Here is a 456,028-nt window from a genome sequence, read left to right on the forward strand (position 1 = left end):
CGGCAAACCGGTCCCCCGCGCCGCAGGTGTCGGCAGGGTCCAGCGTCGGGGCGGGAACGGCCTGCGGCAGGCCGCCGTCGGCCTGGATCAAAGCCCCTTCCGCGCCCAGCGTGACGACGACGGCGCGGCTGTTCCAGCGTGCCCGCAGGTCCGCCGCGGCCAGCGCGGCCTCCCGGGTCCCGCTGTCCCGCAGTCCGGCGATCCGCAGGGCTTCGGGCAGGTTGGGCGTAGCCGCGGCCACGCTCTCGACCGGGGCCGGGCCTGCCGGGTGCGGATCCCACACCACGGGGATCCGGTGCACCAGCGTGGCCAGGGCGTCGCGCAGCCCGGGTGCGGCCGCCAGGCCGCGGCCGTAGTCCGCCACGATGATGGCGTCGGCCGCCTCGAGCGCGTCGAGCATGTCCGGTGTCGGTACCGGCACCGGTGCCGGTGCGCACCCTTCGTCGACCCTGACCACCGACTGCCCGCCGGCACGGATCCGGGTTTTCACCGGCGTGGGGGCGCCGGATGGTCCGGCGACCACGCGGATGCCGTCCAGGGCGTCGCGCAGCCGGGAGGAAGCGCCGTCGTCGGACAGTGCCGTGACCAGGAGGACGTCCCGGCCGTCGCGGGCGAGCATCCGTGCCACCAGCCCGGCTCCCCCGGCGCGGTAGGTCGTTTCGGCCGCATCAACGACCGGCACCGGTCCGTCCGGGCTCAGCCGGGTTGCCGCTCCTTCCACGTCCGCATCGAGCAATACGTCACCCACCACCACGATCCTCATGCCCGGCCTCCCTGCCCGCGCCCAGCCGCGGCGCCTCCCTCGAGGCGCGCCACCTCGGCGTCGAACGCCCGGCAGAGGGCATGCAGCGCCATGAGGTGGCCCTCCTGCACATTGGCCGGCAGCGCCTCCACTGCCACGTAGTCGTCGCACAGCAGGGTCAGCGGGTTCGGTGCCTGGCCGGTCAGCGCCCAGCAGGTCACGCCGATGCTGCGGGCAGCTTCGGCCGCGCGCAGCAAGTTCCCGCTCTTGCCGCTGGTGGTCAGCAGGAGCAGCACATCGCCGGCCCGCCCGTGGCCCAGCACCTGCCGGGCAAACAGCTGGTCGAAGCCGTAGTCATTGGAGATGGCCGTGACCGCGGAGGTTTCCGCATGCAGCGAGATGGCGGAGAAGGCCCGGCGTTCGCCGTCGAAACGGCCCACCAGTTCGGCGGTGAGGTGTTGGGCTTCCGCGGCGGAGCCGCCGTTGCCGGCCGCCAGCAGGCGCGCGCCGCCCATCAGCCGCCGGGCCAGCTCCGTCCCCCAGCCGGCCAGCTGGCCGGCCTGGGCGCGCAGCGACTCCACCGCCGGTGCCACCGCCTGCAGGTGCGCCAGGACCGCGTCCACCGCTTCGGTCCCGGCCGGCTCCTGGCCGGTCGCCGGCACCGGGACCAGGGCGGGCCCCGGTGCCGGCGGCCGCAGGTAAGCCGCCGTGTCGGCCGGGCCGGCGGGGGCGGCGGAGGCGGCCGGGGCCGCGGCGGTGGCCAGTGCCGTGGTCCGTGCTGCTGTCTTGGCCATGGCGGCTGGGCGCTTCACAGTGCCTCCCCTTCCAGCTGCCGGACGCCGGCGGCGACGGCGCCCGCGCTCCGGCTGACCGCCAGGTGATAGGCCTTTTCGGTGTCGGCGGCCACCCGGTCCCAGGAGTAGCGGTTCCGCACGCGCTGCTGGCCGGCGCGGCCGAGGTCGCGGCGCAGCTGGGGATTCGCCAGCAGCTCGGCCACGGCTTCGGCCACCGCCTCCGGGTCGCGCGGCGGTACGTGCAGGCCGGTCTTGCGGTCCACCACGGTATCGATCAGCCCGCCGACCGAGGCCGCGACCACCGGAACGCCGCACGCCATCGCTTCCAGCGGGACGATTCCGAACGGTTCGTACCATGGCGCGCAGACGACGACGTCGGCGCTGCGCAGCACCGCCGGGATTTCTTCCCGGGGCAACTGGCCGCGCAGCACCAGCTGGTCTTCCACGCCGAGCTCACGGGCGAGGCCGCGCAGCCGCTGGGCCTCGGGGTCGGCCGTCAGTCCGGTGGCACCGGAGGCGCCGCCGACCACGATCAGTTCGACGTCGTCCAGTCCCTGGTCCTTGAGCAACCGCAGGGCCTGGACGGCCAGGTCGATGCCCTTGCGCGGAACCAGACGGCCCAGCGTGACGATGCGGTGGGTGCGGCCGCGCGGTTCGACCTCCCCGTCGGCCTTGAAAAGTCCCAGGTCCACGCCGCAGGGGGCAATGGAAATGTTGCCGCGCGGGATGTCCATGGCGACCAATTCGAACACTTCGTCCGAGCACGTCGCGATGATCCGGTCCACGCTGCGGCCGACGGATGGTTCCAGCCACTCCCGTTCGGCCGGGCTGGTGTCCTGCGCGCCCTGATGCCGCCGCTTCACGGTGCCGAGCGCGTGGAAGGTCTGCAGCACCGGCACCGGGCGGCTTCCCGGGCGGCGGGCGGCGTCGAGGGCCGCCACACCCGACATCCAGAAGTGCGCGTGCACCAGATCCGGCGGGCCGTCCGCCCAGTCCGCGCTGATCCCGTCGGCCAGCTGGCCCATGAAGGGCAGCAGCTCATCCTTGGAGACCGGTTCGGGCGGTCCGGCGTTGAGGTGGACCACTTCCACTCCCGGCCGCATCGTCACGCGGGCGGGAAGCATCGGATCGTCGCGGCGGGTGTAGACGCTCACGCTGTGGCCCCGCCGGGCCAGGGCGGCGGAGAGGGCCGCCACATGCACGTTCTGGCCGCCGGCATCCACACCGCCCAGCGCCGCCAGCGGGCTGGCATGTTCGGAAACCATCGATATCCTCACGGCTCTCTCCTCTCGTTGGCGGCAATGACGCGGCCGGCGCGCGTGGTGGTCTCTGCCAGCAGACTGTCCCAGTTGTCCAGGAAGGCCTGCAGCCCGTAGTTCCGCAGGGCGGCCTCGCGCGCGACGGCGCCCCGCGCGGCGGCCTCGTCCGGGTCCTTCAGCAGCCGGGCCGCTTCGCGGCGCAGCTGGTCCACATCGGCTGAGATGGCGCCGGCTTCCGGCGGCACGGCCCGGGCGGCCTCCGTGCTGTCCAGCACCACCACCGGCATGCCCAGATGCATGGCTTCCAGCAGCGCCAGGCCGAGCGAGGTCCAGCGCAGCGGGTGCAGGTAGAGGCGGCAGCGGGCCAGTTCCGCGTGCAGCAGCGGGCCGGGCAGGTCGCCGCGCACGTGCAGCTTGTCCGGGCCCAGCCCGGTGGCCGCGCCCAGCTGGTCGGTGCCCATGCCGAACACTTCCAGTGGTCCTGCCTCGGCGAAGGCCGGCAGCAGATCCGTTCCGGTCACGCGCCAGCGGCGGACCGGCTCGTTGACCACCACGCCCTGGCGTTCCAGCTCCCCGGTGTAGAGCCGGCCGGGATCCACGATGCCGTGCTCGATCACCGTGGTCCGCGCGGTTCCGCAGTCCCAGAACAGGCGGTTGAAGTGGGTGACATGCACGACGGTCATGTCCTGCTGGTCGGCCAGCGGGTGCAGCGAGTTGGGCACGTCCCCCTTGGGGGTGTTGTGCTCCAGGAACACCGCGGGGATGTCCCGGCCCGGCCGGCGGCCCAACAGCCGCTCGCATTGCTCGATTTCCTCGGGCCGCTGCAGCACCACGACGTCGGGGTCCTCGTCACGCAGCCGGTCCGGGTGCACGTCCCGGACCGACGACGGCCAGTCGCGGCCGGCGCGGCCCAGGCCCCACGGTCCGCCCTCGGCGGTGGCGGGCAGCAGGTATTCGTGGCGGCCGCGCACAAAAGCGTCGGTCCAGCCGCCGTGGACATGCCAGAGCAGAATCTTCATGCGTTCCTCGTCTTTCTCCGCGCGGACAAGTACGTCACGTCGCGGGTCAGCCGCTGTACAGCCTCGAGCACTTCCTCGGGCGCCACCTGGGACAGGCAGGGATGCCCGGGAACCGGGCAATTGCGTGCCCGGCTGAGCCGGCAGGACGCCTGCTGGTCCCCGAGCAACTCCAGCGGAACCTTGTACGGTGCCCAACGGACCGCCGGAACCACCGGCGCGAACAGGGACACCACCGGGGTGCCCACGGCCGCGGCCAGGTGGGCCGGCCCGGTATTTCCGGTCACGACGGCGGACGCGCCGGCCAGGACCCCGGCCAGGCTCCGCAGGTCGGTCTTCCCGCCCAGGTCCAGTGCGCCGGGGACGGCGACCGTGGCCGTCAGGTCCTGCTCCTGCGGACCGCCGGTGACCACCACGCGGTAGCCGGCGCCGATCAGCAGTTCGACGGCGGCGGCGTGGTGCAGGGGCGGCCAGGCCCGCGCCGGAACCGAGGCGCCGGGGTGCACGGCGATGTAAGGCCCGATGCCGGTCAGGTCAGTGGTATCCGGGATGCCTTGCACCTGCAGCCGGCCGTCGTCGTCGGCCGGAAGCCGGTACCCGGCGGCCGCGGCGATCTGCAGTGCCCGTTCGGCCTCCGGCTGGTCCTCCGGGAAGTCCTCGCCGGGCCGGAGCCGCTGATCCAGCAGCGACCCGGCGTAATCGACGGAAGCGCCGGTGATGCGCCCGACGCCGGCCAGCCGCAGCAGCAGCGCCAAGGGCAGCGGCGACTGGTGAAAGGACGTGAGGATGACGGCCTCGGAAATCTCCGAGGCCCGCACCCAGTCCGCCAGCGCGGCCACGTGTTCCCGGGTCGCCGGCGGCGCGGGGTCGACGATCCACGGGCTGGCCCAGCTGAAGACGCCCGCGACGCCGGGCAGCAGTTCCGCGGCAGCTTTGCCCTGCGGGCCGCACAGCATCATGACGTCGCGGGTATCGCCGCCGCGGCCTGCGGCGATCGCCCGCACCGCCGGGCCGGCCAGCAGTACGTCTCCGACGCTGTCCAGCCGCGCCACCAGTACGCGGCTCACGGGCGGCCCTCCAGCAGCAGCGACACGGCGGCGGTGAGGTCTTCGGCGACCAGCGGCGCCGCCGCGACCTCTTCGCGCCGGGTCACGGGGGTCGGTACCAGGACGCCGGTCGCGCCGGCAGCGGCAGCGGCCTCGACGTCGGCCCCGATGTCGCCGACGTAGGCGACCTCCGCGGGATCGAGCCCGAGCCGGCGGCAGGCCGCCAGGATCATGCCGGGCTGCGGTTTCCGGCAGGGGCACCCGTCGTCCGGGTTGTGCGGGCAGATCTCCCACACGTCGAACGGTCCCAGCAGCTCTTCCACCCGCAGGTTGACGGCGTCGACCTGTTCGCGGCTCAGCAGGCCGCGGCCGATGCCTGATTGGTTGGTGAGCACCCCGCACGGCAATCCGGCGGTCCGGACCGCATCGACCGCCGCGCGGGCGCCGGCCACCGGCCGGACCTTCGCGGGATCCGGGTTGTAGGGCACGTCCGTGACCAGCGTGCCGTCCCGGTCGAACAGGATGGCCCGCGGCGAGTATGCGGCAGTGGTGCTCATACCAGCACTGTTCCCAGCACGGCTCCGACCTAAACACTTCTCCTGCTACTACTTTTGTGTCGCACACTTCCCGCCGCGGCAACGGCTGCCGCCGGAAGCGTGCCGTGCGGGCATCTGGGAGGATGGGCACAGCCGGAAGGAAGGACGGGTGCAGTGGCAGAACCTGAAGGACTCGAACGGGACGGACGCCCGGAACTGCTGGTACTCCGGGCGCTCAAGCTGGGCGATCTTCTGGTCGCGGTTCCGGCGTTGCGGGCACTGCGCACGGCGTACCCCGAACACCGGATCATCTACGCCGCGCAGGCCTGGCTGCGGCCCATCCTCGGACTAACCGGCGCGGTGGACGACCTGCTGACCACGCATGGACTAGATGTCCCGCTGGCACTGGCGCCAGGCCGGGTGGAGATCGCCGTGAACCTGCACGGCAACGGGCCGGAGAGCCGCGGCCGGCTGGAAGCCGTGCGGCCTGCCCGGCGCATCGGCCACCGGGCCCCCGGCTGGGACGGCCCCGAATGGCCGGAAGGCGTGCACGAACGCGAGCGCTGGGCACGGCTGCTGCAGTGGCACGGGATCGACGCGGATTCGCTCGACTACCGGCTGGACAAACCCGCCGTCCCGAGCCCCTGCCCGGGAGCGGCGGTCCTCCATGTCGGGGCCGCCTACGGCAGCCGCCTGTGGCCGGCCGAGCGCTTTGCCGCCGTCGCCCGGGTTCTGGCAGCCCAAGGACACCGCATCCTGTTCACCGGCAGCACGGCGGAACGGCCGCGGGCACTGGCCGTGGCCGAATTGGCCGGGCTGGACCAGGACACCGTCGTCGCCGGGACGCTGCCGCTGGCGGAGTTTGCCGCGGCGATCGCCGAGGCCGCGCTCGTCATTTCCGCCGATACCGGCGCCGCCCACCTGGCGTCGGCCTATGCCCGGCCGTCGGTGGTCATATTCGGGCCGGCACCGGTCAGCGTCTGGGGTCCGCCGCCCGGCCCCCATACGGTCCTGACCGATGAGCGCCTGCGGCTGGGCGACACGTTTTCCGCGGACCCGGACCCCGCCCTGCTGGCTGTCGGCCCGGAGGACGTCCTGGCCGCCGTGGCGCAACTGCCGGTCGCTACGCCGTCCGCATTCGCTGCCGGGCGGGGGCCTGCCGTTCCCCCAACACCCGGTGCTGGAGTTTGACCAGGATCCTGGCCAGCGCGCGGGACACCTGCATCTGGGTCATGCCGATGCGTTCGCCGACGCGGCGCTGGGATTCCTCCTGGAAGTACCGGTAGAAGAGCAGTTGCCGTTCCTGCGGTTCCAGCTCGCGGATGGCGCCCCGAAGCATTAACAGTTCCTCGGTCCGTTCGGTCCCGCCGTCGGCGACAGCCAGCGTCTCGGCCAACCCCTGCCCCTCGGGGGTCCCGTCCAGTGATTCCGGACGCAGGCTGCCGTGGCAGTTGAGGGCTTCGGCGACCAGTTCCGGGCTTTCGACGAGCGCGTCGGCCAGCTCCTGAAGCCCAGGTTCGCGGCCCAGCCGCTGGGCGAGTTCGGACGTCATTTTGATCGCCGCCGTCCGCAGGTCCTGGAGGTGGCGCGGCGGGCGGATCATCCACGAACTGTCGCGAAGGTAGCGCTTCAGTTCGCCGTGGACCGTGGGGGCGGCGTAGGCGCGGAAGTCCGCGCCGTGCTCGGGGTCAAAACCGCGGACCGCCTTGAGCAGCCCCAGCCGCGCCACCTGGTTCAGGTCATCGAGCTCCCTGCCCGGGCCCGAATAGTTGCGGGCGATCCCCTCGGCAATGCCCAGGTGCCCCAGCACCAGCTCCTCTTCCAAGGCGGCGCGGAGGGACCCCCTGGCGCGTCTCGCCTTGCGGAACAGAACCTGAATGTCTTTCTCGTTGTGTTGCATCAGAAGCCCACCATCTTCTCGGGAAGTGCGCGACCCAAACCGCTTCTCCCCCAAGAGAACATAAGCATGCTGATTATGCAACAGTCCGCCGCCGGAAAAATGCGCAAAAGTCTTTTCTTCTCCCGGGAGAAGAAGGTATAAGCAGCAGAAGTTCCGACCGCAGCCCGGGCCACCGGGAGGGCGGAGGAGAGCGGCAGCAGCCAAAATTATCCAGAGCGGCCGAGCCGTGCGGGAACGGCCGTCCCTGACGTGCCCGCGTCGGGTATCAGCCGCTCTCGATGGCAGCGCAGGCCCGGAGCGAAACGGGGACGGAAATCACGACCAGGGCGTGTCCGGCTTTTCCTGCGCCTGGCCGTCGACGACCAGGTCCACCTTCTCGTTGTAGAAGCAGAAGAGATCGCGGATCTTGGGATTTTCCGGGATCGGATCCGGGTAGCTCCACACCACATCGTGAACGACCGCCTGGCCGACGCGGACCGACCAGTAACGGGCCTGCCCCTTGTACGGGCAGCTGGTCACTGCGTCGCTGGCTTCCAAGAGATCCGTGCGCACGTCGTCGGCGGGCAGGTAGTAGCGGACGGGAAGATGTGTTTCGAAGAGCATCAGCGGTCGGATGCTGTCGGCGATCTTCTCGCCCTTTAGGTAGACCTGGACCCGGCGCGAGCTGCGCAGCGTGTCCACCCGCTTGTAGGGATCGCGGGCATGTACCTGCGCGCGTTCGTCTTCCTCGTACCACTCCAGCTGCCGCCAGGAGAAGGTCACGTGGCCGGCCAGTTCGCGCATCGAACCGTGCACTTCCGGATGCTCCCACGCCCCGGCCTCCGCGCGCTTCTTGCCGATGGCCACATCCCAGAGTTGCTGGCCCGCCGGCCCGGGGCGCGCATTGGTCAGCGCCTCTTCCGCGACGTCCTCCCGCGGCAGATAGTAGGTCGGCAGACCGTCGCGGCCGTACTGGACCAGCAGCCTGGCCCGGGTGCTGTCCGCTACCAGGCTTCCACCCAGCCGCACCCGGATCCGCCGTGCAGTTGGTTCCGTGAAGGGTGCATCGAATTCCATGGGGCACACGCTACTCCTCCGCGGCTCCCGTCGGCAGTGCTGAGAGAATGAAGGCTGACCAGCAATGCAGGAGGCATGAGTGAGTTCCGACAATCGTCCCGCCAAGTTCTACATCGACAAGCAGACGCCGGCAGCCTATCGCGCGCTCAACGGCCTGGCGCTCAAGGTCGGCGAAGCGGCCGAAGCGGCAGGCTTGGACCGGAAACTGGTGGAACTGCTGAACCTGCGCATCTCGCAGATCAACGGCTGTGCGTACTGCCTGAATATGCACACCCGGCTGGCCCTGGGCGAAGGCGAGACGGCGCAGCGGCTTTCCGTGCTTCCGTCCTGGCGGGACACAGAGGTTTTCACCGACAAGGAACGGGCCGCGCTGGCCTTGGCCGAGGCGCTGACCGAACTGCCGGAGCACCACAGCCAGGAGCGCGCCTATTCCGCAGCCCGCGAGGAACTCACCGACGACGAGTTCTCCGCGGTCAGCTGGATCACCGTGGCGATGAACGCCTTCAACCGGGTCTCCATCGTCAGCAAGCATCCGGTCCGGCCGCAGTAGGTGCGGGACTTCCGAAGGAATAGCACGACGGCGATGCACGCCGGCAGTAGGCGCGTGCCACCCTTTCCAAGGAAGTTTACGACGGCGGCGCGCGCCGCCGTCGTACCGCCGTCAGCGCGCTCTGGTGCGGCCGCACTTGGTAGTCCGCGACCGCACCCAGCGTACGGAGAGATCCGGGCGTTCAGCCCGTAGCTGCTATTCGATCGGCTTGCCGACCAGGTCGAGATCCTTGTCCGAGGAGGCCACTGCTGCCCGCTCGGCGTCGAGGTCCTGGTTGCGGCACAGAAGCCAGTAAATCAGGCAGCCTGCCGGGATGCCGACGAAGAAGGCGATGTCCACGCCGCCGAGTGCCGCGGCGACGGTTCCTTGATAGAAGCCAAGGTTCATGAACGGGACCATGATCAACAGGGCGGCAAGGTAGGCGGCGATGCCCCTCCAGTTCCACAGCCCGTACACCCCGTTCTTCTTGAACATTTCCGCTACGGAGTAGTGCCCGCGCCGCACGATGAAGAAGTCGGTCAGGTTCACCGAAGTCCAAGGTCCCATGAGGTAGCCGACGACGGTGAGCACCAGGGCAAATCTGGTGTTCAGGAAGTCTTCGGGAATAAGCACTGCGGCGACCGTTCCCGTGATGCCGATCACCAGGATGGTGACGAGCCGCAGCTTTTTCGTCGGCTGCATGCTCCGGATGCTGTCGAGGGCCGTGATGAGCGTCAGGGAGCCGCCGTAGGCGCACATGGCCATGAGTCCCAGCAGCCCGAGTCCGCCGCTGATCAGCATCAGTTCGCCCAATCCGGGGAAAACATAGCTTCCGGTAATCGCGAGCCCGCTGACAATCCCCTCGGTTGGAAGGAGCGCAGCGCACACCGCGCCCACACTCATGAAGGCGAACAGGCCGAAGAAAAGCCCGCCGGAAGTAACGGCGATAATCGCCCGCTTGCTGGTGTTTGCCGGCATATAGCGGGAGTAATCCGAAACGAAGAACGCCCAGGTGAGCTGGTATCCGGTCGCGGCCGACACCACCACTAGGAAGGGTGCGACGCTGAAGGTCTGCGACAAGTCGAAGAGTTCCGCGGGAATCCGTCCGCTGACAGCGAGGCCAACGACGTAGACGAGAATGACGGCTACCAAAAACCAGGTAATGATCCGCTGGGCCGCGTGGAGCCAGTGGTAGCCGAAAATCGCCAGCAGCACGGCCGCCAGGCAGACGGCAACCGCCCATGGTTGTGGCCCTCCGCCGGTCAGTTCGGCGGCAGTCGCACCCAGCAGGTTGCCGCCCAAGACGATGTAGCCCCAGTAAACGGCTATCGCCATCACCCAAATGAACAGCGCACCGTACCGTCCGAACTGCGGGCGGGACTGGATCATCTGCGGCAGCCCGAGGTGCGGACCCTGCGTAGCGTGGGCGGATACCGGAATGGTCCCCAGGAAAGTCCCGATGGCCAGGGCTACGAGCGTCCATCCCAGGTTCAGGCCGAGCGAGATGCCGATGGCCCCGGTCGCCAGCGACAGCAACTGAGCGCTGCCGGCGAACCAGATGGTCGCCTGATCCGACAACCGTCCGCGGCGTTCACTGTGCGGAACGTAGTCGATCGATCTGCTTTCGACGCGGGCGAGCACACCTGTCGGTGGCCTGGTAGTGGTGTCACTCATTTCGACAACTCCTATGTTGTGGCTGAGGGATCAGCACTCGCAGCTGGCGGAGGATAGCGCTGGAAAGAGTGCTCCGGCCTGTACCGGCATCTGGCTGCCATGGGCCCTATTCCATGGAACTCGATAAGCCACCGCCGCCCAACTGTACTTTCATACGAATTTCAATCGTGGACTGTGGCAAAATCTAAAAGCATGGCTGACAGTGAGACCGTGATGAGGATCAAAGACCTGGTAACGGCTTCGAGTCTCGCCATCACCGTCCTCGCGGGCGAAACCGGGCTCGAGCGGGAAGTGCTTTGGGCGCACAGCTGCGAGATGCAGTCGCCGGAGCAATGGCTCGGCCCGCACGAGTTGCTGATGACGGTCGGCCTTTGCGTGCCTGCCGAACCGGAAGAGCAGGTCGGCTTCATCAGCCGGCTCGACGAGGCCGGGCTGGCCGGGCTGATGATCGGCGACCATGAGATTTCCCCACCCGTTTCCACGGCGATGCTCGCCGAGGCCGACCGCCGGAACTTTCCCGTCCTGCTTGCCGCCGCACAGACCCCCTATGCCGTGGTGGCGCGCCACGTAGCTGCGGCAACATCCTCCTCCCGCATCCTGCAGGTGCTCAAGCTCAGCAAGCTGTACCAGATCACGGCCAACACTGATGAAGATGCAACCGGGTTGATGAGGAACCTGTCGTCGCTCCTGAACGTCGGGCTGCGGATTGAAGACGGCCTCACCGGCCTGACGGTTCTCGCCTCCGGCACCGAGGACTCCCCCGGCCCGAATTCCCAGTGGCGCAGGTATCGCTTGCGGGGAAGCCAGGCCGCCGAGCTCTTGATCCTGGAGCATCCCGGAGAGCCGCTGGATAGTTTCATCCTGGTGCACCTGATGAAGGTGCTTGAAGTGAGCGTCGACAGGGTCCTCAATGCCGCGGGTTATCGCGTCGAAGCCTCTGCCCGCGCCCTGAACCGGCTACTGAACGGTGTCCTCACTCCCGAGGCAGACGAGCTTTTGGGGGGACATCAGGCATCGGGTGGCTTCCAGATAGCCGCCTTCCCGTCGGACGATGGAGAGGCTGTCGCGCGCCGCGTTGCTGTGCAGCAACTGCCTGTCCTTGTAGGTGCCGGGCGTGCGAACCACCTCGCGCTCATTCCGCTGGACATCGTGGCGGACGTGCGACGGAGCATGCAACCCACTGGCATCCGCTTCGGGGTGTCCTCGGTCTTCACGGACTATCAGGACATCAGGAGCGCAGCGGAAGAAGCGGCACGCGTCCTGGCGTCGGCGCCTTACGGAGACCGGCTGTGGACGGAGTTCGAAGGCACGACGATTTCCGTCCTCAGCAGGTCGCGCCGCGAAGCCGACGAGATCATTTCCGGCGTGCTCGGTCCGCTGGCCGGCTCCAGCGCCGCGTCGACAAAACTGCGCGAAACACTTTTCGCCTACCTCCGGAACGATCGGCACTGGCAGAACACGGCTGATGAGCTCGACGTGCACCGTCAGACGCTTTCCTACCGCCTCAACAGGATTGAGCAGGAAACCGGGCTGAGCATGGCCCGCTCCGCCGACCTCTCAGCATTTTGGATTGCTTACCAGGCCTGGGAGGCGACGAGGGGCCGCTAGGACACACCGCGGCGAATTGGACTACTGGCTAAACCAATCCTCGTATTCATACTGCAGGACGGCGAACTCAGTGCACCGTTGAGATTAGGCTCGCGTCAGCGACGACCTTTCCCAACGAGCGATATGGATTCAACATGGCGCAGCAGGTGCACTCACGTTTTGTCAACGGCGACGTCTCGTTCTGGATGAGGAGCGTTGGTACACCGCAGAAACGCGCTCCGCTTCAGGGTCATATTGCCGTCGACGTAGCCGTCGTCGGCGGCGGGCTGACAGGGCTCTGGACCGCGTACTACCTCAAGAAGGCCAGGCCTGACCTCAATATCGCCATCCTCGAGCGGGAATTCGCTGGTTTCGGTGCCTCCGGGCGCAACGGTGGCTGGATGAGCGCCGAGCCTGCCGGCCAGTTCCGGCGCTACGCACGGTCCGGTGGCGTCGATGCGGCCCGCAATCTTCAGCGGGAGATGTTTGGAGCCGTACAGGAGTCTGTCGGCGTGGCCCGAGCCGAAGGCTTCGCGGAGGACCTTGTCCACGACGGACTCGTGCACGTGGCAACCAATGCCGCACAGTTGTCCCGGGCGCGCACCCACGTCGGCGAAATGAAGGCCCAGGGATGGGGCGACGACGACGTCTTCGAGCTCACCCCATCAGAACTCAGCGAACGGGTCCGCGTTGAGGGCGCGTTGGGCGGATATTGGACTCCCCATTGCGCGAGAGTCCACCCGGCCAAGTACACGCTCGGACTGGCGAGGGTAGTGGAGGAACTGGGGGTCGCCATTTACGAGTCGACCACTGCCGTGAGCGTCGCTGCGCACCGCGTCGTCACGGACCGCGGAGTCGTGCAGGCCAAGTACATTGTCGAGGCGCTCGAGGGCTACACACTTTCGCTCAAGGGCAAGGCCCGCAGGTTACTTCCCATGAACAGCAGCATGCTCATTACTGAACCGCTGACGGCGGCCCAGCTCGAAGAGACCAACTGGGCCGGCGGGGAACTGGTCGGCGATGTCGCCCACAGCTTTACGTACATGCACCGCACCCAGGACGGGCGCATCGCGATCGGTGGCAGAGGGGTGCCCTACAATTTCCGTTCAAGCTTCGACCGGGACGGAAGAACTGCCGACTCTGCCGTCCACCAGCTCAAGCAAAGGCTGGTGGAGCTTTTCCCCTCCCTGATTAACGCCCGGATCGAACAGTCATGGTCCGGTGTCCTCGGGGCACCCCGGGATTGGTGCGCCTCGGTGAATATCGACCGCGGCAAGGGGATCATTACCGCCGGAGGGTATGTGGGGCATGGCCTGTCGGGCACAAACCTGGCCGCCAGAACCGTCCGCGACCTCATCCTCGGCGAGGATACCGAGCTCACCCGCCTTCCATGGGTCGGGCGGCAGGCACGCGCCTGGGAGATCGAGCCGATCCGCTGGATGGGGGCGACCGCTCTCTATGCCGCATACAGGTACGCGGACCGTCGCGAGTACGCGACGAACGCGGCACAAACGCACTGGTCTGCCCGCCTCGCAAACGTGGTCAGCGGCCGCTAGGCAGGCCGCCCGCCCCCGCCTCCTGGCATTCCCGCATGGCGTCAGGCCCCTTCCGGCACCTGGGCGATGGCGTCGACTTCGACCAGCACGCCGGGCCGGGCAAATCCGACCTGCAGGACGGTGACCGCCGTCGGTACCGGACCCCAGACTTCGGCGGCGGCGGCGAAACCCTCGTTGGCGTCCTGGCCGGCGGCGAGGTGGATATTCAGTTTGGCGACGTGCTCCGGGCCGGCACCGGCCTCAGCCAGGACGGCCAACAGGTTGCGCATAGCCTGCACCGTCTGGCCCGCGAGGTCGCCGGCGACCAGTTGCCCGTCCGCGTCCACTCCGTTCTGGCCGCCGACAATCAACAGCTTTCCCGGCCCCTCGATGAGTACGCCCTGGGAAAAGGCCGGGCTGCGGTACATGCCGGCAGGATTGATGTGCTTAAGGCTCATGGCTTTCCTCCGTGATGAACGCTTCCTCGACGCTGATCACGCTATGCCGTCAGCGGGTCTGCGCACCAGAGCTGCGGCCGCCACACGAGCGGTGCGGGGCGGACTACCGCCGTCGTGCAGGGTTTGGTCCAGGCAGTGGCATCGTCGCGATTGCTGGCCGTGGTGAAGCCCACATGAACGCCCGATGCACTCTGTGAAAAAATAGGGCATGCGTCCCATGCAACATTCCAGCAAACTCCAGAACGTCCGGTACGAACTTCGCGGCCCGATTTTGCACGCGGCCAAGAAGATGGAGGCGGAGGGCCACCGCATCCTGCGGATGAATCTCGGCGACCCGGCACCGTTCGGGCTGGAGGCGCCGGAGTCGATCGTGGTGGACATGATCCACCACCTGCGCGGCGCCCAGGGCTACAGCGACTCAAAGGGCATCTTCTCCGCCCGCACGGCCATTTCGCAGTACTACCAGACCAAGGGCCTGATGCAGATCGGCGTGGAGGACATCTTCATCGGCAACGGGGTGTCCGAGCTGATCTCCATGACGCTGCAGGCGTTTTTGGAAAACGGCGACGAGGTGCTGATCCCTGCTCCCGACTACCCCCTGTGGACCGCGTCCGTCACGCTCTCCGGCGGCAAGGCCGTGCACTACCTCTGCGATGAGGACAACCACTGGTGGCCGGACATGAAGGACGTCGAAGCCAAAATCACCGACCGGACGCGGGCGATCGTGCTGATCAACCCGAACAACCCCACCGGCGCCGTCTACCCGCGGCACGTGCTGGAACAGTTCGCGGCCCTGGCGCGCAAGCACGATCTGGTCCTGTTCTCGGACGAAATCTACGAGAAGATCACCTACGACGGCGCCGTCCACGTCCACACCGCCTCGGTCGCGCCGGACTTGCCGGTACTGACGTTCAGCGGGCTGTCCAAGGCGTACCGGATGCCCGGCTATCGGGCCGGCTGGGTGGCCATCAGCGGGCCGCGCGCCGAGACCGCGGCCTACCGTGAATCACTGGAGCTGCTGGCCTCGCTCCGACTGTGCTCGAACGTCCCGGCGCAGCACGCCATTCAGACGTCGCTGGGCGGCTACCAGTCCATCGGCGACCTGGTGAAGCCCGGGGGTCGGCTGCACGAACAGCGCGACCTGGCCTGCCGGCTGCTCAACCAGATCCCGGGCGTCAGCTGCGTTCCCGCGGCCGGGGCGATGTACCTGTTCCCCAAGCTGGATCCTGCCGTGTATCCGTTCGAGGACGACGAGAAGTTTGTCCTGGACCTGCTCGAGGAGGAGAAAATCCTGGTTTCGCACGGCAGCGCCTTCCACTGGCCCACGCCGGACCACTTCCGGTTCGTGATCCTGCCGTCGGTGGAGGACATCGAGGAGGCGGTACGCAGGATTTCTTCCTTCCTGGCCATCCACCGGAAGAAGACGGCCGACGCCGCTGCTGCCGCCGTCTAAAGCCTGCTTGGCCCGAGGGGCAAGAGCGGGAACGCCGCGCTGAGCAAGCCGCGTGACCGATGGATCGGGTAGCACACGCCTCCGTGGGCAGAGCGTGCCCCGGGCCGGCGGCACAGCCTGCTAGGCTGCTGAGGATTCCAGCCGCCGGTCGGGCGGCTGTGGTGCCGGGCATCGGGGGAACATGCGGACCAGGCCGACGGCCGCCCTGATGGCGGTGTGCGCGTTGCTGCTCGCGGGCTGCACGGAACCGGAGGCGGAAGCAGGAGCGGCATCCCCGGCCACGGCGAGTGCCACTCCGGCAGCCTCCGGCGGCGGGTCCGCCACCGGTCCTGCCGCCGGCACATCCCATGGCCCCATCCGGCTGGCCTCTCCCTCGCCCGGTCGCCCGACCATAGCACCCGCGGAGACCGTCGGAGCAGCGGATCCCGAGGGCACGAGTGCCTACATCGACGACTTCCTCGCGACGAAATGGTCTTCCGGCGCGGAGCCCTCGGCCCTGGGTGAGGCGTCCGTCGGCGACTGTGTGTTCTTCGATTGGGAGTATTCCTCCGGCCCCACGACCACCGCGTTGTTTCAGGTGCCCTGCCAGGAGCCGCATGAAGGCGAGATATTCGGCACCATCACCCACGCCGGCGAGCCGTATCCGGGTCTGTCAGCGCTGCAACGCGATGCCGAACCCCTCTGCGGCGAGGTGATTTCCCAGTTTCTCGAAGCCCGGTTGATTCCGGACGGCACCCACCGGCTCTTGTTCCCCACGCAAGCGGATTGGGATTCGGGCGAACGCACCTCCGTTTGCCTGTACCACCCCGGCCCCCTGTTGGAGCGCGGGTATTTCGAGGATTAGCCGGCAGCGCCGGCTGGCAGGTGCGTGAATTCATTGTGAACATGCGGCCGGATCCCTTGTGGCCGCCCTCGCCCGCCCGGATGGTGGAGGAGAGATGCGCGGCCGTTAACCCGATCCGAGGAGCACCACCATGCCTGAGACCCCGCTCGAAAACTGGGACCTCGTTCCCGGCACCTTGGTGGAGGTGTACAGGGACGGAACGCTGCTGCGCACCGGAAGAGTCGATGCGGTAACACTTGATGCGGACATCGTCTGGCTGGCCAACAGTGGCTCCCACCCACGCCGTCTGTTCGAAAAGTCCGAGGGGTACCGGCTCCAACTGGTTGCGGACCGGGCCTGACCGCAGTCCCGCGCCGGACCCTACCGCCGGGTGCCCTCCCGGCGCTAGCGTGTCCGGCATGGAGATGAAACTCGAACTGGTGGCCGTGCCGGTCACCGACGTCGACCGGGCCAAGGATTTTTACGTGGAGCAGGTCGGCTTTCACGCCGACCACGACCACCGGGTAAGCCACGGCCTGCGGTTCGTGCAGCTCACGCCGCCCGGCTCCGCCTGTTCCATCGTGATCGGCGAGGGCATCACGGAGATGGCGCCCGGCTCGCAGCAGGGGCTCCAGATGGTCGTTGCCGATGCCGAAGCGGCCCGGGAAGAACTGCTCGGCCGCGGCGTCGCGGCGAGCGACGTGGACGCGCAGCCGTGGGGTAAGTTCGTCTACTTCAGCGACCCGGACGGCAACACCTGGGCGCTGCAGCAGCTGCCGCCCAGGGACTGAACCTACCGCTCGCGCACTCATGCCCTCAGGCTTCTGCCGCTTCCCCGGTGGCGCCGCGGTGCCGCGGGAAACGCCCGCCATCTGCCGTGGCCGAAGCCTGGCTCCGCCTGCCGCCACCGACGGAGGGCCCAAATAAACTTTTCTTGCACCGGCGGAATAAACCGGCCCTCCGGGGGTGTTCCTTAAACTGAGAATGCCAACGGACAGCTGAGGGACCGCCAAGTTTGCAGCAGGGATCAGCGGAGAAGCTCTTTCCCGCGCCCTGCCGCCTCGCAGCCCCTACCGTCAGCGCTCACCGGCACCCGGCAGGAGCCGGCGCTTCACGCCTGACGAGCAGTCCCCGAACGATGCCGCGGCAGGGTCCGCCCCACAGCTGATCCGCCTGGCACAGCACGCCCTTACCGCCACAACACAGGAGGTCACGTATGACACTATCCGCACCCGGTCAGTCCCCGCTGGTCAATTCCACCCCCACCAGGATCCGCAATCTCGGACATCTGCGCCGCGGCGATTCGGTCGAGGCCCGCATGGACAATGCCGTCCAGTACCGGGGCCGCGTCGACCGTACCGCACCCGGCGTCGGCCTGGTGTGGATCCGTGATGAGGCGGACGGCTCGCGCCGCGCCATCAGCACGCAGGACTGCACGGTCTGGCGGCTGCCGCAGAAGGGCTGACATCAGCACGGGGCGGCCCAGCCCCTCCCACGGAGCGGACGGCTTCGGCGACCACCACGGCGCCGGCGTCGTCCGTTGCTTCGTTAACCGCGGCCCTCCCGGGTTCGGCGCTTGTCCGGCGGGCCCGCCCGGAGTTGAATGGGACCAGCATTGGGGCCGGCGCGGGTCCCGGCCACCGCCTTCGGAGCATGCCATGGCCGTCTCGTTCAACCACACCATCGTCTACGCCGCAGACAAGAAGGCGTCGGCGGAATTCTTTGCGGAGATCTTCGGCCTCGATCCGCCGCAGCCGATGTTCGGACACTTCATGACGGTCCTGCTGGAGGGCGGCGTGGCACTCGACTACGCGGACACCGGCGGGAACGTGCAGCCCCAGCATTACGCCTTCCTGGTCACCGAGGACGACTTCGACGGGATCCTCACCCGCATCCGGTCGGCCGGAATCGACTACTGGGCAGACCCGGGCCGCAGCCGGCCCCAACAAATCAACCTCAACGACGGCGGCCGCGGCGTCTACTTCACTGACCCGAACGGCCACTTTCTGGAGGCCATCACGCGCCCCTACGGCTCCGGCGCTGCCTGAGGCGAGGCGCCGTCGTACGCTGGACCGACGTTCGAACAGGAGCGAAGCATGCAACAGGAAGCCACCGGGAACGTCCGCCTGAGCGCGACGGTGAGCGGCCGGGTCCAGGGAGTGGGCTTCCGGTACTGGGCACGGGAACGCGCCGAACGCCTGGGGCTGGTGGGCTCGGCCGTGAACCAGGAGGACGGCACCGTGGGCGTGGTGGCGGAGGGGCCGCACGATGCAGTACGGCAGTTCGCGGCCGCGTTCGAGTCCGGCACGGCGCCGGGGCGGGTGGATGCGGTCGAAGCGACGTACGGCCCGCCCACCGGCGGGTTCAAAAGCTTCGACGTGGGCTGAGAACGGGCGCCTCTGGGCGGCGCGGATGGTGTGACGTTTAAATCGAGCCGGCCCCGCGGCGTGTTCACGCGGGACCGGCTCTTTGGGGGATCGCCGGCCCGGCAAAAACGTGGGGGTCCGTAACCGGCTAACGCTGAAATTATGCCACTCGTCGCGCCCAAATTTCAGGACTGTGATTTATGTTACGAAATGACGTAACACTTCTCCGTCGCCGGGTTTGGTTACGGGCGGAGTGCGTTTCCGATTACCGGAGGATCAAGAAAAGCGTGCCCGGGCCGCGTGCCGTAACGGTTGCGGCGTTATCGCGAACGTGCCGGGTCCCGTCGCGGAAAACGCCCCTATCCTGAGTGCATCTGTCACCCCCATGAAAGGCGGTGTGCCATGCGCAAGCTCCCCACATGGCTGTCCGTAATCCTGCTGGTTCTCGGCCTGGGATTGGTGGCACCCGGCCCCGCCACCGCGGCGCCCTACTGCGGCATCACCTGGGGCTCGACGGCGGAGTCCGCGCCGGGGACCACGAACGCCCCCATCACCAACGTGCGCACCGGCCGGCACGCCTGCTTCGACCGCATGGTCGTGGACCTGCGCGGCGACGTGGCCGGCTACTCGGTGAGGTACGGGACGGTGCGGGCCCAGGGATCCGGCCATGCGATCCCCCTGCGCGGCGGCGCCGACCTGGCCGTGGTCGTGAAGGCTCCTGCGTATGACTCCAACGGTCGCGGTACCTACCGGCCGGCCAACCCGAAGGAGCTGGTGAACGTCACCGGCTACACCACCTTCCGCCAGCTCTCCTGGGGCGGCAGTTTCGAGGGGTACACCACCATCGGCCTCGGCGTGCGCGCCCGCTTGCCGTTCCGGGTCTTCACCCTGGACGGCCCGGGCACCATGTCCCGCCTGGTGATTGACGTGGCCCACCGCTGGTAGGCCTGCAACTCTGCAGGCAGGCCGGGCGCCTGGCGGCCTCTGCCCCGGCCGGCCGCTGACGACGGCGATGCCCGCCTTCGGTGCCTTCACGCACCCGGGCGGGCACCGCCGTCGTCGTCTAACGCCTAGCCGGCGGCGGCTTCCAGAAACGCCTCGGCCAGCGGGCCGGCAGTTTCGGAGCCCAGCTCGCCGTCCTCCACGAACACCGCGATGGCAAGGTCCCCGTGGCCGGCGATCACCCAGGAGTGGGTCTGCGGCGGGTCCTGCGAGCCGTACTCTGCGGTGCCGGTCTTGCCGATGGCGGGCTTCCCGGGCAGGTCGGTCAGGTTGGCCAGATAGCCGTCCACCACGGCCGACCGCATCATGCTGCGCAACTGTTTGGCTTCCCCGGCGGTCAGTTCGGGCGCGTCCGGGAGCTCGGCCTTGGGGTCGTGCCCGTCCACCAGCGTCGGCACCACCGAACCGCCTTCCACCACGGCCGCCATCAACGTGGCCAGCGCCAGCGGCGACGCCTGCACCCGTGACTGGCCGATCAGCGAGGCCGCGTGCGCGGTCCCCTTGGTGTCCTCGCGCGGCACCTCGCCCATGAAGGCCTCGATGCCGGGGTCCGCGGTCATGCCGATGCCCAGGGCGCCGGCGGCATCAGCCAGCTGGTCCTGGGAGAGTTCCCGGTGCTCGGCGATGAACGCGGTGTTGCAGGAGTGGGCGATGGCCTCGGTCAAGGTGATCCGGCCGGTGAACTCGGCGGGATAGCTGTCCGCGTTCTCAAAGCTTCGGCCGTCCACGACCAGTTCCGGGTCGCAGGTGACGGCGGAATCGGGGGTCGCGCCGTTGCGCAGCATGCCCAGCGCGGTGGCGATCTTGAAGGCGGAACCGGGGGCGTACCGGCCCAGGAACGCGGTGTTGTAGCCTTCGCTGTCCGGACCGTTCGCGGCCGCCAGGACGGCACCGGTGGACGGGCGCAGCGCGACGATCGAACTCGGCGAGTCGATGTCGGCCAGGATGTCCTCGGCCGCCGACTGCAACTGCGGCACGAGCGTGGTTTTCACGTTTTCGCCGTCCACCGGGTCTTGGCGGAACAGCTGGCGGGACGGCGCTTCGCCGCCCTCTTCGGCGGGCTGCCCGACAACGGAGACGGTGGCTCCCGGCGTGCCGGAGAGCTCGGTGTTAAAGGCTGCCTGCAAGCCGGACGAGCCAACGGTCTCGCCCGCCACCACCGTGCCCTTGGACTTCTCGATGTCCTCGGCCGTGGCCTCCCGGACCGATCCCAACACCGGAGCGGCGAACGTGCGGTTTGGCGCCAACGGAATCTGGTCACCCACCGCCAGGAAGCCCTCGATGCCCTTCAGCTTCTTCTGGTCCAGCTCGTTAAAGGCGTCCTCGCGCAGCGTGATGGCGTCCACGAAAGCTTTGGGCCCGTAGGCTTCAACCTTTTCCAGGTAAGCGGCTGCGTCGATGTCCACCAGCTTGGCCAGCGCCCGCGCCGAGTCCTCGGCGGCCGATGCGTCGAGGCCTGTCTTGTCGATGCCGACAACCCTGACCGGGCGGTTCTTGACGATCGCCTCTCCCTCGGCGTCGAGGATCCGGCCGCGCCGCGGTTCCTCGGTGGAGAGCACCAGCCGTTCGCCCTCGGCAAGCGAGGGCTCCAGGATTTCGGGCTTCCACCGGACGTGCCAGGCGTCCTCGGCGTAGTGCAGGTCGGCCCTGGTGGTGTAGCTCCAGCCCTGCTCCGCATCGGCCACCGGCCAGTCATAGGAAAGGGTGGCCCGGAAGAGGTTGGATTCGACCTCTTCGACGCCTTCCACGGTGACTTCGGGCTTTAAGGGGTCCATCCCCTCGGTCAGCGCGGCCAGTTGTTCCTGCACCTGGGCGCCGGTGGCATCGGCGAAGGGCACGTCCGACACGTCGTTGGCGGCCAGCGCTTCCGCCAGTGCCCTGGCGGTCGGTTCCGGCGATTCCCGCTCCGGAGCGCAGGCAGCCACCGCTACCGTCAGCAGCAGGGCCGTGATGAGTGCAAGTGCGCGCCGAAGCAATTCTTCTCCCGGATCCGATGGTGTCCTGTTAGAACCTATAAGCGGCCAGCAGCGATGTCGAGCCGGACGGCACCGGCGGGATGGTGCTTGAATGGGTTCGTCGGGACGCCGGCCTCGGCCCGGCAAACAGGACAGTAAGGACACCATGACCGAATCCGCTCCCCCAGCTTCCCGCCGTGCCGCGGTGGTCTGGAACCCGTCCAAGAAGTTCAACTTCGACCTGGTGGCGCTGGTCGAGGGCCTGTGCGCCGAGACCGGCTGGCAGCCACCGCTCTGGCTTGAGACCACGCTCGAGGATCCGGGCGCCGGCCAGGCGCACCAGGCGCTGGAAGCGGGCGTCGATCTGGTCATCGCCGCCGGCGGTGACGGAACGGTGCGGCGGGTGGCCGGCCGGCTGGCGGCGACCGACATGCCGCTGGGCGTGATCCCGCTGGGCACCGGCAACCTGCTGGCACGCAACCTGGACCTGCCGGTTGACGACCCGGAGACCGCGGCAGGCATCGCGTTGGCCGGCCGCGACCGCCGGATCGACGTGGTCCGGGCCACCGTGGACAGGTCGGGCGGCGACTCCGTGTTCCTGGTCATGGCCGGTCTCGGCTTCGACGCTGCCGTGATCGGCGGCACCGACGACGGACTCAAGGACCGCATCGGGTGGCTGGCCTACGTGGAAGCCGGCCTGCGCAACCTTCCGGGCAAGCCGGTCCGCGCCACGGTCACCATAGACGGCGGCAAGCCCATCACGCTGCGCATGCGCAGCGTGATGGGCGGCAACTGCGGCAAGATCCAAGGCGGCTTCGAAATGTTTCCCGGCGCGCGGCTCGACGACGGCCTGCTGGACGTCATGACCATCTCCCCCCGCGGCCGGCTGGGCTGGCTCGGCGTGCTGGCCGGGCTCGCCAAACGAGGCCGCAGCGTGGACCCCTCGGTTGACTACTACCAGGGCAAGCACGTGGAGATCCACGCCGGCCGGCCCCAGGAGATGCAACTGGACGGCGACCATATCGGCATGGGTTCCCGCCTAGTGATGCGCGTCGACCCGGGCGCACTCGTGGTGCGGGTGGCACCGGAATAGAACACCAACGACGCCGCTGCGCGCCGCCGGGAGTGCGGCTGCTCACATTGCCGACACAGTTCGGAACATATCTTGAGGTACCCGTTGTTGTACGTGCTAGCTTCAGCGTTTGCCGGCCACCCGCCGGTTGGCTCGTCGTCCCACATCACAAGGGGTTTTCCACCATGATTCGTCGTCGTTTGTCCGTCCTCGGTGCCGCCGCAGCCGCCGCCCTGGTGCTGGCCGGCTGCAGCACGTCCTCGCCGTCGGGGTCGGAGCCGGCGACCTCCGCCGCCGCGACCACGCTGCAGGAGATCCAGGACGCCGGCGTGATCACCGTGGGGACCGAGGGTACCTACCGCCCGTTCTCCTTCCACGAAAACGGCACCGGCGACCTGACCGGTTACGACGTCGAGATCGTCACCGCGGTGGCGGATAAGCTCGGCGTCGACGTGCGGTTTGAAGAGACCCAGTGGGACGCCATCTTCGCGGGGCTGGACGCGGGGCGTTTCGACGTGATCGCCAACCAGGTTTCGATCAATGAAGACCGCCTGGCCAAGTACGACTTCTCGGACCCGTACACGGTCAGCACCGGCGTCGTCGTCGTGAAGTCGGACAACAACGACATTTCCTCCCTGGCAGATCTGGAGGGCAAAACCTCCGCCCAGTCGCTGACCAGCAACTTCTACAAACTGGCCAAGGGCGCCGGCGCGGACGTCGAGGCCGTGGAGGGCTGGGCGCAGGCGGTTTCGCTGCTGGAGCAGGGCCGCGTGGACGCCACCGTCAACGACAAACTGACCTACCTGGACTACCAGGCCACCAACGACAACAAAGACATCAAGGTAGCCGCCGAAACGGACGAGGAGACGCAGAGCGCCTTCGCCTTCCAGAAGGGCAGCGACGACCTGGTGGAGGCCTTCAACACGGCGCTGGAGGAGCTGCGCGCCGACGGCACGCTGGAGGAGATCTCGGAGAAGTACTTCGGCGCGGACGTCAGCAAGTAATCCGGCCGGCTTTCAGGGAGACGCTAACGTAACCGTATGGACATCGACTGGGAGCTCGTCGGCAGTTCGCTGTGGCCTATAGTCCAGGGCGGATTGACCGGCACCATCCCCCTCACACTGGCCAGTTTCGCCATCGGCCTGCTGCTGGCGCTCGTCGTGGCCCTGATGCGGCTGGGCCGAAACCGGGTCCTGGCCGGCATCGCCCGCGCCTATGTTTCGGTGATCCGCGGCACGCCCCTGCTGGTCCAGCTGTTCGTGATCTTCTACGGCCTGCCGTCGATCGGCGTGGTGCTCGACCCCTGGCCGAGCGCGGTCATCGCGTTCTCCCTGAACGTGGGTGGATATGCGGCCGAGATCATCCGGGCCGCGATCCTCTCCGTCCCCAAGGGCCAGTGGGAAGCCGGCCACACCATCGGCATGGCCGGCACCACCACCCTGCGCCGCATCATCCTGCCCCAGGCCGCGCGCGTGTCGGTGCCGCCGCTGTCCAATACCTTCATCTCGCTGGTCAAGGACACCTCCCTCGCCTCCCTGATCCTGGTCACCGAGGCGTTCCGGGCCGCCCAGGAAATCGCGGCGTTCAGCCAGGAGTTCATGCTGCTCTACATTGAGGCCGCGGCGGTCTACTGGGTGTTCTGCCTGGTGCTCTCCGCCGGGCAGTCCCGACTGGAGAAGAGGCTGGACCGCTATGTCGCCCACTGACGTCCCTTCCGCCGCCGCTTCGCAGCGCGGCTCCGCAGCCGGACCGGTGCTGACCGTGGAGGGCCTGCGAAAGTCCTTCGGCAGCAACCAGGTGCTCAAGTCCATCGATCTGTCCGTCCAGACGGGTGGCGTCCTGGCCCTGATCGGACCCTCCGGGTCGGGCAAAACCACCGTGCTGCGTTGCCTGAACGGCCTGGAAACCCCCGACGGCGGACGGGTCGCCTTTTCGGGCGGGCCGGCCGTGGACTTCGGTTCGCCGGTGAACCGGAAACAGATCGCCGCCCTGCGCGACCGCAGCGCCATGGTGTTCCAGCACTACAACCTGTTTCCGCACATGACTGTGCTGCAGAACATCATCGAGGGCCCGGTCCAGGTGCAGAAGCGGCCCAAGGCCGAAGCGGTGCGCGAGGCCAGGTCGCTGCTGGACCGCGTCGGGCTCTCCGGCAAGGAAGACCAGTATCCGCATCAGCTCTCCGGCGGACAGCAGCAGCGGGTCGGCATTGTCCGGGCCCTGGCGCTCAAACCCTCGCTGCTGCTGTTCGACGAGCCCACGTCCGCACTGGATCCCGAACTGGTCGGCGACGTGCTGCACGTGATCAAGGAACTGGCTGACGAGGGCTGGACCATGGCCCTGGTCAGCCACGAGCTGGCCTTCGCCCGTGAAGTGGCCAGCGAAGTGGTGTTCATGGACGGCGGCGTGGTGGTGGAACGCGGACACCCCGAACAGGTGCTGCGCCAACCGCGGGAGGAGCGCACCCAGCAGTTCGTCCACCGGCTGCTAAACCCATTCTAGGGCCGGGTCCGCCTCCGGGTGCCCCCGCCCTCCCCGCTGCAGGCTCCCTGCACCCGCGGCGGTCCCGCCGGCACCGGCGTGCGCCGCCCCCGCCATGGCAGGAGTGGCGCACGCCACGCCGGTGGAAAATTCATCTGATGTCATCTGGGATGGCAGAATGTAAAGTTCCATGCACCGTTCCGCATGGCAGGCTCGTTCCGGCCGGAAGCTTCCATCCCGCGTTTCTCCTGCGCGGAAACCTCCGGCCACGAAAGGCAGAACCATGGCCACTTCCCTGGCTACCAAGTCGTTGACCGCACAGACGGCTTCCGAAGCGCACGATCTCCTGAATGCTGCGGTCGAAGAGCTGCAAAAGCTCGCCGCCATCGACGGCGATTGCGGCATCCTGGTCACGCGCACCGGCCCCGGGCAGTTTACGGTGGAGCTGAGCGACGACGTGCCCTACGGCATCACCCAGGAATCGCATCTGTACTAAGCGGTTGGCGGGCCGGTCAGGTTATGTGACGCCGGCCGGTTGCCCGGAATGAAGCGCGGGCCCGCCCCGGTGGGATAATTTCGCCCATGGCTCCTGCAATTGCGTACCAAGGTGAACCCGGCTCGAACTCCCACATGGCTTGCCTGGAAGTGCGCCCCGGTTGGGACGCGGTGCCGTGTGCCAGCTTCGAGGATGCGTTCGCTGCCGTCACCGGCGGCGAGGCCGAACTGGCCATGATCCCCATCGACAACTCGATCGCCGGCCGGGTGGCGGACATCCACGCGCTGCTGCCGAAGACCACCCTGCAGATTGTGGAGGAATTCTTCCTGCCCATCCGGTTCAGCCTGCTGGGCGTACGCGGGGCCACCGTGGAGCAGGCCCGGGAGGTGCACAGCCACATCCACGCCTTGGGCCAGTGCCGCAAGCTGATCCGCAGGCTCGGGCTCACTCCGGTCATCGCCGGCGACACCGCGGGTTCGGCCCGGGAGGTGGCCGAATGGAACGACCCGACCAAGGTCTCCCTGGCACCGCCGATGGCCGCCGAACTCTACGGTCTGGAGGTTTTCGCGGAAAAGGTCGAAGACGATCCGACGAACACCACACGGTTCGTGGTGCTGGCCGACCGCCGGCCGGTCCCGTCCCGCGAGGAACTTCCCGGTCCGGCGGTGACCAGCTTCGTGTTCCGCGTGCGGAACGTGCCGTCGGCGCTCTACAAGGCGCTGGGCGGTTTCGCCACCAACGGCATCAACATGACCAGGCTGGAGAGCTACATGGTCGGCGGCGAGTTTGCCGCCACCATGTTCATGGTGGACGTCGAAGGCCACCCGGACGATCCTGCCATGGTCCACGCCTTCGAGGAACTGGACTTCTTCACCACCGAGATCCGCCTCCTGGGCGTTTACCCGGCGCATCCGTTCCGGCGGCAGACCGTGCGCGCCGGCGCCGCCGCACAGTAGCCGTGGCGGCGGCCGCCCGTGGGCCGCAGCCGTAGCGCCGCAACCGTCGGGGCAGCCGTCGCGCGGCTGCCGCCGGTAAAACGCTGCATTTGACGAACTGTTACCGGCGTTTGACCCAGGCCCTTCCCCGCTCTTAGCGTGGAGGCGAATCAAGAGCGCCAACTTCACAGCCCTGGCTGGTTGGCCGGCAACCCTCTACCGTAGCGGGGTGCTCCAGGTGATGATTCGGCCCGCCGGGTATGTCGGCAGGCAAGTACGCGTATCCACCCGCAGCAGCTCGGCCGCAGCGGATGCGCCCAAGCCCCAAGGACGCCATGTCGCTACACCATGACCTGACCCCCAACACGTTGCGCTCAGCCTTCGGCCGCTTCCCCTCGGGCATCGCGGCGCTGTGCGCGATCATCGACGGCGAGCCGCAGGGCATCGTCGCCTCCTCGTTCACCGTGGGCGTCTCCCTCGAGCCGCCGCTGGTGATGTTCGCCGTGCAAAACACCTCACGGACCTGGCCGCTGGTCCGCCGGGCCGACCGGATCGGCGTCTCGGTCCTCGGCACCGGGCACGACGGCGTCTGCCGCCAGATCGCGTCCAAGAACGGGGACCGCTTTGCCGGCCTGAGCCTGCACGGCACGGACGACGGCGCGCTTTTCCTCAACGACGCGGCGCTCTGGCTGGACTGCTCGGTGCACCAGGAAGTCCCGGCCGGGGACCACCACGTCGTGCTGCTGCAGGTGCACGGCCTGTCCACGCACGACGGCACGCACGAGCCGCTCGTCTTCCACGATTCCGCATTCCGCCGGTTGGAACAGCCGGCCTTCGTCTAGGACGCTTGGTCCCGGCCCAGCCGGCAGCGGGCTGGGCGAGCCGCGGGCAGCTACGGCAGCGGCCTGCCGCGGGCCGCCACCCACAGGGAGTACCACTCCTCGCGGGTCATCGATGCTCCAACCGCCTCCGCCTCGGCACAGGCCCGGATCCGGTCCGGGCTGCTGGTGCCGACGACCGGCCGGATGCCTGCCGGATGCCGCAGCAGCCAGCCCAGCACCACGGCTTCGGGCGGGCAGCCCTTGTCCCGGGCAAGTTCCGTGACCAGGGCTGCCGTTGCATGGTCGGCCGGGGCTGTGGCATCCGCGGGCGCGGAAGCATCCGGTATCGCGGCCTCCGCTGCCGCGCGCCCGCTGTACCGGCCCTGGGCCAGCGCGCCCCAGGCCTGCAGCTCCACCCCGTGGGCGGCGCAGTATTCCAGGGTGCCGTGCGGGAAGCCGATCCCCGTTCCCTCCGGGTGGTTCACCAGCACCCCCGACTCCAGCCAGTCGCGTCGGTACAGGCTCATTTCCAGCTGGTTCACCGCCAGCGGTTCATCCAGCGCCGCCTGCAGCCAGCGCATCTGTTCGCCGGACATGTTCGAGACACCGAGGCGGCGGACCTTCCCGGCCATCCGAAGCTCGTTGAAGGCCGCGGCGATCTCCTCGGCCTGCGCCAGCGGATCCGGCCGGTGGATCAGCAGCGTATCCAGGTGATCGGTGTGCAGCCGGCGCAGGCTTTCGTCGGTGCGGGCCAGGATGGCTTCCCGCGAGGAGTCGTAGTGCCCGACCAGGCCGGGGACCGGCAGCCGGATGCCGCATTTGCCCTGCAGCCGGATCGAGTCGCGCAGCTCGGGACTTCCCGCGAGCACCCGCCCGAACGCGGCCTCGGCCTTGCCGTGGGCGTAGATGTCGGCGTGGTCGAACGTCGTGATCCCGGCCTCCAGCGCCGCCGCCACTGCCGCGTGCGCGGCCGCCACGTCGGCCGCTTCCAGGGGCCCGCTCCCCCAGCCACCGCCCAGCCCCATGCAGCCGAAAATGAGGCGCGATCCGGCGTCGTCCATTGACAGTTCCCCCTTCGCTGGGCAGGTTTCCAGCGTACGACGGCGGCGCCCGGGGAGGCATGGGCGCGGGCCTGAGGTGATGCAGCCACCGAAGAACACTCCGCGCAGCGGGGCGCCGGTTCAACTCAGGCGGCATCAGCCGGTGTGACGGCGGAGGAACGCCACGCTGCGCTCCAGCACCTGCCACGCCGCTTCCAACTCCAGGTTGAACTGGAACTGGTGCCCCAGGCCGGCCTCGGTTTGGGGGAAGAACTCCTCCACGGCCGCGCCCTTGATCCGCAGCGCTTCGACCAGCCCGAGCGAGTGCGGCAGCAGCGGGTCGGTGTTGCCCGCGGAAACGAAAGCCGGCGGGTAGTCGGCGCCCACATGCCGGGCCACGGAGGCCAGCGCGACGTACGGACGCTCCAGATAGTCCTTGGCCCCGGTGTAGGACCACAGCACCGTGCGCAGGTAGTTCTGGTTCCCGGCCTGGTCCGCCCCGGCGAGCGAGAGGTCGTACGCCCCGCAGTGCAGCAGCACCGCGCGCAGCCGTTCCGGCTTCATGGGCGAGGCAATGCCCAGCCTTTTGGCATAGTCCGGGTCGGCGATGACCAGCGCCAGTTGCGCAGCAATTTGCGCGCCCGCCGAGTCCCCGGCCAGCACGATCCGCTCGGTATCGATGTGCAGCCGGTCGGCATTGTGTTCCAGGTAGCGCAGCGCGGCGGCCGTCTGGCGCACCGGCGCGGGGTAGCGGCGCACGTGGGCCAGCGAATAGTCCACGCCCACGGCGGTGAAGCCGTAGGAGGCGAGGATTCGAAGGTAATTGGCGACGTCGTTCTTGGTGCCGGAGATCCAGGCCCCGCCGTGGATCCAGACAATTGTCGGAAGGCGCAGCGAATCCTCGGCCGCCTTGTCCGGGAAGAACACGTCCAGGCGGGTATGGCCGTGGTTGCTGAGGTATTCCTGATCCAATACTTCGCTGATGCCGTCCGGCACGTGCCGGGCCATGGCGCGGGCCGTGCGCCGGCCGTCCCGTTCGGACAGCACCCGCAGCAGCACCGCCAGCGGCCGGGGGCTGAGGCGCAGCCACAGGACCAGGCCGCCGGCGAGGGCCGCCGGGACGGTGACGAGCACGGCAACGGCTGTCAGTGCGCGGCGGATGCGGACCTGCATGGCTTCCTCCCGATCGGCCTGTGGTGAACCAATCGTGAGCCCGCCCCGCCCGCGGGGCAAGCCCCTCCGATGCCGGCCCGTCAACCGCCGGAAAGCCCCGCCCGCGAAGGGCCGTGAGGCCCGCAAACGGCTGGACGGCCCGCCGACGAAAAGTCTTGCGGCTCGCCCGCCAACGGCCGGGAAACCACGTCAGCCGAGGGCAACCACCAGGCTCAGCGCGGCCAAGACCAGGGCGACCGGCGTCATGGTCCACCGCTCGGGCTTGCTGCGCGAGATGGCGTTTAGGAGGACGCCGACGAACAGGTACGCGGTCAGGACCCAGCTGAGAACCAGCGACGCCGTCTCCGGCAACGCGTCGAGAAGCTGCGCCCGGTCCATGATGACGAAGACGAAAAACGCATACAGGAGCACCGAGACCGCGCTCCCGATGCGCAGCTTCGTCGGCAGGATGCGGTGGCTTCCTCCCCAGGCGAACCGTCCCAGCGGCAGGCCCGCGGCCAGCAGTATCTGTAAGACCGCCAACAGCGCGAAGACAAGGCACGCGGCGATGGCCGCAACGGTGATCATGGCGAGCAGTGTAGCGGTGCAGCCTTCAGCCGCGGTCAGGCGTTCAGCGGCTGGCGGTCAGCCGGCCACGCGTGCCAAGCGGTCAGCGGCTCGTGACCTTGCCCGTGAGCGAGGCGATCGGGCGCAGGAAGATCGGACGGGCCAGGAACCAAGCCGCCACGGTCACCGCGACGGAGGCGGCGAAGATCCAGAAGCCGGTCCACCCGCCGTCGTCCGTGGCCGCATACATGTGGTTGAGGTTGCGCAGCGCGCCGGTGGCCAGCACCAGCGTCACGTGCACGATGATGAACAGCACGAAGTACACCATCACCGGGAAGTGTATGGCCCGGGCCGCCTCAATCGGGAAGTATTTGTTGACCGCGGCCCGCTTGGGCCAGGCAGCCGAGGTGCGCAGGCCGGAGACGATGGCCAGCGGGGCGGCGATGAAGACGGTCGCGAAGTAGGTCAGCAGCTGCAGCGCGTTGTAGTTCACCCACCCGTTCTCCAGCGGCCAGTCCAGCGAGGCGTACTGCAGCACCGCGGACAGCGCGTTCGGGAAAATGTCCCAGCTGGTGGGCACAATCCGCATCCAGTGCCCGGTCGCGAAGATCAGCACCATGAACACGATGCCGTTCAGCACCCACAACGCATCCAGGGTCAGGTGGAACCACAGGTTCAGGGTGATCTTGGTGGGCGCGTTCCTGGTCTTCACCAGGCCCTTGTTGTTGCGCGTCCAGTACGCCGGCGAGCGCGTGCCGGCACGCACCTGCAATCCGGTGCGGATGATCAACACGATCAGGAAGAAGTTGAGGAAGTGCTGCCAGCCCAGCCAGGCGGGCAGCCCGACCGGCGCGGACTCGGGAAGTTCGGAGCGGCCCGGGTACGCGGCCAGGAAGTCCTGGAGGCCCGGCATCGTGCGAAGCCATTTGGCCAGCAACACCAACAGCAGAAGCACGACGACGGCGCCGGCCACCGCCGCGGTAATCTTCAGCCACGTCTTCCGGGTACTCCCGGACGGTTTCGTCGAAGTGGACATCGCCAGCTTTCCTCGTTCCCTGCGTCCCGACAATCCGGGCTTCGTGATTCAAGGTACCCCGGCCGGGCGGCATCATGCCACACGCGCGGCCGCGGCGGCCAGAGCCCGCCGCGGCACGGGGCGAGCGGGGCGCTATTGGCCTCCCTGCGGCATCCATTTCAGGCAGTAGCGCAGGTTGGCGGTCACGGTCCGCACGGCGGCTTCTTCGTCTCCGGCAGCGATGGCGTCCGCCAGGTCCTCGTGTCCGGCGCGCAGGCATCCATCGAAGCCGTCCCGCAACCGCTGGGCCATCTTGGTCCCGTGGAACACGTCGCCGAAGCTGCCGTACAGCTCGTGCAGCAACTGGTTGCCGGAGGCCTCGGCCACGGCCAGGTGGAAGTCCCAGTCCGCGGCGATCCACCCTTCCAGGTCCTGCTCCGCCCACGCTTGCCGGCGCCGGGCCAGCATCTCCCGCAGCGCCTCCACGGCGCCGCCGGTAGCCGGCGGTTCAGACCGCGCCGACTGCGCCGACTGCGCGGCCAGGCGCGCCGCCTGGGTGTCCAGCGCGAAGCGTACCTGCAGCACGTCCTCGTCGTGGTACTCGCGGTAGGCGCGGCGGGCGGTGCCGCTGATCTCGCTGGTGGCCCGCACGTACGTGCCGTCGCCGCGGCGCACCTCGAGCATCCCGGCGTGGGCCAGGGCCTTGACCGCCTCGCGCAGGGTGCCGCGGGAGACGCCCAGGCGTGCCATCAGTTCCGGCTCCGGAGGGATCCTGGCCCCCAGCTGCCAACGCCCCGCGGCGATGGACTCCCGTAGCCTCGACGTGACTTCCTCCGCCAGCGGCGGCCGCTGCAGCGGGCCTGACCTCATGCCCGCGCCTCCCGCGCCAGGCCGCTGACCGCGTGGGCCAGCAGCAGTTGCAGCGCCGCGCCGGCCACCAGCAGCACCAGCGGCACGGTCCAGTCGGCGAGTGCGTCGTGCAGCAGGCCGAGCCCGAACGGGCCCAGCGCGGCGAAGAGGTAGCCCACCGATTGGGCCAGCGTGGACAGCGCGGTGGTCTCGGCCGCGTCCGAACCGCTGCGGCTGATCACCAGCATCAGCAGCGGGAAGACTCCGAAACCCAGGCCGATCAAAACCGCGGGGAGCACGGCGAGCTCGGCAGGCAGCACCAGCAGTGCGAGATAGCCTGCCAGCGAGGCCGCGCAGGTGATCATGAAGGCCGGCCGCAGCAGGCCCGGGCGCGCCGCCATGGACAACAGCAGGACGACGGCGGGGATGGACACCAGCTGGACCAGCGCGAGCAGCTGCCCGGCCGCCGCGGAATCCACCCCGCGCGAGATCAGGATGTACGGCAGCCAGCCCATCACGGAATAGACGAGCAGCGCCTGGATGGTGAACAGGCCGGTGAGCAGCGCGCCCTTGCGGGTGAGCAGCAGCGGCCACGGCGACGAGTGGCCCCGGGTCCGGGGGCCCGGCCCGCGCCTGCCGGCCACGGCCATGGGAAGGAACACCGCCAGCCCGACGACGGCCAGCAGCGCCCAGGCGGCCAGGGCGAGCGACGGCGAGTCCAACTGCGCGGCCAGCGGGACGCTGACGGCCGCGGCCAAGGTGGCGCCGACGGACATGGAGATGGTGTAGGCCCCGGTCATCGTCGAGGGCCGGTGCGCGAAGTATTTGCGGATGAACGCCGGCAGCGCCACGTTGCAGACCGCCAGGCCCGACATGGACACCACCGTGCCGGCCAGCAGCATCCCGACGGATTCGACTCCGCGCAAGCCCAGGCCGGCAATCAGCAGTGTCAGCGCGAGTGCGATGGCGCGTTCCAGTCCCATGCGGCTGCTCAGCCAGGCCGTCGCGGCTCCGGCCACGGCGAAACACAGCACGGGAACGGTGGGCAGCAGTGCGGCGACCAGCGGCCCGTACCCCAGCAGCTGCTGCAGGTCGTGGAAGAGCGCGGCCGCGCTGGCAATACCCGCCCGGAGGTTCAGCCCGATGAGTATCACGGCGGCGACGGCCGCGGCGATGAACCAGCGGCGATGCGCGGCGGCGGGGGCCGGGGCAATCTCCTGCACGTCCAGCTCCGGTACCAGGGCCTCGGCGAACTCCACCGGAGCCTCGTCGCCGCCCGGCGCTTGGCCGCGGCCCGGCGCTTGGCCGCTGCCCGGCGCTCGGTCGCCGCCCGGCGCTTGGTCGCTGCTGCTGCCGCCGCTGGGCCGTCGCTCCAAAATCATTCTCTAAACGTTAGACGTTTGATGTCTGCGCACCAAAATGGTTGGATCGCGGGCCGGTCGGTCGGACCCTGCAGCCGGCGCGAGCACCGCCGTCGCAACTTTGGGGGACGGCGTGCCGCTCCCCCCGCCGCAGCCCGCAGAGGGAGCTTCGCCGTCGTAAGTTTCGGGAACGCGTTGGGGCGACGCGATCAACGGCACCGGGACCTCGGGCGGCGCAAGGCTGCCCGGGGTGCCGGCGTCGGCGGCGCAGACCCCGCCGCTTAGTTGGCGAAGACGTCCTGCAGCGTGCCCTGCGGGGTCCACAGCGCAATGGAGTCGCCGCCGTTGTTCAGCACTGACGCGGTGCCGTTGTTGTAGTAGGCGTCGGCGCTGTTGGTGCCCGGACCGGTGTAGACCCGCAGCTCCGCGCCGGGGGCAAGCACATAGCCCGCGCCGACCGTCAGGATATTGTTTGCCGCGTCGCGGATGATGTAGCCGCTGGCGTCGATGCTGTGGTTCGCCGTGTTGCGCAGTACCACGTGCTCGCCGGTTTCCGGCTGGACGTCGCTGCCGGCCGGGTCGTTCACCGCACCTTCGATTTCCAGGCCGGTGCCCGCGGGGAAGGGCTTCCGCCCGTCCAGGTAGCGCATCGTCTGGATCGGGAAGTCACCGGTGACGGCGTCGACGCCGAGGTCGATGGAGCGCTGGACCGCCTCGGGCGAGTTGGCGGTGTAGACGCCGACGACCAGCCCGGCGGCCTTCGCGTCGGCAACCTTCTGCGCCGTCAGCGTGCGGTAGTTGGTGCCGATCGAGTCGGCAAAGGTCGCCCAGGATTCCAACGTGGCCGGGCCCGGGACGGTGCTTGAGAGCTGCTGCAGCGCGATCTCGGGGGCCAGTTCTGCGAAGGTGCGGTTGGAGGCCTCGTCGAAGCCGAGGACCTGGACCTTGTCGGCGGCAACAAGCTTCTTCCACGCGGCATCGGTGCGGAGCTCGTCGGCGACGAGCTGCTCGATGCCCGGGGAGTTCTTCGGCGACTTGATCTCGATGTACACGCCGGTGTTCACCGTGGCAATCTTCGCGGCGTCGTCCAGGTGCGGGATCCGTTCCCCGTGGTACTGGTCGCCGAAGTAGGAACCGGCGTCGAGCTGCTGCAGTTCGTCCCAGGTGAAGGACGTGATGGGGTCGCCGGCACGCTCGGGGAAGACCTCCTCCACGTTGGTGGTCCGGGCCGGAGTGTCGTCGTGGAACAGGAACGGCACGCCGTCGGCGCTGAGCTGGACATCGATCTCGAAGAAGTCGGCGCCGGAGGCGCGCCCGTCCTTGAAGGCCGCGGCCGTGTTTTCGGGGGCGGTGCCGGCGGCGCCGCGGTGGCCGATCAGCAGCGGGGCTTCATCCTGCCCGCCCTGGTTGTTCTGCGCGCCGGCCGCCGGCGCGGCCACGAGGGTAGCGCCGACGGCGACGGCCGCGGCGGATGTGGTCAATGTTCTGAGCAGGCGAGATGCCATGGGATATGACGCCCTTCGTAGTGGTTATCCGGGTTTCCCCGCCACCGAGCTTCACAGCGCCAGTGGACCTGCGGGCCAACTGGCTGTGAACTCGCGGTGAAAGGAGACACCGCCCCAAGGGCCGGGCCGCGGCGACGGCGCGGCCGGACCACCAGGGGATGCCGCCGCGGCGGCGCTAGACTCGGAGGGGCATGAACCCTTCCGCCAATACCCCAAGCTCCGTGCGCGTCGATGCGTGGCTGTGGGCCATCCGCGCCTACAAGACCCGCTCCGCGGCCACCGCCGCCTGCCGTGCCGGACATGTCCGGCTCAACGGCAACCCGGTCAAGGCCTCCCAACCGGTGGTCCCGGGCGACACCCTGCGGGTGCGGCAGCCCGGGTTCGAACGGATCCTGGAAGTGCGCCGGCTGATCGCCAAGCGGGTGGGGGCCGAGGCGGCCTCGCACTGCTTCACGGACCACACGCCGCCGCGCCCGGCGATGCCGTCGCTCGGAATTCCGCAGCGCGACCGGGGTACCGGCAGGCCGACCAAGAAGGACCGGCGGGAGATGGACAGGCTGCGCGGCCCGCGCTAGGAACGGGAGCCCGGCGGCGCTTCGGCGGCCGCTGGGAACGGGAACCCGGAAGCTATTCGGTGGCCGCCCAGGGCGTCCGGTCGGGCCGGTGCCGCACCGCCCCGCCTGCGCCACCGGTCGACCCAGACCGGGCCGGGCTTCTTAGTTCCATGCCGTGAGCGTAACTCACTTCACATAACCGGCCGGACGGTACAAGATGGGAAGCGGAGACGGCCGCGCCGCCGTCCCGCTGCTATGTCATTATCTGAAGGAGATCAGGGCTGTGACCACCACTTCCCACGCCGCTTCATCCACCCAGCCGGGCTACCGGGTCCAAAACCCGTCCACCGGCGAGGTGGTCGAGGAATTCCCCACCGCCACCGACGCCGAGGTCAAGGACGCCCTCGCCAGGTCCCAGGCCGCCTACACAGCGTGGAAGGCCACGCCGATCACGGACCGCGCCAAGGTGGTGTCCCGCATTGCGGAACTGTTCACCGAGCGGGCCGACGAGCTCGCCGCGATCATCACCGAGGAAATGGGCAAGCCCCTGTCCGAATCCAAGGGCGAGGCCGAGTTCTGCACCGACATCTTCAGCTACTTCGCCACCGAAGGCCCCGACCTGGTGGCTGACCAGGAAATCAAGGCCATCGGCGGCGGCCGCGCCATGATCCAGAAGCTGCCGGTCGGCCCGCTGCTGGGCATCATGCCGTGGAACTACCCCTACTACCAGGTGGCCCGCTTCGCCGCGCCGAACCTGATGCTGGGCAACACCATCATCCTCAAGCACGCCGAGACCTGCCCCCGCTCCGCCCTGGCCATCCAGAAAATCATGGACGACGCCGGCGTGCCCGAGGGCGTCTACATCAACCTCTTCGCCAGCCACGAGCAAATCGCGGACATCATCGCCGACCCGCGCGTGCAGGGTGTCTCGCTGACCGGCTCCGAGCGGGCCGGCGCCATCATCGGCGAGCTCGCTGGCAAGAACCTGAAGAAGGCCGTCCTGGAACTGGGCGGCTCCGACCCCTACGTGCTGCTGGACACCGACGACGTCAAGGCGGCCGCCGAACAGGCGTGGGCCACCCGCATCGAGAACACGGGGCAGGCCTGCAACTCCAACAAGCGCATGATCGTCATGGAGGACATCTACGACGACTTCGTGGCCGAGCTGACCAACCTGGCGAAGGACCTCAAGCCCGGTGACCCGGCAGAAGAGGCCGAGGGCACCTTCGCTCCGCTCTCCTCCCGCGCGGCGGCCGAAGGCTTGGCCGAGCAGCTCAAGGACGCCGTCAACAAGGGCGCTACCCTGCACGCCGGCGGCACCCTCCACGATGGCCCCGGCGCCTACCTGGCCCCGGCCGTTCTGACCGGCGTCACTCCGGAGATGCGCGCCTACCGCGAAGAGCTCTTCGGCCCGGTGGCCGTGGTCTACAAGGTCAGCAGCGACGAAGAGGCCCTGGAACTGGCCAACGACACCGACTACGGCCTGGGCGGCGTCGTCTTCTCCACGGACGAGGAGCGCGCCCGCAAGATCGCCCAGCAGCTGGAGGTGGGCATGGCCAACGTCAACGGAGTCGGAGAAGGCGCCGACATCCCGTTCGGCGGCGTGAAGCGCTCCGGCTTCGGACGCGAGCTCGGGCCGCTGGGCATGGACGAGTTCGTCAACAAGCGCCTGTTCTACATCGCCGACTAACCCGGTCCGGCATCGACTGATCAGCAGGCGCCCTTCCCGCTCGCGGGAAGGGCGCCTGCTGATCTTTGCTTTCTGGATACAGCCAGGTTTTGGAACGGCGGCGCACCAGCGCCTGCAAGGTGCCGCCTCCGTCCGCCCGCGACAGTCCCTTGCCCCCTCACATCATTCGAATTCGGTCCGGATGATGGCCGGGGCGCCTCCTACCGGTGACAACCTGGCGCAGCGGCGGTAAGTTCACAAGACTGGTGCTGAAGCTTGACGGCCGGCTGCACCGACTGTATTCACCCCGCCGGACGCAAGGCATGTCATGGACTTTCAGCCCGAGCCCCAGATCTATACGGCTCCCAAGCCTAATTCCGCTCGCGAACCGGCTCGCCCGTCCCCGGTACCGAACAGTATCGCGGCCGGATACCTGGCACTCATGGCCCGCATGAAGTCCGCCGGCCTGCTGACCCGCCGCAGGGGCTACTACATCACCCTCTTCGCAGTGCTCACGTTGCTGCTGGCCGCGGCCTGGACGGGATTCTCGTTGCTCGGGAGCAGCTGGTTCCAGCTTCTGATCGCGGCCGGCATGGGAATACTGTTCACGCAGTTCGCCTTTATTGCCCATGAAGCGGCCCATTGGCAGGTCTTCAAGACCAAGCGGGTCAACGAATGGGCTGCCCGGCTGGTGGGCACCTGCCTGGTGGGCATTAGCTACGCCATGTGGATGCGCAAACACACCAAGCACCATGGATTTCCCAACACCGTGGACAAGGACCCGGACATCAGGACGGGATCCATCGCCTTCCATCCGGATGCTGCGGCCGGCCGCCGCGGCGCAATGGTGCGTGTCACGCGGCTGCAGGGCTACCTGTTGTTCCCGCTGCTGCCGTTCCTGGGCTTCAGCCTCTATGTGGATTCCTTCAAGTACCTGATCCGCCAGGGCAAAGTGGAGCACCGCTGGCTGGAGCTGGGCATCCTCGTGGCCCGCGCCGCGGTGCTGCTCACGGTTGTCTTCTGGCTGCTCCCCTTGGGGCAGGCCTTCGCGTTCATCGGCGTGCAGATGGCGGTGTTCGGCTTCTACATGGGCGCGTCGTTTGCGCCGAACCACAAGGGCATGCCGATCTATTCCAAATCCAGCCGGCCGGACTTCGTCACCCGCCAGGTGACGGCCTCCCGCAACATCCGCGGCGGCTGGATCATGGACCTGCTGATGGGCGGCCTGAACCGTCAGGTCGAACACCACCTATTCCCCGACATGCCCCGTCCCTGCTTGAGCAAGGCTGCGCCGATGGTTCGCGAATACTGCCGCGAGCACTCCATCCCGTACACGGAGACCAGCCTGCTGGCATCCTATGCGGCCATCGTCCGCTATCTGGGCGCGGTAGGCATAGCCGCCTCCGACCCCTTCCACTGTCCGGTGGCGGACATCTACCGCCGGGTTTAAGGCCTGCCGGATCCACCTCCCGCCGGGTGTACCGGTTGGGAGGACGTCCACCACCGGTCGGCGAACTGCAGGCTGGCGAAGCCGCCAAATCACCAGCCCGCCGACCCGGATTCCTTCCGGCCGGGGCGTCCTCCCCGTCCGCGCGGGCATGGACACCGGCTGGGCCAGCACAGAGAATGGGCGCATGGACCTGCCCGTGATGCCACCCGTTCCGCCCATGCTGGCCAAAAGCGTGGCCAAGATCCCCGACGGCGGAATGACGTACGAGCCGAAATGGGACGGCTTTCGGTCGATCATCTTCCGCGACGGCGACGAAGTGGAGATCGGCAGCCGAAACGAGAAGCCCATGACGCGCTACTTCCCCGAACTGGTGGACGCGTTCCGGGAGCAGCTGCCCGAGCGCTGCGTGGTGGACGGGGAGATCATCCTGGTGGGTGAGGGCGGCGGCCGGCTCGACTTCGAGATGCTGCAGCAGCGCATCCATCCGGCGGCCAGCCGGGTCAAGCTCCTCGCGACGGAGACACCGGCCCGGTTCGTGGCTTTCGACCTGCTGGCCCTCGGCGACGACGATCTGACCTCCCGTCCCTTCGAGGAAAGGCGGGCCGCGCTGGAGAAGGCGCTCTCCGCCGTCGTCAATCCCATCCACCTGACCCGGGCCACCACCGACCCGGCGGTGGCCGAGCGGTGGTTCGGGGAGTTCGAGGGCGCCGGGCTGGACGGCGTGGTGGCCAAGCCGCTGGACGGAAAGTACCAGCCGGACAAGCGGAGCATGTTCAAGATCAAGCACGAGCGCACCGCAGACTGCGTGGTCGCGGGCTACCGCGTCCACAAGAGCGGGCCGGGTCTGGTGGGCTCGCTGCTGCTGGGCCTGTACAACGACGGCGGAACCCTGGTGCACGTGGGCGTGGCCGGGGCGTTCAGCATGAAACGCCGCGAGGAGCTGTTCGAGGAGCTGCAGCCGCTGATTGCCGATTCGGACGGCCACCCCTGGAACCGGGAGCAGCACGAAGCCGGCAAGCGCACACCCCTGACGACCGAAGGCAGCCGCTGGAGCGGCGGCAAGGACCTGTCCTTCGTGCCCCTCCGGCCGGAGAGGGTGCTGGAGGTCAAGTACGACCACATGGAGGGCGAGCGCTTCCGGCACACCGCGCAGTTTGTCCGCTGGCGGCCGGACCGCGATCCGGAGTCGTGCACCTACGAGCAACTGGACGAGCCGGTCTCCTATGACCTGAACGACGTGCTGCTGTAGCGCGCCGGGCCTGACTCAGCGGCAGCGACGAGCCGACGGCGGCCAGGTGCCCCAGCGACGAGCCGACGGCGGCCTGGTATCTCAGCGCCAGCCGGCGGCCGGCGCCACGTGCTGCACGATGTTGCCCAGCATCTTGACGTTGTACTCCACGCCCAAGTAGTTCGGCACCGTCAGCAGCACCGTATCCGCCGCCTGCACCGCCTGGTCCCGGGCCAACTCGGCACCGATCTTGTCCGGCTCGCCGATGTAGCTCCTGCCGAACCGCGAGCGCGTACCGTCGAGCATGCCGACCTGGTCGTGCTGGTCGGCCTGGCCGCGCAGCCCGAAGTAGCGCTGGTCTTCGTCGTCGACAATCGGCATCACGCTGCGGCTGACCGACACCCGCGGAGCATGCGCGTGGCCGGCCTTCTGCCACGCCTCGCGGAACAGGTGGATCTGCTCGGCCTGCAGTTGGTCGAAGGGCACGCCGGTGTCCTCGATCAGCAGGGTGGAGCTCATCAGGTTCATGCCCTGCTCCGCGGTCCACACGGCGGTGGCGCGGGAGCCCGCACCCCACCAGATCCGCTCCGGCAGCCCCGGGGACGTGGGCTCCACGGGAAGCATGCCGGCATGCCTGCCCTGGAGGTGGTTCGGGTCGGCGGGAACCATGCCCGCACCGGTGATGGCCCTGCGGAACACCGCGGTGTGGCGCCGGGCCATGTCCGCATCGGTCTCGCCCTCGGCCGGCCGGTACCCGAAGGCCGCCGCGCCGTTCAGCGCCGGCTCGGGTGACCCGCGGCTGATCCCCAGCTGCAGCCGGCCGCCGCTGATCAGGTCCGTGGCCGCCGCCTCCTCGGCCATGTAGAGCGGGTTTTCATAGCGCATGTCGATGACGCCGGTGCCGATCTCGATCCGGCTGGTCCTCGCGGCGATGGCCGCCAGCAGCGGAAACGGCGAGGACTGCTGCCGCGCGAAGTGGTGCACGCGGAAATACGCGCCGTCCACGCCAACGTCCTCGGCCGCAACGGCAAGATCGATGCTCTGCAGCAGCCCTTCACTCGCGGTGGGAACCGGCGAGCCGACGGCGGGGCTCCAGTGGCCGAAGGACAGGAAACCGATGCGCTTCATATCCGCCACAACCCCGCCGCCGGTACTTCAATTCCCTAGCTCCCGTGCGGAACCACCACGGCCCGGCCGCTGAGCTCGCCGGCCTGCAGCTTGCGGTAGGCCTCCAGCGCATCGTCCATGCTGTAGCGCTCAATCTCCGGAACAATCTGCCCGGCCTTGTACATGTCCACCACTTCGTGCAGGTCCTCGATGGTGCCCCAGTAAGTGTTCGTGGTGACGGACTCGTACGGGTTGGTGAAGAAGCTCCACTCCAGCGTGCCGCCGGCGATCCCCACCACCGTCAGCCTGGACAGCCGGGCCATGGAGGCAGCGGCGGTCTTGACGGTCGGGCCCACGCCCACGAAGTCGAACGCGGCATCGACGCCCCGGCCGCCGGTGATTTCACGGATCCGCTCGGCCTGCCCCTCGCCGCCGGGAACGGTCACGGCGCCGGCCCCTTCGGCCTTGCGCATCGCCTCTTCCTTCATGTCGGTGGCGATGACGGTGGCGCCGGTCAACGCCTTGAGGATCTGCACGGCGATCTGGCCCAGGCCGCCCAGCCCGATGACCAACGCGAACTTGCCGCCGCCGGCCAGATGCGGCAACGACTGCTTGATGGCGTGGTACGGAGTCAGCGCCGCGTCGGCCAGCGGCGCCGCGGCCACCGGATCGGCGTCGCCGAGCGGCACCAGGTTCCGCGCCGGGACGGAGACGTACTCGGCCATCCCGCCGTCGCGCCCCAACCCCACGCCGAGGTAGGGCATCTTGGCCGCGTTTTCACAGTACGTGTCCTGGCCGCGCGAACAGGCCTTGCAGTGCCCGCAGCCGATCGGCCCGTAGACCAGATAGGCATCGCCGACGTTGAAGCCTTCCACGCCCTCCCCGAGCTCTTCAACCCACCCGGAGTTTTCGTGGCCGAGCGTAAACGGCGGCGGTACGGCTCCCGGGCCCCCGGCCTCAAAGTCGTTGTAAATGGCGACATCGGAGTGGCAGGCTCCGGCGCCGGCGACCTTCACCAGCACCTCCCCGGCCCGCGGCTTCGGCCGCTCGACGTCCTTGATGGTGGGAAAAGTCTTGAAGTCCTCGAACACTACAGCGCGCATGATTCACTCCTGACGGTTGACTCTGCGATTGCTACACACGCCACCCTACGCACTGCAGAAAATGGTCAGCAAGCTGTCTATCGAGTTGTCACCTTTCACCAGCCTGTGTAGCGTAGGCAACGAGGCCACCTCAAGGGGCGCAACAGCGGCCCTGGCCCGATTCCAAAGGAGGCAACTGATGCAAACCGTGGAAGAAACCATTGATGTAGCCGTTCCGGTCCGCACAGCGTATGACCAGTGGACGCAGTTCGAATCCTTTCCGAACTTCATGTCCGGCGTTGAGTCCGTGACCCAGCTGACCGACACCACCAACCACTGGAAGACCAAGGTCGGCGGCGTGGAGCGCGAGTTCGACACCGAGATCGTGGAGCAGCAGCCGGACGAGCGCATCGCCTGGCGCAGCGTCGACGGCAAGTCCCATGCCGGCGTCGTCACCTTCAGCCGGCTGGGTGCCGACAGCACCAAGGTGTCGGTGCGTTTCGAGTGGGATCCCGAAACCTTCACCGAGAAGGTCGGCGCCACGTTGAACCTGGACGACAAGCAAGTGAAGTCGGACATGCGCAAGTTCAAGGAGTTCATCGAAACCCGCGGCACCGAGACCGGTGCCTGGCGCGGAGAAGTAAACGACAGCGGCGCCACCGGCGCGCAGCTCTAGCTCCCAAAAGCACAATAACGACGGCGGTGGGCCGGCTCTTGGAGCCGGCCCACCGCCGTGCTCAGCGCCCACCTGCCCCGCCTGTTTCCCCGCTCCGTGTAGGGTGCCCGTGAACACATATGCCACGGAACCAAGGAACGGAACACATGAAGAGGACGATCGGCGCACTCGTGCTGGTGCTGGCCGGGCTGCTGGGGTCGGCCCCGGCCGCCCACGCTGAGACCCCCACCGAGGTGGTCGTGGAGGACAACGCCGGTGTCCTTGACCAAAACACGCTGCTGCCCGCCGTGGAGGCTATCGACTTCTATGAGCCCACCAGTGTTGCCATCTACACCTACAACGGCTCTGCCTCTGCCAACCTGAATGAAGAGGTGCTGCGTTTTGCCCGCGCGGAGCGCCCGGAGTGGCTCAGCCCCGACGGCCAGAAGTGGGCGGACGGACTCTTCATCTTCGCGCTGGATCCGGTCGGCCGGTGGGTCGGAACCTACATGGGCGAGGACCGCAAGATCCCGCTTGAACAGCGCGAGGACATCCAGGAATCCACCAAGGAGCTGTTCCGGGATGCCCAGTGGACGGACGGAACAATCGCCGGCATCGAGCGCGGCGCGGAGCTAATCAACCGCCCGTGGTACCGCTCCGGGGTCTTCATCGGCAGCCTCTGGGCGGCGGGCATCGCCCTCGCCGGGTCCTTCGGGGTCCGCTACGGAGTGCGTCGGCAGAATCTACTCAGAGGACGCCGCGAGATCGAACGCGGGGACCGCAGCTACTCCAACGTATCCATGGATCTCGACGCCACGGAGGTCAACGCGAACACCATTCCCACGGGGTCGGAATACGGCTCGCGGGTGCTGGAAAAATACCGCGGCTTCATGACCGGCTACACGGAAGCCAGCAAGCTCAACGACAGGGTGCACGCCCTGAGCGAGAAGGAGCTGAAATCGGGCAAGAACGTCAAGATTGCCGCCGAGTACGCGCGTATCGCGTCGGAGCTGGACGCGCTGGATGACGTCATAGCCGATACGAACACGTTCCTGAACCTTGCCTCGGGATGGGAGCGCGCCTGGGACCGGCAAGTGGCGCCCTTGCGCGAGGACGTGGACGGCATCGATTCGCTGCTGCAGGAGGGGCCCGAGACCGCACGCTCTTCCGCGACGGCTGCCGCGCTGCGCTCCTTCCGCGACCGGACACTCGGTGACCTGGAGGACTGGGCCGCCGGGCTCGCCGACGGACGGACCACGCCGGACGCCGCGCTGCGCTTGGTACAACAGAGCCGGAGCGAATTCACCGACCTGCTCAAAGCACACGCGGACACGGTGATTGACGCGTATGCCAAGACGTCCTCGGAGAAGGACAAGATGCGCGAGGAGATGGACGAAGAACTCAGCAGCGGTGAGCGGGAGTCCTCCCCCACGATCCTGGACACCGTGTACCCGCCGCACATGTTCTATTCGGCATACTCCTTCAGCGCCGGCTACGGCTATGCACAGAGCAGCGTCGATTCTTCCCGCAGCACCGGCAGCACCACCGGTTATGGCAGCAGCGGCGGGAGCTTCAGCGGCTCGGGCAGTTCGTCGCGATTCTAGGACCGGGGGAACAACGAGGGTGCGGTCGCCGCCCCCCCGTTTCCGGAGGGGCCGAGCCGCGCTCGCGGCCTCCGCGGACGCATTCTTTTGCTCTTGACGCGTCCGCGTACCGGCGTAAAGTTAAGGCATCACTTACGTAAGGAGTTGCTTACATGGCAGGGGTTGCGGACGAACTCAGCCTCGTCTTCGCGGCGCTGGCCGACCCTACCCGCCGGGCCATCCTGTCCCGGCTGCGGCAGGGTTCGGCCACGGTCGGGGAACTGGCAGAGCCGTTCCGGATCAGCAGGCCCGCGATCTCGCAGCACCTGCGGGTGCTGCAAAATGCCGGGCTGATCGAGCGCACAGCCACCGCACAGTGGCGCACCTGCACTCTGCGCACCGAGCCCCTGGACGACGTTTCGGCCTGGATCGACCACCACAGAGGTCTCTGGAACGAGCGCTTTGACCTATTGGACGAGCGGCTCCGCCAACTCAAGGAAGAAGCCGGAAATGACTGAGCAAACCACCACCCGGGACAAGCAGTTCACCATCACCCGCGTCTTCGACGCCCCGCGCGAAACCATCTGGCGGGCGTGGACCGATCCGGACGAGGCCGCACGCTGGTGGCATCCGCGCGAAGTGGACAGCCCGCGCGAGTTTGTCAGGATCGACGCCCGCGTCGGCGGCACCTACGAGTACAAGATGATCGCGCCGGACGCCAGCGAGTACCCCACCGCCGGCGAGTACCTGGAGGTTGTCGAACCGGAGCGGCTGGTCTTCACGTGGGCCTCCCCCGGCGACCGCCGCGAAGACTCCCCGGTGATCACGGTGGAGCTGGCCGAGCTGGAGGGCGGCCGCACCGAGATGACCTTCCACCTGCGCGGCATCGACGGCTTCGCCGGCGACAACAACGTCCACGATGGCTGGAGCGAAGCCTTCGACATCCTCACGGAGCAGCTCGGCTAGCCGGCAGAGCTACTTCCCCATCACGACGGCGGGGCGCGGCTTGCGGGCCGCTCTCCGCCGTCGCCGCTTGTCCGGATCCCGCCAGACCGGCCGCACCGCTGACGCAGTCGGCCCTCTTGACACTTCCCGGCAGGACAGCATGATTGGAGACCATCAGCATCCGCGTCCAGCGAAGGAGCCCGCCATGGCCCGTCCCGTGCACTTTGAGATCCAGGCAGAAGACCTGGAACGAGCCAAAAACTTTTACGCAACCGTGTTCGGCTGGACGTTCGAGGACTATTCCCAGGTCACCGGCACTCCCTACTACGGAGTCGTGACCGGCCCGGAGGACCAGCCCGGCATCAACGGGGGCCTCATGCAGCGCCCCGCCCCCACCCCGGACACCGGCCAGGGCACCAACGCCTGGGTGGTCACCATGGAGGTGGATGACTACGACGCGACCGAACGGAAAATCCTGGAAGCGGGCGGCCAAACGGCCCTGCCGAAGTACGCGCTGCCGGGAATGGCGTGGCAGGGCTACTACCTGGACACGGAAAATAACACCATCGGCATCCATCAGCCCGACGAACAAGCCGGGATGTCGTAACCAACCTTAAAGCGGCGGACCAGCGTCCACCTCCGGCGTCGACCGGCTCTAGGACAGCACGTCCTTGGTGGTAAAGCGGCCGTAGGCGAGCGAGCAGGAAACGGCGATGTAGGCGCCCTGCAGTAGGGCGTTGGCGCCGAAGGCGTCCCAGGAGATGGGCTGGCGCAGCAGATCGGCGAAGCTGAGCCAGTGGTGCGTGAACAGCCACGGGTGCAGCCACTCCAGCTGCGGCAGGGCGCCGACAATCTGCGTGACGACGGCCAGCACGGCCGTTGCCGCCATGGCGCCGACGGGGACCTCGGTGAGGGTGGAGATGAAGAGCCCGATGGCCGCCAACCCGGCCAGCGACACGGCAACGTAGGCCGCCACCAGCAGCAGCCGAAGCAGTGACTCGCCGACGCCGATCGTGTCGCCGGACAGCAGGGTCACCGGTCCGACGCCGAAGAGCAGGCCGCCGATCAGTGCGCCGGTGACCGCGATGGCGAGCGCCGCCGCTATGCAGAAGGCCACCGCCGCACCGTACTTGACGGCCAGCAACCGCAGCCGGCCGGCGGGGGCGCTGAGCAGGTAGCGCAGGGTGCCGTGGCCCGCCTCGCCGGCGATCGTGTCCCCGGAAACGACGCTGACGGTCAGCGGCAGGAACAAGGGGATGGACACCACCAGCCCGGTCAGCGCCACGAACAACCCGTTGTCCGTGATCCGGTTGAGGAACGGTGGACCGCCGCCGGGCCCTCCCTCGTCCGCAGCGAACCGGACCACCACCGCGATGAGCGTCGGGACGGCGGCCAAGGCCAGCAGCATGGCCCACGTCCGGCCGCGTCGGAACAGCACGCTGAGCTCGGAACCGAAGAAGGCCCACCCGGCGGACTTGCCGCCCTCCCGCCCCTGGGCCGGAGGTGCCGCCGAAGCGCCGGGGTTTTCCTCGTCGGCGGCCTCGACTTCCACGATTTCGGGTCCCAGCCGGCGGTCGCCACCCGGGCTCGGCTGCTGCTCACTGGACAACGTCGAATCCCTCCCCCGTCAGCTCCACGTACCGGTCCTCGAGGCTGCTTGCCTCCACGGCGAACCCCCGGATCCGCACGCCGTCCGCCACGAGGGCGGCGGCGATGTGCTCGGGCAGCAGACCGCTTTGGTTCATCGGGGCGTTCACGTGTCCGTCGAGCGCGGCGTCCGGGACCTCGGGTTCCAGGCCCAGCCCGCGCAGCACGCCGCGCGCGGCGTCGATGTCGGGGGTCTGGATGCTCACATGCGTGAGGCCTGCCCGGCGCACCTCGTCCAAAGCCCCCTGTGCCACCAGCCGGCCGGCGCGCATGACGGCCGCGTGCGTGCAGATCTGCTCCACCTCGGAGAGCAGGTGGCTGGAGACGAATACCGTGGCGCCCTCCCCCGCCAGCGAACGGACCAGGCTGCGGACTTCGCGGGTGCCCTGCGGGTCGAGCCCGTTGGTGGGCTCGTCCAGCACCAGGAGCTGGCGCGGCATCATCAGGGCGTTGGCGATGCCCAGCCGCTGCTTCATGCCCAGCGAGTAGGCGCGCACCTTCTTGTCCGCGGCGTGGGTCAGACCGACGCGCTCCAACGCCCTGCCGATCCTCGCCCGACGGGTCTCTGACGGGGCATGGCGGTCCGCAGTGTCCAGCCGGTGCAGGTTCGCGGCACCGGACAGGAAAGGGTAGAACGCCGGGCCTTCGATCAGGGCTCCGACCCGCGGAAGCACGTCCCGCAACGACCCGGGCATGTCCTGCCCGAAGATCCGGACGCTCCCGCTGGTGGCAGCGGCCAGCCCGAGCATCACCCGGATGGTGGTGGTTTTCCCCGAGCCGTTGGGACCCAGGAAGCCGAAGACGGAGCCGTGCGGGACGGCCAGGTCAAGGGAGTCGACGGCGGTCTGTCGGCCGAAGCGTTTGGTCAGTCCGGAGGTCTCGATGACCAGCGCGGCAGGGTTGCCGCTGCCGTTCACCGGGCCTCCGCGGCTGCCTGCAACGACTCGAACGGGACCGACCCGGCCAGAACGCGGCCGTCGTCGGTCAGGTACACGGTGAGCAGGGCGGTGGAAATCAGCCGGCCGCCGTCCACCGCTTCGGTCGCTTGGGCGAGCAAGGGCGAGCCTTCCCAGCCCTCCGGCAGGGCCCCGGCGGGTACTTCCGCCACCGTTTCCCAGCCGGAGCCATGCAGGGTGACGTCATCCCTCGGCGCGGCGGCACCGTCGTCGTGCTGCCCATGGCGTCCGGACGGTGGCTGCTCTCCGTGCCGCGGCACGGCCTTTTCGGTGACGCTGGCACCGGGCGGCGGGGTGAACTCGAACAGGCCCTGGTCCGGGGCCTCGAGGCTCAGCTTGCTGAAGCCCAGCTGGAACGCCGGGTCCTGCTGTCCCCGGGCAGCGACCCGGAGGCTGAGCGGCAGGCCGGTCTCGGCGTCGACGGCGACGGTCACCGATCCCACCAGCGTGGCCGTGCTGTTCGGCTCCACCAGCAACTGATAGGCGCTGCGCCCGGCGACCTCGGTATCGGCGCCGACGGACACCTTCGTTTCCGGACCGATCTTGGCCAGCAGGTGATCGGCGAGCTGTTCGGGAGTGTAGGCGCCACCCGGGCGGGACGCGCCGTCATCGTGATTCTTGCCCGCGTCCGCGCAGTCGGGCAGCGTCAGGTGGACCGCCTCGTTCTCCTTGGAGCTGTAGACCCAGGCCTCGGTGCCGTTGCGGATCACGTCGCGCTCCGCAAAGCGGTCGAAGAGCTGCAGCCGGGCCTGGTCCGGCCCGTCCAGGTAGACGCGCGCGGTGCGGGAACCGGTCAGCAGTTCCAGCGCCTCGGCCACCTGTCCGCCCTCGTCCGCGGGCAGGTCCTCGGGAAGTTCCGGCAGCCCCAGCGCGGAGTCCTGTGCCAGCGTGCCGGAGAGCTCTCGGACGTCGCTGTCCGCCACGAATTCCAGCAGCTGCTGCGGGGTCTTGTCCGGCAAGTCGGTTGCGGCGTTGGCCTGCAGGGAACCGGTGAGTACCCCGCCGGCAATGACTGCGGGCACGACGGCGGCGGGCAGCCAGCGCTTCCACGTCCGGTCCATGGCACATCACCTTTTCTGCTGCTGCAGGACTCGCTTCCCAGCCTACGCTTCCCGCCTCGCCGGGTCACCAGTCACAGCGAAGCCGATCCGGATGCCGGTCTGCGCCGGCCCCCGCGCTCCAGAGCGGCCGGCGCAGGGTGCTGGCGTTCCGCGCCAAGCTCCTGAGCGGCCGATAGTCGACACAGGCCCGTCGCGGAAGGCTGTTCTGGCACAGTTCGGCCGCCCTGGAGGATCGCGGCCGTCGCCGATGTCCAGTAACTGCTCCTGTTGCTTGGCAGCGCGCTCCGATCGGCCGGGACGCACGCTGGAGACCGGCCCGCACACACGCCGGGGATCATGCTTGTCAGGCCCCTGTTGCCGTGTTGTAGTTGACTCACGCAATGACATGGACGCAGCGCAGCGGCCCGGCGAACCCGGTCTGGCTGCGGCAATCCAGGAGCCGGTCCGCACCCAGGCCGGTAGCCGGAGGGGTGAGTGGCGATGGTTGTGCAACGGTTGTTGCCGACGGAGGAAGCACAGGACCTGATCGAGTTGGTCCGCGACATCGCGGACCGCGAGCTGCTGCCGCAGGCGGCCGCGGCCGAGGCCGCCGAACGATTCCCGCGCGGGGTCTTCCGGATGCTGGGGGAAGCCGGGCTGCTCAGCCTGCCCTACCCGGAGGAGTTCGGCGGAGGCGGCCAGCCCGCCGAGGTCTACCTGCAGGTCCTGGAGGAACTCGGCGCCGCGTGGGGCAGCGTTGCAGTGGGCGTCAGCGTCCATGCCCTCTCCTGCTTCCCGCTGGTGCATTTCGGCAGCGACACGCAGCGCAAGACCTGGCTGCCGGACATGCTCTCGGGCGACACCCTGGGTGCCTACTGCCTTTCCGAATCGCATGCCGGCTCCAACCCGGCGGCGATGCGCACCCGCGCCGTCCGGAAGGGCGAGGGCTACGTGATCCGCGGCGCGAAGGCCTGGACCACGCACGCCGGTGAGGCCGATTTCTATACGGTCATGGCCAGGACGTCCGACGATCCGCGGCACGGGATCTCCTGCTTCCTGGTGCCGGCCGACGCCGAAGGACTGAGTGCGGCCCCGCCGGAGCACAAGATGGGGCTGACGGCCTCCACCACGGCGACGATGAACTTCGACGACGTCTATGTCCCGGCCAACCGCCTGATCGGCGAGGAAGGCCAGGGCCTGGCGATCGCCTTCGCGGCGCTGGACTCGGGCCGGCTGGGCATTGCGGCGGTGGCCGCCGGGCTGGGCCAGGCTGCGCTGGACTTGGCCGCCTCCTACGCCAACGAGCGCGAGGCCTTCGGCAAACGGCTGATCGAGCACGAGGGGCTGGCCTTCCTGATCGCCGACATGGCGGTGGAGGTGGAAACCGCGCGCGCCATGTACCTAGCGGCGGCCCGGCTGAAAGACGCCGGCCTTCCCTATGGCCGGGAGGCCTCGATCGCCAAGCTGGTGGCCACCGACAACGCGATGAGCGTGACGACCAATGCCGTGCAGGTGCTGGGCGGGGCCGGCTACACCCGGGACTTCCCGGCCGAGCGGTACATGCGCGAGGCCAAGGTCATGCAGATCTTCGAGGGGACCAACCAGATTCAGCGGCTGCTCATCTCCCGCCACTTCATCCGCTGAGGGACGGTACCGCCCCGCGGGCGCGGCCCGCTTGAGTGCCGCACGCCGGCCCGGCCTGCTTGAGTGCCGCATGCCCGGCGGTCGGCGGGCGTTCGACGTCCAGGCCCGGGCGGCACGCCCGCCCGTTACCTCCGGTGTTTGGTCCGTGCGGTGGCCGGGGCGGTCCACGGGTCCTCCGGCCACGGGTGCTTCGGGTAGCGGCCGCGCATCTCGGCGCGGACCTGCGCGTAGGGACCGGACCAGAAAGACGACAGGTCGTCGGTGACGGCCAGCGGCCTGCCCGCGGGCGAGAGCAGGTGGAACAGCACGGGGACGCGACCGCCCACCAGCCGGGGCGTATCCGACCAGCCGAAGCACTCCTGCAGTTTGACCGCCACCACCGGCCGCTCTTGGCCGTCACGTTCCGGGTAGTCGATCCGCACCCGCGAACCGCTGGGAACCTCCAGCCGCTCCGGCACGAGCTCTTCGAACCTGGCCGCTTCCGGCCAGGGCAACAGCCTCCGCAGAGGCTCGGCCAGGTCCACTGCGGCGGCCGGCTTCCCGCCGGCGAGCGCCTCCAGTTCCGGTGCCAGCCAATCGGACAGCCGTCCCAGCAGCGCCTCGTCGGCGACGTCCGGCCAGGGCGTTCCCAGTTCGCGGTGCAGCAGGGCCAGCCGGCGGCGCATCCCCCTCGCTGCCTCCGACCAGCCAAGGATGCCCAGCCCGCGCTCTTCCAGGGCTCGGGCCACCGCCTGCCGGCCCTCGTCCCGCGACGGCCGGACCGGTGCCGAGGAGAGCACGATGGCGCCAAGCCTGCGTTCCCGGCGGGCCGCGAGTTTGCCCGACTCGAAGCGAGCCTCCACCCGGTCGGTCGTCAGGTGCCGCGCAGCCGCTGCCGCCGTGTCCTCCGCCAACGGGGCGGCTGCGCGGATCACCGCCCCGGTGCCTGCCGCGTCGCGGCCCTGCGCCCGGGACACCTCGGCCACAGCCAGCCACTCCTGCCCGGCCAGCGGACTGCCCGACGGCAGCCCCGCACGGGTCCCCGATGCCAGCAGGTAGGTCTGCCCGGGACCGGGGACGCGGCGGGCGACCCGGTCGGGGAAGGCCAGTGCCACCACGAAGCCGGCATGCTCCGCCGCGCCCACCTCTCCGGTGGGAGGCACGACGGCGGTGGCCTCCTGCCGTGCGATGCCCTCCAGCCGCTGCGCCTCCTCCCGCCAGCGCCGCGCGGCGGGGTCGCCGCGGCCTGCCGAACGCAGCCGGGACAGCAGCATCGTGAGGTCGGCCCCGGGTGCCCGTTCCTCGCCGGAGACCATGGCGACCACTTCGGCGGCCACCTGCCGGCCCACCACCGCTGCGCCATCCAGCAGTGCCCGGCCCAGCCGGGGATCGGCCGGGACCCGGGAGAGGACACGCCCCACATCGGTGGCCCGGCCGCCGTCGTCAATAGCGCCCAGCTCATGCAGCGCGCGGACGGCGTCCGCCATGGCCGGCGCCGGCGGCGCGTCCGGAAGCTGCAGCCCCTCGCCACCCGGGGCGCCCCAGCAGGCCAGCACCAGGGCGGCACCGGTGAGGTCGGCGACGGCGATCTCCGGGGTGGGGTGGGCGGGCGCGGCGCCGAAGGTCTTCGGTTCGTAGCAGCGCACCACGGTGCCCGGCCCCTGGCGGGCTGCGCGGCCGGCGCGCTGGTCGGCGGAAGCGCGCGAGGCCGACACCGTCACCAATCCGGACATGCCGCGGGCGGCGTCCCGGCGGGGTTCACGCGACAGCCCGGAGTCGACGACCAACCGCACGCCCGGCACGGTGAGCGAGGACTCGGCCAGCGAAGTGGAGACGATGATGCGCGGCGGCCCGCCGGGTTCCCGGCCGGAAACGGCGCGGTCCTGCGTGGCCGGATCCGCCTGCCCGTGCAGCTCCAGTACATCCGTGCCGGTGCCGGCGCCGCCCGTGCCGCCGCGGACCCTGTCCCGGATCGCCGCGGCCACCTGCTGCACTTCCCAGGCTCCCGGCACGAACACCAGGGCGTCCACCGAGGGGTCGTCCGCGAGCGCCTCGGCGTGCGCGGCCGCTGCCGTAAACGCGACGTGGTTCAGGAAACCGCGGGCCACTCCCCGCCCGTCCAGCCGCGGCACCGAGGCCGGAGCCCACCTCACCGCCAGGGGATGCAGCGCAGAAGGACAGTCGACCACCGGGGCCGGGCCGGCGCCGTCGTCCGCGCCGATCAAGGCGGCGAAGCGCGGCGCGTCCAGGGTGGCCGACATCGCCACCCACATGAGGTCACCGCGCAGCTGGCGGACCTCGCCGAGCATGCCGACCAGCAGGTCGGTCTCCAAGCCGCGCTCATGCACTTCGTCCAGGATCACCGCGTCGGTCCCGTCCAGGCCGGGATCGGTGAGCAGCCGGCGCAGCAGGATCCCCGGGGTGACGAATTCAATGAGCGTTTGCGGGCCCGCCCGGCGTTCCCCGCGCACCGTATAGCCGACCCGTTCGCCCAGCCGGCTGCCATCCAGCGCGGCCAGGCGCCTGGCGGCGGAACGGGCGGCGACGCGGCGGGGCTGGGTGACCACGATGCGCGGCCGGCGGCCCGCCGCGGCAGCGGCCACCAGGTTGGCGACCAGCGGCGGAACCAGGGTCGTCTTGCCCGTGCCCGGCGGGGCCTGCACGACGGCGGTGCCCGTCCGGGTGCCGGCGGTTGCGGGTTCCACGGCAACCGGGCCCGTCAGGGCGGCGGCCAGATCGTCCAGGGAATCGGCGAAGACCAGGCCTTCGCCCAGCGCGGCCAGGTCGAAAAGGACGTGGCGGCGCGCGGGTTCCTGCGGGGTTGACTGGCTCACCCTTCCATTGTGCCGGTGCCTCTGGAGCCCTCCGGCATCGCGGCCGCTCCCCGTCGGCGGGCGGCGGTCCCGCCGACGTTGTTCGCGCTTCCAGACCCCGGCACATCTCCCTTGGCAGCGCCGGCGAACTGTGCCACGTTGGAGGTGGAATGGCGAACAATCCTTTCTGAAGGGACGTGGTTCAGGTGCCGAAGACGACGAAGAGCGGCAAGCCGAAGCAGACCGAATTGCCCAGCACGCTCCAGCGGTCCGGCAAGAAGGCCCAGGAGACCTTCGCGGAAGCCCATGATTCCGCCGCCGAAACGTACGGCGACGAGGAGCGCGCCCACCGCGTGGCCTACAGCGCGCTCAAGCACACGCACGAGAAGGTGGGCGACCACTGGGAGCCGAAGGAAAAGAAGGGCCCCTCCGACCCGCAGGCCGAGGGCGGCGCCGGCACCTCGCGCGAGACCAAGGGCGGGGTGGACGCAAACGCCTCCAAGCAGCACCTCTACGATCTGGCCAAGAAGCTTGACGTCCCCGGTCGGTCGAAGATGGACAAGTCCGAGCTCGTCGATGCGCTGCGCAAGGCCAACGACCGGGAGACCAGGAACTCCCGCTAGCCGCTGAGCGCCCCGCTTCTGCCGCCGGCATGCCGGTCGAGGTGGTCGCCGCCGCCGGACTCCGGGGCATGGGTGCGGGCGCCTTGTCCCGGGCCGGGCCTGCTTGCACCACCGGCTTGGCCGGAAACAACAGGGCCCCAGCCGCTCCTATTAGGCTGGGCACATGGACCTGGAGAGCGCGGCACGAGAGCTGTACGCGCTGCTGCCCGGGGAATTCACCGCAGCCCGCAACGCCAGGGCCAAGGAGGCAGCCCAGGACGGCCACAAGGACCTCGCCGGGCAGATCAAAGCACTGGCCAAACCGTCCGCCGCGGCCTGGTTGATCAATCTCCTGAGCCGGCAGCGGAGCGCCGACATCGCGGGAATCGTGGACTTGGGCCACGCCATGAGCGAGGCCCAGGAACAGCTCGATCCGCAACAACTGCGCCGATTGGGTGACCAGCGCCGGGAACTGTTAGCCGCCGTAGCGGCGGAGGGCCGGAAGCTGGCCGATGAGCTCGGGCAAAAGGTGAGTGCCGCGGCCGTCGCCGAGGCGGAGCAGACGCTGCATGCGGCGATGGCAGATGCCGGTGCGGCGGCGGCCGTAACCAGCGGCCTGCTGACCGAGTCGCTGTCGTCGAACGGGATCGATCCGGTGGACCTGGAGGGCCGGGTGGCCCTGCCGGGGGCTGGCGCTCCCCCGGATGCGGGTGCCGAGCCGGCGCCACCCCGCCAGCCGAAGCGGTCCTCGCGGGATGAACTCGCCGAGCGCCGGGCCGCCAAGGCCGAACGGGCCGCCAAGCAGGAAGCCGAAGAGGCCGAGCGGCGGCGCCGGCAGGCCCAGGCGGCGCTGGACAAGGCGGAGCAGCGCAAGGAAGACGCCGAGGCATCGGAACAGAAGGTGCTGGACAAGCTGGACCAACTGCAGAACCGGCGGGACGAACTCGTGGGCGAGCTCGCCGAACTGAAGCGGCGCATCGAGGAGCTGGAACGCGAGGTCGCCTCGACCGACCGCAAGATGGAGGCTGCCGAGGAAGACCTGGTGTCTGCCGCCAGGACCGCCGACCGGATGCGCAAGGCCGCCGCCGCGGCCCGCCGCGAGCTCGACGACCAGGACTAGCCGCGCGCGGTCATCGTGGGGGCGCCATTGGCGTGAACATGTAGCCTAGGTCCCAGATCCGGCGGGCTGAATGCCCGGACCGGCCAGAGCCGACAGGGGGCCCAACATGTGGCGCATCGATGTGGCCAGGACCGCACTGCTGATGATCGACATGCAGAACGATTTCGTGCTGGAAGGCGCGCCGATGGAGGTGCCCATGGCACGCCACCGGCTGCCGGAAATGGTGACCGCCGCCGCGGCCTGCCGGCAGGCAGGGATTCCGGTCATCTACACCCGCCACGTTCTGCTGGATACATTCGACGTTTCGCCGTTGGAGACCACCTACAACCAGCGGCTGCGGGCGGCCGGCATGCGCCGCGGAACCAGCGGAGCTGAGATCGTCGAGGAACTCAAGCCCGAAGCCGCCGACTACGTGCTGGACAAGCACCGCTACGACGCGTTCCACAACACGCAACTGAAGAGCGTCCTGGCGAGCATCCGCGGTTTGAACACGGTGGACACGGTGATCATCGCCGGCACGCTGACCGAGGTGTGCTGCGAATCGACCGCGCGCAGTGCCTACATGAATGACTACAAGGTGGCGTTCCTCTCGGACGCCACCGGCGGCCGGTCGGAGGCTGCCCAGGCCGCCACCCTGGACGCCATCGGCACCTTCTTCGGCCGGGTGATGAGCACCGCCGACATGGAAGCGGAAATCGGAACGACGGCGTAGCTGGCCGTCACCGTGGCAGCCGTTGGCGCCGGACTGTATCGCTCGGGCGACTGGGCGTGATCTGGCGCCGCCGGGCTCCGGGCCACCCGGCACCCGGGGGCATTCGGCTCTTCCCCGTCGGCTGCGGCTCTATCTGCCATGGACGTTGCCGCCGAGCCTGCGATAGACCGGGAGGGTGTCCAGTCGACGGCGGCCGAGCGGGATCGGTCCAGGTGCCCCTTGGGACTTTTCCTCCGTTGTGAAACGTTGAATAAGTGACACGTCAACATAGCCGGCAAGACCGTAAGGAGCATGGCAATGAAGATCAATGCGCTGGTAGTCGAAGAAAAGGGTGCCCCGTTCGTCCCCGAGCAGCTGGAGCTGGACGAGCCCGGTCCGGGCGAAGTACTGGTCAAGGTGGCCGCCGTCGGCCTCTGCCATACGGACCTGATCACCCAGGCCGGCGACATGCCGCTGCCGCTGCCCGGCGTGCTGGGCCATGAAGGCTCCGGCGTCGTGGAGGCTGTCGGGGACGGAGTGACGAATGTTGCCGTGGGCGACCACGTCATCATGGGCTGGGCGTACTGCGGCGAATGCAGGAACTGCCTGCGCGGCGAGCACCGGTACTGCCTGCGCCTGGGCGAAGCGCTGGTGAGCGGTGCCCGGTTCAAGGGTCCCGACGCCGGCGAGTCCGCCTATACCCGGGCCGACGGAGGCAAGGTCTCCGGCCACTTCTTCGGCCAGTCGTCCTTCGCCGACTACTCGCTCGCCCTGGCGTCGTCGCTGGTGAAGGTGGACAAGGACATCCCGCTGGAACTGCTCGGGCCGCTGGCCTGCGGCATCACGACGGGTGCCGGCGCGGTGTTCAACACGGCCAGGCCCGAACCCGGCCAGTCGCTGGTGGTGTACGGAGCCGGCGCCGTGGGCCTGGCCGCCATCATGGCCGCGAAGAACACGCCCGCGGCCACGATCATCGCCATCGAACTGCACGATTCGCGGCTGGAACTGGCGCGCGAACTCGGTGCCACCCACACCATCAATTCCGGCAACACCAACGCCCTCGAGGAGATCCAGCGCATCTGCGGCGGCCCGGCCGACTACGTGCTGGAGTGCACCGGCAACATCAACGTGGTTGAAGAAGCCGCGGACGCCGTGGGCATGCTGGGCACGCTGATCCTGATCGGCGGCGCGCCGGCGCAGGCGCGGTTCTCGGTGGACCACCTGCGCACGCTCTGGGGCAAGCGGATTATCGGCACCCTCGGCGGTTCCAGCACCTCCGCCCAGCTGATCCCCGGACTCATCGCCCTGTACAAGGCCGGACGGTTCCCCTTCGACAGGCTGGTGAAGTACTACGGGTTCGACCAGATCGACACGGCCGTCGCCGATTCCACCGCCGGCGGGACCATCAAGGCCGTCTTGAAGGCCGCCGACTGAAACCCTTACCTGCCCGGCCGCGTCGCCGCGGCCTGCACAACCATGCAATCAACCTGAAAGGACGGGATATGTCCCTGCTTAATGCCTCCCTGTGGGAGGGCAAAATCCATGTCAACGGCTGGCGCGACGGCGGTGCCGGCACCGCCGCTTCGGTGGAGCCGGCCACCGGCGAGACCCTGGGCCATTACGGGCTGGCCTCGGTCGAGGACGTGCAGGAAGCGGCAGCAGTGGCTGCCGCGGCGCAGAAGGACTGGGCCGCCCGCAAGCCGGAAGAACGCGCCGCGGTGCTGCGCCGCGCCGGCGCGCTCTGGGAGGAACACGCCGAGGAAATCCAGTCCTGGATCGTGCGCGAATCCGGCGGCATAGGCCCCAAGGCCGGGCTCGAAACCCACATCGCCGCCAACGAATGCTACGAAGCCGCCGCGCTGCCCTCGCTGCCGGCCGGCGACGTGCTCACCTCCAACGAGGACCGCTGGTCCTTCGCCCGCCGCCGCCCCGTCGGCGTGGTCTCGGTCATCGCGCCGTTCAACTTCCCGCTGATCCTCTCCATCCGCTCCGTCGCCCCCGCCCTCGCCCTGGGCAACGCGGTGCTCCTCAAACCCGACCCCCGCACCGCCGTCTGCGGCGGCGTGAGCCTGATGCGCGTCTTTGAAGAAGCCGGCCTGCCCGCCGGGCTGCTCTCCCTGCTGCCCGGCGGCGCCGACATCGGCGCGGCCGTGGTCGAAGCCCCCGAAGTCCGGGTCATCTCCTTCACCGGCTCCACCGCCGCCGGCCGGAAGATCGGCGAATCCGCCGCCCGGAACCTCAAACGCGCGCACCTGGAACTCGGCGGCAACAACGCCATGATCGTGCTGCCCGGCGCGGACCTGGCCAAGGCCGCCTCCGCCGCCGCGTTCGGCTCCTTCATGCACCAGGGCCAGATCTGCATGACCACCGGCCGGCACATCGTCCACGAGGACATCTACGAGGACTACGTCGCCGCCCTCGCCGAGAAAGCCAGGAACCTGCCGGTCGGCGACCCCAAGACCGGCACCGTCGCGCTCGGCCCGATCATCGACGAGCACCAGCTCAAGCGCATCGACTCGATCGTGCAGGCCGCGGTCGCCGGCGGCGCCCGGCTGGCCGCCGGCGGCACCAACGACGGCCCGTTCTACTCCCCCACCGTGCTGGCCGACCTCGACCCGGCCAACACCGCGTGGAAGGACGAAATCTTCGGCCCGGTCGCCCCGGTGATGAAGTTCTCCACCATCGACGAGGCCGTGGAACTGGCCAACGCCAACGAGTACGGGCTCTCGCTCTCCATCCTCGGCGACGTGGGCCTGGCCATGCAGATCGCCGACCGCGTCGATTCGGGCAAGGTCCACATCAACGAACAAACCGTCTCCGACGAAGCGAACTCCCCCTTCGGCGGCACCAAAAACTCCGGCAACGGCTCCCGCATCGGCGGCCACCAGGCCAACATGGAATCCTTCACCGAAACCCAATGGCTCACCGTCCGCCCGGACATCGCGCAGTACCCGTTCTGATCCCGTCCTGAGTACCGCGACGGCGGGCGGCCGGCACCCGGCCGGCCGCCCGCCGTCGCGTGTTAACTCCCGGTTCGGGCTGCAACGTTTCGCCGGCCGGCGGGAAACGCGTTACGAATACCCGGCGCAGGACCGCCCCGCTCCCGGTTCACTGAAGGCGTAGCGGCAGCCGGATTAAACCGGGCCATTCTGCGGTTCCATGGAGAGCAAGCAAAGCTCCCGGAGGTGGGCCGTGAACACAATCCCGGAACCGCATGCCGACCCGCAGGCGGCACACGCCGCCCAGGACCCGCTGGACTCGTATTCGGCGTCCGTGGTGCGCATAGCGGAGACCGTCACGCCGCACGTGGCGGGCATTCAGATGGACGTGCGACGCCGGGACAGGACCTTCCCCTCCGGCGGCTCGGCCGTGGTGTTCACCGAGGACGGCTACCTGCTCACCAACGCGCACGTGGTGGCGAACTCCGACGGCGGCCATGCGGCCTTCGCGGACGGGTCACGCACGGACGTTGACGTGGTCGGCGCGGATCCGCTCTCCGACCTCGCAGTCCTGCGCGGCCGGCTCACGGTGCCGCGCCCGGTCGAGCTGGGCGATGCGTCCAAGCTGCGCGTAGGCCAACTGGTCGTCGCCGTCGGCAGCCCGCTGGGCCTCTCCGGCTCGGTGACGGCCGGGGTGGTCAGCGCGCTGGGCCGCTCCATCCCCGTCGCCGCGGGCCGGAACCGGAGGGTGATTGAGGACGTCATACAGACGGACGCCGCCCTGAACCCGGGCAGTTCCGGCGGCGCCCTGGCCGACGCCTCCGGACGGGTGGTCGGGATCAACACGGCCGTCGCCGGGATCGGACTCGGCCTGGCCGTGCCGATCAACGCCACGACCCGCCGGATCATCTCCGCGCTGCTGGCCGACGGGCGCGTGAGGCGCGCCTACCTCGGCCTGGTGAGTACGCCGCTGCCGCTGTCCCCGCGGGACATCATGCGGACCGGCGAGCGGAACGCGCTGCGGGTGGTCGAGGTGCTGCCCGGCTCCCCCGCCGAGCAGGCCGGACTGCGACCGGGCGACCTGGTGATCCGGGCCGCCGGCCAGCCGGTGGCCAGTGCCCAAAGCCTGCAGCGGCTGCTCTTCGCGGATGCCATCGGCATCGAGTTCCCGCTGGCCGTGCTGCGCGGCGGGTCCGTGGTGGAGCTGACCGCCTGGCCGGTGGAAATGTCAGCCGGTTAGGTGAGGGGCCGCCGCCCTTGCCCCGCCGTGCCCGGCACCCGCGCCCGGATGAGGAATCGCGAGTGGCCGGGACACCGCCGTCGTCGTTGTGTCTGAGCGGCCCGAGTCCTACCGTTGGAGAAAGCGCGCCTAACCAGCCGGCCCCCACTTCGGCCGGCGGACCAGGAGGGCAACCATGGCGATCACGGACGGCCTCGCCGGCTCACTGGAGCCAGAGCTGGGCTGGCAACGGGACCTGTACAAGGACCTGCACCGGAACCCCGAGCTCAGCATGGAAGAACACAACACCGCCGACCTGATCGCCAGGGAGCTGACCGGCTTCGGCTACGAGGTCCAGCGGATCGGCGGGACGGGCGTCGTCGGGGTCCTGGCCAACGGTTCCGGCAGCACGGTGCTGGCACGGGCGGACATCGATGCGCTGCCGGTCGCCGAGGCCACCGGCCTGGACTACGCAGCCGAGACCACCGCGAAGCTTCCCGGGGGCGGGACCACCGGAGTCATGCACGCCTGCGGCCATGACATGCACATCGTGTCCCTGCTGGGCGCGGCAAAGCTGATGGCCGGGCACAGGGACGGCTGGGCGGGCACCTACGTGGCGCTCTTCCAGCCGGGAGAGGAGACGGCCGCCGGGGCCCGGGCAATGGTCGACGACGGCCTGGCCGCCAGGATACCCACACCCGACGTCGCCTTCGCCCAGCATGTGATGCCCACCGAGGCCGGAAAGATCGGCACCACGGCCGGCCCTATCCTCTCGGCCGGCGACTCCCTGAAAATTACGGTCTACGGGCGCGGCGCCCACGGCTCCATGCCCCACAACGCCGTGGACCCGGTGGTGCTGGCCGCATCGATCGTGCTGCGGCTGCAGACCATCGTGTCCCGCGAGACCAAGCCGGGCGAATTCGCGGTGGTGACCGTCGGCGCCTCCAACGCGGGTACCAAGTCCAACATCATCCCGGACCGTGCCGAGCTGCTGCTGAACCTGCGCACGTACGATCTGGTGCTGCGGGAACGGATCATGGCATCGATCGAAAGGATCGTCCACGGCGAGTGCGCGGCCGCCGGATCGCCCCGCGACCCGGAGTTCGAGTACTACGACCAGTTCCCGCTGACCAGCAACGACGCCGAAACGACCGAGCGCATCACGGCCGCCTTCACGCGGCACTTTGGGGGCGATCAGGTTTACCATGCCGAACCCGTCACGGCCTCCGAGGACTTCAGCCGGATTCCGGATGCCCTCGGGGTGCCCTACACCTATTGGACGGTCGGCTCCGTGCCGGCCGACGTCTACCGGAAAGCCGTGGAGAACGGCACTGTCTCCGAAGACATTCCGGCCAACCACTCACCGTTCTTCGCTCCCGCCATCGACCCGACGCTCTCGGTCGCCACCCAGGCTCAGGTCGTTGCAGCTCTGGAGTACCTGGCACAGTAAGGGGTCGTTTGCCATGACCGAATCCACCACGGCCACCGTCCGCACGGACTGGAAACCCACCGACAAGTGGCTGCTGGGCATCGTCCTGGCCGTCATCAATTTCTGGCTCTTCGCTCAGACCCTGCTCAACGTCATCCCGGGGATCCAGGACCAGCTTGGGGTCGAACAGACGCTGGCCAACCTGGCCGTCTCCATCACGTCGCTGTTTTCCGGCATCTTCATCGTCGTCGCCGGCGGACTCGCCGACCGGATCGGCCGGGCCAAGATCATGTACGCCGGGATCTACCTCAGCATTCTCGGTTCCCTGCTGATCGCGCTGACACCGGAAAACCTCGGCGGCCTCACCGACTTTATGCTGCTGGGCGGCCGCGCGATCCAAGGCCTGTCCGCCGCGTGCATCATGCCCTCGACCATGGCGCTGATCAAGAGCTACTACGAGGGCAAGGACCGGCAGCGGGCGCTCTCGTATTGGTCCATCGGCTCCTGGGGCGGCTCGGGCTTCTGCGCCCTGTTCGGCGGCCTGATGGCCACCTCCTTCCTGGGCTGGCGGTCCATCTTCTGGATCTCGATCGTGCTGTCCGTGCTGGCGCTTTTCCTGCTTCGCGGCACGCCCGAGTCGCGGGCCGCCGCCGATCCCGAGGCCGCCGGGCACCGCTTCGATTGGGGCGGGCTGGCCTGCTTCATCGTCATGCTGGTGGCCATCAACGTGTACATCTCCCAGGGACCGGCCATCGGCTGGTTCAGCTGGCCGGGGGTCGCACTGGTGGCCGCTTTCGTGGTGTTCGGCCTGCTGTTCCTGCAGATCGAAAGCCACCGCCACTTCGCGTTCGTGGACCTGAAGCTCTTCAGAAACGGCACCTTCACCGGCGCGACGCTGTCCAACTTCCTGCTCAACGGCGCCGCGGGCACGCTGATCGTTTCGCTGGGACTGGTGCAGGTGGCCGCCGGGATGAGCTCGCTGCAATCGGGCCTGCTGACGCTCGGCTACCTGATCGCCATCCTCGCCACCATCCGGGTGGGCGAGAAGCTGCTGCAGCGCTTCGGCCCGAAGAAGCCGATGCTGTGGGGCAGCATGATCACCGGCGTCGGCATCCTGCTGTGCTCCGCCACGTTCCTGCAGATCGAGGAGTACATAGTGCTCACCGTCATCGGGTTCACCCTGTTCGGCGTCGGCCTGGGGTTCTACGCCACCCCGTCCACCGACGCCGCCCTGTCCAACGTCCCGGACGCCCAGGTGGGTGCCGCGTCCGGCATCTACAAGATGGCGTCCTCGCTGGGCAATGCCATCGGGGTGGCCATCTCCGCGGCACTGTATGTGGCCGCGCAGGCGGTGAACCCGGAACTCATCCAGTCCTGGGGCCTGTTTATCGGCCGCCAGGACAACGTGGCACTGCGCTTCGGCGGGGCGGTCGGGCTGCTGTTCAACGTTTTCATGGTGGTGGTCGCCATCGCCTCGATTATCGTCACGGTCCCCGCCACCAGGAGCAAGGAGGAGGAAGAGGCCCGGCCGGACGTGGTCCCGCCGCCGGCCTTCGGCAACTAGGCATCGTTGACCCCACCGGCGTCGCGGAGTATAAATGGCCGTTCAAGGCGCCGGTCCCAATCCTTCCAGCGGAGGCACTGCCATGTCGGTCCATGCATCCAGCGGTTCAAACATCCCGGGCTACGAGTACGGCACGGTGGCCCATTCACCGGTCACGCTGGCCGAACTCGAGGAGCTCAAGGCCAGCGCCATGTTTGGCGACGACGACGCCGCCCTGCTGCACCGGGCCGGCGAGATCCTTGACGGCCAGGTGGAGGACGTGCTCGACGTCTGGTACGGATTCGTCGGCGGCCAACCCCACCTGGTCGCGCACTTCTCCCGGCCCGACGGCCCGCCCATCGAGGACTACCTGAACGCGGTCCGCCTGCGGTTTGGCCAGTGGATCAGGGATACCTGTACCAAGCCCTACGACCAGGAGTGGCTGGACTACCAAAACGAGATCGCCCTGCGGCACACCCCCGAACACAAGAACGAAACCGACCACGTGGGGTCCACCCAGGTCGTCCCGCTGCGCCACCTCATCGCGCTGATCGGGCCGGTGGTCACCACGATGCGGCCGTTCCTGGCCGGCGGCGGTGATCCCGTCGAAAACGTGGACGCCATGCAGCAGGCCTGGCTGAAGGCAGTGGTCCTGCAGATCGCGCTCTGGTCCCGGCCCTATGCCCTGCCGGGCGAGTGGTGACGGCGCCCGGTCGAAGGATCAGCGCCGACGTTCCTCACGTCCGGCCTCGGTCGCCGGCAGCCAGCGGCGTGCCGCGGCAACGAGCAACAGGACCAGCAGGATGATCAGGATGACGTCGGCGGCGATGTAGAGGTAGTGCAAGGCGGACCCGCCGTCATCGGTGCCGGCGAGCACCATGTCGGTCCGGCGGTTGAGCAGCGGCCGGATCGCCATCACTTTGGCCAGCAGCACGACGACGGCGCCGCCGACCAGCGCCCAGAACCTGCGGTCCACGCGCTGGCCCACCAGGGACAGCACCAGCAGCGCGGCCAGGACCAGCTCCACGATGTTCATCGCGGTAAAGACCAGTCGGCCGATCCCCAGTCCCAGCGGGATGGTAATGCCGGGCGCCTGGAACTTCAGCGGCGCTTCGATCAGCGAAATGCCGACAATGAGGCCCAACCAGAGGGCCGGCAGCACCAGCCGCGCCGCCAAACGTACGCGAACCATGATGAACCTCCCGGTCAATTCCCATCCTACGTTTCCGCGTGAGCGGCACGGGTGACCCCGCACCTTCCTCAAGGTTTGCTCAAGGATGCGCGCCCGCGAGGGATTGCTATCGACAGGGCGCCGCGGTGTCCATACACTCCAAACTCTAGTGACTTACTAGAGTTTCGAGGAAGGGCACGCACGATGCGCAATCTACTCCTCCTGGCCATCGTCGGTCTCCTCGCCCAGACGGTCGACGGCTCGCTCGGCATGGGCTACGGCGTGACCTCCTCCAGCCTGATGATCGCCGTGGGCATCGCTCCCGCTGCGGCCAGCGCAGCAGTCCACCTCGCCGAGGTCGGCACGGCGCTGATCTCCGGTTTCGCCCACCACAGGTTCGGCAACGTCGACTGGCGCATCGTCGGAATCATGGCGGTCCCCGGGGGCATCGGCGCCTTCATCGGAGCCAACTTTCTGGTCAGCCTGCCGGCCGACGTCGCCAAGCCGTGGGTTGCCCTGCTGCTCTTCCTGCTCGGTGCCTACGTCCTGTTCCGGTTCCTGATCCTGTCCGGCCGCCGCCCGCAGTTCAAGGGTCAGGTCAAGGCCGCCTTCCTGATGCCGCTTGGCCTCGTCGCCGGCACGATGGACGCCATCGGCGGCGGCGGCTGGGGGCCCATCGGCACCACCTCGCTGCTGTCCACCGGCAAGATGGAACCCCGCAAGGTCATCGGCTCGATCTCCGCCACCGAGTTCATCGTTGCGCTCAGTGCGTCCTTGGGCTTCCTGCTCGCGCTCGGACGGGAGGGCATCAACTTCGCCTGGGTTCTGGCCCTGCTGGCCGGCGGCGTCATCGCGGCCCCCGTCTCGGCGTGGCTGGTACGGCACCTGGCCGCGGCGGTCCTCGGCGTGGCAGCCGGAAGCCTCATCATCCTGACCAACGCCAAGACCATGATGGAGACCTGGGGCGGGGCGGAAAGGAACTCCGGACCGGTCTGGCTCACGCTGGCCGTCCTGGCGGTCGCGGCCGGCCTGGTGATCACCCAGGCCGTCCGCAAGGAGGTGCGCCGCCGCCACGAGGAGGACCCCGCGCGGGAGCTCGCCGGTGCCTGAGACAATGGGCGGGTGCACATCTCCGCCAAATCCGACTACGCCCTGCGCGCCCTGATCGTCATCGCCCGGTCATCCGAGGCGCAGACGGGGACGCTGGCGGCCGAGGCCGTAGCGGCCGCCCAGGACATCCCGCACAACTACTTGCTGTCGATCCTCGCCGACCTGCGGCGCAGCGGCATCGTGCGCAGCCGCCGCGGCCAGGGCGGCGGCTGGCACCTGGCCCGCACGGCGGCCGAGATCAGCGTCGCCGACATCATCCGCGCGGTCGACGGGCCGCTGGTGAGCGTGCACGGGCTGCGGCCCGAAGCGGTTCACTACGAGGACCCGGCAGCGGTTCTCCAGCCGGTCTGGATTGCCGCGCGCAGCAGCCTGCGCGAAGTTCTGGAGTCGGTTAGCCTGGACCAGCTTGCCTCCGGTCAGCTGCCCGCTGAAGTCACCGAGCGCAGTGCGCGCGACGACGCGTGGGAGCCCAGGTAGCCATGCCTCGGCGCCTTCCCTTCCCGCGCCGGGGCGACGATCAAGGCGACGATCAACGGGCCCGGCTTGAGCCGGGCCCGGCGAAGGCGGCCGCCCTCTAGCCCGCCCGCCCTGTTCCCGCGGTGCCGGCTGACGCAGTCTTCGACCGGACCGTGCCGTCCATTCGGGAGCGCGGGTTCCTGCGCCGGCCGCCGGCCGCGGGCGGGTCTTCGATGTTCCTGGGCCCGTTGATCATCACGGCCCCGACCAGCATCACCACAATGCAGGCCCCCAGCATCGAAAAGGACGCGGTCCAGGAGCCGGTGGCCTCGTGCACCACGCCGAACAGCAGCGGGGCGAGGCCCGCGCCGGCGTAGCCGATGCCCTGACTGAAGCCGGACAGCACCGCCGAGCCGTGCGTGGTGCGCGAGCGCAGGTTCACCATCAGCAGCGCGGTGGCGAAGGTGCCCTGGCCCAGCCCGGAGAGGGTCATCCACCACCAGGTGCCGCTCTCCGGCGAGAGCAGCAGGCCCAGATGCCCGCCGACCCAGCAGGCGGTAAACACCAGGATGGCGGCGATGGGGTGCCTCAGCCGGGGCACGATCAGTGGCACCAGCAGGCTGGCGGGCAGCCCGAGGATGGCGAAGTACGCCAGGGCCGAACCGGCCGTCGCGGCGTCGATGCCGTGTTCGGTCAAGTACGGCGGCAGCCACGCGAAGTACACATACGTCTGCGCGGAGTTACCGGCCAGGAAGATGGCCAGGCCCCAGGCGACCGGCGAACGCCACGGGTTCAGCTTTACCGGCCCCGCCGCGGCTTCGCGGGCGCGAACGGCAGGCCCGTCGCCGCGGGCCGGTCCGGGCGGACCCTCGCCCGCACCGGGTTCGGGCGAGACGGCCGCCGCAGCCCGCCCGCCGGCGTCGTCCGCGCGGCGCTTGCGGCGGTCCCGTGCCGCCTGCACCGCCCACGGGATGAGCACCACGGCGCTGACCGAGGCCCAGAGCGCGATCGATGTCCGCCAGCCCGCGGCGTCCGCCACCGGGACGGCCAGCTGAGGGCTCATCGCGGTGCTGACCGCCAGCAGGGTCACATAGCCCGCGGTCACCACGCCCACCCGGTCCGGGAAGTATTTCCGGACCAGCGGCGGCAGCACGACGTTGCCGATTCCGTACCCCGCCATCACCACCGCACTCAGGGCAAGGAACGGCCACACGCCGTCGACGGCGGCGCGGCCCAACTGGCCGGCGACCGCCAGCAGCACGGCGGCCACCAGCACCTTTTCCAGCCCGAGCCAGCGGATCCACGCCGGGGTGCCCAGGCCGGCGGCGGCGAACACCAGCGGCGGCAGCATCGCCAACACGCCGATGGTGGTGGCGTCGAAGCCAAGTTCGGGGCCAAGCCGGCCCAGCAGCGGACCGACGGCGGAGACCGCGGCGCGCAGGCTCAGCGCCATCAGCAGGATGCCCAGCAGCGCGCCGATCCGCCCGGTCCACGGCCTGCGGAGGAAGTAGTTCACCCGCCTACCCTAGCCGCGGCCCGCCCGCCTACCCGGCCGGATACGGTTCGCGGCGCAGCAACCGGGCCAGATGGACGGCATTGCGCGCCGCCGTCGCCGTCGTCGCCACTGTCACGTCCGGGGTTTCCGGCAGGTCCTGGAAGTCGGTACCGTGCATCGCCTCCCCCACCCAATACGTGGACCCCTGCGCCGGCAGGCTGAACCCGATATCGCCCAGGCCCTGGTACAGCTCCGCGGTCACGTGATGGGCGCCGTCCTCATTGCCGACGACGGCCACCAGCGCGACTTTGTTGAACATGCTGGGCCGGCCCTGCTCGTCGGTTTCGGACAGCTCCGCGTCCAGGCGTTCGAGCACGAGTTGCGCCTGGCTCGCGGCGTGGCCCAGCCAAATCGGCGTCGCCAGCACCAGGATGTCGGCGGCCAGGACTTTGGCGCGGATGGATGGCCAGGCGTCGCCGTTGCCCATGTCGGTCTGCACACCGGGTTTGACGTCGTGGTCCACAACCCGCAAGAGGTCACACGTGACGCCGTGTGCCGATAATTGCGTGATCACCTGCCGGGCCAGCAGTTCGCTGCTCGACGGCTTAGGCGACGGTGTCAGGGTGCAGACCAGTGCCAGTGCGTTAAGTTTTGTATCCTCCATAGCGCCATTCTGCGGCTTCGGGCAGTTAATGGACAGTCCGCCGGCCACGCCACCGGCCGTCGACGATCTTCCAAAACCCGATCCAGGCCGCCGCCGTTCGCTCCCCTTGTAACCAACTCCGGGCGGTGACAGACGCCGCCGTAAGATGGTGCTGGCGCCCTTCCCGTGCGGCGCCGCGGACTGCCGAACGCCCGCCCCGGGCGGCTGCGGCCTGCGAAGAACTAGGAAGTGGTGCCAAGGATGCTTGACCCGTCAACGATCGAGTCCATCGCCGACGAGCTGGTGGAGGCCGGCCGGACACGGACGCCGGTGAAACGGCTGACCGCCCGCTACCCGGAGATGACCATTGAAGACTCCTACAAGGTGCAGAACCTGTGGCGCGAGCGCAGCGAGGCCGCCGGCCGTACGCTGGCGGGCCGGAAGATCGGCCTGACGTCCAAGGCGATGCAGTACGCCACCGGCATCAGCGAACCGGACTACGGCATCATCTTCGACGACATGATCCTGGAGAACGGCTGCACGGTGAAGTGGGACCAGTACACCCACCCGCGCATCGAAGTCGAACTGGCCTTCGTGCTAAACCGCGATGTCAAGGGCCCCAACGCCACCATTTTCGACGTTTTGAACGCCACCGAGTACGTGGTTCCCGCGCTCGAGATCCTGGACTCGCGGATCGAGATGGAGGGCCGCACCATCGTGGACACCATCTCCGACAACGCCGCCATGGGCGCCATGGTGATCGGGGGCAACCCGGTCCGCCCGCAGGACGTCGACCTGCGCTGGATCTCCGCCATCCTGTACAAGAACCAGACCGTGGAGGAGACCGGCGTCGCCGCGGGCGTGCTCAACCACCCGGCCGCCGGCGTCTACTGGCTGGCCAACAAGATTGCCCCGCACGGCGACCATCTGAAGGCCGGTGAAACCATCCTCGCCGGCTCGTTCACCCGCCCCATGTGGGTCCACAAGGGGGACACCGTCTTCGCCGACTACGGGCAGTTGGGAACCATCACGTGCCGTTTCGAGTAGAACCCGACCCGTCCTTCAAGGACGCCCTCTCCGCCGCCGACCGGCCGCTGGCCGGCATCTGGGTCTGCTCCGGCTCGCCCCTGTTGGCGGAGCTCTGCGCCGGGGCCGGCTTCGACTGGATCTTCATCGACGCCGAGCACTCCCCCAACGGGCTGGAGTCCGTGCTGGCCCAGTTGCAGGCGGTGCGCGGCTACCCCGGCATTCCCGTGGTCCGCCCGCCGGTCAACGACACCGTGCTGATCAAGCAGTACCTGGACCTGGGCGCGCAGTCACTGATCATTCCGATGGTGCACACGGCCGAACAGGCCCGCGCGGCCGTGGCGGCCACCCGCTACCCGCCGGCCGGCGTGCGCGGGGTCGGTTCCGCGCTGGCCCGTTCGGCCCGCTGGAACCGGATCCCCGATTACCTCACCCGCGCGGAGGAAACGCTGACGCTGATCGTGCAGATCGAGTCCGCGGAGGCGGTGGAAAACGCCGCCGAGATCGCCGCGGTCGACGGCGTGGACGGCGTGTTCATCGGACCGTCCGACCTCGCCGCCTCGATGGGCGTGATTGGCCAGCAGGAGCACCCGGACGTCGTCGCCGGAGTGGAGAAGGCCCTGAAGGCGGCCAAGGCGGCCGGCAAGTTCGTCGGGGTCAACGCCTTCGCCGAAGCCTCCGCCCGCCGCTACATGGAGTGGGGTGCCGACTTTGTCGGCGTCGGGGCCGACGTGGCGCTGCTGGCCCGCGGATCCGAAGCCCTGGCGGCCAAGTACATCCCCTCGGACGGGGCCGGCGAGGCCGGAAGCCCCGCCAGTTACTGATCCTCCGTAGAACGACGGCGGTGCTTGGGTGGGTTCGCAGCCCACCCGAAGCGCCGCCGTCCTACGCGGCGAGGTGGAGCAACTGCTGGTTGGGGAAGCGTCCTTCGGCTAAAAATGCTAAGACTTGACCATGGCTGATTCTTTCAAGGTTGGCGATAGAGTGCGCTGGAATTCAGAGGCCGGCGAAATCCACGGCAGGGTCACCAAGGTCCACACCACGGACTTCGAATTCCTGGGCCGCACGAGGCGCTGCTCCGAGGATGAGCCTCAGTACGAAGTCCAGAGCGACAAGACGGACAATTTGGCTGTCCACAAGGGCTCGGCGCTGCGCAAAGCGGGCTAACCGGCGACGCCGCCGAAGGCTCTAGGGCCTGGACTCCACCGACGTTTGAGACTCCACAGAAGTTCGAGGAAACAAGACGTGGCAACTGTCTCCAGCAATCTTTCCGGCCTGCAACCGACCGTTCGGGCGCTGGCGCGGATTTCCCACACGCCCGGGGGTGTCGGGCTGATCGACCACCTGCTGCGGGCGCCGACAGCGGACGAGGTGGAACTGCGGGTCAGCCTCTGCGGGCTGTGCGGCTCGGACGTTATTGTCTACCGTGCGGACACGGCAGCAGCGCCGGTTCCGCTGGGCATGGTGCTCGGACACGAGTCGGTCGGCACGGTGGTCCGCACGGGGCTGCTGGTTCCCGAATGGCTCGCGCCGGACACCCGGGTAGTACCCATTTCCACCGTGGGCTGCGGCCACTGCGAGGCGTGCCGGGCGGACCAGCCGCATCTTTGCGCCGAGCGCTCCGGCCTGGGGCTAACCCAGCACGGCCAAGCCACTTCACGGGCGCTCGTTCCGTGGCGCAACCTGGTGCCCGTGCCGGAGTCGGTTCCGGACACCACCGCGGTTCTAGCAGAGCCCGCGTCCATCGCCTGGCGCGCGGTCTCCACTGTCGCCCGCATCCAGCCCGGCGAGCGCGTGGCAGTCTCGACCACCCGCAGCATCGGCCTGCTCGCCGGACTGATGGCACAGCGCGCCGGCGCCGAGGTGACGATGATCGGCCGCGAAGGCCCCGGCCACGCGGCTCGGGTTGAGTTGGCCCAAGGCCTTGGCTTGGGCAGCACCACCGAGCAGCAACCCAACACCTACGATGTGTGGATCGAAGCGACCGGTGCTGGTACCAATCTGGCACGTGCCGTTCAGGAACTGCGGCCCTTGGGCCGCCTGGTCATGGTGGCGATGTATGCCACCGGGACCGCCCCGGCGCCCGTGGTCCGGACTAGCAAGAACCTTGCCGTCCTGCACAGCTTCATCTCCACCCGGCCGGATTTCGAGCAGGCACTGGCCTTCCTCGCCACCCTTCCGGATTTGGGCGAGCGCCTCATCACGACCTACCCTATGGGCCGGGCCGTGGAAGCACTGCGGCTCACGGCGGAAGGCCACCTTGACGCAGCTGGACGGCCACTGGTCAAAGCCGTGCTCGATCCAGCCAGGTGAACAAAAGCCTCGACATGTGACCGAATGGTCACCTATTATGGGTGCATGGATGCCGTGTTCAAGGCCTTGGCGGATCCCACCCGGCGCGGCCTGCTGGACGAACTGTTCCGCGAGGACGGGCAGACGCTCACCGCACTCGAAGCGCGCTTCGGCATCACGCGCTTCGGCGTCATGAAGCACCTGAAGCAACTGGAAGAGGCCGGCCTGGTGGTCACCCGCCGCCGCGGCCGCGAAAAACTGCACTTCCTGAATCCGGTGCCCATTCGGCTCATCCACGACCGCTGGGTGAGCAAGTATGCACAACCATGGGCCGCTGCCCTCAGCGACCTCAAATCCCGATTGGAAAGTCCCATGGAAAAAATCTTCGAGATCTACATCCGCACCACCCCGGAACAGCTCTGGGAAGCCATCACGGACAGCGAGATCAGAAGCACGTACCAGTTCGGCAACCGGATTGAGACCGACTGGACGCCGGGTTCCCGGTACGCGGTGACCAACCCACGGGCCGATGCGCCGCTGAGCGAAGGCGAGAACCTGGAAGTCGATCCGCCGCGCCGGCTGGTCCAGACGATGCGCGCGCTGTGGGGCGAGGACGTCGCGGCCGAAGGCACGTCCCGGGTGACGTGGGAGATCGAACAGGTGGAGGATTCCTGCCGCCTCACCGTGACGCACGATCAGCTGCGCGAGGGGGCCAACGAGCAGGTGTACGGCGGCTGGCCGATGGTCCTGTCCGGCCTCAAGACGTGGCTGGAGACCGGCGAGAAACTCACGACGCCCGGCTCGCTGATGTACACCTGAGCACGGCTCCGGCGAAACCCGGGCGCTGCCGCGCGGGGCGAGGCCAGGCGCGGCACACCTCGGAAACGGCACAGCAGGCGCCCTTGTGCGAGGGCGCCTGCCGGCTTCGGTGGACGGCGGGTCCTGGACCTGCGGACTCAGGAGAGCTTGGAGGCCACCAGGGAGGTCAGATCCACCAGGCGGTTGGAGTAGCCCCATTCGTTGTCGTACCAGCCCACGACCTTGACCTGGTTGCCCATAACCTTGGTGAGGCCGGAGTCGAAGATGGCCGAGGCCGGGTCGGTGACGATGTCCGAGGAGACGATGGGGTCCTCGGTGTAGGTCAGGATGCCGGCCAGACGGGGATCCGCGGCGGCCGTCTTGAATGCCTCGTTGACTTCCTCGACCGTCACCTCGCGGCCGACCGTGACGGTGAGGTCCGTGGCCGAACCGGTGGGCACCGGCACGCGGATGGCGAAGCCGTCCAGCCGGCCCTTGAGCTCGGGCAGCACCTGCCCGATCGCCTTGGCGGCCCCGGTCGAGGTGGGAACCATGTTGATCGCGGCGGCCCGGGCCCGGCGCAGGTCGCGGTGCGGCCCGTCCTGCAGGTTCTGGTCCGCGGTGTAGGCGTGGATGGTGGTCATCAGGCCCTGCTCGATCCCGAAGTTCTCGTGCAGCACCTTCGCCAGCGGTGCCAGGCAGTTGGTGGTGCAGGAGGCGTTGGAGATGAGGTGGTGTGCGCCGTCGTCGTACTCGCCGTCGTTGACGCCCATCACCACGCTGAGCACATCGCCCTTCGCGGGAGCGGAAATGAGGACCTTCCGGGCGCCGGCGACCAGATGCTTCTCCGCGTCCGCGGAGCTGGTGAAGCGACCGGTGGACTCGATCACGATGTCGACGCCGAGCTCGCGCCAGGGGAGGTTTCCGGGGTCGCGTTCCGCGAGCACCTTGATGGTCCGGCCGTCGACTACCAGGTCGCCGTCGGCGACCGTGACGTCGGCGCCCAGCCGGCCGACCACGGAGTCGTACTTGAGCAGGTGCGCCAGGGTTTCCGGCGAGCCGAGGTCGTTGATCGCCACGATCTTTAGGTCTGCACCGATCTTGCCCTGCGCCATGGCCGCCCGGAAGTAGTTGCGGCCGATGCGCCCGAAACCGTTGATGCCAATCCGTACTGCCATGGGAACTCCTTTTTATTTAGCCTCTAAATTTATGTTCTATTATTATTATCCTGATACTGCCGGACAAGGTCAAGGGGATCGATGTGAGCACCACCGCCACCACTCCGCAGGTCCTGCGGCTGACCAACCTGAAAGCCGTCCTGTCGGTGATGCGCGAGAACGGCGCGGTGACCGGAAGCGACCTGATCGAGGCCACCGGGCTGACACGTGCCACGGTCATCGCGGTCTGCGACGACCTGGTGGCCCGGGGCTGGGCCCGCGAGGTGGCTGGCGAACGCGTGGTCGGCACAGCGAAGGGCAGGCCGGCGCGGCGGTTCCAGTTCAACCCCGGGGCGGGCTGTGTGCTGGGACTGGACGTCGGCATGGCCACCGCCACCGTGCTGGTGGCGGACCTGAACGGCCTGATGCTGGCCCGTATCTCCGAGCGGTTCGAGAAGCCGCCGGCGCCGGCGGAGTCGCGCCGCTCCACCATCAAGCGGGCAGTGGCCGCCGCCCTGGCCGAGGCCGGGCTGCCGCCGGAATCGGTGCTGGCCACGGCCATCGGGGTGTCCACCGTCGTCGATCGCCACGGCAACGTGGCACCCGGACACGAACTCTCCGAGCACTTCGACATTGGCCTGCAGACCGAGGTCTTTGCCCGCTACGGCTGGCCGGTGCTGCTGGAGAACGATGCGAACCTGGCGGCTCTGGCGGAGCGCTGGAGCGGCGCCGGCAAAGGCGTCGACGACTTGGCCGTCATGCTGGCCGGCGAACGGCTGGGTACCGGCCTGATCGAATCGGGCCGGCTGCTGCACGGCTGCAACGGTGGCGCCGGCGAAGTGGGCACCCTGGAACTGGTGGACGGGGTGGGCAGCCAGGACGGCATCGCGCGGCTGGCCCGCTACTGGGGCAACGAGGCCCTGGCGTCCGGCAGGCCTACCTTGATCCGCGAGCTGGTGGGACCGGGCACTACCCGCGTGTCGGCCCGCTTCGTCTTCGAGGCCGCTGCTCGGGGAGACGGGGTGGCGCAGGAAATCCTGGAGCGGATCGGCCGGCGGATGGCCCGCGTGGTCGCGATACTGGGCACCTTCCTCAACCCGGAGCTCGTGGTGATCGGCGGCGCGGTGGCCGCCTCGGCGTCGGCTCTGCTGCCCACCATCACCCGGGAACTCCCCCGGCTGACCGCGACCCCGCCGCGGGTGGCGGTCTCCGGGTTCGGCGACGCGATAGTGGCCACGGGCGCCGTGCGGCTGGCGCTGGACTACGTGGAGGAGCACGCCATGGAACTCGTCCCGGCCGGGATGCCGGCACGGTAGGCGCGATCCCGTCGGAAACTCACCCGACGCCCGGCGGAAACGGCGACCTCCCGCGTGCCGCTGCCTCAGGTGAGGACGTTAATCGGCTCCCCGCGAAGGTAAGCCAGGATGTCCTCGAGCATCTGCGTGTACCCCAGCCTGTGGGCTTCCTCGGTGACGAAGCCGACGTGCGGGCTGAGGATCAGGTTGGGGACGCCGCGCAACGGACTGTCCTGCGGCAGCGGCTCCACGTCGTAGACGTCGAGGGCGGCGCCGGCGATCCGCCGTCCGGCGAGCGCAGCCGCCAAGGCGTCCTCATCCACCAGCGGTCCGCGCGAGGTGTTGACCAGCCGGCCGCCGGAACCGAGGAGGTCCAGCTCGGCGGCGCCGACGACCCCGCGGGTGGACTCCGCCAGCCTCAGGTGGACGCTGACGATGTCCGAGCGCCGGAACAGGTCCTGCTTGGACACCCACTCCGCCCCGTGGCCGGCGGCGCGCTCCCGGGTCAGGTGCGGACTCCACGCCAGCACGTCCATCCCGAACGCCTGCGCGTAGCGGGCCATCAGCTGCCCCAGCCTGCCCAGGCCCAGCAGCCCGAGGGTGGACCCGGCCAGATCGATCCCCATCCGGGCCTGCCAGATCCCGGCCCGCACGTCCCTGTCGTTCTGCGGGATTTCCCGGGCCACAGCCATCACCAGCGCCCAGGCCAGCTCGGCCGGAGCCTGCGTCGCATGCTGCGTTCCGCACACGGTCACCCCGCGGGCGCGCGCGGCGTCCAGGTCGATCGAGGCGTTGTGCATGCCGGTAGTAGTCACCAGCTCCAGGCCGGGCAGCAGGTCCATCAGCTCGGCGGTGATGGGCGTCCGCTCGCGCATGGTGACCACCACCTGCGCCCCTTCCAAGCGTTCGGCGAGTGCGCCGACGTCGTCACAATGGTCCGTGAAACGCTCGACGGCGATGCCCGCCGGCAGCTGCTCCCACGGGGCACTGCCCAGTGCCACGTCCTGGTAGTCATCGAGGATAGCGATCTTCACGATGCCAGCGTATCCGCCCGGGACCCGGGGAAACCGCGGCGCCCCCGGAGTGGCGGGCGGGGCTGCCGCCGGAAACCATGGCGTGCCGCTACCTGGACAGGGTGGCAGCACCGGGGCCGGTCAGCTCCTCCTTGCCTACGGGCCGCCCGGACACCGCCAGCAGCAGGGCGATGGCGGTTCCGCGCACTTCGTCTCCGGTCCCCAGGCTGACACCGGCGTCTGACGCCACGAGCCGCAGCCCCCGCGCCCGTTCCTTGCCGCCGCCGAACTTTATGCTGGTGGCCAGCTGGTGGCGCAGCGCGGTGACGACAGGAGCGGCCGGATAGCCGTGGCGGATACCCAGCGGGCGCCGGATGTCCTCCCCGTGCACGAAGGCCTCTACGAGCCGGGTAGGCAGCGGCGCCGGGGCACCGCTGGTGCGCCCGCTCACCTCGCGGAACCGCTGCAGCGTATTTTCAGGTTCCGTTGCGCGCTCCGCTGCGACCCCGCGGGCGTTCAGACGGTCGAAATCGAAACCCGCGGCCAGGAAGTCGCGAAAGAACGTCAGCCGGGTCGTCTTCGCATCATTGACCAGGTGGGCCAGCACGTCGTGCACGTCCCAGCCGCGGCACAGTGACGGCGTGCGCCACTGCTCCCGCGACAGCGCTTCCAGGTGCCGAATCAGCATCGCACGCTCGGCGTGGACCACGGGCCAGATTTGGGTCATCGGACTCCTTGCTCACCGTGGGCGTCTGGCTGCCCTCTTCGCTCCTTGATGCAGAAGCGCGTTCAACCCCGTCCGCCGAGTCGATCGTAGCCGCCCGCGGGCCCGCTGTCTGTTTGAATGGGGGCATGCAGCCAAAGAGCGCGAACGACCTGTGGGCCGTTATCCATGCCGAACGCGCGGCCCTCGCTGACGACCTGAGCGGGTTGAAGGACGACCAATGGGCCAAGCAGTCATTGTGCGGTCGCTGGGTCATCGAAGAGGTCCTCGCGCACCTGACGGCGGGCGCGAGTATTGCCCGGCTTCGCTGGCTTGGCAGCGTACTGGGTGCACGCCTCGATTTTGATCTCCACAACCAGCGCCAGTTGAACGAACACCGAGGTGCTACTCCGGCCGAAACACTCAACCGGTTCCGGGCAGTGATCGGGAACACGAAGGCACCGTCGAAGCACACCGTCGCATGGCTCGGAGAGATTATTGTCCACGGCCAGGACATCCGCCGCCCGCTCGGGCTGCAGCGAACCCCGGCTGTCGACGTCGTGACCCCGGTCGCGGAGTTCTTTTCCGGTCGGGACTTTACCGTGCCCAGCAGAAGCACCGCCAAGGGCTTGCGCTTCCAGGCGGTCGACGGCCCCTTCCGGTTCGGCTCCGGCCCCCTGGTCAGCGGGACCACGCTGGCACTGACCATGGCGATGGCCGGACGCCCAACGTACTGCGATGACCTGGCGGGAGAGGGAGTCGCCACGCTGAGGTCCCGCTGCGCGCCTGCCCAAGACGGGCGTTAACGCAGCAGGCAGGGCACGGATCGGATCCGGGCCCTGCCTGTGTGTGTCGCGTGGGTTAGTTGGCCGGCAGCACGAAGGCCGAGTCAACCGTGATGGTGACCTTGTCACCCACCAGCACGCCGCCGGCTTCCAGGGCGGCGTTCCAGGTGATGCCGAATTCCTTGCGGGAGATCTGCGTGGTCGCAGAGAAGCCGGCACGGGTGGCGCCGAAGGGGTCAACCGCCATGCCGCCGAATTCGACGTCGAAGACCACGGGCTTGGTGGTGTCCTTGATGGTCAGCTCGCCGGCCAGCTGGAACTCTTCCGGAGTGCCTTCGACGCTGGTGGCCTTGAAGGTCATCTCCGGGTACTGCTCCACGTTGAAGAAGTCTTCGCCCTTGACGTGGGCATCGCGGTTGTCATCGTTGGAGTCGAACGAGGCGGTCTTCACGACGGCCTCGACGGAGGAAGCGGCCAGGCTGTCGCCGACCACGAGGGTTGCATCCGCGTCGGTGAACTGGCCGCGCACCTTGCTGATGCCGGCGTGGCGGACGACGAAGCCGACCTCGGTGTGGGACTGGTCGAGGTTCCAAGTTCCTGGGGTGAGCTGAACGGCCATTAAGTGCCTCCTGGTTGATGTTAGGATGTGAAGCCCGGGTGAATTCCATGCTTATGCATTTACCGTAACACCTGATAGTTGAAGAGTCAACCAATGGCCGGTGAACGGCAGGCAACGATGCTTCGCCCCGCGCGGGACGCCGCCCTGCCAACAGCCATGGTGGTTGTCCTGCGCCCTGCTTCGGGTAGATGATCGGAGCAGGGCACGAAGCCATCCCTTCGGAGACATCCAACCCGCCATCGAGCGAAGGACACGGCATGGCAGCACCGCCAGCCACTAAGGCCACGCTGACCGGGTGGACGCCGGCCATGCTGGCGGGCATCGCGTCGGCGGCCGCGCTCTTTGCCACAGCGGAACTGGCGGCAGCTTTTTTCGGCCCGGCCGCCTCCCCCTTCGGCTCTGTGGGCGCCGCCGTCGTGGAACTCTCCCCGTTCTGGCTGACCGAATTCGCCATTTCCACTTTCGGGACGGCGGACAAACTGGTGCTGTTCATCGCCATGGCGATCGTTGCGGTGCTGATCGCCGCCGCGGCCGGCCTGCTCGCGGCCCGGCGCTGGACCGCCGGCGCGCTGGCGGTGGTGTTGCTCGCGGCGGGCATGGCGGCCTGCGTGCTCACCCGCGCCGGGGCCGTGCCGGCCGATGCCATTCCGACGGCGCTGGGAACCGCGGCGGGCCTGCTCTGCCTGCGCCGGCTGATCAGTCTCCTGCCCCGGCCCACGGCCTTGTCCGTGGGCGACGCGGCCGTCATGCCGGAGGTTCCGGACCGCCGCCGCTTCCTGGCGAACACCGCGGCGGTGGCGGGTGTCGCCGTCGTCATGGGGATCGCGGCCGGCGCCGCTTCGGCGGCGCGGAACACCGCACGGCAGGTGCGCCAGGCACTGGGGCTGCCGGCCCCCGCGCGGCCGGCCGGGCCATTGCCGGAGGACGTGCAGTCGCCGGTGGACGGAGTGGTTCCCTTCGTGACCCCCAACGAGGAGTTCTATCGCATCGACACTGCGCTGATCGTCCCGTCGGTAGATCCGGGGCAATGGCAGCTGCGCGTCCACGGACTGGTTGAGGAAGAGTTCAGCATCAACTTCCAGGAGTTGCTGGAGGCCAAACTCGTGGAGAGCTACACCACGCTGACGTGCGTTTCGAATCAGGTGGGCGGGGACCTGGCCGGCAACGCCCGCTGGCTGGGGTATCCGCTGCGCGACTTGCTGGCGCGTGCACGCCCGTTGCCGGAGGCGGACATGGTCCTGTCCACCAGCGTCGACGGCTTCACCGCTTCGACCCCCTTGGAAGTGCTGACCGACGGGAGGGACGCGCTGCTCGCGATCGGTATGAACGGGGAGCCCCTGCCGCTGCAGCACGGTTTCCCCGTGCGGATGGTGGTGCCGGGGCTTTACGGCTACGTGTCCGCGACCAAGTGGGTGGTCGACCTGGAGCTCACGCGGTTTGCGGACAAGGTCGCCTACTGGACCACGCGCGGCTGGTCGGACCGCGGTCCGATCAAGACGGCCTCGAGAATCGAGGTGCCTCGGCCCGGAGCCCGACTGGCGGCCGGCCCCTTGGCCTTTGGGGGAACGGCCTGGGCCCAGCACCGGGGTCTGTCAAAAGTACAGGTGCAGTTGGACGACGGCGACTGGGTGGATGCCCAACTGGCGGCGGAGGCTAGCGTGGACACCTGGCGCCAGTGGTACTTGGTGCAGGACGACGTGCCGGCCGGCCCGCACCGGCTCCGGGTGCGCGCCTGGGAGGCGGACGGAACTCTGCAGACGGAGGCCGCGGCGCCGCCTGCTCCGGATGGCGCCACCGGCTGGCACAGCGTTGAATTCACCGTTGATTAACCGCCGGGTCATCTTCGTCACAGGGCTCGCGCCTGAAGCCCGGGATTCCGCCACCGGTCTGCAGGAGGCGCCCAGCTTCGGTTGCTATGCTCAATACCCCGCCTCCCGTTGCCGCAGGCGGCTGCCCGTTCCCAAGGCGGCACCGCCGTCGTTCCCGGCGCACCGATTTCCTACCGTTCACCTTCCCTTCCCTCCAGGAGACCCGCACCCCGATGACCAGCCCGGCAGTATCCGATCAGCACAAGGACCTCATGGACCGCAGGTACGACTCAGGCGTCGCCGACATTAATCGTCTCTGCGACGAACTGCGGGACCTGAAGCCGGGTACCGAGGTCTCTTACGTGGATCCAATCCACGACGCCGATGAATGCCGGATCGTGTCGCTCTACTCGAACATCGGGCACGCCTCTGACACGGGTTTCATCTGGCCGGGGGACCAGGAGGCAACGACGCGGATGCTCGGGCTGCAGTGGCAGCTCGGCCTGCGGCCCCAATATGTGATGCCGTGGAACGTGCATCCGTGGTTCACCCCGGGCGAGGCCAACGGCAAGCTCACCCCCGACCAGATCAACGCCGGCCTCAAGCCGCTGCTGAAGATGCTGACGCTGGTGCCGCGGGCCTCCGTGCTCGTGGCACACGGAACCGAAGCCCAGCGGCTGGCCGGCCTGCTGCTGAAGACCGAGAACCCGCTGCTTTGGCGGCGCGGCTTCAAGACGTACAAGGTTCGGGCGCTCAGCGGCCGGGCGTTCGCGGGTTCGCCGACTCGCCAGCAGGAATGGCTGGACGCGATGCACGAAGCCTATGCCGACGCCATGGCGCGCACCGGGCTGGGCCGGCCCGCCAAGTAGCACTGCGACCCGGCTGGGCGGCACCGCGGGTCCGTGCATCCAGCCCTCCCGTCTGGCGAAACAACCCCCCTCCCGCCATGGCGGCTGCGCCTCCCCACGGCTAGCCTGAGCCTGGACGGGAGGAAGAGCCATGCCGTTGTGGATGACCGCGTTTTCCGTAGGGGCGATGGGCGGTGCCGCGCTGGTGCTCGGATGTGCCGTCGCTTGGAAATGGGCCATTCCGGTCAAGGTTGTCTCGACTGTCATGGCCTTCGGCGCCGGCGTCCTTATTTCGGCGCTTGCCTTCGAACTGGTCGACGAAGCGGTAACGACCGGCGGGATCGGCGCGACCATCGGGGGTTTCCTCGTCGGCGCCTGCCTCTTCGTGGCGACGAACGCCGTGCTGGCCGGAAAAGGGGCCAAGCACCGCAAACGGTCCGGCAATCAGCAGCCCGCCGAGGGAGATACCCCGGGCAGCGGCCTGGCGATCGCGGCCGGGGCCCTGCTGGACGGTATTCCTGAATCCCTCGTGCTGGGCCTCGGCCTCGTCGCCGGGGGAACAGTCAGCCCCGCAATGCTGGGAGCTGTGTTTATTTCCAACATCCCCGAAGGGCTCTCCAGCAGCGCCGGCATGAAGAAGGCCGGGCGGGGCGCGGGCTATGTTTTCGGCGTGTGGGGCACCATTGCCGTGCTCTCCGGAGCCAGCGCCCTGGTCGGTTACCTTGCGCTGCAAGACGCACCGGAGGAGCTCGTGGCGTTCATCAACGCGCTGGCGGCGGGCGCCATCCTGGCCATGGTCGCCGACACCATGATCCCTGAGGCCTTCGAAGAGCATCACATCCTCACCGGCCTCACGGCAGCGCTCGGGTTCGTGACGGCCCTGAGCCTCGATGCGCTTTAACCCGGCCACTGCGGGGATCCCCCGGCCACGCTACAACCCGGCCCAATGACGGTGATCATCAGCAGGCCGGTCATTGCGGGGAACCGGATGCGGAATCGACAAATTCGCTCGTTCCCGGTCAATGACGGATCTATACTGTGGAAGCGCCCCACGACAGGGCCCCGGGCAACGGGGCCCGCCCGGCCGGGGCGACAGGAGAAAATCGGTGCGCTGGTCGCTCGAACATACGGTCCCGGCTGTTGTCCCGAGGCCGGCTCCCCAGCCGCCGCTCCGCCGCGCGCTTAGCCGCTGGCTGTTGATGGACAAAGTTCCGCCGGTGGGCCGCGAAAGCGCAGCGCGCGGGACGCCCCATCCCTGGTGGAAAGTTGTGTGCCTGACAGGCGTTGACTACTTCTCCACGCTTTCCTATCTGCCCGGAATTGCCCTGATCGCTGCGGGACCGCTGTCGCCGCTGGCAACGCTGCTCATTGTGGGGCTCACCTTGCTGGGCATGCTCCCGCTCTACCGGCGCGTGGCGGCGGAGAGCCCGCACGGCGAAGGCTCGGTGGCCATGCTCAACCGGCTCCTGCCGTTTTGGAAGGGGAAGGTTGTCATCCTCGTCCTGCTCGGTTTCGTTGCCACATCATGGATTATCACCATCACACTCTCGGCCGCCGATGCAACAGTGCATTTGCTCGAGAATCCTTACGTTCCCGGCTTCTTGCAGGGCCACCCGGTCCCGGTCACCGTCGTGCTGCTGTTGGTCCTCGGGGGCATTTTCCTGATCGGATTCGGCGAAGCTGTAGCCATTGCCGTGCCCTTGGTGACCGCGTTTTTGATCCTGAATACGGCCGTCATCATGGCCGGCCTGTCGCTCATCGCGCAGGACCCCGGCCGCATCAGCGACTGGGCGCAGGCCATGGCCGCTGCCAGCCCCGGCCCGGGCAACCTGGCCTTGTCCCTGCTGCTGGCATTTCCTCTGCTGATCCTGGGCCTGTCCGGATTCGAGACGGGCGTGAGCATGATGCCGCTCGTGGCGTCCGAGGGGCACACTCCCGCACAACGCCTCGCCTGGCGGGTCCGCAATACCCGGAAGATGCTGACGTGTGCTGCGGCTGTCATGAGCGGTTTCCTGATGGGCAGCAGCTTCGTGACGGCCGTCCTCATCCCGCCCGAGGCCTACGTCGCGGGAGGCCCCGCGGATGGCCGGGCCCTCTCCTATCTCGCGCACGCACTGTTCGGCGAGGGGTTCGGCACGATCTATGACGCGGCAACGGTCCTGATCCTGTGGTTCGCGGGAGCCTCGGCGATGGCCGGTCTGATCAACATCGTCCCGCGCTACCTGCCGCGCTTCGGGATGGCCCCCGAATGGACCAGCGCGATCCGGCCCGTCGTCCTGGTCTACACCGGGGTCAGTATCCTGCTCACCGTGGGTTTCGGGGCGGATGTCAATGCCCAGGCCGGAGCCTACGCCACAGGCATCCTGGCCATGATGGTGTCAGCGGCCGTCGCTGTCGCCTTCACGACTGCACGCCGCCACAAACGTCGCACCGCTGCCGGGTATAGCGCCCTCAGCCTGGTGCTGCTCTACGCACTGCTGGCCAACGTCCTGGAAAAACCCGACGGCATCGGCATCTGTGGGCTGTTCATCCTCGGCATGGTCGGCGTCTCGCTCGTCTCCCGCGTCGCCCGCACCATAGAACTCCGCGCCGAGCGTATCGAATTCGACCACGCTGCCCGGCGGTTCATCAGCGATTCCTTGGACAACGACGGCTCGCTGAACATCATCGCCAAGCGCCGCCCCGGCAATCACGACGATTACAGTGCCAAGGAAGACGCGCAGCGGCACATGAATCCGGTCCCGGGGACAGCCGACGTCCTGTTCCTCGAAGTCGACATCGTGGACCCCTCAGCCTTCGCCAAGGTGCTTCGCGTCCGTGGCATCGACGTCGGCGGCTACCGGGTGCTTCGTGCGGAAAGCCCCGCGGCCCCTAATGCTATTGCCGCCATCCTCCTGGCCGTGCGGGACGCAACGGGTGTGCGTCCCCATGCCTATTTCGAATGGTCTGAAGGCAATCCGCTCGGCCACCTGTTCCGCTATCTGCTCCTGGGAGAGGGAGACACGGCTCCCGTAGTGCGCGAAATCATCAGGCAGAATGAGCCTGACCCTGCCCGCCGGCCCGGGATTCATGTAGGCGGATAGCGGCGGCGGAAGCAACCTCTCATCGACGCGACGCAGCACGCCGCCGTCGTTGGGCGCACGGCGGCCGGAGGGCGGTCACGCCCGGGCACGAGCATTGCGGTCGCTTTGGGTGGCGGCTAGATTACTTGCATGTCTCAGGAACCAGGGATGGGGGTGCCTGGAGCTCAGGGAACCGGGGGAATGTCCGGCGAACCGGAACGTCCAGCGCCGCCGCGTCCGCAGATGTCCGACCTCACGCCGCCTCCGATCATCGGGACCTTGGTGCCGCCGCCTGCTGTCAAGAGGGTCCGCGTCTTGTGGATCCTCAGTTTTGTTTCGGGACTGATTGCGGGGATCTTTGCGTACTTTGCCCAGGACGAGATCCTCAAGCACCTGCGCGGGCTCATCAACGGCTTGGAGCAGGGCGCGGACGAGGAGACCGTGGAAGCCCTCGCGGTGGTGGTTTTCTGGGGAACCCTGGGCCTGCTGGCGCTCGTCATTCTGATCGAGGCCTTGCTGCTGTGGGCCCTCATGCGCCGGCACGGCAAGGTGCGCTTCGTGCTGCTCGCCATGCTGTTCGTCCACGGGGCGGTGACCCTGTTGGCCGACGAATTCCTGGCCGCACCCGGCGATCAGGAATTAGGCATCAGGATCATGCTCGTTCTGCAGCTGGTGCTAGCCGGCGCGGCGGTAATCGCCAGCGTCCTGCGCGCGGCCAACCAATGGTTCCGTTCCGAGCACCAGGGGCGACGAGGCAGGCCTCCCGCCTGAAGCAGGCTGCATACCTGCCAACAGCTCCTCGCAGCTGCGAATGACGGTCTGGCAAACCTCGGCGACGGCCCGGCCACGCAGCGGATCGCCGGCTACGGCGTGCCAGCGTCTCAGGCACGCCACGGCGTGCTCCCGCAGAGCCTCGCCCGGTGCGTCACGAGGCAGTCCCAGGCGTTCGGGTGCCGAAACGCCTTCGCCGCCGATCAGCCGTTCAGCTTCGGCGGCCAACTCCGACTCCAGCGGCAGCCCGGTGGTGCGGGCGGCCGCCAGCAGACGCAATTCACGGAAGGCGTGGGCGCTGGCGAGCAGCCGTTCCAAGCCGGCCGCGACTCCGGCGGCGCCCGGGCGGGGATGGTCGTTCAGCAGCTTTTCGACGCCGACCAGGGCCGTCCGGGCCTTCAGCTGTCCGGCCCGGGCTTGGAACTGCCCGGTCATCACGGCCAGCAATTCGTCCAGCCCGCTGCGGCGGGCCAGTTCGTGGGCCAGCGCGGTCGGCTCCGAGATGCCTCCACGGAGCAGCGCGGATGCCAGCCGGAGCCCGAAGAGCCCGAACCTGTCCAGCAACATGGCCCGCGCTTTCGGCGTGGCGGACAGCGGACCTCCAGGGCGGACGAAGCGGTCGGCGGACAGCAGCAGCAGCTCCCGTTCCCGCCTGTCCAAGGCAGCGAGCTCGGCGAGGACGGCGTATTCCGCCTGCCGCAGGCTGCGCGCCGACTGGGCCAGCAGGCCGGCGATCGGCACTACCCCGAGGGCCAGTGAACGCAGCGCCTCGTCACGGCGGTACCGCGCCGCGATGTCCCGGGCGGAGAGCATGGCGTCGATCCGGCCGGACCCAACCTCGTCCGCACGGGACAGTACCGCCAGCGCGTTGACGGTACCGCTCTGGCCGGCCGCGGTATCACGGAAAGACTCCAAAAAGCCCAGGTCGGACGCGTGCAGGTGCCGCAGCAGGTAGATGATCGCGTCGGCCTCCGAGGGTGCGTCGGCCGGCGTCAGGAAATCGGTGGAGCGGGCCGATACGTCCCGGGAGAGCGAGGCAATGCCAGGCGTGTCGATCAACGTCAGGTCCCGCAAGGTTCGGGACGGCCAGTCCACCACGAGCCTGTCGACGTCCTCTGCCTGGATTTCGCCGAGCTCCAACACCAACCGGCCGTCGGCGCGCTTGGTCGGTAGGTCCCGAGGCGCTCCAGAACGCGGGTGCAGGGTGATCCGTGGAGTGTCGCCAAAGCGGTACCAGGTGACCACCCGGGTGCACTCTCCCGTGTCGGTCGGGGCAATCTCTTCGCCGATAATGGCGTTGAGCAGTGTCGACTTGCCCGCTTTGACCATGCCCGCGATGGCGATCCGCAGCGGCTCGTCGAGCCGGCGCGCATACTCCTCCAACACCTGACGCACGGCCGGTTCGTCGCGGTAGGCTTCAATCGCTTCCCGGACCAGCCCGCGCGCCGCTTCGACATCAGCTCCGGCTGCCGCGGCATTCATGCCTGTCCAGCCAATTGCGGTGCAGCGTCCAGCGCCAATGCCTGCTTGCGCAGCGACTCCACGAGTGCGAGGGACGCCTTGAGCTCCTTGATCCGCAGGTCGCGTTCCTGGTGGAACCGGCTTGCCGCCTTCTGTGCCGCCAGTACCGAATCCGCCAGCGAGCGGTGGTGCTCTTCGGCCAGTTCGGTGAAGTGGTCGCGGGTGGCCCGCTGGACGATCCTGAGCCGGTCCTTGAGCTGCTTGCCCACTTGGAACACGACCTCATCGACTTGTTTCCGGACCAAGGCCTTGGCCTCCGATTGGCGGCGCTTCAACCGGGCTTCCTTGTCTTCGCGGTAGGCCTTGCCGCCCAGCAGCAGGCCGGCGCCGACCGAGATCGGGTTGATCAGGGCCATACCCGCGATCCCGGTGAGGAGGCCGAACATCAGCACACCGCCGTACGAACCCCGCATGCCGATCAGTATTTTCTGGACCGGTCCGAGGCGTCCTGCATCCAGGTCCGGGATTTGCTCGACCGGGTCGAGCACGTTCTCCGTGGAATCGACCTGCAGCAACGGCAGGGTCACGTCGTCCTGGTTGAAGTGCTCGGCGACCTTTTCCGCCAGCCATAGCGACCGTTCGTTCGTCCACACGAAGGTGTCGGACACGGCCGATGCCACCCGCTGTTCCAGCCAGTGCACAAACTGCTCCCACTGCGGACCGGGATCCCCGGCATCGATGGACTGCTCGGCGTCCCGCAAAATGCTGCGCAGCCGGTCTCGCAAGTCGTATTCCATATCGGCGATAAGATCGCTCATGCCGTCATTGAGCGTGACCTGCCAGCGGGAAGAACGACGGCGGAGCTCGTCGGCGCGTTCCTTGGCCGTTTCCAGCTCGGCCAGCATCTCCGGGGTGCCGTCCGGATTCTCCAGCGCGCTCAGTTCGGACTTCAGCGACAGCCGTAGATGGTCCATGGCGGAAATCAGGTCCTGCGCCACGGACCGCCGCTGGAGCCGCTCGGTCTGGCCCAGGATCTTTTGCCGGAGGTAGGCCACCAGCTCCGGAAATCCCGATTCGGCGTTCAGTTCGCTGTCACGCATTTCGGCCGCCCGGAGGCGAAGCTCCGAGGAGATCGGAATCAGCGGCATGTCTGCCCCGATCCGCTTCAGATGGCCCCTGTCCAGTTCGGCCACGCGGCGCCAATGCGGGTACAAGTCCGTCTTGGACAGGACGCCGGCCACATTGGGGCAAATCCGTTGCGCCTGCCGCAGGAACCGGATCTCAGGTTCGGTGAACTCCTGGGATGCGTCCGAGACCAACAGCACGGCGTCCGCCGTCGGCAATGCAGTCAGTGTGGTGAGGGTATGGGCCGAGTCCAATCCTCCGACCCCCGGCGAGTCCACCAGGGCGAGTCCGCCGTGCAGGACCTTCCGGGGCAGGGAGACTTCCGCGGCTGCCAGCCGGCGCTCGTTGCCCGGATTCCCCCGTTCCGAGACGTGCTCGGCGAGCTCGTCCAAAGCTACCGGTCGACGCTCCAGTTCAACGTCCCCGTCGCTGGAGTCGGTGCGTTCCTTCGGCACCAGGATCACGGCTGAGGCAGGCTCCCCGTGCTTTACCACCGTCGGCACCGAGGTGGCGACGTCGTCGTCGATGGGACAAACCGGCGCATTCACCAGGGCGTTGATGAGCTGGCTTTTGCCCTGCTTGAATTCACCGACGACGATCACCCGGGTGGTCGGATCCTGCAATCGCCTGCGGGTCTGTTCCAGGCGCCGCTGCAAGTCTGCGCGCTCACCCTTCTTGGCCAATTCCTGGCCCTGATCCACCAGCTTGACGAGCTCGACCACCGTATCCCCTTTTGACTTCCGGCCCCGCGGCCGGACCGTGACACTGTCCAGCAGGAGGTCCCCCGGCCTCCTGCTGGACAGCTGATCTGTCGTGATTCAGTTATCAGGTCGGTTAGAAATCGACCTCTTCGGCAACAACACTGTCTTCGATTTCCACTTCGTTGTCCGCGACGATGACGGAATCGTTGACGGAGTTGTCGGTGAACTCGGCGTCGATGTCCGCGTCCACCTGCACGTCCGTGTTCGTGGAGCTGTCGTTGAACGAATCCTCGACCTCGACCTCGTTGTACGAGTCCTCGATCTCGACCTCCTTGTTGAAGGAATCCTCGACGTTGATGTCGGTGTTGGTGGAGTTGTCCTCGTTGAAGGAATCCTCTACCTCGATTTCGGTGGTGTTGCCGTTGTAGGAGTCCTCGATTTCCACGTTAGTGGAGTTGTCGGTCGAGTTATCCGTCGAGTTGTCGGAGTTGTCGTTGAACGAGTCTTCCACCTCGACGTCCACATCAACATCCGTGTTGTAGGAGTCCTCATTGTAGGAGTCCTCGTTGTAGGAGTCCTCGTTGAAGGAATCCTCAACGTTGAAGGAGTCCTCGACGGAGATGTCGGTATCCCCGACGGTCACGTCGCCCTCGATGTCACCGGTGGTCACGGTGGTTGAGTTATCGGTCGAGTGATCCTCAGAGTAATCCTTGGAATTGTCCGTCGAATTATCCACGGTGGCGTCGCCGCCGGCCGCAACAGAGTCGTCGCCCGAGGCGATCACGGCGTCGTTGTCGAACCACTGGTTGACGTCGCCGTCGGCCCAGATGTTCTGGTTGACGGACTGGTCCGTGATGGTGTCCCGATCGTCGATCGTAGAGGTGTAAGAGTAGTTGTTCACGATGTGCGTCAGTTGCTGCACGGCGTGGGCGTGGTCATCATGATCGTTGCCCCTGCCGCCGCCGTGACCGTGGTCATCGTCGTCATGGCCGCCGCCCCCGTGACCGCCGTCGTGACCGTGGCCGTCTCCGCCGTGGCCCCCGCCACCGTGGCCGCCGCCCCAGCCACCGCCATTGTTGCCGGAGTTGTCGCTGGACCAGTCGCCGGTGTCGCCGCCGGAGTGGTTGCCGCCGGTGTTGTACTCGCGGTCGAAGGACGAGCTGGCATCCACGGGAGCGTAGTCGAGGATGACCGGCATGATGGCGTCCACATCATCGGAGCACACGTCGCCCAAGCCGGCCTCGGCGAGGGCGGCATCCGGGTCTGCTTGGAATTCGGCGGCTGCCCGCGGATCACGGAGCAGATTCATGATGAATTCGAGAAGAGAGCTTGCGAGCGTAGGCATTATGTGAATCCCCATTCTTATTCCTACTGGATCTGGCCAAAAACTATGGATGGTGGCCCGCCGAGCTGAGTTGCTTGGCTTGGTTCAAAGCTACGGCCGGGCTGCTGTCGCCCGCATCGGGGCTTCCTCCCCCGCCGCCCGCCCCCTCCAGGGGGATCGCGGTGCCCGGGGACTAGGTAGGGAGGGGTCCCAAGCCCGGAAGGCCGCGGAACTACTGCGCGGAACCGTCTTCGCCGAGCGCAAGCCGCAACTGGGTCAGCAGCTCGGCGCGGTTCGAAGCCCCCAGCCTCCGGCGGATCCGCGCTATGTGGTGCTCGGCGGTACGCGGCGAAATAAAAATCGCGGCCCCGATCTCCCGGTACGTCTTGCCCTCCAGTACCAACCGGGCGACTTCGCGCTCCCGCTCGCTCAAGACGGTGCTTTCTTGTCCCTGTGCTGCTCCGGCGGGGACCGCTGCCTGCCCGCCGTGCTCGGCGCCGGTGACCTCGGCCGGCGCGTCCATGGTCCCGCGCGTGCCGGGATGAAGGTCCCTGGCGCAAGCCAGGAGGCGGCTCATGTCCTTGCGCTCGTCGGCGTGCGCTGCCGCGTGCCCGGCGAGGCGCGCCCCGTCCCAGGTGAGGCCGACGGATGCGAGCGCGCGGGCTGACTCCTCCACCAGCTTCGGATCGATCCTGCCGGCCAGCACTGTCACCCACGCCCGGCCGGCCGCCGCGAGCACGCCCGCCAGTCGGTACGTCCCCGAGGCCCGCACCAGCGCCGAGGCATGCGGGGCGAGCTCGCTGGGGCTGTCCGCCAACAGCGCTGCCTGGACCGCATACCAATGCAGCGAGGTAGACCACAGCGCCGGTTCGCCCAATCTCCCCAGCAGCGCCCACGCCTCCGTCAAATGCGGCTGCAGCCTCGCGGAATCACGCAGGCGGGCAGCGGCTACCGCCAGTTCGCCCAGCGGCAAAAGGCTGTAGAGATCGACGGCGACGTGCAGCAGCCGGCCCCTCGCCCGGTCCCAGGCGCGCACCAAGGCAGCGGTGTCATCGGTTCGCCGCGCCAGCCCGACCTGCAGGGCGTCCAGCAACAATTCGTCGCGCGGGGTGGGACGGATTCCGCTGGCGGTCGCCTCTGCGATGGCAGCCCCGGCGCTGTCCGGGTGGTCCTGCAGCATGGAGACCCAGGCCCGCAGGAGCAGCAGCCTCAACCGGGCCGCCGGGCCTCCCTGGCGTCCGCTCAGTGCGTCGTCGAGGACGGCTGCCGCTACGGGGAGCTCACCGCTGTGCAGGGCCACCAAGGCCGCGAGGGCGGCCGGGCTGTCCGGCAGCGGAATGGCGGCGCCGGAGGCCGTGAGCATGTCGGAAGCCCGCACCAGGGCCGGCAGCGCCTGCTCGGGGTGCTCGCCGACGGACGCGGCGATGCCTTGTCCCATCAACGAGACGGCCACGTTTGTCAGGGTTGGCGAGTTGTCGGCATGGTTGCCGGCAAGCAGGCTTCGAGCCTCGTCGGGGTCACCCGTACCGATCATGACGACGGCGGCCAGAGCCCTGGACGCCTCCGTGGCGGGTGATCCGAGCCACCGATAGACCTGGGCGCTGCGCGACAGCATGCCCCGCTGCGCCCACAGCGACGCCGCCACGTCCGCTCCGCGGAGCCTGTCCGGTGCCTCCGGCTGGGCCAGGAGCCGGTCAAGGATGCGGCCGGCTGTTTCGAGGTCTCCGGAGGCCAGGGCCGCCTGGGCCCGGCGCGCCGCCGTTGCCGCTTCGTCGGCGCCGGCTGCCGCCGCTTCGTCGTACAGTGTCGCGGCCACCCGGGGCTCGGAAGCCAAGACGCCGTCGCCGGCGTCTTCGAGGACGCGGACCACGCGTGGATCCTGGAGTCCGCCCCGAACCAGTCCACGGGCCACGTCAACGGGCGCCGGTGCGGTGTTGTTGGCTAAACAGTCGGCCAGGGCCCGCTGGGTGGCCCGGACGTGGTGCTGCGGGGTGACGTGAAGCAGGACGTTGCGCATGAGGGGAGCAAGGTTTCCCTCGGGCAGCACCAACCCTGCGGCCGTTGCCTGCGACATCAGGGGCCCGATGCCGCCAGGCAGCTCCCGCAGTCCGGAAGGCAGCGGCCCGGCTGGATCGAAACCGACGGCCAGGGCCAGCAGCAGCTCCCGAAGGTTGGGTTCCAGCCGTTCGAGCTCGTGTCCCACATGGTTGACCAACCCGCCGAACTTCACTGGATCTGATGGTATGGGGCGGGCGTCGTCGATTGCTTCCAACACATGCTGAACCAGCCAGGGCAGGCCGCTTGTCAGCCGGAAGACCTGGTCAATGACGGGAGTAGGAAGCCGGTCCGGGCGGGCAGCCGCTGCATGGCGGGCGATGTCCTGACGCGTCCAAGTCCCCAACAAGACCGGTCGCCGGTGCGCCTCCAACACCGCCGTCAGCCGCTGCAGCGCCGGCAACTTCGGCCACGACCGGTACGCGACCACAAGATTCACGTTCTGCTCGTCGGCCAACCGATGGACGCGCTCAAGTTCGGCGTCGTCCAGCTGGTGGGCGTCGTCGATCAGTACAGTGGTGCCTTCGTCCACAGGGTCTTGCCCCAGTGCTTGCCTGCCCGAGCTAACGGGGACTCCTGCTTCCTCATAAGCCGCCGCCAAGTTTTCCAGCAGCAGGCTCTTGCCCGATCCTCCCGGACCGGACACGGTAGCCAGTAAACGCGACGTGGGTTCCGTCGCGGCTTCGGTCAGCAGTTGCGCGGCATCCCGGTTCACCAAACGGCGTGCCGCCGGCTGCGCCGGTGTCGCACCTGTCATGCCGGCCCCGGAGCAGGCACATCGGTGGGGTCACCCGACGGTGCCGGCGGCTGCGTCGGGTCCACCCAGGCTGGCGCGGTCGGCGGAGGATCGACCACCACAGTCTCTGACGGTGTTGATGAGGGCTCCGGCGCGGGCTCCGGGGCAGGTTCCGGCGCGGGGTCGGGGGCCGGAGGCGGCACCGGATCCGGTTCCGGTTCCGTTGTCGGCACAGTCGGAACACTCGGTTCCGGCTCGGGGGCGGGAGGTTGGGGAGTCGTGCCTGGCTGTGGAGTCGCGGGCGGCACCGGGGTTCCCGTGGGTCCCGGGGCAGGCGTGTTGGTGCCGTTGTCCGGATCGGATCCCGGCCCCGGCCCGGAATCCGCGGGCGGCGCAGACGCGCCGCCCGGGCGCGTCGACGGTTGCCCGTTCGGCGTCGTCGTGGCCTGGTCCTGCACGTAGGTCGCCGAGTCCTGCGCGAAGCCCGCGGTGCCGCCATAGCCCGGGGTGCCTTCCGGGCCAGATGTCGCTGCGCCGGAGGACGTCCCGGCCGGGTTTTCCCAGAAAACCACCGGACTCATGCCAGGCTGCGACGGTTCAGCCGCCATGACGGAATTGGCCGGTCCGGCCCCTTCGCTTCCCTCCGGAGCTCCCCCCGGTACGTAGCCGTTCCGTTCCGCGGTGCTGCCTTGGGCAACTCCCGGTTGGGAGCCGAACAGGCCGAATTCGTGGGGGCTTTGGGCGGCGGTTGCCGTCAAGGCCGTGAGGGCCGCGACCGACACCGTTACGGCAGCGGCGCGCATGGCCAGCACGGGTTTCCGTGCGGTGCCGGCGCCTTCCACCGAGGACGCTGCGTGGGCGTGGAAGTGTGGTTGCGGAAAGGCGCGGCCTTCGGCGGCTACCGGCACCGGCTCCGGCTGCGGCTCCGCAGCTTGTTCGGGTGGCAGCACGAGCCTGTTTCGGGCCGCGAAGTACGCGGCCCCCAGGCTGATGGCGGCCTTCGGGTCCGCATCCACGGCGAGGGGACGGTTGAGTTCGGCGGACAACACTTGGGCAACCAAGGGGATCCGGGACGAGCCGCCGGTCAAGAGGACCGCGGTGAGGTCCTCGGCAGCCACGTGCGCTGTGTCGAGGGCCCGGCGCAGGGAGTGGAGCGTGTCCCGCACCAGCTCCTCGATCATGCCCTCAAACTCGGACCGCACCAGGCGGACGCCTGTCTGCAGTTCCGGCAGCAACACCGGGATCGTTGCCTCGGAATCGGCCGAAAGTGCTTCTTTGGCTTCCACGCATTCCCGCCGGATACGGTCCAGCGCCACGCGTGCTTGCGTCGAGGTGGGGTCCACCGCGCTCAGTCCGCCGTCCAGGCTGGCGACGACGTGAGCGAAGACGATGTCGTCGACATCAGCTCCACCCACCCGCTCCAGGCCTTCCGGTCTGCCCAGCAGCGTGAACGAGGCTGCGTCGCCCTTGTACAGGACTGCCGCGTCGAAGGTACCGCCGCCAAAGTCATAGACCGCGACGAGGCTCCCCGTGCCCACGCGGTTCTGGGAGGCGTAATGGAGCGCGGCTGCTTCCGGCTCGCTCAACAGCATGACGTCGGCGAGCCCGACGCCGGCCATGGCGTCGCGGATCAGTCCGGTCTTGTAGTCGCCCCAGCTTGCCGGATGCGACACCACTACTGCTTCCGGAGCTTCGCCTTCACGTTCCTGTGCGCGGTCTACGACCCACCGCACCACGGCGGCGAAAATGTCCTCAGGCGCGACGAACAGATCTCCGACCATCATCGGAACCGAGTCGCCGATCCGCCGCTTGAATTCTCGAACCACCCGGTCAGGGGACGTTGTGCCCCGCCGTTCGGCTGCCTCGCCGACCAGGACTGCGCCGTCTTCGCCTACATAGATCACCGACGGCACGGCCGCCGCACGTGAACCCAAGTGGACAGCCTGCGGCTGCTGAGGCTTTCGGTCTCCGCTCCCGTATCGCGCTGTCGCTGCTGCCGTGAAACTTGTGCCGACATCGACACTCAGTACATAAGCCATGAATCCCCTCAGGTACGTCCAGCAAGGAACGTCCCCCACCGCTTCTTTATACTGTCTCCAGAGTCATGCTCTGCTTCCCCCTAGGCGGGCGGTGTCCATCCGCCCGTGTCCCCATGAAGCCGCCGCGAATGACGCCCTCAGCCGCCGCCAGCCTCAGTTCCCCATACTTCGATACGGCGTTCTTCAGAAAGCCGTTCCGTTACATTCAGCCTAGGAGGGGTGACGGGCTTAGACAAGGGAATGGATCCCCCGTCTCGAAGGCATGAGCTCCACGTAAACTTGGTTAATGGTTTAGTCCTTAGACAACCTTTTTCCTTGATGTCACAGCCCTTCAGTGATACATATGCAAAGCCGCGTATCTTGCTTCGCCTAGCCGCTGAATGGGTAGGATCATCAAGTGATCACGGCCGGCGCATACAATGATTTCCCGTCCATCCGGCCCCGGAGCACCATGAAAAATAAATGCGGCGAATCCGGTTCCTTACGGACTTATGGCGTGTTTTTGCGCGGCATCAACGTTGGAGGCGTCCGGATTGCCATGAAGGACTTGCAGCGGGTCCTCACCGAAGCCGGCTTCAGGCAGGTGGAGACCGTCCTCGCCTCGGGCAACGTCGTGCTGTGCGCGGAGACCGACGACCCCGGTGTGGTCAAGAGAAGAGTCGAAGTGAGCTTGCGGACGGCTTTCGGCTACGACGCCTGGGTCATCGTCAAGACTCCCAGCGAGCTGGCGGCCATCGTCGAGGGCTACCCATTCACCCCGCCCGACGACGGCGTTCCCCGGCACGCTTACGCGGTGCTCACCACGGGTCAGGATGTTGTCGAACAACTGCTCGAGGACTGCCCGGAACTTTCGCCCGAAGAACGCGCGTCTCCGGGGGGCGACGTCTTGTACTGGGAGGTGCCCAAAGGCAACACCCTGGAGTCCAAACTGTCCAAGCAAATGGCCAAAACCATGTACAAGCCGGTGACGACCACCAGGAACCTCAACACGTTGCACAAGGTGCTGGCCAGGTTCCGCACAGAGGGCTGAGGCGGCCCCTGCTACCGAGGGAGGAGTGGAACCGCACGAACTCATCCTCCCGGGGGATAGCCGCGGCGCCGGTGCGATTCTAGACTCGTCATTGTTGCGGCCTTTGCGGTGGCCGGCGGCCGGGCACGGCCAAGGAAGGGGGATCCTATGCTGTTCGACTCGGTCACGTTGATAGCGGCTGCCGTCTGTGCCGGGCCATTTGCCCTCTTCCTGGCAGTCGGAGCGCTGGTCAGCATCTGGCGGAGCAAGCAGCAGCGGCCGGCGAAAGCAGGCTGGTCCCTCCTGGTACTGGCGTTGCCCATCCTTGGCCCCCTGACGTGGTTCCGGACCGCATCCCGCCGGGCAGCCGCTCAGGCGCCCCAGCCGGACACCGGGCCGGCGAAGCAGGCGACGGAGACCTCTGTACCCTAAAGGCCCGCACCCGAAAACGGCCAGCGGTTCCGCGGAACGGATGGAACATGTCCCGCCGGGTATCGGTCCATGCAGTATCCGTGTTGGACGCGCTTCCGCGAAGGTCCTTACGCTTCTGGCATGACCACCCGTACGGCCGTGCCCGCCGATGCCCCCACACCCGCCGACGGCCGGCAGGTCCTTCAGGTTGGACCGGTGAACCCCGTTGTCGCCGCCGCTTTGGCGGATGAGTTCGACGCACTGTTGCTCCCGGACGGCCCGGAACGCGGCGAATTCCTGCTGCGGCACGCCCCCGGCATCCGCGTGGCGGTGTGTTCCGGCCGCCATGGCATCGGCTCCGACCTGATGCGCCGGCTGCCGAACCTCGAAGCCATCGTAAACTTCGGCGCTGGCTACGACGCCACCGACGTCGACCAGGCAAACGAACGCGGCATCCGCATCAGCAACACCCCGGATGTGCTCACCGATTGCGTGGCCGACACCGCGCTGGCCCTCTATCTGGATGTGCTGCGCCGAACCAGCGCCGCCGACCGGTTCGTCCGCCGCGGCGAATGGGCCTCGACCGCGTCCTACCCGCTGACCACGCGGGCCTCCGGCAGGAAGGTCGGCATCCTCGGCCTGGGCCGGATCGGCCGGGCGATCGCCAAGCGGCTGGAAGCGTTCGACTGCGAGATCCACTACCACAGCCGGCGCGCCGTCGAGGACTCCGGCTACGCGTTCCACTCCTCCCCCGCCGAACTCGCGGAGGCCGTCGAGGTGCTCGTCATCGCCGCTGCCGGAGGCCCGGCAACGGTCAACCTGGTCGACGCCGGGGTGCTGGCCAAGCTCGGCCCGGGAGGCTACCTGATCAACATCGCCCGCGGTGCCATGGTGGACGAACACGCCTTGGTCTCCGCCTTGGCCGGAGGACGCCTGGCGGGCGCAGGGCTGGACGTCTTCGCCGCCGAACCGCAAGTTCCGGCCGAATTGATGGAGCTGGAGAACGTGGTCCTGTTACCGCACATCGGCAGCGGCACCCGTGAAACCCGCGCCGACATGGCCGCCTTGACATTGGAGAACCTGCGCAGCTACCTGCGCGAAGGCTCGCTGGTAACCCCGATCGACTGATTTCGTGCCCGGCCCGCCGTCGGGCAAGCCGAGGGTTCCACGTGGCAAAACCGGGTTGGCTCTGGCAAGGGTCGCTTGGTCGATACTTGTATAATAAGTAATGGACTTGTATCATCAGTGCAGTAGTCATCCCCGCGTAAGGACCGTCATGCCCTACAGCCCCGATGCCATCCGGCACGTCAAGCTCTCCACTGCCACGCTGCCGCTGGCCACGCCCATCTCCGACGCCAAAGTCTTTACCGGGCGCCAAAAGCCCATGACGGAAGTCGTCTTCCTCTTTGCGGAAATCACCACCGCGCAGGGACACGAGGGCCTGGGCTTCAGCTATTCGAAACGGGCCGGCGGCCCGGCGCAATACGCCCATGCCAAGGAAGTCGCCGAGGCAATGCTCGGCGAGGACCCCAACGACATCGCCAAGCTCTACAACAAGCTGCTCTGGGCCGGCGCGTCGGTGGGCCGGTCTGGCGTCGCCACCCAGGCCCTGGCCGCGCTCGACATAGCTCTCTACGACCTCAAGGCCAAGCGGGCAGGGCTCCCGCTGGCCAAGTTCCTCGGCGCGCACCGGGACTCGGTCCGGACCTACAACACCTCCGGCGGCTTCCTCAACGCCTCCATCGACGAGGTGAAGGACCGCGCCAACCGTTCGCTTGCCGACGGCATCGGCGGCATCAAGATCAAGGTCGGCCTGCCGGACTCGGGCGAGGACCTGCGCCGTGTCGCCGCGGTCCGCGACCACATCGGCGACGGCGTGCCGCTGATGGTGGACGCGAACCAGCAGTGGGACCGGGCCACCGCACTCCGGATGGGCCGCCGCCTGGAGCAGTTCGACCTGGTCTGGATCGAGGAACCGCTGGATGCCTACGACGCCGAAGGCCACGCCGCGCTGGCCGCCGCCCTGGACACCCCGATTGCCACCGGCGAAATGCTGGCCTCGGTGGCCGAGCACGAACGCCTGATCGCCGCCCGTGCGTGCGACATCATCCAGCCCGACGCTCCCCGGGTCGGCGGCATCACGCAGTTCCTGCGCCTGGCCACGCTGGCGGACCAGGCCGGGCTGGACCTGGCGCCGCACTTCGCGATGGAGATCCACCTCCACCTGGCCGCCGCCTACCCGCGCGAGCCGTGGGTAGAGCATTTCGACTGGCTGGACCCGCTGTTCAACGAGCGACTCGAGACCCGCGACGGCCGCATGCTCGTGCCTGACCGTCCGGGACTTGGTTTCACGTTCAGCGACCAGGCCCGCGCTTGGACGACGGACAGCGTCGAGTTCGGCCTCGCCTGACCGCGCCGCCCCATGCCCCATCACGACGGCGGTGCCCCGCACCGCCGTCGTTGCCCCACCTGCCCCAGAGGAAACCGGAGCGATGAAACCGAACCTGACGGCCACCTTGGTTGACGACCTGCGCAGGCGCATTGTCGACGGCGATATCGCTCCGGGCGACAAGCTGCCCAGCGAGAACACGCTGATCGCAGAGCACGGCGTGAGCCGCACCGTGGTGCGCGAGGCCATCACCCGGCTGCAGGCGGAGGGACTGGTGCACACCCGGCGCGGCAGCGGGAGTTTCGCGCTGACACCGCCGGCGGAAGCGGAGGGCCCCCGGGGCCTCCGGCCCGTGCGGACCCTGGAGGACCGGAGGGCGCTGGTGGAGTTCCGCACCGGCGTCGAAAGTGAAGCCGCGGGCCTGGCCGCCGTGCGACGGACCGACCGGCAGCTAACCGCCCTGCGTACCGCACTCGAGGATTTCTCCCGCTCCGATGCCAACCCTGCGGCGGCCCTGGCCCACGACTTCGAGTTCCACCGCACCGTGGCCGAAGCCAGCGGCAACCCGTTCCTGCTGGATGTGATCGCGGCCCTCGGCCCGGCCATGATCGCCATGCCGCGCTACCGGCTGGAGGCCGGCGGATCCGAAGCCGAAACCTCCCGCCTCTCGGCCGTGGCGTCCGAACATGCGGCGGTGCTGGCCGCGGTGGAAGCCGGCGATGCCCTGGCCGCGGCTGCCGCCATGCGCACTCATCTGGTCAATTCGCGGCATCGGCTGGACCGCGAGTCCGGCCACTGATCCGCGTCACCGCCCCGCACCTACCCTCTGGCATCACCCTCGTTCGCCGCTGAAAGGCCGCCATGGCAGCATCCCCCGATGGTCCCGTTGAAGAGTTCGACGTCGTGTTGATTGGTGCCGGCATCATGGGCACCACGATCGGCACCCTGCTGAATGAACTGGAACCTTCGTGGAGCATCGCCCTGCTCGAAGGATTGGATGAGGCCGGACTGGAGAGTTCCCACGCGTGGAACAATGCCGGCACGGGGCATGCCGGTCTGTGCGAATTCAACTACACGCCGCGCCGTCCGGACGGCAGCGTGGATGAAGGCGGCGCCATCGCCATCAACCAGCAGTTCCAGGCGTCGCTGCAGTACTGGGCCCACCTGGTGGAAACCGGACGGCTCAACGAACCGGCCGGCTTCATCCGACCGGTGCCGCACTTCGGCTTCGCCCGCGGCACGGATGGAGTGGACTACCTGCGCGCCCGGCACCGGGCCCTGTCCCCGCACCCGTCGTTCGGCGACACCGTCTACAGCGAGGACCCGGAGCAGTTGGCGCGGTGGCTTCCCCTGATGTTCGCCGGACGCCCGGCAGGCGCCCCCGTCGCGGTCACCCGGAATTCCGGCGGCACCGATGTGGACTACGGAGCCATCGCCGGCCAGCTGGTCTCGGCGCTCACCGCCCGCGGTGCTATGGTGGCCTTCCGACACCGGGTATCCCGCCTGCGCCTGGCCGGGAACCGCTGGATAATCGACGCCGCAACCCCCTCCGGTCACCGCCGTTTTCGGGCGAAGCAGGTGTTCGTCGGCGCGGGCGGCGGGACTTTGCCGTTGCTTCAAGACGCCCGCATCCCGGAGGTTCGGCGCTACGCAGCCTTTCCAATCAGCGGCCAGTTCCTGCGCACCTCAAATGCGCACTTGGTGTCCCGGCACCGTGCCAAGGTGTACGGCCACGCAGCACCCGGCACTCCGCCGGTGTCTGTGCCTCATCTCGACCTGAGGATCGTCGACGGCCGGGAGTACCTGCTGTTCGGCCCGTTCGCTGCATTCTCGCCGCGCTTCCTCAAGACCGGGTCGTTCGGCGACCTGCCGCGTTCCATCACACGGGGAAACCTGGGGACCCTGCTGTCGGCTGCCGGGAACAATGCGGCGCTGGTCCGGTATCTGGTCCGGCAAATCCTGCAGTCCGCTGACGCCCGGCTGGACGCGCTGCGGGCCTTCGTACCGCAGGCGGACGGCGCCGATTGGGAGTTGTCGACGGCCGGGCAGCGCGTGCAGACGGTTAAGCGCGTGGAGGGCCGCGGTTCGATTGCCGGCTTCGGCACGGAGGTGGTTGTCAGCGCCGGCGGCACCCTGGCGGGGTTGTTGGGCGCCTCACCCGGAGCGTCGGCATCGGTTTCCATTGCGCTCAACGTCTTGCGTTCCAGCTTCGCTGAACGCTTTGATGGCTGGCAGCCACGGCTGCGGGAGTTCCTGCCCGCCCTGGGCGGTCAGGGTTCCCCGACCGCCCTGGGCGGTCAGGGTTCCCCGCGGCTGTCATCGGCCGCGGGCGGACGCGCCCGTGCCGTACTGGGGCTGAATGCCGCGGATGGTGGCTGATTCCGGAACCTGAAGTGCCGCCGTGACAGGCCGAGGGTGCGGGGTCACAGTTGGCTCCCTGCCGGAGCTTCGGCCCGCGGCGGCACCGCAGTGCAACGGAAGCGGCAGCAGATCGGGTCTGCTGCCGCTTCCGTTGCTGCGCGGTCGGATCTGCCGTGGTTGGCGGTCTCTACTCCGCTGCCTTGACGGCCAGCACGGGCCGGTCCGCCTGCAACAGGATGCGCTGGGCGTGCGAACCCATGATGAACTTGCCCACCTGCGTGCGCTGGCGTAGGCCGATGACAATGAGCGAGACCTCGCGTTCGCTGGCGAGCTCAAGGATCTCGTCGGCCAGGTCGTCGCGGTGGGTGGGGCGCAGCACTTCCGCGGCCACGCCTGCCTCATCGGCCGCCGACTTCAGGCGGAGGAGGTCGTTCTCCGACGCCACGGTTTTATCCACCAGCGCCCCTTCACGGGTGGAGTTGACGATCAGCAGGTCTTCACCGCGGAGCTTGGCTTCCGCGATGGCGGCGGACACGGCCGCCTCTCCCACGGGGGTGGGTACATAGCCGACGAGGATGCTCATGCGTTCTCCTTGGTTTCGGTGCGGGTTTCGGTACGGGAGTTTTTCCGGCGATCCATCGCCGACTTGACCATCGGCCAGACGGCGACCACCAAGAAGACCACCAGCAACGTCGCGGAGATCGGTCGGGTCATGAATCCCGCGACGTCTCCTTGGAGCACCAGCAGCGAGCGGCGCAGGCTTGATTCAAGCAGTGAACCCAGCACGAAGGCCAGCACCAGGGGTCCCGGCTCGAATCCGGACTTCTTCATCAGGTAGCCGACCGCGCCGAAGAGGACCACCAGCAGCACGTCGAACATCGAGTTGCGGATGGTGTACGCACCCAACAAGGTGATCAGCGCGGTGATGGGAGCCAGGATGGCGGCGCGCACCCGCAGGATGCGGACGAACAGGCCGACCAGCGGGATCGACATGATCAGCAGCAGGATGTTGCCGATGTACATGGAGTTGACCACGCCCCAGAACAGCTCAGGATCCTCGGTCATCAGCTGCGGTCCCGGGGTCACGCCCTGGATGAGCAGGGCGCCGAAGATGATGGCCATCGTGGCGTTGGCGGGAATGCCCAGCGTCAGCAGCGGGATGAAGGAACTGGTGGCCGCCGCGTTGTTGGCTGTTTCCGGACCGGCAACGCCTTCGATGGCGCCCCTGCCGAAACGCTCCGGGTTCTTCGCGCGCTTCTTCTCCACGGCGTAGGCTGCCAGCGAGGATATGGTGGCGCCGCCGCCGGGCAGAATGCCGAGGAAGAAGCCGAGCACGGAGCCGCGTCCGATGGCACCGGAGGACTGCTTAAGGTCCTTCCTGGACGGCCACACGTTGGCCACGGCCGCCGGCGCTTGCGCCGCGCGGTGGCGTTCTTCCAGGTTGTAGAGAATCTCGCCGACGCCGAACAGGCCCATGGCCACCGGGACAAAGTCGATGCCGTCGGCCAGGCTCAGGTTGCCGAAGGTAAACCGTTCGGCACCGGTGAAGATGTCCCGGCCCACGGTCGCGAGCAGCAGGCCGAACGCGGCCGCGATCAGGGCCTTGACCTTGGCGCCGTTGCTGATGGTGGCCACCAGCAGGATTCCGACCAGGGCGAGCGCCGTGTACTCCGGCGGGCCGAAGTCGAGGGCGAAGCCGGCCACCAGCGGCGCCAGGAAGGTCAGCCCGACGATGGCGACGGTGCCGCCGATGAACGAACCGATGGCCGCGATGCCCAGGGCGGTTCCGGCCTTGCCCTGCCTGGCGAGCTGGTAGCCGTCGAAGACGGTGACCACGGAACTGGCCTCGCCCGGCAGCCGCAGCAGCACCGAGGTGATGGTGCCGCCGTACTGCGCGCCGTAGAAGATACCGGCCAGCATGATGATCGCGGTGACGGGCTCGATCCCATAGGTCAGCGGCAGCAGGATGGCGATGGTGGCTGCCGGGCCCAGGCCGGGCAGGACACCGATGAGCATGCCGATGACGACGCCCAGCAGGCAGTACAGCAAGTTGGAGGGGTCAAGGACAACGCCGAAGCCGTTGATGACCGGTTGCAGGAAATCCATGCGAGAACCTTTGGATCAGTGGGCAAGGGTGGGGCACGAGAATCCCAACGTGGCGGCGGGACCGTCACTGCGGGAGCGCCACCTGCCGGAGCAGGCGGCCGCTAGAACAGGTGGGGAATCGAGGTTCCCAGGGCCAGGATGAAGATGCCGTAGAAGGCGGCAACAATCAGCAACGAGTAGAGGATGGCGCCGCGCCAGGATTCACCGCCGAGGAACTTCATCCAGACCAGGCACAGGAGCAGCGCGGGAACCTCAAAGCCGATCATCGGCATCAGCCACACCATGACCAGCAGCGTCGCGAAGCCGCCGGCGGCCAACCAGGACAGCTTGGAGAACTTCTCGCCGTCCTTGCCCCCGCGCCGCCCAACAACAAGCTGGGCGAGCGCGAGGACAGCGATGATCAAGCTGACCAGGAACGGCCACATTCCGGGCCGGGGCCGGGCGGGTGTACCCAGCCCCAGCCCGAGCGAGAGGACGATCCCGGCCACGCCCAGCACAAGCACCACGATGGAGGCTGCGAGGTTCGCTACTGGTCCGGCCGGGGGCGGAGCCTCGGCCTCCCATTGGGCAGCCAGTTGCTCCGGCGTCAGATCGTCTTCGACGATGCCGACTGCCTCGGGGCCCTCGGCGGGCGTGTCGCGGTGGGGCGTCATGGTTAACTCGATTCGCTGTGACGGCCGAACGGGGCCGTGCGGGGTGGTGCTACTCGCCGGCCAGGGAGATGTCGTACTTCTCGGTGAGTTCCTTGTACTTCGCGGCCAAGTCCGTCCACTGCTGGACGACTTCCTCACCGGAGATCTCCTTGGGGGTCAGCATGTTCTTCTCGTTGAAAGCCTTGTAGCTGTCGGCCGACTGGGCCGCCTCGACGGATGCCACGAGCTTGGCCTTCACATCCTCCGGCAGGCCCTTCGGAGCGGCCAGGGCACGGTACTGGGAGACCGGAACTTCGTACCCTTCTTCGATGGCGGTGGGAACGTCCGGGAGGTAGGTGTTGCGCTCGTCGGAGAAGACGACGATCGGCTTGACGGTGCCGGCGTCGATCTGCGGCTTGGCCTCACCCAACTGGATGGTGGCCAGCTGGACCTGGTTGCCCATGACCGCGGTCAGCGCCGGCGAACCCGAGTCGAAGGGGACCTCGGTGCCCTTGATGTCGGCCTGGGCGAACAGGATGGCCTGGGCCAACTGCGAGCCGGTGCCCACGCCGGTGGTGCCGAAGGTCAGCTTCTTGGAGCTGCCCTTGACGTCGTCCAGCGTTTCGATGCCGGAGTCGGCGCTGGCCACCAGGACGTAGTCGTCCTGGGACAGGCCCTTGATGACGTCAAGGTCCTCCAGCGTGACGGCTTCGCCCTCGGAGACGGCGAGCGGCGTAATGGTGATCAGCGAGGCGTTCAGCAGGACCAGGTTCTGGCCATCGGGCTTCATGGCCGCGACTTCCTGGGTGGCCAGGGCGCCGTTGGCGCCCGGCTTGTTCACCACGGGGACGGCTACGCCGAGCCCGTCCGCCATGCCTTCGGCTGTGGTGCGTGCGATCAGGTCGGTGGAGCCGCCGGCCGCCTGTCCGACCGTCAGGGTGATGGGGCCGGCGGGGAAGGCTTCCCCCTCGGACGCGGTGCTGCCGACGTTGCCGCCGCAAGCGGTCAGCGCCAGGGCGGCGGAGGCTGCGGTCAGACCGATAATGGTCCGGCGGATGGGAAATGCTTTCACGGGGGCTCCTTGCTCGATGAACAGCGGTGTTCGAACGGGTGGGCCGTGACCCGGTTCATATGAAGCAGGTCACTTGTGGCTCGGACACTGAGCTTAGGAAGAGACTATGATGCATGTCCAAGCCCTTTACTGCATTGAATGATACTTGGAAGGCATCATGTTCACTTTGGACCAAGCACGCAGTTTCATTGCGGTGGCGGAGGAACTACACTTCGGCCGCGCTGCCGAGCGGCTGAACATGACCCAGCCGCCGCTCAGCCGGCAGATCCAAAAACTGGAGCGCAGCATCGGCGTCGAACTCTTGGTTCGCGACAACCGCAAGGTGGCGCTGACCGCTGCGGGGCATGCCTTCCTCGCCGAGGCCCGCAAGCTGGCGGTCTCGGCGGACCGGGCGCCCCGGACGGCGCGCCGCATTGCCGCGGGCCGGGCGGGAGAAATCCGGATCGGCTTCACGGCGACCTCGGCCTTCAGCCTGCTGGGTCCGCTGCTGGCCGAGATCTCGCAGGAGCTGCCCGACGTGGACGTCGATCTGCAGGAGATGGTGACCAGCGAGCAGGTGCAGGCCATCGAGGACGGCGATCTCGACCTGGGCCTGGCACGGCCCCCCTTCGACACCGACCTGTTCGAGTCCCATCTGTTGTTCTCCGAGAACCTGATGCTCGCTGTCCCGAGCGGGCACCCGCTGGACCGGCTGTCGCCGCCGCTTGCCATCGCCGACTTGAAGGACGTGCCGTTGATCATGCACTCGCCCATCAAGGCGCGCTATTTCTACGATCTCGTGGTCCGCCAGATCCCCATCGAACACCGCAACGTTGTCCATACCGTCGACCAGATCCTGACCATGGTGGGACTGGTCGCCGCCGGCCGCGGCGTCGCCTTCGTTCCGGAGTCGGCCCAATTGCTGGGAATCGACGGCGTCGCCTACCTGCACCTGCCCGGGCTGGCCCCGGACTCGGTGGAGCTCCACGCGATCTGGAACCGGCACTCCCATAACCCTGCGCTGCGACGGATGCTGGATAGCGTCTGGGCGAAAGCCGCGTAGCTGGCCACCTCCCGGATCAATACTCTTCAGGCATCAATCCATACAAAATAGGGCTTGGACAGGCATCGCAATGCCTTCCTAGGGTGGAGCCAACGCATTCAACCCGCCGCCAGCGGCACCATCGCAAAGGAAGATGCACGTGGCCCAGTACACGCCCCATGAACTCGCAGACAAGCTCAAGGACGGGCTGCTGTCCTTCCCGGTGACGGCATTTGATGCGGAGTTGAACATCGACGAAGCCGCCTACCGCAACCACCTGGACTGGCAGTCCAGCTTCGACGTTGCCGGCCTGTTTGCGGCCGGCGGCACCGGCGAAGGCTTCAGCCTGACTCCGGCCGAGTCCGCCCGCGTGGTCCGGATGGCCGTCGAGGAAGCCGGCAGCCGGGTTCCCGTGCTTGCCTCCGCCGGCGGCTCCACGGCCCAGGCCATCCAGAACGCCAAGGACGCCGAAGCAGCGGGTGCCGAAGGCCTGCTGCTGCTGCCGCCGTACCTGACCGAATGCGACCAGGCCGGCCTGCTGGCACACGTTTCGGCGGTGTGCTCCACCACCAACATCGGCGTCATCGTCTACAACCGGGCCAACGCCATCTACGCCGCGGACACCGTGGCCGCACTGGCCGACCGGCACGCAAACTTCATCGGCTTCAAGGACGCCCTGGGCGACATCGAGCACCTCACCAAGGTCTACGCCAAGAACGGCGACCGACTGTTCTACCTCGGCGGCCTGCCGACGGCGGAGACCTTTGCGCTGCCGCTGCTGCAGCTGGGCATGAGCACGTATTCCTCCGCCATGTACAACTTCGTGCCGGAGTTCGCCCTGGACTTCTACCGCGACGTCCGCAACCAGGACCGTGATGCCGTGACCGAGAAGCTCAACCGCTTCGTGCTCCCCTACCTGGATATCCGCGACCGGGTTAAGGGATACGGTGTTTCCATCGTCAAGGGCGGCCTGAAGGCCGTCGGCCGCGACGCAGGCTTCGTCCGCCCGCCGCTGCAGGACCTGACCGAGAAGGACATCGCCGACCTGTCAGCCCTCGTCGAGGCCGCCGGCATCCGCCCGGCAGACACCGTCCGGCAGAACGCCTAGCGTTCGCCGCCTGCCCCGGCTTCGCTTCGCTCAGCACGGGGACCCCGGGCGGCTCTCTTGGCCCGAAGCGGCCGCCCGAGACGGGCGGCCGCTTTCGGGCCCTCAGCCACAGCCGACCATCCGCAGAAGCAGTAAAGAAGGAGCATCCGATGCCCAGCACGCAGACAACCCTGACAGGCCACTCGATCATCGCCGGCGAAGCCGTAACAGGCACCGGCGGCACGGTAAACGGTTTCGATCCTGCCACCAACGAGGGCCTCGAACCGGCCTACAGCCTCATCGACGCAGCCCAGCTGCTGACGGCCACCGCCGCCGCCGAGGAAGCCTTCGACTCCTTCAGCACACTGGATCCGGAAACGCACGCTGCTTTCCTGGAGAAGATTGCCGACAACATCGAAGCGGCCGGGGAAGAGCTGGTAGAACGCGCGATGGCCGAAACCGGCCTCCCCGCCGCGCGGCTGAACGGTGAACGCGGCCGCACCACCGGCCAGCTCCGCCTGTTCGCCGCGGTAGTGCGCCAGGGCGACCACCGCGGCGTCCGCATCGATCCGGCCCAACCGGACCGCCAGCCGATGCCCCGGGCCGACATCCGCCAGCGCAAGGTTCCGCTGGGCCCGGTCGCCGTCTTCGGTGCCAGCAACTTCCCGCTGGCCTTCTCCACCGCCGGCGGAGACACCGCCTCCGCCCTGGCCGCGGGCTGCCCCGTGGTGTTCAAGGCCCACAACGCCCACCCCGGCACCAGCGAGATAGTCGGCCGCGCCATCGCCGACGCCGTGGCCGACTGCGGCCTGCACCCCGGCGTGTTCTCGCTGGTCTACGGCCCCGGCGCCAAGATCGGGCAGGCCCTGGTCGCCGATCCGGTCATCAAGGCCGTCGGCTTCACCGGGTCTCGCTCCGGCGGCACGGCCCTGGTGGCCACTGCCGCGGCACGGCCGGAACCTATCCCGGTCTACGCCGAAATGAGCTCCATCAACCCCGTATTCTTCTTCGACGGCGCGCTCAAGGGAGACCTCGATGCCCTTGCCGCCGCCTACGTCGGCTCGGTCACCGGTTCCAGCGGGCAGCTCTGCACCGCTCCCGGGCTTGCCTTCGTGCCCGCCGGTGACGCCGGGGACGCGTTCGCGGCCGCCGTGAGCCGCGCCCTGGCCCCGGCCGCCGGACAGACCATGCTGACCCGCGGAATCGCCGATTCCTGGGTTGCCGGCGTCGACTCCCTCGGCCGGCAGGACGGCGTGGAACTCGTGGCCCGAGGCCAGGAAGGCGCCACGCAGAACGCTCCCGCGCCGGCGGTCTTCGGCACCGACGTCCCCACCTTCTTGGCCAATGACGTGCTGCACGAGGAAATTTTCGGCGCGGCCTCGCTGATGGTCCGCTACACCTCCAGCCAGGACCTGGTGACCTCCGCCAGGCGGCTCGAGGGGCAGCTGACCGCCACGCTGCACATGACCGACGAGGACCACGCCACCGTGGCCCCGCTGCTGCCCGTCCTGGAACGCAAGGCCGGCCGCATCCTGGCCAACGGCTGGCCGACCGGCGTCGAGGTCGGGCATGCGATGGTCCACGGCGGCCCCTTCCCGGCCACCTCCGATACCCGCACGACGTCGGTGGGCACCCTGGCGATCGAGCGGTTCCTCCGCCCGGTGGCCTACCAGAACATTCCGGATGCCCTGCTGCCGGCACCGGTGCAGCAGGACAACCCGTGGCGGCTCACCCGCCGGATCGACGGCACCCTGGAACTCGCCGGAGGACAGGCATGAGCAACCAACCCACCATTGCCGCCGTCGAGGTGGTCCCGGTCGCCGGACACGACTCGATGCTGCTGAACCTCTCCGGCGCACACGGACCGTTCTTCACCCGCAACGTGGTCATCGTGACCGACTCCGACGGCCGCACCGGCCTGGGCGAGGTCCCCGGCGGGGAGAAAATCCGCGCCACCATCGAAGACGCCGGCGCCATGGTCACCGCCCGCCCGGTGGCACGCTTCCGCAGCCTGCTGCGTGAGATTGCCGCCGCGTTCGCCGACCGCGACGCAGGCGGCCGCGGGCTGCAGACCTTCGACCTGCGCACCACGGTGCATGCCGTGACCGCGATCGAGTCGGCGCTGCTGGACCTGCACGGCCAGTTCCTGGGCGTTCCCGTGGCCGAACTCCTGGGCGACGGCCAGCAGCGTGACGCGGTGCCGATGCTCGGCTACCTCTTCTACGTGGGCAACCCGGACGCCACGGACCTGCCGTACCTGCGCGAGCCCAACGGGGCGGACGACTGGGAGCGGGTGCGCCGTGAAGAGGCCATGACCCCGGAGGCCGTGGTCCGCCTGGCCGAAGCCGCGCAGGCCCGCTACGGCTTCCAGGACTTCAAGCTCAAGGGCGGGGTGCAGGCCGGCGATCTGGAAGTCGACGCGGTCACCGCGCTCAAGGACCGCTTCCCGGACGCCCGCATCACCCTGGATCCGAACGGCGGCTGGCTGCTGCAGGACGCCATCCGGCTGGGCGGGCGGATGCGGGGCGTGGTGGCGTATGCCGAGGACCCCTGCGGCGCCGAAGGCAAGTTCTCGGGCCGCGAGGTCATGGCCGAGTTCCGCCGAGCCACCGGCCTGCAGACCGCCACCAACATGATCGCCACCGACTGGCGCGAGATGGCGCATGCGGTCCGTACCAACGCCGTCGACATTCCGCTCGCCGATCCGCACTTCTGGACCATGGCCGGTTCCGTCCGCGTGGCGCAGCTGTGCAACGAGTTCGGGCTGACCTGGGGCTCGCACTCGAACAACCACTTCGACATCTCGCTGGCCATGTTCACGCAGGTCGGCGCGGCGGCGCCTGGCGAGATCACCGCCCTGGACACGCACTGGATCTGGCAGGACGGCCAGGGCCTGACCAAGGAACCGCTGTTGATCCGCGACGGCGAGGTCAAGGTGCCGCAGGCCCCCGGACTCGGGGTCGAACTGGACCGCGAGCGCCTGGCCGAGGCCAACGCCCTGTACCTGGAACACGGCCTCGGCGCACGCGACGATGCCGTCTCCATGCAGTACCTGGTGCCCGGCTGGGAGTTCGATCCCAAGCGCCCCTGCCTGGTCCGCTAGTACCCGCCGCCCGCTCCGCACCCTGCGGGGCGGGCGGTCTTTCTGTCCCGCCGTTTGGCCTCTGCCCGGCCGGCCGTCTTGAGCCGGCCGGGCAGAGCCGTGACTTCTGGAGGTCCCGTGGAAGGTGTGCTGCTCGGCTTCGGCGTGGTGCTGGTGATCGTTGCCGTCGGCTTTGCCGCCGCAGCCATCGTCCCGCAGAGGGCGCCGGAGATGCAGCGCGGACTGACCCCGGTGATTTACTACATCACCAACCCGGCGCTGATGCTGGTGCTGCTGTCCGAGGCGGATCTCGCGTCGGTCGTCGGCGTCTTCACGCCGATCGCGCTGATTACCGCCGCCCTCGCGGGATTGGTCTATGCGCTGTTCAGCCGCTTCGTCCTGCGCCGCCCGGCAGCGCAGACGGCCGGCGGCGCCATGGCCTCCACCTATGTCAATGCGGGGAACATCGGGGTGCCGATCGCCCTCTACGCCGTGGGCAGCGCCGACCCGGTCGTTTCGGTGCTGCTGGCCCAGCTGCTGGTCATCGCGCCCGTGTACCTGACCGTCTTCGCCTGGTGCCAGCGGAAGGCTGCGGCGGGAAAACCCTCACCGGACGACGGCGGTGCTCCCGCGGCCGTCCCGCTGTGGCGCACCGTGGTGAAGTCCATCCTTAATCCGGTCACCGTCGCCACCGCCGTCGGCGCGCTCATCTCCGTGACCGGGCTGCGCCTGCCGGATGTGCTCTGGACGCCGGTGGAAATGCTCGGCAACGCGTCCATTCCGCTGCTGCTGATGCTGTTCGGCATGAGCCTGCACGGGCAAAAGCCGCTGACTCAACGCGCCCTGCGGGCCGACGTCGCGCTGGGATCCGTGGTCAAGCTGGCCCTGATGCCGGCCATCGCGTGGGCGGTGGCGCACTTCGTGTTCAATGTCGGCGGCATCCCGCTGCTGGGCGTGGTGGTCATGGCGGCCTTGCCGACGGCGCAGAACGTCTTCCTGTTCACCAGCCAGTTCCGCATGCAGTCCACGCTGGTGCGGGACATCATCTTCCTGAGCTCCTTGCTCTCCCTGCCCGCGGTCCTGCTGGTCGCCCTGCTGCTGGGCTAGGACCCGGGCCGCAGCCGGGTCCTAGCAGCCGTACCGGCAGGGGCTGATCCCGAATTCGCCGGCGGGACCTGTGGCAGAATCGACGCTGTTGACGTGGGTCCCTGTGTTGCCTGTGCGGCGGGGCCGTGCCGGGAGCAAGGCCTGGCGGTGATTGGATGGCAGACATGACGTTCGCGTTGATACTGGACCTCTTCGGCACCTTCTTTTTCGCCATGTCCGGCTGCATCCTGGCGGCCCGGCGGAAGTTCGACATTATCGGCTCGCTGTTCCTGGGTTCGCTGGCAGGCCTGGGCGGCGGAGTCATCCGCGATTTGATCCTGGGCACCGTCCCCAGCGCTTTCAATAATCCGCTGTATTTCGTCCCGCCGATCCTGGCCGCCCTGGTGGTCTTCTTCCTGTTTCGCAGCGTGGAACGGTTCCAGCGTCCGCTGCTGATCTTCGACGCCGGCGGGCTGGCACTGTTCTGCATCACCGGGACGGTCAAGGCCCTGAGCCTCGGCATGAACCCTGTCGCCTCGGCGCTGCTGGGCCTGACGACTGCCGTGGGCGGCGGAATACTGCGCGACGTCGTGGCCAACCGGGTGCCCCAATTGTTCAGCCCGGACGATCTGTATGCCGTGCCGGCCATGTTGGGTTCGGCCTTGGTGGTGGTGCTGTGGTTTGCCGGGGTCTACGGAACGCTGGCCGCGGTGGGCGTGGCCGCCGTGGTGTTCGGGCTCCGCGTGGTCTCCCTGCACTTCGGCTGGCACATTCCGCACGCGGCCCCGGTATCGCGCCTGCCGCAGGACGACGGCTGATCAGCGAACACCCGCGGCTGGGCGGAAGCCGCGGCGGGACGGAAGCTGCGGCAGGACGGAAGCCGCGGCGGGACGGAAGCTGCGACTGGGGCCACCGCTCCGCTTTTGGGCTTCTTCTGTGAGCGCCGCCGGCGGCCCCGCCCCGTTTCTGGGGGCATCTTGTGTGAGCGCCGCTGGCCGCCCTACGCCCGGTTCTGCCGGTGGATCTCCTCGATGATGCGGATGGCCGCCACGGCATCCGCGGGCTCGACGGGAACCGGGGCGCCCTCGTGGATGGCCGCAGCCAGCTGCCGGTAGTACTCCGGGTAAGCGCCGGCGACGGGGCGAACCCTGCGGGTATGGCTCGGCCTGCCGAGGGTTCCCCAGCGCTCTTCGGACTCCTCGCCGTATCCGGCTGCCCCGGGAACCGCGCCCGCCGCCAGCGCGGCCTCCTGGCTGTCCAGCCCCCAGGAGGTGAAGGCGGCGGCCGAGCCGAGCACATGGAACCGCGGCGCGGGCAGCGCGGAGATGAGGTTCATCGACAACCGCGAGCGCACCCCCGATTCGTGCAGCAGGGAGACGAAGGCGTCCTCGTCGGCGGCGGAGGCTGCGGGGTCGGTATGGCGGGTGGTGTGGCGGGCGGTCTCGCCGTAGACCGTGGCGGCCGGCCCGAAGAGCGTGAGCGCCTGGTCGATCAGGTGGACACCGAGGTCGAAGAGGATGCCGCCGCCCCCGGTGACACCGGCCGTCGCTTTCCAGGCCCGCAGGCCCTCCGGCTTCCAGCGCTCAAAGCGGGACTCGAAGGTGTGCACCCGGCCGAGTTCGCCGTCGCCGATCAGCTGCTTCAGGGTCAGGAAATCCGAATCCCAGCGGCGGTTGTGGAAGACGGAGAGCACCACGCCGGCCCGCCCGGCCTTGGCCAGCAGGACTTCGCCCTGGGCGGATGCGGGGACGAAGGGCTTGTCCACCACCACGTGCAGGCCGCGGTCAATCGCGGCGTCGGCGAGCGCGTAGTGGCTGGCCGGCGGCGTGGCCACCACCACGAGGTCAAGCGGCTCCGGCGCCGCGAAGAGTTCTTCCGCCGTTGCCACGATCCGGGCGCGCGGGTGCCGCGCCGCCGCCTGTGCGGCCCGCTCGGGATTGGCCGTGACGATCGCGTCCAGCGAGTACCCGCCCGCGGCCTCCAGCAACGGCGCGTGGAAGACCCGCCCGGAGAGTCCGTAGCCGATCACGGCGGTGCGCAGCGGGTGGTGCCCGGCCATCGTTGCTCCTACTGTGCTCTGGTGCCCTGTGCTCTGGTGCTGGCCGAAGTGCCCGGCTGCCTCGAGCCTAGCGGCGGACCTGCGGCTGTTCACGCAACTGCTGCGTGAGGATGTGCGCCTCTTCCAGAAGCAGCTTGCCGAGGAACTCCTGCCGGTCGGGCCGGAACCGTTGTTCGATGCCGGTCAGCGACAGCGCCCAGGCCGGCTGGCCGTGCCGGTCGAAAACGGCCGCACCCATCCCCCAACTGCCCTCCAGGATCAGCCCCGGGTTGACGGTATAGCCCCGCTCCCGGGTCTCGGCCAGATTCGCGCGGATCTTGTCCGGCGCATGCGCCGGGCCGAAGCGCTCGACCCGGGCACCGCCGTCGTCGAGCAGCCGGTCGATCTCCGCATCCTCGAGAAAGGCCATGATGGCCAGCCCGGCGGAAGCGATGCCCAGCGGGAAACGGACGCCTTCGTGCAGCACAAAGGAGCGCACCGGGAAGCTGCCTTCCACCCGGACCAGGCAGACGGTTTCGTCGCCCCGCCGGATGGACAGGAAGGCGCTCTCGCCGGTCTCGTCCGCCAACCGCTGCAGGCGCGGCCGAGCCAGCTCCTCGATGGCAAAGCGGCCGGCGGCCACCGACCCGAGCACATAAAGCTCCGGGCCCAGATGCCAGGTGCCGGTCTCCGCATGATGGTCCAGCAGGCCTTCTGCGGCGAGGGAGTTCAGCAGCCGGTAGACCGTGGGCCGGGTCAGGCCCGAGGCCCGGACGATGTCGGCCAGGGCCGCGCCGGTCTCCGGGGCGCGGCCGACGATCCGCAGCAGCCGGGCCACCCGGCCGACCACTTGGGCACCCTGTACCTGCTTGTCTGGCAATTCTCCTCCTGGCGGGCTGGCGGGCTGCTGCCTAGCGGGCTGGCGGCGGGCCGCCGCGTCGGCGCCGTCACCCGGTCGATCCACAATGTGGACAGTCTACCTGCCGCTGTCCACACTGTGAATGCGACGCTCGGGCACCCGTTGACGGTTCCGCCGCCGCGCCACTAGTCTGCCGGATAACAGCTGTCCACAAGATGGACAAGTTCCGCGCCGCGTCAGGATGAGTGGGTGCGGACGGCACTCAACGAGGAGGAAGCAATGTCCAAACTGACGGCAGGACCCGCCGCCGCGCTGGCCGGCGTGCTGCATGACGGGATGACGATCGCGGTGGGAGGATTCGGGCTCTCCGGCATCCCCGCGGACCTGATTGACGCGGTGCGCGATTCCGGCGTCAAGGACCTGACGGTGGTCTCCAACAACATGGGCATCGATGGCAAGGGCCTGGGCGTGCTGATCGAGGCCGGGCAGGTCCGCAAGGTGCTGGCCTCCTACGTGGGCGAGAACAAGCTGTTCGCCCAGCAGTTCCTGGCCGGCACCCTGGAGGTCGAGTTCAACCCGCAGGGCACGCTGGCCGAGCGCCTCCGTGCCGGCGGCGCGGGCATCGCGGCCTTCTACACCAAGACCGGGGTGGGCACCGTGATCGCCGAAGGCAAGCCGCACGAGGAGTTCGACGGCGAGCTTTACGTGCAGGAGCGCGGGATCGTAGCCGACCTGGCCCTCGTCCACGCCCACACGGCCGACACCGACGGCAACCTGATCTACCGCTACACCGCCCGCAACTTCAACCCGGTGGTGGCCACCGCCGGCCGCGTCACCATCGCCGAGGCCGAGGTGATCGTGGAGCCGGGCGCGCTGGACCCGAACCACATCGTCACCCCGGGCGTGTACGTCCAGCGCCTCGTGCAGGCCTCGGACCGCGCCAAGGACATCGAGCAGCGTACCGTCCGCCCCCGCCCCGCCGTCGTCGGCGCCTGAGATTTCTGACCAGAAGGAGCACATCATGGCTTGGACACGAGACGAGATGGCGGCCATCGCAGCCGCCGAACTGAACGACGGAGACTACGTCAACCTGGGCATCGGCATCCCCACGCTGGTGGCCAACAACCTGCCGCACGGCGTGCGGGTGGTGCTGCAGAGCGAAAACGGCCTGCTGGGGATGGGCCCGTTCCCGTACGAGGGCGACGAGGACGCCGACCTGATCAACGCCGGCAAGCAGACCGTGACGGTGCTGCCCGGCGGCTCCATCTTCGACTCGGCCACCAGTTTCGGCATGATCCGAGGCGGCCACGTGAAGACCGCCGTCCTGGGCGCCATGCAGGTCTCCGCCGCGGGCGACCTGGCCAACTGGACCATCCCCGGGAAGATGGTCAAGGGCATGGGCGGCGCCATGGACCTGGTCGCCGGCACCCCGCGTGTGGTGGTCCTCACCGAGCATGTGGCCAAGGACGGCACGCCCAAGATCGTCAACGAATGCTCGCTGCCGCTGACCGGGGTGAAGGTGGTCAACCGGATCATCACGGATCTCGCCGTCTTCGACATTAACGACGACGGCGGTGCCCTCCCGCTGCGGCTGGTCCGCCTGGCGCCGGGGGTCACCGTGGCCGAGGTGCGGGAGAAGACCGAGCCGGACTTCGCCGTCGCCCCCGAACTGGACGAAGCCGCCGCCGAACCGGCCGGCGCGCGGGAAACAGCCCTGGAAGGAACACACTGATGAGCCTGAAGCAACATTTCGGCCGGGACGTCCTGCTGACCGGCTGGGGGCACTCCCCCTTCGGGAAGCTGGCCGACGAGACGCTGGAATCGCTGATTGTCGGGGTGGCCCGGGAGGCCATCGCCAACGCCGGGTTGGAGCCGGGGCAGATCGACGAGATCTACCTGGGCCAGTTCAACTCCGGCATGGTGCCGCTGGGCTTTGCGTCCTCGCTGGCGCTGCAGGTCTCCGACGACCTGGCGAACGTGCCGGCCACCCGCGTGGAGAACGCCTGCGCGTCCGGTTCGGCGGCCGTGCAGCAGGGTGCCAAGTCGCTGCTGGCCGGCACGGCGCACAATGTGCTGGTGATCGGGGCCGAGAAGATGACCCATGCCGGCGCCGACGTGGTGGGCGCTGCCCTGCTGGGTGCCGACTACGAGGCCGCCGGCAAGCCGAGTTCCACCGGATTTGCCGGCCTCTTTGCCGAGACCGCCAAGCACTACCAGAAGCGCTACGGCGAGGTGGGCGACGTCCTCGGCTCGATTGCCGCGAAGAACCACCGCAACGGTGTGGCCAACCCCTACGCACAGCTGCGCAAGGATCTGGGTGAGGAGTTCTGCCAGACCGTCTCGGACAAGAACCCCGTGGTCGCAGAGCCGCTGCGCCGCACGGATTGCTCTCCGGTCTCGGACGGTGCCGCCGCCGTGGTCCTCAGCACCGAGTCGCCGCGTTCCGGTGCCGCGGCAGCCGCAGTCCGGCTGGCAGGGTTCGGCCACGCAAACGACTTCATGCCGGCCGAAAAGCGCGATCCCACCGCCTTCGCCGGCAGCCGCGCCGCCTGGCAGCGCGCCCTGGACATGGCCGGGGTGGGGCTGGAGGACCTGGACCTGGCGGAGGTGCACGACTGCTTCACCATCGCCGAGCTGATCATGTACGAGGTCATGGGGCTGACCCCGGTCGGCGAGGGCCGCCGCGCCATCGAGGAAGGCTGGGTGTACCGGGACGGCAAGCTGCCGGTGAACCTGTCCGGCGGGCTGAAGGCCAAGGGCCACCCGGTCGGCGCCACCGGCGTCTCGCAGCACGTGGTGGCCGCCATGCAGCTGTCCGGCACGGCCGGCGACATGCAGTTGGCCGGCGCCCGGCGTGCGGCCGTGCACAACATGGGCGGTCTGGCGATCGCCAACTACGTCAGCGTGCTCGAAGCGGTGTAGTTCCCGCTGTACTCGCGGCAACGGGCGCCCGGCAATCCGGCCGGGCGCCCGTTCGCGCCTCGGCGGTGCGGCCTCCCTCGCCTGGCCGCCTTCCTGCGTCCCTGGCCCTGCCGCATCCTTCACCAGCCCGGGTCTCCGGCCGGTTCGCTTCCCGGACGCCGTGTCTCCTGGCGCCGGAGGCGGCGTCAAGCTGGCAGCTTGGCCTAGGTCGCCGCCTCGTGGTTGATTCCGGCCTCCAGCAACTCCAGCAGCCCCCGGCGGAACAACTCCTTGCCACCATGGGCCGGGTGACGAACCTTCGGCACGTTGAGGCCGGCCGCCGCGACGCTGCGGTGGCCTATGTTCCCCACGGCTACGACCGTGTCGATGCCGAAAATGCGGGCCAACTCCTGCCAGAGCGGCAAGCCCGCCTGGATTTCGGAGCTTGAGGGCGTCCGGTTGGAGTGCGGCCGTCCGGGCTGGTGCGGGTGGAACGGGTACGCGCTCCAGAGCAACGGCAGGAAGTCCAGATCGGCCAACACGTTCCACATCACCGTTGCCGTCGGCTCCGCCGGAACGGTCAAGACCTCCGGCGGAACGACGTAACCGTTGCCCGGGCCGAACATGCCGAACGGGTCACTCCCCGAAATCAGTGCCTTGTTAGTGAAGGGGACTCCGGTCACGGTCATGCCGCGGTACCCGGGGGCCTCCCCGACCAGCAGGACCTTGGGGCGGCATTCCAGCATCTGATCCAAGTACCTGGTGATGTTGTGCCGGCGCGCTGCGTTCGCCGGCACCGATGCCGAGAAGAAGTTGCGGCTCGCTGGACCCGTCTCGAACTCCCCCAGCCGCACCACAAAGTCCCTGATTTCCTGCTGCGCCGTCACCATCCCAACCTATGCGATCAGCGCTGCGACGGTGGAACCTGAACCCGCGACCCTCTGCCACCGAAATGCTGACGACTCAAATCCCAGGCGGGAGTTGCTAACGACCCGAACCCCTGCCCCCAATGCCCAACCATCGAGTGGCGGGAAGCTGCAGCGAAACGGCCCTGTTCGCTGCATCTTCTCACCACTCGAGTGCGCAGGAGAATAGATGTCCCAGTCCAGGGAGATGTCGAGCACGCAGGGGAATTCAAGTCACTGAACTGCTGGTTGGACCAGGTGTCGGGAAACCAATCCAAGACACCGTTTCACCGGCCCCGCAGAGAACGGCGCCGGTGCCCGGGGCGAGGAAGAAACCCCGCCCGGGCACCGGCGTCGCGCTGTGAAGTTGTCAGGGCTGCAGCGGGCGCGAAGACCCGCCGCCCAACGCTTTAGGCGCGCGCAGAGTCCTTGGGCAGGCGGGCCGCTAGCTTCCACGCGGCCGGCATGGCCGCTGCCGCGATCAGCGACTTCACGATGCCGCCGATGATGAACGGGTACAGGCCCCACTCGAGCGTCTGCTGCAGATCGGCGCCCAGGGAGATGGCCAGCCAGATCATGCCGAAGACGAAGGTGATCACGGTGCCCGCCAAGAAGGAGACGGTGGCGCCCAGGAACTTCTTGTCCCAGTTGCGCTTGGCCAGCCAGCCGGTCAGCCCCGCGGCGGCGATGAAGCCCACCAGGTAGCCGCCGGTCGGGCCAACGGCGGCGGCCAGGCCGGAGGATGCGTCGGAGAACACCGGCATGCCGGCCACGCCGGCGACCCAGTACAGTGCCATCGACAGCATGCCGCGGACCGGACCCAGCGTGCTGCCGACCAGCAGTACGGCCAGGGTCTGGCCCGTGATCGGGACCGGCCACAGCGGTACGGCCAGCTGCGCCATCACGGCGGTCAGGCCCGCCCCGCCGACAACCAGCGCGGTGTTGGCCAAGGCGGTGCTGGGGACCAGGGCGTCGGCCAGGACACCCTGACGCGCAACGGCGACTGAACTCATATTTGCTCCTTCTCGGGGACATTTCCTTGCGGAAACTGTGGTCCGGTTTCGGCACCACTGTACCGGCAGCCCCCCGCGGCGAAGCCGATTATGGCAATGATTACGCAGTTCCCTGCCGGCTGCAGGAGGACTACCCTGAAAGGCAGGAGCGCTATGGAGCCAATCGAAACACTGCTGGCGACTGCACGCGATGCCTACGCGCGCGGGGAATGGCGCCCAGCCTACGACGGATTTGAGCAGGCCCGCAGCCTCTCGCCGCTCGACGTGGAGGATCTGGCCCGGCTGGGCGATGCCGCCTGGTGGGTGGGGGATGTCCGCGAATCGGTAGTGGACTCCGAGGAAGTCTTCCACCGCTACGAGAACGACGGCGAAAAACTCGCCGCCGCCATGAAGGCCCTGGATCTGGGACTGCTGTGGACGCTGCGCGGGGACCTGATGATCGCGTCCGGATGGATCAACCGCGCCAGGCGCATGCTGCTGGATGCCCCGCAGAGCCCGGTCCACGGTTACCTGCTGTATCTGGACGCCGTCAACGCGCTGCTGTTTGCCGAAGACCCGGAGCCGGCCTTGGCCGCCGCCGATGAGCTGCAACAGATGGGGCGCAGGTTCAACGCACCCGTGCTGCATTCCTTCAGCCTCACCCTGGCAGGTTTGGCCGATCTGCGGGCGGGGCGGACCGCTTCGGGATTCGCGGCCTTGGACGAGGCGATGCTCCCGGTCCTCGCCGGGCAGGTGCCCCCGACCTGGGCGGGAGACATCTATTGCACGGTACTCCACGCCTGTTACCAACTGGCCGACCTGCCGCGGATGCGGGCATGGACCGAAGCCACCGAGCGCTGGTGCGAGCAACTGGCGGGCGGCATGGTCTTTTCCGGCGTGTGCCACATCCACCGGCTCCAGATCCGCAGCATAGAAGGCAATTGGGACGGCGTGGAACGCGAGATCGCCCAAAGCAGCCTGGAACTGGCGGACCGAAACGTGTGGGCCGCCGGTGAAGGGTACTACCAACTCGGCGAGCTGCGCCGGCTGCGCGGCGACCTGCAGGGTGCCAGCGACTCCTACGCCAAGGCGCGCGACTTGGGTGTTGAGCCACAGCCCGGCGAGGCCAAATTGCTGGCCGCGCGCGGACATGTCGATGCGGCGTGGGCCGGCCTGGCAGCAGCACTGGAGTCCAATGATCGGCTGACCCGGGCGCAAATGCTGCTCCCCGCGGTAGAACTCGCCGTGCAGCTGAAGTTGACGGTGGAAGCCGAGGAATACTGCCGGGAACTGGAGCAATCGGCCGGTGACTTCGGCAGCCCCGGTTTCCTGGCCTGGGCACGGCATGCCCGCGGCGTCCTGCTGTTTTCCGGCGGCCAGGCCGCGCAGGCCCTCTCCGTGCTGAGGTCCGCGCTGCAGGGGTATCGTTCCCTGCACCACCGGCACGACACCGCGCGGGTGTACGAACTGCTCGCGGCCGTGCACCGCGAGCTGGGCCAACCGGAGACCGCGGCGTCGGAAGCGGCGACGGCTCTGGCCATCTACCGGGAGCTCGGGGCGGAGCCGGATGTGCGCCGCCTGGACGGCCAAAAGTCCCCGGGCGGCCTGACGGAGCGGGAAGCGGAGGTACTTGCCTGCATCGCCCGCGGTGCCACGAACAAGGAAACGGCAGCCGCACTGTTCATCAGCCAGAAAACGGTCGGCAGGCATCTGGCCAATATTTTCCTCAAGATCGGCGTCTCGTCCCGCACCGCCGCCGCCGCGTGGGCCCACGAGCACGGCATCACCGCTCCCCTAACCCGGCGCTGACGCCTGCATCTTTTGCCCCATCCGCGCCGCCCGAACCCACAGAACTTGCCCGATGTTTCGGGTGCCGCCGGCTCCCTACCGTGGGATTCAGCAGGCAACAGGTGCCTGCTTCCAGACCACGGGAGAAGCCATGACCACCATCCAGGAAACTGCCGGGCAGTTCGACACCGAGGCCGCCGAAGCCTTCGTGCAGCGCTGCCTGACCATCCTGAACGACGGCGCGCTGGCCATGCTGGCCAGCATCGGTCACCAGACCGGATTGTTCGACACCCTGGCGGCGTTGCCGCCGGCCACCAGCCAGCAGATCGCGGACGCCGCGGAGCTGGACGAGCGCTACGTGCGCGAATGGCTCAACGGCCTGGCCGCGTCGCAAGTGGTGGCCTACGACCCGGTTGCCCGCACTTACCGGCTGCCGGCCGAACACGCCGCCTCGCTGACGAGGGCCGCCGGCCCGGACAACCTGGCGCGGCTGCTTCAGTACATCCCGCTGCTCGGCGGCGTGGAGGAAGGGGTCGTCGCCGCATTCCGCCAAGGGGGCGGGCTGTCCTATGCCGACTATCCGCGCTTCCACCAGCTGATGTCGGAGGAAAGCTCGGCGGTTTTCGACGCCGGGCTGATCGAGGAGATCCTGCCGCTGGCCGACGGGCTCGTGGGGCGCCTGCGCCGTGGCATCGACGTGGCCGACGTCGGCTGCGGCAGCGGGCACGCCATCAACCTGATGGCGCAGGCGTTTCCCGCCAGCCGGTTCACCGGCTACGACTTCTCGCCGGAGGGAATCGCCCGGGCACGGCAGGAAGCGGCGCGCATGGGCCTGCAGAATGCCTCGTTCGAGGTCCGGGACGTCGCCGAGCTGAATGAACCGGGACGGTTCGACCTGGTCACCGCCTTCGACGCCATCCACGACCAGGCCCAGCCGGCGCGCGTGCTCGCCGAGGTCCACGCGGCCCTGCGGCCCGGCGGGACCTTCCTGATGGTGGACATGAAGGCCTCCAGCAATGTGGAGGACAACGTGTCGCTGCCCTGGGCGGGCTTCCTCTACACCATTTCGGTGATGCACTGCATGAGCGTTTCGCTGGGCCAGGGTGGTGCGGGACTCGGCACAGCCTGGGGCCAACAACTCGCCCTGTCCATGCTGGCGGATGCGGGCTTTTCCGGGACGGTCGTCAAGGACGTCGAGCAGGACCCGTTCAACGCCTACTACATCGCGGCCAAGACCTAACCCCGACGACGGCGGCTCAGGCCGCCAGCCCTGCGGCCTGGGCCGTCAGCTCCAGCGCGCGCAGCCGCTGCGCGACGGTCGGCGCCTGGAACGCCACGATCAGCTCGTCGGCGCCGGCGTGCTTCGCGAAGCCTTCCAGGTACTCCGCCACCGCCTCGGACGTCCCGACGGCCGAGTACTTGACCATCTGCTCCACGTGCTGGCCCTGCGGCGAGTCCAGGATGAGATCCGCTTCCTCGTCGCTAAAGGTCCGGTCGCGGCCGAACAGCAGCGAGACCCGGCTGCGCCGGACAACCTGGAACTGCTCCTGCGCTTCCTCGTTGCTGTCCGCGGCGATGGCGTTCACACCGGCGATCACGTACGGTTCGGCGAGCTGCTCCGACGGCTGGAACTCGCGGCGGTAGACGGACACGGCGTCCTGCAGCGCATTGGGCGCGAAGTGCGAGGCAAACGAGTACGGCAGCCCCAGCGCCGCGGCCAGCTTCGCGCCGAACAGCGAGGAGCCCAGGATATACAGCGGCACGTTGGTGCCCTTGCCCGGTGTCGCATCCACGCCCTTGATGCGCGACTGTCCGGTCAGGTAACCCTGCAACTCCAGCACGTCTTGCGGGAAGGATTCGGCGCTCATCGGATCACGACGCAGCGCCCGCAAGGTGTTCTGGTCGCTGCCCGGGGCGCGGCCCAGGCCAAGATCGATCCGGCCCGGATGGAGCGCCTCCAGGGTGCCGAACTGCTCGGCGATGGTCAGCGGGGCATGGTTCGGAAGCATGATGCCGCCGGCGCCCAGGCGGATGCTCTTGGTGTGCGCCGCCACGTGGGCAATCAGCACGCTGGTGGCCGAGGACGCGATCGACGCCATGTTGTGGTGTTCGGCGTACCACACCCGCCGGTAGCCCAGTTCCTCCGCCCGCTGCGCCAAGGACACGCTGCCGGCCAGGCTTTCGCCCACGGTTTCGTTCTTGCCGATGGTTGCCAGGTCAAGGATGGACAGAGGTACGTTCACGTCGGCGGGGCCTTTCGTCGCGGGACGCCCGCGGTGGTTGCCGCGGGCACACATCCTGAACAACGACGGCGGTGCCCGTCTTATTTCTTCCCTCCCGGCCCGTGGGGGCTGGCTGCCGGGCCGTGGGGGTTGGCTGCCGGGCCGTGGGGGTTGGCTGCCGCGGGCCGTCGCCGTCGTCACCACGCGGGCGTAGAGTCTGCAGGCATGGAGCATCATCACGACCGCCGGGAAGAGCCCGACCAGTTCTGGGAGTCCTTTTACAGCCAACGGGACCAGGTGTGGAGCGGCCGGCCGAACGCCATGCTGGTCCGCGAGGTCTCCGGCCTGCGGCCCGGCACCGCCCTGGAACTGGGTTGCGGCGAGGGCGCAGACGCCATCTGGCTCGCCGGCAAGGGGTGGACGGTCACCGGCCTCGACATGTCCGGGCTCGCGCTGCAACGGGCGGCCAAACACGCCGACCAAGCCGGCGTTGCGGACCGCATCCGGTGGCTCCGACAGGACCTGGCCCGCTGGGAACCCCAGGAGAGCTACGATCTGGTCTGCGCCCAATTCCTGCACTCGCCGGTCGAGCTGCCGCGGAACGCCATTCTCACCACGGCGGCCCGCGCGGTAGCACCCGGCGGCACGCTGCTGGTTGTCGGCCACGAATCGTTTCCGCCCTGGTCGGGACATCCGGAACCCGAGGAACCGCTGCCCACCGCCGGGGAGCTGGCCGAGGCACTGGGACTAGGTTCCCCGGGCTGGGCCCTCGACACGCTCGACTCCGTCCCCCGCGAGGTCACGGGCCCGGACGGGCAGACCGCCACGATCACGGACAGCGTCCTGCGCGCCCGGCGGCTGGCCTTTTAGCCGGCATCGGGCCTCGCCTGCAGCGGACGTCTGACCCGGCATCGGGCTTCGTCCGCAGTGGGCTTCTTAGCCGGCAGCGTGCTCGATGCTGCAGTCCGTGCCCGGGAAGACGACACTCTCATGGCCGTCGTCGAACCTCACGAAGTAGGGCGGGGCACCGCCGTCGCCCCTGACCTCGATGACTTCGCCGTGCCGGTCAGCCGATTCCACCGTCCTGCCCCTGATGACGATGCGGTCTCCGGGTGCTGCGATCATGACCGCTCACCTCCTTTCCCATAGCCTAGGGGAACGGGCTGCGGCCGACCAGAGTCAGCGCACCCAGCGGTGCGGGGCGGGCCGGCGGGTGCTGGGCAGGGCGTTGTTCTCCCGCCACTCGTGCAGCCATTCGGGCAAAACCAGGTCCGCCGGGGGCCGCTTGCCGACGGCCGCGAAGATCTCCTCATTGGAGACCGGTCCCTGCTTGGAAACCAGCCGGGTGGCGATGTAGGCCCGGGCATGGATTTCGCCGTCGGCCACCATGCGCTGCTCGAAGAAGATGGCGCGGTCGTCAAACCCGATGATGCGGGTTTCGATGCTGTATTGCTGGCCGAGTGTGAGCGATTTACGGAAGGCAATGGTCTCCGCGCCGACCACCGGCGACCAGCCCTTGCGGCGAAAGGTGTCCCACACGCCGGCGCGCACCATCAGCTCGAAGCGGCCTAGGTCCATCAGCGAGAAATACATCCCGTTGTTGACGTGCATGGCGATGTCGATGTCGGTGGGCAGCACGCGCAGGGACAGCGTGGATGAATCCCAGATGTCCAGGGCAGGACGGCGGCGGGCCGTCAGCAGCAGCAGGAGGGTGCGGAAGATCAGGTGCATGCCGCCATGTTACCCGGAGGTAACTTGCCGGGCGGGCGGGACCGGCGTCGCCACGCCGGTCCCGCCACCCTCCAGCCAGTCCCGGCTACGCGTGGTGTCCGTGTTTTTTGCCGTCCCCGAGGTCCTCCGGCAGCCCCCCCGCGGGATGCGCGGGGCCGCCGGAGCCGTTGATGCGCCCGGCCTGGCCCGGCTGCACGACCGGCGTCTCGGACGTCACCGGCACCGCGAACGGCACGTTGCTGGGGACGCTGACGGCTCCGCGCACCGGGCCCATGCGCCGCTGCCGCAGCGGATCCCGGCGCAAGTCCACGTACAGCGAGAGGCAGAGTCCCACCATGATCAGCACGAAGGGCGTTGACGCCAGGATGGTGAACGTCTGCAGCGCGTCGAGCCCGCCGACGAACAGAAGCACGGCCGCGACGGTACCGGTGAGAACGCCCCAGAGGATGACCAGCGGCTTCCACGGCTCCTTTCGGCCGCGGGAGGAAAGCGTTCCCAGCACGACGGCGCCGGCGTCGGCGCCGCTGACGAAAAACACCGCCGTCAGCACCATCACCACGATGGCCGCGCCGAAAAAGAACGGATAGTTCTGCAGGGTTGCGAAGAAACCGGCCGCCTCGTCTCCGGTCCCGGCAATATCTTCACCGCCCAGCTGCAGGTGGATGCCCGCACCGCCGAACACCGAGAACCAGACCACGCTCACGGCGGTGGGGACCAGCAGCACGCCCAGGACGAACTCCTTGATGGTCCGTCCGCGGGAGATCTTGGCGATGAACGTGCCCACGAAGGGGGTCCAGGAGATCCACCACGCCCAGTAGAAGATGGTCCAGTTGGCCAGCCACTCGGTGCCGCCGAAGACGGCCGAGTGGAAGCTCATGGGGACGATGTTGGCCAGGTAGTCGCCGATCGCGGCGGGGACCAGATCCAGGATGAAGACGGTGGGACCCACCACGAAGACGAACACCAGCAGCACCGCGGCCAGCACCATGTTCGTGTTGCTCAGCCACTTGATGCCGCGGGCAACGCCGCTGGCCGCCGAAATCACCACGCCCACGGTCAGCACGCAGATGATCAGGATCGGAGCCACGACGCCGGGGTTCTCCTCGAACCGGCCGGTCCGCAGCAGCGCCAATCCGGCGGCAATCTGCAGCGCCCCCAGGCCCAGCGAGGTCGCTGAGCCGAATTTCGTACAGATGATCGCCAGGATGTCGATCGGCTTGCCCCAGCCCTTTTCCTCGATCCGCTCCTTGCCGAAGATCGCCTGGAAGGGCGAACTCATCAGGTTGCCGCGGCCCATCCGGTACGTCGAATAGGCCAGGGCCAGGCCAACCACCGAGTAGATGGCCCACGGGTGCAGACCCCAGTGGAAGAGCGTGTAGGCCATCGCGCTGTTCGCGGCCTCGGGGGATCCCGGAGCGGCGCCCACGAAGGGCGGCGGCGAGGCCAGATGGGTGACCGGTTCGTAGACGCCGAAGAACATCAGGCCGATGCCCATGCCGGCGCTGAACATCATGGCAATCCACGACAACGTGGAGAACTCGGTGGTCTCACCCTCCTGCGCGAGCGGAATGTTGCCATACCGGCCAAAGGCCAGCACCAGCGAAAAGACCACGAAGCCGGTAGCACCGAGGATGAACAACCAGCCGAAGGAGTTGGTCACCCAGCCGAGAATTGATCCGGTTACTTCGGTCACCTGCTGGGTAAAGAAAACGCCCAGCAGGCAGATGGCAACAATAATGCTGCCTGAAACGAAGAAAACCGTCTTGTCGACGGTATTCCAGCCCCGCTGCCCGTCATCACCCGCATCCCGGGAGACCGTCGGCAAGGGGCCGGTAAATTCGCTGCTCATCACTGATCCTCACTGTTGTCACCGGCTGTGCGCGTGCGGCGCTCCGGGCTTCCTGCGGCTCTTCGATGTCAAACGTCCCGTCAGTATGATGGCAGGCATGAGTGGAGATGGCGACTTTCAAAGCGATGATCAGACCCGGATGGATCACTATGGCGACACCGGGTACACCGCCTTCGGCAGCCACGGCGAGGTGTCCAAGAACGACCCGAGGGTGGTCGCGCATGCCGAAGTGGATGCCGCCAACGCCGCGGTGGCCGTGGCCATGGCGAGCGGGGGTGTGTCCCCGGAGGTCAGCGCCATGCTGGTCAGCGTCCAGAACGACTTGTTCGACCTGATGGCCGACCTGCTGGTGCCGTATCGCGGCAATCAGGCGGCGGACGCCCGCATCATCCCCGAGCATGTGGAGCGGCTGGAACGCGCCATCGACCACTTCAGGCAGGAAGCCAAGGACCTCAGCGGCATGCTGCTGCCGGGCGGAACCCTCTCCGCTGCGCTGCTGTATCAAGCCCGCACGGCGGTGCGCCGCGCCGAACGCGTGGTCTGGGCGGCACTGGATGAGTACGGCGACGTGGTGAATTCCGAGACCGGCCGCTACCTCAACCGGCTCTCCGGGCTGCTCTTCGTGATGGCCCGGGTGGCCAACGCCGAGCACGGGGACGTGATGTGGGTTCCCGAGTCCTCCGTCCGCGGCGTCCTCGAGGACCAGTCCGGCACCATCGAGTAGCGCTACGCACGGTGTAACCGCCGTCACGATTTCCGGTTCGCCGGGTATCCTCGACGGTGATGAGCATCACCTCCGACGCGCCCGCGACCAGGGCCACGACCGAACCGTCCGCGCGCACCCTGGCGCGCGGCCTGTCGGTGTTGAGCGTCTTCGATGACGGGCAACCGCAGATGCGGGCGGCCGAGATTGCCGCCCGGGCCGGCCTGAACCGTGCCGCTACGGCGCGGGTGCTCCGGACGCTGGTCAGCCTGGGCTATCTGCGCTGCCGGGACGACCTGTTCTCGCTGGCCCATCAGGCTCTGGAGTTAGGCCACGGCTACGTCGCGGGCTCTCCGCTCGTCCGGGCCTCCCGCGGGGCCGTCCAGTGGCTGACCGGGGAATTCAACGAACCGTGCACTGCGGGGGTGCTGGCCGGCGGCGACGTCATCTGCATCGCGGCCACCCGCGTGCCGGGGATGATCCGCGCCGGGCTGACGGTCGGCGCCAGGATTCCGGCGCACGCCTCGTCGATGGGCAAGGTGCTGGTGGCCGGGCTGTCCGAGGACGACCTGCAGTCCGCCGTCGACGGAGGCCTTAGCAGGCTGACCGAGCAGACCATCGACAGCACTTGGCGTTTCCGCCAGGAGATCGAGCAGGTCCGGCGGCAGGGCTACGCGGTCAACGACAGCGAACTGCAGCAGGGCCACCGCACTCTGTCCGTGCCCGTGAGGGACGGCGGCGGCACGGTGCTCGCCGCCGTCGGCGTCAACATGCTGGCCACCCCGGACACCCTGGAGGCGGCCATCGCCGGCCACCTCCCCCTGCTGCGCCGCGCCGCGGAGCAGATCACCGAAAGCGCCACGCGCTAAGAGCCCGACGGCGGTGCCTGCGCGCGGGGCCTGTCGGCGCGCCCGCGCGGTGAGATCCGCCCGAAGCGGGCGCCGCCGTCGTCGTCCTGCGGTTCAGGAGATCAGGACACCGGATCCGCGGCCGCCGCGAACTGCGACATGTACAGCCGGTAGTACGGGCCTTCGGCCGCGAGCAGCGCCGTGTGGTTGCCCTGCTCCACGATCCTGCCGTCCTCCATCACCAGGATCACGTCGGCGTCCCGGATGGTGGAGAGCCGGTGCGCAATGACAAAGCTGGTGCGGTCCGTGCGCAGCGCGGCCATGGCGTGCTGGACGAGCAATTCCGTGCGGGTGTCCACCGAGCTGGTGGCCTCATCCAGGATCAGCAGCGACGGGTTGGCCAGAAACGCGCGCGCGATGGTGATCAGCTGCTTCTCACCGGCGGAGACGTTGTTGCCCTCTTCGTCGATCACCGTGTCGTAGCCGTCCGGAAGCGCCCGCACGAAGCGGTCCACGTAGGTGGCCTTGGCGGCCGCCATCACTTCTTCCTCGGTAGCGTCCAGGTTGCCGTAGCGGATGTTCTCGTAGATGGAGCCGCCGAACAACCAGGCGTCCTGCAGCACCATGCCCACCTTGGACCGCAGCTCGGCCCGGCTGAGGGCGGTGATGTCCACCCCGTCGAGGGTGATGCGGCCGGCATCCAGTTCGTAGAAGCGCATCACCAGGTTCACCAGGGTGGTCTTGCCAGCGCCCGTCGGCCCCACGATCGCCACCGTCTCGCCCGGCCGCGCGGCGAAGGAGAGATCCTCGATCAGCGGCTTGTCGGGGCTGTAGCTGAAGCTGACGTTGTGGAACCGGACCTGCCCTTCGGTTTGGGCGGGCAGCGATTCGGTGGCGGTATCGGGGGCCTGCTCGTCGGCGTCGAGCAGTTCGAAGACGCGCTCGGCCGAGGCGACGCCGGACTGCAGCATGTTGGCCATGCCCGCCATCTGGCCCAGCGGCTGGTTGAATTCACGCGAGTACTGGATGAACGCGGTGGCATCGCCCAGGGTCATGGAGCCGGAGGCCACGCGCAGGCCGCCCACCACGGCGATCCCGACGTAGCTCAGGTAGGAGATGAACTGCATGACCGGCATGATCATGCCGGAGACGAACTGCGCGCCGAACGAGGCCTTGTAGAGTTCCTCGTTCTTTTCGTCGAACTGTTCCACCGACTGCTGCTCGCGGCCGAAGGCGCGGACCAGATCGTGGCCGCTGAACGATTCCTCGATGTGCCCGTTGAGCGCTCCGGTGTTCTTCCATTGCGCGGTGAACAGCTTCTGGCTGCGCGTGCCGATGAGGCCGGCAGCGACGGCGGAAAGCGGCAGGGCAATCAGGGCGATCAGGGCCAGCTGCCAGGAGACGATGAACATCATGATGGTGATGCCGAGCAGGCTCAGCGCGGACATGATCAGCTGCGCGAACGCCTGCTGCAGCGCCTGCTGGATGTTGTCGACGTCGTTGGTCACCCGGGAGAGCATGTCGCCGCGCTGGCGGGTGTCGAAGTAGTTCAGCGGCAGCCGGTTCAGCTTGGCTTCCACGTCGCGGCGCAGCCCGAAGACCACCCGCATGACGATTTGGTTCAGCAGCCAACCCTGCAGCCACATGAACAGCGACGCGACCACGTACATCCCCAGCACCAGCAGGATCAGGTTGCCCAGCAGCTGGAAGTCGATGCCGACGCCGGGAACCAGTTCCATGCCGCTGAGCATGTCGGCAAACTGGTCCTGTCCCTGGGCGCGGAGCCCGGCGATGACTTCTTCCTGGCTGGCGCCGGCGGGCAGGTTCGCGCCGATGGCGCCGCTGAAGATGACGTCCATCGCGTTGCCCAGCACCTTGGGCGCAATCACGTTAAGCACGACTGCCACCAGCACCATGGCCAGCACCAGGATGATCCCGGCCTTCTCCGGCTTCAGCAGCCCGAACAGGCGCTTGGCGGACGGCCAGAAGTGCTGGGCCTTGCGGACCGGCGTCCCGGTCATGAAATCCTGGTCCGCCTCGCCCGGCTGGAACTGTTCTTCCAGCACCTCGGCCTCGGCTTCGGCGGCGGCTCCCGGCGTTGGGGCCGTCACGGGGTCCGGCCCGGTGGCGACTTCGGCCGGGGCTTCCTTGTCCGGCGTCATGCCGCTTCCTCCACCGCAGTCTGGGATTGAACAATTTCCTGGTAGGTTTCCGAGCTCTCCAGCAGCTGCCCGTGGGTGCCGCGGGCCACGATCTGTCCGTGCTCCATCACCAGGATCTGGTCCGCGTCGATGATGGTGGCGACACGCTGGGCGACGATGATGACCGTCGCGTCGCCGGTGGTCCCCTTCAGGGCAGCCCGCAGCCTGGCGTCGGTTGCCACGTCCAGCGCGGAGAACGAGTCGTCGAACAGGTAGACCTTGGGCTTGGCCACCAGGGCGCGGGCGATGCACAGCCGCTGGCGCTGGCCGCCCGAAACGTTGGTGCCGCCCTGCGAGAGCGCCGACTGCAGCCCCTTGTCCTTGGCGCGGACGAAGTCCTCGCCCTGGGCCACGCGCAGCGCCTCCCAAAGTTCTCCATCCGTGGCGTGCGGATCGCCGAACCGCAGGTTGTGTGCCACCGTGCCGGAGAACAGGTACGGCCGCTGCGGCACCAGCGCCACGCGGTCCGTGATGTCGGTGCGCTCCATCCGGGTGACCGGAACGCCGTCGATGAGCACCTCGCCGCTGTCGGCGTCGAACAGCCGCGGGAGCATGCTGATCAGCGTGGTCTTGCCCGCGCCGGTGCTGCCGATGATCGCGGTCGTCTGCCCCGGCCGGGCCGTGAAACTGACGTTGCGCAGCACCGGTTCCTCGGCGCCGGGATAGGAGTAGGTGACGTCGCGGAACTCGACGACGCCGGCCGGTTCCCGGGCCTTCTGCGGCTCGGCCGGTTCGTGCACGGAGGGCTCGACGTCGAGCACCTCGCCGATGCGTTCGGCACAGACTGATGCCCGCGGGATCATCATCGCCATGAACGTGCCCATCATCACCGCCATGAGGATCTGCAGCAGATACTGCAGGAAGGCCGTTAGGGCACCGACCTGCATCTCGCCCGCGTCCACGCGGAGGCCGCCGAACCACAGCACGGCCGCCGTGGCCAGGTGAAGGATCATGCCGATCGAGGGGAACATCAGCACGAACAGGTTGCCGACCGAGACCGAGACATCGGTCAGTTCGCGGTTGGCCTTCTCGAAGCGCTTGGCCTCGTAGGGCTCGCGGACGAACGCCCGGACCACGCGGATGCCTGTGATCTGCTCGCGGAGCACGCCGTTGATGTTGTCGATCTTCGTTTGCATCATGCGGAAGAGCGGCATCAGCTTCCAGACCAGCAGGCCGACGACGACGAACAGCAGCGGCACCGATGCCCACACCAACCACGACAGTTGGAGGTCCTCGCGCAGCGCCATGATGATGCCGCCGACGCACATGATGGGTGCCATCACCATGAAGTTCAGGCCCATCAGCACGAGCATCTGCACCTGCTGCACGTCGTTGGTGCCGCGGGTGATGAGGCTGGGCGCGCCGAATCGTCCTACCTCCCGGGCGGAGAACCCGGTGACCTTGTGGAAAATGCCGCGGCGGAGATCGCGGCCCATGGCCATCGCTGCCTTCGAGCCGAAATAAACCCCGGCGATCGCGGCGGCCACCTGGATGAAACTGACCACCAGCATGAGGCCGCCGGTGTTCCAGATGTAGTCGGTGTCGCCCCGGGCCACGCCCTCATCAATAATCTGGGCGTTCAAGCTGGGCAGGTACAGCGCGGCGATGGTCGCAATCAACTGCAGCACCACCACGGCGAACACGTAGGGAAGGTAGGGGCGGCCGTAATGGCGGATGAGGCGGAGCAGCATCGGGATGTGACGCAACTTTCGGCGAAAGGGTGGATTGAGGCCAGATAGAGGCTACACCTTGGCCCGAGCCACTGTAACCCACGGCAGATGAACTCCTCCCCCGGCCTTCAGCGGCCCGCCGGTTCCCCCGCTGTTCTTCCTCCCGGGCGACACCGAGTACCGGTGCCTCGGACAAGTCAGCCGGCTGCCGATGGGTTTGCCCCGGGCGCTCACCGGCCGTCCAGCCTCCACCAAAAATCCCCGCCTCAAACCGTCGACATAACTATCTCCATAGGTATAGAGTCGGAGTATCTTGGAAATGTGCAATGCGTCACACTCCGGCCCGCCATCGAGGAGGACAAGAACCCATGAGCGCCAAGAATCTTCAGGAAGTTTTGGACCAGTCCGGCAACACCGTCGAGATGCTGCGCAACTCGCAGATCGGCGCCTACATTTACCCCGTCGTCGCCCCGGAATTCACCAACTGGCGCAGCGAGCAGCGCGCCTGGCGCGAGTCCGCGGTCCTGTTCGACCAGTCGCACCACATGGACAACCTGTTCATCAGGGGCAAGGACGCCCTGAAGCTGATTTCGGACACCGCCATCAACTCGGTGGCCAACTTTCCCGTGAACAAGGCCAAGCAGTACGTGCCCACCACGCCGGCCGGGCACGTCATCGGCGACGGCATCCTGTTCCACGAAACCGAGGACCAGTACGTCTACGTGGGCCGCTCCCCCGCCGCCAACTGGCTGATCTATCACGGTGAGACCGGCGGCTACGACGTGGACATCGAAGTGGACCGGCGCTCCCCGTCGCGGCCCATGGGACAGCCAGTGAAGCGCAAGTACTGGCGCTTCCAGATCCAGGGCCCGAACGCCTGGAAGATCATCGAAAAGGTCAACGGCGGCCAGGTTGAACAGCTGAAGTTCTTCAACATGGACCAGATGCAGGTCGCCGGCCGGCAGGTCCAGACCCTGCGCCACGGCATGGCCGGCGCACCGGGGTTGGAGATTTGGGGACCGTACGAGACGTACGACCAGGTCCGCGACACCATCCTGGAGGCCGGCCAGGAGTTCGGCCTGCTGGCCGTGGGTTCCCGCGCCTACCCGTCCAACACCCTGGAATCGGGCTGGATCCCCTCCCCGCTGCCCGCCATCTACACCGGCGAGGAGCTGCGCCCCTACCGCGAATGGCTCGGCGCCGACAGTTACGAGGCGGTCAACGCGGTCGCCGGCAGCTTCGTTTCGGACAAGGTCGAGGACTACTACCTCAACCCGTGGGAGCTTGGGTACGGCCACATGGTGAAGTTCGACCACGACTTCATCGGCCGCGAGGCGTTGGAGAAGATCGACCCGGCCGCCCAGCGCAAGAAGGTCACGCTCGAGTGGAATGCCGAGGACATGGCGAAGATCTTCGCCTCGCTCTTCGACACCGAGGGCACGCCGTACAAGTACTTTGACCTGCCGCTGGCCAACTACGGTTCGTCCAATTACGACGCGGTGCTCGATGCCGCCGGCGAGACGATCGGCCTGTCCATGTTCACCGGCTACTCCGCCAACGAGAACCGGGGGCTGTCCCTGGCCACGGTGGACGCCGACGTGCCGGAGGGCACCGAGGTCACGGTGCTCTGGGGCGAGCCCGACGGCGGTACCCGCAAGACCACTGTGGAGCCGCACCGGCAGCTGAACGTGCGGGCCATCGTCAGCCCGGTGCCGTACTCACAGGCAGTCCGCCAGGACTACCCGGGCGGCTGGCGCTCCGGCCGGAAGGCCTGAGCCAGGCTGCGTTAGGGCGCGACGGCGAACGGCGGGGAAAGTGCCAAGGGCACCTTCCCCGCCGTTTTGCCGTTTTCCGTGCGCCGCTTAGGCGGGGCCGCCGTCAGCTGCTGTTTTCCTGGCTGCCGGTCTCTTCCACGTACCGCTCGCCCGATTCGGTCTCGCCGACGCGGAAATTCTGCTCCATGTGCTTGATCGCCGCGGCGTCTTCGGGGCCGGGCGCGCTGACTGGGTCGTCAATAGCTGTCCGGTCGGCATCGCCGTAGACGTTGGCCAGGCCCTTCTTGGCATCCGCAGGCAACTCACCCGGCGGGAGCAATTCCTCGTCCCGGGAGGTTGCGCCGCCCTGGTTCTCTTCGCGCTCCGTACGGTCGTAGCGGTCCGGGTTGTTGATTTCCTCGCTCATGAATCTCCTTCCCTCAAGCGCTGGTGCGCCCTGCCTTCACCTAATCACAGAGCGGCGGCGCGCAACAGGGCCGGGAACTGCGCACCACGCCCTCAGGAGCTCGATCAGCCGGCCTGGGCGGGCCACGGGGTGGCCCATCCGGCCTAACTCCGGCGAGCGCCGCTCAGGAGCGGCGCTGTCCAAGTATTAAAACCTGCTTAAGCATCGTCCCTTGTCAGTGCGCCATGGCGCACCAAAAGATGGACAATTCCGTCTGAACGTGGACAGCGCACTCCTAGGAAGCCCGCTACCGTCGCCGCGGCGCGGAGTGACCGTCCCCGATGAGCTTCCGTTCGCGCGCCGCTACCGTCCGGCGCGGAAGTCTTTGACCCAGTCGGCCGTGGCCTTCATCCCGCCGAACGTGTAGAAGTGAAGCTTCACCGTGCCGTGCACCGAGTGGTCGTAACGGCCGGCGAATTCCTCCAGGAACTTGTCCGGCCCGGCGGTCCCCAGCAGGTTGGTCAGGGAAAAGCCGTACTTGTGCACGATCCCGGCGGACGAGGCCACTCCGAACCGCTTGGCATAGTTCAGCAGCCTCTTGACCCCGGCCGGCCCCGGGATGCCGATGCGCACCGGCGCGTGGATCCCGCGGCGGCGGGCCTCGGCCAGCCAGTCGAAGACGGGATCGGTGTCGAAGCCGAACTGTGTGATGATGACCGTTTCGAGGTCTTGCCGCTGCAGTTCGGCATGCTTGTCTTCCAGCGCCTTCCACAACACCTCGCCGGAAATGTCCGGGTGCCCCTCCGGGTAGCCGCTGATGCCCACGCGGCGGATTCCGTACCGGGTCAGGAGCCCGCTGCGGATGACCTCGAGCGAGTCCGGATAAGGCCCCATCGGCTCGGCCGGGTCCCCGCCGACCACGAAGACGTCCTCCGGTGCCGCATCGGCGGACAGCGCCTGCAGGAAGTCTTCCAACTCGGCCCGCGACGCCAACCGGCGGGCAGAGACATGGGGTACCGGCAAGAAGCCGTGCCGCTTGACGGCGGCGGCCGCCGCAACCCGTGTGGGCAGGTCCTCGTTCCCTAGGAAGGTGACGTTGATCCGCGTTCCCGCCGGAATCGTGCCGGCGGCATCATCCAGCGCAGGAACATCCTTGCCGGTCATCTCGAGCGAGAAGTCGTCGAGCAATGTCCGGGCCGCCTGCGACGGCGCGTGTTTGGGGTCGGCCATAGTCGGAATTCCTTCCACGTGTGGTGCCGGTCACCCTTGACCGACCTGCAGCGAGTCTAGCCGGAAAGCCACTACCGATATAGGGGGTGGTAAGTGATTTGCATTTCTCAATCACTGGGTGGATACTATGTGAGCCTTTCCTTCTAATCCCAGGAACAACCATGTCCACGCCCCGCGCGCTGCGGCCCTTCGCCCATCGCAACTACCGGATCCTCATTTCGGCCCTGGCCATCTCGGTCTTCGGCACCGGCATGTGGGCCGTTGCCATGGTGTATCAGGTCATCGCCCTGGGCGGCGGGCCCATTCAACTCTCGCTCGTCGCCACCTGCGCCAGCGTCGGTTTGTTGGCGTTCGTGCTGCTCGGCGGCATCGCTGCGGACCGGCTTCCGCGCCGCCGCCTGATCATCAGCGTGGAAGCGGCCAACCTGGTGGCCATCGGCGCGGTGGCCCTGCTGGCCATGACCGGGCTGCTGCAGCTGTGGCACCTGGCCGCTGCCGCTTTCCTGCTGGGCGTCGGTGCCGCGTTCTTCTTTCCCGCCTACTCCGCCATCCTGCCGAGGATCCTGCCGGCCGAGGACCTGCTGGCGGCCAACGGCATGGAAGGCACCATGCGGCCGCTGCTGCAGCAGGCCGCCGGACCGGCAGCAGCGGGCATGATCGTCGCCTCCTTCTCCCCCGGCGCGGCCATCGGGTGGATTACGCTGTGCCACCTGTCCGCGCTGATCATCCTGAACTTTTTGGGCCAGGAGCTGGTTCCGGATGCAGGGACCACGGCGTCGGTCGCCGCTGCAGACGAGCCCGCGGGCAAGCGCGGCTCCGTGCTGGCGGATCTGCGCGAGGGCGTGGCCTACACGCTGAAGACTCCCTGGCTGCTCTGGACGCTGCTGTGGGCCGTCGTGAGCGTGCTTATCTTCATTGGCCCCATCGAGGTACTGCTGCCGTTTGCGGTTGCAGACCAGCTGGGCGGGGACTCGCGCACGTTCGGTTTCCTGCTGGGCATCTTCGGCATCGGCGGTGCCACCGGGGCCATGGTCACCGCCTCGCTGCGGCTGCCTCGGCGCTACCTGACGGTGATGCTGCTGTTCTGGGGTGCCGGCGCCCTGCCCATCGCCGTCATCGGCTTCACCGGCAGCTTCTGGATGATGGCCGCGGCCCTGTTCGTGGTCGGCGCGACGGGCAGCGCGGGCCAGGTCATCTGGGGCACGCTACTGCAGCGCCGGGTGCCGCCGCACCTGCTCGGCCGGATCTCCAGCCTGGACTTCTTCGTCTCGCTGGCGTTGATGCCGGTGTCCATGGCGCTCGCCGGGCCGTTGGGCGAAGTCGTGCCCATTTGGCTGATCTTCCTGCTGATCGGGCTCGCCCTGCCGCTCCTGGCTGTGCTGGCGCTCGTTTTCGGCGGAATGCTGAAGGACGAGCTCGAGCACCCGCTGGACCGGACCCTCGAACCGGCCGGGCCGGCGCGCACCTAGCGCGGCCGACCCTAGGGTCGGGCGGGCGCGGAGCCAGGCGGGTGCGGAGCCTGGCGGGCACACGGGGCCGGGGCGGGCACATCCTCGAAAACGACAGCCTCGGGACCACGATCTGGCGATCGACATCAGTTTTTGCGTGGCCATCCGACTATCGATGGATATAGTGATTGGCAACACAACACTGAAAAGGAAGTTGAATCAGTGAGTCTCCGCTACGCCTTACTGGCGCTGCTCAGCGTCGAACCCATGACCGGTTACGACCTCTACAAGGAATTCGAGTCGTCCGTCGGGAATGTGTGGCACGCCCCCGACTCCCAGATCTATCCGGAGCTGCGGCGGATGGAGCAGGAAGGGCTTCTCGACGGGGAGGAGGTCATCTGGGGCCAGCGCGGGAAGAAGCGCCGCTACCACATCACCGCCGCCGGGCTGCAGGCCTTCCGGGAGTGGATGAACACCACGCTCGACTACACCCGCGTGCGGGATCCCGCCCACCTGAAGGCGGCCTACCTGGAGTGGGCCGAACCGGACGCTGCGCGCGAACAGATGCGCGCGCACATTGAGCACCACACCGCGCTCCGGCAGCAGTGGGAGCAGCGGATCCGCGAGATCGACGACGACAGCAGCGAGATGCTCAATCGCCGGCTGGCCGGCACCCCGGCGAGCGAACGGACGCGGGTGAAGGCCTTCAAGCGCTTTACCTATGAAGGGCTGGTGGCCCGCGCGGAACAGGAAATTACCTGGGCCCGCCGCGGCCTCGCGCTCATCGACCGGCTTTCCGACCAGCCGGGCAGCCAGCAGCCGCAGGCGCCGCAACCCGCCGGCGCCCGCAAATAGCCCCGCGCCCGCAAGTAGCCCGGGCCCGGAGGCAGCCCCGTCTAGTTCGAGTATTCCTTCCGCAGGTCGGCCTTGCGGATCTTTCCGCTGGCCGTCCGCGGCAGGTCCGCCACGAACACCACGGACTTGGGGATCTTGTAGCGGGCCAACCGCCCGTCCAGGTGCTGCTGGATGTCCTCGGCGGACACCGAGAAGCCCTCGCGGACCGTGACCACCGCGCGCGGCACCTCGCCCCACTTCTCGTCCGGGACGCCGATAACTGCGGCACTGCTGACCGCCTCCAGCTCCAGGATGACCTGCTCCACCTCGGCCGGGTAGATGTTCTCGCCGCCGGAAATGATCATGTCCTTAAGCCGGTCGGAGATAAAGAGGAAACCTTCGTCGTCCACGTAGCCCATGTCGCCGGACTTGAACCATACGCCGTCGGCATAGCTCTCGGCCGTGGCATCGGGCCGGTTCCAGTACTCGCGGATGACGTTCGGACCCGAAATCTGGATTTCGCCGACCTCCCGCGGGGGCAGGGCCTCGCCCATCGGATCGGCGATCCGGATGTCCGTGAAGAAGTGCGGGAGCCCGGCGGATCCGGCCTTCGGACGGGACTTCTCCGCCGCCAGCGTGGTGGCTCCAGGCGCCGTTTCGGTCATCCCGTAGCCGTTGGTGAAGGACAGTCCGCGGGCCTCGTAGGCCTCCAGCACCCGCATGGGCACGGCCGATCCGCCGCAGGTCAGCTTGTTCAGGGAGCTGATGTCCGTCTTGTCCCAGTCCGGGTGCTCGCACAGCAGCTGGTAGGTGGTCGGCACGCCGCTGATGCTGGTGGCCCTGTACTTCTCGATCAGCATCAGGGTCCGCCCCGGATCGAACTTGGGCTCCAGTACCACGGTGGCGCCCTTGAGCAGGGCCGGCAGCACACCCATGCCCAGGGATGCCACGTGGAACATCGGGGCGATCATTAGGGCGACGTCGGTGCTGGCCATATCGAAGTCCACGAGCACATTTATGCTGTTCCAGGTCATGTTGCCGTGCGTGAGCAGCGCGCCCTTGGGCCGGCCCGTGGTGCCGGACGTGTAGAGGATCATGGCCGGGTCATCCAGCGACACTGCTTCGTCGCGGCGTCCTGTGCTGCCGGAGGCAATGATTCCCTCCAAAAGTTCGACGGCGGTGCCCGGCTCAGCTGCCTCGGCACCGGTTCCCGCCGGGGTATCTTCCACCACGATCCGCTGGTGTAGCCCCAGCAGGGCACTGCCCCGGGCTGCCAGCGACTCCAGGCTGCGGGCGTGGACCAGGATGCGGCTGCCGGAGTCCTGCAGGGCGAACTGGACCTCGGGCGGGGCCAGCCGGGTGTTCAGCGGGACGAAGATGGCGCCCAGGGTCCCGCACGCAAAAAAGGTTTCCAAAAACGCCGGGTGGTTCTCCCCCAGGTAGGCCACCCGGTCTCCGCGGCCGATCCCGCGGTCCGCCAGGGCGTTGGCCAGCCGGTCCACCCGCCCGGCGAACTCCCCGTAGCTTAGTTCACCCGCGCTGCTGATAATGGCGGTTTTCGCGGCGGACTTCATGCGTCGCTTGTGGATCCAGGCCCCGAGACCTTGATTCTGCATCGTGACATACCTTCCGACGTACCCGGCGAGCGGGTTTCGACAGCCCCGCGAGCGGGCCCGACCCCAGCCCGGGCGGGCGGGGCGCTCACGGCTCCGCGGTGAACCAGATCACAGTGGACATCTCCAACCTAGGGCGTTTTAGTTGAGAAAGTCAATAGTTGACGTTGCAGTCGTACCGCGGGCCTCCACCGCTCCACCGCCTGGCCACATGCGTCATCAGGAACGGGAAAACACCCCTCCGCAAGCGCGGAGGGGTGTTTCTGGCCATCACCCGCCCGGGCGGCGCCATCAGGCACAGCCGGAGCGTCAGGAACACGTGGCCGGCCAACGCACCCTGCCAGCCTTATTGCTGCGGCAGGAGCGCCTCCATGTCCGGGATCTCCTCGATCAGGCCGTTCTTCAGGGAGATGTCGGCGATCTCCTGGATGGACTCGGCGTTGACCTCCTGCGGGAATTTCGGCAGGGTCAGCTCCTCGATGACCGCGGGGTCAAGCTGCGTGTACTCGGGCAGGATCTCGCGCACCCGGTCCGGATTCTCGTCGGCGAACGCCAAGGACTTCTTCATGGCCCGGACAAAGGCCTGGGTGACATCCGGCTTCTCCCCGGCAATGTCGTCCGAGGTGAAGTAGGTCGCCACGGTGAGGTTCTCCACCGGATAGGCATAGTTGGAGAACACCGGCACCGCGCCGTCGCCTTCGACGATGGTCACGAACGGCTCAACGGCGGCGATCGCGTCGACATTGCCGTTGGCCAGCGCCGCGGGCATGTCCGGGAAGGGCATCTCGACGAAATTCAGGTCGGATGAGTCCGCGCCGGCCTGCTCCACCGCCTCACGGATCGTTGAGTCGCTGATGTTGTTCAGGGTATTCACGCCGATGCGCTTGCCGGTCAGGTCCGCAATCTCCTTGATCCCGCTGTCCGGCTTGACCATGACGGCCGCGAAATCCTCATCCTGGTTGCCGGTGGTTGAAGCGCCGTTGGCCACCATCTGCATGTTCAGCCCCTTGGAGCGGGCAATCACCAGCGACGTGACATTGCTGAAGCCGAAATCCATCTGACCGCTGGTGATGGCCGGGATGATGGCCGCGCCGCCCTGTGCCGGGACGAGCTCGAGATCCAGCCCCTCTTCTTCGAAGAATCCCTCCTGGTCGCCCAGGTAGATGGGAGCCACGTCAACGATCGGGATGACCCCAACCTTGATGGGAGTCATTCCGCCGGCGGCTTCGGTGCCGCCGGTTTGCGCCGCATCACCGCCACCGGACGGGCTGCCCCCACCGCAGCCCGTTACCGCCAGCACGGCCGCCAGCGCAACCGCCGTTCCAATTCTTTTCACGGGTCCCTCTCCCACTCACCGCCCCATGCAGCAAGAGTGTGCCTTAGGTCACAGTATCTACGGACATAGTGGAGGCCGTCAACGATGCGGGGCGGCTCCCGCATCCCGGGAACCGCCCCGCCGCCAGAGGCCAAGAGGGAAGGCTACTGGACGGCCATGGCCGGCACGTCGGGGGCCTTGTCCACGTACTCGTACTTGACCATCAGCTCGCCCATGTCGCTGAGAACATCCACCGGAAGCTCGGCGTCGAACGTTTCCATTTTCAGGCCCTTCGCCACTTCTTCGGGCATGCCCATGAAGTCCGGCAGGACGGCGCGGACGCCGGCCGGATCCGCTTCCGCGGCCGTCAGGGTTTCCGAAACGGCTGCCTTGAAGTCGGCCACGATCTCCGCGTTCTGGTCGGCGTAGCTGCCGCTGGTGAAGGTCACCATGGTGGGCAGGCCCGGCAAGGCCTTCTGGTTCGGATGGCCCAGCAGCTTGTAGTCCTTATTGGCCAACGCCTTCGACTGGAAGGGTTCAGGCACCCAGATGGCATCAACGTTGCCGCGCTCCAGCTGGGCTTCCATGTCCGGGAACGGCATTTCGCTGAACTTCAGCTTGGAGGGGTCACCCCCGTCGATCGCCGCCGATTCCATGATGGTGAGGTCGCCCTGGGTCTTGAGCGTGTTGACGGCGGTGGTCTTGCCCTCCAGGTCCGCGAAGTCCTCGATCCCGGAATCAGCCTTGACGATCACGGCGTTGATGTCCTCACCCTCCGCCTTGGAGTTGCTGTAGCCCGTGACGATATTCATATCCAGGCCCTTGTCCACCGCCGTCATCACCGACAGCGGATTGCCGACGGCGAAGTTCAGGGTGCCGGTGGAAACGGCGGGCAGCATGGCAGCGCCGCCCTGCCCGGTCTGCAACTCCAACTCCAGACCGTGCTTCTCGAAGATGCCCTCATCGATGCCGTACTGCATGGCTCCCGACGGGGCGATCGGCAGCACGCCCACAGTGAGCTTGGTGAGCCCGGAGCCGGCCGGGCCGGACTGTTCCGCCGGCGCTTCGTTCGACCCGGAGGGGGAACCGGAGCCGCAGCCGGTCAATGCCATCGCGGCAATCGCGCCACCGGCCAGTAACTTCGCCAAGTGCTTCTTCATGAAATGCTCCTCGCGGTCCTTGGCGCCGCCGCCCCCGCCGTCGGGAGACTGACTGTGATCGGCACCACACCTAAATACAATGTAGATACAATAGTTGAAAAAATCAACAGTTAGGGCAGATTTCTGCACCGACCTTGCTTCCGAACCGGGAGCGGCCGGCGTCAGGCGTAGAAGCGGGCCAAGAACTCCGCGATGACCGCGGGGCGCTCCTCGCCTTCGATCTCGATGGTGTTGTTGGTCTTGATCTGGACGCCGCCCTTCACCTCGGTGACCTCGGAAATCACCGAATGCAGGCGGACCTTGGAGCCGACCTTCACCGGGCTGGTGAACCGCACGCGGTCCAGGCCGTAGTTGACCTTGGTCGTGACGCCTTCGACGTCGAACAGTTCGCTCCACAGCGGAATGACCAGCGACAGGGTCAGGAAGCCGTGGGCGATCGGCGCGCCGAACGGCCCTTCCTTGGCCTTTTCCGGGTCGGTGTGGATCCACTGGTGGTCATCGGTGGCATCGGCAAAGGTGTTGACCTGGTCCTGCGTGATTTCACGGTAGTCGGTGTAGCCCAGGTCCTTGCCGACCAGGTTGGGCAGTTCTTCGAGGCTGACGACGGTGTTGCTCATGGAGTGCTCCTTGGGAATACGGACGGTTCTAGCGGAATGCGCCGGTGCCGGTGATTGCCCGGCCGACTATCAGGGCGTTGATCTCGTGGGTGCCTTCATAGGAATAGACGGCCTCGGCGTCGGCATGGAACCGCGCGACGTCGGTGTCCAGGGTGATGCCGTTGCCGCCCACCACTTCCCGGGCCAGGGCAACGGTCTCGCGCATGCGGGCGCTGCAGAACATCTTGGCCAAAGCCGAGTTCTCGTCCTTGTAGATGCCGTCCTCCTGCTGCTGGGTCAGCCGTACCGCCATGCCGAGCGAGGCCGTGAGGTTGCCGAGCATGGTGGCCAGTTTCTCCTGGACCAACTGGAATCCGGCCAGCGGCTTGCCGAACTGCCGGCGCTCCTTGACATAGCGCAGCGCGGCCTCGTAGGCGCCGGCCTGGATGCCGGCGGCGATCCAGGCGACATCGGAGCGCATGTTGCGCAGCAGCGAGGCCACATCAGCGAACGAATTGACGTTCTCCAGGCGGGCGGTGTCCGGTACGCGGACTCCGGCCAGGGTGATGTCGGCGTTCTGCATCATGCGCAGCGAGGTCTTGCGCAGGATCTTGGCGATGCCGACCCCGGGGGCATCGGTCGGGACGAGGAAGCACTTGACCTGTCCGTCCGCCTGGTCGCGGGCGAAGACGGCGAGCACGTCCGCAGCGGCCGCCCCGCCGATCCAGCGCTTGGCGCCGTCGATCACCCATTCGCCTCCCTCGCGGCGGGCGCTGGTCTCGAGCCCACCGGCGATGTCCGATCCGTGTTCCGGTTCGGTCAGCGCAAAGACGCCCTTCAACTCGAAGCTGCGGATCTTCGGGTCCAGCTCTGCAGCCTGCCCGGCGCTGCCACCCAGAGTCACGGCCGTGCGGAACAGTCCTGACTGGGCGTTGTAGAAGGTGGCGACGGAGGCGTCGGTCCGGGCGAGCTCGAAGTTGCGGAAGCCCTCGTAGAGTCCGGAGGGCTTCGCGCCGCCGTCGGTCAGTTCGGCCGGCGCCATCAGGTTCAGGTCATACAGAGGCTGGGCAATCTGATACGGAAACTCACCCTGTTCCCAGTAGTCCGCCAGCAGCGGCTGAACCTGCTCCTCGAGCACGCCGCGCAGCCGGCCGAGCACGGTCCGTTCGGCGTCGGTCAGCAGCGCGGCGTAGCCGTACTGGTCGGAAGGATAGAAGGGTCCGGCCGCGGTGCCGGCCTTCTCTTGGGCCACCGTGCTCATGCCTGCCCGCCGCCCAGCCCGAGCAGGCGCACCGCGTTGTCCTTGAGGATTTTCGGCCGGACCTCGTCCTTCATCGCCAGGTCCGCGAAGGCGCCCAGCCACTTCTGCGGGGTGATCAGCGGGTAATCGGTGCCGAACAGCACCTTGTCCTGCAGGACGGAGTTGGAAAGTTTCACCAGGGATTCCGGGAAGTACCTTGGCGACCAGCCGGACAGGTCGATGAACACGTTCGACTTGTGCGTGGCAATCGAGTTGGCCTCGTCCTGCCAGGGCACCGAGGGGTGCGCCATGATGATCTGGAATTCCGGGAAGTCGGCGGCGATCTCGTCCAGCAGCAGCGGGTTCGAGTAGCCGATTTTGATCCCGGAGCCGCCGGGGGTGCCGGCCCCCATGCCGTTCTGGCCGGTATGGAACACCGCCGGCAGGCCCAGCGACTGCAAGGCTTCCCACAGGGGGTAGAACCGCTCGTGGGACGGATTGAAGCCCTGCAGGCTGGGGTGGAACTTGAAGCCCCGCACCCCGTAGTCCTCGGCCAGGGACTTGGCCCGGTCAATGGCCTCCGGACCCGTCAGCGGGTCGACGGAGCCGAACGGGATCAGCACGTCGTTGTTGCGGGCGGCGCCCTCGGCGATGTCCTCGATGCTGTTCGGCTCGTGCTTCAGGCGGGTCCGGGCATCCACGGTGAACACCACCGCCGCCATCTTCAGTTCCCGGTACGTTTCGGCAATCGCATCCAGCGACGGCGTCCGCTCCTCCGCCTTGAAGTACGCGCTCGACGCGTCCATCAGCTCCTGCGGCAGCGAGAGGTGTCCGTGGCCGTCGATCTCGACGTGCACATGCATGTCGATCGCCGCCAGCGACGCGACGTCGAGCGCCGGTTCGTAACGCCTGGGAGGCATGGCTACTTCGCCGCCGTCTCGGGCTGCAGTTCCGCCGGCAGCTCGGGGAACGTCTCGCCCACGCTCTGCAGCCGGCCGCCGAACAGGTCCTGGAAGCGCTCGCTCAGCGCTTCGTAGTTCCAGCCGCCGTCAAGGAACTCGGTGGCGACGGGCTCCGGATGGGACCACAGCTGCAGCCTGTCGCCGCCCACGCCGATCGCCTGGCCGGTCACGTTGGCTGCCGCATCGGAGGCGAGGTAGGCAACCAGCCCGGCAACGTCGTCGGCCGTTCCAAAGCCCAGGTCCTTGCGGAAGAAGTCGGGCATGGCCTCGCCGCGTTCGTCCGCTTCCACGGCCTTCTGGAAGAACGGCACCGTCTTCGTCATCGCGGTGGCTGCCACCGGGATGACGGCGTTGGCGGTGACGCCGGCCTTCTTCATCTCCAGCGCCCAGGTCCGGACCATGCCGACGATGCCGGCCTTCGCCGCGGCGTAATTGGTCTGGCCGAAGTTGCCGCGCTGGCCGGTAGGCGAACCGATCGTGATGATCCGGCCCGCAACACCGTTCTCCTTGAAGTAGGCGTAGGCCTCGCGCACGCAGGTAAAGGTGCCGCGCAGGTGCACGTTGACCACCAGGTCGAAGTCCTCGTCCGTCATCTTCAGCAGCGACTTGTCCCGCAGCACTCCGGCATTGGTCACCAGGATGTCCAGGCGGCCGAAGGTCTCGACGGCGGCGCCCACCAGCTGCCTGGCGGTTTCGGTGGACCCCACCGGGGCGACGACGGCCTTGGCTTGGCCGCCGGCGGCGGTGATGCTGGCGACGGCTTCCTCCGCGACCTGCGCGTCCACGTCATTGACCACAACGGAGGCGCCCTGGCGGGCAAGCTCCTGCGCGTAGGCCAGGCCGAGGCCCCGGCCGCTTCCGGTGACGATCGCTGTTTTTCCGGCCAAAGACATCTGCTGCTCCTAAGTCCCACGGTGGAGGTGCGTTGCGGTTTATGCTGGTCTAAAACCAATGACAACCCATATGATTGAAAAAGTCAATCATTTTGGGCCAGCACCGACTTCTAGCGAGGGAACATGTCCGCAGCAACAACGGCCGTCCGCCCGTCGGCGACCGTCGGCCTTGAACGGCTGTACGGTACCGATCTGGCCAACGAAATCGAGTTCCTCACGGCGCGGGCGCGTTCGCTGGGGTCGGGCCTGGCCAACAACATGCTGGCCGAGCTTGACCTGAAGGTGCGGTCTTACTCGGTGCTGTCACTGGCGTGCAGCGGGCAGAACCCGTCGCAGCGCGAACTGGCCGATTTCCTGAGTTTGGACCCCAGCCAGATCGTGGCGCTGGTGGACCAGTTGGAGCGGCGCGGCGCTGTCACCCGCGAAGCCGACCCGCGCGACCGCCGCTCCAAGGTCATCGTTGCGACGGCATCGGGCCGGAAGCTGTACAAGCAGGCCGAAGCGATCATCCGCAAGGCGTCGGACGAGTCCCTGGCCCAGCTGAACGAACAGGAACGGGAAACGCTGCGCGACCTGCTGCGCCGCATCGCCTTCTGAGCGTCCGCGAGACGCGCCGCCTTCTGACCGGCCGCGCCGGGCGCCGCCTTCTGACCGGCCGCGAGACGCATCGCCTTTTGACCGGCCGCGACGGGCGACGGGCGCCGCGCACCGCCTCCCCCAAACCCCTCCCTCAACCCCACCCCCTCGACTACTCAGATAACGCCCTTTCAAGTGCTGAGAAGGGCGTTATCTGAGCAGTCGATCTCAGAGGGCGGGCGGAACCGGGGCGCTGGTTAAGGAACGGAGCCGGCCGCACCCTTGCTGAGGATGCGGCCGGCCCACGCTGCCTCCTGCTAGCCGGCGCTGCCGGCTTGGGTGGCGGCGGCGGGGCGGTGGCCCTGCTTGGCGAGCTGGATCTGTTCGTAGACGTGGTGGCGCAGTTCGGTGAACCGCGGCAGTGCGCGGGTGTTCAGCTGGTCGCGTTCGTCGGGCAGATCGATCTCGAGGTCTTCCTGGATCACGGTCGGCGAGGAGGACAGGATGATCACGCGCTGACCCAGGTAGACCGATTCGTCGATGTCGTGGGTGACGAACAGGACGGTGACGCCCAGCTTCTTCCAGACTGTGCGGATCAGGTCCTCCAGGTCGGCCCGGGTCTGGGCGTCGACCGCGGCGAACGGCTCATCCATCAGCAGCACCTCGGGCTGGTAGGCCACCGCCCGGGCGATGGCCACGCGCTGCTGCATGCCGCCGGAGAGCTGCCACGGGTAGGACTGCGGCACGTGGTCCAGGCCCACGGCCTCCAGGGCGTCGTCCACGAGCTTGTCGCGCTCGGCCTTGCCCATGCCGGCGTTCTTCAGCGGCAGTTCCACGTTCTCGCGCACCCGCATCCAGGGGAACAGCGAGCGGCCGTATTCCTGGAACACCACGGCCATCTTCTTGGGCGGGCCGGTCACCCGGGCGCCGTCCAGCAGCACCTCGCCCTCGGTGGGGGCCAGCAGGCCGGAGATGCACTTGAGCAAGGTGGTCTTGCCGGACCCGGACGGACCGACCAGGCAGGCCAGCTCCCCTGCCCGCAGGTCGAAGGTAAGGTTGCGCACCGCCTCGATGTCGCCGCCGTCGGTGTGGTAGACCTTCTTGACGCCGCGCACCGAGAGCATGGCCTGGCCTTCGGGCAGGGTTTTGCCGGTCGGAACCGGGGTGGTTTCAGGCTGCATTTTCTACCTCTCGCAGGCCGTGGTACCAGCGCAGGATCTTGCGCTCGGTCCATTGGAAGATGAATGACATGGCAACACCGATCAGGCCCAGCACAACGATGCCGGACCACATTTCGGGGATCGCGAAGGAACGCTGGAACTGCACGATGGTAAAGCCAAGCCCCGAGGATGAGGCGAACATTTCGGAGATGACCATCAGGATCAGGCCGATGGACAGGCACTGGCGGACGCCGGCCATGATCTGCGGGCCCGCAGAGGGCAGCACGAGGTGACGCACGCGGGCCATGCCGCCGATGCCGTAGGTGTGCGCCGAGTCCGAAAGCACCGAGTCGATGGCGCGGACGCCTTCGATGGTGTTCAGCAACACCGGCCAGATGCAGCCGGAGATGATGACCACAATCTTCATCGTGTCGGTGATGCCCATCAGCAGCATCAATACCGGAATCAGCACCGGCGGCGGGATGGCGCGGAAGAACTCCAGCACCGGCTCGGTGAAGTCGCGCAGCCACTTGATCGAGCCGATCAGCAGGCCGGCGACGATGCCCAGGATGATCGCCGCGGCCACCCCGACGATCAGCCGCCCGATCGAGGGCAGCACGTCGGACAGGAGCCGTTCGCCGAACCAGGTCTCGGCGAACGCGTCGACGAGCAGTGCCGGCGTGGGCACGAAAAAGTTTGTCGCGCCCAGCGTCGAGGCCCACCAGATCAGCACGAGGATGACCGGCAGCGCCAGAGCGTAGGCAATGCTTTTCAGGACTTTCACGCGATCACCTCGGAACGGATCGATTCATGCCACGACAGGGTCTTGCGCTCAATGAAGCGCATCACCAGGTTGACCAGCACGCCGATCAGTCCCGTGGCCAGCACCAACGCATACATGCCCGCGATCGCGCCGCCGGACTGCGCCAGCGCGATTTCCCGGCCCAGGCCCGGCGAACCGATCACCAGTTCGGCTGTGATGGCCAGGATGAGCGCCACCGCTGCGGCCAGGCGCACCCCGGTCATCAGGTAGGGCAGGGCGGTGGGGAACACCACGTGGCGGACCCGGGCGAACCGGCCCAGGCCGTAGGACTTCGCCGTTTGCATCGCCACGTTGTCCACGTCGGCCACCCCGTACAGCACCTGGATGAAGACCTGCCAGAACGATGCGTAGACGATCAGCATCAGCGAGGACTCGATCTTCACGCCGAACAGCAGCACGGCCAGCGGAATCAGCGCCACCGACGGGATGGGCCGCAGGAACTCCACCGTGGAGTTGGTGAACTTCCGCAGGAAGTTTGACGAACCGATGATGAAGCCAAGCACCACGGCCAGCAGCACCGCCATCAGCAGGCCAAGGAACCACGCGAGCATGGTTTCGCCCACCGCAAGCCAGAACGCCGCCAAGCCGAAATCGTTGAACAGCACGGCGAGCACCTCGGAGGCAGGAGGCAGGAAGCGGGCCTCAACAATCCCCACCCGCGGCACCAGTTCCCACACCAGCAGGAACGCAAGGATCCCGGCAAGCCCCAGCAGCTGCTTGGTGGGACGCTTCTTGGAAGGGCGCCGGCGGGACCGGCTGGCCGCCGGACCCTTGCTGTCCGTTGTCACCGCGGGGGCGCTCATGGGAGCATCCCGACGAGGTGCGGCGCCCTATACAGCGCACATTTCATTTCCACTCCTTCTGCCCCGAGGAGAACGGGGATACAGACCGCGCTGTTCGCTAGCCGAACATGCGTTCACTAGCTCAAGTGTGGTCGACGCCACTTGGTGACGTCAAACACTCTAGGCCATCGTTACGCAGGCAACACTGTGCGACGGTCTTTTACCCCGTTGAATTGAAAAGATCAACGGTTTGTGCTTAGGAGTTCAGCGCTTTCGCCCGAGCAGGAAGTAGGCCACCGGGCCGATGAAATTGAGGAAGGAAGCGGCAAACCACACCGGCTTCGGCCCGTTGACCAGGGCGGCCGGGCGCTTCTTCAGGTCTTTGAGAGCGGCCGTCTGCAAGACAAGCTGCAGCCCGGCCATGATGGCTACACGCAGCCGCTGCCCCCCGCTCAAATCGCTGAAGGACTTCTTCATGGCTTTCTTCATGGCGGCCTCCCGGTCGGTTGTGGCAGCAGGTGCCTCAAGTGTAGGCGTGCACCAGCCGGCGGCGCAGGGGGCTAGCGGTTCCTTTCGTACCGCCACGGCAGCGACCCGGTGGAGAGCCGGTGCCTGGCCCCGGCGGCCGCCGCCGGCCCGGGACCGGGGTAGGCGTCGTCGCTCGCCCAGACGATGACCTGACCGCTGGCCGGGTCGTCAATCACGTGGCTCTCATAGTTGAAGGGCTCCGTGCTCCGGGCGGCTTCCAGCGCGTCCGCCACGGTATTGAAGCGGCCCAGTTCATGCAGGGTTACCCAGGTCGGCGGGACCAGCCGCATCAGCCCGGACTCATGCCGGCGGAGCGCTTCGCCGGGCCGCATCCAGGCGAAGCCGGCCAGCTCGCCGTCGTTGAGCTCGACCTCCCCGGGCGGTGCCGCTGCCGTGAAAAACCATGTTTGGAAGCGGCGGACCAGGCTGTGGCGGGGCACCCAGTTGGACAGGTGTTCCAGTTCCTGGCCGGTGATCCGCAGGCCGGTCTCCTCGAAGGTCTCGCGCGCCCCTGCGATTTTTGCCGCCGCCAGCTGCCGGCCGTGGTCACCTTCGACGGCGCCGCCGGCCTCTGTGCGGGCTTCGGCGTCGGCTTCGGCTTCGGCTTCGGCTTCGGCTTCGGCTTCGGCTTCGGCTTCGGCTTCGGCTTCGGCTTCGGCTTCGGCTTCGGCTTCGGCTTCGGCTTCGGCGGCACGGTAGTCCCCCGGGTCCACCTTGCCGCCGGGGAACACCCAGGCACCCGCGAAGGATCCACCGCCGGGGCGTTCCAGCATCAGGACTTCCAGTCCCTCCGGGCCGTCGCGCAGCAGGATGACTGTTGCCGCCAGCTCGGCCTGGTCCGTTTGTTTGTCCACCGCTTTATCCACGCCCTTAGCTTAGGACGGCGGCGGAAGGCGTTGATTCGAGCCGAGGAGATGGCCGGCGGGTGCGCCGGCGGCGTGTCGTGCCTACTTCCGGGACAGCAGCCGCTCAACCCGCGGCTTGACCTCGGTGGCCAGCAGCGTGATGGAATTGATCAGGTGCTCGTGCGGCAGCCCGCCGATGTCGGTCTGCAGGAAGTGGCGCACATGTCCGAGGTATCCGTGCAGGTGGGCAATCCGCTCGGCCACCTCATCCGGATCGCCGACGTAATAGGCGCCCGGGGCCTCGGCCTGGGCCAGGAAAGCGCGCTTGTCCGGTGCGGGCCAACCACGCAGCCTGCCCATTTCCACATTGAGGTTGTGCCAGCCGGGGTAGAACCGGTCGAGGGCCTCCTGCTTGCTCGGCGCCACCAGCCCGAGGGCGGCAACGGAAACCTTGATCTGCGGACCGCTGTGGCCGGCCTGGGCCGCGGTGCGCCGGTAGAGCTCGGCCAGCGGAGCGAACCGGTGCGGGGCTCCGCCGATAATCCCGTAGGAGACGGGCAGTCCCAGCTGCCCGGCCCGGGCGGAAGAACCGGCGTTGCCCCCGGTGGCCAGCCAGATGGGCAGCGGCCCGGCGGCAGGGCGCGGCACGACGGCCAGGTCCGTGATGGGCGGCCGTCGGGATCCGCTCCACGTCACTTCGGGGGCGCGGCTGTTGTTGATGGCCATCAGCAGATCCAGCTTCTGCGCATATAACTCGTCGTAGTCGCCCAGGTCGTAGCCGAATAGCGGAAACGTTTCCACCGAGGAACCGCGGCCCGCGGTGATCTCGACGCGGCCGCCGCCGGAAATCGCGTCCGCCGTGGAGAACTGCTGGAACACGCGAACGGGGTCGTCCGTGGAGATGATGCTGGCGGCGCTCCCTAGCCGGATCTGCTTCGTGGCGGCCGCGGCCGCGGCGACGATCGCGCCCGGTGAGGACGCGGGCATGCTGGTGGTGTGGTGCTCGCCGATCCCGAAGTAATCCAGGCCAACCTTGTCGGCGTGGAGGATCGCCTCAAAGAGATTGCGGATGGCCTCCGACGTCTCCCGCTGGCTGCCGTCCGGATTGAGTTGCGTGTCGCCGAAGCTGTAGGCACCGATTTCCATGTCTTGTCCTGTTCTGCCGGTCGATGCCGTCATGGACGCGCCGGTTCGTTGGTCTCCGCCAAGAGGCCTCGGAGCTCGTCGGCGGCATGGGCGGCGTTGAAGATGCGGGTCCCCGGTTGGAAGGCGCGGCCGGCCGACAGCGGGCCGGCATCGACCGGGTCGTAGCCGAGGTGATCGATGAAGGCGGCGACCAGGTCTTTGGCGTCGTCGTGATCGCCGGCAAGAGCCAAGGCGCGGCGGGCGGCGGAGCCGGAGCTGCGGCTGTCCTCCTCGAGTTCCCGGTACCCGATGTGGTTCAGGGTTTTGACCAGGTGCGCGCCCGCCAGGAAATCCTGGACGACCTCGCTGCTGCCGCGCGGGTCGCTCTCGAAGTCGCCGATCACGCCGTCGGTCGGGGCCCAGTAGTTCATCGCATCGATCACGGTCTTGCCGGCCAACCGGCCCGGATCCAGCGTGCGGTATCTGTGCAGTGGAATCGCGGCGAGAACCAGGTCCGCCGCTCCCGCTTCGGCGGCGTCGACCGGCTCCGCCCCCGGCGTGATGATTTCCGTCAGCAACGCGATCTCTGCGGCCGGCTTGGACGTTGCGATCTTCACCCGGTAGCCGGCCTTGAGCGCCTGCCGGGCGACGGCGGTGCCCACCCGGCCGGCCCCCAAAATGCCAACGGTGCCAAGCTTCATTTCCACTCCAGTCTGCAAATATGCTGTCCGACAGACTATATTCATTGCAGATTATCTGTGCAACTTCACATGATTCGTTATCATGAGAGGCATGACAGGAGAACGAGCCGCCACAGCGGACAGGACGCACAGCCCGGTTCCCGGCGACTTCGGCTGGAACCTCGGCATGGTCCTGCGCGGGTATCAGTCAAAATTCGAGGAGGCCGTCACCGGCATGCCGGAAGGCATCCGCGGCTACCAGATCCTCTCCGCCGTCGTTCATCGGGACCCGCCGAACCAGCAAGCCCTCGGGGCCCACTTGGCGATCGACCGCACCGTACTGACCTACATCCTCGATAAACTCGTGGCCGCCCGGCTGGTGGAACGCGTCCCCGCCGCCAACGACCGGCGCGCACGGAAAATCGTCCCCACCGCACAGGGACGGGCCGCACTCTCGGAGCTTGAGGTCCGCGTCGCACGTGCCGAGCAGGACCTGCTCTCCGGCCTGTCGCCGGAGGACGTGCGCACGCTTTCCGCGTTGGTCGAGGTGTTGGCCATGCGAATCCACCGCGCGCAGCCGAACTCCAGCCCGTGCGAGGCGATGGACCACCTGCCCTAGACTCGTCAGCATGTGGATCGGCTGGATTGAGTTCGACCTGCTCCTGGGCGACGTGCACTCGCTCAAGGAAAAGCGTTCCGTGCTGCGGCCGATCATCGCCGAGGTGCGGAAGCGGTTCGATGTCTCGGTGGCGGAAGTCGGCCAACAGAACCTCTACCGGCGGGCCGAGCTGGGCATCGGGCTGGTAGGCGGCGACCGGGCCCATGTGGTCCAGGTGCTGGACACGGCCGAGAACTACATTGCCTACCGCCCCGGCGTGGACCTGCTCAGCACACGGCGGAAAATACACTCGAGCGACGACTGAGCCCGGCCCCGCGCCGCTGCAAACCGGTCCTGCAGGCCGCCGGTGCGCATCGGCCGGCGTGGATATTGGTAGCGTTGGTCACGCCCATGATCCGCGCCACATCCGGAGGCTCTGTTGACTACTCCCGCCACCGACGAGCAGTTTTCCACCGTCGAGGAGCTTGTCCGCCACCGCTATGCCTCCGACAAAGCGTCGCAGCACCTTGGCATCGAGGTGCTTGAGGCCGAAGAAGGCCGCGTGGTGATGTCCATGGGCGTCCAGGACTACATGCTGAACGGCCATCACATCCTGCACGGCGGCTACCTGTTTACGCTCGGCGATACGTGCTTCGCGTTCGTTTGCGAGTCACTGGGCCGGCCGTCGGTCTCCCGTCAGGCGGAAATAACGTACATTGCGCCCGGCGCGGCCGAAGCCCGCCTGGTGGCCACCGGCGTCGAACGTACCCGCTATGGCCGCAACAACATCGTGGATATCTCCATTCACGACCATGACGGCCAGCACTTGGCCGAGATGCGCGTCTACGGCGTGCTGGTCCCGAAGAAGTAGTTTCCCCCTGCACCAAAGGAGCATTCCCGATGTCCGCAGTGCCCGCGATCGATCTCAACAACGGCGTCAGCATCCCGCAGCTGGGCTTCGGCGTCTTCAAGGTGCCGCCGGCTGAAACGCAACGGGCCGTTGAAGCTGCACTGGAGGCCGGTTACCGCCACATCGACACCGCCGCCGCCTACCGCAACGAGTCCGGCGTGGGGGCGGCGATCAGATCCAGCGGAATTCCGCGCGAGGAACTGTTCATCACCACGAAACTCCGCAACGGCGAGCAGGCGACGGCCCGCAAGGCGTTCGATGCCAGCCTGCGGGAGCTGGGCCTGGACTTCGTGGACCTGTACCTGATCCACTGGCCGGTGCCATCGCAAAACCTCTACCTGCGGGCGTGGCACGAACTCGAGGAGGTCTACGCCGAGGGCCTCAGCCGCGCGATCGGCGTCTCCAACTTCCTCATCGAGCATTTGGAAACCGTGCTGGCCGCCGGCGGTACGGTTCCGGCGGTGAACCAGATCGAAATCCACCCCACCTTCCAGCAGCGCGAGGTCGCGGAGTTCAGCCGTGGGCACGGCATTGCCGTCGAGGCCTACAGCCCGCTGGGCCAAGGTGCGGATTTGGAGAGCCGGACGGTCACCGCCATCGCGGCAAAGTATCTGGCGACCCCGGCCCAGGTGGTGCTCGCCTGGCATCTTGCCAACGGCGCCGTCGTGATCCCGAAGTCCGTCAATCCCGGGCGGATGGCGGAAAACCTGGCCGCGGCACGGCTCACGCTCGATGCGGAGGACCTGGCCGCGATCACGGCGCTTGACGCCGGCGGTCGCATCGGCGCGGACCCGGCCACGGCAGCCTTCACGCAGCTCTAGAAACGACGGTTGCCGGTGTCCGCGTTGGACACCGGCAACCGTAGGGAACCTGCTGAGCGCAGGCTGAGCGCTAGAGCCGGCGGTACTCGGCCACCATCGGGCAGTCGAACGGGTCACGCGCCGACAGGCCGACCTTGTTCAGGTACTGGACCACGATGCCGTAGGACTTGGGCAGCGACGTTTCGGTGTACGGGATGCTGTGGTTGGCGCAGTATTCGCGCACGATGTGGGCGGCCTTGGCCAGGTTGGGCCGCGGCATGCTCGGGAACAGGTGGTGCTCCACCTGATAGTTGAGTCCGCCCATGAGCGCGTTGAGGGCGCCGCTTCCCGCGGGAGTGCGGCCAACGATGTTGCGGCTGGTCAGGACCTGGCGGCTGAGGAAGTCCACCTTCGAGTCCTTGGGGATCAACGGCATGCCCTTGTGGTTCGGCGCGAAGGACGCACCCATGTAGACGCCGAAGACGGCCAGCTGGACCCCGATGAAGGCGAACGCCATGCCGGTGGGCAGGAAGATGAAGATCGCGGCAATGTACAGCGACAGCCGGGCGAAGAGGATGGCCAGTTCGCGCTTGCGGCCCTTGACGGGGCCGCGGGCAAACAGCGACCTGATGGAGGTGGCGTGCAGGTTGATGCCCTCGAGCATCAGCAGCGGGAAGAACAGGTAGCCCTGCCGGCGGGTGAACCAGGCCATTAGGCCGCGGCGTTCGGCGGCCTGCTCCGGCAGGAAGGAGACGGTGTCCTGCTCGATGTCCGGGTCTTTCCCGATGGTGTTCGGGTTGCCGTGGTGCCGGGTGTGCTTGTTCATCCACCACTGGTAGCTGATGCCCACCACCGCGTTGGCCAGGAACCTTCCGGCGCGGTCGTTGGCCGGGCCGGTTTCGAAGACCTGCCGATGCGCGGCCTCGTGGGCCAGGAACGCCAGCTGCGTGAACAGGATGCCCAGTGCGCCGGCAATCAACAGCTGGAACCAGCTGTCGCCGAGCAAAACGAATCCGGTGGCCGCTCCGGCCAGCCCCAGCGCCAGCGCGACAAAGAGGCTGATGTAGAACCCCCTGCGCTTTCGCAGCAGACCTGCATCCCGCACGGTACTCAACAGCTGGGAGTAGCCGCTGGCGGCGGAAGAACCGCGCTTGCTACGGGTAGAAGTTGTCGGTGGAGATACAGATATGCTCATGCAGCCTTCAGTGGATCGGGTCCGACTTCCCAGCCGCTTTAGTAGGGCGAGTGCCCCGTAGATGAAGATCACTTTACGGTAGCAACCTGAACGCGTCCTGAACAGTGGGGGCCGTGGTAGTGCCATTCGGCTTCCCGTTCAAAGTCCTGTACAGTGATTCTTGTAGTTGTTGTGTTGCGCATTTGATTTTGAGCAACAAGCCCTTCACCGAAGGGTTTGTGCTTCTCTGAACGGCGGACGAAAAACACCGCTGCAAGCGACCCGTGAAGTCCGCGGGCCGTGTAAATACTCGGAGGAGTACAAATAATGGCAACTGGAACCGTCAAGTGGTTTAACTCTGAAAAGGGCTTCGGCTTCATCGCTCCGGACGACGGCTCGGCCGACGTTTTCGCTCACTACTCGGCTATCGAGAACAGTGGCGGCTACCGCGAACTGCGTGAAGACCAGAAGGTCGAATTCGAAACCGTGCAGGGCCCCAAGGGCCTGCAGGCTGCCAACATCCGCGGCCTCTAAGACGGCAGCGGCAACGCCGCTCTAGTCTTTTCCAATGGAGCCGGTTCCCGTACGGGAGCCGGCTCCATTGTTGTGTCCGGCTGTTTTGCCCCGCTGTTTTGCCCGGCAATTCATTCCCACTGGCAGTAAGCGAGCCTCCGGGGGCAAACTTGAGGCATGCCCTTGACACCAGTGCCCGCCAGTACCGCAACCTTCGTGGCCGACATGGTCCTGCAGATTTTGATGTTCACCGGCATCGCCGTGCTCTGCGTCGGGACGGCGGCGGCCGTGGCCGTGTGGCTGGTGGTCCGCAGGATCCGGCGCTCCCGCAGGTTGAGGAACGGGCTCCGCAGGGGGTCTCTCACCGTCCGCAGTTTCACCCGGGACGACGCCGGACGCCGCCTGGCCCGCCAGCGGCTCGGGTTGCAGCGCTCGGCGGAAGCGACGGAACGGGCACTCGCCGCGGCACGGTCGGAGGGTCGCCCCGTCGGGGAGCTGCCGCTGGTGGCGGCCAGGCTTGAAACTGCTTCCCGGTCCCTGGACGAACAGCTGAAGCTGGCGGAAGGCGAACCGGTGCTTCAGGTGAAGCGCTCCCTCGCCGCCAGCCTGAGCGGGCGGGTCGAACAACTCAACCGGCTGTCGGGCCAATTGCGGCAACAACTGGTGGAAGCCGGGTATTCTGCCGACGCCGAACAGCTGGACCTGGCCGGGCAGCATTTGTCCCGGGAGATCGAGGCGCTGCATGCCTGGTCCTCGGCCTACCGCCGTGTCCGCGACGGGCGCAGCACTGCTGTCCCGCCACGCCTTCGCTCCGGCTTCCCGCCGCGCCGCCAGCCGGCCCCGGCCCAGCGTCGGCCCGATCCCATGAGGAGCTAACGTGTCCATCAAGCACCGCCTCGGACGCATCATCCGCGCCAACCGCGCGGCGAAAGAGGCTCCGGTCGATCCCCTGGCGGCCATCGAGGCCAGCCAGCAGCAACAGTCCCAAGCAGTAGACCAGGCACGCCGCAGCGTAGCGGACATCGCGGCCGACTGCCGCCGGATCGGGCTGCTGCTGGATGAAGCCAAGGCAGAGCAGGCGTACTGCGACCGCCAAGCCGAAGAGTGCGTGGCCCGCGGCGACGACGACGGGGCCCGCGAGTTCCTGCACCGGAGCATCACGGCGTCGAAGCGCGTGGAAACCCTCTCCAGGCAATATGAGCGCATGGCCGATCAGTGGCGCCGGCTGGACGGCGAGTTGGCCCGGTTGTCCTCGCGGATAGACGAAAGCCGGATGCGCTACCAGACCCTCCAGGCGCGCCACAACGTCGCCCAGGCCACCCTCGGCATGCAGCAGGCCGCCTCGGCGGCAGCCGGCAGCGCAACCGGAATGCAGTCCGCCGCCCGGGATGCTGAGCGGGAGACCCGGCGCATCGAGGCCGAGGCATCCGCGCGCAACGAAATCGCGTGGTCGGATCCGGACTCGCCGCAGGTGCAGGATGCCTTCGAATGGCTGGAGGCCAGCACGGAAGTCGACGACCAACTGGGCGCGCTGAAGTCGCGGCGCGACAAGGCGCCGGAAGCCTGATGGCCGCAGTCACCAGACCCGTCGTCGCCGTGCTGTACAAAGACCAGCTGCCACCGGGCATGGAGGATGTGGAGGCCGCCGCCGAGGTGCGCTATGCCACCGCGGATCAGCTCGCCGAGGCCTTGGACGGCGCACAGGTGCTGTTCCTGTGGGACTTCTTCTCCTCGGCCCTGGAGGACGCGTGGCATGCCGCCGGGTCGCTGGAGTGGATCCACGTGGCGGCCGCCGGCGTGGACAAGCTCCTGTTCCAAGACCTGCGGAATTCAGGCGTGGTGGTTACCAACGCCCGAGGCATCTTCGACCGGCCGATCGCCGAGTTCGTGCTCGCCGGGATGCTCGCCTTCGCCAAGGACCTGCCGGGCCTGCTGTCCCTGCAGCGGGAGCGCGCCTGGCAGCACCGCGAGACCGAACGCTTAGAGTCGGGCAGCGCGCTGATCGTCGGCACCGGTGCCATCGGACGCGAGATCGCCCGCGTGCTCAAGGTCCTCAACCTGCGGGTTGCCGGGGCCGGGCGGACCGCCCGCAGTGACGACGCGGACTTCGGCGAGGTGTACGCGTCGGCGGAACTCGCCGCCGTGGTCGGAGACTTCGACTGGGTGGTGATGGTGGCACCGCTGACCGAAGAGACCCGGCACCTCGTGGACGCAGCCGTGCTGGAGGCGATGAAGCCCACGGCCCGGCTGGTCAACGTCGGCCGCGGGGAGTGCGTGGACACCGACGCACTGGTGGCGGCGCTGCGGTCCGGCGCCATCGCCGGAGCTGCCCTGGACGTGTTCGAAACCGAGCCGCTGCCGACCGACCACGCGCTCTGGACGATGGACAACGTGATCATCTCGCCGCACCTCAGCGGTGACGCCCGGGGCTGGCTGCCCCAGCTGGCGGGGCAGTTCGCGGACAATTTCGCCCGCTACATCCAGCAGCAACCGTTGGAGAACATGATCGACAAGAAGCTTGGTTTCGCGGCGCCGGCAGGATCGTGAACGAGCAGCCGGCCAGGGTCCACCGCGGCAGCCTCGTAATCCGTGCGGCGCCGCCGAAAATCTACCGCGCCATGACAGATCGCCTCAGCCTGGAAGCGTGGCTGCCTCCGGAGGGCATGGCCGGACGGATGGACCGCTTCGATCCGCGGACCGGCGGAGGGTTCCGCATGGTCCTGACGTATCTGGACGCCGTGGGCGCACCCGGCAAGACGTCGGACGCGACGGACGTGGCCGACGTCGAATTCGTAGCACTGGTCCCCGACCAGTCAATCGTGCAGCGGATCCGGTTCATCTCCGACGATCCGGACTTTGCCGGTATTATGACCATGACCTGGGAGTTACGCGAGCAGCCGGCAGGAACGCTGGTCAGCGTTGCAGCCACCGATGTACCGCCGGGCATCTCGCAAGCCGATCACGAGGCCGGGATAGCCTCGTCCCTGGCGAACCTCGCCGCGCATGTCGAGCAGGGAACCCGCTAAGGCACGTCTGTGCTGCGGCCGCTCGCAGCGCGCGCCTTCGGAAGGTTCGCCCTCTTAGCGGATTTGCTCCCCCGTGACGGCGTCGATGAATACGTCGGTGCTGGAGCCGTCTTCGCGGTCGATCTCGATCTCCCACACCGGGAGGCCGTCCTCATTCCCCAGCGTTACTTCGTCCACGTTCCCCGGTTCGGCTTCCGCGGCGGTGACAAGTGCCTCGGACATGGAGACCCTGGTTTGCTCCAACTCTCGGGAGTTCTCCGGTTCGGCACCCCCGGATTCCCGTTGCTCAAGCACCTCGCTGCCGTCCGGCGAGACCTGTACCTCGATCTCGGCATCGACGTCGAAGACGTCCACTTCCCAGGCCTGAAGCCGGTCGCTGAAGTCGAGTTCGATCGCGGAACTGCCGTGGACGGCATTGACCGCGGTTTCGACAGCGGCCCTCGCATTGCGTTCACCGGGCATGGCAGATCCGGTGCCGCCGGGGCTCGGGTTGCCGGCCCCGGCCGGGGTTTCTGCCGGCTGGGCCTGGCCCGGTTCGGGCTGGGATATGTCGTCTCCGGTGGCGTCACAGGCCGAGAGCGTAAGGGCCAGCCCGGCAGCAATCGAAAGGGCGGTGAAGGTCTTCCTCAGCTGTTCCATAGACCGATTCTCCGCCCCGGCAAACGGCTTGGCCATGCCCCGGGCCCTCCGCCGTCCCGGTAAGCACGACAACATGCGCTGCTGTCCTAGACTGGCATCGAATGCCCCCGAGTGATCAGGAGTAGGACTTTGGCCGACAATCCGACGTACCAGAACGTCGCGTTCGAATCCGCAGGCACCGAGGCCCACGGTTATCTGGCCGTACCAGAGTCAGGGTCCGGCCCCGGCGTCATCGTCATCCAGGAGTGGTGGGGCCTGGTGGATCACATCCGCGATGTTGCCGACCGCCTCGCCGCCGAAGGTTTCGTCGCGCTGGCACCGGACCTCTACGGCGGACGCATCGCCCACGACGGCAAGGAGGCCGCCGCGATGATGTCCAAGCTGCCGGAACAGGAAGGCGCCCGGCTGCTGGCCGGCGCCGTGGACTACCTGCTGGCCCACGAGTCGGTCACCAGTTCCACCGTGGGTGCCATCGGTTTCTGCATGGGCGGCGGCTTTGTGCTGGCGCTGGCCGCGCAGCAGGGCGAGCGCATCAGCGCGGCCGTTCCGTTCTACGGCGTGGGCCAGGGCGTGCCCACGTCGTACGAAGGGGTCCGCGCCGCCATCCAGGGCCACTACGGCGAACAGGACTCGTCCTACCCGGTGGAGAAGGCCAAGGCGCAGGAGGAGCAGATCCGCCGCGAGTCCGGCGCGGAAGTGACCTACTACTTCTACGACGCCCCGCACGCCTTCCACAATGACGAGAACCCGCAGGGCAACTACCGTCCCGAGGAGGCCAAGCTGGCCTGGAGCCGGTCCGTGCAGTTCCTCAAGGACAGGGTCAAGTAGCTTCCACCGGTTATGGGACGACGTCGGTGCTCAGCCGGGCACCGACGTCGCCCTTCTTTCGATGCATCACTCCGCGTCGGAGGGTTCCCGCTCCGGCGTGAGATAGAGCTTCCGCAGGGTTTCGTGCACGGTCCACGTGGTGCGCATTCCTGCCGACAGCAGCATCAGCGAGCCCGGGGCCAGCGGGACCGCCGTCCCGGCGGCGTCATGGGCGTCCTCGTGGTGGAACTCCACGGTGGCGCTGCCGGAGACGACCAAAAACAGTTCGTCGGCTTCCGTATCGTTCATGCTGCCGGTGGACATTTCCCAGACGCCAACGCCGAGGTCGCCCAGCCGGCCCAAGCCGTGCAGCCCGGTAGTGGGCGCACCCTCGGCCACTTGGGCAGCCGGTACGGGCAGGTGTCCCAGTCTCAGGTCGGTGATATTCAGCGGCAGTCCGGGGGTCAGTATCTTCATCAGGGTGCTCCGTTCGCATGTTGGCCGGGAGGTCCGTCAACCGTGGCTTCAACAAACTGCCCCGGTCTGGCCTCCCATCGCTGTGATCGCATTCACCCATTCTGACCGTCTGCGGCCACTTTTCCGCGGCGGCGGCTTCCGACCGCGAGGTCGTGCCCGCCCGGCGCAGTCCTTCGGTCCCCTTCCCCGACCGGGGCGGAGCGCGGAAGCCATGTTGTTCTTTCACGGGGGCCGCTACTCTGTTGACCATGAAGCCCGAGGCGGCGTTGGTCGGCTGGCTGCTCGACTCCGATCCGGCACTGCGCTGGCAGGTCGAACGGGACCTCGCACATGCGCCGCCTCAGCAGTGGGCGGCGACGAAAGCGCGGGTGGCCACCGAGGGTTTCGGCGCGCGGCTGCTCGCGCACCAGGACCCCGATGGCCAGTGGGCCGGCGGGGCCTACTTCCCCAGCGACTTCGACTTCCAGGGACCCGAAGCAGCCGAGGGTGCCGGACAGCCGTGGACCGCCACCACCTGGTCGCTCAATTCCCTCCGTGACTGGGGCCTCGACGCAACAGTGCTCGCGGGCACGGCCGGCCGGCTCGCCGCCAACAGCCGCTGGGAGTACGAGAACCTGCCGTACTGGGACGGCGAAGTGGACTGCTGCATCAACGCCTTCACCCTGGCCAACGGCGCGTGGCTGGGTGCGGACGTGGCCCGGATCGCCGCCTGGTTCATCGAGCACCAACTGCCCGACGGCGGCTGGAACTGCGAATGGATCGAAGGTTCCACCCGCTCGTCCTTCCATTCCACGCTTAACACCTTGAAAGGGCTGCTGTACTACGAGTCCGTCACCGGGGGCTCCGACGATCTCCGCGCCGCCCGCCACGCCGGCGAAGAGTACCTGCTGGAACGCCGGCTGCTGTACACCCGGTCCACCGGTGAACTCGTCGGGCCGTGGGCTGCGCGTTTTGCCTACCCGTTCCGCTGGCTCTACAGCGCACTGAACGCCGTGGACTACTTCAGGTCGGCAGCGCTCCACGACGGCACGTCACCCGATCCCCGGCTGGTCGACGCCATGAAGCTCATCGCGTCCGCGCGCCGGCCCGACGGCACGTGGCTGCAGGAACGCCGCCACCCCGGCCGCGCCTGGTTCGACATCGACGTGCCCCCGGGCGAGCCGTCCAAGTGGCTCACGTTCTACGGCACGCGGGTGCTGGCTTGGTGGGACGAGGCAGGCGTCCTCCCGCCCGCTCCGGGCTACCGGTCCGAGACGGTGTGACGCCGGTCGCGGCCTCTTCAACAGGACGAGCGAAGCGGTGACCTGACACCGGGAGCTCGATGTCAAGCAATTGCGAGGCGGTGATGCCATCGGATTCCCACCAATTTGCCGGGTGCAATCTCCGTGGCTATCCTTGCCTTATCCACGGGCCTCCCGGTCTAGTCTCTGACCGGTTGTAGATAACGGGTGGACACTTCTTTTTGTTAAGGACTAGGGAGTTCTACATGCATTTAACGCCCCGTGAGCACGAAAAACTCATGATTGTGGTCGCCGCCGACCTTGCCAGAAGGCGCCAGCAGCGCGGCCTGAAACTCAACCATCCCGAAGCGGTGGCCCTGATCACCTATGAACTGATTGAGGGCGCCCGCGACGGCCGGACGGTCGCGGACCTGATGAGCTACGGGACCACGATCCTCTCCCGCGGCGACGTCATGGACGGCGTGGCGGAGATGATCGCCGATGTGCAGGTCGAGGCCACGTTCCCCGACGGCACCAAGCTGGTCACCGTCCATAACCCGATTCGCTGAGCCTGAGGAGAACACCCATGAAACCGGGAGAATACATCCTGCGCGGCGAGCCCATCATCTGCAACGAGGGCGCCGAGACCCGCATCATGAACGTGACTAACCGGGGCGACCGGCCGGTCCAGGTCGGGTCGCACTACCACTTCGCCGAGGTTAATCCGGCGCTCGATATGGACCGGGTCGCGGCGCGCGGCTTTCGGCTGGACATTCCGGCGGGCACGGCCGTGCGATTCGAGCCCGGCGACGCGCGCAGCGTGCACCTGGTGGAGATTGCCGGGAGCCGCGAGGTCTACGGCTTCCGGAACCACATGAACGGGTCGCTCGGCGCCAGCGTCCCCCCGGCCTACACCGACGCCATCGGCGGCACCGCCGGCATCAACGCCGAGGCCGAGCCCGAACTGGCGGCCGAATACGACATCGACCTGCCAAACGTCGGCGTCGAGACGGCCGGCTTCCACACCACGTACGGCATGGACCCGGTCGACGAATCCCGCGGCCCGAAGGCCGGCGGCGCCGCCAAGAAGGCGGGCGGGCGCGGCGAGGCCACGGAGAAGACCGAGCAAACTGCCGCGGAGAAGACCGACGGCGGCGGGGAGGAACAGCGATGAGCTTCGAGATGAACCGCAGGCACTATGCGGAGATGTACGGGCCGACCACCGGCGATGCGATTCGGCTCGCGGACACCGACCTGCTGCTGGAGATCGAACACGACTACACCCGCTACGGCGAGGAAGTGGTCTTCGGCGGCGGGAAGGTCATCCGGGACGGCATGGGCCAGAACGGACAGCGCACCCGCGACCAGGATATTCCGGACACGGTCATCACCAACGTCGTCGTGCTGGACTACAGCGGCATCTACAAGGCCGACGTGGCACTGCGGGACGGGCACATCTTCAAGATCGGCAAGGCCGGCAACCCGGACATCTCCGACGGCGTCGACATCACCATTGGTGCCGCGACGGACGTGATCGCCGGGGAGCACAAGATCCTCACCGCCGGCGGCATCGATACGCACGTGCACTTCATCAGCCCCGACCAGGTGCCGGTGGCCCTGGCGAACGGCGTCACCACCCTGATCGGCGGCGGCGCCGGGCCGTCGGATGCCTCCAAGGCGACCACCGTGACGCCGGGGCCATGGCACATCGGCCGGATGCTGCAGGCGGTGGACGACCTGCCGATCAACATCGGACTGCTTGCCAAGGGCCACGCCAGCGCGCGCGGTCCGCTGGCCGAACAAATCCGGGCCGGGGCCATCGGCTTCAAGGTGCACGAGGACTGGGGCGCCACAACCTCCTCGATCGACATGTCGCTGCGGATCGCCGACGAGTTCGACGTGCAGGTCGCCATCCACGCGGACACCCTCAACGAATGCGGTTTCGTGGAGGACACCATCCGCGCCATCGACGGCCGCGTGATCCACACCTTCCACACCGAAGGCGCCGGCGGAGGGCACGCCCCGGACATCATCCGCGTCGCCGGGCTGCCCAACGTCCTGCCGGCTTCGACCAACCCGACCCTGCCCTACACCACCAACACGCTCGACGAGCATCTGGACATGCTCATGGTCGCCCACCACCTGAACCCGGACATTCCCGAAGACGTGGCCTTCGCCGACTCCCGGATCCGCAAGGAGACCATCGCCGCCGAAGACGTGCTGCACGACCTCGGCGTCTTCTCGATCACCAGCTCGGACGCCCAGGCCATGGGCCGTGTCGGCGAGATGGTGCTGCGGACCTGGCAGGTGGCGGATGCCATGAAGCGCCAGCGGGGCAAGTTCGAGCAAGACCCGGAAATCGGCGACAACTTCCGACTCAAGCGCTACGTCGCCAAGTACACCATCAACCCCGCGCTCGCCCACGGCATCGCCGACTCCGTCGGCAGCGTCGAGGTGGGTAAGTTCGCCGACCTGGTGCTTTGGGATCCGGCCTTCTTCGGCGTCAAACCGGAGATGGTGATCAAGGGCGGACAAATCGTGCAGTCCATCATGGGCGACGCGAACGGTTCCATTCCTACCCCGCAGCCGCGGACCCTGCGGCACAACTTCGGGGCGTTGGGCAGCGCCGTGCACTCGTCCTCGATCACGTTCATGCCGAAGATCGCCATCGACGAGGGCATCCCGGACCGGCTGAACCTGCGCCGGACCGTCCGCGCGGCCCACGGCATCCGCACCCTGACCAAGGCCGACCTGAAGTACAACGGGGAGACCCCGGACATCCAGGTCGACCCGCAAACCTACACCGTCACGGTCAACGGTGAAGTAGCGACCTGCGAGCCCTCGACCGTGCTCCCCATGGCCCAGCGCTACTTCCTGTTCTAGACCGAGCTATACCCGAAAGGACGTAGTCAATGATTATTGAGCGCGTCATCGCCAACCGGCACGATCTTCCGCACGCGGAGCTTGCCGGCCTGCACGAGGAGAAGGTGGCACTTCCCAGCAGCGAACTGGTCAAACGCGTCCAGCGCGTGACCACCGATCACGGCCGCGAAATCGGCATCCGCCTGGCCACGCCGGGAGACCTGCGCGACGGCGACATCCTGTTCCGCGACGAGTCGAACGTCATCGTGGTCAGCGTCTTGCCCACGGACGTGCTGGTGATCGCCCCGCGCACCATCCGGGAGATGGGCGTGGTGGCCCACAGCCTGGGCAACCGGCACCTGCAGGCGCAGTTTTTCGACGCCGCAAGCGACTACCGGGCGGAGGTCATGGTGGTGCAGTACGACCACACCGTCGAAGACTATCTGCAGCACATGCAGGTGCCCTACTCCCGGCAGGAGCGGGTCATGCCCGTGCCGTTTCGACATGCCGAACACACGCACTGAGGCACCCGGGCGCCACCCGTCGTCGTACCTGCTGCCCCTGCTGCAGCTGGCCGACTCCGCCCTGCCCACGGGCGCCTTCAGCCACTCGTTCGGGCTCGAGACGTTCCTGACACGCGGGCTGGTCCGTGACGAGAAGACCTTCGCGGTCTGGCTCGGCCAGTTCATCCACACCCAGCTGACGTACAGCGACGGCCTTGCCATCCGGCTGGCCCTGGAAGCCCGCTCGACGGCGGAGCTGCGGGAGCTGGACGCGATGCTGGCGGCGCAGGCCCTGCCGCGGCAGGTGCGCGAGGCGGGCGTGAAAATGGGCGCGCGGATGCTCCAGATCGCCTCGGTCATCCTCGACAGCGACGAGATCGAGCAGTACCGCGAGGACGTCGCCAGCGGCGAGTGCAGCGGGCATCCGGCGCTGGCGTTCGCCATCGCCGGGCGCAGCCTGCACGTTCCGCTGCCGGAGCTGCTGGGCACCTACCTGTTTTCGACGGCGACGTCGCTGACGCAGAACGCCATCCGCGGCATCCCGATCGGCCAGGACGCCGGGCAGCGGGTGCTGCGCCAGGCCCATCCGGAGATCGCCGCGGCCACGGCGAGGATCGCCGGACTGGGACGCGGCGATTTCGGCGCCGCCGCCCCGGGACTGGAAATCGCCCAAATGCGCCACGAGCGGCAGCGCGCCCGCATGTTCATGTCCTGACGTGCCGCCGCCACCACAAGACCCGGCCGCCCGCGGCCGGCCCACGGAACAAGGAGTAAGACAATGGAACCCATCAAGATCGGTATCGGCGGCCCCGTCGGCGCCGGCAAGACCCAGCTGGTCGAGCGCCTGACCCGGCACCTGTCCGGCGAAATCTCCATGGCCGCCATCACCAACGACATCTACACCATTGAGGACGCGAAGATCCTGGCCGCCAACGGCGTGCTGCCGCTGGACCGGATCATCGGCATCGAAACCGGCGGCTGCCCGCACACCGCCATCCGCGAGGACACCTCAATGAACTCCGCCGCCGTGGACGAATTGATCAACCGGCACCCGGACCTGCAGGTCGTGTTCATCGAAAGCGGGGGCGACAACCTTTCGGCGACGTTCAGTCCGGAACTGGTGGACTTTTCCATCTACATCATCGACGTGGCGCAGGGCGAGAAGATCCCGCGCAAGGCCGGCCAGGGCATGATCAAGTCGGACCTGTTCATCATCAACAAGACCGACCTGGCGCCGTTCGTGGGCGCCGACCTGTCGGTGATGGAGTCCGACTCGAAGGAATTCCGCGGAGACAGGCCGTTCTGCTTCACCAACCTGAAGACGGACGAGGGCCTGGACAAGGTCATCGCCTGGCTCCGCCGCGACGTGCTGATGCAGGACCTGGCACAATGAGCGCGGCCCAGCCGGCGGGCGTGCAGCTTCCCACCGGTGAGCTGCGCCTGACGGTGGGCCAGCGCGGCGGCCGCGGCGTCGCCACCTCGCAATACCACCAGGGCGCGCTGCGCGTCATCCGCCCGCACTACCTGGACGCGTCCGCCCAGGTCGCTTACACGATCGTGAACCCGGGCGGCGGCTACCTGGGAGGGGACGTCTACGAGGTGGACGTCCAAGTCGAGGACCAGGCCCGCCTGCTGCTGACCACCCAGTCCGCCACCAAGATCTACCGGACGCCGGGCGATCCGGCCGTGCAACACACCCGGTTCCGGCTCGGCCCCGGTGCAAGCCTGGAGTACCTGCCCGACCAGCTCATCGCGTACCTGGACGCCACCTACCGACAGGAGACCGTCGTCGAACTCGCCGCGGACTCCTCCCTGGTGATGTGTGACGTGGTCACTCCCGGCTGGTCCCCGGACGGCAGGCCCTTCCGGTATGAGGAGGTGCGCATCCGCAACGACATCTACCGCGACGGCCGCCTGCTCGCCCTGGACAACCTGTTGATCCGCCCCGCCGATCCGGACGCGCCGCTGTCCAGCATGCTCTTCCTCGAGGACTATTCACACCTGGGCTCGATGCTCGTGGTCGATCCCCGGGTGGACGACGTCCTGGTGCGGGAGTTGCAGGACCTGCTGGCCCCGATGGACCCCGGCGGGCAGCTCGGCCTGTCGCTGCTCAACGGCCCCGGCTTCGCCCTGCGCGCCCTGTCCCGCAGCACCGACACGCTGAACGGAATGCTGCACGCCGCCGTCGATCTGCTCCGCCACCGCTGGTTCGGCCAGCAACCACTGAATCTTCGCAAGTACTGACCGAGCCTTGTTGGAGGCATGATCTTCTTCCCGTCACCGGCCCCTACCCCGCGCGAACGCGACGTACGCGACGGCCACACCTCATGCGACTCGGACCCGCTGCTGCGGTCAAGGCTCCGGCGTCGCCATCTCTTCTGGGTCCTGGCGCTGGCCGCGCTTCTCGTCGCCGGAATGGTGCTGTCCGTGGCGACCGGGCCCGTCATGCTGAATACCGCGACCGTAGCCCAAGTGATCTGGTCGCATATGCCCGGCCAACTGTCCGCGTATCAGCCTGATCCAACAGCCTCTGCAATTGTTTGGGACGTGAGGCTGCCCCGCGTGCTGCTCGGATGCGCTGTTGGCGCCGGATTGGCGGTATGCGGAGCAGCCCTGCAGGCAATGGTGCGCAACGTGCTGGCCGACCCCTACTTGCTCGGCATAAATTCGGGGGCTTCCAGTGGCGCGGCAGCCATGATTTTGTTCGGCGTCGGTCTGGGTGTGGGCGAACACGCACTGCCCGCGAGCGCCTTCATCGGTGCGCTGACCGCGTCGATGATGGTCTTCCTGGTCGCACGCTCGGCCGGACGGGTAACCTCAATCCGGTTGCTGCTGGCCGGCGTTGCGATCGGGTACGCGCTGACCGCCGTGACCAGCTTCCTGATCTTCGCCTCGGGCTCCGCAGAGGGCGCCCGCTCCGTGATGTTCTGGCTGCTTGGGTCCCTGGCCCTGGCCAGGTGGGGAAGCCCGCTGGCGATCGTCGTCGTGGTGGTCCTGATAACCACTTGCCTGCTGGCTCTCAGCGGACGGCGTTTGGACGCTCTGGCCATCGGTGACGAAACCGCGCACATTGTCGGCGTTGCACCCGGCAGGTTCCGCACCCAACTACTGGTCATCATCTCCCTGTGCATCGGCGTGGTCGTCGCGGCCTCCGGATCGATCGGTTTCGTTGGACTGGTAGTTCCGCATGTGGCCCGCAGGCTGGTCGGCGCCGCCCACTCACGGGTCGTCCCGGTCTCTGCCCTGCTCGGCGGGATTTTCCTGATCTGGGCCGACCTGCTCGCTCGGACCCTGCTGCAGCCGCAGGAATTGCCGATCGGGATCATCACGGCTTTCATCGGGGCTCCCTTCCTGCTTTACCTCATCCGCAGGATGCGCCCGGCGGGCTGAGTGTTTACCCCACCCCCGCGTTATCGCTCACATCCACTAGCCTGAGGAGAATTCATGAAAGCTGCCGCCCACCTGCTGTCCGCCGCAGCCGCGGCGGCATTGGCCTTCGGCTTGGCCGGCTGCGCCGGGACTTTCGGGAGCGCCGGGAACGCCGAAAACGCCGGGGCCCCCGAGGCCGATGGGTACCCGCTGACCGTCACCAATTGCGGCGCAGCAGTCACCCTGAAGGCGCCGCCGGAACGGGTTGTCCTGCTGGACAGTTCACCGGTTTCCTACCTGGCAGCACTGGGTGTCATGGAAACGGTCGTGGCCCGCGCGGGCGTCTACCCGTCCGAATACTTCGACCCAGCCACCGAAACCGAACTCGCCCGCATTCCGCTCTTGACCGACCGCTTGGACACAACGGGGCATCTGCAGATTTCGCAGGAAGTCGTCCTGGCGCAGAAACCGGACCTCGTCCTCGGCTCGGCTGAGAACCTCAACCGTGAAACACTTGCCGCCGCCGGCATCCCGATGCTGCAGGAACCGTCCTTTTGCCCCGACGCCCCGCAATCGCCGGAGTTCCGCACTGTTGAAGATCGGCTCCGCACCTACGGCAAGGTGTTCGACGTCGAAAACCGGGCGGAGAAAGCAGCCGGCGAGCTCAAGGCCAAGGTGGAGCAAATCACCGCCAAGACGGCCGGCACCGGCGACCGCACTGCAGCCGTCCTCTACCCGACAGTCGGCGGCGGAAGCACCTACGCCTACGGCACCAAGTCCATGGCCCAGCCGCAGTTGGAAGCCGCCGGGCTGAAAAACGTTTTCGACGACGTCGACCAGCGGGTCTTCGAGGTCACGCGCGAGGAACTCATTGGCCGTAACCCCGATGTCCTGATCCTGCTCCACTCCGCCGGGGACCCACGCGAGGTCGCCGACGCCGTGACGTCTTTAAAGGGAGCCTCCTCCATGACCGCCGTCGCCAACGATGACATCCTCGTGCAACTGTTCAACTTCACCGAGCCGCCGTCCCCGCTGTCGGTCACCGGACTCGAGCGGATCGCCGAGCGGTTCGGCCAGTGATTTCCGGCTCCGGCATCTCCTTTTCCTACGGCTCCCGCAACGTCCTGGACCGCGTTGACCTCCACGCCCGGCACGGCGAAGTCCTCGGCCTGGTGGGACCGAACGGCAGCGGCAAGAGCACCCTGCTGCGGATCCTGTACGGATCACTGGCCCCGCACGCCGGCACCGTCATGCTGGACCACACGGAACTGCTCCGCCTCAACGCACAGGAGCGCGCGAGGACGGTCTCCGTGGTCGTGCAGGAGACGCCGGGCGACCTGCCGCTGCTGGTTTCCGACATGGTGCTGCTGGGCCGCACCCCGCACCAGCCGCGGCTGGGTCGGCGTAAGGCGCGGGACGAACAGGCCGCCGCTCGCGCGCTGGAACGGGTCGGCATGCTTGGCCAGGCGGACCAGAGCTTCGAGCTGCTCTCCGGCGGGGAACGGCAGCGGGTACTGATCGCCCGGGCGCTGGCGCAGGAAGCCACGCACCTGCTGCTCGACGAACCGACCAATCATCTGGACATCCGCTATCAACACGAGATCCTCAAGCTGGTGCGCGATCTGGCGGGGACCAACAACCATGCCATCGTCGTGGTCCTGCACGACCTCAACCTCGCCGCTGCCTACTGCGACCGCGTCCTGCTACTCAACGAAAGCCGGGTGGTCGCAGCCGGCACACCGTCCGAGGTCCTGGTCCCGGAATACCTTGAGCCGGTGTACAAGATCGGGGTCCGCCGTTTCCCAGTCGACGACGGCTTCCAACTGGTGTTCAGCCCATTCCCTGTAGCTCGGCCATCAAACTGAGTGCGTCCCTTGTCCACGGCCAGTGGCCAAGAACAACCGTCGAAGGCATGGCGGCGGCCTCAGCCAACGTAGACGATTCCGTTGCGTCTCTGCCGGCTAGGTGGGGCGCAAGGGCCTCTTGATGCCAAACCTGTCGTTACCGAGGTCACGAATGACACCGACGAGCCGCGTCTTGAGCTCCTCGATCTCGCCGTCGTCCTCGCCCAAAAGCTCCTGTCCCAGTTTCACCACGTGTTGGAAGGTCGCCTCGCCTCGCTCCGAGATGTTAACCCGTTGCTCGCGGCGGTCGTTTTTGCTGCGGGCTCGGGATATGTAGCCAGTCGCTTCCAGCCGTGCCAGGGTCTTGCCCACGGTCTGGGGCTGCACCCGCACGCGCTTTGCCAGCTGCGCCTGCGCCATCGGCCCCTCGACGGCCAGGATTTCCAGCACCGTTGCTCCGGCGTGGGTCAGGCCGAGGGAAGCCAACTGCTCGTTCCACTCGTATTCGACAAGCCTCGCGGCTGTGGACAGGAGCCGGGGCATGGGCCATTTCGAAAGATCGGGCATGCAGGATTATAAGCAAACTGACCTTTGAATGGTCAATGGTTTAGCCTCGGTGCTGGGCCTTTGCTGTAGGCTTCGACTCAGGAGACGGGCCTGTCTGTCTCCACCACGCAGAAAGCGCCCTCCCGCCACAGGAAGAAGCGCTGCATTTTCCCTTGAAAGGGACACCGATGGATCCCGTGAACGAACCCAACACGCTGCCCCTGTCCATTGCGGAGCTGGACTCCACGATCTATACCGGGCGGCCACCAGAAGCAGGCGCACTCCCTGAAGGACAGGTCCAGTCGGTTTCCGATCTGACCCCCGGGCAGAAGAAAGCACTGGAAGCAGTTACGGTCCGCGCGGGACAAGTCGAGGCGGCGGAATGGGCGCTCGACCAGGCGAAGGTCGTCTTCCAGGAGCAGACAACCGCCGCACTGGCCTCCGGTGTGCCTGCAGAGCTGGTTGCCGCGGCCGCCGGAACATGTGCCTCCGCCCTCCCGGCACCGACCGGCGGGGCTGGCGCGAACTCCCAGGACTTAGTGGCCATCGGGTGACCCCGCGGTGCCGCACGGTCGGCCTCAAAGGCGGCACTGCTGAGCCACGACGTCGACGGCCCTGCAACCTCAAACGGGGCGGTCAGCCCCTACCCCCGGAAGATCGAAGCGCCGGCGTCGAGATGACACTGCCGGCTCTGGTCAGCCGGATCGGTTTCGCGGGCTGAGGGATACCAAAATCGCGGCGGCCACCTCGCCAACCGGGCGTCCCGGAGTCGCCCCGCGGAGTGCTGGAACGATCCGTTTTGCGGGTTGCCGCACCCTCTTCCCGGCGAAGGGTATCGAGGGTAGGCCATCCTGAGAATACTGGTCCCATGAGCCTCTTTCGGACCAAATCAATCGAGCAGTCCATCGCGGATATGACGGAGCCGGGGCGCGAGCTGAAACGCACGCTCAGCACCTTCGACCTGATGGTCCTCGGTGTGGCAGTCGCCGTCGGGGCCGGCATCTTTTCCGTCGGTGCGAAGGCCGCCGGCAGCTACGCCGGCCCGGCCGTGACGGTGTCCTTCGTGTTGGCGGCCATCACCTGCGCGCTGGCCATCATGTGCTACGCCGAGTTCGCGTCGGCCATTCCCGTGGCCGGCAGCGCCTACACCTATACCTACGCAACCCTGGGCGAACTGCTGGCCTGGATCATCGGCTGGGACCTGATTCTGGAGCTGTTCACGGCAGGGGCCGTCATCGCGAAATATTGGGGGATCTATCTCAGCAACGTCTTCCTGCTCTTTGACGTCAATGTCCCGACCACGGTGAATGTCCTCGGCCTGGAGCTTACCTGGGGCCCGCTGCTGATCGTTGCCGTCTTCACGACCCTGCTGGTCCTTGGCACCGAGCTGTCGGCCCGGGTGAACAACGTGTTCACCATCATCAAGGTTGCCATTGTCCTGTTCGTGATCGTCGTCGGCTTCACGTACGTACGGGCAGAAAACTACACACCGTTCGTGCCGGATCCGGTCGCCACCGCGAGCGCCGGGGGGAACGTCTGGACGCAGTCGCTCTTCTCCTTCCTCAGCGGTGCCGAGCCCCAGCAGTACGGCGTGGTGGGCATCCTGGCGGGTGCGGCACTGGTTTTCTTCGCCTTCATTGGATTCGACGTCGTGGCTACGAGCGCGGAAGAGGTGCGCAACCCGCAAAAGACGCTGCCGCGGGGTATTTTCGGCGGCCTGGCGATCGTGACCGTGCTGTACATCCTGGTCACCCTGGCCCTGACGGGCATGGTCTCCTACCGGGAGCTGGCGGAAGCCGATGAGGCCTCGCTGGCCACGGCGTTCATAGGAGTCGGGGCGGACTGGGCCGCGCAGGTCATTTCGGTCGGCATCCTGATCGGGCTTACCACCGTCATCATGGTCCTGTTGATGGGCCTCGCCCGGGTTGCCTTCGCGATGAGCCGTGACGGCCTGCTGCCGCGATGGCTCAGCCACACAACGGAGCACCAAAAAACCCCGGCGCGCGTGCAAATCCTGGCCGGGGCCCTGGTTGCCTTAGTGGCGGGGTTCACCAACGTGGACGTTCTGGAAGAAATGATCAACATCGGCACCCTCTCAGCCTTCGTGCTGGTGAGCATCGGCATCGTCGTGCTCAGGAGGAAGCGGCCGGATCTGCCCCGCGCCTACCGTGTCCCGGGCTCGCCCGTGGTGCCGATCCTCTCCGCGGTGCTGTGCTTCTGGCTGATGCTGAACCTGACCACGCTCACGTGGGTGCGCTTCGCTGTCTGGCTGCTTATCGGCTTCGCCATCTACTTCCTCTACGGCCGCCAGCATTCGCGGCTGAACCATCCGGAACTGATAGCACTCGAACACGAGCGCGAGGAGCACCGCCGGCTGGAGCACGAGCAGCGTGTCCGCGACCGAAAGGACCATCGGCCCAACCCGGAGCCCTAGCTCCGGGCCGCCGGAGCATGGGCTGGCCGCTCCCGCCGTCCTGGCCCCGGGTCCCTGCGTCCAGGGTGCTCTACCCCGGACACGCCGTGGCTATGATGCGAGGAGTCCAGGGTCCCGGAGAATGGAGCAACACATGCAACTCGGCGCTTTTTCGCTCAGCCTCGCAGTGAAGGACATTGCGGCTTCTGCCGCGTTCTACGAGAAACTCGGGTTCAGCAAGCACGGCGGTGACATCACGCAGAACTGGCTGATTCTGAAGAACGGTGAGGCCGTCATCGGACTCTTCCAGGGGATGTTCGACAAGAACGCCCTGACCTTCAACCCTGGCTGGAATCAGAACGCCGAAGCCCTTGGTTCCTTCACCGACGTGCGCGACCTCCAGCGGCAATTGAAAGCGGAGGGCGTGGAATTCCTGTCGGAAGCAGACGAGGCAACCACCGGTCCTGCCAGCTTCGTTGTGCAGGACCCGGACGGCAACCCGGTCATCGTCGACCAGCACGTCTGATGGCCGTGACGAGCAGGCGACGTCGGCGCCCGCCCGGGCACCGACGTCGTCCGTCGCTTTGCTAGCTGCTGGCTTCGCCGGTGCGGGAACCGAGCTGCTCGTCCAGGCGCAGCAGGCCGGGCCCGTCGTCGTTGACCAGCTTGACCCGACCGATGATCTCACCGACCGTGGCTTCTTCCTCCAACTGCTCGTCGACGAACCAGTTCAGCAGCGGGATGGAGTCGATGTCGCCCTCCTGCTGCGCGAGCCGGTACAGGTCGCGGATCGACTCGGAGACCTTCTTCTCGTGTGCCAGCGAGGCTTCGAACGCCTGCAGCACGGTCTCGGCGAAAATTGTCGGAGCCGTGATCGCCTGGATCTTCGGGTGGGCGCCGCGGTCCATCATGTGCTCGATGAACTTGTTCGCGTGGACCACTTCTTCCTCGGCCTGGGCGCGGAACCAGCCGGCGATCCCGGGCAGGTCGATGGCATCCATTTCGATGGCGAGCTGGCGGTAGACCACGGAGGCCTGGAGTTCCAGCGTGACCTGGTCGTTAAACGCTTCTGCGAGTTTTCCTGTGAGTCCCATGGCTCCAGATTAGGCGCCGCTTTGTATCCCCGCCAGCAAGGTAAGGCAAGCCAAGATTAGGAAAGCCTGTGCTATCCGTTCCCCGGGTTGTCGGTGGCGTTCAGCGGCACGCCGGGCTTCGCCAGCCCTTCAACCACGACGGCGCCGGGCAGCTTGAGCAGCTCCTCCGGCTTGAGCAGCAGTTTGCTGGACCGGTTGCCGCCGCCCATCACCACGCGTTCCCGGCCGATCACGGCGGCGTCGATGTAGACGGGGTGGCCGGAGGTTCCGACGGCGGTCACTCCCCCGATCTCCATGCCGGTCACGGCTTTGGTGGTCTCCGCGTCGGCGAAGGACGCGCGCTTCACGCCCAGCAGTTCCCGGACCTTCTTGTTCACGTCCAGCCGGGCTGTCCCCAGCACCACGCACACCGCGTATCTGGCCGGTTCCACCTTCTTGGACGCCACCAGAATGGTGTTGGCCGACTGCTCCAGGGCGAAGCCGTAGTGTGCGCAAAACGCCGCCGTCTCCGCCAGGTCCGGGTCGCACGCGAGGACTTCGCAGGTGAGGCCGTGCCCGGCGAGCGCAGCCTCGACGGCGGGCAGGAGTTTGGCTGTGCTCACTGCGCCCCGGTTGCCTCAACGGTCTTGGTCACGGCGGCCAGGATGGCTTCGCCGAGCTCGGCCGGTTTGGTGAACTGCGGCCAGTGCCCCGTGGGCAGGTGCACGTACTCCACGTCCCGGATTCTGGCCAGTTCGACCACCTGGGGTGCGCCGGCGTCGATCCAGCCCTGCAGCTGTTCGGGCGTGAACTCGCAGGTGATCACCGTGACCGGCACGTTGAAGCGCCGTTCGTCGGACAGGTGCTGCGGATCGGAGGCGACTCCCCTCGGCTGCGGAACGGCCCGGGCTCGGAACGCGGCGCGGAGCCCCTCGTCGAGGTCCGTCAGGTCTTCTTCCTCGAAGAGGGTCCAGTCCGGCAACGGCACGTCGTCGCCTTCGACGGGCAGCTCGTCATCGATCACGCCGCCTTCGCCGAGCGGGCCGCTGTCCACGTAGACGGCGCGGGCGATCCTGTCCGGGTGCTGGTCTACCACGCCGTGGATGATGGCCCCGCCGCCGGAGTGGCCCACGAGGACCACCGGCCCGCCCACGCCGTCCACGGCCTTGACGGTCGCGTCGATGTGGTCGCGCAGGCCGATCCCCGCCCGCGGCGCATCCGGTGCTTCCAGCCCTGGCAGCGTCAACGGGTGGACCCGGTGCCCGGCGGCGGCCAACGGCGGGGTTACCTCCGCCCACGAGGATGCGTCCAACCAGAATCCGGGTACCAGGATGATGTCCATGTCAGGTGACTCTAGTGCCCGACCGTGACCCGGAACACCCTTCGGACACAATTCAGGACAACGACGGTCCCTGAGGCGGCTCCGGAGGAGAACAACGGCGGGCCCCTGGCAGAAGAGCCATAGGCTGGCTTCGGAACGCTTATTGCCCGGCACGGAGGACCGCATGGGAATCATGAACGATCTGCTGGGGCCGGCCGCCGTCGAGCAACTGCGCACTTCCCTGGCCGGAACCGGCGACCAATCTGCGTGGCCGGCGCTGAGGGAAGCGGGAGATCGGCTCGAGCCGCTCCCCCTGCGGGCGCGCGCCGACTTGCTGGCGGAAGCGCTCCTCGTCGACCTGGCTGCCGGCTACGAGCCGGCCGCCGCCCTGATCCGCGCGGCGCTGGACGACGGCGCCTTCACCGGCTGGATGCTCTGGCCGGTGGGTGAGGCGGCCGTGACCCGCGCCTTGGAAGACGGGAGCCAGCGGGCCTTCGACGACGCGATGGCGCTGCTCGCGGAACTGACTCCGCGGATGACGAGCGAGTTCGCCATCCGTCGGCTGTTGATCCGAGACCTGGACAGGGCGCTGGGAATCATCCGGGACTGGACGGCCCACCCGGATGAACAGGTGCGGCGGCTGGCCAGCGAAGGGACGCGGCCGTACCTGCCGTGGGCCGTCCGGGTACCCGGCATCGTCGCCCGGCCGGCGGCCACCTTGCCGATCCTCGACGAACTGTTCCAGGACGAGAGCGAAGCCGTCCGCCGCTCGGTGGCCAACCACCTGAACGATGTCTCGCGGCACGCCCCGGACGACGTGGTGGCGACCGCGGCCCGGTGGAATGCTGCGCCGGGTGCCCACACCGCCCGGGTGGTACGGCACGGGCTGCGCACCCTGGTGAAGAAGGCACACCCCGGCGCCCTCGCGGCACTGGGTTTCACCTCCAACGCCCTCTCGGTGGCCGTCCCGCAACTCGACCAGGACACTGTCCACCTGCCCGGGGAGCTCGGCTTCGCCGTCGAAATCCGCAATGAAGCGGACGCCCCCGCCCGCGTGGCGGTGGACTACGTGGTCCACTACGTCAAGGCCAACGGTTCGCTGGCTCCCAAGGTCTTCAAGCTGGCGGTCGCCGACCTCGCCGCGGGCGAGGCCCGGCAATTCCGCAAAGCGCATGCCTTCCGGCAGATGACCACGCGCGTGCATTACCCCGGCCGGCACCTCGTCCAGGTGCAGGCCAACGGAACGCTGTCGCCCGAGGCGGGCTTCGACGTCGTGCTCTGACACAGGCACCGCCCGCAAAAGATTGGAATTCGCTCTCGGCATGGTGCGCCCCCATCTACCGGTTTGGGCCGGCGGCATCCGGTAATCTTGCTGCAACCTTTGTCCGGGGTGCCGGCCCTGACGGCACACCCGGAGGCTCCGACCCGTCCCACGAGGAAAAGCGCATGAAGTTTGACTTGCCCCTGCCGCATAGCACGTGCAGCGCGGCGCGCATCCGTCCAGGCGGACTCATCCGACAGACAGGACTCCTATGAACCCGTTGGCCGAGCAGGAACGCAAGCTCCAGGTTTCGCACCACGACGCTGAAGACATCGGCGCGCTGGCCGCGGACATCGTCGCCGGCCTCGTCGACGAGCTGCCCCGTCCCGTCATCGGGCTGGCCACCGGGTCATCGCCGCTGCCGCTGTATCAGTCCTTGGCGCGGCGCCGCCTGGATCTGTCCGGCGTCCGCTGGTTCGCGCTGGACGAATACGTGGGACTTCCGGCCGGGCACCCGGAGAGCTACGCGCAGGTGATTGACCGGGAAGTGATCCGGCCGCTGGGGCTCGACCGGGCGTCGGTCCTGCTGCCGGACGCCGACCGGGCCGACGTGGACCGGGCCGCTGCGGACTATGAAGCGGCCATCGCGTCGGCGGGCGGTATCGACCTGCAGATCCTGGGCATCGGCCACAACGGCCACCTGGCCTTTAACGAACCGGGCTCGGCCCTGGATTCCCGGACCCGGGTCGAGGAGCTGACGATGACGACGCGCCGCGCCAATGCCCGGTTCTTCCCGTCGCTCGACGACGTCCCCACCCGCTGCATCACGCAGGGCCTGGGCACCATCCTGGATGCCAGGCGGCTGCTGTTGTTGGTGCAGGGCCGGGACAAGGCCGACATCCTTCACCGCGCGCTGACCGGGCCCATCGACCCCGACTGCCCGGCCTCGGTGCTCCAACTGCACCCGGACGTCACCGTCCTCACCGATGTCGCGGCGGGCTCCCTGTTTCCCACCGGATAGGCCTGGATTCCGCCATGACACGCCACGGCGCCGGCAGCACCAACGGCTCCCCCGTCCCGTTCCGCGAGGCGGAACGTGCTCCCTTACCGGGCGGCCGGATAATCCTCAGGGGCAGAATCCACGCCGCCGAGGGTGAACTGCGGGACGGAGCCGTTGCGGTGTCCGGCGCGGAGATCAGCTACGTCGGTCCGGCGGACGCCCTGCCGCCCGGCGAGGCGGACACCGTCGTCGACGTCCCCGCAGACCAGCGGGTGATCCCCGGGTTGGTCGACCTGCACTGCCACGGTGCCTTCGGCGTCGATTTCCCCACCGCCGACGACGCGGACGCGCGCCGCGCGGCGGCCGGCATCCATGCTGCGGGCACCACCACGCTGCTGGCGAGCCTGGTGACCGCGCCGCCCCGGGATCTGCTCGGCGGACTCGACGTCCTCGCGCGGATCGCCGCCGACGGCGAGATAGCCGGCATCCACGCGGAGGGGCCGTTCCTGTCACCCGCACGGTGCGGCGCCCAGGACCCGCGGTGGCTGCTGGAACCGGACCTCGGCCTGGCACGGGAGCTGCTCGCGGGCGGCCGCGGCTTCCTGCGGACCATGACGTATGCGCCGGAACTGCCCGGCGCCGAGGGGCTCGTGGAGCTGCTGGCCAGCCACGGCGTGGTCCCCTCGCTGGGCCACACCGCGGCGGAGACCGCGGTCGCGGCCGGCTCCTTGCGCCACGCACGGACCGCCCTCGCCCGGCGGTTCGGCGAGGCGTCGGCGGTCCCCACGGTGACCCACCTGTTCAACGGAATGGAGCCGCTGCACCACCGCTCCCCCGGCGCCGTGAGCGCCTGCCTCCGGGCCGCCCGGGCCGGCGAGGCGGTCGTGGAGCTCATCGCGGACAATATCCACCTGCACCCCGACCTCGTCGCGACCATGTTCGAGCTGCTGGGCGCCGACAACATCGCCTTGGTCACCGATTCGATGGCGGCGGCCGGACTATCCGACGGCTTGTATTCCCTGGGACCGGCGGAGGTGCGGGTGCACTCGGGAGTGGCCCGCCTGGCCTCCGGAGCCATCGCCGGGGGCACCGCCGGCATGATGGACGTGTTGCGGAACGCCGTCGAGGCCGGAGTGCCCTTCGACCAGGCCCTCCGGTCGGCCACCGTGGTCCCGGCCCGGACCATCGGCCTGGCCGGCAGCGTCGGCACCTTGGCTGACGGCACGTTGGCCGACCTCGTGATCATCGATGAAGCCCTGGCGGTCACCGGCGTCATGCGCCGGGGCCGGTGGCTGGACCGTCACTGAGCGCGGGCCCGACCGGCGGGGATGGAATACCAGCCCGCCGGCCACGTTGTGACTGGTATGCAGCCTGCCACCCTTCCGGTCTCCATCCTGGACCGCGCCAACGCCCGCGAGGGCACCTCGGCGTCGGCGGCCCTGGGCGCCACCCTCCGCCGGGCACGGCATGCCGAGCAGCTGGGCTACCACCGCTTCTGGGTGGCCGAGCACCACGGCGTGCCGGGGATCGCCGGTTCGGCTCCGACGGTGCTGATGGCCGCGGTGGCATCGCAGACCGAACGCATCCGCGTCGGCTCCGGCGGAGTGATGCTGCCCAACCACCAACCGCTGGTGGTGGCCGAACAGGCCGCGACCCTGCAGGCGCTTTTTCCCGGCCGGATCGATCTCGGGATAGGACGTTCCGTAGGATTCACGCCGGCGGTACGCTCCGCGCTGCGGCAGGAGAAGGACGCCGCGGACCGCTTCGGCGAGGACCTGGCAGAACTGATGGCCTATCTCGACGGCAGCGCCGCCGTCACCGCCCGCCCGTACGACGGCGGTGCGACGCCGCTTTTCGTGTTGGCTACCGGCAAGGGGGTGGACCTCGCCGCCAAGGCCGGCCTCGCCGTCGTGGTGGGCGGTCCTGCCTTTACCGGCAGCAATCCGGAACCGGCCCGCGGGGTTCTGGGGCGCTACCGGAAGAATTTTCGGCCCTCCCCCTCTTGCCCCGAGCCATATGTGATCGCCTCCGCCACCGTGGCCGTTGCCGAAACGGCCGACGAGGCGCGGGACCTGCTGCTGCCCGAGGCGTGGGCAATGGCGCTGTCCCGCACCCGCGGGGAGTTCCCGCCCCTCGCGCCCGCCGACTCCATCCGGTCGGCTCCGATGACCTCCAGGCAGGAGCGCCTGGTGGCCGAGTCCCTGGCCGCCTCGGTGCACGGAACCGCCGAGCAGGTAGGCCGGCGGCTCGGACGCCTGCTGGAGGTGACCGGCGCCAACGAGCTCATGGTCACCACCAACACCTTCGACACGGCCGCGCTGGCCGACACGGACCGGCGGCTTGCCGCGCTCTTCGGCCTCGGCGGTCAACTCAGGTGAACCGTTTGGTGGCGGCGGGTGTGGGTCAGGCTACGGTCACGGATGCGACTTCCGCGCGGACGACGTCGAGGAACTTCTGGAAGCCCGGTTCTTCCACTGGAAAATGTCCGCATCCCTCGAGCTCAACCAGTCGATGGTTCCCGGCAAGCCGGCTCAGGTACCGGCTGCTGATCCCCGTGGGGGTCCACCGATCCTCGCCCGGATGGACCAGCAGGACGGGCGGTCCGCCATATGACTCCGGCGGAACTGCTGGGCCAGCCTCCAGGAACGACCGGAACCAACCCAGCGGCATGGAACCTCCCCCACCGCGCGAATCGCGCAAAACCTGGGCGGATAGTTCGGGGTCGTTGGAAATCTTCCGCATCGGGGCGAGCCACCGCAGCGGAAGAGGTATCCGCTGAACCGGCCCGCTGATGGTCGTGAGGAAGGGCGCCGCGAGACGGGCCATCCATGGGGCACGCACGACGGCCGATCGAACGTCAGGGTCGGTGGCGTCGAGCAGGCACGTCACGATCACCCGGTCACCCCTGCCGCTCACAGCAGCCGCATCCAGCGCCAGCATGCCGCCCATACTGGCGCCCAGGAGCAGCAGCGGCCTCTGGTCGGCGATCCGCACCGCAAGGTCCGCCAGAAGCCGCTGCCAATCCTGGTACGAGATGCGCGCGCTTCCGCGGGGACGCGTACGTCCATAGCCCGGAAGGTCAACGAGCGTGACGAGGGCTCCCAGTTGCGACAGATGCGCGGCAAAGGGCCACATGGCCGCAGCGTTTCCTCCTGCACCGTGCACCAGAAGCATCCGCACCGGCGCTTCAGGGGACCCGACGTGTTCAATATGTACGTCCCACCCGCGCCAGGCCCAGGTTTCAGCGCGGCGTTCCACCGATGGGTCGAAAGGACGGACGTAGGGTTCGTACCTGCGATCCGTCGCTGTGAAAGTCACGCATTCATCCTTCCCGAAATTGCACACCCGGCCCGGACGAGAAAGGTTCACCGGCGGGAGAGCGGTCAGAGGCTGGCGAGGAGTTCCTCCATTTCCTGGATCTCGCCTTCCTGGTCTTCGATGATGGTCTGTGCCATTTCCTTGGCCTGCGGGTTGGAGCCCTGCTCGACTTCCTGCTCGGCCATCTTCATGGCACCTTCATGGTGGGCGATCATCTGGGTCAAAAACAACCTGGCAGCCTCGGGGCCCTGCGCGGACGCCAGCCGTGCCAGGTCCTCCTCCGACATCATTCCTTCCATGGCACCCATGCCGGCTTCCCCGGATTCTGCGCCGTGCATGTCGTGGCCTTCCATGCCGCCGGCGGCCGCGTCCGAAGGCATACCGGCCGGCTCTCCCCAGGCTTCAAGCATGGCGGCCATCCGGTCGATTTCCGGGCCCTGTGCTTCCTTGATGCGGGTTGCCAGCTCGGTGATCCGCGCGTCCAGGCCTTCCTTGGACAACATGGTCTCGCTCATCTCCACGGCCTGCTGATGATGCGGGATCATCATCTGCGCGAACATCGTGTCGGCGTCGTTGTGCTCGGTGCCGGTTTCCGCGCCGGCCTGAGGCGCCGTCCCCGTGGTCGCGGCGGTCGGCGCAGGGGCGGTTTGGCCGCCGGAGTCTCCGGTTGCACAGCCGGCGAGCGCGAGGACGACGGCGAGGGCGGCAGCGGACAGGGTCAGGTCATGCTTCATGATTTTGTTCCTTCGAAATAGCTTGCTCGTGCGGGTGTGGCTCCGCACTGCTACTAAATTCGTTCCGGGTCCAGGTCAATCCGCCGCAGCAGCTGGGCGTTGAGGGCGACCACGATGGTGGAAACGGACATCAGGATCGCCGCAATGGCCGGGGAGATGGCGACCCCGGCGAAGGCAAGCACACCGGCGGCCAGCGGCACGGCGATGATGTTATAGCCGGTGGCCCAGATCAGGTTCTGAACCATCTTCCGGTAGCTGGCCCGGGACAGGTCGATCATCGACAGCACGGACCGGGGGTCGTTGCCCGCCAACACGACGCCGGCAGATTCCATCGCCACGTCGGTGCCGGCTCCGATGGCGATGCCGACTTCGGAGCGGGCCAGGGCTGGCGAGTCGTTGACGCCGTCGCCGACCATCGCCACTTTCAGGCCGCGTTGCTGCAGTTCGGTGACCTTCTTGTCCTTGTCCTGCGGCAGGACCTCGGCGAAGACCTCGTCGATGCCCAGGTCGCGGCCCACGGAATTGGCGACCTGCCGGGCGTCCCCGGTGATCATGGCGACCTTGAGCCCGCGCGCCTGCAAGGCCCTGACCGCCGCCCGCGACTCGGGGCGGACCTTGTCTTCCAGGGCCAGCGCCCCAATAATCTTGCCGTCGCGGACCACGTGCAGCACACCGGCGCCCCGATCCATCCAGGCCGAGGTTTCTTGGGCTACCTCCGCCGCCTCAGCCAGGTTCAACTCCCGGAGCATGTTCGGCCCGCCCACGGAGATGTCGGCCCCGTTAACCACGGCACGCACGCCCCGGCCGGTGCTGGAGGTGAAGTTGCGTCCGGTCAGGCCCAGTCGTGCCGCCTCGGAATGCTCGGCGGCAGCCCGGACGATCGCGCGGGCGACGGGGTGTTCGCTGTCGGATTCGGCGGCGCCAGCCAGGGCCAGCAGCTCGCCTTCGGTCACACCCTCGACTGCGGCGACGGCCGTGACCGCGTGTTCGCCTTCGGTCAGCGTGCCGGTCTTGTCGAACAAGACGACGTCGATGGTGCGCATCCGCTCCAGGGCGATGCGGTTCTTGATCAGGACGCCGGAGCGCGCGGCGCGTTCGGTGGAGATAGCGATGACCAGCGGGATGGCCAGGCCCAGCGCATGGGGGCAGGCGATGACCAGGACGGTCACGGTGCGGACGACGGCCTCATCGGGACTTCCGAGCAGCAGCCAGGCCCCGAAGGTGATGATGCCGGCCACCAGCGCGAAGTAGAACAGCAGGGCCGCAGCCCGGTCGGCCAGGGCCTGGGCCCGGGACGATGATGCCTGGGCCTCGGCCACGAGGCGCTGGATGCCCGCCAGCGCCGTGTCGGAGCCCACGGCAGTAATCCGCACCCGCACCGAGTTGTCCGTGGCGACCGTACCGGCGACCACCGTATCGCCGGTCGCCCGGGCGACGGCTTTGGATTCCCCGGTGATCATCGATTCGTCGAACTCGGCGCCGCCGTCGATGATCTGCCCGTCTGCCGGCACGCGGGCGCCGGAGCGCACCAGCACGATATCGCCGGTGGCGAGGGACCCGACCGGCACGGTTCGGACACTTCCATCGCTGTTGACCACGTCCGCCTCATCCGGCAGCAGGGCGGCCAGCGCGTCGAGTGCTCCCTGCGCGGAGCCCAGTGCACGCATTTCCATCCAGTGGCCCAACAGCATGATCACGATCAGCAGCGCCAGTTCCCACCAGAAGTCCAGGTCGAACCCGCCGATGCCGAGCGTCGTGATCCACGAGGCGGCAAAGGCAACCGTGATGGCCATTCCAATCAGCAGCATCATGCCCGGCTGCCGGGACCGCAGTTCCTTCACTGCCCCCTTCAGGAAGGGGGTGCCGCCGTAGAAGAAAATAATGGTGCCAAGTACCGGCGGGATCCACGCCGCCCCGGGGAACTCCGGGATGGTGTAGCCCAGGAGCATGGCGAACATCGGGCTGAAGAAGATCACTGGGACCGACAGGACCAAAGACAGCCAGAACTTGTTCTTGAACATCGCCGTACTGTGCCCGGCGTGCTGGCCATGCGTATGGACGGCATGTTCTTCGTCCACGGCCGAATGGACGGGTCCGTCCGGCATGGCCTGCCCGTGCGATTCGTGGTCGGTCACCGTCGGGCCCTGGCCCGGATGGCGGCGCTCAGGGCCAGGGCTTTGGGTCTGCTGGCCGGAATTGTAGAGGTGCTGCGAATGCTCGCTTTTCATGACTCTTCTTTCGCGGGCGCCCCTGCCTTTGGAAGCGGGGCGGCCCTTAGCGGGGAACCTGATCTTCAGGAGGCAATAAGTTCGTAGCCGGCGTCGGCTATGGCCGACCGGACGGCGGACTCGCTGACCGGCGATACGGCCAGAAGGGTGACAGTGGAAATGCCGCCGGGCACGAGGGCGACCTTCACATCGCTCACGTCGTCGAGAGCACCCAGCGCATTCGTGACGCTGGAGGCGCAGTGTCCGCAGGTCATGCCGGCAACCCGGTACTCTGCCTGAACGGCCGGCAACATCGACGAAGCCTTCGGCTCGCGGCGCTCGGTTCGTTTTCCGGAGGCGCCGGTCGGGGCGCAGCAGGTGCATCCTTGTGCGGACTTGGCGGTCAGGGACAGTTCCCGCTCGAGGGATTCGGCCATGGTGTTCTCCTCACACATCGTGGTGCTGGCTGCGGGAAGTGGGAACGCCAGACCAGGGGAATGACGCTCCGCCGCCGAAGCCGGTGAGGACCTTCACTGCGTTGAAGCCTTGGCGGGCTCGTGACGCTTGTTCCGGTGAGTCTGAACTTATACCCCCGGGGGGTATAAGTCAAGGGACGGGCAGGGGCTGGGGATGCTGCTGCGGCGGTGGCCCCAGTCCCAGCGTAGGGGCTACGGTGCTTGAGAGGCGGCCGACCGCCGCCGGCGAGAAACCGGACGACAGGAGCAGATTATGACGCACATCAGCTCGATGCTCGATACCTACCCCAAGGACCTGGGCGGCGTGGACCGCCAGAAGCTGGCGGAGTGTATTGCCGCCTGCTTCGAATGCGCTCAGACGTGCACCGCGTGCGCCGACGCGTGCCTCTCGGAGGACATGGTTGCCGACCTCACCAAGTGCATCCGCACGAATCTGGACTGCGCCGACATCTGCGCAGCCACCGGCCGCATCCTCTCGCGCCACACAGGCTATGACGCCAACATCACCAGGGCAATCCTGGAGGCCTGCCGAACTGCTTGCAGGGCCTGCGCCGACGAATGCGGGCAGCACGCGGAGATGCATGAACACTGCAAGGTCTGCGCGGAGGCCTGCCGCCGGTGTGAACGCGCCTGTGACGAACTCTTGGCCTCGCTGGGACGGGGCGCTTCCGAATAGGCCGGCCCACCTCTTGTCTCGCTGCGGTGGCGCGCAGCCTCCTGCCGCGGGCTCGGGACCCTGGGGCCCGCGGCAGGTCCGGCTAGGAGCCGATCTTCAGTCCGTTCCAGCCGCCGACACCTACGGTGATGCGCTGTTGGATCTTTTTCGAGGCGACCGGGTAAAAGTGCAGGTTGCCTTTCTTGTCGCGGGCGAGGATGCCGGACTGGCCGGCGGTCACGTGGTCCTCGGCAGCGGACAGGTGCGTCATGGCATTCCAACCTGACTTGGCGATCACCTTGCGGGCCTCGCTGATGAGGTTGCCTTTGCCGTTGGAGCGGTAGAGCTTTAGTTGCCCGGCCTCGGTGCGGGCGATCAGGTCTACCTTCTGGTCCGAGTCGAAGTCCAGGGCCATCACGTCCATGCCCTTCCAGTTGCCGGAGCTCAGCCGTTTCCGCGGCTCGGGCTTTGTGCCGGCGGGATTCGCGTAGGAGTACAGCTTGCCGTCACGGTTCTTGGCGATGATGCCCGGGTACTTGTCGGTGGCCCTCCACCTGGTGACGAGGATGGTGTTGTGCTGCCATCCGCTCGTGCCCAGAGTGGAGCGTTTGAAGCCGCCGTTCTTTTGCCCGTAGTCGACGGTGAGCCGTCCGTCCTTCCAGTTGGCGATCAGGTCCTGGGTGCCGTCGCCGTTCCAGTCGGCGATCTCCACCGCTCGCGCTGCTCCCCATCCGGCCGAAACGTAGGAGCGCTTGTTCAAGTCCCTCCCCTTGGCTGACGGATATAGGTAGAGCTTGCCTGCGGAGTCCACGGCTGCAACATCGCCGGACTTGGCCTTGGCCGGGGCGACGGCGGCCGGCAGTGCCTTCAAGTCGTTGGCGATCAGCTTCGGCATGTCATAGGTGTAGTGCGTGACACCCGGGAGGATGGTCATCTTCGTGTTGGTGAACCCGAGGCTCTTGTATTTTTTCTCAGCGCTCTTGGCGCTGCCCAGGGCTGACCAGGTTTTCAAGCTGGTGCCGCCGCGTCCGTCGCGACTGCCGCAGATCCAGTGCAGCTTCATCTTCTTCACCGCCGCGGGAGCGGCTGTCTCCATGCCCGTGTATCCGCCGCCGCCGACGATGGTGGCCCCGCCGCCCTTCATCCAATCCTGTCGGTCTGCGAGGAGTTCATAGGTGATGAACTCGGCTCCGCCGGAGTAGCCGTGGAACCAGATGCGGCGGGCATCGAGCTTGTATTTGGCGATCAGTGTTCCGGCCAGGGCCCGGAAGTAGTCACCGTTGCGGTCGGCATCCTCCCACCAGGTGATGCCGCCTTTCTTGTCCGGGGTGATGACGGGAACCATGATCATGTTCTTCTTGGCCGCCTCGGCCGCCATCTTCTTCATGATGGACCCGTTGGGGTGGTGGACGTACGACTGCGCTGGGTAGGAGTAGTCGCCGTGGAAGACGAATAGGACGCCGACCGGCTTCTTCGTATCGATGCCGTTGGTGTAGACATGGTATTTGCTGCTGACACCGTTGGGAGCGGTGTAGGTCTGGTAGGTCGCGTTTCGCGGTGCCGTGGCCTGGGCCGGAGTGCTGACAACCAGGGCTGACGCGAGCATGGTCGCCCCTAGGACTGCTCCCAGGAGCGCGCGGATGAGGGCCTTCATCAAGCTGGTTCCGTTCATAGTGCTGCCGCACTGCGCGAATGCGGCACGGGTGCTAAGGGATGCAATCGGACGTAAAGGCTCATCCGTAAGGGATCTGGGAAAACCGCGCCAGTTCCCCCCTCGAAGTAGGGGTGCCAAATCGTGGGACGGGAGCCGCATTTGCCTTCGGACAGGAACAGCCGGTTCCTGAATGCGGGGAGGACTCATATGTCGCTGGCGGTTTGGGACGCCGCAGGAATCAAGGGTCTTCCGCGGGCAGCGGTTGTGCTGGTCATGGCTCCGGGAGGAGCGGGCAGTTGGGCGGCAACGATCGCCGTCAGGGACAAGCCGAAGCCCACCACCTGCCACGGACCCAGCACCTGCCCCAGCAGCAGCGCCCCCAAGGCCGCGGCTACCAGCGGGGACAGCAGGCCCAGCACCGCCACCGCGGCAACCGGGATGCGTCCGATGCCCCAGAACCAGATCACGTAAGCAGCGAGCCCGCCGACAGTCCCCAGCCACGCATAGCCAGCAACCGCCGGGAGGTCCAGGTGTGGCGGGATGCCTTCCAGCAACAACGTCACCGGCAGCAGGAACAGGCCGCCGGCAGTCAGCTGCCAGCCTGCCAGCGCAACAGGCCCAACCCCCGGAGGCCGGCCCCATCGCTTGGTGAGAGTGACGCCGGCAGCCATTGCGGCCGCACTGGCCAGTCCGGCTGCGACTCCGGTGGCATCCAGCACCGCGGTGGAGCGGAGAACTACGAGGGAGACGCCGGCCAGACCGATGAAGCCCCAGCCCAGCCGCCAGCCCGACAAGCGCTCCCGGAGCACGATCACGGCGAGCAGGGCAACGATCAGCGGCTGGGTCGCCCCGAGGGCGGAGGCCACCCCGCCTGGCAGCCGGTAGGCGGCCGCGAACAGCAACGGGAAGAACGCCCCGATGTTCAACATGCCCAGCACTACCGCCTTCCACCACCACCCTCCCCTCGGCAGCCGGCGGGTGAAAACCAGCCCGATGATCCCGGCGGGCAGTGCCCGGATCATCGCGGAGAACAACGGGTAGCCCTCCGGCAACAGCTCGGAGGTCACCACATAGGTGGTCCCCCAAGCAAGTGGCGCGATGGCAGTAAGCAGGATGACGGCGGCGCCGGCCATGCTTCCCCCTAACGGATGTGCTTGAGCTGCTGCCGCGGGCCGGCCTGTCGCCGAACGGCGGACCGACAGGTGGAGCGCAGCATCTTGGAGCTACTCAAGGATTGAAATATCTAAGTGCTTAGCTATAATAGCTAAGCACTTAGATATTTGCAATGGTCTCTTCGAAGTTCGGGAGTTGATGGTCCAGACCGACCATCTGTTTAACGCCATCTGGCCCGGCGCGGCATCAGCCGTTCCCGAGCATCTGAATGGGTTTGAACCGGCACATGAAAACCAGATTTGTCGGCACATAATAGGTTGGAGCGTATGAACGACCATTTGGAATCGATCCTGGGCCAGTGGGCTGCCGAACGTCCCGACCTGGATGTTTCTCCCATGGCGGTGATCGGGCGCATTTCACGCATCTCCAGAATGATCGACGCCAGGCTCGCACGCACCTTCGCTGATCACGGGTTGGACTCCGCATCGTTTGACGTTCTTGCCACCCTTCGGAGGTCCGGAGCCCCCTACACGCTGAGCCCTAGTGAACTGACCAGCAGTGCCATGGTTACCTCTGCCGCCATCGCCCAGAGACTAAACCGGCTTGAAGAAAAGGGTCTGGTCACCCGCTCAAAAAACGAAGCGGACGGCCGGGGCAAACAGGTCACACTAACATCCAGGGGGCTCGTCCTTATCGAGCAGGCACTACCGGACCACGTCCGAACCGAGCACGATTTGCTTAGCTCACTCAGCAAAGCCGAGAGAGACTCCCTGGCCTCACTCCTGGCGAAGCTCGAATCGGGGTTCTGCTAGCAGGACCGTCATTACTTGCTTGAAGAGCATTCGTCGAAGATGCGGCTCGACGTCAACAGCGCCGAACTCAACAGGATCTAGCCTCACACCTTGCTTCATGCCGACCAGGGATACAGCCGGCCCTCTTTTCCAAGGAACACGAGCAAGATGACGAGACGCTCAGGCCCGTCCCTTCAGGATCAGGTGCCAGTAGACCTGCGGGAGGATCCGCCGGTCCATTACCCACTGCCAGCGCCGTTCCTTTGCCATCCTGAGGACCGGATAGCTCGGTTGAGGGCGGTATTGGTCATCGAACTCGGCAAAGAACGCGGTGCGGCGGCTCAGCGTGAACGGGCAGACTGAGTAGCCGTTGTAACGCGCGCCAGGCGCGCGCCCGGCCAGGACAGCGGTGAGGTTCTTCGCCAGCACCGTGGTCTGCTTGCGGAGCGCCCCGCCGGACTTGGAGTTCCGTGTTCCGGCGGCGTCGCCGAGGGACCAGATATTGGGAAATCGCGGATGGCGCAGAATCTCTGGATCCACCTCGACAAAGCCGCCACCGCTCCCCCGCGGCGGCAGTGAAGTGGCTTTCAACCAGTCCGGCGCCGACTGCGGCGGAACCGCGTGCAGCAGGTCGTACCGGACCTCCCGGTCCCCCGAGGAGCCGTGCAGCACCAGTGTCTGTGCCTCAGGATTAACCGAGGCTACGGTGGTGGAGGTCCACAGCGTGATCCCGTACTCGCTGATCTTGCGCTCCAGCTCCCGGTCCACCTCCGGCATCCCGAAGACGGTGGGCGTGGGCACCACCAAGTGCACGTTGATGTCCTGGAGCACGCCCTGTTCGCGCCAGTAGTCGCAGGCCATGTAGGCAATTTTTTGGGCGGCACCTGCGCACTTTGCGGGCCCGGGCGGCTGAGTGAATACGGCGGTGCCGGAGCGCAGCCCTAGCACCAGGTCCCAGGTCTTGGGGACCAGCTCGGCGTCGTAATTGGACGAGCCGTGCGGCGAGGCCATCGCCTCGGCCAGCCCGGGAACGTCGTCCCAGTCCAACTGCAGGCCCGGACAGACCACCAAGTGCTCGTAACCAACGCGATCGCCTCCGGCCAGGACGACGACGTTCTCCTCCGGCCGCACGTCGGCCGCCTCCCCGCGGATCCAGTCAACCCCCTTCGGCATGACATCCGTTTGCGCGCGGACTGCTTCGGCCATCCGTGCAGCTCCGGCTCCTATGTGGGAGAACAGCGGTTGGAAGTAGTGCTGGTCCCGAGGTTCGATGATGGCGATGTCCTCAACGTTCTGCCGGCGAAGCCGCGCGGCCAGCGAGATTCCCGCATTGCCGCCTCCAACAACCACTATCTGATGGTGCTTGTCCATGTTTCGGCCTTCCGTCGATGGCGGCCGCGCCCCCGCCGCTGCCGCATCCGCCCAGTCCACAGCGCCCAGGGCCGTCCGTCAAGGCGCGAGCGAGCCGGGACCGGGTCCTCAAACGTCTGCCTCTATTTCCAAAACAGCGGTCCGTGCAGGATGGGGCCGGGCCGTTACGGCGGCGGATCCGCGACCAGCCGCGGGTCCTGGAACCGCCGTTGGGCCGGCGGTTCTGGCGGTAGCGGGCCGGTGACGGCATATGCGCGGGGTCGCGATTGGCGGCTGCGAGCACCAGCGCGACCGGCGCGTCCGCGGTTTCTGCGCCCTGATTTGGCGGCATGACGACGAGAGCGAACGTCGGCCTCGAGGCCCTTATCACTGCCAAGGCGTGTGTGGAAAGTGTGTATCTTGCGAGCCGGAACCACAGAAGACCCGCATCTTCAGTGGAGCTTAGGGGAATCGAACCCCTGACCTTTTCATTGCGAACGAAACGCTCTACCAACTGAGCTAAAGCCCCGGATGCGCGTGTTACCCGCGCAATCACACGTGTGTAAGGGTAGCGCATCGACCCGCGTGCATACCAAATGAATCCAAAGCTTTTTGATGTACCGTCCGCGTCGTGCTCGGACTACTACTTCTCCTGCAGAACGGACAGCACGTTCCCGGATGGATCCTTGAACCATGCGATGTAGGGGCCTTCTTCGCGGAAGATGCCCTTGTCGTCCTGGGCAAAACCCTCATAACGCTCGAACCGCACTCCCTGCGAGGCCAGTCCGGTCACGGCCGTTTCGATGTCATCCACTTGAAAGTTGAGGATCGTGAAGCTGGCTGGAACGGAGTCCGGCTGTTCATAAACAAGCGTGTCCCGGCCGCCGGCCAGATGCAGCCACATCAGGCCATACTCCTCGGACGTTTTCAGGCCAAGAGTGTCGCGGTAAAAGCGTTGCGCCTCCTGTAGATCATGAACGGCGATACCGCTGTAGGCCTTGCTGTTGGTGAGCTTCATGGCAACCCCTCCCGGGTCGACCCAACCGTGAATGTGCAGGGCTTGTCCCCACGTTTCCGGCCGTGGCGCTTGGCCGGTGGTGATCCATCACAGCGCAGGTTCCTGCTCAACAGTGTTGCAGGCGCGGGGAACCTTGGGGAAGACGTGAGCCCACTCAAGCCCCGGCAGTCGCTACCTCTCTGGAGTAAAACGCTACAGCCGACTGCGAGCCCTGCGTCGATTCTCCGAGGCATGGGGGAAAATGAATACTCTTCATTTTACCAATACCGGATAAGAAACTGTTGGGGGATCAATGGTCACACCCTTGGGCGCAGCCCTTTCAAGCGCATGGATAGGCATGACGAGCACAATCGTCGGGAAAACTGCCGTCGCTGCCGTCGCCGCTGCCGGGATAGCAGCCGGAAGCCTCGCCGTCGTTGGAGCCGTGAATCATGATCAAGGCTCGGTCGTGCGCGTCGTTGACGGCGATACGTTGGTCATCAACTACAACTTCCGGGAAGAAACGGTACGGCTCCTCAACGTCGATACTCCTGAGACCAAAGATCCCAGCCAGCCGGTTGAATGTTTGGGACACGAGGCGACACAGAATCTTGAACAGCTCGCTCCGCCGGGCACGAAGGTCCGCCTCGACTTCGACGTCGAGCGTCACGACCGGTATGGCCGCACGTTGGCAGCAGTCTTCGTCGGCGACTCCCTGGTAAACGCAGAGATTGCCAGACGGGGCTTAGGGCACGCTGTCTACTACGAGCCCAACCGGAAGTACCTGAGCCAGGTGCAAGAGGCTCAGTCGGAAGCAGCGGGAACAGCGCAGGGCATGTATGACCCGTCGATCGGTTGCACCATTCCCGGACAAGTCCAAGAGGCAATTGAACAGGTAGAGGCGACAGCCGCAGGCAATCCGGCCGACACTTCGTCCGCGACAGCCGAGGCAGTAACTGCCTTGGCCTTGACCATCGCAGCAGCAAAGGCGATGGACTCCACGCTCCACACTGCTTCTCACACGGCAGATGCCGTGCTGTGGGCGGCTCTACCGAGTGCTGACCGGAAGCAACTCAGCAGCCAGTTGTCGGACGCCATAAAAGCCGGCGAAGCGAAACATCAACAACTGTCGGTCCAACGCGACAAGCTCAAGGTTGCCGAGGACAAGGCAGCCGCCGAGAAGAAAGCGGCCGAGGAAAAGCGGAAGGCGGAAGCGAAGGCCAAGGCGAAACGGATTGCGGCTGAAAAGAAGGCGGCCAAGGAACGCGCTCAAGCGGAACGGGCGGCGGCCGAGCAAGCGGCAGCACAGGCCGCTGCCGCGGCTGAGGCGGCCCGGCAGGCCGAAATCACCAGGCAGGCGCAAATTGCCGAAGCAGAACGGCAGTGGCGCCAACAACAGCAACAGGCTCCTGCCCCCGCACCTCCGGCTTCCAATCCCTACCCTGGCTACACCGGACCCCGATGCTATGCACCCGGCGGCCGTTCGTGGACGCCCTGCCCTTAGCCCTTAGCCCTTCACGGCACCAACCAGCAAGACCCCTGGCGGTCCGCATCCGGACTGGCAGGGGTCTTCAGCTGTGTGAACAACAAGGTCCGGGCTTCGCGGGCCCGCAAACACTGCTCCGGCTTCGTGGGCCTGAACTGTGTACCTCAACGGACTAACAGCTTGTGGCTTCGCCCGATCTGATAAGTATCAGAGCACCTTGCAGACAATCCGTGCAAGCGCTGGGCTTACAATTGATCAGACTGTTCAAGCAGTCGCACAGCGTTCGACAGGAAGTGGTCATTTTGCAGCAACTCGATGCGACCGACCGGCGGATCCTGCTGGCGCTGGATGAGGACCCGCGCATTCCGGTGATGATGCTGGCCCAGCGGCTCGGCCTGGCCCGCGGCACCGTCCACTCGCGGCTTGAGCGCCTGGCTGCCTCGGGTTGCCTGCGCACGCACTCGGCCCGGGTGCTGCCGGAAGCGCTAAATCGCGGGGTGATGGCCATGGTGAGTGCGGAACTGGACCAGAGCAAGCTCAACGATGCCGTGGAAGCGCTCCGGAAGATTCCGGAAGTGCTGGAATGCCACGCCCCGGCGGGCGATACGGACTTGCTGATCCGGGTGGTGGCCAGCAGCCCGGACGATCTGTATCGGGTGAGCGAGGAGATCCGTTTCTGCCCCGGCATCACCCGCACCTCCACGCAGATGTTCCTGCGCGAGGTGATTCCCTACCGCACCACGGGCCTGTTGAAGCAGGACTGACCGTTCGGAGCCAGCGCCGGCACCGCCGCACCGGTGCAAAAGAGCCGGTGGCTGGGAATGCCGGCCCGGGGGCAAACCGCTAGAAGAAGAAGTGCGCCAGCACACCGATCACCCAGACGGCCCCGGCGGTAAACGCGCAGCCGAGCTCCACCAGCATGCCCAGGCCCACGGCCTTGAGCGCCGCCCAGCTGGCCCCGACCGCCTGGCCCAAGTCCCGCCGTCGTGCGTATTCGCTGAGCAGGAGCCCGGCGGCAAACCCGATGAACAGCCCGACGACGGGAATCACGAACATCCCGACCACACCCACCAGCACGCCCGCCAGGATTGACCAGTTAGGCACCTGCCTTTGTTTCAGCCGGCGCCCGGTGAGTACCAGGCTGGCCAGCATGCCGGCGGCCACGAACACCATCCCGATCGCGAAGACCACCCAGCCCAAGGTGCTCTGCAGGACGATGGCCCAGACGAGCAGGCTGATGCCGATGGTGATGGTGCCGGGCAGCACGGGGACGACGATGCCGGCTATGCCGACGGCGATGAGCAGACCGCAGAAGACGGTCGCGAGTATCTGGGCTTCCACCCACCCAGCCTACTGGGGTGCGCCGGGCGGATCGTGGCAGGGCTGCCCAGTCGAGGGTGATCTGCGCGCAGTAGTCGCAGGACCTCCGTGCAGGCGGCGCTTGCGCGGCTGCCGGGAAGGGGTGTGTCACTAAAACGTGGCGCGCACCTCGTTTCCCCTTCGATCCCCGTTCATTCGCACGGGCAACAGTTGAGGGGCCGGCCACCTCCAACGGCCGGCCATCACTCAACCGGAGGTCCAATTCGTGCACGCGTCCCCAACTTCGACACCAGCCTGGCTGTCCCGGCCCCTGCGCCTGACCGGCGGGGCTCTGGCCCTGCTGGCTGCCGGCTCCATGCTCGGCCCCGCCGCCACCGCCGCTCCCACCCCCGTCGACGCCGACTGGGCCGCCTCTGCCTACCGGGGAGGCATCGACGTCGTTGATGCTCCGGATGCCGACCAGCAGACCCTCGACGGCACCGTCTTTGACGACAAGAACAAGGACTCCAGGCAAGACGTCAACGAACCGGGCCTGCGCGGTGTCACCGTCTCCAACGGCCGCGACGTCGTCACCACGGACAGCCATGGCCGCTACGAACTGCCGGCGTTCGACAACATGACCGTCTTCGTCACCCAGCCCCGCGGCTACCAAGTGCCGGTGGACGACGACAACGTCGCCCAGTTCTTCTACCACCACCTGCCGGAGGGATCCCCCGACCTGAAGTTCGGCGGCATCGCCCCGACCGGGGCGCTGCCTGACAAGGTCAACTTCCCGCTGGCCAAGAGCAAGCTCACCCAGTCCCCGGAGCAACACTGCGCATTCGGCGCCGACGTCCAAACCTACAACCAGAAAGAGGTGGAGTTTGCGCAGAACGGTGCCTTCGCCGACCTGGCCGCCCGCTCAGACTATGCCGGCTGCGGCGCGCTCTTCATCGGCGACATTGTGGGCGATGACCTGTCCCTCTTCGAGCAGACCCGGGAACTGACCGCCAAGCTCAACGGTCCGGCCCGCTTTCTGCCCGGCAACCACGATCTCGACTTCGACGCCCTCGACGGCGAGCACGAGTTTGACACTTACCGCAGCCAGTTCGGCCCGGAATACTACTCGTACGACGCCGGCAAGGCCCACGTCGTCGCCATGAGCAACATCGAATATCCGACGGCGATCCCCGCGAAGAAGAGCAATTACACGTACGCCCTGGGCGAGCGCCAGCTCGAATGGCTGCGCCAGGACATCGCGAAGGTGCCCAGGGACCGGGTGATCGTGCTGGCCGGCCACAGCCCGTTGCTCGAGTTCTACTACAGCGACTCTCACACCACGAAGCAACTGCAGGCGATTTACGGGATACTCGAGGGCCGCGAAGTCGTTTCCCTGGGCGGGCACACCCACATGTCGGAGAACCTCCGGGAGGGCGACCTCATGGCCGGCTGGCGCGACGAGCTCGGCGACGCGGGCCTGCCGTTCACCCACTTGACCGTCCCGGCGGTGTCCGGCCATTGGTACAACGGCCGGGTGCTCGCGGAGGGCTTCCCCACCGCCATCCAGCGTGACGGGACCCCTCCCGGCGTCCTGACCCTGGATATCAAGAACACGGAGGTCCGCGAGCGTTTCACGGCCACCGGCGACGACGGCTCCGACCAGATGGCTCTGGGCATCAACTCCCCCGCCTACCGTGCCTGGTTCGACGAATACAAGAACCAGCGCGGCAAAGCCCCGTCTCCGGAGAACCCGAACGCGGTGGCACAGGGCGAACTCGGGGAGACTTGGCTGACTACCAACTTCTGGATGGGCTCCACCGGCTCCACCGTGAAGGTCTCCATCGATGGCGGCGAAAGCACCGAAGCCACGCGTACCCAGTCGATGACCGCCGACGACGTCCCGCTGATCGGTGCCGAGTACACCGATCCCACCGCCACCATCGAGCAGTTTGTGCACGGCGGCGGCCTGCACGACCGCACCTCCCACCTGTGGCGACTCGAACTGCCGGCCGGCCTGGCCGTCGGCGAGCACACAGCCACGGTCACCGCGACCGACGTGCACGGCCGCGAGTTCACCGAGACCATCACCTTTGAGGTCGTCAAGTAACCCTGCCTGAAGTCCGACGGCGGGTGGTTGCGTCACGCAGCCACCCGCCGTCGCTGGCCTTCCGCTGGCCGGTGGGGCGCTTAGGCTACCGCGGCCTTGACGAGCGCCTCGAACTTCTCCTCCACCGCCGGGGTCCATTCCACTATTGCGAACGAGACCGGCCACATCGGCCCGTCGTCGAGCGTGGCCGCGTCGTTGAATCCGAAGGTGGCGTAGCGGGCTTGGAACTTGGCCGCGCCCTGGAAAAAGCAGACGACCTTGCCGTCCGTGTTGGCGTACGCGGGCATCCCGTACCAGGTCTTGGGAAGAAGCTCCGGCGCGTTCGCGGTGACGAGCGCGTGAATGCGTTCCGCGAGGACACGGTCGGCGTCGGGCATTTCGGCGATCGCGTCGAGCACGGCGCGCTCGTTGACGGCCTTCTTCTGGCCGCTGCGGCCCTGTGCCCTCAGCTCCTGGGCCCGCTCCTTCATGGCGGCACGCTCGGCCTCCGAGAAGCCGCCCGCATCGGACTTCTGATTGGTGCTCATCTCGATCTCCCTCGTACGAATCACGACCGACAGTAGCAGCCACGCGGGGCCGCGGGCTTCTCGAATCCTGCTCGGTCCGCGAAAAAACGTAGCCGTCGGCGGGCAATCTGATATACGGTGCAGCGATACCTCGCGGCTACGGGGCGGGGCTGGTTAACGGAAGGCGCGGGGACATCATGGACGACGCACAGAACCGCCAGGACCTGACCCGGCAAATCGACCAGCGCCGTGATGACATCAGGGCTTTTCTTCGCCGCGCGCGTCCCAAACGCAACCGCCTGACCAATGTCAGCATCGTCGGGAGCTCGGTCGTCGCCGCGTTGACGGCGGGACCGGGCTTCGGCCAGAACAATTTCAACACGGCCGTGGCGGGCGCTTTCTCGCTATCCAGCACGTCGATCGTCTGGCAGGTCATCTGTATCCTGGCGTCGATCCTCTCCCTTATCGCCGCGATTGCGTCCGGCCTTGCCAACTCCCGCAACAGCGCGGAGCAGATCTCGACGGCCGAGTCCGCCAGCGCGCAGCTCGACGGGCTGCTGACGGCCCTGAAGTACGGCCAGCTGCCGGTCGGCGAGGCTGCGCGGCTCTACCAGGAGTACAGCTCAAAAGCGGCCTTCATCGACTAGCCGCTCCCGCGGCCACCCGCCGGCCCGGCCCCGAGCGGCGCCGTCTGAGCCCGGAGCGGCGACGGGGTCAGCGCGTCGGCGTGCGCATCGGGCTACCGCACGCCTTTGATTTTGACCACGAAGACCGCGCCGAGCAGGCCGATCACGGCGGAGAGCACGAACAGCGCCGTGTAGCCGCCGAGGTAGAGCACGGTGGGGGCGGCGATCAACGGGGCGATGACCTGCGGCGACGAGGCCGCGATGTTGATGACACCCATGTCCTTGCCCCGGTCGGCGGCGCTCGGCAGCACCTCCGTGAGCAGGGCGAAGTCCACGGCCAGGAACATACCGAAGCCCGCGCCGAGGACCATGGCCGCGCCGACCACGGCCGGCCACGCGGGCGTGATCGCCACGATGACCGACGCCGTCGCGATGGTGATCGAGGACGCGATGACGAACGGTTTGCGGCGCCCCACCCGGTCGCTGAGAGGTCCGCCCACCACGGCCATCACCACCACCGCGGCCGCATAGACGCCGGTCAGCAGCAGCACGCCGCCGGCCGGGTCCGGATGCCCCACGGCGTCCTGGAGGAAGAAGAACAGGTAGAGGGTGAAGATGTTGTTGCCCAGATTGACCAGGAAGCGGGTCAGCCACGCCCAGCCGAAGTCGGGGTGCTTGGCCGGGGAGATCCAGAAGCCCTTCAGGAAGCCGGGCCAGGCGAAGGGCGGGCGGTCGGCCTTGCGCAACGGGGTGTCCCGGCCCGCAATCACGAACGGAATGATGCTGGCCAGCAGGAACACGGCGCAATAGATGTAGCCGAGGACGAAGCCGCCGGCCAGATTGGCCAGCACCGCGCCCATCACAATGCCCAACGTCTGCCCGATCGCCACCAACCCGCCGATCTGGCCGCGCTGCCGCCGCGGCACGCGGTCCGGGATGCTGGCCGTTACGGCCGCGTAGGCGCCGTTGCAACCGGCCTGCACCAGGCACCAGCCGATCACCATCACCGCGATGTTGGGGGCGCCGGACAACATCAGCAGCGCGGCGAAGCCCAGGACGCCGCCGCCCAGGGCCCACGGAACCCGTCGTCCGAACCGGGAGGTGGTGCGGTCGCTCAGCGCCCCGAAGACCGGATTGGCGACGAGGGACACGGCCGCGCCGAAGCCGGTGGCCATCGCCAGGACGGCTTCCTTGTTCACAGCATCGAACGCCTGCGACTGCTGGGCCAACAAGACCTGCAGCGGGCCGAAGAAGGCAGCATTAATCCCGAGGTTGGTCAGCAGGACGGCGGTGACCCAGCCGGCCCGGACCTTGATGGTGGGTTCCCGGAACGCCGCCGGAAGGTCGAGCGCCGGCACGGGATCGCGCGGTTCCTGGACGGACATGGCGACAACCCTCCTCACCGACGGCGCGGCCTGACCCGCGGTCCCCTGTTGTTGCAACAGCGTACAGCCGCCGTGTCGCACGCCGGTAAGGCCACGCATCCGCTGCCGGCGGTCTCGCCCAACGGCAGGCCAGCAGCGCTGACCGGCTGGCCTTCAGGAATTGCGGCGCTGGAGCGCAACCTGCGCCATCCGGCGGCGGCCGGGCGACGATTGCGCGGGATGTCGGCCTGCGCCGGCGGCGGCAGGGCGACGACTGGACCGGATGTCAGCCCGCGCCGGCGACGGCACGCTGCCGGGCCAGCTTTTTCAGCCCGCGCGAGACCTGGACCGGCTCCGGCCAGCGCGGCGCCAGGTTATCCCCCAGCGTGACGCCCTTGAGCTTGCGGCCGAACATCGGGACCACCCATTCCTGCAGCCAGTCGCGCTCGCGCCGGAGTGCCTCGCGCCAGCCCGCCCGCACCGGAGCCTCCGGCCGCTTCAGCCGGAGCGTGTGCTCCACGCCGAGGGCCTCGAGGACCCTGGCCGCCATGTACTTGTGCCCCAGCGCGGACATATGCAGCCGGTCCGTGTCCCACATCCGCCGGTCCTGATAGAGGTCGAACGCCCAGTGGTCCACCAGCACGGCGCCGTAACGCCGGGACAGGTCGCGGACGGCCTCGTTGAACACCCAGTTGCGCCGCCGCATCGGCTCGAGGACCGGCGGAAGCATGACCTCAAAGCCGGTGAAGAGGATTAACTGCGCACCCGTTTCGGCCAGCTGGCGGACGGCGGATTCGTAGTCGGCCAGGAGCTCCGGCATGCTGCGCTTGAACTCCAGGATGTCGTTGCCGCCGGCATAGAAGGAGACCAGGGTGGGTTGCATCGCGACGGCCGGCTCCACCTGGTCGGCGATGATCTGGTGGAGCCGCTTGCTGCGTACCGCCAGGTTGGCATAGCGGAAGTCCGGGTCCTGCTTGCCCAACTGCTTGGCCACCCGGTCGGCCCAGCCGCGCACGCCATTGGGGAAGTTGGCGTTGTAGTCCCCCACGCCCTCGGTAAAGCTGTCGCCCAGCGCCACGAATAGTCCTCCCACGTGCGGAAGACTAGCGGCGCCGGGCGACGCACCGGCAAACACGCGGTGAAGTCCAGCGCTGTGGCGGCCTGGTTGTCCGCTGCGGGGTGACGAGACCCGGGGTGAGCCGGCAGTTGCCCGCCTGCCGTCAGGTGGGTTCTGGAACCAGCTCCGGGGGCTCGAAGATCCACGGCTGAAGCGGCACAGCGTCCGGACTGAACTCGGGCAGCAGCTTGGGCAGCGGGACGTCCGGCAAGCCCAGCGAGGCCAGCAACAGGCCGCGCACCGCGGCCGCGTCCAGCCCGGCCAGCTCGAGTGCGCCCAAGGTCACCGCGCCATCGCGCTTGGCCAGGCGCCGCCGTCGTTCGTTGAGGACCAGCGGCACGTGGACGTATTCGACCGGCGGCAGCCCCAGCAACGACCCGAGGTATGCCTGCCGCGGGGCGGAGGTCAGGAGGTCGTCGCCGCGCACCACTTGGTCCACGCCCTGTGCGGCGTCGTCCACCACCACCGCAAGGTTGTAGGCGGGTACGCCGTCGTTCCGCCGCAGCACGAAGTCGTCGACGACGCCGGTGTAGTCGCCGTGGAGCCGGTCGGGCACCGTGTAGCTGGTGGTGGAAGCGCGCAGCCGCAGGGCCGCGGGGCGGAGTTGGCGGCGTTCCTCGCGTTCGGCGTCGGTGAGGTTGCGGCAGGTTCCCGGATACGCCCCCTCCGGAGCATGCGGCGCGCTGGGAGCCTCGGCGATCTCGCGCCGTGTGCAGAAGCATTCGTAGAGCAGGCCGGCCTCCGCCAGCTGTCCGAGCGCGTGGCGGTAGACCGCGGCGCGGTCGGTCTGGCGCACCACCTCGCCGTCCCAGTCCAGGCCGATGGCCGCGAGATCCGCCAGCTGCCGGGCCTCGAACCCGGCCCGCGCCCGGTCCAGGTCCTCCACCCGGATGAGGAAGCGGCGGCCGGTGCTGCGGGCGAAGAGCCAGGCGAGCACCGCGGTGCGCAGGTTGCCCACGTGCAGTTCACCCGAGGGGCTCGGCGCGAACCGACCGGCGGGACTCTGGGCTGCTGGCACGTCCCCACGGTAGCAAACACCCCACCGCCCGCGGGTGTGTTGCCGCGCCTATTAGGCTGGTGCTATGAGCACACCCGTCTCCCCCATGGAAACCCCCATTGCCGTCACCGGCGCCACCGGCGAGGTGGGCGGCATGGTCGCCAGGATGCTGGCGGAGCAAAACCTTCCACAGCGGCTGATTGTCCGCGACCCGTCGCGTGCACCGCAGCTGCCCGGGACGACGACGGCGACTGCCGGCTATGGCGACAAGGCCGCCGTCGCCGCCGCGCTGCAAGGCATCGAGACAGTGTTCATGGTGTCCGCCGCCGAAGCCGAGGACCGGCTGCAGCAGCATTTCACCTTCATCGACGCCGCCATCGATGCCGGCGTGCAGCACATTGTCTACACCTCGTTCATCGGTGCGACCGAGGACGCAACGTTTACGCTGGCCAGGGACCACTACGCCACCGAGGAGAAACTGCGCGGAACCGGGCTGAAGCACACGCTGCTGCGCAACAACTTCTACGCAGACGTCCTGCCGTCGTTCGCCGACGAATCGGGTGTGATCCGCGGTCCGGCGGGCGACGGAAAGGCGGGCTTTGTGGCCCGCGAGGACGTAGCCCGGGCGGCCGCGACCATCCTGGCCGAACCCATGCCCCACGCCGGCTTTACCTACGAGCTGACCGGCCCGGAGTCGGTGACCCTGGCCGAGGCGGCAGCGGCCATCGCGGAGGCAACGGGCCGTCCGACGTCGTTCCTCAACGAAACGGTGGAGGAGGCCTACGCGAGCCGGGCGCACTACGGCGCCCCGGACTGGCAGCTGGATGCCTGGGTCAGCACCTACACGGCCATTGCCGCCGGGGAGCTGGACCTGGTGACCCACGACGTGGACCTGCTCACCGGGCGGCCGGCACTGAGCCTGCGGGAACTGTTCGGCGGCCGGGACTGAGCCTGCGGGAGCTGTTCGGCGTCGGGCGCTGACCTACGGCCGGGACTGAGCCGCGGCCGGGCCGGCGCCGACGGTGCGGCCCGGACGGAACCCCGCCCCCGGAGTGGAACCTAGGCGTTCCAGAGTCCGTAGGAGTCCGCGAGCGAAGAGATCTTCTCGGCGCGGGCGAGCCGGGGCAGGTAGGAACCGTCGCCAACCACCGCGCCGGCGGCGTGCGCATCGAGGAGTTCGTGCGCCCACTTGATCTCCGACTCGCTGGGCGAGAGTCCCTTGTTGATGGTGTCGGCGGCATCGGTGAGCAGGCAGAGCTTGCCCGTCATGCCCATGGACGCCGTCACCTTGCAGGCTTCCAGCAGTTCTTCGCCGAGTGCCCCGACGGTCGGGCCGTCGATGGGGCCGGGCAGCTGGCCTACGCGGGAGGCAACCACGAGCCGGGAGCGGGCGTACGCCAGGGCCATCGGTGAATCGCTGACCCCGGTGTCGCGGCGGAAGTCGCCCACGCCGAAGGCGAGGCGGAAGGTGCCCGGTGCGCGGGCAATGTCGGTGGCGTTCTCAATCCCGATGGCGGATTCGATCAGGGCCAGCACCGGGGTGCCGGCCTGCAGCCGCATGGCGGTGTGCGTAACCTGCTCGGGCTTCTCTGTCATGGCCAGCATGACGCCGCGCAGGCCCGGCGCCTTCGACAGGGCGGCCAGGTCGTCCGCCCAGTACTCGGTTTCCATGCCGTTCACCCGGACCCAGGCGGTCATGCCGGTGGAGAGGGCCTCCACCACCCGCTCCCGCGCCGCTGCCTTGCCCGTCGCCGGCACGGCATCTTCCATGTCGAAAATGACGGAGTCTGCTTCAGAGGCCAGAGCCGGCCCGAAATTCGCTTCATCGGCCGCCGAGGCCAGAAGCCAGGAGCGGGACAATTTTGCGGGAAGGGCGGCGGCACGACGGTTTCTTAGAGCGGACATACTCCTAGCCTAATGTTTCCGCCGCCGGGGCCACTAACCTAAGGGGCGAATGCCGATTGAGGCATGCGCCACCTCCGTCCGTGGCGGGAGGCAAACCGGCGTCAGAGAGATGCCGGGTGGCGCCGCCGACGGCGCCGGCGGGCCACAACGACGGCGGCGACCACGGCCGCCGCCAGCAGCACCACGACGGCGATGCCCAGCGGGGACCCCGCGGCCGCGGCCAGCCAGGCGTTGAGGGCGGCCAGGCCCACGGTGGCATACAGCACCGCCCACAGCACCGAGCCGACCACGACGGCCGGCAGGTACCTGCGCAGCGGCATCCGGCCAAGGCCGGCGGTCGCGTTGACCGCCGTCTGGACGCCCACCGTCAGGAAGCAGAGCGCGACGGCGAGGGCTCCCCAGCGGGCGATGACGGCCTCCGCGCGGCGCATGGCCGGCGAATCCAACTGGCGGACCAGGCGGGTGTGCCGCCCGCCGGCTGCCAATCCCCTGCCGGCCCAGTACGTGGCATTGGCGCGCAGCATCACGATCACGAACAGCACGCTGACCGCGTATCCGAAGGGGAGGCTGGCGATGTGCTCCATGTCAGGCCGCGGGCGCCGGCCGGTGCGCGGCGGGCGCAGCGCCCATCAGTGCGGCGCCGAAAGGTCTGCCCACGATGGTCTCCTCGGGAGTCGGCGGATGGTCGCTTCCGCGGACGGCGCACGCTGTCCGGCCGCGAACAGCAGTTTACGCCTACCCAGCGCCGGGCCGTCGGGGAAGGTCAACGGGCCGCCCGGGCACGTACGCGGCAACAACGACGGCGCAGCACGCCTTCCCCAGTGCGGGCCGGGAAGTGTCTTACGCTGTCCCCATGGCCCAGCTGACTCCCCGCACCACCGATGCCCTCCCGGCCGCCCAGGCGCAGCGGCTGCAGCGGGCGCTCGACGAGAGCGCCGACGTCACCGTCTTCGTCAACGGCACCACGGTGAAGCTGCCCGCCCAAGCCGCGGACGCCGTCGTCGATATGCTCCGCCGCTTTGCCCACGGCGATGCGGTGATGGTCAGCTCCGCAGTCGAACTGCTGAACACCTCGCAGGCGGCGGAGGTGGCCGGCGTATCGCTGACCTACATGCGCCGCCTGACCGACGCCGGGACCATTCCGGTCCAGTACCGCGGAACCCACCGGCGGATCCTGCTCTCCGACGTGTTGGCCTGGCTGGAGACCCGGACCGCCGCACCCGACGCAGGTTCGGCGGACACCGCCTCCGCTGCCGGTTAGCGGACTCTTGCCGTCTGGCCCGGGGAATCCGCAACCTACGGCATCCTCTTCCCCGTCTGCCGCCGGGCTGCGGCCGGGCTGCGGCCGGGCTGCGGCCGGGACCCGGGGTGCACAGCCGACGCGATCACCCCTAGGCTGGGTGCCACGGGCCCGGGACCGGGTCCTGAAGGACAACCAGAGGAGACTGTGACCGTGGCCGACCTGCTTGCTCCGCTCGTGACCCTCCGCAACGGGGCCAAGATGCCGCTGCTGGGACTGGGAACCTGGCCCCTGGACAATGCGGAAGCCGCCCGTACGGTCGAAACTGCACTCGACCTCGGCTACCGGCTGTTCGACACCGCGGAGAATTACCGGAACGAGGAAGGCGTCGGCGAGGGGCTGCGCCGCAGCGGGCTTGACCGCTCGGAAATCTTCATCACCACCAAGTTCAATAAGCAGTGGCACAGCGTCGACGGCGCGCGGCAGGCCTGCGAGGCCAGCGCCCGGCGGCTGGGCGTCGACTACGTGGACCTGCTGCTGATCCACTGGCCCAACCCCGGGCAGGACCGCTACGTAGAGGCGTTCGAGGGGCTGACCCGTTTGCTGGAGGACGGGAGCGTTTGGGCCATCGGCACGTCCAACTTCAAACCCGCGCACCTGCAACGGCTGTTCGACGCCGGGCTAGTACCGGAGGTCAACCAGATCCAACTGGATCCCCGGCATACCCGCGCGGACCTGGTGGAGATACACCGCCAGCGCGGCATCGTCACGGAGTCCTGGAGCCCGCTCGGGAAAGGCGGCGACCTGTTGCGGGAACCGGCGGTTCGGTCGCTGGCCGGCAAGTACGGCAAGAGCCCGGCCCAGATCGTGCTCCGCTGGCACACTCAGCTGGGGCACGTGCCCATCCCCAAGTCCGCGCACCCGGACCGGCTGGCCGAGAACTTCGCCATCTTCGACTTCATGCTGGAGGCCGGTGAGCTGGCCCGGCTCTCCGCGCTGGACCGGGGCACCGCGGACATCACCGACGCGGACGTTTTCGGCCACTAGGCGGCCGCTGAACGGCCGCTGCGGCGCTGCTTCGGCTTGGCCTGCCCCGGCACGCTTTAACATGCAAAGGAATGAATCCTGACGGGTCTGTGTTACGCCTAGTGACACCGGTTGTAATTCGACGGTGTCCACCGCAGCCGGGCGTGGCGCTGGATAAGCGCAACGGCGGGCTGGAAGCAGTACAAAGGAGACATCAATGACTGTGCAGGACAAGGTCGCTCTCGTAACCGGCGCCGGCCAAGGCATCGGGCGGGCTATCGCTCTTCGCTTGGCCGAAGACGGCTTCAACGTCGCCATCGCCGATATCGAGCCGCAGCGCGCCAAGGGCGAGGCTGTCGCGGCGGAGATCGAAGGCCTCGGGCGCAAGTCCGTTTTCGTGGCAGCTGACGTCGCCAAGAGGGACGACGTCGTTGCGGCTGTCGACACGGCAGCCGACCAGCTCGGCGGATTCGACGTCATCGTCAACAACGCAGGCATTGCCCAGATCAAGCCGGTCCTTGAAATCAGCGAGCAGGAACTCGACCAGATTTTCAATGTGAACGTCAACAGCGTGGTCTGGGGCATCCAGGCCGCGGCCGCCAAGTTTGACGAGCTCGGCCACGGAGGCAAGATCATTTCGGCTGCCTCCATCGCTGCCATCCAAGGCTTCCCGATCCTCAGCGCCTACTCCGCCTCCAAGTTCGCCGTGCGCGGCTTCACGCAGGCGGCGGCGCAGGAGCTGGCACCCAAGGGGATCACGGTCAACGCGTATGCGCCCGGCATTGTCGGAACCGGCATGTGGGAGCTCATCGACAAGGAACTCAGCAAGATCAACGGAAAGCCGATCGGTCAGAACCTCAAGGAGAACGTGGAGGGCATCGCCCTCGGCCGGATCGAGACGCCCGAAGACGTGGCAAAGATCGTGTCCTTCTTCGCCGGCCCCGACTCCGATTACGTCACCGGCCAGGTGCTGCTGGTAGACGGCGGCATGCTCTACAACTGATCAGGGCGTGCGAGCGGGCCGTCCCCATCACGGCGTGAGGGGTAGAAACAGCCCCTAAGGGGCAGCACCCGCGAAGACAGGACCAGGCCGGAGCGTTGGGGGTCGCTCCGGCCTGATCCTGTTGGGGGGAGGAATGATGTGAGGGCCGACGCAGATGCCGGCGGGCATTCTCCTATTGCCACGCCTGGTCTGCCCACGCGGCGTCGCGCGAGTAGTTGCTGCCGGTGAGGTTCCAGAGGTCATCATCCTGGGCGTGCGCTCCCAGGACCCCGACCTGATCCAGGGATGATGCTGTTCCTTCGTTCGGGACATTCGGAACCTTGCTGGATTCGGGTCCAATCGACGAGAAACCGAACGGGCTCATTTTGTCCTCTTCTCCAACAGCGAAGATTCGACTTCGGGCGACCAGGCCCTGGCGTAGACGCCGAGTGCCGCCTCTTCCCACGTGGTGAACCCCAACCGGTTCATCAGCAGGTGGGCCTGGGAAAACGTCAATTGCTGCGCGCTGCGGCTAACGCGCGCACGGTCCGCCCGGTACAGGTACGAGTCAAGGGTCCTGATCCAGCGGCGGCGCCAGTTCTGGACGCTGCTTTCGTCCGCGGTCGCCGCCATCAGGCGGTGCATCGGTGCCGTGCGAGCAACCAGTCCTGCGGTGAGGCTGTGCCGCGCCTTCGGAGCCGAACGGCCCAGCTCGGCCGTGGATACCCGAAGGTGGTTGTCCCAGCAGTAGTCCCAGGACAGCCTGCCCCGGTCCGGCCACTGTTGCGCCTTCGGCCCATACATCATGGCCCACGCCGCATCGCAGAGGAGCAGGGAGGCGAGCGCCGAACGTCCTTGGGCCTTGCTGAAACGCTGCGTGGCCCACATGGCCAGCTCGGAGGACAGTTCGAATACCTCCTCCGCGAGATCCAGCCCATCGGGTCCCCCAAAGCGGTCCAGGTCCGCTTCGGGTACGGGGACGGCGGCATCGGCCGGCGAAAGTTGAATGGAATCCTCGCTGCCGAAAGGCAAGACGAAAGTTTCCTGGGTCGTGATGCCTGGCAGGATGTCGAGGACCCGGTCCCGGGCCGCCAGCTCGAACCTTTGGAGGCTGTCGAGGATTGGGCGGCGGCCCAGGAACCGGACCTTCAGGTGAGGCCCCATCTGGTCGGCACTGTGGTTGAAGTACCAGCGGCCCACGCCTTCGCGGCGAGCGTGGGCGACCAGCGGTGTAACCAGTTCTCCTATGACTGCGTCGACTACGTCCTGCCTACCCGTGTAAATAGACAGAACCCACCAGTACGATTTAACGTTCACCGAACTTGTTGGGCGGATGGCTGTCAGCTGGCTCATGCGCTACTCCTGGTTCGATGTTGTGGTGGTTGGGGAGGGATAGCCGGCGTCATCCTGGTTACGGAATCAGCACAATGCCGATGAGATGGGGCGGCTTTTTACCAGTCCCAGATATAGGCGGAAGCGGTGGCGTTTTCAGAATGGGGAACCGGTCCTAGATCGGCGGCTACTGCCGGAGTGGCCGCAGAGACCGCCCCCAAGGCAACCAGCAGACCTGCCGCGATGCTTGCGATCTTCTTGAACATGTCATTCCCTTCACATGGCTTAGGTTCGTACAGTGACAAATCCAGCCGGGTTGCTCGCCCCCGACATGTTCAAGAGTTCCGTGCTTCTGCTGCGCCTGTCCAGCCAATCCCGTTGCAACATCCGGACATGCCATGATCGTGCCTCCGGGCTTGCTCTGTCACGTTCCGGACAGGTGGTCAAAACCGCCTGCCGCCCCGGAAATCCGGGGAAAGGAGCGCCCCCTCGGGATCATCGGCCGCAGACCGCCAGACGATGGCATAATGTGGCCATGGCAGGAAGTGGCCGCTGGCAAATGGCGCAAGATGGGCCCAAGAAGTGCTTTAGACTGGCCAAAGAGCGGCCGCACCGCACCGGAAACAGCAGGCCCTGCGTGATACGTAAATGGATCAACCGGAGGAGCGCCCTATGCTGAGCGGGACGGCATTCGAGGTCTATGAATTCGCCGTGGCCCATCCCGGCTGGACCAAAGAAACCATGTCCACGGCACTCGGCTACACCATCCGCGACCTCAACATCGCCATCGGCGAGTTGGTCAGCAGGCAATTGCTGCAGCAGCCGGCACCCGATGTCGAATGCTATGTCGCCATCTCCCCCGACGTTGCCCTGTCGCAACTGGTGGACTCCGACGAGCGTCTGCTGATCGACCTGCGCACCAAGATCAGCGGACACCGTGCGGACATGGCGGCTCTCGTGCCCACCTACCTGGCAGCCCGCAAACGGGTGTCGCTGGACTCCTCCGTGGAGGTCCTCGAAGACCCCGGGGTAATCCGCAAGCTGCTGGTGGACTATGGCCGTGACGTTTCCGAGCAGGTGCTGATCAGCCAGCCGGGCTCCGGCGCCTCCGCCGATGTCCACGAAGAGGGCATCCAAAAGGACATCGAACTCCTCAACCGCGGGGTCGTCCGCAAGAACATCAGCCACGCCAGCACCCTGGACCATGTGCCCACCCGCAAAGCGGTCGCCGCGATCTCCCCGGCCGGCGGCGAGTACCGAACCCTGCCCTACGTGCCGCTCAAGATCATGATCTTCGACCGCAACCTCGCGCTGATCGGGCGCCAGCTGCATCCGGAAGACCGCGGCGCTCTGGTGGTCCGCGACTTCAACCTGATCCAGGTCTTCATCAACCTGTTCCACGTGGCCTGGGAACTGGCCGATCCCTACGTTTTGGACGGGCAGGAAAACGGCGCCTCGGACCTCAACGGCATCCAGCATTCCATCCTCAATGCCATGGCCGCCGGTTACTCCGACGAGGTGATTGCCCGGAGGCTGGACATCAGCGTCCGCACCTGCCGGCGCCACATCGCCTGGATGCTGGAGCAGCTCGGCGCGGAAAGCCGTTTCCAGGCCGCGCTCAAGGCCCGGGACGCGGGCTGGCTCTAGCCCCGTGCAGCACCAATAGAAAACTTCTGTTTCCTATCCCGTAACGCCCCGGGCTATCCTGTGTGAGTGACTTCACAGGATGCAGACCTTTCCGAAACCCTGCCCATAGAAACGGAAGTGGCGCTGGAACGCGCCACTGCGGCGCACCGGCACCAGCACCTGTTCTCGCAACGCGCCGCAAACATCAAACAATCAGCCGTCCGCGACGTCTTCGACATCTCGATGCGCCCCGGACTGGTTTCCCTGGCCGGCGGCAACCCCTACCTGCAGTCCCTGCCCCTGGAGAAGATTGCCGGCATGGCGCAGCGGCTGATCGCCGAGCATGGGATGACCGCCCTGCAATACGGCGGCGGCCAAGGTACCCCGGACCTGCGGCGAAAGATCTGCGAGGTCATGGCGCGGGAAGGCATCACCGGCGTGGATCCGGAGAACGTGGTCGTGACGGCGGGTTCCCAGTCCGCCCAGGATGTGGCCGCCAAAGTCTTCTGCAACCCCGGTGATGTGGTGCTGTGCGAGGATCCCACCTACGTGGGCGCACTGAACACCTTCGAGGCCTACGAGGTCCAGGTGGAGCCGGTGTCGATGGACGAACACGGTCTCGTGCCCTCGGAACTCCAGCGCCGCATCGAAGAGCTGCAAGGCGAGGGCCGCAGCATCAAGTTCCTCTACACCATTCCCAGCTTCAACAATCCCTCCGGCATCACGCTGGCCGCCGAGCGCCGGCAGCAGATCGTGGACATCTGCCGCGAGGCCGGCGTCCTGGTGCTCGAGGACAATCCGTACGGACTGCTGCGCTTCGACGGCCAGCCCTTGCGGCCGCTGCGCGCAGACAATCCCGACGACGTGGTCTACCTGGGCTCGTTCTCGAAGATTTTGGCGCCGGGCCTGCGGATCGGCTGGGCGCTGCTGCCCGACCACCTGCAGCGGAGCTTCTACCTGGCCAACGAGGCCGTCACCCTGTGCCCGCCCACCCTGAACCAGATGCTGATCTCTGCCTACCTGGACGAGCACGACTGGGTGGGGCAAATCGATACCTACCGCCGGTTGTACGCCACCCGGTGTGCCGCCATGTTGTCGGCGCTGGAGGAGTTCATGCCGGCCGGAGCCAGCTGGACCGAACCCGACGGCGGCTTCTTCGTCTGGATTACCCTCCCGAAGGGCGTCGACACCTACCCGCTGCTCTACGACGCGATCGAGGCCGGCGTGGTCTTCATCCCGGGGGCGGCGTTCAGCCCCTCGGAGGAGCCGTCACGCCAGCTGCGGCTGGCTTTCAGCGCCGTGCCCGAAGAGGCCATTCGCGAGGGCGTGCGGCGACTGGCGCCCGTCCTCGCAAAGGCTATGGCCGGCGCCGGTTCTTGAAATAGCGGTAGTACGCGTAGCGGCCGGCGAAATAGAGGCCGATCACGATGATGATCCGCAGGATGGGGTGCAGTCCCGGCATCAGCCAGATCATGACGTAGCTGAGCAGGAAGACGGCCGCCATGGCCCACAGGGTGCCCTTCCAGTCGATCCTGGGCACCCCGGAGTCGTTGCGCTGACCCGAGGGCCTGTTGTTACTCATGCTCCCAGTCTTTCACAGCCGGTACGCCGCCCTTGGTCGCTCCGTCAGGGAATGAGGTCGTTGATCGCTGCAGAGCGGATCCCGGACGCCGTCCTCCGAGTAGACACCTGGCCGCGATCAGGCGCCTACCAGGATGCCGTCCAGGTCGGCGTAGACCATGGCGCCAGGCCGGAAGAGCACGCCACCGATTTCGACGGGAACGTCTGTTTCCCCGCGGGCGTCCTTGGCACTCTTCCGCGGGTTGCTGCCGAGCGACTTGACGCCGAGCGGCAGCTGCGCGAGGGCCGCCCGGTCCCGGACCGCCCCGTTGATGATCACCCCGGACCAGCCGTTGGCCACGGCTGCCGCGGCGATCATGTCCCCCATCAGGGCCGTCTCCAGCGAACCGCCGCCGTCAACCACCAACACGGCGCCGTGGCCCGGGGAGTTGAGGACGGATTTCACCAGCCCGTTGTCCTGGTAACACCTGATGGTGCGGACCGGCCCGCTGAACGACGCCCGGCCGCCGAAGTTGCCAAACTGGAGCGACAGCGACGCCAGTTCGTCGCCGCGCTCGTCGTACAGGTCCGCCGTCAAAATCACTGTAGGTTCAGCGCCGTGGGTCGCCGCGCTGCCCGCTGTCTCAATCACCTGATGGTGCTCCTCCTCGCCACACCGCGATCATAACCAACCCCGGCCCGGCGGGCATCTGCGCGCAGGGCAATGTCCGTCCGGTATGCGGCAGCGCACGTCTCGTCAATTGCGGCGACGACGCCGTCAATCCCGCATGCCGCAGCGCACCGTCAGTCCAGCAGCAGCGCCGGTTCTTCCATGATCGCGGCGACGTCTGCCATGAACCTGGCGGAGAGGTCGCCGTCCACCACGCGGTGGTCGAACGATCCGCCCAGCGTGGTGATCCAGCGCGGAATGACTTCGCCGGAGACGACCCACGGTTTCTGCCGGATGGTGCCGAACGCGACGATGGCGACTTCGCCCGGGTTGATGATCGGGGTGCCGATGTCGATCCCCAGCGCCCCGATGTTGGTGATGGAGAGGGTGCCGTTCTGCATGTCGGCGGGCTTGGTCTTGCCGGCACGGGCCGTGGTGGCCAGGTCGTTGAGGGCTACCGCGAGCTCTTTGAGCGAGAGGTCCTGGGCGTCCTTGATGTTCGGAACCAGCAGGCCGCGCGGGGTGGCGGCGGCAATGCCCAGGTTCATGAAGTGCTTGACGTGGATTTCGTCGCCGGACTCCGTCTCCACCCAGCTGGCGTTGACGTTCGGGTTGCGTGCGGCGGCCCAGATCACGGCCTTGGCCAGGATGAGCAGCGGCGACACCCTGACGCCTTCGAAGTCGCGGGACTTCTTCAGCCGCTGGACGAACTCCATGGTCCGCGAGGCATCCACATCCACGAAGATGCTCACGTGCGGGGCGCTGAAGGCCGACTCGACCATGGCCTTGGCGGTCGCCTTGCGCACGCCCTTGACCGGGACCCGCTCGATTCGGTTGTCCAGCCCCTTGCGCGGGGCCCAGAACGTCGGGGCAGCTGCCTGCTCGGCCTCGCGCTGGGCCTGGTAGCTGAGCAGATCCTGCTTGGTGACCTCACCGCCCTTGCCCGTGGGGGTGATGTCCGCCAGATTGATGCCCAGGTCCTTGGCGGCCTTGCGCACCGGCGGCTTGGCGAGCACCCGGGTCAGCAGCCGGGTGACGGCGGCCTGGACGGCTTCGCCCCGGGCGTGCCCGGCACCGGCGGCAGGAGCCGCCCCGGGAACCGCGGCGTCGTCGTCGGCGGGAACCGGCGGCACGTGCTGGGCCTGGCCGTGCGGCTCGGGCAGATGAATCTCCGCGGCGGGTGCGTCCCCGCCGCCGGAGCGGGCCGCGGAAGGGCGCGCCGCCGTCGTCGTTGTGGCAGGGGAAGCCGAGGCACTGCCGCGGCGCGGGCGCCGCCTCACCGGATCGGCCTTGGGGCCGGAGCCGACCAACGGCCCGCCCTCGGCGGTGGCCTCGGGCACGGGCTGTTCCGGAACGGGGGCCGCGGGGCGCGCCGGAGCGGCGGGCTGCTCGGAGCCGGCGGGCTGCCGTGCAGCGCCCTCGGCGGCGACCGCGAAGATCGGGGTGCCGACCTCTACGGTTTGCCCCTCCGGCACCAGCAGTTCCGATACCACGCCCGCGTAGGGGCTGGGGAGCTCGACCAGCGACTTAGCCGTCTCGATCTCCACGATGACGTCGTTGACCGCCACGGTGTCCCCCGGCTTGACCTTCCAGGACACGATTTCGGCTTCGACCAGTCCCTCGCCGACGTCCGGGAGGTTGAAAATCTGCGTGTTCGACATGAAAACTCCGATATCAGTAGGCGAGCGAACGGTCGAGGGCCTCGAGCAGGCGGTCGATGTCCGGCAGGTACTGTTCCTCCACCTTCGCCACCGGGTAAGGCATATGGAAGCCGCCGACGCGCAGCACCGGCGCCTCCAGGCTCAGGAAGGCGCGTTCGCCGACGCGCGCGGCGATCTCCCCGCCGATGCCGCCGAAGGTCGGGGCTTCGTGGGTGACGATCAGCCGCCCGGTCTTCTCCGCGGATGCGGTGATGGTGTCGAAGTCGATCGGGGAGATGGAGCGCAGGTCGATGACCTCCACGCTGTTGCCGTCCTCTTCCGCCGCCTTCGCCGCGGCCAGGGCGACCGGTACCAGCGGCCCGTAGGCGACGATCGTCGCGTCGGTGCCTTCTCGGACCACCTGGGCGCTGAAGGCGTCGCGGCCGGCGGACTCGGTGTCCACCTCGCCCTTGAGCCAGTAGCGGCGCTTGGGCTCGAAGATGATGACCGGATCCTGGCTGGCCACCGCCTGCTGGGTCATCCAGTAGGCATCGTGCGCGTTCGAGGGGGTGATGATGCGCAGGCCGGGCGTGTGCGCGAAGAGGGCCTCCGGGGACTCCGAGTGGTGCTCGATGGATCCGATGCCGCCGCCGTAGGGGATGCGGACGACGACGGGGGCCGACAGGAGCCCGGAGCTGCGGGACCGGATCTTGGCCAGCTGGGTGGTGATCTGGTTGAACGCCGGGAAGACGAAGCCGTCGAACTGGATCTCGCAGATCGGCCGGTAGCCGCGGAAGCACAGCCCGATGGCGGTCCCGAGGATGCCGGACTCGGCCAGCGGCGTGTCGACCACGCGGTCGGCGCCGAACTCGGCCAGCAGCCCTTCGGTGACCCGGTAGACCCCGCCGAGCTTGCCGATGTCCTCGCCCATGATCAGCGTCTTCGGATCATTGGCCAAGGCCTCGCGCAGCCCGCTGGTGATGGCCTTCGCGATCGTCATGGTGGTCATCAGCGTGCCTCCCCGGCAGCGTTGTCGTCGGTGGCGGAATCGGCGAAGCCGGCCTGGTACTGCCGGTGCCATTCCAGCTCCTCGCGGACCAAGGGGTGCGGATCGGCGTAGACATTGGCGAAGTGGTCCTCGAAGTCCGGGGCCTCCATGGCCAGGACGTCGGCGCGGGTGGTTGCCGCGAGCTTGTCGGCTTCGGCCGAAACCTCGTCGAAGAACCCGTCGCCGGCCGTGTTGGTGCTGCGCAGGTACCGTTCCAACCGCAGCAGCGGGTCGCGTTCCCGCCAGCCCTCTTCCTCGGCAGCCTCCCGGTATTTGGTCGGGTCGTCGGCGGTGGTGTGGGCACTCATCCGGTAGGTGAACGCCTCGATCAGCACGGGCCCGTTGCCCGAGCGGGCGTGTTCCACGGCCCACCGGGTGACCGCGTGAACGGCGACGACGTCGTTGCCGTCCACCCGGATGCCCGGGAACCCGTAGCCGGTGGCACGCATGGACAGCGGAACGCGGGACTGGACCGCCGTCGGCACGGAGATGGCCCAATGGTTGTTCTGGCAGAAGAACACCACCGGGGACTGGTTGGAGGCGGCGAACACCATCGATTCGTGGACGTCCCCTTCCGAGCTGGCGCCGTCGCCGAAGTAGGCGACGGCCACTCCGTCGTCGCCGTCGCGCTGAATGCCCATGGCGTAGCCGACCGCATGCAGCGACTGGGCGGCAAGCACCAGCGTGTAAAGATGGAAGTTCGTCTCCCGCGGGTCCCAGCCGCCCTGGCTGATACCGCGGAAGAGCTTGAGCATGTTGGAGAGGTCTAGGCCGCGGGTGAGGGCGACGCCGTGCTCGCGGTAGGTGGGAAACACATAGTCCTGGGGCTGCAGCGCGCGGCCGGAGCCGATCTGCGCCGCTTCCTGCCCGAGCAGGGGAGGCCAGAGCAGCAGCTGGCCCTGCCGCTGCAGAGCCGTGGCTTCCTGGTCAAAGCGGCGGACCAGTGCCATGTCGCGGTACATCCCGCGCAGCGCCTCGCCGTCGAGGTGGGCTGCGTAGGGGCTGTACTTCGCATCGTCGCGGACGGTCCCGTCGGGGGCCATCAGCTGCACCAGCGCGGGCGCGTCCGAGGGGTCGCTGGACACCAGCGACTGTTCCAACTCTTCGATGTCGAATTCCGAGGCGGGCAGGTGCTCAGCGCCCATACGAACTCCTCGCCGATCCGCTGCCTCAGCGGCAGAGATCTTCGCTGTTCATATATGCCGGGCCGGGAATACATTCCTGGCCCGGCATATATCTGTCGTTTATCTCGTCCTAGCCTAATGGCAGGTGCCGTCCGGGCCGGTCACATTACCGTCAGGAAACGCCCGGACCGTTTGTATAGTTCTCACAGAGCGCCAGGAAGCGGCTGTTGGCTTCCACTTCACCGATGCTGACCCGCACGCCCTCCCCGGCGAAGGCCCGCACGGACAGCGCCTGCCGGCCGGCCAGCTCTGCGAACTCCTGCGCCCGGTCGCCCAGCGGCAGCCAGACGAAGTTGCCCTGCGTCTCCGGAATCTTCCAGCCGAGCAGGTTAAGTCCGGCGACCACGCGGTCCCGTTCGTCGACGAGGCTTTGTACCCTTTCTACAACTTCGTCGTAGTGGCGCAGCGAGGTGATGGCCGCATGTTCGGCCAGGCTCGACACCGCGAACGGGGTGGCGGCCACGCGCAGGTGCCGGGTGATCTCCGGCTGCGAAATCGAATAGCCCACCCGCAGCCCGGCCAGCCCGTGGGCTTTGGAGAAGGTCCGGAGCACCACCACGTTGGGGTACTTCTGGTACAGGGCCACGCCGTCCACCACCTCGGGGTCGCGGACGAATTCCGTGTAGGCCTCGTCGATGACCACGATGATGTCGTCGCGCACGCTGCGGACGAACCCTTCCACTTCCGCCGCCGTCAGCGCCGGTCCTGTGGGGTTGTTCGGCGTGCACAGCAGGATGACCTTGGTCCGGTCGGTCACGGCGTCCAGCATCGCGTCCAGGTCATGCGAGCCGTCGGACCGGTTCGGGACCTGCACGCTGCGGGCACCGGAGAGGCCGACCATGATCGGGTAAGCCTCGAAGGACCGCCACGCGTAGATCACCTCGTCTTCGGTGCCGTCCTCGTGCTGTCCGGCAAACGTCTGCAGGATCTGCACCAGGGCGCCCAGGCTTCCGGCGCCGGTGACCACGTCGTCCGCGGGGACATCCAGGAACCGGCCGAGCTCGGTCCGCAGCGCGGTGCACAACGGATCGGGGTAGCGCATGATGCCCGCCGTCTGCGCGCTCACGGCTTCCAGCACGGCGGGCAACGGGGGCAACGGGTTTTCGTTGGAGGACAACTTGTAGGACTGCAGTCCCTGGATTGCGGCCGGCGGTTTGCCGGCAGCATATTTGGGCAGCCTGTCGAGCACCGGCCGGGGGTGGATCCGGCCCGACGCACCTGCTGCCGGAACCGCAGCTTCCTTGATGGGGTTCTCAGGAGGAGTCATGCCTTAAAGGATACGTGCGCCGATGACCGGGTTTTTCGCGCCCCGGCGGCCCGGATGTGGCAGCATACACGCATGGGAAAGTTCATTGTACGGGTCGCCGTCAACGCGCTGGCGCTGTGGGTGGCGAGCTGGATCCTACCCGGCCTGGCCATCGAGGCATCCGCAGCGGCCGAGGTCGCCGGCAACGAGTCCCTGGGCACGGTGCTGGCCTACCTTTTCATCGGCCTGATCTTCGGCCTGGTCAACGCCATTGTCCGGCCCATCATTTCCTTCCTCTCGCTTCCCGTCACCATCCTGACGCTGGGCCTGTTCACCATCGTGATCAACGCGCTGATGCTGGTGCTGACGGCCTGGCTGTCCAGTTTCACGCCGGTCGAGTTCGTCGTCGATTCCTTCTTCTGGACGGCGATCCTCGGCTCGCTGATCATTAGCCTGGTCTCGCTGGTAGTGGGCACCCTGACCCGCACCCGCTGATTCCTGGGTGGCTACCCGGGCCCGCCCCGGCCTGCCGGCGGCAATCCCTTCCGGCGGCCCGGGATGCCGGCGCGGGACGGCTTCGTCCCGTCGGGCTGCGACCGGCGCAGGGTGAACAGATGCTGCTTGGCCGTGCCGCCGGCGAGCGCCGCGCCAAGGAAGGCTGTCGCGTCTCGCACCGACGGGTCCGGGCTCGCGTCGATGTTCCGGGCCGCCCGCACGTAGTTCCCGAGGTCATGCCCCGGTCCCAGCCCGGGGCCCTCGCCGGCAGGGGTGGCCGTGGGATCGGTCAGGGTCACGGTGACCTGTTCGCGCCGGTCCGGATTCGGCCTGGCGTCGGTGCCCGGCACCCAGTCCTGGGCGTGCTCCAGGTGAACGCTCCGGACGCCCGGGCCGGGGTTGATGCCGGCCACCGGCGAGCCGGCCGTGAGGACGAAGCCCACGTTGTGGCCGGCCAGGAAAGCCGGATCGGCGGCAAGGTTCATGGCGTGGATGCCGCCCTGGCTGTAGCCGATCAGCATCACCAAATCCTCCGCGCCGGCGCCGGCTTCCCCGAGCGCCTGCGACACGGCGGCCGAGACGAACGCGCTGCCGCCGGAGACCGCTTCGGCGATCCCGGTCTCGTCGAACGGGTTGCCGGTTGCCTCGGCCGAGCCCGCGGCCTGCGTGCCCGGCAAGGCGACGACCCACCGCTTTTGGCCGCCGGGGGCGGACACTTCGAGCACCTCTACGGTGCCGTCACCGGCGCCGTCCGCGCTGGCCGTCCGGTGGAGCAGCCCGGCCAGGGAAGCCGGCGCGGGATCGATCTCTTCGGCCGCCGCGGCCGCGCGTTTAACCTCGATGTTTCCGGCCCGGAGCAGCCCCGCCTGCCGTGCCGCGGCGACCAGCAGCGGGGTCACGTGTTCGGTGGCCGGGTTGTTCCACAAACCGCCCTGCCGGCCGTCCCGCAGCAGCATCCCCGCCGCCGGGCCGCCCAGCGCTCCTGCCACCGCTGCCGGGAACCGGCCGAGCAGCCGTTCACCGCCCGCCCGGGTCGGCCGCCCCTCGTTGGCGGCCATGCCGAGCGGAACCGTCGCCCACCAGGTGGCCGAGTCGACCGCCTGCAGCGCGGCGGAGACGGCCTGCTCGGTCGCCAAATAGGTTCCGTGTGCCAACCTCACCCTGCCGGCCAGGGCGCTGGCGCTGTCCGCAAGGCCCGCCAACGATCCCGCGGCGGTTGCGACGGCCGCTTCGGCCGCCAGCCTCTCCGGCAGCAGCGTCCAGCGCGGATCGGCCAGCAGCATGTGCACCGACAGGAGCTGGCGCCACAGGTCGCCGATGGTGGCGGCAGCCGACTCCAGCCGGACGGCTGCGGACGTCAGCTCCTCCCACTCAAACGCGACGCCGCCGATGCCGCCGGCAACCCGATAGCCGGCGTACCGGCGGTGCCCGATACCACTTTCCCACCAACGGGCTCCGTCGGGCAGCCAGTCGGCGTCAGCCACCGGGTATCTCCAGCACAGGGCGTCCGGGTCCCGGCAGTCACGGCCGGGGGCCGCACATAGCGGCGGCCGCCGTTTCTGCCGCGCCGGCAGCTGCTTCTGTCGCACTGACCGCGGCAGCCGCGAGCCTCAGCAGTTCTGCCGCCTCCGCCATCCCGCAGCGGTACTCGTACAGCCGCGCCCTGAAGGCCCTGCCGGCCGGCGAGATCCAGGCTTCAGCTGCGCCGGCCAGATCCGCCCGCACGGCCAGCAGTTCCTGCTCGCAGGACAACAGGCGGGCCGGGGCCGGCCCCCATCCGGGGTCCGGCGGGCCGCCCGGCCCGGCCTCCGCCGTCGCCGTTTGCCAAAACGTCATCCTGGCCTCCTTCACGCCTCGACTTCCTCCGAGACTAGGGCCGGCGTCGCCCGCGGTGCGTGACGCAGGCCGGCCCTGTGCATGCGAGAGCGCACGGCGCCGCTGTGCAGGCGAAGTCACGAAGTCACGCAGAAAACGGCGGTATGGGACATGGAAGAATAGGGCCATGGCTGAAACTTCCCGTGTTCCCTTGGCAGAAGTCACCCCCGCGATCGCGCTCGGTCCGTTGGACGGGCGGTACCACCAGGCGGTTGCCCCGCTGGTTGACTACCTCTCCGAAGCCGCGCTGAACCGCGACCGCGTGCATGTGGAGGTGGAGTGGCTGATCCACCTGGCCGGCCAGTCCGTCCTGCCCGGGGCGGGACCGCTGACCGGGGAGCAGCAGTCGGCGCTGCGCAAGATCGTCACTGACTTCGACGGCAATGCCGTGCGCGAACTGGCGGAGATCGAAGCCGTCACGGTCCACGACGTGAAGGCCGTGGAGTACTTCATTGGCCGCCGGCTGGGCCAGCTGGGCATCGAGCACCTCACCGCCATGGTGCACTTCGGCTGCACGTCGGAGGACATCAACAACCTCTCCTACGCGGTGGGCGTCAAGGGGGCGGTGGAACAGGTCTGGCTGCCGGCCGCCCGCGCCCTGGTCGAGCAGTTCGCGGCCATGGCCCGCGAGCACCGCGGCGTGCCGATGCTCTCGCGCACCCACGGACAGCCCGCAACCCCCACCACGCTCGGCAAGGAGCTGGCGGTCATCGCCCATCGCCTCACCCGCCAGCTGGACCGGATCGCCCGCACCGAGTATCTGGGCAAGATCAACGGAGCCACCGGCACGTATGCGGCGCACTATGCTTCGGTTCCCTCGGCGGACTGGCAGGCCGTTTCGCAGACCTTCGTCGAGGGCCTGGGCCTGACCTGGAACCCGCTGACCACCCAGATCGAGTCGCACGACTGGCAGGCCGAGCTCTACTCCGACATCGCCCGCTTCAACCGGATCCTGCACAACGCCTGCACGGATATCTGGAGCTACATCTCCATCGGCTATTTCGCGCAGATCCCCGTCGAAGGAGCCACCGGATCGTCCACAATGCCGCACAAGGTCAACCCGATCCGCTTCGAAAATGCCGAAGCGAACCTGGAGATCTCCAACGGCCTGCTGGACACTCTGGCGGCCACGCTGGTCACCTCTCGCTGGCAGCGCGACCTCACCGACTCGTCCTCGCAGCGGAACATCGGCGTCGCCTTCGGGCACTCGCTGCTGGCCATCTCCAACGTTGCCAAGGGCCTGGACCGGCTCAGCGTGCCCGCCGAGGTGCTTGCGGCGGACCTGGACCAGAACTGGGAGGTGCTCGGCGAGGCCATCCAAATGGTCATGCGCGCCGAGGCCATCGCGGGGGTCGAAGGCATGGAGAATCCGTACGAGCGGTTGAAGGAGCTCACCCGCGGGCACCGCGTGGACGCCGAGCGCATGAAGGAATTCGTCTCCGGCCTCGGCCTGTCCCCGGACGCCGAGAACCGCCTGCTCGCGCTCACCCCGGCCAATTACCACGGCATCGCCGGCAAGCTCGTGGACCACCTGCACTGACCCTCCGCTGGTCCTGCAGACGACGACGGCGGCCACCTTCCGCGGGGAAGGCGACCGCCGCTGTCGTCGCCTGCAGGACCATGGCTGATAGGCCCGGATCAGTGACCCCACTCACCAAATTCGTCGTTTGGTCACTTGGGGGTCTAGAGTCATTAATACGCCGCGGGGTGGAGCAGTTCGGTAGCTCGCCGGGCTCATAACCCGGAGGTCGTAGGTTCAAATCCTACCCCCGCAACGAATGAAGGCCCTCTGACTAGGAATTATCCCGGTCGGAGGGCCTTTCTTTTTGAGCGGGTACGGGGCAGCTCCGTTCTAGACTCCGGTCTAGCTTTGAGTGATCCAGCAAGGCTCTGTTGTCCGTGCAGCAGGCCGTAGGCCTGCCGTAACCTGACGCACCGGAACATGGACGGGCGACTGAACGACTCCCTTTAGGGGCAGTGCCTGTTACGGACCCCGACGGAACCTCCGCGTTGAATGTCGCTGCCTGCGCCGCGACTACCTTCTCATGCTCTGTGGAGGCTGCTGGCCTGCGTCAATCGGGTTTCTCATCACCGGCAGAAGGATAAGCCGTCCCTTTCGGTGCGTCGACATCTCGGTCTTGGCGCGCTGGCGCTTCGGCCAGCACGGTGCCAGCATGTTACGCGGGCTCAGGCACCGCTGCGGTGATTTCGATTTCGACCAGCAGATTGTCACCCATGTCGCCGACCGTGATGGTGGCACGGGCGGGCTTCTGATCTTGCTCAAGCCACTCGTTCCAAGCGCGGTTCATTTCGCCCTTCAATGAGTAGTCAGAGATGTAGATGGTGGCTCGAAGCAAGTGGTTCTTGTCGGTACCGGCTCGCTTGGCCGGGTGGTAGTCGATTTTTCCGAGTTGTCCGAAGGCGGCATCCTGGGGCTCTTGCGGGAGGAAGAGGCCGGCCCTGTGGCTCGCGGTTTGTTGCAGCCGCTGATCGCCCATGACGCTGCAGAGAACACGCAGTTGCTGGAAACGGTCCGCGAATGGTTCGCACATGATTGTGTGTGGGACAAGACCGCCCGCCGCTTGGGGGTGCATCGGCACACGCTTCGAAACCGGATTGACGCCGTCGGGCGGATCCTGGGGCTGAACCTGGACGGGATGCGTGACCGGCTGGAGCTGTTTGCAGCTGTGCAATTCGTCGAAGAGGACGCAAGTTCCCATTGAGGTTAAGCAGGAGGGCCTCCGGCACGTGAGGTGTGCGCCGGAGGCCCTCGCTGCCAGGGACTAGCACCAGTGGTCCCTGACATCTTTTCCCCTTTAGTTCTGGGGGAAGCCCAGATTGATGCCGCCGTGGCTGGGGTCGAGCCAGCGGGAGGTGATGGCCTTTTCGCGTGTGAAGAACTGGAAGCCCTGCAGCCCGTAGGCCTTGGAGCTGCCGAAGATGGAGTCTTTGAAGCCGCCAAAGGAGTAGTAGGCCACGGGGACGGGGATGGGGACGTTGATGCCTACCATGCCCACTTCGACTTCGTTCTGGAAGCGGCGGGCTGCGCCGCCGTCGTTGGTGAAGATGGCCGTGCCGTTGCCGAACGCGCCGGAGTTGATCAGGTCTAAGCCTTCTTCGTAGCTGCGGACGCGGACCACGGACAGGACCGGGCCGAAGATCTCCTCGGTGTAGACGCGGGAGGTGACCGGAACGTTGTCGATCAGGGTGGGGCCCAGCCAGAAGCCGTTCTCATCACCGTCAACGTTGATGCCGCGGCCGTCCACCACCACTTTGGCGCCGTCTTCGAGGGCCACATCAATGTAGGAGGCGACCTTGTCGCGGTGCTGCCTGGTTACGAGCGGACCCATGTCGCAGTTGCGGCGGCCGTCTCCAATTTTCAGGGTGGACATGCGGGAGGTGATCTTTTCGATGAGTTCATCGGCGACCGGTTCGACGGCGACGATGACGCTGATGGCCATGCAGCGTTCACCGGCGGAACCGAAGCCGGCGTTGATGGCGGCGTCCGCTGTCAGCTCGAGGTCGGCGTCGGGAAGGACCAGCATGTGGTTCTTTGCCCCGCCGAGGGCCTGGACGCGCTTGCCATTCCGTGCGGCGGTTTCGTAAATGTACTGGGCAATCGGTGTGGAACCAACGAAGGAGATGGCCTTGACGTCCTGGTGTTCCAGGAGGCCGTCGACGGCTTCCTTATCGCCGTGCAGGACATTGAAGACACCTTCCGGCAGGCCAGCTTCGGTGAACAGTTCAGCCAGCCAGTTGGCAGCTGTCGGGTCCTTTTCGCTGGGCTTGAGCACGACGGTGTTGCCGGCGGCGATGGCGATCGGGAGGAACCACAGCGGCACCATCGCCGGGAAATTGAACGGGCTGATGATGCCGACGACGCCGAGCGGTGACTTGGTGGAGTACACGTCAACGCCGCTGGAGACGTTCTCAGAGTGTTCTCCCTTGATCAGGTGCGGGAATCCGGTAGCCAGCTCCACCACTTCCTGGCCGCGGGTGATTTCACCGAGCGCGTCGGAGACCACCTTGCCGTGCTCGGACGTGATGATCTGCGCGAGTTCGCCCTTGCGCTCGTTGAGCAGTTCCCGGAAGCGGAAGAGAATCTGCTGGCGCTTGGTGATGGACATGTCGCGCCAAGCCGGAAAGGCCTTGTGTGCCGAGGATATGGCGGACTCAATGTCACTGGCGTTCGCCAATACCACGCGTTTAGTTTCGATGCCGCGCGCTGGGTCGAAGACGGGAGCAGTCCGGTCTCCCGACGAGAGCGCTTCAGCTCCGCCGATCCAGTGGGACAGTACGGGAAGTTCTTGATTCACTGACACGCTTCTTCTCGCTTTCAATATGGGGGGATTGCCCGGCTTGCCCCAACGGTAGTGTCACGACGCCTCCACTCAGGCACTACATTTGGCGCTCCTACTCTCAGCACTTCGACATGTGTACATGCTTGACTAGGTGCCGGATCCAAGGGCGCACCAGATGGGGCCGCTTAGTTGCCAGCACCCGGACTTTTGGTCCGCAGTAGCTCCGGCGCTCGGCAAGAACGCCCAGGAAGTAACCGAACAGTTTGGTCAAGGCCCGAGCGCACGTGTACACACGTCGCAAATGGCTGAAAACCCACAACGTGGCTCCGGGCGAAGATGTACGGCATGGACGGCGGGAAAGTTCGGCGCTCGAAATAGCTCAAGTTGTCGGTCAGATTTTAGGCAGTGCTCGCCCTCGCGAGGAAAGGTCGAGGCGATGGCTGTCCGCCAGTAGCTCCATTGATTCGGCGACGGCGTCGATGGTCGTGGCGACAAAACCAGGAATCTGACGGAATGCGACAGACTGTGTGGCCATGCCGTCGACAGTTGCTGAAATGGCGCGGACCAGCGGCTCGATGAGGTTTTCGTCGTCATCAGGTCGCATGCCCTCACGCATCCGGTCCGCGAGCAGGGTGAAGGCCAGGTCATATATCTTCTGTGCTGTTGCAGGGTCTTGGCGGTAGACCCAGAAAAAGATTTCTTGTTGCGTCTGCGCGTATCCGGGCTCCGACTCGTACCAGGCCATCATTTGCCTGAGCAGCGTAGCAGCCGTTCGGCCCAAACCAGCTCCCGGTCGAACGGACCAGGTGACTTCTCCCAAGGAGCGGACCAAGTGCTCGTAGATACCGTGAAAAAGTTCTTCTTTCGATGCATAGTAGTAGTGCAGGCTCGCAAGCGGCGCGTTCGCTTCGGCCGCGATCCGCCTCGTAGTGGCACCCTCGACACCGTGTTGCGCGATGACGCGCACCGCCGCCCCGATGAAGTCTTCTCGGCGTTTCTCTGCTCGAGTTCTCGGCATCGTCCACTCTCGGTTGTCGAACTGGTATTGATCGAATGGTACGCACGTGTCCGCAGCCCTGAAAATCTCCCATCGTCGCCTGGAGATGCCCGGCACGAAGTCAGAGACTGCCTCCGGCACCGTGGGATGCGCTCACGCCTCACCTGCTCACGACAGCGACCAGTGCGGGCCTATTCCGGGGTGAAAGCTTTCGAAGCGCCATGGTTGAGCTCTTCCTGAACCCTGACCGTACGCGGGACCACCCAGAAGATTCGGTCTCACTTGCGGCCTAACGCGTAAGGAGATCCGTCCGCCTCCACTGACCAACTGCAGTGTGACCCACCCCGCGCAAAACCGGTAAACGGGCAGGACTTAGCGGGAAGTCACCACGCCTGGCCGTTGCCCTGTCCGCGTCATTTCGTTGGCGCGGTATGAGGTCGGAAAAGCGGACGAAAGGAAATATGGTCACTTGATCGAACTTGCAAATGTCGATGCCTCGCCTGCCAAGAACGCAAAAGGATTGTGTCTGAGCGTGCCTAAGGAGCTTCAGTCTGCCCGAAATTGCAAAGGTCGCGAGTGCTCCGCGTTCCACAGAAGCGACCGCTCAGGGCTGCGCCGATGTCGATAGGGCGTGAAGCTTTGTAGGAGCCATTGACCTCAGTTCCGATTGATGCAATTATTTGTGGACATTTGATCCAACTGGCCACAGGCGGTTGCTTCGACCTACCCGGATGCCGACTCGCTCGCGGACCCATTGAAAACCCACCGGTCGGCGGGCAGCTGCCCTGCGATCCCGGAGTGCCACCGCAGAAACTTACCGTAATAAAGTGTCAGCGCAGAAGGCCTTACGGCCGCTGACACGTGGAATAAGGACATATCTATGAGTATGAAAATTGTCGGCTATAGCGATCGGCTCAGTGTAGAGCGCGGTGATGAGATCGCGTTCATGATCAGTACCGAGGACCCCACGTACCACGCCGAGGTGGTGCGGTTGATTCATGGCGACGACAATCCCATGGGGCCAGGGTTTAAGTCGGAGTACATTCCCAGTTCTGTTGACGGGGATCATGAAGGGCTCCTGCAGGTCCTTCGCCCTGGCTCATACGTCGCGGTGCCGTACCGCGAGGGACTGGAAATTTCGGGCAGTTTTACGCTGCAACTCTGGATGTACCCGACCACCCCTGACAAGCATAATCAGACGATCTTTGCCCACCGAAGCCCTGATGGAAAGGGCTACGCGCTGTACCTTGACAACGGCAATCTTAGCTTGCGGATCGGCGAGACCGCGGCGACGGTACAGAACAGGCTCGAAGCCCGGACGTGGCATTTCATAAGTGCGGTTTTTGACGCAAGCACAGGCGAAGCCGGGCTAACAGTGGAACCGATAGTCCCGACGCGGGCCAAGGCAAAGGCTGCATCCCGCACATCCGTTTCGGGCGTAACTCCAAGTACGGCTGATGTTTTGATCGGAGGCGAGGAACTCTTCGACGCCGGCGAGCTCGTCGCCGGAAATTTCTTCAACGGGAAGATTGAGGCACCACGCCTTTACAACAGGGCGCTCAACGAGAATGAGCTGACAGCACTCCGCGATGCCCTGGATCCGCTTCCCGAGACAGGCCTGATTGCAGCCTGGGACTTTTCCGAAGGAATCAACACGTGGTCAATCAAGGATTCCTCCGGGCATGAATTCCACGGCGAGGCCGTGAACATGCCGATGCGGGGGGCAACGGGTCACAACTGGGACGGCTCCGAAACGTCCTGGCGTCATGCACCGCATCAGTACGGTGCAATCCATTTCCACGACGATGACCTCTCAGACGCGAAATGGAAGCGGTCGCTGCAGTGGAAGGTCCCGGCTGAACTCGCGAGCGGCGTATATGCCCTCCACGTCACTGCCGACGATGCCGAAGACTATATCCCTTTTACTGTGAAGCCTGGCCTCAACAAGCCGAGTGCCAAGATCGCGCTCCTGCTGCCGACATTCAGTTATCTCGCATACGCCAATGAGCGGCTTCTGGACACAGAAGGAATGGCGCACATAAAGTACCCCCTCCAGGACCAGGACCGCTACATCGTAGAAAACCGCCTGCTGAGCCTGTACGACACACACAGTGATGGTTCGGGTAACTGTTACTCATCCCGGCTGAGGCCAATCGTCAATATGCGACCAAAGTGCGTGATGCAGTGGTTGGACAACGGACGAGGATCCCCCCATGGGCTCAACGCGGATCTGTTCCTGGTCGACTGGCTGCATAAAAAGGGATTCGAATTTGACGTCGTGACGGACGAAGACCTGCACCACGAAGGCTCGCAGCTGCTTGAACCCTATAACGTCGTACTCACTGGCACCCATAGCGAGTACTGGTCGAATCAGATGATTGACGGTGCCCAGGCATACCTGAATGGTGGTGGGCGGATGATGTACTTGGGCGGAAACGGGATGTATTGGGTCACCCAATTGGATCCGGTGACCGAAGCCAGCGTTGAAATTCGGCGCCGAGGTCCCGCGACCCGTATGTGGGAACCAGAACCGGGCGAGGCGCATTTGAGCAGCACAGGTGAGCTAGGAGGTCTCTGGCGGTACCGTGGACGCTCCCCGCAAAGCTGGCTGGGTATCGGATTTGCGGCAGAGACCAGTGGTCACGGGCGGCCCTACGTACGGCAGCCAGACAGCTACGGGCTCGGGGCAGCCTTCGTTTTCGAGGGGATCGGGAGCGGAGAACTCATTGGCGACCTTCCGAACCTCGTCCAAACCTACGGTGCTGCCGGCTACGAATTTGACCGGGCCGATTTCCGTCTGGGTACTCCGGCGCATGCACTGATTCTGGCTACAGCATCGGGATTTTCTGATGACGCACAGGCTGCATGCGAGGACATCCTGACCGCAGACTCCCAGCAAAGCGGATCCGTGAACCCGTTAGTGAAGACAGACATGGTCCTGCTCGACTACCCGGACGGCGGCGCAGTCTTCGCGACGGGCTCGATTGCATGGTCTGGATGCCTTTCCCAGAACGCCTATGACAACAACGTCTCACGCGTAACCTGGAATGTACTTCAGGCATTCGCATCCGATGACCGAGATTTCCGTAGCTCGGCAGCCAGCCGGGCACCACAGGATGTGACTGCATAACGCTTCACCAATTGTCCCCTTCGCGCATGTCAACTGAAGCCTTCATCCCATCGGCAGCCCGGCGGGAGTGAGGCTTCGCAAGAGTCACGATCTAACGGTTTAGTCAGCCGCAGAAAGTAGTCATGACCAGTATGGTGATCAGATCTGACGCGGCTAATGCCGCTGCGACGGCACTGCTATTTGCGGCAAGGGATCATCGTGTTTGCCTCCTGACGCTCACGCGCTCACCGGGCGTCCACAGCTTCAGCTACTTAGGCGAACAGCGAAGCGTCAGACTCTGCGGGTTAGACGAATAGGATGACCTAGTCTCAAGAGTGGGAATTGTCTCCACCAGGGAGAAGACATTCAAGCTGGCGTCGGCAGTGTTTTGGAACCAACCTGGGAGCGCGTCTCAAACGAGAACACCAGTGGCCTGCTCCGGCAGTACTTCTCGAAAGAAAAAGAGACCTGGGAGTTAACAGCCCAGAACACCTCGCCGTGGTTGCTGCTGAACCCAACTGCCGGCAACGCGAAGTTCTGGAATGGCAGAGTCCCCGGGAACACCTGATTAGACTGACTTCACCTGCGGAAGAACCATAAACCGTTGCAACAACCACTGAACTTCGCCGCCGTCCCAGTGGCTCACTTGTCAACCGTCTCCGACAGGCCTCCATCACATATGTTCCGCAGTGCTTGCTCTAGGACTTTCCAGCCATCAACCAGGCTTCGAACAAGCGTCCAGAGACATAAGTGGGAAACAATCTGGCTAGTCGCCATTCAAAATCCCGCCGTGACCGGATCCTTGATGTTCACATTGTTTTGTACCCTCCTCCGGCCTGCCACCGCGTAACTGCCCAGAAACCTCCCCGGCCCAGATAAAGAACTGCTCCCCGGCGGGGGACTGAATTTCACAGTCACTCCTCCGGGGAGCAGCCTACGCATGTAGTCCCAAAAAAATTTCGAACCATCGACTCGTCAGGTTGTGCCGCCATCGGCATGTAAACCTCCTTCAGGACTCCCAGATGAAGCAGCGAAGGGTTATCCACACCTTTGGTGCGGTGCAGGCCCAGCCGCTTACAGGCTATTCCCGGCCGATCTTCGCGTAAACCTGAGGCCTCCGCTTTTGCAACCATGCCGCAATAATTGCGCCGGATAAGATGATTGTCCAAACAATTACTATGATAACCGTTGCAACGACGCCGGTTAATCCGCTTAGTAATTCAAAATTGAATGTGGCGAATACCAGGACGAGCGTAAAAACGATTGTGGGAATGATCATGGCCGCGGCTAGAACCTTGTGCCGAGGCTTAGTTCGATATAGAAAAACAGTAATGGTCAAGGATATGAGCGCCATCAGCAGTAGCATCGCATAGGAATATACTCCAGCGAAGTATCCATAGATGCCATCCCTTGGTGCTTGGAATGCAATCACGAGGACGAGTGCCAGAACTGTGAGGGTGCTAGCAACCAGCGAAGCCCGATGCGGCGAGTTGAAGCGCAGATGTCCTTCACCGAGCTTTTTGTTAAGTACGCCATCAGCTCCTAGGTTGAAGAGATAGCGAGCGATGATGTTGTGTCCTGCCAGGGCGAGTGCAAAAGAACCAGTGAAGAGCAATGTAGTCGCTGCAGAGTATGCAAAATCGCCTACGTATTCCTGCACGCTCACGCCGGCTGTTGTCGTCACATCATTCTGAGTCAAGATGTCCATAACAACGGGGGCACCATATGCGTTGATGAAAGCCCATGCAGCGACAGCATAGGTCACCGCGATCGTGATTACCGTGCCGTAGGTTGCTCTTGGGATCGTCTTTTCAGGGTCCCGCACTTCCTCACGGAAGATGACGGTAGCTTCAAATCCACCAAAGAGGCCGACGGCGAACAGGATTCCCACCGCCAGTGAACCGGACACAAAGTTTTCCGGAGCAAAGGATTCAAATCCGATTCCGTTCGCACCGCCCTGTACAAATACTGCAACCACGTAGGCCAGGATCACCAATAACTCAAGGCCGAGGGCGACGACGAGAACTTTGGATGAAAAACTAATGTTCACGTATCCGAGAAGCATGACCGCAAGCCACGTCGCCAGAGCGCCGACACCCCAATGAATCTCCGGACCGTGAAAAACGATAACGATGATATCGCTGAGGGCGATGCCGGCAAGGAAGTATGATCCAAGCATTCCCGCGTAGTAGGTAACTAACGCTGCAAACCCGGCAGAAAGACCGACCTTCTTACCCAGGCCGGTAGAGATAAACGCATAAAATCCGCCTGGTCGCTTCAAGGTGCTCGACATCTTCATGAGTCCTGATGCGATGAGGAGAACCAGTAAACCTACTGCTAGAAAAAGGGCAGGGGTCCCCAGTCCGTTGCCGAAAAGAATCGCTACAGGAATGAATCCCATAAACACTACTGCCGGCCCGTTATAGGCAAGCACGGTGAACATTACCTCCAGCGCATTCATTCTTCCGCTCAGATGCGGAGTTGCGCTTCTCGACGAGGATGCTAGATGCGGTGGCCCACCTTTTAGTTCTTGTGTCATTACGTATACTCCTTTGTACTTCATGACGCGAAAATGGTTGGTAGTGACATATGGAATGATTTGAATACACTAGCCGCGTCATTCAACTGTTTGCATTCTGATATGCCAGGCAAATTCTGTTCTTTGCTCCCGCGCTGCCTCTAATTTTCTGAGTTCTTACCCACGAGATACAGCGACAGGTGGTCAGAAGTTTTATTGTCGGACTTGACACTCTGTCGGGGGGCCTGCTGCGAGGTGGCACTTCGGGGCTGCAAGGGGTTCTTTTCTCGTCGCGTCGTCCTGCCTGAGGGACCCTCCGGCCCGCATAGGCCTTCATTTTGGAGGCCCGGGAGGAGGGCCGTTGTCTTTGGTCTAGACAGTAGGCCGTCATTGAAAGTGACGCAGAGTCGGGATTGATGCAAGCGAAAGTGCGTGTCGTTGTCAACAAAGGATGCGAACTGGTTCAAGCCCACCCGGCCGCCTTGGCGGTCCGCTTGGCGGCTGATTCGCTCAACCGGGTCTCAAAAGCCAGCCAATGCCCGTGCGCTAATACCGGTACTGCGCCAAGGTGCACTTGCGTGAAACCCGGACATCGTTTGCCCAGCAGTTGGGCAATCAGGACGGATGCTCGGCAGTTGCCCTCCGCTGAGCCTAAGACGTACTCTGGACACCGACTGTTAGCCTCATTTCTTCTCGGACTTCAGTGTTTTCGCGTCCTGATGGTGTTCAAGGATCTCAAGCTTTGGCAGGGGAACGCTGCTTCTGTACCGGGCGCACACTTTGAAGAGGTACCAGGATTTCGTCCTCCTCGTAGATAAGAATCCGCCCGGCACCGCCGTCCTGCCACATCCAGAAAATCGATCCGTCTTCCGATACGCATTCAACCGTTCCTGTTAGGACGCGACCTTGCTTGATTGCTACAATTTGGTCTCCCTCCTGCACATGGAAGCACGGATTTGCGTTCAAGAATTCGGCATGCCAACCCGACGCCTGGATATGGCCCGCGGATTGGTTGTTCAGCCACGCTTTCACGGCCCTTTCCTGGGCCGGACTCAGAGCCACGGCCCCAGGGTCTGTTGTTTCCGGGTGAGTCTCACCTGAACTAATCGTCTTCATTGGGATGCCCTGTTCATGTAAGCAAGAGTGTTTAGAATGCTCATTTCAGCCTTCGTACAAGCGACACGGCACCCATGTCAGAAACCCATGGATGCTTTCGTAGCATTGATGTCGTGTTCTTGGGGGCCGGCATATAGGTGGTCATCGTCGTAGGCAGCTGGAGCTGCGGCTCCCCACTCGGCCAGTTTGTTGATTGAAGATCTCCGCTGGGGAGTCTTGGACCGCCTTGAGGCCGCAGCTGATACACCAAGCCGTTCAAAGCAGGGTGTATCAGCTGGAGGCTCAGATCATTCGATCTGGTGAGCCGCAGTGACGAACTGGTGGAGCTCTACTCCAGGTTGAAGTAAGTGCTCTTGAGTTGCGTCCAGGTGTCAAAGGCATGATGTGAGTAGTCTCGCCCAGACCCGGACAACTTGCTGCCGCCATGGGTCAGGGTGAGATCGAATTTCTCGTCTCCGTTCACCACAACTGCGCCGACATTAAGCCCGCGGGCAACTCGATGGGCCTTTCGAATGTCGGAGGTCCAGACCGTGGCTGCCAGGCCATAGTCGCTGTCGTTAGCCAGACGCAACGCTTCTTCGTCGGTCTTGAAGGTGATTACCGAGGCGACAGGCCCAAAAATTTCCTGACGGGCGATCTTCATGTTGTTGTCGACCTCGGCAAAGACCGTCGGTTCTATATAAAAACCGCCCGTGCTTTCTCGGACGCGCTTGCCGCCGTGGACCAGCGAGGCACCCTCGGCTTTGCCGTCTTCGATGTATCCGAGAATGCGCTCCATCTGGGTTTCGTCAACGATGGACCCAAGCGTGGTGCCTTCGTCGAAGGGGTCACCTGGGGTCCATTGATCTGTTGCAGCTGCCAACCCCTCGATGACTTCGTCAGCTATGGACTCATGGACAAGGATGCGCGTAGTGGCATCGCACATTTGACCAGCGTTACCGAAGGTGCTGGTAGCAGTCACTCTAGCGGCGGCGACTGGATCTTCCGTATCCGCAAAAATGATGCCGGGTGACTTACCACCCAACTCCAGCTGCACCTTCTTGAGATTCGAGTCAGCAGAATAGCGCATAAGCATCCTGCCGACATCGGTTGAACCTGTGAAACCCAGGGCATCAACATCTTTATGAAGGGCGAGAGCCTTTCCTACGACCGAACCGCGACCGGGCAGCACATTCAGGACACCATCCGGCACGCCCGCCTCGGCAGCGATTTCGGCCAGGCGGAGGGAGCAAAGAGGTGACTGCTCGGCTGGCTTGAGCACCAGGCTATTGCCACTTGCCAGGGCAGGGGCGATCTTGATCATTGGCATGAGCAGCGGGAAGTTCCAGGGTGTAATGGCAGCCCCCACACCGACAGGTTCTCTCGTGAGAATGCCATGGGCGTCTTCACCCAAGGGAGCAACCTCACCATAGATGTGGTCTATGGCCTCCGCAAACCACTCCATGACTTCAGCACTGTATTCCGCCTCCCAGCATGCCTCCGCGATGGGCTTACCCATGTCCAGGGTCTGGAGAGTTGCCAGTTCATCCTTGTTGCTCAGGATCAGTGCGGCGAACCTCTTCAAGATTCGTTTACGGTCTCGCGGCTTAAGCGAACTCCAGATTCCGGATTCATAGGTGCGCCGCGCGACGGCTACGGCATTGTCGACGTCCTGATCGTCAGCAGCAACGATATCCGGCAGCCGGCTACCGTCCACCGGGCTAAAGCGCTGGGAGTAGTTTTCTGAGTGCGGTTCTATGAATCGTCCGTTGACCCAGGGTTGAGTGAGTCGGAGGATGCTGGGGGCTCTGTTGCTAGGGTTCATGGTGTTAGGACTCCGTTCTTGAGGTCACGAATGCTTAGTAGGGCTCTTTCACGCTTATACGGAAGAGCGATGGCGGGGTTGTCGCTGTCAATTTCCCGGGCAAGGCGGTGCCCGTCGAATACGGCCTCCGCAATTACGCGCGGCGCCAATGCGTCGCCGATTCGGTACAGCCCGTGGACATCCTCTTCAGCGAGCCCTGCCTCACCGTACTCACTCTGGATAGAGCGATAAAGGGAGTCGTTTGGCAGTCGCTGTGTAACTAGGACACATGCATCTGCTTCATAGAGCTCGGCCTCCTCGGGCGAGGCATACGCGTAATGCGCCCACACGCCGCCCTTCTCATAACGTGTTGGGACCACAGAAGTAACGTGTCGTACGCCCTGCGAATGAAGCTTCCTGCGAAGGAAGGTGGATTCAAGAGTGAGATCCGTCAGCGGTGCCAACTGGGAAAGGTGCGTAAGGATGGTGACTTTCTTGCCCTCCGCAGAAAGCTTGTCCGCAAGAGAGGCAGCGACGTGGTACCCGTCGTGGTCGATGATAACCACGCGGTTGCCGGGTACTTTTTTGCCCTCCACCATGATCTGTTCGGGTGTCAACACGTCTGGCATGGTCGCATCGGCGCCGGGAATGCCATTTCTGGAGACTGGGCCGATTCCCGTGGACGACCAACGAGATCCGGTGGCAAGAACAACTATTCCCGCACCGTAATTGACAATTTCCTCAGCCGTCAACCGGGTGTTTGGAATGTACGTTACATTTTTCAGCTTCTTTAGCTGAATCATTCGGTATTCGGTAACTCGGTTCCACTCGCTCAGCCCGGGGAGCCGTGTCAACCAATTCAGGTGGCCGCCCATCTCCTCGGCGTCATCTACCAGGTGAACGTTGTTCATTCCCCGTTCGCCGAGAACCCTGGCACATTCCATTCCTGCGGGTCCTGCCCCCACGACGAGCACATCGTTTTCAGCGTTTTTCGCCCGCGTAAATATTTCCGGGTGCCAGCCGCGGCGGTACTCTTCTCCTGCCGTAGCGTTCTGGGTACAGACAATTGAGGGGCCACCGACTTCAAATCGGGCTACACACACGTTGCAGCCGATGCACTCCCGGATGTCCTCTAGGCGCCCTTCCCTGATCTTATTGGGAAGGAACGGATCTGCGATAGACGGGCGCGCTGCCCCAATGACGTCCAGTGCGCCTTCTTTGATCGCCTTGACCATCTGATCCGGATCGGTAAAACGCCCTACCCCCACTACCGGCTTCCGACTGACCTCCTTGACGCGCTTTACCCAGTCAAGGGACCTCCCAGGCGAGAAGAAGCGGGACGGATTTGCGTCATCCCCCCAGTCGAACCCGCCGATATATATGTCCCACAGATCGACTACGTCATCGCAGGCGCGGATGAAGGGAATAACGTCACGTTCCAATTCGATGCCGTCTGGCCCTCGGAGGGAGTCAGCGGTCAACCGGACAGAGATGGCAAGGTCTTCGCCTACGGCATCATGCACCTTAGTGACGACCTCACGGAAAAATCGAGCGCGATTCTCAGGAGATCCGCCGTACTCATCATTTCTCTGATTACTCAATGGGGACATAAACTGCTCGAGCAGTCCGTCGTGGCCGCCATAGATTATGACTATGTCGAATCCGGCCTTACGAGCCCGTTCGGCTGCTTGAACGTAAAAGGTTTGTACTTCCTCGATATCACCTTTATCCATTTCCACAGTCGGAGCATTGTGGTGAACTTCGTGAACTACTGAGGAAGGACCCCGCGAGACGGCGCGGGATTCCATGTTCAGGGGGTTATTGCCCCCGTACCACAGCTCTACTCCGGCGAGTGCACCCTCCTCATGGGCTTTTTCGCACATCAGCGAAAGATTCGCGATGTCACCATCATCCCAAAGCCGCGCCAGCACATGGGGGAACTGATCTGATTCAGGATGGATCGAGCACTCTTCGGTACTGACTGCTCCCCACCCGCCTTCAGCCTTGATACCTCGCAGGGCGGCCTGGGACTTTGGCTTGATGGTTCCAAAGCCCGAGCAATGGGGCACCTGATAGAACCTGTTAGGAAGAGTTTTCGGCCCGATCTGTAGTGGCTCGAAAAGAATGCTATGTCGCGGATCCATCTGGATCACGTACCTTTCTGACCTAATTGCAATAAGCAGTGTTACTGCTATGTTGAGCGCTATTAGGCCATTGTTGATTTGTTGCGGTGTGCTGTTCTCTGCGTTGCATGTATCCAACTATCACGCGAATAATCCCGCGACGGTCGACAGGCTGGATTCGGAAATGTTATCGCTGCCCCGCTCTACTTGGTCAAAGTTCCAAAGTGGCGGGCGACAGGGCGTGTGAAGAGGGGACGAATCAGAATCCAACCGCCACAGACGACTAGGAGAGACACTAAGAAGACACCAAGACCTAGCCAATCCGTGGCATCACGGGATGTGTACATGTGATTCAGGTTCCTCAGCGCACCTGTCAGAAAAACGAGAAGAACATGCACAAGCGTAAAAAGAACGAAGTAGAGCATCACCGGATAGTGGATAGCACGTGCGAACTTGACCGTATACAGCTTCGACAGGTTCTTCCTCTCATCGGGCCACCAGGTCGACAACCGGATTCCGGAAAGTACCGCCAAGGGAGCGGCAATGAACACGGTGGCTGCGTACGCGAGCATCTGCAGTGCGTTGTAGTGCTGCCATCCGTTCTCTGCAGGCCAATCCAGGGACGCATACTGGAGGGCCGCTGAGAGAGCATTCGGAAATATATCCAGATTAGTGGGCACAATCCTCATCCACTGAGAGGTCGCGACCAGCAGCACGATGAAAATGGCCCCATTCAGTACCCACAGTAGATCCAGAACCTGATGGATCCACTGGGACAAGCTTATCTTCTTCGGCGTCGCGCCTTTAGGCGAGAACAGAGAGCCCTTTTTAGCCGTGAAGTATGCAGGAGCTTTTTTCTCATGCCGTACCTGCAGGCCTGTGCGAACTATCAAAGCGATAAAGAACATGTTGAGAAAGTGCTGCCACCCCATCCACACGGGCAGTCCAACCGGAGCATTATTGGGCATTGTTGGAGTGCCAGGGAACTCCGCAAGAAATCCCTGGACCTCGGGGAGTCGGGACAAAGACCGTGCGATGAATATCGTCACAGTAGCAAGGGTCAAAACGCAGACCAAGGTAAGGAGGTGGCGCTTCCAAGGCACGTTCCGCCGTGGCGCTCGTACCCCGTTGGTGGTTGTTGGCGTTGCCGTGTTAGGGGTCGCAGCCGCCTCTTGGCTTGGTCGCTGCGCAATTGTTGGAGCCATGCGGCTGCGCCGAACGGGCCTGCTATCTGAAGGTGCAGCGTTGGAAGAACCTGTGTCAGTCCCGGCTTGCCCTGGAGTTCTGCCGGCTTGAATTGTCGGGGCTGGTGCCCCGCCCATTCGTTGCCTTCGCCTCTCCATGCTCGGCGCATCATCATTCATCTCGCGGGCCTTTCTGTCACGCTGAGCGGCGCTGCTGTATCGCAGCTGTCAGCTGCGGCACTACGGTAAATAGATCTCCGACGATCCCGAAATCTGCAAACTCGAAAATTGGGGCATCAGGGTCCTTATTAATCGCGACGATATATTTGGAGGTCTGCATCCCTGCACGATGCTGGATAGCCCCTGAAATACCTACTGCCACGTACAGCTGCGGGGTGACCTTAACGCCAGTTTGCCCTACCTGGTATTCCTGCGGCACGTAGCCGTCATCCACTGCCGCCCTTGACGCACCCAAGCCTGCGTCAAGTGCATCGGCAAGACTCTCCACGAGGGAGAAGTTTTCGGGGGATCCCAGTCCTCGCCCGCCCGACACGACTGTCCTGGCAACGCGAAGCGGTGGGCGATCCGAGACTGAATGGGCTCGTTCGACTCTTGTGATTTCGGCCGCGCTAGTTCCAGTGGCGTCTACTTCAAGCCGCACGGCCCGGGGCTCTTCGACTGCAGGAAGCGTCGCATCAAATGCGCCCCATCTGACAGTGGCGATCATCAAACCACCGTCCACGGCAGACTCCGTGGTGTAGTCACCGCCAAAGACTGAATGGCGGGCGATGACCTCATTGCCCTCAGAGTCATATTCGAGCCCCACCACATCCGCGGCGACCGATCCGCCAATACGCACCGCAAGACGTCCGGCAATCGAACGGGAGTCAGGAGTGTTTGGTAGCAGTACTGCTCTCGGGCTGCCCTGGGCAATTGCCTCTGCCAAAGCCGCAAGTTCAGCAACACCAAAACCGGCACCGCTCCGTTCTGTAAAATAGACGGTAGCCACGCCCAAAGCACCCAGACGGGTTACAAGCTTGTCATGGTCAGAGTTGGCGCCAACGAGCACGAGCGCTTGAGGTGTGCCTGCCTCGGCAGCGGCTGCGAGCAGACCCCGCGTGCTGCTCTTGAGGTCACCATCTTCGGTGGTTTCCAAGTAAGTCAAAATATTTGTCATCGTGATTGTCCTTCCAGTGGTGAAGTGGCCCCTCTAACTGATGCTGTTTAGATCAGCTGTTTCGTCGCAAGGAACTCAACGAGTTCCGCAACTGCGGCTTCGTCTTCGTCTTCGGACAACTTCACACCTGCTTGGCGCATCGGACGTTGGGCAGCAGAAACCATCGTCGATGAGGCCTGTGGAACATCAACGCCGAGGTCCGTCAGGTTCCAAATTTCCACCGTCTTCTTCTTGGCTTGCTTGGTTCCTTTGAAACTAGGGAAGCGGGGCTCGGCCGACTGTTCCGTCACGGAGGCAATAGCCGGGTACTCGGCGCGCAGAGAGAGAACCTCTCCTTCCACGCATAGATCTCCGGAGGCCTGGTGGGCCAGGATCTTCAAAGTCGCCAAGGACGGCAGTATCGGCCATGCGAGGAGTTCAGCGAGCATCGAAGGAACAACACCGCTGGCTCCGTCGGTCGACTCAGTTCCGGCGAGCACGAAATCTGGACCGATTTTTGCTATCGCCTTGGCAAGGATCTGGCTGGTCCTCAATGCATCGGAGCCGGCAATATCCTCGTCAGATATGATCACTGCCGAATCTGCGCCCATGGCTAGAAGCTTGCGCACCGATGGCTCTGCAGAGGCTGGTCCTACCGTTAGGACTATGATTTCCGCCTCAGCACCGGACTCACGATAGATCAGAGCGTGTTCGAGCGCGCGTTCGTTGATTTCATCCAACACCGGCTCGGCAGCTGCACGATCCAGCCAACCTGTCACGGGGTCCAGCGTCCGAGAACTCCAAGTATCGGGAACTTCTTTTGCAAGTACCAAAATTTTCATAGTTGCTTCCTGTAGCTGTAGAGCCGAGTTGCACGTCTACACAATCAGTAGCGGACATCCGCGGTAGCTTTTTTCTACTTCTGACCAGTCTCTTCAGCGGTGCGATCGAGCACGGTCGTGAGGCGGCCAATGATTTCATCAACTTCGATTGAGCTCGTAACGAGTGCCGGAAGGAAGCCAACGGTCTGGTCACTACGATATGTACGCAGCAGGAGGCGCTCTTCTACGGCGATCCTGTGGAAGGCCTTCCCGAAATCCGTATTGACCGTCTCGGAGTCAAAGTCGAAAGCAAGCATCATTCCGATCCCACGTACAGTCGAGGCGGAAACTGCTTCCGTTTGACTGGCAAGCTCGTGCAGGCGCTTCAGAAAGTAGGCGGATCCGGTACGGCACTGCTCGAGAACCTTTTCTTCTTCGAAAATGTCCAGCGTTTTGATGGCCGCTGCACAGGCTCCTGGGTGACCTCCACCGGTAAAGCCATGGATAAAGGGGACATCGATGCTGGAGAGTCTCTTCAGCATCCGATCACCGACGCCAACGGCACCCAGCGGGAAGTAGCCGGCGGTCAGGGCCTTGGAGATAGTCATCAGATCTGGCACCACGTCGAAGAGGTTGGCACCAAACATTTCCCCGGTTCGGCCAATACCTGTCAGGACTTCATCCAGCACCAAGAGCACATCATAGCGATCGCAAATCGCACGAATTGCGGCCCAATAGCCCTCAGGGGGGGCAACAATACCGTGAGGTGTTGAGATGGGTTCAGCCATAAACGCTGCAACATTCTCGGGTCCGAGGCGCAGAATTTCCTGCTCCAAAGCTTCGGCCGGGTTGTTGTCGGACGGGGACGGCTGGGGAATGTGTGAGAAGCCAGGCAGCGTCGTTACAAGCTGCTCCCACAGAGCCGAATTGCCCGTCAAACTACCTGCGGCGTAGGAGACTCCGTGATAAGAGTTCCATCGGCCGATTATGTGTTGTTTCGAAGCCTGGCCCGATTTCACATTGGTGTACCTGATTAGCCTGATGACTGTCTCTACAGCATCAGACCCACCCACGGTATAGAAGAAGTGGCCAATCCCAGCGGGGGTGACTCCAGCAAGCCGTTCCCCCAGTTCGGAGGAAAAGACATGACCGCGAGAATGATAGAAGTGCGTACCGTAGCTCAATTGTTTGAGAGCTGTTGCAACTGCATCGGGAATGTCTGTACGACCGTAACCCAGGGCAACGTTAGCCTGGCCTCCTGCAGCGTCGAGCCAGAGCTGGCCATCCACATCAACCAGATGTGTGCCGCCGCTGCCCGATGTGAAGATCGGGCCGGAATTCCGTGGCCGCAGCGAGGAAAAGCCATGGAGCACATGCTCCCTATCCTGTGCAACTGCCTTCTGGTCGTTTAGTGTAAGCATGAATCAATCATGCGAGTATCCGCTCTCAATGTATCTGCCCGTGATGTACGGTTTTCGGCCTCTTGGGATGACGCTTCGTCAAGTCCCGTCCCCCAGGCCGACGCCGTCGCCGGGAGTACGCTGCTTTGCTTGGGTTCCGAAATACGGCCACCGACACCTTCCCACACCGACAAAGCCGAGGCCTTGCGGGGAAGGAAGGCTAGTGCACTTCCGCTCCCGCAAGGCCTCAACTTCTATCAAGTACTTGGATAGGTTCTTCCGTGACTCTCTGGCTCGCGAATTTGATTGTCGGGCCATCCACACCCTAGATGCCAGGCGCCCTGTCGGAGCCTCCGGTCTGAACAATGGCTTATTTGCTGCCGCCTTTCCCTGAGTGCGCCACAAGCGGCTACTCCGGATCTGCGCTGCTCCTCGAGGCAGGACTGCATCCGATAGAACTTTCCGGTCCTCACGCCACCGGAGCTTGCGGTCCCCCGTGGAAAATCAGAGCCCAACCCTACCCGAGCAATCAACGACTGTGTCGGGCGCGTGGTGCTCGCCGGTTTGTGGTTTGGCCCAGTTGGCTTGGCGGCATTGCCGACCGTGCCGCTGAGGAATGGAATCCATCTACTTTGCTGACATCGGCACGTTGACCCAAGACTCATTTAGATACGCAACTGCGGATTCTTGGTCGGAAATGCGTGAGTCAAACTCAAATCCATTGAATCCATTGCCTTGAACTTCCTTCAGAATTCCAACGTAGTTTTTCCACCCACCAGAATAAGGAACAAAGAAACGGCTCCCGTCCTCGTTTACATGCACCATATAGTTGTCAACCTTTTTTCGAAGTAGGTTGTCGGCAATCTCCTGACTATGTTCACGCCAAAACGCCTGGGCATCCGGTGAAGCTTCGACCGTCACCAATCCGTTGCTCTTCATGTATGCGATGAGATCAGCCACAAAGTCCACATGCACGACGTTGTGCACGTTGAAGTTCACAAGCACCGAAGGGCTGCCCGGCCCCGTCAGGATATGAAGATTGGGAAAGCCGCTCTGCATCAGGCCGAGATAGGCGCTAGGACCCTCCTTCCAGTAGTCCGCAGGATGCTCGTTATTCGAGTTTCTGATATCCAAGGAATCGAGAGCTCCCGTGAAGGCATCAAAGCCAAGCGCTGAGATGATCACGTCAAATTTCAGCTCACGGTGAGAAGTTCTAACCCCATCCTCCGTGACGGCCACGATCGACTCATCTCGCGCATCGACGAGAGTTACATTCGGCCGGTTATAAATGGCGTAGTAGTCGCTGCAGACGCAGAGCCGACGTGTTCCGATCGGGTAGTTTGCCGGTTCGAGTCGATCGGCGAGAGCAGGATCGTTGATCTGTTCCCTGATCTTCTCCCGTACAAAGGTCGAAACCTTCTCGTTGACGGCAGGATCTGTGCGCTGGTCTGGGAATGCGAAGGTAAGGGCCAGACCGCCAAACTCCCACTGCTGTTGGAGTCGCTCGTTCACTTCTTCGTCCGTGAGCTCCCTTGCCGGCTTTTCGCTGGCGGGTGCTATATAGGCCGCGCCAGTGTTCATGACCGATTCCTTGAGGACCTCCACGTTGTTTGCGAACTTTGCGTAAAGTTCCTGGTCGATTGGCCCATTCTGAGAAGGTACGACGTAGTTTGGAGTCCTCTGGAAAACATGCAGAGATTCTGCAACCTTGGCAACTTCGGTTGCTACCTGCACTCCGGAGGATCCCGTACCAATGACGGCGACTCTCTTGCCCGTGAGATCTACAGGTTCTGAAGGCCAGTGTGACGTCTCGAGCCACTGCCCTTGGAAATTTTCTGAACCGGGAAAGGGAATCGGACGCGACTTTGAGAGTTGTCCGCTTGCGAGTACAACATGTCGTGCCAAAACAGGCTGGCTCCCGTTTGCCTCTACCAACCAGCGCTGCGCAGTCATATCCCAATGAACCTTCTCTGCCCTCGCCGAGAACTGGAAATGCTTTTCCAAGTCGTAAAACCGAGCATATTCTCTTAGGTAAGCCAGGATCTCGGGCTGGGAAGGGTACCGCTCCACCCACTTCCAGGCTTTATAGAATTCAGGGTCAAGGTAGCTGTAGTAGTACGCTTCGATATCAACTCGAGCCCCCGGGTATGAATTGTGGAGCCAGACACCTCCCACTCCGGCAGCAGACTCAAAGCCCTGCACGGACAGGCCGTCTGCTCGCAATCGTTTAACGGCGTAAAGCCCTCCGAGGCCGGCTCCAATTACCACTGCATCGACGAGGGCAGCCCCCGAAGGGTCCTTCGCAGTTCCGGATCCTGTTTCGAGATCGTCTAGGTGGTGCAAATTCATAATATGGATCCTCCAAAAAATTGACGTGGCGCTAATCATTTTCCGGTGTCCTGAATTATGGACCTACATGCGATCTGTCAACCGTTGGCCCGGTCAGCCTCATACTCTGTCAATGCGGATCGGCTGTCGTGCCGGTGTCTGTACCTGCGGGAGCGAGACCCAGGTACGGCAACATCCTTAGCGCTAGGTGTAATCCAAGCCGGGTGTCGGCGTCAGCGAGGTCTACACCGAGTTGCTCTTCGATTCGCTCTAAGCGAAGGTACAGGGATTGTCGTTCCAAATGGAGAACTCGCGCCGTTTCTGCTTTCTGCCCGCTCAGCTCGATGAATACCTGCAAGGTTTGAACGAGCTGCGTCCGGCGCTCACGGTCATAATTGATAAGTTTCTCGAGCTTCAACCGCGCGAAGCGAGCCACTTCGGGATTATTTCGTAGGCTCCACAGAAGTCGGTCGATATCAAGGTCAGTAGCATCGTGCCAGGGCCGGTGCGGAACATGAACGGCACCGTCAAGAGCATCGATCGCCGTCCCTAGCCCGTGGGCGACGGCATGCCAGGTATGCACTGCCCCGGCCACACAGAGGACGGCGCTGTCGGCTTTATCAAAGTAGCGCTCAGCGGCCGATCCCAAAAACAGGGCTAAACGGTCAGCGGCTTCAGCGCGTCGGTCTGTGTCCTTAATGCCAAGTACCACCAAGATAGTGTCGCCGGAAGTGTCCAGTTCCACGATTGCAGGTATGTGGCGGTTCTTTAACTCACTGATCACGTCACGCCAAACGGACTGCCACAACTGATCCTCAACAGACACTGGGCGAGCACGCCTGTGCCTTGCCATGCGGGCAGCCAAAGGCAGGAGCACTGGCGCATCAAAGCCGACGGATGATGCCCTGCTTTTTGCAATGTAAGGAGGCATGTTTCCGTTCAGAACCGCAGAGAGGAACCCCTTTGGACCTCCGCCAGGACGGATTAGAAGTTGCTCGTCACTTGTGAGCGCGAGACTAAGCAACGATGCGGACCGCTCAAGAACCAACCTATCTTGAGGCGAGAACTCCCCGCCAAGTCCTAGGGCGATAAGGCGGCCAGCTGGCGCGTCCCCCAGCCTAACCTCTTTCTGGATTATCTCGGGGGCAGAGGGGAGATCTCGCTGAATGCTCTCCCAAACCGCGGTCAATTGCTGTTCGGTGAACCCAGCCATGGATTTCCCAAGAAATCCCCCGGACCCCCTCTCCAAGACGACGGGGTTACTCAACTCATCCGAAAGGAGCCTTAGGAGCTCGGGTATCTCCGCACCGGCAAGGAGACGATCCAACAGCATGTCTTGAAACCTCTGTAAGGCGTCAAGGGCTGAGAAGCTTTCACTGATCAACCTGCGGTGTACAGCTTCCGTGACTTCCACAAAGGCCACATGGACATGTAGCGCGATGAGAACAACCTCTTGTTTGCGGGCCTCATCGACTACATGCCGCGGGATGGTCGCAAGGACCGAACCTAACTCAATGATGAGGCCAGCTACACCTCTTTCAGATACCTGCCTGATAAAACGACGATCATCTGCTTCGGTAGAGAACATGTGCCCTTCCGAAATAAGCAGCTCCCCTCCCCTTAGCGCGCCTGCGATGTCACGACTTTCGGCCACGTGCACCCATCGAACTTCTCTGTCCAACCACTCGTTTCCCACGAGTACCTCTGGTGCTCCGTTCTTCAGAGCGTCCAAGGACAGGACTGTCCTCAAGGTAAGGGAATGTCCCATAGGATCCTCAGTCTTCACTTGCCACATGCAGGTTCTCCCGCGTCACTTTTCACTAGCAGTTACCCTTCCCCACAAGGTCCGGATTGGTGCCCGTTTCCAACTTCCGGTACATACATCCTCCACCAAACATTTTTGACTTCGTGCCCACCCGGCTCGGTGTGCATAGGCTTGAAGATTCGGCGACCAGTCGGGACCTGGAGTACTGGCGCTTTCTGGGGGTAAAGCAGGAGGGTTGTTGCGGTGAAACATGGCCAGAAAGCCACCCTTTGGTACAGGGCATCGAGCACGTTTTGGCAGCCGGAGCGAGCCCACCTCAGCATTCAAAAGTGGCCGCCGTGGGGAAATCCTTTACAGCCCCGATGTTGTTCCCCGTCCGTGTTCAAATACCAGGTTTGTTTGGGTGCCAGCTACAGCAGGGTTCGACGACAGATGTTCGAGGACAAACTGGCGGATGTGCTCAGTGTTTCTCCCGGTGATATGGATCAGGAAATCGTCGGCGCCACCGAGGACGAAGAACTGCTTGATCTCGGGTAAGTCCCGCAGTTCGTTGCCGAATGCATTCATCAGGTGTCGGGCACCTGGGCGAAGCCGGACGCTGACCAAGGCTTGAAGGGGCATCCCCATGGCCTCGGGATCCACTTCGATCGTAAAGCGTTTTATGACTCCTGATTCCTTGAGCGCCTTGATTCGCGCAAGGCAGGTGGATGGTGCGAGCCCGAGTCTTTCCGACAAAGACTGGTTTGTCTGCCGCGAGTTTTTTGCCAGCAGGGACAGAAGCTTATCGTCAATGTCCTCAGAAGCTGTGCGCTGCAATTTCTGCGGGTGAGGCACGTCACGCGACCTTCCAGTAGCAGATCCTTGGCCATTTTTCCTCAATTCTATGCAGTTTCTGCAGATTCAAGGTGATTCTTTGCAACTTTCTGTCATCCTAGTCGTCACAAGCGCCAATCCTTACAGAAAGCCTCGACATGATCATCTCGGTTCCCAAGGAAGTAAAGAACAACGAGTTCCGCGTTGCTATCACCGCCGCCGGTGTGCATGAGCTCAGAACAAGTGGCCACGACGTGCTCGTGGAAGCTGGCGCCGGTACCGGCTCGGGCATAAGCGACCAAGAGTACGCGCTGTCGGGTGCTGAAATCGTGGGAACTGCTGATGAGGCGTGGGCGCGGGCGGACATGGTAATGAAGGTAAAGGAGCCCATCGCTACTGAATACCGTCATTTCCGTGAGGGCTTGCTCCTTTTCACCTATCTTCACCTTGCAGCCGAACCCGAACTTACTCAGGCACTCATAGCATCCGGAATTACAGCCATCGCCTATGAGACTGTCCAGGAAGGCCGCGTGCTCCCGCTGCTGGCGCCCATGTCCGAAGTTGCAGGGCGGCTATCGATCCAGGTGGGCGCCTCCTCGCTAATGGCGCCGCTCGGGGGTAAAGGCGTACTGCTGGGCGGCGTACCCGGCGTCCGGCCCGCCAAGGTGGTGGTCCTGGGCGCAGGAGTCGCGGGCACCAATGCCGCGGCCATGGCGTTGGGGCTCGGCGCCGACGTCACTATCCTGGACATCAACATCAACCGCCTGCGCGAACTCGATGCTCAGTACCAGGGCCGGCTCAAGACCGTCGCCTCCAACAGTTACGAAATTGAGAAGGCCGTAGTCGATGCCGATCTTGTCATTGGTTCGGTCCTCATTCCCGGTGCCAAAGCGCCCAAGCTCGTCACCAACGAGCTCGTGTCCCGCATGAAGACAGGCTCTGTTCTGGTGGACATCGCCGTGGACCAGGGCGGCTGCTTCGAGGACACCCGCCCCACCACCCATCAGCAACCTACCTACCAGGTCCACAACACCATCTTCTACTGCGTAGCCAACATGCCCGGTGCCGTGCCCAACACCTCCACCTACGCGCTGACCAACGTTACCCTTCCGTATGCCGTAGCGCTGGCCAACCACGGGGTTAAGGGCGCACTTGACCGGCACCCCGCGCTGCGTGCCGGCCTGAACGTTGCGGCAGGAAGGGTTACGCACCCGTCTGTCAGTGACGCGCATGGGCACAATCTCGTTGACTGGCAGGAACTCGTTACTCTTTGATGGATCGTGTGCCCCCCGTTACCTTTTTCGTAGCCCGTTCCCGTTGCAGGATTTAGGGTTTCCTGGCCGGCCGGTCCCGGTATGGTTGTTGCCCCCAGTCGTTTGATGATCAGGGGTGTTGCCACCGGGATCGGCCCGGCGGGAGTTGATCGCTGATAGAGGCACGGCTTGCGGGGTCATTCGTAACGTGGATGCCGACGACTGCCGCCATGGTCAGGCCGGCACAGGCAGCAGAAGGCGGCTCTTCGGAAGGCGGTACGCAGTGATTCTTGACCAGCAGGACATCGACGTTTTCGTCGGCCTGGACGTCGGAAAATCCGATCACCACGCCGTCGCCCTGGACCGATCCGGCAAACGGCTATACGACAAAACCCTGCCCAACGATGAAGCCAGACTGCGCGAAATCCTCACCGACCTTGGACGGCACGACAAGGTCCTGCTCGTCGTCGACCAGCCTGCTACGATCGGCGCGCTGCCCGTGGCCGTTGCAAGGGACATGGGCGCAACGGTCGGTTATCTGCTTGGCCTGGCGATGCGCCGGATCGCGGACCTTCGCCCGGGGCAGGCCAAGACCGATGCCGGCGACGCGGCGAGTCGCCGCCCAGGTCGAAGCACTCGTAGAGGCCCACCCTCTTCACCAGGTCCTGACCTCGATGCCCGGCATCGGCGTCAGGACCTGCGCCCGCATCCTGACCGAAGTCGTCAGCAAAGACTTCAAAGACGCCGGACACTTGGCCTCTCTTGCCGGCATCGCGCCCGTCACCCGCCGCTCCGGACCTCAATCCGCGGCGAGCACACCAGCCGGCGAGGCAACAAGAAACTCAAACGCGCCCTGTTCCTCTCCGCCTTCGCCGCACTGCACCATCCGCCCTCCCGCGCCTACTACGACCGCAAACGAGCCGAAGGCAAACGCCACAACCAAGCCATCATCGCCCTCGCCCGCCGCCGCTCGGACGCCCTCTTCGCAATGCTCCGCGACAGCACCCTTTATCAAGACCCGAAGCCTGCACCCCTCGCCCCCGCCGCTTGACGAAAACCATAGAGGCCCCCCCGGAGGGAAGGCATTCGATCCTCCTAATAGAAAGCAAAGCGCCGAGATGGCACTACATTTGCATTCAAACCTTTGGCTTGAAGGTCACAGTGTGAAACCCCATCGCCCTTTTGAACGCCAAGCTCTTGAAGTCGATTATGAGTCGGCCGGCACAAGATGTATCGAGTACCGGTATGGGGATCCTCCGTCGAACGAAGACCTTGTGCATCTATGGTCAGAACTGGCAAGAGCTCAATGCTGTGGTCTTCTCATCACTTGGCACGGTCCTTGGACCTATACTTTGGAGCACTGCAGCCAACTGCCTCCCGGCATGGCCTATGAACGCCTTGCACCTGAAAGCATGTCCTGAGATCAACTCTCCCGCGGGCAGGCCAGGGAGACGGACCAGGCAATTAGTTCTTGCCGCTGTATTAGCAGCTGAACCAGGACACCCCAAAGGTCCACGAGTGGCCCCTCTCCCATTTCGTAATATCTCCGTCGCAAAACCCACCCCAACCCAGCACAGTGGGCCCAAAGACTTTGAGCTACATATCCTAAGGAGCCGATATGGCTGATACGAAGACTTTGACAATCGACCGCGCAACGAAGTGAAGCAGCTGCCGGCACTTCAGTGCGACCACTGCCCCTTGTCTCCCCTCCCCATGAAAATGCTGTAGTTAACGCGCAATCCAGTTCGGGCGACTCATCGTCGGACTCCGCGACATCGCGCTGGAAGGGCTACAGGACGCGGTCGATCGAGCCGGTATCGAGATCGGTTTCACCGCCGAACTGAAGCTATCGCGTGTTTTGACTCTAGACCACCTCGATCGTATGGAGAGCGATTTGGACGAAGGGACAAGACCAATCAGCGAGATGTTTCTGCCCAACGCTCCCAGGTAGCAGGGTCCTTGATAAGACGCGGGTTTTTATGCCTCCGCCCTTGGAACTAACGAGGTTTCCTCGAACCGGCACGTTCGGACACCACTCACGTAAAGCTGCGGGTCGACGGAATCTGACGATCCAGGCAAGCTTTTCCTATTCCCCCATTGCTTGTGTCAACGTCGTTGCGGAGCTGGCACGCACACTCGGGTCTCGTGGCCAGAGGCTCAAGCAGGCGAGGTTGAGAGATAGCCAAGTATCGGAACTAGGCTTCCCGCTCCAACATGCGTCGGCCAAGGTCCGAGTACCGTGCCTTTCGGGGGCGGCGCGCCCGGCCCGTGAAAGAAGGAGATCGTTATGGCCAAGGCCGAAGACGCATCCACACCGGAGCACTGTCTTTTCCGGGTCACGGCGCTTTCGCGGCGGTCATGTATCTGCTACGCAACGTGCGCGTGCATATCGGGTTCGTCCCGAAGGACCGATGCCAGTTCCTCGGTCGGTCGGGCCCCGCCTACTAGGTCGAAACACTCCCTAACAGGAACACCCGCAGACTCGACCGTCAACCGCCTGCCTTGCTAACCATTCGCGCACCATCAAACTCGGCGAGGTCGACATGCGCCTACCAGATTCAATTGAGTGAGATCCTGTTGTTACCTGCGGCAGAGCTCGGAACAATTTCAGGGGGGCCAAGGACAGTTAATTCAGGGGGATCACCTCTGAACTTCTCTACCTCGGTGAGGGCGTGCTGGCCGGTCGTAGCCTGACTGAGGCGGGACGTGGGCCGGTCCGCAACCAGGACATTGGGGTTGCCATGCCGGCAGTGTGTTGGATCCTCGGGATCCGGGTCATACCAAGCGCCCGTCGACAGTTGGATCACTCCGGCCCGCACCGCCTCGGAGACGACCAAGCCGGCCAAACAACTGCCTCGATTGTTATAAATGCGCACGACGTCTCCGTCCATGAGTCCGCGCGCTGCAGCATCGAGGGGATGCATACGTACCGGCTCCCGCCCTTGTACTTTGCTCTCCTGGCTGTAGGCGCCGACGTCGAGTTGGCTATGCAGTCGGGTTTTGGGCTGGTTAGCCACAAGGTGGAGCGGGTACTGTGAGGCCGAATTAGCGCTCCACTCGTCGGGTTCGAGCCACACCGGATGTCCAGGGCAATCAGGGTAGCCAAAGCCTGCAATTGTCGCTGAGCGGATTTCGATCCTACCGCTGGCGGTGTCCAGCGGACTCCCCAACGGATCCTCCCGAAAATCACGCATCAGAACCTGTTCCGGATCGGTCACCGGAATCCGGATGCCGTCACCCGCCCAAAAAGTCTCAAAGTCCACAACGTCGTGGTCTGCCTCGCTCAAGCGGGCACGCCAGCGGTCGTAAAGGTGAACCAGCCACTGGTTCACACTGCGACCTTCCGTGAACTCCTGGCCGTGGCCGAGTCGCCATGCCAAATCCGAGAAAATGGAGTAGTCATCGCGGGCTTCGCCGGCTGGCACGGTAAGCGCAGGCATGGGAAGGAATGTCGGGTCGTTCCGCCCGGCGCCGAAGTCGTCCCTTTCAATTGTCATAGTGGCTGGCAGGACGATGTCCGCATGTCGTGCGGTGGCAGTCCAAAACTGCTCATGCACCACCACAGTTTTGGGTGCTTTGAAAGCCTGGCGGAGCCGTGCCAGGTTCTGGGCGTGGTGGAAAGGGTTACCACCGCACCAGTACACCAGCTCAATATTTGGGTACTTGAGACGCTGTCCGTTGAAGTCGTACTCTTCACCTGGCTGCAGGAGCATGTCTGCAATACGGGCCATTGGGATAAAGGCCCGCTCACGGTTCCTCCCCTGTGGAAACGATGGTGCGCTCGTGACCCGGCGGGGCATCCCTATGTCGGCGGTACAGCCGTAACCGTGGGAGAATCCGCCGCCCGCCAAGCCTATTTGGCCGAGCATGGCAGCTAGCGTGATCCCGAGCCAAATTGGCTGCTCCCCATGCTGCTGCCGTTGTAAAGACCAGCTGAGGTTGATCATGGTTCGCCGCCCGGACATTTTTCGAGCCAGCTTTCGAATGGTCTCTGCACGGATTCCTGTGATGCCCGCCGCCCACTCTGGTGATTTCTGCTGCCCATCCCGGTAGCCATAGAGATAATCTCGAAAAACGCCATAGCCGGTTGTGTAACGCTCCAGGAAATCATGATCGACCCGTTGTTCTGCGTCAAGGGCGAATGCTAAGGCAAGCATGAGTGCCGCGTCGGTCCCCGGCCGCAAGCTTATCCATTCAGCATCAGCTTCTGGAAAGGTGTCATCGGCGATGGGGCTGACGGAGACGAATTCGCAGCCCCTTTCTCGGGCCCGGACGATTGCCGCCCGTCCCAGATGCCTGCTGATGCCGCCTGGTCCGGAGGAGGAATTTTTCTCCGATAGCCCCCCGAACGCTACAACAAGATCCGTCTCCGCCTCTAGGACCGCCCAAGAAGTAGCTTCGGCCGTGATGTCACCCGGAGTCTTGCCGATTACATGAGGCAAAAGGACATCGGAACACCCGTAGCTGTAATCGCCCCGGCCAGCCACATATCCTCCTAGTACATTGAGAAAGCGATGGATCTGGCTTTGCGCGTGGTGGAATCGGCCAGCGCTCCCCCACCCGTAGGAGGCGCCGTAGACTGCAGCGGAGCCACGCTCGCGATAAACCCGTTCAAGTTCGCTCGCGACTAAGCTGAGGGCACGTTCCCAGCTGACCTCGACGAATGGCTCGTCTCCTCGGCCCCGTCCGCCTGGTCCGTCCCGCAGCCAGCCTTCCCGGACCGCGGGCCGCAGCAGGCGTGCCGGGTGGTGTTGGGAGCTGGCGACGTTCCTGTAGATGTGGTTTGGATCCGGGTCTTTGCTCCACGGACGCACCGACGTCAGCGCGTGCCCGTCTGAATCGGCCTCAAAGGCGCCCCAATGTGTGAGGTGTGTAGGCATAACTGTCCTTCTGCGTTAAATGAGAAGTTGCAATACAACGGCCTGCAGCGATTTGCGTAATCGCATCTGCCGTCAAGTGTTGGCGCGGCGCGACCAACCATCGGATTTCGGAGCACCAATGCTCACACCAGACTTATAGGTCTGTCCGTGGTGTGTACCTCCACGTGCCGCCGAGCACCCTTACTCTTGGACATGCTGGCATGAGCGGCATTGCACCGGCCAATGTCCCGGTGAAGCTGCCCTTGGCGGGCGGGCACACGGAGTTATCAGGCCGTCTTGCCTTGTCGCCCTTCACCCCCAACACCAATTTGACCGTTACACCGCTGCCGGCGGGGTCGCGAGAGCTTTTACCACCGCAGTCTCATCCGCATATCCCAAGGTCTGACCTGAGTTAGCTCGGACAACCACCGGATTGCCGGTTTCAACCAGCTTTTCCATCACGAAATTTAGTTTCACGTCTTCATCCACAGTTGCGTAAATACCTTGAGCAAGATCCTCAAGCCGCAAGCCATCTGTCTGACGGCGTAGCAGCTGTCGTTCCGTGACTAGATAAGATCTATTTCCGTCTCCTGGCTGGACGACAGCAACTTCGCTTTGTGCTCGCTTCAACTTGGCAATTACGTCAGCCGGGTGGTCCGAAGGGCTGGCCGATACCGCTGGGGTCGCGATTGCTCCCGCTCGAATTAGCTTTGCTCGAGGGGCCTCGACAGCAAACCTGCGAACGTAGTCATCGGCGGGATTGAGAACAATATCCGCCGGAGTACCGATTTGCACCAGTTCACCGTCCCGCATAATCGCGATTCGGTCCCCCACTTTCAACGCCTCCGCCAAATCATGAGTAATGAAAATCGACGTCTGTTTGAGGTCTTTAGCCAGTCTCAGGAGTTCATCCTGCAGGTCCGTGCGGATAAGTGGGTCAAGGGCGCTAAACGGTTCGTCGAGCAGGAGCAATCGCGGGCTTACCGCCAACGCACGTGCTAGTCCAACGCGCTGTCGCATACCTCCACTGAGCTCGTGCGGGAACTTATGCCCCACATTTCCCAGACCGACCAATTCGATCATTTCTGTCGCGCGCGCATTACGGACTTCACGGGGCACACCACTAATTTCAAGACTGTACGCAACGTTGTCCAACACGCGTCGGTGGGGCAGCAGGCCGAAATGTTGGAACACCATTGCCCAGTTCTTACGGCGCATTTCCGCCAACTGCTTTGGCGGCAGAGTCAGGATTTCGACGCCGTCCATCACCACTGAACCTGCCGTCGGCTCCACAAGTCGGGTTAGGCATCGGACGAGCGTAGATTTTCCACTGCCCGACAGCCCCATGACCACGAAAGTTTCACCCGGCGATACGTCAAAAGATAAGTCTCGCACGGCCAACGTATGCCTCTCGACGGACATAGCGCTTCGGCCGGATTTAATTTCATCGAGGAGGCGCTTTGGGTGTTGCCCGTAAACCTTCCATAGACTTCTAACAGCGATAGCCGATCCATTAGCAGCCTCGTCGAGCTCTTGAGAATTGTTTTGCGTCATTATGCAACCTTTCCAGCAGTGACCGACGTGTGTCTTGTGGAAGCCACAAGTCGGGTTGCTCCATCGAACAGTCGATCCAAGATAACGCCCAGGAGGAACATCGCGAGTCCTGCCTCAATTCCTAGTGACAGATTGGCCCGTTGCACAGACATGAGAATGTCGCCGCCAAGGCCCGGTGCACCGATCATCGCGCTCACCACTGCCATCGCAAGAGCCATTAGCAACGTCTGGTTGAGACCGACCATGATCGTTTTCAGTCCCATCGGGATTCGAATCTGTCGCATGATTTGTCCCGGTCTAGCCCCAAAAATGAGTGCAGCCTCAACTACTTCAGCATCTACACCCCGTAAGGCGGCGTCGGTGAATCGGATCATGGGTGGTGCCGCGGCGACGAACGTTGCGAATACTGCCGCGACTTCACCAGTCCCGAGAACCATAACCGCGGGGATCACTAGAAGATATACGGGCAGCGTTTGCCACACATCCAGTACTGGACGCATGACGGCGGCCACCGCGTTACTGGTCCCCATCAGGAGCCCAACGGGGAACCCTACTAGAATCACCAGTCCGACAGCCGTGGTCACCACCGCCAGAGTCTCCGCAGTAGAATTCCACATGCCAAGGCATCCGATGAGCACCACTCCTACGGCTAGAAGCAGCCCCTGGAATTTTCCATTGAGGATGGTTCCAACTAGCATCGTGCATACAACAACGGCAGCCCATGGGATGGCCCCGAAAAATCCTCCCAATGTGTTGAGGCCATAGAGCTGAATCGCATCACCAATCGAATCAAGCATCGGGCCCCAAACTCTGGTCAGCCATTGCACCGCGGCATCCACCGGCTCTCTCAAACGCAGTGGAGTCCCCCAAGGGGGTTTTGCGAAGTTCTGCCAGGGACCACGGAACATCTGAGTAGCCGTCAATACTGCTAGAAATGCAAGCAAGCAAATGTGCGGAGTGCCGAACGGCAATCGGAGGAACCGCTGAAACCGACGTGTCCCGCTGGAAGCCTTGTGCGTAAAATGCCTGGGTTTTAGGGGCCTTTGCCGCGGTGAGGTCGCTCTGTCTACTAAAATTGCCAACAGCACGAGCGCGATGCCGCCCTCCAAAGCATCCCCGAATGCCAACCGGCTCAATCCGCTCCACACCGGCGCTCCCAAGCCAGCAGCTCCAATCATTGCGGCCATCGTCGCCATTGCGATTGCGTACATAATTAGCTGGTTGGTGCCTGCACGGATACTCGGCGCCGCCATCGGGATCTTCACATCAGAGAGGATCTGCCATCGATTCGCCCCGAATGAAATAGCCGCTTCCACGACCTCTGGAGAAACATTTCGAAGACCCACGCTCGTCATTCGCGCGAGCGGGGGCAATGCCCAAATCACAGTCACCACCAGGGCCGCGGTACTACTCATCCCGAACAAAAACACGACCGGTACAAAGTAAGCGAATGCGGGGAACGCTTGCATGGCGTCAAGCAATAGTCGAACTGCCGCGTTGGCCTTCGATCCTATTGCTCCGAAAAGCCCCAGAACAATTCCGAGAACAAACGCAACGCCAACACCCACGAGCATGAATGCCACAGTCTGGATCGTCTCGGCCCAAAGACCTGTCAGAACCACCCACGCAAATGTAGCGAGAGCGAGCACCGCCAAGTTGATGCCTCGAAAGTATCCCAGCAGCAAGACGACCCCGGCTACGAACACCGGTGGAGAGACACCCACCAAGCCATTTAGCAACTCCTCGTACGCCATGTTCATGAAGTTTGCGAATGGCTCATAGGTCCAGGGCGCGTTCTCCGCGTAAGCAGTGAAAGCGCGCTCGAATTCACTACCAACGGGGATCCTAAGTAACGCCGGGAAGCTACTCGGCCCCCCTGCGAGGGCTGAGATCGCCGTGAGCGCTAAGACAGCGGCAATCACGTGCCATGACTGCCACTTGAAGCCTTGCCCTTTTTTTTGAGGTTTTGGCTTTGCGACGGTACCTCCGCTGAGGTTGCGACGTCCTTCAGTTGAACGCCTCGCATGTTGAGAGGAGCTATTTTGTTCAATCGATTTTGTCGCTTGCGGCGTCTGGGAAGCCCCGGACATCGTGTGGTCTCTTAGATCCATTCCATCCACACTTCACGATTGTCATTCATCCAGGCGTCTGCCGCCTCTGCCGGCGACATTCCTTCATCCACCACCAGGGACTGCAACTGATGCAACTGCTCATTATTCAAACTGTAGTTCTTTAGGATTCCCCAAAGCGCAGGGTGTTCAGTTTCGACAACGGATGAGGCGATCTGGTAAATGTCAGTTTTAGGCCACTGGCAGGCATACGTTGTTCCCCAACATTCATCCGTGTGCTCAGGGAACTCCACTCGAGTGAGGTCGTATTTGTGGGTCATGTAGTTGGGGCGCCACATGAGCCCAAGCCACGGCTTGCCCTGCTCGTATGCTCGAGTAAGCTCCGCGAAGAGTGCGGCTTCAGATCCAGCGAATACCATCTCATAGTCAAGTGCCAGATTTTCTATGCGCTGGGGGTCTCCGTAAGCGAATGCCCAAGACTCCGCTCCGGACATGTACTGTCCCTTCGTCCCGGTCTTCGCGGTGCGAAAAACGTCAACACAATCGTTCAGTGCCTCCCAATCCGGAAGACCCGGGCAGGAAGCTTCAATACCACGCTCAGGATCTCCCTCGATGACATAGGTGGGGACATACCAGCCTTCTTCACCCGCATAGTCTGAGGTGCCAATTTCTACGACCGTCGCCTCATCTTCAACGTATTTTTGCCAGATATCTGGGAATTGCCACCTCCAGATATCCAGCGCAACAATGGGCTGCCCTTTAGCCATGGCCGCCATCGTCTCGGCCTCTCCTCCTTGAATAACCTTCGCTTCTCCCCCAAGCTCATTCACGACATGCGCCATTAGATGCGCTTGAACAGAGCTTTCCATGTACAGGTTGTCGGCAAATTCAATTAGGCCTTCACTCATCAAAGCCTCAGTGACACCAGGATCGATGCCTTCAATAGCGCTGCTGCCAGCTTCCTGCGGGACACATCCGGTCGCCAGCATAATCGTGCAGACTGCTGTGGCACCGAGGATCGCCAAACCTCTATTGTGTCGAATACGGTGTCTGGTATGCATCCTTGCTCCCTCGATATATTAGGTTTGATCGTTGGAATACTTCAGTGATTAGGCCTACGTGGCTTTGGGATTCCCTTTGAAGGATGGTCGGGATTCGAGTGGCGGAGCTCGCCAACCGTAACCGGCCAGCAATTTCTAGTTACAATATTGGTTGCTGCGCTGATTGTACCGACCTAAATCGGGGTTCTGAGTCTAAAGTCGTGAGCATTGCGCGAAGTTGGACGATCAACCTGTCGCCCTGCAAGGTTCATTAGCGTTATTCTTCAGTAGAAAATCGCCATAACCGCTAGACGTGATGTAAAGCGGTCCATCCCGCACCTGCACATACTGTCAATGCCGCGGCTCGCCATGCTCCATAGCCGCAAAAGGCCGCGGCCGGGCGGCTACGGCCAAGCCGCCCGAGTTCGCTCGGCCAGCTTGTCTCGCTCGAGCCGGGCGAACGAGACATCACGGCGGGCATTTCCTTGCCCACTGGACTTGTGGCGCCGGTGCTTTCGGTAAGGCGAGTCATGGACTCCTTTTCTAGACCTTTTCATCGACGTCGCCGCGGCTGAGGTGGTATTCCTCGGCCACGTACTCGCTGGTGAATTCCACGACCTCGACCCGGTGCTCCTTGAGCACCTCGAGTACCTCGGCGGGCTTGACGTAGAAGAATTCGCGCCGGGTGTTGATCTTGTTGACCCGCTGTTCGGCAAAGGTGGGATGCAGCACCGCTTCGACCCCGACGGCGTCTTCCGCGAAGAACAGGGCGTGGACGTCAAAGGTGAAGGGTACCGAGGCATCACCGAGTCCTCGGACTCGGTCCATGGGTTCGAGCCGACGAGTCATGCCGATCTTCACCATGTTTTCGCCACAGGCGCCAACGTTGGAGATCACGTAAACATAGGCGGCCCGGATGTTCGCGGCCCTGTAGTCGACTTCGGAGATGGCCTTCTCGGCGTCCGCGATCAGCGTACGCACCCGCACGGCACCCTCGGCGTCGCCTTTTGCTTCCAGGGCGGCCAGGGTGGACTGGTAGTGGCTGCGCTCCTTCTCCAGCTTCTCCTTGGCCCTGGCCAGTTCCTGCTCGACGCGCCGCTGTTAGAGACTTCCGGATGTGGAGAATGGCGTTCGACAGGGATCTGCTGGGCCGCGGGCCTTCGTGTGTCAGGTCCTACAAAATATCCCGGGGCCTGAATGAGAACAACCATGTGCTCGTGGACCTCGATTTCGATACGCAAGAGGCCTCAAAATTTTTGTTCTTGCTACAAACAGACCTCTGGGAGGGGAGTCTCATATCCCAGGCTTTGACCGGGGCGCCCACAACGCAAATGATCGAGACCGTTGCCATCGAGACATCCGCGGCCCCCTTAATCCCGAAAGCGGACCGGCGCTGCTCAACGGCTTTCGGAAGGAGGGGAAACGAACCGGCCCGCGTATCCGCCTTAGTCTCTTCGGAACGACGCTGGACGATGGAGCCGGCCAGCGTGGTTGCAATACTGTCGCTCCTGACGGGCGCCACGACCACCAACGAGCGCACAGCTCCCTCGGAGGACGCCCACCCCTCAGCCGGGCATCAACAACGCGCTGTCTGAGTACACCCGGATGTTGCGGCTTACCTTGTTACGCCGCGTCACGGCTTTCAAGATCTTCGACAAGCGCCATGATGCTCAATTCGTCGCGGACTTCACTGACATCCCGGAGCGCATTAGTCTGCCATGACTCCCAGTTTGATGATGGCCCCTGCAGCAGAGCAACACGGTCATCACTCGGCACCGAAGATACAGAGAATAACGATATGGCGTGGTCGAAACTTTGGAGCCGGCCGTTGGAGTTGGAGCCCCCAAGAGCGCATCATCGCGCCGAAGGAGTTCTCTGAGTCGACAGTGCCGCTGGCACGCCAACTGCTTCCTGAACCGGATTCGGATTCCGAGCTGAACTTTGCGGAGGAGGGTGACTTTAGCTTCTGCTTCACAAAGCCGTGACAGGCGACCCGGGCGTCGATTTCGTCAGCTTCGTTGGGCGAGTTGATGGCAACTTGGCAGCTCACAAAAAGAAGCACTATCACAGCGAGGATCGCAACGAAGCACCCTACTGCGGTGCGCTCACCGCCTGTCATTGGCCGTTCAGTGAGGTGTATCTTTTCGCCCTCGGCTGTTCCGATGATGTAGCCGGCCTTGGTGATCTTCTCGTGGGTGTCGGCGTCGCTGTCAGCACTCTCCAACGTCTTCACGGTCCTGCCAGCGCTGTCCATGATCTCGATGGTGCGGACCCTGGCCAGCGTCTTGGTCTCGCCTTGCCCGATCAATTTTTCTTCGGCGTCATGCACGATCGCCAAGAACTGCTTCTTTGCCAATCTGTTCCCCAACGTTACTTGTATCTTTTGGTCTAGTTTTCTTCGCCCAGGCGGCCGAGTGTCGCCTTCGTTTCTCATGTGCTTTTGGCGCGGCGACGCCAATTCCAAACCCAATCTAATCAGCTATACAGAGAGAACCTCCGCTATTTGAAGTTATGAGTGTTTCTGATTCCCGTCGTTCCCGCGACGCAACTTGCGTTCGGACCGCGCGACGGCTGCTAAGAACTCGAGGGTGTGACGCACTACTGGAGAAATGCCGGTAACACGGCATTGTGACGTCCCCTCCGACGCCGTCGCGATAGTACGTTTGAATCGTTCAATCGACTTAGGCTGTGCGGATGGGGGGGAAAAACCTATTACAAAGTCCTGAGCGCGATTCTTGGAGTGCTGGTGCTTGGCTTCGCGGCGTTAATGATCGGCTCTTCGCTGAACCGTCCGACGCCCGTTAGCCAGGCTGCCGCTGACGCTGAGACTGACCGGATAGTTGATAGCTTGCTGGAGCGCGACGCCTGTTTCGATGCTCTGGAGGCGGCCAGTGACGCCTACGACCGACTGAATGCCAGCAACCCGAACGTTCCGGCGGACACGTTCAACGCCATCGAACTGCCTCCGCTCAGCGCTTGCGAGGATGCACAGGCGTGGCTGGACGCGGCGCGCAAGAAGCCGACCATGGTTGGGGTCACGCGCCAAGACGCTGTTGATGCCTTGCTGCTGTTCACCCGTTGCTCGGTTTCCGGGGCAGCTCAGACGCCGGTCTGTGTGGATGCCGCTGATCGCGGTTGGCTCGACTAGCAGAAGCCCCTCTCCGCAACCATGAACGAAAGGTGAGCCGTCCATGGAGGTAATTCCCGAGGCAGTGCATCGCACCCTTGCTTATCTCGCGCTCCTGCACTCAAGGGGCCTCGGAATTCCAAGTCCGCATCTCGACGCCTTTTACATGCGGCCGGAGATCAAGCGCAGCACATGGCGGAGTTCGCTCCGTGAATCGATGGATGACAGCGTTTTTGCTAGCTATAGCGAGACTTTCAGCGACTACGGACAGCGCCTCGGCTGGCTCGAAGGGCCTTACGATAATCTCCGTTTGACGCAGGTGTAGCTCGCCCTTGTGTCGGCCCTGAGCAGTCCAAAACTAGAAAACGAGACTCAAGACTTCGCTGAAGTGGTTCTCAGCCCTGAAGACCCCTTTGCATATGAACGACTCCTTGGCCGTTTCAACGACCTTGGGCCATCACTTCTCGTAGACCCGTATTTGAGACTTGACCAGTTCATGGAAGTCGTGACGACCACTCAGGTAACGCGAATCCTCACGTCTGAGAAAGCGTTCGAAGACGGGCGCCGCAAGGTTAGTGTGAAGGCTAAAGCTACCTATGCCAAGGCTCTGGGACATGAGCCCGAAGTATGCGTTCGGTATATCGGCGCCCTGCACGACCGTTTCATAGTCCCAGACGAGGGAGACGCCATTTGGATGCTTGGCGTGAGTTTGAACGGCCTGCGGAACAATTTCTCTGTCCTGACCAAGATCGAGGCCGAAGGCAGTGCAGCTATACGCCAGCGGCTCGATGCCATCTGGAGGGAAGCAACGGTCCTGGAGCCCGCCCGGCCCCAGCCCTCGACAGTAGCTGCAGACGAGGAGAAGGGATCGTAATCACCCATTTCCCTCCTGCCAGCACGCCGGTTCATATGGAATATTTCTGCGTCCAGCACGCGTCACGCTGGAAGCTTCTAACGGAAAAGTTTTCGGTGTGCGTGGCATTCATGGACGGTGCCGTGAAGGGCATGATTTTAAGGCTGCTTCACGTCGGGTTCACTCCCGCGGAAGCGTTCTGTTTGGGACAAGCCGCTTACATTCCAGAGCACAAAAGATCACAGAGTGTCCCTCGCACGGTTCTTGAGCGGCAGCAGGCGAGTTGGGAAATCAATCAGACTGTAGATTTGCTGTCCATGGACCCGTTCGGGCCCGATGCTCACCGCATGCGAATTCTCTTGTGGGAGAAGGTTTTTGGACTCGGTTCATGGCACGAGCCCATTGACCTCGGAGAGGTCTATCGCCCTTCGTCCCAACCCGCGGACGAGCCAACGCCCCAAGCCGCCCCTCCGAGGTCTGCCCCATCTACACCGCCACCCGCGCAAACATCAGCGCCCACAGTGCAGGCCGATCCACCCACTCCTTCTGCTCTTGTATCAATCGCCGGGATACTGGTGCTGCTGCTCGGGATTTGGAACCAGCCAATGCGCTTACCTGGCAGCACATCGACACCGACGACGACACGCTCCACGTGACCGTGACGAAGTCCGTCTCCAAGACGCATAGGCCTCGCCGTGTGCCCGTCCTGGACCCTCGGGTCGCTGAGCGCCTGCTGGCACGGCGGAACGCAGCGGTAAACGATTCGGCACACGTCATTGGTGCGCCGACGAACCAGATGATGGCCTGGGACCGCGACAACTGCCAGAAGGCCACCACGCCTCTCTACATTGAGCTGGGCGAGTCGCTCAATATCGAGCTTCTGAGTACGGCGAGGACGCACGTCTGGCGCGCGACGCTTAACTCGCTGCTGCTCGATCAGGTGCCTGAGGTGGTCCGGGCGGCCTTCTTTGGACACGATACGGCGGTGAACCGGGCCGCGTACACCGACCTCGCGGACACATCCGGCATGGTCAATGCCGCCCGGAAGCTCCGGGCAGTTTAAGTGTCCAGTGCAAGGAGGCTGGTGGCACCGGTGGGGACTGTCGCTAAAAGTGTCTTTATTTCCTGTCCAAAATACCTGTTTCATCGGGTAGGTTTGCGTACGCTTGAGTAATGGCATCTGTCGGATACGCCCGATTATCGACAGGAGAACACTCCACCGACTCGCAAATGGTTGCTTCGCCGGCCGCAGAAATGGCTTGCCGGCACAAGAAACAACTACTTTTGGCGCCTTAAGAGCAATCTTGTATATACAAATCGACAACCAGAGAGCCGGTGGGTTGGAATGAAGCGGAGTAACTCTCTGCACCGCAGCCGTATTGACTGGGAGACCATTAAAGAACCTGATTTCAACCGTGTTGTCGAGGCTCTATTGCGACGACTGTATGTATGACCGCCCCCCCTTCGCCGTTGACGTAATTCGCGGAGCAGGCGGAGACAAAGGCATCGACGTCGTGGTGTGGAACGAAACACGTGAAGCAGAAAAAATCTTTCAGCTCAAACATTTTTTGGGAGGAGCCAGTGGCGCGTTCGTTGGGAGACGTGAGCAGATAAAGAAGTCCTTCAACAGGGCTTGGGACAACTATTCACCGACTGCATGGATCCTCGTCATGCCACCGAATGGAAGGATCGAGGAACTCGAATACCTTGAGCGTTTAGCGCACGGTAAGGATGTTGAGGTTAGCATTTGGGGGCAGGCCGTCTTCGACGACGAGCTGGCAGAACATCAAGACATCGAACGGGCCTGCCTGAGAAATGAACTTGAAGAAGTTCTTACTGGGATGGCACTGGAGAAAGCTGCTCTCGTCGGTGGTAAAGATCTATCGCAGCGCGTTGTGGCGTTGTCAGAAATTGCCGCAGGGCGCAGCCTCTACTGGACCACGAACTTCAGCATGCAGGACGGCGAGTACATCGAGACCTACACGCCGAAACACCCTGATGCGATGAAGATAGAACCTATTCATACGCAAGTCTCGTTCACATTCGGTGACAGTGATCGAGAAATCGCAGATCGTGTGAGAGATACCCTCGATTGGGGATCGTTCGACCCTATAGACGTTCCTGCGAGTGCCGCTACCTTCGTCCGTAAGGGACCCTCCTGGGTGCAACCCCTCCCCCCGAAGGCAACGGAACCTCTTAGCATGGTCGCTCCAGCTCTTACCGTCGACCCCAAAGAGACGGTCACGTTCAACTTCATAGACGAAGCAGGCTACTCCCAAGGTCGATTCGACGGGAAGGTAGACGGTTACCTGCGTCAGGCACGACAGCGCTAAGGGGAAAGCGTAATCTTTCAGCCCTGGCTCTGTTCTAAGAGACTCCCTCCGCGTCCTTTGAGATCACTTGGGGGCTGACTCAAAGTTGCTGAGATTCCACGGTCGGAACTCCGGTATGAAATCGGTGGCTGTACCACGCCAGACTTGTACTGGCTCGGGGCCCTCCGGCCTCATTCGAATTGATATGGGATCTTTGCTGTCTCGTTCGAGAGCCGCAATCACCTTTGACGCATCGACAACTCTAAGGTTCCGGTGGAAAAGTGTGGCGGGCCCTAGTTGTACCTGCTGCCTTGGATGTCGAGAGCAAATGCGTCCGGGCGGCTAGCGAACGTTCCGCCTTCACGGATGAACCGCACTAGACGTGGTCATCTCTTCAGGAACAGTGAATGACGTTTCTAATTGCCCCTGAAGAGCCAGGAGATCGTCCACGAGTTCCTCCGTATACGGGTCCCCAGCAGGTTCGCCGGATCCATTGGAATCCGGCTGTATCTTGTCCGCTCGATGACCATTGTGAAATATCTCGAGAATGCCTCCGGGGCGCATCTTGGTCTGCAGTTTGAGCGCTCTAGCTGCGTCAGAGACAGGGGCCCCAATCACACTGAATGAGATTTTCAGACCACCCACCGTGGAAGTTCGATCATGGGGGTAGCGAATGGTGACATCGACGATGTTTGCGAACCTCATCTTCAGCGAGACCCCTTTGCGACCCATCGAACGTCCACGAGAGCGGGTAATGATCCGGGTGGGTCGACTCATGCTCGATGGATTCCTCACAGTGATGCCGACAGGGACTGATTTAACAGCAACCCTCAGCGGAGAGTATGACGAACCGATTCGATTTGGCTCGCAGCGACGGGGGTGCACCAAGTGGAAATTCCCGAGGGGCAGGCCGCCCACGGAGCCGCCGTCGCGCGTGGAACCAGCGTCATGTGGCGGAAGGACAGCTGAGCGCGCTGGGTCGCAGTTGCTCCGCCCCGGCGCGCCGAGCACCAACGAATTAGCTTCTTTGCTCTTGAGGCCATTTAAGGGCGCGCTATGGCGTGGTCAGCGATGCGAGGTGTGCATTCTCCAGTGGTCCCGAAAGTTGCCGTGCAACTGCGACTCCTGTGACGGGGAGGCGTAGCTGTGCGACTCCCGCCGCATCACGGGTATGTCCCCCCAAATCCGGCTTGCACGGCGGAAGAGTGCTGGCCTGCGTCACAGCCCCACGCCTCCTTATTTTCCTGGCCTGGGACACCGTCCGACTCTCGGTCGCCCGCTGCTGCTTATCCAGCTTGTACATCCAACCCACGGCTCGATGCCGCACCTCTCGGTGGACCCGGTAGTACTGGCGGCCTCGATCGTGCTGCGGCTGCAAAGGACGACGCGTACGGTCCCGCAGGGATACCGTCCTTGGAAACTGCCTCAACGATGCCTGTAACCTCCTCAGCCGGGCCGAACCGCCGGAAATTGGGATCGTTGATCTGATGCTTGTCCTGCTGGTGGCCACGGCACTCCCAGTGCCGAAAACCACCTGGAAGTTCTTCGGGCTTTTCGCCACCGATGGATGAGTTGGTCGCGCAATAAGCGCCGGTTGCTTCCGTCCGCCAACTCAACCGCACCCACGTGGCCCGCCGATGAACATCTCCACCCTAGTCAGTCAGCCTGACCATCCTTGACGAGGCGCTTGGACTGGCGGACGCCCACGTTCAGTGCTGAGAGGCGCCGCGTCCTAGACACTAGAGTCGCCGAGCGACGCGAACATGCAGTCGGGGCACCGCGGACGTGCGCAGACTCAGCCGAGTGGAGCCCCAGCGCCGGACAGTCCAGACGCACCCACAGGAGCTGCCACGAGGCTGCGCGCCTACCCGCCCTGGTTCGCCTTTCGCTCGCGTTCCTCGTAGGCCTCGTCCCCGGGGCCGGCGAACGCCTGGTTGCGCTCGATGGCGTCGATGGAGCCGGTGAACAGCTGGGCGTCGCCCGCGCCGGTCATCGCCGCGGCCGCGGGACGACGGCGGCCAACGACGGAGGTCTCGCCGCTGTTCACCGGGCCGACGGCTTCCCACCGCTGCCGGGGCAGCGCCTGCGGGTATTCGCGCTGCAGGAAGGTAACCATAGATTCACGCACGAGGCAGCGAAGGTCGAACAGTGTGCCGCTGTCCACGGCACTGACCAGGATGCGCACGCGGACCAGTGAGTTGACGGCGTCGGTGACCTGCAGGATGGCGGTGCGTCCGTCCCAGATTTCGGCCGCCTCCACCACGGCCTTGAGGTGCTCGCGCAGCTCGTCCAGGGGAACCCGCCAGTCCACGTCCAGCTCCACCGTTCCCAGCAGGGCGGCGGTCCGGCGGGTCCAGTTCTCGAAGGGGGTGCCGGTGAAGTAGGTAGAGGGCAGGATCAGCCGCCGGTCATCCCAAATGTGGACCACCACGTAGGTCATCGTGATTTCCTCCACCGTGCCCCACTGGTTCTCGACTACTACGACGTCATCCACTCGGATGGCATCCGTGAAGGCCAGCTGCATGCCGGCAAAGACGTTGGTCAGGGAGCTCTGCACCGCAAGGCCGGCGACCACGGACAGGACGCCGGCGGAGGCCAGGATACCGGCACCGAGGGCCCGGACCTGGGGAATGGTCAACAGCACACAAGCGACCGCGATCGTCACGATCAGCGCCACTGCCACACGGCGCCCCAGGATCACCTGCGTCTTGAGCCGGCGCAGCCGTCGGTTGTCCTTGGTGTCCGTGCGGTACTTGGCCAGGATGGCCGCCTCAATGACTAGGAGTACGACGACGGCGAACCAGGCCAGCGCAGCTATGAGCACCACGATCAGGACGAAGTCCGCGGCGGTGTGCCACGGCTCATCGGCGGAAGTGATACGCAGGCCCACCCGGATTCCGATGACCGCCAGCGCCACCCGGAAGGGGCTGCGCCCGCGGGCCGAGACATCCCGGATGTTCGGCACACGCCGGAAGAGCTGGTTCACTGCAACCCGCAGGAGCGCCGTGATCACCAGTGCTGCGGCAACGGCGATCAGCACTACTGTCGCCGGCTGGATCAGGTAGAGATAATCATCCATATTTTCGATGGTGCAGATCCGGCGAGGAGCCTGTCCAGTCGGGCTGGGCGACGCCCCGGCCAGATACTGGTGCTCGAGTGATTGAAGTTGCTGCTCAGGCAGGAGGCACCGGCGGCTGTGACCCCGTCGAGCGACGACGGACGAGGGTGGAACAGCGGCGCAATCCCCGACAGCCCAGGCCTAGCAAAAACAGTTCGGTTAGCCGAACCGAACTGTTTTTGCTAGGTTGGTCTCATGCCAGATTCTCCCAAAGTCGTCGAGACGGGCGGTGAGCAGCCCACACCGGGGGTGCAGGTCCGCCACGGCTTCGCCCTGCTGCTCCAATGGGCCAGCAGGAAAAAGATCCGCCGATACGTCTTCGGCCCCGAAGCCGAGGACCTCTCGCCCACCGACACGGCGCTGCTGGAATACCTGACCAGGAACGGCCCGATGCGGCTATCCGACCTGGCCGCACAGTGGGGAGTGAACAAATCCACCATGACCCCGCAAATCCGCCGCCTCGAAGCCAGGGAACTAATCGACCGCCGGCCGGACCCCGCCGACCGGCGGGCAACCCTCCTACAGACATCCGCCGCCGGAATTAAACTGCAACAGCAGATCGGCGCCGCCGGCGCGGCAGCGTTCGATGAAATACTCTCCAGCTGGTCACCGGAAGACAGGGAAATCCTCGGAGCCATGCTGGTCCGCTTCGCCAACGAACTCTCCGCCTCCACGCCCCGGCTCTTCCAAAGCACCGCGGCAGCCCCCAACGACATTCCTCCAGCCCATAATCCGAAAAGAACCCCCAACCCCTGAACACCACCCCGGCCCGAGACTTCCGGGCGTCTTCGACTCGCGACGCAATACTCCCCCATATCCGTTGCCTTGCAATAGGAGATTCCTTCCTAGGAAAAAGGGCCTCGGGGACCTGACACCCGACATGCTGGCGGCCGGGCGCTACTGAGGCCGGCCGTTGCCCCGTGTGCGCTGCCATGTCGCGGCCGTATTGCCGCCCTGTGTCTCGTGCCCTCGAACTGCTGTCCTCGCTGGAGGGCACTGCGTGCTTTCCGCACTGCACCCAAATCGCTCCCCGAAATTTTGTGAAGGTTGACTGAATGAGTGAAAGCAACGAAATACAAGAAACGGTGACGTCCAGCGACGCACTCAGGCGCCACGCCCCACTGATCGCGGCCGAAGCCCTCTTCGCACTCTCCGCACTCAGCGCGCTCATTCGCGGCGAGTCCACGGCAGCCGTCATCCCCGTCGCACTGCTACTGGCCTCGTTCCCGGTTCTGCTCCTGGAGCGGTGGGCGCGCGTTGAGATCCCCGCACGCCTACAAGGGCTGTACGCCGTGTTGCTGGTCGGTGGCCCGTACCTGGGAAGCCAACTGGGTTTCTACGCCGTATGGACACTGTGGGACACGGTCGTGCACTTCTACTCGGGATTCGTCGTCGCGCTCGGGATCGTTTTTGCGCTGGGCGTCACCGGCCGCCGCTACGGATTCTCGATCCCGCCCTGGCTTGCGGCGGTGATGATCGTCGCCTTCAGCGGTTTCGTCGCCTTGCTGTGGGAGATTGCGGAGTTCGCCTCCGATGCTGTACTCGGCACCGCCGCCCAGAGCACCAACTTCGACACCATGACGGACCTGATCGCCGGAACCGCGTCGGCGATCATCGTGGCGGCCACCCTGTTCCTCGTCCAGCACATGGGACGGCTCCCCTCCGCCGAGGTCCTGACGCAGGGCCCACCACCTCGGCAGGTACCCGATGCGCACACCCCGGCCGCGGGGCACCCTCGGAGTGCCCCTGTAACCGAAGGCGCCACACGATAAGATCCGAACCACCGGGGCGCTGTCGGTGCTCGGTGCTGACGACAAACCGGCGACCTCGGCGCCCGTGTCTGCCAGTATTCGGAACCGAACTGAACGCTCTCCCGGAATTCGACACTTGGCATGGTCCTTGATCTGATGGAAACGGAAGGAGCAAATAGTTGACACGTCAACTATTTGTGGTTTAGCGTAGATGCATATGCATGCACTGCATGTACTCGTCTTAGCGCCTGCATCGGTTCGCACTCCCGAGGGCTGCTGCGACAAGCGTCCCCGCATGGACTTCTGCAGCGCCTCACTGAACCGGTGAGGCCGGTGACGGGGACTATCTGTAAGGAGGAAATCGTGGTTGACAGTTTGACTCAGCACAGCGGATCCATCGGGACCGTGTCTCAAAAGGGCATCCCCGACGAGGTAGATGTAGCCATTGTCGGTTCCGGCGGGGCTGGCCTGATGGCGGCGCTCACTGCTGCCAGGGAGGGCGCAAGGGTTCTCGTTGTCGAGTCGCGGGAACTCGTCGGAGGCGCCACCGGCATCTCCGCGGGTGCCGCCTGGATCCCAAACCACGGCTTCTCGACCAAGGACCTCAAGGTCGAGGACAACCTGGACCAGGCCCGGCGCTACATCTACGGACAGGGTCGGGACAAGGTTCTCGACCACGACCTGGTGGAGAGTTTCCTGGAAGCCGGACCCGACGTCGCCCGCTTCATCGAAGAGCACACCTCCTTCGGGTGGATCCCGACGATCTGGCCGGACTACCGCTCCGACATTGAGGGCGCGTCCGTCGGCCGTGCGCTCTTCCCCGGCCCCTACTCCCCCGAGGGACTGGGAGAGGCCGCACAGTACGTGCGGCCGGCCCTCACGACGGGCATGGCCAAGAACCCGCTCCCGTTCTGGTTGCTCGGCGGTATCGGCATCGACGACGTCTGGCTCGCGGGACCGGCACTGGTCGGTGCCCTGCTTGAGGGCAGCCTGCGCAACGGCGTGGACGTACGTGTGGAGGCGCCCGCAGTCCGGCTCGTGACGGACGAGTCGGGCGTGCAGGGGATCGTCGTACGAGCCGATGGTGTGGAGCACACGGTGCGCGCCACCAAGGGCGTCCTGCTGGCCAGCGGTGGCTTTGAAAGCTCCGACGAGGTCACCACCACCTACCTCGACGCACCCTTCGGCGTGCAGGTCTCACCGAAGGGCCACGACGGCATCGCGGTGCAGTTGGCCAACGAGGTCGGCGCCGACCTGACCGGGATGGAAGACGCCTGGTGGATGCCCGGCGTGCAGCTGCCCGGCGAGGAGTTGGAAGGCCAGCCGCTCAGCCGCGTGTTCCTGGGTGAGCGGGCCCTGCCGCACAGCCTCATGGTGAACAGCAAGGGCGAGCGCTTCGCGAACGAGGCGCTGGCCTACGACCAGTTCGGGCAGATCATGCGCGAGGTCGACCCGGAGACGGGCACCATGCCCAACGCCACCGCATGGCTGATCTTCGACCAGAACTACTGGGAGAAGTTCGGGATCTTCGGCATCACGCCGGGCGGAGAAGTGCCCGAGTACCTCCAGAGCGCCAATACCCTCTCGGAACTGGCGGCCAAGATCGGCGTCGACGAGGTGGGACTGCTCCGCACCGTCGACCGCTTTAACCCCGAGGCCGCACGGGGCCGCGATCCGCAGTTCAACCGCGGTGACACGATGTTCGACCGCTACTTCGGTGCCTACTATCCGCGGCTGGGCAAGAACTCGCCGGACGCGCGCTTCCCTGCCGCCACCGCAAAGGCCAGGGTGCTCATCGCCAAGGCCGTCGGTCCGATTGCGAGCAAGCTCGCCGGCCGGGTGGCAAAGAGGAACGACCCCGAACGCCTCCGTTCCGTGGTGGTCAAGCCCCTGGCGAAGATCATCCGGCCGGTGCTGAAGAGCCCGCGGTCAAGTGTGCTGGGGCCGGTCGACACTGCACCCTTCTACGCGCTCAAGGTCGAGGCCAGCGCACTCGGCACCGTCGGCGGCCCGAAGACCGATGCATTCGGGCGTGCCCTGAACACCGAGGGCAAGGTCATCAAGGGCCTGTACGCCGCCGGCAACGCGGGCGGAGCCCCCACAAAGGGGTTCTACGGAGGCGCCGGCGGGACGATCTCGCTCGGACTGGTGTTCGGCTACCTGGCGGGACGCGAAGCAGCCCGACGGCAGGACGGCGCCTAAGCACCATCGGCGGTGCCCTCGACCGACGAAACAGCGGTCGAGGTCACCGCCGCACGGCGGCCCTTTACTGCCGGAAAGGCGCCCGCCCGCCGTCGTGCTTGAATCACAGGTTTTCCTAAAGCATGTCGTGACGCCCCTCACCAAATTTGTCGTTTGGAAACTGGGGGGTCTACAGTCATAGGCGCCGCAGGGTGGAGCAGTTCGGCAGCTCGCCGGGTTCACAACCCGGAGGTCGTAGGTTCAAATCCTACCCCCGCAACTACTAGTGGGACCCTTGCCTGTTTCAGGCCGGGGTCCCACTTTTTTGGCCTACTCCCCTGCCGGAGCGCCGCCCGGCACCAGCCGGCAGCGCCCGAAGAAGGACCCGGTGGCAGCACGGGCAGCAGCCCGGCCGCCGACACCGCTGCCAGCAGCAGCGCATGGCGGCAGCCACGACGCAGGTTGTCCCGGCAAGCGGCCGTCCAGGGCGGGGAGGCGGAGCCGGGGATCGGCAAAATTGCTCCCCCGCAGGTGGGCACGGACGGGCTTGGGGGGTCTACGCTGTTCACCGCCACGGTTTTTTGGGTGACGTGCCGCCGCTGACCAGAGCAGCAGGCACCGCCCGCGAGAGAAGGAGAATCCGATGGCTAACGCCGAAGACGACGGCATCTCGAACAATGAGGCGCTCAAACCACTGGTCGAACGCAGCCGCTTCGGCGTGGCGGAACGGCGCAAACCGGCCGACGCCGATTCCGAGGCCAGGCGCCCGCCCATATCCAGCACGGAACTGAGCAAAGGGCCCGCCGAACTCACCGAGAACCGCGGCCCCCGGGTCAACTGGCGGGTCTTCATCATCTCGTCGGCGATCGTCCTCGCCTTCTCCATCTGGGCCATCGTCGCCCCAGGCAACGCGGCCGGCACGATGCACACCATGGTCGGCTGGATCGCCACCAATCTGGGCTGGTTCTACGTCCTAACCGTCACCCTCGTCATTCTCTTCGTCCTGTGGGTTGCCCTCTCCAAGGAAGGCAGCGTCAGGCTCGGCCCCGACCACTCACGCCCTCAGTACAACCTCTTCACCTGGGTCGCCATGCTCTTCGCCGCCGGCGTGGGCATCGACATGCTCTTCTACTCCGTCACCGGCCCGATCACGCAGTACATCACTCCTCCCACCGCCGCCCCCGAATCGGCGGAAGCCGCGCAGGACGCCGTCGTCTGGACCATGTTCCACTATGGAGTGGCAGGCTGGTCGATGTATGCCCTTCTCGGCATGGCAATGGGATATTTCGCTTACCGGTGGGGCATGCCACTGTCCATCAGGGCCGCGCTCTACCCCCTGCTGGGGAAGCGGGTGCGCGGCGCCACCGGCGATGTCATCGACATTTTCGCCTTGGTCGGCACCGTCTTCGGCGTCGCCACGTCGATGGGCATCGGCGTCGTCCTGCTCAACGTCGGCTTCAGCTGGTTGTTCGGCCTGCCGGAGGGGCTGGCCCTGCAGATTGCCCTCGTGCTCGTCGCCGTCGTCATGACCGTGGCGGCGTGTACTTCCGGCGTGGACAAGGGGATCCGGTGGATCTCCGAACTGAACCTGTGGGCTGCCGGAGCGATGATGCTCTACATCCTGATCACGGGCAAGACCTCGTTCCTGCTGAACGCCATGGTCGAGAACATCGGCCGCTTCATCTTCTCCCTGCCGGAGCGCACCCTGCAGACCCTGGCCTATGAGGAGGACGGTTCGGCGTGGATGGCCGGCTGGACCCTCTTCTTTTGGGCCTTCTGGCTGGCCTGGGGCCCGTTCGTGGGCCTTTTCCTGGCGCGGATTTCGCGTGGCCGGACGCTGCGGGAGTTCGTCATCGCGGCCATCACCGCCCCGGTCCTCTGCGACTTCTTCATCGTCTCGATTTTCGGCAACAGCGCCATGAGCGAGGTTCTCGCCGGCAATACCGAATTCGCGCAGGAGGCCATCGACAGCCCCGAGCACGGGTGGTATGCCCTGCTGGAGATGTTCCCGGGCGCGCCGTTCCTGATCGGTTTGGCCACCCTCTCGGGCCTGCTGTTCTACCTCACCAGCGCCAATTCCGGTGCGATGGTGATGTCGAACTTCTCCTCCATGATCCCCGATCCGGCGATGGACGGGGCCAAGTGGCTGCGCATCTTCTGGGCCCTCGTCACGGCGTTCCTCACGGTGGCCATGCTGGTGGCCGGTGGCGTCACGACCATGGAATACGCCACCCTGATCTTCGCGTTGCCGGTGACCGTCATCGCGTATCTGGTGATGGCCTCCTTCTCGAAGGTGCTCAGGATGGAACGGGCCGAGCGCGAGGGGCAGGTGCTGCGGCGGCGCACTGCTGCCGCCCATGGCGGGCAGATACCGGAGAAAACCTGGCGGCAACGCCTGGCGCGCCTGCGGTCCTACCCGTCGAACAAGGCCGTGGCACAATTTGCCGAGCGGGTCGTGCAGCCGGCGCTGCAGGACGTCGCCAAGGAATTCACCGAACTCGGCTACGAGGCAGAGATGACGACGACGCCGAACGCGAAGACCGGCATCGACGAGCACATCCTCGTGGTGAATATGGACGACCACCGCGACTTCCACTACCAGGTGGCCGCGGTCGAGGCCCCCGTTCCGACCTTCGGCGGCCGCAGCATGCCCCGCGAGATCGACACGTACTACCGGCTCGAGGTGTTCACCCAGACCGGCAGCGAGGGCTACGACCTCATGGGTTTGACCCAGCAACAGGTCATCAACGACGTCCTCGACCGGTACGAGGCGCACCTGGCGTTCCTCAAATACTCCAGCGAACACGCCTACGCCTCGGTGCTCACCCCCGTGGTGCCGCCGACGACCGAGTCGATTCCGCACGTGCCCAAGGCGGCCGACGACGTCGAGAGACTCGACGAAACCTAGGACCGGCTGCCGGCGCCTCGGCGGGCCGGCGCCTCGGCGGGCCGGCGTCTCGGCGGGCGAATGACTCCCGACGAGCCGCCGGCCCGTTCCGATACAGTCGTCCCATGGGCACCGACGACATTTCCTTCCACACCCGCAAGTGGGTGCGTCCCGAAGACCTCAACGCCAACGGCACCCTGTTCGGCGGAAGCTTGCTGCGGTGGATCGACGAGCAGGCGGCCATCTACGCCATCGTCCAACTGGGCAACGGCAAGGCAGTGACGAAGTACATGTCGGAGATCAACTTCGTCAGCTCGGCCCGTCAGGGCGATCTGATCGAGATGGGCCTGAAGGCCACGCATTTCGGCCGGACGTCCCTGACGATGCGGGCCGAGGTGCGGAACATGTTCACGCGCCAATCGATCCTGACCATCGAAAAGATCGTCTTCGTAAACCTGGGCGAGGACGGCAAGCCCGCACCGCACGGCTTCACCGAGATCACGTACACCCGTGACCGGGTCCCGCGGCAACATCTGGACCCCTCGGCGGTCCAAGACTAGCGGGCCGGGTCCGAGGACCCGGCCCGCCCGCCGTCGTTGTTGTTAGTGCGGGGTTACTCCGTCGCCGCCAGCTGGCCGCAGGCGCCGTCGATCTCCTTGCCGCGGGTGTCGCGCAGCGTGGTGGGGACGCCGGCGTCGTTAAGCCGGGCCACGAACTCGCGGGTGACGTCCGGGTCGGACGAGGTCCAGATGGAGCCCGGGGTGGGGTTCAGCGGGATGGGGTTGACGTGCACCCAGCCGCGGCCGCGCTTGTTGAGCTTCTTGGCCAGCAGGTCGGCGCGCCACGCGTGGTCGTTCATGTCCTTGATCAGCGCATACTCGATGGAGACGCGCCGGCCGGTGCGCTGGTAGTAGCCGTAGGCGGCGTCGAGTGCCTCGTCGACCTTCCAGCGGGAGTTCACCGGGATCAGCTCGTCGCGCAGCTCGTCGTCCGGGGCGTGCAGGCTGAGCGCGAAGGTGAAGGGCAGGTTCTCGTCGGCCAGCTTGTTGATCGCCGGCACCAGACCCACGGTGGAGACTGTGATGCCGCGGGCGCTCATGCCCAGGCCCTCGGGTGCCTCGTCCACCATGCGGTGCACGGCATTCATCACGCGCTTGTAGTTGGCCAGCGGCTCACCCATGCCCATGAAGACGATGTTGGTGACCCGCCCTGCGTCGGGGCCGGCGTCCTTGCGCTTGCCGCCGAGGCCGCCCTCGGCGATGACCCGGTTGGCCTGGACAATCTGGTCCAGGATTTCCGCGGTGGACATGTTGCGGGTCAGGCCGGCCTGGCCGGTGGCGCAGAACGGGCAGTTCATGCCGCAGCCGCACTGGCTGGAAACGCAGAGCGTGACCCGGCCCGGGTAGCGCATCAGGACCGATTCGACCAGCGAGCCGTCGAAGAGCCGCCACAGGAACTTGATCGTGTCGCCGTTGTCGGTGGTCAGGCGCTTGACCTCGGTGAGGAGGGTGGGGAAGAAGGTCTCGGCCAGTTCCGCGCGCCGCTCCTTGGGCAGGTCGCTCATGCGCTCGGGATCGGTGGTGTAGTGCTGGAAGTAATGAGTGGACAGCTGCTTGGCGCGAAACGCCGGCAGTCCCAGCTCCTTCATCTTTTCCTGCCGCTCGGCCAGCGTCATGTCGGCGAGATGGACCGGCGGCTGCGTGACCCGCGGGGACTTGAACTGCAGCAGCGGACGGCCCTCGCTGGTGACGGCCTGGTTCCAGCCCTCGGCGGCGGGACGCACCTGGGGCCGGTCGGAAGTTTTTTGGGGGGAAGAAATCTGCGAAGACATTGCCACCTATTGTCTCACAGACGCGATATAGTTCTCCCTTCGCCGCCGGCCGCCCCGGAGCGCGGCTGCTGCCCGGCCGCCCGGCCGCCGCCCCGGACGGGCGAGGTGTGCTTATTCTGGTCCAATGCGGATATGGAGCCTGCACCCCCGGCTGCTTGACCGGAGGGGCCTGGTGGCCTGCTGGCGGGAGGCCCTGCTGGCGCAAAAGGTCCTCGCAGGCGAAACCAAGGGCTACCGCAACCACCCGCAGCTGCAGCGGTTCCGTGCCGCGGAGGACCCGATGGCAGCCATCGGCGCCTACCTGGAGGGGCTGGCAGCCGAGGCTGCGGCCCGCGGCTATGCCTTTAACACCGGCCTGATCCGGTGCCCGGGAACCTCGGCGGCCGGTGCCGCCGCAAGGGAGCGGCAGCCTCGCCTGCCGGTCCATTCGGAACAGCTCAGCTTCGAACTGAGGCATCTGATCGCAAAACTCGCGGTGCGGGACCCGGCCCACGCCGTGGTCCTGAACCAGGGGCTGGAGCAGCAAAGCCAAGGGGTCCCCGACCCGCATCCGTTGTTCACCACGGTCGAGGGTCCGGTGGAGGATTGGGAACGGCCGGTGTGACGCCTTCCCGCCCCCGCGTGAACCGCTCTGGGCCCGGGCCCGGACATGGCCTAGTCGGAGGCCAGCTGTACCGACCGAAGAGATTGATTGAGTGACTCACTCGCCCCGGCCGTGCACCGGCCTGGCGTTCGCCGGGGGTTCTCCGACCTCCTGGATAGTGTGGCCGCCGCAAGCCGTCGTGGTTACGCTGGCCCGCTCGATGCGTGACACGGTGAACCATCGCATGGCGTTGCGCAGCCGGCACCACCCAACCAGGTACCACTGGCCGTTCGTGGAGGCGAACAGCACTGGCTCGACATCGCGGGTGGTCGTGGTCTCGTCTCCCGATGTGTAGCGAATGCGGATCACGCGCTGCTCGGCCATCGCCTCCTCCAGTGCCGACTTGATGGCGCGCGAAGAGGAGGGAAGCGCGTTGACCCAGACGCGGTGGGCCAACTCGTCGGCGCGTGCCCGGGTATTGGGATCGAGGACGTCCAGGATCTTCTGGATACCCGCTGCTGCCAGATCGGCGTAGGGGGCATCGGGTGCAGCGGACACGGCCGCCATGAGCGCCACGGCCTGCGCCGGGGACAGGCTGACCGGCGGCAGGGACGCGCCGATAGTTAATCCGTAGCCACCGCCCGGACCGGGGCGGGACCATATCGGCGCACCGCTGTTCTCCAACGCATCGAGGTCTCTCTTGATGGTGCGCACGGATACCGCGAACTCTCGAGCCAACCGTTCGGCGGAAACTCCCCGCGCGCCGCTGCGGCGCAACATCTCGGACAGGGCATGGAGCCGCTCGACCCGCTTCACGGTTCAGACCCCAACAAATTCATGACATGAATAGTGACATACCCTTGTCCGTAGCGCCTGCGAGGGTAGTGCCATGACAACTACTGCAAGCAGTCCGACCATCATCCTCATCGCCGGCCACTGGCTGGGCGCCTGGGCGTGGGATGAAGTCCTTGAACACCTGACAACCGACCACGCCCGTGCAATCGCGATGACACTGCCCGGTCTCGACGGGGACGATCCACAGCGTGCGGCGAAGACTCTCGACGATCAAGCCGCAGCGATCCTGGATGCCATCACTCAACTCGGGGTCTCCAAGGATCAGCCCGTAACTCTCGTCGCTCACAGTGGGGCGAACGCCCCCGTCAGCCTCGTCCTTGACCGTCACCCCGAGCTTGTCCATCGAGTGGTATGGGTCGACTCCGGCCCTGTGGCGACGGGAAGCGCCTTCGCCCCGGACCTCCCGGAGGAGTTGGAGGAGCTTCCGCTGCCGCCCCTCGACGTCCTCGCACAGCAGGCGAGCCTCGAAGGCCTGAGCGCAGAGGTCCTCGAGCGTTTTCAGGCGCGGGCGGTCCCTCAGCCCGGACCCGTGCTTCGCCAGCCCGTCGAGCTCACGAACGATGCCCGCCGCAAGGTCCGGACCACCCTGGTGTGCTGCTCGATCCCGAGCGCGCAGGTGCTGGAGCTGGCCCGCACAGGCCATGCCATGTTTGCCGAAGTCGCGAACATCGAGCACCTCGACTCCCTTGACCTCCCGACGGGGCATTGGCCTATGTGGAGCCGCCCCCGCGACCTCGCCGAGGCCATTCAGTCAGCGGCTTCTCGAATCAACTGAGCCGCACGTACAACCGGAGGCTAGCGTCGCCGGCGCTCCTGGAAGCGCACAATGCGCTCGATGGCCGAGGCGACGGCGTCGGCACCGGCGGCAAAGGACAGCCGGACGGAGCGGGTGCCGTTGACGGCGTCGAAGTCGGCGCCGGGGACCACTGCCACGCCCTCTTCCTCCAAAAGCGCCCGGCAGTATTCGGCCGAATCGGCGAAACCCTCCAGTTGCCGCCCGAGGTCGGCGTACAGGTAGAAGGCCCCGTCGGCCGGTGCCGCGCTCCCCCACGCGAGCCGGCCCAGGTTCTGCAGCAACACCGCGCGCACCTCGGCGAACGCGGCCACCGCGGCCTCCGCCTCCCTGTAGGAGTCCGCCTCGAACGCCGCCAGTGCCGCCAGCTGGGCCGGGGCCGGCGGGCACAGCGCCACGTTCCCGGCGAGGGCATCGAAGGCCGGGGCGAGGTCGCGCGGCATCAGCGCCCAGCCCAGCCGCCACCCCGTCATCCCCCAGTACTTGGAGAAGGAAGAAATAACGACGGCGGTGCGGTCCAGTTCCCAGGCGCAGGTTCCGCGGGCATCCGGTTCCGTCGGATCTGCCGGATACGTGATGCCGTGGTAGATTTCGTCGCTGACCAGGCGGACCCCATGCTCGGCGCACCAGGCCGTGAGCGCGGCGAGTTCGCTCCGCGACACCATGGTGCCGGTGGGGTTGGCCGGCGACGCCAGCACCAGGCCGGCCAACGGCCCGTGGGCCGCCGCCGCTGCGGCCAACAGTTCCGGGGTCGGCTGGTAGCGGACCTCGGGGCCGCAGTCGATCTCCACCACCTCGCAGCCGAGCGCCCGCAGAATGTTCCGGTAGGCCGGATAGCCGGGCCGCGCCAACGCCACCCGGTCGCCCGAGTTGAACGCGCTCAGGAACGTCAGCATGAAGGCCCCGGACGACCCCGTGGTCACGGCCACTTCCTCCGCCGCCACGTCCAACCCGTACCAGCGCCGGTAGTGGCCCGCGATCGCTGCCCGCAGCTCCTGAATGCCCAGCGCGCTGGTGTAGGTCAGCGGCTGGCCGGAGGCGTGGATCCCGGCGGCCCGCTCGGAGACTGCCCGCGGGGCGCCGCCCGACGGTTCCCCCGCGCACAACGACACAACGTCCCGGCCGGCAGCGCGCATCTGCGCAACCCGGTCCAGGATGCTCATCACTTGGAACGGCGGCACCTGGGCACGGCCGGCCACCTGCAGTTCGTTCACGATCCCCGAATCAGCCGGCGGTCCCGGCGGTCTTGGCGATGTACACGTCGCAGGCGGCCTTGTGGGTCACCGAACTGGCCACGCTGCCGAGCACCCGGCCCAGCCCCTGCATGCCCACGTTGCCGACCACGATCAGGCGGGCGTTGACGCGTTCCGCCTCTGCCACCAGCGCGTCCTGGGGCTTGCCGAGCACCGCCGTGTAGCTGGTCCGCAGGCCCTCCGCGCCCAGTTCTGCCGCGACGTCCCTGGCTACCTTCTCGGCCCGCTCCGACTCGTGGATGAACCACTTGTCGTTGCCGATGGCCACGACTTCGGTCGCATCGGATTCGTGGGCGGTAACCACCCGGAGCTCGGCGCCCATGGACGCGGCGAGTTTCGCCGCCGTGCGCGCCGCCTTCATGGCGGTATCGCTGCCGTCTACTCCTACGATGATGATTCCGGCCATCGGGCCACCCCTTCGAGCACGTCGTCTGGCGGCCACGTGGGCCGTTTCACACCAACTTACCCGCCCCGTGGGCGATCCGCCGGGAGCCTCGGGCCGCCGTCGTCGTTATCAGTCCACGAACTCCGACTGGGTCTCGATGAACTCCCAATCTTCTTCCGGCAGCGTTGCTTCCTTCAGGTCCGGCCCGCCCGCCTCGTAGACCGCCGCCGCCGCATCTGCGTCCACTACCTCGGCCCGCAGGTTTTCCCGGAACCACTGCTTGTGGCCGGTCGGCAGCTTCAGCCACCACTGTTCAATCCGCAATTCCGCCATCTCGCGCCTCCTTGTGCCTCGCCGCTACTACTTCCACCGTAGGTCTGCGCCTTCCCGCGGACAAGGGAGGCCTGCACGCGGGGCCGCCCGCAGTGGCGGCAACTACCTCTGCCGGTAGTTGTTGGCTCGTACCTGCCGGAGTGCCACAGTAGACCTCGTCCGCACTCCCGTTGCGCCGCGCCGGCCGGCGCGCCCGCCTGGAAGGAACAGCCAATGGACCGCATGGTTTTCATCAACCTGCCCGTCAGCGACCTGAAGAAGTCCACGGACTTCTACACCGGTCTCGGCTACACGCTGAATCCGGACTTCTCCTCGCCGGATGGCTCGTCCCTGGTCATCTCCGACACGATCGTGGTGATGCTGGTGACGCTGGAACACTTCGGCAAGTATCTCCGCGACGGCACCCCGCATCTGGGCTCGAGCGCCAAGGAAGTGCTGCTGGCCCTCAGCGCGGACTCAACCGAGGAGGTGGACCGGTTCGTGGCCGACGCGACGTCCGGCGGCGGGACCATCTACCGGCCGGCGGAAGAAGAGATGCCGGGCATGTACGGGGCCGCCATTGCGGACCCGGACGGACACGTCTGGGAGATCGTGCACATGTCACCAGAGGCGATGCAGGCGGCCGCGGAGCAGAACACCGCGGCGGGCAACGCAGCGGGGGCGCAGTAGCTTGAGCCGGCCCGTTTTCCCTGCCGGCCGGTTTCCCTGCCGGCCCGATTTCCCTGCCTGCCCGCGGCATCCCGAAGTGCCTCGATCCGTCCGGGCAGTCGCGGTGTGCCCGGGGGTTATCCGTGGTTGGCTCCGGCTGCAGGCGCTGGGCTTTCTTGCCTGCGAATCTATGGGTCTGCCCGAAGTTCTGGCACAGTGAAGAGAAGCAGCCGGCACCGGCAGCGGGCCGGGAGCCGATCGACGCGGAGGTCCGCCATGACTGCCTCAACAACGGGCACTACCCGTCCGACCGTCCTGTTCGTGGGCGTGCGGGATGCCGGCCGCTCACAGATGGCCGCGGCCTACCTCTCCCAGCTCGCCGAGGGCGGCATCGAGGCCCGCTCGGCCGGAACCCGGCCCGGCGGACGGCTGGACGCCGCCGTCGTGGAGGCCATGGCCGAAGAGGGCATCGACCTGTCCGCCGTGCGTCCCACGGCGGTCACCCACGAATCGGTCAACAAGGCGCAGATGGTGGTCACCCTGGGTTCCGGCGGCGAATGCCCGGTGGTCCCCGGCCGGCGCTATGAAGACTGGGACGTGGACGACCCCGCCGGCCGGGACGCTGCCGGTGTGCGTGCGGTCCGTGACGACATCAAGCACCGGGTCCAGCACTTGCTGTCCGAACTGCAGCCGGCCCTGCACCCGGACGCGCAGTAGGGCCCGCACCCCGGTAAGGCCCGCCACTCCAGTAGAGCCCTCACGGGACGTCAGGTTGGATGCAGGAGCCTGACCGCGTCGGAATCAGGCCCCCGGCGCCTCAGCAGCCGCCTCGGTGGCCGCCGCGGCATACGAGGCCGAGATCCGACGATAGACCGGGGTCAGGAAGGCCAGCACGGCGGCCACGATCATGACGATCCCGGCCACCAGGAACACCAGGGCGATGCCGCGGGACGTGCCCTCGCCCAGGAGCGGTTCGAGGGTGGCGGCGCCGTCGACCGAGCGCGCGTAAGGGATGATCCAGACTTGCGCAATCGGTGCGATCAGGAACGCGGTGATCGGCGCAGCCGCGGATTCGAAGGCCATGGCGAATCCGAACACCCGGCCTTGCCGCTGCAGCGGAACCACCTGCTGGATGACCGTCTGCTCGGCGGCCTCCACGAAAGGCACCAACGCCAGGTAGAGCCAGATCCCGGCAATGTACAGCCAGGCCCACTCGCGCAGCGTGAAAACCGCGCCGAGGGCCCCCATCACGATCACCGCGATGAGCATGGTGCGCAGCGGATTGCGCCCGAGCCCGAACTTGCCGATCACCGCGCCGCCCACGATGAATCCGGTGGAACCGAGCGCGAGGTACGCGCCCCACAGCTCCACGGGGAACAGTTCCAGCCCGTAGGGATCCATGAGCGCCATGTAAACCCCGCCGATGAAATTGTTGAAGGTGGAGAACAGGATCAGCGCGAACAGTCCGGCGATGGCCAGCACGGCGGCGAGGGAACCCCGCAGGTCGAAGCCGCCGCGTGCGTCCGTGGCGGCCGCACGCACCTCCTCCGGCATGCGCAGGGTGAGCAGGTGCAGGAAGGCGAGCGCCGTGAGCACCAAGGCGACGGCGATCGTCCCGCCCATGCCGAGCAGGCCTACCGACAGCCCCGACAGCACCGAGGTAACGATGAAGGTCAGGCCCTGCACCATGCCGACCAGCCCGTTGGCATTGGCCCGCCGCTCGGGGTCGACGAGGATCGTCACCGTGGTGGAGAGGGCAATGTTGCGCATGTTCTCCACCACCGCGCCGATCAGAATGATCAGGGAGAAGACCCAGAACCACGGCCGGGCGAGGTCCAGCAGCCAGGCCTGGGGTGTCAGCAGGAACATGGCCCCGGACAGAAGGAACATCACCAAGGTGAAGACGGCGGCGAAGCGCATCACGGCCAGCTTGCGGTAGCGGTCCACGAACGTGCCGAAGCTGATGCTGGAAAGCGCGATCAGTAGCATGTATGCCCCGCCGATCACCCCGGTGGCGATGACGTTGCGCGTCTCCAGGTACACCCAAAACGTCAAGGCGAACCACAGGTAGCTGGTGGTGATGTTGGCCAAGGCCGTATTCACCAGGATCCCCATGAACGTGCGGTACCGCTGTGCAGGGCTGCGCACGGTCGTGTCGACTGCGGCCGGATCGACGAGGTTCGGCGCTTCGCCGTCCCCGACCGGCACCGCTGCACCGGCCGCCCCCGCGGTAAGACCCGCGCCCTCCTGATGAGCCGGGGCCCCGGTAAATCCCGGTTCCTGCTCGGTCATGCGTCCCAGTGTACTGACCAGGCCCAGGCGCGGTCACGGCAAAATTTTGCTCAGCCGCGCCAACTCCCGGCACCGGAATGTGGCGGGGTAATTACAGGTGCAGGTGACTAACTGCAGGTGTAGGTGACGCCGTCCACGACGTGCGTGCCCGGTCCCAGCTCGCCACAGGCTTCCATGAGGTAACCGACGCCGGCCAGCGCGATGATGATGAACAGCATCAACAGCACCGTGCCCACGGCGCCGATAATGATGCCGGCGAGCGCAAAGCCGTTCTTGGCACGCGCGCGCTTGGACTGCACCATGCCGATGATGCTGACAATCAGCCCGGCCACCGTCAGCGGCCCGAGCAGCGACAGGACAAAGCCGACGATCCCCATGGTCCTGCCGGGAACGGGCTGTCCGGGACCGGGCTGTCCCGGGTACCCGTAAGGCTCGGTGGGCTGCTGGTAGGCCTGGCCGGGGCCCGGTTGCGGGTAGGCGGGGTAGGCGCCCTGTTGCGGGTATGCCTGGCCGGTGCCCTGCTGCGGGTGAGCGGGGTAGGCGCCCTGCGTGGACTGCGGCTGCTGGGAGGCCGTGGGCTCGTGGTGCTCCCCGTGGCCGGTGGGAGTAGACATGTGGTTCCTCTCGTCGGTGCGTAAACGATTTATCATCCCCAAACACCCTATGTCCGGCGGCCGCGGATCAGCCCCGGCCCACCAGCGTGTCGACCTGTTCCAGCAAGGCATCCATCTCGCCGTCGGCCAATTGGTATTGCTGCGCATCCGGCGAGAAGAAGGTTGCGCTGTAGTAGAGTCCGTCGCCGATGAGCTTCACGGCCTGCGCCACCGGCCGGCTGCCAAGCGCCTGTTCCAAGGCATCCAGCCAGAGTTCCTGGATCCCGGCAAAGGTCCTCGCCGCGGACGGGTGGCCTTGCTGGACCAGGCGCGCCACGGCCACGATGGCCCGGTCCAGCGGCGAATCGACGAACCTGGACGTGCGCACGTAGTAGCGGGCCGCACCTTCCGGGGCACTGATGATCTGCTCCGCGTCGGCGGCGGTCAGGGCGGAGAGCCGCTCGCACAGGGCGTCGACCATGGCCTCCTTGGAGGGAAAGTGGTACAGCAGCCCGCCCTTCGACACACCGGCCGCCGCCGCGACGGCGTCCATCGTGGCGGCTCGTTCGCCCTCTTTGATCAGGATGTCCTCGAAGTTATCGAGGATCCGGTCTCTCGCACTGGCCATTCACCCATCCTAGGACTCCCCCCACCGGCGGAGCTGCCACTTTGCAGGTAAACCGTCCAGACGGTACAGTAGGTCGAACTTCCCCGATTCAGAAAGACCACCATGCTTACCGTCACCCAGCGCGCCGGGCGCCGAGAATGGACCGCCCTGGCAGTCCTGATGCTTCCGGTCCTGCTGGTCGCCGTCGACAACACGGTGCTCAGCTTCGCGCTGCCCGCGATCTCCCTGGCCTTCAGCACCAGCGGCACCACCCTCCTCTGGATCATCGACATCTATCCTCTGGTACTCGCCGGCCTGCTGGTGGCCATGGGCAGCCTGGGCGACCGTTTCGGCAGGCGCCGGATGCTGATGATCGGCGCGGCAGGTTTCGCCGCACTGTCCGCGCTGGCCGCCTTCTCCCCCAGCGCCGAACTGCTGGTTGCCGCACGCGCCGGCCTGGGCATCTTCGGGGCCATGCTGATGCCGGCCACGCTGTCCCTGATCCGGAACATCTTCACGGACCGGGCGCAGCGGCGCCTGGCGATCGCCATCTGGGCCGCCGGCTTCTCTGCCGGCGCCGCCCTCGGCCCGCTGCTGGGCGGCCTGCTGCTGGAGCACTTTTGGTGGGGTTCGGTCTTTCTGCTCGCGGTCCCCATGCTGCTGCCCATGCTGGTGCTGACGCCGGCGTTCGTGCCGGAGTCGCGCGATCCCGAGCCCGGCCCTATCGATGCGGCCAGCATCCTGCTCTCCGTCGCCGCCCTGCTCCCCGTGGTGTACGCCATCAAGCAGCTGGCCGGCGGCGGAGATCCGGCCGTCGCAGCAGCAACGTTCACGCTCGGCATCCTGGCCGGCTGGCTGTTCGTCCGCCGCCAGTTGGGCCGCACCAACCCGATGCTGGATGTCCGGCTGTTCCGCCACCGCCCCTTCACCGGCGCCGTGCTGGTCAACCTGTTGGCCGTGTTCTCCCTGGTCGGCTTCCTGTACTTCGTCTCGCAGCATCTCCAGTTGGTCCTCGGGCTCAGCCCGCTGCGGGCCGGCCTGGTCCTGCTGCCCGGCCTGGCGGTCACCATCACGGCCGGCCTGCTCGCGGTCCCGCTGGTGCGCCGGATTCCCCCGCACCGGGTGGTGGCCTGTGCCCTGTTGCTGTCCGCGGCGGCCTACGCACTGGTGGCATCGTCCCCGGACGCGTCGGCGGTGACCCTGATGGCGGCCTTCGCGCTGCTCGGTGCCGGGGTCGGCGCCTCCGAGACGCTCTCCAACGACCTCATCTTGTCCAGCGTCCCCGCGGCCAAGGCCGGGGCCGCCTCCGCCGTGTCGGAGACGGCCTATGAAGTGGGCTCTGTCTTCGGGACCGCCGTGCTCGGCAGCATCCTGGTCGGCGCCTACCGGCGGAACATCGCCCTGCCCGGCGGGCTGTCCGCCGAACAGCAGCAAGCCGCCGGCGAGACCCTCGGCGGCGCCATCACGGTTGCCGGACAGTTGCCCGAACGCACCGGGGCCGCCCTGCTCGATTCCGCGGTCCATGCTTTCGACAGCGGCGTGACCGTCACCGCCGGGCTGGCCGTGGTTCTCATGGTCGCGGCCGCCTGGCTCGCCTTCCGAACGCTGCGCGTCCCGCAGCACCAGTGACGCGGGGGTGCGGCCGGCCGCCCACCCTTGCGTGATACCCCTAGGGGGTATAGATTGGTGGCGTAGTCCACCAATTGAGGAAGCCATGAGCCACACAGCACCGCCTGCCGAAACCCAAACCGTCACCGCCCCCGCCGACGAGCACATCGGGCATGCGTACACGTCGGACAAGGAAGCGTACCTGCGCCGGCTCAAGCGCGTTGAGGGCCAGGTCCGCGGCATCGCCCGCATGGTGGAGGACGACAAGTACTGCATCGACATCCTGACCCAGGTCGCCGCCGTCAACAAGGCCCTGCACGCGGTGAGCGTTGGCCTGCTCGAGGACCACATCGGCCACTGCGTCATCGGCGCCGCCAAGGAATCCGAACTCAGCGGCGACCCGCAGATCGTCGAGGACAAGGTCAAGGAAGCCTCGGACGCCATCGGCCGGCTGCTGCGCTGACCTTCCCCGCCCAACACCTACCCCACCCCTAGGAGACTGCCATGAGCACCACCACCATCAGCATCGACGGCATGACCTGCGGCCACTGCGTGGACGCCGTCACAGAAGAACTGCAGGCCCTCGACGGCGTCCGTGACGTCAGCATCGAACTCAACAAGGGCGGAATCTCCACGGCGAGGGTCAGTTCCGAGGCTGATCTCGACCCGGCCCAGATCGGCGAGGCCGTCGCCGAGGCCGGGTACACCGTCGTCGCCCAGAACGCCTAGGGCCAGACCGCCTGAGGACCGTACGACGGCGGTGCCCGCCGGCCGCCGTCGGCCCCCTTTCATCCCCGGCAGACGTGCTGCCCCGCACCGTCCCACGCAGAATCGAGACAACCAACCAATGGCCTCCCATCCCGGCACCATGGATCCCGTAGCCGAGCCGAACCCGACCAGAACTGTCGAGCTGGCGATCGAGGGCATGACGTGCGCCTCCTGCGTGAACCGGGTGGAACGCAAGCTCGGCAAGATCGAAGGCGTCCAGGCCAGTGTCAATCTGCCCCTGGAGTCCGCCGTCGTGCTCGTCCCGGACGGCGTCACCAACCAGCAGTTGGTGGACACGGTGAATGCCACCGGCTACAAGGCCCGGGTGAAACCGCAGCCGCGCTCCGCGCCCGCCCCACGGCATGGGGATACGGGCCACGGGCACGCCGATCATGTGGAGGGTGAGGACCACATGGCCCACGGCGGCACCGCCGGCCAGCTGCGTCCGCGCCTCTGGACGGCCGCGGTCCTGACCTTGCCGATCTTCATCATTTCGATGATCCCCGGCGCGCAGTTCCCGCACTGGGGCTGGGTCGCCTTCGCGCTCAGCATCCCGGTGGTGTTCTGGGCGGCCTGGCCGTTCCACCGCGCCGCGGCGATCAACGCCCGACATCTCGCCTCCACGATGGACACACTGGTGTCCCTCGGCGTGCTGGCGGCCTTCTTCTTCTCCGCCTGGCAGCTGGTCATGGACCCGATGATGACCGAACACGTGCACGGCGACATGACCGAGCACGCCTTGTACTTCGAGGTGGCCGTCGTCGTGGTCACGTTCCTGCTGCTGGGCCGCTATCTGGAAGCCAACGCCAAGCAGCGGGCCGGCGACGCCCTGAAGTCCCTGCTCAACCTGGGCGCGAAGGACGCTACCGTGCTGCGGGAGGGCGCCGAGGTAAAGGTACCCGCCGCCGACCTGCTGCCGGGCGACATGATGGTGGTCCGGCCGGGCGAAAAGATCCCCACCGACGGCTACGTGGTGGACGGGCACTCCGCCGTCGACACCTCCCTGCTCACCGGCGAATCCGTGCCGGTGGAAGTGGATGTGGACGACACCGTCACCGGTGCCACCATCAACACCTCCGGCCGGCTGCTGGTCCGCGCCACCCGGGTCGGCTCCGACACCACGCTGGCGCAGATGGGCCGCCTGGTCAGCCAGGCGCAGGCGGGCAAGGCCCCGATTGCCCGGCTGGCCGACCGGATCAGCTCCGTCTTCGTCCCCATCGTGCTGGTCATCGCCGTTGTCACTTTCGCCCTCTGGATGGTCTTCGCCGGCGACCTGCAGGCGGCGTTCACCGCGGCCGTCACCGTGCTGGTGATTGCCTGCCCCTGTGCGCTCGGGCTAGCCACGCCGACCGCACTGCTCACCGGCACCGGCCGGGCTTCCCAGCTGGGCATCCTGATCAAGGGGCCGCAGATCCTCGAGGACACCCGGCATGTGGACACCATCGTGCTGGACAAGACCGGCACCGTGACCACCGGGCGGCAGGCGGTGGAGGGCGTGTTGGCCCTGGCGGACCGCGGCGAAGACGAGGTCCTGCTGCTGGCCGGCGCGGTCGAGGCCGGCTCCGAGCACCCGATCGCCCTGGCCATCGTTGAAGCGGCCCGCAAGGTCGCGGCACGCACCGCCACGCCGGCCGGCGCGACAGCCGGCCCGACGGCCGGCAAGGATGCGCTGCCCGCCCTCTCCGATTTCCACAGCACGGCGGGCGGCGGAGTCCGCGGCACCGTGACCGGACGCGACGGACGCGCCAGCACCGTCGTCGTCGGCCGCAACAACTGGATGGACGAGAACGGTATCGCCCTCACCGACACCCACCGCCGTGCCCTGCTGGAGCAGCAGCAGGCCGGGTCCACGGCGGTCTGGGTCGCCGTCGACGGCACCGTCGCCGGGATCGTCAGCCTCCAGGACACCGTGAAGGAGAACTCGGCGGCCGCCATCGCACGGTTCAAGGACCTGGGGCTGCACCCCATCCTGCTCACCGGCGACAACGCAGCGGTGGCCGCCGAGGTGGCCGCCGAAGTCGGCATCGCCGCCGGGGACGTCTTCGCCGACGTGCTCCCCGAGGAGAAGGTGGCCGCGATCAAGCGGCTGCAGGACGAGGGCAAGACGGTGGCGATGGTGGGCGACGGCGTGAACGACGCCGCCGCGCTGGCCCAGGCCGACCTGGGCATCGCCATGGGCGCCGGCACCGACGTGGCGATCGAGGCCGCGGACCTGACCGTGATGGGCAGCGACCTCGGCCAGGTGGTGCAGTCCATCGAGCTCAGCCGCCGGACGCTCTCCACCATCAAGTCGAATTTGTTCTGGGCCTTCGCCTACAACACGCTCGGGATCCCGGTGGCGGTGCTAGGGCTGCTCAACCCGATGATCGCCGGGGCCGCGATGGCCGCCAGCTCCGTGCTGGTGGTGGCCAACTCCCTGCGCCTGCGCCGCTTCGGACGGTAGCGGGCGGGGGCGACTACCCGCCGGGCGGCTCGCCAGCCTCCGGCGGGCCCGTGTTCCCGGCGCCTGGCCTAAACGCTGGCCCCGTAGCGGACGGCGGCGCGTGCCCGGGCCTTTGCGGCTTCTTCCTCACGGTTCTTCGGCGGCGCCGCGGTCACCAGGTCGTCTAGCAGGTGGGCGGTGATGTGCGCAATCTCGTGCACGGCCCGGTTGAATGCTTCCTCGTTCGCCTTCGACGGCTTGTTGCTGCCGCTGACCTTGCGCACGTACTGTAGCGCCGCGGCCTCGATTTCGGCATTCGTGGCGGCGGGTTCGAAGTTGTGGAGCTGGCGGATGTTCCGGCACATGGCGGGCCTCCGGTTCGGATCGTGGGTGCTGGCTGGTACCAGTTTGCTCCCCCGCCGCGGCATCGCACCACCCCGGCCGGGCACGACGGCGGGGCCGCACACTTTCCCACGCGCAACTGCTGCCCCCGCCTCGTTCTCAGGCGGGGAACACTGCGGCTTCCTCGACCACTGGCCTGCCTCCGGCGGAAGGAGCACAGTAAGTGGTGAGGGAGTCACACTCGACCGGGGTAACCCGAGCCGGACAGGAGACCATCATGAAAACAGCAGTCCTCGGGACCGGCAGGGTCGGCCAAACCATCGCGGCGCGCCTCGCCGAGCTCGGGCACACCGTCACGATCGGAACCCGCGATCCGGAAGCTACCCTGTCCAGGACCACGACAGATGCCATGGGCACCCCGCCCTTTCCTGTCTGGGCCGCCGCGAACCCCGGCATCGGAGTCACCCGCTTCGCCGACGCCGCAGCCGGCGCCGACCTGATCATCAACGCAACCACCGGCAGCGCCTCCCTGGACGTGCTGGCCCAGGCGGGGGCCGACAACCTCGCCGGCAAAGTCATCCTCGACATCGCCAATCCCTTGGACCCCAGCACCGGGATGCCCCCGAGCCTCTTCGTCAAGGACACTGATTCCCTCGGCGAGCAGATTCAGCGCGCCTTCCCGGCGGCGCGCGTCGTGAAGTCCCTCAACACGCTCACCGCCGATCTCCAGGCCCGCCCCGGACTGCTCTCCGACCCCGGAACGGTCTTCGTGTCCGGCAACGACGCCGATGCCAAGATCACGGTCACCGAACTCCTGAAGGACTTCGGCCATCAGGATGTCATCGACCTCGGTGACATCACTACCGCCCGCGGCGCCGAGATGCTCCTGCCCGCCTGGCTCCGCCTTTGGGGCGCGCTCGGCACGCCCCACTTCAACTTCAAGATCGTCCGCTGACCCCTCGAGGCTCTGGCGCGCACGCCGCGGTCATCCCGGGAGCGGCGTCAACACCGGCGGTACCCATCTGAACCGGGGTGCTCCGCCGTTGGGCGTCGGGACCGGCCCAGTAGTCTTTCCCGCCCGCCCGGCCCGTCCTAGACTGGCGCTTGGCTGCGTGTATTCCTGTTGACACGCCTGACGGGAGGACCCGGAGGCCTCGAGCCGCAACACCTGCGGTCCACAGGGCGATCAAGGAGAACTCCGATGAGCAACGAGGATTCGGCCCGCGCATTCTCCGGCCACCGCTTCGAGGAGGCGATCGAACACCTCGCCGACGACGTGGTGTGGAACCTTGTGGGCGAGGGGAGGCTGGAGGGGCGCAGTGCCGTGATCGACGCCTGCCGAGCAACGGCCGCAGAGATCGAGGACACCACCACGACGTGGCTCCGGTTTGTATCCACCGGCGAGGGCGATTGCATCGCAGTCGACGCCATTGGCAGGTACGAAGACAACGACGGCGTCACGGCTGTCTCCTCATGCGACATCTACGAATTCGCCGGCGGCCAGATCCGCACCATCACCTCCTACGCTGTCGAAGTCGACCCCGACACCCCCTACACACCGGCCAGCTCGTCGCGTTGACGCCTTCGTCCCGCACCCTCAACAAACCGGCGGCTTAGCGCTGGCCGTCTGGCGTCTTCGCGCCGACGAAATTCCGCTTCTCCGAAAGCCTGGGGCCGCGCAGCTCGTCCGCCCGGACCAGCACCACGCCCGCCACGATCAGTGCGCCGCCGACCAGCTGGATGGCCGCGGGTAGTTCGCCCAACAGCAGCCAGGCCCAGATGACGGCGAAGAGCACCTCGGTCAGCGAGACGAAGGAAGCCACCTTGGTGCCGAGCGCCCGGGCGGCCATGATGCCGGTGACATAGGACAGCACGGTGGACAGCAGCACCAGTCCGACCAGCGGCACCCACCACTGGGTCTGCCAGCCTGCCAGCTCCACGCCGGCCGTGCTGAAGGCCATCGGAACAATCTGCACCGCGCCCAGCACGACGATGGTTGCACCGCCCACCAGCAGGCCGCCGGCGGCCAGCACCAGCGGCGGCAGCGAGTCGTTTTGCTTGGCGGTGATGAAGAAGTAGACCACCAGGCAGACGGCGGCACCGAGCCCCCACAGCACGCCGGCAACGTCCAGCTTGACCGGCCCAAAGACGTCGAGGACGAGCATGAGGCCGGCCACCGCCAGCACGGTACCGGCGATGGTCGCCGGCCGCGGCAGCCGGCGGCTGGTCAGCCAGAGCCACAGCACAATCAGCACGGGCGCCAGGAACTCCAACAGCAGCGCCACCCCCACGGAGAGGCTGGCAACCGCATTGAAGTAGAAAAGCTGGCAGCCGGCCACGCCGATCAGCCCGAACAGCCCGATGGTCTTCCAGTTTTGCCGCAGTTGGCCCCACCGGCCGCGCAGCATGAACGCGGCGGGCAGTGACAACACCAGCGCCGCGGCCACCATGCGCACCGCCACCGCGGAGCCCGGCGTCCAGCCGGCCTCGAGCAGCGACTTGGCAAAGGGCCCCGAGAGTCCGAAGATCGCCGAGGAGGCCAGGGCGATGCCGACGCCGGCGACGGCGGAGCGCGGGTGCGGCGGGGCTGTCTGGGTACGCTGTTCGGCGGCGGTGGAGGCCATGACGGATCCTAGGGGAAGTGCGGGTTCGCTCCCGGCGCAGAACGGGTCTGTCAGGAGTCATGAGCGGTATACTCCTGACAATATCGCCGCCGCTGTTCAGGAGTCAATGTGGTCTTTGCTCATGACACCGAGCACTCGCTGGTGGACGCCGCCCGGCTGATCAATACGGCCGAGGTCTCCCCGGACACCCTCGCCAGCGTGGCGGATCTCGATGCCCTCGTGGCGGACTTCGGCTTCACCGGCTCGCGCAGGCATACGACGGCGGAGCTGGAGGCGGTCCGCGCCCTGCGCCCCGTGCTCAAGGAGGTGTGGACCGCGACGGAGGACCGCGCCGTCGTCGTCGTCAATACGATCCTGGCCGACGCCGGTGCCATCCCGCAGCTGGTCAAGCACGACCAGTGGGACTACCACCTGCATGCCACCAGCCCGGACGCGCCGCTGGAGGTGCGCATGGCCGTGGAGGCGGCGATGGCGCTGGTGGACGTGATCCGCGAGAAGCAGCTGGACCGGCTGCGGACCTGCGCCGCGGACGACTGCACCGCGGTGCTGGTGGACCTGTCGAAGAACCGGTCGAAGCGCTTTTGCGATACCGGCAACTGCGCCAACCGCACGCACGTGGCCGCCTACCGGGCGCGCAAGTCGGCTGCCAACGGTTGACCGGAGAACGGCCCTAGCGGCTGCCGGCGGAGTAGGGCGGGCCGGGATCGAGGTCGATGACCGTCCGCAGCGGCGGCAGCAGCGAGTCTTCCCAGCTGGCGGTGAAGGCCAGGCCGTCCGGACCGTTCAGCCGGCTGTTGGATTCGATGACGGGCCCGTGTTCGTAGAGGTAGGCGGCCACGTTAAAGGCCAGTTCCACCATCTGGTTCGGGTCCTTGTCGCGGAAGTGCACCTGCACGTCCGGCAGGCCCAGCTGGTACATGCCCAGGCTGTCCACCACCATGGCGCCCTCGTCGTTGCTGACCAGGAAGAACCGCATGTTCACCGGGCCCGCCAGCGGGTGGGCCGCCTCAAGCTCCCGGGGGTCCCGCCAGTGCGAGTTGTGCAGCCAGCGGACCGCCGCGGGCCGCGTCTCGGCGGCCAGCAGGCGCAGCACCCGCTGGAAGGACTCGACCCGCGGCTTGGGTTCGAACCCGCTGGCCACCACCTCCGTCACCAGGATGCGGTGGGTGCAGCCGGGAACCTGCTGCTCGGCGTCGGGCCAGGACCAGCTCTGGTCCGCGGGTGTTGCCGCCAGCGCCTCGGCCGCCGACAGCGGCCCGCGGGGAACGGCCACGCCGGTGCTCAGCCGGATGGTTTTCACGCCGGAGGCACCGTTGATGTCGAAGGAGTGCGCGGCATGCGGCAGCAGGGCTACGCCGTCGGAAAAGGAGGCGCCGGGGAATTCCTCCGCCAACCGCGCCTGGAGTTCCTCGCCGAAGAGCAGGGGGTCCTTCCGGTACCACAGCTCCGCGGCCACCGTGCTCTTGGCCTCGGGCGGTTGTCCGCCGCCGGTCGCCGCGGCCTCGCCGGGATGCGCCGGGTCGGGCGGGTGCGGGGAAGGCTGGCCGGAGGTCATGTTGCCTTGCTTGTCGGGCCCGGCCGGGCCGGCGCCAGGCATCAGCGGCGCGCGTCGCCGTCGTCGTCGTTGCCGGAAAGGCGGTTGGTGCCCTGGTCGGGATGTGCGGCGGCCTCCGCCGCCTGCTGTTCTTCCACCTGGGCCCGGCTCTGCGGTGTGCCCGGGGCCGGAACGGTGCCCGCGCCGCCGGGGATCTTCGAGGAGACCCGATGGATCCCGGAGCCCTCGCTGAGGTGGCTCGGGTTCTCCTTGGTGGACATGGTCAGCACCGCCACAATCAGCAGCGAGGCGATGAAGGCGATGCCGGCAGCCGTCACGCCGAGGTCCCAGCGCAGCAGGTTTCCGGACCCGCCGGTGGCGAAGACCATGGTCAGGGCGCCGGCGATCACGGCCAGTACCGCCGAGAAGATCAGCGGGCCCTTGACGGACATCCGTCCTTCGTCCGGACGGCCAGACGCGTTCTTGCCCACGATGATTTCCTCCTGCTGACGGGTAAAGCCTGCATCCAGTCTACCGGTCGTAGAAGTTGCCGCGCAGGCGCCAGTGGCGCCGGCCACACCTGCGGGCGGGACTCAGCCGGCCGCGGGCGGCCTGGCGTCGTGGCGCAGGCTGAGGGCGGCAATCAGCAGGACGACGGCGATGATGATCGCCGCCCCGCCCAGCACCCCCAGCAGCGCATGCGGGCCCAGGTGCGCGAAGAACGGCAGCGCGATGCCGAAGCCCACGGACACGGCACCGGTAATCAGCCAGTCGCGGGCCAGGACGGACCCGGCCTCACCGGTCGCGGCCGGGGCAGCCGCGGGATTCCCTGGAACGTCGCGGCCGCGGGTCGGGCGGTTGCTCCACCAGAGCATCAGCTCGGCCCCGCCCGAGACCAGCAGCGCCGCGGTGGCCAGCACTGTGAACATCGGCACCGTCTGCAGGGCGCAGGCCAGGATGCCGGCCACGGCGAGCACCGCTGCCTGGAGGAGCAGCAACTGGCGGTGGGCAGCAGCGGCCGGCTTGCGGGCCAGCAGCCAGACCGCCCCGCCGCTGAGCAGCAGGAACAGCCCGCCGGCCAGTGCCATCACGGTGCGGTCGGGTTCCTGCCAGAAGATGGTGGTGGCGCCGAAGGCGGCGGCCACCAGGGCGCGGATCAGGACCGGCTGCCAGAATACGGCCGCCTGGGTAGTACTCGGGATCGTCACGGTTCAAGCCTAGTGTGCCCCGGTGACCATCCACGCATCGTTGCGGACCCGCCAGCCGAGCGTGACCGCGCGCGCCGCGGTGTAGCCGAGCCCGAAGGCGGCCCACAGCCAGAGCAGGCCCGCCGTGCCGGTCAGCCCGGCCATGGCCACCCACACCAGCAGCGGCGCGTACGCCAGCAGATTCACCACGCCGGCAATCGCCAGGTAGCGCGCGTCGCCGGCGCCGATCAGCACGCCGTCCAGGACGAAGACAAGCCCGCAGATCGGCTGGCTGAGGGCCAGCAGCCAGATCGCGGCCGTGAACGCCTGGTGGACGGCCGGATCGGAGGTAAAGACCCAGCCGAGCACCGGCGCCACCGCGGCCAGCAGCAGGCCGGTCACGACGCCGAATCCCACGCCCCAGACGATCATCCGGCGGGTCAGCGAGTGTGCGAGCGCCTTGTTCGAGGCCCCGAGTTCCTTCCCGATCAGGGCCTGCGCGGCGATCGCGATGGCGTCCAGCGCGAAGGCCAGGAAACTGTACATGGTCATCACCAGCTGGTGGCCGGCCAGGCTCACCGGGCCCTGCGAGGTGGCCACAAAAACCGTCGCGAGCAGCGCGATCCGCATGCTCAAGGTCCGCAGCATCAGCCAGGACCCCACGTGCGTGGTGGCCTTCAGGCCGACCCAGGTGGGCCGCAGCCGCACGCTGTGCTTCACAGCTCCGCGGTAGACGATGACGAGGTAGACCGCCGCCATGGCCCACTGGACCAGGCTGGTGCCCATGGCGGACCCGGCCACCGAGAGCCCCATCCCGTAGACCAGCAGGAAGTTCAGGCCGATGTTGGCCAGGAAGCCGATGCCGGCGACCAGCAGCGGGGTCTTGGTGTCCTGCAACCCGCGCAACACCCCGGTGGCCGCCAGCACGATCAGCATGCCCGGCAGGCCGGGCATCGACCAGCGCAGGTAGTCCACCGCGAACCCCTGCACTTGCCCGCTGGCCCCCATGGCCGCGGTCAGGTCCGGGGCGAAAGCCCAGCCGGCGGCGGCCAGCACCACGCCGACGACCAGCGCCAGCCAGATGCCGTCCCGCCCGACGCCGTACGCATCCGACATCCGGCCGGCGCCCAGCAGCCGCGCCACCGCCGGCGTGGTCGAGTAGGCGAGGAAGATCATCAGTCCGACGACGGTCTGCACCACGGTGGCGGCCAGCCCCATGCCGGCCAGTTCCGCCACGCCGAGGTGCCCCACGATGGCCGAATCGGCCGCCAGGAACAGCGGCTCGGCGATCAAGGCGCCGAATGCGGGGATGGCGAGTGCAAGGATTTGACGGTTCAGGCTCCGTCCCTGCCGCAGCTCGGCGGTCTTCTCCGGGTTCACGCCCACCAGCTTAGGCGCCTTGCAGCCCGGATTCCGGCGTGACGAACCGGCAGCGCGGCCCTGGAGCGTTCAACAGTCGGATGTCCAGCGTCGCCAGGGGAACCGCGAGCAGTTCGGCCAGTGCCACGTAGGACGCATCGTAAGGGCTTACGGAGTGCCGCAGTTCCCAGGCCCGTTCCGCCAACGGGGCAAACGGCCAGAGCTGGACGGGCCAGCGTCCCAGATGCCCAAAAGCAGCCGCTGCCTGTCCGCTGCTGACCCGACCTGCCTGCTCCGTTCGACGCAAAGCACCCGTGCACTCGAACAGCACCAGCTCCGGCGCATGATTCTGTTGGACCTGCAGACACTTCCGAGCCCAGGCCTGCTCTTCAGCTGCGCCGATCAACGCAGACACAATGACCGACGCGTCTACGACAAGACCTTGCGACGCGGTCACCGACGATCCGCGTTCAAAGCGTCGAGGATCTCTTGTGCAGTAACCCCGCCACCCGTCTTCAGCTCGACATCCGCTTCAAGCCCTCGGACGAAATCCACTGGACTGGGACGTGTCGCCAGTTCACGTAGTTCAGCGTTCAGGTACTCCTGCAGGGAGCGCCCCGACCGGGCAGCCCTTTCTGCCAGCCGGTCCCTCACCTCTTCAGGTACGTGGCGAATGGTGATGGAAACCGTCATGATCCAAGTTTAGCCATCGTGCATGCATTATGCATGCACTTCCACAAGGCTTACTGGTTCTCCCGGTTATCCGGCGCCCCGGGTACGCAGGGCGGGCACCGCCGTCGTGCCCGCGACGACGGCGAGCGCGGCGGTAAACGCGACGACGCCGGTCCAGCCGAACCGGCCGAAGAAGAGGCCGCCGGCCCAGCCGAACAGGCTGGACCCGGCGTAGTAGAAGAGGTTGTAGAGGCCAGACGCCTGGGCCGCGCCGACCGTCGCCAGCCGCGGCGTCCAACCCGACGCGACCGAATGGGCGGCGAAGAATCCGCCCGTGAACACCAGCAGCCCCAGCAGGATCAACGGGAGCGAGTCGACGAGGGTGACCGCCAGCCCGGCGATGCTGACCAGGATCCCGCCCAGCAGCACGGGCAGCCGGCCGGTCCTCGACGTCAGGCCGCCGGCCACCCGGGAGCTCACGGTGCCGGCCAGGTAGGCCAGGAACAGCAGGGAGGCCAGCGACGCGGGCAGGGAAAACGGCGGCGCCTCCAGCCGGAAGCCCAGGTAATTGTAGACGGCGACGAATCCGCCCATGAGCAGGAATCCCTGGGCATAGAGCGCCAGCAGCGGCGCCGAGCGCAGGTTGGCCAGGATCCGCTGCCCCAGCCCGGGCCCCTGTCCGCGCATCATCGGCCGAAAGCCGCGCGGGGCCGGTGCCAGCCGGACGAACAGCACGGCGGTCAGCGCGGCGGCGGCGCTGACCGCCAGCACGCCGGCGCGCCAATCGGCCCACTCCGCCACCGGTCCGGCGATGAGACGGCCGGCCAGGCCGCCCACGGTCGTGCCCGCCACGTAGGTGCCGGCCGCGACCGCCGCATGCAGTCGCTGCACCTCCTCGTTCAGGTAGACCAGTGCGACGGCGGGGATCCCGCCCAGCGCGGCGCCCTCCAGGAAGCGCAGCGCCAGCAGGGCGGGGAAATTCGGCGCCAGCGGCAGCGCCAGGCCCAGGATCACGGCGGCGCCGATCGCCCACGTCATGGTGCGCTTGCGGCCGGCCCGGTCCGCCACCGCGGACCACGGCATGACGGCCAGGGCCAGGCCGATGGTGGCCGCGGAAAGACTGAGCGCGGCGTCGGCCGCGCTGATCTGGAAGCTTCGGGCGATGCCGGGCAGCACCGCCTGCACCGAATACAGCTGGGCGAACGTGGCGAAGCCGCCGAAGAGCAACGCCAGGAGCATGTTGCGGTATCCCGGGCTGCCTTTCGGGTGGCCCGCCCAGGGTTGTTCCGCGCTACTCACGCCTTCGATGCTATGCCCGCCGCACGCAATGGTTGACGACGCCGCACGGGTGCGGCGCGGGCCCCCCACTACACTCGGACCAGTAGCAAAGCTTCGCATCTTGTACGTCTCGATGAAAGAGGATCTTCGTGTCCCAGCTCCAACCCGGCATGCCCGCCCCCGCGTTCACCCTCTCCGACGCCGACGGCAAGAAGGTCTCGCTGTCCGACTACGCCGGCTGGAATGTGGTGCTCTACTTCTACCCCAAGGCCGCCACTCCCGGCTGCACCACCGAGGCCTGCGATTTCCGCGACAGCCTCAACTCCCTGCAGGCCGCCAACTACGACGTCGTCGGCATCTCACCGGACGACCCCGACGCCATCCAGGCGTTCAGCGACGCCGAGGGCCTGACGTTCCCGCTGCTCTCCGACCCCGACTTCGCGGTGGCCAAGGTGTACGGCTCCTACGGCGACAAGACCTTCGGCGGGAAGGTCTTCACCGGGACGCTGCGCAGCACCTTCGTGATCGGTCCCGACGGAACCATCATGCACGCCGAGTACGACGTGGACGCCAAGGGCCACGTCGCCCGGCTGCGCGAGACCCTCGGGGTCTGATTTCCGGACTGCGCAAGACGCGGCGCACGACGGCGGTGCTCAGCCATCGCCGTCGTCGCTCCGTTTCGGGTCCCTGCTCCACTCAACAACCGGAGCAGGCGGCCGAACCGGAGCGCCAGGCCGGCTTCAAGCGGCCGGCCGCCGCCCGCCGCCGCCACCGCCGGGGCGCACCGTCAACCGTGCTGCGGCGGCGGCACCCAGCACCGCGCAGGAGAACCAGATCGCGCCGCCGGGGCCGAGCGGGGCGGCCACCAGGCCCGCCGCCAGCGGCAGCACGACCTGCCCCACCCGGTTGCCCAGCAGCCGCAGCGCCAGCGCCGACCCCCGGGACTCCGGCCGGACGGCGTGGCTGATCAGCGTCATGGTCAAGGGCTGGCCCAGGCCCAAGAGGAACCCGCCCACGAACAGAGCGGCGGCGGCCACCCAGAACGGCTCCAGGACGAACGGCGTCACCGCGATCGCCGCGCCGGAGCCCAGCAGGCTGACCACCAGCAATTGGATCCGGGTCCAGCGGTGCACCAGCCACGGCAGCAGGACCCGCGAGATGATCGACGCGCCAGCCCGCACGGCCAGCAGGACGCCCACCCAGAGCGGCGGCACCCCGAGCTCCTCGCCGACCAGCGGCAGGAACGCCACCAAGATGTCGATCACCGAGAGCAGCGCCATGGACGCCAGCATGTTCCAGGCCACGCCGGGCCGCCGCAGGATCTGGCGCACCGGCTCCTTCACCAGCGGTGCCCGCGCCGCACCGCCGTCGTTCTTGCCGCGGCGGAACCGGCGGGCCGCCGCACCGGGATGCGCGCCGATCAGCATCACCGGCGCCCCGGCTGCGGCGATGCCGGCCGCCAGCAGCAGGGTCAGGTCGATGGCGCCGAGCCAGCTCGGCCCCACTCCCGCGGTCTCGCTGCCCAGCAGCAGCCCGGCCAGCAGCGGGCCGAGCAACTGCCCCAGCGAAAAGGCGGCGGTGAACCAGCCGAAGCCGCTGTCCATCTGGTTCAGCGGCGCATACCGCCCGATGGCGGACTGGCCGGCAATGGTGAACAGCAGGTGCCCCACTCCGAGCAGGGCCATGGAGATCGCGATGACCGCGACCCCCTGCGCCAAGGCCAGCCCCAGCGTGGCCACCGCCAGCAGGGCCGCGCCCAACGCGACCATGCCCTTGAGCGAGGGAATCCGGTCGCTCACCCGCCCGAGCCACAGCGCCGCCACCACCGGCAGCACCGCGTAAACGGCGGTCACCACGCCGATGACCGCCGCGTCGCCGCCCAGGGCCAGCAGCTTGTACGAAACCACCGGCCGCGACACGTTCAGGGACGTCTGGGTCAGCACGGCGGCCGCCATCAGGACCCAAAGCCAGAGGCGTGAGCCGGGCTGGTGTGGCGGGTGGGTGCTCATGTCCTCGTTCCTGAAGTACGGCCGGCCTCCCCATTCTGCCCCGCGCCCGGCCGTTCGTCGCAAAACCGTTGCGCCGCCGGTGCCCCGGTGGTCGAATGGGTGGCATGGCTACTGGGGAGACCGTCCTGGCGATCGGGACGAAGAAAGGGCTGTGGCTGGCTACCAGCCGCGACCGGACCAACTGGTCCCTGTCCGGCCCGCACTTTTTGATGAACGAGATCCCCAGCATCGGGATCGACCAGCGCGGCGGCTCCACCCGCCTGCTGGTGGGCGCCCGCTCCGAACACTGGGGGCCCACAATCTTCCGCTCGGAGGACCTCGGCGAGACCTGGACCGAACCGGAGCACGGCGCCATCCGCTTCGGCGACAACGACGGCGCCGCGGTGGAGCGGATCTGGCAGATCCAGCCCGACGCCGCGGACCGGCCGGGCGTGGTCTGGGCCGGCTGCGAACCGATTTCGGTCTGGAAGTCCACCGACGGCGGTGAACACTTCGAGCTCAACCGCAGCCTGTGGGACCACCCGGACAAGGACCAGTGGGGGGCCGGTTACGGCGGAGCGGCGGTGCATTCGGTGCTGCCGAGTCCGCAGGATCCGGACACCGTGCACGTGGCCATGAGCACCGGGGGCGTGTACCGGACCACCGACGGCGGCGCCAGCTGGCAGGCACGCAACCACGGCATCAGCGCCTACTTCATGCCCGATCCGAATCCCGAGGTGGGCCAGTGCGTCCACAAGATCGCGCGGGATGCCGCAGATCCGTCCACGCTCTTCGCACAGAACCACCACGGCGTCTACCGCTCGGACGATTCCGGCGACAACTGGCAGTCCATTGCCGACGGGCTGCCCACCGATTTCGGCTTCGTGATGCTCACCCACCCGCGCAGGCCCCGGACCGCGTGGGTGGTCCCGATCAAGGCCGACGGCGAGCGGATTCCGCCGGACGGGCATCTCGCCGTGCACCGGACCGACGACGGCGGCGCCACCTGGGCGCGTTTCGCCACCGGGCTGCCGGACCAGGATTACAACGTGGTGCTGCGTGACGCCGCCGCCGTGGACACCGGCGATCCGGCCGGCGTCTACTTCGGCACCCGCGGCGGCTCGGTGTACGCCAGTGCCGACGAGGGCGAAGTCTTCGTGGAAGTGGCCTCGGGGCTGCCGGACGTCCTGTGCGTCCGCGCGGCCACCCTGTAAGGAGGGATCCCCGTGGTGGGTGTGGCAGAAAAAGCGGTCACCGTCGTCGTGCCCAGCCTGCTGGCGAAGGTGACCGGCGAGCAGCGCGAACTGACCGTGCCGGCAACCGGTCCGCAATCCGTGGCGGAGATCCTGGACGCCTTGGCCGGCGATTACCCGGTTTTCAACCGCCGCGTCCGCAACGAAACCGGTGCCATCCGCCGCTACGTCAACCTGTATCTCGACGGCGAGGACATCCGCACGCTGCAGGGACCGGCGACGCTGGTCGCACCCGGGCAGGAACTGCTGATTATCCAGTCCGTCGCCGGTGGATAGGATCCACGATTAAGCCGACAATGGTGTACCAATAGCCGCCGCAACTTGGAGGAGGGACCCGATGACCAGCAACAGCCAGCACGAAGCAGACATCACGGAAGCCAACGAGGCGGACGTGCAGGAACAGGCCCTTCCAGTCCGCAGTGACGACCTGGAACACGAAGCATCGCCGGCGGTGACCTCCACCTGGGAGGCGAACGAGGCGGACCTGCAGGAGCAGCTGGAACCGGTCAAGTCCGACGAGGACGACGAGTATCCGCGCGGGGAAGCCGAGTAGGACCGGTCCGCTCGGGACGCGGGGGTCCGGCCTAAAGACGTTGGCAACTGCGGGGAGTCGGCCACGGGCAGTGCAGGGTGCCGTGCTGCCCGCTACTCCCCGACCAATCCGTCCACTGCCTCGCGCAGCAGGTCGGCATGCCCGTTGTGCCGCGAGTACTCCTCGATCATGTGGACCAGGATCCAGCGGAGGCTGGGAACCCCGGTAGCGGACCCGGCCGCCGAGCCGGTCCCGTCCAGGCCCCCGTCGGCCAGGGCTTCGGCGGTCAGGGAGCGGGAGCGTGCCACGGCTGTTTGCCACATCCGGCGGAGCTGTCCCGGCGTGTTTTCGCCCGCGGACTGCCAGTCCCAGTCCGGGCTGGCCTTCCAGTCCACTGTGTCCCAGGGTGGCTGCGGTTCCTGCCCGTGCAAGCGGTGGGAGAACCAGTAGTCCTCCACGAACGCCAAATGCTTGAGCATCCCGCCCAGCGTCATGGTCGACGGAGCCAGCCGCGCCGCCAACTCCTTGGCACCCAGGCCGGCGCACTTCCATTCGAAGGTGGCGCGGTGGAACTCCAGGAAACCCAGCAGGGTCTCCACCTCCCCCGCCGCCAGCGGAGGGTCGGTGCGGCCTTGCTCGTCCACGTCGCTCATGGTCAGCGAGTCTAGCGGCACTGGAATAATAGCCGCATGCGACTTGCAGTATTCACCGGATCGGCCAGCGGCAGGGACGACATCTACGCGCGGGAGGCGGAGCGGTTCGCCACCGAACTGGCCTCCCGTGGCATCGGGATTGTGTACGGCGGCGGGCAGGTGGGCCTGATGGGCGTCGTCGCGGACAGCGCGGTGGCAGCCGGCGGCGACGTGGTGGGCGTGATCCCGGAGTCGTTGGACAAGACCGAAGTGGGGCACGTCGGGCTGAGCACCCTGCACGTGGTGGACTCCATGCACGAGCGCAAACAAATGATGGCGGACCTGGCCGACGCCTTCGTGGCGCTGCCGGGCGGCATCGGAACGCTGGAGGAGATTTTCGAGGCCTGGACCTGGCTTCAGCTCGGGATCCACGAGAAGCCGGTGGCCTTCCTGAACATCAACGGCTTCTGGGACCAGCTGCTGGCGACCATCGACGGCTTGGTAGCCAGCGGCTTCCTCAAGCAGGACTACCGGGATGCGGTCATCGTGGCCGGCTCCGCCGCCGAGCTGCTAGACGCCATCGAGGGCTGGACGCCGCCGGTGCGCAAGTGGCGGGACCCCGGCGAGCGCAGCCGCATCTAGCAACCTCTGCGGAATGCAGACAGCGCCCCTCCCGTCCGGGAGAGGCGCTGTCGGTGGCAGCGGACCGCGGGGAGGCCCCGCCGTCGACCGTGTGAGGCTTTGAGGCCTACGGGAAGAACTTGTCCAGCTCTGCCGGCTTCTGCAGGGTGCCGTACTTCAGGGCCGCGTCGGCGAGCTTCTGCGCCGCCTCCATGTTGAAGTCCTTGCGGAACGTGGGCAGGGCCATCTCCGCGCGGGAGTCTTCGTCGATCTTGGTGTAGGTGCCCACGATCTCGCGGACCTCGTCCGGGTTCTCCTGCGCGTACTCCAGCGAGCGGTTCATCGCGGCCTGGAACTTCTTCACCAGCTCCGGATCGCCGGACACCGTCTCACCGGTGGCGAAGTAGCCGGAAATATCCAGGTTCTTGTCGAAGTCGGCGAAGTTGTAGGAGACCACGCGGCCGCCATCTTCGACGGACTGGGACAGGAACGGGTCCAGGATCCACGCGGCGTCCACCTGACCGTTGGCCAGCGCTGCCGGGGCGTCCGGGAAGCCGACCTCGACGAACTTCACGCTCTCGGGGTCGCCGCCGTCGGCCTCGATCACGCTGCGGATGGTGGTGTCACCGATGTTGGAGAGGGTATTCACGGACACGGTCTTGCCGGCCAGGTCCTTGGGCGACTTGATGTCCGAATCGCCCTTCACCACTACCCCGCCGAAATCGTGCTTGGTGTCGCCGGAGGTGGAGTTGCCGTTGGCCACCAGCTGGATGTCCAGGCCCTTGTCGTTGGCGACCATGACCGAGACGACGTTGCCGAAGGCGAAGTCGAAGCCACCGCTGACCACGGCGGGGATGGCCGCAGCGCCGCCGGCCACGTTCTGGATGTCCAAATCCAGGCCCTCTTCTTCGAAGAAACCCTTCGAGTCACCGAGCCAGAGGGGGGCGGTGTCCACGATCGGGATCACGCCAACGGTCACCTTGGTCAGGTCGCCGGCGCCGGCGGATTCGTTCCCGCCGGCCTCGTTGCCGCCGCCGCTGGGCGATCCGGATCCACAAGCCGCCAGGCCAAGCGCGGAGACACCGGCCAGCAGCGTCAGGAATGTTCGCTTCATGTCACTTCCTCAGTTCGAAAAAATCAAGTGACAGCGCCCGCGGTCTCCCCCAACCGGAGAGCGCGGTCATTGCGCTGTCACCGGGGACCACTATGTCACGGCTCACACCGGGCGCCTGCAGCGCGGACGAAATGTGACGCGTCACCCACTTTGCTCGCGCCCGCCCCCTCTGTCAGCGTCACCCACTTTGCTCGTGCCCGCCCCCTCTGTCAGCGTCACCCACTTTGCTCGCGTCACCCCTCTGTTCGCGTCACCCACTTTGTTGCCGGAACCGCCAAGGACGCGCACCTCACCGGGCGGCGAGTTGCGCCTTGACCTGCTTGCGCAGCACCTTGCCCAAAATCGACGTGGGCAGCTCCTCCACCGCGACGATCCGGCGCGGGACCTTGTACGCGGCCAGTCGGCCGCGGCAATAGTCCCGCATCCCCTGTTCATCCAGCCCGACGGCACCTCCGGGGCGAAGCACGACGGCGGCCGCCACCTCCTCGCCGCCCTCCGGGCGGGGAAGGCCGACCGCGGCGGCCTCCATCACGTCCGGGTGTGAGCGGAGCGCGTCTTCGACTTCGGACGGCGACACGTTGAAGCCGCCGGTAATGATCAGTTCCTTGACCCGGTCGACGATGCGGACGTTGTGCTGCCCGTCCACGGTGACGATGTCGCCGGTGCGCACCCAGCCGCCGTCGAGCAGGACCTCAGCCGTTTCCTCCGGCTTGCCCCAGTACCCCTGGAAGACCTGCGGGCCGCGGATCAGCAGTTCGCCCGGCTGGCCCGGCGCGACGTCGCGCGCAGGGTCCTCCGGGTCAACCACCCGCATCTCCGTGCTGGGGAACGGGACACCGATCGTGCCGTTCTGCCGCGTCGGCGCGAACGGGTTGCCCAGGGCCACCGGCGATGTCTCCGTCATCCCGTAACCCTCCACCAGCAGGCCGCCGGCGGTTTCCTCCCACAGGTCCACGGTGGCCTGCGGCAGGTTCATGGCACCCGAGATGGCGAACCGCACGGACCCCAAATCCACCCGGCGCTTCCTGGCCTCCCGGGCGGTCCGCTCGTAGATGGGCGGCACGGCGCAGAAGATGGTGGGCGGGGTCTTCTTCGCCGCCGCCAGCACCAGGTCCACGTCAAACTTGGGAAACAGGACCACCCGCGAGCCGGTGAGCACCCCGAAGGTCAGGTGCAGGGTCATCCCGAAGGCATGGAACATCGGCAGGATGGCGTACATGACCTCCTTGCCCTCGGACACGCCGTGCATCCACGCGCGGCCCTGCTCCGCGTTGGCCCGCAGGTTCCGGTGCGTGAGCATGGCGCCCTTGGGTTGTCCGGTGGTGCCGGAGGTGTACTGGATGGCCGCCAGGTCGGTCACCGCCGGCCCGGGATGCGACTTCTTCAGCGGCCTGGCCTGCAGCAGCCTCTCCCACGTCACGGTCCCCTTAACCCGCGTGGTCAGCGCCTTGCGCGCGGTCCTGGCCGCCGGGACGGGCAGCCGCAGGGCCAGGCGCTTGGCCCGGGGCATCGCCCGGGCGAGGTCCACGGACACGATCGCCTTGACCTCGATATCCGGCGGAAAGGCCTGCACCTTTGCCACCACGTTGTTCCAGACAATGGCTACGGTCGCCCCGTGGTCCTCGAACTGGTGGCGGAGTTCGCGCTCGGTGTACAGCGGATTATGTTCGACGACGACGGCGCCCAGGCGCAGCACGGCGTAGAAGGCCACCACGTGCTGGGGGCAGTTCGGCAGGATCAAGGCCACGCGGCTGCCCGGACCTACGCCGAGCCGGCGCAGGCCTTCCGCCGCCCGGTCTATCTGCCGGCCCAGCTCCCGATAGCTGGTCGCGGCGCCGAAAAAGTCGAGGGCCGTCTTCCTCCGGAACCGGCGGACCGAGTCCTCCAGCATGTGCGACAGGGATTCGGTCGGTACGTCGATCTCGGCCGGCACGCCTGGCTGGTAGTTCTGCAGCCACGGGCGATTCTCAACGGTGGACACAGCAGTGGCCCGTCCTCTCACTCGGTTTGCTACCAGTCTAGGGCGCGTCTTTTGGGCCCAACCAGCAGCGCCCCGCCCTCCTGACGGAGAACGGGACGCTGCGGGGGTACGTGCCGGATTACTGCGCGGGCAGCTGCAGAACCTGGTCCACGAAGATCAGGTTCGGATCGGAAACGGTGTCCGCATTGGCTGCGAACAGCTCCTGCCATCCGCCCTGAAGGCCCAGGGACTGGGCGATCTTGCCCAGGGTGTCGCCGGGCTGGACGGTGTAGGTTTCGCCGCTGACCGCCGGCGCCTGGACCGCGGGTGCGGCCGGTGCGGCGGCCGGGGCCTGGGCGACCGGGGCCTGCTGGACCGGGGCCTGGGCGACAGGTGCCTGCTGGACGGGTGCCTGCTGGATCTGCGCCGACTGGCTGCTCACCTGCGACCCTCCTCCGCCGCCGCCGGACAGTCCCAGCTTGGACGAGCAGGCAGGCCAGGCACCCCAGCCCTGGCTGTCCAGGACGTTCTCGGCCACGGCAATTTGCTCGGCGCGGCTTGCGTCGGCGGCAGAACCGCTGCCGCCGTTCGCCGCCCACGTGCCCGGGGCGAACTGCAGGCCGCCGGAGTAGCCGTTGCCGGTGTTAATGTTCCAGTCGCCGCCCGACTCACACTGGGCCAAGGCGTCCCAGGTTGCCCCGTCGGCCGCGTTCGCGGCCGGTCCAACCAGCGCAACGCTGGCTCCGGTCAGGGCGACGGCGGCGAGGCCGCCACGCAGGGCACGGCTGAGGTTCAGGTTTTTATTTGGATTCACAATGCTCCGGTTCGGCCGCCTTATGCTCAGTCCGTCCCCGAACGTCTCCGCACCGCCGTCAGCCACTCGCAAAATCGAGGTCATGTGGACGTCTGCCATTCTGACGGCGAAAGGCGTGGGCAGCGTCCGGGCATTCCATGGGTAAATCGCGCCGGAACTTCCGGCATCCCCTGGCGCGGTCATCTGACCCACGCACGAACTGCACGTTACCGTAAAGTAACCAACGTTGCAAAACCGTGATCTGCCACCAGCGTGTCGATGCGCGCGGCGGCTCGAATTACGGCTAGGCGCGCCCTCGCCCCTGTGGGCCCTTCCCAGTGCCCGGCCCAGCACGTAGCGTGGGGATTCCCATTCGATCGGAAGGTTTCCCATGGCAGAGAATCCCAGTCCCATTGACATCCAGAAGGCGCTGGGCGGCGTCGATTACCCGGCATCCGCCGGCGACTTGGTGAAGAAGGCGGAAGAATCCGGAGCCGGGGACGACGTCCTCTCGGCGCTCAAGAATCTCCCCGACAAGCAGTACGAAAGCCCGGCCGAGGTCAGCAAGGCAGTAGCAGGCAACTAAGGCCTTCGGCCGGCAGTCCTGTCCACCGGCACCAACTCGACGTCGAGGAGGCGGCCGCCGTCGGCCGTCGCGGTCATGTACGTGCAGACCGGCTGGCGTCGGCGGTCCGTGGGCGAACCCGGGTTCAGCAGCCGCAGGCCGCCGGCCGACGTGGTGTCCCAGGGGATGTGGCTATGTCCGAACACCAGCACGTCGGCATCGGGAAAGCGAGCCTGGCAGCGCTGTTCGCGCCCCTTTGCCGCGCCGGTTTCGTGCACCATGGCGAACCGGACGCCGGCGATGGTCGCCCGGGCAATCTCCGGCAGTCGCGCGCGCAAGTCGTCGCCGTCGTTGTTGCCGTACACCCCGACCAGCCACCGGCTCCGCTCTTCCAGGTCGTGGAGCAGCCCGGCGGTGACCCAATCGCCGGCGTGGAAAACGACGTCGGCCGCCTCCACCGCGTCCCACACCTGGTCCGGAAGGTGCCGCGCCCGCTTTGGCACGTGTGTGTCCGCCAGCAGCAGCAAGGAGGTGGCCATACCGGCATCCTCGCATATCGGATCAGAGGCCGAAGGCCATTCGTAGCCCGAGCGCCAGCATGACGACGGCGATCAGCCCGTCGAGCAGGCGCCAGGAGCCGGGCCGGGCGAAGAAGGGACGCAGCAGCCGGGCGCCGAAGCCGAGGGCGCAAAACCAGATGAGGCTGCCCGCTACGGCCCCGGCGCCGAAATACCAGCGCAGTTCCGGCCCCTGGGTGTTGGCGATGGAACCGAGCAGCAGCACCGTGTCCAGATACACGTGCGGGTTCAGCCAGGTCAGGGCCAGCGCCGTGGCAGCCGTTGCGGCCAATCCGCCGCCGGCGCGATTGGCCGAGGCGGTCAGCACGCCCGGCCTGATCGCCCGTTTGGCGGCGAACACCGCGTAGGCCAGCAGAAACGCCGCCCCGCCCAACCGGATGACGTCCACCACCGCCGGAGCGGCCTCGATCACGGCGCCGATGCCGGCAATCCCGGCGGTGATCAGCAGTGCGTCGGACACCGCGCAGATGACAACGACGACGCCGATGTGCTCGCCGCGGATGCCCTGGCGCAGCACGAAGGCGTTTTGCGCGCCGATGGCGACGATCAGGGCCAGCCCGGTGCCCAGGCCCAGCAAGATTGTGGGAGCAATAGCGGTAGTCACAACAGTCGACGCTACTGACAACCGCAGCTTCAGTACAGCTAAAGAAACTTCAGTTACGTAAGCTTGCCTTATGCAGCCGTTCCAGTTCGACCATCTGGCGACCTTCGCCGTCGTCGTTCAGGAGGGCAGTTTCGATGCCGCCTCCCGCGCGCTCCACGTGACACCCTCGGCCGTGTCGCAACGGATCAAGGCGATGGAGCATGCGGCCGGGCAGGTCCTGTTGCAGCGCACCGCTCCGGTGCGGCCGACGGCGGCCGGAGATGTGGTCCTGCGGCTGGCGCGGCAGGTGCGGGTCCTGCAGGCCGACGCGCAGCGCGAACTCGGCGGCGATGGCGACGGCGTGGCCCTGCCGCTGGTGGTCAACGCCGATTCGCTGGCCACCTGGTTCTTGGGCGCGCTGGCCCGCATGCCGCGCGACCGCGGGGTGTTTTTCGAAGTCCACCGCGAAGACGAGCAGCATTCGACCTCCCTGCTGCGGGCCGGACAGGTGACGGCCGCGGTGACGGCGACGCCGGAACCGGTCCAGGGCTGCTCGGTGGAGGCGCTCGGCTCGCTGCGCTACCGGGCGGTGGCCAGCCCGGCCTACCTGGCTCACTGGCGTCCCGCCGGGACCGGACACGCCGACCCGGCGTGGCTGGCGGCCGCGCCCGTGCTCGATTTTGACCGCAAGGACGACCTTCAGGAGCGCTTCTACCGGGAACTGACCGGCGCTGCGCTGGCGGCGCCGCGCCATTATCTGCCCGCCTCGGCGGAGTTTGCCTCGGCGGTCCGGCTGGGCATCGGCTGGGCCCTGCTGCCGGAGCAACAGTGCTTGGCAGACGTCCGCAACGGGACGCTGCACGAACTGGCACCCGACCTGCCGGTGGACGTGCCGTTGTACTGGCAGCGCTGGAAAATCAGCTCGCCGGTACTGGACGAACTGACTGCCTGCGTTCGGCAGACCGCGCTGGACCAACTGCGGCAGCGCTAGCTCAGCGCCCGGAAATCCCGCGGCGCGCGGCGCCTCCGCCCGCTGCCAGGGGTGCCGTTTTCTCCGCCCCGAACCCCGGCACCCGTGCCCGGCCCTACAGTGGAGGGAGAGATTTAGACGAAGGGGCACGATGCAAGACCGCATTCGCAACGCCCGCCTGCGCGAGCGCGTGATGAGCGCGGAGCAGGCGGCAGAACTGATCAAACCCGGCATGACCGTGGCCATGAGCGGCTTCACCGGCGCCGGTTATCCGAAGGCGGTGCCGCAGGCGCTCGCGGCACGGATGGAAACCGCGCACGCGGCCGGGGAGCAGTTCAAGATCCGCGTACTCACCGGCGCTTCGACGGCCCCTGAGCTCGACGGCGCCCTCGCCAAGGTCGACGGGATGCAGCTGCGCCTGCCCTACCAGTCGGACCCGGCGCTGCGCGAACGGATCAATGCCGGCGAGCTGGACTACATCGACATGCACCTCAGCCACGTCGCCCAGCACACCTGGTTCGGGTTTTTCGGCGACGTCGACCTGGCCGTGGTCGAGGCGGTGGGCATCCTCGAGGACGGACGGCTCATCCCGTCCACCTCGGTGGGCAACAACATGACCTGGCTCCGGCAGGCCAGCCAGGTCATCGTGGAGATCAACAACGCCCAGCCGGTGGGTCTCGAGGGCATGCACGACGTCTACTACGGCACCGCCCTGCCGCCGGAACGCAGGCCCATCCCGCTCGAGCACCCCGACGACCGGATCGGCGAACCCTACCTGCAGGTGGATCCGGACAAGATCGTGGCCGTCGTGCACACCGACGCGCCCGACCGGAACTCCCCCTTCAACCCGCCCGACGACGCGTCGCAGCAGATCGCGGGCCACCTGCTGGACTTCCTGGACCACGAGGTCCGGCGCGGGCGGCTGACCGAGCAGCTGCTCCCGCTGCAGTCCGGCGTCGGCAATATCCCCAACGCCGTGCTGGAAGGCCTGGCGGCCGGCGGCTACCGCGGCCTGACCGCCTACACCGAAGTCATCCAGGACGGCATGCTGCAGCTGCTCAAGGAGGGCGTGCTGCGCATGGCCTCCGCCACGTCCTTCTCGCTCAGCCGCACCGGCCTGGAGGAGTTCAACGCCAACGTCGACTACTACCGCGAGCGCATCATCCTGCGCACCCAGGAAATTTCCAACCACCCCGAGCTGGTCCGCCGGCTGGGCTGCATCTCGCTCAACGGCATGATCGAGGCGGACATCTACGGCAACATCAACTCCACCCACGTGGCCGGCACCAAGGTCATGAACGGCATCGGCGGCTCCGGCGACTTCGCCCGGAACAGCTACCTGTCCGTCTTCATGTCCCCCAGCATGGCCAAGGGCGGGAAGGTCTCCAGCATCGTGCCGATGGCCAGCCACGTCGACCACACCGAGCACGACACGATGATCGTGATCACCGAGCAGGGCCTGGCCGACCTGCGCGGGCTCGCGCCGAAGCAGCGGGCGCGCAAGATCATCGAGACCTGCGCGCATCCGGACTACCGGCCCATGCTCCAGGACTACTTCGACCGGGCCTGCCGGGACAGCTTCGGCAAGCACACCCCGCACCTGCTCGGCGAGGCCTTGTCCTGGCACCAGCGCTTCGTGGAGACCGGCAGCATGCTCCCCGCACAGCAGTAACGGCCGGGAGTATGACGCCGTCGTGCCGGCGGCCTTTCGCCGCCCGGTGCGGCTGCCGGTAGGCTGCTGGCTTGTACACGGGAGTCCGGTGAGCCGGGCTGAGAGGAAGCTTCTCAAGTTTCGACCGTTGAACCTGATCTGGATCATGCCAGCGCAGGGAGCAACCCTCACACCCGTGCCCTGTTCACTCAACAGAAGGGCGCGACAGTGCAGACATCCGACGGCATGCACCTGGTGGCGATGGTCAACCCGCCGACCAGCCAGTATTCCGAGAACTGGCGGCATCCGCTCTCCCGGCGGGACTGGATGAGCGCGGAGTTTTACCTCGATCTGGGCCGGACGCTGGAACGAGGCTGCTTCGACATGCTGTTCCTGCCCGACGCGCTGGCCGTCCCCGAGGACAACGCGGGCGACTACGCCACCACGCTGGTCACCGGCGGCAAGGGCGCCATCTATCTCGACCCCTTGGTCACCCTGTCACTGGTTGCCGGCGCGACCCGGCACCTGGGCTTGGCCGCCACCATCTCCACGACCTTCACCCCTGCCTACACCATCGCCCGGAAGCTGCTCTCGCTGGATCACCTCTCTGGCGGCCGGGTCGCCTGGAACATCGTCACGTCCACCACCGACGCCGAGGCCGCCAACTTCGGCCTGGCCGCCATCCCGCCCAAGTCGGAGCGTTACGACCGGGCCGACGACGTCGTCCAGGCCGTGGTGGACCTATGGGAGACCTGGGAGCCCGGGGCGCTGACACTGGACGTGCCGGGACGCCGGTTTGCGGATCCGGAGCGTGTCCACCGGGTACCGGAACGGTCCCGGTCCGGCGGCGACGAGGGTCCGCTGAGCCGCGGTCCGATCACCCTGCCGCGCAGCCCGCAGGGAAGGCCGGTGCTCATGCAGGCCGGATCCTCCCCGCGCGGCATGGAGTTCGCCGCCCGCTGGGCCGAGGTCGTGTTCGCCGTCGCCGACACTCCGGACGCCATGCGCGCGGTGCGGACCGAACTGCGGGCCCGCGCTGCGGCCGCCGGACGGAATCCGGATCAGCTGGCCGTGCTCCCGGCGGTTCAGCCGATTACCGGTGCCACGCCAGCCGCCGCCCGCGGGGCGCTGCGGGGTCTGGAGGCGGCACTCGACGAGGAGGACGTCCTGACGAAGTTGGGCCGGCTCCTCCACGCGGCCCGGGAGGACCTGACGCCGGACGGCAGCGCCGAGGAGTTGCTGCTGGCCCATCGCGGGGCCACGGGCAGCGAGGGTTTTGAACAGATGCTCCTGGCCGCAGCCCGCCGGGAATCCATGACCGTCCGCGAGCTGGCGATGGCGCAGGCCATGAACCAGCTGAAACCCCAGCCCGTGGGCGATCCGGCGGACATCGCCGACTACTTGTGCGAACTCTACGACTCTGAGGCGGCTGACGGTTTCGTGATCATGTCGGCCCTCTACCCGTCCTCGCTCGAAGACTTCGTCAACGGCGTGGTGCCGGAACTGCAGGCCCGGGGCCGGTTCCGGACCGCCTATTCGGGACACACCCTGCGCGATCACCTGGGAGCCTCCCTGAAAGGCAGCCGCTCCGGCGCGTCTTAGCAGCCCTTCCGCTCCGGCTCAGCGCTGGTAGATCCTGGCGAGCACGGCGTCGAAGACCCCGTCGGGCAGCAGCCGGCGAGCGCCCATGATCGTCCGCGCGCCCCTGCCGACCGGGTACCGGGTGCGCGTGCGCCGAGCGGCCGCCACCCGGGCGATGCGGCGGCCAACAACGTCCGGCCGCGTTCCCGTGCGTTCCGTGTACGCCCCGGCAATCGCCCGCGCCACGCTCTCTGCCTGCGGCGCGTAGGCCGTGCCTTCGGAACTCTGCTGCAGGCTCTCCACCGCGATGGCGTCCCACTCGGTCAGGATCGGCCCGGGCTCGACGATCACAACGTCGATGCCGAAGGGCTTGAGCTCGACTCGAAGGCAGTCCGACAAACCCTCGACCGCGAATTTCGCCGCGTGGTACCAGCCGCCGAGGGGTTCGTAGAACACGCCGCCGATCGAGGAGAGGTTGATGATCCGCCCGCTGCCCTGGGCCCGCATGGCCGGGGCCGCCAGCTGGATGAGCCGCCCCAGGCCGAACAGGTTCACGTCGAACTGCTGCCGGGCGTCCTCCAGCGGCACGTTCTCGATGGCGCCGTAGGAGGCGTACCCGGCATTGTTGACCAGCACGTCCAGCCGTCCCTGCTCCGACAGGATGTGCTCCACCCCGCGCACCATCGATGCGTCGTCGGCCAGGTCCATCTCGAGGACGCGCACCCCGTGCTCTTCCAGCGGGCGCATCCTCTCCACCCGGCGCGCGGCCGCGTAGACGGTGAAGCCTTCGCGTGCCAGTTCGCGTGAGGTGTGTTCCCCGATCCCGGAGGACGCTCCGGTTACGAGGGCGACTTTGTCCGTCACCATCAGGCCCGCCTCACTTTTCCAGTGCCGTGACGACGGCGGTGCGCGCCTCGTCCGGCAACGTCCGGCCGGCGCCGTCGGGAGCGAAGAGCCGCCGGCAACCGTCGAGTTCCACCGTCAGCGGAGCACCGGCGCCCTGCCCCTCGGCGAGCGGCCAGAGCACCGCAAACTCCGTTGCGTCGTCGGCGCATTCGCCAGCATCCGGATCCTGTGCGGCCGCGTCCAGGAGGGCGTCCTTTGCCGTGCCCTCCAGGCTCCCGCCCTTGGAAAAAATCCCCGACACGATCTGGATGACGCCAAAATTCAGATCCGGCTGCGCGTCGGCGGGCAGTTCATCCTCTGCGGCCGGCACCGGCGCGGTCCGGTACTGGCAGATCCTCAAGGCGTCGACCTCGCCGGCGCGTGGCAAAAGGCCGGGGGAACCCGGCACGCCCTCGCCGCTGCCGCGCGGCTGCGCCGCTCCCGGCTGCTCGAACGGCGCCAGCTCAGTCACTCCCGGCATCGCCTTGAAGCCCCACTCGGCGGGGCAACCGGCATCCAGTGCCGCCCTCGGCTGGATCAGTTCCAGCCGGTGCTGGGTCGACTCGATCACGGTCATGCCCGCCAGGACCTCGCGGACCCCGGGTTTCGTCTTGCCGCAGGAATCCGTCGGCCACGCGGCACGCATGGCCTTGCCGGCCGCATCCACCAACCACAGATCGGGGACCATTTCCATGTCAGCGGTGCAGACCAGGTTCGCCCTGGGTCCGTCGCTGGGCTGCGCCAGCGCAGTGAGCAGCGCGTCAACGTTTCCGGTGAGGCGCTCTTCCGTGACCGCCGACCACAGGCCTTCCTCGTCCTCGACGGTTGCCATCGCCAGGGCATCACAGCGGATGACGTCGACGGGCGCGAAGCCTTCGGGCACGGCGCCGACCGCCGGCGGCGGAGGTGCGGACGGATTCCCTGGTTCGACCATGTGCTGTGCTGTTGTGCAATCGACGGCGTCAACCAACTCGGCCTCGGGCCCTGCTGGTTCCCCCGGGTCTCCCGGCAGCTGCCCGCAGGCCGCCAGGGTGCCCACCGCCAGCACTGCCGCCATCACCGACCCAGGCCTCCGGCCCCGGCTTCCCTGCCGCCGCTTCCGCTTCACCGTGCCCGTCCCCCGATCACCGTCGATGCCGTCAGTGTAGCGAGGCGCTCCGGAAAAGCATCGCCGGCGCGGCCGCCGGGCAGAGGGTGACCTGCGCCGGAGTGTTCAGGAAAGACGGCGGAACTCGCCTGCCCGGAGCTGGACATAGATCGGCAGGGTCATCTGGATGTGTGAAACGCCGACCGGCTCGTCCAGCAGCTCATTGATGGTGGTTTGCCCTTCCAACTCGGTCACTTCGCCATCCATGACTTGAGCCTACGTCGACCGGACGCTCCCCGGACCAAGACACGCGCCATCTGCTGCTTGGTGCCGCTCCTGCCAGGCATCCATGACGCCCGGGAGGATTCACGTATCGTCCTCGTTCTATGGCGGCAGTTGCTGTCGGTGATTAGAGTCGTCGACATGGAGAAGGTTCCGTGGGCAGCACCGTCCGGTTCCTGATCCTGCCGCTGATGCTGTTGGCGCTGCTTGCTTTGCCTGGATCCGTCGCCCCGCGATCGGATCCAAGTGCCATTGCGGGACTCGGAGATTCCATTACCCAGGCCGCAAACACCTGTTGCCGGCCCGGCAACTACCCGGCCAAGTCCTGGTCCACCGGCGACGATCGGTCCGACGACATCCGCAGCCACTACGAGCGGCTGGCGGCGCTGCACCCCCAGATCAACAACAACAACTTCAACGACTCGGCAAGCGGCGCCAAGGCGGCAGATATTCCTCGACAGGCGTCCATGGCCGTGGCCCAAAAGGCGGACTACATCACCCTGCTCATCGGGGCCAACGACCTGTGTGCCTCGTCGGCATCAGCGATGACGTCCACCGCCGATTTCGCCAGGCACGTCGCGACTGCCCTCGAGGCGCTGCACCGCGGGCTGCCGCAGGCCCGCATCTACGTCAGCAGCATTCCCGACCTTCATCGCCTGTGGTCCGTCCTGCGCACCGATCAGGAGGCCAGGCGGGTCTGGGCGGCCGCCGGAACCTGCCCGTCCATGCTCGGCGCAGCGGTCACCGAGGACCAGCGGCAGGAAGTGGTTGCCCGCCAGCGGGCCTTCAATGAGATCCTCGCGGACACCTGTGCGCGGTACGGGAACTGCCACTGGGACCGGGGCGCCGTGTACGCCTACAAGTTCTCCGCGAACGAAATCAGCACCCTGGACTACTTCCACCCCGGCCCCGGCGGCCAGGCCGCCCTGGCCGAGCTGACATGGCAGGCATTCCAGGGACACCGCTGAACCTGCATGTCAGCCACCGGGCATCCAGCAGGGCCCCTATCAGATGAACAAGAGACATCTACGTAAAAGCGCGGCTGGGTTAGCAACTCTGCTGCTTTTCGTGCGGAGACACCGGTACTCGTAAGATTTTGAAGTTCTTGTCAGCAACATCTGCCCCGCTTAATGACTCTTTTTCTGCGCGTGTTAGCTTGATCACCGTCCTTTCCGGCGGGCCCGCCCGGAAAGCTGAACCACCGCTGCTACCTTCCGGAGGCACAATGGGACTTGGCTCCCCCACGCATGCAGACGACCGTGCTGTCGCACCCACACCCGCTGCAGAAACAGGACGCGGATCCTTGCCAGGGACAGGGGCGGGCCGCACCTCCGGCAGGGCCGACAACGAACTCAAGCGCGGGCTGAGCAGCCGCCACCTGCAAATGATCGCCATCGGCGGTGCGATCGGCACGGGGCTGTTCGTGGCCTCGGGCGGCACGATTTCCCAGGCGGGTCCCGGCGGAGCCTTGGCCGCCTATGCGTTGGTCGGACTGATGGTGTTCCTGCTGATGCAGTCGCTGGGCGAAATGTCGGCCCAGATTCCGGTCGCCGGCTCCTTCCAGACCTTTGCCACCCGTTTTGTCTCGCCGTCGTTCGGGTTCGCTATCGGCTGGAACTACTGGTTCAACTGGGCCATCACGGTGGCGGCCGAGCTGGTCGCCGCCGGAATCATCATGGACTTCTGGTTCCCGGGAGTCCCGGGCTGGGTGTGGGCCGGGATCTTCCTGCTCGTCTTGACCGGGCTCAACGCCCTCTCCGCCAAGTCCTTCGGGGAGTCGGAGTTCTGGCTCTCCCTGATCAAGGTCGCCGCAGTTGTGCTCTTCCTGATCGCCGGTGTGCTGATGATCTTCGGCATCCTTGGGGACAACTCCCCGGGCCTGAGCAACTGGGAAAACCGCGATGATGTGTTCCACGGCGGTTGGGTCTCGATCATCTCGGTCTTCATGATTGCCGGGTTCTCCTTCCAGGGCACCGAGCTGGTGGGCGTGGCCGCGGGCGAAGCCAAGAACCCGCGCCGCGAAGTGCCGAAGGCCATCCGCACGGTCTTCTGGCGCATCATGCTCTTCTACATTGGCGCCATCTTCATCATCGGCTGCCTGATCCCGTTCACCGATCCGAGTCTGCTGGCCTCCGGCGAGGCCGACGTGGCAGTATCCCCGTTCACGCTCGTCTTCTCGCGCGCCGGGATTGCCTTCGCGGCGGCTTTGATGAACGCGGTGATCCTGACCGCCATCCTCTCGGCGGGCAACTCCGGACTGTATGCCTCCACGCGCATGCTTTACGCCATGGCCCATGACGGCAAGGCGCCGAAGATCTTCCGACGCACCAATGCGCGCGGTGTGCCGATTCCGGCGCTGCTGGCCACCGCGGCGGTAGGTCTCTTCGGGTTCCTCTCCGCGATCGTCGGTCAGGGCGCTGCCTACTCCTGGCTGCTGAACATGTCCGGCCTGTGCGGCTTTATCGTGTGGGCGGGAATCGCTGTCTCCCACTACCGCTTCAGGCGCGGCTTTCTGGCGCAGGGCAACAAGGTCAGCGACTTGCCGTACAAGGCCTCCCTGTTCCCCATCGGTCCGCTGCTGGCCTTCGCCCTGCTGGTCCTGGTGATCGCCGGACAGAACTACGAGGCCGTGCTTGCCGGACGGGGCATGGAGGTGCTTTCCTCCTACATCGGGCTGCCGGTCTTTATCGCCCTGTGGCTGGCCCACCGCTTCATCACCAAGTCCAAGGTGGTGCCGCTGCTCGAGATGGACCTCCGGGCGCCCGAGGACCTCGAGGACGAACCCGCCGGCGCCACCCGGTGACCCTGCTGCCCCCGGGCCAACCGGGCGCAGCTGGGCGCTGGCGGTACCCAAGCGCTGCGGGGCTCTGCCCGTAGCCGCTCGCCACGCTCTGGCGGCAGCTGCCGGGCGTCACCCGCTTGGCGCCGGAGCGGGTTCGTCGGCGTGAGTGGGTGCGGGGGCAGGCTCCTGCGCGGGGGCGGGGTCGGGTTGCGGCGTGCCGGTAGGCATCGGTGCCGGGGACGTCGTCGCCGCACCGGGGTCGGCCTCTCCGGCGGGCGCCTCTGCTGGGGCCGGCGGCAGGTCGCTGCCGGTGTCCGCCGGAGGCGTGCCCGACGGGGACTCCGGCTCCGAGGTCGGCTCGGAGGTTTGCTCAGTACCGGACGCCGCATCATCGTTGCCTGCGTCGGCGCTGCCGTCACCGATGGCGGCGTCCCGTTCGATGATGCCAAGGATGCGCATCTTGTAGTCGTTCAGCCGGGCCTGGATTTCATCCAGCGGGACGTCTTCGAGCGACCGGCCGTAGGCCGCGATCTCCTCCCACAGGGCTGCCAGTTTCTCCATGCCGACGTCGCTGAGCGGGCCGTCCAAGGTGAGGACCAACTGGCTGGCGAGCGCGTAGGTGAGGCACTCGACGCAGTTGTAGTTGGCCGCCGCGGAAAGGTTTTGGGGGACGACGACGTCGGCCTGGCCGAGGATCAGGACAACCTGGAAGCCGACGGCGACTGCCGTGCAGCCCCGGCACGACGCGAAGGCGTAGGCCTCGTTCGTGGCGTCCACCGGCCCGTCTTCGGCCCACACTAGGGCGAAGGCGACGTCGTAGACCACGGATCCGTCCTCAATGTTGACGGCAAGGGCCTGGTTTCCGTCCTCCTCGGGGGCCAGCGGCCGGTCGAACGGGAAGACCCAGGCCGGCGGTGTGCCGGCGCCGGCTTCAGAACCGGCGGTGCCGGAACCGCCGTCGTGCTGTAAATCCTCGCCGGTGGCCGCCGTAGCGGTCTCCTGCTGCCCGGCCTGCAGGTCGCGGGGAACGAGGACCATGGCCAGTTGCGGATCCTCCGCCGTGGGCAGATCAGTACCGGAGGGCCACGCCGCCACCGTTTGCCCTGAGCGGCCTTCGGCCAGCCCCGCCGGTGATATCGGGGCGAAGGAAGCCGCCGCATCGAACAGGGTTCCGCGTTCGTAGGGCTGCACCGGGCGGTAGGCTCCGTCGTCGGGCCACCAGGCCCAGGCCAGGCCGGCGAGAACGGCCGCGGCGGCGGCCATCGCGGTCACCCGCCGGAGCGGCCGGCCACGCGTTTTCGCCCAGACCGCCGTGCCAAGCTGGCGGGCCATCCGCAGCAGGATGTAGGCAATCCCGAGAATGGGAAGCGCGACGGCGGTGATCGCCAGGACGCGCACGGCCATTCCGGCGACGTCGCCGTCCGAACCGGCGGCGGCCAGCAGCCTTTGTTGGTCCATGATGCTGGCCCAGGCCGTCCCCAAAATCCGGGGAAGCGAGACCACCATCATGACGAGGCAGAACAGGAGCAGCGGAACCGTGACCAGGACCCAGGCTGTCACGACGGCCCTGGCCCAGGGCTTGAGCAGCTTGGGTTCGGGATCGGACCACCGCCAGGGCAGCAGCCCCAGCAGGGTGGGCTTGATCCGTTGGAACAGGTCGGGAACCCCGGTGGCGTCGGCGAGAATGTGGTACCCGTCGAAGCGGACCAGGGGCAGCAGTTGGCGCACCATCTGCAGTATCTGGGTCACCACCACCAGCAGCAGCGCGTCGAACCCGGTGAGCCACCAGGCGCCTATCGTGCCCACCACGACGATGGCGTTGAAGTACAGGCCGCCCAGATCGGTGCGGAGCCGGCCGCCGCGTCCCAGCCGGTAGGAGTCTGTGACATCGGTGTAGAAGGCGGGCCAGATCAGGTACAGGCCCACGCCCATGGCTCCCGGGGTTGCGCCGCCGCGGCGCGCGCCGGCGGCATGGCCGAACTCGTGGAAGCCGGCCGAAAGGAGGGTGATGGCGAACACCAAAAGCAGCAGCCCGGGGTTGGCGAAGGCTTGGTGCGTTGCCGAGCCGAGGCCCTTGACCATGAGCACCCACCAGCACGCCGCCAGGAAGGCCAAGGTCACGGGCAGGGCGATCAGCGGGTGGAAGAGGACGGCGAACGGAGCGGTCAGCTTCCGGGTCAGCGCGGGATCCGTGACCGTGTAGCGGAACCGCATGCCCAGCAGCGGGCTGGCCTTTTTGACTTCGGGCTGCGAGCCGTCCGCGAGCCGCAGCAGGCCCAGCGGCAGCAGCTGCTTTTCCATCAGGGTCTGCACGTTTCCGGCAGTGATCAGCCGGCCGGACGTCTCGCCGGCGTGTTCGGCAATTTGGTCGAGGTTTCGGGAGCCGTCCACGCCCTCCAGGACCGCATACAGGAGTGGGGTGAGCTGGAGCGTCTGGCCGTCTGCGCGCCGGACCAGGGCGGGCGGCTCCCGGTAGCCGGATCCCTGTGCCGGTCCGAGGAGTTGCACGCCCTCGGCCAGCGTCGGGACGTCAACCGAAGGGGCAGCCGGCCGGCCGCCGGGCAGCGGGTCACTCTTGGCCGGCGGCCGGCTCGGACTGATGCTCATTCAGGGACTATTGTTCGAGATCGGACTGCTGGCCGGCGCTGGCCTCGGCGCTGCCGTCAATCTGCTGGTTGATGATGGCGTCCTGCTGCGCCACCGCGACGGCGTTGCTGTCGACCGAACCGATATTCGCGGCCACCGCGGCGTCGATCGGCGCGGCAACGTTGGCGTTGGCGGCAACGGCGCCGTTGATCGGGGCGGCAATATCGGCGTCCGCGGCCAGATTAACGTTGACGTTGAGCAGGTTCCCGTCGAGGGTCGACCCAAGGCCTTCCGTGACGGATCCGGTGTCGGGCAGGGTGCCGTCGGGAAGCAGCGCAGGGGCAGTTGCCTCCTGCCCGGTGGCCTTCTGGGCAAGGCCAGAATCACCGACGGCGGCGCCCGTCCCGGCAGCGGACCCGGCCGTAGTCCCGGCATCCTCCACAGTGTCATTGCCCTGGTCGATGGTGCTGTCCTGGGTGGACTCGGCGGTCGCGTCGGCGGTGATGCCCTGGTTGATGATGACTCCCTGGTCGGACAGGGCCTGCGCCGTGGAGCCGGCCGAGAGGAGGTTGGCCGAGGCCGCGGCATCGATGGGGGCCGCCACGTTGGCGTTCGCCGCGACGGCCAGGTCGATCGGCGCGGCCGCATCGATGGCCAGGTCGAGATCGGCATTCAGATCCAGGATGGACGCGACTTCCTTGTCCGGCAGCGCGGTCCCGGACTGCGATTCGAGTTCCTCCGGCGATAGCGGCGTGCGTCCCATGTCGTTGCTCATCAAAATCTCCGTCTCCGGCGCAAAGCGCCATTCGTTCCAACCCGTTGTCGAAACCTGTCGACTCTTGTCAACGGCCCGGCGGTACCGGCGCCTTGGTCATCAGCCTTCCTCTCGACGACATCAACGGAAAGCATACTGATGAATCCATTCATTGTGTAGGCATCGGCGTTCTCCCGGACGCGCAGCGGCGCACGCGACCCTGGACGGGTGCCGGCACTACCGGAGAGGCGGCCGGCGAGATCGGAGAGTGGCGGCCGCCGGGACCGGAGAGTGACGGCTAGCGGGACGGGACCTTGAATTGGCGGCCGGCGCAAACCTTGGAGCGGCGACGGGGCCCGATGTTTGGCGGCGGCAATTTGGGATCCCACCGGCCCTGCGTGTAGGGTGTGAGGCGAATCACCCACAACTGAATGCCTTTCGAACCGCGGCGGGAGAGTCCTCTCCGCACACCATCCGGGCAGGCGCCGTAGGAGCAAATCCTCCCCAGGAATCTCTCAGGCCCATGTACCGCCGCGGCGAGGCAACTCTGGAAAGCAGTCAGGCAGCAGCCTGGCTCACCGACGGTGCAAGCGGAACACACTCCGCGGAATCTCTCAGGTCAGATACAGAGCGGGGAGGAACCCCAATCCCAGCCGAGCCCTCGGGCCGGCCCGATCTTGGAGTTCCTCATGACTTCCTACCTGCAGCGGCGCGTCCTCCGCAGACATTCAAAGACTTGGTTGCCGGCCCTGGCCCCACCTTGATCCCCGCCCCGTCGTTCCCGGTGCCCGGCGCCCTGATCCTCGAGCCAAGGAGTCCGGGGATCTGGCGGCCAGCGACCGCTTCATCGAAGCCATGATCGCCGTCCGCACGTGCTTCCGCGCACTAAGCGTCACGGCGAACAAAAACGGGTGCACTACAGGGGCCGAGGCGACCTCCTCTCATCTCCTCAACAAAAGCGTGTTAAGAAAGGCATCACAGTGAGCAAAGTCAACGCCGAACTACGATACTCCGCGGAGCACGAATGGGTGGCCGCCGACGGTTCCGGCCCGTCCAGGATCGGCGTCTCTGCCGTGGCAACCGAGGCGCTGGGCGACATCGTGTACGTGGATCTCCCCGAGGTCGGTACCGTCGTGACGGCCGGCGAGACCTGCGGTGAAATCGAGTCCACCAAGTCCGTTTCGGACCTCTACTCCCCGGTGACCGGCGAGGTCATCGAAGTCAACGGCGACGCCGTGGCCGATCCCGCCGTGATCAACGATGACCCCTACGGTGCCGGCTGGCTGTTCACCGTCCAGGTGTCGGAGGAAGGCCCGCTGCTCTCCGCCGAGGAGTACGCCTCCGCCAACGGTGGTGAAGTAGCATGACCGCGGCAATGACGGCGGTCGCCAGCACCAGCCTGAACGCGGACCTGGGTGTCCTCGATCCGGAAATCGCCGCCCAGATCGACAATGAGCTGCGCCGCCAGCAGTCCGGGCTGGAAATGATCGCCTCGGAGAACCACACCCCCGTCGCCGTCATGCAGGCGCAGGGCTCGGTGCTGACCAACAAGTACGCCGAGGGTTACCCGGGGCGCCGGTACTACGGCGGCTGCGAGCACGTCGACGTGATCGAGCAGCTGGCCATCGACCGGGTCAAGGAGCTGTTCGGCGCCGGCTTCGCCAACGTCCAGCCGCACTCCGGCGCGCAGGCCAACGCCTCTGTGATGCACGCCCTGATCAAGCCCGGCGACACGATCCTGGGCCTGAACCTGGCCCACGGCGGGCACCTGACCCACGGCATGAAGATCAACTTCTCCGGCAGGCTCTACAACGTGGCCGCCTACGGCGTCTCCGAGGAGGACCACCGGGTCGACATGGCGGAGGTGGAGCGGCTGGCGCACGCGCACCAGCCGCAGCTGATCATCGCCGGCTGGTCCGCCTACCCGCGCGAACTCGACTTCGCGGAATTCCGCCGGATCGCCGACGACGTCGGGGCGTACCTGATGGTGGACATGGCGCACATCGCCGGCCTGGTGGCCGCCGGCCTGCACGCCAGCCCGGTGCCGCACGCCCACGTGGTCACGTCCACCACGCACAAGACGCTGGCGGGTCCGCGCGGCGGCATCATCCTGACCAACGAGGCGGACATCGCCAAGAAGATCAATTCCGCGGTGTTCCCCGGCCAGCAGGGCGGGCCGCTCGAACACGTCATCGCGGGCAAGGCCGTGGCGTTCAAGGTTGCCGCCTCCGAAGAATTCGCCGACCGCCAGCAGCGCACGCTGGCGGGCGCACGCATCCTGGCCGAGCGGCTGTCGCAGCAGGACGTCGCGGAGAAGGGCATCACGGTGCTGACCGGCGGCACCGACGTGCACCTGGTCCTGGTTGACCTGCGCAATTCCGAGCTGGACGGCCAGCAGGGCGAGGACCTGCTGGCGGCCATCGACATCACGGTGAACCGCAACGCGGTGCCGTTCGACCCGCGGCCGCCCATGGTCACCTCCGGCCTGCGCATCGGCACGCCGGCGCTGGCCACCCGCGGCTTCGGCGACGCGGCGTTCCGCGAGGTCGCGGACATCATCGCCGAGGCCCTCATCGCCGGGCCGGCCGCTGACCTGTCCGGTATGAAGACCCGGGTGGAGGCACTGGCCCAGGCGCATCCGCTCTACCCGGACCTGGCACCGGTTTCCACGCCCACCGAAGGGCGCTGAGGAGCCTCATGGCCGTAGGCGTCTTCGACCTCTTTACCGTAGGCATCGGTCCGTCCAGTTCGCACACCGTCGGTCCGATGCGGGCGGCCGCCGTCTTTGCCGGTGAACTGGTGTCACGCGGCGTGCTGGACCGGGTGGCAGGGCTGCGGGTGGACCTGTACGGGTCCCTCGCGGCCACCGGCCGCGGCCACGGCACGTTCACGGCGGTGATGCTCGGGCTGGAAGGTTTCCAGCCCGAGCAGATCCTGCCGGACGACGTCGAATCCCGGCTGGCAAAGATGGCCTCGACCGGCGAGTTGCAGTTGTGCGCGCGGGTCGAGGGCTCGGCCGGACGGGTCCTGGACTACCGGGTCGAGGACATGGTGCAGCATCCGCTCACCGTGCTGCCCCGGCACACCAACGGGATGAAATTCCAGGTGACCGACGACGCCGGCGCCGTCCTTCACGAGGCGACGTTCTTTTCCGTGGGCGGCGGCTTCGTGGTCCGCGACGGCGAGGAAGGTGCGGCGGCCCGGGAGCTCGATGCCGCCCAGGAGACGCTCCCCTACCCCTTCCGGACGGCGGCGGAACTGCTGAAACACTGCCGCAACACCGGCCTGGGCATCAGCGACATCATGATGCTCAACGAGAAGGCCTCGCGCTCCGAGGCGGAGATCCGTGCCGGCTTGATCCACATCTGGCAGGTGATGGAGGACTGCAAGGACTCCGCCATCAGGCGCGAAGGTTTCCTGCCCGGCGGGCTGAACGTCCGCCGCCGGGCCCCGGCCTGGCATGAGCGGCTGCGCAAGGAGGACAAGGACCGGGACCACAAATACTGGCAGGAATGGGTCAACCTGGTGGCCCTGGCCGTGAACGAGGAGAACGCCTCGGGAGGCCGCGTCGTCACCGCACCGACCAACGGAGCGGCCGGCATCATCCCCGCGGTCATGTTCTACGCCACGCACTACGCGCCGGGCATGGACAAGGCGACGCAGGCGGACAAGGAAGACGTCATCGTGAAATTCCTGTTGGCGGCCGCCGCCGTCGGGGTCCTCTACAAGGAGCAGGCCTCCATCTCCGGCGCCGAGGTCGGCTGCCAGGGCGAAGTGGGTTCCGCGTCCTCCATGGCCGCAGCGGGACTGGCCGAGGTGATGGGCGGCAGTCCCGCGCAGGTGGAAAATGCCGCCGAGATCGCGATGGAGCACAACCTGGGGCTGACCTGCGACCCGATCGGCGGCCTGGTGCAGATCCCCTGCATTGAGCGCAACGCCATCGGCGCCGCCAAAGCCGTGAACGCGGCCAAGATGGCGCTCTGGGGCGACGGGACGCACCGCGTCTCGCTGGACGAAGTCATCATCACGATGCGCGAAACCGGCAAGGACATGAGCTCCAAGTACAAGGAAACCGCGATGGGAGGCCTGGCCGTCAACGTCGTCGAGTGCTAGGCGCGCCCGGTCAGGCGAAGACCCGCGGGCGCCGGTATGGTGCCCCCGTATTCACTGTCCCTTTTCGGTGTGGCCCTTGATGTCGATCAGGTGCTCCTCCATGGCATCGAAGGCCCCGTCGCCGTCGCGTGCCAAAACTGCCTCGAAAATGCGGCCGTGCCACATGACAGAGCTCCGGACGCGTTCCAGCGTCAGGAATTCGTCGGCACGCGAGGGGGCCATCAGGTCGTTGGACATCGCCAACAATTCGGTCAGCAGCGGGTTCAGGGACAGCCGGGCCAGTTCCGCATGGAAATCCAGATCGAGTTTTCTTAATTCCGCGTTCGAGGGCTGGGAGCGGGCCGCCTCTTTGGTGGCCGCATCGAGGATCGACCGCAATTTGGATACCTGGCCACGCGCCCTGATGGCCGCCCGCTTGGCGATCCCCGGTTCGATGACAAGGCGGAGATCCATGACGTGATTCATCGGGTCACCGGCACCGGCGCTGCCGCCCAGCGACGAGGAGCCGAAGGCCAAAAGCGGTTCGTCGGCTACGTAGGTGCCGCTGCCAGGGCGGCGATACAGCAGGCCGACCGCCTCGAGCTCGCGCAGGGCTTCCCGCACCGTATTCCTGGACAAGCGGTAATTCTCGGCGATTTCCCGTTCGCTCGGAAGTTTAGCTCCGGGGCTCAGGGTACCGTCCTCAATCCGGGTCCGAATTGCCTCGGCGAGAACGTCTACGCGATCGCTGAATACCAATAAGGGCTCCTGCCTCAGGCTGCGCATATTCGTCCTCTCTATGGGTACCGGTTAGCGGGTTTCCCCCTGACCGCACAAGTTCCGGCAATTAAAAGTGTATTTCGCGGCCCCACACCCTTGTGGTTTAGTGACTCACCTCACTATGCTACCCAAAGTGGTCCAACCACCCTACCGGTTCTGTGAACTAGCAGAGGAAGCCCCAGCAATGAATCAAGCAGCAATCTCAACGCCGCACCACCTGGCCACGGAGGCCGGGTGGGCCGTTCTTCAGTCAGGCGGAAGCGCGGTCGACGCCGCCATCGCCGCGGCCGCCGTCCTGTCCGTCGTCTACCCGCACAACTGTTCCATCGGCGGCGATCTGGTGGCGCTGGTGAAGGAACCCGATGCAGAGCCTGAGTGCGTGCTTGCCGTAGGCCGAGCCCCCGGAGCCGGCCGCCTGGCGGACATGAGGGATCGGTTTGGCGAGAAGATGCCGGCCCGCGGACCGGCGACCCTCACGGTTCCCGGAGCCCCCGCCGGCTGGCAGCACCTGCATGAGCGGTACGGACGGCTGGCGCCCTCGACCCTGCTCGAAAGGGCGGCGGAACTCGCCGGCGGCTATCAGCTGTCCCGGTCGGTGACGATGGCAGCGGTCAAAGCAGCAGCTGCCGGCGGAATAAGTGCCGACCTGGTCTCCGCGTTGTTTGGTTCCTCGTTTGAGCCGGGCAAGCGCGTGTCGAACCCGGCGCTGGCGGAAACGCTGCGCCGCATGGGTTCGGCAGGGTTTCAGGAGTTCTACCGGGGCACGACGGGCGAGTCACTGCTCTCGTTCATGCAGGGCCACCGCGCCGAATTCAGTGCCGACGACTTCGCATCGGTCGTCCCGGTCACCGCCGCGCCGCTGTCACACCGCGGCGAAAGCCACACCGTGTACACCAGCCCGCCACCCACCCAGGGCTTCGCACTGATCCGGCTGCTGGAGAACCTGTCCGCGGCCACGGGCCACGCGGTGACCTCGGCGGATGTCGTCGAGGCCATGCAGGTCAATGCCCGGATCTGCAACCACCTCCGGGACAACATCCTCAGCGAAGACTCCGAACCGTACTTCTACCGCGATTACGGCCTGGAGGACCTGCCGTCATCCGGAACTCCCGCACTCGCCTCGGCACGGGCCGATGGAGACACGGTCGGAATTTCGTGCGTGGACAGCACGGGGTTGAGCGTGTCCTGGATCCAGAGCCTGTACTCGGCCTTCGGCTCGTACCTGATGGATCCGGCCACCGGCGTCATCCTGCAGTGCCGGGGCTCTATGTTCTCGCTGAACGACTCGCAGCCGAACGCCTTCCGGGGCGGAGCCATGCCGCCGCACACGCTGATGCCGGTCATGGTGACCGACGAGCACGAACGCATCCGCTATATCCAGTCGACCATGGGCGGCAAAGCCCAGCCGCAGATCCACGCCCAGGTCCTGCTGAGGCAGTGGGCGGGCGAATCGCCGGCGTCTGCGCTGCTGGGCCCGCGCTGGATGATCGTGCAGGACGACCAGGGTGCCGATGTGGCCGTCATTGAGCAGTCCGTGGATGCCGGGACGCGGGAGCACTTGGCGGATAGTCTCGGCCGGACCCGCATGGAGCCGGACTTCACCGACGGGCTGGGGCACATGCAGCTGGTCACGGTGGATTCCGCCGGCGCTCCGGTGGCGGCCAGCGATCCCCGATCGGACGGATCCGGACGCTACGGACCGCTCGGATGACGCTGACGGAAAGGCGCCCGGCAAAGAGTGTCAGGCGCGGCTGGCTGCTTCCCGATCCGCTCCTCTTGACGGTGCTCTCGTTCGGCACGGGCTTCCTGGATGCCCTGACCTACCTCGGACTGGACCGTATTTTCGGTGCCAACATGACCGGAAACCTGATTCTGGTGGGGATCGGACTGAGCGGGGACTGGGCCGAATTGATCCACCCGCTGGTCGCCCTCCTCGCGTTCTGCGTCGGATGCATGGTGGCGGGCTTGTGCAACAGGCTGCTGGAGGCAAAGAAGCGGGGATCCCCGGCCCCACGGATGCTGTTCCTCACCACCGGGGTGCTCCTGGCCGTGAGCACCGCCCTCGCTTTCATGAATGGGGGCGGATCTTTGGGACTGGTCATCACCGCCCTCATCGGGGTGGCCATGGGTTGCCAGAGCCTCGCCGCGAGACTTCTGGCGGTCCCCGAGATCAACACCGTGGTCGTCACCTCCACCCTCTCGCAATTCTTCGCCGAGGCCGGAGCGGGCCGAACCTGGCGCAAACGGCGCGTTTCGGCACGCCAGCTGGCAGCCGTTGGAAGCATGCTGGGCGGCGCCATCGTCGGTGCGGCCGTCGTACCCTTTGCCGGCCTCACGGCCCTCGCCGTTCCCACCGCCCTGGTTCTCCTGATGGCTCTTTTCTGCCGGCGGCTGGAACCCCAGGCGTCCTGACACCTGCCCGCTGCGAGCCCGATCGAGAAAGGGGAAAGAACCAGAGGCTGCCCTGACGGAACAAGCCTCACGTCGATTGCACCAATTCTTCCAAGAACAGGAAATCCAAATGTCTGAGTACAACGCGCCAACCGGAGCGGTGAACCACGCCGACCGGATTGACGACGACGGCGGCAAGCCCGCCAAATGGAAAATTGTCGGCCCCGGGCTCGTCGTAGCGGCCACCGGCGTGGGGGCAGGGGACATGGTCGCCACCCTGGTGGCCGGCACCCAATTCGGTTACCAGCTCTTCTGGGCCGTCATCGTCGGTGTCGTCATGAAAATCGTCCTGGTCGAAGGCGCCGGACGCTACACCCTGGCCACCGGCAAGACCATCTTCGAAGGCTGGCTGACGCTCGGCCGCTGGACCACCTGGTACTTCGGCCCTTACATCATCATCTGGGGCTTCGTCTACGGCGCCACCGCCACCTCCGCGGCAGCGCTGCCGTTGGCCGCCATGTTCCCGGTGCTCCCGCTGTGGGCGTGGGCCATCCTGAACAGCCTGGCCGGCTTCGTCATGATCTGGTTCGGCAAATATGCCACCTTCGAGAAAATCACCGCAGTGCTGGTCGGCATCATGTTCGTCACCGTCGTGGGCCTGGCCATCATTGCCGTTCCCAACATCCCCGAAATGCTCAAGGGGCTGATCCCCTCGATCCCGGCCGAAGGCGGCCTCCTGTCCACCCTGGCCCTCGCCGGCGGCGTCGGCGGCACCATCACGCTGGCAGCCTACGGCTACTGGCTGCGTGAAAAGGGCTGGTACACCCCCAAGTGGATGCGTGTCATGCGCATCGATAACTCCATGGCCTACGTCATGACCGGCATCTTCGTCATTGCCATGCTGATCGTCGGCGCGGAGGTCGTCCGCTCGGCCGGAGTCTCCATCAGCGGGAGCGATGAGGGCTTGCTGGATCTGGGCAACGTCCTCAACGATCGCTACGGCGAGGTCGTCGGCACCACCTTCCTGATCGGCTTCTGGGCGGCGTCGTTCTCCTCCATCATCGGCGTCTGGAACGGTGTGTCCCTGATGTTTGCCGACTTCTGGGGCCACATGCGCAAGAAGCCCTCCGGCCATCCGGACACCCGCATTGGGGGCAAGTACTTCAAGTTCTATGTGCTCTGGCTGACCTTCCCGCCCATGCTGCTGTTCATCATGGGCAAGCCGATCGCGCTGATCCTGGCCTACGGCGTCCTCGGCTCGCTGTTCATGCCGTTCCTTGCCCTGACCCTGCTCGGCCTGCTCAACGGCAAGCGGATCCCGAAGGCGTGGGCCAACCGACTGCACACCAACATCGCGCTGGGAATCTGTGCCCTGCTGTTCGGCGTCCTCGGTATCCAGCAGCTGGTCAAGTCGATCGCCCCGTTCTTCGGCGGCTGACACCCAGGGTGAGCCGGGTCAACGGCCGCCCAGCCCCGCCGGCACGCCCGGCAGGATAGCCGGGCTTGGCCGCAACAGCAGGCCCGAGGCAAAGACGCCTCGGTATTCATGGGAAGTAGTTACATCCGGAAGGCCCGCAACGTCGCGGGCCTTCCGTCTGCCCCTGGTGCGGAATACGTGCGGCATCCGGCCACGGTCTCAATCGCTCAGAGGGCTGCCTGGCCGCCGCCGCTGATGCGGTCAGGCCAGCCAGCGCCGCCAACGTGACTGCTCCGGTTCCGGCGTTGGTTCCGGCTCCGGCTCCTCGCCCAAGGCCAGCGCGGCCTCGACGATGTCGTCCTCGGTGAGCGTCATGACGGCCTCACGATCGAGCGCATCGAAACTTTGTTCCCCGTCCAGCGACAGCCGCAGCGCCTGACGGTTGAGCGCCTGCTCGAACAACGTGCGGGCGAACCGTGCGTTGCCGGAGTCCTCGCCCGCGTGGAGCCCGGTGAAGATGCGGCGCAGCATCTGGTCCGCGCCCGGCTCCAGCGTGTACTCGTGTTGGGCCAGCATCCGGTGGAAGATCGTCAGGAGTTCGTCGATGGAGTAGTCGGGGAACGTGATCTCGCGGGCGAATCGGGAGCGCAGTCCGGGGTTCGAGAGCAGGAAGGACTCCATCAGCTGCGGGTACCCGGCCACGATCACGACCAGGCGGTGGCGGTGGTCCTCCATCCGCTTAAGCAGGACCTCGATCGCCTCTGGTCCGAAGTCCGCCCGCCCGTCGTCCGGGGCCAGCGCGTAGGCCTCATCAATGAACAGGACGCCGTCCAGCGCACGCCGGATCACCCGGTCCGTCTTGATGGCGGTCGCGCCGACGTACTGCCCCACCAGGCCCGAACGGTCGACCTCGACCAGGTGGCCTTTCTGCAGTAGACCGACCGCGCGGTACATCTCGGCCAGGAGCCGCGCCACGGTGGTCTTGCCCGTGCCCGGGTTTCCGAGGAACACCAGATGCTGTGATGTGGCCACCTCCGGCAGGCCGTGCGCCTTTCGACGGGCCTGGACCTGGAGCAGTGCGACGAGGGCCCTCACCTGTTCCTTCACGGTCCCCAGCCCCACCAGCGTGTCGAGCTCGGCCTGCACCTCGGACAGCGGCCGGGCCGGCCCGGGCCTCGCACCGATGCGATCCCCGACCAAATCGTCGACGCGCTCCGAACCGTGCAGCTTGAGCTGATCGGCCAGATGGCCGATGGTTTCGCGCAGGTCGTCGAGCGGATTGCGGCTGGCAGCCATGCACCCACTGTAGTACCCGGTTCCCGACCGGGGAGCGGTTGGCCTCACGAGTATCCCCCTTTGGCCATAGTTCACGCGACACCGGGTCTCCGTTTGATATGCGGGCACTGGCCGGAGAACAATGAGCAGTGCCATACAAGTGGCCGCAATGGAGGAGCATGGTTATCTAAGTCGCATTCCTTCCCTGCTCAGGGCCGAACCCTGCGCGCCTCGGCCTGACAGTCTCGCAAGCCGGCCGCACACCGCGACAAAGATGAGCGGGAACTTATGAACGCCATGTCCACCAAGGTTCATGTATGTCCCGTTAGCGGATGCTTCATCGAGACACTGCCGGGACATACTCACGGTTATCGGCGGATTACTTTTCGGTCCATGTCCCGGATGCGTACAGGGTAACTCCGCACTTGCAGCGGTAGGTGCGGAGCCGGGCGGGCCGGTCCTGCCCGGGCTCCCCGTCCGGCACGGAGGGCAGGATCACGAGAAGCTGGGCGTACCGGTCGCCTGCCAACAGACCCGAAAACAACCGGCAACGGACCTGAGGACCGGCTTTGAAACCTTCACCCGGTCAGGGAGAGTCGTCGAGCCGGGTTACTCGTAGTCGTAGAATCCTTTCCCCGTGGCAAGTCCCAACCGGCCCTTGTCGATGAAGTCGCGTTTGAGGATATTCGCGAATTCCCGGAGTTCCGGGTCCTCACTATGGGTGTTGAGGTTGTATGGGGTTTCCATGCCGATGATGTCGTGGATTTCGAAGGGGCCGAAGGGTGCGCCCGTGGCCCTGCGCCAGGTCGCGTCGATGACCGCTACGTCGGCGACGTCCCGTACGTAGAGCTTCGCGGCCGAGGTCAGGAACGGAACCAGTAGCGAATTCAGGATGTATCCAGGCTGTTCCTTCTTCAGCTTAATGGGGACCATGCCGATCTCCTCGGCGAATTCAGCAACGGCGTCCAGGTACTGCGCGGCAGTGCCCGCATGTCCCATGATTTCGCCGGTGTTCAGGCGCCAGACCTCGTTGGCAAAGTGCAGTGCCAGGAATTTTTCCGGACGGCCCGTGGCATCTGCGATGTCACTGGGCAGGAGCGTTGAAGAGTTCGTAGCGAACACCGTGTTCGTGGGTGCCACTGCTCCGGCCTTCGCCCAGACATCGCGCTTAATCTGCAGAACCTCGGGGACCGCTTCAATGACGATCTCGGCGTCCTTCAGGGCATCGGTCAGGTCGCTGGAGGTGCGGATGCGTCCGACGGCGGCATCGAGCTTTTCGGCGGTGGCTTCGGGCAGATCGCGCAGGTAGAGCGGCTTGAGGTATTCCCAGCGGACAGCCAGTTTTGCAAGTATCTCGTCGCTGAGATCGTAGGCGACGACATCTTTGCCCCGATAGGCGGCCTGAAAGGCGATCTGCGATCCGAGGACACCTGTGCCGAGCACGGTGAGGTTTTGCATGGTTTCTCCTTGTCGTGGGTGGCTGTGCAGGTTCAGTCAGCCGGGGCGTTGCCTGGGCGTGGTCAGCGGGAGATCAGGGGGTCAGAGCGCCTCGAAGAGGCCTGCGGCGCCCATGCCACCGCCGATGCACATGGTCACCACGGCGTACTTTCCGCCGCGTCCCCGGGTGGCGTGCAGTGCGTGCCCGGTCATGCGGGCGCCGCTCATGCCGTATGGGTGGCCGATGGAGATCGCTCCGCCGTCGACGTTGAACCGTTCCGGGTCGATACCCAAGGTGTCGCGACAGTGCAGGGTCTGGGAGGCGAATGCTTCATTGAGTTCCCAGAGGTCAATGTCGTCGATGGCCAGCCCGTGCCGGGAAAGCAGTTTCGGAACGGCGGTGACCGGGCCGATGCCCATCTCGTCGGGTGCGCAGCCGGTGACGGCGACACCGTGGAAGATGCCCAGCGGTTCAAGGTCACGGCGGGAAGCCTCGGTGGCGTCCATGAGGACCACGGCGGCGGCCCCGTCGGAGAGTTGGGAGGCGTTGCCAGCGGTGACGCTGAACCGGCCCGGGTGCTTTCCGTCCCGGTCCAGGACCGGGCTGAGTTCGGCCAGAGTCTTAGCAGTGGTGTTGGGTCGGTTGCCCTCGTCGCGGGCTAATGTCCCGGCCGGGGCGGTGGCGTTCCTGTCCGGGTGTTGGGACAGTGGGACGATTTCGGCGTCGAAGGCCCCGCGTTGTTGGGCTGCGGCGGTGCGCCGCTGGGACTCGGCGGCGTAGTGGTCTTGGGCCTCGCGGGAGATCCCGTAGCGGTCGGCGACGAGTTCGGCAGTTTCGAGCATGCTGGAGTACAGGCCGGGAACATTGGCTTTCAGCCAAGGGTCATGGGCACGGTGGGTGTTGAAGTGTTGGTTTTGCACCAGGGACACGGACTCGGCTCCGCCGGCGACGATAATGTCGGCGTCCCCGGCTTCGATCATGCGGGCTCCCAGAGCGATGGCCATGAGTCCAGAGGCGCACTGGCGGTCCACCGTCATCCCGGGCACCGTGTCCGGTAGGCCGGCTCGCAGGGCGGCCTGCCGGGCCAGGTTCATTCCCTGGCTGCCCTGCTGCAGGGCTGCGCCCAGGATGACGTCGTCGATTTCGGCGGGGCCAAGCCCGGCACGCCGGACCGCGTGCTCGATAGCGTGGCCGGCCAGTGTCTGGGCCGGGGTGTCGTTGTAGGCCCCCTTGTATGCCCTGCCGATCGGGGTGCGGGCGTAGGACACGAGGACGGTTTGGCGCACGGTGGCTCTCCTGATGGGTTTCGCGGCGGGTGGATGTCGGGCGAAGGCGTTTCAGACGAAGGCGGAGATTCCGGTGAGGGCCCGGCCGACGATCAACGTGTTGATCTGGTGGGTGCCTTCAAAGGTGTAGATCGCCTCGGCGTCCATGAAGTGCTTCATCACTTTGTTTTCCAACTTGATGCCGTTGCCGCCGAGCACTTCCCGGCAGTGGGCGACGGTCTGGCGGGCCTGGGAGGCGGCCATCAGCTTCACCAGGGAGGCGTGTTCCTCTTCCAGTGCGTCCCGGTTGGCGAGTCGGGCGGCCTGGACCAGCGCCCCCAGGGAGGAGGTGATGTTGATTTCGGAACGGACGAGCAGGTCCTGCACGAGTTGGAACCGTGCCACGGGGCGGCCGAACTGGTGGTGGCCCATGGCGTGGGCCAAGGCCGCGTCGAAGGCACCGATCGCATTGCCCAGTGCCGTCCACCCGACCTCCAGCCGCGTGGATTTCAGCACTTCGGAGATCTGCCGGAACGAGCTGACCCCAGGCAGCCGCGCGGTGTCCGGGATGCGGACGTCGGTGAGGGTGATGTGGGCGTTCTGCACGGTGCGCAGGCTGTACTTGCCTTCGATCTTCTCGGCCAACCATCCCGGGGTGTCGGTGGGGACGATGAAACCGAGGAAGCGGCCGTCTCCGCCTTGCTCCTTCGCCCACACGATGGCTTGGTGGCCCCAGGTGGCGTTGCCGATCCACCGTTTGGCACCGTTGATCACCCAGCCGGCTCCCTCCCGGCGGGCCGTGGTGGTCATGCCGCCGGCGATGTCGGAGCCTGAGCCCGGTTCGGTGAGCGCGAACGCGCCGATCAGTTCGCCGGTGGCGACGGCCGGCAGGATGTGGGCCTGTTGGGAGGGTGAGCCGAAGCGGCGCACCGACAGGGCGAACAACGAGCCGCTGACCCCTACGAAGGTGGCCAGGGAGGCGTCCTTGCGGGCGAGTTCTGCGGTGAGCATGCCGCGCAGCAGGTGGCTGGGTTCTTGCCCGGTGTGCAGGTGCCGGCCCAGTTGGCCGGATTCGGCCAGTGACTGGACGAGTTCGACCGGAAATTCCGCGTTCTCCCAGGCACGGTTCAGCGCGGTGTCATCCACGCCGGCCAGATAGGAACGGAAGTCTTCCAATACTGCTTGCTCCGCGGGATCCAACAATGTCTCAAAGAGCAGCAGGTCGTGGGACTGGACGGTGGTTGTGGCGGACAAGCTCATCGGGAAACTCCTTGGCGGGTGCGCAGATCGGTTTTCAGCAACTTGCCGGTGGAGGTGCGCGGCATCTGTTCGATGAACTCGATCTGCTTGGGGATTTTGAACCGGGACAGGGCAGGCGCGACGGCTGCGCGGATGTCCTCGGCCGTGAGCTCAACGCCGGCTTCGGGCACGATGAAGGCTTTGCCGACCTCGCCCCACTGCTCATCGGGTACTCCGATGACGGCGGCTTCGGCGACACCGGGCACGTTCAGCAGGGCGGACTCCACCTCCGCCGGGTACACGTTCTCCCCGCCCGAGACGTACATGTCCTTGTACCGGTCCCGGATCCAGTAGTAGCCCTCCTCGTCCCGCACCGCTGCGTCCCCGGTGCGGAACCAGCCGTCGGCAAACGCGGCGGCGGTGGCCTCGGGGCGCTGCCAGTACTCGCGGATCACATTCGGTCCCACCGTCTGGATCTCCCCGATTTCCCCGGGGGATGCCGGCTCGCCGTTCGGGGCGATGAGGCGGACATCGACAAGGAACTGCGGCTTGCCGGCCGATCCGGCCTTGCGGATCCCGTCCTCGGCGGCAAGCTTGAGCACCGCCGGGGCGGTTTCGGTGAGGCCGTAGCCCTGCTGGACGGCCACGCCCCGCGCGGCCCACGCCCGCAGAATGCGTTCGGGCACCGGGGCCCCGCCGACGACGATGGTGCGCAGCGAGGACAGGTCGGTCTGGCTGAACAGGCGGTGGTGGGCCAGGGCATCGAGCATGGCCGGGACGGCGAACAGGCTGGTCACCCCCCGGCCCTGGATCGCGGAGAAGATCGCTTCAGGTTCCACGCGCCGGTGCACCTCGATTGTTCCGCCCTTGAGGAACGTTGGCAGCACGAGCCCGTTGAGTCCGGCGATGTGGAACAGAGGGGCTGCCGCCAAGCACACCTCGTCTGGGCGTATGTCGTTTTCGATCAGGACGTTGATGTCATTGAAGAACAAGTTTCCGTGGGTCAGCACGGCGCCCTTGGGACGCCCGGTGGTGCCGGAGGTGTACATCAGCACGGCCGGATCATCGAGACCGCAGCAGGCTTCCGGCACCGGGCGAGCTTCCTCTTCCGGCATCTGCCCGTAAGGTGTCCCCGCGCCGGTGCCATCGACGTCGACCAACAGACGGGCGGGTATCCTCCCGGCGATCATTCTTGCTGCTTCTGCCTGCCCTTGGCCGAAGAACAGCAGAGCGGCGCCGCTGTCTTGCAGGATGTACTCCGCCTCTGCCGGCGCGAGCCGGGCGTTGACCAGCACGCAGATTGCTCCAATCCGAGTGGTGGCGAACAGCGTCTCTAGGAGTGCCACATTGTTTGCTCCCCAGTAGGCCACCCGGTCACCCGCATGGACGCCCTGATAGGCCAACCATGCGGATAGCGACTCCACCCGATCGGCGAACTGTGCGAATGTCAGCTCCGTTCCCTCGAAGACCAAGGCCACGCGGTCTGGACTGAGCATCGCCCGTCGACGCGGCCAGGATCCGAGCCCCAGGTTTTGAAGACTCGACATGTCGTATGTTCCTTTCGGTTTGCTGACTGGGCGCCGGACACCCGGAAAAGAGGCGCGGGACGGCGATCGTGCGCTTTGGGCGCTTATGCAGCGCCTTCGCCAACGGGCGCGAGCCGGGCTGGTGTATCGGCCCAAAAGCCGGTGGTCAGGTCGGCGAACTCCTTGGCCCGCTCGATCTGCGGCATGTGCCCGACCTTGGGCATGGCGTGTGTGCGGGCGTGCGGCAGGTGTTCGCCGGCGGCGGCGAGATGGGCGAACGGGAAAATATTGTCCTGCTCTCCCCAGATGACCAGGGTCGGTACACGCTGGGCGGCCAAGCCTTCCATGAGCTCCTTGCGCCAGGCCTCATTGGTACCGCGGAACGTGCCGAGGGCTGCGGCGGTGTCCAGGAACACGCGGCTCGCGTGTGGTCGGGAGGCCAGACGGTACCCCAGCTGCACCCGCTCGTCGGTGACCTGCGCCGGGTCGTTGAAGAGGCTGAGTTCCAGCCGGCGTGACGAGGCGGGGCTGGGCTTGCTCAGCAGCATCTTGCCTAGCGGCCGGACTGACATCAGACGGACCGGCAGTGCGACCTCCCTGCCGAAACCGGCGCTGCCGGCGAGTACGAGGCTGCGCACCCGCTGGGGCGCGTCCACGGCTAGCTGCATGGCGACGGCACCGCCCAGAGAGTTGCCCACTATGTGGGCGGGTTGGGTGATGCCCACCGCGTCCAGGAAGGCGCCGAGGAAACGGGCCAGAGCGGGCAGTGAGTATGGCTCGCTCAGCGGTTCGGACCCACCGTAGCCTGCCAAGTCGACGCTGATGAGGCGGTACCCCTGACCAGCAATCAACTCATGCTGCTCGTTCCAGTCCTCAAGGCTGCGGCCTATGCCATGCACCATGACGACAGGGGTTCCTTCCCCCTCATCGCGGTAGCGGACCTGCCCGCCGTTTACTGCAACCGTTTGCGTGGCGGGAGCGTAGAACGCCTCCACTGATGACTCCCCGGCTGCCCGCCGCCGTTGAAAGCTCATGCTCCCGTCCTCCAGTTGACGGCCGCTTAGCAGCCGAATGTCCTTCATGTAGTTCTGGTGCAACCGCCAAGGCACCTGCGTGCCCTGCTTGGCCATCCCGTCCACTCCACGCCGGATGTAGCCGGCGTCGAGGTCCAGGAAAGGGCGTGGGGTCTCGCCGAAGGGGGTGAGCGGGGTGGCGGAAACGTAGCCGTTCGCGTCCAGATGTTGCAGGAGGCGGCACGCATACCGACTGACCAGGTCAGCCTTCAGCGTCCAGGAGTTGTTCGTGTAGCCCGTGACCATGCTCAGGTTGGGCACTCCTGAGATCATCATGCCTTTGTAAGCAAACCGCTCGCCGACGTCGACCTTCTCGCCGTCGACGCTCACAGTCATGCCGCCCAGCCATTGAAGGTTCAGCCCGGTAGCAGTCACGATGATGTCTGCGGGCAGGTCCTCGCCCGATTCAAGTACGATCCCGTCCTTGTTAAGAGTGCGGATTCGCCCGGTGGCAATCGATGCTTTTTCACCCCGCAGTGCCGTGAACAGGTCCCCGTCCGGGACCGCGCACAAACGCTGGTCCCAGGGGTTGTAGGGCGGGTTGAAGTGCGTGTCGACGTCGTAACCGGCGGGGAGCAACTTGACTGCATCCTTGCGGATCTTGGCGCGAACCATGTCCGGGTTTTTGCGGCTCAGTGTGTACTTCAGGTGCAGGTTCAGCATGTTCTTCCACCGCAAGGCGGGATATGCCACGGAGGCCGGCAGCACGCGTCTCAGCACATCGGCCAGCGGATCGACAGCCGGCACCGATGCGATGTACGTGGGGGTGCGTTGCAGCATGGTGACGTGCGCTGCCTTCTCCGCCAGGTTCGGTACCAGTGTCACGGCTGTGGCGCCGCTGCCGATGACGACGACGCGCTTGCCCGCGTAGTCCAGGTCTTCGGGCCAGTGCTGCGGGTGCACGATCTGACCGCGGAAGCGCTCCTCGCCCTCGAACGCCGGCCGGTAGCCTTCGTCGTAGCGGTAGTAGCCGGTGGAGCCAATAACCCAGAGGGCCGTAAAGACAACTGATTCCCCGGTATCGGACCGTTCGGCGGTAACCGTCCAGCGTCCGTCGGCGGTAGACCACTCCGCACACAAGACCCGGTGGTGGAAGCGGATTTTCCCGGTGATTCCGTATTCCTCGGCAGTCTCCTCGACGTACCGTTTGATCGATGCCCCGTCAGAGATTGCCTTCGGCTCCGTCCATGGCTTGAAGGCGTAGCCGAAGGTGTACATGTCCGAATCGGAGCGGATACCGGGGTAGCGGAACAGGTCCCAGGTCCCGCCGATGGCGCCGCGCGACTCCAGGACGGCATACCGCTTACCGGGACACTCCCGAACCAGATGGGCGGCCGCACCGATGCCCGACAGGCCCGCACCTATGATCAAAACGTCTACATGCTCTGTGGCCACGGCCATCGTCTCTCCTTTGAAGCGGGTGCTCGGAACGGTCCCCCAATGCGCGGTACCGTCCACGCGGGCTAGAGCCCGTATGATCTAGGACACACGGTATGTCTGTTGCAGGGCCGGGCGCATGACTGCCCGTGCAGCCGGCCTTGCCCGTCTGTGCAAGTCTGGGCGTCCGCCGCGAAGCCTGACCTTGGGGCCGGCAGCGGACGGCAAGTCCCGTGAGGGTGTTGAAGGAGACGATCCATGACAAAGGTGCAGACCTGGTCCACCGACCTCTTGCCGGAGAAAGCCCGGTTCGAAGCGTGGGCGGAGAAGATGCGCGCGCTGCACATGGACTGGGACCTCTCCACGCCGGTCGAGGATACCTATGCCGCCCGTATCCGCTACCGGGGGGCCGGGAACCTCAACGTCGCCGACGTGCGCTGCGCGGCGTTCGGGGGTCAACACGCCCCTTCATCAAACACCCCTGACGTCGTGGGCATCCAGCTGCAGCTCAGTGGGCGGCTGACGTGCACCTATGGAGATGACCGATTCACGCTCAATCCAGGCGACCTGTTCCTCTGGGACAGCGACCGAAAAGGCACCTTCGACAGCGTTGGGCAGCACCGCCAGCTGTCGCTGCTCGTCCCGATGGCGCGGGTCCCGCAATCCATCGCATCGATGCTCGGGAGCAGTCGTCCCCTCGCCGCGCGGCCCGGAGCCGGCGCACTTTCCATTGCTGCAAGCCAGATCCGCGCAATCGCCCGCGAGCTGGACCACCTCAGTGATGATGCCCTGCACCGGACGGTGAACGGGCTCCTCGATCTCCTCGACACCGCGGTGGCCCCCGCCCAAGGCACAGCCTCCGGGCAGCGCGCGCAGCTTCTCGCGGACATTCAGCAGTACATCCTGGAGCGGCTCGACGACCGGCAAATGTCTGTCAGCTCCATCGCAGCCGCCCACTGGATCTCGGTGCGCACCCTGCACCTCATCTTCTCCGAGTCGGGGACACCGGTGGCACGATGGATACGCCAGCAGCGGCTGGAGCGCTGCCGCCGCGATCTGGCCGGCGCCTCGGGCTCCACGACGGTCACCGCTGTCGCCTTTCGATGGGGCTTCAGCGACACGGCCCACTTCAGCCGCGCGTTCAAGCAGGCCTTCGGCGTCCCGCCGACGGCGGTCATGCCGCGGCCGGAGTAATACAGTGGCATTGATGGTGCCACCGGCACATCAACGCCACCTTTCAATGGACTAGCCGCCCTGCCGGCCTAAATCCCACCAAGGCGTCGCGGTCCTTGATCCCGGGTGCCACCTCGCACCGTTGGGCCCCAAATCAGGACGAGCAGGCAGCGGCCACCACGCACCGGGGCGTCCGGGTCACTGATACAGCGGCTCTCCATTTCCGCCGTTCAGCCGCCTGGCCCTAACAACGAGACGTCGATCCACTCGAGTGTGTGCCCGCAGCCAGGTCAAAATGGCACTGATTGTCATGGCCCCTGCACTCACTGACAAGCGGATTGCGCCACGCGCAAATAAGACTGGAGCATCAGTTGTAAGTGAGCTGCATCACCGCAGAGTTTGGGAGGCCAAAGATGGCAGCAGAGTTGGATTTCATCGTCATAGGTGCGGGATCGGCCGGGTCCGTCCTCGCACGCCGGCTCATCGACGCCGGCAAGCGCGTGGCCGTGCTGGAGGCCGGCGGCGAAGACACCAACCCGGTGATCGCCGACGTGTTCGCGGCCGGTGCACTCTGGCACGGGCCGGAGGACTGGGACTACTACACCACGGAGCAGGAGGGGTGCGCCGGCCGGCGACTGCACCTGCCGCGCGGGAAGGTCACCGGCGGCTCGCACGCGCTGAACGCCACTATCTGGGTCCGCGGCGCGAAGCAGGACTACGACACGTGGGCCTACCTGGGCTGCCCGGGCTGGAACTGGGACGAGGTCCTGCCTGTCTTCAAGGCGATCGAGAACTACGACGGCGGGGCCTCCGACACGCGCGGCGGTTCCGGCCTGCTCGACGTCGTTAAGGACTTCCCACGCAACCCGGTCCAGGACGACATCCTCGAAGCCGCGCAGGAAGTCGGGGTGAAGCTCAACGAGGACTACAACTCGGGCGACGTCGAGGGCGTCTCCAAGATGCAGCTCAACGTCCGCAGCGGCAAGCGCTTCAACACCTGGCACGCCTACCTCAAGCCCGTCATCGGACATGAAAACCTCACGCTCATCACCGGCGCCCACGTCCGCCGGCTGCTGATCCAGGACGGCACCGTGACCGGCGTCGAGTACGAAAAGGACGCCCGGCTACTCACCCTGGCGGCGGCAGAAACCGTCCTCGCAGCCGGCGCGATCAACTCACCGGAACTGCTGCTGCGCTCGGGCATCGGGCCGGCCGACGAACTGCGCAGGGCCGGCATCGAACCCGTGCTGGACCTGCCCGGCGTCGGGAAGAACCTGCACGACCACCTGCTCTCGCCGGTCATCTTCACGACGACAAAGAAGGAAGTCCCGCCCTCGCAGGTTGCCGCCGCGGAGACCCACCACTTCTGGAAGAGCAGTCCGGACCTGGCCGTGCCGGACACGCAGCCGATCCACTTCTCCCTTCCGATGTACTTCCTCGACGACATGACCGGCCCGGAGAACGGCTTCTCGCTCATCGGCGGCATCGTCCGCCCGCTCAGCCGCGGCGAAATCACGCTCTCCGGCCCCAACCCGGAGGACCCGATCCGGATCGACCTCGGTGCGCTGAGCGCCGAAGAGGACGTCCGCGCCCTGGCCGCCTCCGTCCGCCAGTGTCGCGAAATGGGCCGCACCACCGCCCTGGCCGAATGGGGCCCCGAAGAGATCTACCCCGGACCGGAGTACTCGGACAGCGACGAGGACCTCGAGCGCTACGTCCGCGAAACCGCCGTGACCTACCACCACCAGGTCGGCACCTGCAAGATGGGCCTGGACGAACTCGCCGTCGTCGACCCGCGCAGCCTGAAGGTCCGCGGCCTGAACGGCATCCGCGTCGCCGACGCCTCCATCATGCCGCTGGTGCCCACCGGCAACACCAACGCCCCGTCCGTACTCATTGGCGAAAAGGCCGCCGAATTCATCACCGGCCACCACTTCGGCGTCGCAGACACGCAGAAACCGCAATGACATTGGGCTGGGTCAGCAGATGACGTTCTTTGGACCCACGTCTGGGGTCGGCCGTCGTTATCACACAGGCGGCGGCTGGGAATCGGGGCCGCAACGGCCGAATGATACGCAGCCGTCGCGTTCTCACGCATCCCTGCCCAGCCGGATCTTCCTGCCTGAAATCCACCAACCACGAAGGACACGACATGACCACCCAGTCAGAAACCCTGACGATCACCTTCGCTGACCTCCTCGCCGCGATCCAGCCGGCCGAGGGCGGTCGCGAGATCAAAGACCCTGCCACGGGGGAGCTCGTGGGCTGCGCACCCGAGCACACCACCGCAGATCTGGAAGCCGCGGTCACCGCTGCCCGCGCGGCCCAGCCGGCATGGGCCGCGCTCGGCCACGAAAAGCGCAGCGAGTACCTGAACCGCGCCGCCGACGCCGTCGAAGCCTCCACCGAAGCCCTCGCCGAGCTGCTCTCCCGCGAGCAGGGCAAGCCTCTGAACGGCCCCAATGCCCGCTTCGAAGTCGGGGCGTGCGCCGCCTGGCTGCGCGCCACTGCCGCATTTGAACTCGAGCCCGAAGTGCTGGTCGACGACGACGGCGGCCGCGCCGAACTCCACTACCGCCCCCTCGGCGTGGTCGGCGCGATCGGCCCGTGGAACTGGCCCATGATGATCTCCGTCTGGCAGCTCGCTCCCGCCCTGCGCATGGGCAACACCGTCGTGATGAAGCCCTCGAGCTCCACGCCGCTGTCGGTCCTCGCACTGGTCCATGTCCTGAACACCGCGCTCCCGAACAACGTATTGCACGCCATCTCGGGAAACCGGACCGTCGGCAACCTGCTGGTCGAACACCCCGGAATCGCGAAAATCATGTTCACCGGCTCTACCGCCGCGGGCAAAGCGATCATCCGCAACTCCGCCGACACCGTCAAGCGCCTGACCATGGAACTCGGCGGCAACGACGCCGGCATCGTACTCCCCGACGCCAACCCGCAGGCGATAGCCCAGGACCTGTTCTGGGGCGCATTCATCAACACCGGCCAGACCTGCGCCGCGCTCAAGCGCCTCTACGTGCACGAGGACATCTACGAAGACGTCGTCACCGCCCTGACCGAAACAGCGAAAGCCATGCCCATGGGTGTCGGCCTGGACGAAAACAACGTACTCGGCCCTCTGCAGAACAAAAACCAGTACGACATCGTCGCGAACCTGGTCCAAGCGGCCAAAGACTCCGGCGCCCGCATCGTCCTCGGCGGCAACCCCGAACAAGGCCAGCCGGGCTACTTCTACCCCACCACCCTGGTCGCCGACATCAACAACGACAACCCGCTGGTCGCCGAGGAACAGTTCGGCCCGGCCCTGCCGATCGTCAAGTACTCCAGCGTGGACGAAGCCATCGAGATGGCCAACGCCCTCGAGGTGGGCCTCGGTGCCTCCGTCTGGTCCTCAGACAAAGACAGGGCCCGCGAAGTCGCCGCCCAGATCCAGGCCGGCACGGTGTGGATCAACAAGCACGGCGCCGTCGACCCCCGTGTACCGTTCGGCGGTGCCAAGCAGTCCGGCTACGGGCTGGAATTCGGCGTCGAAGGCCTCAAGCAGCTCGGCCAGCCCCACGTCATCAGCTACTAGCGATCACCTGCGCGTGGGGCTGCCATCCCTCGGTGGCAGCCCCACGCTCGCCTAACACCCAAAAGCCGCCTTCTGGGTCTTGTCTCATAAGCCGGTCCTCCACCGCGACACTTACGGCCCGCTCCCGGGCCGGGAAAAATCCCATACAAGTACCGGCTTCTTAGATTCGCGTATACCCCGCCCGCAAAAAAGCCCGGTGAAGGTTGCCTAAACGCTACAGTTAGGGCATGTCCGCGCACATCATCGGCTACGCCCGCGTCTCGACCAACGAGCAGGACCTCAACGCCCAAAGAAACGGACTGGCCGCATTGGGTGTGCCCGAAGACAGGATCTATACCGACCACGGGCTCACCGGCACCAACCGCGACCGTCCCGGCCTCCGTGAAGCCCTTGCCGCGGTCCGCGCCGGCGACACCCTGGTCATCACCAAACTCGACCGGCTCGCCCGATCCCTGCCCGACGCCCGCGACATCGTCGAAGAACTGACAAAGAAGAAGGTGAAGCTAAGCATCGGCGGATCCGTGCACGACCCGACCGACCCGGTTGGCCGGCTGCTCTTCAACGTCCTGGCCATGGTCGCCGAATTCGAATCCGACCTCATCCGTGCCCGCACCCGCGAAGGCATGCAGGTCGCCAAGGCCAAAGGCCGGCTCCGCGGCAAACAGCCCAAACTCTCCAAAAGCCAGGAAGCCCACCTCGTCGCCCTATATAAGGGAGGACAACACACCACCGCCGAGATCGCCGAACTGTTCAAGGTCGCCCGCAGCACGGTCTACCGCATCGTGCAACGGACACCGACCTCCTGATGCCGCGCCAACGAAGGACTCCCGCAATGAAATCCGCACCCGCATGAGCAGGCACGACGACCATGGGCCGTGGCCGGACAGTCCGCGGGCGCACCGGCATCGTGCGGAGGTGGACCGGAAGTTGGCGCTGCTGGACGAACCGCACGTCAAAGACCTCAACGACTGGGTCCGGGACCTGAACCGGATGCGGGCCGGACATCAAGCGGCCGCCGAATCGCTGGTGCCGTGGTTCGATCCCAGCGGCGGCGGCATATACGCCCGGATCCTTTTCCTGCTCGAGGCCCCGGGCAGCCGGTCCTCAGCCTCCCGTGGCTCGGGACTGATTTCGATCGACAACAACGATGCAACCGCTGCCAACTGCTTTACCTTGGCACACGAGGCGGGCCTGCCCCGCCAGGCCTTCGCCCTCTGGAACATCGTGCCCGGGTACCTGCCGGACGGGGAGGACGTGGGGCTGCGCGTCATAAATCCCTATCTTCGCACTGTGGCGCTTGTCACAGAATCGAATCAACGCTACGGTTTGCATGCGACTGTATACCGCAGTATGCCTTACTGATTGGGGTCCCCTATGAGTGAAACTTTGAAGCCCTCGCTAGACGTGGTCGCGAAGAGCGCCGCTCTCCGACGGGTAGTCCAGTCGAGCGCCGTTGGAACATCGCTCGAATGGTACGACTACTACGTTTTCGGTACAGCGTCGGCACTGGTCTTTGGGCACATCTTCTTCCCTACCGACAGTGCCCTGGTATCCACGCTTCTGAGCTTCATGGTGTGGGGGCTGGGCATCATAGTGCGGCCCTTGGGTGGATTTGTGGCTGGTCATTTCGGCGACAAGTACGGCCGCAAGAACGTGCTGATCACGACCCTTATCGTGATGGGAGTGGCGAGCGTTCTCGTAGGTATCCTGCCAACGTATGCCCAGATCGGTATCGCGGCACCTTTGATGCTGATCGCCTTGCGCCTGGTTCAGGGGCTGGCTGTGGGCGGCGAGTGGGGTGGCGCAGTGTTGATGGTTGTCGAGCATGCGGATGACCGACGCCGAGGCGGCCTTGCCGCTTGGGTGCAGTTCGGCGTACCAGTCGGTAACATCAGTGCCACCGGGCTGTTCCTTCTCCTATCCGCGGTCCTGAGCGAAGACGCCTTCTTCTCTTGGGGGTGGCGCCTCCCGTTCCTGATCAGCGTTGTCATCGTCGTAGTCGGCATGTACATGCGCCTGAAGGTCGTGGAGTCACCTCAATTCAAGGAACTGCAGGCCAGCGGACAGCAATCTCGCATGCCGCTTGTGGAAGCGGTGCGGACCCACCCGGGTGCGATCCTGCGCGGCATCGGGCTCTGCATTGGATCCCAGGCAACCTATTACACCTTCGCGCTCTACGCGCTCAACTACGTCACGGAAGTCCTAGGTCAGGATCGCAACATCGTCTTGATGGCTGTGCTCTTGGGTTCCGTGCTGCAGTTGGCCCTATACCCGCTTTGCGGAGCCCTCTCGGATCGGATCGGAAGGCGTCCGACCTATCTCATCGGCGTAGTTGGCACTCTCGCTTGGGCAATCGTGTTCTTCCCACTGCTCAACACAAAGTCAGTGGGGCTCATCATTCTGGCGATTGCCGGGGGAATGGTGCTGCAGTCGTTCCTGTATGGACCGATGGCCGCATGGATTGCAGAGCTCTTTGGCACCCGGGTTCGGTTCTCCGGCGTCTCAATCAGTTACCAGCTTGGCGCAGTCCTTGGAAGTGCCATCACTCCCCTGATCGCTACATGGCTTCTCGTCGCCACCGGGACGGTCTGGTGGTTCGTGCTCTACATGGCTGTGGCCCTGCTGATCACCGGTGTGGCTGTCCTCAAGACACGGGAAACCGCCGGGCGCCCGCTCGTCGACAACTGAGCCAACGGGGTGAGGGCCTCCGGACACGGACTGCGAGGCCCTCACCCGAAACGGGGCATGGAGTCGCCCGAGCTAGTTGTTTCCCTCTTGGCGTGCGCGGCGCATCCGAATGTCGGCGATGGTCCGGAAATGTGTTCGTGTCAGCTCTTCGGCCCGGTCTGCATCGCGGACGGTAATTGCCTGGACAATTGCGGCATGCTCTTTTAGCCCGATCTCCGGCAGGCCGGCCGTGGAATAGGCCGAACCTTGAACCTGATTGATGAAAGCCCGCAGATCGGCCAGCTGCTTGGCCAGATGTGCGTTGCCGGCTGCTTCACCGATCCGCTCATGAAGCCTGCGTCCCAGACGGCCGATCTCCCGCAAGTCGTGAGAGGACGTCGCGGATTCCAGTTCCTGCATCGTCTCCTGCAGGAGCGAGACATCCAGATCGCTCCTCATGGCTGCGGCAAGCCGGGAGGACAGCCCTTCGAGGACTTCGCGCACCACGAACATCTCGCCGAGCTCCTTCAGGCCAACTTGGCGAACGTGCGTCCCGGTGGCGGTGCTCTCCACCAGCCCGTCCACGGATAGGCGATGCAGCGCTTCGCGCACCGGCGTGCGACTGATGTTGTATTCGTTGGCGATGGAGAGCTCCACCAGCCGTTCCCCGGGTGAGAGCTCGCCAGCAATGATCAGTTGCCGGAGGTGCGCATAGAGCGCCTGTGCGCGCGGCAGGGACTTGTCGAGTTCGATCTTGGACGACGGCATCAGCAACTCCGTAGGCAGTAAATGAGTTCAGCGTATAGCAGGCTGAGGGACCAATCGGGATGAGCAGCAGGTGATCGCCATTGATTTCCGATCCCACACGACGTATTCTTCATCACATTGTATACTGCGGTATACAACGTGGCCGAGGTTCAGCCTCAAACGACACATGACAAGGACGCGGTGAGAATGACAACCGACCATCACGCTCAGACAGGCCTCTTGGAAGTGCCCGGACAAGCACCCGAAGTTGCGGCGAACCAACAGTACGAGCTGACCGCCAGACAGGAAGAGATTCGTCTCGCCACGAGGCGGATAGCCGAGGAACATTTCCGGCCCCAGGCTTTGCGATGGGAGCGAACGGGTGAATTCCCCCGGGAAAACCTCCGACTCCTGGCCGAAGCCGGCCTTCTCGGAATGTCGGTTCCTACCGAGTACGGAGGCGGCGGTGGGTCGTGGCTCGAGGCGGCAGTGATTTTGGAGGAAGTCGCGAGGACGTGCTACACGACCGCGATGGCCGCCCTGGGTGAACTGGGCGTCCAAACGCGGGCCCTCGCGGCCTATGGGACTTTGGAGGCGAAACAGCGATTCCTACCGCGCATCGCCGACGGTTCCTTGGTTTGCTCCATCTGCATTACCGAACCCGACACCGGGTCGGATCTCCGCGCACTTTCAACACGGGCAGAGTCCCAAGCTGGGGGCTACGTGGTCAATGGCACGAAGGCGCTCATATCGCGTGGGGATGTATCCGATTTGTTTCTGGTCTACGTGCGGTTCGACGACCAGCCTGGGGCCGCCGGCGTCGGCGCCGTCATCATCGAGCGGAGCACTCCTGGCTTCTCGGCGAGCGAGCCTCACGAGACGCTGGGTGGGGAGAGCCTTTACGACCTGCACTTCGAGGACTGCCGGATCCCTGCCGAGAACGTGCTTGTACCTGCCGGCGGGCTTTCGCAGATGCTGACGGCCTTCAACGGTCAACGGACGCTCAACGCAGCCATCTCGGTTGGTCTGGCCCAAGGGGCGCAGGATGCCGCGATCCAGTACTCAAAACAGCGCGTTCAAGGTGGACGGCCAATCGGCGACTACCAAGGCATCGGGTGGATGATGGCCGATAACGCGATCCAGATCGAGGCGGCAAGGCTGCTGGTTCGCCGTGCTGCGGCCCGGGCGGGCGCGGGCTTCCCCTCCCGGTTCGAGGCTGCCGTGGCCAAGACGCACGCCAATGAGATGGCCCTGACCGTGACCGACTCCGTGATGCAGATCCATGGTGGGCACGGATGGCTCCGTTCCCTCCCGGCCGAGCGATACCTCCGGTGGGCCCGGTATGGGCCGCTGGGTGGGGGCACTCCCCAGATCCAGCGCAACGGCATCGCCCGCCACCTGTTGAAGGAAAAGGGGGACGACCGGTGAGGCAACTCCTTGAACACGAGGGCAAGAATCTGGCCTCCGCCGCCGGCGTGGCGGTCCCTCTCGGGCATTTGGCGTTCACTCCTGAGGAAATTCACCGGGTCGCAACCGATCTGGGCGGAGAGGTCGTACTCAAGGCGCAGGTGCCCATCGGAGGACGCGGCAAAGCGGGCGGAATCCTCGTCACTCCGAGCGGCCGCGCCGGCGAGATCGGTGCACGTCTGCTGGGTTCGACCGTGCGCGGCTACCCGGTGGAATCCGTGCTGGTCGAGAAGGCTCTGTCGAAATCGGCCGAATTGTACGTCGCCTTGACCTTCGACCCGGTGCTCAAGAGCGCAGTTCTCATGATGAGCGCCGCCGGGGGCGTGGACGTCGAGCACGGGGCCGCCGAGCACATCGTCGTTGTCCCCATTCCCTCGGACCTCGGGCTACGCAGCTGGCACGTTCGCGACGCCGCAGACCGCATCGGCCTGAGGCCAGCCCAGGTGCCCTCCCTGTACGAAACGGTCGAGGCCCTGCACCGGGTCTTCGTGGAAACCCGCGCGGTGCTGGTCGAGGTCAATCCCCTCTTTCTCACCGAGGGTGAGGAATTCGTTGCCGGCGACGTCCGGGTCATACCCGATCCCGGGGCGCCACCCATCCTGGGCGCAAAACAAACGGCACCCGAGGAGGAATCCGCGGCGACGAAGCAAGGTTTTGATTTGATCATGCTTGACCCTCAGGGCCAGGCGGGTCTCATCACCACCGGGGCAGGCGGCACGATGTTGCTGCTCGATCTGCTTTCCGACGCCGGTGTGCGCCCGATCAACTTTTGCGACATCAGGTCCGGGGCGCCGCGCGGGCGGCAGGAGCGATTCGAAACCGCCTTCCGGGAGCTACGAGACATGCCCAACCTGCGCTGCATCTTGATCAACATCTTCGCGGGGGTCACTTTCCTCACCGACCTCGTTCCCGACATCCTCGAGGCCCTGTCGCGGGTACCGGTCCAAGTGCCGGTCTACGCGCGGCTCCAGGGGCGGGGAATGCACGACGCCCGCGTTGCCCTCCAAGCCGGTGGGATCGACACTCCCGACCGGCTTGAGGATCTGATCGACATGGCCCGCCGGGCGTCGGCGCAAACGGTAGAAGGAGAAACGGCATGACGATCTTCGAGGAAGCTGTCAGCCAAGGCGTCATCGTCCAAGGCGTGACGGGCGCCACCGGACGGAGACAGGTACGGCAAATGGTCGACTACGGAACCCGGATCGTAGCCGGAGTCACCCCAGGAAGGGGTGGCGAGGAAGTGGATGGCGTCCCGGTGTTCGATACCGTCGCCGCAGCGGTTCGGGCAACAGGGGCACGCGCATCGATCGGGTTCCTACCACCGCAGGCGGCCGTCGAAGGTGTGCTGGAGGCAGCCGAGGCAGGCATCGAACTGCTCGTCTGCACGACCGAAGGAGTGCCACTGCACGACGAGGTGAAGGCTGTCCAGCATGCCCATCGACATGGGATGCGCCTCGTCGGACCCAATACGTCCGGGCTGATGGTTCCAGGGGCGTACAAGCTCGGATTCATGCCGACAGACACCGTGGCTTCCGGGCATTGTGCTGTCCTCTCCCGCAGCGGGACCCTGTCTTACGAGGTCGTGCACGCGCTCAGCGACGCAGGAATAGGACTGTCGCTGTGGGTCGGGTTGGGAGGCGACCGCGTCAAAGGGACGACGTTCGCCGAGATCCTCCCGGCGGTCCTCGAAGACGCCTCCACGCGCGCTGTCGTGCTCATCGGAGAAATCGGGGGCACGGAAGAAGAACAGGCAGCAGAATTGCTCCGTGGTTCCCTCGTGCCGGTCATTGCCATAGTTGCGGGCAGGAGCGCACCGGAGGGCGTCTCGATGGGACACGCCGGGGCAATGATCAGCGGCGGACTGGGCACCTACAATTCAAAACGAGAGGCCCTGGAGGCCTCAGGTATCCCGGTGGCTCTCAGCCCCGCAGAGGTTGCTGCTTGGGTAGCCACACGGTTGGCGGATACACCTGCAGCAATGAGTGAGGAGCTCACGGCATGACCACTCCAGACATCCCTTTCCTAAGGTCCGCCGAGCACATGTTGCGGATCCACGGCGAGCACGTGCCGGGCAAGGAGACCATCCCGACGACCAACCCGGCGACCGGCGAAGTGCTGGGCACCGTTCACTTGGCTGGCCCCGAACAGGTCACCGCCGCAGTGGAGTCGGCGAAGGAAGGCTTCCTGACCTGGTCGAGGTTCATGCCGTCCGAGCGGGAGCGGGTGCTCATGGCCTTCGCCGACGCGGTGGAGACTCACCTCGAGGAGCTCGCCCTCCTGGACACCCTCGACAACGGAGCACCGCTTGCGGGGTCCCGGGCCGGGGTCCGGCGCGCTGTTGCCCACCTGCGCTACTACGCCGGATGGGCGACGAAGCTGACCGGCGACACCATCTCACCCTCGATTCCCGGTGGGGACCACCTTGCCTACACGGTCCGGCGGCCCCTGGGTGTGGTTGCTGCAATCACGCCCTGGAACAGTCCGGTGATCAACATGATGCTGAAGGTGACAGCGGCACTGGCTGCGGGTTGCTCGGTCGTCGTCAAGCCGTCCGAGCTGACCCCCCTTTCAGCACTTCGCCTGGCCGACCTCGCACTGGAAGCCGGCGTGCCGCCAGGGACCCTCAACGTCGTCCCCGGTACCGGGACCGCCGCGGGCCGAACCTTGGCAGAACACCCGGATGTCGCCAAGATCTCATTCACAGGATCCACGGGGGTGGGCCGGGAGATCATCGACGCGTCGAAGCAGAACATGGCCCATCTCACCCTGGAACTGGGAGGGAAGTCCCCCGACATCGTCTTCGACGACGTGGATTTGGACACCGTGGTGCCATTGGCTGCCTGGGCGGCCTTCCGGAACAGCGGGCAGGTGTGCGTTTCCGGCTCACGGCTCTTCGTCCACCGGAGGATCCACGACGAATTCCTGTCGCGTCTTGCCGACTTCACCCGGTCGATCGTAGTGGGCAACGGGCTCCGGCCAGGCACGGAACTCGGCCCACTGATCTCCACGGGCCAGACGGACCGCGTCGAGGGCTACATCCGCAACGGATTGGCCGAGGGCGCCCGCCTGGTTGTCGGAGGGGAACGGCTCCAGGACGCCGAGCGGCCGACCGGACAGTTCATTTCCCCAGCCGTGTTCGCAGACGTGGAACCGGAGATGACGATCGCGTGTGAGGAGATATTCGGCCCCGTAGTTACGGTTTCTCCATTTGAAACATTCGATGAGGTCGTCGGACTTGCCAACGCCACCAACTACGGATTGGCAGCCGGCATCTGGACCAACGACTTGAACGTTGCCCACAGGACCGCGGAGGCGATAGAGGCAGGCATGATCTGGGTGAATGGGTACAGCCTCTACGACCCCGCCCTCCCCTTCGGGGGCCACAAGCAGAGCGGCTACGGCGCAAAGTCGGGCCGGGAGGCGATCCTCGAGTGCACGAAGATCAAGACCGTCGTCACCAAGTTAAGGCAGCTGTAATCACCACCTGGCCCACGATTCAGATAGGACTACTTTCATGAACCCCACCATCAACACCTTGCGTGGACCGATCCCTGCCTCCCAACTTGGGACGACGCTGATGCACGAGCACATCTTCACCGCGAACAGCGAGTACTTCCACGAGAACACGCAGTTGTGGGACGAGGACGCGATAGTTGCCGACGCACTCGTCCAACTGCAGCAAGCCAAGGACCAGGGCGTGGACACCATCGTCGACTGCACGGTCCTGGGCTTGGGACGTGACGTGAAACGCCTTGCGCGCATCGCCGACCGTATCCCCCTCAACGTTGTCGTGTCCACCGGCGTGTATACCGTGGAAGACACGCCACGTGTCTTCGCCCTTCGAGGCCCCGGTACGAAGCTGGGGGGTCCGGATCCGCTACTAGCAATGATGCTTCGTGAACTCACCGACGAGATCGGCGAGACTGGTGTGCGCGCGGGCATGATCAAATGCGTGGTGGAAAAGAACTGCTCCACCACGATCCAAGACCGGGTCTTGGCAGCGGTTGCGGAAGCGCATGCCCAGACTGGAGCCCCCATCACCATTCACACTAGCGGCGCGGCCCAGTCCGGTCGCTACGCACTCGGATTCCTCGCTGAGCGCGGCGTCGACCCGACGCGGGTCGTGCTCGGGCATGCCGGCGAGTCCGACGACCTCGACTACCACCGGTGGATCGCCGACCAAGGAGCGTACATCGGCTTCGACCGCATCGGCTTCGAGATGCTCTACCCTGTATCGGCGTACCTGGACAACATGGTCGCAGCCTTCGGAGCCGGCCTCGGCCAAAACGTGGTGATGAGCCACGACTCCGCCTGCACAATGCAGCACTTCCTCGACGACTACGGACAAGCCCTCAAGGCCGAGAAGTTGCCTAACTGGAACTACCGCCTACTGCTGAACCGAATCCTCCCGGCCCTCGAGAGCCGTGGGGTGTCGCGAACCGAGCTCGAAGCGGTGCTCACCGAAACTCCCGTCCGGGTGCTTGCCGGAGGCTCCATCACCGAAAACCCGGCCAGGATGTTGGTCGAGGATGCCATCTGAGCCTTCCACCCAGGCCCTGCAGTCGCGGGTTCACAGCCCGTCAGCAAAGCAGGGGACGGTTCGCACCGTAGCCGACCATGCACGTCGCGGCACCTGCGAACACCCGTGGCCACGATCCGCCTCGTTTCACCTGCCCGGATCAACACCTCTTGAGGATCGGACGGGTACTAGGCGACTGGCGTCATCTACGTGCTCGACTTCAGGGCGCCTTGACCGGGTTGGGTCTCCAGACAGGCCCACTCTTCAGCCGTTCCGGTCAGCCCGAAATGATCCCTGCACTTCGCAGCGCCAGCCTCGCTTCCACTACCGCCATTAACTTCCCTGGATACCGTTGCCGTCAAGAACAGAGGAATACCCATGAACGCGATTGTCCCGAAAACCTGGCTCGTCACCGGTTGCACGTCCGGTTTGGGCCGGGCGCTGGCCGAGGAACTACTCACGGCCGGGCACCAGGTGGTCGTCGGCGCCCTGCACGCGTCCGACGTTGAGGACCTGGTGGCTCGCCACCCCGATACTTCCCGGCCCGTGACGCTTGACGTCACGGACCCCATTCAGGTCTCCGAAGCCGTGGCACTGGCGGAATCCGCGTTTGGCGGCGTGGACGTTCTCGTCAACAACGCTGGTTTCGGCTTCGTGGGCGCAATCGAGGAGGGAGAGCGTGAAGAGTGGATGCCGATGATGGAAGTGAACCTGTTCGGCACACTTTCCATGATCCGCGCGGTGCTGCCCGGGATGAGGGCTCGCCGCGCGGGCCACATCATGAGCATCTCGTCGGTTGGCGGGTTCAGCGCATCAGCTGCGTTCGGCTTGTACTCGGCGTCGAAATTCGGCGTCGAGGCAATCAGCGAGGCCCTCGCCGTCGAGGTCGCCCCCTTCGGCATCCACGTCACAGTGGTGGAGCCCGGGCAGTTGCGCACAAACTTCCGCGGCTCGTCCATGCACGCCGCTCGGTGCGCGATCGAGGACTATGCGGAGACCTGCGGCAACACCCGGGAGTTCATCGCCCAGAGCCACGGCACGCAGCCCGGAGATCCGCGCAAGGCAGCCCGCGTTCTCATGGCGGTCGCAGACACGGACAAACCGCCGTTCCGGCTCCCCTTGGGCACGGATGCCTATCTGCGGGTGCGCGCAAAGCTGGAGAGCGTTGCCAAAGACATCTCGGCATTTGAATCCATGGCAACGGCCATTAATTACGAAGGAGTCGAGACGCGACCTCGCGTCCCAACCTCCTAACCTTGCTGATCGTCCAGACCCGCGCGGGTGATCGGCCAGTGCCGGTTTGACTGCGAGGGACGGCCCGTCAAGCAGGAAACGAGTCCGCACGAGTCGGACATTCCTCCACAAACCGGACAGGCACCCTCCGCAGAGTTGCGAGTCGGCGCCATCTGCCGTTGGTGCCTGCGCTATTCCGCACCTGCTTGAGGAACAAAACAAAAGGAAGGACACGCGACGTGACGGAAACAGTCAGTGAACGAGTGGTCGAACAACGAGGATTGTGGTTTGACGAGCTTGAGACCGGTGTGACGTATCGGCATGCTCCCGGACGCACACTGAGCGAAGCGGACAATACCGCGTTCTCGACCTTGACCATGAACCCGCAGGCGCTGCACCTCGACGCGGCATTCGCGGCGCAAAGTGAATTCGGCGAACGCCTGGTCAATAGTCTGCTCACAATGTCCGTTCTGGTGGGCCTCTCAGTCAGTCATCTCACCCAAGGAACCTTGGTCGCGAATCTCGCATTCTCCGACGTTTCCTTCCCCAAGCCTGTAGTGGCCGGGGACACGATCTACGGCGAAACGGTCGTCGTGGCGAAACGTGACTCCGCCACTCGGCCCGGACAGGGGATTGCGACATTCCGCCACAGCGCACGAAACCAACGAGGGGAGATCGTGGCCGTGGTCCAGCGCGTCTCGCTGATGTGGAAGGCCGGGTGCCAAGCATGACTTTTCCCGCAGGATACGCCTGGCTCTTCTGCCCGGCTGACCGGCTCGACCGCTACCCGAAGGCTCTGGACCGCGCGAACGTCGTCATCCTCGATCTTGAAGACGCTGTACCCGAGGAACGGAAATCTGCTGCCCGACAGAACTTGTTGCAGGCGCCCCTTGATCCCCAGCGCGTTGTAGTCCGCATCAACCCCATGGACACCGAGGAATACGACCGAGATCTGGCCGCCATCCGACAAACCGCCATCACGCACGTCATGCTCCCGAAGGCAGAACAGCCAGAAGGACTCAAAACCTTGGAGGACTTCCGCGTGATCGCACTGTGCGAGACCGCCAAAGGAGTCTTGGAAGCCCCACGCTTGGCACGACACCCTGCCGTTTGCGGCCTAATGTGGGGTGCGGAGGATCTGGTCGTATCGACTGGGGGGCGCACAAGCCGAGACAGCGCGGGGCAGTACTACGACCTGGCACGAACCGCTCGATCACAGGTTCTCCTCGCCGCCAGGGCAGCAGGAGTTCTAGCCCTCGACGCGGTCTACGTTGACACCCAAGACATGGATGGGCTCCGGGCCGAAGCAATTGAAGCCGCCGCCTCCGGATTCGCCGGGAAGGCATGCATCCATCCCGATCAAGTCCAGGTCATTAGGGATGCCTTCCGCCCCGACAGCGAACAAGTAGCCTGGGCCAGCAGAGTGCTCGCCGCCTGTTCCACCGGCGGGGTGATCAAGGTGGACGGCCAAATGGTCGACGGACCTTTGATCCAGCAGGCACAGAGGATCATCGCCGCTCACGAAGAGCGACCGTCTCAGTCCCTCACAGGGAAGTAGCGCGCCCCGACCAATATCCACAACCCGGGCGAGGAAGAACGAGAGATATTACAACCATGCTGGATACCAAGGATGAGCGATACGAGGCCGGACTCGCCATGCGCACGAAGGTCATGGGTGCGTCCCATGTGGAACGCTCGCTGGATCAGGCCAGCGAATTCTCGCAACCCATTCAGGAGATGGTTACACGATTTGCGTGGGGAGAAATCTGGTGTCGACCTGGGCTAGACGCGAAAGTGCGCAGCATGCTCAACCTCGCCATGCTCACAGCGCTGAACAGGCCCCACGAGCTAGCCGGGCACCTCCGAGGAGCCCTACAGACTGGCGTCACGGAACAGGAAATTCAAGAGGTTCTGCTACAAACGATGGCCTACTGCGGCGCGCCGGCCGCGCTGGCCTCCTTCCGCGTGGCGGACGAAGTACTGACCCAGACTCGTCAACAGCAGCGGGAATAGGCCGGCTACCGAGGGCGGGATCAAGAAACCGTCCATTGACGAGATCCCCGAAGCGGGCCTCAAGCAGGTCCTGCGACCGGAAGGATTGCTGTTTGGGACGCAGACATCTATGCTTACTACCGAGCTTCCTTCCTGCGGGATGGAAGAAGTGAGGCCAGGACCCCCGCGCGGTTATGACGGGACCTGGCCTTCGCGCTTTCTAAAGTTTTATGCGTGATATCAGGAGATCCTGCACGATGACTGACATGTACTGCTCATTTCCTGTCTCGGCATCTCCGTAAGCGCCTAGCACTTGGTCAGCAACCCAGAGCATGGGATCTTCCGACCCACGCAGCCAGTCAACGCGCAGGTTCACCGGAAGCGCATTCTTCCCACGAAGTTTCGGAATCAGATTGCGGTCGCGGGCATTTAGTGAAGGTGTGCGGGCCTCGAGGATCACCTGGGATCCTCCCAAGTCTTCAACCTCCCAGCAAAGCCTTTCGATGCACTTGGCACGAGCGCGCTCCTGCCGTTTTGGGTCCAAAGGGGAGGCGACAACCACGAGGTGGTCCAGACTCAATGAGGCTATGGTCTCGACGGACTGAAGCTTGGCCTTATGGTCGAGATCCCTCCAGTGCAGTTTCGGACCGGACCTATGAATCATGCGCATGGCCTCGCGGGCTTCCGCTGCCGTCGCCTCATCTGCCAGAGCTGCTCCCAGCAGGTACATAGGCTCTGCGACCTTGCTGGTCCGCATGCTTTCATCCCCCCAAGCACCGACGGCCCCGGAGTCGGCAGTCCTGTCCTTCATGCCCTCCACTTACCTGTTCGGCGTGATACATGCGACCTGTGCCGCGAACAACGCACCTTATTCCTGCATCCTTAGCAAGCACTCTACATGGCTGTGTATCATTGATTCAAATTGTGCGATATTGTGTCTCTATGACACAAAGAATGCACGGCATGGGTCAGCGGATTGCTGCATTCCGCAAACGTGAGGGACTATCGGCGCAAGAACTGGCGGAAGACGCAGGGATGTCCCGCTCGGTCATCGCGAACATCGAAAACGGGCGCCGCGATGACCTCACTGTCACTGAACTTCTGGCCATTTCCAGAGCGCTTCGCGTCCCGCCTGTCGCCATCCTCTTCGATGTCACCAAGCCGTTGTCCCCGATACCTACCCCCAACACCGGGGAAAAGGATCTGCTTCGTCCCCGTGCCATCGACATCATTGACTGGGTAGCCGGGCTGGATGCGCCGAGTCAGTGGAGCGATGATCGGGCAAGCATGGAGGCTGAGCTTGCAGAGAACGGGCCCGCTGTCATGCCCATGACGGGAATGATCTTGGAGGCCACTTACGGCGAAAGTGGGTGGGATGCCATCAGGCTCCTGACCGTAGGGCGTCAGCTTCGAACCGCCATCGAAAAGCATGCCGAACTGACTCGTGACTTCGCACTCGACGTCAGGACCGGGCACTTCGGCTGGGATCCGAGCCTCGATGAGCACCTGCTTGTCATGGACGAAGTGCGAGACCTGAAGCGTATCGAATCCGCCAGCGCCCTCGAGGGGTTCATTGCGAAAGTTTCGGAAGAGGCTCCCCATCAGGCTAAAGAAGCAGAACGCGCGGTCCGGCGACTTCGCTCGTCAGCCCAGGATATGCGGGACCTTCGAGGACTTCTGCAGTCGTTGGGGGGAGACCCCAGCGGAGCCCCCGATCCCAGCGACGGACTTGGTTTACCGGCGTTTGGATACGAACAAGTCATCACGCTTTGGTCCCGCACCCGGTTTCAGTTCATGAAAGACCTGGTGGAAGGCCAGTTCGATGTCTCAAAATACCGGACGTCAGACCAGATTCATCGGGCGATCAGTGCCGGCAAACTTAGACTGAAAAAGGGAAGAGGGGAAGCCTTCGGCGAGGACCCGGAAGAACTTGGAGGACCCTAATACCCGCTACGGGCACTTCCGTGCGTGCCTGGACTGCCCCTAGCGCTATTCCGCCGGCCGGGCGGCGGGCGGGGTCCCATCATCTCCGCGCATTCAATCCCCAAGCGCCGCCCAAACGCCGATAACAGCGCATATGTTCGTTGGGGTGTCCCCCGGGCGGAATTCTCCGCGTGCACGAACGAACCGACTCCTGCGCGGCGGAACGGGACTGCAGCCACAAGTGTGACGGGATTCGGTGGTAAGAAACTGCATAGGGATGGTTGTTAGTTGGTGGGCAACTCGTCCAAGCGGTGAGCTTGTCTTCCCCAGGCCCAAAGGCGACGTAAGCGGGGTCCGGCGGGTGACATCGCTGTGGGCCTCCGCCGCGCAACGACGGAATGATCAAAAGGCCGGAGACAGGACCGCACAGGCCAATGACGGCGGTACAGGAACACACGGGCGAAAGCGGTGCTGCGAGGTCTAATGATCCGCCCCGGTGCCGACATGGGCACCTCCGCAGGCCAGGCTTTGCCGCCCGTTCACCCGGTCGTGGCGGAACAGGGACCGGTCAGTCATACGGAAGTCCTAGCTTGAGGGATTGCTTCCAACAGCAATCACCTGGCGAAAGGAATCTGTATGTCTTCCCCTGTCTCCCGGCGTCGTCGTGCCCTGACGGGCGGCACCGCCCTGGCCCTGCTGGCACCGCTGGCGTTCTTCGGCGTGCAGATCGCTTCGGCGGATCCGCCGAAGCACTCCGGCGCGGAGGGCAACCCGCCAGCCCATGCCCCCGCCAAGGGTCACCGCGGGGACAAGGCCGTTGATGATGGGGTGGACCCCACGGCGTACGTAGGCGGTCCCGACGTCGTCACCGAGGGCGAGACCGGAGAGGATGTCTTGGATGGTGTGGTCTTCGATGACGCCAACCAGAACTCGGTCCGGGATAAGGGCGAGAAGGGCGTCCCGGGGGTGACGGTGTCCAACGGCCGCGAGGTGGTCCAGACCGATGCCGAGGGCCGCTACGAGCTGCCGGCGAAGGACAAGGACACCTTCTTCGTCACCAAGCCCGCCGGCTGGGACACCCCGGTCGATGAGAACAACATCGCGCAGTTCTCCTACACCCACGCCCCCCAGGGCACCGCGGAGCAGGAGCTGCGCTTCGGCGGCCTGGAGCCCACCGGGGAACTGCCCGCCGCGGTGAACTTTCCGCTGACCAAGAATCCCTCCTCGGCCGGCGAGGACATTCGGTGCCTGGTGCTGGCCGATCCGCAGGCCTACTCCAACCAGGAGATCTCGCATGCGCGCAACGGCGCCCTGCGCGAAGCAGCGGCCTATGATGCCGCCGACTGCGGCGCCCTGTTGCTGGGCGATATCGCCGGCGACGACCTGGGCATGTACGACCGGGCGAAGGAGGCACTGGGTCTGATGGGCATGCCCGTGCGCGCGATCCCCGGCAACCACGACCTGGACTTCGACGCCACGGACGCCCGGTGGTCGTTCGATACCTACCGGCAGCATTGGGGACCGGAGAACTACTCCTACGATGTCGGCGAGGTACACGTGCTGGCGCTGAACAACGTGAAATACCCGTGCACGCCCGAGGACGACAACGCCGACGGCAAGCGGCCGGCCTGCGAGGGCCCGGCCGGCGCCCCGGCGTACAACGGCCGCCTCGGGGAAGATACCCTGGCCTGGATTAAGAAGGATCTGGCCACCGTGCCCAAGGACAAGCGCGTCGTGGTCGCCACGCACATCCCGCTGGTGTCCCACTCCGGCGCTGACAGCGCCCAGCACCAGACCGACGACGTCCGCACACTCTACGAACTCCTCGAAGGACGCGAGGCGTTGTCCCTGTCCGGTCATTCGCACTGGGTCGAGTCGATGGCCGAGGGAGATTCGCTCGGGGCGTGGGAGGAGGCCGTGGGTGTGAAGGCGGTGCCGTTCGACCACATCGTCGCCGGCGCCGTGTCGGGAGACTGGTACGCCGGGGACTACGACGTCGACGGCCAGCCGATGAGCTTCCAGGGCGACGGCGCGCTACCGGGCTTCTGGACCTTCGACTTCTCCGGCACGGACTACCGGCACGCCTTCCATGCCACCGGCCGGGACGGTGACCAGATGGGCCTGGGCCTGAGCTCCCCGCACTACCGCCACTGGGCGCAGACCCTGATCGACTGGCGCGACGAGCACCCCGTCACGTGGGAGAACAAGCACAAGGACGCGGTGCCCCCGCTCACCCTGGGCGATCTCGGGGATCAGAACATGATTACCCGCGACGACCTGGACGGGGGCACCTACCTGACCGCCAACGTCTGGGCGGGCACCACCGACTCCGCCGTCACCGTCTCGATCGACGGTGCCGAACCCGTCACCGCGGAGATCACCCAGCCCGCGGCGGGCGAAGAGGTCCGGCGCGGCGTCGAGTGGTCCGACCCGTCCGCGCTGATCCGCCAGCTCACCAGCGCCCGGATGTCCTACCAGTCGACCTCGGGGAACCCGGAGGCCCAGGGCCTGCACCTGTACAACGGCCAGGTCTACGGACCCTCCGCACCGCGGCCGGTGGAAGGCAACCTCGCCGATGGGTCCCCACACCTGTGGCGCATCCCGCTGTCGGCCGACCTCGAGAACGGCATACACCTGGCCGAGGTGGTCTGGACCGACCGCTATGGCAACGAACACACCGAGACCCTCGCCTTCGAGGTCGTCGACGAACGGCCACAGCAGAGCTTCCGGCTGGACACCTTCGGCGAGGACGTCGTGTGGTGATCCACGGTTCTCGGCCAGGCCGTCGGCAACACGGGCGGAAAGCACGTCATCTCGCCACACTGAGCAAGGGCACGAACAGGCTCGTGCAGGACCGCTAATCAACCTCAAGTGCTCACAGGAACGCCGGGGCTACGGCGAAGACGGCGGTCAGCACGTGCCGTTGGCGGCGGGAGACGTCGTGCATCAGCAGCGGCGCGTCTTCGTAGGGGACGACGTCGGTGATCAGGTGCTTGCGGATCGTGTCGCCGTGGGTGCCGAGCAGCTTGATGGTTTCGGCCGAGAGCCGCGCCCGGTCCCACTGTGCCGTGAGGCCGCGCGGCACCCTGCCGATCTGCGCGCAGCGCAGGTTGAGTCCGTTGTGGTGGAATTCCTCGCCCAGCCGAACGGCGTCGGCTCCGCTGGTGTAGAAGGCGAGGTCGATGATGCTGCCCTGGGGGCGGGCCGCGCGGAGGGCGGCGTGGAGCGCTTCGGGGCGTCCCCGGCATTGGAAGACGACGTCGGCGCCACGGTCCCCGGGACCGTGGCGCCATCGTGTTTTCAGGATTTTGCCGGGGTCGTCATTCAGGTCGAGGGCCAGGAAGCCCAGCTCTTCGGCCAGCTGCCGGCGGCGGGGGTCGGAGTCCGCGACGGCGACTTCGCGCGCTCCGAGAGACCGGGCGAACAGGGCGGTGACCAGCCCGATGGGCCCGGCGCCGGTGACGAGCACCAGCCGGCCGTCCACCCCGTCGCCGAGCGCGCGGACCTGGCCGCCGGTTTCGTCTGCCGCCGCGTGCAGCAGGCCGTTGGCACAGATGGGCCCGAAGTGTGCGACGAAGACGCCCAGCAGCGGGTCAAGGTCGTCGGGCAGCGGCACCAGATGCTCGCGCAGCGGGTCGGCCACATGCGCGGTGGCGTGGCCATAGGCCGTGGCGAGGATGTCCCCTTCGGCGAAGGCCGGAGTGCGGGATTCGACGACCCGGGCGACCTCCATGTAGCCCAGCCGCCGGATCGGGTAGGCGGCCTCGGCTGAGTCCTGCAGGAACAGGCCGAGCTCGTGATCCAGGCGGGACCGCAGCCCGGGATGGTCGCCCTTGACGAAGGCCAGTTCCGTGCCGGCAGAGAGGCCGGTGACGAGGGTTTCGAGCAGGAGCCCGCCGTCGGGGACTTCGGGCAGCTGCTCCTCGACGATTTCCAGGGCTCCTGCTGCGGGAATGACAAGGTTGCGCCGGTTCCTCATGGCGCTGCCCCTGCCGTGGCCGGCCGCTCTTCGGGCAGCTTCACCGGCAGCCCCGTGCGCGCCGATTCGGCGATGGCACAGCCGAGCCGGTGGCTGCGCAGGGCCTCGGCATAGGGTGCGCGGGTGCTTTCCCGTTCGCCGCGGACTGCTTCGATGAATTCCCGGTCGACGGCGATGCGCGGGTCCTCGGCACAGCCCAGGTCCGTGCGCGACGTGCCGTCGAAACTGCTCAAGCCGGCCTCGGACAGCTCCAGGTACAGGCCCCGACTCACGATGTGCAGGGCCGCGCGGTGCTTGGCGGCCAGCACCGAGGTCGCCGCCAGCGTGGCGACGGTCCCGCTGGCAAAGCGGACGGTGGCCGCGGTGGCGTCGTCGACGTCGTCCGGCTCCGGCCCTGATCCGTCGTCCGGCGGATGTCCGGTCTCCGTCCCGCGGACCCCGGCGGCGTAGACCTCGACGGCCTCGCCGAGCAGGAAGCGCGCGGTGTCCAGCACGTGCGTGAGCTGCTCGACCACCTGACCGCCGGAGCGGTCCATGCGCCCCCACCAGGGGACCGGCGGCCGTTTGTCCAGCCAGTAGCCGTTGGCCAGCAGGGCCGGGGCCTCCTCGAGCAGGCCCCGGGCATGTCCGACGGCGTCCATGCACCGCCAGTGGTAGCCGGTGCCGGTGACGACGCCGGCCGCTTCCACGAGCGCTCCAATTTCCTCCGCGGTTTCCCGGCCCAGGCCGACCGGCTTTTCCACAAACAGCGGCAGTCCCCTGGAAAGCGCGGCCCGTTCACCGGGACCGTGCGCGAACGGCGGAACGCACACGTAGACGGCGTCCGCTTCCGTGTGGTCGAGGGCCGTCTCGGGATTGGTGAAGGCCGGGGCGTCCACCTCACGCCCCAGCTTCTCGGCCGCAGCCGAATGCGCGTCGGTGACGCTCGTGATCCGGGCGCCAAGCTCCTGCAGGACGCCGACGTGCCGGCGCCCGACGGAGCCGGCCCCGATCAGTGCTACTTTCACGCTCATCTGGCCTGCTGGAGGAGTCGGTCGTACAGGTGCAGGTAACTGGCAGCCATCGCCTCGGGTGTCCATGCCGCCGCCGCGTCGATGCAGTCCTGCGGGCTGATATCGTCCAGTTCCTGCAGGAACCGGGCCATTTCCTGTTCATCGGCGGCGAGGAAACCGGTGCGGCCGTGGTCCACCAGCGAGGGCAACACTCCCAGCGGTGTCCCCACCACGGGGATGCCGCGAGAGAGGGCTTCCACCACCCCGGTGGCTCCGGGTTCGGCCCACCGGTTGGGGGCCAGCAGTACCCGGGCCGAGCGAAGGACGTGCTCCTTGGCTTCGCCTTCGACCCCGCCGATCCAGCGGTACCGGCCGCCGTCGAGCAGCGGGCGGACCTCCTCCCGGAAGTACGTGGCGTCCGGGTGGGAGGCCAGGTGCGGGTCCCCTTCGGCCAGCCGGCGGTCCAGCTCGGCCGGGTCGTTGATTCCGGCAACGGGGCCGGCGAGTACCAGCGGCAGGCCGGCCAGGCGGCAGATCCTGAGTGCGGTGTCCTGCCCCTTGTCGCGGGTGATGCGGGCCAGCACCAGGGCGTGACCGGCGCTCTCTGCGTGGACGTCCAGGGCGGGCGGAGCGGCCAGCGGGACGACGCCGATCGTCTGGCGCTGCAGTGCTGTTGGTGCGCGCTCCAGCTGGGACTGCGAGACCGCCGCGAACCGGATGCGGCCGCGGCCGTTGAAGGACGAATAGAACGCGCTGTGCTTGGCCAGGTCCCAGTGCAGGGTCTGCAGCACCGGCGGCGCAGCCGATCCCATGGCGGCGAATACCGCAGGTCCCACCACCTCGAGGTGGTCGTGCACCAGGTCCCAGGCGCCGCCGTCGTACATGGCCTGCACAACGCCGTGCATATGCGCGTGGACGATACCCGAGACCTGGTTGTAGGGCAGGGCGATCGAGGCGAACTGGGGTTCGTCGAGCGGGCACAGGTAGGCGTCGGCCTCGATGGTGCTCGGACCCACCGTGGCGAGGGTGACATGCGCCCCGGCGCGGCGCAGCTCCGGAATCAGGGTGGCGATCACCGTTTCGATGCCCCCGTACCCGCGGGGCGGGACAGGCAACCAGGGGCCGGCGTTGATGAGGATCCGCACGGCTCAGGCCACGTGCCCGGTCGCGATCCGGTACTGGCCCACGTCCAGCATCGCCGGGCGTTCGGAGACCTCAACGGTGCAGCTTTGCCCGACGTAGTCCTCCCCCTGGCGCATGAACTGAGTCAGTTCGACGGCGGGAGGGGCGGCCGGGGCCAGGCCTCGGCGGTGCAGCCGGGCCTGCACGGTGAGCTGGATCTGCAGGGCCATTCGGGCCAGCTCAGCGTCTGTGGAGTTGCGGTGGCAGCGCTCGCCCAGGTCCACCTGGGCCATCCCGTCCAGGCCCACGGCTTCCAACACGTCGATCAGCATGCCGGTTTCCACCCCGTAGCCGGAGACGAAGGGTATGCGTTCGAGCAGGCTGCGCCGGCCGGCGTATTCGCCGGCCAGCGGTTGGACGATCCCGGCCAGTTCGGGCCAGTACAGGTTCAGCAGGGGGCGTGCCACCAGTTCCGTGACGCGGCCTCCGCCCGCGGGCATGATTTTGACCCCGTCGTCGAGCGGCCGGTCATAGTAGCTCTTGACGAAGTGGGTCCGGCGATCGGTCAACAGCGGGCCGATCAATCCGACGGCAAACTGTGCATCGAACCGGCGCAGGTCCGAGTCCATGAACACCAGAAGGTCGCCGTTGGCGATGGCCAGGGATTTCCACAAGGCTTCGCCCTTGCCCGGAGTGCATCCGGTGCCGGGCAGGATCAGGTCCTGGTGGGCAACCTTCGCGCCGGCGGCGGCGGCGACGGCGGAGGTGTCGTCCGTGGAGTTGGAGTCGATCACGATGATCTCGTCCAAAAGCGGTACCGCCTCGACAAGTTCCGTGCGCAATGCGGTCACGATCGACCCGACCGTCGCCGACTCGTTCTTGGCCGGAAGCACCACGCTGATCAGCTGGCCGCCCTTGCGTTTCACGAGTTCGTGCCGGTCGAAGCTTTTGCCTTGATAATTCCTGGCGGAGAACCACTCCAGAACGTCTGCCCGCATTCCGGCTTCCTCTCATCGAGCGCCGGTTCATCCCCCAAGGCCGGCTGTCGTAGGATCAAGTCGAAGCCTACGGGTCCGGATCCTGCTCTGTGAATAGTTTCCGCGAGATTGGCAGGGACGCCCGGCCCCAAGAAAGGGCGGCGGTAACCGTTGCAGGCGGATTAGGAACGTCTGCGCGAGGCACCGGCAGGCGGCGGCAGTGAGGAGAATTGATGCAGCAGCAGGTCCCCGCCGGCGGCCACGTCCATCGGCCCCGCCTGGTGCTGTGGCGGCACGGCCAGACCGAATGGAACGTCTTGGAAAAGGCCCAGGGCCATGCCGACATCCCGCTCGATGCGACCGGCCGTGTCCAGGCCAAGCAGGCGGCCCGGCTGCTGGCAACGTTCCAACCCAATTTCATCTGGTCCAGCGATCTGGAACGCGCCCGGCACACAGCCGCAGAGCTGGCGGCGTTAACCGGGCTGGAACCGGTGCTGGACAAGCGGCTGCGCGAGTACGCTGTGGGCATCAGGCAAGGCACCACCTTTGCGGAGTTCCGGCAACAGCATCCAGGCATCTATGAGAAGTTCTTCAGGGAGGAGAACTACCGGGTCCCCGGAGCCGAGCTGCCCTCCGAAGTAAACGGGCGGATGAAGTCGGTCATGCAGGACGCCGCCGCAGAGCTGGCACGGGGCGGCACGGGCGTCCTGGTGGGACACGGTGCCGCCCTCCGAAGCGGGCTGTTGGCCTTCTTTGACGCACCGGCCCACATGCGCGAGATGTTTGCCGGCATGGCAAACTGCGCCTGGACGGTGCTGGAAAAGCACCCGGACCGCGGCTGGCAGATCATCGACTACAACGCCCAAACCCTGCCCGATCCCTCCTCGGCCCTTGCAGACGACATGCCGGCTGAACACGATGACCAGGGGTAGGATCCAGGCGGCAAATCCGAAGGTTGAGACGAGGACATCCATAGATCCACCGCACCGTCGGGCCCGCGGAGAGCACCTATGGCGGCGAGTAGTAGTGATACCGCGAAAAGACTGCACCTACCCGGGCCCGACGGAGAAGCCACGTCCACGGCATCGCCAACTTCGGCGCGCTGGTTGGTCTCGCGGTGCCTCCGCACAACCGGGGTGGATGCTGGAACAAGCTTTTTACAAGAGGACCAGCGAAGGATACGCCCTATGCCGCGCATCATGCCGGCATGTCCACGGCCGGTGACCGGCGAACCGAGGGAGACGGTAAGAATGGCGCGCACAACCGGGGTTCACGCAGTGCTCCTGTCCACAATGCTGATGCTCACAGCCTGCGGAGGTGAAGCAGCGCCAGAAGGGACCGCCGAGCCGGCCGCCTCCCCTACCGCCCAATCGCCGCAGGCCACCTCGGCGGCCAAAACATACACCAACGACGACCTCAAGGAAGTGATCGCGGGTCTGGAAGACGCGCAGGGCCAACAACTTTCAGTCGTTCCGGCGGCCCAAATCGATCAGGGACTCGCGGCCGCGAAGGAATTGTTGGCGAACGCGACCATCACCCCTGAAGCCTGCTCCATGTTTGCGACCGAACAGACCCGGATACCTGACGGCAGCACTTACGCCGCCGGAGCCAGCCACTCGGCCGAAGAAAAGTCCCAGACCGTCATCACCCTCGTCGCCGTCAAAGACCCGCAAGTCGTCGCCGACCAGTTCGAACAAGCACAAAAGTCCATGCAGCAGTGCGCCGACTTCGAAATCGAAGCTGAAGGACAGAAAATCAGCAGCAAGATCACCCCACTGAACGTGACCACAGACGGTGAGCAGTCCCTCGGCTCCATCACCACCCAGAAGTTGCCGAACGGGCAAAGCCAGCAGGTCATGTCTGTAGCCGGAGCGCAAGGTCCGCTCGCGGCCACCGCAGTGAAAATCGGACTCGACATCGAGGAAAAAGCACAGGACGAACTCATCAAACTCGTCAACGACGCCCTGGCCCAAGGCGGGTAACCCACATAGCCTTCAGACCGAATCAAGACCCAAGGTTCCGCCTCCCCAGTAACGTATCCCCATGCCTCATCAGCAACAAGCTGAACCCGGTCACTCAGGAATAGCCGGGTTCATCTTGGCGTGAAGCACCATAACTACGGGCTCCGGATATCGTTACACATAGCATTCCCGGTGACCGAACTCAAAATCGGAACCAGCCCGAATTCGGAGAGTGCGCCCCCGGGCATTCCAGATACTTTGGAAGGCCTCAAGCCCTAACTCGAAACCTGGAGGGGAAAGTTATGCAAGCAAGAGATGTTCTGAACCAGGAGCAAATCCAAGCAAATCTGCTCCAGTTGCCGGAATGGCGCTACGGTCTGGGTGCTTTGCGGACCGCATTTCGATGTGAATCTTCCGCAGCTGCCTTGGATCTGCTTTCCACCATTGGCGGGCTGGCGCAGGAATCCGACCACCACCCTGATGTGGACTGGCGGTACGACACATTGTTTATCACACTAACTTCGCACGATGCCGGAGACAGGGTGACGGCGCGCGACGTAACGCTGGCCCGCTCGATATCGAAGCAGGCCCACGCCCATAGCGCCACGCCCCTCCCGGGACTCTTGCGCACAGTGGAGATAGCCATAGACACAGATGCCCGGGAAGCCATTTCGGAAGTCTGGCGAACTGCACTGGGCTACAAGATGCACGAAGACGGAAGCCTGATAGATCCCTACGGCAGGGGTCCGGCCATCTGGTTTCAGGAGTCTCAGAGTCCCAGTGCAAACCGTTTCCACCTGGACGTCACTGTCCCCTTCAGCGAGAGCGCCTCGACTCTGGATGCCCTGGTAAGCATTGGTGCCACACTCGATCATGAACATGCACCCATGTGGGTAGTGGCCACCGATGCCCAAGGCAACCGGTTATGCATCAGTACTGAAGCCGGACGGGGCGACTAGACGGGTCGGTCCACGCTGCTATGCGGCCATGAAAACATTCCATGTCCGTCCGAGGGCTAATGACCCGGCCACAGCGCCAGACGGGATTGAGTTGATATCCGAAGCCATGGACATCCGGCTCCCTTCGCAGGACTGGCAACCATCAGGTTGTCAGCACTGACCGTCACCACAGGAAAAGCCCGGACCGACGGCGGTCCGGGCTTCTTTGTTTCCTGTCAGCCGCAGTCGCCGCCACCGCCTCCGGCATCTCCTCCGTAGGCAGTGGCTCCAAAAGCTCCCGTGCTGGCTGCATCCGTGCTAGCGGGAGCCCGGGTACCCTTTACTGGTCGGCGGTCAGCGCGGGCACCCAGAACCACCCAGGCGATACATGCCGCACAAAGGATGGCAACGATAATGGCGAATTCCATACCTGTCTCCTGTCGTTGAGCTCAGGGTATGGGCGGAATAGGTTTAGGGCAACAGTTTTAGGGCGGGACAATTCAGTGAGTGCGGCCCGCGGGAAGAGGCTAACGTCGGGGGCAGCATTCGGTCGGCCACCATTCCGGTCACCATCGAGAATATTGTTTTGTGGAGGATGTCCACGGGTTTCTCTTCGGCAGGCCAGGTGATTGGTGGGGAACCGGCCCGGTGGCGTTCTCAATTGTTTGGTCAAAGCCCCAGTCGCCTCACGGTGTGCCATAGGTTGGTATGCAGTCCGCGAATGCCCGTGATGGCCCACACTCCCCTCAAAGCACCGAGGCTGGCACCGGTGCAGTAATGCATCAGGTGGTTCCACAGAAAGGGCCTGGCATCGTTGGCGGGCCGTTGACCGAGCAGGGTCAGCAGGGCGCGGGCAGGTACGTAGGAGTCCGACGGCCGGTGACCGCCTGCTCAATCTTCTCCCCTACCGTCATCATCCCGCTCCGATGAGTCCGGCCAAAGCACCGGTGCCGGCCGCCCGGCAGATGTCACTGAATCAGGAGACCCCGCCGCTGGCCACACCAAAAGTCCCGACAATCAGGGCCTCCCTTGCGGACCGCGAGGGCCATGGCTAGCGTTTACCGAAACAGTAAGCGTGCTTATAAAAACAGGGTTTAGCACCAAGTGTCTGCCCCGATCGGGCACCCGGCCCTCGAGGAGGAGCGGTCATGCGCATCAAGGATTCCGTTGTTGTGATCACCGGCGCGTCAAGCGGAATTGGCCGCGCCACTGCCCTTCGTTTCGCCCGGAAGGGCGCCCGCGTCGTGCTCGCGGCCCGCCGGGCACAGGCCTTGGAAACGCTTGCCGTCGAATGTGAACGGCGCGGGGCGCAAGCACTGGCAGTGCCGACCGATGTCAGCGACGCCGCCGCCGTGCAGGAACTCGCGGACCGCGCCGTAGCACGCTTCGGCAGAATCGACGTCTGGGTCAATAACGCCGCGGTGAGCTTTTTCGCTCCATTCCTGAAGGCACCTGTCGAGGACTTCCGGCGCCTCATCGACGTCAACGTGATGGGCTACGTGCACGGGTGCCGGGCCGCGCTGGCGCAGATGCAGCAGCAGGGAGCGGGCGTGGTCATCAATGTTTCCTCCGTCGTGGGGGAAATTGCCCAGCCCTACACCTCCGCCTATTCGATGTCCAAGGCCGCCATCCGCGCCCTGGGTGTGAGCCTGCGCTCGGAACTGCGGCTCACCGGCAGGAAAAACCTTAGGGTCTGCACTCTTCTGCCGGCGACCATCGATACCCCGTTCTTCCAGCACGCCGGTAACTACACCGGCCGCAAGGCCCTGGCCATGCCGCCTGTGTACACGGCGGAACGGGTTGCCAAAGCCATCACCGTATTGGCGGTCTCTCCCCGCGCCGAAGCCGTCGTCGGACCGCTCGGACGGGTCATGGCCTTGCAGCACAGGCTCACCCCGCGCTTGATGGAACACGCCATGGCAGGCCAGGTCAACAGGACACATCTTTCGCGCAGCGAGCCGGCACCCACGACCGCGGGAAACCTCTACGCGCCTCAGCCCTCGCACCCGAATCCAGCAACGGGAGGCGGCTGGCACGGAAGAAGAAAAACTGCGCTGCGCAGGACAGGCGCCACCCTGCTCGTCCTCACCGCCGCCGGAAAGCTCACCAGCGCCCTTGCCCGGCGCTACCTTGATTCCGGTGGACCAGCAACGCGGACCGCGTAATTTCGCCCCGCATTGGCGGCGCACTGCGCGGTCAGCACGTTTACCCCTTGTCCCCCACGCCTCCGGTGGCGGCGGCGAGTTTTCCGTAGGCAACAAGGTTGTCTTCGAACCTGCCGTTCTGGGCGTTGTACCCGTCGCAGGTGATGAGCCGGATCTCTGCCTGCTTGGTATTCCCGTACACCTGCAGGGCTGGGAAGCTGTCTTTGGCATAGCGTTCGATGACCGTCAGCCGGAAGACCGCGGTCGTGCCATCCTCACGCTCGACCCTGACTTCGTCTCCGGGAACCAGTTCCTGCAGCCTGGCGAAAACGCCCGGCCCCCCGCCGAGGGCGTTGACGTGGCCGAGGAGGATCGAGGGCCCCTTCTCCCCCGGCGTCGGGGAATTGATGTACCACCCTGCCGGGGCACCGGCCTCTTCGGGCGGCACCTCCAAGGTGCGATCCTCCCGCTGCGCGAGGCCGATGATGTCGCTGCGAAGACCAATCCGGGGAATGCTCACAGCTGAAGGCCTGGCTTTCTCCAACACGAGGGAATCGCCGCCTGTAGCGGGAACGGCGGTTTGGGGAGGGGCCGTGTTTCTGGCAACTTGCTCCGGCTTGTGCCCCGATTCAGCTCCTTGGGCCGCGCGGGGAGCCTGCTCGACGGCGGCGCTTGAGGGTGCGGAGGGCGGGAGCGACCCGGTAGCGGAGGGTGCAGCGCACCCCGCATTCATGGCCAGGACAAGGGCCAGCCCGGCGAAGAAGGGCGGCCCTGTCCTTGCCGTCTTCACGCCGATCAGCCCCTGGGAGCGGAACGCCTGCGGGCAACGGCCGCCGTCGCACCGGCGGCAAGCAGCACTCCCAGACCTGCAGCGACGGACATCGCGCTTCCGTCTGTTTGCGCGGGCGTATCAATGCCTGTGTCGGGGGCAGCACCAGGCATCGGCCCGGTCATCTGGGCGGCGACCAGGGTTCCGCAGGCCGCGGAAAGTGTGGCAGCGAGCGGCAGCCCCGGGGCTTCAGGGCTCATTTTTTGCTGGGCAGCCGGAGGAAGCCTGTTCGGGTCCACGCCGTGGACCTCCACCGTTGCAGTTCCGGCCTGGATCGCCGCTATTGTTGCCGGATCGACGGTCAGGGTCCGTTGATAGGTGTAGGCGCCGCCGGCGGGGAAGCGGTCGGTTGCCACTATCGAGGCCGGGCTGGTGTCCCCCTGAACCGTCAGCGAGGTACTGACGGCACCGGCATACGGTTCGCCCTCGGGTGAACTGACGACGCCGTCGCCGTCGGTGTCTGCTGCCGGCCCCGGGCATAACCCCTGGCCACCGATGTGAATGTGCTGGCCATGCGGGAACGGCGCGTTCATCCAGATTTCCGCGGCGCCCGAGACGTTCATGCTGACCGTTGCCTGCTGTCCGTGTATCTCGATCATCGCCTGTCCGGCGGTTCCGCTGTTGTTGGCCGGTGCAAGGTCAGCCTGCCACACGCCGTCTTGGGCTACGGCCGGCCCCGCGGCGAAAGCCATGGCGCCAAGCGCGACGGCAGGGGCAATGAGAAGAGTCTGTGCCTTCATGATGTAGGCCTCTCAGAAAATAGTAAGTGTGCTTACGGTTTTCCCGTGCGTCACACCCTAATCCAACGCCCGCCATCTGAAAAGCCCTCGGCTCAGCCTTCGTCGCAGAGCAGGTGGTACCAGCTTTCCGCGAGGACCCCGAGGGCCTGGTCACGGTCGGGTTTTGATGTGCGGCTCGTCCAGAGGGTGGAGACGTAGTTGAGCTCGGTGAACGCGAGCGCCCCGCGGACGTGGTGCGTCTCCCCCGAGAAGCGGCCGGCCTGCTGCATGCCGCGGACGAGGTCGGAGACTACTTCCTCACGCCAGTCCATCACCAAGGCCCGTACTTCCCGGTCGACGGCGGCAGCCTCGTCTAGGACGTCCAGATAGGGGCGGAAGACGGGCCAGAGCGCCGCGCGCGACTCAAGCCAGTCGAGGATGCCCGCGAGCTCGCCCACGCGGACCACGTCCACGAGCTCGGGGGCCGTCGAGGCGTCGTCGGGTCCGCCGGCGCGGTCAAGGACCGCATTCACCCGGGCCATGAAGTCCCTCATCAGATCGCTCCGCGAGGGGTAGTACGCGTAGAAGGTCACCCGGGTGGTGCCGGCAGCGGCGGCGATATCGTCGATCGTCGTGGCGGCGTATCCCTTCTCGATGAAGAGTTTGAGCGCCCGTTCGACGATCCTGTCGCGGGTCAGCTGTTTCCGGGCTTCTCGCAGCGACGGCATGAGGCATTCCTTTCCGTGGCGCAGGGACGCCTATCCGGGAGAACGGCACCCCTGCTTCCGCTGGAACCCCGACGTATCGTCAGGAGCGGCACCTGCTCACAGCTTTGCCGGCGTAGCCGGTTGCAGCGCCGACGGACCGCTATTGGCGAGCCGCCGCAGTTTGGGAATGGGGATGCGGTAGTTGAGCGCCGCCGCGGTTCCGGGGCCGCCGTCCGCGCCGCCCCAGCGCAGCAGCATCGAGTCGGCCTCCCCGCCCGGCTCCAGGTAGTCGGGCGTCCCGGTCACCGGCGTGAAGCCGATCGCCTTGAGGGAGAGGCCGAATCCTTCGGTCCAGAAGTACGGTTGGAAGCCGAGCTCGGGCGCCGCGTCGCCTTTGAGCAGGCCGGCAGCCGCGGCCTTGGCCTGGTCGATGGCGCTGGTCCACAACGGCACCCGCCCTACCCCCCTGCCGGTCGGGAAAAACGCCACATCGCCGGCGGCAACAACGTCCGGCCGGACCCGGCCGCGTGAATCGGCGCGCAGCGCCCCATCGACGAGGAGACCCGAACCTGCCAGCCACTCGATGTTCGGCTCGTCGCCGATGGCCGTGACGACGAGGTCGGCCTCGAGCAGGGTGCCGTCGCAAAGGGCAACCCGCGTCCCCGAGCCGGAGTCAACCAATCGCGCCCTGCTGCCGCTGACGAACCGCAGCCCGCGCCGGGCGGCGGCGGAAGTGAAGATCCCGGACAGATGGTCGCCGAGTTGGCGCGAGAGGGGCCGCACGTCGGAGACCAGCGTGACCTCGCAGCCGACGTGCAGGCAGCCCGAGGCGATCTCCATGCCCAACGGCCCGCCGCCGATCACGATCACCGAGGGGCGGCCCGCGACCCGCTGCTTGAGTTCCACCGCGTCCTCGATCGTGCGCAGCGTGAGCTCCGGGGGCGCGCCCTCGGGCAGCGGACCGGCGCTGAGCCGCTTGGCCCGTGAACCGGAGGCGATCACCAGTCCGTCATACGGCAGCTCTTCGCCGCCGTCGGTCCGGACGACTTTCGCCTCCGGGTCGATGCCTGTGGCGCTGACGCCGAGAAGTTCGGTCGCTTCGTGGGTTGGCTCGGGCAGCTCATGGGCTTGCAGCCCGCTGTCGCCGTGCAGCAGCGCCTTCGAGAGGGCCGGGCGGCTGTACGGGTGGTGCGTCTCGGCGCCCACGACGGTCAACTCGCCGTCGAATCCGTTCGAGCGCAGCGAGTCGCACGCGGTGAGCCCGGCAATGCCGTTGCCGACGACGACGATTCGCCGCATGGTCACTTTTCCGCCAGCCGCAGCGCCGCTACCGGGCACACCCGTACCGCGGCCTTCGCGGCGGCCAGCTCCGCCCCGTCGACCTCGGGGACGTCGATCACCAGTTCGCCGTCGTCGTCGAGGTGCATGAGCTTGGGCGCGGCCTCCTCGCAGAGTCCGTGTCCTTCGCAGCGGGGGCGGTCAAGTTCGATCCTCACACTGCCACCGCCTTCACGACGTCGAGGCGTTCGTGGCTGCGGGTGATGTTGCTGGGCACGCGGACCTCGTCCCCGATCTCCAACACCTTCGTCCTGCGGGCCAGGGCCTCGATGACCGCGTGGGCCTCAAGCTTCGCCAGGCCCTGGCCGGCGCACCCGTGCGGCCCGTAGCCGAAACTGAGATGGTCCACCGGGTTGCGCGTGACGTCGAAGACGTCGGGATTCTCGTAGTGCCGCGGGTCGCGGTTGCCGGCGCCGAACAGGATGCCCAGCTGGGCTCCTGCGGGTACGGTTGCCCCATCAATTTCGACGTCGCGGGTCGCGGTCCTGCCCCAGATGTTGATCGGGGGCCAGTAGCGCAGCACCTCGGCGAATGCCGCGGGCACGAGCTCAGGGTTCTGGCGGACGAGCTCGAGCTGCTCCGGATGGCGTCCGAAGAGTGCGACGATGTTTCCGATGGAGGCGATCGTGGTGTCGACGCCGGCGCCCAGGTACTGGTGGATGATATGCCCGGCGGCCCCTTCCGGGATGTCGCCGCGGGTCTCGGCGTCGAAGATGCCGCGACCGATCGACCCCGGGGTGAGGTCTTCGGCGGTAACGGAGGAGCACCAGCCGTAGAGCTCGCCGGCGATCGGGAAGTTCTCCTGGGTGCGGTGGTTCATGGGTCCGAGGACCTGCATCGCGGCCTGCCCCCAGCGCAACATGTTGTCCTTGACGTGGCCGCTGAAGCCGATGAGGTCGGCGACGATTTCGAGCGGGAAGGCGCGCGCCAACGAGTCAATGGCTTCGAAGCTGCCGCTGGCGACGAGCTCGGCGACGAGCTTGTCCGCCTTCTCGTCGATGGTGACCTTCAGCCCGCGCAGGGCGCGCGGCGTCAGGTTTTCCGACAGGGTCGCGCGCAACTGGGTGTGCGTGGGCGGGTCGGAGGCCAGCGAGGTGCCCTGCAGTGCATCGTTCACCATCGGGTTGAAGCCGAGGCTCGTGGAGGAGAACGTCTCCGGATCGGCGAGGGCATCGCGGATGATGTCGTAGCGGGTCAGGACGTAGAGGTCATTCTTCGGCAGGCGGACGACCCCGGCCTGCTCGCGCAGGGCGGCGTAGGTGCTATAGGGGTCGACGAGGACGTCGTCATCCCAGATGTCGATGTCTGCTTCGATCGGTGCGGTCACGGTGTGCTCCTTTGATCGTCCTGGGTGCGGGTTCGGAAGCGGACGATGCGGACGCCCATAGCTTCGGAGAGCCGCGCCTCGGCAGTGAGGCGTAGAACACAGTCTGCCCGGAAGCTTTACAGCGTGTCAAGTGAAATTATGGTGTGCATCACCGCGCGACGCCTTGTAAGGTGTTCTGGCCCGCGCGGGCCGTTAGGGAGAGGCATCCAGACCGGGGAAACGACGGGCGTGCCGAAAGCGCAGTGGAAATATAAGAGGGCCTAGGCGTACTCGCGCCCAGGCCCTCTTTGTACGTAGTGGTCAGTTACATCTGGACGGCGCCGATCTGCTGAAGCATCTTCAGCGTGTCGGTCGATCCCCAGTGCTCGACCACCTTTCCGTCCTGGACGCGGACGATGTCGACGCCGCTGAACTCCACTGTATTTCCGGTGGGAGCCGTACCCATCAGCTCGCCCTGGTGAGTGCCGGTGAGGACGACACGGGCTGCCTCCAGGTCCCCGTCGACCATCGTAGGCTCGATGGACTTCACACTGATGTCCGGGAAGGCCGACCTGAACGATGTGACGTAGAACCTGATGCCTTCCAGGCCGGGCGGCTGCCCGGGGAAGGGCTCTTCATGATCCGTGTAGTTTTCGCTGCCCAACTCGTCGATCAGGTCAAGATTTCCTCTCTCCATGATTTCCCGGTAGAACCGCTCGATCAGTCCTGATCCGCCTGCCATTTCCGATTCCTTTCCTTGTTGGAAATTCCCCCCGGTTGCAATGCTCCCACCGGCGACACTGCGACACGCCGGAAGATACGGGGCCTTCCCCGTACCGGGATGTTTCGGGAACGGGCCGACGGCCAAGGGACTTGATCCCCAGCCCTTGCGGACCGGCCGCAAAGGTATCGCTGACCTGTACCGGGAGGTTAGACTGCCACCGTCTCCGTGTCGTACTGGATAGGGACGATATGAAGCTGAGCCAGCGCCTAAGATCAGGTCCCGTCATCTCACTGGGCAAGGTTCCCGCTGCCTACGAGCATCTGCAGAAGTTTCAGGCCCTGGCCGAGGAGTACGGCGACCGTGCCACCGGCACCTCCGGGTACGAGGCAGCGGCCCAGTACGTCGAACGCCAACTCGCCAGCGCCGGCTATCGCAGCACGCGTCAGTATTTCACCTTCAAACACCGCGGTGAGCGGATGGAGACCTTCAACATCCTCGCCGAGACCGCATCCGGCAGCGACGAGAACGTGATCATGCTCGGGGCCCACCTCGACGGGGTGCCGGGCTGTCCGGCGATCAATGACAACGGCTCAGGGGTGGCAGCCGTGTTGGAGGCCGCCAAAGCGCTCGGCCGGCAGGAGGGCCTCAGCAATACGGTGCGCTTCGCTTGGTGGGGTGCCGAGGAGTACAAGAAAGAGTACGGGTCCCGGCACTACGTCAAGCACCTGGCCAAGCGCGACAGCGAGGCACTCGACAGGATCGCGGCCTACTTGAACTTCGACATGATCGCCTCGCCCAACCCCATCATCGGGGTCTACGACGCACGGGACCCCAAGTCCCATTGCGACGTGCCGGAAGGCTCTACGGAGATCATGGACGTCTTCACCGACTACTTCGACGCCCACGACCAGCCCTGGGTCGCCACCGATTGGGACATGGACTCGGATCAGTTGTCTTTCGTCAGGAAAGGTGTCGCCGTGGGCGGGCTGTACAGCGGAGACGACGAGAAGAAAACCACCAAGCAGGCCCGCCTCTTCGGCGGCACCGCCAAGCGGCCCTGCGATCCGAACTACCATCAGCCGGGCGATGACCTCAGCAACGTCAATCTGGAGGCGCTGAGCATCATGACCGCCGCGATCACGCATGCCGCCACCCGCCTGGCCCACGGCCGCGGCGCCCTCAAGCCAGCGGGGCACCGGTAGAACCCCTCCCTATAGGGAGGAGACCCTAAAGCTGCTAGCCGTGCTCGACCGCCATGTTGGCGAAGCGTGAGTAGTGGCCCTGGAAGCCGACCACGATCGTCTTGGTCGGGCCGTTACGGTGCTTGGCGACGATGACGTCGGCTTCGCCGGCGCGCGGGGATTCCTTGTCGTAGATGTCCTCGCGGTGGAGCAGGATGACCATGTCGGCGTCCTGCTCGATCGAACCGGATTCGCGAAGGTCGGAAACCATCGGCTTCTTGTCCGTACGCTGCTCGGAGCCACGGTTCAGCTGGGAGAGCGCGATGACGGGGACTTCGAGTTCCTTGGCGAGCAGCTTGAGGGCACGGGAGAACTCCGAGACTTCCTGCTGGCGGGATTCGACGCGTTTGCCGGAGGACATCAGCTGGAGGTAGTCGAGCACCACCAGCTTCAGGTCGTGCCGCTGCTTGAGCCGCCGGCACTTGGCGCGGATTTCCATCAGCGACATGTTGGGGCTGTCGTCGATGAACAGGGGCGCGTCATTCATCCGGCCCATGGTGGTGGCAATCTTGCCCCACTGCTCGTCCTTGATGGTGCCCTTGCGCAGGTCCTGAAGGCCGATGGTGGCTTCCGCGGACAGGAGGCGCATGGCGATTTCGTTCCGGCCCATTTCCAGGGAGAAGAAGACCGTGGTCATGTTGTTCTTGATCGCGGCAGACCGGGCAAAATCCAGTGCGAAGGTGGATTTGCCGACGGCCGGCCTCGCCGCGATGACGATCATCTGCCCGCCGTGCAGGCCCTGGGTGAGCTCGTCGAGTTCATAGAAGCCGGTGGGCACACCGGTCATGCCTTCGCCGCGGTGGCCGGCGGATTCGATCTCGTCGACGGTGCCTTCGATGATGTCCTTGAGCGGGACGTAGTCTTCGGCGGTGCGGCGCTCGGCGACGGCGTAAATCTCCGCCTGGGCCTGGTTGACGATGGCGTCGACTTCGCCGTCCTGCGAGTAACCCAGCTGCACGATCTTGGTGCCGGCGTCGACCAGGCGCCGGAGCACGGCACGTTCCCGCACGATTTCCGCGTAGAAGCCGGCGTTGGCGGCCGTGGGCACGGACTGGATCAGGGTATGCAGATAGGCGGGTCCGCCGATGCGGGAGATCTCGCCGCGCTTGGTCAGCAGGTCGGAAACGGTGACGGCGTCGGCCGGTTCGCCACGGCCGTAGAGGTCGATGATGGCCTCATAGATGCTTTCGTGGGCGGGACGGTAGAAGTCCACGCCGCGGAGCACTTCAACGCAGTCGGCGATGGCGTCCTTGGAGAGCATCATGCCGCCCAGGACGGACTGCTCGGCCACGAGGTCTTGCGGCGGCGTGCGGCCGAATTCGGAATCCCGACCTGTTGCCGAATCCGCGTGCGCTAACGACACCGCTGCCTGCTTTCTTTGCTCCTCGAACCGGATACCGCATCCCCTCAGAGTCAGAACTACCAGCCGGATCGGACCATTTCGTCGGATCGCCGGAGGCGCGCCTACTGCAATTCAGCGAGCGGGCTGCGAGTGGGATACTCCGCAACGGTAACCCCCTTCCCCCTTCCCACCAAGCGAGTTATCCACTCCCCCTGTGGATAAAATGTGGATCAGGGGGCGTGTCTTGTGCACAGGCTGTGCGCAGAGCTGTGGAAACAATAGTTGACTCGCGAGTAACCCTGCACTGACCTGCGGAAACACTATCCACGGGGTGTGGACAAAAAGAAGTTTGCTGTTGATTTTCCCGCCATTTTTGCTGTTGACAGAATCGGAATAGGCGCGTAGGGCAAAAGTTATCCACTGGTTATCCACAGCCGTGAATTACAGAGGTGTGATGCCCGCTTTCGCAGGCTGTTGGCGCGCGGGCCGTGGTGCGGGACGTACGATTCAAGTATGGAATTTGTGGTGCCGTTGCTCATCGCCGTACTGGTGGTCGTGATCGGCCTGGTCATTATGCGGTTGCTTTCGCGTAACAAAGCCCGCGGGCCCCGCCCGGGGAGCGGATCGTCGGCGAGGCCGGCAGCTGCCACGACCCGGGAGGCCGCCGCGGCGGCCAGTGGGCGCTTGAACCAGCAGCAACACACAGCCGTCTACGCGCTGATCGCGCAGGGGCAGGCTTTTGCTGCGATCCGGGAATACCGCACCGCCACCGGTACCGGGCTCCGGGAGGCTACCTCCGCCGTCGCGCAGATGTCTGCGCACCCGCAGCCCTACACGGCACCCGGCCGGGAGGCTGCCCCTACGCTCCGCCCGGAGGACGAGGGGTCCGGGGAGGCGTCCCCGGCAGGCCCGGAGGACAAAGAGGCCCGGGAGGCGTCTATGGCGCGCCAGGAGGACGAGGCACCGCGGCCGGCAGCCGCTGCGCACCCGCCAGAGGACGAGGAGCCCCGGGCGGCGGCTCCCGCCTACCCCGCGGAGAAGGTCGCGCCGCCGGCGGAGCCAGCGCCCGCACCGCTTCCCGAGCCGGCCGGATACCGGTACCGGGCCATCGTGTCCAAGGGCGACACCATCAGGGAGGTGGCGAGCACCCGCCTGAACGACGACGTGTTTCGGCGCATTCGCACCGCGGCGCTGGGGGGAGATCGCGACGGCGCCGTCCGGTTGCTGCTGGAGCACTCGGAAGCGACCGAGCTGGAAGCGCGTGAATTCGTGGATTTGATCGAGCCGGACGAGGAGCCCTAACTACAGGTCCGGAGCACCCGACCGGAGCCGCGACGGCCCGGGTCTTGGCGTGCTGGCAGCGGGCAGGGCTTTGGCGGTGCTGGCAGCGGGCAGGGCTTTCTGGAACACTTCACCCATGGCCGAGAACAAGACTGCACCCACGGACGTACCCGTCGACGTGTTCCTCGGGTCGGTGGAGCACCCCGTGCGGCGCCGCGACGGCGAAACCGTGTTGCGCCTCATGCGGGAGGTTACCGGGCAGGAGCCGGTCATGTGGGGCCCCTCGATCATCGGCTTCGGCAGCTACCACTACAAATATGCCAGCGGCCGGGAGGGTGACGCCGCCGCCGTGGGCTTCTCGCCGCGGAAGGCCAACCTGGCACTCTACGGCCTGACGTACGCGCCGGGCTCCGCACCGCTGCTGGAGCGCCTGGGCAAGCACAAAACCGGCGCCTCGTGCCTCTACGTCAACAGGCTCGAAGACATCGACGTCGACGTGCTTCGGGAACTGATCGAGCTTGGGTACCGGCACATGACCACCACGGACCACGAGTCCCTGCAGAGCCAGCGCTAGGGCGGCCGGTTCAGAGCTCCACTGTCCCGCTGATCACGGTCTCGACCGACCCGCCGACCCAGACGTCCGCGCCGTCGGAGTCGATGTAAACGCGCGCGTCCCGGCCCAGCGCCGTCCCCTGGCGAACGCAGTAGGCGGCGGGTGCCGCTCCCTCGTCGATCAGCCACTGGGCCAGCGCGGCGTTCAGGCTGCCGGTCGCCGGGTCCTCCGCCGGCAGGTCCTCGAAGCCCATCAGCCCGCGAACTTCAAAGTCGACGGCGGAGCCGCCGGGATGGGCGCCGATCAGGCCGACGCCAAACGGTGACAGGGCGGCATAGTCGGGCACGACGTCGAGGACGGCCCGGGCGTCGCGCAACTGCAGGGCCTGCCACTCGGGGCCGTTGTCCGCCCACTGGTGGCGCAGCACGTCGCCGTGTTCAATCCCCAACGCGGCACAGATCTTCGCGACGTTCTCCTCGGGGAGCGGCCCGGTCCGCCGCCGCGGCGGCGCAGCGAAGGCCAGCCGTCCGCCGTCGTGCTTGACCTTGACCAGCCCGGCGCCACACTCCTGCACGATCGCTCCCCCGGCCTTCGGCTGCCCGCCGGCGGCGAGCCAGACGTAGGCCGTGCCCAGCGTCGGATGGCCGGCGAAGGGCAGCTCGCCGCTGGGCGTGAAGATCCGCACCCGGTAGTCGGCCTCGGGACTGTCGGGCGGCAGGAGGAAGGTGGTCTCGGAAAGGTTGGTCCAGTTGGCGAAGCGCTGCATCTGCTCGCCGCTCAAATCGCCGGCACCCGACACGACCGCCAGCGGATTGCCCGTGCACGGTCCGGTGGCGAAGACGTCCACCTGGCTGAACTGATGTGTGCTCACGTCCTACAGCGTACCGGGCGTTAAACGCCGCAGGCCGGGTCCTGGACGGACCCGGCCTGCAGCGACAGTGAGGCTGTTAGCCTGCAACGACCTTCAGGTCGATGACGGCGGAGACCTCTTCGTGCAGACGCACGGTCGCCTGGTAGTCACCCACCGACTTGATGTGCTCGGTCAGTTCGACCTTGCGCTTGTCGATGGCGCCGAGGCCGGCGGCCTCGACAGCGGAAGCAACGTCGGACTGCTTGACGGTGCCGAACAGGCGTCCCGACTCGCCGGCCTTGACGGTCAGCGTGACCGGCTTGGCGGACAGCCGGGCAGCGAGCTGCTGCGCGTCTTCCAGGGATGCGATCTCGCGAGCGGCACGTGCAGCCTTGATGGACTCCACCTGCTTCTCGCCGCCCTTGGTCCAGGTCAGGGCGAAGCCGCGGGGCAGAAGGTAGTTACGGGCGTAACCGTTCTTTACCTCGACGACATCGCCAGCAGTGCCGAGACCGGTCACTTCGTGGGTCAGAATGAGCTTTGCCATGTCAGTACTCTCTCCTCTTCGCTTCGCTTAGCCGCGGCCAGCGCCGGAGTAGGGCAGCAGGGCAACTTCGCGGGCATTCTTGATTGCCAGTGCGATCTTGCGCTGCTCCTGCACGGTGACGCCAGTCACGCGGCGGGCGCGGATCTTTCCGCGGTCGGAGATGAACTTGCGCAGCAAAGCTACGTCCTTGTAGTCGATGACGGTGACGTCAGCGGCCTTCAAGGGATTGGACTTTGGTTTGGGCTTACGAATTTCAGCCTTAGCCATCGTGGAGCTCCTTTATCTTGTGGAGCCCGTGGATCTTTTCCACGGGATGGGGTTTGTTTTAGAAGGGCGGTTCGTTGGAGTCCGGACCGTTGCCCCAGCCGCCGGAGGTACCGCCGGCCGGCGCTCCCCAGGGGTCGTCCTGGGGTGCGGGCTGCTGGCCGGACTGCTGTCCGCCCCAACCGCCCTGGTTCTGGCCGCCGCCGAAGCCGCCGCCGCCAAAGCCGCCGCCTTGGCCGCCACCGAAGCCGCCCTGGCCACCGCCGGAGCGCTGGGTACGGGTGACCTTGGCAGAGGCGTAGCGCAGCGAGGGGCCGATCTCGTCGACCTCAAGCTCCATGACGGTACGCTTTTCGCCCTCTTTGGTTTCATACGACCGGGACTTCAGCCGGCCCTGAACGACGACGCGCATGCCCTTGGTCAGGGTTTCGGCGACGTTCTCGGCAGCTTCGCGCCATACCGACGCCCGGAGGAACAGGGTTTCCCCGTCCTTCCACTCGTTGGACTGGCGGTCGAAGGTCCGCGGCGTGGATGCAACGGTGAAGTTCGCTACCGCGGACCCGGACGGGGTGAACCGCAGCTCGGGATCGTTGGTGAGATTACCGACGAGCGTGATAACGGTTTCGCCTGCCATGTTGCCTCCTGATGTCCTGGTCCCGCTTGCCGGCGGCGCGCGGGAATGTCTTCGTCAATGCCGCTCCCGGAAAGGGGGCGGCGATCACGGCTGATTACTCAGCGGAGATCTTCTGCTCCTCCGGGCGGATGATCTTCGTGCGCAGGATGGTCTCGTTCAGACCAAGCTGGCGGTCAAGCTCAGCAGCAGTGGCGGGAGTTGCGGTGAAATTGACCACCGCGTAGATGCCTTCGGACTTCTTCTGAATGTCGTAGGCGAGCCGGCGGCGTCCCCAGATGTCCACCTTGTCGATGGTTCCACCATCGTTGCGGACAACGTTGAGGAACTTGTCGAGCGAGGACTCTACGGTACGCTCTTCGACCTCGGGGTCGATGATTACCATCAGTTCATAAGCACGCATTGTGAACCCACCTCCTTCGGGCTAAGCGGTCACGGTCTTTCCGTAACAGGAGGTTCTGTTGCGTTGCCTGCCTGCCACCGCGCGGCGACTTCCGTGTGTTTTGGCTATTGTCACAGGAAATACCGGCCGGCGCCGACAGCACAGACTTACCAATGGTACCGGACGGCGGTCCGGGCTCGTGAATCCGCCGCCCCGACCGGTCCTCCACAGCGCCGACTGCCGGAAGCGCCCACACGCCGGCGGCCGGATGCGCCCCGGGGATCGGCGCCGTCAGTAGTCCAGCCCCAGGCTGGGCACCACGAGCCCGGTCTCGTACGCGTACACCACGGCCTGCACCCGGTCGCGCAGGTGCAGCTTGGCGAGGATCCGCCGGACATGCGTCTTCACGGTTGCCTCCGAGAGGAAAAAACGGTGGGCGATCTCCGCGTTGGAAAGACCCTCGGCGATGGTCCGCAGCACTTCCAGCTCGCGCGGAGTCAGGTCGTCCAGCAAGGGGTCGCGCTGCGGCGGGGCGGCCGGGCTGCCGCCGGGGGCCAGGCCGCGCACATAGGTCTCCAGCAGCCGCGCCGTCACCCGGGGCGCGACCACGGCGTCGCCGGTGGCGACCAGGCGGACCGCCTGGACCAGTTCCGCGGGTGCCACGTCCTTGAGCAGGAAGGCGCTGGCCCCGGCCTGCAGCCCGGCAAAGGCGTACTCGTCCAGGTCGAAGGTGGTCAGGATGATCACCCGCGCGCACAGCCCCGCGGCCACGATCTGCCGGGTGGCTTCGATGCCGTCCATGACCGGCATCCGCACGTCCATCAGCACCACGTCGGGCGAAAGCTCATGCGCCAGCCGCAGCGCCTCGGCCCCGTCGGACGCCTCCCCCACCACGGCGACGTCGTCCTCGCCCTCCAGGATGAGCTTGAAGCCCATCCGCAGCAGCGGCTGGTCGTCCACCAGCAGCACTTTCACCGGCCCGGCCGGGCTCCCATCCGCGCTGTCAGACACTCGTGTTTTCCTCTCCGGGCCAATACAGGGTTGCCTCCACCATCCAACCACCGCCGGACCGCGGACCGGCGGCAACGCGGCCGCCGTAGATGGCGGTCCGCTCGCGCATCCCGTGCAGGCCCTGCCCCGCGCCGAGAGAATCGGCCGGCCCCTCCTGGCGTCCGTCGTCGGCCACCGTGATGTGCACGGCGTCGCCGTCGCGGATCAACGCAACGTCCACCCGGGACGCGTCCTTGGCGTAGCGCAGCACGTTGGTCAACGACTCCTGCACGATGCGGAACACGGTGAGCTTAAAATTCTGGTCCTCGGGCAAGGCCGGTCCTGCCATGACCGTGCGCAGCGGCAAGCCAGCGGCCCGGAAGCCGTCCAGCAGCCCGGTCAGTTGGTCCCCCGACGGCACCGGCACCAGCGGGGCCGCGTCGCTTCCGTTCTCGCTGCGCAACACCCCCAGCACCCTGCGCATGTCGGCCAGCGCCGACCGGCCGGTCGCCGACAGCTGGTCCAGGACCTGTCCGGCGCGTTCCGGATCCTTGCGCGCGACGACGGCGGCGCCGTCCGAGAGCGCGATCATCACCGAGAGCGAGTGGGCCACGACGTCGTGCATCTCCCGGGCGATCCGGGTGCGTTCGGTCGCCGACGCCAGCCGGGCGTTGTCATGAGCCCACCGCTGGAGTTCGGCCTCGTGGAGCCGGTCCCGGCGCACCGTGACCCCGATGCCCGCGGCGATGACGTTGGCCAGGACCAGCACCAGGCCGGTGACCAGTCCGACGTAGCTCGGGACCTGTCCGAGGGCAATCTGCTTGACGATCTCCGGCGGCATCCGGACACCCATCCCCACCAGCATGGGCACGGCGGCGAGGACCGCTGCGATGACGGCCTGGACCGCCGGCCGGGCGGTGGCGACCGTGTAGACGGCGAACCACATGGCAAAGGAGCCGCTGCCGGTACTGGTCAACACCACGATCAGAAAGTCCACCAGCGCGATGGCGGCCAGCACCAGCAGCGGCGACCGGCGTCGCCAGACCAGCGCGGCGCCGCCGGCCAGCAGCAAAAGCAACGGCGGCCATTCGCCGTTGACCGCCGTGATCAGGGCATTCGGCAGGCCGAACAACACGTGGATGCCGACCAGCACCCAGTCCATCGCCACGGGGTGGGTGTGGAAGTAGCGCCGGATCGGTCCCCGACGCCTGGACGATATTTCGGTGAAGGAGACGGCGGCCGTTCGTTCCGCCGCCTCCTTCACCGAGGCCTGATGAGTCACGCGTCGAGCCCGGCCGCGCCTAGACGTCCCGCGTCTTGGTGGTGACCGCCGCCCCGGCCAGCAGCACCGCTGCCCAGGCGGCCATGACCAGCCCGCCCTGCCATTGGGTCAGGTCGCCCTCGGCCGTCTCGAGCATGAGCATCTGCCGTCCCGCGTTGGAGGGCAGGTAGGGCATCACGCCGTCCTGCACCCAGTCGAAGGGGATGATCTGGGCGACGATCGGCAGCACCAGCAGCAGCACGACCAGGGTGACGATGCCGCCGGCACTGTTGCGCAACAAGGATCCGAGCGCCAGCGCCATCAGCGCCACGACCGCCAGGTAAAGGCCGGACAACAGCATGGACTGGACCAGATTCTCCACGTCGAGCCCGAATTCCCGGCCGTAATTGGCCAGGATCGGCTGCAGCAGGAAATAGGTGGCAAAGCTGGAAGCAATTCCGACGACGGCCGCGACGACGGCGACGACCAGCGCCTTGGCGAACAGCGGCGACAGCCGGGACGGCACGGCCGTCATGGTCGAGCGGATCATGCCGGTGGAGTATTCGGAGGCGATCAGCAGCACGCCCAAGGACCCGATGATCAGCTGGCCGAAGTCGATCCCGCCGCTGGTCATGAGGTACAGGAGGGACGCATCCATGCCGGCTGCCGCCGGATCCTGGCCGGCGGCCTCCATCTGCTCCATCCCGCTGGCGACGCCCCAGCCGCCGAGCAGCCCGATGCCGACCATCACCACGACGGTGGTGGCCAGCAGCACCCAGGTGGAGCGCAGCGTGGTGAACTTGATCCACTCGCTCTTCAGCGTCCGGGGGAAGCTCACGCCGGGGCCGGTGACCCGGCCGACCTGCGGGGTCAGGGTTGCAGCGCTCATGGTCACTTTCCTTCCTGGCCGACGCCGGCGGTGACGGCAGCATGCCGTCCCGACCCTGCGGTGACGGCGTTATCGTGTACATCGGCCACCGGGCCGGAGTGGTATTCAACCTCGTCCTTGGTCAGGTCCATGTAGGCCTCCTCCAGGGACGCCTGCAGCGGGGTCAGCTCATAGACGAGCACCTGCTGGGCGAGGGCCGTCTCGGCGATGGCCCGCGCCGGGACGCCGCTGACCTCCAGCAGTTCCGGTTCGCGGGCTTCAACGGTGACCCCTTCCCCGGCCAGCGCGCGGGTGAGGACGTCGGGCCGGTCGGTGCGTACGCGCACCCGCTGCGCCCGGTTGTTGAGGATGTCCTGGATGGGCGCATCGGCGATGATCCGGCCGCGCCCGATGACGATCAGATGGTCTGCGGTGACCGACATTTCGCTCATCAGGTGCGAGGAGAGGAACACCGTCCGCCCCTCCGCGGCGAGTGCCTTGACCAGGTTGCGCACCCAGAGGACGCCTTCCGGGTCCAGCCCGTTCACCGGTTCGTCCAGGATGACGGTCTGCGGATCACCGAGCAGGGCCGCCGCGATGCCCAGCCGCTGCCCCATGCCCAGCGAAAATCCGCCGACCCGCTTCTTCGCCACCGCACCGAGGCCGGTCAACTCGATCACGTCGCGCACGCGCTTGGTGGGGATGCTGTGGGTCGCGGCCATGGCCCGGAGGTGGTTGTACGCGGTCCGGGAGGTGTGCACCGCCTTGGCGTCGAGCAGGGCGCCGACTTCGCGCAGCGGGGCCCGGTGCTTGGCGTAGTGCTTGCCGTTGACCAGGACGTCGCCGGAGGTGGGACGGTCCAGGCCCATGATCATGCGCATGGTGGTGGACTTGCCGGCGCCGTTCGGCCCCAGGAAGCCGGTCACCCGGCCCGGCTGCACGGTGAAGGAGACGCCCTGCACTGCCGGTTTGTTTCCATAGACCTTGACCAGGCCCTGTGCCTCGATCATCTGAACCGTCCTTCGTGGATTGGGGTAGCGCCCGGATTTCCGCCGCCACTGAATACGTTACGGAGCGTCGGCCGGCCGCACACCGCACTGCGGGATGATCTTCGCGTCCGGCCGGATCGTCCTTACGGATGACGCTACGTGCCGTGGGCAGGCGCGCGTTACCGGGGGAGGCCCTGAGCGGCCCCTGACCGTTCCCGGAACGCTGCTGCGCACTGGAAGAGGCGCCCGCGTGCTGCCGGGCCCTCGGTGGCACGGGGCCGCGCCAAAAATCGCTCAGACCGCCACAGCCGCAGGGTGCGACTGGTACCGGCGGCTTTCCAGGCGCAACTCCAAGTCGTCCATCACCAGGGCGGCTAAGTCCTCCAACGTCTGGGTATCTTCGTCGCTGAAGTCACGCGGTTCGAAGTCCAGGACGCAAAGGGTGCCCAGGTTGAATCCGTCCCGGGTTCTCAGCGGGACGCCGGCATAAAACTTCAACCCGAAGTCGCTGGCCACCAGCGGGTTGGCAAACGCCCGGGGATCCGCGGGCGCATTATTGATGACCCAGGGTCCGTGCTGCAGGATGGCCGAGGCGCAGAGTCCGGGTTCCCGGTCGATCTGCTCGACGTCCAGGCCGTGGTGTGACTTGAACCAGATGCGATCGTGGTCCACCACGCTGACAATGGCAATCGGGGCGGCGAGAAGGCGGGAGGCCAGTGCGGTGATGCGGTCGTACGCTCCGTCCGGCGGGGTGTTCAGGATCTCGTAGCGTCGGACAGCTTCCATACGTTGAGCTTCGTCTACAGGGATTATGGATGCGTCCACCCTACGCCGGCCCCGGAGTGCGAGCCCCAAATCAGCCAATGCCAGTGCCACCTCCCGCCCTGTGGGCCGTTCCTCTGGTTCACGCGCCATCATGGCGGTCAGCAACCCCGCCCACTCCGGCCCGAATCCTTCGGGGACGTCCGGATCACGCAGCAAACGGGCAACAGCCGACTCCAGCGGCGGGCCGGGAAAGGCAGCCTGGCCGGTAAGGCATTCCAGCAGAACCAGGCCCAGCGAATAAATGTCGCTGGCCGGGCCTATCGGTTCGCCCCTCGCTTGCTCCGGGCTGAGGTAGGCGGCTGTCCCGTAGACCCCCGGAACATGGGCATCATCGGAAACCACCATGGCGACTCCGAAATCGGCGAGCTTGGCGCGCAGGCGCGAGCCGTCGTCGTCGTAATTGAAGAGCATGATGTTGCCCGGCTTTACGTCGCGGTGGACCACCGAGGCGTTGTGGATGTAGGCCAGTCCCTCGGCCAATTCGCGGCCGATTTGGGCAACGTGGCGGGGCGGGAGGGCAGCTTCGGCCAGCCGCACCCTCAGGTCGGCGCCTTCAATCAGTTCCATCACCAGATAAATTTGCGGATGTCCGGCTTCGATCTTGTCGATGCCTGCGTCCAGCAGGGTCACCAGATTCGGATGGTTTAGCCGGGCCAAAAGCTTGATCTCCGCGTTGTCGCGGTGGAATTCTTCCTCGTCCATCGTGGGCCGTTGAATAACCTTGACGGCTACCTCCCGCCCCAAAACCTCATCTCGAGCCCGGTAAACCTTGGCGTTCGCTCCGGTACCTGCCAACTCCTTGAGCAGGTAGCGCCCGTCGAGCAGCATTCCGGATCGATCTAAATGAGGCGCCAACGTCTCCTGCTTCCCGGCTGCCTGTTTAACAGCACCCTTAGCATCTTACGGTGCAGCGGCGGCCCGTCGTGGTAGTGGTAGGGTTCATCCGCGACGCGGCGTCACGGTCACGAGTCGCGAGAGGTCGGTGCCTGGGGCGGCGAGCCGGTCCACGGTTTCGAAGACGAACTGTTGCATGGCCGCTGCCGCGGCCGAGGGCGGGACGTCGGTACGCCGGGCCAGGTTGACAGTCCGGGTCAGGTGGGGGCTCACCAGGCGGATGCTGTCCAGCGTGGGGCGGTCGATGACCACCATGGCCGGAACCACGGCCACCCCCAGCCCCCGTTCCACGAACCGGAGCACTGCGTCCATCTCGGCGCCCTCGACGGCGATCGTCGGGGTAAGTCCCGCAGCGGAGAAGGCCGCGTCGGTGGCCACGCGCAGGTCGTAGCTGCGGTTGAACGCGACTTGAGGGATCTCCGCCAGCTCCGCCAGGGTGAGCTCGGCCCGGTTCGGGCGTCCGCCCCGTTGCTCCTGCCCGTGTCCCGGCATCGGGGAGCCCGCGGCTGAAATCACCACCAGTTCCTCGGAAAGCAGGGGGATCAGCTCGGTGCCGGCTACGGATGGTTCGGCCCCGCGGGTGACCATCAGGGCAAGGTCCAGGGCGTTCTCGTTCAGGGCGTCCACCAGGGAGCGCGAGCCGCCCTCCGTGATGTGCAGGTCCACTCCTGGATGCGCGGCCCGGAAGGCCGCCAGCACGTCGGCAACCAGCGAGACGCACAGGGTCGGCGGGGCGCCGAGCCGGACATGGCCGCGCCGAAGCCCGGCCAGTTCGTCCATCTGCTCGCGGGCGAACCGCGCGTCGCCCAGCATCCGCCGCGCGATGGGCAACAGCACCTCGCCTGCGTCGGTCAGCGTCACCCCGGCCGGTCCGCGGCGAAACAGTTTGGTGCCCACGTCTACCTCCAAGGCGGCGATCTGTCGGCTCAGGGACGGTTGGGCGAGGAAGAGCTCCTCGGCGGCACGGGTGAAGTGGCCGTTCCGGGCCACGGCCTCAAAGGAGGACAACTGCTCGAGTTTCATCATAGCCTTTTTGCATCAGGGTCAGTTGAACAATGCATTGGACTCATGATACCCGCCTTCCTAGCATGGGAGATATGAGCACAAAGCACGCCGCCGAGCGACTGTTGTCCACCTCTGTCCTCGTCATCGGTACCGGTGGTGCCGGATTGCGCGCCTCGATCGAACTGGCACAGCGCGGGGTCCAGGTGCTGGCGGTGGGCAAGCGGCGCAAGCACGACGCCCACACCACGCTGGCGGCCGGCGGCATCAACGCCGCCCTGGCCACCATGGATCCCGAGGACAGCTGGCAGCAGCACGCCGCCGACACCTTGCGCGAGTCCTATTTCCTGGCCGATCCGGCCATCGTGGAAACCGTGGCGCGCAATGCGGCCGGCGGCATCGAGGACCTGGAGAGGTGGGGAATGCCTTTCGCCCGGGAGGAAGACGGGCGGATTTCCCAGCGCTTCTTCGGCGCCCATAAGTACCGCCGTACTGCCTACGCCGGCGACTACACCGGCCTGGAGATCCAGCGCACCCTGATGCGCCGCGCGGCCGAACTGAACGTGCAGATCATCGACAGCATCTACATCACCCGCCTGCTGGTGGCGGACGGTACCATCTTCGGGGCGTACGGGTTCGACATCGTGGACGGCACGCCCGTGCAGATCCACGCCGACGCGGTGATCCTGGCCGCCGGCGGGCACACCCGCATCTGGCGCCACACCTCCTCCCGGCGGGACGAGAACACCGGCGACTCCTTCCGCCTGGCGGCCCTGGCCGGAGCCCGGATCCGGGACGCCGAGCTGGTCCAGTTCCACCCCTCCGGACTGCTGGAGCCCGACGATGCTGCCGGCACCCTTGTCTCGGAGGCAGCACGCGGCGAAGGCGGCATCCTCACCAACGCGCTCGGCGAGCGCTACATGGAGCGCTACGATCCCGAACGCATGGAGCTCTCCACCCGCGACCGGGTGGCCCTGGCCGGATATACCGAGATCGCCTCGGGCCGGGGAACCGAGAAGGGCGGGGTCTATCTGGACGTGTCCCATCTGCCCCGGGAGGTTATCCTGCAGAAGCTGCCGCGGGTCTACCGAACCTTGATCGACCTGCAGATGGTGGACATCACGACCACGAAAATGGAGATCGCCCCGACCGCGCACTACTCCATGGGCGGGGTGTGGGTGGCCCCGGAGGACCATGGCACCGGCGTGGACGGGCTGTACGCCATCGGCGAGGCGTCCTCGGGCCTGCACGGGGCGAACCGCCTGGGCGGAAATTCGCTGATCGAACTGCTCGTCTACGGACGCATCACCGGCGGGCACGCCGCAGAGTACGCCGCCTCCCGCACCACTGTCCGCCGGGACCCCTCCGCCGTCGAGTCCGCCCGCACCGAGATGCAGGCCCTGCTCAGTGAGCGCGGGACTGAGTCGGCCCGGCGGCTGCAGCGCGAAGTGCGCAACCTGATGACCGAGCACGCCGGCGTCGTGCGCACCGGGCAGGGGCTGCAGGACGGCCTGAACAGGCTTGCCGCCCTCGAAGAACGCGCGCGCCACGTCACCGCGCACCCGGACATCGCCGGGTTCGACGACCTCGCGCACGCCTACGACCTGCTGGGCTCCCTCCTCGCGGCCCGGGCCACGCTCGAGTGCGCCCTCGAGCGGCGGGAGACGCGGGGCTGCCACAACCGTGCGGACTTCCCCGAGATGGATCCCTCACTGCAGGGCAACTTCGTGTGGTCCCCGACCGAGGGAGTCAGCTTCGAGGCCCTGCCCCCTGCCCCGGACTCCTTCCGGTCCCTAGCCGAAGCCGACGCCGACGACTCGATGGCCGGCAAGCTCGTCGAGTAGCCCTGCGCGAAGCTACACCTGAGCCTTGGGGATCATGATCCACAGCGCGATGTACACCAGTTCCCCGACACCGACCAGTCCGAAAATCACGAACCCGAGACGCACCAGCACTTTCGGCAGGCCGAAGCGGGCGGCCAGGGCCGCGCAGACACCGGCGATCAGCTTGCCGTTCCGGGGACGAACCAATGCAGCAGCCATGGCCACAGTCTAGTAACCGAAACCGGTTTCCGAACAGCATCCCGCGACGGAAACGGCCCGGAGGCACCGATCCCGCTTCCCGGCCGCCTCCAGCGCAATCACTTCTTGCGGGCCGTGAACAACAGATACTCCCATTCCATCCGGCCGTCGCCGAGATCGTGTCGGCGGGCCAGTTCTTCGAGTTCCTCGTCGAGGGTTTGGACCCGGTCGGGTTGGTCCGCAATGTAGCGGTACGTGTTGATGGTGGGGCCATAGGTGGCCTTAAAGAAGTCGCGGAACTCCGCGGCGGTGGCGAACCTGTCGACCGGCAGCTTTTCGCGCCTGGCCACGACGTCGGTGGCCCGGTCCCCGAGCAGGTCCAGCACGTGCTGCTGGTTGCCCCACAGCGGCGGGGGTTGCGCCCCCGGAGGAGGCGGGGGTGCGTAAGGCCTCATGGTCGCAAACATCTGGCCAATGAAGCCTTCCGGCGTCCAGTTGGCGAGGGCGATCGTGCCGCCGGGCCGCAGCACGCGGACGAGTTCGTCGGCACTGGCCTGGTGGTTGGGGGCGAACATGATCCCCACGCAGGAGATCGCGGCATCGAAAGCACCGTCGCCGAACGGAAGGTTCTCGGCGTCGGCCTCCTGCCAGTCCACGGAGACGCCTGCCTCTTCGGCCAGCCGGCGCCCTTTCTCAAACAGTTCGGGAGTGAGGTCGGCCGCGGTGACCTGTGCCCCTGCCTGCGCCGCGGGGATGGCCGCGTTGCCGGAACCGGCGGCAATGTCCAGAACACGGTCGCCCTTCCGGATGCTGCTGGCCTCGACGAGAGCGGTGCCCAGCGCCGGGATCACCTCGGTGGCGACGGCGGGATAGTCGCCGAGGGCCCACATGGCCCGGTGCTTTGCCTTGATCCCCGAATCGTCCGGTTGATTGCTCATGGCCCTTGCCTCCTGCGATTGAAGGCCCCCCGTTTTGGGGTTCTTCAAGGATGGATCCGGGGCCGGATAATTTCCAGCAAAAAATTTGTATGCGGGGCTGCGGGCCGAACCTGCGCTGCGCCGCACCTTGGGCGGGCCGCGGAGTTTGCGTGGCCGCGCCTGGGGGTCCGGGGCCCGCGCTGTTCGCGGGTGGCGTCTGCGTGCGCCTAGCTCCGGGGCCGGCGCTGTTCGCGGGCGGCGGGGGCGGTCAGCAGCGAGGCGACCATCACCGCGGCGGCGGCCAGGAGGGCGTTGCGGAGGCCCACCTGTTCGCCCAGGAAGCCGAGGAAAGGTGGGCCGGCCAGGAACGCCACATAGCCCAGGGTGGAGACCACCGACACCCGGCCCGCGGCCCGGGCGGGATCGTCCGCGGCCGCGGACATGCCCATCGGGAAGCCCAGCGCGGCGCCGGCGCCCCAGAGCACGGCCCCGGCAAAGGCCAGCGGCAGGTTCGGCGCCAGCACGAAGAGCAGCAGGCCGGCCAGGGCCGTGCCCAGGCTGACCCGCAGCACGGCCACGCGTCCCCAGCGGTCGATGAACCGCCCGCCGGCCAGGCGCAGCAGCGTCATGGCGGCCACGAAGACCCCGAACATGACCGCGCCCGTCGCCTCGGTGGCGCCGAGCCCGACGACGGTGGCCTGGGCGATCCAGTCGTTGGCGGCGCCCTCGGTCAGGGCGGCCCCGAGGACGACGACGCCGATCAGCACCGTGCGCCGTTCCCGCCAGGCGGCGAAGCGGCCGGGGCGGGCCCCGCCGTCGTCGTCATGCTGGGGCCGGTGGGGCAGGAAGGCCCGCGGCACCACCCACGTAGCGGCCGCGACCACCACCGCCAGCACCGCCAGATGGGCGGCCAGCGATACTCCGAGCACGGAGAGCCAGGCGCCGACCATGGCTCCGGCGAAAGCGCCCAGGCTGAAGGCGGCGTGGAACTTCGGCATGATCGTGCGCAGCAGCTTCCGCTCGACGTCGGCGCCTTCGATGTTCTGCGCCACGTCCCACCAGGCCACGCCCACGCCGTAGCAGAACAGCGCCGCGGCGGCGGCGGGAAAGGAGCCGGCCGCCAGTGCGGCGGCGAGTCCGGCGGCGCTGGCGGCCGCGATCAGCCCGCCGGCGCGGACGCTGTTGGCCGTGCCGATCCTGGCGGCGAGCGGGCCGGCCAGGGGCAGCGAGATGACCGAGCCGAGGCCGAGGGCCAGCAGCAGCGCGCCGATGCTGCCGGCGCTGATGTTCAGGGTCGCCGCGGCCGCCGGGATGCGGGCCGCCCAGCTGGCGAAGACCAGCCCGTTGAGCCCGAAGATGGCGAAGGTCGCGTAGGTGGCGGCGCGGACCGGGCCGGGTGTGCCGGGCCCGCGCTTCAGGGCCTTGCTCCGCTCGACGTTCTCCCCGACACCCGGCGGCTCAGCGCTCCCGGACAACGCGTTCCTCGTCCCAGACCGGGGTTTCGCTCTCGTAGACCCTGCCGTCGGTGCCGAAGACCAGGAACCGGTCGAAGCTGCGCGCGAACCAGCGGTCGTGGGTGACGGCCAGCACCGTGCCTTCGAAGGCGTCGATGGCCCGCTCCAACGCCTCCGCGGAATGCAGGTCCAGGTTGTCGGTCGGCTCGTCGAGCAGCAGCAGGGTGGCGCCGGAGAGTTCCAGCAACAGGATCTGCAGCCGGGCCTGCTGGCCGCCGGAGAGCGAGTCGTACAGCTGTTCCGCCTGCCGGGCCAGGCCGTAGCGGTCCAGGACGGCGGCCGCGGCCTCGCGTCCCAGTCCGGAGCGGTGGTCGTCGCCGCGGTGCAGGATGTCCACCAGGGAACGGCCCAGCAGGTCGGGGCGGATGTGGGTCTGGGCAAAGAAGCCGGGACGGATCCTGGCCCCGAGCTTGACCGTGCCGGCGTGCGGCACGTCGGGAATCTGCACCTCGGAGACCGGCAGGTGCTCCTTCTCCGGGTCGGTGCCGCCGCCGGCCAGCAGGCGCAGGAAGTGGGACTTGCCCGAGCCGTTGGACCCCAGCACCCCCACCCGGTCGCCGAACCAGATCTCGGTGCTGAACGGCTTCATCAGGCCCGTGAGCTCCAGCTTGGTGGCCACCACTGCCCGCTTGGCCGTCCGCCCGCCTTTGAGCCGCATCTGCACGTTCTGTTCGATCGGCACGGCCTCCGGCGGCCCGGCCTCCAGAAACTTCTCCAGCCGGGTCTGGGCGGCGTGGTACCGGTTGGCCATGTCGGAGCGGAACGCGGCCTTGTTCTTGTACATGTTCACCAGCTCCTTGAGCTTGGCGTGCTCCTCGTCCCACCGCTTGCGCAGTTCTTCGAAGCGGGCGTTGCGGTCGTCCCGGGCCTGCAGGTAGCTCTCGAAGCCGCCGCCGTGAACCCAGGCGGTGGCCCCGAGCGCGCCGGGTTCGAGCGTGACGATCCTGGTGGCGGCATTGGCCAGCAGTTCACGGTCGTGGCTGACGAACAGCACCGACTTCCGGGATTCCCGCAGCTTCTCTTCCAGCCAGCGCTTGCCGGGCACGTCCAGATAGTTGTCCGGTTCGTCCAGCAGCAGCAACTCGTCCGGGCCGGCGAAGAGTGCTTCCAGCACCAGGCGCTTTTGTTCGCCGCCGGACAGGGTCGATGCGGTTCGGTGCTGCGCGCGGTCGAAGGGCACGCCCAGGGCGGCCGTGGTGACCTCGTCCCAGACGGTCTCCTGCTCGTAGCCGCCGGCGTCGCCCCAGTCCGCGAGCGCCTGCGCGTACCGCATCTGGGTGGGCTCGTCGTCGTGCTCCATCATGGCCAGTTCGGCTTCATCCACTGCCCGTGCCGCGGCGGCGAGGGCCGGCGGGGCGGCGCCGACCAGAAGGTCGCGAACCGTGGTCCCGTCCCGGACCTGGCCGACGAACTGCCGCATGATGCCCATGGTGCCGGAGCGTGCCACGGCGCCCTCGTCCGGGGCGATGTCGCCGGCGATGATCCGCAGCAGGGTGGTCTTGCCGGTGCCGTTGGGTCCGATCAGCGCGGTTTTGGCGCCGTCGCCGACCTTGAAGCCGACGCCGTTGAGCAGCTGGCGGCCGTCGGAGAGGAAATAGGCGATGTTGGAGACGTCGAGATGGGCCACGGATCCAGTCTGTCATGGCCGCGGGCATACGAAATGGCTCAAAGTCAGGCCTCCCCATTAGCCAACTCACTTCGAGCCATTTCGTGTGCGGCATCGGATCCACCGCCCGAAGGCAGGTCCCCCCAACACGGATCCTGGTGCCGCCGCCTCCGGTGTGGTCTCCCGTTCCGGTTGCTGACACCTTCAATCATGGTCCCGGCGGCGTCGGTTTGCCAGATCAATCCACCCTAGTTAGGAAAACCTAGGGTGTGCCGCTGCGCCAGCCCCCTGGCGGGGTTCAGTCCTGCCGGTCCAGCACGGCCGCCAGTTCCTTGCGGGACGCAATCCCGAGCTTGGCGAACGACCGGGACAGGTGCCACTCCACCGCCTTGATGGTGATGAACAGTTCGGCCGCGATCTTGCGGTTCGTGAGCCCCTTGGCCGCCAGGGAGCAGACCCGGTACTCGGCCGGCGTCAGCCGGTCGGCCTTGTTCTCCGCGATCAGCGGCAGGTGGTGATCCTGCTGCGCGAGCAGGCGGGTCATGCGCCGGGCCACTGCGGCGGCCCCGATCCGGTTGCCCAGGACCAGCGCCTTGCGCGCCGCCGCCAGCGCTTCCGTCCTGAACACCGCCAGCGCGTCGGCCTGCGCCGGCTGCAGGCAGATCTCGGCCAGGTCGGCCAGGGCCAGCGCCAGCTGGTAGCGGCCCTCGTGGGCTTCGAGGAGCGAGATGGCTTCGCGCAGCATGACGACGGCGCCCGGCCCGGGCTCGGCCAGCGCGGCGGCCCGCAGCACCGTGCCGGTCAGGCGTGGGGCGCCGAAGGAGCGGACCTCCTGGAGCAGTTCGGCGGCAACCGCGGCGGCGTATTCGGCCTGCCCGGCACGGGCGGCGGATTCGATGGCGCTGCGCGTCCACAGGTTCAGTGTCGGGCCCAGGCCGGCGCCGAGGTCCATGGCGGTGGCGAAGTACTCGAGCGCCAGCTGGTGGTCGCCGTGTCCGGCGGCCACCACTCCGTGCAGCTGGAGCGCCATCGCCTGGACCAGCGGCACGCGCTCTTCCGCCAGCGGGACCCGCTTCAGCAGGGCGTCGGCGGCGGCCAGGTCGTCCCGGGCAAGGTAGACCTCGGCCAGCGTCACGCAGGCTACCTCCAGGTACGTCCGCCAGCCGGTGTCTGCCGCCTGCATGCTCGTTTCCAGGTCCATCTGGGCCAGCCGCAGCCGCCCCCGGTTCAAGTGGATGGCGCCGCGGCAGTAGGTCAGGGTGGCGTTCGCCATCGGCGAGGAGTTGGCCCGCGCCTCCGCGATGGCTGCGTCCAGCAGCTCCAGGGCCGCGGCGTCCTGTTCCGAGCCGTTGAGCGCACCGGTCGCGTAATTGATGATGTTGGACTCCGCGCCGACCTCCGCCAGCAGCTTTCCGCCGGCGCACGCCCGCAGGGCCAGTTCCCCGCTGCGTTTGGCATCGATTCCGGTCACGGTCAGCCGCAGCGCCTCCTGCACCAGCAAAAGCCGGTCGCTCGGGCCGTCGTGCGCCGGGTCCTGCGCCAGGATGCTCGCCAGCTCCTGGCGGTACTCCGCCGAGAACTGCAGCTGCTGGAACCCCGCCCCTGTCGCCAGCGCAACCACCCGCCGCCTGAGCTCGGTGTGCGGGTCGCCGTCGTTGTCCAATTCGCTCAGGGCCTGGCTGTAGTAACGCGCACTTTCCTCTATCCGGTTGATCGAATACCGGGCCTCGGCGAACTCCAGCAGCAGCTCTACGCGCGCCCGGGTGCCTCGGGTCATGGCCAGCGCCCGTCGTCCCAGGACCTCCGCCTGCGGGAGGCGGCCGGCGGCCTGATGGGCCAGCGACGCTTCAATCACGATCCGGCGCTGCAGCTCCGGTGCCAGCCCGTTCTCCGCCATGGCCCGTTCGATGAGCCGGACGGCGAACTCCGCCGCGCCGATCCGGCGGGCTCCCCCGGCGGCATCGAGCAGGATCTCGGCCGAGGCAGGGTCGGCGCCCGGTTCGGTCGCCAGGAGGTGGCCCGCCACCACGGCGCTCTCGCTGCCCTGTGCGATCAGGGCGGCCGCCGCCCGGCCATGCAGTTCGGCCTGCCGTTTGGGCTCCAGCGAGGCGAGCACCGCTTCGGCCACCAGGGCGTGCTGGATCCGCGGGCGGGGACGCAGGGCGCTCAGGAACCGCGCGGCGGCGAGGCGTTTCAGCACCGGGGTCAGGTCCGCCGCCGACAGCCCCGTCATGCGCGCCAAGAGTTGGTGGCTCGCGTCCTCCCCCAGGACGACGACGGCGTCCAGCACGGCGCGCTCGGTCGCCGAGAGCCGGTCGAGGCGGTCTTGAAGGACGGCGGCTTCCGCCTGGGCCTTGCCGATTGCGGCGGTATCGAGAGTTGGGCCGGCGCCGCCCTCCAGGAGCTCGTGGACATAGAACGGCGTTCCCCCCGCCGCCGCGTGGATGCGCGCCGCCACGTCGTGGTCCGCGGCGGGCCGGCGGTTGGCCGTCCACTCGGCCACGGCCTGGCGGTCCAGCGGTTGCAGCGGCCAGTGCACGCGGCCGTCGGCACGGGCGGCGCTGCCCCGGGCACCGCCGTCGTCGGCATCCAGCAGCAAAGAGTCCGCCAGGATGCCGTCGCCGCGCTCCGCACCCTGGCCGGTACGCACCCCGCGCAGCAGCAGCAGCGGGACGTCGATCAGCAGGCCCGCCATGTCGGACAGCGACTGGAGCGAAAGTTCGTCCAGCCACTGGGCGTCGTCCACCACGGCGGCCACCGGTCCCTCCTGGGCCAGCGAACGCAGGACCCAGGAGGCCGAATAGGTCAGGGCGTCCTTGTGCAGCGGACCGCCCGCGTAGGTCAGGAAGGAATGCAGCACCCGGCCCTGCCCGTCGAACGGCGGGCCGTGGTCCGGCACCTGCTGGGCCAGCGGCGCGAACCACTGCCAGAACATGGATCCGGGCAGCGAACGGCGGGCGGCGCCGGCCGCCCGCAGCAGTTTCCAGCCGCGCGCGGAGGCCTCGGCGCACACCGTCTCCAGCAGGGATGTCTTGCCGATTCCGGACGGGCCGCTGACGGTCAGTTCGATGCTGCGGCCGGATTCCACAGCAGTGGCGAGGTCGCGCCACTGCGCCACCTCCCGGTCACGCCCAAACAGCCGTGTTTGTGCCACTCCTTGATCCTAGGACGCCGGAGGGAGAAATTCGACGTTTCAGCGCGGCTCTTCGGCCACGCAGCGGTTATGCAATTCGCCGATTCCCTCGATCCTCGTCACCAGCTGCGCTCCGGCGGGAATCCATTCACGCGGTTTCCGGGCCAGTCCCACGCCGGCCGGGGTGCCGGTGGCCAGCAGGTCACCGGGTTCCAGGGTCATGAACTGGCTGACGTAGGACACCAGTTGCGCGCAGGAGAAGATCAGGTCCGACGTGTTGCCCGACTGCTTGGACACGCCGTCCAGCTCGCATTCCACAGCCAGCCCTGCCTCCGGGTCCAGCTCGTCTGCCGTGACGACGACGGGGCCCACCGGAGTCATCCGGTCCCAGTTCTTGCCTTGGAACCATTCCGAGGTGCGGCCCTGCCAGTCGCGGACGGAGACGTCGTTCATCACCGTGTAGCCGGCGATCGCGTCCCGGGCGGCGGCGGCATCGGCGTACCGGATCCGGGAACCGATCACCACGGTCAGCTCGGCCTCCCAGTCGATCTTCGTGCTGGCCGCGGGCAGCACCACGTCGTCCACCGGGCCGACCAGCGCGTTCGGGTACTTGGTGAAGATCGTGGGGTATTTGGGGACCTCCTGGCCCACTTCCTCGGCGTGCGCGTAATAGTTCAGGCCGGCGCAGAGGATCTTGCCCGGATGCAGGATCGGCATGTCCAGCTCCGACGCCGCCGGCGCAGGGCCCCGCTCGCCGGGCAGGGTCCGCCAGTCCCCGCCCCTCAGCAGTTCGCCGACGTCCCTGGCGGGCAGGTAGTCGGTGACGCCGCCGTCCTGCCGGAACGCCTGCGTGGTCCCGTTCCGCCGTACTGTCCCCAGACGCATCTGTACCTCCTTGCGGCAGCCGTGCGCCGCCGTCGTGATGTTGTTGGGCCCTGGCAGCAGGGCCTCCTTGCACGATATACGGTGGGGCGCGCCGCACGGGGAGCGTTCAGAGGTTCCTTTCGGACTGGCGCTCCGATGCTCCGCCTGCTTCCTCGGGCAGTTCGGAGACCGGCACCAGGACCGTGTCGTGGATCATCCAATGCAGATCGATGCAGCCGTCCCGCGCCTCTTCGAGGACATCGACCGAGGGGACGCGTCCGTCGCGGGGGACGACGAAGGCCTCAACGTGCAGCACATGGCCCTGGTCGCGGACACGCGAGCCCGCTTCTTCCACCCATTCCAGTTGGCGCAGATAATCATCGATGCGTTCGATCAGCGGGTGGGGCTCCGAGTCGTCAAAGGTGGTGGCCCGGCTGTCCATCAGGTCGGTGACGGAGCCCCGCATGTTTTTGTAGCCGTCGCGCAAAATTCCCCCGGCGATGAACAGCGCCGCGGCGGCGTCGGCCCACCACAGACCGATCCCGATGCCGGCGACCCCGACGATGGAGCCGACGGCCGTCTTCCAGTCCGCCTTGTTCATGTCCGCATCGGCATAGAGGACCTTGTCATGCAGTTGCTCGGCGAGTTTTTCCTTGGCCCGGCCGAGCAGGACCGGAGGGACGGCGGTCACTGCCATGACGGCCATCATAAGCCAGCCGAGCCAGACGGTATGGCCCAGCAGCTGGACCGATCCGATGGGCGGGTGCTCCCCTTTCAGCAGGCCCATGCCGGAGTCGACCACCAGGAACGCGCCCATGGTGCAAAGGGCCACCGCGGCCACGAGATGCGCAATCCCGGTCGACCGGTGGTACCCGTAGGGGTACTTCCGGGTGGGCGGCCGGTTGATGATCTTCATCGCCAGCAGGAACGCGATGGGCGGGGCGAGGGAGAGCATGTCTTCGATCCAGGCCGCCTTCATCGCCTGCGAATTGCCCATGACCAAGGCGACCAGGGTGACGGAGACCGCCAGCACGGCGATGGTGGTCCACTGGAGCCTGATAGCGCGCCGGAGGGCCTTTTCCTGCTCGTCGGGCAGCTCGGTCCGGCCGAATTTGGTATTCATCCCCGTCCCTTCCGGTCGAGAAGAAACGTTTCCAGTTCCCGCAGGAAGGCGTTTTCGCCCATCCTGGTGGCCATGACGTATTCCACTTTGCCTCCGTCGGGGGCGCGGCCCTCGGCGTAGGGCTGGGTCAGGGCGGCCTTGTCCGACCACGGCGATTTTTTCGTCAGGCCTCCGATGACGAGGTCCAGGTCTCCGCCTTCGAGCTGTCCCATCAGGGATTCCTCGCCGGCCGCTGTCCAGGCGACGGTCGCTTCGCGGGCGGCGGCGAATTGCCTTACCAGGTCCGCCTCCGAACCCGCGGGCTCCGCGCCGTCCCGGACTGCCGTCCAGGGCGGGTTGTGCGAGACGCCCACCCGGAGGGTACCGCCGCTGATGCGCTCCAACGTCCCCTCCGGGTCCGCCGGCACCTGCAGCCCGCAGGAGGTCATCAGCAGCATGGCCAGCACCGCCAAGAGCGCCTTCGAAAAATTGTTCAGCATACTGAGGACCATAGCTAAAGCGGCGCCGTTTTGGGGACGCCCGGGCGGCTTGCCGACGTCGGGCCCGGTCGGCGTTTCCGGCGGGGTCGGAGGCAGTTACAGGCGGGCTACCGGCCCTGGCGGCACCACTCGAGCAGGCGCTCCACGGGCCAGGTGGTGATGATCCGTTCGGCCGGGACGCCGTTTGCCGCGGCCCGTTCGGCGCCGTAGTGGAGGAAGTCCAGCTGCCCGGGCGCGTGGGCGTCGCTGTCGATGCTGAACAGGCAGCCGGCGTCGAGGGCCAGCTGGATGAGCTCGTCCGGAGGGTCCTGCCGCTCGGGCCGGGAGTTGATTTCGACCGCAACGTTGTTTTCGGCGCAGGCGGCGAACACCCGTTCGGCGTCGAACTCCGACTGCGGGCGGGTTCCCCGTGATCCCTTCACCAGCCGCCCGGTGCAGTGGCCCAGCACGTTCGTGCGCGGGTTCTCGATGGCGCCGAGCATCCTGCGGGTCATGGTGCCCCGGTCCGACCTCAGCTTGGAATGCACGCTGGCGACCACCACGTCCAGCCGGTCGAGCATCTCCGGTGACTGGTCCAGTTGGCCGTTCTCCAGAATGTCGGCTTCGATCCCGGTCAGCACCCGGAAGGCGTCGGCTGAATCGTTGAGCTCCGCGACCAGCTCAAGCTGCCGGGCCAGCCGCTCCGCGCTCAGGCCGTTGGCGACCGTGAGGTTCGGCGAGTGGTCGGTCAGGGCAAGGTAGTCGCGGCCGAGCCAGCGGGCGGCATCGGCCATGGCTTCCGGCGGCGAGCCGCCGTCGGACCAGTCGCTGTGGCTGTGGAGGTCGCCGCGCAGGGCCTGGTGCAGCTCGCGCCCGCCCTCGGCCAGGGGTGTCGCGGCGCGCTCCCGCACCTTCGCCAGATAGTCGGGGACCTCGCCGTCGACCGCCTGCTGGATCACCACGAAGGTGCTGGCGCCGATCCCTTTCATGTTCTTCAGCCGGCCGGTGCGCGCCCGCTCGGCCAGCTCGGCGGGCTCCAGCCCGCCGGCGACGGCGGCCGCCTTCCGGAACGCCTGCACTTTGTACGTGGGCGCGAGTTCGCGCTCCAGCCAGAAGGCGATTTCGTTCAGGGCGGCGACAGGATCCATGGGACCATCTTCCACCGGCACCGCCCGCTGTTCCATGGCTTACGGCCTCAGGGACGGCACAGCCAGTCCGAATTGCTCCCGCAGGGCCAGCTCGGCGGCGCGGTAGCCGGCCATGCCGTGCACGCCGGGGCCGGGCGGTGTCCCGGCCGAGCATAAGTAGACACCGTGCAGCGGGGTCTGCCAGGGCTTCCGGCTCAGCACCGGGCGCGCCGCGAGCTGCAGCAGGCTGACGGCCCCGGTTCCGAAGTCGCCGCCGACGTAGTTGGGATTGTAGGCCTCGTAGTCCGCCGCGGACATGCTGGCCGAATCCACCACCAAGTCGGTGAAGCCGGGGGCGGCGCGCTCCAGCGCAGCGGTGATGACCGGCTCCATGTCCCGGGTGGAACCGCCCGGAACGTGGCAATAGGTCCAGAGCACGTGGCGCCCGGCCGGCGCCCGGGACGGATCGACCACGGCGGGCTGCGCGGTCAGGATCACCGGGTCTTCCGAGTGCCGGCCGCGGGCAATGTCCCGCTCGGAGGCTGCCATCTGTTCCCGTGTCCCGCCCAGATGAACGGTGCCTGCCAGGCGCAGGTCCGGATGGGCCCACGGAACCGGCCCGGACAGGATGTAGTCCACCTTGGCCGCCCCGGGTCCGTAGCGGAAGCGCTGCAGGGCGCGCGCATAGCGGGACGGGAGCCGGCCGCCGGCCAGCCGCAGCAGTTCGGTGGGCGAGGTATCCAGCATCACCGCCTCGGCGTCGGTCAGCTCGGCGAGCGACGCGACCCGGTGCCCGGTCTCGAGCCGGCCGCCGTGGGCCTTCAGGTCCTCGACCATGGCGTCGATGATGGCCTGCGACCCCCGGGCGGGCAGAGGGAAGCCCACGGCATGGGCGAGCGCGCCGAGCATCAACCCCGCGCCCGCGGACGAGAGGCGGCGCACCCCGCCGGGGGTGTGCGCGGCGACGCCGGTCAGCAGCGCCGGTGCGAACTGTTCGTTGAAGCGCAGGTTCCAGGCGGGAGAGCCCTGCTCCAGCGTGCGGAGCCCGTACCGGAAGGCCGTGACCGGGCTCGCGGGCACCTGGAGCAGCTGGTCCATGGTGAACTCCAGCAGCGCGCCGGTCCGCGCGACGAGCGGTTCCATCAGCTGCCGGTACGCGCCGCCGTCGGCCCCCAGTCCGGCCACGGTCCGGTCGAGGTCGCGGTGGGCCACCGCCGCGGCGGCCCCGTCGATCACCTGTCCGTAGGAGACCTCCGGCACCAGCAGTTCGATCCGCTGGTCCAGCCCGAAGTCCCGGAAAAACGGCGAGGCCGCCGCCATCGGGTGTACCGCGGAACAGACGTCGTGCCAGTGGCCCGGTTCCATCAATTCCACCGTGCGGGAGCCCCCGCCGGGCGTGGCTGCGGCCTCGAAGACCGTGACTCCGAGGCCAGCACGCGCCATGATCACGGCCGCCGCCAACCCGTTCGGCCCGGCGCCGACTACCGCTACGTCCGTCACGTTGGATCTCCTTCCCGCTGGGGCTTCAACCTTGTGGCCTGCGCGGCCTCACCGGCAAGGCCGGGCCAGGTCGAGGGCCGCCGCACGGCATCTATGCCTGGCGAAGAATGTTCGGCCTGCCCGTTCCCGCCGGCGGTTGCCGGGCCCGCGCCCCTCCCCCTGACGGCACCCGGCAACGGCAGCGTGAACCTGTCCGGCGCCTCGTCGTAGTCGCCGCCCTGCGGGTCGTCGGTGTCCACCCGGCGGACCGGGTCATGCTCCGGCAGCCAGATGGCACGCACCACCTTCCCTGCTATGTATGCCGTTGCTGCTATATGGGCGACGACCGCCAGCACGTAGTACGGCGTGTCCAGGTTGCGTGCCGCTTCGCCGCCGCTCGTCACCTGGCCCAGATGCATCCAGGTGGCCCACCAGTGCATCGCCTCGAAAAACTGCCAGATCAGGAAGTCGCGCCAGCGGGGATGGGCGAGCACGGCCAGCGGGACCAGCCACACCACGAACTGCGGCGAATAGACCTTGTTGGTGAGCACGAAGGCCGCCACCACGAGGAACACCAGCGACGCCATCCGCGGGCGCCGCGGCGCCGCCCAGGCCAGGAGCGCGATGCCCGCGCAGGCGGCCGCGAACAGCAGGAGGGAGGCGGCGTTGATGAATTCGGGGCTGAGGACGGGCAGTTGCTGCCGCTGCGCCATCAGGTTGTAGGCGTACCAGAGGGACGAGTGACCGGCTTCGCGCTGCCGGCTGTAGTCCAAAAAGTGGAACCAGCCGCCGAAGTCGCGCAGCATGAACGGCAGATTGACCGCCACCCATACCGCGGCGGCCGCCAGCGCGGCCCGGGCCAGGGGGCGGTACCTGCCGGTGCGCACCGCCAGCAGCAGGATGGGACCGAGGATCAGCACCGGATACACCTTGAGCGCGGCGCCGAGGCCGATGAGCACTCCGGCCAGGACCGGGCGGCGCCGGGCGAAGGCGAGCATCGCCAGCGCCGCCAGCATTGCCGCCCAGAGGTCCCAGTTGATCGTCCCGGCGAGCACAATGCCCGGTGCCAGCGCCACCATCGCCGCGTCCCAGGGCCGCCGGTGGCTCATCCGCGCCGTCGCGATGACGGTGACCAGCCAAACCACGGCCACCAGGGTGGCGTTGATATCGAAATAGGCCAAGGCCCGTTCGGGGGACGCGCCCTCGCCGGGAACCAGCCACGCCGTGACCCCGGCCACCAGGCCCAGCAGCACGGGGTACTCGAAGGAACTTCCCGCGGTGACGAACGGCATCACTCCGCCGGCCAGCCCGCGGGACTCGAAGAGCACCGGCCAGTCCGAGTAGCAGCCCATGTAGAAATAATCCGGCAGCTCCCACCCGGCCAGCCGGCACGGCGTCTTGACCAGGACGGAAAGCAGCGCCGCGACCGTGGTCAAGATGATCAGCACCCGCTCCACGGTGAAAAATCCGGGCGCTACCAGGCCCGGGGCGCTGTGCCGGCCCAGCGGTCCGCCCACCAGTTCGGTGAACTGCTTCAGGAACGGGTCGTTCCGGCTGGGCACCACGATGCGCAGCGGCGTGCGGCGCGAAGAGCGGGACCCGGGCATGGTCCAAGACTACTGTCGGGGGCCCGGCGGCCGCTGATCCGGGCCCGGCGGCAGGTTACCCGTTTCGTCCGCTGCTGCACGCCTTCCCGTAACCTGGTCCACCCCGGGCCGTTACCGGTGCTTCCTACCGTGACTCCAATGAGTTACAACGATCCCCGGGAAGTCCTGGTCGTCATCCCGGCCCGCGGCGGTTCCAAGGGAATCCCGTTCAAGAATTTGATGCCCGTGGCCGGCCGGAGCCTAGTGGCCCGCGCCATCGACAGTGCGTTGGCGGCCCCGTCGGTGACCGACGTGGTGGTCAGCACCGACCATCCGGACATCGCGGCCGAAGCCGAACGTTGCGGCGCCCGCGTCGTCGTCCGCCCCGCGGAGCTCTCCGGAGACACCGCCAGCAGCGAATCCGCCGTGCTCCACGTGCTCGCCTCGCTGCCCCGGCAGCCGGCGGTCACCGTCCTGCTGCAGTGCACCTCGCCGTTCATCGAGCCGGAGCACCTGGACCGGGCAGTCCTGGACGTGCTGGAAGACCGCGCCGACGTCGCCTTCTCCGTCACCGAGAGCCACGCGTTCCATTGGTCGCTTGACGACGACGGTGCCGTCACCGCCGTCGGGCACCGCGCCGACGTGCGGCCCCGCCGCCAGGACCGCCGGCCGCAGTACCGCGAAACAGGGGCGTTCTACGCCATGCGCACCGCGGGCTTCCTCGACCGCGGGCACCGCTTCTTCGGCCGGCTGAAGCTGCAGGAAGTGCCGGCCGGGCAGGCGATCGAAATCGACTCGCCCGAAGACCTGGCCGTGGTCCGGGCACTGGCCGGCCCGGCATGCGCCGAGGCGGCGGGCGCCGCGGCGGCCGGCGCCGTCGACGTTGACGCCCTGGTCATGGACTTCGACGGCGTCCACACCGACGACCACGCCTTCGTGAACGCCGAGGGCGAAGAGTTCGTCCGCGTCAGCCGCGAGGACGGCATGGGAATCTCCCGGCTGCGCAGCACCGGAATTCCGCAACTGATTTTGTCCACCGAACGCAACAAGGTGGTCAGCGCCCGGGCCGGGAAGCTCGGCATCGACGTCCTCCAGGACGTCTCGGACAAGGCCGGAGCGGTCCGCCAATGGATGGCCGTGAACCGGTTGGACCCGGACCGGGTTGCCTACGTGGGCAACGACGTCAACGACCTGCCCGCCATGGGCGTCGTTGGTTGGCCGGTGGCTGTGGGCGACGCCCGCGCCGAGGTCAAAGCCGCGGCACGGACCGTGCTGCAGCATCACGGCGGCGAGGGCGCGGTCCGCGAGATCTGCGAACTCATCCTCGCCGCCCACAGCGGTGCCGGCGGCCCGCGCCGCCTTCAACAAGCCACCACAGCAACAACCAGAGAGAGTGCACAGATGACTACCGAAGCTATCGTTTCCGTCAATGTTCCCGCCGGTTCCCCGGCGCCCGTCGCGATTGGCGACGTGCAGGTCGGTGCCGGGCAGCCGGTTTACGTGATCGGCGAGATCGGCATCAACCACAACGGCGACATCGAGATCGCCAAGCAGCTGATCGATGTCGCCGCCGAGGCCGGCGCGAACGCGGTCAAGTTCCAGAAGCGCACCCCGGAGATCTCCACCCCCGCTGACATGCGGGACAAGATGCGCTCCACCCCGTGGGGCGAGATGACCTACCTGGACTACCGGTACCGGGTCGAGTTCGACATGCCGATCTATCAGAAGCTCATCTCCCACGCCGCCGACCGGGGCCTGCACTGCTTCGCCTCGCCGTGGGACGTGCCCTCGGTCGCGTTCATGGAGGAAGCCGGAGCCCTGACCCACAAGGTCGCCTCCGCCTCCGTGACCGACACCGAACTGCTCACCGCGCTGCGCGAGACCGGCAAGCCGGTGATCCTGTCCACCGGCATGTCCACGATCGAACAGATCGACAAGGCCGTGGAAATCCTGGGCACGGACAAGCTGATCCTGATGCACGCCACCTCCACCTACCCGCTGCCGCCGGAAGAGGCGAACCTGCGCATGATCACCACACTGCAGGAGCGCTACCAGGTGCCGGTGGGCTACTCCGGGCACGAACGCGGCCTGCAGATCTCGCTGGCCGCCGTGGCCCTGGGCGCGGTGACGGTGGAACGGCACATCACCCTGGACCGGACCATGTGGGGCTCGGACCAGGCCTCTTCGCTGGAGCCCAAGGGCTTCGAGGCGCTGATCCGCGACATCCGGATCCTGGAAGAAGCCATGGGCGACGGCGTCAAGCGCGTCTTCCCGGGCGAGCTGGCGCCGCTGTCCCGCCTGCGCCGGGTGGACGGCTAAGCACACGCCATGAACCAGCCATTACTGAGCGTCATCATCCCGGCGAAAGACCAGGCCCCTTTCATCCGTGACGCGATGACCAGCCTGACCCGCCAGTTCGATGATCCCTCGGTCATGGAAATCATCGTCATCGATGACGGTTCCACCGACGGGACCGGGGAGCTGGCCGCCGCCTTCACCGGCCGGCTCCCGGGCCTGCAGATCCTCCGCAACGACGCCGCGACAGGTGTAGCGTCCGCACGCAACCGTGGCCTCGACCACGCCACGGGCCGCTACATCACGTTTCTCGACCCCGACGACTGGTACGCCCCCGGCCACTTAGCAAAAATTTCTTCTGAGATTCGCGATCTCGGCGTGGACTTCCTTCGCGTGGACCATATCCGCCATACAGACGGCGTGCGCACCGTCCATAGAGCGCCGCAGGCGCAGCGGGGCTTGCGGTTGAATCCTCGTGACGACATAGCACCCCATGACCGGTCGACCATGGTGGACTATTGTTTTCCGCCGTTCGGTATATTCGACGGGAAACTGAACGACTCCGGGCTGCTTCGATTTCCCGAGGGCCGGCACACCGCAGAAGACAGGCCTTGGGTTTGGCAACTACACCTCAAGGCGTCGAGTTATGCCGTCAGCGACCAACTGGGGGCTTTTTATCGTCGCGGTGTGGCCACTTCATTGACGCAGGTCTTCGACGACCGCCAGCTCGACTTCATCCACTGTTTTCAAGAGGTGTTCCGCTTGGTCGCTGCCGATCCTGAGGCTTCCCGGTTTTGGGCGAAGGCGGCCAGACAGTTCCTCGCCATTGCCTGTCATCAGTTGCGGCGATCCAATGAGATGACTGCCGCCTACCGGGCCCGTTTGCGCGCCGGCATACGGCAAACACTTAGCACGCTTCCCGCCGATGTGGTCCAGGGCAGTGTGACAAACCTCGATGCCAAACGCCGTGAGTTGTTGGCACCTTTGCTCCGGAGCACGAAGTGAAAGAACTTTTCGTCGTATCAACGCTCTACCAGGTCGTCTCGCTGGCCGCGGCCGTGGACGACGGGACCATTCCGGCCACCGGTGCCGAACGCATCCTGGTGTTGACCAACAACGCCTTGATTCCGGAGATCACCGTCCCGTTCCACGAGTCGCCGGGCTTCGCCGAAGCTGCCGGCAGGTTCGACCGCGTGGTGGACCTCGGCAAGCTGCTCTGGCCCCGGCGGCCGGGACAGTTCAATCCCCGCGAACAAGACCTGGATCTGTGGCAAAGGCTGCTGCGCTCGGAATGGGAACTGGGCGACGACCCGGTCCATCTCTACGTCGAGTCCATCCAGGTCAACCCTGCGAACGCCCTGGCCCGGACCTTCGCCCAGGCAACCGTCTCGGTGCACTCGGACGGCCTGATGAGCTACGGGCCCACCCGCAACCCCGTCCCGCTGGCCGTGGCCCAGCGGCTCGATTCCCTGCTGTACGTGGACCTCGTCCCCGGGCTGCGCCCGCAGTTGCTGCGCGAGCATGATCCCAAGCTGCTGCCGGTGGATCCGGCCTCCCTGCGCCGCGCGATGGAGGAGTTGGACCGGTCGGTGCCGCCCCTGGTGCTTCCGGCGTCCCAGCCGGGTGCCGCCGGCAGCGCGCTGCTGCTGGGCCAATACCTGTCCGAGCTCGGGATCCTGTCCGCCGAGGAAGAAGTGGCGCTGCACCGCGGGATGATTGAAAAGGCCCTGGAGCGGGGCATCCGGCACTGCATCTTCAAGCCCCATCCCAACGCCGGACCGGCAGCCCTGCGCTCCGTCCAGTCGGCGGCCGGGGACCTCGGGGTACGGCTGGAGATCCTGGAGTCCCCCGTACCCGCGGAAGTGGTGATGCAGCGCCTGCGGCCCCGGCTGGTGGTCAGCTGTTTCTCCACCGCCCTCATGACCGCCAGGTACGTGTTCGGCATCGAGGCGGCGGCCGTGGGAACGGAACTGCTGCTGGAGCGGCTGACCCCGTACGAAAACAGCAACCGCGTGCCGGTCACCATCATCGACGCGATCCTGGAACGGAACTTCCACGCCCCGGACCAGGAGGCCGCAGACACTCCCCCTGCCGGACGCCTGCAGCAGTTGGTCGAAGCCGTCTCCTACTGCATGCAGGCCGATACGCTGGCAGCAGTCCGCCCCAGCGCGGAAACCTATCTGCACCACATCCAGGACGGACCCGACATGCGCTACTTCAAGCGGAGACGGCTGACCAAGCTTCAACTGCCGGGCGGATTGCCGCCTGCTGTGGCCGCCCGCCCGCTGGCCAACGTCGGACGGCTGGGCCGGCGTGCGGTCCGCAAGCTGCGGTCCCGGGCCGCCTCGTGAGGCCGGCGCCATGACGCAAACAGTGATCACCGCGGCCTTCCTTCCCCAGCTGGGACCGGCGGCGGAGGGTCATCCGACCCGCCCACCCGTCGGGTCCAAGACGCAGCGCGGGCGCCGGAGCGAACTGGTGCGCCCGCGTTTTGGCCGGGCCGCAGTTTGGGCCGAGTCGCCGTTGCAGTTGCTCAGCGCCGTCGAGGCACACGGTGCCGGCCTGCTCGGCCGGGACACGCTCATCTACCCGCGCAGCGATGCCGTCGGCATGGACAGCACCCTGCAGTCGCTGATGGAACAGGTGCCCAGCGGCGTCCGGTTCGCGCCGCCGTCGGCCGCCCTCCCGGCGGGGCGCAACAAAAAGCTCGACCGCTGGGTCACCGGCGACGCCTACTCCGGCAAGGTCCAGGCGGAACTGTTGCGCGGCGTGGGCGCGGACGAACTGGTCATCGTGGACGACGGTCTGGCGACGCTGAGCCTGCTGCACATGCTCGTCAGCGTGAGGCCAGTCCCGCTGATCCGGCCGCGCGCGGTGCCGACCACCCGCCGCAAGGCGCTGGGCCTGGCCACCTGGTGGACCCTGCGCAGGATGGCCGGCCAGGGCCGGCTGCTGGTATTCACGGCCTTGACCGTGGAGCCGTCGGTGGAGAAGAAGTTCCGGGCCCTCGGCGGGCATTTGGAACGGCACCGCTTCGAGTGGCTGGGCACCCAGCCTGTCACCGAGAACATCAGTGAGCCGACCATCGTGGTGGGTTCGGCGATGCCCGCCGACGGGCTGATCCGGGCGGAGCCCTACCTGGCGTGGGTGCGGTCGCTGACCGAGGACGGCCCGGTGGCGTATTTCCCGCACCGCCGCGAACAGCCGGAACTGCTCGGCGCCTTGGCGGAGCATCCGCTGATCCACGTCAAGGAACACACCATTCCGGTGGAAATGCGCCTGCGCGGCCTCCGGCCCGGGCAGGCGGTCCGGGCCCTGCCCTCCACGGTGCTGGCCTCGCTGCGCCTGATCCTGGCCCCTTCCGGCGTGCCGCTGAAGGGGCAACCGGTACCGGACGACTGGTGGCTGCCCGGGACGACGGAAGAACTGCGCCGGCACCTGAGCAGCTCCCTGCGGGACGGAGGCAAGGAATGACCCCCGAGCCGCGGCATCCCGCCGCGCCCGCCGCCGACGGGCAGCACCCGGCCCAGCCGTTCCGTCTGCTGGCAGTCGCCGACAGCGACTCCTACCTGAAGTTCGCCTGCGCCACGCTGGAGTCCGTCGGCGCCGGGTGGGAGCGCGAGGTGCTGCTGGTGCGCTCCCCCATCCTTCCGACCTTGGAGCAGACCCAGGCAGCCACCGCCGGGACCTTCCTGGCCGGCAAGGCGCCGCGGGTGATTCCCGCCTCGGGCCTGCGGGCCGCACTGGCCGGCGCCGACGTCGTGCTGGCTGCAGCCACCGGGCCCATCGTGGAAGAGATCTTCACCCAGGCGTCCCGGATGCCGCGGCGGCCCGCCCTGGTGTCCGCGCTGCCGGGAGTGGCGTTCCCGGCCACCCGCAAGGCGCTGAACTACCGCGCGCTCGGGGACGCGTTCATCACCCACAGCCACGCCGAGTGCCGGGCGTTCAGCGACTTGGCCGACGCCATGGGGCTGCCGCAGCGGATCCTGGTGTCACGGCTGCCGTTCCTGGCCTCGGCCGGGCGTCCGGAGCCACAGCAGACGCCGCTGGCTTCGGTGGTGTTCGCGCCGCAGGCCAAGGTTCCGGTGGAGCGGGAGCAGCGCGTGGCCATCCTGCAGGCCCTTGCTGCGTTGGCCAGGCGCCGGCCGGAGTTGTCGGTGCGGGTGAAGCTGCGGGCCTGGGCGGGCGAGCCGCAGACGCACACCGAGCAGTACCCGTTCGACCAGTTGTGGTCTGAATTGGTGGCGGCTCGGGCGGTGGGCGGGCACGAACTGCAGTTCTGCACCGGCCCCATGTCGGACCAGCTGACCCCGGGAGCCGCCATGGTGACCGTCAGCTCCACCGCGGCCCTGGAAGCGCTCGACGCCGGCCTGCCGGTGCTCATCCTGGACGACTTTGGACTCTCCGAGCAGATGTTGAACAAGGTGTTCGACGGTTCCGGGCTGGTCGGCAACCTGAAGGACCTGGTGGCCGGCCGGTTCGGGCATCCCGACCCGCGCTGGTTGCGGGACAACTACTTCCACGCCCAGTCGGTGCGGCTGGACGAAGTGCTGGCCAACTTCGCGGCACGGGCCAGGGCCGGAAAGCTCTCGACCGATCCGGATCGCCTGGCCGCGGTGCAGCGGCGCAAGCTGCGCTCCAGGCTGCGCACCGTCCTGCCCGCGCCGGCCTTGAGGCTGGTGCGGCGGCTGCGCAACGCCCGGCGGCTGCCCGCCTGAGCGATTAACCCGCGCGGCGTACCGTCCCGGGAATGGACGCGCCCGGCAATGTGTTGAAACACGGCGTAGACTGGATAGGCTGCCCGCCATCGGCGCGGCGGCCATACAGAAGTGTTTCGAAGGAGAACCGTGGCAGAGAACCCCATCCGGGTAGCGATCGTCGGTGTTGGAAACTGTGCGGCCTCGCTGGTCCAGGGCGTCCACTACTATCGTGGCGCCGACCCGAGCGCAACGATCCCCGGACTGATGCACGTTGAGTTCGGCGCCTACCACGTCGACGACGTGCAGTTCGTCGCCGCGTTCGACGTTGACGGCAAGAAGGTGGGGCTGGACCTTGCCGACGCTATCGGCGCCAGCGAGAACAACACCATCAAGATCGCCGATGTTCCGGCCACCGGCGTCAAGGTCCAGCGCGGCCACACCCTGGACGGCCTGGGCAAGTACTACCGCGAGACCATCGTGGAGTCCGACTACGAGCCCGTGGACGTGGTCGCTGCCTTGCGCAAGGCCGAGGTGGACGTCATGGTCTGCTACCTGCCGGTCGGCTCCGAGAAAGCCGCCAAGTTCTACGCGCAGTGCGCCATCGACGCCGGCGTCGCCTTCGTCAACGCCCTTCCGGTCTTCATCGCCGGCACCCAGGAATGGGCCGACAAGTTCACCGCGGCCGGGGTTCCGATCGTCGGCGACGACATCAAGAGCCAGATCGGTGCCACCATCACCCACCGCGTGATGGCCAAGCTGTTCGAAGACCGCGGCGTGGTGCTGGACCGCACCTACCAGTTGAACGTCGGCGGCAACATGGACTTCAAGAACATGCTCGAGCGCGAGCGCCTGGAATCCAAGAAGATCTCCAAGACCCAGGCCGTGACCTCCAACACTTCGGCCGTGCTCGGCGACGACGACGTGCACATCGGCCCCTCGGACTACGTGTCCTGGCTGGATGACCGCAAGTGGGCGTTCGTCCGCCTGGAGGGCCGCAACTTCGGTGACGCCCCCGTCTCGCTTGAATACAAGCTCGAGGTCTGGGACTCCCCCAACTCGGCCGGCGTGATCATCGACGCCATCCGTGCCGCCAAGATCGCCCTGGACCGCGGGGTCGGCGGACCGATCCTCTCGGCGTCCAGCTACTTCATGAAGTCCCCGCCGGAGCAGTACGACGACGACACCGCCCGCGCGAAGGTCGAAGCCTTCATCCGCGGCGACTCCGACCGCTAAGACGCACCGCAAGAACCGGGGCCGGCCCAATGGGGCCCGGCCCCGGTTCTTCTTTTGCCAGCCGGCGGCGGCTTCCGGGTAGATTGGGCTCATGGCCGTCCCCTCCCTGTCCCCCGCCGGGGAGCTCCGAGGACCGACCCCCCTCCGCCGCCGCAACTACGCGCTGGACATCCTGCGCATCGTCAGCATCGTCGGCGTGGTTGTCATCCACTCCTTCGGCGAGCTGGCCGGCGACGACGACCGCCGCCACCAGCCGGACTGGATCTGGGCGGCGATCATCGACATAGCCTTCATCTGGGTGGTGCCGGTCTTCGTCATCATCTCCGGCGCCCTGGTGCTGGCGCCGCGGACGCACAAGGAAGGCGCGCTGGCGTTCTACCGCAAACGCGCCCTGCGGCTGCTGCCCGCCCTCGTGGCCTGGCACCTGGCCTACATCTTCCTGGGCAGCCGCCTGATGCTCGGGCGCGAACTCGAACCGGTCGCCGTGCTGGTGTCCGTCTTCGACACCCACGTGTACCCGCACCTGTACTTCCTGTGGCTGATCCTGGGCCTGTACCTGGTGGCACCGCCGCTTGCCCGCTACCTGCAGCGGGTGAGGCTACGGCGGGCCGCCGCCGCAACCGGCGGCGTGCTGGTCCTGACCCTCGCGCTGTTCAGCCTCCAAGCCGCCAGCATCCAGTACGAGTGGGGCTGGCAGTACCCCTGGAACATCCTGACCCAGTGGTTTCCCTACCTGGGGTACTTCATGGCCGGCTGGGTGCTCACCCAGGTGCGCCTTCCGCGCGGTGCCGCCGCGGCGGCGGGAGGCGCCGCCGCCGTGCTCTCCGTTTTCAACATCTGGCACTGGATCAACCAGGATTCCACGCCGCTGCTCAACGTCATCACGCCGTCCAGCTACGTGGGGCTCGGTGTCACCGCGGCGGCGCTGTGCATCTTTGCCGCCGTGTACCACCTGCTGGCCGGATGGCAGCCGCCGGGCTGGCTGGGCCGGTTGCTCGTCCAGCTGTCCAACGCCTCGTTCGGCGTGTTCCTGTGCCACTACCTGTTTCTGACGTGGCTCACCTTCCACGTCTTCCCGGACCGCGAGCCGACGCTGCCGCTCCTGTTCCTGAAGTTCTCGGTGGCCACGGCCTGCTCCTTCGCCCTGACCCTGGTTGCGTTGCGGATTCCCATGCTGCGGTGTTCTAGGCCGCAGCCACCGCAGCCAGGCCGCAGCGGCGCAGGCTAGAAGAGTCCGGTGATGACGCCGTCGTCGTCCACGTCCATCCGGCCGGCCGCCGGTTCCTTCGGCAGGCCCGGCATGGTCATGACGTCGCCGGTCAGCGCCACGATGAAACCCGCCCCGGTCTTCGGGATCAGGTCGCGCACCGTGATGCTGAATCCGCTCGGGGCGCCGAGCACCGCGGGGTTGTCGGTGAAGGAATACTGCGTCTTGGCCATGCACACCGGAAGTTTGCCCCACCCGTTCGCCTCGATCTCGGCCAAGCGCCTGCGCGCCGGGCTGGTGAACTCCACGTGGTCCGCCCCGTAGATCTGCTGGGCGATGGTCTCGATCTTCTTCTCCACGGTCAGGTCAAGGTCGTACAACGGGGAGAACGACTGCGGCTGCTGCAGGACGTCCGCCACCTTCGCCGCCAGCGCGTCGCCGCCGGGGCCGCCGCCGCCCTGGCCCCAGACATCGGCAATGGCCGCCTCGACACCCTTCTGCCGGCACCAGTCCAGCACCCAGTCGAGTTCTTCGGGGCTGTCGGTGGTGAATTTGTTGATGCCCACCACGGGCGTGACACCGAATTTGAGCGCGTTGTCCACGTGGCGCTCCAGGTTGGCGATGCCGGCCTGCACGGCTTCCAGGTTCGGTTCCTTCAACTGCTCCTTCGGGATGCCGCCGTGCATCTTCAGCGCCCGGATGGTGGCCAGCACCACGATGGCGGACGGGGCGAAACCGCCGGCGCGCGCCTTGATGTCCATGAACTTCTCGGCGCCCAGATCGGACCCGAACCCGGCTTCCGTGACGACGACGTCGGCGAGCCGGCGGGCGGTCTGCGTGGCCAGCAGCGAGTTGCAGCCGTGGGCGATATTGGCGAAGGGGCCGCCGTGCACGAAGGCGGGCGTGCCGGCGATGGTCTGGACCAGGTTCGGCTTGATCGCGTCTTTCAGCAGCATGGCAAGCGCGCCCTGCACACCCAGGTCCGCCACGGTGACCGGCTTGCGGTCGTAGGTGTAGCCGACGGTGATCCGGGACAGCCGGGCTTTCAGGTCGGCGAGGTCGGACGAGAGGCAGAAGACCGCCATGACCTCGGAGGCGACGGTGATATCGAAGCCCGCCTCCCGCGGCACTCCCTGCGTCGGCCCGCCCAGACCGATCACCACCTGGCGAAGCGCCCGGTCGTTCATGTCCAGGACGCGCCGGAACGTCAGCCGGCGCGGGTCGATGCCCAGCGCATTGCCCTGATAAATATGGTTATCCACCAGCGCCATCAACGCGTTGTTCGCCGAGGTGATGGCGTGGAAGTCCCCGGTGAAATGCAGGTTGATGTCATCCATCGGGAGCACCTGCGAATAGCCGCCGCCGGTTGCCCCGCCCTTCATGCCCAGGATCGGGCCGAGGGAAGGTTCACGGATGGCCACCATGGTCTTGTGCCCGGCCCTGGCCAGGGCGTCGGCCAGGCCCACCGTGAGCGTGGATTTGCCTTCACCCGCCGGCGTGGGCGACATCGCCGTCACCAGGACCACCTGGCCGCGCGGTTCCTTGTGGCCATCCCCCAACTTGGCGGGATCAACCTTCGCCTTGTAGCTGCCGTAAAACTCGAGAGCCTCCGCCGGGATGCCGGCGGCGTCGGCAATGGCGGTGATGGGCCGCAAAGTGGCGCGGCGGGCAATCTCCAGGTCGGTCAGCGGAGCCGGTGCAGACATCGTCGTCCTTCTTCCTCACATGGGCCATACAGGCGGCAGTACCGCCACAGCCAACGTATCAGCCATCAAGGCCGCCGTCACCGGTCCCTTCGGGGGAGTAGGCGAACCGCGGAATGGGGCCTGGTGAGCTGGCAGGAACCACCTCAGCGCACCGCCGCAGCACTTGGATTGGTCCGGCTCTCGGTCAGAGCATCAAAAAAATGGCCTGCCGCGCGATCGCGCGGCAGGCCATTTTCGTGTCTATCTGCAGCCGTTAGCGGCGGACGGCCCGCCGACCGGACAGGCTTTCTGCCACACCGATCAGAAGTACCGCGGCAATAACGGCGACGATGAATCCAAGTACGTTCAGTTCAAAGATGTCGCCCGTGCCCAGCAGGTTTGCGATGACACCACCGATGACTGCTCCGACTATGCCAAGCAGCAGCGTGGCCACGAGCCCCAGGTTCTGCTTTCCGGGCTTGATAAGGCGGGCAAGTGCTCCGATAACCAGCCCTGCAATGATGAAACCGATCATGTTGCCTCCTCAGGTTGCGATGAACCCACCATAAGCATACTTAGTGATCGTACGCAAAACGTTTCATCTAGCCGGCGACGGTCAGGCGCCACTGAGACGACGCTGGGGCGCAACCTCCGGAAGGCCGATCTTCAATGAAACACCACGGCACTGGAGCGGCGGCGACCGCTTAAAGGCGGAGGTGCTTAAAGGCCGAGGCCCGCGCCTGGAGCAACCCGGGCGCGGGCCTGAAGCTACATCGGGTCCAATGCGACTCATCGGATCCTCCTCGCGGATGTGTCCCCTACAGGACGGCGTATTTATTTGCACTTGCCGGCTGGAACTCAGCGGATGAGCTGGCGGTGCGACAGCAATTCGTCGCGCACCTGTTCCAAGCGCTGTTCGTCAACACCCACGTTCTGTATTCGTTCCCACAGCGAGACGCTCTGGCGGAGCTTGCGGATCATGGCATTCACCTCCTGCCTGGCCAAGAAATTCGGCATGCCCGCTGCCGCGGAGCGTTTCGAGCTGTCCGGCGCCGGCAGGGCGAAGCCCGCACCCCCGCTCACGGCACCGGCGTCGCCGGGACCGTCGCCGCGGGTATCAAGGCCGCGCAGGCTTCCGGCGGTGATCACCTCGCCGTGGCCGCGCCGCTCCGTTTCCCGGGCCTGCGCCGGCTCGGGTGAACGGACGGATCGTTCCGGTGCCGGCAGCACGGCTGCATCCAGCGGTTTCATGAGGGGTTCCTCTCTGGGATGGACGGAGTTCTCTCCGGAATGGGTTGGATTTCGAGCAGGACGCATGGCGGTATCCAGGGGGGTTGCCGTTGTCGGGGCGGGGCCGGTGGCCGTGCTCGAAGCAGCAGCGGGGGTCGCCGCGTCGGCAGCGGGTAATGCGGTAAGGGTGCTCATAGCGAAGTCCTCAAGGCGGAAGGTGAGGCCTCCGCGCGGGGGAGCTAGAGAAGTGCGGCGATTGACAGACGGCAGCGGTTCAAGACTTGAACCGGCCCAATCAGCGAAGTTCTACTGCGCAGAAATGGCGGAGGCGGGTCGTCGGAGCGCGGCGAAGGAGTTAAACACTCCGCCCGGCGTCTTGGTCATATTCACGATTCCCACCTCCCTTTCCTGATAGCGCCAATAGATACGTCCGAGTTGAAGCTCCTGATTGAGAAAGTTCAATCGGACTCGTCCAACGTACCCGATTGCTCCTGCTTCTGCCTAGCCGCGCCCGGGAACTTATTCATCTTTTTCCCGCTGAACCGGCGTGTCGCCCGCAACACGCCGCATAACGACGGCGGCGCCTCCCCTCAACGAGATGCTTCCCCTTTCCGCGACCCCCTCGTTCGCGTTCCGTCCGCCTTGGCCCGGTTTGCCGCCCGTTCCGGCGGCCAGGCAGGGTCCCTAAACTGGACCCGGATGCGAGCACCCCCCCCCGGACGGGACGACGACATGGAAACTGGAGCTCCGCCGGGACCCGCGACCGGACCTGCGGCCCCGAAGTCCCCGGCCCGCGTTGACGAGCTTGACGCCCTGCGGGCCTTCGCGCTGCTGGGCATCCTGTGCGTGAACATCTGGTACTTCGCCGACCCGTATGCCGTCACCGGCGGCTCGAACCCAAAGTTCCAATCCGGTGCGGACACCGCGCTCCGCTTCGCAGTCAGCCTCCTGTTCGAGGCCAAGTTCTACATCCTGTTCTCGTTCCTGTTCGGCTACAGCTTCGTTCTGCAGTGGGCTTCGGCCGTGGCGGACGGCCAGCGCGTCGTCGTCAGGACCGTGCGCCGGGCGGCCGGCCTCGTGGTCCTCGGGCTGCTCCACGGCCTGCTCCTGTTCCACGGGGACATCCTCCTGGCCTACGGCCTGCTGAGCCTGGTGTTGCTCCGCACCCGCGCGCTCTCCGCGCGGGCCGCTGCCGCGGCCGGAGTGGCGGTCATCAGCTGCATGGGCGTGTTCGTCCTGTTGCTGGGACTCATCGCGGCGGCCGCGGGGCCATTCGGCGGCAGTGCCGCGGCGGGCGCCGCGCCGGCGTTCGGGCTGGCCGGCTCTCCCGCCGACGTTCTGGCCCAGAACGCGTCGCTGTATCCGCTGACGCAGCCTAATGCCGTGCTCCTCCAGGGCCCGATTGCCCTCGGCGCGTTCTACCTCGGCCTGGCGTGTGCCAAGGGACGGCTGCTCGAGCGGGGCATCGCACCAGGCACGCTCCGCCGCCTGGCTTTCACGGCGCTGCCGGCCGGGCTGGCCGCTTCTGCGCTGCAGGCGTGGTTGCAGCACGGCGTCGGCGGTCCGGCGATGACCGTGGTGGCCTTTGGCATTTCCACGTTGACCGGGCCGCTGCTGACGGCAGGTTACGTCGGAGTGCTGCTGCTGTCCTTCCGCACCGCGGCCGGACGCGCCCTGTGCGCCGTGCTGGCTCCAGCAGGCCGCCTCGCGCTGACCAACTATCTGGGACAGTCCGTGCTGATGGCCCTGGTCTTCACTGGTTTCGGGCTGGCGTTGACCGGCCGGTTGGCCCCGCCCGCGGTGCTCGGGGTGGCGGGGCTCCTCTTTGTGGCGCAACTGCTGGCCAGCGGCTGGTGGGTGAAGAGGTTCCGGTACGGGCCGCTGGAGTGGCTGCTGCGCAGCCTCACCTACTGGCGGCGTCCGGCCATGCTCCGTTAGCGGCTAGAGGTTCCAACCCGCAATCGCGGGCGTCTTCTTGTCCCACCCCAGCCGGCAGACGGCAGCGGTATCCAGCACGAAGTGCCGGCCCTCGATGGGTTCCAGGCCAAGCCAGCGGGCCGCAAGCACGCGGAGGAAGTGCCCGTGTGCCACCAGCAAGACCTGGCGGGGCCCTGGCGGTTCGGACGACGGCGTGGGACGCGGGGCCGTGCTGTCCAGCACCTTGGCGATCACATGATCGGCCCGGTCCGCCACCTCTTGCAGCGACTCGCCGCCGCGGACGCCGTGGGTCCAGATCAGGTACGAGGGATCCTTGGCCCGGATGGCGGCGCTCTGGAGGCCTTCATAGTCTCCGTAGTCCCATTCATGCGCTTCGGCCACCACCTCCGCTTCGGGGTAGCCGGCCAGTTCGGCCGTCCGGCGGGCACGCGCCAAGGGGGAGGTCAAGACGGTGTGGAAACGGACTCCCGCCAGCTTCGCCGCGGCGTCGCGGGCCTGCTGGACGCCGGCCGGAGTCAGCTCAAGGTCGGCCAACCCGGTGTACCGGTGGTCGCGCGACCACTCGGTTTCGCCGTGGCGCATCAGCCACAACACCGGAAAATCATGCGGTTCGGCCGCGACCATGGCTATGCCTGCTCCGCGTATTCCGGCTGCGTTCGCCACCAGGCCAGCAGTTTCGCTTTTGCCTCTTCCTGCGCCGCCGGGCCGTTCTCCAGCCGCTCTTCCAGCAGGAATTTGTAGGCGCGGCCGACCAGCGGGCCGGGCCGGATTCCGAGCAGCGCCATGATCTGGGCGCCGTCCAGGTCCGGCCGGACGGCGTCCATTTGCTCCTGCTCCTTCAGCGTGGCGATCCGCTGCTCCAGGTCGTCGTAGGCGAAGGCGAGCCGCTCCGCCTTGCGCTTGTTCCGCGTGGTCACGTCGGAGCGGGTCAGCCGGTGCAGCCGCTCGAGCAGCGGTCCGGCGTCGTTGACGTAGCGGCGCACGGCCGAATCCGTCCAGCCCGCCTCCCCGTAGCCGTAGAAGCGCATGTGCAGTTCCACCAGCCGAGAGACGGCCTTGATGGTCTCGTTGTCGAAGCGCAGCTTCTTCATCCGCTTGGCGGTGAGCTTGGAGCCCACCACGTCGTGGTGGCGGAAGCTGACCGCGCCGGAGGGTTCGAATCGGCGGGTAGCCGGCTTGCCGACGTCGTGCATCAGGGCAGCGAACCGCAGGACGAAGTCCGGACCCGGCACCGCGCCGTCGTCGTCAGTCTCCAAGGCGCAGGCCTGCTCCAACACGGTGAGCGAGTGCTGGTAGACGTCCTTGTGCCGGTGGTGCTCATCGATCTCCAGCCGCAGCGCCGCGACCTCCGGCAGCACGTAATCCGCAAGGCCGGTGTCCACCAGCAGGTCCACGCCGGCGCGCGGGTCCTTGCCGTTGATCAGCTTGGTCAGTTCGTCGCGGACGCGTTCGGCGGAGATGATCTCGATCCGCGCGGCCATGTCCGTCATCGCCTCCTCCACCTCGGGTGCCACGTCCACGTTGAGCTGGGAGGCGAACCGCGCGGCACGCATCATCCGGAGGGGGTCATCGGAGAACGACGCCGACGGCGCGCCCGGGGTGCGCAGCACCCCCGCGTGGAGGTCCTTGACGCCGCCATGCGGATCCACCAGTTCCAGCGACGGCAGCCGCAGCGCCATCGCATTCATGGTGAAGTCGCGGCGGAACAGGTCGTCCTCCAGGGACGTCCCGAAAGCCACCACGGGCTTGCGGGAATCCGGGTCGTAGGCCTCGGCCCGGTAGGTGGTTACCTCGATCATGTGCTGGCCCTTGCGCAGGCCGATGGTCCCGAAATCGCGGCCGATCTCCCAGAACTTGTCCGCCCACTTCCCGACGACGGCGATGGTGGCATCCGGATCGGCGTCGGTCGTGAAATCGAGGTCCGGGGAGACCCGGCCCAGGAACAGGTCGCGCACCGGTCCGCCGACCAGCGAGAGTTCGTGGCCCGCTGCCGCAAACAGTTCTCCCAGTTCGATCACGACGTCCGGCAACGGCAGGGACGGGACGTTGGAACCGGGTGCTGATGCGAACTGCGAACCAAAAAGGTGAACCATAGTGACTTAAGCGTGCCAGATGCCGGGCGCGATGTTTAACAAAGTCCCGCGGCTCGGCCCCGGCATCATCGGCCCGTAACAAAAATCGTTAGAGTGGACTGCATGGCACACCCGGTTCCGAGCGCCCCGAAGCGCACCCCGCTGACAGCGTCAGTGGGCAGCGCCGCGCCCGGACACCATTCCCTGCCCACCGTGGAGGAGATCTCGGCCGGCGGCGTGGTGGTCGATACGTCGACCCCGGACCTGAACGTGGCCATCATCGCGCGCTTCAACCGCGGCGGCCGGCTCGAGTGGTGCCTGCCCAAGGGCCACCCCGAGGGCCGGGAGACCAACGAAGAGGCCGCCGTCCGGGAAGTCGAAGAAGAAACAGGGATCAAGGGCCGCGTGCTGGCCACGCTGGGCAGCATCGACTATTGGTTCACCGTCAGCGGCCACCGCGTCCACAAGACCGTGCACCACTTCCTGCTCGAGGCCACCGGCGGCTTGTTGACCATCGAGAATGATCCGGACCATGAGGCAGTGGACGTGGCCTGGGTTCCGCTGGCGGAGCTGGGCCGGAAGCTGTCCTTCCCCAACGAACGGCGGATCGTGGACCTGGCCCGGGAAGTCCTGCCCGGGCACCTTTGAGCCCCGGCCGGATCCGGCGGTTCGGCCGTTTTCAGGTGAGAACATAGAGGACGATGTCCGAGACCCAGACCCCCTCCCCCAGCCCGTCCGTGCAGCAGCACAGCACAGCCAAGTCCAGTGCCATCATGGCGGCCGGGACCATGGTGTCCCGCGTTCTGGGGTTTGTCCGCACCGCTTTGCTGGCGGTCGCGATCGGCGCCAACACGACGATGGGCGACATCTTCGAGAAGGCCAACACCATCCCGAACATCATCTACCTGCTGCTGGCGGGCGGGGTGTTCAACGTGGTGCTGGTGCCGCAGATCATCAAGGCCAGCCAGAAGAGCGACGGCGGGGCGGACTTCGTCAGCCGGCTGCTGAGCCTGACGCTGCTGGTGCTGGCCGGGATCGCGCTGCTGGCAACACTGCTGGCCGCGCCGATCATCTCCGCCCTGACCCGCGGCTGGACGCCGGTCATGCTGGAACTCGGCACCGTCTTCGCCGTGTGGTGCCTGCCGCAGATCTTTTTCTACGGGCTGTACGCCGTGGTGGGCCAGGTGCTCAACGCCCACGGCCGGTTCGGCTGGTACATGTGGGCTCCCGCCCTGAACAACGTCGTCGCCATCGGCACGCTGGCGCTGTACATCGCACTGTACGGCCGGTATCTGCCCGGCAAGGACGACCCGGAGCTTTGGACCAGCGCCCAGACAATGGTGCTGGCCGGCGGCACCACGCTGGGCATCGTGCTGCAGGCGCTGATCCTGTTGTGGCCGCTGGGACGGCTGGGGATGGGCCTCAAGCTCAAGCTCGGCTGGCGCGGCATGGGCTTCGCCGCCACCGGAAAGGTGGCCATGTGGAGCCTGGCCACCATGGTCATCGCCAACACCGCGTACCTCTTCTACGGGTCGATCGCCTCCGGCGCCACGGCCGCGCGCGCCGAGCTGGCAGGGCCCGGCGCCTCGGTCCCCGGCGAGTACGCCCTGAATACCGCCCAACTGATCGCCATGCTGCCGCATTCGGTCTTCGTCCTCTCGGTGGCCACGGTGCTGTTCAACCAGTTGTCCCGCCAGCAATCGAGCGGGGCGGTGGACGACGTGCGGCATACCGTGAACTCGGGGCTGCGCACCATCGGCGTCGCCACCGTCTTCGGGGCCGCCTCCGTGGTGGTGCTGGCCGGCCCGCTGGCCCGCTTGTTTGCCGGGTCGGGCCCCACCGCGGCGGCCTCCGCTGCGTCGATGGGCCAGGTGCTGACCATCCTCGCGGCCGGCATGCCCTTCATGAGCATCTACTTCTTCCTGGGCCGGGTGTTCTATGCGGAGGAAGACGCCAAAACGCCGTTGATCATGCAGGCGATCTGCTCCGGCGCGTCGGTGGTCCTGGCCGTGCTGATCGCCTGGTTGATCGATCCCACCCTGGTGGTCTACGCGCTGGCGCTGCTGTTCACGGTGTTCCACGTGGTCTCGGCGGTCCTTGCCCACTACTTTGCCCGCCGCCGGCTGGGCGACTACGGCGCGGGCCGCGTCGTGGATACCTACATCCGGCTCGGTTATGCCGGACTGGGCTCCGGGTTGGTGGGCGCAGCGGTCCTGTGGCTGTTCGGCGGTTACGCCAACGGCGGATTCGCCTGGCAGTCCATCGCCACCGCCATGGTGACCATCGCCGTCGTCGGACTGGTCATGGCCGCTGTATACCTGCTGCTCCTGCGCGCGCTTCGGGTCGAGGAGCTGCAGGACTTCCTGCGGCCGATGCTTAAACGGTTGCCCGGACGCGCCTGACAGAAGCGGGTATCGGGTCCGGCAGCGGATAGCATGGAAACCAAATTATCCAGTCACGGGCACCTGCCCAGGACATTTCGCCGGGAGGAACTAGTGCCGCAGCCAGTTGATGTGGGCATGCTGCTTGGTGGCCGCTACAAGGTCACTGCCCAAGTGCTTGCGTCCGCCGAGAACGATCTGGTCCTGGACGGCATTGACCAGGTGCTCAACCGGCCGGTCAGCATCCTGGTGGCAGCGCCGGAGAATGCCAGCCAGGTCGCCATGAGCGCCCGTGAGATAGCCACCGGCGAGCGGGCGGGCAACGTCCAGGTGCTGGACCTCGGCAATGCCGACGGATTCACCTACCTGGTGACCAACGAGGCCCAGGCGGCCGACCTCCTGGACCTGGTCATTCAGCAGGACGGGCCGTATGTAGAGCCCTTCTTCACCGACACACTCGGTTCGGAGATCTTCGGCCAGGCCCGTTCCACGGAGCCGGAGCCGTATGAGGACGAATACGAGTATGAGGACTACGACGAGGAGCCTCGCCAGAGCCTGCGCGAGAGGCTGAACAAGCTCGACCTGCCCAAATTGGGCCGGAACGGCGGCGACGGGACGTCCAAGCCCCGGTTCGGCGCCCGTCCTGAGGCCCCGGCCCGAGGCGCCGGGTCCGCTGCGGGAGCTGCGGCCGCCGCAGCATCTGCCGGGGCGGTCGTGCCGCCGCCGCCCTCCGCTCCCCCGGCCCCACAGGTCGCGAGCCCGGCCACGGCGCCGGTGTCGCGGCAGGCTCCGGCGGCCAACCGGCCGGCTGCCGCTCCGACTCCGGCTCCGGCAGGCAAGCCCAAAGTCAGCTTGTGGCCCGGCGACGACGACGACAAGCCGGGTGTGCGGTCGGCCGGCATGTTCCCGTCCGCCGCCCGCACCAGCAGCGAACCCGCGGTCGATGACTACGAGTACGACGAATACGACGACGAAGAGCGCAACAGCCCGAGGTCTTCCAGGTTGCTGGTGGGCGGGTTGCTCGCCGTCTTGCTGGTGATCGCGATCGTGGTGGCCGTGAGCCAGCTGAATCTGTTCCGCGGCGGCCCGGTCGCCGACGGCTCGCAGGGCGGAAACGAAACCGCGGCCGCCGAACCGGCAGAGACGGGCGCGGCAGAAGAAACGTCGGCTCCGGCCGATGAAGTCGTCGAGCCGGTCATCGCCGGCCTCACCCGCCAGGTCCCGGACTTGCCGGAACTCGACGTGGAGAACGACGGCAAACTGCCCGAAGCCATCGACGGCAACCCCGCCACTTACTGGGCCAGTTACCAGTACGCGTCGGACCAGTTCGGCGGCTACGCCGGAAACATGGCGCTGGTTGTCGAGCTGGAAGAGTCCTCAAGCATCAGCTCGGTGGTGTTGACCCAACTGAGCGGCACCGGAGGAAACTTCTCCGTGCTCCTGAACGATGAACCCACGTTGGACGGTGCCGACCAGGTCGCGCAGGGAAGCTTTACGGCACAGAAGACCACTATTCCGGTCCCTGAACAGGATGGCGCCGCGCCCAAAGCGCAGTACGTCCTGATCAACTTCACGCAGTTGCCGAGGCTGTCCAACCCCATGGGCGGCATGCCGTTCGGCATCCGCATGGCCGAGATCGAAGTCTCTTAGCCCGTCCAGGGGGCGGCTGCGCAACAAGCTCGCCGGAATAAGCCGGGGGCACCCGCCGTTGAGACAAGTGCCGGGCTAACCGCCCCTTCGGGGTGGCCGGCCTTAGGGTTACATCAACATCAGAGGAAGAGGTTCGCAGGCAGTGAGCACAGATACCACACCGTCCGTCCGCGACGTCATCATCGTTGGGTCCGGTCCGGCCGGCTACACGGCAGCTGTTTACACCGCGCGCGCCAATCTCAACCCACTGCTCATCGCCAGCTCCGTAGAGGCAGGCGGCGAGCTGATGAACACCACCGACGTGGAAAACTACCCCGGGTTCCCTGACGGCATCCTGGGTCCCGAGCTGATGGAGAACTTCCAGAAGCAGGCCGAACGCTTCGGCACCGAGATCCTGTTTGAAGACGTCACAAGCCTTGAACTGGAAGGTCCGGTCAAGAAGGTCACCATCGGCTCGGGCGAAACCTTCCTGGCCCGGTCCGTGATCATCTCCACCGGTTCCGCCTACCGGGAGCTCGGACTGCCGGACGAAAAGCGCCTGGCCGGCCACGGCGTCAGCTGGTGCGCAACCTGTGACGGTTTCTTCTTCAAGGGCCAGAACATCGCCGTCATCGGCGGCGGCGACTCGGCGATGGAAGAAGCCCTCTTCCTGACCAAGTTCGCGGAGTCTGTCACGGTGGTTCACCGGCGGGATACCCTGCGTGCCTCGAAGATCATGCAGGACCGCGCCCTGGCCCACGAGAAGATCAAGTTCGTGTGGAACTCGGAAGTCGTCGGGCTTGAAGGCGACACGAAGGTCACCGCGCTGAAGCTCAAGAACACGGTCGACGGCTCCGAGTCGGTGCTGCCCGTAACGGGCGTGTTCGTCGCCATCGGCAACGATCCCCGGGTGTCCCTGGTCAAGGACCAGCTGGAACTGACGCCCGAGGGCACGATCGCCGTCGAGGGCCGGTCGTCCCGCACCTCCCTGCCGGGCGTCTTCGCTGCCGGCGACGTTATTGACCCCACCTACCGCCAGGCCATCACCGCCGCGGGCAGCGGCTGTGCGGCCGCCATCGATGTGGAACACTATCTCGCTGAGCGGGCAGACACCCTGGCCGACGTCGCCGAGCCCGCAACAGTCTGAATCGGTTGTAAAAGGAGAAAAGCATGAGCAACGCAAAAGATGTCACTGACGCTACTTTCGACGCGGATGTCCTGCAGTCCGCCAAACCCGTGATCGTCGATTTCTGGGCGGAGTGGTGCGGTCCGTGCCGCATGCTCTCGCCGATTCTCGATGACATTGCTGCTGAGCATTCCGACAAGGTAGAGGTCGTCAAGCTCAACGTGGACGACAATCCCGCCACCGCAGCCCAGTACGGTATCACTTCAATTCCAGCCGTCTATGTCTTCAAGGACGGCGCGGTGGCCGCGACATCCATCGGCGCCAAGCCGAAGCAGGTCATTGAGCAGGAATTCGCAGAATTCCTTAACTAGCCAGATGGAAGACGACGCTGCAGACCAGAGCCTGCGCCGTTCAGACATTAGTCGACGCGTAGTAGCCCTTCGTGAAGGGCTACTACGCGCTGGCGTTTCCATGGCCTATTTGGCGCCGGATCAAGTAAACAACCCCACGGTCTTTGACGACCATGTGGATGCGGCCGTACGCACCTTCCAGCAGCACCGGGGACTGATGGTCGACGGCGTGGTCGGTCAGGAAACCGAGCGCGCCCTGGCGGAGGCGCAGTTCAAGCTCGGGGATCGTCCGCTGATATTCACGCTGGACGCGTCGCCTCTTCGTGGCGATGATGTCACCGAGCTGCAGCGCCAGTTGTCGTTCCTCGGCTTCTACTACGGTCACATCGATGGCGAGTATGGCGAACGGACCTACCACGCGGTCCGCGAGCTGCAGTTAAATCTGGGGCTCGAACCTTCCGGCGTCGCGGATCAACAACTGGCTGCCTCGATGGAACGCATTAATAGGACGATCAGTCCGAGCCAGGCGTTCTCGCTCCGGGATTACGAACGGCTCAACCAAGCCTCTGCGGCACTGCGCGGCCGGACTATCGCCCTCGCCCCCGGCGCCGGCGATGCGCACTGGGCAGACAGCTCCGACGTTGCCTCCGGCAGCCGCCTGACCGAGAAGCTCGTCGCCGGAGACGTCGCCAGCCGAGTGAAGAAGATCCTGACCGAACTCGGTGCCAGCGTGGAAATCGTTGACAAGGAAACCGAAGGCGGTGGTTTGGACCGCACTTCGCTTATCAAGAAATTCTCTCCGAGCTTGAGCGTTGCCCTCCACTGTGACTGGTTGCCGCAAGAGGCAGCCAACGGCGTCAGCGCGTTCTTTTGGGGACGTCCTGAGTCAGGTGAAGTCCGTTCTCCCATTGGGCACCGCGCCGGCGAACTTATCCTGAAGGAGATTGTGGCCCGCACCGGGTCTACCAACCTGGGTATTCACGGTCGAAGCTGGGATATCCTGCGGCTGCCCAGCACCCCCTCGGTGCAACTGGATCTTGGTTATTTGAGCAGCCCGTTTGACTCGCGTCGCCTCGCTGATCCTATTTACCGGCAGGTCTTGGCCGACTCCATTGTCATCGCCATTCAGAGGCTGTATCTGCTGGAAGAGGACGACGAGCCGACAGGCACATTGGCGCTCGACGACGTCCTCCGCTTCAACCCAGGAACCTGACGCCCGTTAGCGTCGCTCCCCTGTTTCACGTGGAGCGCCGGCGGTCTACATTGAACACCTGCGTTTTACGTGGAACCGGCTGGGCATCTTTTTCCTTGTCGGTCGTTTCACGTGAAACCCCCCTCCCCCGCGAGCCACGCCGCCGAATCAGCACCCGCATTTCGCGCGGTCTGGGACGATCCAAAGGCATGACCGTAGCCGGCCCAGCAACGAACCAACGAGAGTAACCTGCTCATCAACTGCCCGACCCGCGCCTGACACTGTTGGTTTCGGTGTAGCTAGAAATGGACGGTCCGCGTGAGCGCGTCAGAGTCGTCGTTGCTCCTCCGTCTTTTCTTGGCGCGTCGCTCCTGATAGCCGGGCAGGTGGAAACCCTGTGACCGGGGTCGACCCCTCCCGGCCACAGCTTTGCGAGTAACAAGAACCGTCGGACATTTCCCCAGGTCCAAGCCGACCGCCTCTTGTCCGGCCTGTCCTTCAGGTCAAGAGACAACGACGAAACCAAGCGGGGGCTCGGGACCCGCATGGTTCCACGTGAAACCTCGGCATCCAAGGGCCGATTTCGTGTCTAGATCACTGTCGCACTTGCACTAAATGGCACGCCCGCTTTCACGGTCCGGGTCTCGGTGGATGCCGGGGTCGCGACTACGTGCCTGGTCAACGGCCTGGGCTGTTGTTTATATCTAAGTGCGTCAAGAAGCGGCACCGCGGCCCGACTTTCAGCGGACCGGCGGATCATCTCTTGTGACATGGAGAGGGACTAAGGCACCCGAGAATGAATCTGGGAAAGAATCCGCGTAAACCATATCGTTCGCGTCAGCACGAAAGCCGCGCTGTAAGAGAGTGCGTCGGCCAGCCAAGCGGTGCCGCTGCGAGGATTCCTAGCTGGGGGCCTCCGCACGCGTATTTGAGCAGCGGGATCGCCACTCCGGTCTAACGCGACGGCAACGCTTTTGGCAGCACACGTAGAGATCGATCCCTTCATCCCCAAGGGGGGTGCTCGCTCGATCTCTCGGTTTCTGCCGGTCCGCCGCTGCCAACCTGCTGTTCAGCACCGTCGGTCAACGGAGCTTCCGTCGCGACACGACTGTCCTCCATATCAGCGCCTGGTGGGCCGGCCCCATCCTGAGCCCGATCGGGTCCGGCGGCTGTTGAGGCGCCGGGAGTCCTGAGTGTTTCACGTGGAACCCCACGTCTCATCCGATCGGCACCGGCACGTTGTGGCCTCGGGAGTCGGGTTTGGACGTCTAAAGCCAGTTTGGGTCGTTCCACGTGAAACATACGGGCTCACTCCTTGGACCAGAAGCCCCACAGCATGCAATGCCACGTGCCAGCCGCAACTCGGACGAATGCTGCCGCGGCAGCTGGCCACTGTTTATGCGTCGCAAACACAGAGCTCTCCCCAACAAGAAAGGGGAGCTCCATGCGGAGGCTTCCGGCAGGATCAGTCGGTGGGCGTTGCGCCTGTCCACTGGTGTTGCCTGCGGCTAACGTCCGGGGTATGAGTCGAAGCTAGCTGTGGATCCTTGCCTCGCCCAACACATAGCCCGCAAACACCCAAGGCCCGCCAAACATGTGGATCCTGTCGCCGTGCGCACGAATCGGCCTCCCCAGCAGGAGCAGGCACTCGACCGGTCTCCTAAGCGCAGACGAGGACTACGTGCCCTTGATGCTCCACTTGGCGCTCTTGCTCTACGAGCCCCCAGATTCACGTAAAACGCGCAAGCCAGCTCTGGGAGCGAGCAAAGATAGATCCCATAACCACTCCTGTTGTCGGATTAACGCAGCGCCTGGGTCCCGTCCGGTCAGCGATAGAGATGGCGTGCCGACCCTCCCCTACTTGTGGGACGGCGCTCCTCGGCTTGCAGCGATGCGCTACCGCCACGAAGGCGGTCCGCAGTGACGGGCGTGGCCGGTGTAGGCAGCTACGCATCGTCCAGAAGAGTAGAACTACTGTGCAAGTTTCACGTGAAACACTTCGCTTCGTCGCTCCGGCGCTTGAGAGAACCGGTGGGCCTCGCCTACCGCAGCACGTTCAGGAGTAGCGGCTCCCTGTCCCCCCACTGCGCGATGGTCCCCCGCAAAGTCTGGCCCGAAAGGTCAGACCCATGAAGTGCAGGCCGCTGCCCACTGCCTGCATTTCATACGTGCGTGTCCTGGAGGGTATCGTCTTCGCACTAGGAACACCGCCAGCCCTGCGCGCGTTTCCTCACAGGGCTGGCCAGCGAAACAAAGGACCCTAGGCCTCAAGCGGCACGCACTATTGGCAGTAGTAACGGCCAGAGGGCCCAGCCACCCGGTTCATGCGAGGCCGGAACTGGGGGCACTCAGGTCATGCACTTGCGCCCGGGTCTCGAGTTTCACGTGAAACACATCGGTCCGCCGCACGCTATTTTGCTGCCGGGGACGGTCCGATACGAACGTCATCCTTTGAAGCGAGCGATAGAGGCCACCCAGTGACGGCCATCCTGCTCGGAAGCGGCCTTGCCGCTACATTACAGAACTACCAGCCGCGTGTCCTGAGTGCACATCTCCCAGCGTCGGATCAATACGTGCCCATAGGCTCTGCGAGGTCCCTGTCTTACCTGCAACCAAGGAGCTGTGTGTGCAGAAATTTGGCGCCCTTACGGGTTTAGAGATGAGGGATCCAGCCATCCGAGACACCCTGTGGGACAGAGGCACATGATCATGTGCAGCAAAGTTGTGCGTCCTGGTGAATCTTCACCCCCCGAAGCCCGGAAGAGCCCAGGTATCGTGGCTCCACGTCGCGCCTCAGTTTCACGTGAAACACCTTGCATCGAATCAGCCCAATGACACGGCTCCGGTCATGGAACCACCGAGAAAGGCCTCCGCCGGGAACACCCGAGACGGCGCCGGCGTCCGGCACTGCGTCACGACGAGCGTCGCAGCCGGGAACAATTGCACTTAAGCGACGATCCCAGCCCCTAGGTGGGAAAGCGGACTAGGCGCTCCCCTGCCCTTCCCACTAACTTCCACGTCACTAGTGCCGCTGCAAGAAGCCGGTCCGGCCTAGTTCAAGCCTCCTGGCAGGATTGGTCCGCCACGGCTAAGCGCGGCCATTCCCTCGTGCTTGCCTTAGCTAGACGCCTGGCGGTCGGTTTCCAGATGCCCTTGGATCTCACCAAAGCAATGGGCTCCGTCCTTGCGGAACGGAGCCCATGTTTCACGTGGAACGAAGGCTAGGGCGTCGCCGGGTTCAGAACGTCCATGATGCGGTTCAGGTCATCGACGCTGGCAAACTCGATGCTGACGCGGCCCTTCTTGGCTCCCAGGGTGATCTTAACGCTGGTGTCCAGGCGGTCCGACAGGGAACTAGCCAGATAATCTAGCCGTTCGTGCCGAGCTCCCTCACGGGGCTTGCTTTCCCGTTTGGGCCGTCGCACGCCGTCGCTCAGGGAAACGATCTCCTCGGTCGCCCGAACGGAAAGGCCCTCGGCGACAATCTTTTGCGCCAGCTTCTCCATTTCTCCAAAATCAGTGAGTCCCAGGAGGGCGCGCGCATGACCAGCGCTCAACACGCCGGCAGCAACCCGCCGCTGCACCAGCGGAGGGAGCTTCATCAACCGCAAAGTGTTGGACACCTGTGGCCTTGACCGACCGATCCGATCCGCAAGCTCATCATGCGTGCAACCGAAATCATCAAGCAACTGCTGATAGGCCGCAGCCTCTTCCAGCGGATTCAGCTGGCTGCGGTGCAGGTTCTCAAGCAGGGCGTCCCGTAACAGGTCATCGTCGGAGGTGGACCTGATGATCGCCGGAATCGTTTCCAGGCCAGCAGCCTTGGTGGCCCGCCAGCGGCGTTCGCCCATCACCAACTCGTACTGTGCGCCACCGTCATCGGAAGGACGCACAACGATCGGCTGGAGGACGCCGATCTCACGGATCGAATGCACCAGCTCCGCCATGTCTTCCTCGTCGAAGACCGTGCGAGGCTGTTTGCGGTTCGGCTGGATCGCGGTAACGAGGACTTCGGCAAAGGTGGCCCCGGGGACCTCGACCAGGTCGGCGCCCGTCGTTTCACGTGGAACAGATACTTCTGTAGGAGCCGAGGGAGCTCCGGCGCCGTCCCTGCCGACGGGATCTGCCGCCACCTTAGCGGAAGGGTGCGTTTCGCCGGCAGCACCATTGCCATCGGCCCGGGAAGAATCGTCCTTCACAGATTTCTTAGCCGCCGGCTTCTTGCTGCCAGTGGTCGCAAGCTTGCGCGGGGCCCGCAACACTTCGGCTACCTGCGCGGCACTCGATCCGGTTACGGTCTCGGAGTCAGTCGTCGTGAGGACGGCGGTGTCCCCTTCTTCCCTCCGACTGGAAGCGGGAAAGAAAACGTCTACGGGTCGCTGAGTCCGACGTTTGACGGAGGCTTCCTGCCCCTCGGTTGACTCGGTCTCCTCTGGGGCCGGAGCACTGGGTATCAATGCGCCCAAGCCTCTTCCCAAGCCGCGACGTTTTTCACTCATCTGGACCCTCTTCCGTCATGCGCCGAGCTAGCATGCAAATGCTCGCTTAAGGCGTAATTCTACCGTTGCAGTACGGCTTCACAGCTACTTGCCGCGCTCGGCGATTTCGGCTGCGGCCTCCTGATAAGAAAGGGCCCCGCTGGACGACGGATCATAGGTGATCACCGTCTGCTGGTAACTCGGAGCCTCCGAGATGCGAACTGAGCGCGGTACGACCGCACTCAAGACTTCGTTCGGGAAATGCTCCCGCACTTCGGCTGCCACCTGAGCTGCGAGGTTTGTTCGTCCGTCGTACATGGTCAGCAAGATCGTAGAAACAACCAATCCAGCGTTGAGGTGCTTCTGGATCATCTCGATGTTCTTCAGGAGCTGGCTCAGCCCCTCCAAAGCGTAGTACTCGCACTGGATGGGAATCAGTACCTCTTGGGCGGCGACGAAAGCGTTAACTGTCAGCAGTCCCAGGCTGGGCGGGCAGTCGATAAAGACATAATCCAGCCGGGGCAGCCCTGCCGTCTCACGTTCCTGCGCGTAAACCTCGATGGCCCGGCGCAGGCGCTGTTCACGGGCCACCAACGAGACCAATTCAATCTCGGCTCCGGCCAGGTGAATCGTGGCGGGTGCGACGATGAGATGGGCTATATCGGGGCATTGAGCAATCACGTCCCCGAGCGGCATATCGTTGATCAGCACGTCGTAGATGCTGTCGACGTCAGCGTGGTGCTCGACCCCGAGCGCCGTTGACGCATTGCCCTGCGGGTCGATATCGATGACCAGGACGTTCAGGCCGGCCGTAGCAAGGGCAGCAGCGATATTGACCGTTGTCGTGGTTTTGCCGACCCCGCCCTTTTGGTTGCTGACTGTCAACACCCTGGTGTGGGCGGGCCTGGGAAGCTCTTTGGCCTTCAGCCTCTCACGCCTGCGGTTTTCGCTCGCCAATTCCTGGGCGAGCGGTGTGCTTTCGTCAATCGAATCCATAACGTTTGAAACCGTAGCCTCTATCTTCATGTCGGAGTTGGCTATCTCAGCCTCGTTCCCAGGGGAAGTTTCACGTGAAACAGGACCGCTATGGGGGATAAGCGCAACCGTATTCGGTTGTTCAGGCACTCCGTGTCGCGACGAGCCTTCGGCTTCGGTCCCGGTGAAACCCGACACCGTGTTGTTGATCGCCACTTGGATTCCGCCCGCTTTCACTGTCCGCCACCGGCCTCTCCTAGCCTATCGTTGCGCGGCCGGATTCCCGGGGCGTTGCATGGGTGTGTGGGGGAATAGGTCACGCATCAACACGGATGCGGACTACCGTCGTCGGCTCTTCCAAGAGATCATCCCCGACGGTCAAGACCTCTGTTTCTCGGCCGCCGAGCTTCCTAATGACCTTTTCGGCCTTCTGGACCTCGTCAGCTGCGCTGCGGCCCTTGATTGCCAGCATTTCGCCCGTGCCATGCAACAGTGGAATTGAGAGGCGGGCGAGCTTGTCGAGTGCCGACACCGCTCGAGACGTCACGACGTCAGCTGTGACGTCGTCCCCCGCCAGCTCTGCCCGCGTCCGCAGCACCGTGACGTTGTCGAGCGCGAGATCCTCAATGACCTCGTTGAGCCAGACAACCCTTCGTTCCAACGGCTCGATCAGGGTCAAACGCAAGTCCGGTCGCGCCAACGCGAACGTCAGTCCAGGCAGGCCGGCCCCGCTTCCGACATCCGCGACCGCGGCGTCACGCCCTATCAGGTTGGCGACGACGGCGCAGTTGAGGACGTGCCGGTTCCACAATCTCGGGACTTCCCGGGGGCCCAGCAAACCCCGTTCGATCCCTGAAGTGGCCAGATGCGCAACGTAGCGCTCCGCCAGGCCCAGACGTTCACCGAAAACCATGTGGGCAGCTTTGGACTCCGCCACAGTCATTTCAACTACCGACATACCTCTGCCTATCAGACCAATCCGCCGGACATGATCAGGACTCTACCGACACCACGATGTGGCGGTTGGATCCTTCGCCCTCGGATTCACTGATCATGCCTAGCTCGGCAACCGCGTCATGGACGATCTTGCGCTCGTACGCGCTCATCGGCTCGAGCGCTACATCGCGGCCCGTCTCCTTGGCTTCGGCGACGGCGTCTTCAGCGATCTTCTGCAGTTCTTCGCTGCGGCCTTCGCGGTAGCCAGTGATGTCCAAGACCAGGCGGGAACGGTTGCCGGTCGTCGTGAGAACCGACAACCGGGCCAGCTCCTGCAAGGCTTCGAGGACTTCGCCATCCGGTCCCACGAGCGCCTTGAGCGCGTCGTTGTCTTCCTCTTCGGAGACGATCGAGATGTAGGTGCGGCCGTTGCGGACCTCGATGTCGATGTCCCCATCGATATCGGCGATGTCGAGCAGCTCCTCAAGGTAGTCCGCAGCTACGTCTCCTTCTTCTTCCAGACGCTTGGCAGAATTCGAAACAGCTTCCTCCTGCTGTTCGTCCGCTGCGGCCGCTTCGTCGGGAAGTTCTTCAGTCACTTCGGATACGCTTTCGCTGCTCATTTTTTCTTCCTGTTCTTCCGCTGTGGCTGCTGGCGCTGGCCTTTCACCTCTGCCGGGGAATCGGCCGCCGGCGCCTCGGTCTTCCGCTCGCCCAGCAGCGGTACCATCGGCAGGCCCTTCTTGGCACGGCGTTCTGCCAGTTCGCGGGCAGCCTGCGAACCCGGAGTGGGCATGCGCCGGATCACGAAGAACTGCTGTGCCATGGTCCACACGTTGGTGGTTGTCCAGTAGATCAGCACACCGATGGGGAAGTTGATGCCGCCGATGCCGAACACGAGAGGCAGGATGTAGAGCATCATCTGCTGCTGCTTCATGAACGGGGATTGCATTGCTTCGGCGGACATGTTCTTCGCCATGATCTGCTTCTGCGTGATGAACTGCGAGGCAGTCATCGCCAAGATCATGATGATCGACAGGATGACCACGGCGACCTGCTGCTCGCCCCCGCCGCCGTGCAGGAGGGATGCGGAAAGCGGCGCACCGAAAATGGACGAGTCGTCGAACTGACGGATGAGTTCGGGCGACAGGGCGCCAATGCCCTCGCCGTTCTCGCTGGCGCGCGATGCGTTGTTCAGCACGCTGAACAACGCGAAGAAGAACGGCATCTGCACCAGCATCGGCAGGCAGGCCGAGAACGGGTTGGTGCCGTGCTTCTTGTACAGCGCCATCTGCTCCTGCGTCATGGCCTGACGCGACAGCTGGTCGGTCTTTCCCTTGTACTTCTGCTGCAGCTTCCGGAGGTCGGGCTGCAGTGCCTGCATCCCCCGCTGGGCCTTGATCTGCTTGACGAAGACCGGAATGAGGGCTGCGCGGATCACCAGCACCAGCCCGATGATTGAGAACGTCCACGTCCAGCCGTTGGCCGGGTCCATCCCAAGCCAGGAGAAGCCGGCGTGGAAGGCCCACAGGATCCCGGAGACGACCCACGTGAACGGGGTCAGGATGGTGTTTAAGAAGTCCATTACTGATTTGCTCCTCGGGCCGCGCCGCGGCCTTCATCGTCGGCCGGAATAAGTGGGTGGTTAAGCTCCACGATCCGGGGGATTCTGGAAGGGTTCTCCTGCAGCCACAGGTTGAAGGATACAGACGCCGGAACATGATCCACGCCGCCGGGGTTCCATGGGTGGCAACGGAGCAGGCGGCGGGCGGCCAGCCAACTGCCCTTGGCGGCGCCGTGGACCGTCACTGCTTCCAATGCGTACGCGGAACAGGACGGGAAGAAACGGCAGACCTGGCCGTACAGGGGCGAAACGAGTTTGCGGTACACCCGCAGCACGCCGATCAGCGCATACTGCAGGGGACTCATGGTCCTCCTGGGCACGGCGGCATGGGCGGGAACCGGTACGGCACGGGCACTCATTCGGCTCTCCCCTTCTCTCCGTGCGCAGCTTCCGTCGTGGCGGTGCGCGTTAAGGTCAATTTGCCGAGGGCGGCCTTGAGAGCCTTCCGGTAATCCAGTTCCAAAGCGTTGAAGTCTGCGTCGGCAGCTGCCGGAAGGGCCCGCACAACCACGGTGATCCCTCGGGAATACCCATTCTCCCTTAAGCCGGCTGCTGCCAGTTCCCGCAGTCTCCTTTTAACGCGGTTGCGCATGACGGCGTTCCCGACGGCCTTCGAGACAATAAAGCCAAAAGATGCCGGTCGGGCCGGGTCTGCTGCCGCCGCATATAACACTAAGTTCCGGCGCCCTGAGCGGGCGCCGGAACGTACAGTTGTTGAGAAGTCCGCCGATGTGCGCATCCGGTGCTGGCTGGGAAGCATGTGCTACCCAGCCCGCCGAAACACGCCGCTGCGGGAACTGAACCTCACAGCCGGGTCGACAAACTGGCTATTTAGGCCGACAGTTCGGTGCGGCCCTTGCTGCGGCGTGCGGCCAGAATGGCGCGGCCGGCGCGAGTGCGCATGCGAAGGCGGAAGCCGTGCTTCTTGGCACGACGGCGGTTATTCGGCTGAAAAGTCCGCTTGCTCACGGTGGTTACTCCAAGACGATCGACAGATGCGGTTGGACCCATTGCAACAAGGGGGAAGAACAGGTCGGCGCTCTATATGGGGTCTATTCCATTGCCAGGGGCGTTGGACGCACAAGGACAACAAAGTAGACATGAAGGACTAGTCAACGTTAGGCGATGGCGGCGAGTACCGTCAAACCGGCCCTCTCCGCACCCGGGCGTTTCCGTGGATAACCCCTGTGGACAACTCCACGCCAAAGCCGCTTTGGGCGGCCGGAGCTCCTCCCTAAAGCGACGTCCACAGGGGCCTGGATCCCAACTGTCGTCCAGCAGATTCATGCTCTACTCTTGGCAGGAGCCCCTTATCCACCGTCTGTGAATAAGTCTGTGGATTTCGGGCGGGCTGTCGGCAAATGCCGAAGCATGCTGAGCATTTCTGAGGGGTACTACGTGGACACGGACCAGATAAATGACGTCGGAAGTTCTTGGCGCAAAGTGGTCCGGACGCTGGAACAGGACGACCGTGTCTCCCCCCGGCAGCGAGGCTTCATCGTGTTGGCGCAGGCCAAAGGCCTGATCGGTACAACCCTGCTGGTGGCCGTGCCCAACGAACTGACACGCGAAGTCTTCCAGTCGCAACAGCTCAAAGACCCTCTGCACGACGCCCTGTTCGAAGTCTTCAAGGACGACATTCTCTGCGCTTTCAGCGTCGACACGGATATGGCTCCGCAGGCGGAACCGGAACCTGAACAGGAGCCCCGCCCGGCCCCGGCCGTCGTGCGCAGCGAAGCACTGCCCCAGCCGGCGGCGCAGGCCGCTTCCCCGGAACTGGGCAGGCTCAACCCGAAATACATTTTTGACACCTTCGTCATCGGTTCCTCCAACCGCTTTGCCCACGCGGCGGCCGTCGCGGTGGCCGAAGCGCCGGCCAAGGCCTACAACCCGCTTTTCATCTATGGCGACTCGGGCCTGGGAAAAACCCACTTGCTGCACGCCATCGGGCACTATGCGCGCCATCTCTACAACAGCATCCGCGTCCGGTACGTGAATTCGGAAGAGTTCACGAATGACTTCATTAACTCCATCCGCGACGATGAGGGCGCCAGCTTCAAGCAGCTGTACCGCAACGTCGACATCCTGCTGATCGACGACATCCAGTTCCTGGCCAACAAGGATGCGACGCAGGAGGAGTTCTTCCATACCTTCAACGCCCTCCACAACCACAGCAAGCAAGTGGTCATCACTTCCGACCTGCCGCCGAAACAGCTCTCCGGCTTCGAGGAACGCATGCGGTCCCGGTTCGAGTGGGGACTGCTGACCGATATCCAGCCGCCGGAGCTGGAGACCCGTATTGCGATTCTGCGCAAGAAGGCCATCAGCGAGGGGCTGTCCGTCCCCGATGAGGTCCTCGAGTACATCGCCTCGAAGATCTCCACCAACATCCGCGAGCTCGAGGGTGCGCTCATCCGCGTCACCGCGTTCGCCAGCCTGAACCAGCAGGCAGTGGACATGGGTCTCGCCGAGATAGTCCTGAAAGACCTGATCACCGACGAAGGGGCACAGGAGATCACGTCGGCCACGATCCTTGGCCAGACCGCCGCGTACTTCAAGCTCAGCATGGAGGAGCTGACCAGCAAGTCCCGGACCAGGACGCTGGTAACTGCCCGCCAGATTGCCATGTACTTGTGCCGCGAACTGACCGACATGTCCCTGCCGAAAATCGGCCAGGAACTCGGCGGCCGCGACCACACGACCGTCATCCACGCCGACCGGAAGATCCGTGAGTTGATGGCCGAGCGTCGAGCCATCTACAACCAGGTCACGGAGCTGACCAACCGCATCAAGCAGCAACAGCGCGAAAGCTAGCTTCCCCGGCGGCTGCGGCGGCCCTGCCGGGTACTACACCGGTGAAATTAACAGGTGTGGATAAGGTTGTGGATTCTTAAGTGGACAACCCGAGTCCTTAAGAGGAAAAGTACCCTGCCCCCTGTGGACGCCCGAAATTACAAGGATCTGCGTCCACAGGCTGTCAGTGCTTGCCACGACCGCCCTGCACATCTTGTGAACACCCAACTTCGGCTCAGGCACAGGCTGTACCGGGGTTTTCCACAGTATCCACAGCAGTTATTAACACTACGAATCCCATTTATTGATGTTCTTCCAAATAACATTTGACCCTGTTCCGGTTCCCACGCATCGTGCCGAATCGGCCGATCAGGACCTCTGCGCACTCTCGGTGCGCAATGACGGTTGCTGCGGCTAAGCTTGCACAGAGAATCGTTGCCATCTGCTTCAACCTGGTGTTCGCAGTCCCACTCGCTGCACCCCGGCCAGACGCAGGCGGTCTTCCCCGGCATGTTCGTTGTGAAAGGTGGCTTACTTCAGTGAAGTTCAGAGTTGATCGGGATGTTCTGGCGGAAGCCGTGACATGGACAGCCCGTTCCCTGTCACCACGTCCGCCTGTCCCCGTTCTGTCGGGCCTGCTCATCCGGGCCGAAGGCGGCATGGTGAGCCTTGCCAGCTTCGACTACGAGATTTCAGCCCGTCTCCAGATCCCGGCAGACGTCACTGAAGAAGGCACCATCCTGGTCTCCGGACGCCTCTTGGCGGACATCTGCCGAAGCTTGCCGTCGGCACCTGTCGATATCGAAACCGACGGTTCGAAGGTTGCCCTCACCTGCCGCAACAGCCGGTTCAACCTCGCCACCATGCCCGAAGGCGATTATCCGGAACTCCCTGCGCTGCCGGAAGTCAGCGGGGTCGTCGATGGAGAGGCGTTCGCCCAGGCCGTGAGCCAGGTAATCATCGCGGCCAGCCGCGATGACACCCTGCCCATCCTGACCGGCGTCCGGATGGAAATCGAAGACGACCTGATCACTCTGCTCTCCACCGACCGCTACCGCCTGGCCCTCCGGGAGCTGTCCTGGCGTCCGGCCACACCGGGCATTTCCACGAGCGCGCTGGTCAAAGCCAAGACTCTGAGCGAAGTAGCCAAAACGTTGGGCGGCTCCGGCGACCTGAACATCGCGCTTTCGGACAACAGCGAACTGATCGGTTTCGAAAGCGGCGGACGCCGCACCACCTCGCTGCTGGTGGACGGCGACTACCCCAAGATCCGCTCACTGTTCCCGGACAACACCCCGATCCATGCGACAGTCGAAACGACCACACTGATCGAAGCCGTCCGCCGCGTGTCGCTCGTGGCCGAGCGCAACACCCCGGTCCGGCTCGCCTTCACCGACGGTCTCCTGACCTTGGACGCGGGAACCGGCGAAGACGCCCAGGCGTCCGAGGCGATCGAAGCGTCGCTCTCCGGCGACGAAATCACCGTCGCCTTCAACCCGCACTACCTGTCCGAAGGCTTGAGCGCCTTTGACAGCAAGTACGTCCGGTTTTCCTTCACCACGCCGCCGAAGCCTGCGGTCATATCCGCCCAGGACGACCTCGAGGGCGACGACAAGGAAGACTACCGGTACCTGCTCATGCCGGTGAGGTTGCCCAACCAGTAATACCCCGCCGACCCATGGACGAGAGGAAAGAGTGACTCGGATGCACATCGGACTGATCGGCTTGGGCCGGATGGGTTTCAACATGCGGCAGCGGCTCCGGGACGGCGGCATCGAGGTAACCGGCTATGACCGGAACCCGGAGGTCAGTGACACCGCGACCGTTGACGAAATGATCCGGGCCCTGCCGGTTCCACGCACCGTGTGGGTCATGGTGCCCGCCGGTGAGGTCACCGACACGGTCATCACAGAGCTGGCCGGCAAGCTCTCCGCCGGAGACCTGGTGATCGACGGCGGCAACTCGAAGTTCACCGAAGACCAAAAGCACGAAGCCCTCCTGGCCGAAGGCGGGATAGGTTTCATTGATGTCGGCGTGTCCGGCGGCGTCTGGGGCCTGGCAAACGGTTATGGCCTGATGGCGGGCGGAAGCGCCGACCTTGTCCAGGCAGCGATGCCGGTCTTCGACGCCATGCGGCCGGAGGGCCCCCGGGAGGAAAGCTTCGCCCACGTGGGCGACGTCGGCGCCGGCCACTACGCCAAGATGGTGCACAACGGGATCGAATACGGGCTGATGCAGGCGTACGCCGAAGGGTACGAACTGCTGGAAGCCAAGGACATCATCAAGGATGTTCCGGGCACCTTCCGGGCCTGGCAAAAGGGGACGGTGGTCCGGTCCTGGCTGCTGGACCTGATGGTGAAGGCCCTCGACGAGGATCCGGGGTTGAGCCAGGTCAGCGGTTACGTCGAGGATTCCGGTGAAGGCCGGTGGACTGTCGAGGAGGCCATCGAACACGGTGTCCCGGCCCCGGCCATCACCGCCGCCCTGTTCGCACGGTTCGCGTCGCGCCAAGACGACGCGCCCGCCATGAAAATGGTGGCTGCCCTCCGTAACCAGTTTGGCGGACACGCTGTCAGAAAGCCCGCACAAGACCAGGCCGGCCCCCGCAACGAGTCGAAGTAGCTGTAACGCATTGTTTGTTGAATACCTGTCCCTGACCGATTTCCGCACCTACCCGCAGCTCGACATCGCCCTGAAGCCCGGCATTACGGTGTTTGTCGGAGCCAACGGGGTCGGCAAGACCAACATTGTCGAGGCCATCGGCTATCTCGCGTCGCTCTCGTCACACCGGGTCAGCAATGACGCACCCCTCATCCGGTTCGACCAACCGCGTTCGCTGGTGCGGGCACGGGTGGACCGCGGCGGGCGCAGCACCTCGCTGGAACTGGAAATCACTCCGGGCAGGGCCAACAGGGCCCGGATCAACCGAGCCAACCCCGTGCGTGCGCGGGAAATTCTCGGGCACCTGCGCACGGTGCTCTTCGCCCCCGAAGACCTCGCGCTGGTCAAAGGCGACCCGTCCAACCGGCGCCGCTTCCTCGATGAGCTGCTGGCCGGCCTGGTTCCGCACCATGCGGCCACCCGCAGCGATTTTGAACGCGTCCTCAAACAGCGCAATGCCCTGCTCAAATCGGCGCGCGCCAGCGGACGGTTCACCGCCGCCCACGAAGCGACCTTGGAGGTGTGGGACCAGCACATGGCACAGGCCGGGGCCGCCCTGCTGAAGGCACGGCTGGAACTGGTGGACCTGCTGCAGCCGCACCTGGACGCGGCGTACGCCGCCCTCACCGATGGCTCCAAACATGCGGCCGCCGTCTACCGCTCCACCATCCACAGCCAGCTGTCGGATGACGGCGAGGTGGAGAACGACGGCGGGGCGGGCCTTCCGCCGCTGGCAAGCCTGGGAACGGCCGAACTGGCGGAACTCTACCTTGCCGCCTTCAAACAGCAGCGCAAGCGGGAAACGGAGCGGGGCATCTCGCTGGTGGGGCCGCACCGCGATGAGTTGGAGCTGCTGCTGGGACAAGCACCGGCCAAGGGCTACGCCTCGCACGGCGAAACCTGGTCCCTGGCGTTGGCCCTCCGGCTGGCCTCGTACTACGTCTTCTGCGACGACGACGCTACGCCCGGCGCGACTCCCGTCCTGATCCTGGACGATGTCTTCGCCGAACTGGACAACCAGCGTCGGTCAAGGCTCGCGGGCATCGTGGCCGGGGCGGAGCAGGTGATCGTCACTGCCGCGGTGGCCGAAGACATCCCCGACGCGTTGGCGGGGGAACAGTTCATGGTGGTGCCGGGAGGCGTGGCCAATGGCCAGGAAACCGCCTGACCGGGACCGGCCGCAGGAGCCGGCAGAGCCGGCGGGACGGCGGCCGGGCCTGCCCGATCCGGCGGTGCCTCCCCCGCCCGCGGGGCCGGCGGGAGCGGAGCCGTCCCGTGACGAAGGAGCTGTCGAAGACCTGGACGCCGCGAAAGCCGTCCTGAACCGGGTGCGCCTTGCAGCGGCGGCCCGCGGCGACGTGCGCACGAGGGCCAACAGCCGCCGCCGCGCATCCCGGGGGGCGCGGCCGTCCGCCGGCCCGCAGGACTTCGGCCGCGACCCCCAGGGCTTGGGGCGCGTGTTCGACCGGTTTGTCGCGGAACGCGGCTGGAACTCCCCGGTGGCCGTCGGATCGGTCATTTCGCGGTGGGATGAATTGGTCGGCGCGGACATCGCCGCCCACTGCCGGCCGGAGAGCTTCGAGGAAACCACGGTGCAGGTCCGCTGCGACTCAACGGCTTGGGCCACGCAGCTGCGATTGCTCAGCAGTGCCCTGCTGAAGCGGTTCGACGAAAAGCTGGGCCCCGGCGTCGTCACTAAAATCCAAGTGCTGGCGCCGACAGCGCCCAATTGGCGCAAGGGCAAGAGGTCCGTTAGCGGCCGCGGACCGCGGGACACTTACGGCTGATTTCGCCCCTCGCGGGAGGCCGGCCGGAAGCAGCCGGCACCGGCTCGCTTAGACGGCGTGTAGGACGCTGGAGACGTCCGCGGACATACACGGTCCCATCGGGCACCCGGCGGCGGCGTCAAAACCCGGTTTCCGTGCCGCATAGAGCCATGTTCGTGCAGGATTCACCGCCCTGACACGGTAGAATTGACTAGGCGGCGCCCGTCCTCTATCCGGAAGGGCGCCGACACACGAGTCCCCCGGACGGAACACAAGGAGTCAACGGCAACTGTGGCAGAGGACAATGAGCTGGAAAACACCGGCGCAGAACCCCAAATGACAGAGGGCAACGACGGCAAGCACTACGACGCCAGCGACATCACCGTCCTTGAAGGCCTGGAAGCCGTCCGCAAGCGCCCGGGCATGTACATCGGTTCCACCGGTCCGCGCGGGCTGCACCACCTCGTGTACGAGGTTGTGGACAACTCGGTCGACGAAGCGCTGGCCGGTTACTGCGACACCATCAACGTCACGCTGCTGGCCGATGGCGGCGTCCGGGTGGTGGACAACGGCCGCGGCATTCCCGTGGACATGCACCCGACCGAGGGCAAACCGACCGTCCAGGTCGTGATGACCATCCTGCACGCGGGCGGCAAGTTCGGCGGCGGCGGTTACGCGGTCTCCGGCGGCCTGCACGGCGTCGGCATCTCGGTGGTCAACGCGCTGTCCGCGCGGGTGGAGACCGAGATCCGCCGGCAGGGCTACGTGTGGCACCAGTCCTTCGCCAACGGCGGCCTCCCGGTGGGCGACCTGCGCCGCGGCGAGGAGACCACCGAGACCGGGACCTCGCAGACCTTCTGGGCGGACCCGGAGATTTTCGAATCAACCGAGTTCGACTTCGAAACGCTGCGCGCCCGCTTCCAGCAGATGGCCTTTTTGAATAAGGGCCTCAAAATCGTTTTGACCGATGAGCGCCGTCCGGAAGTCCACGCACCGGACGCCGAGGACGTGGACCTGGACACGACGCCCGGCACCGAGGTCGAGACCACGGCCGAACACCGCCAGGTGGTCTACAAGTACGACAACGGCCTGCTGGACTACGTCACGCACTTGAACTCCTCCAAGAAGGTGGAGGTCATCCACCCCGAGGTCATCGCGTTCGAGACCGAGGACACGGAGCGCAAGCTCTCGGTGGAAGTCGCGATGCAGTGGACCACCTCCTACTCGGAGAGCGTCCACACCTACGCGAACACCATCAACACGCACGAAGGCGGCACGCACGAAGAAGGCTTCCGCGCCGCGATGACCTCGTTGATCAACCGCTACGCGCGCGAGAAGAACCTGATCAAGGAGAAGGAAGAAAACCTCACCGGCGACGACATCCGCGAGGGCCTCACCGCCGTCATCTCCATGAAGCTGGGCGAGCCCCAGTTCGAGGGCCAGACCAAGACCAAGCTGGGCAACTCCGAGGCCAAGGGCTTTGTGCAGCGTGTGGTCACGGACGAACTCGGCGACTGGCTGGAGCGCAATCCCGGGCCGGCCCGCGACGTGATCCGCAAGTCGATCCAGGCCTCGCAGGCCCGGCTGGCCGCCCGGAAAGCGCGCGAATCCACCCGGCGCAAGGGGCTGCTCGAATCCGGCGGCATGCCGGGCAAACTCAAGGACTGCTCGTCCCGCGATCCATCCAAGTCGGAAATCTACATCGTGGAGGGCGACTCCGCAGGCGGTTCGGCCGTCCGCGGCCGGAACCCGGAGACCCAGGCCATCCTGCCGCTGCGGGGCAAGATCCTGAACGTGGAGCGGGCCCGGCTGGACCGCGCGCTGGGCAACGCCGAGGTCCAGGCCATGATCACCGCGTTCGGCGCCGGCATCGGCGAGGACTTCGACGTGGAGAAGGCCCGGTACCACAAGATCGTGCTGATGGCCGACGCCGATGTGGACGGCCAGCACATCACCACGCTGCTCCTGACCCTGCTGTTCCGCTACATGCGACCGCTGATCGAGAACGGTTACGTCTACCTGGCGCAGCCGCCGCTCTACCGGATCAAATGGTCCAACCACCCCCACGACTATGTCTTCAGCGACCGTGAGCGGGACGAGACCGTCCGCCGCGGCCTGGCGAACAACCAGCGGTTGCCCAAGGAAAACGGCATCCAGCGGTACAAGGGCCTCGGTGAAATGGACTACACGGAGCTGTGGGACACCACCATGGACCCCGACCACCGGACACTGCTGCAGGTGACGATGGAGGATGCCGCCGCCGCGGACCAGACCTTCTCGATCCTGATGGGCGAAGACGTCGAATCCCGGCGCACCTTCATCCAGCAGAACGCCAAGGATGTCCGCTTCCTCGACATTTAGCCCCCGCCGCAGCCGGCCACCGGCCGCTGACCGGGCCGCACCAAGGTTTTGACGCAAAGGAAACTTAAACGATGAGCGACGAAGAGACGCCCGACCTGCCCGCAGGCACCGGCGATGAGCCGATCGAGGGCGAAATCCTGACCGACCGGGTGGAGCAGGTCGACCTCCAGACCGAGATGCAGCGGTCCTACCTGGACTATGCCATGGCGGTCATCGTCGGGCGCGCCCTGCCGGACGTCCGCGACGGCCTCAAGCCGGTGCACCGGCGGGTGCTGTACGCGATGTTCGACGGCGGCTACCGCCCCGAGCGTTCCTTCAACAAGTGCGCCCGCGTGGTGGGCGAGGTCATGGGCCAGTACCACCCGCACGGCGACATGGCCATCTACGATGCCCTGGTCCGCCTGATCCAGGACTGGACCATGCGCTACCCGCTGGCGCTGGGGCAGGGCAACTTCGGCTCGCCCGGCAACGACGGCGCGGCCGCCCCCCGGTACACGGAAACCAAGATGGCGCCGCTGGCGCTGGAAATGGTCCGCGACATCGACGAGGACACCGTCGATTTCCAGGACAACTACGACGGCAAGAACCAGGAACCGACCGTCCTGCCCGCCCGGTTCCCGAACCTGCTGGTCAACGGCTCCTCGGGCATCGCCGTCGGTATGGCCACCAACATCCCGCCGCATAACCTGCGTGAAGTGGCCGACGGCGTCCAGTGGTACCTGGAGAATCCCACTGCCAGCCGTGAAGAGCTCCTCGAAGCGCTGATCCAGCGGATCAAGGGGCCCGACTTCCCCACCGGCGCGCAGATCCTGGGCCATAAGGGCATCGAGGACGCCTACCGCACCGGCCGCGGCTCCATCACCATGCGCGCCGTGGTCAACGTCGAGGAAATCCAGGGCCGGACGTGCCTGGTGGTCACGGAACTTCCGTACCAGGCGAACCCGGACAACCTGGCCATGAAGATCGCCGAGCTGGCCAAGGAAGGCAGGGTCGCCGGCATCGCCGACCTGCGCGACGAGACCTCCGGCCGCACGGGCCAGCGCCTGGTGATCGTGCTCAAGCGCGACGCCGTGGCCAAGGTGGTGCTGAACAACCTCTACAAGCACACCTCGCTGCAGGAGAACTTCGCGGCGAATATGCTCGCGATTGTCGACGGGGTGCCCCGCACCCTGACCCTCGACGCCTTTATCCGCCACTGGGTTACCCACCAGCTGGAAGTCATCGTCCGGCGCACCCGCTTCAGGCTGCGCAAGGCCGAGGAAGAAGCGCATATCCTGCGCGGCCTGCTCAAGGCCCTGGACGCGCTCGATGAAGTCATCGCCCTGATCCGCGCCTCGTCCACCACGGAAGAAGCCCGCGACGGCCTGATGCAGTTGCTGGACATCGATACGGACCAGGCCTCGGCCATCCTGAATATGCAGTTGCGCCGGCTGGCCGCGCTGGAACGGCAGAAGATCCAGGATCGCCACGCCGAACTCGAGCGGATGATCCAGGAGTTCAACCGCATCCTCGCGTCCGAAGAAGCACAGCGCAGCATCGTCAGCGAGGAACTCGCCGAGATCACCGGCAAGTACGGTGACGACCGCCGGACCCAGATCATGATGGGCTACGGCGGGGACATGAGCATGGAAGACCTCATCCCCGAAGAGGAGATGGTGGTCACCATTACCCGCGGCGGGTACGTCAAGCGCACCCGCAGCGACAACTACCGGTCGCAGCAGCGAGGCGGCAAGGGAGTACGCGGCGCCCAGCTCCGCGGCGACGACGTGGTCGAGCACTTCTTCGTCACCACGACGCACCACTGGCTGCTGTTCTTCACCAACCTGGGTCGGGTGTACCGGGCCAAGACGTACGAACTGGCCGAAGGCGGCCGCGACGCCAAGGGCCAGCACGTGGCGAACCTGCTGGCCTTCCAGCCGGACGAGCACATTGCCCAGGTCATGGACCTGAAGGACTACCAACAGGCCCCCTACCTGGTGCTGGCCACCAAACGCGGCCTGATCAAGAAGACCCGGCTGGAGGACTACGACACGAACCGTTCCGCCGGCGTCATCGCGATCAACCTGCGCGACGGCGACGAGCTCGTTTCGGCACGGCTGGTCGCCGAGACCGACGACATGATGCTGGTGTCCCGGCGCGGCCAGTCCCTGCGGTTCACCGCGACGGACGAGGCACTGCGGCCGATGGGACGGGCCACCTCCGGTGTGACCGGCATGAAGTTCCGCGAGGACGACGAACTGCTGGTGGCCGGCGTACTGCGCGAGGACTCCTACGTCTTCATCGTGACCGCCGGCGGCTACGCCAAGCGGACCAAGGCCGGCGAATACCGGGTCCAGGGCCGCGGCGGCCTGGGCATCAAGGTCGGCAAGTACCAGGAAGAACGCGGGCACCTGGTCGGCGCACTCATCGTGCAGGAAGAAGACGAGGTGCTGGTGGTGATGGAAAGCGGCAAGGTGGTCCGCTCCTCCGTCGCCGGTGTCCCCGTCAGGGGCCGCGACACCATGGGCGTCATCTTCGCCAAGCCGGATAAGAAGGACCGCATCATCGCCGTCGCCAGGAACTCCGAACGAGGCCTGGCCGCCGACGAGGAAGACACCGACACGCCGGAGGTGCCCCAAGGTCCCGAAACCGGCGGCACAACCGACGCCGAATCTGCGCAGCAGGCAACCGATGAAGTACCGTTGAACGCAGACATGACGCAGTCCGCAGCCGAAACGCCGGCGCCGGAAAACGGAGGTAACGAGTGAGTACACCTAAAACGCCACGGCCGGGCACGCGCCCGCAGCCGGCCAACGCGCCCCGGGCTACCACTCGCAGCGGCGGCACGCCGGCACGCCCGGCGAACGGCGGGCAGCGTCCGGCCACCGGCGCACAGCGCCCGGCCGGCCAACCCGCCCGTCCGGGACTCGTGCGCCCGGCTCCGAAGGCCAAGGTCCGCCGCGCCCGCCTGCTGGTCAGCAAGGTCGACCCATGGTCGGTGCTGAAGATGGCCTTCCTGCTCTCCGTTGCCCTCGGCATCGTCACCGTGGTGGCCTCCATCGTCCTCTGGACCACGCTGGACATCACGGGCATCTTTGACCGGGTCAACGGGCTGCTGACGGAAGTCGCGGGCACCGAGGGCGGCGGATTCGACCTGCGGTCCTACGCCTCGCTGGGACAGGTCGCGTCCTTCGCCACCATCATCGCCGTCGTGAACGTGGTCTTGCTGACCGCGCTGGCCATGCTGTCCGCGGTGCTTTACAACATCTCGGCGACGCTGGTCGGCGGCATCGGGGTCACGCTGACGGACGACTGAGCGGATTTGAAGTTCCGGCCCGGCGTACTGTAAAGTCGTATCTCGGCCCGCAAGGGCAGGGGGCGTATAGCTCAGGCGGTTAGAGCGCTTCGCTGATAACGAAGAGGTCCCAGGTTCAAGTCCTGGTACGCCCACGGATGACTGATCCCACCGATGTCGGGAGGACACCGTGAAGAAGTTGCTGCTGATGGCAGCCGCGGCCGCGGGTGTCTTCGTGTACAAGAAGTGGCAGGAATCCGAAGCGGAGAAATCCGCTTGGAGCCGCGCGACCGACAAGGTCGAGTGACTCTGGCATCATCCGGTCCCGCCGACCGGACCCTCCGGGGGCATGGCGCAATTGGTAGCGCACCTGCTTTGCAAGCAGGGGGTTAGGGGTTCGAGTCCCCTTGCCTCCACCGGAAAAAGGAAGACCCGAATCGTAAAGGTTCGGGTCTTCTTTCTGTATAATTGAAGGTCAGCGCCGTGTTCGACGGCGAGTGTTCTCTCTGTTCTTACCTTAAAAGTGGCCCGGTGGACCGGTTGCATTGATAGATATACGGCAGCGAATTGGTAGTGAATTGTGTTTGGTCTGGTGCGCCCAATGCATTGATGGCACGCCGCAGCGTGACCGAGGTGGGCTACGTCCAGACTTTCAGGGCTGAGAGCCCTCGTTCCTTCTCTACGCCGTTTGCCGAGCAGGCGGAACTAGACCCGCTAGTGGTTCAAGCGCCTATCTGAAACCAGACATTTGCCGTTCCACTTTCGTTGGTAAACCTGATGTTCCAGCATCCTGGTTCATCGAATACCAAGCCGGACCCATATTCGTCCCCTGGGCGGTCGTAGTTGCTGGATGAGTGGTGTTCCGGCCCCCACGCCAGACTTGATTCGCTGCCGCCGGGACGGGTCACCTTCACAGCAGGCTCACCCAGACCGCCAATGCGCCAGACAATCTTCTTTTCAACTTCAGAAGCCTGAAAGAACCGTTCGGATTGAACCTGACCGTACAGCGTTATTCCCTCTTCAGAGGAACCCTCAACTTCGGTAGTTCCGTTGGCACCGTTCAGTATCCGTGAGGGGGTTGAACATGTAGCCCCCGCTGTTGAAGGCTCAGCAGTATTCACTGACGGACCCGTTGAAGTGCACGCAGTTGTCGCCAGCGCCACGGGCACGAGGACAGCCGCCCGGCAGAGGAATCTCATCGTCACTCCCATGGCGTGAAGCATCGCATGCGCCTGTCTGCTAGACCAGTGGCAGTCCCTGTTCCTGAAGGGCGCGCCGCAGCGTGACTGACTCCAGCACCGCTTTGACGGTAGATGCCTGCCACACCTTGCCATCCGTTTGCCTCCAGCGGAACTGTGAGGCCCCGATCTGCGGATCGGGGCTTCGCTGCGTCCGGTCCCCCGCTGCGTCCGCGGCGGGATGGGGGTTGGCCGGGTTCACCCCTAGGCTGAAGGTGTGATCATCTTCCTGGCCACGCTGGCTGTGCTCGGCATCTCCGCGTCCGGGCCCATCATGGCTGCCACTGCCGCCCCCGCCCTGGCCATCGCATTCTGGCGGAACATCATCGGCGCCGTCGTGATGGGAGTACCCTCGGCGATCGGCCGGCGCCAGGAGTTCCGGAAGCTGACGACGTCGGACATCGGCTTCAGCGCGGTGGCGGCCGTCGCGTTGGCGCTCCACTTCGCCTGTTTCATCACCGCGTTGCAGCTGACCTCGGTGGCGGCGGCGACTGCTTTGGTCTGCCTGCAGTCGGCGTGGATCGTCCTGTTCAACCGGCTGCGCGGCATTAAGGCGTCCCGGCTGATCCTGTGCGGTGTCGGGCTCGCGTTCGCCGGCGTATTGGTGATCTCCGGGTTCGATCTGCGGCTCTCCAGCGAGGCACTGCTGGGCGACCTGCTCGGCCTGGTCGGCGGGGCCATGGCCGGGGTGTACACGATGGCCGGCGGCCGGGTGCGGCGCCAGCTGTCGACCGGGCCGTACACCACCATCTGTTACGGATTGTGCGCACTCATCCTGCTGGCTATGGCGCTGGCTTTCGGACAGCCGCTCACAGGGTTCCCGCCCCAAGCCTGGGCCGGGATCCTGGCCGTGACCGTGGTGGCCCAGTTGCTGGGTCACTCGGTGCTGAACCATCTGCTGGCTGTCTTGAGTCCGCTGGTGGTTTCAATGATCATCCTGCTGGAAATCCCCGGAGCCGCTGCCCTGGCGGCCGTGTTCCTCGGCGAGACCCTTCCGTGGGGCACCTACGCGGGGCTGGCACTGATCCTGGCGGGCCTGGCCGCCGTCGTGCTCTCCCAGAACAGGTCGAAGGTGCAGGGACGCAACCCGGTGCCGGAAGCCAGCGGTCCCGGGACGGACTAGCGGCTACAGCCCGCCGCGCGTCACGCGGACCTGCGTCCGGGCCTGGTGGACCCGGCGCAGCAGCTTCGCGGGGTAGTAGACGCTCATGAAAATCAGCATCGGCACCCGCGCCATGCGGCGGTCGATCTTGTGGACGTTGTACGTCCGGTCGAAGCGCGTGACGTAGTACCGGTAGTCCTTGGGCGAATCCTCCAACCGCCGGGCCGACATACCGCTGATCATTTCCGGCACGTACTGGATCCTGAGCGCGTGGTCGGCCAGATGCACGGAGATATCGATGTCCTCGTGCATCTCGTCCGCCTCATCACGGCAGACCTCGTTGCGGATAATCTCCCAGGCTCCGCGGCGGATGGCCATGTTGGATCCGAAGAGGAAGTGGTATTGCTTCTTGGCCAGTTTCAGGACGAAGCGGCGCAGGCGGTCGTCGGCCTGGAGACCGAAGCGCCGCAGCGGCATGTCGTAGTACAGCACCGGACCGGTGCACGCCATCACTTCCGGATCGGCGAAAGCCGCTTGCACGCGCTCGACCCAGTCGGGCTCCAGGACGGAATCCGCGTCGATCCTGCCCAAGACTTCGCCGGTGGCATGGTCCAGACCGAAGTTGCGCGTGGGGATCAGGCCTTGCTCCGCATCCTGCTGAAGCAGGATCAGCGGGACATCGGGGTATTCGTCCTGCATCGCGCGGACCAGGTCGGCTGTCCCGTCGGTCGATTTGTTGTCCACGACGATGATCTCCCACGGCGGCACGGACTGACACACCGCGGCGTAGATGCATTGGCGGATGACCGACTCTTCATTGAAGGCCGGGATGACGATCGACACGCTGGGCGCAGCACTTCTCACGGCATGAAATCTACCAGCAGGTTTGCCGGGAGGCCGGGAAGCCGGTCGTGAAGGGGATGGGCCGGGAAAGAAGAATGGGAGCTCCCCATCGGGGAGCTCCCATTACAGAGTGTGCTGAAGGAAAACTACTTCTTAGTGTCCTTCTCGGCGGCAGCGTCGGCAGCTTCGGCAGCCTTCTGGCCGGCCGCCCGCGCGGAGCGGGTGGGGCCGTTGCCGGTCGTCTTGGCCGTGGCTGCTGCGGCCTCGGAACCCTTATCGGCGACGGGTGTTCCCGTTGCGGCGTCCGAGGTGGCCGGGGCCGCAGCGTGCTTGGCTGTCGCGGTCTCGGCAGCCGCGGCGGTACCTGTCGAGGCGGTACCTGTCGAGGGCGAGGTGGAGGTCGACGCAGCGGGGGTCGTGGAGGTTTGACCCGCCGGAGTCGCAGCCGTCGGCTGGACGGGCGTCTTCCACGGATCTTCGACCGGCCGGGCAGCGCGCCATGCGGCCACTCCCGCCGTCACTGCCGCGGCCAGAATGCCCACGATCAGCCAACCCTTGCCGCCGCCGGACTTCTGCTGGTTTTTCAGCTCCTTGGCCGCCTTCCTGGCGTGCCCGGCGGCTGCCTTCTGGGCCTTCTTGAGGGCCCGCTTGGATCCTCCGGCCTTGACGACGGCGGCCTGCACCGAAACGGGCAGCGCAGTCTTGTCCAGCGTCTTGGCAACCTGGTCCGCGGTTGCGGCGAGCCGTGCGGAAACGGTCGGGATGTACTCGTCGACCACTTTGTCCCGGGCGTGTGTGATGGCGGGGGCCGCCCGGTCCAGGGTCTCCTGGATGCGCGGAGCCGCCTCATCCACAGCGTGGGAAATCTTCGGCGCCAGGCTGTCCAGTCCCTCCTGAATTCTCGGCGTCACAGTCACTACGGAGTGGGAAAGATCCTTGGCGGCCTTCTGCAGTCCCCCCTGAATGCGCGGTGAAGCGGTCTCAATGCCCTTTTCGATCCGCGGGACGGCCCAGTTCCGCGCGGCTGCCATCTTGGGAGAGGCCCAGTCCTTTGCTGTTCCCACGAGGACAAAAACATTGCCTTCTGAGTCGTGCGCTATTCGTTTGGTCTTCTTCACTACTACCTCCCGGAAATGGTGACGGTCGTTCATCAGCCTACTTCCTGCACTTGCGGACGGCTACGCCGGCGAGGAAACGCGCGGCATTTTCACTCATCGCGGAACCCGCCGCTGGCGGGAACCGTCGGGAATCGCCGTGGAAGAATGGTGCCATGACTGCTATCGCTACAGCTAAAGCCACTATCCACACCAACCACGGCGACATCGTGGTGAACCTGTTCGGCAACCACGCCCCGAAAACCGTTAAGAATTTCATCGGGCTGGCCACCGGCGAGATCACCTGGAAGCATCCGCAGACCGGCGAAGAGACCAACGCCCCGCTCTACGACGGCGTCATCTTCCACCGCATCATCAAGGATTTCATGCTCCAGGGCGGCGACCCGCTGGGCCAGGGCATCGGCGGCCCGGGCTACCAGTTCGACGACGAAATCAACCCCGACCTGAACTTCAACGAGCCCTACAAGCTGGCCATGGCCAACGCCGGCATCCAGGGCGGCCGCGGCACCAACGGCTCGCAGTTCTTCATCACCACCGTCCCCACCACCTGGCTGCAGGGCAAGCACACGATCTTCGGCGACGTCACGGACGAAGCTTCGCGCGCCGTCGTCGATTCCCTCAACGCGGTGGCTACCGACCAGCGGGACAAGCCGCTGGAAGACGTGGTCATCAAGAACATCACGGTCGAGCAGCTCTAAGTTGCCTAATGTCCCCGCCCGGAACCCGGGCGGGGACCTTTTCCCAGCAGGAGCGCCTCCATGTCCTACGGAATGCCGGCCGAACCGCCGCAGACCGACGTCCCCGTCTGCCCGCGGCATCCCGACCGCGTCTCCTACGTGCGCTGCCAACGGTGCGGACGCCCGGCCTGCCCGGAATGCCAGCGCACGGCGTCGGTCGGCGTCCAGTGCGTCGACTGCGTCAACGAAGCGGCGCGCAGCATGCCGACTGTCCGGACCGTCTATGGCGGGGCGGCCGCGGTCGGCCGTCCGATGGTCACGCTGACGCTGATCGGCATCTGCGCCGTTGCCTATCTGCTGCAGTGGGTCCTTCCCGGCTTCACCGAAAAATTCTTGTACGCGCCGGTCTACACCCTTCCCAACCCGTTCTACGCGCCGGAACCGTGGCGGATGATCACCTCGGCTTTCCTGCATTCGCCGAATTTCCTCCTGCACATTGCCTTCAACCTCTACGCCTTGTGGATCCTGGGCCGGCACCTGGAGCCCTTGTTGGGGCGGCTGAGGTTCCTTGCGCTGTACCTGCTGTCCGGCTTCGGCGGCTCGGTCGGCGTACTCCTGCTCTCCGCCCCCAACATCCCCGTGGTCGGCGCCTCCGGCGCCATCTTCGGCCTGTTCGGCGCACTGTTCATCGTGCAGCGGCAACGCGGCGGCGAGGTCAGATCGCTGTTGGTGCTGATCGGCATCAACGCGGTGCTCGGCTTCGTGGTCTCCGGCATTGCCTGGCAGGCGCACTTGGGCGGACTGCTGGTTGGTGCCTTGTCCGCCGTGGTGCTGGCCTACGCGCCGAGGGGAAAGAACCGAAGCGTTGTCCAGTTCACGGGGCTGGCCGCCATACTCCTGGTGCTGGTGGCGGTCACGGCCCTGAGGGCGCTGACGTAACCCAGGCCGGCTTCCGCCAAGGCGGGCAGGAACAGTGTCCTCGCGGACGCGCTTCCTGCCCGCCTTTTCTGTGTGGTCCCCGTTTCCGGACTGGCAATCCCCGGGCAGTCCCCGCCTGGGGGGGTGGATGTGGGCTTCCGCTGTGCCTGCGGGGCACCCTCGCTCCCTCCCTCCGACTCCCCGGCCTGAGCGCTGTGCAACCGCGCGCTTTCCCCATCCTGTGGGTGAGCTGTGGAAAATTCCGAGCCTCTCGCTTCGGTGAAACGATGTTATCCACAGGAGTTATACACAGTGAGGATAAGTTACACACATGTAATTCCACAGCTGTGGATAACGCGCTGGAGGCGAAGAGAAGGGATGGAGGGAAGTAATCCCCAAAGTTATGCACGCCTGTGGATAACTTCGGTCTACAACTGTGAAAACGTGGACAACTAGTCTGCAGCCCCTGCAATCAGCCAAGCACTACGGTGGAAAAAGCGAAACAATCGGCCGCCCGAAGACATATGCAGACCCTGCGAACCGGCCGTCAGGTAGCCTTGAAATCCGGTCCCCTCGCTCGACCAGCCACGGGGCCACGCGGCCGTCCCGGACCCAGGCGATAGTCGGATCGAATGCGCCGCGCCCCATGCCTTGTGAACGGCCAGCCGCGGCCTCTCGGAGGATCTGCTTCCTGTCGGCCTGCCGCAGGCCGGGCCATCCATGCGCCCTCCCGTGAAGGGAAGGAACAACAGAAGGACACTACGTGACTACCGAAACCGGCAACTCCACACGAATCGACCTCACCCGCGAGGAGATCTTCAGCGCCCATGAGGGCGGCAAGCTGCAGATTGGCCTCACCGCACCGTTGGAGACCAAGCGCGATCTCTCCATCGCCTACACACCGGGTGTGGCCCAAGTCAGCCGTGCCATCAACGCCGACCCGGAAATGGCCGGGAAGTACACGTGGGCCTCGCGCCTGGTGGCAGTGGTCTCCGACGGCACCGCGGTGCTGGGGTTGGGCAACATCGGTGCGGCTGCCTCACTGCCGGTGATGGAGGGGAAGGCTGCCCTCTTCAAGCAGTTTGCCGGACTGGACTCCATCCCGCTGGTACTCGAGACCACCGACGTCGACGAGATCATTGAGACCCTGGTGCGGCTGCGGTCGAGCTTCGGCGCCGTCAACCTTGAAGATATTTCGGCGCCACGCTGCTTCGAGCTCGAAGCCCGCCTCATCGAGGCCCTGGACATGCCTGTCATGCACGACGACCAGCACGGCACCGCCGTCGTAGCCCTTGCGGCGCTGACCAATGCCGCCCGGGTGGTCAACCGCGAGCTGGCGTCGCTCAAGGTGGTCATTTCCGGTGCGGGCGCGGCCGGCATCGCCGTCGCCGAAATCCTGCTGGCGGCCGGCGTTGCCGACGTTACCCTGCTCGATTCGCGCGGCATCATCCACAGCGACCGCGGCGATTTGACCGAGGTGAAGGCGGCCTACGCTGCCCGCACCAACCCGCGCGGAGTCACCGGCGGCAGCGCGCAGGCACTCGACGGGGCCGACGTGCTGATCGGGGTCTCTTCCGGCACGATCCCGGAAGAGACCTTGGAGAAGATGTCGGACGACGCCATCATCTTCGCGCTGTCCAACCCGGATCCGGAAGTACACCCGGAGACCGCCGCGAAGTTCGCGAAGGTTGTGGCCACCGGCCGCAGCGATTTCCCCAACCAGATCAACAATGTCCTGGCTTTCCCGGGCATCTTCCGCGGCGCACTGGACGCGGGTGCCCGCCGCATCACCTCGACCATGAAGGTTGCCGCGGCCGAGGCAATCGCGGGAATTGTCGGGGAAGACCTCGCGGCCGATTACATCATCCCCAGCCCGCTGGACGCCCGGGTCGCCCCGGCCGTTACCGCTGCCGTGATGGCCGCCGCAGACGCCGGCTGAGCGTACCCGGCAGCCGCCCTGGCGGGGGCCCGTTCCCGTATCGCCGGGAGCGGGCTCCCGGCGCATCTGCCCCCGGCCAGGCGGGCCTTAGAGCCATCGGTTGCGCCTGAAGAACCAGTAAAGCCCGAGGGCCGTCAGGAACATCAGGACCAGCGACATCGGGTAGCCGAACGCCCAGTCCAGTTCCGGCATCACCGTGAAGTTCATCCCGTAGACGGACGCCACTAACGTCGGGGCGAAGAGTATGGCCGCCCAGGACGAGATGCGCTTGACCTGTTCGTTCTGGGTAACACTGGTTTCGGTGAGTTTCTGGGCCTGCAAGGTGGAGCTCAGGCTCAGGGCGTTCTGCAGGACGGCACGGAAGGCGTCGACGCGCTCGTTCAGCCGGATCACATGGTCTTCGACGTCGCGCAGGCCGCGGGCCACCTCAAGGTCCAGGTCAGGGTCTTTGGTGCCTCGTTCGAGGACAGCGATCATCCCCTCCAACGGGTGCAGGGCCCGCTGGAACTCGATGACTTCGCGCAGCAGCTCGTAGATCCGTCGGGAAACGTCGGGATCGCCGCCGAAGAGCTGGTCCTCGATCTCGTCGATGTCGTTCTCCAAGCCGAGCACCACGGGTTCGTACTCGTCGACGACCTGGTCCAAAACCGCGTAAAGTGCCGCCTGCGGCCCCGTCGCCAGCAGGTCGGGCACGGCCTCCATCCGTTGCCGCACGTGCGCCAGATCCGGCGACTCCGCGTGCCTGACGGTGATCAGGAAGTCCCGCCCCATGAAGACGTGCAGTTCGCCGAACTCCACCTTCTCGGTCTCGTCGATGTAGCGCGCGGGCCGGAGGACGGTGAACAGCGTGCGGCCGTATTGTTCCAGCTTGGCGCGCTGGTGGCCGCGCAAGGCGTCCTCCACGGCCAGGTGGTGCAGGTCAAACTCCGCTGCCACAGAGGCCAGCTCCGTCTCGCTCGGCCGGTAGAGGCCTATCCACGCCATGCCCGAGTACCGGTGCAGCTCGCTGAACGTCTGCTCCAGGGTTTCGGGCGTGGCGGCACGGACGCCGTCGACGTAGATGCCGTTATCGACCAGCATGACTGCCTACGAGCGCCACCTGGTCGTCATCAGGAAGCCCGCGATGGCGATGCCGAACCCGATCATGATGTTCCAGGACCCTGCTGCCGGCAGCGGCCACGCTCCCTGCGTGATGTAGAAAACGATGATCCACAGCAGGCCGATGATCATGAGGCCGAACATGACCGGTTTAAACCACACGGGGTTGGGCTTATTGCCCTTGGCGGTCAATTCCTCGGGACGCCGTTCGGTCCTCTTGCGGCGCTTCGACTCGGGCACAGATCCTCCGGGGCATCAAGGGGTGGTTGGCACTGGCTGGCCGGGGCCGCGAGCTTCACGCGAGTCCGCCGCCGCCGACCGTCTAGCTGTTTAGTCTAGCCAATGTCTGTGACGTTCGCCGCCGCGCATTTGCCGGGATCACCGCGCGGGACCGATCATAGTGTGAGTGCTGCTGTTGCCGCCTTGGCTCCCGTTCCCCCGACGGGGTGCCGACCGGCCCCCGCAGTCCCCCCGTTCCGGAACCATTCCACGATTGGTACGACCGTCACATGAGCAAGACTCCGCGCATCCTCGTCATCGACAACTATGACAGCTTCGTCTACACCCTGGTCGGCTACCTGCAGGAACTCGGCGCGGAAACGACCGTGGTGCGCAACGACGACGTCACCCTCGAGGAAGCTGTTGAACTGGCCGGAGTCCGCGACGGGGTCTTGGTCTCCCCCGGCCCGGGAACGCCGTCCGAGGCGGGCATCTGCATCGAGCTAATCCGCTGGTGCGGCCGGGAAGCAAAGCCGATGTTCGGCGTGTGCCTGGGCCACCAGGCGCTGGCCGAGGCCTACGGCGCCACCGTCACCCATGCCCCCGAATTGATGCACGGGAAGACCTCGCACGTGACTCACGGCGACCAGAACGCCTTCCTGGGCGTGCCGAACCCGTTCACGGCCACCCGCTACCACTCGCTGGCGGCCGTGCGCAGCACCATCCCGGCCGAACTCGAAATCACCGCGGAGACGGACAGCGGAGTCGTGATGGGCCTGGCCCATCGGAGCGCGCCGCTGTGGGGCGTGCAGTTCCATCCAGAATCGGTGCTGACCGAAGGCGGCTACCTGATGCTCGGTAACTGGCTGGAGTCGCTCGGTGCGGAGGGAACGGCCGAACGCGCCGCCACGCTCAGCCCGCTCATCACCCACTGAACCGCTCCGGAACGCGGGACTGCACCCGAAGGCGGGCCGGTCCGTCCGGAACGCGGGAACCCTCCGAAGCGGGACGACCCCGAAGGCGGGACCATCCAAGGCGGGCCGGTCGGGGGACCGGCTGCCCCGGATGCTGTCAGTCGTTGCTGTTCCCGTTGCCCCGGCCGTTCCCGTTGCCGCGGCCGTTCCCGTTGCCGGAGTTGTTTCCTCTGTCGGAGCCCTCATCCTCCTCCGGCGCAGCCGTCTCGGAGGGCTCGGGCGGCGGCGGTGCAACCGCAACGGTCAGGACGATCTCGGTCCCCTGTTCGACGTCCGTTCCCGCTTTAACGCTCTGGCCGACGACGGTGCCGGGTGCGACCACCTCGTTGTCGACCTCTTGTACCCGGTAGGGCAAGGCAACGGCCGCGTCTTCAAGCATCGTGCCGGCTTCTTCGACCGTTTTGTTCATCAGGGCCGGAACGCGCACCATG

Annotated in this window: 421 protein-coding genes, 5 tRNA genes, 3 pseudogenes and 3 riboswitches (2 of these 432 running past the window's edge); of the genes and pseudogenes, 217 read left to right on the forward strand and 212 right to left on the reverse strand. The window is 66.4% G+C overall.

Features of this window, described 5'->3' with window-relative positions; genetic code table 11:
* The 6 genes in view from AC5RVZ_RS06815 to AC5RVZ_RS06840 are tightly spaced (each overlapping or abutting the next) and all read right to left on the reverse strand, a layout consistent with a single transcriptional unit that may run on beyond the window.
* On the reverse strand, positions 1-763 hold the 5' portion of the coding sequence (locus tag AC5RVZ_RS06815) for a PfkB family carbohydrate kinase (RefSeq protein ID WP_494065016.1). Its footprint begins 599 nt before the window's first position; the window shows 763 of its 1,362 coding nt (coding positions 1-763); its start codon is at positions 761-763; the stop codon falls past the left edge of the window.
* Complete coding sequence (locus AC5RVZ_RS06820) at positions 760-1,554, reverse strand: D-sedoheptulose-7-phosphate isomerase (RefSeq protein WP_494065017.1); 795 nt, start codon at positions 1,552-1,554, stop codon at positions 760-762. Before AC5RVZ_RS06820 ends, AC5RVZ_RS06815 begins: the two co-directional genes overlap by 4 nt.
* Positions 1,551-2,813: a glycosyltransferase gene (locus tag AC5RVZ_RS06825; RefSeq protein ID WP_494065018.1), complete on the reverse strand. Its 1,263-nt coding sequence runs from the start codon at positions 2,811-2,813 to the stop codon at positions 1,551-1,553. The genes AC5RVZ_RS06820 and AC5RVZ_RS06825 overlap by 4 nt, the downstream gene beginning before the upstream one ends.
* Positions 2,810-3,814, reverse strand: a complete 1,005-nt coding sequence (locus AC5RVZ_RS06830; RefSeq protein WP_494065019.1) for a glycosyltransferase family 4 protein — start codon at positions 3,812-3,814, stop codon at positions 2,810-2,812. Before AC5RVZ_RS06830 ends, AC5RVZ_RS06825 begins: the two co-directional genes overlap by 4 nt.
* Positions 3,811-4,878 carry a glycosyltransferase family 9 protein gene (locus tag AC5RVZ_RS06835; protein ID WP_494065020.1) on the reverse strand — a complete coding sequence of 356 codons (1,068 nt, stop codon included), beginning with the start codon at positions 4,876-4,878 and terminating at the stop codon, positions 3,811-3,813. The genes AC5RVZ_RS06830 and AC5RVZ_RS06835 overlap by 4 nt, the downstream gene beginning before the upstream one ends.
* Positions 4,875-5,414 (reverse strand): D-glycero-alpha-D-manno-heptose-1,7-bisphosphate 7-phosphatase, encoded by a 540-nt coding sequence (locus AC5RVZ_RS06840; RefSeq protein WP_494065021.1) that lies wholly within the window; start codon positions 5,412-5,414, stop codon positions 4,875-4,877. The genes AC5RVZ_RS06835 and AC5RVZ_RS06840 overlap by 4 nt, the downstream gene beginning before the upstream one ends.
* A gap of 153 nt (positions 5,415-5,567) precedes the next feature.
* On the opposite strand from AC5RVZ_RS06840, the gene AC5RVZ_RS06845 reads away from it, so the two are divergent.
* A complete protein-coding gene (locus tag AC5RVZ_RS06845) occupies positions 5,568-6,584 on the forward strand; it encodes a glycosyltransferase family 9 protein (RefSeq protein ID WP_494065022.1) in 1,017 nt (338 codons plus the stop codon).
* Here the strand turns inward: AC5RVZ_RS06845 and AC5RVZ_RS06850 are convergent.
* Both AC5RVZ_RS06850 and AC5RVZ_RS06855 read right to left on the reverse strand, forming a co-directional pair.
* Positions 6,517-7,293 (reverse strand): sigma-70 family RNA polymerase sigma factor, encoded by a 777-nt coding sequence (locus AC5RVZ_RS06850; protein ID WP_494065023.1) that lies wholly within the window; start codon positions 7,291-7,293, stop codon positions 6,517-6,519. The genes AC5RVZ_RS06845 and AC5RVZ_RS06850 overlap by 68 nt on opposite strands.
* A gap of 315 nt (positions 7,294-7,608) precedes the next feature.
* Positions 7,609-8,349, reverse strand: coding sequence for a DUF427 domain-containing protein (locus tag AC5RVZ_RS06855; RefSeq protein ID WP_494065024.1), 741 nt, complete (start codon positions 8,347-8,349; stop codon positions 7,609-7,611).
* 79 nt (positions 8,350-8,428) lie between these two features.
* On the opposite strand from AC5RVZ_RS06855, the gene AC5RVZ_RS06860 reads away from it, so the two are divergent.
* Positions 8,429-8,899, forward strand: a complete 471-nt coding sequence (locus tag AC5RVZ_RS06860) for a carboxymuconolactone decarboxylase family protein (RefSeq protein ID WP_494065025.1) — start codon at positions 8,429-8,431, stop codon at positions 8,897-8,899.
* Positions 8,900-9,094: 195 nt separating this feature from the next.
* Here the strand turns inward: AC5RVZ_RS06860 and AC5RVZ_RS06865 are convergent, their stop codons facing one another.
* Positions 9,095-10,552, reverse strand: coding sequence for a purine-cytosine permease family protein (locus AC5RVZ_RS06865; protein ID WP_494065026.1), 1,458 nt, complete (start codon positions 10,550-10,552; stop codon positions 9,095-9,097).
* Between the two features lie 192 nt (positions 10,553-10,744).
* On the opposite strand from AC5RVZ_RS06865, the gene AC5RVZ_RS06870 reads away from it, so the two are divergent.
* Both AC5RVZ_RS06870 and AC5RVZ_RS06875 read left to right on the forward strand, forming a co-directional pair.
* Entirely contained in the window at positions 10,745-12,160 is a 1,416-nt protein-coding gene (locus AC5RVZ_RS06870; RefSeq protein WP_494065027.1) for a PucR family transcriptional regulator, read from the forward strand.
* A gap of 134 nt (positions 12,161-12,294) precedes the next feature.
* Positions 12,295-13,695, forward strand: a complete 1,401-nt coding sequence (locus AC5RVZ_RS06875; RefSeq protein ID WP_494065028.1) for an NAD(P)/FAD-dependent oxidoreductase — start codon at positions 12,295-12,297, stop codon at positions 13,693-13,695.
* A 41-nt stretch (positions 13,696-13,736) separates the two neighbouring features.
* On the opposite strand, the gene AC5RVZ_RS06880 is transcribed toward AC5RVZ_RS06875, so the two are convergent.
* Positions 13,737-14,132, reverse strand: coding sequence for a RidA family protein (locus tag AC5RVZ_RS06880; RefSeq protein WP_494065029.1), 396 nt, complete (start codon positions 14,130-14,132; stop codon positions 13,737-13,739).
* 208 nt (positions 14,133-14,340) lie between these two features.
* Between AC5RVZ_RS06880 and AC5RVZ_RS06885 the strand changes: the two genes are divergently transcribed.
* The 8 genes from AC5RVZ_RS06885 to AC5RVZ_RS06920 all read left to right on the forward strand — a co-directional run bounded on the left by AC5RVZ_RS06885 (position 14,341) and on the right by AC5RVZ_RS06920 (position 19,719).
* Positions 14,341-15,585: a pyridoxal phosphate-dependent aminotransferase gene (locus AC5RVZ_RS06885; protein WP_494065030.1), complete on the forward strand. Its 1,245-nt coding sequence runs from the start codon at positions 14,341-14,343 to the stop codon at positions 15,583-15,585.
* A gap of 208 nt (positions 15,586-15,793) precedes the next feature.
* A complete protein-coding gene (locus tag AC5RVZ_RS06890) occupies positions 15,794-16,429 on the forward strand; it encodes a septum formation family protein (RefSeq protein ID WP_494065031.1) in 636 nt (211 codons plus the stop codon).
* Positions 16,430-16,559: 130 nt separating this feature from the next.
* Entirely contained in the window at positions 16,560-16,769 is a 210-nt protein-coding gene (locus tag AC5RVZ_RS06895) for a hypothetical protein (protein WP_493978911.1), read from the forward strand.
* A 58-nt stretch (positions 16,770-16,827) separates the two neighbouring features.
* A complete protein-coding gene (locus tag AC5RVZ_RS06900; RefSeq protein ID WP_494065032.1) occupies positions 16,828-17,199 on the forward strand; it encodes a glyoxalase superfamily protein in 372 nt (123 codons plus the stop codon).
* 425 nt (positions 17,200-17,624) lie between these two features.
* The gene (locus AC5RVZ_RS06905; protein ID WP_493978913.1) at positions 17,625-17,873 is read left to right on the forward strand and encodes a hypothetical protein; all 249 of its coding nucleotides are present in this window, start codon (positions 17,625-17,627) and stop codon (positions 17,871-17,873) included.
* Between the two features lie 193 nt (positions 17,874-18,066).
* Positions 18,067-18,456, forward strand: a complete 390-nt coding sequence (locus AC5RVZ_RS06910; protein ID WP_494065033.1) for a VOC family protein — start codon at positions 18,067-18,069, stop codon at positions 18,454-18,456.
* Between the two features lie 48 nt (positions 18,457-18,504).
* The gene (locus AC5RVZ_RS06915) at positions 18,505-18,795 is read left to right on the forward strand and encodes an acylphosphatase (protein ID WP_494065034.1); all 291 of its coding nucleotides are present in this window, start codon (positions 18,505-18,507) and stop codon (positions 18,793-18,795) included.
* Positions 18,796-19,176: 381 nt separating this feature from the next.
* A complete protein-coding gene (locus AC5RVZ_RS06920; protein WP_494065035.1) occupies positions 19,177-19,719 on the forward strand; it encodes an AMIN-like domain-containing (lipo)protein in 543 nt (180 codons plus the stop codon).
* 125 nt (positions 19,720-19,844) lie between these two features.
* Here AC5RVZ_RS06920 and AC5RVZ_RS06925 read toward each other — a convergent pair whose 3' ends face one another.
* Positions 19,845-21,752: a penicillin-binding transpeptidase domain-containing protein gene (locus tag AC5RVZ_RS06925; RefSeq protein WP_494065036.1), complete on the reverse strand. Its 1,908-nt coding sequence runs from the start codon at positions 21,750-21,752 to the stop codon at positions 19,845-19,847.
* A 145-nt stretch (positions 21,753-21,897) separates the two neighbouring features.
* Between AC5RVZ_RS06925 and AC5RVZ_RS06930 the strand changes: the two genes are divergently transcribed.
* The 7 genes from AC5RVZ_RS06930 (at position 21,898) to AC5RVZ_RS06960 (ending at position 27,554) form a co-directional block, all read left to right on the forward strand.
* Entirely contained in the window at positions 21,898-22,824 is a 927-nt protein-coding gene (locus AC5RVZ_RS06930) for a diacylglycerol/lipid kinase family protein (RefSeq protein WP_494065037.1), read from the forward strand.
* A 164-nt stretch (positions 22,825-22,988) separates the two neighbouring features.
* Positions 22,989-23,807: an amino acid ABC transporter substrate-binding protein gene (locus AC5RVZ_RS06935; RefSeq protein WP_494065038.1), complete on the forward strand. Its 819-nt coding sequence runs from the start codon at positions 22,989-22,991 to the stop codon at positions 23,805-23,807.
* Positions 23,808-23,849: 42 nt separating this feature from the next.
* On the forward strand, positions 23,850-24,509 hold the full coding sequence (locus AC5RVZ_RS06940; RefSeq protein ID WP_494065506.1) for an amino acid ABC transporter permease: 660 nt from the start codon (positions 23,850-23,852) through the stop codon (positions 24,507-24,509).
* Positions 24,496-25,302, forward strand: coding sequence for an amino acid ABC transporter ATP-binding protein (locus AC5RVZ_RS06945; protein ID WP_494065039.1), 807 nt, complete (start codon positions 24,496-24,498; stop codon positions 25,300-25,302). The genes AC5RVZ_RS06940 and AC5RVZ_RS06945 overlap by 14 nt, the downstream gene beginning before the upstream one ends.
* 262 nt (positions 25,303-25,564) lie before the next feature.
* Complete coding sequence (locus AC5RVZ_RS06950; protein WP_494000808.1) at positions 25,565-25,777, forward strand: hypothetical protein; 213 nt, start codon at positions 25,565-25,567, stop codon at positions 25,775-25,777.
* An 86-nt stretch (positions 25,778-25,863) separates the two neighbouring features.
* On the forward strand, positions 25,864-26,733 hold the full coding sequence (locus AC5RVZ_RS06955; protein WP_494065040.1) for a prephenate dehydratase: 870 nt from the start codon (positions 25,864-25,866) through the stop codon (positions 26,731-26,733).
* Between the two features lie 147 nt (positions 26,734-26,880).
* Positions 26,881-26,995, forward strand: a riboswitch (SAM riboswitch).
* Between the two features lie 52 nt (positions 26,996-27,047).
* Complete coding sequence (locus tag AC5RVZ_RS06960) at positions 27,048-27,554, forward strand: flavin reductase family protein (RefSeq protein ID WP_494065041.1); 507 nt, start codon at positions 27,048-27,050, stop codon at positions 27,552-27,554.
* 50 nt (positions 27,555-27,604) lie between these two features.
* Here AC5RVZ_RS06960 and AC5RVZ_RS06965 read toward each other — a convergent pair whose 3' ends face one another.
* The 7 genes from AC5RVZ_RS06965 to AC5RVZ_RS06995 all read right to left on the reverse strand — a co-directional run bounded on the left by AC5RVZ_RS06965 (position 27,605) and on the right by AC5RVZ_RS06995 (position 34,998).
* Positions 27,605-28,594: an aldo/keto reductase gene (locus AC5RVZ_RS06965; protein ID WP_494065042.1), complete on the reverse strand. Its 990-nt coding sequence runs from the start codon at positions 28,592-28,594 to the stop codon at positions 27,605-27,607.
* 135 nt (positions 28,595-28,729) lie between these two features.
* Entirely contained in the window at positions 28,730-29,746 is a 1,017-nt protein-coding gene (locus tag AC5RVZ_RS06970; protein WP_494065043.1) for an alpha/beta hydrolase, read from the reverse strand.
* A gap of 189 nt (positions 29,747-29,935) precedes the next feature.
* Entirely contained in the window at positions 29,936-30,313 is a 378-nt protein-coding gene (locus AC5RVZ_RS06975) for a hypothetical protein (protein ID WP_494065044.1), read from the reverse strand.
* Positions 30,314-30,395: 82 nt separating this feature from the next.
* Complete coding sequence (locus tag AC5RVZ_RS06980) at positions 30,396-31,328, reverse strand: cytochrome b/b6 domain-containing protein (protein WP_494065045.1); 933 nt, start codon at positions 31,326-31,328, stop codon at positions 30,396-30,398.
* A gap of 132 nt (positions 31,329-31,460) precedes the next feature.
* Positions 31,461-32,177: a FadR/GntR family transcriptional regulator gene (locus AC5RVZ_RS06985; RefSeq protein ID WP_494065046.1), complete on the reverse strand. Its 717-nt coding sequence runs from the start codon at positions 32,175-32,177 to the stop codon at positions 31,461-31,463.
* Positions 32,174-33,538, reverse strand: a complete 1,365-nt coding sequence (locus AC5RVZ_RS06990; protein ID WP_494065047.1) for an MFS transporter — start codon at positions 33,536-33,538, stop codon at positions 32,174-32,176. The genes AC5RVZ_RS06985 and AC5RVZ_RS06990 overlap by 4 nt, the downstream gene beginning before the upstream one ends.
* Before the next feature lie 260 nt (positions 33,539-33,798).
* Positions 33,799-34,998 (reverse strand): glycerophosphodiester phosphodiesterase family protein, encoded by a 1,200-nt coding sequence (locus AC5RVZ_RS06995; protein WP_494065048.1) that lies wholly within the window; start codon positions 34,996-34,998, stop codon positions 33,799-33,801.
* 215 nt (positions 34,999-35,213) lie between these two features.
* Between AC5RVZ_RS06995 and AC5RVZ_RS07000 the strand changes: the two genes are divergently transcribed.
* From AC5RVZ_RS07000 to AC5RVZ_RS07015, 4 genes are all read left to right on the forward strand, one after another.
* The gene (locus AC5RVZ_RS07000; protein WP_494065049.1) at positions 35,214-35,597 is read left to right on the forward strand and encodes an RNA-binding S4 domain-containing protein; all 384 of its coding nucleotides are present in this window, start codon (positions 35,214-35,216) and stop codon (positions 35,595-35,597) included.
* A gap of 262 nt (positions 35,598-35,859) precedes the next feature.
* Positions 35,860-37,266, forward strand: coding sequence for an NAD-dependent succinate-semialdehyde dehydrogenase (locus tag AC5RVZ_RS07005; RefSeq protein ID WP_494065050.1), 1,407 nt, complete (start codon positions 35,860-35,862; stop codon positions 37,264-37,266).
* Between the two features lie 430 nt (positions 37,267-37,696).
* Positions 37,697-38,695, forward strand: coding sequence for a fatty acid desaturase family protein (locus AC5RVZ_RS07010; RefSeq protein WP_494065051.1), 999 nt, complete (start codon positions 37,697-37,699; stop codon positions 38,693-38,695).
* 184 nt (positions 38,696-38,879) lie between these two features.
* On the forward strand, positions 38,880-39,944 hold the full coding sequence (locus tag AC5RVZ_RS07015) for an ATP-dependent DNA ligase (protein WP_494065052.1): 1,065 nt from the start codon (positions 38,880-38,882) through the stop codon (positions 39,942-39,944).
* 81 nt (positions 39,945-40,025) lie between these two features.
* On the opposite strand, the gene AC5RVZ_RS07020 is transcribed toward AC5RVZ_RS07015, so the two are convergent.
* The gene (locus AC5RVZ_RS07020; protein ID WP_494065053.1) at positions 40,026-41,051 is read right to left on the reverse strand and encodes an LLM class flavin-dependent oxidoreductase; all 1,026 of its coding nucleotides are present in this window, start codon (positions 41,049-41,051) and stop codon (positions 40,026-40,028) included.
* Between the two features lie 35 nt (positions 41,052-41,086).
* Positions 41,087-42,133 carry an NAD(P)-dependent alcohol dehydrogenase gene (locus AC5RVZ_RS07025; RefSeq protein ID WP_494065054.1) on the reverse strand — a complete coding sequence of 349 codons (1,047 nt, stop codon included), beginning with the start codon at positions 42,131-42,133 and terminating at the stop codon, positions 41,087-41,089.
* A 178-nt stretch (positions 42,134-42,311) separates the two neighbouring features.
* On the opposite strand from AC5RVZ_RS07025, the gene AC5RVZ_RS07030 reads away from it, so the two are divergent.
* The 5 genes from AC5RVZ_RS07030 (at position 42,312) to AC5RVZ_RS07050 (ending at position 45,902) form a co-directional block, all read left to right on the forward strand.
* Positions 42,312-42,788: an SRPBCC family protein gene (locus AC5RVZ_RS07030; RefSeq protein WP_494065055.1), complete on the forward strand. Its 477-nt coding sequence runs from the start codon at positions 42,312-42,314 to the stop codon at positions 42,786-42,788.
* Between the two features lie 146 nt (positions 42,789-42,934).
* Positions 42,935-44,371 (forward strand): DUF5129 domain-containing protein, encoded by a 1,437-nt coding sequence (locus AC5RVZ_RS07035; RefSeq protein WP_494065056.1) that lies wholly within the window; start codon positions 42,935-42,937, stop codon positions 44,369-44,371.
* Positions 44,372-44,523: 152 nt separating this feature from the next.
* Complete coding sequence (locus AC5RVZ_RS07040; protein WP_494065057.1) at positions 44,524-44,868, forward strand: ArsR/SmtB family transcription factor; 345 nt, start codon at positions 44,524-44,526, stop codon at positions 44,866-44,868.
* On the forward strand, positions 44,861-45,316 hold the full coding sequence (locus AC5RVZ_RS07045; protein WP_494065058.1) for an SRPBCC family protein: 456 nt from the start codon (positions 44,861-44,863) through the stop codon (positions 45,314-45,316). The genes AC5RVZ_RS07040 and AC5RVZ_RS07045 overlap by 8 nt, the downstream gene beginning before the upstream one ends.
* Before the next feature lie 184 nt (positions 45,317-45,500).
* The gene (locus AC5RVZ_RS07050; RefSeq protein WP_494065059.1) at positions 45,501-45,902 is read left to right on the forward strand and encodes a VOC family protein; all 402 of its coding nucleotides are present in this window, start codon (positions 45,501-45,503) and stop codon (positions 45,900-45,902) included.
* 48 nt (positions 45,903-45,950) lie between these two features.
* On the opposite strand, the gene AC5RVZ_RS07055 is transcribed toward AC5RVZ_RS07050, so the two are convergent.
* From AC5RVZ_RS07055 to AC5RVZ_RS07065, 3 genes are read right to left on the reverse strand one after another with little or no spacing between them, the layout of a single operon-like run.
* A complete protein-coding gene (locus AC5RVZ_RS07055) occupies positions 45,951-46,904 on the reverse strand; it encodes an ABC transporter permease (protein WP_494065060.1) in 954 nt (317 codons plus the stop codon).
* Entirely contained in the window at positions 46,894-47,859 is a 966-nt protein-coding gene (locus AC5RVZ_RS07060; protein ID WP_494065061.1) for an ABC transporter ATP-binding protein, read from the reverse strand. Before AC5RVZ_RS07060 ends, AC5RVZ_RS07055 begins: the two co-directional genes overlap by 11 nt.
* Complete coding sequence (locus tag AC5RVZ_RS07065; RefSeq protein ID WP_494065062.1) at positions 47,856-48,959, reverse strand: LolA family protein; 1,104 nt, start codon at positions 48,957-48,959, stop codon at positions 47,856-47,858. The genes AC5RVZ_RS07060 and AC5RVZ_RS07065 overlap by 4 nt, the downstream gene beginning before the upstream one ends.
* Positions 48,960-49,439: 480 nt before the next feature.
* Here AC5RVZ_RS07065 and AC5RVZ_RS07070 point away from each other — a divergent pair, with 480 nt between their 5' ends.
* A complete protein-coding gene (locus tag AC5RVZ_RS07070) occupies positions 49,440-50,582 on the forward strand; it encodes an acyl-CoA dehydrogenase family protein (protein WP_494065507.1) in 1,143 nt (380 codons plus the stop codon).
* Positions 50,583-50,707: 125 nt separating this feature from the next.
* Here AC5RVZ_RS07070 and hrpB read toward each other — a convergent pair whose 3' ends face one another.
* Positions 50,708-53,395: an ATP-dependent helicase HrpB gene (hrpB, locus tag AC5RVZ_RS07075; protein WP_494065063.1), complete on the reverse strand. Its 2,688-nt coding sequence runs from the start codon at positions 53,393-53,395 to the stop codon at positions 50,708-50,710.
* A gap of 185 nt (positions 53,396-53,580) precedes the next feature.
* Here hrpB and AC5RVZ_RS07080 point away from each other — a divergent pair, with 185 nt between their 5' ends.
* The 9 genes from AC5RVZ_RS07080 to AC5RVZ_RS07120 all read left to right on the forward strand — a co-directional run bounded on the left by AC5RVZ_RS07080 (position 53,581) and on the right by AC5RVZ_RS07120 (position 63,620).
* The gene (locus AC5RVZ_RS07080) at positions 53,581-53,997 is read left to right on the forward strand and encodes a ChaB family protein (RefSeq protein ID WP_494065064.1); all 417 of its coding nucleotides are present in this window, start codon (positions 53,581-53,583) and stop codon (positions 53,995-53,997) included.
* Positions 53,998-54,160: 163 nt separating this feature from the next.
* Complete coding sequence (locus AC5RVZ_RS07085) at positions 54,161-55,096, forward strand: transposase (protein ID WP_494065065.1); 936 nt, start codon at positions 54,161-54,163, stop codon at positions 55,094-55,096.
* Positions 55,097-55,202: 106 nt separating this feature from the next.
* Positions 55,203-55,808, forward strand: a complete 606-nt coding sequence (locus AC5RVZ_RS07090; RefSeq protein WP_494065066.1) for an isochorismatase family protein — start codon at positions 55,203-55,205, stop codon at positions 55,806-55,808.
* Positions 55,809-56,105: 297 nt separating this feature from the next.
* Entirely contained in the window at positions 56,106-57,221 is a 1,116-nt protein-coding gene (locus tag AC5RVZ_RS07095; protein ID WP_494065067.1) for an NAD(P)-dependent alcohol dehydrogenase, read from the forward strand.
* 68 nt (positions 57,222-57,289) lie between these two features.
* Positions 57,290-58,747 (forward strand): benzaldehyde dehydrogenase, encoded by a 1,458-nt coding sequence (locus AC5RVZ_RS07100; protein ID WP_494065068.1) that lies wholly within the window; start codon positions 57,290-57,292, stop codon positions 58,745-58,747.
* A gap of 232 nt (positions 58,748-58,979) precedes the next feature.
* Complete coding sequence (locus tag AC5RVZ_RS07105; RefSeq protein WP_494065069.1) at positions 58,980-59,966, forward strand: S1C family serine protease; 987 nt, start codon at positions 58,980-58,982, stop codon at positions 59,964-59,966.
* A 175-nt stretch (positions 59,967-60,141) separates the two neighbouring features.
* Positions 60,142-61,395 (forward strand): amidohydrolase, encoded by a 1,254-nt coding sequence (locus AC5RVZ_RS07110; protein ID WP_494065070.1) that lies wholly within the window; start codon positions 60,142-60,144, stop codon positions 61,393-61,395.
* A gap of 13 nt (positions 61,396-61,408) precedes the next feature.
* Positions 61,409-62,938: an MFS transporter gene (locus AC5RVZ_RS07115; RefSeq protein ID WP_494065071.1), complete on the forward strand. Its 1,530-nt coding sequence runs from the start codon at positions 61,409-61,411 to the stop codon at positions 62,936-62,938.
* An 82-nt stretch (positions 62,939-63,020) separates the two neighbouring features.
* On the forward strand, positions 63,021-63,620 hold the full coding sequence (locus tag AC5RVZ_RS07120) for a protoglobin domain-containing protein (protein ID WP_494065072.1): 600 nt from the start codon (positions 63,021-63,023) through the stop codon (positions 63,618-63,620).
* 18 nt (positions 63,621-63,638) lie between these two features.
* Here the strand turns inward: AC5RVZ_RS07120 and AC5RVZ_RS07125 are convergent, their stop codons facing one another.
* On the reverse strand, positions 63,639-64,109 hold the full coding sequence (locus AC5RVZ_RS07125) for a hypothetical protein (RefSeq protein WP_494065073.1): 471 nt from the start codon (positions 64,107-64,109) through the stop codon (positions 63,639-63,641).
* A 183-nt stretch (positions 64,110-64,292) separates the two neighbouring features.
* Here AC5RVZ_RS07125 and AC5RVZ_RS07130 point away from each other — a divergent pair, with 183 nt between their 5' ends.
* Entirely contained in the window at positions 64,293-65,198 is a 906-nt protein-coding gene (locus tag AC5RVZ_RS07130) for a sulfite exporter TauE/SafE family protein (RefSeq protein ID WP_494065074.1), read from the forward strand.
* A gap of 12 nt (positions 65,199-65,210) precedes the next feature.
* A complete protein-coding gene (locus AC5RVZ_RS07135) occupies positions 65,211-65,675 on the forward strand; it encodes an RrF2 family transcriptional regulator (protein ID WP_494065075.1) in 465 nt (154 codons plus the stop codon).
* A gap of 97 nt (positions 65,676-65,772) precedes the next feature.
* Here AC5RVZ_RS07135 and AC5RVZ_RS07140 read toward each other — a convergent pair whose 3' ends face one another.
* Both AC5RVZ_RS07140 and AC5RVZ_RS07145 read right to left on the reverse strand, forming a co-directional pair.
* Positions 65,773-67,170: an MFS transporter gene (locus AC5RVZ_RS07140; RefSeq protein ID WP_494065076.1), complete on the reverse strand. Its 1,398-nt coding sequence runs from the start codon at positions 67,168-67,170 to the stop codon at positions 65,773-65,775.
* 28 nt (positions 67,171-67,198) lie between these two features.
* On the reverse strand, positions 67,199-67,813 hold the full coding sequence (locus AC5RVZ_RS07145; RefSeq protein ID WP_494065077.1) for a flavodoxin family protein: 615 nt from the start codon (positions 67,811-67,813) through the stop codon (positions 67,199-67,201).
* A 240-nt stretch (positions 67,814-68,053) separates the two neighbouring features.
* Here AC5RVZ_RS07145 and hpaH point away from each other — a divergent pair, with 240 nt between their 5' ends.
* The 5 genes from hpaH (at position 68,054) to AC5RVZ_RS07170 (ending at position 71,929) form a co-directional block, all read left to right on the forward strand.
* Complete coding sequence (gene hpaH / locus AC5RVZ_RS07150) at positions 68,054-68,839, forward strand: 2-oxo-hept-4-ene-1,7-dioate hydratase (protein WP_494013742.1); 786 nt, start codon at positions 68,054-68,056, stop codon at positions 68,837-68,839.
* The gene (locus AC5RVZ_RS07155) at positions 68,824-69,642 is read left to right on the forward strand and encodes an HpcH/HpaI aldolase family protein (RefSeq protein WP_494065078.1); all 819 of its coding nucleotides are present in this window, start codon (positions 68,824-68,826) and stop codon (positions 69,640-69,642) included. Before hpaH ends, AC5RVZ_RS07155 begins: the two co-directional genes overlap by 16 nt.
* Before the next feature lie 130 nt (positions 69,643-69,772).
* On the forward strand, positions 69,773-69,985 hold the full coding sequence (locus tag AC5RVZ_RS07160) for a hypervirulence associated TUDOR domain-containing protein (RefSeq protein ID WP_494065079.1): 213 nt from the start codon (positions 69,773-69,775) through the stop codon (positions 69,983-69,985).
* Positions 69,986-70,063: 78 nt separating this feature from the next.
* Positions 70,064-71,131 (forward strand): alcohol dehydrogenase catalytic domain-containing protein, encoded by a 1,068-nt coding sequence (locus AC5RVZ_RS07165; RefSeq protein WP_494065080.1) that lies wholly within the window; start codon positions 70,064-70,066, stop codon positions 71,129-71,131.
* Between the two features lie 45 nt (positions 71,132-71,176).
* On the forward strand, positions 71,177-71,929 hold the full coding sequence (locus AC5RVZ_RS07170; protein ID WP_494065081.1) for an ArsR/SmtB family transcription factor: 753 nt from the start codon (positions 71,177-71,179) through the stop codon (positions 71,927-71,929).
* A gap of 137 nt (positions 71,930-72,066) precedes the next feature.
* Here the strand turns inward: AC5RVZ_RS07170 and gap are convergent, their stop codons facing one another.
* On the reverse strand, positions 72,067-73,086 hold the full coding sequence (gap, locus tag AC5RVZ_RS07175) for a type I glyceraldehyde-3-phosphate dehydrogenase (protein WP_494065082.1): 1,020 nt from the start codon (positions 73,084-73,086) through the stop codon (positions 72,067-72,069).
* Positions 73,087-73,169: 83 nt separating this feature from the next.
* Between gap and AC5RVZ_RS07180 the strand changes: the two genes are divergently transcribed.
* Positions 73,170-74,381, forward strand: coding sequence for an ROK family protein (locus AC5RVZ_RS07180; RefSeq protein ID WP_494065083.1), 1,212 nt, complete (start codon positions 73,170-73,172; stop codon positions 74,379-74,381).
* A gap of 65 nt (positions 74,382-74,446) precedes the next feature.
* Here AC5RVZ_RS07180 and AC5RVZ_RS07185 read toward each other — a convergent pair whose 3' ends face one another.
* Positions 74,447-75,394, reverse strand: coding sequence for a D-2-hydroxyacid dehydrogenase family protein (locus tag AC5RVZ_RS07185; protein WP_494065084.1), 948 nt, complete (start codon positions 75,392-75,394; stop codon positions 74,447-74,449).
* A gap of 88 nt (positions 75,395-75,482) precedes the next feature.
* On the reverse strand, positions 75,483-76,100 hold the full coding sequence (locus tag AC5RVZ_RS07190) for a maleylpyruvate isomerase family mycothiol-dependent enzyme (RefSeq protein ID WP_494065085.1): 618 nt from the start codon (positions 76,098-76,100) through the stop codon (positions 75,483-75,485).
* A 125-nt stretch (positions 76,101-76,225) separates the two neighbouring features.
* On the opposite strand from AC5RVZ_RS07190, the gene AC5RVZ_RS07195 reads away from it, so the two are divergent.
* Positions 76,226-76,882, forward strand: a complete 657-nt coding sequence (locus tag AC5RVZ_RS07195) for a maleylpyruvate isomerase family mycothiol-dependent enzyme (RefSeq protein ID WP_494065086.1) — start codon at positions 76,226-76,228, stop codon at positions 76,880-76,882.
* Positions 76,883-76,937: 55 nt separating this feature from the next.
* Here AC5RVZ_RS07195 and AC5RVZ_RS07200 read toward each other — a convergent pair whose 3' ends face one another.
* Entirely contained in the window at positions 76,938-77,480 is a 543-nt protein-coding gene (locus AC5RVZ_RS07200; RefSeq protein ID WP_494065087.1) for a YceI family protein, read from the reverse strand.
* Between the two features lie 257 nt (positions 77,481-77,737).
* Here AC5RVZ_RS07200 and AC5RVZ_RS07205 point away from each other — a divergent pair, with 257 nt between their 5' ends.
* From AC5RVZ_RS07205 to AC5RVZ_RS07225, 5 genes are all read left to right on the forward strand, one after another.
* Positions 77,738-79,309 carry a molybdopterin-dependent oxidoreductase gene (locus AC5RVZ_RS07205; RefSeq protein ID WP_494065088.1) on the forward strand — a complete coding sequence of 524 codons (1,572 nt, stop codon included), beginning with the start codon at positions 77,738-77,740 and terminating at the stop codon, positions 79,307-79,309.
* Between the two features lie 212 nt (positions 79,310-79,521).
* Positions 79,522-80,157 (forward strand): uracil-DNA glycosylase family protein, encoded by a 636-nt coding sequence (locus AC5RVZ_RS07210; protein WP_494065089.1) that lies wholly within the window; start codon positions 79,522-79,524, stop codon positions 80,155-80,157.
* Positions 80,158-80,287: 130 nt separating this feature from the next.
* Entirely contained in the window at positions 80,288-81,037 is a 750-nt protein-coding gene (locus AC5RVZ_RS07215; RefSeq protein ID WP_494065090.1) for a ZIP family metal transporter, read from the forward strand.
* Between the two features lie 298 nt (positions 81,038-81,335).
* Complete coding sequence (locus AC5RVZ_RS07220) at positions 81,336-83,219, forward strand: APC family permease (protein ID WP_494065508.1); 1,884 nt, start codon at positions 81,336-81,338, stop codon at positions 83,217-83,219.
* A 222-nt stretch (positions 83,220-83,441) separates the two neighbouring features.
* Positions 83,442-83,969, forward strand: a complete 528-nt coding sequence (locus tag AC5RVZ_RS07225; protein WP_494065091.1) for a hypothetical protein — start codon at positions 83,442-83,444, stop codon at positions 83,967-83,969.
* Here AC5RVZ_RS07225 and AC5RVZ_RS07230 read toward each other — a convergent pair.
* The 5 genes from AC5RVZ_RS07230 to AC5RVZ_RS07250 all read right to left on the reverse strand — a co-directional run bounded on the left by AC5RVZ_RS07230 (position 83,874) and on the right by AC5RVZ_RS07250 (position 93,305).
* Positions 83,874-85,451, reverse strand: a complete 1,578-nt coding sequence (locus AC5RVZ_RS07230) for a dynamin family protein (protein ID WP_494065092.1) — start codon at positions 85,449-85,451, stop codon at positions 83,874-83,876. The genes AC5RVZ_RS07225 and AC5RVZ_RS07230 overlap by 96 nt on opposite strands.
* Positions 85,448-87,277 carry a dynamin family protein gene (locus AC5RVZ_RS07235; protein ID WP_494065093.1) on the reverse strand — a complete coding sequence of 610 codons (1,830 nt, stop codon included), beginning with the start codon at positions 87,275-87,277 and terminating at the stop codon, positions 85,448-85,450. The genes AC5RVZ_RS07230 and AC5RVZ_RS07235 overlap by 4 nt, the downstream gene beginning before the upstream one ends.
* A 112-nt stretch (positions 87,278-87,389) precedes the next feature.
* Positions 87,390-88,616 (reverse strand): IniB N-terminal domain-containing protein, encoded by a 1,227-nt coding sequence (locus AC5RVZ_RS07240; protein WP_494065094.1) that lies wholly within the window; start codon positions 88,614-88,616, stop codon positions 87,390-87,392.
* Between the two features lie 196 nt (positions 88,617-88,812).
* A complete protein-coding gene (locus AC5RVZ_RS07245; protein WP_494065095.1) occupies positions 88,813-91,392 on the reverse strand; it encodes a LuxR C-terminal-related transcriptional regulator in 2,580 nt (859 codons plus the stop codon).
* Positions 91,389-93,305 carry an Hsp70 family protein gene (locus tag AC5RVZ_RS07250; protein WP_494065096.1) on the reverse strand — a complete coding sequence of 639 codons (1,917 nt, stop codon included), beginning with the start codon at positions 93,303-93,305 and terminating at the stop codon, positions 91,389-91,391. The genes AC5RVZ_RS07245 and AC5RVZ_RS07250 overlap by 4 nt, the downstream gene beginning before the upstream one ends.
* Before the next feature lie 502 nt (positions 93,306-93,807).
* Between AC5RVZ_RS07250 and AC5RVZ_RS07255 the strand changes: the two genes are divergently transcribed.
* The 6 genes from AC5RVZ_RS07255 to mqo all read left to right on the forward strand — a co-directional run bounded on the left by AC5RVZ_RS07255 (position 93,808) and on the right by mqo (position 99,598).
* Positions 93,808-94,440 (forward strand): DUF1697 domain-containing protein, encoded by a 633-nt coding sequence (locus AC5RVZ_RS07255; RefSeq protein WP_494065097.1) that lies wholly within the window; start codon positions 93,808-93,810, stop codon positions 94,438-94,440.
* A 147-nt stretch (positions 94,441-94,587) separates the two neighbouring features.
* The gene (locus tag AC5RVZ_RS07260; RefSeq protein ID WP_494065098.1) at positions 94,588-94,851 is read left to right on the forward strand and encodes a PLD nuclease N-terminal domain-containing protein; all 264 of its coding nucleotides are present in this window, start codon (positions 94,588-94,590) and stop codon (positions 94,849-94,851) included.
* Positions 94,852-94,971: 120 nt separating this feature from the next.
* Positions 94,972-95,958, forward strand: coding sequence for a 2-hydroxyacid dehydrogenase (locus tag AC5RVZ_RS07265; RefSeq protein ID WP_494065099.1), 987 nt, complete (start codon positions 94,972-94,974; stop codon positions 95,956-95,958).
* A 148-nt stretch (positions 95,959-96,106) separates the two neighbouring features.
* Positions 96,107-97,240 (forward strand): L-talarate/galactarate dehydratase, encoded by a 1,134-nt coding sequence (locus tag AC5RVZ_RS07270; protein ID WP_494065100.1) that lies wholly within the window; start codon positions 96,107-96,109, stop codon positions 97,238-97,240.
* Between the two features lie 82 nt (positions 97,241-97,322).
* Entirely contained in the window at positions 97,323-98,018 is a 696-nt protein-coding gene (locus tag AC5RVZ_RS07275) for a FadR/GntR family transcriptional regulator (RefSeq protein WP_494065101.1), read from the forward strand.
* Positions 98,019-98,080: 62 nt separating this feature from the next.
* On the forward strand, positions 98,081-99,598 hold the full coding sequence (gene mqo / locus AC5RVZ_RS07280; RefSeq protein ID WP_494065102.1) for a malate dehydrogenase (quinone): 1,518 nt from the start codon (positions 98,081-98,083) through the stop codon (positions 99,596-99,598).
* Between the two features lie 169 nt (positions 99,599-99,767).
* Here mqo and AC5RVZ_RS07285 read toward each other — a convergent pair whose 3' ends face one another.
* From AC5RVZ_RS07285 to AC5RVZ_RS07300, 4 genes are all read right to left on the reverse strand, one after another.
* Complete coding sequence (locus AC5RVZ_RS07285; protein ID WP_494065103.1) at positions 99,768-100,163, reverse strand: universal stress protein; 396 nt, start codon at positions 100,161-100,163, stop codon at positions 99,768-99,770.
* Positions 100,160-101,686 (reverse strand): tripartite tricarboxylate transporter permease, encoded by a 1,527-nt coding sequence (locus AC5RVZ_RS07290; protein WP_494065104.1) that lies wholly within the window; start codon positions 101,684-101,686, stop codon positions 100,160-100,162. Before AC5RVZ_RS07290 ends, AC5RVZ_RS07285 begins: the two co-directional genes overlap by 4 nt.
* 101 nt (positions 101,687-101,787) lie before the next feature.
* A complete protein-coding gene (locus AC5RVZ_RS07295) occupies positions 101,788-102,339 on the reverse strand; it encodes a tripartite tricarboxylate transporter TctB family protein (RefSeq protein WP_494065105.1) in 552 nt (183 codons plus the stop codon).
* Positions 102,340-102,388: 49 nt separating this feature from the next.
* Entirely contained in the window at positions 102,389-103,390 is a 1,002-nt protein-coding gene (locus AC5RVZ_RS07300; RefSeq protein WP_494065106.1) for a tripartite tricarboxylate transporter substrate binding protein, read from the reverse strand.
* A 157-nt stretch (positions 103,391-103,547) separates the two neighbouring features.
* Between AC5RVZ_RS07300 and AC5RVZ_RS07305 the strand changes: the two genes are divergently transcribed.
* The 6 genes from AC5RVZ_RS07305 (at position 103,548) to AC5RVZ_RS07330 (ending at position 110,484) form a co-directional block, all read left to right on the forward strand.
* Positions 103,548-104,432 carry a LysR family transcriptional regulator gene (locus AC5RVZ_RS07305; RefSeq protein WP_494065107.1) on the forward strand — a complete coding sequence of 295 codons (885 nt, stop codon included), beginning with the start codon at positions 103,548-103,550 and terminating at the stop codon, positions 104,430-104,432.
* 139 nt (positions 104,433-104,571) lie between these two features.
* Complete coding sequence (gene kdgD / locus AC5RVZ_RS07310; RefSeq protein WP_494065108.1) at positions 104,572-105,519, forward strand: 5-dehydro-4-deoxyglucarate dehydratase; 948 nt, start codon at positions 104,572-104,574, stop codon at positions 105,517-105,519.
* A 149-nt stretch (positions 105,520-105,668) separates the two neighbouring features.
* Positions 105,669-107,276, forward strand: coding sequence for an aldehyde dehydrogenase (NADP(+)) (locus AC5RVZ_RS07315; RefSeq protein WP_494065109.1), 1,608 nt, complete (start codon positions 105,669-105,671; stop codon positions 107,274-107,276).
* Complete coding sequence (locus AC5RVZ_RS07320; protein WP_494065110.1) at positions 107,273-108,601, forward strand: enolase C-terminal domain-like protein; 1,329 nt, start codon at positions 107,273-107,275, stop codon at positions 108,599-108,601. Before AC5RVZ_RS07315 ends, AC5RVZ_RS07320 begins: the two co-directional genes overlap by 4 nt.
* A gap of 117 nt (positions 108,602-108,718) precedes the next feature.
* A complete protein-coding gene (locus AC5RVZ_RS07325; RefSeq protein ID WP_494065111.1) occupies positions 108,719-109,687 on the forward strand; it encodes an AEC family transporter in 969 nt (322 codons plus the stop codon).
* A 164-nt stretch (positions 109,688-109,851) separates the two neighbouring features.
* Complete coding sequence (locus tag AC5RVZ_RS07330; RefSeq protein WP_494065112.1) at positions 109,852-110,484, forward strand: trimeric intracellular cation channel family protein; 633 nt, start codon at positions 109,852-109,854, stop codon at positions 110,482-110,484.
* 182 nt (positions 110,485-110,666) lie between these two features.
* Here AC5RVZ_RS07330 and AC5RVZ_RS07335 read toward each other — a convergent pair whose 3' ends face one another.
* Positions 110,667-111,725 carry a Gfo/Idh/MocA family protein gene (locus AC5RVZ_RS07335; protein WP_494065113.1) on the reverse strand — a complete coding sequence of 353 codons (1,059 nt, stop codon included), beginning with the start codon at positions 111,723-111,725 and terminating at the stop codon, positions 110,667-110,669.
* Between the two features lie 67 nt (positions 111,726-111,792).
* Positions 111,793-112,554 (reverse strand): IclR family transcriptional regulator, encoded by a 762-nt coding sequence (locus AC5RVZ_RS07340; protein ID WP_494065114.1) that lies wholly within the window; start codon positions 112,552-112,554, stop codon positions 111,793-111,795.
* Between the two features lie 288 nt (positions 112,555-112,842).
* Between AC5RVZ_RS07340 and AC5RVZ_RS07345 the strand changes: the two genes are divergently transcribed.
* Genes AC5RVZ_RS07345 through AC5RVZ_RS07355 form a run of 3 tightly spaced genes read left to right on the forward strand, consistent with a single transcriptional unit; the run spans position 112,843 to position 115,485 of the window.
* On the forward strand, positions 112,843-113,559 hold the full coding sequence (locus AC5RVZ_RS07345; RefSeq protein ID WP_494065115.1) for a CoA transferase subunit A: 717 nt from the start codon (positions 112,843-112,845) through the stop codon (positions 113,557-113,559).
* Between the two features lie 25 nt (positions 113,560-113,584).
* Positions 113,585-114,295 (forward strand): CoA transferase subunit B, encoded by a 711-nt coding sequence (locus AC5RVZ_RS07350; RefSeq protein WP_494065116.1) that lies wholly within the window; start codon positions 113,585-113,587, stop codon positions 114,293-114,295.
* Positions 114,295-115,485: an acetyl-CoA acetyltransferase gene (locus AC5RVZ_RS07355; RefSeq protein WP_494065117.1), complete on the forward strand. Its 1,191-nt coding sequence runs from the start codon at positions 114,295-114,297 to the stop codon at positions 115,483-115,485. Before AC5RVZ_RS07350 ends, AC5RVZ_RS07355 begins: the two co-directional genes overlap by 1 nt.
* A 203-nt stretch (positions 115,486-115,688) precedes the next feature.
* Here the strand turns inward: AC5RVZ_RS07355 and AC5RVZ_RS07360 are convergent, their stop codons facing one another.
* Positions 115,689-116,351 carry a uracil-DNA glycosylase gene (locus AC5RVZ_RS07360; RefSeq protein WP_494065118.1) on the reverse strand — a complete coding sequence of 221 codons (663 nt, stop codon included), beginning with the start codon at positions 116,349-116,351 and terminating at the stop codon, positions 115,689-115,691.
* Positions 116,352-116,779: 428 nt separating this feature from the next.
* Complete coding sequence (locus AC5RVZ_RS07365) at positions 116,780-117,382, reverse strand: biotin transporter BioY (RefSeq protein WP_494065119.1); 603 nt, start codon at positions 117,380-117,382, stop codon at positions 116,780-116,782.
* Positions 117,383-117,535: 153 nt separating this feature from the next.
* Here AC5RVZ_RS07365 and AC5RVZ_RS07370 point away from each other — a divergent pair, with 153 nt between their 5' ends.
* Complete coding sequence (locus AC5RVZ_RS07370) at positions 117,536-119,170, forward strand: LuxR C-terminal-related transcriptional regulator (protein ID WP_494065120.1); 1,635 nt, start codon at positions 117,536-117,538, stop codon at positions 119,168-119,170.
* Positions 119,171-119,300: 130 nt separating this feature from the next.
* On the forward strand, positions 119,301-120,389 hold the full coding sequence (locus AC5RVZ_RS07375; protein ID WP_494065121.1) for a class I SAM-dependent methyltransferase: 1,089 nt from the start codon (positions 119,301-119,303) through the stop codon (positions 120,387-120,389).
* A 16-nt stretch (positions 120,390-120,405) separates the two neighbouring features.
* Here the strand turns inward: AC5RVZ_RS07375 and AC5RVZ_RS07380 are convergent, their stop codons facing one another.
* Positions 120,406-121,392 (reverse strand): LLM class flavin-dependent oxidoreductase, encoded by a 987-nt coding sequence (locus AC5RVZ_RS07380; protein ID WP_494065122.1) that lies wholly within the window; start codon positions 121,390-121,392, stop codon positions 120,406-120,408.
* A gap of 204 nt (positions 121,393-121,596) precedes the next feature.
* Here AC5RVZ_RS07380 and AC5RVZ_RS07385 point away from each other — a divergent pair, with 204 nt between their 5' ends.
* A complete protein-coding gene (locus tag AC5RVZ_RS07385; RefSeq protein WP_494065123.1) occupies positions 121,597-122,241 on the forward strand; it encodes an SAM-dependent methyltransferase in 645 nt (214 codons plus the stop codon).
* 66 nt (positions 122,242-122,307) lie between these two features.
* On the opposite strand, the gene AC5RVZ_RS07390 is transcribed toward AC5RVZ_RS07385, so the two are convergent.
* The 3 genes from AC5RVZ_RS07390 to AC5RVZ_RS07400 form a co-directional block, all read right to left on the reverse strand.
* Positions 122,308-122,496, reverse strand: a complete 189-nt coding sequence (locus AC5RVZ_RS07390; RefSeq protein WP_494065124.1) for a DUF1918 domain-containing protein — start codon at positions 122,494-122,496, stop codon at positions 122,308-122,310.
* Positions 122,497-122,550: 54 nt separating this feature from the next.
* Positions 122,551-123,102 (reverse strand): acyl-CoA thioesterase, encoded by a 552-nt coding sequence (locus tag AC5RVZ_RS07395; RefSeq protein ID WP_494065125.1) that lies wholly within the window; start codon positions 123,100-123,102, stop codon positions 122,551-122,553.
* 85 nt (positions 123,103-123,187) lie between these two features.
* Positions 123,188-124,951: a BCCT family transporter gene (locus tag AC5RVZ_RS07400; RefSeq protein WP_494065126.1), complete on the reverse strand. Its 1,764-nt coding sequence runs from the start codon at positions 124,949-124,951 to the stop codon at positions 123,188-123,190.
* A 97-nt stretch (positions 124,952-125,048) separates the two neighbouring features.
* On the opposite strand from AC5RVZ_RS07400, the gene AC5RVZ_RS07405 reads away from it, so the two are divergent.
* Together AC5RVZ_RS07405 and AC5RVZ_RS07410 are read left to right on the forward strand one after the other, a co-directional pair.
* Positions 125,049-125,675: a cob(I)yrinic acid a,c-diamide adenosyltransferase gene (locus AC5RVZ_RS07405; protein ID WP_494065127.1), complete on the forward strand. Its 627-nt coding sequence runs from the start codon at positions 125,049-125,051 to the stop codon at positions 125,673-125,675.
* Positions 125,676-125,734: 59 nt separating this feature from the next.
* Positions 125,735-126,523, forward strand: a complete 789-nt coding sequence (locus tag AC5RVZ_RS07410; RefSeq protein ID WP_494065128.1) for an IclR family transcriptional regulator — start codon at positions 125,735-125,737, stop codon at positions 126,521-126,523.
* 101 nt (positions 126,524-126,624) lie between these two features.
* Here AC5RVZ_RS07410 and AC5RVZ_RS07415 read toward each other — a convergent pair whose 3' ends face one another.
* Positions 126,625-128,664, reverse strand: coding sequence for an ABC transporter ATP-binding protein (locus AC5RVZ_RS07415; RefSeq protein WP_494065129.1), 2,040 nt, complete (start codon positions 128,662-128,664; stop codon positions 126,625-126,627).
* On the reverse strand, positions 128,661-130,394 hold the full coding sequence (locus AC5RVZ_RS07420) for an ABC transporter ATP-binding protein (protein WP_494065130.1): 1,734 nt from the start codon (positions 130,392-130,394) through the stop codon (positions 128,661-128,663). Before AC5RVZ_RS07420 ends, AC5RVZ_RS07415 begins: the two co-directional genes overlap by 4 nt.
* A gap of 347 nt (positions 130,395-130,741) precedes the next feature.
* Here AC5RVZ_RS07420 and ligM point away from each other — a divergent pair, with 347 nt between their 5' ends.
* Positions 130,742-132,148, forward strand: a complete 1,407-nt coding sequence (gene ligM, locus AC5RVZ_RS07425; protein ID WP_494065131.1) for a vanillate/3-O-methylgallate O-demethylase — start codon at positions 130,742-130,744, stop codon at positions 132,146-132,148.
* Positions 132,149-132,251: 103 nt separating this feature from the next.
* Here ligM and AC5RVZ_RS07430 read toward each other — a convergent pair whose 3' ends face one another.
* A complete protein-coding gene (locus tag AC5RVZ_RS07430) occupies positions 132,252-132,554 on the reverse strand; it encodes a hypothetical protein (RefSeq protein WP_494065132.1) in 303 nt (100 codons plus the stop codon).
* A 342-nt stretch (positions 132,555-132,896) separates the two neighbouring features.
* The gene (locus AC5RVZ_RS07435) at positions 132,897-133,763 is read right to left on the reverse strand and encodes a methylenetetrahydrofolate reductase (protein ID WP_494065133.1); all 867 of its coding nucleotides are present in this window, start codon (positions 133,761-133,763) and stop codon (positions 132,897-132,899) included.
* Between the two features lie 161 nt (positions 133,764-133,924).
* On the opposite strand from AC5RVZ_RS07435, the gene AC5RVZ_RS07440 reads away from it, so the two are divergent.
* Together AC5RVZ_RS07440 and AC5RVZ_RS07445 are read left to right on the forward strand one after the other, a co-directional pair.
* The gene (locus AC5RVZ_RS07440; protein WP_494065134.1) at positions 133,925-135,232 is read left to right on the forward strand and encodes an MFS transporter; all 1,308 of its coding nucleotides are present in this window, start codon (positions 133,925-133,927) and stop codon (positions 135,230-135,232) included.
* Positions 135,233-135,433: 201 nt separating this feature from the next.
* A complete protein-coding gene (locus AC5RVZ_RS07445) occupies positions 135,434-136,066 on the forward strand; it encodes a PadR family transcriptional regulator (protein WP_494065135.1) in 633 nt (210 codons plus the stop codon).
* Between the two features lie 41 nt (positions 136,067-136,107).
* On the opposite strand, the gene AC5RVZ_RS07450 is transcribed toward AC5RVZ_RS07445, so the two are convergent.
* From AC5RVZ_RS07450 to AC5RVZ_RS07480, 7 genes are all read right to left on the reverse strand, one after another.
* Positions 136,108-137,661: an acyl-CoA synthetase gene (locus AC5RVZ_RS07450; RefSeq protein ID WP_494065136.1), complete on the reverse strand. Its 1,554-nt coding sequence runs from the start codon at positions 137,659-137,661 to the stop codon at positions 136,108-136,110.
* A 343-nt stretch (positions 137,662-138,004) separates the two neighbouring features.
* Positions 138,005-138,871 carry an ABC transporter substrate-binding protein gene (locus tag AC5RVZ_RS07455; RefSeq protein ID WP_494065137.1) on the reverse strand — a complete coding sequence of 289 codons (867 nt, stop codon included), beginning with the start codon at positions 138,869-138,871 and terminating at the stop codon, positions 138,005-138,007.
* Between the two features lie 266 nt (positions 138,872-139,137).
* Complete coding sequence (locus tag AC5RVZ_RS07460; RefSeq protein WP_494065138.1) at positions 139,138-140,262, reverse strand: ABC transporter substrate-binding protein; 1,125 nt, start codon at positions 140,260-140,262, stop codon at positions 139,138-139,140.
* Positions 140,263-140,294: 32 nt separating this feature from the next.
* Positions 140,295-140,750, reverse strand: a complete 456-nt coding sequence (locus AC5RVZ_RS07465; protein ID WP_494065139.1) for a MaoC family dehydratase — start codon at positions 140,748-140,750, stop codon at positions 140,295-140,297.
* Between the two features lie 28 nt (positions 140,751-140,778).
* Positions 140,779-141,990, reverse strand: coding sequence for an acyl-CoA dehydrogenase family protein (locus AC5RVZ_RS07470; protein ID WP_494065140.1), 1,212 nt, complete (start codon positions 141,988-141,990; stop codon positions 140,779-140,781).
* The gene (locus AC5RVZ_RS07475) at positions 141,987-142,889 is read right to left on the reverse strand and encodes an amidohydrolase family protein (protein ID WP_494065141.1); all 903 of its coding nucleotides are present in this window, start codon (positions 142,887-142,889) and stop codon (positions 141,987-141,989) included. Before AC5RVZ_RS07475 ends, AC5RVZ_RS07470 begins: the two co-directional genes overlap by 4 nt.
* Before the next feature lie 2 nt (positions 142,890-142,891).
* Positions 142,892-143,824 (reverse strand): SDR family NAD(P)-dependent oxidoreductase, encoded by a 933-nt coding sequence (locus AC5RVZ_RS07480; RefSeq protein WP_494065142.1) that lies wholly within the window; start codon positions 143,822-143,824, stop codon positions 142,892-142,894.
* Positions 143,825-143,947: 123 nt separating this feature from the next.
* Here AC5RVZ_RS07480 and AC5RVZ_RS07485 point away from each other — a divergent pair, with 123 nt between their 5' ends.
* Positions 143,948-144,421, forward strand: a complete 474-nt coding sequence (locus AC5RVZ_RS07485; RefSeq protein WP_494065143.1) for a MarR family winged helix-turn-helix transcriptional regulator — start codon at positions 143,948-143,950, stop codon at positions 144,419-144,421.
* A gap of 296 nt (positions 144,422-144,717) precedes the next feature.
* Here AC5RVZ_RS07485 and AC5RVZ_RS07490 read toward each other — a convergent pair whose 3' ends face one another.
* The 7 genes from AC5RVZ_RS07490 to AC5RVZ_RS07520 all read right to left on the reverse strand — a co-directional run bounded on the left by AC5RVZ_RS07490 (position 144,718) and on the right by AC5RVZ_RS07520 (position 150,364).
* Positions 144,718-145,581, reverse strand: a complete 864-nt coding sequence (locus AC5RVZ_RS07490; protein ID WP_494000910.1) for an ABC transporter ATP-binding protein — start codon at positions 145,579-145,581, stop codon at positions 144,718-144,720.
* Entirely contained in the window at positions 145,571-146,344 is a 774-nt protein-coding gene (locus AC5RVZ_RS07495; RefSeq protein WP_494065144.1) for an ABC transporter permease, read from the reverse strand. Before AC5RVZ_RS07495 ends, AC5RVZ_RS07490 begins: the two co-directional genes overlap by 11 nt.
* Complete coding sequence (locus AC5RVZ_RS07500; protein WP_494000912.1) at positions 146,341-147,186, reverse strand: ABC transporter permease; 846 nt, start codon at positions 147,184-147,186, stop codon at positions 146,341-146,343. The genes AC5RVZ_RS07495 and AC5RVZ_RS07500 overlap by 4 nt, the downstream gene beginning before the upstream one ends.
* A gap of 243 nt (positions 147,187-147,429) precedes the next feature.
* Positions 147,430-147,654, reverse strand: a complete 225-nt coding sequence (locus tag AC5RVZ_RS07505; RefSeq protein WP_494065145.1) for a PLDc N-terminal domain-containing protein — start codon at positions 147,652-147,654, stop codon at positions 147,430-147,432.
* 71 nt (positions 147,655-147,725) lie between these two features.
* Positions 147,726-148,559 carry an NUDIX hydrolase gene (locus AC5RVZ_RS07510; RefSeq protein ID WP_494065146.1) on the reverse strand — a complete coding sequence of 278 codons (834 nt, stop codon included), beginning with the start codon at positions 148,557-148,559 and terminating at the stop codon, positions 147,726-147,728.
* 81 nt (positions 148,560-148,640) lie between these two features.
* The gene (locus AC5RVZ_RS07515; protein WP_494065147.1) at positions 148,641-149,684 is read right to left on the reverse strand and encodes an LLM class flavin-dependent oxidoreductase; all 1,044 of its coding nucleotides are present in this window, start codon (positions 149,682-149,684) and stop codon (positions 148,641-148,643) included.
* Positions 149,685-149,713: 29 nt separating this feature from the next.
* Positions 149,714-150,364, reverse strand: a complete 651-nt coding sequence (locus AC5RVZ_RS07520) for an NADPH-dependent F420 reductase (protein ID WP_494065148.1) — start codon at positions 150,362-150,364, stop codon at positions 149,714-149,716.
* Positions 150,365-150,455: 91 nt separating this feature from the next.
* On the opposite strand from AC5RVZ_RS07520, the gene AC5RVZ_RS07525 reads away from it, so the two are divergent.
* The 4 genes from AC5RVZ_RS07525 to AC5RVZ_RS07540 all read left to right on the forward strand — a co-directional run bounded on the left by AC5RVZ_RS07525 (position 150,456) and on the right by AC5RVZ_RS07540 (position 152,672).
* A complete protein-coding gene (locus AC5RVZ_RS07525; RefSeq protein WP_494065149.1) occupies positions 150,456-150,962 on the forward strand; it encodes a MarR family winged helix-turn-helix transcriptional regulator in 507 nt (168 codons plus the stop codon).
* Positions 150,963-150,972: 10 nt separating this feature from the next.
* Positions 150,973-151,266 (forward strand): DUF503 domain-containing protein, encoded by a 294-nt coding sequence (locus AC5RVZ_RS07530; RefSeq protein WP_494000918.1) that lies wholly within the window; start codon positions 150,973-150,975, stop codon positions 151,264-151,266.
* A gap of 114 nt (positions 151,267-151,380) precedes the next feature.
* Positions 151,381-151,812, forward strand: a complete 432-nt coding sequence (locus AC5RVZ_RS07535) for a hotdog fold thioesterase (protein WP_494013685.1) — start codon at positions 151,381-151,383, stop codon at positions 151,810-151,812.
* 29 nt (positions 151,813-151,841) lie between these two features.
* Entirely contained in the window at positions 151,842-152,672 is an 831-nt protein-coding gene (locus AC5RVZ_RS07540) for an aldo/keto reductase (RefSeq protein ID WP_494065150.1), read from the forward strand.
* 70 nt (positions 152,673-152,742) lie between these two features.
* On the opposite strand, the gene AC5RVZ_RS07545 is transcribed toward AC5RVZ_RS07540, so the two are convergent.
* Positions 152,743-153,846: a fatty acid desaturase family protein gene (locus AC5RVZ_RS07545; RefSeq protein ID WP_494065151.1), complete on the reverse strand. Its 1,104-nt coding sequence runs from the start codon at positions 153,844-153,846 to the stop codon at positions 152,743-152,745.
* Between the two features lie 306 nt (positions 153,847-154,152).
* Here AC5RVZ_RS07545 and AC5RVZ_RS07550 point away from each other — a divergent pair, with 306 nt between their 5' ends.
* From AC5RVZ_RS07550 to AC5RVZ_RS07570, 5 genes are all read left to right on the forward strand, one after another.
* Positions 154,153-154,359: a cold-shock protein gene (locus tag AC5RVZ_RS07550; RefSeq protein ID WP_127512299.1), complete on the forward strand. Its 207-nt coding sequence runs from the start codon at positions 154,153-154,155 to the stop codon at positions 154,357-154,359.
* A gap of 156 nt (positions 154,360-154,515) precedes the next feature.
* The gene (locus AC5RVZ_RS07555; protein ID WP_494065152.1) at positions 154,516-155,214 is read left to right on the forward strand and encodes a hypothetical protein; all 699 of its coding nucleotides are present in this window, start codon (positions 154,516-154,518) and stop codon (positions 155,212-155,214) included.
* Between the two features lies 1 nt (position 155,215).
* Positions 155,216-155,905 (forward strand): PspA/IM30 family protein, encoded by a 690-nt coding sequence (locus AC5RVZ_RS07560; protein WP_494065153.1) that lies wholly within the window; start codon positions 155,216-155,218, stop codon positions 155,903-155,905.
* On the forward strand, positions 155,905-156,885 hold the full coding sequence (locus AC5RVZ_RS07565; RefSeq protein ID WP_494065154.1) for a D-2-hydroxyacid dehydrogenase: 981 nt from the start codon (positions 155,905-155,907) through the stop codon (positions 156,883-156,885). Before AC5RVZ_RS07560 ends, AC5RVZ_RS07565 begins: the two co-directional genes overlap by 1 nt.
* On the forward strand, positions 156,882-157,364 hold the full coding sequence (locus AC5RVZ_RS07570; protein ID WP_494065155.1) for an SRPBCC domain-containing protein: 483 nt from the start codon (positions 156,882-156,884) through the stop codon (positions 157,362-157,364). The genes AC5RVZ_RS07565 and AC5RVZ_RS07570 overlap by 4 nt, the downstream gene beginning before the upstream one ends.
* A 54-nt stretch (positions 157,365-157,418) precedes the next feature.
* On the opposite strand, the gene AC5RVZ_RS07575 is transcribed toward AC5RVZ_RS07570, so the two are convergent.
* Positions 157,419-158,003 (reverse strand): PepSY domain-containing protein, encoded by a 585-nt coding sequence (locus tag AC5RVZ_RS07575; protein WP_494065156.1) that lies wholly within the window; start codon positions 158,001-158,003, stop codon positions 157,419-157,421.
* 129 nt (positions 158,004-158,132) lie between these two features.
* Between AC5RVZ_RS07575 and AC5RVZ_RS07580 the strand changes: the two genes are divergently transcribed.
* Positions 158,133-158,831 carry a dienelactone hydrolase family protein gene (locus AC5RVZ_RS07580; RefSeq protein WP_494065157.1) on the forward strand — a complete coding sequence of 233 codons (699 nt, stop codon included), beginning with the start codon at positions 158,133-158,135 and terminating at the stop codon, positions 158,829-158,831.
* Between the two features lie 66 nt (positions 158,832-158,897).
* Here AC5RVZ_RS07580 and AC5RVZ_RS07585 read toward each other — a convergent pair whose 3' ends face one another.
* Positions 158,898-159,287 (reverse strand): cupin domain-containing protein, encoded by a 390-nt coding sequence (locus AC5RVZ_RS07585; RefSeq protein ID WP_494065158.1) that lies wholly within the window; start codon positions 159,285-159,287, stop codon positions 158,898-158,900.
* Positions 159,288-159,535: 248 nt separating this feature from the next.
* On the opposite strand from AC5RVZ_RS07585, the gene AC5RVZ_RS07590 reads away from it, so the two are divergent.
* The 11 genes and pseudogenes from AC5RVZ_RS07590 to AC5RVZ_RS07640 all read left to right on the forward strand — a co-directional run bounded on the left by AC5RVZ_RS07590 (position 159,536) and on the right by AC5RVZ_RS07640 (position 169,106).
* A complete protein-coding gene (locus tag AC5RVZ_RS07590; protein WP_494065159.1) occupies positions 159,536-160,549 on the forward strand; it encodes a squalene cyclase in 1,014 nt (337 codons plus the stop codon).
* 224 nt (positions 160,550-160,773) lie between these two features.
* Complete coding sequence (locus tag AC5RVZ_RS07595) at positions 160,774-161,076, forward strand: urease subunit gamma (protein WP_494000932.1); 303 nt, start codon at positions 160,774-160,776, stop codon at positions 161,074-161,076.
* 17 nt (positions 161,077-161,093) lie between these two features.
* A pseudogene (locus AC5RVZ_RS07600) lies at positions 161,094-161,528 on the forward strand (urease subunit beta); the annotation flags it as partial.
* Between the two features lie 149 nt (positions 161,529-161,677).
* Positions 161,678-163,390, forward strand: a complete 1,713-nt coding sequence (ureC, locus tag AC5RVZ_RS07605; RefSeq protein WP_494000933.1) for an urease subunit alpha — start codon at positions 161,678-161,680, stop codon at positions 163,388-163,390.
* 29 nt (positions 163,391-163,419) lie between these two features.
* Positions 163,420-163,893: an urease accessory protein UreE gene (ureE, locus tag AC5RVZ_RS07610; protein WP_494065160.1), complete on the forward strand. Its 474-nt coding sequence runs from the start codon at positions 163,420-163,422 to the stop codon at positions 163,891-163,893.
* A complete protein-coding gene (locus AC5RVZ_RS07615) occupies positions 163,874-164,587 on the forward strand; it encodes an urease accessory protein UreF (protein WP_494065161.1) in 714 nt (237 codons plus the stop codon). Before ureE ends, AC5RVZ_RS07615 begins: the two co-directional genes overlap by 20 nt.
* A gap of 63 nt (positions 164,588-164,650) precedes the next feature.
* On the forward strand, positions 164,651-165,265 hold the full coding sequence (gene ureG / locus AC5RVZ_RS07620; RefSeq protein ID WP_494065162.1) for an urease accessory protein UreG: 615 nt from the start codon (positions 164,651-164,653) through the stop codon (positions 165,263-165,265).
* A complete protein-coding gene (locus AC5RVZ_RS07625; RefSeq protein ID WP_494065163.1) occupies positions 165,262-166,116 on the forward strand; it encodes an urease accessory protein UreD in 855 nt (284 codons plus the stop codon). Before ureG ends, AC5RVZ_RS07625 begins: the two co-directional genes overlap by 4 nt.
* Before the next feature lie 18 nt (positions 166,117-166,134).
* Positions 166,135-167,262, forward strand: coding sequence for a FecCD family ABC transporter permease (locus tag AC5RVZ_RS07630; RefSeq protein ID WP_494065164.1), 1,128 nt, complete (start codon positions 166,135-166,137; stop codon positions 167,260-167,262).
* A 54-nt stretch (positions 167,263-167,316) separates the two neighbouring features.
* Positions 167,317-168,321 (forward strand): ABC transporter substrate-binding protein, encoded by a 1,005-nt coding sequence (locus AC5RVZ_RS07635; RefSeq protein WP_494065165.1) that lies wholly within the window; start codon positions 167,317-167,319, stop codon positions 168,319-168,321.
* Positions 168,318-169,106: an ABC transporter ATP-binding protein gene (locus AC5RVZ_RS07640; RefSeq protein ID WP_494065166.1), complete on the forward strand. Its 789-nt coding sequence runs from the start codon at positions 168,318-168,320 to the stop codon at positions 169,104-169,106. Before AC5RVZ_RS07635 ends, AC5RVZ_RS07640 begins: the two co-directional genes overlap by 4 nt.
* Positions 169,107-169,202: 96 nt before the next feature.
* Here the strand turns inward: AC5RVZ_RS07640 and AC5RVZ_RS07645 are convergent, their stop codons facing one another.
* Positions 169,203-169,652, reverse strand: coding sequence for a MarR family winged helix-turn-helix transcriptional regulator (locus AC5RVZ_RS07645; protein ID WP_494065167.1), 450 nt, complete (start codon positions 169,650-169,652; stop codon positions 169,203-169,205).
* Positions 169,653-169,819: 167 nt separating this feature from the next.
* Here AC5RVZ_RS07645 and AC5RVZ_RS07650 point away from each other — a divergent pair, with 167 nt between their 5' ends.
* The 3 genes from AC5RVZ_RS07650 to AC5RVZ_RS07660 all read left to right on the forward strand — a co-directional run bounded on the left by AC5RVZ_RS07650 (position 169,820) and on the right by AC5RVZ_RS07660 (position 172,570).
* Positions 169,820-170,185 carry a hypothetical protein gene (locus AC5RVZ_RS07650; protein ID WP_494065168.1) on the forward strand — a complete coding sequence of 122 codons (366 nt, stop codon included), beginning with the start codon at positions 169,820-169,822 and terminating at the stop codon, positions 170,183-170,185.
* Between the two features lie 314 nt (positions 170,186-170,499).
* A complete protein-coding gene (locus AC5RVZ_RS07655) occupies positions 170,500-172,065 on the forward strand; it encodes an amino acid permease (protein WP_494065169.1) in 1,566 nt (521 codons plus the stop codon).
* A 133-nt stretch (positions 172,066-172,198) separates the two neighbouring features.
* The gene (locus AC5RVZ_RS07660) at positions 172,199-172,570 is read left to right on the forward strand and encodes a VOC family protein (RefSeq protein ID WP_494065170.1); all 372 of its coding nucleotides are present in this window, start codon (positions 172,199-172,201) and stop codon (positions 172,568-172,570) included.
* A 61-nt stretch (positions 172,571-172,631) separates the two neighbouring features.
* Here AC5RVZ_RS07660 and AC5RVZ_RS07665 read toward each other — a convergent pair whose 3' ends face one another.
* From AC5RVZ_RS07665 to AC5RVZ_RS07675, 3 genes are all read right to left on the reverse strand, one after another.
* The gene (locus tag AC5RVZ_RS07665) at positions 172,632-173,138 is read right to left on the reverse strand and encodes a ferritin (protein ID WP_494000945.1); all 507 of its coding nucleotides are present in this window, start codon (positions 173,136-173,138) and stop codon (positions 172,632-172,634) included.
* Between the two features lie 71 nt (positions 173,139-173,209).
* Positions 173,210-173,740, reverse strand: a complete 531-nt coding sequence (locus tag AC5RVZ_RS07670; protein WP_494065171.1) for a YbaK/EbsC family protein — start codon at positions 173,738-173,740, stop codon at positions 173,210-173,212.
* Positions 173,737-174,459: an alpha/beta fold hydrolase gene (locus AC5RVZ_RS07675; RefSeq protein ID WP_494065172.1), complete on the reverse strand. Its 723-nt coding sequence runs from the start codon at positions 174,457-174,459 to the stop codon at positions 173,737-173,739. Before AC5RVZ_RS07675 ends, AC5RVZ_RS07670 begins: the two co-directional genes overlap by 4 nt.
* Before the next feature lie 163 nt (positions 174,460-174,622).
* On the opposite strand from AC5RVZ_RS07675, the gene AC5RVZ_RS07680 reads away from it, so the two are divergent.
* The 4 genes from AC5RVZ_RS07680 to AC5RVZ_RS07695 all read left to right on the forward strand — a co-directional run bounded on the left by AC5RVZ_RS07680 (position 174,623) and on the right by AC5RVZ_RS07695 (position 179,077).
* Positions 174,623-175,720: a DNA alkylation repair protein gene (locus tag AC5RVZ_RS07680; RefSeq protein WP_494065173.1), complete on the forward strand. Its 1,098-nt coding sequence runs from the start codon at positions 174,623-174,625 to the stop codon at positions 175,718-175,720.
* Between the two features lie 250 nt (positions 175,721-175,970).
* Complete coding sequence (locus tag AC5RVZ_RS07685) at positions 175,971-176,720, forward strand: glucosamine-6-phosphate deaminase (protein WP_494065174.1); 750 nt, start codon at positions 175,971-175,973, stop codon at positions 176,718-176,720.
* A 14-nt stretch (positions 176,721-176,734) separates the two neighbouring features.
* The gene (locus tag AC5RVZ_RS07690) at positions 176,735-178,006 is read left to right on the forward strand and encodes an N-acetylglucosamine-6-phosphate deacetylase (protein ID WP_494065175.1); all 1,272 of its coding nucleotides are present in this window, start codon (positions 176,735-176,737) and stop codon (positions 178,004-178,006) included.
* 57 nt (positions 178,007-178,063) lie between these two features.
* Positions 178,064-179,077, forward strand: a complete 1,014-nt coding sequence (locus AC5RVZ_RS07695; RefSeq protein ID WP_494065176.1) for an LLM class flavin-dependent oxidoreductase — start codon at positions 178,064-178,066, stop codon at positions 179,075-179,077.
* Between the two features lie 25 nt (positions 179,078-179,102).
* Here the strand turns inward: AC5RVZ_RS07695 and AC5RVZ_RS07700 are convergent, their stop codons facing one another.
* From AC5RVZ_RS07700 to AC5RVZ_RS07715, 4 genes are all read right to left on the reverse strand, one after another.
* Positions 179,103-180,017: an alpha/beta hydrolase gene (locus AC5RVZ_RS07700; RefSeq protein WP_494065177.1), complete on the reverse strand. Its 915-nt coding sequence runs from the start codon at positions 180,015-180,017 to the stop codon at positions 179,103-179,105.
* Positions 180,018-180,082: 65 nt separating this feature from the next.
* Complete coding sequence (locus AC5RVZ_RS07705; protein ID WP_494065509.1) at positions 180,083-180,751, reverse strand: DUF305 domain-containing protein; 669 nt, start codon at positions 180,749-180,751, stop codon at positions 180,083-180,085.
* A 53-nt stretch (positions 180,752-180,804) separates the two neighbouring features.
* The gene (locus AC5RVZ_RS07710; protein WP_494065178.1) at positions 180,805-182,979 is read right to left on the reverse strand and encodes a heavy metal translocating P-type ATPase; all 2,175 of its coding nucleotides are present in this window, start codon (positions 182,977-182,979) and stop codon (positions 180,805-180,807) included.
* A gap of 65 nt (positions 182,980-183,044) precedes the next feature.
* Complete coding sequence (locus AC5RVZ_RS07715) at positions 183,045-183,395, reverse strand: heavy-metal-associated domain-containing protein (RefSeq protein ID WP_494065179.1); 351 nt, start codon at positions 183,393-183,395, stop codon at positions 183,045-183,047.
* 292 nt (positions 183,396-183,687) lie between these two features.
* Here AC5RVZ_RS07715 and AC5RVZ_RS07720 point away from each other — a divergent pair, with 292 nt between their 5' ends.
* Entirely contained in the window at positions 183,688-184,110 is a 423-nt protein-coding gene (locus tag AC5RVZ_RS07720) for a four-helix bundle copper-binding protein (protein WP_494065180.1), read from the forward strand.
* Between the two features lie 82 nt (positions 184,111-184,192).
* Here the strand turns inward: AC5RVZ_RS07720 and AC5RVZ_RS07725 are convergent, their stop codons facing one another.
* Both AC5RVZ_RS07725 and AC5RVZ_RS07730 read right to left on the reverse strand, forming a co-directional pair.
* Positions 184,193-185,695, reverse strand: coding sequence for a hypothetical protein (locus tag AC5RVZ_RS07725; protein WP_494065181.1), 1,503 nt, complete (start codon positions 185,693-185,695; stop codon positions 184,193-184,195).
* A 251-nt stretch (positions 185,696-185,946) separates the two neighbouring features.
* Positions 185,947-186,876, reverse strand: coding sequence for an EamA family transporter (locus tag AC5RVZ_RS07730; RefSeq protein ID WP_494065182.1), 930 nt, complete (start codon positions 186,874-186,876; stop codon positions 185,947-185,949).
* Between the two features lie 306 nt (positions 186,877-187,182).
* Between AC5RVZ_RS07730 and AC5RVZ_RS07735 the strand changes: the two genes are divergently transcribed.
* A complete protein-coding gene (locus AC5RVZ_RS07735; RefSeq protein WP_494065183.1) occupies positions 187,183-187,668 on the forward strand; it encodes a MarR family winged helix-turn-helix transcriptional regulator in 486 nt (161 codons plus the stop codon).
* A 159-nt stretch (positions 187,669-187,827) separates the two neighbouring features.
* Here AC5RVZ_RS07735 and AC5RVZ_RS07740 read toward each other — a convergent pair whose 3' ends face one another.
* The 3 genes from AC5RVZ_RS07740 to AC5RVZ_RS07750 form a co-directional block, all read right to left on the reverse strand.
* Positions 187,828-189,018, reverse strand: a complete 1,191-nt coding sequence (locus AC5RVZ_RS07740; RefSeq protein ID WP_494065184.1) for an NAD(P)/FAD-dependent oxidoreductase — start codon at positions 189,016-189,018, stop codon at positions 187,828-187,830.
* Positions 189,019-189,453: 435 nt separating this feature from the next.
* A tRNA-Ala gene (locus AC5RVZ_RS07745) sits at positions 189,454-189,526 on the reverse strand.
* Between the two features lie 114 nt (positions 189,527-189,640).
* A complete protein-coding gene (locus AC5RVZ_RS07750) occupies positions 189,641-190,015 on the reverse strand; it encodes a VOC family protein (protein WP_494065185.1) in 375 nt (124 codons plus the stop codon).
* A 337-nt stretch (positions 190,016-190,352) separates the two neighbouring features.
* Here AC5RVZ_RS07750 and AC5RVZ_RS07755 point away from each other — a divergent pair, with 337 nt between their 5' ends.
* Together AC5RVZ_RS07755 and AC5RVZ_RS07760 are read left to right on the forward strand one after the other, a co-directional pair.
* A complete protein-coding gene (locus AC5RVZ_RS07755) occupies positions 190,353-191,498 on the forward strand; it encodes a thermonuclease family protein (RefSeq protein ID WP_494065186.1) in 1,146 nt (381 codons plus the stop codon).
* A gap of 284 nt (positions 191,499-191,782) precedes the next feature.
* Entirely contained in the window at positions 191,783-192,244 is a 462-nt protein-coding gene (locus tag AC5RVZ_RS07760; protein WP_493989860.1) for an Lrp/AsnC family transcriptional regulator, read from the forward strand.
* Between the two features lie 79 nt (positions 192,245-192,323).
* Here the strand turns inward: AC5RVZ_RS07760 and AC5RVZ_RS07765 are convergent, their stop codons facing one another.
* Positions 192,324-192,821: a DUF456 domain-containing protein gene (locus AC5RVZ_RS07765; RefSeq protein ID WP_494065187.1), complete on the reverse strand. Its 498-nt coding sequence runs from the start codon at positions 192,819-192,821 to the stop codon at positions 192,324-192,326.
* A gap of 244 nt (positions 192,822-193,065) precedes the next feature.
* Between AC5RVZ_RS07765 and AC5RVZ_RS07770 the strand changes: the two genes are divergently transcribed.
* Entirely contained in the window at positions 193,066-194,886 is a 1,821-nt protein-coding gene (locus AC5RVZ_RS07770) for a calcineurin-like phosphoesterase C-terminal domain-containing protein (protein ID WP_494065188.1), read from the forward strand.
* An 80-nt stretch (positions 194,887-194,966) separates the two neighbouring features.
* Here AC5RVZ_RS07770 and AC5RVZ_RS07775 read toward each other — a convergent pair whose 3' ends face one another.
* Positions 194,967-195,413 carry an iron chaperone gene (locus AC5RVZ_RS07775; protein ID WP_494065189.1) on the reverse strand — a complete coding sequence of 149 codons (447 nt, stop codon included), beginning with the start codon at positions 195,411-195,413 and terminating at the stop codon, positions 194,967-194,969.
* Between the two features lie 176 nt (positions 195,414-195,589).
* Here AC5RVZ_RS07775 and AC5RVZ_RS07780 point away from each other — a divergent pair, with 176 nt between their 5' ends.
* A complete protein-coding gene (locus tag AC5RVZ_RS07780; protein ID WP_494065190.1) occupies positions 195,590-196,039 on the forward strand; it encodes a hypothetical protein in 450 nt (149 codons plus the stop codon).
* Positions 196,040-196,131: 92 nt separating this feature from the next.
* Here AC5RVZ_RS07780 and AC5RVZ_RS07785 read toward each other — a convergent pair whose 3' ends face one another.
* The 3 genes from AC5RVZ_RS07785 to gluQRS all read right to left on the reverse strand — a co-directional run bounded on the left by AC5RVZ_RS07785 (position 196,132) and on the right by gluQRS (position 199,517).
* Positions 196,132-197,403: an MFS transporter gene (locus tag AC5RVZ_RS07785; RefSeq protein ID WP_494065191.1), complete on the reverse strand. Its 1,272-nt coding sequence runs from the start codon at positions 197,401-197,403 to the stop codon at positions 196,132-196,134.
* 265 nt (positions 197,404-197,668) lie between these two features.
* Positions 197,669-198,475, reverse strand: coding sequence for an SGNH/GDSL hydrolase family protein (locus AC5RVZ_RS07790; protein WP_494065192.1), 807 nt, complete (start codon positions 198,473-198,475; stop codon positions 197,669-197,671).
* A 127-nt stretch (positions 198,476-198,602) separates the two neighbouring features.
* The gene (gluQRS, locus tag AC5RVZ_RS07795; RefSeq protein ID WP_494065193.1) at positions 198,603-199,517 is read right to left on the reverse strand and encodes a tRNA glutamyl-Q(34) synthetase GluQRS; all 915 of its coding nucleotides are present in this window, start codon (positions 199,515-199,517) and stop codon (positions 198,603-198,605) included.
* Between the two features lie 64 nt (positions 199,518-199,581).
* Between gluQRS and AC5RVZ_RS07800 the strand changes: the two genes are divergently transcribed.
* Positions 199,582-200,445, forward strand: coding sequence for an SDR family oxidoreductase (locus AC5RVZ_RS07800; RefSeq protein ID WP_494065194.1), 864 nt, complete (start codon positions 199,582-199,584; stop codon positions 200,443-200,445).
* A 110-nt stretch (positions 200,446-200,555) separates the two neighbouring features.
* Here AC5RVZ_RS07800 and AC5RVZ_RS07805 read toward each other — a convergent pair whose 3' ends face one another.
* Together AC5RVZ_RS07805 and AC5RVZ_RS07810 are read right to left on the reverse strand one after the other, a co-directional pair.
* On the reverse strand, positions 200,556-201,401 hold the full coding sequence (locus AC5RVZ_RS07805) for an HpcH/HpaI aldolase/citrate lyase family protein (RefSeq protein WP_494065195.1): 846 nt from the start codon (positions 201,399-201,401) through the stop codon (positions 200,556-200,558).
* A 101-nt stretch (positions 201,402-201,502) separates the two neighbouring features.
* Positions 201,503-201,985, reverse strand: a complete 483-nt coding sequence (locus tag AC5RVZ_RS07810) for a DedA family protein (RefSeq protein ID WP_494065196.1) — start codon at positions 201,983-201,985, stop codon at positions 201,503-201,505.
* A 269-nt stretch (positions 201,986-202,254) separates the two neighbouring features.
* Between AC5RVZ_RS07810 and AC5RVZ_RS07815 the strand changes: the two genes are divergently transcribed.
* The 3 genes from AC5RVZ_RS07815 (at position 202,255) to AC5RVZ_RS07825 (ending at position 204,670) form a co-directional block, all read left to right on the forward strand.
* A complete protein-coding gene (locus AC5RVZ_RS07815) occupies positions 202,255-202,662 on the forward strand; it encodes a helix-turn-helix domain-containing protein (RefSeq protein ID WP_494000970.1) in 408 nt (135 codons plus the stop codon).
* 192 nt (positions 202,663-202,854) lie between these two features.
* Positions 202,855-203,688: an aldo/keto reductase gene (locus AC5RVZ_RS07820; RefSeq protein ID WP_494065197.1), complete on the forward strand. Its 834-nt coding sequence runs from the start codon at positions 202,855-202,857 to the stop codon at positions 203,686-203,688.
* Positions 203,689-203,884: 196 nt separating this feature from the next.
* Entirely contained in the window at positions 203,885-204,670 is a 786-nt protein-coding gene (locus AC5RVZ_RS07825; RefSeq protein ID WP_494013633.1) for an acetoin reductase, read from the forward strand.
* 172 nt (positions 204,671-204,842) lie between these two features.
* On the opposite strand, the gene AC5RVZ_RS07830 is transcribed toward AC5RVZ_RS07825, so the two are convergent.
* From AC5RVZ_RS07830 to AC5RVZ_RS07840, 3 genes are all read right to left on the reverse strand, one after another.
* Complete coding sequence (locus AC5RVZ_RS07830) at positions 204,843-205,034, reverse strand: hypothetical protein (RefSeq protein WP_494065198.1); 192 nt, start codon at positions 205,032-205,034, stop codon at positions 204,843-204,845.
* Positions 205,031-206,002, reverse strand: coding sequence for a lantibiotic dehydratase C-terminal domain-containing protein (locus AC5RVZ_RS07835; RefSeq protein ID WP_494013631.1), 972 nt, complete (start codon positions 206,000-206,002; stop codon positions 205,031-205,033). Before AC5RVZ_RS07835 ends, AC5RVZ_RS07830 begins: the two co-directional genes overlap by 4 nt.
* A 98-nt stretch (positions 206,003-206,100) precedes the next feature.
* On the reverse strand, positions 206,101-206,247 hold the full coding sequence (locus AC5RVZ_RS07840) for a hypothetical protein (protein WP_493979969.1): 147 nt from the start codon (positions 206,245-206,247) through the stop codon (positions 206,101-206,103).
* A 406-nt stretch (positions 206,248-206,653) separates the two neighbouring features.
* Between AC5RVZ_RS07840 and AC5RVZ_RS07845 the strand changes: the two genes are divergently transcribed.
* A complete protein-coding gene (locus AC5RVZ_RS07845) occupies positions 206,654-207,628 on the forward strand; it encodes a helix-turn-helix transcriptional regulator (RefSeq protein ID WP_494065199.1) in 975 nt (324 codons plus the stop codon).
* A 66-nt stretch (positions 207,629-207,694) separates the two neighbouring features.
* Positions 207,695-208,987: an aminotransferase-like domain-containing protein gene (locus tag AC5RVZ_RS07850; RefSeq protein ID WP_494065200.1), complete on the forward strand. Its 1,293-nt coding sequence runs from the start codon at positions 207,695-207,697 to the stop codon at positions 208,985-208,987.
* On the opposite strand, the gene AC5RVZ_RS07855 is transcribed toward AC5RVZ_RS07850, so the two are convergent.
* From AC5RVZ_RS07855 to AC5RVZ_RS07880, 6 genes are all read right to left on the reverse strand, one after another.
* Positions 208,965-209,189, reverse strand: a complete 225-nt coding sequence (locus AC5RVZ_RS07855) for a hypothetical protein (protein WP_493979966.1) — start codon at positions 209,187-209,189, stop codon at positions 208,965-208,967. The genes AC5RVZ_RS07850 and AC5RVZ_RS07855 overlap by 23 nt on opposite strands.
* Positions 209,190-209,306: 117 nt before the next feature.
* On the reverse strand, positions 209,307-209,819 hold the full coding sequence (rraA, locus tag AC5RVZ_RS07860) for a ribonuclease E activity regulator RraA (protein ID WP_494065201.1): 513 nt from the start codon (positions 209,817-209,819) through the stop codon (positions 209,307-209,309).
* Between the two features lie 152 nt (positions 209,820-209,971).
* A complete protein-coding gene (locus AC5RVZ_RS07865) occupies positions 209,972-211,498 on the reverse strand; it encodes a dihydrolipoamide acetyltransferase family protein (protein WP_494065202.1) in 1,527 nt (508 codons plus the stop codon).
* Between the two features lie 13 nt (positions 211,499-211,511).
* Positions 211,512-212,486 carry an alpha-ketoacid dehydrogenase subunit beta gene (locus AC5RVZ_RS07870; RefSeq protein WP_494065203.1) on the reverse strand — a complete coding sequence of 325 codons (975 nt, stop codon included), beginning with the start codon at positions 212,484-212,486 and terminating at the stop codon, positions 211,512-211,514.
* Positions 212,486-213,670 (reverse strand): pyruvate dehydrogenase (acetyl-transferring) E1 component subunit alpha, encoded by a 1,185-nt coding sequence (gene pdhA, locus AC5RVZ_RS07875; protein WP_494065204.1) that lies wholly within the window; start codon positions 213,668-213,670, stop codon positions 212,486-212,488. Before pdhA ends, AC5RVZ_RS07870 begins: the two co-directional genes overlap by 1 nt.
* Positions 213,671-213,821: 151 nt before the next feature.
* The gene (locus AC5RVZ_RS07880; RefSeq protein ID WP_494065205.1) at positions 213,822-214,976 is read right to left on the reverse strand and encodes a histidinol-phosphate transaminase; all 1,155 of its coding nucleotides are present in this window, start codon (positions 214,974-214,976) and stop codon (positions 213,822-213,824) included.
* A gap of 72 nt (positions 214,977-215,048) precedes the next feature.
* Between AC5RVZ_RS07880 and AC5RVZ_RS07885 the strand changes: the two genes are divergently transcribed.
* Positions 215,049-215,450 carry a phage holin family protein gene (locus tag AC5RVZ_RS07885; protein WP_494065206.1) on the forward strand — a complete coding sequence of 134 codons (402 nt, stop codon included), beginning with the start codon at positions 215,049-215,051 and terminating at the stop codon, positions 215,448-215,450.
* Positions 215,451-215,461: 11 nt separating this feature from the next.
* Here the strand turns inward: AC5RVZ_RS07885 and AC5RVZ_RS07890 are convergent, their stop codons facing one another.
* Positions 215,462-216,934 (reverse strand): hypothetical protein, encoded by a 1,473-nt coding sequence (locus tag AC5RVZ_RS07890; RefSeq protein WP_494065207.1) that lies wholly within the window; start codon positions 216,932-216,934, stop codon positions 215,462-215,464.
* 37 nt (positions 216,935-216,971) lie between these two features.
* Positions 216,972-217,286 carry a hypothetical protein gene (locus tag AC5RVZ_RS07895; RefSeq protein WP_494065208.1) on the reverse strand — a complete coding sequence of 105 codons (315 nt, stop codon included), beginning with the start codon at positions 217,284-217,286 and terminating at the stop codon, positions 216,972-216,974.
* A 166-nt stretch (positions 217,287-217,452) separates the two neighbouring features.
* On the opposite strand from AC5RVZ_RS07895, the gene purB reads away from it, so the two are divergent.
* Together purB and AC5RVZ_RS07905 are read left to right on the forward strand one after the other, a co-directional pair.
* The gene (gene purB / locus AC5RVZ_RS07900; protein ID WP_494065209.1) at positions 217,453-218,865 is read left to right on the forward strand and encodes an adenylosuccinate lyase; all 1,413 of its coding nucleotides are present in this window, start codon (positions 217,453-217,455) and stop codon (positions 218,863-218,865) included.
* A 161-nt stretch (positions 218,866-219,026) separates the two neighbouring features.
* A tRNA-Met gene (locus AC5RVZ_RS07905) sits at positions 219,027-219,100 on the forward strand.
* A 402-nt stretch (positions 219,101-219,502) separates the two neighbouring features.
* On the opposite strand, the gene AC5RVZ_RS07910 is transcribed toward AC5RVZ_RS07905, so the two are convergent.
* Positions 219,503-219,682, reverse strand: coding sequence for a Rid family hydrolase (locus AC5RVZ_RS07910; RefSeq protein ID WP_494065210.1), 180 nt, complete (start codon positions 219,680-219,682; stop codon positions 219,503-219,505).
* Between AC5RVZ_RS07910 and AC5RVZ_RS07915 the strand changes: the two genes are divergently transcribed.
* Entirely contained in the window at positions 219,683-220,048 is a 366-nt protein-coding gene (locus AC5RVZ_RS07915) for a PucR family transcriptional regulator (RefSeq protein WP_494065211.1), read from the forward strand. It begins immediately after the preceding gene.
* A gap of 93 nt (positions 220,049-220,141) precedes the next feature.
* Here AC5RVZ_RS07915 and AC5RVZ_RS07920 read toward each other — a convergent pair whose 3' ends face one another.
* Positions 220,142-221,641 (reverse strand): CoA-acylating methylmalonate-semialdehyde dehydrogenase, encoded by a 1,500-nt coding sequence (locus AC5RVZ_RS07920; RefSeq protein WP_494065212.1) that lies wholly within the window; start codon positions 221,639-221,641, stop codon positions 220,142-220,144.
* 376 nt (positions 221,642-222,017) lie between these two features.
* A complete protein-coding gene (locus AC5RVZ_RS07925; RefSeq protein ID WP_494065213.1) occupies positions 222,018-222,740 on the reverse strand; it encodes a TetR/AcrR family transcriptional regulator in 723 nt (240 codons plus the stop codon).
* Between the two features lie 763 nt (positions 222,741-223,503).
* On the opposite strand from AC5RVZ_RS07925, the gene AC5RVZ_RS07930 reads away from it, so the two are divergent.
* Positions 223,504-225,753: a N,N-dimethylformamidase beta subunit family domain-containing protein gene (locus tag AC5RVZ_RS07930; protein ID WP_494065214.1), complete on the forward strand. Its 2,250-nt coding sequence runs from the start codon at positions 223,504-223,506 to the stop codon at positions 225,751-225,753.
* A 1,060-nt stretch (positions 225,754-226,813) separates the two neighbouring features.
* Here AC5RVZ_RS07930 and AC5RVZ_RS07935 read toward each other — a convergent pair.
* From AC5RVZ_RS07935 to AC5RVZ_RS07985, 11 genes are all read right to left on the reverse strand, one after another.
* A complete protein-coding gene (locus AC5RVZ_RS07935) occupies positions 226,814-228,193 on the reverse strand; it encodes an APC family permease (protein WP_494065215.1) in 1,380 nt (459 codons plus the stop codon).
* Between the two features lie 792 nt (positions 228,194-228,985).
* The gene (locus AC5RVZ_RS07940) at positions 228,986-229,282 is read right to left on the reverse strand and encodes a hypothetical protein (protein WP_494065216.1); all 297 of its coding nucleotides are present in this window, start codon (positions 229,280-229,282) and stop codon (positions 228,986-228,988) included.
* A 412-nt stretch (positions 229,283-229,694) separates the two neighbouring features.
* Positions 229,695-231,170: an aldehyde dehydrogenase family protein gene (locus tag AC5RVZ_RS07945; RefSeq protein ID WP_494065217.1), complete on the reverse strand. Its 1,476-nt coding sequence runs from the start codon at positions 231,168-231,170 to the stop codon at positions 229,695-229,697.
* Entirely contained in the window at positions 231,167-233,293 is a 2,127-nt protein-coding gene (locus AC5RVZ_RS07950) for an oxidoreductase (protein WP_494065510.1), read from the reverse strand. The genes AC5RVZ_RS07945 and AC5RVZ_RS07950 overlap by 4 nt, the downstream gene beginning before the upstream one ends.
* Positions 233,294-233,475: 182 nt before the next feature.
* A complete protein-coding gene (locus tag AC5RVZ_RS07955; protein ID WP_494065218.1) occupies positions 233,476-234,321 on the reverse strand; it encodes a cytochrome b/b6 domain-containing protein in 846 nt (281 codons plus the stop codon).
* A gap of 331 nt (positions 234,322-234,652) precedes the next feature.
* Positions 234,653-235,633 carry an electron transfer flavoprotein subunit alpha/FixB family protein gene (locus AC5RVZ_RS07960; protein WP_494065219.1) on the reverse strand — a complete coding sequence of 327 codons (981 nt, stop codon included), beginning with the start codon at positions 235,631-235,633 and terminating at the stop codon, positions 234,653-234,655.
* Between the two features lie 47 nt (positions 235,634-235,680).
* A complete protein-coding gene (locus tag AC5RVZ_RS07965; protein WP_494065220.1) occupies positions 235,681-236,454 on the reverse strand; it encodes an electron transfer flavoprotein subunit beta/FixA family protein in 774 nt (257 codons plus the stop codon).
* A gap of 74 nt (positions 236,455-236,528) precedes the next feature.
* Positions 236,529-237,854, reverse strand: coding sequence for an aminotransferase family protein (locus AC5RVZ_RS07970; RefSeq protein WP_494065221.1), 1,326 nt, complete (start codon positions 237,852-237,854; stop codon positions 236,529-236,531).
* A gap of 606 nt (positions 237,855-238,460) precedes the next feature.
* Positions 238,461-240,182: a flavin-containing monooxygenase gene (locus AC5RVZ_RS07975; protein ID WP_494065222.1), complete on the reverse strand. Its 1,722-nt coding sequence runs from the start codon at positions 240,180-240,182 to the stop codon at positions 238,461-238,463.
* A gap of 109 nt (positions 240,183-240,291) precedes the next feature.
* Positions 240,292-241,893 (reverse strand): PucR family transcriptional regulator, encoded by a 1,602-nt coding sequence (locus tag AC5RVZ_RS07980; protein ID WP_494065223.1) that lies wholly within the window; start codon positions 241,891-241,893, stop codon positions 240,292-240,294.
* Between the two features lie 384 nt (positions 241,894-242,277).
* Positions 242,278-242,760 carry an Lrp/AsnC family transcriptional regulator gene (locus AC5RVZ_RS07985; RefSeq protein ID WP_494065224.1) on the reverse strand — a complete coding sequence of 161 codons (483 nt, stop codon included), beginning with the start codon at positions 242,758-242,760 and terminating at the stop codon, positions 242,278-242,280.
* Positions 242,761-242,897: 137 nt separating this feature from the next.
* Here AC5RVZ_RS07985 and ald point away from each other — a divergent pair, with 137 nt between their 5' ends.
* Both ald and AC5RVZ_RS07995 read left to right on the forward strand, forming a co-directional pair.
* Positions 242,898-244,013 (forward strand): alanine dehydrogenase, encoded by a 1,116-nt coding sequence (ald, locus tag AC5RVZ_RS07990; RefSeq protein ID WP_494065225.1) that lies wholly within the window; start codon positions 242,898-242,900, stop codon positions 244,011-244,013.
* A gap of 265 nt (positions 244,014-244,278) precedes the next feature.
* Positions 244,279-245,043, forward strand: a pseudogene (locus AC5RVZ_RS07995) (IS110 family transposase).
* Between the two features lie 1,507 nt (positions 245,044-246,550).
* Here AC5RVZ_RS07995 and AC5RVZ_RS08000 read toward each other — a convergent pair.
* From AC5RVZ_RS08000 to AC5RVZ_RS08025, 6 genes are all read right to left on the reverse strand, one after another.
* A complete protein-coding gene (locus tag AC5RVZ_RS08000; RefSeq protein WP_494065226.1) occupies positions 246,551-248,872 on the reverse strand; it encodes a molybdopterin-dependent oxidoreductase in 2,322 nt (773 codons plus the stop codon).
* Positions 248,873-249,187: 315 nt separating this feature from the next.
* Positions 249,188-250,405: a quaternary amine ABC transporter ATP-binding protein gene (locus AC5RVZ_RS08005; protein ID WP_494065227.1), complete on the reverse strand. Its 1,218-nt coding sequence runs from the start codon at positions 250,403-250,405 to the stop codon at positions 249,188-249,190.
* Positions 250,405-252,516 (reverse strand): ABC transporter permease, encoded by a 2,112-nt coding sequence (locus AC5RVZ_RS08010; RefSeq protein WP_494065511.1) that lies wholly within the window; start codon positions 252,514-252,516, stop codon positions 250,405-250,407. Before AC5RVZ_RS08010 ends, AC5RVZ_RS08005 begins: the two co-directional genes overlap by 1 nt.
* Complete coding sequence (locus AC5RVZ_RS08015) at positions 252,507-253,499, reverse strand: glycine betaine ABC transporter substrate-binding protein (RefSeq protein ID WP_494065228.1); 993 nt, start codon at positions 253,497-253,499, stop codon at positions 252,507-252,509. The genes AC5RVZ_RS08010 and AC5RVZ_RS08015 overlap by 10 nt, the downstream gene beginning before the upstream one ends.
* 558 nt (positions 253,500-254,057) lie before the next feature.
* Positions 254,058-254,495, reverse strand: coding sequence for a GIY-YIG nuclease family protein (locus AC5RVZ_RS08020; protein ID WP_494065229.1), 438 nt, complete (start codon positions 254,493-254,495; stop codon positions 254,058-254,060).
* 784 nt (positions 254,496-255,279) lie between these two features.
* The gene (locus AC5RVZ_RS08025) at positions 255,280-255,852 is read right to left on the reverse strand and encodes a hypothetical protein (RefSeq protein ID WP_494065230.1); all 573 of its coding nucleotides are present in this window, start codon (positions 255,850-255,852) and stop codon (positions 255,280-255,282) included.
* A gap of 408 nt (positions 255,853-256,260) precedes the next feature.
* On the opposite strand from AC5RVZ_RS08025, the gene AC5RVZ_RS08030 reads away from it, so the two are divergent.
* From AC5RVZ_RS08030 to AC5RVZ_RS08045, 4 genes are all read left to right on the forward strand, one after another.
* Entirely contained in the window at positions 256,261-256,662 is a 402-nt protein-coding gene (locus AC5RVZ_RS08030) for a hypothetical protein (RefSeq protein ID WP_494065231.1), read from the forward strand.
* A gap of 367 nt (positions 256,663-257,029) precedes the next feature.
* Entirely contained in the window at positions 257,030-257,515 is a 486-nt protein-coding gene (locus tag AC5RVZ_RS08035) for a hypothetical protein (RefSeq protein WP_494065232.1), read from the forward strand.
* 571 nt (positions 257,516-258,086) lie between these two features.
* Positions 258,087-258,557 carry a site-specific integrase gene (locus tag AC5RVZ_RS08040; protein ID WP_494065233.1) on the forward strand — a complete coding sequence of 157 codons (471 nt, stop codon included), beginning with the start codon at positions 258,087-258,089 and terminating at the stop codon, positions 258,555-258,557.
* A 451-nt stretch (positions 258,558-259,008) separates the two neighbouring features.
* Positions 259,009-259,827, forward strand: coding sequence for a hypothetical protein (locus AC5RVZ_RS08045; RefSeq protein WP_494065234.1), 819 nt, complete (start codon positions 259,009-259,011; stop codon positions 259,825-259,827).
* Positions 259,828-261,670: 1,843 nt separating this feature from the next.
* On the opposite strand, the gene AC5RVZ_RS08050 is transcribed toward AC5RVZ_RS08045, so the two are convergent.
* Complete coding sequence (locus AC5RVZ_RS08050; RefSeq protein WP_494065235.1) at positions 261,671-262,885, reverse strand: mechanosensitive ion channel family protein; 1,215 nt, start codon at positions 262,883-262,885, stop codon at positions 261,671-261,673.
* 234 nt (positions 262,886-263,119) lie between these two features.
* Here AC5RVZ_RS08050 and AC5RVZ_RS08055 point away from each other — a divergent pair, with 234 nt between their 5' ends.
* From AC5RVZ_RS08055 to AC5RVZ_RS08080, 6 genes are all read left to right on the forward strand, one after another.
* Positions 263,120-263,680, forward strand: a complete 561-nt coding sequence (locus AC5RVZ_RS08055; RefSeq protein ID WP_494065236.1) for a MarR family winged helix-turn-helix transcriptional regulator — start codon at positions 263,120-263,122, stop codon at positions 263,678-263,680.
* A 299-nt stretch (positions 263,681-263,979) separates the two neighbouring features.
* Positions 263,980-264,696, forward strand: coding sequence for a DUF2238 domain-containing protein (locus AC5RVZ_RS08060; RefSeq protein WP_494065237.1), 717 nt, complete (start codon positions 263,980-263,982; stop codon positions 264,694-264,696).
* A 342-nt stretch (positions 264,697-265,038) separates the two neighbouring features.
* The gene (locus AC5RVZ_RS08065) at positions 265,039-266,877 is read left to right on the forward strand and encodes an FAD-dependent oxidoreductase (protein ID WP_494065238.1); all 1,839 of its coding nucleotides are present in this window, start codon (positions 265,039-265,041) and stop codon (positions 266,875-266,877) included.
* Positions 266,878-267,062: 185 nt separating this feature from the next.
* Positions 267,063-267,136 (forward strand) — tRNA-Val (locus AC5RVZ_RS08070).
* 363 nt (positions 267,137-267,499) lie between these two features.
* The gene (gene betT, locus AC5RVZ_RS08075) at positions 267,500-269,764 is read left to right on the forward strand and encodes a choline BCCT transporter BetT (protein WP_494065239.1); all 2,265 of its coding nucleotides are present in this window, start codon (positions 267,500-267,502) and stop codon (positions 269,762-269,764) included.
* Positions 269,765-269,868: 104 nt separating this feature from the next.
* Positions 269,869-270,303, forward strand: a complete 435-nt coding sequence (locus AC5RVZ_RS08080; protein ID WP_494065240.1) for an acyl-CoA thioesterase — start codon at positions 269,869-269,871, stop codon at positions 270,301-270,303.
* 53 nt (positions 270,304-270,356) lie between these two features.
* Here the strand turns inward: AC5RVZ_RS08080 and rlmN are convergent, their stop codons facing one another.
* On the reverse strand, positions 270,357-271,574 hold the full coding sequence (gene rlmN / locus AC5RVZ_RS08085) for a dual-specificity RNA methyltransferase RlmN (RefSeq protein ID WP_493980094.1): 1,218 nt from the start codon (positions 271,572-271,574) through the stop codon (positions 270,357-270,359).
* Between the two features lie 124 nt (positions 271,575-271,698).
* Here rlmN and AC5RVZ_RS08090 point away from each other — a divergent pair, with 124 nt between their 5' ends.
* Complete coding sequence (locus tag AC5RVZ_RS08090) at positions 271,699-272,178, forward strand: pyrimidine dimer DNA glycosylase/endonuclease V (RefSeq protein WP_494065241.1); 480 nt, start codon at positions 271,699-271,701, stop codon at positions 272,176-272,178.
* Between the two features lie 96 nt (positions 272,179-272,274).
* Here the strand turns inward: AC5RVZ_RS08090 and AC5RVZ_RS08095 are convergent, their stop codons facing one another.
* A complete protein-coding gene (locus tag AC5RVZ_RS08095) occupies positions 272,275-272,973 on the reverse strand; it encodes a helix-turn-helix transcriptional regulator (protein ID WP_494065242.1) in 699 nt (232 codons plus the stop codon).
* A 73-nt stretch (positions 272,974-273,046) separates the two neighbouring features.
* Between AC5RVZ_RS08095 and AC5RVZ_RS08100 the strand changes: the two genes are divergently transcribed.
* The gene (locus tag AC5RVZ_RS08100) at positions 273,047-273,787 is read left to right on the forward strand and encodes an alpha/beta fold hydrolase (protein ID WP_494065243.1); all 741 of its coding nucleotides are present in this window, start codon (positions 273,047-273,049) and stop codon (positions 273,785-273,787) included.
* A gap of 20 nt (positions 273,788-273,807) precedes the next feature.
* Here AC5RVZ_RS08100 and AC5RVZ_RS08105 read toward each other — a convergent pair whose 3' ends face one another.
* The 3 genes from AC5RVZ_RS08105 to AC5RVZ_RS08115 form a co-directional block, all read right to left on the reverse strand.
* On the reverse strand, positions 273,808-274,968 hold the full coding sequence (locus tag AC5RVZ_RS08105; RefSeq protein WP_494065512.1) for an aminotransferase class I/II-fold pyridoxal phosphate-dependent enzyme: 1,161 nt from the start codon (positions 274,966-274,968) through the stop codon (positions 273,808-273,810).
* Positions 274,969-275,029: 61 nt separating this feature from the next.
* Positions 275,030-275,464, reverse strand: coding sequence for a universal stress protein (locus tag AC5RVZ_RS08110; protein WP_494065244.1), 435 nt, complete (start codon positions 275,462-275,464; stop codon positions 275,030-275,032).
* 108 nt (positions 275,465-275,572) lie between these two features.
* Entirely contained in the window at positions 275,573-275,776 is a 204-nt protein-coding gene (locus AC5RVZ_RS08115; protein ID WP_494065245.1) for a hypothetical protein, read from the reverse strand.
* A gap of 213 nt (positions 275,777-275,989) precedes the next feature.
* Between AC5RVZ_RS08115 and AC5RVZ_RS08120 the strand changes: the two genes are divergently transcribed.
* Together AC5RVZ_RS08120 and AC5RVZ_RS08125 are read left to right on the forward strand one after the other, a co-directional pair.
* A complete protein-coding gene (locus AC5RVZ_RS08120) occupies positions 275,990-276,445 on the forward strand; it encodes a VOC family protein (RefSeq protein WP_494065246.1) in 456 nt (151 codons plus the stop codon).
* A 255-nt stretch (positions 276,446-276,700) separates the two neighbouring features.
* Positions 276,701-277,141 (forward strand): arsenate-mycothiol transferase ArsC, encoded by a 441-nt coding sequence (locus tag AC5RVZ_RS08125; RefSeq protein WP_494065247.1) that lies wholly within the window; start codon positions 276,701-276,703, stop codon positions 277,139-277,141.
* A gap of 84 nt (positions 277,142-277,225) precedes the next feature.
* On the opposite strand, the gene AC5RVZ_RS08130 is transcribed toward AC5RVZ_RS08125, so the two are convergent.
* The 3 genes from AC5RVZ_RS08130 to AC5RVZ_RS08140 form a co-directional block, all read right to left on the reverse strand.
* Positions 277,226-278,716: an MFS transporter gene (locus AC5RVZ_RS08130; RefSeq protein WP_494065248.1), complete on the reverse strand. Its 1,491-nt coding sequence runs from the start codon at positions 278,714-278,716 to the stop codon at positions 277,226-277,228.
* A 107-nt stretch (positions 278,717-278,823) separates the two neighbouring features.
* Positions 278,824-279,330 carry a DUF4190 domain-containing protein gene (locus AC5RVZ_RS08135; protein ID WP_494065249.1) on the reverse strand — a complete coding sequence of 169 codons (507 nt, stop codon included), beginning with the start codon at positions 279,328-279,330 and terminating at the stop codon, positions 278,824-278,826.
* Positions 279,331-279,397: 67 nt separating this feature from the next.
* Positions 279,398-279,937, reverse strand: a complete 540-nt coding sequence (locus tag AC5RVZ_RS08140; protein WP_493980101.1) for a TetR/AcrR family transcriptional regulator — start codon at positions 279,935-279,937, stop codon at positions 279,398-279,400.
* A 102-nt stretch (positions 279,938-280,039) separates the two neighbouring features.
* Here AC5RVZ_RS08140 and AC5RVZ_RS08145 point away from each other — a divergent pair, with 102 nt between their 5' ends.
* From AC5RVZ_RS08145 to AC5RVZ_RS08160, 4 genes are all read left to right on the forward strand, one after another.
* Entirely contained in the window at positions 280,040-281,545 is a 1,506-nt protein-coding gene (locus tag AC5RVZ_RS08145; protein WP_494065250.1) for an MFS transporter, read from the forward strand.
* A gap of 85 nt (positions 281,546-281,630) precedes the next feature.
* Positions 281,631-281,987: a metal-sensitive transcriptional regulator gene (locus AC5RVZ_RS08150; protein WP_494065251.1), complete on the forward strand. Its 357-nt coding sequence runs from the start codon at positions 281,631-281,633 to the stop codon at positions 281,985-281,987.
* A 41-nt stretch (positions 281,988-282,028) separates the two neighbouring features.
* Positions 282,029-282,253 carry a heavy-metal-associated domain-containing protein gene (locus tag AC5RVZ_RS08155; protein WP_494065252.1) on the forward strand — a complete coding sequence of 75 codons (225 nt, stop codon included), beginning with the start codon at positions 282,029-282,031 and terminating at the stop codon, positions 282,251-282,253.
* 118 nt (positions 282,254-282,371) lie between these two features.
* Positions 282,372-284,735 carry a heavy metal translocating P-type ATPase gene (locus AC5RVZ_RS08160; RefSeq protein WP_494065253.1) on the forward strand — a complete coding sequence of 788 codons (2,364 nt, stop codon included), beginning with the start codon at positions 282,372-282,374 and terminating at the stop codon, positions 284,733-284,735.
* A 68-nt stretch (positions 284,736-284,803) separates the two neighbouring features.
* Here AC5RVZ_RS08160 and AC5RVZ_RS08165 read toward each other — a convergent pair whose 3' ends face one another.
* Entirely contained in the window at positions 284,804-285,079 is a 276-nt protein-coding gene (locus AC5RVZ_RS08165; protein ID WP_494065254.1) for a DUF2277 domain-containing protein, read from the reverse strand.
* Between the two features lie 254 nt (positions 285,080-285,333).
* On the opposite strand from AC5RVZ_RS08165, the gene AC5RVZ_RS08170 reads away from it, so the two are divergent.
* Together AC5RVZ_RS08170 and AC5RVZ_RS08175 are read left to right on the forward strand one after the other, a co-directional pair.
* Complete coding sequence (locus AC5RVZ_RS08170) at positions 285,334-286,011, forward strand: NADPH-dependent F420 reductase (protein WP_494065255.1); 678 nt, start codon at positions 285,334-285,336, stop codon at positions 286,009-286,011.
* 246 nt (positions 286,012-286,257) lie between these two features.
* Entirely contained in the window at positions 286,258-286,635 is a 378-nt protein-coding gene (locus tag AC5RVZ_RS08175) for a nuclear transport factor 2 family protein (protein WP_494065256.1), read from the forward strand.
* A gap of 34 nt (positions 286,636-286,669) precedes the next feature.
* Here the strand turns inward: AC5RVZ_RS08175 and AC5RVZ_RS08180 are convergent, their stop codons facing one another.
* Positions 286,670-287,680 carry an EamA family transporter gene (locus AC5RVZ_RS08180; RefSeq protein WP_494065257.1) on the reverse strand — a complete coding sequence of 337 codons (1,011 nt, stop codon included), beginning with the start codon at positions 287,678-287,680 and terminating at the stop codon, positions 286,670-286,672.
* A 108-nt stretch (positions 287,681-287,788) separates the two neighbouring features.
* On the opposite strand from AC5RVZ_RS08180, the gene AC5RVZ_RS08185 reads away from it, so the two are divergent.
* Positions 287,789-288,337: a CGNR zinc finger domain-containing protein gene (locus AC5RVZ_RS08185; protein ID WP_494065258.1), complete on the forward strand. Its 549-nt coding sequence runs from the start codon at positions 287,789-287,791 to the stop codon at positions 288,335-288,337.
* A 13-nt stretch (positions 288,338-288,350) separates the two neighbouring features.
* Here the strand turns inward: AC5RVZ_RS08185 and AC5RVZ_RS08190 are convergent, their stop codons facing one another.
* The 7 genes from AC5RVZ_RS08190 to AC5RVZ_RS08220 form a co-directional block, all read right to left on the reverse strand.
* Positions 288,351-289,235, reverse strand: coding sequence for a DUF4261 domain-containing protein (locus AC5RVZ_RS08190; protein ID WP_494065259.1), 885 nt, complete (start codon positions 289,233-289,235; stop codon positions 288,351-288,353).
* Between the two features lie 41 nt (positions 289,236-289,276).
* Positions 289,277-289,705 (reverse strand): hypothetical protein, encoded by a 429-nt coding sequence (locus AC5RVZ_RS08195; RefSeq protein WP_494065260.1) that lies wholly within the window; start codon positions 289,703-289,705, stop codon positions 289,277-289,279.
* A gap of 102 nt (positions 289,706-289,807) precedes the next feature.
* Positions 289,808-290,422 carry a hypothetical protein gene (locus AC5RVZ_RS08200; protein WP_494065261.1) on the reverse strand — a complete coding sequence of 205 codons (615 nt, stop codon included), beginning with the start codon at positions 290,420-290,422 and terminating at the stop codon, positions 289,808-289,810.
* A gap of 9 nt (positions 290,423-290,431) precedes the next feature.
* Positions 290,432-291,787, reverse strand: coding sequence for an MATE family efflux transporter (locus AC5RVZ_RS08205; protein WP_494065262.1), 1,356 nt, complete (start codon positions 291,785-291,787; stop codon positions 290,432-290,434).
* Between the two features lie 4 nt (positions 291,788-291,791).
* Positions 291,792-292,217, reverse strand: coding sequence for a type II toxin-antitoxin system VapC family toxin (locus AC5RVZ_RS08210; protein ID WP_494065263.1), 426 nt, complete (start codon positions 292,215-292,217; stop codon positions 291,792-291,794).
* Entirely contained in the window at positions 292,214-292,453 is a 240-nt protein-coding gene (locus AC5RVZ_RS08215; protein ID WP_494065264.1) for a FitA-like ribbon-helix-helix domain-containing protein, read from the reverse strand. The genes AC5RVZ_RS08210 and AC5RVZ_RS08215 overlap by 4 nt, the downstream gene beginning before the upstream one ends.
* 66 nt (positions 292,454-292,519) lie before the next feature.
* The gene (locus AC5RVZ_RS08220; RefSeq protein ID WP_494065513.1) at positions 292,520-293,671 is read right to left on the reverse strand and encodes an MFS transporter; all 1,152 of its coding nucleotides are present in this window, start codon (positions 293,669-293,671) and stop codon (positions 292,520-292,522) included.
* A 188-nt stretch (positions 293,672-293,859) separates the two neighbouring features.
* Between AC5RVZ_RS08220 and bcp the strand changes: the two genes are divergently transcribed.
* Complete coding sequence (bcp, locus tag AC5RVZ_RS08225; protein ID WP_494065265.1) at positions 293,860-294,324, forward strand: thioredoxin-dependent thiol peroxidase; 465 nt, start codon at positions 293,860-293,862, stop codon at positions 294,322-294,324.
* A 126-nt stretch (positions 294,325-294,450) separates the two neighbouring features.
* Here the strand turns inward: bcp and AC5RVZ_RS08230 are convergent, their stop codons facing one another.
* Positions 294,451-295,719 (reverse strand): MFS transporter, encoded by a 1,269-nt coding sequence (locus AC5RVZ_RS08230; RefSeq protein WP_494065266.1) that lies wholly within the window; start codon positions 295,717-295,719, stop codon positions 294,451-294,453.
* Positions 295,720-295,814: 95 nt separating this feature from the next.
* Between AC5RVZ_RS08230 and AC5RVZ_RS08235 the strand changes: the two genes are divergently transcribed.
* The 3 genes from AC5RVZ_RS08235 to AC5RVZ_RS08245 all read left to right on the forward strand — a co-directional run bounded on the left by AC5RVZ_RS08235 (position 295,815) and on the right by AC5RVZ_RS08245 (position 297,504).
* Positions 295,815-296,912: a sialidase family protein gene (locus AC5RVZ_RS08235; RefSeq protein ID WP_494065267.1), complete on the forward strand. Its 1,098-nt coding sequence runs from the start codon at positions 295,815-295,817 to the stop codon at positions 296,910-296,912.
* 12 nt (positions 296,913-296,924) lie between these two features.
* Positions 296,925-297,227, forward strand: a complete 303-nt coding sequence (locus tag AC5RVZ_RS08240; RefSeq protein ID WP_494065268.1) for a MoaD/ThiS family protein — start codon at positions 296,925-296,927, stop codon at positions 297,225-297,227.
* A gap of 61 nt (positions 297,228-297,288) precedes the next feature.
* Positions 297,289-297,504 carry an Rv3202a family protein gene (locus AC5RVZ_RS08245; protein WP_494065269.1) on the forward strand — a complete coding sequence of 72 codons (216 nt, stop codon included), beginning with the start codon at positions 297,289-297,291 and terminating at the stop codon, positions 297,502-297,504.
* Positions 297,505-297,596: 92 nt separating this feature from the next.
* Here the strand turns inward: AC5RVZ_RS08245 and AC5RVZ_RS08250 are convergent, their stop codons facing one another.
* Positions 297,597-298,136, reverse strand: coding sequence for a DinB family protein (locus tag AC5RVZ_RS08250; protein ID WP_494065270.1), 540 nt, complete (start codon positions 298,134-298,136; stop codon positions 297,597-297,599).
* Positions 298,137-298,172: 36 nt separating this feature from the next.
* Between AC5RVZ_RS08250 and AC5RVZ_RS08255 the strand changes: the two genes are divergently transcribed.
* A complete protein-coding gene (locus AC5RVZ_RS08255; RefSeq protein ID WP_494065271.1) occupies positions 298,173-298,757 on the forward strand; it encodes an LOG family protein in 585 nt (194 codons plus the stop codon).
* 106 nt (positions 298,758-298,863) lie between these two features.
* Here the strand turns inward: AC5RVZ_RS08255 and AC5RVZ_RS08260 are convergent, their stop codons facing one another.
* The 3 genes from AC5RVZ_RS08260 to AC5RVZ_RS08270 form a co-directional block, all read right to left on the reverse strand.
* Positions 298,864-299,850, reverse strand: coding sequence for an ABC transporter substrate-binding protein (locus AC5RVZ_RS08260; RefSeq protein ID WP_494065272.1), 987 nt, complete (start codon positions 299,848-299,850; stop codon positions 298,864-298,866).
* Between the two features lie 289 nt (positions 299,851-300,139).
* A complete protein-coding gene (locus AC5RVZ_RS08265; protein ID WP_494065273.1) occupies positions 300,140-301,831 on the reverse strand; it encodes a long-chain-fatty-acid--CoA ligase in 1,692 nt (563 codons plus the stop codon).
* A 118-nt stretch (positions 301,832-301,949) separates the two neighbouring features.
* On the reverse strand, positions 301,950-302,624 hold the full coding sequence (locus AC5RVZ_RS08270) for a transglycosylase family protein (protein ID WP_494065274.1): 675 nt from the start codon (positions 302,622-302,624) through the stop codon (positions 301,950-301,952).
* A gap of 370 nt (positions 302,625-302,994) precedes the next feature.
* Between AC5RVZ_RS08270 and AC5RVZ_RS08275 the strand changes: the two genes are divergently transcribed.
* Positions 302,995-303,189 (forward strand): DUF2795 domain-containing protein, encoded by a 195-nt coding sequence (locus AC5RVZ_RS08275; RefSeq protein WP_494065275.1) that lies wholly within the window; start codon positions 302,995-302,997, stop codon positions 303,187-303,189.
* Here the strand turns inward: AC5RVZ_RS08275 and AC5RVZ_RS08280 are convergent.
* Positions 303,186-303,707 carry a metallophosphoesterase family protein gene (locus tag AC5RVZ_RS08280; protein ID WP_494065276.1) on the reverse strand — a complete coding sequence of 174 codons (522 nt, stop codon included), beginning with the start codon at positions 303,705-303,707 and terminating at the stop codon, positions 303,186-303,188. The two genes, AC5RVZ_RS08275 and AC5RVZ_RS08280, sit on opposite strands and share 4 nt — an antisense overlap.
* 22 nt (positions 303,708-303,729) lie before the next feature.
* Complete coding sequence (locus tag AC5RVZ_RS08285; protein WP_494065277.1) at positions 303,730-304,350, reverse strand: LysE/ArgO family amino acid transporter; 621 nt, start codon at positions 304,348-304,350, stop codon at positions 303,730-303,732.
* A gap of 70 nt (positions 304,351-304,420) precedes the next feature.
* Here AC5RVZ_RS08285 and AC5RVZ_RS08290 point away from each other — a divergent pair, with 70 nt between their 5' ends.
* The 3 genes from AC5RVZ_RS08290 (at position 304,421) to AC5RVZ_RS08300 (ending at position 308,552) form a co-directional block, all read left to right on the forward strand.
* Positions 304,421-305,320 (forward strand): LysR family transcriptional regulator ArgP, encoded by a 900-nt coding sequence (locus tag AC5RVZ_RS08290; protein WP_494065278.1) that lies wholly within the window; start codon positions 304,421-304,423, stop codon positions 305,318-305,320.
* 130 nt (positions 305,321-305,450) lie between these two features.
* Positions 305,451-306,971, forward strand: a complete 1,521-nt coding sequence (gene scpC / locus AC5RVZ_RS08295) for a succinyl-CoA:acetate CoA-transferase ScpC (RefSeq protein ID WP_494065279.1) — start codon at positions 305,451-305,453, stop codon at positions 306,969-306,971.
* A gap of 67 nt (positions 306,972-307,038) precedes the next feature.
* Positions 307,039-307,148: riboswitch (TPP riboswitch) on the forward strand.
* 30 nt (positions 307,149-307,178) lie between these two features.
* Positions 307,179-308,552, forward strand: coding sequence for an NtaA/DmoA family FMN-dependent monooxygenase (locus tag AC5RVZ_RS08300; RefSeq protein ID WP_494065280.1), 1,374 nt, complete (start codon positions 307,179-307,181; stop codon positions 308,550-308,552).
* An 18-nt stretch (positions 308,553-308,570) separates the two neighbouring features.
* Here the strand turns inward: AC5RVZ_RS08300 and AC5RVZ_RS08305 are convergent, their stop codons facing one another.
* The 3 genes from AC5RVZ_RS08305 to AC5RVZ_RS08315 all read right to left on the reverse strand — a co-directional run bounded on the left by AC5RVZ_RS08305 (position 308,571) and on the right by AC5RVZ_RS08315 (position 310,770).
* Entirely contained in the window at positions 308,571-309,395 is an 825-nt protein-coding gene (locus AC5RVZ_RS08305) for an oxidoreductase (RefSeq protein ID WP_494065514.1), read from the reverse strand.
* 13 nt (positions 309,396-309,408) lie between these two features.
* Complete coding sequence (locus tag AC5RVZ_RS08310; RefSeq protein WP_494065281.1) at positions 309,409-310,476, reverse strand: hypothetical protein; 1,068 nt, start codon at positions 310,474-310,476, stop codon at positions 309,409-309,411.
* A gap of 153 nt (positions 310,477-310,629) precedes the next feature.
* A complete protein-coding gene (locus AC5RVZ_RS08315) occupies positions 310,630-310,770 on the reverse strand; it encodes a hypothetical protein (RefSeq protein ID WP_493979801.1) in 141 nt (46 codons plus the stop codon).
* A 170-nt stretch (positions 310,771-310,940) separates the two neighbouring features.
* Between AC5RVZ_RS08315 and AC5RVZ_RS08320 the strand changes: the two genes are divergently transcribed.
* Positions 310,941-311,753 carry an SGNH/GDSL hydrolase family protein gene (locus AC5RVZ_RS08320; protein WP_494065282.1) on the forward strand — a complete coding sequence of 271 codons (813 nt, stop codon included), beginning with the start codon at positions 310,941-310,943 and terminating at the stop codon, positions 311,751-311,753.
* Positions 311,754-312,010: 257 nt separating this feature from the next.
* Complete coding sequence (locus AC5RVZ_RS08325; protein WP_494065283.1) at positions 312,011-313,588, forward strand: amino acid permease; 1,578 nt, start codon at positions 312,011-312,013, stop codon at positions 313,586-313,588.
* A 108-nt stretch (positions 313,589-313,696) separates the two neighbouring features.
* Here AC5RVZ_RS08325 and AC5RVZ_RS08330 read toward each other — a convergent pair whose 3' ends face one another.
* Together AC5RVZ_RS08330 and AC5RVZ_RS08335 are read right to left on the reverse strand one after the other, a co-directional pair.
* Positions 313,697-316,174, reverse strand: a complete 2,478-nt coding sequence (locus AC5RVZ_RS08330; RefSeq protein ID WP_494065284.1) for a zinc metalloprotease — start codon at positions 316,172-316,174, stop codon at positions 313,697-313,699.
* A 7-nt stretch (positions 316,175-316,181) separates the two neighbouring features.
* On the reverse strand, positions 316,182-316,928 hold the full coding sequence (locus AC5RVZ_RS08335; protein WP_494065285.1) for a peptidoglycan-binding protein: 747 nt from the start codon (positions 316,926-316,928) through the stop codon (positions 316,182-316,184).
* 418 nt (positions 316,929-317,346) lie between these two features.
* A riboswitch (glycine riboswitch) is annotated at positions 317,347-317,448 on the forward strand.
* A 439-nt stretch (positions 317,449-317,887) separates the two neighbouring features.
* Here AC5RVZ_RS08335 and gcvH point away from each other — a divergent pair.
* From gcvH to AC5RVZ_RS08350, 3 genes are read left to right on the forward strand one after another with little or no spacing between them, the layout of a single operon-like run.
* Positions 317,888-318,274 (forward strand): glycine cleavage system protein GcvH, encoded by a 387-nt coding sequence (gcvH, locus tag AC5RVZ_RS08340; protein ID WP_493989946.1) that lies wholly within the window; start codon positions 317,888-317,890, stop codon positions 318,272-318,274.
* Positions 318,271-319,596 carry a serine hydroxymethyltransferase gene (gene glyA / locus AC5RVZ_RS08345; protein WP_494065286.1) on the forward strand — a complete coding sequence of 442 codons (1,326 nt, stop codon included), beginning with the start codon at positions 318,271-318,273 and terminating at the stop codon, positions 319,594-319,596. Before gcvH ends, glyA begins: the two co-directional genes overlap by 4 nt.
* Positions 319,597-319,604: 8 nt before the next feature.
* Positions 319,605-321,020 carry an L-serine ammonia-lyase gene (locus tag AC5RVZ_RS08350; RefSeq protein ID WP_494065287.1) on the forward strand — a complete coding sequence of 472 codons (1,416 nt, stop codon included), beginning with the start codon at positions 319,605-319,607 and terminating at the stop codon, positions 321,018-321,020.
* A gap of 51 nt (positions 321,021-321,071) precedes the next feature.
* Here AC5RVZ_RS08350 and AC5RVZ_RS08355 read toward each other — a convergent pair whose 3' ends face one another.
* Positions 321,072-321,785, reverse strand: coding sequence for a FadR/GntR family transcriptional regulator (locus AC5RVZ_RS08355; RefSeq protein WP_494065288.1), 714 nt, complete (start codon positions 321,783-321,785; stop codon positions 321,072-321,074).
* A gap of 178 nt (positions 321,786-321,963) precedes the next feature.
* Here AC5RVZ_RS08355 and AC5RVZ_RS08360 point away from each other — a divergent pair, with 178 nt between their 5' ends.
* From AC5RVZ_RS08360 to AC5RVZ_RS08370, 3 genes are all read left to right on the forward strand, one after another.
* Positions 321,964-323,490, forward strand: a complete 1,527-nt coding sequence (locus AC5RVZ_RS08360; protein WP_494065289.1) for a gamma-glutamyltransferase — start codon at positions 321,964-321,966, stop codon at positions 323,488-323,490.
* Positions 323,487-324,191 carry a YoaK family protein gene (locus AC5RVZ_RS08365; protein WP_494065290.1) on the forward strand — a complete coding sequence of 235 codons (705 nt, stop codon included), beginning with the start codon at positions 323,487-323,489 and terminating at the stop codon, positions 324,189-324,191. Before AC5RVZ_RS08360 ends, AC5RVZ_RS08365 begins: the two co-directional genes overlap by 4 nt.
* Before the next feature lie 109 nt (positions 324,192-324,300).
* Complete coding sequence (locus AC5RVZ_RS08370) at positions 324,301-325,608, forward strand: Nramp family divalent metal transporter (protein WP_494065291.1); 1,308 nt, start codon at positions 324,301-324,303, stop codon at positions 325,606-325,608.
* A 240-nt stretch (positions 325,609-325,848) separates the two neighbouring features.
* Here AC5RVZ_RS08370 and AC5RVZ_RS08375 read toward each other — a convergent pair whose 3' ends face one another.
* The 6 genes from AC5RVZ_RS08375 to AC5RVZ_RS08400 all read right to left on the reverse strand — a co-directional run bounded on the left by AC5RVZ_RS08375 (position 325,849) and on the right by AC5RVZ_RS08400 (position 334,804).
* Positions 325,849-326,883, reverse strand: a complete 1,035-nt coding sequence (locus AC5RVZ_RS08375) for an AAA family ATPase (protein WP_494065292.1) — start codon at positions 326,881-326,883, stop codon at positions 325,849-325,851.
* 588 nt (positions 326,884-327,471) lie between these two features.
* On the reverse strand, positions 327,472-328,320 hold the full coding sequence (locus tag AC5RVZ_RS08380; protein WP_494065293.1) for a 3-hydroxyacyl-CoA dehydrogenase: 849 nt from the start codon (positions 328,318-328,320) through the stop codon (positions 327,472-327,474).
* A gap of 81 nt (positions 328,321-328,401) precedes the next feature.
* The gene (locus AC5RVZ_RS08385; RefSeq protein ID WP_494013532.1) at positions 328,402-329,586 is read right to left on the reverse strand and encodes a thiolase family protein; all 1,185 of its coding nucleotides are present in this window, start codon (positions 329,584-329,586) and stop codon (positions 328,402-328,404) included.
* Positions 329,587-329,637: 51 nt separating this feature from the next.
* A complete protein-coding gene (locus AC5RVZ_RS08390; RefSeq protein WP_494065294.1) occupies positions 329,638-330,825 on the reverse strand; it encodes an acyl-CoA dehydrogenase family protein in 1,188 nt (395 codons plus the stop codon).
* Positions 330,822-332,351 (reverse strand): acyl-CoA synthetase, encoded by a 1,530-nt coding sequence (locus AC5RVZ_RS08395; protein WP_494065295.1) that lies wholly within the window; start codon positions 332,349-332,351, stop codon positions 330,822-330,824. Before AC5RVZ_RS08395 ends, AC5RVZ_RS08390 begins: the two co-directional genes overlap by 4 nt.
* Positions 332,352-332,434: 83 nt before the next feature.
* Complete coding sequence (locus AC5RVZ_RS08400; protein WP_494065296.1) at positions 332,435-334,804, reverse strand: alpha/beta fold hydrolase; 2,370 nt, start codon at positions 334,802-334,804, stop codon at positions 332,435-332,437.
* 243 nt (positions 334,805-335,047) lie between these two features.
* Here AC5RVZ_RS08400 and AC5RVZ_RS08405 point away from each other — a divergent pair, with 243 nt between their 5' ends.
* From AC5RVZ_RS08405 to AC5RVZ_RS08430, 6 genes are all read left to right on the forward strand, one after another.
* Entirely contained in the window at positions 335,048-335,974 is a 927-nt protein-coding gene (locus AC5RVZ_RS08405; protein ID WP_494065297.1) for a helix-turn-helix domain-containing protein, read from the forward strand.
* A 392-nt stretch (positions 335,975-336,366) separates the two neighbouring features.
* Positions 336,367-337,920 (forward strand): GMC family oxidoreductase, encoded by a 1,554-nt coding sequence (locus AC5RVZ_RS08410; RefSeq protein ID WP_494065298.1) that lies wholly within the window; start codon positions 336,367-336,369, stop codon positions 337,918-337,920.
* 185 nt (positions 337,921-338,105) lie between these two features.
* The gene (locus AC5RVZ_RS08415; RefSeq protein WP_494065299.1) at positions 338,106-339,536 is read left to right on the forward strand and encodes an aldehyde dehydrogenase family protein; all 1,431 of its coding nucleotides are present in this window, start codon (positions 338,106-338,108) and stop codon (positions 339,534-339,536) included.
* A gap of 227 nt (positions 339,537-339,763) precedes the next feature.
* Positions 339,764-340,342: a recombinase family protein gene (locus AC5RVZ_RS08420; RefSeq protein ID WP_494065300.1), complete on the forward strand. Its 579-nt coding sequence runs from the start codon at positions 339,764-339,766 to the stop codon at positions 340,340-340,342.
* Positions 340,343-340,451: 109 nt separating this feature from the next.
* The gene (locus tag AC5RVZ_RS08425; protein ID WP_494065301.1) at positions 340,452-340,898 is read left to right on the forward strand and encodes a uracil-DNA glycosylase family protein; all 447 of its coding nucleotides are present in this window, start codon (positions 340,452-340,454) and stop codon (positions 340,896-340,898) included.
* A 12-nt stretch (positions 340,899-340,910) separates the two neighbouring features.
* Complete coding sequence (locus tag AC5RVZ_RS08430) at positions 340,911-342,224, forward strand: MFS transporter (protein WP_494065302.1); 1,314 nt, start codon at positions 340,911-340,913, stop codon at positions 342,222-342,224.
* A 72-nt stretch (positions 342,225-342,296) separates the two neighbouring features.
* Here the strand turns inward: AC5RVZ_RS08430 and AC5RVZ_RS08435 are convergent, their stop codons facing one another.
* Positions 342,297-342,971: a GntR family transcriptional regulator gene (locus AC5RVZ_RS08435; RefSeq protein WP_494065303.1), complete on the reverse strand. Its 675-nt coding sequence runs from the start codon at positions 342,969-342,971 to the stop codon at positions 342,297-342,299.
* Between the two features lie 138 nt (positions 342,972-343,109).
* Here AC5RVZ_RS08435 and AC5RVZ_RS08440 point away from each other — a divergent pair, with 138 nt between their 5' ends.
* The 9 genes from AC5RVZ_RS08440 (at position 343,110) to AC5RVZ_RS08480 (ending at position 352,182) form a co-directional block, all read left to right on the forward strand.
* Positions 343,110-344,378, forward strand: a complete 1,269-nt coding sequence (locus AC5RVZ_RS08440; RefSeq protein ID WP_494065304.1) for an acyl-CoA dehydrogenase family protein — start codon at positions 343,110-343,112, stop codon at positions 344,376-344,378.
* Entirely contained in the window at positions 344,375-345,517 is a 1,143-nt protein-coding gene (locus AC5RVZ_RS08445; protein ID WP_494065305.1) for an ATP-grasp domain-containing protein, read from the forward strand. Before AC5RVZ_RS08440 ends, AC5RVZ_RS08445 begins: the two co-directional genes overlap by 4 nt.
* Entirely contained in the window at positions 345,514-346,419 is a 906-nt protein-coding gene (locus AC5RVZ_RS08450; protein ID WP_494065306.1) for a succinate--CoA ligase subunit alpha, read from the forward strand. Before AC5RVZ_RS08445 ends, AC5RVZ_RS08450 begins: the two co-directional genes overlap by 4 nt.
* Positions 346,416-347,894 (forward strand): aldehyde dehydrogenase family protein, encoded by a 1,479-nt coding sequence (locus AC5RVZ_RS08455; RefSeq protein WP_494065307.1) that lies wholly within the window; start codon positions 346,416-346,418, stop codon positions 347,892-347,894. Before AC5RVZ_RS08450 ends, AC5RVZ_RS08455 begins: the two co-directional genes overlap by 4 nt.
* Positions 347,895-347,931: 37 nt before the next feature.
* The gene (locus AC5RVZ_RS08460; protein WP_494065308.1) at positions 347,932-348,957 is read left to right on the forward strand and encodes a phosphotriesterase family protein; all 1,026 of its coding nucleotides are present in this window, start codon (positions 347,932-347,934) and stop codon (positions 348,955-348,957) included.
* Between the two features lie 357 nt (positions 348,958-349,314).
* Complete coding sequence (locus AC5RVZ_RS08465) at positions 349,315-350,190, forward strand: oxidoreductase (RefSeq protein ID WP_494065309.1); 876 nt, start codon at positions 349,315-349,317, stop codon at positions 350,188-350,190.
* A gap of 218 nt (positions 350,191-350,408) precedes the next feature.
* Positions 350,409-350,900, forward strand: coding sequence for a MaoC family dehydratase (locus AC5RVZ_RS08470; protein WP_494065310.1), 492 nt, complete (start codon positions 350,409-350,411; stop codon positions 350,898-350,900).
* Positions 350,897-351,727, forward strand: coding sequence for an HpcH/HpaI aldolase/citrate lyase family protein (locus AC5RVZ_RS08475; RefSeq protein ID WP_494065311.1), 831 nt, complete (start codon positions 350,897-350,899; stop codon positions 351,725-351,727). The genes AC5RVZ_RS08470 and AC5RVZ_RS08475 overlap by 4 nt, the downstream gene beginning before the upstream one ends.
* 56 nt (positions 351,728-351,783) lie before the next feature.
* The gene (locus AC5RVZ_RS08480) at positions 351,784-352,182 is read left to right on the forward strand and encodes a carboxymuconolactone decarboxylase family protein (protein ID WP_494065312.1); all 399 of its coding nucleotides are present in this window, start codon (positions 351,784-351,786) and stop codon (positions 352,180-352,182) included.
* A gap of 199 nt (positions 352,183-352,381) precedes the next feature.
* On the opposite strand, the gene AC5RVZ_RS08485 is transcribed toward AC5RVZ_RS08480, so the two are convergent.
* Positions 352,382-352,918, reverse strand: coding sequence for a hypothetical protein (locus tag AC5RVZ_RS08485; protein ID WP_494065313.1), 537 nt, complete (start codon positions 352,916-352,918; stop codon positions 352,382-352,384).
* A 206-nt stretch (positions 352,919-353,124) separates the two neighbouring features.
* On the opposite strand from AC5RVZ_RS08485, the gene AC5RVZ_RS08490 reads away from it, so the two are divergent.
* Positions 353,125-354,105, forward strand: a complete 981-nt coding sequence (locus AC5RVZ_RS08490) for a helix-turn-helix domain-containing protein (RefSeq protein ID WP_494065314.1) — start codon at positions 353,125-353,127, stop codon at positions 354,103-354,105.
* A 615-nt stretch (positions 354,106-354,720) separates the two neighbouring features.
* Positions 354,721-356,847 (forward strand): calcineurin-like phosphoesterase C-terminal domain-containing protein, encoded by a 2,127-nt coding sequence (locus AC5RVZ_RS08495; protein ID WP_494065315.1) that lies wholly within the window; start codon positions 354,721-354,723, stop codon positions 356,845-356,847.
* Positions 356,848-356,959: 112 nt separating this feature from the next.
* Here the strand turns inward: AC5RVZ_RS08495 and AC5RVZ_RS08500 are convergent, their stop codons facing one another.
* From AC5RVZ_RS08500 to AC5RVZ_RS08515, 4 genes are read right to left on the reverse strand one after another with little or no spacing between them, the layout of a single operon-like run.
* Positions 356,960-358,063, reverse strand: a complete 1,104-nt coding sequence (locus AC5RVZ_RS08500) for a zinc-binding dehydrogenase (RefSeq protein WP_494065316.1) — start codon at positions 358,061-358,063, stop codon at positions 356,960-356,962.
* Positions 358,060-359,076 carry a Gfo/Idh/MocA family protein gene (locus tag AC5RVZ_RS08505; RefSeq protein ID WP_494065317.1) on the reverse strand — a complete coding sequence of 339 codons (1,017 nt, stop codon included), beginning with the start codon at positions 359,074-359,076 and terminating at the stop codon, positions 358,060-358,062. The genes AC5RVZ_RS08500 and AC5RVZ_RS08505 overlap by 4 nt, the downstream gene beginning before the upstream one ends.
* Positions 359,073-360,200 carry a glycosyltransferase gene (locus AC5RVZ_RS08510; RefSeq protein WP_494065318.1) on the reverse strand — a complete coding sequence of 376 codons (1,128 nt, stop codon included), beginning with the start codon at positions 360,198-360,200 and terminating at the stop codon, positions 359,073-359,075. The genes AC5RVZ_RS08505 and AC5RVZ_RS08510 overlap by 4 nt, the downstream gene beginning before the upstream one ends.
* A gap of 3 nt (positions 360,201-360,203) precedes the next feature.
* Positions 360,204-361,175 (reverse strand): glucosyl-3-phosphoglycerate synthase, encoded by a 972-nt coding sequence (locus AC5RVZ_RS08515; RefSeq protein WP_494065319.1) that lies wholly within the window; start codon positions 361,173-361,175, stop codon positions 360,204-360,206.
* Positions 361,176-361,387: 212 nt separating this feature from the next.
* Here AC5RVZ_RS08515 and AC5RVZ_RS08520 point away from each other — a divergent pair, with 212 nt between their 5' ends.
* From AC5RVZ_RS08520 to AC5RVZ_RS08535, 4 genes are all read left to right on the forward strand, one after another.
* A complete protein-coding gene (locus tag AC5RVZ_RS08520) occupies positions 361,388-362,086 on the forward strand; it encodes a histidine phosphatase family protein (protein ID WP_494065320.1) in 699 nt (232 codons plus the stop codon).
* Between the two features lie 255 nt (positions 362,087-362,341).
* Positions 362,342-363,136 carry a hypothetical protein gene (locus AC5RVZ_RS08525; RefSeq protein WP_494065321.1) on the forward strand — a complete coding sequence of 265 codons (795 nt, stop codon included), beginning with the start codon at positions 362,342-362,344 and terminating at the stop codon, positions 363,134-363,136.
* Positions 363,137-363,417: 281 nt separating this feature from the next.
* Positions 363,418-364,074, forward strand: a complete 657-nt coding sequence (locus tag AC5RVZ_RS08530; RefSeq protein ID WP_494065322.1) for a 4a-hydroxytetrahydrobiopterin dehydratase — start codon at positions 363,418-363,420, stop codon at positions 364,072-364,074.
* Between the two features lie 1,127 nt (positions 364,075-365,201).
* Positions 365,202-366,218 (forward strand): SDR family oxidoreductase, encoded by a 1,017-nt coding sequence (locus AC5RVZ_RS08535; protein ID WP_494065323.1) that lies wholly within the window; start codon positions 365,202-365,204, stop codon positions 366,216-366,218.
* Between the two features lie 40 nt (positions 366,219-366,258).
* On the opposite strand, the gene AC5RVZ_RS08540 is transcribed toward AC5RVZ_RS08535, so the two are convergent.
* From AC5RVZ_RS08540 to AC5RVZ_RS08570, 7 genes are all read right to left on the reverse strand, one after another.
* Positions 366,259-366,717: a sortase domain-containing protein gene (locus AC5RVZ_RS08540; RefSeq protein WP_494065324.1), complete on the reverse strand. Its 459-nt coding sequence runs from the start codon at positions 366,715-366,717 to the stop codon at positions 366,259-366,261.
* 275 nt (positions 366,718-366,992) lie between these two features.
* Positions 366,993-367,718, reverse strand: a complete 726-nt coding sequence (locus tag AC5RVZ_RS08545) for a hypothetical protein (protein ID WP_494065325.1) — start codon at positions 367,716-367,718, stop codon at positions 366,993-366,995.
* Positions 367,719-367,858: 140 nt separating this feature from the next.
* Positions 367,859-368,473 carry a TetR/AcrR family transcriptional regulator gene (locus AC5RVZ_RS08550; protein ID WP_494065326.1) on the reverse strand — a complete coding sequence of 205 codons (615 nt, stop codon included), beginning with the start codon at positions 368,471-368,473 and terminating at the stop codon, positions 367,859-367,861.
* Between the two features lie 96 nt (positions 368,474-368,569).
* Positions 368,570-369,751, reverse strand: coding sequence for an NAD(P)/FAD-dependent oxidoreductase (locus AC5RVZ_RS08555; RefSeq protein WP_494065327.1), 1,182 nt, complete (start codon positions 369,749-369,751; stop codon positions 368,570-368,572).
* 2 nt (positions 369,752-369,753) lie between these two features.
* Entirely contained in the window at positions 369,754-369,948 is a 195-nt protein-coding gene (locus AC5RVZ_RS08560) for a ferredoxin (protein WP_493979670.1), read from the reverse strand.
* The gene (locus AC5RVZ_RS08565) at positions 369,945-371,117 is read right to left on the reverse strand and encodes a cytochrome P450 (RefSeq protein WP_494065328.1); all 1,173 of its coding nucleotides are present in this window, start codon (positions 371,115-371,117) and stop codon (positions 369,945-369,947) included. The genes AC5RVZ_RS08560 and AC5RVZ_RS08565 overlap by 4 nt, the downstream gene beginning before the upstream one ends.
* Positions 371,118-371,421: 304 nt before the next feature.
* A complete protein-coding gene (locus AC5RVZ_RS08570) occupies positions 371,422-371,838 on the reverse strand; it encodes an ester cyclase (RefSeq protein ID WP_494024961.1) in 417 nt (138 codons plus the stop codon).
* A gap of 230 nt (positions 371,839-372,068) precedes the next feature.
* Between AC5RVZ_RS08570 and AC5RVZ_RS08575 the strand changes: the two genes are divergently transcribed.
* On the forward strand, positions 372,069-373,022 hold the full coding sequence (locus AC5RVZ_RS08575; protein ID WP_494065329.1) for a M20/M25/M40 family metallo-hydrolase: 954 nt from the start codon (positions 372,069-372,071) through the stop codon (positions 373,020-373,022).
* 34 nt (positions 373,023-373,056) lie between these two features.
* On the opposite strand, the gene dnaB is transcribed toward AC5RVZ_RS08575, so the two are convergent.
* The gene (dnaB, locus tag AC5RVZ_RS08580) at positions 373,057-374,424 is read right to left on the reverse strand and encodes a replicative DNA helicase (protein ID WP_493941666.1); all 1,368 of its coding nucleotides are present in this window, start codon (positions 374,422-374,424) and stop codon (positions 373,057-373,059) included.
* Between the two features lie 492 nt (positions 374,425-374,916).
* Here dnaB and AC5RVZ_RS08585 point away from each other — a divergent pair, with 492 nt between their 5' ends.
* A complete protein-coding gene (locus AC5RVZ_RS08585; RefSeq protein WP_494065330.1) occupies positions 374,917-375,705 on the forward strand; it encodes a hypothetical protein in 789 nt (262 codons plus the stop codon).
* 115 nt (positions 375,706-375,820) lie between these two features.
* Positions 375,821-376,258, forward strand: a complete 438-nt coding sequence (locus AC5RVZ_RS08590; protein ID WP_494065331.1) for a DUF1801 domain-containing protein — start codon at positions 375,821-375,823, stop codon at positions 376,256-376,258.
* A 10-nt stretch (positions 376,259-376,268) separates the two neighbouring features.
* Here AC5RVZ_RS08590 and AC5RVZ_RS08595 read toward each other — a convergent pair whose 3' ends face one another.
* The 11 genes from AC5RVZ_RS08595 to AC5RVZ_RS08645 form a co-directional block, all read right to left on the reverse strand.
* On the reverse strand, positions 376,269-377,108 hold the full coding sequence (locus tag AC5RVZ_RS08595; protein WP_494065332.1) for a PhzF family phenazine biosynthesis protein: 840 nt from the start codon (positions 377,106-377,108) through the stop codon (positions 376,269-376,271).
* Positions 377,109-377,184: 76 nt separating this feature from the next.
* Entirely contained in the window at positions 377,185-377,634 is a 450-nt protein-coding gene (gene rplI, locus AC5RVZ_RS08600; RefSeq protein WP_494024956.1) for a 50S ribosomal protein L9, read from the reverse strand.
* Between the two features lie 27 nt (positions 377,635-377,661).
* Complete coding sequence (gene rpsR, locus AC5RVZ_RS08605) at positions 377,662-377,901, reverse strand: 30S ribosomal protein S18 (RefSeq protein WP_136787674.1); 240 nt, start codon at positions 377,899-377,901, stop codon at positions 377,662-377,664.
* 58 nt (positions 377,902-377,959) lie between these two features.
* Entirely contained in the window at positions 377,960-378,532 is a 573-nt protein-coding gene (locus tag AC5RVZ_RS08610) for a single-stranded DNA-binding protein (RefSeq protein WP_494065333.1), read from the reverse strand.
* Positions 378,533-378,626: 94 nt separating this feature from the next.
* Entirely contained in the window at positions 378,627-378,932 is a 306-nt protein-coding gene (gene rpsF / locus AC5RVZ_RS08615) for a 30S ribosomal protein S6 (RefSeq protein WP_494024955.1), read from the reverse strand.
* 270 nt (positions 378,933-379,202) lie between these two features.
* A complete protein-coding gene (locus tag AC5RVZ_RS08620; RefSeq protein ID WP_494065334.1) occupies positions 379,203-379,922 on the reverse strand; it encodes a response regulator in 720 nt (239 codons plus the stop codon).
* A complete protein-coding gene (locus AC5RVZ_RS08625; protein ID WP_494065335.1) occupies positions 379,915-381,183 on the reverse strand; it encodes a sensor histidine kinase in 1,269 nt (422 codons plus the stop codon). The genes AC5RVZ_RS08620 and AC5RVZ_RS08625 overlap by 8 nt, the downstream gene beginning before the upstream one ends.
* A gap of 19 nt (positions 381,184-381,202) precedes the next feature.
* Complete coding sequence (locus tag AC5RVZ_RS08630; RefSeq protein ID WP_494065336.1) at positions 381,203-382,051, reverse strand: ABC transporter permease; 849 nt, start codon at positions 382,049-382,051, stop codon at positions 381,203-381,205.
* Positions 382,052-382,053: 2 nt separating this feature from the next.
* Positions 382,054-383,040 carry an ABC transporter ATP-binding protein gene (locus AC5RVZ_RS08635; RefSeq protein WP_494065337.1) on the reverse strand — a complete coding sequence of 329 codons (987 nt, stop codon included), beginning with the start codon at positions 383,038-383,040 and terminating at the stop codon, positions 382,054-382,056.
* A gap of 273 nt (positions 383,041-383,313) precedes the next feature.
* Positions 383,314-384,672, reverse strand: coding sequence for a protein kinase domain-containing protein (locus tag AC5RVZ_RS08640; RefSeq protein WP_494065338.1), 1,359 nt, complete (start codon positions 384,670-384,672; stop codon positions 383,314-383,316).
* A gap of 111 nt (positions 384,673-384,783) precedes the next feature.
* Positions 384,784-385,761: a LysR family transcriptional regulator gene (locus AC5RVZ_RS08645; RefSeq protein WP_494065515.1), complete on the reverse strand. Its 978-nt coding sequence runs from the start codon at positions 385,759-385,761 to the stop codon at positions 384,784-384,786.
* Between the two features lie 74 nt (positions 385,762-385,835).
* Here AC5RVZ_RS08645 and AC5RVZ_RS08650 point away from each other — a divergent pair, with 74 nt between their 5' ends.
* Entirely contained in the window at positions 385,836-387,584 is a 1,749-nt protein-coding gene (locus tag AC5RVZ_RS08650; protein WP_494065339.1) for an L-aspartate oxidase, read from the forward strand.
* 12 nt (positions 387,585-387,596) lie between these two features.
* Here the strand turns inward: AC5RVZ_RS08650 and AC5RVZ_RS08655 are convergent, their stop codons facing one another.
* From AC5RVZ_RS08655 to AC5RVZ_RS08705, 11 genes are all read right to left on the reverse strand, one after another.
* Positions 387,597-387,782, reverse strand: a complete 186-nt coding sequence (locus AC5RVZ_RS08655; protein ID WP_494065340.1) for a PspC domain-containing protein — start codon at positions 387,780-387,782, stop codon at positions 387,597-387,599.
* A gap of 98 nt (positions 387,783-387,880) precedes the next feature.
* Positions 387,881-388,699 carry a class I SAM-dependent methyltransferase gene (locus AC5RVZ_RS08660; protein ID WP_494065341.1) on the reverse strand — a complete coding sequence of 273 codons (819 nt, stop codon included), beginning with the start codon at positions 388,697-388,699 and terminating at the stop codon, positions 387,881-387,883.
* A gap of 206 nt (positions 388,700-388,905) precedes the next feature.
* Positions 388,906-390,096 (reverse strand): MFS transporter, encoded by a 1,191-nt coding sequence (locus tag AC5RVZ_RS08665; RefSeq protein WP_494065516.1) that lies wholly within the window; start codon positions 390,094-390,096, stop codon positions 388,906-388,908.
* Between the two features lie 40 nt (positions 390,097-390,136).
* On the reverse strand, positions 390,137-391,819 hold the full coding sequence (locus tag AC5RVZ_RS08670) for an ABC-F family ATP-binding cassette domain-containing protein (protein ID WP_494065342.1): 1,683 nt from the start codon (positions 391,817-391,819) through the stop codon (positions 390,137-390,139).
* Positions 391,820-392,096: 277 nt separating this feature from the next.
* Entirely contained in the window at positions 392,097-394,952 is a 2,856-nt protein-coding gene (locus AC5RVZ_RS08675; RefSeq protein WP_494065343.1) for a helix-turn-helix transcriptional regulator, read from the reverse strand.
* A 39-nt stretch (positions 394,953-394,991) separates the two neighbouring features.
* Entirely contained in the window at positions 394,992-395,816 is an 825-nt protein-coding gene (locus tag AC5RVZ_RS08680) for a fumarylacetoacetate hydrolase family protein (protein ID WP_494065344.1), read from the reverse strand.
* A 106-nt stretch (positions 395,817-395,922) separates the two neighbouring features.
* Complete coding sequence (locus AC5RVZ_RS08685) at positions 395,923-396,918, reverse strand: cation diffusion facilitator family transporter (RefSeq protein ID WP_494065345.1); 996 nt, start codon at positions 396,916-396,918, stop codon at positions 395,923-395,925.
* Positions 396,915-397,397 (reverse strand): transporter substrate-binding domain-containing protein, encoded by a 483-nt coding sequence (locus AC5RVZ_RS08690; protein ID WP_494065346.1) that lies wholly within the window; start codon positions 397,395-397,397, stop codon positions 396,915-396,917. Before AC5RVZ_RS08690 ends, AC5RVZ_RS08685 begins: the two co-directional genes overlap by 4 nt.
* A gap of 107 nt (positions 397,398-397,504) precedes the next feature.
* Positions 397,505-398,524, reverse strand: a complete 1,020-nt coding sequence (locus AC5RVZ_RS08695) for a PHP domain-containing protein (protein WP_494065347.1) — start codon at positions 398,522-398,524, stop codon at positions 397,505-397,507.
* A 39-nt stretch (positions 398,525-398,563) separates the two neighbouring features.
* Entirely contained in the window at positions 398,564-400,003 is a 1,440-nt protein-coding gene (locus AC5RVZ_RS08700) for a phytoene desaturase family protein (protein WP_494065348.1), read from the reverse strand.
* On the reverse strand, positions 400,000-401,589 hold the full coding sequence (locus AC5RVZ_RS08705; RefSeq protein WP_494065349.1) for a glycosyltransferase family 87 protein: 1,590 nt from the start codon (positions 401,587-401,589) through the stop codon (positions 400,000-400,002). The genes AC5RVZ_RS08700 and AC5RVZ_RS08705 overlap by 4 nt, the downstream gene beginning before the upstream one ends.
* Before the next feature lie 138 nt (positions 401,590-401,727).
* On the opposite strand from AC5RVZ_RS08705, the pseudogene AC5RVZ_RS08710 reads away from it, so the two are divergent.
* From AC5RVZ_RS08710 to AC5RVZ_RS08745, 8 genes and pseudogenes are all read left to right on the forward strand, one after another.
* Positions 401,728-402,855 (forward strand): annotated as a pseudogene (locus AC5RVZ_RS08710) (cytidylyltransferase domain-containing protein); the annotation flags it as partial.
* Between the two features lie 114 nt (positions 402,856-402,969).
* The gene (locus tag AC5RVZ_RS08715) at positions 402,970-403,887 is read left to right on the forward strand and encodes an N-acetylneuraminate synthase family protein (protein WP_494065517.1); all 918 of its coding nucleotides are present in this window, start codon (positions 402,970-402,972) and stop codon (positions 403,885-403,887) included.
* A 9-nt stretch (positions 403,888-403,896) separates the two neighbouring features.
* Positions 403,897-404,868, forward strand: coding sequence for a glycosyltransferase family 2 protein (locus tag AC5RVZ_RS08720; protein ID WP_494065350.1), 972 nt, complete (start codon positions 403,897-403,899; stop codon positions 404,866-404,868).
* Positions 404,865-406,214: a polysialyltransferase family glycosyltransferase gene (locus AC5RVZ_RS08725; RefSeq protein WP_494065351.1), complete on the forward strand. Its 1,350-nt coding sequence runs from the start codon at positions 404,865-404,867 to the stop codon at positions 406,212-406,214. Before AC5RVZ_RS08720 ends, AC5RVZ_RS08725 begins: the two co-directional genes overlap by 4 nt.
* Positions 406,215-406,224: 10 nt before the next feature.
* Positions 406,225-407,337: a hypothetical protein gene (locus AC5RVZ_RS08730; protein ID WP_494065352.1), complete on the forward strand. Its 1,113-nt coding sequence runs from the start codon at positions 406,225-406,227 to the stop codon at positions 407,335-407,337.
* Positions 407,334-408,581 carry a DUF6716 putative glycosyltransferase gene (locus AC5RVZ_RS08735; RefSeq protein WP_494065353.1) on the forward strand — a complete coding sequence of 416 codons (1,248 nt, stop codon included), beginning with the start codon at positions 407,334-407,336 and terminating at the stop codon, positions 408,579-408,581. Before AC5RVZ_RS08730 ends, AC5RVZ_RS08735 begins: the two co-directional genes overlap by 4 nt.
* A 129-nt stretch (positions 408,582-408,710) precedes the next feature.
* A complete protein-coding gene (locus AC5RVZ_RS08740) occupies positions 408,711-409,796 on the forward strand; it encodes an inositol-3-phosphate synthase (RefSeq protein WP_494065354.1) in 1,086 nt (361 codons plus the stop codon).
* A 91-nt stretch (positions 409,797-409,887) separates the two neighbouring features.
* Positions 409,888-411,024: an acyltransferase gene (locus AC5RVZ_RS08745; RefSeq protein WP_494065355.1), complete on the forward strand. Its 1,137-nt coding sequence runs from the start codon at positions 409,888-409,890 to the stop codon at positions 411,022-411,024.
* Here the strand turns inward: AC5RVZ_RS08745 and AC5RVZ_RS08750 are convergent.
* From AC5RVZ_RS08750 to AC5RVZ_RS08760, 3 genes are all read right to left on the reverse strand, one after another.
* Entirely contained in the window at positions 411,021-412,709 is a 1,689-nt protein-coding gene (locus AC5RVZ_RS08750; protein WP_494065356.1) for a formate--tetrahydrofolate ligase, read from the reverse strand. The two genes, AC5RVZ_RS08745 and AC5RVZ_RS08750, sit on opposite strands and share 4 nt — an antisense overlap.
* Before the next feature lie 253 nt (positions 412,710-412,962).
* Positions 412,963-413,223, reverse strand: a complete 261-nt coding sequence (locus tag AC5RVZ_RS08755) for a GlsB/YeaQ/YmgE family stress response membrane protein (protein WP_494065357.1) — start codon at positions 413,221-413,223, stop codon at positions 412,963-412,965.
* Between the two features lie 323 nt (positions 413,224-413,546).
* Positions 413,547-414,113 (reverse strand): hypothetical protein, encoded by a 567-nt coding sequence (locus AC5RVZ_RS08760; protein ID WP_494065358.1) that lies wholly within the window; start codon positions 414,111-414,113, stop codon positions 413,547-413,549.
* 504 nt (positions 414,114-414,617) lie between these two features.
* On the opposite strand from AC5RVZ_RS08760, the gene AC5RVZ_RS08765 reads away from it, so the two are divergent.
* Entirely contained in the window at positions 414,618-415,856 is a 1,239-nt protein-coding gene (locus AC5RVZ_RS08765) for a DUF418 domain-containing protein (RefSeq protein WP_494065359.1), read from the forward strand.
* A gap of 3 nt (positions 415,857-415,859) precedes the next feature.
* Here AC5RVZ_RS08765 and AC5RVZ_RS08770 read toward each other — a convergent pair whose 3' ends face one another.
* Together AC5RVZ_RS08770 and AC5RVZ_RS08775 are read right to left on the reverse strand one after the other, a co-directional pair.
* Positions 415,860-416,480 (reverse strand): histidine phosphatase family protein, encoded by a 621-nt coding sequence (locus AC5RVZ_RS08770; protein ID WP_494065360.1) that lies wholly within the window; start codon positions 416,478-416,480, stop codon positions 415,860-415,862.
* A gap of 2 nt (positions 416,481-416,482) precedes the next feature.
* Positions 416,483-417,949: a CCA tRNA nucleotidyltransferase gene (locus AC5RVZ_RS08775; protein WP_494065361.1), complete on the reverse strand. Its 1,467-nt coding sequence runs from the start codon at positions 417,947-417,949 to the stop codon at positions 416,483-416,485.
* A 102-nt stretch (positions 417,950-418,051) separates the two neighbouring features.
* Here AC5RVZ_RS08775 and AC5RVZ_RS08780 point away from each other — a divergent pair, with 102 nt between their 5' ends.
* From AC5RVZ_RS08780 to AC5RVZ_RS08805, 6 genes are all read left to right on the forward strand, one after another.
* Entirely contained in the window at positions 418,052-418,576 is a 525-nt protein-coding gene (locus AC5RVZ_RS08780) for an NUDIX hydrolase (RefSeq protein ID WP_493978228.1), read from the forward strand.
* Positions 418,577-418,629: 53 nt separating this feature from the next.
* Positions 418,630-420,330, forward strand: a complete 1,701-nt coding sequence (gene murJ / locus AC5RVZ_RS08785) for a murein biosynthesis integral membrane protein MurJ (RefSeq protein ID WP_494065362.1) — start codon at positions 418,630-418,632, stop codon at positions 420,328-420,330.
* 93 nt (positions 420,331-420,423) lie between these two features.
* Positions 420,424-421,959: an ABC transporter substrate-binding protein gene (locus tag AC5RVZ_RS08790; protein ID WP_494065363.1), complete on the forward strand. Its 1,536-nt coding sequence runs from the start codon at positions 420,424-420,426 to the stop codon at positions 421,957-421,959.
* Between the two features lie 142 nt (positions 421,960-422,101).
* Entirely contained in the window at positions 422,102-423,085 is a 984-nt protein-coding gene (trxB, locus tag AC5RVZ_RS08795; RefSeq protein ID WP_494065364.1) for a thioredoxin-disulfide reductase, read from the forward strand.
* A gap of 23 nt (positions 423,086-423,108) precedes the next feature.
* Complete coding sequence (trxA, locus tag AC5RVZ_RS08800) at positions 423,109-423,435, forward strand: thioredoxin (protein WP_493978232.1); 327 nt, start codon at positions 423,109-423,111, stop codon at positions 423,433-423,435.
* Between the two features lie 4 nt (positions 423,436-423,439).
* Complete coding sequence (locus AC5RVZ_RS08805) at positions 423,440-424,627, forward strand: N-acetylmuramoyl-L-alanine amidase (protein ID WP_494065365.1); 1,188 nt, start codon at positions 423,440-423,442, stop codon at positions 424,625-424,627.
* Between the two features lie 3,200 nt (positions 424,628-427,827).
* Here the strand turns inward: AC5RVZ_RS08805 and AC5RVZ_RS08810 are convergent.
* From AC5RVZ_RS08810 to rpmH, 8 genes are all read right to left on the reverse strand, one after another.
* Positions 427,828-429,105: a ParB/RepB/Spo0J family partition protein gene (locus tag AC5RVZ_RS08810; protein WP_494065366.1), complete on the reverse strand. Its 1,278-nt coding sequence runs from the start codon at positions 429,103-429,105 to the stop codon at positions 427,828-427,830.
* A gap of 84 nt (positions 429,106-429,189) precedes the next feature.
* Positions 429,190-430,125: a ParA family protein gene (locus AC5RVZ_RS08815; RefSeq protein WP_494065518.1), complete on the reverse strand. Its 936-nt coding sequence runs from the start codon at positions 430,123-430,125 to the stop codon at positions 429,190-429,192.
* Positions 430,126-430,375: 250 nt separating this feature from the next.
* Positions 430,376-431,017: a 16S rRNA (guanine(527)-N(7))-methyltransferase RsmG gene (rsmG, locus tag AC5RVZ_RS08820; protein ID WP_494065367.1), complete on the reverse strand. Its 642-nt coding sequence runs from the start codon at positions 431,015-431,017 to the stop codon at positions 430,376-430,378.
* A 34-nt stretch (positions 431,018-431,051) separates the two neighbouring features.
* A complete protein-coding gene (locus AC5RVZ_RS08825; RefSeq protein ID WP_494065368.1) occupies positions 431,052-431,618 on the reverse strand; it encodes a Jag family protein in 567 nt (188 codons plus the stop codon).
* Entirely contained in the window at positions 431,615-432,580 is a 966-nt protein-coding gene (gene yidC, locus AC5RVZ_RS08830; protein ID WP_494001197.1) for a membrane protein insertase YidC, read from the reverse strand. Before yidC ends, AC5RVZ_RS08825 begins: the two co-directional genes overlap by 4 nt.
* Positions 432,580-432,924 (reverse strand): membrane protein insertion efficiency factor YidD, encoded by a 345-nt coding sequence (gene yidD, locus AC5RVZ_RS08835; RefSeq protein WP_494065369.1) that lies wholly within the window; start codon positions 432,922-432,924, stop codon positions 432,580-432,582. Before yidD ends, yidC begins: the two co-directional genes overlap by 1 nt.
* Before the next feature lie 50 nt (positions 432,925-432,974).
* On the reverse strand, positions 432,975-433,379 hold the full coding sequence (rnpA, locus tag AC5RVZ_RS08840; protein ID WP_494001199.1) for a ribonuclease P protein component: 405 nt from the start codon (positions 433,377-433,379) through the stop codon (positions 432,975-432,977).
* 71 nt (positions 433,380-433,450) lie between these two features.
* Positions 433,451-433,588: a 50S ribosomal protein L34 gene (gene rpmH / locus AC5RVZ_RS08845; protein ID WP_127513203.1), complete on the reverse strand. Its 138-nt coding sequence runs from the start codon at positions 433,586-433,588 to the stop codon at positions 433,451-433,453.
* A 402-nt stretch (positions 433,589-433,990) separates the two neighbouring features.
* Here rpmH and dnaA point away from each other — a divergent pair, with 402 nt between their 5' ends.
* From dnaA to AC5RVZ_RS08900, 11 genes are all read left to right on the forward strand, one after another.
* Positions 433,991-435,433 carry a chromosomal replication initiator protein DnaA gene (gene dnaA / locus AC5RVZ_RS08850; RefSeq protein ID WP_494065519.1) on the forward strand — a complete coding sequence of 481 codons (1,443 nt, stop codon included), beginning with the start codon at positions 433,991-433,993 and terminating at the stop codon, positions 435,431-435,433.
* Positions 435,434-435,951: 518 nt separating this feature from the next.
* Entirely contained in the window at positions 435,952-437,076 is a 1,125-nt protein-coding gene (gene dnaN / locus AC5RVZ_RS08855; RefSeq protein ID WP_494001329.1) for a DNA polymerase III subunit beta, read from the forward strand.
* A 31-nt stretch (positions 437,077-437,107) separates the two neighbouring features.
* Complete coding sequence (gnd, locus tag AC5RVZ_RS08860) at positions 437,108-438,034, forward strand: phosphogluconate dehydrogenase (NAD(+)-dependent, decarboxylating) (protein ID WP_494065370.1); 927 nt, start codon at positions 437,108-437,110, stop codon at positions 438,032-438,034.
* Positions 438,035-438,044: 10 nt separating this feature from the next.
* The gene (recF, locus tag AC5RVZ_RS08865; protein ID WP_494065371.1) at positions 438,045-439,241 is read left to right on the forward strand and encodes a DNA replication/repair protein RecF; all 1,197 of its coding nucleotides are present in this window, start codon (positions 438,045-438,047) and stop codon (positions 439,239-439,241) included.
* Positions 439,222-439,860: a DciA family protein gene (locus AC5RVZ_RS08870; RefSeq protein WP_494065372.1), complete on the forward strand. Its 639-nt coding sequence runs from the start codon at positions 439,222-439,224 to the stop codon at positions 439,858-439,860. Before recF ends, AC5RVZ_RS08870 begins: the two co-directional genes overlap by 20 nt.
* Positions 439,861-440,175: 315 nt before the next feature.
* Positions 440,176-442,200, forward strand: a complete 2,025-nt coding sequence (gene gyrB / locus AC5RVZ_RS08875) for a DNA topoisomerase (ATP-hydrolyzing) subunit B (RefSeq protein ID WP_494013768.1) — start codon at positions 440,176-440,178, stop codon at positions 442,198-442,200.
* Between the two features lie 71 nt (positions 442,201-442,271).
* Positions 442,272-444,947, forward strand: a complete 2,676-nt coding sequence (gene gyrA / locus AC5RVZ_RS08880; RefSeq protein ID WP_494065373.1) for a DNA gyrase subunit A — start codon at positions 442,272-442,274, stop codon at positions 444,945-444,947.
* Complete coding sequence (locus tag AC5RVZ_RS08885; RefSeq protein ID WP_494065374.1) at positions 444,944-445,495, forward strand: DUF3566 domain-containing protein; 552 nt, start codon at positions 444,944-444,946, stop codon at positions 445,493-445,495. Before gyrA ends, AC5RVZ_RS08885 begins: the two co-directional genes overlap by 4 nt.
* Positions 445,496-445,555: 60 nt before the next feature.
* Positions 445,556-445,629 (forward strand) — tRNA-Ile (locus AC5RVZ_RS08890).
* A 35-nt stretch (positions 445,630-445,664) separates the two neighbouring features.
* Positions 445,665-445,781: a DLW-39 family protein gene (locus AC5RVZ_RS08895; RefSeq protein ID WP_493978246.1), complete on the forward strand. Its 117-nt coding sequence runs from the start codon at positions 445,665-445,667 to the stop codon at positions 445,779-445,781.
* Between the two features lie 36 nt (positions 445,782-445,817).
* Positions 445,818-445,890 (forward strand) — tRNA-Ala (locus AC5RVZ_RS08900).
* A gap of 306 nt (positions 445,891-446,196) precedes the next feature.
* On the opposite strand, the gene AC5RVZ_RS08905 is transcribed toward AC5RVZ_RS08900, so the two are convergent.
* Entirely contained in the window at positions 446,197-446,595 is a 399-nt protein-coding gene (locus AC5RVZ_RS08905) for a hypothetical protein (RefSeq protein ID WP_494065375.1), read from the reverse strand.
* Positions 446,596-446,929: 334 nt separating this feature from the next.
* On the opposite strand from AC5RVZ_RS08905, the gene AC5RVZ_RS08910 reads away from it, so the two are divergent.
* Positions 446,930-447,835, forward strand: a complete 906-nt coding sequence (locus AC5RVZ_RS08910; protein WP_494065376.1) for a DMT family transporter — start codon at positions 446,930-446,932, stop codon at positions 447,833-447,835.
* 3 nt (positions 447,836-447,838) lie between these two features.
* Here AC5RVZ_RS08910 and AC5RVZ_RS08915 read toward each other — a convergent pair whose 3' ends face one another.
* Entirely contained in the window at positions 447,839-448,678 is an 840-nt protein-coding gene (locus AC5RVZ_RS08915) for a glycosyltransferase family 2 protein (protein WP_494065377.1), read from the reverse strand.
* Positions 448,679-448,803: 125 nt separating this feature from the next.
* Complete coding sequence (locus AC5RVZ_RS08920) at positions 448,804-449,568, reverse strand: hypothetical protein (RefSeq protein WP_494065378.1); 765 nt, start codon at positions 449,566-449,568, stop codon at positions 448,804-448,806.
* Between the two features lie 359 nt (positions 449,569-449,927).
* Between AC5RVZ_RS08920 and AC5RVZ_RS08925 the strand changes: the two genes are divergently transcribed.
* From AC5RVZ_RS08925 to AC5RVZ_RS08935, 3 genes are all read left to right on the forward strand, one after another.
* Positions 449,928-450,470 carry a peptidylprolyl isomerase gene (locus tag AC5RVZ_RS08925; protein ID WP_494001209.1) on the forward strand — a complete coding sequence of 181 codons (543 nt, stop codon included), beginning with the start codon at positions 449,928-449,930 and terminating at the stop codon, positions 450,468-450,470.
* A gap of 60 nt (positions 450,471-450,530) precedes the next feature.
* Positions 450,531-451,388 carry a rhomboid family intramembrane serine protease gene (locus AC5RVZ_RS08930; RefSeq protein WP_494065379.1) on the forward strand — a complete coding sequence of 286 codons (858 nt, stop codon included), beginning with the start codon at positions 450,531-450,533 and terminating at the stop codon, positions 451,386-451,388.
* A gap of 742 nt (positions 451,389-452,130) precedes the next feature.
* Positions 452,131-453,306, forward strand: coding sequence for an NAD(P)-dependent malic enzyme (locus AC5RVZ_RS08935; RefSeq protein ID WP_494065380.1), 1,176 nt, complete (start codon positions 452,131-452,133; stop codon positions 453,304-453,306).
* 87 nt (positions 453,307-453,393) lie between these two features.
* On the opposite strand, the gene AC5RVZ_RS08940 is transcribed toward AC5RVZ_RS08935, so the two are convergent.
* Positions 453,394-454,386, reverse strand: coding sequence for a magnesium and cobalt transport protein CorA (locus AC5RVZ_RS08940; RefSeq protein ID WP_494065381.1), 993 nt, complete (start codon positions 454,384-454,386; stop codon positions 453,394-453,396).
* A gap of 6 nt (positions 454,387-454,392) precedes the next feature.
* Complete coding sequence (locus AC5RVZ_RS08945) at positions 454,393-454,644, reverse strand: cell division protein CrgA (RefSeq protein ID WP_494001213.1); 252 nt, start codon at positions 454,642-454,644, stop codon at positions 454,393-454,395.
* 269 nt (positions 454,645-454,913) lie between these two features.
* On the opposite strand from AC5RVZ_RS08945, the gene AC5RVZ_RS08950 reads away from it, so the two are divergent.
* Entirely contained in the window at positions 454,914-455,558 is a 645-nt protein-coding gene (locus AC5RVZ_RS08950; protein ID WP_494001214.1) for an anthranilate synthase component II, read from the forward strand.
* Positions 455,559-455,694: 136 nt separating this feature from the next.
* Here AC5RVZ_RS08950 and pknB read toward each other — a convergent pair whose 3' ends face one another.
* Positions 455,695-456,028, reverse strand: the end of a protein-coding gene (gene pknB / locus AC5RVZ_RS08955; protein ID WP_494065382.1) for a Stk1 family PASTA domain-containing Ser/Thr kinase. The gene runs 1,589 nt beyond the window's last position; 334 of the gene's 1,923 nt are visible here — the last part of the coding sequence; the start codon falls outside the window, past its right edge; the stop codon is at positions 455,695-455,697.

It is taken from the genome of Arthrobacter sp. Cza30 (assembly GCF_059090765.1).

Coding starts and splice junctions, on each gene's coding strand:
- AC5RVZ_RS08690 (WP_494065346.1), bottom strand. CDS start 397,397: ATGCTGAACAATTTTTCGAAGGCGCTCTTGGCGGTGCTGGCCATGCTG.
- AC5RVZ_RS08520 (WP_494065320.1), top strand. CDS start 361,388: ATGCAGCAGCAGGTCCCCGCCGGCGGCCACGTCCATCGGCCCCGCCTG.
- AC5RVZ_RS07415 (WP_494065129.1), bottom strand. CDS start 128,664: ATGACGCCGGACAAGGAAGCCCCGGCCGAAGTCGCCACCGGGCCGGAC.
- AC5RVZ_RS07675 (WP_494065172.1), bottom strand. CDS start 174,459: ATGGACATCATCCTGGTACCCGGATTCTGGTTGGACGCATCCTCGTGG.
- AC5RVZ_RS07885 (WP_494065206.1), top strand. CDS start 215,049: ATGGGAAAGTTCATTGTACGGGTCGCCGTCAACGCGCTGGCGCTGTGG.
- AC5RVZ_RS07755 (WP_494065186.1), top strand. CDS start 190,353: ATGACGAGCACAATCGTCGGGAAAACTGCCGTCGCTGCCGTCGCCGCT.
- AC5RVZ_RS07260 (WP_494065098.1), top strand. CDS start 94,588: ATGCTGTTCGACTCGGTCACGTTGATAGCGGCTGCCGTCTGTGCCGGG.
- AC5RVZ_RS07505 (WP_494065145.1), bottom strand. CDS start 147,654: ATGAAGAAAGCCATGAAGAAGTCCTTCAGCGATTTGAGCGGGGGGCAG.
- AC5RVZ_RS06915 (WP_494065034.1), top strand. CDS start 18,505: ATGCAACAGGAAGCCACCGGGAACGTCCGCCTGAGCGCGACGGTGAGC.
- AC5RVZ_RS08115 (WP_494065245.1), bottom strand. CDS start 275,776: ATGGCGGAATTGCGGATTGAACAGTGGTGGCTGAAGCTGCCGACCGGC.
- AC5RVZ_RS07215 (WP_494065090.1), top strand. CDS start 80,288: ATGCCGTTGTGGATGACCGCGTTTTCCGTAGGGGCGATGGGCGGTGCC.
- AC5RVZ_RS07330 (WP_494065112.1), top strand. CDS start 109,852: ATGACGTTCGCGTTGATACTGGACCTCTTCGGCACCTTCTTTTTCGCC.
- AC5RVZ_RS06900 (WP_494065032.1), top strand. CDS start 16,828: ATGGAGATGAAACTCGAACTGGTGGCCGTGCCGGTCACCGACGTCGAC.
- AC5RVZ_RS07320 (WP_494065110.1), top strand. CDS start 107,273: ATGAGCAACCAACCCACCATTGCCGCCGTCGAGGTGGTCCCGGTCGCC.
- AC5RVZ_RS08420 (WP_494065300.1), top strand. CDS start 339,764: ATGTCCGCGCACATCATCGGCTACGCCCGCGTCTCGACCAACGAGCAG.
- AC5RVZ_RS07440 (WP_494065134.1), top strand. CDS start 133,925: ATGTCCACGCCCCGCGCGCTGCGGCCCTTCGCCCATCGCAACTACCGG.
- glyA (WP_494065286.1), top strand. CDS start 318,271: ATGACCGCGGCAATGACGGCGGTCGCCAGCACCAGCCTGAACGCGGAC.
- AC5RVZ_RS08610 (WP_494065333.1), bottom strand. CDS start 378,532: ATGGCAGGCGAAACCGTTATCACGCTCGTCGGTAATCTCACCAACGAT.
- rplI (WP_494024956.1), bottom strand. CDS start 377,634: ATGGCAAAGCTCATTCTGACCCACGAAGTGACCGGTCTCGGCACTGCT.
- AC5RVZ_RS07480 (WP_494065142.1), bottom strand. CDS start 143,824: ATGTCTTTGGCCGGAAAAACAGCGATCGTCACCGGAAGCGGCCGGGGC.
- AC5RVZ_RS07975 (WP_494065222.1), bottom strand. CDS start 240,182: ATGAATTTGCACCACCTAGACGATCTCGAAACAGGATCCGGAACTGCG.
- AC5RVZ_RS07030 (WP_494065055.1), top strand. CDS start 42,312: ATGCAAACCGTGGAAGAAACCATTGATGTAGCCGTTCCGGTCCGCACA.
- AC5RVZ_RS07810 (WP_494065196.1), bottom strand. CDS start 201,985: ATGGAGCACATCGCCAGCCTCCCCTTCGGATACGCGGTCAGCGTGCTG.
- AC5RVZ_RS07010 (WP_494065051.1), top strand. CDS start 37,697: ATGAAGTCCGCCGGCCTGCTGACCCGCCGCAGGGGCTACTACATCACC.
- AC5RVZ_RS07395 (WP_494065125.1), bottom strand. CDS start 123,102: ATGCACCTGATCTTCCGCACCCTCCTGCTGCTGCTGACGGCCCGCCGC.
- AC5RVZ_RS08645 (WP_494065515.1), bottom strand. CDS start 385,761: ATGAAACTCGAGCAGTTGTCCTCCTTTGAGGCCGTGGCCCGGAACGGC.
- AC5RVZ_RS07715 (WP_494065179.1), bottom strand. CDS start 183,395: ATGGCCGAATCCCTCGAGCGGGAACTGTCCCTGACCGCCAAGTCCGCA.
- trxA (WP_493978232.1), top strand. CDS start 423,109: ATGAGCAACGCAAAAGATGTCACTGACGCTACTTTCGACGCGGATGTC.
- AC5RVZ_RS08435 (WP_494065303.1), bottom strand. CDS start 342,971: ATGCCGTCGTCCAAGATCGAACTCGACAAGTCCCTGCCGCGCGCACAG.
- AC5RVZ_RS07130 (WP_494065074.1), top strand. CDS start 64,293: ATGCGCAATCTACTCCTCCTGGCCATCGTCGGTCTCCTCGCCCAGACG.
- AC5RVZ_RS08335 (WP_494065285.1), bottom strand. CDS start 316,928: ATGAGCAACGACATGGGACGCACGCCGCTATCGCCGGAGGAACTCGAA.
- AC5RVZ_RS06975 (WP_494065044.1), bottom strand. CDS start 30,313: ATGATCACCGTTGCGGCCATCGCCGCGTGCCTTGTCTTCGCGCTGTTG.
- AC5RVZ_RS06830 (WP_494065019.1), bottom strand. CDS start 3,814: ATGAAGATTCTGCTCTGGCATGTCCACGGCGGCTGGACCGACGCTTTT.
- AC5RVZ_RS06960 (WP_494065041.1), top strand. CDS start 27,048: ATGTCGCTACACCATGACCTGACCCCCAACACGTTGCGCTCAGCCTTC.
- AC5RVZ_RS08870 (WP_494065372.1), top strand. CDS start 439,222: ATGGCCAGGAAACCGCCTGACCGGGACCGGCCGCAGGAGCCGGCAGAG.
- AC5RVZ_RS08165 (WP_494065254.1), bottom strand. CDS start 285,079: ATGTGCCGGAACATCCGCCAGCTCCACAACTTCGAACCCGCCGCCACG.
- AC5RVZ_RS07720 (WP_494065180.1), top strand. CDS start 183,688: ATGACGCACATCAGCTCGATGCTCGATACCTACCCCAAGGACCTGGGC.
- AC5RVZ_RS07195 (WP_494065086.1), top strand. CDS start 76,226: ATGCAGCCAAAGAGCGCGAACGACCTGTGGGCCGTTATCCATGCCGAA.
- AC5RVZ_RS08150 (WP_494065251.1), top strand. CDS start 281,631: ATGAGCCACACAGCACCGCCTGCCGAAACCCAAACCGTCACCGCCCCC.
- AC5RVZ_RS08155 (WP_494065252.1), top strand. CDS start 282,029: ATGAGCACCACCACCATCAGCATCGACGGCATGACCTGCGGCCACTGC.
- AC5RVZ_RS08585 (WP_494065330.1), top strand. CDS start 374,917: ATGGAATTTGTGGTGCCGTTGCTCATCGCCGTACTGGTGGTCGTGATC.
- AC5RVZ_RS07450 (WP_494065136.1), bottom strand. CDS start 137,661: ATGCAGAATCAAGGTCTCGGGGCCTGGATCCACAAGCGACGCATGAAG.
- AC5RVZ_RS07650 (WP_494065168.1), top strand. CDS start 169,820: ATGGATCCCGTGAACGAACCCAACACGCTGCCCCTGTCCATTGCGGAG.
- AC5RVZ_RS07025 (WP_494065054.1), bottom strand. CDS start 42,133: ATGCGCGCTGTAGTGTTCGAGGACTTCAAGACTTTTCCCACCATCAAG.
- AC5RVZ_RS06895 (WP_493978911.1), top strand. CDS start 16,560: ATGCCTGAGACCCCGCTCGAAAACTGGGACCTCGTTCCCGGCACCTTG.
- AC5RVZ_RS07635 (WP_494065165.1), top strand. CDS start 167,317: ATGAAAGCTGCCGCCCACCTGCTGTCCGCCGCAGCCGCGGCGGCATTG.
- AC5RVZ_RS08315 (WP_493979801.1), bottom strand. CDS start 310,770: ATGGATGGCGAAGTGACCGAGTTGGAAGGGCAAACCACCATCAATGAG.
- AC5RVZ_RS07375 (WP_494065121.1), top strand. CDS start 119,301: ATGACCACCATCCAGGAAACTGCCGGGCAGTTCGACACCGAGGCCGCC.
- AC5RVZ_RS07385 (WP_494065123.1), top strand. CDS start 121,597: ATGGAGCATCATCACGACCGCCGGGAAGAGCCCGACCAGTTCTGGGAG.
- AC5RVZ_RS07050 (WP_494065059.1), top strand. CDS start 45,501: ATGGCCCGTCCCGTGCACTTTGAGATCCAGGCAGAAGACCTGGAACGA.
- AC5RVZ_RS07515 (WP_494065147.1), bottom strand. CDS start 149,684: ATGGAAATCGGTGCCTACAGCTTCGGCGACACGCAACTCAATCCGGAC.
- AC5RVZ_RS07935 (WP_494065215.1), bottom strand. CDS start 228,193: ATGAATGCGCTGGAGGTAATGTTCACCGTGCTTGCCTATAACGGGCCG.
- AC5RVZ_RS08730 (WP_494065352.1), top strand. CDS start 406,225: ATGACGCAAACAGTGATCACCGCGGCCTTCCTTCCCCAGCTGGGACCG.
- AC5RVZ_RS08590 (WP_494065331.1), top strand. CDS start 375,821: ATGGCCGAGAACAAGACTGCACCCACGGACGTACCCGTCGACGTGTTC.
- AC5RVZ_RS08005 (WP_494065227.1), bottom strand. CDS start 250,405: ATGACGCAAAACAATTCTCAAGAGCTCGACGAGGCTGCTAATGGATCG.
- AC5RVZ_RS06985 (WP_494065046.1), bottom strand. CDS start 32,177: ATGAGGTCAGGCCCGCTGCAGCGGCCGCCGCTGGCGGAGGAAGTCACG.
- AC5RVZ_RS06875 (WP_494065028.1), top strand. CDS start 12,295: ATGGCGCAGCAGGTGCACTCACGTTTTGTCAACGGCGACGTCTCGTTC.
- yidD (WP_494065369.1), bottom strand. CDS start 432,924: ATGAGTCCCCTGCAGTATGCGCTGATCGGCGTGCTGCGGGTGTACCGC.
- AC5RVZ_RS08235 (WP_494065267.1), top strand. CDS start 295,815: ATGGGTGGCATGGCTACTGGGGAGACCGTCCTGGCGATCGGGACGAAG.
- hpaH (WP_494013742.1), top strand. CDS start 68,054: ATGCTTGACCCGTCAACGATCGAGTCCATCGCCGACGAGCTGGTGGAG.
- AC5RVZ_RS08555 (WP_494065327.1), bottom strand. CDS start 369,751: ATGCGGCGAATCGTCGTCGTCGGCAACGGCATTGCCGGGCTCACCGCG.
- AC5RVZ_RS08455 (WP_494065307.1), top strand. CDS start 346,416: ATGACCACTCCAGACATCCCTTTCCTAAGGTCCGCCGAGCACATGTTG.
- AC5RVZ_RS08825 (WP_494065368.1), bottom strand. CDS start 431,618: ATGAGCAGCGAAAGCGTATCCGAAGTGACTGAAGAACTTCCCGACGAA.
- AC5RVZ_RS08390 (WP_494065294.1), bottom strand. CDS start 330,825: ATGAGCTTGTCCGCCACAACCACCGTCCAGTCCCACGACCTGCTGCTC.
- AC5RVZ_RS07525 (WP_494065149.1), top strand. CDS start 150,456: ATGACAGGAGAACGAGCCGCCACAGCGGACAGGACGCACAGCCCGGTT.
- AC5RVZ_RS08465 (WP_494065309.1), top strand. CDS start 349,315: ATGAACGCGATTGTCCCGAAAACCTGGCTCGTCACCGGTTGCACGTCC.
- AC5RVZ_RS08415 (WP_494065299.1), top strand. CDS start 338,106: ATGACCACCCAGTCAGAAACCCTGACGATCACCTTCGCTGACCTCCTC.
- AC5RVZ_RS08410 (WP_494065298.1), top strand. CDS start 336,367: ATGGCAGCAGAGTTGGATTTCATCGTCATAGGTGCGGGATCGGCCGGG.
- AC5RVZ_RS07845 (WP_494065199.1), top strand. CDS start 206,654: ATGCTGAGCGGGACGGCATTCGAGGTCTATGAATTCGCCGTGGCCCAT.
- AC5RVZ_RS08330 (WP_494065284.1), bottom strand. CDS start 316,174: ATGAGCATCAGTCCGAGCCGGCCGCCGGCCAAGAGTGACCCGCTGCCC.
- AC5RVZ_RS07965 (WP_494065220.1), bottom strand. CDS start 236,454: ATGAAAATTTTGGTACTTGCAAAAGAAGTTCCCGATACTTGGAGTTCT.
- AC5RVZ_RS07335 (WP_494065113.1), bottom strand. CDS start 111,725: ATGGCCGGGCACCACCCGCTGCGCACCGCCGTGATCGGCTACGGACTC.
- AC5RVZ_RS08570 (WP_494024961.1), bottom strand. CDS start 371,838: ATGGCAGGCGGATCAGGACTGATCGAGCGGTTCTACCGGGAAATCATG.
- rlmN (WP_493980094.1), bottom strand. CDS start 271,574: ATGTCTTCGCAGATTTCTTCCCCCCAAAAAACTTCCGACCGGCCCCAG.
- AC5RVZ_RS06965 (WP_494065042.1), bottom strand. CDS start 28,594: ATGGACGACGCCGGATCGCGCCTCATTTTCGGCTGCATGGGGCTGGGC.
- AC5RVZ_RS08145 (WP_494065250.1), top strand. CDS start 280,040: ATGCTTACCGTCACCCAGCGCGCCGGGCGCCGAGAATGGACCGCCCTG.
- AC5RVZ_RS07945 (WP_494065217.1), bottom strand. CDS start 231,170: ATGAACCCTAGCAACAGAGCCCCCAGCATCCTCCGACTCACTCAACCC.
- AC5RVZ_RS07500 (WP_494000912.1), bottom strand. CDS start 147,186: ATGAGCGCCCCCGCGGTGACAACGGACAGCAAGGGTCCGGCGGCCAGC.
- AC5RVZ_RS07590 (WP_494065159.1), top strand. CDS start 159,536: ATGAAGCCCGAGGCGGCGTTGGTCGGCTGGCTGCTCGACTCCGATCCG.
- AC5RVZ_RS07840 (WP_493979969.1), bottom strand. CDS start 206,247: ATGTTCAAGAAGATCGCAAGCATCGCGGCAGGTCTGCTGGTTGCCTTG.
- AC5RVZ_RS07015 (WP_494065052.1), top strand. CDS start 38,880: ATGGACCTGCCCGTGATGCCACCCGTTCCGCCCATGCTGGCCAAAAGC.
- scpC (WP_494065279.1), top strand. CDS start 305,451: ATGCAAGACCGCATTCGCAACGCCCGCCTGCGCGAGCGCGTGATGAGC.
- AC5RVZ_RS08505 (WP_494065317.1), bottom strand. CDS start 359,076: ATGAGCGTGAAAGTAGCACTGATCGGGGCCGGCTCCGTCGGGCGCCGG.
- AC5RVZ_RS07270 (WP_494065100.1), top strand. CDS start 96,107: ATGCCCTACAGCCCCGATGCCATCCGGCACGTCAAGCTCTCCACTGCC.
- AC5RVZ_RS08250 (WP_494065270.1), bottom strand. CDS start 298,136: ATGAGCGACGTGGACGAGCAAGGCCGCACCGACCCTCCGCTGGCGGCG.
- gyrA (WP_494065373.1), top strand. CDS start 442,272: ATGAGCGACGAAGAGACGCCCGACCTGCCCGCAGGCACCGGCGATGAG.
- AC5RVZ_RS08535 (WP_494065323.1), top strand. CDS start 365,202: ATGCGCATCAAGGATTCCGTTGTTGTGATCACCGGCGCGTCAAGCGGA.
- AC5RVZ_RS07865 (WP_494065202.1), bottom strand. CDS start 211,498: ATGTCGAACACGCAGATTTTCAACCTCCCGGACGTCGGCGAGGGACTG.
- AC5RVZ_RS07210 (WP_494065089.1), top strand. CDS start 79,522: ATGACCAGCCCGGCAGTATCCGATCAGCACAAGGACCTCATGGACCGC.
- AC5RVZ_RS07115 (WP_494065071.1), top strand. CDS start 61,409: ATGACCGAATCCACCACGGCCACCGTCCGCACGGACTGGAAACCCACC.
- AC5RVZ_RS08325 (WP_494065283.1), top strand. CDS start 312,011: ATGGGACTTGGCTCCCCCACGCATGCAGACGACCGTGCTGTCGCACCC.
- AC5RVZ_RS08180 (WP_494065257.1), bottom strand. CDS start 287,680: ATGGCCTCCACCGCCGCCGAACAGCGTACCCAGACAGCCCCGCCGCAC.
- AC5RVZ_RS07545 (WP_494065151.1), bottom strand. CDS start 153,846: ATGAGCATATCTGTATCTCCACCGACAACTTCTACCCGTAGCAAGCGC.
- AC5RVZ_RS07045 (WP_494065058.1), top strand. CDS start 44,861: ATGACTGAGCAAACCACCACCCGGGACAAGCAGTTCACCATCACCCGC.
- AC5RVZ_RS07740 (WP_494065184.1), bottom strand. CDS start 189,018: ATGGACAAGCACCATCAGATAGTGGTTGTTGGAGGCGGCAATGCGGGA.
- AC5RVZ_RS07625 (WP_494065163.1), top strand. CDS start 165,262: ATGAGCGCGGCCCAGCCGGCGGGCGTGCAGCTTCCCACCGGTGAGCTG.
- AC5RVZ_RS08355 (WP_494065288.1), bottom strand. CDS start 321,785: ATGCGCAGCCTGAGGCAGGAGCCCTTATTGGTATTCAGCGATCGCGTA.
- AC5RVZ_RS08755 (WP_494065357.1), bottom strand. CDS start 413,223: ATGATCGGTTTCATCATTGCAGGGCTGGTTATCGGAGCACTTGCCCGC.
- AC5RVZ_RS06885 (WP_494065030.1), top strand. CDS start 14,341: ATGCGTCCCATGCAACATTCCAGCAAACTCCAGAACGTCCGGTACGAA.
- AC5RVZ_RS08930 (WP_494065379.1), top strand. CDS start 450,531: ATGTCCTACGGAATGCCGGCCGAACCGCCGCAGACCGACGTCCCCGTC.
- AC5RVZ_RS07750 (WP_494065185.1), bottom strand. CDS start 190,015: ATGAAGCTCACCAACAGCAAGGCCTACAGCGGTATCGCCGTTCATGAT.
- AC5RVZ_RS07290 (WP_494065104.1), bottom strand. CDS start 101,686: ATGGATTTCCTGCAACCGGTCATCAACGGCTTCGGCGTTGTCCTTGAC.
- AC5RVZ_RS07725 (WP_494065181.1), bottom strand. CDS start 185,695: ATGCTCGCGTCAGCCCTGGTTGTCAGCACTCCGGCCCAGGCCACGGCA.
- AC5RVZ_RS08515 (WP_494065319.1), bottom strand. CDS start 361,175: ATGCGGGCAGACGTTCTGGAGTGGTTCTCCGCCAGGAATTATCAAGGC.
- AC5RVZ_RS07575 (WP_494065156.1), bottom strand. CDS start 158,003: ATGGAACAGCTGAGGAAGACCTTCACCGCCCTTTCGATTGCTGCCGGG.
- AC5RVZ_RS07485 (WP_494065143.1), top strand. CDS start 143,948: ATGTCCGCAGCAACAACGGCCGTCCGCCCGTCGGCGACCGTCGGCCTT.
- AC5RVZ_RS07475 (WP_494065141.1), bottom strand. CDS start 142,889: ATGCCTCCCAGGCGTTACGAACCGGCGCTCGACGTCGCGTCGCTGGCG.
- AC5RVZ_RS08810 (WP_494065366.1), bottom strand. CDS start 429,105: ATGAGTGAAAAACGTCGCGGCTTGGGAAGAGGCTTGGGCGCATTGATA.
- AC5RVZ_RS06870 (WP_494065027.1), top strand. CDS start 10,745: ATGGCTGACAGTGAGACCGTGATGAGGATCAAAGACCTGGTAACGGCT.
- AC5RVZ_RS08485 (WP_494065313.1), bottom strand. CDS start 352,918: ATGCGGACCAGCAAGGTCGCAGAGCCTATGTACCTGCTGGGAGCAGCT.
- AC5RVZ_RS08680 (WP_494065344.1), bottom strand. CDS start 395,816: ATGCGTCTGGGGACAGTACGGCGGAACGGGACCACGCAGGCGTTCCGG.
- AC5RVZ_RS07680 (WP_494065173.1), top strand. CDS start 174,623: ATGGGAATCATGAACGATCTGCTGGGGCCGGCCGCCGTCGAGCAACTG.
- AC5RVZ_RS08275 (WP_494065275.1), top strand. CDS start 302,995: ATGGCAGAGAATCCCAGTCCCATTGACATCCAGAAGGCGCTGGGCGGC.
- AC5RVZ_RS08220 (WP_494065513.1), bottom strand. CDS start 293,671: ATGCTCCTGGCGTTGCTCTTCGGCGGCTTCGCCACGTTCGCCCAGCTG.
- AC5RVZ_RS07090 (WP_494065066.1), top strand. CDS start 55,203: ATGTGGCGCATCGATGTGGCCAGGACCGCACTGCTGATGATCGACATG.
- AC5RVZ_RS08060 (WP_494065237.1), top strand. CDS start 263,980: ATGAGTGAAAGCAACGAAATACAAGAAACGGTGACGTCCAGCGACGCA.
- mqo (WP_494065102.1), top strand. CDS start 98,081: ATGGCAGCATCCCCCGATGGTCCCGTTGAAGAGTTCGACGTCGTGTTG.
- AC5RVZ_RS08545 (WP_494065325.1), bottom strand. CDS start 367,718: ATGGCTTTCGCCGCGGGGCCGGCCGTAGCCCAAGACGGCGTGTGGCAG.
- AC5RVZ_RS08010 (WP_494065511.1), bottom strand. CDS start 252,516: ATGGATCTAAGAGACCACACGATGTCCGGGGCTTCCCAGACGCCGCAA.
- AC5RVZ_RS06905 (WP_493978913.1), top strand. CDS start 17,625: ATGACACTATCCGCACCCGGTCAGTCCCCGCTGGTCAATTCCACCCCC.
- AC5RVZ_RS07020 (WP_494065053.1), bottom strand. CDS start 41,051: ATGAAGCGCATCGGTTTCCTGTCCTTCGGCCACTGGAGCCCCGCCGTC.
- AC5RVZ_RS07120 (WP_494065072.1), top strand. CDS start 63,021: ATGTCGGTCCATGCATCCAGCGGTTCAAACATCCCGGGCTACGAGTAC.
- yidC (WP_494001197.1), bottom strand. CDS start 432,580: ATGGACTTCTTAAACACCATCCTGACCCCGTTCACGTGGGTCGTCTCC.
- AC5RVZ_RS08575 (WP_494065329.1), top strand. CDS start 372,069: ATGAAGCTGAGCCAGCGCCTAAGATCAGGTCCCGTCATCTCACTGGGC.
- AC5RVZ_RS07735 (WP_494065183.1), top strand. CDS start 187,183: ATGAACGACCATTTGGAATCGATCCTGGGCCAGTGGGCTGCCGAACGT.
- AC5RVZ_RS07815 (WP_494000970.1), top strand. CDS start 202,255: ATGGCCCAGCTGACTCCCCGCACCACCGATGCCCTCCCGGCCGCCCAG.
- AC5RVZ_RS07305 (WP_494065107.1), top strand. CDS start 103,548: ATGTTCACTTTGGACCAAGCACGCAGTTTCATTGCGGTGGCGGAGGAA.
- AC5RVZ_RS07710 (WP_494065178.1), bottom strand. CDS start 182,979: ATGAAAAGCGAGCATTCGCAGCACCTCTACAATTCCGGCCAGCAGACC.
- rnpA (WP_494001199.1), bottom strand. CDS start 433,379: ATGCTTCCCAGCCAGCACCGGATGCGCACATCGGCGGACTTCTCAACA.
- AC5RVZ_RS08135 (WP_494065249.1), bottom strand. CDS start 279,330: ATGTCTACTCCCACCGGCCACGGGGAGCACCACGAGCCCACGGCCTCC.
- AC5RVZ_RS08770 (WP_494065360.1), bottom strand. CDS start 416,480: ATGGTCGCGGCCGAACCGCATGATTTTCCGGTGTTGTGGCTGATGCGC.
- AC5RVZ_RS08765 (WP_494065359.1), top strand. CDS start 414,618: ATGCGAGCACCCCCCCCCGGACGGGACGACGACATGGAAACTGGAGCT.
- AC5RVZ_RS08080 (WP_494065240.1), top strand. CDS start 269,869: ATGGGCACCGACGACATTTCCTTCCACACCCGCAAGTGGGTGCGTCCC.
- AC5RVZ_RS07880 (WP_494065205.1), bottom strand. CDS start 214,976: ATGACTCCTCCTGAGAACCCCATCAAGGAAGCTGCGGTTCCGGCAGCA.
- AC5RVZ_RS08635 (WP_494065337.1), bottom strand. CDS start 383,040: ATGATCGAGGCACAGGGCCTGGTCAAGGTCTATGGAAACAAACCGGCA.
- AC5RVZ_RS08000 (WP_494065226.1), bottom strand. CDS start 248,872: ATGCCTACACACCTCACACATTGGGGCGCCTTTGAGGCCGATTCAGAC.
- AC5RVZ_RS08230 (WP_494065266.1), bottom strand. CDS start 295,719: ATGAGCACCCACCCGCCACACCAGCCCGGCTCACGCCTCTGGCTTTGG.
- AC5RVZ_RS07145 (WP_494065077.1), bottom strand. CDS start 67,813: ATGGAGGATACAAAACTTAACGCACTGGCACTGGTCTGCACCCTGACA.
- AC5RVZ_RS07100 (WP_494065068.1), top strand. CDS start 57,290: ATGTCCCTGCTTAATGCCTCCCTGTGGGAGGGCAAAATCCATGTCAAC.
- AC5RVZ_RS08715 (WP_494065517.1), top strand. CDS start 402,970: ATGACTACCGAAGCTATCGTTTCCGTCAATGTTCCCGCCGGTTCCCCG.
- AC5RVZ_RS06855 (WP_494065024.1), bottom strand. CDS start 8,349: ATGGAATTCGATGCACCCTTCACGGAACCAACTGCACGGCGGATCCGG.
- AC5RVZ_RS08775 (WP_494065361.1), bottom strand. CDS start 417,949: ATGGTTCACCTTTTTGGTTCGCAGTTCGCATCAGCACCCGGTTCCAAC.
- AC5RVZ_RS06950 (WP_494000808.1), top strand. CDS start 25,565: ATGGCCACTTCCCTGGCTACCAAGTCGTTGACCGCACAGACGGCTTCC.
- AC5RVZ_RS07825 (WP_494013633.1), top strand. CDS start 203,885: ATGACTGTGCAGGACAAGGTCGCTCTCGTAACCGGCGCCGGCCAAGGC.
- AC5RVZ_RS08360 (WP_494065289.1), top strand. CDS start 321,964: ATGAATCAAGCAGCAATCTCAACGCCGCACCACCTGGCCACGGAGGCC.
- rsmG (WP_494065367.1), bottom strand. CDS start 431,017: ATGTCGGTAGTTGAAATGACTGTGGCGGAGTCCAAAGCTGCCCACATG.
- AC5RVZ_RS07390 (WP_494065124.1), bottom strand. CDS start 122,496: ATGATCGCAGCACCCGGAGACCGCATCGTCATCAGGGGCAGGACGGTG.
- AC5RVZ_RS07970 (WP_494065221.1), bottom strand. CDS start 237,854: ATGCTTACACTAAACGACCAGAAGGCAGTTGCACAGGATAGGGAGCAT.
- AC5RVZ_RS07230 (WP_494065092.1), bottom strand. CDS start 85,451: ATGAATGCCGCGGCAGCCGGAGCTGATGTCGAAGCGGCGCGCGGGCTG.
- AC5RVZ_RS07275 (WP_494065101.1), top strand. CDS start 97,323: ATGAAACCGAACCTGACGGCCACCTTGGTTGACGACCTGCGCAGGCGC.
- AC5RVZ_RS08760 (WP_494065358.1), bottom strand. CDS start 414,113: ATGAGCACCCTTACCGCATTACCCGCTGCCGACGCGGCGACCCCCGCT.
- AC5RVZ_RS08215 (WP_494065264.1), bottom strand. CDS start 292,453: ATGACGGTTTCCATCACCATTCGCCACGTACCTGAAGAGGTGAGGGAC.
- AC5RVZ_RS08500 (WP_494065316.1), bottom strand. CDS start 358,063: ATGAGGAACCGGCGCAACCTTGTCATTCCCGCAGCAGGAGCCCTGGAA.
- AC5RVZ_RS07410 (WP_494065128.1), top strand. CDS start 125,735: ATGAGCATCACCTCCGACGCGCCCGCGACCAGGGCCACGACCGAACCG.
- AC5RVZ_RS06935 (WP_494065038.1), top strand. CDS start 22,989: ATGATTCGTCGTCGTTTGTCCGTCCTCGGTGCCGCCGCAGCCGCCGCC.
- dnaA (WP_494065519.1), top strand. CDS start 433,991: ATGCTGAGCATTTCTGAGGGGTACTACGTGGACACGGACCAGATAAAT.
- AC5RVZ_RS07125 (WP_494065073.1), bottom strand. CDS start 64,109: ATGGTTCGCGTACGTTTGGCGGCGCGGCTGGTGCTGCCGGCCCTCTGG.
- AC5RVZ_RS08490 (WP_494065314.1), top strand. CDS start 353,125: ATGGGTCAGCGGATTGCTGCATTCCGCAAACGTGAGGGACTATCGGCG.
- AC5RVZ_RS07085 (WP_494065065.1), top strand. CDS start 54,161: ATGGACCTGGAGAGCGCGGCACGAGAGCTGTACGCGCTGCTGCCCGGG.
- AC5RVZ_RS08170 (WP_494065255.1), top strand. CDS start 285,334: ATGAAAACAGCAGTCCTCGGGACCGGCAGGGTCGGCCAAACCATCGCG.
- AC5RVZ_RS07365 (WP_494065119.1), bottom strand. CDS start 117,382: ATGAGTTCAGTCGCCGTTGCGCGTCAGGGTGTCCTGGCCGACGCCCTG.
- ureE (WP_494065160.1), top strand. CDS start 163,420: ATGATTATTGAGCGCGTCATCGCCAACCGGCACGATCTTCCGCACGCG.
- AC5RVZ_RS07095 (WP_494065067.1), top strand. CDS start 56,106: ATGAAGATCAATGCGCTGGTAGTCGAAGAAAAGGGTGCCCCGTTCGTC.
- AC5RVZ_RS08350 (WP_494065287.1), top strand. CDS start 319,605: ATGGCCGTAGGCGTCTTCGACCTCTTTACCGTAGGCATCGGTCCGTCC.
- AC5RVZ_RS07285 (WP_494065103.1), bottom strand. CDS start 100,163: ATGAGCATCCTCGTCGGCTATGTACCCACCCCCGTGGGAGAGGCGGCC.
- AC5RVZ_RS08280 (WP_494065276.1), bottom strand. CDS start 303,707: ATGGCCACCTCCTTGCTGCTGCTGGCGGACACACACGTGCCAAAGCGG.
- AC5RVZ_RS07240 (WP_494065094.1), bottom strand. CDS start 88,616: ATGGGGATTCACATAATGCCTACGCTCGCAAGCTCTCTTCTCGAATTC.
- AC5RVZ_RS08720 (WP_494065350.1), top strand. CDS start 403,897: ATGAACCAGCCATTACTGAGCGTCATCATCCCGGCGAAAGACCAGGCC.
- AC5RVZ_RS07225 (WP_494065091.1), top strand. CDS start 83,442: ATGTCCGACCTCACGCCGCCTCCGATCATCGGGACCTTGGTGCCGCCG.
- AC5RVZ_RS07455 (WP_494065137.1), bottom strand. CDS start 138,871: ATGACTCCCATCAAGGTTGGGGTCATCCCGATCGTTGACGTGGCTCCC.
- AC5RVZ_RS07615 (WP_494065161.1), top strand. CDS start 163,874: ATGCCGAACACACGCACTGAGGCACCCGGGCGCCACCCGTCGTCGTAC.
- AC5RVZ_RS07690 (WP_494065175.1), top strand. CDS start 176,735: ATGACACGCCACGGCGCCGGCAGCACCAACGGCTCCCCCGTCCCGTTC.
- AC5RVZ_RS07490 (WP_494000910.1), bottom strand. CDS start 145,581: ATGCAGCCTGAAACCACCCCGGTTCCGACCGGCAAAACCCTGCCCGAA.
- AC5RVZ_RS08400 (WP_494065296.1), bottom strand. CDS start 334,804: ATGGCCGTGGCCACAGAGCATGTAGACGTTTTGATCATAGGTGCGGGC.
- AC5RVZ_RS08685 (WP_494065345.1), bottom strand. CDS start 396,918: ATGAATACCAAATTCGGCCGGACCGAGCTGCCCGACGAGCAGGAAAAG.
- gap (WP_494065082.1), bottom strand. CDS start 73,086: ATGGCAGTACGGATTGGCATCAACGGTTTCGGGCGCATCGGCCGCAAC.
- AC5RVZ_RS07070 (WP_494065507.1), top strand. CDS start 49,440: ATGGTTGTGCAACGGTTGTTGCCGACGGAGGAAGCACAGGACCTGATC.
- AC5RVZ_RS08530 (WP_494065322.1), top strand. CDS start 363,418: ATGCAAGCAAGAGATGTTCTGAACCAGGAGCAAATCCAAGCAAATCTG.
- AC5RVZ_RS07110 (WP_494065070.1), top strand. CDS start 60,142: ATGGCGATCACGGACGGCCTCGCCGGCTCACTGGAGCCAGAGCTGGGC.
- murJ (WP_494065362.1), top strand. CDS start 418,630: ATGTCCGAGACCCAGACCCCCTCCCCCAGCCCGTCCGTGCAGCAGCAC.
- AC5RVZ_RS08695 (WP_494065347.1), bottom strand. CDS start 398,524: ATGGATCCTGTCGCCGCCCTGAACGAAATCGCCTTCTGGCTGGAGCGC.
- AC5RVZ_RS07665 (WP_494000945.1), bottom strand. CDS start 173,138: ATGGGACTCACAGGAAAACTCGCAGAAGCGTTTAACGACCAGGTCACG.
- AC5RVZ_RS08750 (WP_494065356.1), bottom strand. CDS start 412,709: ATGTCTGCACCGGCTCCGCTGACCGACCTGGAGATTGCCCGCCGCGCC.
- AC5RVZ_RS07370 (WP_494065120.1), top strand. CDS start 117,536: ATGGAGCCAATCGAAACACTGCTGGCGACTGCACGCGATGCCTACGCG.
- AC5RVZ_RS08780 (WP_493978228.1), top strand. CDS start 418,052: ATGGCACACCCGGTTCCGAGCGCCCCGAAGCGCACCCCGCTGACAGCG.
- AC5RVZ_RS08245 (WP_494065269.1), top strand. CDS start 297,289: ATGACCAGCAACAGCCAGCACGAAGCAGACATCACGGAAGCCAACGAG.
- AC5RVZ_RS06990 (WP_494065047.1), bottom strand. CDS start 33,538: ATGATTTTGGAGCGACGGCCCAGCGGCGGCAGCAGCAGCGACCAAGCG.
- AC5RVZ_RS07530 (WP_494000918.1), top strand. CDS start 150,973: ATGTGGATCGGCTGGATTGAGTTCGACCTGCTCCTGGGCGACGTGCAC.
- AC5RVZ_RS08260 (WP_494065272.1), bottom strand. CDS start 299,850: ATGAAGCGAACATTCCTGACGCTGCTGGCCGGTGTCTCCGCGCTTGGC.
- AC5RVZ_RS08255 (WP_494065271.1), top strand. CDS start 298,173: ATGCGACTTGCAGTATTCACCGGATCGGCCAGCGGCAGGGACGACATC.
- rpsR (WP_136787674.1), bottom strand. CDS start 377,901: ATGGCTAAGGCTGAAATTCGTAAGCCCAAACCAAAGTCCAATCCCTTG.
- AC5RVZ_RS06910 (WP_494065033.1), top strand. CDS start 18,067: ATGGCCGTCTCGTTCAACCACACCATCGTCTACGCCGCAGACAAGAAG.
- AC5RVZ_RS08105 (WP_494065512.1), bottom strand. CDS start 274,968: ATGAGCATCCTGGACCGGGTTGCGCAGATGCGCGCTGCCGGCCGGGAC.
- AC5RVZ_RS07730 (WP_494065182.1), bottom strand. CDS start 186,876: ATGGCCGGCGCCGCCGTCATCCTGCTTACTGCCATCGCGCCACTTGCT.
- AC5RVZ_RS07800 (WP_494065194.1), top strand. CDS start 199,582: ATGAGCACACCCGTCTCCCCCATGGAAACCCCCATTGCCGTCACCGGC.
- AC5RVZ_RS07170 (WP_494065081.1), top strand. CDS start 71,177: ATGGATGCCGTGTTCAAGGCCTTGGCGGATCCCACCCGGCGCGGCCTG.
- AC5RVZ_RS07430 (WP_494065132.1), bottom strand. CDS start 132,554: ATGAGCGAGGAAATCAACAACCCGGACCGCTACGACCGTACGGAGCGC.
- betT (WP_494065239.1), top strand. CDS start 267,500: ATGGCTAACGCCGAAGACGACGGCATCTCGAACAATGAGGCGCTCAAA.
- AC5RVZ_RS08130 (WP_494065248.1), bottom strand. CDS start 278,716: ATGACCGAGCAGGAACCGGGATTTACCGGGGCCCCGGCTCATCAGGAG.
- AC5RVZ_RS07205 (WP_494065088.1), top strand. CDS start 77,738: ATGGCAGCACCGCCAGCCACTAAGGCCACGCTGACCGGGTGGACGCCG.
- AC5RVZ_RS08100 (WP_494065243.1), top strand. CDS start 273,047: ATGACAACTACTGCAAGCAGTCCGACCATCATCCTCATCGCCGGCCAC.
- AC5RVZ_RS07645 (WP_494065167.1), bottom strand. CDS start 169,652: ATGCCCGATCTTTCGAAATGGCCCATGCCCCGGCTCCTGTCCACAGCC.
- AC5RVZ_RS08370 (WP_494065291.1), top strand. CDS start 324,301: ATGTCTGAGTACAACGCGCCAACCGGAGCGGTGAACCACGCCGACCGG.
- AC5RVZ_RS07565 (WP_494065154.1), top strand. CDS start 155,905: ATGGCCGCAGTCACCAGACCCGTCGTCGCCGTGCTGTACAAAGACCAG.
- AC5RVZ_RS07685 (WP_494065174.1), top strand. CDS start 175,971: ATGAACCCGTTGGCCGAGCAGGAACGCAAGCTCCAGGTTTCGCACCAC.
- AC5RVZ_RS06970 (WP_494065043.1), bottom strand. CDS start 29,746: ATGCAGGTCCGCATCCGCCGCGCACTGACAGCCGTTGCCGTGCTCGTC.
- AC5RVZ_RS07835 (WP_494013631.1), bottom strand. CDS start 206,002: ATGAGCCAGCTGACAGCCATCCGCCCAACAAGTTCGGTGAACGTTAAA.
- AC5RVZ_RS07465 (WP_494065139.1), bottom strand. CDS start 140,750: ATGAGCAACACCGTCGTCAGCCTCGAAGAACTGCCCAACCTGGTCGGC.
- AC5RVZ_RS07295 (WP_494065105.1), bottom strand. CDS start 102,339: ATGACGCCCCACCGCGACACGCCCGCCGAGGGCCCCGAGGCAGTCGGC.
- AC5RVZ_RS08090 (WP_494065241.1), top strand. CDS start 271,699: ATGCGGATATGGAGCCTGCACCCCCGGCTGCTTGACCGGAGGGGCCTG.
- AC5RVZ_RS07000 (WP_494065049.1), top strand. CDS start 35,214: ATGAACCCTTCCGCCAATACCCCAAGCTCCGTGCGCGTCGATGCGTGG.
- AC5RVZ_RS08120 (WP_494065246.1), top strand. CDS start 275,990: ATGGACCGCATGGTTTTCATCAACCTGCCCGTCAGCGACCTGAAGAAG.
- AC5RVZ_RS08495 (WP_494065315.1), top strand. CDS start 354,721: ATGTCTTCCCCTGTCTCCCGGCGTCGTCGTGCCCTGACGGGCGGCACC.
- AC5RVZ_RS07830 (WP_494065198.1), bottom strand. CDS start 205,034: ATGAGCCCGTTCGGTTTCTCGTCGATTGGACCCGAATCCAGCAAGGTT.
- AC5RVZ_RS07035 (WP_494065056.1), top strand. CDS start 42,935: ATGAAGAGGACGATCGGCGCACTCGTGCTGGTGCTGGCCGGGCTGCTG.
- AC5RVZ_RS06930 (WP_494065037.1), top strand. CDS start 21,898: ATGACCGAATCCGCTCCCCCAGCTTCCCGCCGTGCCGCGGTGGTCTGG.
- AC5RVZ_RS06955 (WP_494065040.1), top strand. CDS start 25,864: ATGGCTCCTGCAATTGCGTACCAAGGTGAACCCGGCTCGAACTCCCAC.
- AC5RVZ_RS06865 (WP_494065026.1), bottom strand. CDS start 10,552: ATGAGTGACACCACTACCAGGCCACCGACAGGTGTGCTCGCCCGCGTC.
- AC5RVZ_RS08375 (WP_494065292.1), bottom strand. CDS start 326,883: ATGGCTGCCAGCCGCAATCCGCTCGACGACCTGCGCGAAACCATCGGC.
- AC5RVZ_RS08175 (WP_494065256.1), top strand. CDS start 286,258: ATGAGCAACGAGGATTCGGCCCGCGCATTCTCCGGCCACCGCTTCGAG.
- AC5RVZ_RS07805 (WP_494065195.1), bottom strand. CDS start 201,401: ATGTCCGCTCTAAGAAACCGTCGTGCCGCCGCCCTTCCCGCAAAATTG.
- AC5RVZ_RS07160 (WP_494065079.1), top strand. CDS start 69,773: ATGGCTGATTCTTTCAAGGTTGGCGATAGAGTGCGCTGGAATTCAGAG.
- ureG (WP_494065162.1), top strand. CDS start 164,651: ATGGAACCCATCAAGATCGGTATCGGCGGCCCCGTCGGCGCCGGCAAG.
- AC5RVZ_RS08550 (WP_494065326.1), bottom strand. CDS start 368,473: ATGCCGTCGCTGCGAGAAGCCCGGAAACAGCTGACCCGCGACAGGATC.
- AC5RVZ_RS07400 (WP_494065126.1), bottom strand. CDS start 124,951: ATGAGCAGCGAATTTACCGGCCCCTTGCCGACGGTCTCCCGGGATGCG.
- AC5RVZ_RS08475 (WP_494065311.1), top strand. CDS start 350,897: ATGACTTTTCCCGCAGGATACGCCTGGCTCTTCTGCCCGGCTGACCGG.
- AC5RVZ_RS08650 (WP_494065339.1), top strand. CDS start 385,836: ATGAGCACAAAGCACGCCGCCGAGCGACTGTTGTCCACCTCTGTCCTC.
- AC5RVZ_RS07315 (WP_494065109.1), top strand. CDS start 105,669: ATGCCCAGCACGCAGACAACCCTGACAGGCCACTCGATCATCGCCGGC.
- AC5RVZ_RS08160 (WP_494065253.1), top strand. CDS start 282,372: ATGGCCTCCCATCCCGGCACCATGGATCCCGTAGCCGAGCCGAACCCG.
- AC5RVZ_RS07595 (WP_494000932.1), top strand. CDS start 160,774: ATGCATTTAACGCCCCGTGAGCACGAAAAACTCATGATTGTGGTCGCC.
- AC5RVZ_RS08450 (WP_494065306.1), top strand. CDS start 345,514: ATGACGATCTTCGAGGAAGCTGTCAGCCAAGGCGTCATCGTCCAAGGC.
- AC5RVZ_RS08050 (WP_494065235.1), bottom strand. CDS start 262,885: ATGGATGATTATCTCTACCTGATCCAGCCGGCGACAGTAGTGCTGATC.
- AC5RVZ_RS07555 (WP_494065152.1), top strand. CDS start 154,516: ATGCCCTTGACACCAGTGCCCGCCAGTACCGCAACCTTCGTGGCCGAC.
- AC5RVZ_RS07405 (WP_494065127.1), top strand. CDS start 125,049: ATGAGTGGAGATGGCGACTTTCAAAGCGATGATCAGACCCGGATGGAT.
- AC5RVZ_RS08380 (WP_494065293.1), bottom strand. CDS start 328,320: ATGCAAAACCTCACCGTGCTCGGCACAGGTGTCCTCGGATCGCAGATC.
- AC5RVZ_RS08460 (WP_494065308.1), top strand. CDS start 347,932: ATGAACCCCACCATCAACACCTTGCGTGGACCGATCCCTGCCTCCCAA.
- AC5RVZ_RS07960 (WP_494065219.1), bottom strand. CDS start 235,633: ATGACAAATATTTTGACTTACTTGGAAACCACCGAAGATGGTGACCTC.
- AC5RVZ_RS06880 (WP_494065029.1), bottom strand. CDS start 14,132: ATGAGCCTTAAGCACATCAATCCTGCCGGCATGTACCGCAGCCCGGCC.
- AC5RVZ_RS07870 (WP_494065203.1), bottom strand. CDS start 212,486: ATGACCACCATGACGATCGCGAAGGCCATCACCAGCGGGCTGCGCGAG.
- AC5RVZ_RS08745 (WP_494065355.1), top strand. CDS start 409,888: ATGGCCGTCCCCTCCCTGTCCCCCGCCGGGGAGCTCCGAGGACCGACC.
- AC5RVZ_RS08525 (WP_494065321.1), top strand. CDS start 362,342: ATGCCGCGCATCATGCCGGCATGTCCACGGCCGGTGACCGGCGAACCG.
- AC5RVZ_RS07695 (WP_494065176.1), top strand. CDS start 178,064: ATGCAGCCTGCCACCCTTCCGGTCTCCATCCTGGACCGCGCCAACGCC.
- AC5RVZ_RS06980 (WP_494065045.1), bottom strand. CDS start 31,328: ATGTCCACTTCGACGAAACCGTCCGGGAGTACCCGGAAGACGTGGCTG.
- AC5RVZ_RS07355 (WP_494065117.1), top strand. CDS start 114,295: ATGAGCCTGAAGCAACATTTCGGCCGGGACGTCCTGCTGACCGGCTGG.
- AC5RVZ_RS08480 (WP_494065312.1), top strand. CDS start 351,784: ATGCTGGATACCAAGGATGAGCGATACGAGGCCGGACTCGCCATGCGC.
- AC5RVZ_RS06945 (WP_494065039.1), top strand. CDS start 24,496: ATGTCGCCCACTGACGTCCCTTCCGCCGCCGCTTCGCAGCGCGGCTCC.
- AC5RVZ_RS08630 (WP_494065336.1), bottom strand. CDS start 382,051: ATGAGCGCTGCAACCCTGACCCCGCAGGTCGGCCGGGTCACCGGCCCC.
- AC5RVZ_RS06890 (WP_494065031.1), top strand. CDS start 15,794: ATGGCGGTGTGCGCGTTGCTGCTCGCGGGCTGCACGGAACCGGAGGCG.
- AC5RVZ_RS08365 (WP_494065290.1), top strand. CDS start 323,487: ATGACGCTGACGGAAAGGCGCCCGGCAAAGAGTGTCAGGCGCGGCTGG.
- AC5RVZ_RS07705 (WP_494065509.1), bottom strand. CDS start 180,751: ATGAAGCATGACCTGACCCTGTCCGCTGCCGCCCTCGCCGTCGTCCTC.
- AC5RVZ_RS08940 (WP_494065381.1), bottom strand. CDS start 454,386: ATGCTGGTCGATAACGGCATCTACGTCGACGGCGTCCGTGCCGCCACG.
- AC5RVZ_RS07550 (WP_127512299.1), top strand. CDS start 154,153: ATGGCAACTGGAACCGTCAAGTGGTTTAACTCTGAAAAGGGCTTCGGC.
- AC5RVZ_RS07775 (WP_494065189.1), bottom strand. CDS start 195,413: ATGAGCACCAATCAGAAGTCCGATGCGGGCGGCTTCTCGGAGGCCGAG.
- ureC (WP_494000933.1), top strand. CDS start 161,678: ATGAGCTTCGAGATGAACCGCAGGCACTATGCGGAGATGTACGGGCCG.
- AC5RVZ_RS08705 (WP_494065349.1), bottom strand. CDS start 401,589: ATGCCCGGGTCCCGCTCTTCGCGCCGCACGCCGCTGCGCATCGTGGTG.
- AC5RVZ_RS06840 (WP_494065021.1), bottom strand. CDS start 5,414: ATGAGCACCACTGCCGCATACTCGCCGCGGGCCATCCTGTTCGACCGG.
- AC5RVZ_RS07520 (WP_494065148.1), bottom strand. CDS start 150,364: ATGAAGCTTGGCACCGTTGGCATTTTGGGGGCCGGCCGGGTGGGCACC.
- AC5RVZ_RS08395 (WP_494065295.1), bottom strand. CDS start 332,351: ATGTCGAGTCTTCAAAACCTGGGGCTCGGATCCTGGCCGCGTCGACGG.
- AC5RVZ_RS08655 (WP_494065340.1), bottom strand. CDS start 387,782: ATGGCTGCTGCATTGGTTCGTCCCCGGAACGGCAAGCTGATCGCCGGT.
- ligM (WP_494065131.1), top strand. CDS start 130,742: ATGAGCGCCAAGAATCTTCAGGAAGTTTTGGACCAGTCCGGCAACACC.
- AC5RVZ_RS07630 (WP_494065164.1), top strand. CDS start 166,135: ATGATCTTCTTCCCGTCACCGGCCCCTACCCCGCGCGAACGCGACGTA.
- AC5RVZ_RS08660 (WP_494065341.1), bottom strand. CDS start 388,699: ATGAGCAATCAACCGGACGATTCGGGGATCAAGGCAAAGCACCGGGCC.
- AC5RVZ_RS08735 (WP_494065353.1), top strand. CDS start 407,334: ATGACCCCCGAGCCGCGGCATCCCGCCGCGCCCGCCGCCGACGGGCAG.
- AC5RVZ_RS07780 (WP_494065190.1), top strand. CDS start 195,590: ATGGACGACGCACAGAACCGCCAGGACCTGACCCGGCAAATCGACCAG.
- AC5RVZ_RS07350 (WP_494065116.1), top strand. CDS start 113,585: ATGGCTTGGACACGAGACGAGATGGCGGCCATCGCAGCCGCCGAACTG.
- AC5RVZ_RS08290 (WP_494065278.1), top strand. CDS start 304,421: ATGCAGCCGTTCCAGTTCGACCATCTGGCGACCTTCGCCGTCGTCGTT.
- AC5RVZ_RS07895 (WP_494065208.1), bottom strand. CDS start 217,286: ATGACGTTTTGGCAAACGGCGACGGCGGAGGCCGGGCCGGGCGGCCCG.
- AC5RVZ_RS08925 (WP_494001209.1), top strand. CDS start 449,928: ATGACTGCTATCGCTACAGCTAAAGCCACTATCCACACCAACCACGGC.
- AC5RVZ_RS08430 (WP_494065302.1), top strand. CDS start 340,911: ATGAGTGAAACTTTGAAGCCCTCGCTAGACGTGGTCGCGAAGAGCGCC.
- AC5RVZ_RS08950 (WP_494001214.1), top strand. CDS start 454,914: ATGAGCAAGACTCCGCGCATCCTCGTCATCGACAACTATGACAGCTTC.
- AC5RVZ_RS06920 (WP_494065035.1), top strand. CDS start 19,177: ATGCGCAAGCTCCCCACATGGCTGTCCGTAATCCTGCTGGTTCTCGGC.
- AC5RVZ_RS07065 (WP_494065062.1), bottom strand. CDS start 48,959: ATGGACCGGACGTGGAAGCGCTGGCTGCCCGCCGCCGTCGTGCCCGCA.
- AC5RVZ_RS07785 (WP_494065191.1), bottom strand. CDS start 197,403: ATGTCCGTCCAGGAACCGCGCGATCCCGTGCCGGCGCTCGACCTTCCG.
- AC5RVZ_RS06850 (WP_494065023.1), bottom strand. CDS start 7,293: ATGCAACACAACGAGAAAGACATTCAGGTTCTGTTCCGCAAGGCGAGA.
- AC5RVZ_RS07855 (WP_493979966.1), bottom strand. CDS start 209,189: ATGAGTAACAACAGGCCCTCGGGTCAGCGCAACGACTCCGGGGTGCCC.
- AC5RVZ_RS07200 (WP_494065087.1), bottom strand. CDS start 77,480: ATGGCCGTTCAGCTCACCCCAGGAACTTGGAACCTCGACCAGTCCCAC.
- AC5RVZ_RS07220 (WP_494065508.1), top strand. CDS start 81,336: ATGGACAAAGTTCCGCCGGTGGGCCGCGAAAGCGCAGCGCGCGGGACG.
- AC5RVZ_RS08190 (WP_494065259.1), bottom strand. CDS start 289,235: ATGACCTCCGGCCAGCCTTCCCCGCACCCGCCCGACCCGGCGCATCCC.
- AC5RVZ_RS08640 (WP_494065338.1), bottom strand. CDS start 384,672: ATGCTGCTCGACGGGCGCTACCTGCTCAAGGAGTTGGCAGGTACCGGA.
- AC5RVZ_RS08055 (WP_494065236.1), top strand. CDS start 263,120: ATGCCAGATTCTCCCAAAGTCGTCGAGACGGGCGGTGAGCAGCCCACA.
- AC5RVZ_RS07265 (WP_494065099.1), top strand. CDS start 94,972: ATGACCACCCGTACGGCCGTGCCCGCCGATGCCCCCACACCCGCCGAC.
- gyrB (WP_494013768.1), top strand. CDS start 440,176: ATGACAGAGGGCAACGACGGCAAGCACTACGACGCCAGCGACATCACC.
- AC5RVZ_RS07470 (WP_494065140.1), bottom strand. CDS start 141,990: ATGAGCACGGTGGCCCAAGAGAAGGCCGGCACCGCGGCCGGACCCTTC.
- AC5RVZ_RS07950 (WP_494065510.1), bottom strand. CDS start 233,293: ATGGATCCGCGACATAGCATTCTTTTCGAGCCACTACAGATCGGGCCG.
- AC5RVZ_RS07655 (WP_494065169.1), top strand. CDS start 170,500: ATGAGCCTCTTTCGGACCAAATCAATCGAGCAGTCCATCGCGGATATG.
- AC5RVZ_RS07435 (WP_494065133.1), bottom strand. CDS start 133,763: ATGGCCGACCCCAAACACGCGCCGTCGCAGGCGGCCCGGACATTGCTC.
- AC5RVZ_RS08110 (WP_494065244.1), bottom strand. CDS start 275,464: ATGGCCGGAATCATCATCGTAGGAGTAGACGGCAGCGATACCGCCATG.
- AC5RVZ_RS07345 (WP_494065115.1), top strand. CDS start 112,843: ATGTCCAAACTGACGGCAGGACCCGCCGCCGCGCTGGCCGGCGTGCTG.
- AC5RVZ_RS08805 (WP_494065365.1), top strand. CDS start 423,440: ATGGAAGACGACGCTGCAGACCAGAGCCTGCGCCGTTCAGACATTAGT.
- AC5RVZ_RS07190 (WP_494065085.1), bottom strand. CDS start 76,100: ATGACCCAAATCTGGCCCGTGGTCCACGCCGAGCGTGCGATGCTGATT.
- pdhA (WP_494065204.1), bottom strand. CDS start 213,670: ATGGGCGCTGAGCACCTGCCCGCCTCGGAATTCGACATCGAAGAGTTG.
- purB (WP_494065209.1), top strand. CDS start 217,453: ATGGCTGAAACTTCCCGTGTTCCCTTGGCAGAAGTCACCCCCGCGATC.
- AC5RVZ_RS07420 (WP_494065130.1), bottom strand. CDS start 130,394: ATGCTGCTCCGCCTCATCCGCCATTACGGCCGCCCCTACCTTCCCTAC.
- AC5RVZ_RS07040 (WP_494065057.1), top strand. CDS start 44,524: ATGGCAGGGGTTGCGGACGAACTCAGCCTCGTCTTCGCGGCGCTGGCC.
- AC5RVZ_RS07245 (WP_494065095.1), bottom strand. CDS start 91,392: ATGACAGGTGCGACACCGGCGCAGCCGGCGGCACGCCGTTTGGTGAAC.
- ald (WP_494065225.1), top strand. CDS start 242,898: ATGATCATCTCGGTTCCCAAGGAAGTAAAGAACAACGAGTTCCGCGTT.
- rpsF (WP_494024955.1), bottom strand. CDS start 378,932: ATGCGTGCTTATGAACTGATGGTAATCATCGACCCCGAGGTCGAAGAG.
- AC5RVZ_RS07660 (WP_494065170.1), top strand. CDS start 172,199: ATGCAACTCGGCGCTTTTTCGCTCAGCCTCGCAGTGAAGGACATTGCG.
- AC5RVZ_RS07540 (WP_494065150.1), top strand. CDS start 151,842: ATGTCCGCAGTGCCCGCGATCGATCTCAACAACGGCGTCAGCATCCCG.
- AC5RVZ_RS08125 (WP_494065247.1), top strand. CDS start 276,701: ATGACTGCCTCAACAACGGGCACTACCCGTCCGACCGTCCTGTTCGTG.
- AC5RVZ_RS08140 (WP_493980101.1), bottom strand. CDS start 279,937: ATGGCCAGTGCGAGAGACCGGATCCTCGATAACTTCGAGGACATCCTG.
- AC5RVZ_RS07930 (WP_494065214.1), top strand. CDS start 223,504: ATGAGTATGAAAATTGTCGGCTATAGCGATCGGCTCAGTGTAGAGCGC.
- AC5RVZ_RS07585 (WP_494065158.1), bottom strand. CDS start 159,287: ATGAAGATACTGACCCCCGGACTGCCGCTGAATATCACCGACCTGAGA.